The 452,044-nt window shown below is 63.0% G+C and carries 432 protein-coding genes, 2 tRNA genes and 9 pseudogenes (2 of these 443 running past the window's edge); 194 read left to right on the top strand and 249 right to left on the bottom strand.

The features are described from left to right. Both ACZYHG_RS16290 and ACZYHG_RS16285 read right to left on the bottom strand, forming a co-directional pair. Positions 1-139 carry the start of a tetratricopeptide repeat protein gene (locus tag ACZYHG_RS16290; protein WP_464609403.1) on the bottom strand. Its footprint begins 1,520 nt before the window's first position, so 139 of the gene's 1,659 nt are visible here — the first part of the coding sequence; its start codon is at positions 137-139; its stop codon lies beyond the left edge, outside the window. Further along, positions 136-2,118 (bottom strand): tetratricopeptide repeat protein, encoded by a 1,983-nt coding sequence (locus ACZYHG_RS16285; RefSeq protein ID WP_464609402.1) that lies wholly within the window; start codon positions 2,116-2,118, stop codon positions 136-138. The genes ACZYHG_RS16290 and ACZYHG_RS16285 overlap by 4 nt, the downstream gene beginning before the upstream one ends. A gap of 210 nt (positions 2,119-2,328) precedes the next feature. Between ACZYHG_RS16285 and ACZYHG_RS16280 the strand changes: the two genes are divergently transcribed. Then, positions 2,329-2,886: a YbjN domain-containing protein gene (locus tag ACZYHG_RS16280; RefSeq protein WP_464609401.1), complete on the top strand. Its 558-nt coding sequence runs from the start codon at positions 2,329-2,331 to the stop codon at positions 2,884-2,886. A 22-nt stretch (positions 2,887-2,908) separates the two neighbouring features. On the opposite strand, the gene ACZYHG_RS16275 is transcribed toward ACZYHG_RS16280, so the two are convergent. The 3 genes from ACZYHG_RS16275 to ACZYHG_RS16265 form a co-directional block, all read right to left on the bottom strand. Further along, positions 2,909-3,031 carry a hypothetical protein gene (locus tag ACZYHG_RS16275; protein ID WP_464609400.1) on the bottom strand — a complete coding sequence of 41 codons (123 nt, stop codon included), beginning with the start codon at positions 3,029-3,031 and terminating at the stop codon, positions 2,909-2,911. Positions 3,032-3,239: 208 nt separating this feature from the next. Next, positions 3,240-4,355: an alkene reductase gene (locus ACZYHG_RS16270; RefSeq protein ID WP_464609399.1), complete on the bottom strand. Its 1,116-nt coding sequence runs from the start codon at positions 4,353-4,355 to the stop codon at positions 3,240-3,242. Positions 4,356-4,397: 42 nt separating this feature from the next. Next, complete coding sequence (locus ACZYHG_RS16265) at positions 4,398-4,688, bottom strand: ArsR/SmtB family transcription factor (protein WP_027030271.1); 291 nt, start codon at positions 4,686-4,688, stop codon at positions 4,398-4,400. 227 nt (positions 4,689-4,915) lie between these two features. On the opposite strand from ACZYHG_RS16265, the gene ACZYHG_RS16260 reads away from it, so the two are divergent. Next, complete coding sequence (locus tag ACZYHG_RS16260) at positions 4,916-5,170, top strand: type II toxin-antitoxin system Phd/YefM family antitoxin (RefSeq protein WP_464609398.1); 255 nt, start codon at positions 4,916-4,918, stop codon at positions 5,168-5,170. Continuing rightward, the gene (locus tag ACZYHG_RS16255) at positions 5,167-5,421 is read left to right on the top strand and encodes a Txe/YoeB family addiction module toxin (protein WP_464609397.1); all 255 of its coding nucleotides are present in this window, start codon (positions 5,167-5,169) and stop codon (positions 5,419-5,421) included. The genes ACZYHG_RS16260 and ACZYHG_RS16255 overlap by 4 nt, the downstream gene beginning before the upstream one ends. A gap of 85 nt (positions 5,422-5,506) precedes the next feature. On the opposite strand, the gene ACZYHG_RS16250 is transcribed toward ACZYHG_RS16255, so the two are convergent. The 5 genes from ACZYHG_RS16250 to ACZYHG_RS16230 all read right to left on the bottom strand — a co-directional run bounded on the left by ACZYHG_RS16250 (position 5,507) and on the right by ACZYHG_RS16230 (position 9,651). After that, positions 5,507-6,205, bottom strand: a complete 699-nt coding sequence (locus ACZYHG_RS16250) for an RES family NAD+ phosphorylase (RefSeq protein ID WP_464609396.1) — start codon at positions 6,203-6,205, stop codon at positions 5,507-5,509. Then, complete coding sequence (locus ACZYHG_RS16245; protein WP_464609395.1) at positions 6,199-6,609, bottom strand: antitoxin Xre/MbcA/ParS toxin-binding domain-containing protein; 411 nt, start codon at positions 6,607-6,609, stop codon at positions 6,199-6,201. The genes ACZYHG_RS16250 and ACZYHG_RS16245 overlap by 7 nt, the downstream gene beginning before the upstream one ends. Before the next feature lie 135 nt (positions 6,610-6,744). After that, complete coding sequence (locus ACZYHG_RS16240) at positions 6,745-6,963, bottom strand: hypothetical protein (RefSeq protein ID WP_464609394.1); 219 nt, start codon at positions 6,961-6,963, stop codon at positions 6,745-6,747. Between the two features lie 368 nt (positions 6,964-7,331). Then, a complete protein-coding gene (locus ACZYHG_RS16235; RefSeq protein ID WP_464609393.1) occupies positions 7,332-8,765 on the bottom strand; it encodes an aldehyde dehydrogenase family protein in 1,434 nt (477 codons plus the stop codon). A 421-nt stretch (positions 8,766-9,186) separates the two neighbouring features. Then, the gene (locus ACZYHG_RS16230) at positions 9,187-9,651 is read right to left on the bottom strand and encodes a GNAT family N-acetyltransferase (RefSeq protein WP_464609392.1); all 465 of its coding nucleotides are present in this window, start codon (positions 9,649-9,651) and stop codon (positions 9,187-9,189) included. Positions 9,652-9,972: 321 nt separating this feature from the next. Here ACZYHG_RS16230 and ACZYHG_RS16225 point away from each other — a divergent pair, with 321 nt between their 5' ends. Then, entirely contained in the window at positions 9,973-10,605 is a 633-nt protein-coding gene (locus tag ACZYHG_RS16225; protein WP_464609391.1) for an alpha/beta hydrolase, read from the top strand. 37 nt (positions 10,606-10,642) lie between these two features. Here the strand turns inward: ACZYHG_RS16225 and ACZYHG_RS16220 are convergent. The 5 genes and pseudogenes from ACZYHG_RS16220 to ACZYHG_RS16200 all read right to left on the bottom strand — a co-directional run. Continuing rightward, a pseudogene (locus ACZYHG_RS16220) lies at positions 10,643-10,750 on the bottom strand (oxidoreductase); the annotation flags it as partial. 47 nt (positions 10,751-10,797) lie between these two features. Beyond that, on the bottom strand, positions 10,798-11,787 hold the full coding sequence (locus tag ACZYHG_RS16215) for an aldo/keto reductase (protein ID WP_464609390.1): 990 nt from the start codon (positions 11,785-11,787) through the stop codon (positions 10,798-10,800). A 1-nt stretch (position 11,788) separates the two neighbouring features. Next, complete coding sequence (locus tag ACZYHG_RS16210; RefSeq protein WP_464609389.1) at positions 11,789-12,163, bottom strand: DUF2255 family protein; 375 nt, start codon at positions 12,161-12,163, stop codon at positions 11,789-11,791. A 4-nt stretch (positions 12,164-12,167) separates the two neighbouring features. Next, on the bottom strand, positions 12,168-12,488 hold the full coding sequence (locus ACZYHG_RS16205) for a carboxymuconolactone decarboxylase family protein (protein ID WP_464609388.1): 321 nt from the start codon (positions 12,486-12,488) through the stop codon (positions 12,168-12,170). 53 nt (positions 12,489-12,541) lie between these two features. Continuing rightward, on the bottom strand, positions 12,542-12,937 hold the full coding sequence (locus ACZYHG_RS16200) for a (R)-mandelonitrile lyase (RefSeq protein WP_464609387.1): 396 nt from the start codon (positions 12,935-12,937) through the stop codon (positions 12,542-12,544). 152 nt (positions 12,938-13,089) lie between these two features. Here ACZYHG_RS16200 and ACZYHG_RS16195 point away from each other — a divergent pair, with 152 nt between their 5' ends. The 5 genes from ACZYHG_RS16195 (at position 13,090) to ACZYHG_RS16175 (ending at position 18,026) form a co-directional block, all read left to right on the top strand. Then, positions 13,090-13,983 carry a LysR family transcriptional regulator gene (locus ACZYHG_RS16195; RefSeq protein WP_464609386.1) on the top strand — a complete coding sequence of 298 codons (894 nt, stop codon included), beginning with the start codon at positions 13,090-13,092 and terminating at the stop codon, positions 13,981-13,983. A gap of 77 nt (positions 13,984-14,060) precedes the next feature. Further along, positions 14,061-14,438 (top strand): ester cyclase, encoded by a 378-nt coding sequence (locus ACZYHG_RS16190; protein ID WP_464609385.1) that lies wholly within the window; start codon positions 14,061-14,063, stop codon positions 14,436-14,438. Positions 14,439-14,576: 138 nt separating this feature from the next. Beyond that, complete coding sequence (locus ACZYHG_RS16185; RefSeq protein WP_464609384.1) at positions 14,577-15,641, top strand: YeiH family protein; 1,065 nt, start codon at positions 14,577-14,579, stop codon at positions 15,639-15,641. Between the two features lie 84 nt (positions 15,642-15,725). Further along, positions 15,726-16,820, top strand: coding sequence for a helix-turn-helix domain-containing protein (locus tag ACZYHG_RS16180; protein ID WP_464609383.1), 1,095 nt, complete (start codon positions 15,726-15,728; stop codon positions 16,818-16,820). Positions 16,821-16,976: 156 nt separating this feature from the next. Then, positions 16,977-18,026, top strand: coding sequence for an alpha/beta hydrolase family protein (locus ACZYHG_RS16175; RefSeq protein WP_464609382.1), 1,050 nt, complete (start codon positions 16,977-16,979; stop codon positions 18,024-18,026). A gap of 258 nt (positions 18,027-18,284) precedes the next feature. Here ACZYHG_RS16175 and ACZYHG_RS16170 read toward each other — a convergent pair whose 3' ends face one another. Beyond that, complete coding sequence (locus ACZYHG_RS16170) at positions 18,285-18,782, bottom strand: GAF domain-containing protein (RefSeq protein ID WP_464609381.1); 498 nt, start codon at positions 18,780-18,782, stop codon at positions 18,285-18,287. Between the two features lie 148 nt (positions 18,783-18,930). Then, positions 18,931-19,815, bottom strand: coding sequence for an AraC family transcriptional regulator (locus ACZYHG_RS16165; RefSeq protein WP_464609380.1), 885 nt, complete (start codon positions 19,813-19,815; stop codon positions 18,931-18,933). Between the two features lie 87 nt (positions 19,816-19,902). On the opposite strand from ACZYHG_RS16165, the gene ACZYHG_RS16160 reads away from it, so the two are divergent. Beyond that, entirely contained in the window at positions 19,903-20,124 is a 222-nt protein-coding gene (locus ACZYHG_RS16160; RefSeq protein ID WP_464609379.1) for a hypothetical protein, read from the top strand. Between the two features lie 106 nt (positions 20,125-20,230). Here the strand turns inward: ACZYHG_RS16160 and ACZYHG_RS16155 are convergent, their stop codons facing one another. From ACZYHG_RS16155 to ACZYHG_RS16145, 3 genes and pseudogenes are all read right to left on the bottom strand, one after another. Beyond that, positions 20,231-20,389, bottom strand: a complete 159-nt coding sequence (locus ACZYHG_RS16155) for a hypothetical protein (protein WP_167334862.1) — start codon at positions 20,387-20,389, stop codon at positions 20,231-20,233. Between the two features lie 152 nt (positions 20,390-20,541). Next, positions 20,542-22,170, bottom strand: a pseudogene (gene groL, locus ACZYHG_RS16150) (chaperonin GroEL); the annotation flags it as partial. Positions 22,171-22,275: 105 nt separating this feature from the next. Then, complete coding sequence (locus ACZYHG_RS16145) at positions 22,276-22,626, bottom strand: co-chaperone GroES (RefSeq protein ID WP_464609378.1); 351 nt, start codon at positions 22,624-22,626, stop codon at positions 22,276-22,278. A 246-nt stretch (positions 22,627-22,872) separates the two neighbouring features. On the opposite strand from ACZYHG_RS16145, the gene ACZYHG_RS16140 reads away from it, so the two are divergent. Together ACZYHG_RS16140 and ACZYHG_RS16135 are read left to right on the top strand one after the other, a co-directional pair. Next, positions 22,873-23,139, top strand: a complete 267-nt coding sequence (locus tag ACZYHG_RS16140) for a hypothetical protein (RefSeq protein WP_464609377.1) — start codon at positions 22,873-22,875, stop codon at positions 23,137-23,139. Further along, complete coding sequence (locus ACZYHG_RS16135; protein WP_258582331.1) at positions 23,136-23,402, top strand: DUF1488 family protein; 267 nt, start codon at positions 23,136-23,138, stop codon at positions 23,400-23,402. Before ACZYHG_RS16140 ends, ACZYHG_RS16135 begins: the two co-directional genes overlap by 4 nt. A gap of 35 nt (positions 23,403-23,437) precedes the next feature. Here the strand turns inward: ACZYHG_RS16135 and ACZYHG_RS16130 are convergent, their stop codons facing one another. The 6 genes from ACZYHG_RS16130 to ACZYHG_RS16105 form a co-directional block, all read right to left on the bottom strand. Further along, the gene (locus ACZYHG_RS16130; protein ID WP_464609376.1) at positions 23,438-23,629 is read right to left on the bottom strand and encodes a hypothetical protein; all 192 of its coding nucleotides are present in this window, start codon (positions 23,627-23,629) and stop codon (positions 23,438-23,440) included. A gap of 11 nt (positions 23,630-23,640) precedes the next feature. Continuing rightward, positions 23,641-23,847, bottom strand: a complete 207-nt coding sequence (locus ACZYHG_RS16125) for a hypothetical protein (RefSeq protein ID WP_464609375.1) — start codon at positions 23,845-23,847, stop codon at positions 23,641-23,643. Positions 23,848-23,963: 116 nt separating this feature from the next. Beyond that, positions 23,964-25,199, bottom strand: coding sequence for a CDF family Co(II)/Ni(II) efflux transporter DmeF (dmeF, locus tag ACZYHG_RS16120; protein WP_464609374.1), 1,236 nt, complete (start codon positions 25,197-25,199; stop codon positions 23,964-23,966). 8 nt (positions 25,200-25,207) lie between these two features. Next, complete coding sequence (locus tag ACZYHG_RS16115) at positions 25,208-25,486, bottom strand: metal/formaldehyde-sensitive transcriptional repressor (RefSeq protein ID WP_464609373.1); 279 nt, start codon at positions 25,484-25,486, stop codon at positions 25,208-25,210. A gap of 153 nt (positions 25,487-25,639) precedes the next feature. Continuing rightward, positions 25,640-25,715 (bottom strand) — tRNA-Cys (locus ACZYHG_RS16110). A gap of 120 nt (positions 25,716-25,835) precedes the next feature. Then, positions 25,836-26,678, bottom strand: a complete 843-nt coding sequence (locus ACZYHG_RS16105; RefSeq protein WP_464609372.1) for a sulfite exporter TauE/SafE family protein — start codon at positions 26,676-26,678, stop codon at positions 25,836-25,838. Between the two features lie 93 nt (positions 26,679-26,771). Here ACZYHG_RS16105 and ACZYHG_RS16100 point away from each other — a divergent pair, with 93 nt between their 5' ends. Beyond that, entirely contained in the window at positions 26,772-27,185 is a 414-nt protein-coding gene (locus tag ACZYHG_RS16100; RefSeq protein ID WP_464609371.1) for a LysR family transcriptional regulator, read from the top strand. Beyond that, positions 27,140-27,688: a LysR substrate-binding domain-containing protein gene (locus ACZYHG_RS16095; protein ID WP_464614704.1), complete on the top strand. Its 549-nt coding sequence runs from the start codon at positions 27,140-27,142 to the stop codon at positions 27,686-27,688. The genes ACZYHG_RS16100 and ACZYHG_RS16095 overlap by 46 nt, the downstream gene beginning before the upstream one ends. A 3-nt stretch (positions 27,689-27,691) precedes the next feature. On the opposite strand, the gene ACZYHG_RS16090 is transcribed toward ACZYHG_RS16095, so the two are convergent. Next, complete coding sequence (locus ACZYHG_RS16090) at positions 27,692-28,753, bottom strand: diguanylate cyclase domain-containing protein (RefSeq protein ID WP_464609370.1); 1,062 nt, start codon at positions 28,751-28,753, stop codon at positions 27,692-27,694. Between the two features lie 630 nt (positions 28,754-29,383). On the opposite strand from ACZYHG_RS16090, the gene ACZYHG_RS16085 reads away from it, so the two are divergent. From ACZYHG_RS16085 to ACZYHG_RS16065, 5 genes are all read left to right on the top strand, one after another. Further along, entirely contained in the window at positions 29,384-30,427 is a 1,044-nt protein-coding gene (locus tag ACZYHG_RS16085) for a LacI family DNA-binding transcriptional regulator (protein WP_464609369.1), read from the top strand. Positions 30,428-30,500: 73 nt separating this feature from the next. Further along, complete coding sequence (locus tag ACZYHG_RS16080; RefSeq protein WP_464614703.1) at positions 30,501-31,751, top strand: ABC transporter substrate-binding protein; 1,251 nt, start codon at positions 30,501-30,503, stop codon at positions 31,749-31,751. 312 nt (positions 31,752-32,063) lie between these two features. Then, positions 32,064-32,990 carry a carbohydrate ABC transporter permease gene (locus tag ACZYHG_RS16075; RefSeq protein WP_464609368.1) on the top strand — a complete coding sequence of 309 codons (927 nt, stop codon included), beginning with the start codon at positions 32,064-32,066 and terminating at the stop codon, positions 32,988-32,990. Further along, entirely contained in the window at positions 32,990-33,847 is an 858-nt protein-coding gene (locus tag ACZYHG_RS16070) for a carbohydrate ABC transporter permease (protein ID WP_464609367.1), read from the top strand. The genes ACZYHG_RS16075 and ACZYHG_RS16070 overlap by 1 nt, the downstream gene beginning before the upstream one ends. 21 nt (positions 33,848-33,868) lie before the next feature. Further along, positions 33,869-35,842: a glycoside hydrolase family 127 protein gene (locus tag ACZYHG_RS16065; protein ID WP_464609366.1), complete on the top strand. Its 1,974-nt coding sequence runs from the start codon at positions 33,869-33,871 to the stop codon at positions 35,840-35,842. A gap of 35 nt (positions 35,843-35,877) precedes the next feature. Here the strand turns inward: ACZYHG_RS16065 and ACZYHG_RS16060 are convergent, their stop codons facing one another. The 6 genes from ACZYHG_RS16060 to ACZYHG_RS16035 all read right to left on the bottom strand — a co-directional run bounded on the left by ACZYHG_RS16060 (position 35,878) and on the right by ACZYHG_RS16035 (position 38,995). Beyond that, on the bottom strand, positions 35,878-36,972 hold the full coding sequence (locus ACZYHG_RS16060; protein ID WP_464609365.1) for an acyltransferase family protein: 1,095 nt from the start codon (positions 36,970-36,972) through the stop codon (positions 35,878-35,880). A 111-nt stretch (positions 36,973-37,083) separates the two neighbouring features. Beyond that, positions 37,084-37,482, bottom strand: a complete 399-nt coding sequence (locus ACZYHG_RS16055; RefSeq protein WP_464609364.1) for a DUF1801 domain-containing protein — start codon at positions 37,480-37,482, stop codon at positions 37,084-37,086. Then, positions 37,479-37,685 carry a hypothetical protein gene (locus ACZYHG_RS16050; RefSeq protein ID WP_464609363.1) on the bottom strand — a complete coding sequence of 69 codons (207 nt, stop codon included), beginning with the start codon at positions 37,683-37,685 and terminating at the stop codon, positions 37,479-37,481. The genes ACZYHG_RS16055 and ACZYHG_RS16050 overlap by 4 nt, the downstream gene beginning before the upstream one ends. A 38-nt stretch (positions 37,686-37,723) precedes the next feature. Beyond that, positions 37,724-38,116 (bottom strand): VOC family protein, encoded by a 393-nt coding sequence (locus tag ACZYHG_RS16045; protein WP_464609362.1) that lies wholly within the window; start codon positions 38,114-38,116, stop codon positions 37,724-37,726. 139 nt (positions 38,117-38,255) lie between these two features. After that, positions 38,256-38,675 carry an SRPBCC family protein gene (locus ACZYHG_RS16040; RefSeq protein WP_464609361.1) on the bottom strand — a complete coding sequence of 140 codons (420 nt, stop codon included), beginning with the start codon at positions 38,673-38,675 and terminating at the stop codon, positions 38,256-38,258. Then, positions 38,672-38,995, bottom strand: a complete 324-nt coding sequence (locus tag ACZYHG_RS16035) for an ArsR/SmtB family transcription factor (protein WP_464609360.1) — start codon at positions 38,993-38,995, stop codon at positions 38,672-38,674. Before ACZYHG_RS16035 ends, ACZYHG_RS16040 begins: the two co-directional genes overlap by 4 nt. Positions 38,996-39,079: 84 nt before the next feature. Here ACZYHG_RS16035 and ACZYHG_RS16030 point away from each other — a divergent pair, with 84 nt between their 5' ends. Beyond that, positions 39,080-39,943, top strand: coding sequence for an NAD(P)H-binding protein (locus ACZYHG_RS16030; protein WP_464609359.1), 864 nt, complete (start codon positions 39,080-39,082; stop codon positions 39,941-39,943). On the opposite strand, the gene ACZYHG_RS16025 is transcribed toward ACZYHG_RS16030, so the two are convergent. From ACZYHG_RS16025 to ACZYHG_RS15990, 8 genes are all read right to left on the bottom strand, one after another. Further along, entirely contained in the window at positions 39,940-40,656 is a 717-nt protein-coding gene (locus tag ACZYHG_RS16025) for a gamma-glutamylcyclotransferase (RefSeq protein WP_464609358.1), read from the bottom strand. The two genes, ACZYHG_RS16030 and ACZYHG_RS16025, sit on opposite strands and share 4 nt — an antisense overlap. Before the next feature lie 336 nt (positions 40,657-40,992). Then, complete coding sequence (locus tag ACZYHG_RS16020; RefSeq protein WP_464609357.1) at positions 40,993-41,340, bottom strand: hypothetical protein; 348 nt, start codon at positions 41,338-41,340, stop codon at positions 40,993-40,995. A 189-nt stretch (positions 41,341-41,529) separates the two neighbouring features. Then, on the bottom strand, positions 41,530-41,754 hold the full coding sequence (locus ACZYHG_RS16015) for a hypothetical protein (RefSeq protein WP_464609356.1): 225 nt from the start codon (positions 41,752-41,754) through the stop codon (positions 41,530-41,532). A 369-nt stretch (positions 41,755-42,123) separates the two neighbouring features. Beyond that, on the bottom strand, positions 42,124-42,843 hold the full coding sequence (locus ACZYHG_RS16010) for a helix-turn-helix transcriptional regulator (protein ID WP_464609355.1): 720 nt from the start codon (positions 42,841-42,843) through the stop codon (positions 42,124-42,126). A gap of 230 nt (positions 42,844-43,073) precedes the next feature. Continuing rightward, positions 43,074-44,108 carry a hypothetical protein gene (locus ACZYHG_RS16005; RefSeq protein WP_464609354.1) on the bottom strand — a complete coding sequence of 345 codons (1,035 nt, stop codon included), beginning with the start codon at positions 44,106-44,108 and terminating at the stop codon, positions 43,074-43,076. After that, complete coding sequence (locus ACZYHG_RS16000; RefSeq protein ID WP_464609353.1) at positions 44,108-45,088, bottom strand: hypothetical protein; 981 nt, start codon at positions 45,086-45,088, stop codon at positions 44,108-44,110. The genes ACZYHG_RS16005 and ACZYHG_RS16000 overlap by 1 nt, the downstream gene beginning before the upstream one ends. A gap of 110 nt (positions 45,089-45,198) precedes the next feature. After that, positions 45,199-45,351, bottom strand: a complete 153-nt coding sequence (locus tag ACZYHG_RS15995; RefSeq protein WP_161634505.1) for a hypothetical protein — start codon at positions 45,349-45,351, stop codon at positions 45,199-45,201. 313 nt (positions 45,352-45,664) lie between these two features. After that, the gene (locus ACZYHG_RS15990; protein ID WP_464609352.1) at positions 45,665-46,141 is read right to left on the bottom strand and encodes a LysR substrate-binding domain-containing protein; all 477 of its coding nucleotides are present in this window, start codon (positions 46,139-46,141) and stop codon (positions 45,665-45,667) included. Positions 46,142-46,216: 75 nt separating this feature from the next. Between ACZYHG_RS15990 and ACZYHG_RS15985 the strand changes: the two genes are divergently transcribed. Next, positions 46,217-46,909: a DUF2270 domain-containing protein gene (locus tag ACZYHG_RS15985; RefSeq protein WP_464609351.1), complete on the top strand. Its 693-nt coding sequence runs from the start codon at positions 46,217-46,219 to the stop codon at positions 46,907-46,909. A gap of 200 nt (positions 46,910-47,109) precedes the next feature. Then, on the top strand, positions 47,110-49,323 hold the full coding sequence (locus ACZYHG_RS15980; protein ID WP_464614702.1) for a cation:proton antiporter domain-containing protein: 2,214 nt from the start codon (positions 47,110-47,112) through the stop codon (positions 49,321-49,323). 88 nt (positions 49,324-49,411) lie between these two features. Here the strand turns inward: ACZYHG_RS15980 and ACZYHG_RS15975 are convergent, their stop codons facing one another. Next, positions 49,412-49,555: a hypothetical protein gene (locus ACZYHG_RS15975; RefSeq protein WP_464609350.1), complete on the bottom strand. Its 144-nt coding sequence runs from the start codon at positions 49,553-49,555 to the stop codon at positions 49,412-49,414. 354 nt (positions 49,556-49,909) lie between these two features. Here ACZYHG_RS15975 and ACZYHG_RS15970 point away from each other — a divergent pair, with 354 nt between their 5' ends. After that, on the top strand, positions 49,910-52,174 hold the full coding sequence (locus tag ACZYHG_RS15970; RefSeq protein ID WP_464609349.1) for a PAS domain S-box protein: 2,265 nt from the start codon (positions 49,910-49,912) through the stop codon (positions 52,172-52,174). Positions 52,175-52,190: 16 nt separating this feature from the next. Next, on the top strand, positions 52,191-52,559 hold the full coding sequence (locus ACZYHG_RS15965) for a response regulator (RefSeq protein ID WP_464609348.1): 369 nt from the start codon (positions 52,191-52,193) through the stop codon (positions 52,557-52,559). A gap of 16 nt (positions 52,560-52,575) precedes the next feature. Here the strand turns inward: ACZYHG_RS15965 and ACZYHG_RS15960 are convergent, their stop codons facing one another. Genes ACZYHG_RS15960 through ACZYHG_RS15940 form a run of 5 tightly spaced genes read right to left on the bottom strand, consistent with a single transcriptional unit; the run spans position 52,576 to position 58,262 of the window. Next, a complete protein-coding gene (locus tag ACZYHG_RS15960) occupies positions 52,576-53,457 on the bottom strand; it encodes an ABC transporter permease (protein WP_464609347.1) in 882 nt (293 codons plus the stop codon). Beyond that, positions 53,454-54,413, bottom strand: coding sequence for an ABC transporter permease (locus ACZYHG_RS15955; RefSeq protein WP_464614701.1), 960 nt, complete (start codon positions 54,411-54,413; stop codon positions 53,454-53,456). The genes ACZYHG_RS15960 and ACZYHG_RS15955 overlap by 4 nt, the downstream gene beginning before the upstream one ends. Positions 54,414-54,427: 14 nt before the next feature. Further along, on the bottom strand, positions 54,428-56,077 hold the full coding sequence (locus ACZYHG_RS15950; protein WP_464609346.1) for an ABC transporter substrate-binding protein: 1,650 nt from the start codon (positions 56,075-56,077) through the stop codon (positions 54,428-54,430). 48 nt (positions 56,078-56,125) lie between these two features. Then, positions 56,126-56,899, bottom strand: a complete 774-nt coding sequence (locus ACZYHG_RS15945) for a DUF427 domain-containing protein (RefSeq protein ID WP_464609345.1) — start codon at positions 56,897-56,899, stop codon at positions 56,126-56,128. Positions 56,900-56,909: 10 nt separating this feature from the next. After that, a complete protein-coding gene (locus ACZYHG_RS15940; protein WP_464609344.1) occupies positions 56,910-58,262 on the bottom strand; it encodes an LLM class flavin-dependent oxidoreductase in 1,353 nt (450 codons plus the stop codon). A 195-nt stretch (positions 58,263-58,457) separates the two neighbouring features. Here ACZYHG_RS15940 and ACZYHG_RS15935 point away from each other — a divergent pair, with 195 nt between their 5' ends. Continuing rightward, positions 58,458-60,269, top strand: a complete 1,812-nt coding sequence (locus ACZYHG_RS15935) for a dipeptide ABC transporter ATP-binding protein (RefSeq protein WP_464609343.1) — start codon at positions 58,458-58,460, stop codon at positions 60,267-60,269. 2 nt (positions 60,270-60,271) lie between these two features. Here the strand turns inward: ACZYHG_RS15935 and ACZYHG_RS15930 are convergent, their stop codons facing one another. The 6 genes from ACZYHG_RS15930 to ACZYHG_RS15905 form a co-directional block, all read right to left on the bottom strand. Then, positions 60,272-60,964 (bottom strand): ABC transporter ATP-binding protein, encoded by a 693-nt coding sequence (locus ACZYHG_RS15930; protein ID WP_464609342.1) that lies wholly within the window; start codon positions 60,962-60,964, stop codon positions 60,272-60,274. Further along, positions 60,961-62,676 carry a branched-chain amino acid ABC transporter ATP-binding protein/permease gene (locus ACZYHG_RS15925; protein WP_464609341.1) on the bottom strand — a complete coding sequence of 572 codons (1,716 nt, stop codon included), beginning with the start codon at positions 62,674-62,676 and terminating at the stop codon, positions 60,961-60,963. Before ACZYHG_RS15925 ends, ACZYHG_RS15930 begins: the two co-directional genes overlap by 4 nt. Then, entirely contained in the window at positions 62,663-63,532 is an 870-nt protein-coding gene (locus tag ACZYHG_RS15920) for a branched-chain amino acid ABC transporter permease (RefSeq protein ID WP_464609340.1), read from the bottom strand. The genes ACZYHG_RS15925 and ACZYHG_RS15920 overlap by 14 nt, the downstream gene beginning before the upstream one ends. Positions 63,533-63,692: 160 nt before the next feature. Next, the gene (locus ACZYHG_RS15915; RefSeq protein WP_464609339.1) at positions 63,693-64,877 is read right to left on the bottom strand and encodes an ABC transporter substrate-binding protein; all 1,185 of its coding nucleotides are present in this window, start codon (positions 64,875-64,877) and stop codon (positions 63,693-63,695) included. Between the two features lie 38 nt (positions 64,878-64,915). Further along, on the bottom strand, positions 64,916-65,986 hold the full coding sequence (locus ACZYHG_RS15910; protein WP_464609338.1) for a CobW family GTP-binding protein: 1,071 nt from the start codon (positions 65,984-65,986) through the stop codon (positions 64,916-64,918). Further along, positions 65,973-67,631: an amidohydrolase gene (locus ACZYHG_RS15905; protein ID WP_464609337.1), complete on the bottom strand. Its 1,659-nt coding sequence runs from the start codon at positions 67,629-67,631 to the stop codon at positions 65,973-65,975. The genes ACZYHG_RS15910 and ACZYHG_RS15905 overlap by 14 nt, the downstream gene beginning before the upstream one ends. A 231-nt stretch (positions 67,632-67,862) precedes the next feature. Here ACZYHG_RS15905 and ACZYHG_RS15900 point away from each other — a divergent pair, with 231 nt between their 5' ends. The 3 genes and pseudogenes from ACZYHG_RS15900 (at position 67,863) to ACZYHG_RS15890 (ending at position 69,677) form a co-directional block, all read left to right on the top strand. Continuing rightward, positions 67,863-68,639 (top strand): IclR family transcriptional regulator, encoded by a 777-nt coding sequence (locus tag ACZYHG_RS15900; protein WP_464609336.1) that lies wholly within the window; start codon positions 67,863-67,865, stop codon positions 68,637-68,639. Beyond that, positions 68,611-69,282, top strand: a pseudogene (locus tag ACZYHG_RS15895) (AraC-like ligand-binding domain-containing protein); the annotation flags it as partial. The gene ACZYHG_RS15900 and the pseudogene ACZYHG_RS15895, both read left to right, overlap by 29 nt. 38 nt (positions 69,283-69,320) lie before the next feature. Next, positions 69,321-69,677, top strand: coding sequence for a helix-turn-helix domain-containing protein (locus ACZYHG_RS15890; protein WP_464614700.1), 357 nt, complete (start codon positions 69,321-69,323; stop codon positions 69,675-69,677). Positions 69,678-69,684: 7 nt separating this feature from the next. Here the strand turns inward: ACZYHG_RS15890 and ACZYHG_RS15885 are convergent, their stop codons facing one another. Then, complete coding sequence (locus ACZYHG_RS15885; RefSeq protein WP_464609335.1) at positions 69,685-70,098, bottom strand: DOPA 4,5-dioxygenase family protein; 414 nt, start codon at positions 70,096-70,098, stop codon at positions 69,685-69,687. A 364-nt stretch (positions 70,099-70,462) separates the two neighbouring features. Between ACZYHG_RS15885 and ACZYHG_RS15880 the strand changes: the two genes are divergently transcribed. The 3 genes from ACZYHG_RS15880 to ACZYHG_RS15870 all read left to right on the top strand — a co-directional run bounded on the left by ACZYHG_RS15880 (position 70,463) and on the right by ACZYHG_RS15870 (position 72,396). Next, positions 70,463-70,942, top strand: a complete 480-nt coding sequence (locus ACZYHG_RS15880) for a hypothetical protein (RefSeq protein ID WP_464609334.1) — start codon at positions 70,463-70,465, stop codon at positions 70,940-70,942. 87 nt (positions 70,943-71,029) lie between these two features. Next, a complete protein-coding gene (locus ACZYHG_RS15875) occupies positions 71,030-71,863 on the top strand; it encodes an SPFH domain-containing protein (protein WP_464609333.1) in 834 nt (277 codons plus the stop codon). After that, on the top strand, positions 71,860-72,396 hold the full coding sequence (locus ACZYHG_RS15870) for a hypothetical protein (protein WP_464609332.1): 537 nt from the start codon (positions 71,860-71,862) through the stop codon (positions 72,394-72,396). Before ACZYHG_RS15875 ends, ACZYHG_RS15870 begins: the two co-directional genes overlap by 4 nt. Before the next feature lie 20 nt (positions 72,397-72,416). Here the strand turns inward: ACZYHG_RS15870 and ACZYHG_RS15865 are convergent, their stop codons facing one another. From ACZYHG_RS15865 to ACZYHG_RS15845, 5 genes are read right to left on the bottom strand one after another with little or no spacing between them, the layout of a single operon-like run. Next, the gene (locus ACZYHG_RS15865; protein ID WP_464609331.1) at positions 72,417-73,538 is read right to left on the bottom strand and encodes an ABC transporter permease; all 1,122 of its coding nucleotides are present in this window, start codon (positions 73,536-73,538) and stop codon (positions 72,417-72,419) included. Beyond that, positions 73,535-74,287 (bottom strand): ABC transporter ATP-binding protein, encoded by a 753-nt coding sequence (locus tag ACZYHG_RS15860; RefSeq protein WP_464609330.1) that lies wholly within the window; start codon positions 74,285-74,287, stop codon positions 73,535-73,537. Before ACZYHG_RS15860 ends, ACZYHG_RS15865 begins: the two co-directional genes overlap by 4 nt. Then, positions 74,256-74,870 carry a Tgt2/MlaC family protein gene (locus ACZYHG_RS15855; RefSeq protein WP_464609329.1) on the bottom strand — a complete coding sequence of 205 codons (615 nt, stop codon included), beginning with the start codon at positions 74,868-74,870 and terminating at the stop codon, positions 74,256-74,258. Before ACZYHG_RS15855 ends, ACZYHG_RS15860 begins: the two co-directional genes overlap by 32 nt. Before the next feature lie 9 nt (positions 74,871-74,879). Further along, positions 74,880-76,088, bottom strand: a complete 1,209-nt coding sequence (locus ACZYHG_RS15850; RefSeq protein ID WP_464609328.1) for a sulfotransferase family protein — start codon at positions 76,086-76,088, stop codon at positions 74,880-74,882. Then, positions 76,088-77,158 (bottom strand): type III polyketide synthase, encoded by a 1,071-nt coding sequence (locus ACZYHG_RS15845; protein ID WP_464609327.1) that lies wholly within the window; start codon positions 77,156-77,158, stop codon positions 76,088-76,090. Before ACZYHG_RS15845 ends, ACZYHG_RS15850 begins: the two co-directional genes overlap by 1 nt. Positions 77,159-77,447: 289 nt before the next feature. Here ACZYHG_RS15845 and ACZYHG_RS15840 point away from each other — a divergent pair, with 289 nt between their 5' ends. Further along, positions 77,448-78,182 carry a class I SAM-dependent methyltransferase gene (locus tag ACZYHG_RS15840; RefSeq protein WP_464609326.1) on the top strand — a complete coding sequence of 245 codons (735 nt, stop codon included), beginning with the start codon at positions 77,448-77,450 and terminating at the stop codon, positions 78,180-78,182. Then, positions 78,179-79,351, top strand: a complete 1,173-nt coding sequence (locus ACZYHG_RS15835) for an NAD(P)/FAD-dependent oxidoreductase (protein ID WP_464609325.1) — start codon at positions 78,179-78,181, stop codon at positions 79,349-79,351. The genes ACZYHG_RS15840 and ACZYHG_RS15835 overlap by 4 nt, the downstream gene beginning before the upstream one ends. Before the next feature lie 20 nt (positions 79,352-79,371). Here the strand turns inward: ACZYHG_RS15835 and greA (ACZYHG_RS15830) are convergent, their stop codons facing one another. The 9 genes from greA (ACZYHG_RS15830) to ACZYHG_RS15790 all read right to left on the bottom strand — a co-directional run bounded on the left by greA (ACZYHG_RS15830) (position 79,372) and on the right by ACZYHG_RS15790 (position 94,759). Beyond that, the gene (gene greA / locus ACZYHG_RS15830; RefSeq protein WP_464609324.1) at positions 79,372-79,854 is read right to left on the bottom strand and encodes a transcription elongation factor GreA; all 483 of its coding nucleotides are present in this window, start codon (positions 79,852-79,854) and stop codon (positions 79,372-79,374) included. Between the two features lie 241 nt (positions 79,855-80,095). After that, entirely contained in the window at positions 80,096-82,255 is a 2,160-nt protein-coding gene (locus ACZYHG_RS15825; RefSeq protein WP_464609323.1) for a tetratricopeptide repeat protein, read from the bottom strand. Next, a complete protein-coding gene (locus ACZYHG_RS15820) occupies positions 82,252-83,304 on the bottom strand; it encodes a glycosyl hydrolase family 8 (RefSeq protein ID WP_464609322.1) in 1,053 nt (350 codons plus the stop codon). The genes ACZYHG_RS15825 and ACZYHG_RS15820 overlap by 4 nt, the downstream gene beginning before the upstream one ends. Beyond that, the gene (locus tag ACZYHG_RS15815; RefSeq protein WP_464614599.1) at positions 83,301-85,613 is read right to left on the bottom strand and encodes a cellulose biosynthesis cyclic di-GMP-binding regulatory protein BcsB; all 2,313 of its coding nucleotides are present in this window, start codon (positions 85,611-85,613) and stop codon (positions 83,301-83,303) included. The genes ACZYHG_RS15820 and ACZYHG_RS15815 overlap by 4 nt, the downstream gene beginning before the upstream one ends. Continuing rightward, positions 85,610-87,805 (bottom strand): UDP-forming cellulose synthase catalytic subunit, encoded by a 2,196-nt coding sequence (bcsA, locus tag ACZYHG_RS15810; protein WP_464614598.1) that lies wholly within the window; start codon positions 87,803-87,805, stop codon positions 85,610-85,612. Before bcsA ends, ACZYHG_RS15815 begins: the two co-directional genes overlap by 4 nt. A 194-nt stretch (positions 87,806-87,999) precedes the next feature. Beyond that, positions 88,000-88,968 (bottom strand): cellulose biosynthesis protein BcsN, encoded by a 969-nt coding sequence (gene bcsN, locus ACZYHG_RS15805; protein ID WP_464614597.1) that lies wholly within the window; start codon positions 88,966-88,968, stop codon positions 88,000-88,002. Positions 88,969-89,613: 645 nt separating this feature from the next. Next, the gene (locus ACZYHG_RS15800) at positions 89,614-92,424 is read right to left on the bottom strand and encodes a DUF3131 domain-containing protein (protein WP_464614596.1); all 2,811 of its coding nucleotides are present in this window, start codon (positions 92,422-92,424) and stop codon (positions 89,614-89,616) included. Next, positions 92,421-93,698, bottom strand: a complete 1,278-nt coding sequence (locus tag ACZYHG_RS15795) for a glycosyltransferase family 2 protein (protein WP_464614595.1) — start codon at positions 93,696-93,698, stop codon at positions 92,421-92,423. The genes ACZYHG_RS15800 and ACZYHG_RS15795 overlap by 4 nt, the downstream gene beginning before the upstream one ends. Continuing rightward, positions 93,695-94,759, bottom strand: coding sequence for an NAD-dependent epimerase/dehydratase family protein (locus ACZYHG_RS15790; RefSeq protein ID WP_464614594.1), 1,065 nt, complete (start codon positions 94,757-94,759; stop codon positions 93,695-93,697). The genes ACZYHG_RS15795 and ACZYHG_RS15790 overlap by 4 nt, the downstream gene beginning before the upstream one ends. Before the next feature lie 419 nt (positions 94,760-95,178). Between ACZYHG_RS15790 and ACZYHG_RS15785 the strand changes: the two genes are divergently transcribed. Further along, positions 95,179-96,528, top strand: a complete 1,350-nt coding sequence (locus ACZYHG_RS15785) for a nucleotide sugar dehydrogenase (RefSeq protein WP_464614593.1) — start codon at positions 95,179-95,181, stop codon at positions 96,526-96,528. Between the two features lie 7 nt (positions 96,529-96,535). Here the strand turns inward: ACZYHG_RS15785 and ACZYHG_RS15780 are convergent, their stop codons facing one another. From ACZYHG_RS15780 to ACZYHG_RS15760, 5 genes are all read right to left on the bottom strand, one after another. Next, complete coding sequence (locus ACZYHG_RS15780) at positions 96,536-97,558, bottom strand: endo-1,4-beta-xylanase (protein WP_464614592.1); 1,023 nt, start codon at positions 97,556-97,558, stop codon at positions 96,536-96,538. A 232-nt stretch (positions 97,559-97,790) separates the two neighbouring features. Further along, positions 97,791-98,036: a MoaD/ThiS family protein gene (locus ACZYHG_RS15775; RefSeq protein WP_464614591.1), complete on the bottom strand. Its 246-nt coding sequence runs from the start codon at positions 98,034-98,036 to the stop codon at positions 97,791-97,793. Positions 98,037-98,059: 23 nt separating this feature from the next. After that, complete coding sequence (locus tag ACZYHG_RS15770) at positions 98,060-100,321, bottom strand: xanthine dehydrogenase family protein molybdopterin-binding subunit (protein ID WP_464614590.1); 2,262 nt, start codon at positions 100,319-100,321, stop codon at positions 98,060-98,062. Positions 100,322-100,323: 2 nt separating this feature from the next. Continuing rightward, positions 100,324-100,800, bottom strand: coding sequence for a (2Fe-2S)-binding protein (locus ACZYHG_RS15765; protein ID WP_464614589.1), 477 nt, complete (start codon positions 100,798-100,800; stop codon positions 100,324-100,326). Beyond that, positions 100,800-101,660 (bottom strand): FAD binding domain-containing protein, encoded by an 861-nt coding sequence (locus tag ACZYHG_RS15760; RefSeq protein ID WP_464614588.1) that lies wholly within the window; start codon positions 101,658-101,660, stop codon positions 100,800-100,802. Before ACZYHG_RS15760 ends, ACZYHG_RS15765 begins: the two co-directional genes overlap by 1 nt. 248 nt (positions 101,661-101,908) lie before the next feature. Between ACZYHG_RS15760 and ACZYHG_RS15755 the strand changes: the two genes are divergently transcribed. Further along, a complete protein-coding gene (locus ACZYHG_RS15755; RefSeq protein WP_464614587.1) occupies positions 101,909-102,352 on the top strand; it encodes an SRPBCC family protein in 444 nt (147 codons plus the stop codon). 24 nt (positions 102,353-102,376) lie between these two features. Here the strand turns inward: ACZYHG_RS15755 and ACZYHG_RS15750 are convergent, their stop codons facing one another. Both ACZYHG_RS15750 and ACZYHG_RS15745 read right to left on the bottom strand, forming a co-directional pair. After that, positions 102,377-103,378, bottom strand: a complete 1,002-nt coding sequence (locus tag ACZYHG_RS15750) for an NADP-dependent oxidoreductase (RefSeq protein ID WP_464614586.1) — start codon at positions 103,376-103,378, stop codon at positions 102,377-102,379. A 63-nt stretch (positions 103,379-103,441) separates the two neighbouring features. Further along, the gene (locus ACZYHG_RS15745) at positions 103,442-104,254 is read right to left on the bottom strand and encodes an oxidoreductase (RefSeq protein WP_464614585.1); all 813 of its coding nucleotides are present in this window, start codon (positions 104,252-104,254) and stop codon (positions 103,442-103,444) included. Positions 104,255-104,357: 103 nt separating this feature from the next. Between ACZYHG_RS15745 and ACZYHG_RS15740 the strand changes: the two genes are divergently transcribed. The 3 genes from ACZYHG_RS15740 to ACZYHG_RS15730 are packed head-to-tail and all read left to right on the top strand — an operon-like array spanning position 104,358 to position 106,632. Continuing rightward, the gene (locus ACZYHG_RS15740) at positions 104,358-104,930 is read left to right on the top strand and encodes a TetR/AcrR family transcriptional regulator (RefSeq protein WP_464614584.1); all 573 of its coding nucleotides are present in this window, start codon (positions 104,358-104,360) and stop codon (positions 104,928-104,930) included. A 49-nt stretch (positions 104,931-104,979) separates the two neighbouring features. Beyond that, positions 104,980-105,435, top strand: coding sequence for a hypothetical protein (locus ACZYHG_RS15735; protein WP_464614583.1), 456 nt, complete (start codon positions 104,980-104,982; stop codon positions 105,433-105,435). A 48-nt stretch (positions 105,436-105,483) separates the two neighbouring features. Then, on the top strand, positions 105,484-106,632 hold the full coding sequence (locus tag ACZYHG_RS15730; RefSeq protein ID WP_464614582.1) for an amidohydrolase: 1,149 nt from the start codon (positions 105,484-105,486) through the stop codon (positions 106,630-106,632). Between the two features lie 32 nt (positions 106,633-106,664). Here the strand turns inward: ACZYHG_RS15730 and ACZYHG_RS15725 are convergent, their stop codons facing one another. Beyond that, positions 106,665-108,632: a putative bifunctional diguanylate cyclase/phosphodiesterase gene (locus ACZYHG_RS15725; RefSeq protein ID WP_464614699.1), complete on the bottom strand. Its 1,968-nt coding sequence runs from the start codon at positions 108,630-108,632 to the stop codon at positions 106,665-106,667. A 320-nt stretch (positions 108,633-108,952) separates the two neighbouring features. Between ACZYHG_RS15725 and ACZYHG_RS15720 the strand changes: the two genes are divergently transcribed. The 3 genes from ACZYHG_RS15720 to ACZYHG_RS15710 all read left to right on the top strand — a co-directional run bounded on the left by ACZYHG_RS15720 (position 108,953) and on the right by ACZYHG_RS15710 (position 114,102). After that, entirely contained in the window at positions 108,953-109,984 is a 1,032-nt protein-coding gene (locus tag ACZYHG_RS15720; RefSeq protein ID WP_464614581.1) for a class I SAM-dependent methyltransferase, read from the top strand. 464 nt (positions 109,985-110,448) lie between these two features. After that, a complete protein-coding gene (locus ACZYHG_RS15715) occupies positions 110,449-113,940 on the top strand; it encodes a caspase family protein (protein WP_464614580.1) in 3,492 nt (1,163 codons plus the stop codon). A gap of 12 nt (positions 113,941-113,952) precedes the next feature. Continuing rightward, positions 113,953-114,102 (top strand): hypothetical protein, encoded by a 150-nt coding sequence (locus ACZYHG_RS15710; protein ID WP_464614579.1) that lies wholly within the window; start codon positions 113,953-113,955, stop codon positions 114,100-114,102. A 207-nt stretch (positions 114,103-114,309) separates the two neighbouring features. Here ACZYHG_RS15710 and ACZYHG_RS15705 read toward each other — a convergent pair whose 3' ends face one another. Then, positions 114,310-115,707 carry a YcaO-like family protein gene (locus ACZYHG_RS15705; protein WP_464614578.1) on the bottom strand — a complete coding sequence of 466 codons (1,398 nt, stop codon included), beginning with the start codon at positions 115,705-115,707 and terminating at the stop codon, positions 114,310-114,312. A 168-nt stretch (positions 115,708-115,875) separates the two neighbouring features. On the opposite strand from ACZYHG_RS15705, the gene ACZYHG_RS15700 reads away from it, so the two are divergent. After that, positions 115,876-117,786, top strand: a complete 1,911-nt coding sequence (locus ACZYHG_RS15700; RefSeq protein WP_464614577.1) for a hypothetical protein — start codon at positions 115,876-115,878, stop codon at positions 117,784-117,786. Between the two features lie 32 nt (positions 117,787-117,818). Here the strand turns inward: ACZYHG_RS15700 and ACZYHG_RS15695 are convergent, their stop codons facing one another. From ACZYHG_RS15695 to ACZYHG_RS15670, 6 genes are all read right to left on the bottom strand, one after another. Continuing rightward, positions 117,819-118,220: a hypothetical protein gene (locus tag ACZYHG_RS15695; protein WP_464614576.1), complete on the bottom strand. Its 402-nt coding sequence runs from the start codon at positions 118,218-118,220 to the stop codon at positions 117,819-117,821. Positions 118,221-118,273: 53 nt separating this feature from the next. Next, entirely contained in the window at positions 118,274-119,815 is a 1,542-nt protein-coding gene (locus ACZYHG_RS15690) for a peroxidase family protein (RefSeq protein WP_464614575.1), read from the bottom strand. 262 nt (positions 119,816-120,077) lie between these two features. After that, entirely contained in the window at positions 120,078-120,953 is an 876-nt protein-coding gene (locus ACZYHG_RS15685) for a DMT family transporter (protein ID WP_464614574.1), read from the bottom strand. A 146-nt stretch (positions 120,954-121,099) separates the two neighbouring features. Further along, the gene (locus ACZYHG_RS15680; RefSeq protein WP_464614573.1) at positions 121,100-121,798 is read right to left on the bottom strand and encodes an LOG family protein; all 699 of its coding nucleotides are present in this window, start codon (positions 121,796-121,798) and stop codon (positions 121,100-121,102) included. Positions 121,799-121,835: 37 nt separating this feature from the next. After that, entirely contained in the window at positions 121,836-122,156 is a 321-nt protein-coding gene (locus ACZYHG_RS15675; RefSeq protein ID WP_464614572.1) for a hypothetical protein, read from the bottom strand. After that, positions 122,144-122,605 (bottom strand): hypothetical protein, encoded by a 462-nt coding sequence (locus ACZYHG_RS15670; RefSeq protein WP_464614571.1) that lies wholly within the window; start codon positions 122,603-122,605, stop codon positions 122,144-122,146. The genes ACZYHG_RS15675 and ACZYHG_RS15670 overlap by 13 nt, the downstream gene beginning before the upstream one ends. Positions 122,606-122,971: 366 nt before the next feature. On the opposite strand from ACZYHG_RS15670, the gene ACZYHG_RS15665 reads away from it, so the two are divergent. Beyond that, positions 122,972-123,367 (top strand): hypothetical protein, encoded by a 396-nt coding sequence (locus ACZYHG_RS15665; protein ID WP_464614570.1) that lies wholly within the window; start codon positions 122,972-122,974, stop codon positions 123,365-123,367. 300 nt (positions 123,368-123,667) lie between these two features. Here ACZYHG_RS15665 and ACZYHG_RS15660 read toward each other — a convergent pair whose 3' ends face one another. The 10 genes from ACZYHG_RS15660 to ACZYHG_RS15615 all read right to left on the bottom strand — a co-directional run bounded on the left by ACZYHG_RS15660 (position 123,668) and on the right by ACZYHG_RS15615 (position 132,093). After that, on the bottom strand, positions 123,668-124,669 hold the full coding sequence (locus ACZYHG_RS15660; protein WP_464614569.1) for a branched-chain amino acid ABC transporter permease: 1,002 nt from the start codon (positions 124,667-124,669) through the stop codon (positions 123,668-123,670). A gap of 5 nt (positions 124,670-124,674) precedes the next feature. Further along, on the bottom strand, positions 124,675-125,568 hold the full coding sequence (locus ACZYHG_RS15655) for a branched-chain amino acid ABC transporter permease (RefSeq protein WP_464614568.1): 894 nt from the start codon (positions 125,566-125,568) through the stop codon (positions 124,675-124,677). Positions 125,569-125,570: 2 nt separating this feature from the next. Then, positions 125,571-126,296 carry an ABC transporter ATP-binding protein gene (locus ACZYHG_RS15650; RefSeq protein WP_464614567.1) on the bottom strand — a complete coding sequence of 242 codons (726 nt, stop codon included), beginning with the start codon at positions 126,294-126,296 and terminating at the stop codon, positions 125,571-125,573. Then, complete coding sequence (locus ACZYHG_RS15645) at positions 126,277-127,014, bottom strand: ABC transporter ATP-binding protein (protein WP_464614566.1); 738 nt, start codon at positions 127,012-127,014, stop codon at positions 126,277-126,279. Before ACZYHG_RS15645 ends, ACZYHG_RS15650 begins: the two co-directional genes overlap by 20 nt. A gap of 97 nt (positions 127,015-127,111) precedes the next feature. Beyond that, positions 127,112-128,317: an amino acid ABC transporter substrate-binding protein gene (locus ACZYHG_RS15640; protein ID WP_464614565.1), complete on the bottom strand. Its 1,206-nt coding sequence runs from the start codon at positions 128,315-128,317 to the stop codon at positions 127,112-127,114. 50 nt (positions 128,318-128,367) lie between these two features. Further along, positions 128,368-128,757 (bottom strand): nuclear transport factor 2 family protein, encoded by a 390-nt coding sequence (locus ACZYHG_RS15635; protein WP_464614564.1) that lies wholly within the window; start codon positions 128,755-128,757, stop codon positions 128,368-128,370. Between the two features lie 17 nt (positions 128,758-128,774). After that, entirely contained in the window at positions 128,775-129,569 is a 795-nt protein-coding gene (locus ACZYHG_RS15630) for a MoaF C-terminal domain-containing protein (protein WP_464614563.1), read from the bottom strand. Positions 129,570-129,582: 13 nt separating this feature from the next. Then, positions 129,583-130,371, bottom strand: coding sequence for an SDR family NAD(P)-dependent oxidoreductase (locus tag ACZYHG_RS15625; RefSeq protein ID WP_464614562.1), 789 nt, complete (start codon positions 130,369-130,371; stop codon positions 129,583-129,585). A 193-nt stretch (positions 130,372-130,564) separates the two neighbouring features. Next, positions 130,565-131,152 carry a YceI family protein gene (locus tag ACZYHG_RS15620; RefSeq protein ID WP_464614561.1) on the bottom strand — a complete coding sequence of 196 codons (588 nt, stop codon included), beginning with the start codon at positions 131,150-131,152 and terminating at the stop codon, positions 130,565-130,567. A 41-nt stretch (positions 131,153-131,193) separates the two neighbouring features. Further along, positions 131,194-132,093 carry a hypothetical protein gene (locus ACZYHG_RS15615; RefSeq protein WP_464614560.1) on the bottom strand — a complete coding sequence of 300 codons (900 nt, stop codon included), beginning with the start codon at positions 132,091-132,093 and terminating at the stop codon, positions 131,194-131,196. Between the two features lie 210 nt (positions 132,094-132,303). Here ACZYHG_RS15615 and ACZYHG_RS15610 point away from each other — a divergent pair, with 210 nt between their 5' ends. The 4 genes from ACZYHG_RS15610 to ACZYHG_RS15595 all read left to right on the top strand — a co-directional run bounded on the left by ACZYHG_RS15610 (position 132,304) and on the right by ACZYHG_RS15595 (position 137,795). Then, complete coding sequence (locus tag ACZYHG_RS15610; protein WP_464614559.1) at positions 132,304-133,821, top strand: aldehyde dehydrogenase family protein; 1,518 nt, start codon at positions 132,304-132,306, stop codon at positions 133,819-133,821. 4 nt (positions 133,822-133,825) lie between these two features. Beyond that, a complete protein-coding gene (locus ACZYHG_RS15605; protein ID WP_464614558.1) occupies positions 133,826-135,412 on the top strand; it encodes a GMC family oxidoreductase in 1,587 nt (528 codons plus the stop codon). Positions 135,413-135,573: 161 nt separating this feature from the next. Continuing rightward, complete coding sequence (locus ACZYHG_RS15600; protein WP_464614557.1) at positions 135,574-136,386, top strand: PfkB family carbohydrate kinase; 813 nt, start codon at positions 135,574-135,576, stop codon at positions 136,384-136,386. Between the two features lie 89 nt (positions 136,387-136,475). Beyond that, positions 136,476-137,795, top strand: coding sequence for an alpha-D-ribose 1-methylphosphonate 5-triphosphate diphosphatase (locus tag ACZYHG_RS15595; protein ID WP_464614556.1), 1,320 nt, complete (start codon positions 136,476-136,478; stop codon positions 137,793-137,795). A gap of 58 nt (positions 137,796-137,853) precedes the next feature. Here the strand turns inward: ACZYHG_RS15595 and ACZYHG_RS15590 are convergent, their stop codons facing one another. Beyond that, a complete protein-coding gene (locus ACZYHG_RS15590) occupies positions 137,854-138,054 on the bottom strand; it encodes a hypothetical protein (protein WP_464614555.1) in 201 nt (66 codons plus the stop codon). Positions 138,055-138,132: 78 nt separating this feature from the next. Continuing rightward, on the bottom strand, positions 138,133-138,537 hold the full coding sequence (locus ACZYHG_RS15585; RefSeq protein ID WP_464614554.1) for a hypothetical protein: 405 nt from the start codon (positions 138,535-138,537) through the stop codon (positions 138,133-138,135). A gap of 262 nt (positions 138,538-138,799) precedes the next feature. Here ACZYHG_RS15585 and ACZYHG_RS15580 point away from each other — a divergent pair, with 262 nt between their 5' ends. The 5 genes from ACZYHG_RS15580 to ACZYHG_RS15560 all read left to right on the top strand — a co-directional run bounded on the left by ACZYHG_RS15580 (position 138,800) and on the right by ACZYHG_RS15560 (position 144,865). Then, positions 138,800-139,798: a sugar ABC transporter substrate-binding protein gene (locus ACZYHG_RS15580; protein ID WP_464614553.1), complete on the top strand. Its 999-nt coding sequence runs from the start codon at positions 138,800-138,802 to the stop codon at positions 139,796-139,798. Next, complete coding sequence (locus tag ACZYHG_RS15575) at positions 139,795-140,799, top strand: ABC transporter permease (protein ID WP_464614552.1); 1,005 nt, start codon at positions 139,795-139,797, stop codon at positions 140,797-140,799. The genes ACZYHG_RS15580 and ACZYHG_RS15575 overlap by 4 nt, the downstream gene beginning before the upstream one ends. Continuing rightward, positions 140,796-141,560 (top strand): ATP-binding cassette domain-containing protein, encoded by a 765-nt coding sequence (locus ACZYHG_RS15570; protein WP_464614551.1) that lies wholly within the window; start codon positions 140,796-140,798, stop codon positions 141,558-141,560. The genes ACZYHG_RS15575 and ACZYHG_RS15570 overlap by 4 nt, the downstream gene beginning before the upstream one ends. Before the next feature lie 72 nt (positions 141,561-141,632). Further along, the gene (locus tag ACZYHG_RS15565; protein ID WP_464614550.1) at positions 141,633-142,721 is read left to right on the top strand and encodes a Gfo/Idh/MocA family protein; all 1,089 of its coding nucleotides are present in this window, start codon (positions 141,633-141,635) and stop codon (positions 142,719-142,721) included. A gap of 119 nt (positions 142,722-142,840) precedes the next feature. Further along, positions 142,841-144,865 (top strand): amidase, encoded by a 2,025-nt coding sequence (locus tag ACZYHG_RS15560; RefSeq protein WP_464614549.1) that lies wholly within the window; start codon positions 142,841-142,843, stop codon positions 144,863-144,865. 102 nt (positions 144,866-144,967) lie between these two features. Here ACZYHG_RS15560 and ACZYHG_RS15555 read toward each other — a convergent pair whose 3' ends face one another. Beyond that, a complete protein-coding gene (locus ACZYHG_RS15555) occupies positions 144,968-145,615 on the bottom strand; it encodes a ThuA domain-containing protein (protein ID WP_464614548.1) in 648 nt (215 codons plus the stop codon). Between the two features lie 53 nt (positions 145,616-145,668). Continuing rightward, complete coding sequence (locus tag ACZYHG_RS15550; protein WP_464614547.1) at positions 145,669-146,691, bottom strand: LLM class flavin-dependent oxidoreductase; 1,023 nt, start codon at positions 146,689-146,691, stop codon at positions 145,669-145,671. A gap of 120 nt (positions 146,692-146,811) precedes the next feature. Here ACZYHG_RS15550 and ACZYHG_RS15545 point away from each other — a divergent pair, with 120 nt between their 5' ends. After that, entirely contained in the window at positions 146,812-147,909 is a 1,098-nt protein-coding gene (locus tag ACZYHG_RS15545; RefSeq protein ID WP_464614546.1) for a CaiB/BaiF CoA transferase family protein, read from the top strand. A 51-nt stretch (positions 147,910-147,960) separates the two neighbouring features. Beyond that, positions 147,961-148,455 (top strand): peptide deformylase, encoded by a 495-nt coding sequence (locus ACZYHG_RS15540; protein WP_464614545.1) that lies wholly within the window; start codon positions 147,961-147,963, stop codon positions 148,453-148,455. A gap of 48 nt (positions 148,456-148,503) precedes the next feature. On the opposite strand, the gene ACZYHG_RS15535 is transcribed toward ACZYHG_RS15540, so the two are convergent. Further along, positions 148,504-148,812, bottom strand: a complete 309-nt coding sequence (locus ACZYHG_RS15535; RefSeq protein WP_464614544.1) for a hypothetical protein — start codon at positions 148,810-148,812, stop codon at positions 148,504-148,506. Positions 148,813-149,114: 302 nt separating this feature from the next. On the opposite strand from ACZYHG_RS15535, the gene ACZYHG_RS15530 reads away from it, so the two are divergent. The 6 genes from ACZYHG_RS15530 to ACZYHG_RS15505 all read left to right on the top strand — a co-directional run bounded on the left by ACZYHG_RS15530 (position 149,115) and on the right by ACZYHG_RS15505 (position 157,009). Then, the gene (locus ACZYHG_RS15530) at positions 149,115-150,113 is read left to right on the top strand and encodes an ABC transporter permease (RefSeq protein ID WP_464614543.1); all 999 of its coding nucleotides are present in this window, start codon (positions 149,115-149,117) and stop codon (positions 150,111-150,113) included. Positions 150,114-150,149: 36 nt separating this feature from the next. Further along, complete coding sequence (locus tag ACZYHG_RS15525; RefSeq protein ID WP_464614542.1) at positions 150,150-151,166, top strand: sugar ABC transporter substrate-binding protein; 1,017 nt, start codon at positions 150,150-150,152, stop codon at positions 151,164-151,166. Between the two features lie 12 nt (positions 151,167-151,178). Further along, positions 151,179-153,296 carry an ABC transporter permease gene (locus tag ACZYHG_RS15520; protein WP_464614541.1) on the top strand — a complete coding sequence of 706 codons (2,118 nt, stop codon included), beginning with the start codon at positions 151,179-151,181 and terminating at the stop codon, positions 153,294-153,296. Continuing rightward, entirely contained in the window at positions 153,293-154,387 is a 1,095-nt protein-coding gene (locus ACZYHG_RS15515) for a YncE family protein (protein WP_464614540.1), read from the top strand. Before ACZYHG_RS15520 ends, ACZYHG_RS15515 begins: the two co-directional genes overlap by 4 nt. A gap of 3 nt (positions 154,388-154,390) precedes the next feature. Continuing rightward, positions 154,391-155,887, top strand: coding sequence for a sugar ABC transporter ATP-binding protein (locus tag ACZYHG_RS15510; RefSeq protein WP_464614539.1), 1,497 nt, complete (start codon positions 154,391-154,393; stop codon positions 155,885-155,887). A gap of 225 nt (positions 155,888-156,112) precedes the next feature. Next, entirely contained in the window at positions 156,113-157,009 is an 897-nt protein-coding gene (locus ACZYHG_RS15505) for a LysR family transcriptional regulator (protein ID WP_464614538.1), read from the top strand. A 123-nt stretch (positions 157,010-157,132) separates the two neighbouring features. On the opposite strand, the pseudogene ACZYHG_RS15500 reads toward ACZYHG_RS15505, so the two are convergent. Both ACZYHG_RS15500 and ACZYHG_RS15495 read right to left on the bottom strand, forming a co-directional pair. Beyond that, positions 157,133-157,414 (bottom strand): annotated as a pseudogene (locus tag ACZYHG_RS15500) (GIY-YIG nuclease family protein); the annotation flags it as partial. Positions 157,415-157,604: 190 nt separating this feature from the next. Then, positions 157,605-159,101: an aldehyde dehydrogenase family protein gene (locus tag ACZYHG_RS15495; protein ID WP_464614537.1), complete on the bottom strand. Its 1,497-nt coding sequence runs from the start codon at positions 159,099-159,101 to the stop codon at positions 157,605-157,607. A 142-nt stretch (positions 159,102-159,243) separates the two neighbouring features. Here ACZYHG_RS15495 and ACZYHG_RS15490 point away from each other — a divergent pair, with 142 nt between their 5' ends. The 5 genes from ACZYHG_RS15490 (at position 159,244) to ACZYHG_RS15470 (ending at position 166,088) form a co-directional block, all read left to right on the top strand. After that, the gene (locus tag ACZYHG_RS15490) at positions 159,244-159,987 is read left to right on the top strand and encodes a glucose 1-dehydrogenase (RefSeq protein ID WP_464614536.1); all 744 of its coding nucleotides are present in this window, start codon (positions 159,244-159,246) and stop codon (positions 159,985-159,987) included. 24 nt (positions 159,988-160,011) lie between these two features. Next, entirely contained in the window at positions 160,012-161,112 is a 1,101-nt protein-coding gene (locus ACZYHG_RS15485; protein WP_464614535.1) for an isocitrate/isopropylmalate dehydrogenase family protein, read from the top strand. A 35-nt stretch (positions 161,113-161,147) separates the two neighbouring features. Continuing rightward, a complete protein-coding gene (locus tag ACZYHG_RS15480; RefSeq protein ID WP_464614534.1) occupies positions 161,148-162,287 on the top strand; it encodes an alpha-hydroxy acid oxidase in 1,140 nt (379 codons plus the stop codon). A 151-nt stretch (positions 162,288-162,438) separates the two neighbouring features. After that, positions 162,439-164,541: an oxidoreductase gene (locus ACZYHG_RS15475; RefSeq protein WP_464614533.1), complete on the top strand. Its 2,103-nt coding sequence runs from the start codon at positions 162,439-162,441 to the stop codon at positions 164,539-164,541. Between the two features lie 8 nt (positions 164,542-164,549). Beyond that, entirely contained in the window at positions 164,550-166,088 is a 1,539-nt protein-coding gene (locus ACZYHG_RS15470) for a trimethylamine methyltransferase family protein (RefSeq protein WP_464614532.1), read from the top strand. Between the two features lie 2 nt (positions 166,089-166,090). On the opposite strand, the gene ACZYHG_RS15465 is transcribed toward ACZYHG_RS15470, so the two are convergent. The 8 genes from ACZYHG_RS15465 to ACZYHG_RS15430 form a co-directional block, all read right to left on the bottom strand. Beyond that, the gene (locus ACZYHG_RS15465) at positions 166,091-166,771 is read right to left on the bottom strand and encodes a TetR/AcrR family transcriptional regulator (protein WP_464614531.1); all 681 of its coding nucleotides are present in this window, start codon (positions 166,769-166,771) and stop codon (positions 166,091-166,093) included. 43 nt (positions 166,772-166,814) lie between these two features. After that, on the bottom strand, positions 166,815-168,377 hold the full coding sequence (locus tag ACZYHG_RS15460) for an ABC transporter substrate-binding protein (protein ID WP_464614530.1): 1,563 nt from the start codon (positions 168,375-168,377) through the stop codon (positions 166,815-166,817). Between the two features lies 1 nt (position 168,378). After that, positions 168,379-169,407 carry an oligopeptide/dipeptide ABC transporter ATP-binding protein gene (locus ACZYHG_RS15455; RefSeq protein ID WP_464614529.1) on the bottom strand — a complete coding sequence of 343 codons (1,029 nt, stop codon included), beginning with the start codon at positions 169,405-169,407 and terminating at the stop codon, positions 168,379-168,381. Continuing rightward, positions 169,404-170,369 carry an ABC transporter ATP-binding protein gene (locus tag ACZYHG_RS15450; protein ID WP_464614528.1) on the bottom strand — a complete coding sequence of 322 codons (966 nt, stop codon included), beginning with the start codon at positions 170,367-170,369 and terminating at the stop codon, positions 169,404-169,406. Before ACZYHG_RS15450 ends, ACZYHG_RS15455 begins: the two co-directional genes overlap by 4 nt. Beyond that, positions 170,366-171,196, bottom strand: coding sequence for an ABC transporter permease (locus tag ACZYHG_RS15445; RefSeq protein ID WP_464614527.1), 831 nt, complete (start codon positions 171,194-171,196; stop codon positions 170,366-170,368). Before ACZYHG_RS15445 ends, ACZYHG_RS15450 begins: the two co-directional genes overlap by 4 nt. A gap of 40 nt (positions 171,197-171,236) precedes the next feature. Next, positions 171,237-172,187: an ABC transporter permease gene (locus ACZYHG_RS15440; RefSeq protein WP_464614526.1), complete on the bottom strand. Its 951-nt coding sequence runs from the start codon at positions 172,185-172,187 to the stop codon at positions 171,237-171,239. 16 nt (positions 172,188-172,203) lie between these two features. Next, entirely contained in the window at positions 172,204-174,213 is a 2,010-nt protein-coding gene (locus tag ACZYHG_RS15435; RefSeq protein WP_464614525.1) for a CocE/NonD family hydrolase, read from the bottom strand. Between the two features lie 178 nt (positions 174,214-174,391). Next, entirely contained in the window at positions 174,392-175,312 is a 921-nt protein-coding gene (locus ACZYHG_RS15430) for a LysR family transcriptional regulator (protein WP_464614524.1), read from the bottom strand. Positions 175,313-175,430: 118 nt separating this feature from the next. Between ACZYHG_RS15430 and ACZYHG_RS15425 the strand changes: the two genes are divergently transcribed. Then, the gene (locus tag ACZYHG_RS15425; protein WP_464614523.1) at positions 175,431-176,426 is read left to right on the top strand and encodes a zinc-dependent alcohol dehydrogenase family protein; all 996 of its coding nucleotides are present in this window, start codon (positions 175,431-175,433) and stop codon (positions 176,424-176,426) included. An 86-nt stretch (positions 176,427-176,512) separates the two neighbouring features. Here the strand turns inward: ACZYHG_RS15425 and ACZYHG_RS15420 are convergent, their stop codons facing one another. The 7 genes from ACZYHG_RS15420 to ACZYHG_RS15390 form a co-directional block, all read right to left on the bottom strand. After that, complete coding sequence (locus ACZYHG_RS15420) at positions 176,513-176,965, bottom strand: GNAT family N-acetyltransferase (RefSeq protein WP_464614522.1); 453 nt, start codon at positions 176,963-176,965, stop codon at positions 176,513-176,515. Between the two features lie 109 nt (positions 176,966-177,074). Continuing rightward, positions 177,075-177,884: an ABC transporter permease gene (locus tag ACZYHG_RS15415; protein ID WP_464614521.1), complete on the bottom strand. Its 810-nt coding sequence runs from the start codon at positions 177,882-177,884 to the stop codon at positions 177,075-177,077. A gap of 7 nt (positions 177,885-177,891) precedes the next feature. Further along, positions 177,892-178,776, bottom strand: coding sequence for an ABC transporter permease (locus ACZYHG_RS15410; RefSeq protein WP_027030421.1), 885 nt, complete (start codon positions 178,774-178,776; stop codon positions 177,892-177,894). Continuing rightward, entirely contained in the window at positions 178,773-179,873 is a 1,101-nt protein-coding gene (locus ACZYHG_RS15405; RefSeq protein WP_464614520.1) for an ABC transporter ATP-binding protein, read from the bottom strand. The genes ACZYHG_RS15410 and ACZYHG_RS15405 overlap by 4 nt, the downstream gene beginning before the upstream one ends. A 109-nt stretch (positions 179,874-179,982) precedes the next feature. Beyond that, a complete protein-coding gene (locus ACZYHG_RS15400) occupies positions 179,983-181,119 on the bottom strand; it encodes an extracellular solute-binding protein (RefSeq protein ID WP_032925498.1) in 1,137 nt (378 codons plus the stop codon). A 1-nt stretch (position 181,120) separates the two neighbouring features. After that, complete coding sequence (locus ACZYHG_RS15395) at positions 181,121-181,555, bottom strand: hypothetical protein (RefSeq protein ID WP_464614519.1); 435 nt, start codon at positions 181,553-181,555, stop codon at positions 181,121-181,123. 9 nt (positions 181,556-181,564) lie between these two features. Continuing rightward, complete coding sequence (locus ACZYHG_RS15390; RefSeq protein ID WP_464614518.1) at positions 181,565-182,707, bottom strand: mandelate racemase/muconate lactonizing enzyme family protein; 1,143 nt, start codon at positions 182,705-182,707, stop codon at positions 181,565-181,567. 80 nt (positions 182,708-182,787) lie between these two features. Here ACZYHG_RS15390 and pdxR point away from each other — a divergent pair, with 80 nt between their 5' ends. Continuing rightward, positions 182,788-184,323 carry a MocR-like pyridoxine biosynthesis transcription factor PdxR gene (gene pdxR / locus ACZYHG_RS15385; RefSeq protein ID WP_464614517.1) on the top strand — a complete coding sequence of 512 codons (1,536 nt, stop codon included), beginning with the start codon at positions 182,788-182,790 and terminating at the stop codon, positions 184,321-184,323. Here the strand turns inward: pdxR and ACZYHG_RS15380 are convergent. The 8 genes from ACZYHG_RS15380 to ACZYHG_RS15345 all read right to left on the bottom strand — a co-directional run bounded on the left by ACZYHG_RS15380 (position 184,274) and on the right by ACZYHG_RS15345 (position 193,352). After that, positions 184,274-185,890 (bottom strand): GMC family oxidoreductase, encoded by a 1,617-nt coding sequence (locus ACZYHG_RS15380; protein ID WP_464614516.1) that lies wholly within the window; start codon positions 185,888-185,890, stop codon positions 184,274-184,276. The two genes, pdxR and ACZYHG_RS15380, sit on opposite strands and share 50 nt — an antisense overlap. A gap of 33 nt (positions 185,891-185,923) precedes the next feature. After that, positions 185,924-186,139, bottom strand: coding sequence for a hypothetical protein (locus tag ACZYHG_RS15375; RefSeq protein ID WP_464614515.1), 216 nt, complete (start codon positions 186,137-186,139; stop codon positions 185,924-185,926). Between the two features lie 69 nt (positions 186,140-186,208). Continuing rightward, on the bottom strand, positions 186,209-187,726 hold the full coding sequence (locus tag ACZYHG_RS15370; protein WP_464614514.1) for a carboxypeptidase M32: 1,518 nt from the start codon (positions 187,724-187,726) through the stop codon (positions 186,209-186,211). A 42-nt stretch (positions 187,727-187,768) separates the two neighbouring features. Then, positions 187,769-188,788 (bottom strand): ABC transporter ATP-binding protein, encoded by a 1,020-nt coding sequence (locus tag ACZYHG_RS15365; protein WP_464614513.1) that lies wholly within the window; start codon positions 188,786-188,788, stop codon positions 187,769-187,771. Beyond that, a complete protein-coding gene (locus ACZYHG_RS15360; RefSeq protein WP_464614512.1) occupies positions 188,788-189,804 on the bottom strand; it encodes an ABC transporter ATP-binding protein in 1,017 nt (338 codons plus the stop codon). The genes ACZYHG_RS15365 and ACZYHG_RS15360 overlap by 1 nt, the downstream gene beginning before the upstream one ends. After that, entirely contained in the window at positions 189,801-190,649 is an 849-nt protein-coding gene (locus tag ACZYHG_RS15355) for an ABC transporter permease (RefSeq protein WP_464614511.1), read from the bottom strand. Before ACZYHG_RS15355 ends, ACZYHG_RS15360 begins: the two co-directional genes overlap by 4 nt. Continuing rightward, positions 190,646-191,584: an ABC transporter permease gene (locus tag ACZYHG_RS15350; RefSeq protein ID WP_464614510.1), complete on the bottom strand. Its 939-nt coding sequence runs from the start codon at positions 191,582-191,584 to the stop codon at positions 190,646-190,648. The genes ACZYHG_RS15355 and ACZYHG_RS15350 overlap by 4 nt, the downstream gene beginning before the upstream one ends. Before the next feature lie 190 nt (positions 191,585-191,774). Beyond that, positions 191,775-193,352, bottom strand: a complete 1,578-nt coding sequence (locus tag ACZYHG_RS15345) for an ABC transporter substrate-binding protein (RefSeq protein WP_464614509.1) — start codon at positions 193,350-193,352, stop codon at positions 191,775-191,777. A 187-nt stretch (positions 193,353-193,539) separates the two neighbouring features. Between ACZYHG_RS15345 and ACZYHG_RS15340 the strand changes: the two genes are divergently transcribed. The 10 genes from ACZYHG_RS15340 (at position 193,540) to fabG (ending at position 204,413) form a co-directional block, all read left to right on the top strand. Beyond that, on the top strand, positions 193,540-194,514 hold the full coding sequence (locus tag ACZYHG_RS15340) for a GntR family transcriptional regulator (protein WP_464614508.1): 975 nt from the start codon (positions 193,540-193,542) through the stop codon (positions 194,512-194,514). Continuing rightward, positions 194,511-195,212: a creatininase family protein gene (locus tag ACZYHG_RS15335; RefSeq protein ID WP_027030433.1), complete on the top strand. Its 702-nt coding sequence runs from the start codon at positions 194,511-194,513 to the stop codon at positions 195,210-195,212. Before ACZYHG_RS15340 ends, ACZYHG_RS15335 begins: the two co-directional genes overlap by 4 nt. Beyond that, on the top strand, positions 195,209-196,255 hold the full coding sequence (locus ACZYHG_RS15330; protein WP_464614507.1) for a ketopantoate reductase family protein: 1,047 nt from the start codon (positions 195,209-195,211) through the stop codon (positions 196,253-196,255). The genes ACZYHG_RS15335 and ACZYHG_RS15330 overlap by 4 nt, the downstream gene beginning before the upstream one ends. After that, positions 196,252-197,010, top strand: coding sequence for an SDR family NAD(P)-dependent oxidoreductase (locus tag ACZYHG_RS15325; RefSeq protein ID WP_464614506.1), 759 nt, complete (start codon positions 196,252-196,254; stop codon positions 197,008-197,010). Before ACZYHG_RS15330 ends, ACZYHG_RS15325 begins: the two co-directional genes overlap by 4 nt. Continuing rightward, a complete protein-coding gene (locus ACZYHG_RS15320) occupies positions 197,007-198,392 on the top strand; it encodes a dipeptidase (protein ID WP_464614505.1) in 1,386 nt (461 codons plus the stop codon). The genes ACZYHG_RS15325 and ACZYHG_RS15320 overlap by 4 nt, the downstream gene beginning before the upstream one ends. Positions 198,393-198,526: 134 nt before the next feature. Continuing rightward, entirely contained in the window at positions 198,527-200,797 is a 2,271-nt protein-coding gene (locus ACZYHG_RS15315) for a propanediol/glycerol family dehydratase large subunit (RefSeq protein WP_464614504.1), read from the top strand. Further along, a complete protein-coding gene (locus ACZYHG_RS15310) occupies positions 200,794-201,213 on the top strand; it encodes a diol dehydratase small subunit (protein ID WP_464614503.1) in 420 nt (139 codons plus the stop codon). Before ACZYHG_RS15315 ends, ACZYHG_RS15310 begins: the two co-directional genes overlap by 4 nt. 28 nt (positions 201,214-201,241) lie before the next feature. Further along, positions 201,242-201,940, top strand: a complete 699-nt coding sequence (locus ACZYHG_RS15305; RefSeq protein ID WP_464614502.1) for a cysteine hydrolase family protein — start codon at positions 201,242-201,244, stop codon at positions 201,938-201,940. A gap of 98 nt (positions 201,941-202,038) precedes the next feature. Next, positions 202,039-203,565, top strand: coding sequence for an APC family permease (locus ACZYHG_RS15300; RefSeq protein WP_464614501.1), 1,527 nt, complete (start codon positions 202,039-202,041; stop codon positions 203,563-203,565). Positions 203,566-203,648: 83 nt separating this feature from the next. After that, complete coding sequence (gene fabG, locus ACZYHG_RS15295) at positions 203,649-204,413, top strand: 3-oxoacyl-ACP reductase FabG (RefSeq protein WP_464614500.1); 765 nt, start codon at positions 203,649-203,651, stop codon at positions 204,411-204,413. A gap of 13 nt (positions 204,414-204,426) precedes the next feature. On the opposite strand, the gene ACZYHG_RS15290 is transcribed toward fabG, so the two are convergent. Both ACZYHG_RS15290 and ACZYHG_RS15285 read right to left on the bottom strand, forming a co-directional pair. Continuing rightward, positions 204,427-205,437 carry a phosphotransferase enzyme family protein gene (locus ACZYHG_RS15290; protein ID WP_464614499.1) on the bottom strand — a complete coding sequence of 337 codons (1,011 nt, stop codon included), beginning with the start codon at positions 205,435-205,437 and terminating at the stop codon, positions 204,427-204,429. 117 nt (positions 205,438-205,554) lie between these two features. Then, the gene (locus ACZYHG_RS15285; RefSeq protein ID WP_464614498.1) at positions 205,555-206,838 is read right to left on the bottom strand and encodes a class-III pyridoxal-phosphate-dependent aminotransferase; all 1,284 of its coding nucleotides are present in this window, start codon (positions 206,836-206,838) and stop codon (positions 205,555-205,557) included. Between the two features lie 101 nt (positions 206,839-206,939). On the opposite strand from ACZYHG_RS15285, the pseudogene ACZYHG_RS15280 reads away from it, so the two are divergent. After that, a pseudogene (locus ACZYHG_RS15280) lies at positions 206,940-207,702 on the top strand (SDR family NAD(P)-dependent oxidoreductase). A gap of 163 nt (positions 207,703-207,865) precedes the next feature. On the opposite strand, the gene ACZYHG_RS15275 reads toward ACZYHG_RS15280, so the two are convergent. Next, the gene (locus ACZYHG_RS15275) at positions 207,866-210,085 is read right to left on the bottom strand and encodes a mechanosensitive ion channel family protein (protein ID WP_464614497.1); all 2,220 of its coding nucleotides are present in this window, start codon (positions 210,083-210,085) and stop codon (positions 207,866-207,868) included. Between the two features lie 935 nt (positions 210,086-211,020). On the opposite strand from ACZYHG_RS15275, the gene ACZYHG_RS15270 reads away from it, so the two are divergent. Continuing rightward, positions 211,021-212,796, top strand: coding sequence for an SAM-dependent methyltransferase (locus tag ACZYHG_RS15270; protein WP_464614496.1), 1,776 nt, complete (start codon positions 211,021-211,023; stop codon positions 212,794-212,796). Between the two features lie 7 nt (positions 212,797-212,803). Here ACZYHG_RS15270 and ACZYHG_RS15265 read toward each other — a convergent pair whose 3' ends face one another. Together ACZYHG_RS15265 and ACZYHG_RS15260 are read right to left on the bottom strand one after the other, a co-directional pair. Further along, entirely contained in the window at positions 212,804-213,481 is a 678-nt protein-coding gene (locus tag ACZYHG_RS15265; RefSeq protein WP_464614698.1) for a redoxin domain-containing protein, read from the bottom strand. A gap of 18 nt (positions 213,482-213,499) precedes the next feature. Next, positions 213,500-216,799 (bottom strand): adenylate/guanylate cyclase domain-containing protein, encoded by a 3,300-nt coding sequence (locus ACZYHG_RS15260; protein WP_464614495.1) that lies wholly within the window; start codon positions 216,797-216,799, stop codon positions 213,500-213,502. 353 nt (positions 216,800-217,152) lie between these two features. On the opposite strand from ACZYHG_RS15260, the gene ACZYHG_RS15255 reads away from it, so the two are divergent. Next, the gene (locus ACZYHG_RS15255) at positions 217,153-218,922 is read left to right on the top strand and encodes an adenylate/guanylate cyclase domain-containing protein (RefSeq protein ID WP_464614494.1); all 1,770 of its coding nucleotides are present in this window, start codon (positions 217,153-217,155) and stop codon (positions 218,920-218,922) included. A 61-nt stretch (positions 218,923-218,983) separates the two neighbouring features. On the opposite strand, the gene ACZYHG_RS15250 is transcribed toward ACZYHG_RS15255, so the two are convergent. The 3 genes from ACZYHG_RS15250 to ACZYHG_RS15240 all read right to left on the bottom strand — a co-directional run bounded on the left by ACZYHG_RS15250 (position 218,984) and on the right by ACZYHG_RS15240 (position 221,837). Next, complete coding sequence (locus tag ACZYHG_RS15250; RefSeq protein ID WP_464614493.1) at positions 218,984-220,369, bottom strand: hypothetical protein; 1,386 nt, start codon at positions 220,367-220,369, stop codon at positions 218,984-218,986. A gap of 50 nt (positions 220,370-220,419) precedes the next feature. Beyond that, a complete protein-coding gene (locus ACZYHG_RS15245; RefSeq protein ID WP_464614492.1) occupies positions 220,420-220,938 on the bottom strand; it encodes a GNAT family N-acetyltransferase in 519 nt (172 codons plus the stop codon). Positions 220,939-221,015: 77 nt separating this feature from the next. Further along, complete coding sequence (locus tag ACZYHG_RS15240; RefSeq protein ID WP_464614491.1) at positions 221,016-221,837, bottom strand: hypothetical protein; 822 nt, start codon at positions 221,835-221,837, stop codon at positions 221,016-221,018. Positions 221,838-222,028: 191 nt separating this feature from the next. Here ACZYHG_RS15240 and ACZYHG_RS15235 point away from each other — a divergent pair, with 191 nt between their 5' ends. Next, complete coding sequence (locus tag ACZYHG_RS15235) at positions 222,029-223,444, top strand: DUF5939 domain-containing protein (RefSeq protein ID WP_464614490.1); 1,416 nt, start codon at positions 222,029-222,031, stop codon at positions 223,442-223,444. A gap of 37 nt (positions 223,445-223,481) precedes the next feature. Here the strand turns inward: ACZYHG_RS15235 and ACZYHG_RS15230 are convergent. The 8 genes and pseudogenes from ACZYHG_RS15230 to ACZYHG_RS15195 all read right to left on the bottom strand — a co-directional run. Next, positions 223,482-223,955, bottom strand: a pseudogene (locus ACZYHG_RS15230) (class I SAM-dependent methyltransferase); the annotation flags it as partial. A 204-nt stretch (positions 223,956-224,159) separates the two neighbouring features. Beyond that, positions 224,160-225,341, bottom strand: coding sequence for an ABC transporter permease (locus ACZYHG_RS15225; RefSeq protein ID WP_464614489.1), 1,182 nt, complete (start codon positions 225,339-225,341; stop codon positions 224,160-224,162). After that, entirely contained in the window at positions 225,338-226,336 is a 999-nt protein-coding gene (locus tag ACZYHG_RS15220; RefSeq protein ID WP_464614488.1) for an ABC transporter permease, read from the bottom strand. The genes ACZYHG_RS15225 and ACZYHG_RS15220 overlap by 4 nt, the downstream gene beginning before the upstream one ends. Before the next feature lie 2 nt (positions 226,337-226,338). Continuing rightward, positions 226,339-228,237 carry an ABC transporter substrate-binding protein gene (locus tag ACZYHG_RS15215; RefSeq protein WP_464614487.1) on the bottom strand — a complete coding sequence of 633 codons (1,899 nt, stop codon included), beginning with the start codon at positions 228,235-228,237 and terminating at the stop codon, positions 226,339-226,341. Beyond that, a complete protein-coding gene (locus ACZYHG_RS15210) occupies positions 228,234-230,129 on the bottom strand; it encodes an ABC transporter ATP-binding protein (protein WP_464614486.1) in 1,896 nt (631 codons plus the stop codon). The genes ACZYHG_RS15215 and ACZYHG_RS15210 overlap by 4 nt, the downstream gene beginning before the upstream one ends. A gap of 140 nt (positions 230,130-230,269) precedes the next feature. Further along, entirely contained in the window at positions 230,270-231,610 is a 1,341-nt protein-coding gene (locus tag ACZYHG_RS15205) for an adenylate/guanylate cyclase domain-containing protein (RefSeq protein WP_464614485.1), read from the bottom strand. A gap of 246 nt (positions 231,611-231,856) precedes the next feature. Beyond that, on the bottom strand, positions 231,857-233,200 hold the full coding sequence (locus ACZYHG_RS15200; protein ID WP_464614484.1) for a nucleotide sugar dehydrogenase: 1,344 nt from the start codon (positions 233,198-233,200) through the stop codon (positions 231,857-231,859). Between the two features lie 112 nt (positions 233,201-233,312). After that, positions 233,313-234,494, bottom strand: a complete 1,182-nt coding sequence (locus tag ACZYHG_RS15195; RefSeq protein WP_464614483.1) for a DUF3095 domain-containing protein — start codon at positions 234,492-234,494, stop codon at positions 233,313-233,315. Between the two features lie 74 nt (positions 234,495-234,568). Here ACZYHG_RS15195 and ACZYHG_RS15190 point away from each other — a divergent pair, with 74 nt between their 5' ends. Together ACZYHG_RS15190 and ACZYHG_RS15185 are read left to right on the top strand one after the other, a co-directional pair. Beyond that, on the top strand, positions 234,569-235,657 hold the full coding sequence (locus ACZYHG_RS15190) for a glycosyltransferase family 4 protein (protein WP_464614482.1): 1,089 nt from the start codon (positions 234,569-234,571) through the stop codon (positions 235,655-235,657). Continuing rightward, a complete protein-coding gene (locus ACZYHG_RS15185; RefSeq protein WP_464614481.1) occupies positions 235,654-236,430 on the top strand; it encodes a polysaccharide deacetylase family protein in 777 nt (258 codons plus the stop codon). Before ACZYHG_RS15190 ends, ACZYHG_RS15185 begins: the two co-directional genes overlap by 4 nt. A gap of 73 nt (positions 236,431-236,503) precedes the next feature. Here the strand turns inward: ACZYHG_RS15185 and ACZYHG_RS15180 are convergent, their stop codons facing one another. From ACZYHG_RS15180 to ACZYHG_RS15170, 3 genes are read right to left on the bottom strand one after another with little or no spacing between them, the layout of a single operon-like run. Continuing rightward, positions 236,504-237,358, bottom strand: a complete 855-nt coding sequence (locus tag ACZYHG_RS15180) for an MBL fold metallo-hydrolase (RefSeq protein WP_464614480.1) — start codon at positions 237,356-237,358, stop codon at positions 236,504-236,506. Between the two features lie 4 nt (positions 237,359-237,362). After that, positions 237,363-237,812, bottom strand: coding sequence for a cyclic nucleotide-binding domain-containing protein (locus tag ACZYHG_RS15175; RefSeq protein ID WP_464614479.1), 450 nt, complete (start codon positions 237,810-237,812; stop codon positions 237,363-237,365). A 35-nt stretch (positions 237,813-237,847) separates the two neighbouring features. Further along, complete coding sequence (locus ACZYHG_RS15170; protein WP_464614478.1) at positions 237,848-240,562, bottom strand: ABC transporter transmembrane domain-containing protein; 2,715 nt, start codon at positions 240,560-240,562, stop codon at positions 237,848-237,850. A gap of 270 nt (positions 240,563-240,832) precedes the next feature. Here ACZYHG_RS15170 and ACZYHG_RS15165 point away from each other — a divergent pair, with 270 nt between their 5' ends. Then, a complete protein-coding gene (locus ACZYHG_RS15165; RefSeq protein WP_464614697.1) occupies positions 240,833-241,504 on the top strand; it encodes a methyltransferase domain-containing protein in 672 nt (223 codons plus the stop codon). 106 nt (positions 241,505-241,610) lie between these two features. On the opposite strand, the gene ACZYHG_RS15160 is transcribed toward ACZYHG_RS15165, so the two are convergent. The 3 genes from ACZYHG_RS15160 to ACZYHG_RS15150 are packed head-to-tail and all read right to left on the bottom strand — an operon-like array spanning position 241,611 to position 245,264. Further along, positions 241,611-242,807 (bottom strand): glycosyltransferase family protein, encoded by a 1,197-nt coding sequence (locus ACZYHG_RS15160; protein WP_464614477.1) that lies wholly within the window; start codon positions 242,805-242,807, stop codon positions 241,611-241,613. Further along, positions 242,804-244,048, bottom strand: a complete 1,245-nt coding sequence (locus tag ACZYHG_RS15155; RefSeq protein WP_464614476.1) for a glycosyltransferase — start codon at positions 244,046-244,048, stop codon at positions 242,804-242,806. Before ACZYHG_RS15155 ends, ACZYHG_RS15160 begins: the two co-directional genes overlap by 4 nt. A gap of 1 nt (position 244,049) precedes the next feature. Then, positions 244,050-245,264, bottom strand: coding sequence for a glycosyltransferase family protein (locus ACZYHG_RS15150; RefSeq protein WP_464614475.1), 1,215 nt, complete (start codon positions 245,262-245,264; stop codon positions 244,050-244,052). Positions 245,265-245,689: 425 nt separating this feature from the next. On the opposite strand from ACZYHG_RS15150, the gene ACZYHG_RS15145 reads away from it, so the two are divergent. Then, on the top strand, positions 245,690-245,854 hold the full coding sequence (locus ACZYHG_RS15145) for a hypothetical protein (protein ID WP_464614474.1): 165 nt from the start codon (positions 245,690-245,692) through the stop codon (positions 245,852-245,854). Here the strand turns inward: ACZYHG_RS15145 and ACZYHG_RS15140 are convergent. Next, positions 245,841-246,419 carry a histidine phosphatase family protein gene (locus ACZYHG_RS15140; protein WP_464614696.1) on the bottom strand — a complete coding sequence of 193 codons (579 nt, stop codon included), beginning with the start codon at positions 246,417-246,419 and terminating at the stop codon, positions 245,841-245,843. The two genes, ACZYHG_RS15145 and ACZYHG_RS15140, sit on opposite strands and share 14 nt — an antisense overlap. A gap of 522 nt (positions 246,420-246,941) precedes the next feature. Between ACZYHG_RS15140 and ACZYHG_RS15135 the strand changes: the two genes are divergently transcribed. The 3 genes from ACZYHG_RS15135 to ACZYHG_RS15125 all read left to right on the top strand — a co-directional run bounded on the left by ACZYHG_RS15135 (position 246,942) and on the right by ACZYHG_RS15125 (position 248,800). After that, complete coding sequence (locus ACZYHG_RS15135; RefSeq protein WP_464614473.1) at positions 246,942-248,033, top strand: cyclic nucleotide-gated potassium channel; 1,092 nt, start codon at positions 246,942-246,944, stop codon at positions 248,031-248,033. 209 nt (positions 248,034-248,242) lie between these two features. After that, complete coding sequence (locus ACZYHG_RS15130; RefSeq protein ID WP_464614472.1) at positions 248,243-248,416, top strand: hypothetical protein; 174 nt, start codon at positions 248,243-248,245, stop codon at positions 248,414-248,416. A gap of 168 nt (positions 248,417-248,584) precedes the next feature. Next, positions 248,585-248,800, top strand: coding sequence for a hypothetical protein (locus tag ACZYHG_RS15125; protein WP_464614471.1), 216 nt, complete (start codon positions 248,585-248,587; stop codon positions 248,798-248,800). 736 nt (positions 248,801-249,536) lie between these two features. Here the strand turns inward: ACZYHG_RS15125 and ACZYHG_RS15120 are convergent. Beyond that, a tRNA-Ile gene (locus tag ACZYHG_RS15120) sits at positions 249,537-249,612 on the bottom strand. Positions 249,613-249,746: 134 nt separating this feature from the next. Between ACZYHG_RS15120 and ACZYHG_RS15115 the strand changes: the two genes are divergently transcribed. Next, positions 249,747-250,460: an SIMPL domain-containing protein gene (locus ACZYHG_RS15115; RefSeq protein ID WP_464614470.1), complete on the top strand. Its 714-nt coding sequence runs from the start codon at positions 249,747-249,749 to the stop codon at positions 250,458-250,460. A gap of 183 nt (positions 250,461-250,643) precedes the next feature. On the opposite strand, the gene ACZYHG_RS15110 is transcribed toward ACZYHG_RS15115, so the two are convergent. Together ACZYHG_RS15110 and ACZYHG_RS15105 are read right to left on the bottom strand one after the other, a co-directional pair. Then, positions 250,644-251,024: a hypothetical protein gene (locus ACZYHG_RS15110; RefSeq protein WP_464614469.1), complete on the bottom strand. Its 381-nt coding sequence runs from the start codon at positions 251,022-251,024 to the stop codon at positions 250,644-250,646. A 215-nt stretch (positions 251,025-251,239) separates the two neighbouring features. Continuing rightward, positions 251,240-251,686 carry a YcgN family cysteine cluster protein gene (locus ACZYHG_RS15105; RefSeq protein ID WP_464614695.1) on the bottom strand — a complete coding sequence of 149 codons (447 nt, stop codon included), beginning with the start codon at positions 251,684-251,686 and terminating at the stop codon, positions 251,240-251,242. Positions 251,687-251,884: 198 nt separating this feature from the next. Between ACZYHG_RS15105 and ACZYHG_RS15100 the strand changes: the two genes are divergently transcribed. Together ACZYHG_RS15100 and ACZYHG_RS15095 are read left to right on the top strand one after the other, a co-directional pair. After that, positions 251,885-254,212, top strand: a complete 2,328-nt coding sequence (locus ACZYHG_RS15100; protein WP_464614468.1) for an OmpA family protein — start codon at positions 251,885-251,887, stop codon at positions 254,210-254,212. Between the two features lie 432 nt (positions 254,213-254,644). Continuing rightward, the gene (locus ACZYHG_RS15095) at positions 254,645-255,163 is read left to right on the top strand and encodes a TIGR00645 family protein (protein WP_464614467.1); all 519 of its coding nucleotides are present in this window, start codon (positions 254,645-254,647) and stop codon (positions 255,161-255,163) included. Between the two features lie 40 nt (positions 255,164-255,203). Here the strand turns inward: ACZYHG_RS15095 and ACZYHG_RS15090 are convergent, their stop codons facing one another. Then, on the bottom strand, positions 255,204-255,983 hold the full coding sequence (locus ACZYHG_RS15090; RefSeq protein ID WP_464614466.1) for an AraC family transcriptional regulator: 780 nt from the start codon (positions 255,981-255,983) through the stop codon (positions 255,204-255,206). An 83-nt stretch (positions 255,984-256,066) separates the two neighbouring features. On the opposite strand from ACZYHG_RS15090, the gene ACZYHG_RS15085 reads away from it, so the two are divergent. Continuing rightward, a complete protein-coding gene (locus ACZYHG_RS15085) occupies positions 256,067-256,768 on the top strand; it encodes an SAM-dependent methyltransferase (RefSeq protein ID WP_464614465.1) in 702 nt (233 codons plus the stop codon). Between the two features lie 32 nt (positions 256,769-256,800). On the opposite strand, the gene ACZYHG_RS15080 is transcribed toward ACZYHG_RS15085, so the two are convergent. The 3 genes from ACZYHG_RS15080 to ACZYHG_RS15070 form a co-directional block, all read right to left on the bottom strand. Then, positions 256,801-257,667, bottom strand: a complete 867-nt coding sequence (locus tag ACZYHG_RS15080) for an SDR family oxidoreductase (RefSeq protein ID WP_464614464.1) — start codon at positions 257,665-257,667, stop codon at positions 256,801-256,803. Positions 257,668-257,769: 102 nt separating this feature from the next. Continuing rightward, positions 257,770-258,441: a helix-turn-helix transcriptional regulator gene (locus ACZYHG_RS15075; RefSeq protein ID WP_464614694.1), complete on the bottom strand. Its 672-nt coding sequence runs from the start codon at positions 258,439-258,441 to the stop codon at positions 257,770-257,772. A gap of 53 nt (positions 258,442-258,494) precedes the next feature. Continuing rightward, positions 258,495-259,367, bottom strand: coding sequence for a S1C family serine protease (locus ACZYHG_RS15070; protein ID WP_464614463.1), 873 nt, complete (start codon positions 259,365-259,367; stop codon positions 258,495-258,497). A 225-nt stretch (positions 259,368-259,592) separates the two neighbouring features. On the opposite strand from ACZYHG_RS15070, the gene ACZYHG_RS15065 reads away from it, so the two are divergent. Beyond that, positions 259,593-260,543: a S1C family serine protease gene (locus ACZYHG_RS15065; protein ID WP_464614462.1), complete on the top strand. Its 951-nt coding sequence runs from the start codon at positions 259,593-259,595 to the stop codon at positions 260,541-260,543. 6 nt (positions 260,544-260,549) lie between these two features. Here ACZYHG_RS15065 and ACZYHG_RS15060 read toward each other — a convergent pair whose 3' ends face one another. Then, positions 260,550-263,633 (bottom strand): KAP family P-loop NTPase fold protein, encoded by a 3,084-nt coding sequence (locus tag ACZYHG_RS15060; RefSeq protein ID WP_464614461.1) that lies wholly within the window; start codon positions 263,631-263,633, stop codon positions 260,550-260,552. A 182-nt stretch (positions 263,634-263,815) separates the two neighbouring features. Beyond that, the gene (locus tag ACZYHG_RS15055; protein ID WP_464614460.1) at positions 263,816-264,241 is read right to left on the bottom strand and encodes a VOC family protein; all 426 of its coding nucleotides are present in this window, start codon (positions 264,239-264,241) and stop codon (positions 263,816-263,818) included. 66 nt (positions 264,242-264,307) lie between these two features. On the opposite strand from ACZYHG_RS15055, the gene ACZYHG_RS15050 reads away from it, so the two are divergent. Further along, complete coding sequence (locus tag ACZYHG_RS15050; protein ID WP_464614459.1) at positions 264,308-264,934, top strand: TetR/AcrR family transcriptional regulator; 627 nt, start codon at positions 264,308-264,310, stop codon at positions 264,932-264,934. Here ACZYHG_RS15050 and ACZYHG_RS15045 read toward each other — a convergent pair. After that, positions 264,867-265,823 (bottom strand): LysR family transcriptional regulator, encoded by a 957-nt coding sequence (locus ACZYHG_RS15045; protein ID WP_464614458.1) that lies wholly within the window; start codon positions 265,821-265,823, stop codon positions 264,867-264,869. The two genes, ACZYHG_RS15050 and ACZYHG_RS15045, sit on opposite strands and share 68 nt — an antisense overlap. A gap of 106 nt (positions 265,824-265,929) precedes the next feature. On the opposite strand from ACZYHG_RS15045, the gene ACZYHG_RS15040 reads away from it, so the two are divergent. Continuing rightward, positions 265,930-266,562 (top strand): FMN-dependent NADH-azoreductase, encoded by a 633-nt coding sequence (locus tag ACZYHG_RS15040; RefSeq protein ID WP_464614457.1) that lies wholly within the window; start codon positions 265,930-265,932, stop codon positions 266,560-266,562. Positions 266,563-266,614: 52 nt separating this feature from the next. On the opposite strand, the gene ACZYHG_RS15035 is transcribed toward ACZYHG_RS15040, so the two are convergent. Together ACZYHG_RS15035 and ACZYHG_RS15030 are read right to left on the bottom strand one after the other, a co-directional pair. Next, complete coding sequence (locus ACZYHG_RS15035; RefSeq protein ID WP_464614456.1) at positions 266,615-266,914, bottom strand: AzlD family protein; 300 nt, start codon at positions 266,912-266,914, stop codon at positions 266,615-266,617. Further along, positions 266,911-267,651, bottom strand: coding sequence for an AzlC family ABC transporter permease (locus ACZYHG_RS15030; protein WP_464614455.1), 741 nt, complete (start codon positions 267,649-267,651; stop codon positions 266,911-266,913). Before ACZYHG_RS15030 ends, ACZYHG_RS15035 begins: the two co-directional genes overlap by 4 nt. Before the next feature lie 172 nt (positions 267,652-267,823). Here ACZYHG_RS15030 and ACZYHG_RS15025 point away from each other — a divergent pair, with 172 nt between their 5' ends. Continuing rightward, on the top strand, positions 267,824-268,282 hold the full coding sequence (locus ACZYHG_RS15025) for an Lrp/AsnC family transcriptional regulator (RefSeq protein WP_027030460.1): 459 nt from the start codon (positions 267,824-267,826) through the stop codon (positions 268,280-268,282). Positions 268,283-268,312: 30 nt separating this feature from the next. Here the strand turns inward: ACZYHG_RS15025 and ACZYHG_RS15020 are convergent, their stop codons facing one another. Next, positions 268,313-269,236: a LysR family transcriptional regulator gene (locus ACZYHG_RS15020; protein ID WP_464614454.1), complete on the bottom strand. Its 924-nt coding sequence runs from the start codon at positions 269,234-269,236 to the stop codon at positions 268,313-268,315. Between the two features lie 134 nt (positions 269,237-269,370). Between ACZYHG_RS15020 and ACZYHG_RS15015 the strand changes: the two genes are divergently transcribed. Together ACZYHG_RS15015 and ACZYHG_RS15010 are read left to right on the top strand one after the other, a co-directional pair. Continuing rightward, positions 269,371-269,883, top strand: coding sequence for a cupin domain-containing protein (locus ACZYHG_RS15015; protein WP_464614453.1), 513 nt, complete (start codon positions 269,371-269,373; stop codon positions 269,881-269,883). Positions 269,884-269,892: 9 nt separating this feature from the next. Continuing rightward, positions 269,893-270,810, top strand: coding sequence for an alpha/beta hydrolase (locus ACZYHG_RS15010; protein WP_464614452.1), 918 nt, complete (start codon positions 269,893-269,895; stop codon positions 270,808-270,810). A 33-nt stretch (positions 270,811-270,843) separates the two neighbouring features. Here the strand turns inward: ACZYHG_RS15010 and mocR are convergent, their stop codons facing one another. Then, positions 270,844-272,304 (bottom strand): rhizopine catabolism transcriptional regulator MocR, encoded by a 1,461-nt coding sequence (gene mocR / locus ACZYHG_RS15005; RefSeq protein ID WP_464614451.1) that lies wholly within the window; start codon positions 272,302-272,304, stop codon positions 270,844-270,846. 93 nt (positions 272,305-272,397) lie between these two features. Here mocR and ACZYHG_RS15000 point away from each other — a divergent pair, with 93 nt between their 5' ends. The 6 genes from ACZYHG_RS15000 to ACZYHG_RS14975 all read left to right on the top strand — a co-directional run bounded on the left by ACZYHG_RS15000 (position 272,398) and on the right by ACZYHG_RS14975 (position 278,725). Continuing rightward, positions 272,398-273,516 carry a Gfo/Idh/MocA family protein gene (locus ACZYHG_RS15000; protein ID WP_464614450.1) on the top strand — a complete coding sequence of 373 codons (1,119 nt, stop codon included), beginning with the start codon at positions 272,398-272,400 and terminating at the stop codon, positions 273,514-273,516. Next, positions 273,513-274,412, top strand: coding sequence for a myo-inosose-2 dehydratase (gene iolE / locus ACZYHG_RS14995; protein WP_464614449.1), 900 nt, complete (start codon positions 273,513-273,515; stop codon positions 274,410-274,412). Before ACZYHG_RS15000 ends, iolE begins: the two co-directional genes overlap by 4 nt. A 112-nt stretch (positions 274,413-274,524) precedes the next feature. Next, positions 274,525-275,481 (top strand): rhizopine catabolism ABC transporter substrate-binding protein, encoded by a 957-nt coding sequence (locus ACZYHG_RS14990; RefSeq protein WP_464614448.1) that lies wholly within the window; start codon positions 274,525-274,527, stop codon positions 275,479-275,481. Positions 275,482-275,533: 52 nt separating this feature from the next. Further along, a complete protein-coding gene (locus ACZYHG_RS14985; RefSeq protein WP_464614447.1) occupies positions 275,534-276,631 on the top strand; it encodes an ABC transporter permease in 1,098 nt (365 codons plus the stop codon). Continuing rightward, positions 276,631-277,425: an ATP-binding cassette domain-containing protein gene (locus ACZYHG_RS14980; RefSeq protein ID WP_464614446.1), complete on the top strand. Its 795-nt coding sequence runs from the start codon at positions 276,631-276,633 to the stop codon at positions 277,423-277,425. Before ACZYHG_RS14985 ends, ACZYHG_RS14980 begins: the two co-directional genes overlap by 1 nt. 136 nt (positions 277,426-277,561) lie before the next feature. Next, the gene (locus tag ACZYHG_RS14975) at positions 277,562-278,725 is read left to right on the top strand and encodes an extracellular catalytic domain type 1 short-chain-length polyhydroxyalkanoate depolymerase (protein WP_464614445.1); all 1,164 of its coding nucleotides are present in this window, start codon (positions 277,562-277,564) and stop codon (positions 278,723-278,725) included. 106 nt (positions 278,726-278,831) lie between these two features. Here the strand turns inward: ACZYHG_RS14975 and ACZYHG_RS14970 are convergent, their stop codons facing one another. The 3 genes from ACZYHG_RS14970 to ACZYHG_RS14960 form a co-directional block, all read right to left on the bottom strand. Then, complete coding sequence (locus tag ACZYHG_RS14970) at positions 278,832-279,008, bottom strand: BA14K family protein (RefSeq protein WP_464614444.1); 177 nt, start codon at positions 279,006-279,008, stop codon at positions 278,832-278,834. Between the two features lie 87 nt (positions 279,009-279,095). Further along, the gene (locus ACZYHG_RS14965; protein WP_464614693.1) at positions 279,096-279,635 is read right to left on the bottom strand and encodes a sigma-70 family RNA polymerase sigma factor; all 540 of its coding nucleotides are present in this window, start codon (positions 279,633-279,635) and stop codon (positions 279,096-279,098) included. Positions 279,636-279,688: 53 nt separating this feature from the next. Then, the gene (locus ACZYHG_RS14960; RefSeq protein ID WP_464614443.1) at positions 279,689-280,558 is read right to left on the bottom strand and encodes a hypothetical protein; all 870 of its coding nucleotides are present in this window, start codon (positions 280,556-280,558) and stop codon (positions 279,689-279,691) included. Positions 280,559-280,885: 327 nt separating this feature from the next. Here ACZYHG_RS14960 and ACZYHG_RS14955 point away from each other — a divergent pair, with 327 nt between their 5' ends. The 3 genes from ACZYHG_RS14955 to ACZYHG_RS14945 all read left to right on the top strand — a co-directional run bounded on the left by ACZYHG_RS14955 (position 280,886) and on the right by ACZYHG_RS14945 (position 283,419). Next, positions 280,886-281,437: a sigma-70 family RNA polymerase sigma factor gene (locus tag ACZYHG_RS14955; protein ID WP_464614442.1), complete on the top strand. Its 552-nt coding sequence runs from the start codon at positions 280,886-280,888 to the stop codon at positions 281,435-281,437. Next, positions 281,434-282,054: a ChrR family anti-sigma-E factor gene (locus ACZYHG_RS14950; RefSeq protein WP_464614441.1), complete on the top strand. Its 621-nt coding sequence runs from the start codon at positions 281,434-281,436 to the stop codon at positions 282,052-282,054. Before ACZYHG_RS14955 ends, ACZYHG_RS14950 begins: the two co-directional genes overlap by 4 nt. A 138-nt stretch (positions 282,055-282,192) precedes the next feature. Beyond that, the gene (locus tag ACZYHG_RS14945; protein WP_464614440.1) at positions 282,193-283,419 is read left to right on the top strand and encodes an amidohydrolase family protein; all 1,227 of its coding nucleotides are present in this window, start codon (positions 282,193-282,195) and stop codon (positions 283,417-283,419) included. Between the two features lie 161 nt (positions 283,420-283,580). Here the strand turns inward: ACZYHG_RS14945 and ACZYHG_RS14940 are convergent, their stop codons facing one another. The 3 genes from ACZYHG_RS14940 to ACZYHG_RS14930 form a co-directional block, all read right to left on the bottom strand. Continuing rightward, positions 283,581-283,814, bottom strand: a complete 234-nt coding sequence (locus ACZYHG_RS14940) for a hypothetical protein (protein WP_464614439.1) — start codon at positions 283,812-283,814, stop codon at positions 283,581-283,583. A 134-nt stretch (positions 283,815-283,948) separates the two neighbouring features. Then, positions 283,949-284,242, bottom strand: a complete 294-nt coding sequence (locus ACZYHG_RS14935) for an HlyU family transcriptional regulator (protein ID WP_027058682.1) — start codon at positions 284,240-284,242, stop codon at positions 283,949-283,951. A gap of 47 nt (positions 284,243-284,289) precedes the next feature. Continuing rightward, positions 284,290-284,931, bottom strand: coding sequence for a TetR/AcrR family transcriptional regulator (locus ACZYHG_RS14930; protein WP_464614438.1), 642 nt, complete (start codon positions 284,929-284,931; stop codon positions 284,290-284,292). Positions 284,932-285,115: 184 nt separating this feature from the next. Between ACZYHG_RS14930 and ACZYHG_RS14925 the strand changes: the two genes are divergently transcribed. Then, positions 285,116-285,793: a PspA/IM30 family protein gene (locus ACZYHG_RS14925; RefSeq protein ID WP_464614437.1), complete on the top strand. Its 678-nt coding sequence runs from the start codon at positions 285,116-285,118 to the stop codon at positions 285,791-285,793. Between the two features lie 64 nt (positions 285,794-285,857). Then, positions 285,858-286,118 carry a YiaA/YiaB family inner membrane protein gene (locus ACZYHG_RS14920; protein ID WP_027030482.1) on the top strand — a complete coding sequence of 87 codons (261 nt, stop codon included), beginning with the start codon at positions 285,858-285,860 and terminating at the stop codon, positions 286,116-286,118. A gap of 71 nt (positions 286,119-286,189) precedes the next feature. Here ACZYHG_RS14920 and ACZYHG_RS14915 read toward each other — a convergent pair whose 3' ends face one another. From ACZYHG_RS14915 to ACZYHG_RS14895, 5 genes are all read right to left on the bottom strand, one after another. Beyond that, positions 286,190-286,864, bottom strand: coding sequence for a PadR family transcriptional regulator (locus ACZYHG_RS14915; protein ID WP_464614436.1), 675 nt, complete (start codon positions 286,862-286,864; stop codon positions 286,190-286,192). Between the two features lie 149 nt (positions 286,865-287,013). Further along, positions 287,014-287,382, bottom strand: a complete 369-nt coding sequence (locus ACZYHG_RS14910; RefSeq protein WP_464614435.1) for a thiol-disulfide oxidoreductase DCC family protein — start codon at positions 287,380-287,382, stop codon at positions 287,014-287,016. Continuing rightward, on the bottom strand, positions 287,383-288,447 hold the full coding sequence (locus tag ACZYHG_RS14905) for a DMT family transporter (RefSeq protein WP_464614434.1): 1,065 nt from the start codon (positions 288,445-288,447) through the stop codon (positions 287,383-287,385). Positions 288,448-288,475: 28 nt separating this feature from the next. Then, the gene (locus tag ACZYHG_RS14900) at positions 288,476-288,745 is read right to left on the bottom strand and encodes a putative hemolysin (protein ID WP_464614433.1); all 270 of its coding nucleotides are present in this window, start codon (positions 288,743-288,745) and stop codon (positions 288,476-288,478) included. A gap of 103 nt (positions 288,746-288,848) precedes the next feature. Continuing rightward, complete coding sequence (locus tag ACZYHG_RS14895) at positions 288,849-289,142, bottom strand: GYD domain-containing protein (RefSeq protein ID WP_464614432.1); 294 nt, start codon at positions 289,140-289,142, stop codon at positions 288,849-288,851. A gap of 277 nt (positions 289,143-289,419) precedes the next feature. Here ACZYHG_RS14895 and ACZYHG_RS14890 point away from each other — a divergent pair, with 277 nt between their 5' ends. After that, positions 289,420-290,475, top strand: coding sequence for a TauD/TfdA family dioxygenase (locus ACZYHG_RS14890; RefSeq protein WP_464614431.1), 1,056 nt, complete (start codon positions 289,420-289,422; stop codon positions 290,473-290,475). Between the two features lie 73 nt (positions 290,476-290,548). Here ACZYHG_RS14890 and rpoD read toward each other — a convergent pair whose 3' ends face one another. From rpoD to ACZYHG_RS14875, 3 genes are all read right to left on the bottom strand, one after another. Further along, positions 290,549-292,573 carry an RNA polymerase sigma factor RpoD gene (gene rpoD / locus ACZYHG_RS14885; protein ID WP_464614430.1) on the bottom strand — a complete coding sequence of 675 codons (2,025 nt, stop codon included), beginning with the start codon at positions 292,571-292,573 and terminating at the stop codon, positions 290,549-290,551. A gap of 367 nt (positions 292,574-292,940) precedes the next feature. After that, complete coding sequence (gene dnaG, locus ACZYHG_RS14880) at positions 292,941-294,878, bottom strand: DNA primase (RefSeq protein WP_464614429.1); 1,938 nt, start codon at positions 294,876-294,878, stop codon at positions 292,941-292,943. Positions 294,879-295,019: 141 nt separating this feature from the next. Then, the gene (locus tag ACZYHG_RS14875; RefSeq protein WP_464614428.1) at positions 295,020-295,397 is read right to left on the bottom strand and encodes an RcnB family protein; all 378 of its coding nucleotides are present in this window, start codon (positions 295,395-295,397) and stop codon (positions 295,020-295,022) included. A gap of 389 nt (positions 295,398-295,786) precedes the next feature. Between ACZYHG_RS14875 and ACZYHG_RS14870 the strand changes: the two genes are divergently transcribed. The 3 genes from ACZYHG_RS14870 (at position 295,787) to ACZYHG_RS14860 (ending at position 299,050) form a co-directional block, all read left to right on the top strand. Then, a complete protein-coding gene (locus ACZYHG_RS14870) occupies positions 295,787-297,451 on the top strand; it encodes a Na/Pi cotransporter family protein (protein WP_464614427.1) in 1,665 nt (554 codons plus the stop codon). A 106-nt stretch (positions 297,452-297,557) separates the two neighbouring features. Next, complete coding sequence (locus tag ACZYHG_RS14865; RefSeq protein ID WP_096449072.1) at positions 297,558-297,767, top strand: DUF2061 domain-containing protein; 210 nt, start codon at positions 297,558-297,560, stop codon at positions 297,765-297,767. Positions 297,768-297,865: 98 nt separating this feature from the next. Beyond that, a complete protein-coding gene (locus tag ACZYHG_RS14860; protein ID WP_464614426.1) occupies positions 297,866-299,050 on the top strand; it encodes an MFS transporter in 1,185 nt (394 codons plus the stop codon). Between the two features lie 21 nt (positions 299,051-299,071). Here the strand turns inward: ACZYHG_RS14860 and ACZYHG_RS14855 are convergent, their stop codons facing one another. Both ACZYHG_RS14855 and ACZYHG_RS14850 read right to left on the bottom strand, forming a co-directional pair. Beyond that, entirely contained in the window at positions 299,072-300,610 is a 1,539-nt protein-coding gene (locus ACZYHG_RS14855; protein ID WP_464614425.1) for an EF-hand domain-containing protein, read from the bottom strand. A 141-nt stretch (positions 300,611-300,751) separates the two neighbouring features. Continuing rightward, positions 300,752-303,007 (bottom strand): heavy metal translocating P-type ATPase, encoded by a 2,256-nt coding sequence (locus ACZYHG_RS14850; RefSeq protein ID WP_464614424.1) that lies wholly within the window; start codon positions 303,005-303,007, stop codon positions 300,752-300,754. Between the two features lie 112 nt (positions 303,008-303,119). Between ACZYHG_RS14850 and ACZYHG_RS14845 the strand changes: the two genes are divergently transcribed. Then, positions 303,120-303,536 (top strand): MerR family transcriptional regulator, encoded by a 417-nt coding sequence (locus ACZYHG_RS14845; protein ID WP_464614423.1) that lies wholly within the window; start codon positions 303,120-303,122, stop codon positions 303,534-303,536. 60 nt (positions 303,537-303,596) lie between these two features. On the opposite strand, the gene ACZYHG_RS14840 is transcribed toward ACZYHG_RS14845, so the two are convergent. After that, positions 303,597-304,154, bottom strand: coding sequence for a GNAT family N-acetyltransferase (locus ACZYHG_RS14840; protein WP_464614422.1), 558 nt, complete (start codon positions 304,152-304,154; stop codon positions 303,597-303,599). 186 nt (positions 304,155-304,340) lie between these two features. Between ACZYHG_RS14840 and ACZYHG_RS14835 the strand changes: the two genes are divergently transcribed. After that, entirely contained in the window at positions 304,341-305,324 is a 984-nt protein-coding gene (locus ACZYHG_RS14835; protein ID WP_464614421.1) for a hypothetical protein, read from the top strand. Positions 305,325-305,378: 54 nt separating this feature from the next. Here the strand turns inward: ACZYHG_RS14835 and ACZYHG_RS14830 are convergent. Next, positions 305,379-306,163: pseudogene (locus ACZYHG_RS14830) on the bottom strand (alpha/beta fold hydrolase). A gap of 99 nt (positions 306,164-306,262) precedes the next feature. On the opposite strand from ACZYHG_RS14830, the gene ACZYHG_RS14825 reads away from it, so the two are divergent. Continuing rightward, the gene (locus ACZYHG_RS14825; RefSeq protein WP_464614420.1) at positions 306,263-307,204 is read left to right on the top strand and encodes a LysR family transcriptional regulator; all 942 of its coding nucleotides are present in this window, start codon (positions 306,263-306,265) and stop codon (positions 307,202-307,204) included. 22 nt (positions 307,205-307,226) lie between these two features. Here ACZYHG_RS14825 and ACZYHG_RS14820 read toward each other — a convergent pair. The 4 genes and pseudogenes from ACZYHG_RS14820 to ACZYHG_RS14805 all read right to left on the bottom strand — a co-directional run bounded on the left by ACZYHG_RS14820 (position 307,227) and on the right by ACZYHG_RS14805 (position 309,505). Continuing rightward, positions 307,227-307,933, bottom strand: a pseudogene (locus tag ACZYHG_RS14820) (GIN domain-containing protein). Positions 307,934-307,982: 49 nt separating this feature from the next. Then, positions 307,983-308,549: a DUF1700 domain-containing protein gene (locus tag ACZYHG_RS14815; protein WP_464614419.1), complete on the bottom strand. Its 567-nt coding sequence runs from the start codon at positions 308,547-308,549 to the stop codon at positions 307,983-307,985. Then, positions 308,546-308,872 carry a PadR family transcriptional regulator gene (locus ACZYHG_RS14810; RefSeq protein ID WP_464614418.1) on the bottom strand — a complete coding sequence of 109 codons (327 nt, stop codon included), beginning with the start codon at positions 308,870-308,872 and terminating at the stop codon, positions 308,546-308,548. The genes ACZYHG_RS14815 and ACZYHG_RS14810 overlap by 4 nt, the downstream gene beginning before the upstream one ends. Positions 308,873-309,052: 180 nt before the next feature. Continuing rightward, on the bottom strand, positions 309,053-309,505 hold the full coding sequence (locus ACZYHG_RS14805) for a GatB/YqeY domain-containing protein (RefSeq protein ID WP_464614417.1): 453 nt from the start codon (positions 309,503-309,505) through the stop codon (positions 309,053-309,055). 272 nt (positions 309,506-309,777) lie between these two features. Here ACZYHG_RS14805 and carA point away from each other — a divergent pair, with 272 nt between their 5' ends. Continuing rightward, positions 309,778-310,983, top strand: coding sequence for a glutamine-hydrolyzing carbamoyl-phosphate synthase small subunit (carA, locus tag ACZYHG_RS14800; protein WP_464614416.1), 1,206 nt, complete (start codon positions 309,778-309,780; stop codon positions 310,981-310,983). Positions 310,984-311,115: 132 nt separating this feature from the next. On the opposite strand, the gene ACZYHG_RS14795 is transcribed toward carA, so the two are convergent. The 4 genes from ACZYHG_RS14795 to ypfJ form a co-directional block, all read right to left on the bottom strand. Continuing rightward, positions 311,116-312,936 (bottom strand): glycosyltransferase family 2 protein, encoded by a 1,821-nt coding sequence (locus tag ACZYHG_RS14795; RefSeq protein ID WP_464614415.1) that lies wholly within the window; start codon positions 312,934-312,936, stop codon positions 311,116-311,118. Positions 312,937-313,256: 320 nt separating this feature from the next. Beyond that, positions 313,257-314,177, bottom strand: a complete 921-nt coding sequence (locus ACZYHG_RS14790) for an aldo/keto reductase (RefSeq protein WP_464614414.1) — start codon at positions 314,175-314,177, stop codon at positions 313,257-313,259. Then, a complete protein-coding gene (locus ACZYHG_RS14785) occupies positions 314,174-315,439 on the bottom strand; it encodes a TCR/Tet family MFS transporter (RefSeq protein ID WP_464614413.1) in 1,266 nt (421 codons plus the stop codon). The genes ACZYHG_RS14790 and ACZYHG_RS14785 overlap by 4 nt, the downstream gene beginning before the upstream one ends. A 300-nt stretch (positions 315,440-315,739) precedes the next feature. Continuing rightward, positions 315,740-316,669, bottom strand: coding sequence for a KPN_02809 family neutral zinc metallopeptidase (gene ypfJ, locus ACZYHG_RS14780; RefSeq protein WP_464614412.1), 930 nt, complete (start codon positions 316,667-316,669; stop codon positions 315,740-315,742). Positions 316,670-316,853: 184 nt separating this feature from the next. On the opposite strand from ypfJ, the gene ACZYHG_RS14775 reads away from it, so the two are divergent. Continuing rightward, positions 316,854-318,944: a hypothetical protein gene (locus ACZYHG_RS14775; protein WP_464614411.1), complete on the top strand. Its 2,091-nt coding sequence runs from the start codon at positions 316,854-316,856 to the stop codon at positions 318,942-318,944. A 75-nt stretch (positions 318,945-319,019) separates the two neighbouring features. Here the strand turns inward: ACZYHG_RS14775 and ACZYHG_RS14770 are convergent, their stop codons facing one another. Both ACZYHG_RS14770 and mntR read right to left on the bottom strand, forming a co-directional pair. Beyond that, positions 319,020-319,208: a hypothetical protein gene (locus ACZYHG_RS14770; RefSeq protein WP_464614410.1), complete on the bottom strand. Its 189-nt coding sequence runs from the start codon at positions 319,206-319,208 to the stop codon at positions 319,020-319,022. Positions 319,209-319,306: 98 nt separating this feature from the next. Continuing rightward, positions 319,307-319,759: a manganese-binding transcriptional regulator MntR gene (gene mntR / locus ACZYHG_RS14765; protein WP_464614409.1), complete on the bottom strand. Its 453-nt coding sequence runs from the start codon at positions 319,757-319,759 to the stop codon at positions 319,307-319,309. Between the two features lie 234 nt (positions 319,760-319,993). Between mntR and ACZYHG_RS14760 the strand changes: the two genes are divergently transcribed. Together ACZYHG_RS14760 and ACZYHG_RS14755 are read left to right on the top strand one after the other, a co-directional pair. Further along, positions 319,994-321,358, top strand: a complete 1,365-nt coding sequence (locus ACZYHG_RS14760) for an Nramp family divalent metal transporter (protein WP_464614408.1) — start codon at positions 319,994-319,996, stop codon at positions 321,356-321,358. A gap of 74 nt (positions 321,359-321,432) precedes the next feature. Beyond that, entirely contained in the window at positions 321,433-322,275 is an 843-nt protein-coding gene (locus ACZYHG_RS14755) for a protein-L-isoaspartate O-methyltransferase family protein (RefSeq protein WP_464614407.1), read from the top strand. A gap of 63 nt (positions 322,276-322,338) precedes the next feature. On the opposite strand, the gene ACZYHG_RS14750 is transcribed toward ACZYHG_RS14755, so the two are convergent. Both ACZYHG_RS14750 and ACZYHG_RS14745 read right to left on the bottom strand, forming a co-directional pair. Next, on the bottom strand, positions 322,339-322,986 hold the full coding sequence (locus ACZYHG_RS14750) for a TetR/AcrR family transcriptional regulator (protein WP_464614406.1): 648 nt from the start codon (positions 322,984-322,986) through the stop codon (positions 322,339-322,341). Positions 322,987-323,198: 212 nt separating this feature from the next. Further along, positions 323,199-324,107, bottom strand: a complete 909-nt coding sequence (locus tag ACZYHG_RS14745) for a LysR family transcriptional regulator (RefSeq protein WP_464614405.1) — start codon at positions 324,105-324,107, stop codon at positions 323,199-323,201. Between the two features lie 57 nt (positions 324,108-324,164). Between ACZYHG_RS14745 and ACZYHG_RS14740 the strand changes: the two genes are divergently transcribed. Beyond that, on the top strand, positions 324,165-324,764 hold the full coding sequence (locus ACZYHG_RS14740) for a LysE family translocator (RefSeq protein ID WP_464614404.1): 600 nt from the start codon (positions 324,165-324,167) through the stop codon (positions 324,762-324,764). Positions 324,765-324,826: 62 nt separating this feature from the next. On the opposite strand, the gene ACZYHG_RS14735 is transcribed toward ACZYHG_RS14740, so the two are convergent. Further along, positions 324,827-325,621, bottom strand: a complete 795-nt coding sequence (locus tag ACZYHG_RS14735) for an SDR family NAD(P)-dependent oxidoreductase (protein WP_464614403.1) — start codon at positions 325,619-325,621, stop codon at positions 324,827-324,829. A 214-nt stretch (positions 325,622-325,835) separates the two neighbouring features. On the opposite strand from ACZYHG_RS14735, the gene ACZYHG_RS14730 reads away from it, so the two are divergent. After that, the gene (locus ACZYHG_RS14730; RefSeq protein ID WP_464614402.1) at positions 325,836-326,291 is read left to right on the top strand and encodes a MarR family winged helix-turn-helix transcriptional regulator; all 456 of its coding nucleotides are present in this window, start codon (positions 325,836-325,838) and stop codon (positions 326,289-326,291) included. 22 nt (positions 326,292-326,313) lie between these two features. Here the strand turns inward: ACZYHG_RS14730 and ACZYHG_RS14725 are convergent, their stop codons facing one another. Next, positions 326,314-327,492, bottom strand: a complete 1,179-nt coding sequence (locus tag ACZYHG_RS14725; RefSeq protein WP_464614401.1) for an MFS transporter — start codon at positions 327,490-327,492, stop codon at positions 326,314-326,316. A gap of 205 nt (positions 327,493-327,697) precedes the next feature. Here ACZYHG_RS14725 and ACZYHG_RS14720 point away from each other — a divergent pair, with 205 nt between their 5' ends. The 4 genes and pseudogenes from ACZYHG_RS14720 (at position 327,698) to carB (ending at position 333,653) form a co-directional block, all read left to right on the top strand. After that, on the top strand, positions 327,698-328,054 hold the full coding sequence (locus tag ACZYHG_RS14720) for an ArsR/SmtB family transcription factor (protein ID WP_464614400.1): 357 nt from the start codon (positions 327,698-327,700) through the stop codon (positions 328,052-328,054). A gap of 57 nt (positions 328,055-328,111) precedes the next feature. After that, positions 328,112-328,877: pseudogene (locus ACZYHG_RS14715) on the top strand (metallophosphoesterase family protein). Between the two features lie 167 nt (positions 328,878-329,044). Continuing rightward, a complete protein-coding gene (locus tag ACZYHG_RS14710; RefSeq protein ID WP_464614399.1) occupies positions 329,045-329,935 on the top strand; it encodes an SH3 domain-containing protein in 891 nt (296 codons plus the stop codon). Between the two features lie 214 nt (positions 329,936-330,149). Next, complete coding sequence (gene carB / locus ACZYHG_RS14705) at positions 330,150-333,653, top strand: carbamoyl-phosphate synthase large subunit (protein ID WP_464614398.1); 3,504 nt, start codon at positions 330,150-330,152, stop codon at positions 333,651-333,653. Positions 333,654-333,736: 83 nt separating this feature from the next. Here carB and ACZYHG_RS14700 read toward each other — a convergent pair whose 3' ends face one another. The 9 genes from ACZYHG_RS14700 to ACZYHG_RS14660 form a co-directional block, all read right to left on the bottom strand. Further along, positions 333,737-335,614: a DUF262 domain-containing protein gene (locus tag ACZYHG_RS14700; RefSeq protein WP_464614397.1), complete on the bottom strand. Its 1,878-nt coding sequence runs from the start codon at positions 335,612-335,614 to the stop codon at positions 333,737-333,739. Between the two features lie 156 nt (positions 335,615-335,770). Next, positions 335,771-336,163, bottom strand: coding sequence for a RidA family protein (locus ACZYHG_RS14695; protein ID WP_464614692.1), 393 nt, complete (start codon positions 336,161-336,163; stop codon positions 335,771-335,773). 226 nt (positions 336,164-336,389) lie between these two features. Further along, on the bottom strand, positions 336,390-336,854 hold the full coding sequence (locus ACZYHG_RS14690) for a cupin domain-containing protein (RefSeq protein ID WP_464614396.1): 465 nt from the start codon (positions 336,852-336,854) through the stop codon (positions 336,390-336,392). Positions 336,855-336,997: 143 nt separating this feature from the next. After that, positions 336,998-337,549, bottom strand: a complete 552-nt coding sequence (locus ACZYHG_RS14685; protein ID WP_464614395.1) for a DUF4142 domain-containing protein — start codon at positions 337,547-337,549, stop codon at positions 336,998-337,000. Between the two features lie 70 nt (positions 337,550-337,619). Beyond that, entirely contained in the window at positions 337,620-338,363 is a 744-nt protein-coding gene (locus ACZYHG_RS14680) for a DUF899 family protein (RefSeq protein WP_464614394.1), read from the bottom strand. A gap of 134 nt (positions 338,364-338,497) precedes the next feature. Continuing rightward, positions 338,498-338,923: a lysozyme inhibitor LprI family protein gene (locus ACZYHG_RS14675; RefSeq protein ID WP_464614393.1), complete on the bottom strand. Its 426-nt coding sequence runs from the start codon at positions 338,921-338,923 to the stop codon at positions 338,498-338,500. A gap of 109 nt (positions 338,924-339,032) precedes the next feature. Continuing rightward, on the bottom strand, positions 339,033-339,551 hold the full coding sequence (locus ACZYHG_RS14670) for a phage tail protein (RefSeq protein WP_464614392.1): 519 nt from the start codon (positions 339,549-339,551) through the stop codon (positions 339,033-339,035). Between the two features lie 152 nt (positions 339,552-339,703). Beyond that, complete coding sequence (locus ACZYHG_RS14665) at positions 339,704-340,192, bottom strand: GNAT family N-acetyltransferase (protein ID WP_464614391.1); 489 nt, start codon at positions 340,190-340,192, stop codon at positions 339,704-339,706. A gap of 5 nt (positions 340,193-340,197) precedes the next feature. Continuing rightward, positions 340,198-341,160: a transglycosylase SLT domain-containing protein gene (locus tag ACZYHG_RS14660; protein ID WP_464614390.1), complete on the bottom strand. Its 963-nt coding sequence runs from the start codon at positions 341,158-341,160 to the stop codon at positions 340,198-340,200. 171 nt (positions 341,161-341,331) lie between these two features. Here ACZYHG_RS14660 and ACZYHG_RS14655 point away from each other — a divergent pair, with 171 nt between their 5' ends. After that, positions 341,332-341,901, top strand: coding sequence for a methylated-DNA--[protein]-cysteine S-methyltransferase (locus ACZYHG_RS14655; protein WP_464614691.1), 570 nt, complete (start codon positions 341,332-341,334; stop codon positions 341,899-341,901). A gap of 120 nt (positions 341,902-342,021) precedes the next feature. On the opposite strand, the gene ACZYHG_RS14650 is transcribed toward ACZYHG_RS14655, so the two are convergent. After that, the gene (locus ACZYHG_RS14650) at positions 342,022-342,924 is read right to left on the bottom strand and encodes an MBL fold metallo-hydrolase (RefSeq protein WP_464614389.1); all 903 of its coding nucleotides are present in this window, start codon (positions 342,922-342,924) and stop codon (positions 342,022-342,024) included. A 164-nt stretch (positions 342,925-343,088) separates the two neighbouring features. Here ACZYHG_RS14650 and ACZYHG_RS14645 point away from each other — a divergent pair, with 164 nt between their 5' ends. After that, a complete protein-coding gene (locus tag ACZYHG_RS14645) occupies positions 343,089-343,979 on the top strand; it encodes a LysR family transcriptional regulator (RefSeq protein WP_464614388.1) in 891 nt (296 codons plus the stop codon). A gap of 69 nt (positions 343,980-344,048) precedes the next feature. Here ACZYHG_RS14645 and ACZYHG_RS14640 read toward each other — a convergent pair whose 3' ends face one another. After that, positions 344,049-344,375: a hypothetical protein gene (locus ACZYHG_RS14640; RefSeq protein ID WP_464614387.1), complete on the bottom strand. Its 327-nt coding sequence runs from the start codon at positions 344,373-344,375 to the stop codon at positions 344,049-344,051. Between the two features lie 277 nt (positions 344,376-344,652). Here ACZYHG_RS14640 and ACZYHG_RS14635 point away from each other — a divergent pair, with 277 nt between their 5' ends. Both ACZYHG_RS14635 and ACZYHG_RS14630 read left to right on the top strand, forming a co-directional pair. Then, positions 344,653-344,865, top strand: a complete 213-nt coding sequence (locus ACZYHG_RS14635; RefSeq protein WP_010910991.1) for a cold-shock protein — start codon at positions 344,653-344,655, stop codon at positions 344,863-344,865. Between the two features lie 247 nt (positions 344,866-345,112). Beyond that, positions 345,113-345,313, top strand: coding sequence for a hypothetical protein (locus ACZYHG_RS14630; RefSeq protein ID WP_464614386.1), 201 nt, complete (start codon positions 345,113-345,115; stop codon positions 345,311-345,313). 153 nt (positions 345,314-345,466) lie between these two features. On the opposite strand, the gene ACZYHG_RS14625 is transcribed toward ACZYHG_RS14630, so the two are convergent. The 3 genes from ACZYHG_RS14625 to ACZYHG_RS14615 form a co-directional block, all read right to left on the bottom strand. Then, positions 345,467-346,075: a glutathione S-transferase family protein gene (locus ACZYHG_RS14625; protein WP_464614385.1), complete on the bottom strand. Its 609-nt coding sequence runs from the start codon at positions 346,073-346,075 to the stop codon at positions 345,467-345,469. A gap of 83 nt (positions 346,076-346,158) precedes the next feature. Then, the gene (locus ACZYHG_RS14620; protein WP_464614384.1) at positions 346,159-347,028 is read right to left on the bottom strand and encodes an EAL domain-containing protein; all 870 of its coding nucleotides are present in this window, start codon (positions 347,026-347,028) and stop codon (positions 346,159-346,161) included. Beyond that, positions 347,025-347,915 carry an EAL domain-containing protein gene (locus ACZYHG_RS14615; protein WP_464614383.1) on the bottom strand — a complete coding sequence of 297 codons (891 nt, stop codon included), beginning with the start codon at positions 347,913-347,915 and terminating at the stop codon, positions 347,025-347,027. Before ACZYHG_RS14615 ends, ACZYHG_RS14620 begins: the two co-directional genes overlap by 4 nt. Before the next feature lie 217 nt (positions 347,916-348,132). On the opposite strand from ACZYHG_RS14615, the gene ACZYHG_RS14610 reads away from it, so the two are divergent. Beyond that, the gene (locus ACZYHG_RS14610; protein WP_464614690.1) at positions 348,133-349,335 is read left to right on the top strand and encodes a pyridoxal phosphate-dependent aminotransferase; all 1,203 of its coding nucleotides are present in this window, start codon (positions 348,133-348,135) and stop codon (positions 349,333-349,335) included. A 61-nt stretch (positions 349,336-349,396) separates the two neighbouring features. Here ACZYHG_RS14610 and ACZYHG_RS14605 read toward each other — a convergent pair whose 3' ends face one another. Together ACZYHG_RS14605 and ACZYHG_RS14600 are read right to left on the bottom strand one after the other, a co-directional pair. Then, positions 349,397-350,929, bottom strand: coding sequence for an MFS transporter (locus tag ACZYHG_RS14605; RefSeq protein WP_464614382.1), 1,533 nt, complete (start codon positions 350,927-350,929; stop codon positions 349,397-349,399). 94 nt (positions 350,930-351,023) lie between these two features. Next, complete coding sequence (locus ACZYHG_RS14600; protein WP_464614381.1) at positions 351,024-351,419, bottom strand: (R)-mandelonitrile lyase; 396 nt, start codon at positions 351,417-351,419, stop codon at positions 351,024-351,026. A gap of 234 nt (positions 351,420-351,653) precedes the next feature. On the opposite strand from ACZYHG_RS14600, the gene ACZYHG_RS14595 reads away from it, so the two are divergent. The 4 genes from ACZYHG_RS14595 to ACZYHG_RS14580 all read left to right on the top strand — a co-directional run bounded on the left by ACZYHG_RS14595 (position 351,654) and on the right by ACZYHG_RS14580 (position 356,658). Further along, positions 351,654-351,833: a hypothetical protein gene (locus ACZYHG_RS14595; RefSeq protein ID WP_464614380.1), complete on the top strand. Its 180-nt coding sequence runs from the start codon at positions 351,654-351,656 to the stop codon at positions 351,831-351,833. Positions 351,834-351,838: 5 nt separating this feature from the next. After that, positions 351,839-353,182 carry a putative bifunctional diguanylate cyclase/phosphodiesterase gene (locus ACZYHG_RS14590; protein WP_464614379.1) on the top strand — a complete coding sequence of 448 codons (1,344 nt, stop codon included), beginning with the start codon at positions 351,839-351,841 and terminating at the stop codon, positions 353,180-353,182. A gap of 196 nt (positions 353,183-353,378) precedes the next feature. After that, the gene (locus ACZYHG_RS14585) at positions 353,379-355,430 is read left to right on the top strand and encodes an elongation factor G (RefSeq protein ID WP_027030547.1); all 2,052 of its coding nucleotides are present in this window, start codon (positions 353,379-353,381) and stop codon (positions 355,428-355,430) included. Between the two features lie 730 nt (positions 355,431-356,160). Continuing rightward, positions 356,161-356,658 (top strand): methyltransferase family protein, encoded by a 498-nt coding sequence (locus tag ACZYHG_RS14580; RefSeq protein ID WP_464614378.1) that lies wholly within the window; start codon positions 356,161-356,163, stop codon positions 356,656-356,658. 19 nt (positions 356,659-356,677) lie between these two features. On the opposite strand, the gene ACZYHG_RS14575 is transcribed toward ACZYHG_RS14580, so the two are convergent. Both ACZYHG_RS14575 and trxB read right to left on the bottom strand, forming a co-directional pair. Further along, positions 356,678-357,574, bottom strand: coding sequence for a LysR family transcriptional regulator (locus ACZYHG_RS14575; RefSeq protein WP_027030549.1), 897 nt, complete (start codon positions 357,572-357,574; stop codon positions 356,678-356,680). Between the two features lie 92 nt (positions 357,575-357,666). Beyond that, positions 357,667-358,641, bottom strand: a complete 975-nt coding sequence (trxB, locus tag ACZYHG_RS14570; protein ID WP_464614377.1) for a thioredoxin-disulfide reductase — start codon at positions 358,639-358,641, stop codon at positions 357,667-357,669. A gap of 254 nt (positions 358,642-358,895) precedes the next feature. On the opposite strand from trxB, the gene ACZYHG_RS14565 reads away from it, so the two are divergent. Both ACZYHG_RS14565 and ACZYHG_RS14560 read left to right on the top strand, forming a co-directional pair. Then, complete coding sequence (locus tag ACZYHG_RS14565; RefSeq protein ID WP_027055123.1) at positions 358,896-359,375, top strand: Lrp/AsnC family transcriptional regulator; 480 nt, start codon at positions 358,896-358,898, stop codon at positions 359,373-359,375. A 160-nt stretch (positions 359,376-359,535) separates the two neighbouring features. Beyond that, positions 359,536-360,330 carry a glycosyltransferase family 2 protein gene (locus tag ACZYHG_RS14560; protein WP_464614376.1) on the top strand — a complete coding sequence of 265 codons (795 nt, stop codon included), beginning with the start codon at positions 359,536-359,538 and terminating at the stop codon, positions 360,328-360,330. 15 nt (positions 360,331-360,345) lie between these two features. Here the strand turns inward: ACZYHG_RS14560 and gmhB are convergent, their stop codons facing one another. The 4 genes from gmhB to ACZYHG_RS14540 all read right to left on the bottom strand — a co-directional run bounded on the left by gmhB (position 360,346) and on the right by ACZYHG_RS14540 (position 363,823). Beyond that, entirely contained in the window at positions 360,346-360,993 is a 648-nt protein-coding gene (gene gmhB, locus ACZYHG_RS14555; protein WP_464614375.1) for a D-glycero-beta-D-manno-heptose 1,7-bisphosphate 7-phosphatase, read from the bottom strand. Then, positions 360,986-361,558, bottom strand: a complete 573-nt coding sequence (locus ACZYHG_RS14550; protein WP_027058611.1) for a D-sedoheptulose-7-phosphate isomerase — start codon at positions 361,556-361,558, stop codon at positions 360,986-360,988. Before ACZYHG_RS14550 ends, gmhB begins: the two co-directional genes overlap by 8 nt. A 7-nt stretch (positions 361,559-361,565) precedes the next feature. Next, the gene (gene rfaE1, locus ACZYHG_RS14545; protein ID WP_464614374.1) at positions 361,566-363,056 is read right to left on the bottom strand and encodes a D-glycero-beta-D-manno-heptose-7-phosphate kinase; all 1,491 of its coding nucleotides are present in this window, start codon (positions 363,054-363,056) and stop codon (positions 361,566-361,568) included. A gap of 134 nt (positions 363,057-363,190) precedes the next feature. Then, entirely contained in the window at positions 363,191-363,823 is a 633-nt protein-coding gene (locus ACZYHG_RS14540) for a LysE family translocator (protein ID WP_464614373.1), read from the bottom strand. Positions 363,824-363,967: 144 nt separating this feature from the next. On the opposite strand from ACZYHG_RS14540, the gene rfaD reads away from it, so the two are divergent. The 3 genes from rfaD to waaC are packed head-to-tail and all read left to right on the top strand — an operon-like array spanning position 363,968 to position 366,869. Beyond that, the gene (gene rfaD / locus ACZYHG_RS14535; protein ID WP_464614372.1) at positions 363,968-364,918 is read left to right on the top strand and encodes an ADP-glyceromanno-heptose 6-epimerase; all 951 of its coding nucleotides are present in this window, start codon (positions 363,968-363,970) and stop codon (positions 364,916-364,918) included. Continuing rightward, positions 364,891-365,898, top strand: coding sequence for a lipopolysaccharide heptosyltransferase II (gene waaF / locus ACZYHG_RS14530; RefSeq protein WP_464614371.1), 1,008 nt, complete (start codon positions 364,891-364,893; stop codon positions 365,896-365,898). The genes rfaD and waaF overlap by 28 nt, the downstream gene beginning before the upstream one ends. Then, positions 365,895-366,869: a lipopolysaccharide heptosyltransferase I gene (waaC, locus tag ACZYHG_RS14525; protein ID WP_464614370.1), complete on the top strand. Its 975-nt coding sequence runs from the start codon at positions 365,895-365,897 to the stop codon at positions 366,867-366,869. The genes waaF and waaC overlap by 4 nt, the downstream gene beginning before the upstream one ends. Positions 366,870-367,108: 239 nt before the next feature. Here the strand turns inward: waaC and greA (ACZYHG_RS14520) are convergent, their stop codons facing one another. Continuing rightward, entirely contained in the window at positions 367,109-367,582 is a 474-nt protein-coding gene (gene greA, locus ACZYHG_RS14520) for a transcription elongation factor GreA (protein ID WP_027030561.1), read from the bottom strand. 262 nt (positions 367,583-367,844) lie between these two features. Further along, positions 367,845-368,381 carry a tetratricopeptide repeat protein gene (locus ACZYHG_RS14515; RefSeq protein ID WP_464614369.1) on the bottom strand — a complete coding sequence of 179 codons (537 nt, stop codon included), beginning with the start codon at positions 368,379-368,381 and terminating at the stop codon, positions 367,845-367,847. Positions 368,382-368,524: 143 nt separating this feature from the next. Between ACZYHG_RS14515 and ACZYHG_RS14510 the strand changes: the two genes are divergently transcribed. From ACZYHG_RS14510 to ACZYHG_RS14500, 3 genes are all read left to right on the top strand, one after another. Continuing rightward, positions 368,525-368,950 carry a DUF3775 domain-containing protein gene (locus ACZYHG_RS14510; protein ID WP_464614368.1) on the top strand — a complete coding sequence of 142 codons (426 nt, stop codon included), beginning with the start codon at positions 368,525-368,527 and terminating at the stop codon, positions 368,948-368,950. 594 nt (positions 368,951-369,544) lie between these two features. Beyond that, positions 369,545-370,237, top strand: coding sequence for an extensin-like domain-containing protein (locus ACZYHG_RS14505; RefSeq protein WP_464614367.1), 693 nt, complete (start codon positions 369,545-369,547; stop codon positions 370,235-370,237). A gap of 114 nt (positions 370,238-370,351) precedes the next feature. Next, positions 370,352-371,158, top strand: coding sequence for an extensin-like domain-containing protein (locus ACZYHG_RS14500; protein WP_464614366.1), 807 nt, complete (start codon positions 370,352-370,354; stop codon positions 371,156-371,158). 8 nt (positions 371,159-371,166) lie between these two features. On the opposite strand, the gene ACZYHG_RS14495 is transcribed toward ACZYHG_RS14500, so the two are convergent. Continuing rightward, a complete protein-coding gene (locus ACZYHG_RS14495) occupies positions 371,167-371,856 on the bottom strand; it encodes a gamma-glutamylcyclotransferase (RefSeq protein WP_464614365.1) in 690 nt (229 codons plus the stop codon). 141 nt (positions 371,857-371,997) lie between these two features. Between ACZYHG_RS14495 and ACZYHG_RS14490 the strand changes: the two genes are divergently transcribed. After that, a complete protein-coding gene (locus ACZYHG_RS14490; protein ID WP_464614364.1) occupies positions 371,998-372,705 on the top strand; it encodes an LssY C-terminal domain-containing protein in 708 nt (235 codons plus the stop codon). Positions 372,706-372,719: 14 nt separating this feature from the next. Here ACZYHG_RS14490 and ACZYHG_RS14485 read toward each other — a convergent pair whose 3' ends face one another. Beyond that, positions 372,720-373,742, bottom strand: a complete 1,023-nt coding sequence (locus ACZYHG_RS14485) for a zinc-dependent alcohol dehydrogenase family protein (protein ID WP_464614363.1) — start codon at positions 373,740-373,742, stop codon at positions 372,720-372,722. Between the two features lie 126 nt (positions 373,743-373,868). Here ACZYHG_RS14485 and ACZYHG_RS14480 point away from each other — a divergent pair, with 126 nt between their 5' ends. Together ACZYHG_RS14480 and ACZYHG_RS14475 are read left to right on the top strand one after the other, a co-directional pair. Continuing rightward, complete coding sequence (locus ACZYHG_RS14480) at positions 373,869-374,783, top strand: LysR family transcriptional regulator (protein ID WP_464614362.1); 915 nt, start codon at positions 373,869-373,871, stop codon at positions 374,781-374,783. A 177-nt stretch (positions 374,784-374,960) separates the two neighbouring features. Further along, positions 374,961-376,271, top strand: a complete 1,311-nt coding sequence (locus tag ACZYHG_RS14475; RefSeq protein WP_464614361.1) for a hemolysin family protein — start codon at positions 374,961-374,963, stop codon at positions 376,269-376,271. 18 nt (positions 376,272-376,289) lie between these two features. Here the strand turns inward: ACZYHG_RS14475 and ACZYHG_RS14470 are convergent, their stop codons facing one another. The 4 genes from ACZYHG_RS14470 to ACZYHG_RS14455 form a co-directional block, all read right to left on the bottom strand. Next, the gene (locus tag ACZYHG_RS14470) at positions 376,290-377,609 is read right to left on the bottom strand and encodes an HlyD family type I secretion periplasmic adaptor subunit (protein ID WP_464614360.1); all 1,320 of its coding nucleotides are present in this window, start codon (positions 377,607-377,609) and stop codon (positions 376,290-376,292) included. Between the two features lie 3 nt (positions 377,610-377,612). Beyond that, positions 377,613-379,367, bottom strand: a complete 1,755-nt coding sequence (locus ACZYHG_RS14465) for a type I secretion system permease/ATPase (protein WP_464614359.1) — start codon at positions 379,365-379,367, stop codon at positions 377,613-377,615. Positions 379,368-379,402: 35 nt separating this feature from the next. After that, positions 379,403-380,893 carry an endo-1,3-1,4-beta-glycanase EglC gene (gene eglC / locus ACZYHG_RS14460; protein WP_464614358.1) on the bottom strand — a complete coding sequence of 497 codons (1,491 nt, stop codon included), beginning with the start codon at positions 380,891-380,893 and terminating at the stop codon, positions 379,403-379,405. 348 nt (positions 380,894-381,241) lie between these two features. Beyond that, positions 381,242-382,120: a DMT family transporter gene (locus ACZYHG_RS14455; protein ID WP_464614689.1), complete on the bottom strand. Its 879-nt coding sequence runs from the start codon at positions 382,118-382,120 to the stop codon at positions 381,242-381,244. 250 nt (positions 382,121-382,370) lie between these two features. Between ACZYHG_RS14455 and ACZYHG_RS14450 the strand changes: the two genes are divergently transcribed. From ACZYHG_RS14450 to ACZYHG_RS14430, 5 genes are all read left to right on the top strand, one after another. Then, a complete protein-coding gene (locus tag ACZYHG_RS14450) occupies positions 382,371-382,700 on the top strand; it encodes a PadR family transcriptional regulator (protein WP_464614357.1) in 330 nt (109 codons plus the stop codon). Between the two features lie 2 nt (positions 382,701-382,702). Further along, complete coding sequence (locus ACZYHG_RS14445) at positions 382,703-383,068, top strand: DUF1048 domain-containing protein (RefSeq protein WP_464614356.1); 366 nt, start codon at positions 382,703-382,705, stop codon at positions 383,066-383,068. Positions 383,069-383,190: 122 nt separating this feature from the next. Next, complete coding sequence (locus tag ACZYHG_RS14440) at positions 383,191-383,595, top strand: YciI family protein (RefSeq protein ID WP_027030574.1); 405 nt, start codon at positions 383,191-383,193, stop codon at positions 383,593-383,595. Next, positions 383,592-384,833, top strand: coding sequence for an RNA polymerase sigma factor (locus tag ACZYHG_RS14435; RefSeq protein WP_464614355.1), 1,242 nt, complete (start codon positions 383,592-383,594; stop codon positions 384,831-384,833). Before ACZYHG_RS14440 ends, ACZYHG_RS14435 begins: the two co-directional genes overlap by 4 nt. Before the next feature lie 173 nt (positions 384,834-385,006). Then, a complete protein-coding gene (locus ACZYHG_RS14430; protein ID WP_464614354.1) occupies positions 385,007-385,678 on the top strand; it encodes a hypothetical protein in 672 nt (223 codons plus the stop codon). An 18-nt stretch (positions 385,679-385,696) separates the two neighbouring features. Here the strand turns inward: ACZYHG_RS14430 and ACZYHG_RS14425 are convergent, their stop codons facing one another. The 3 genes from ACZYHG_RS14425 to ACZYHG_RS14415 are packed head-to-tail and all read right to left on the bottom strand — an operon-like array spanning position 385,697 to position 388,921. Continuing rightward, positions 385,697-387,259 carry a DHA2 family efflux MFS transporter permease subunit gene (locus ACZYHG_RS14425; protein ID WP_464614353.1) on the bottom strand — a complete coding sequence of 521 codons (1,563 nt, stop codon included), beginning with the start codon at positions 387,257-387,259 and terminating at the stop codon, positions 385,697-385,699. A gap of 7 nt (positions 387,260-387,266) precedes the next feature. Beyond that, a complete protein-coding gene (locus tag ACZYHG_RS14420; RefSeq protein WP_464614352.1) occupies positions 387,267-388,370 on the bottom strand; it encodes an HlyD family secretion protein in 1,104 nt (367 codons plus the stop codon). Next, a complete protein-coding gene (locus tag ACZYHG_RS14415) occupies positions 388,367-388,921 on the bottom strand; it encodes a winged helix-turn-helix transcriptional regulator (RefSeq protein WP_464614351.1) in 555 nt (184 codons plus the stop codon). The genes ACZYHG_RS14420 and ACZYHG_RS14415 overlap by 4 nt, the downstream gene beginning before the upstream one ends. A gap of 255 nt (positions 388,922-389,176) precedes the next feature. On the opposite strand from ACZYHG_RS14415, the gene ACZYHG_RS14410 reads away from it, so the two are divergent. Next, a complete protein-coding gene (locus tag ACZYHG_RS14410; RefSeq protein ID WP_464614350.1) occupies positions 389,177-389,986 on the top strand; it encodes an MBL fold metallo-hydrolase in 810 nt (269 codons plus the stop codon). A gap of 144 nt (positions 389,987-390,130) precedes the next feature. Here ACZYHG_RS14410 and ACZYHG_RS14405 read toward each other — a convergent pair whose 3' ends face one another. Further along, positions 390,131-390,736: an NADPH-dependent FMN reductase gene (locus tag ACZYHG_RS14405; RefSeq protein WP_464614349.1), complete on the bottom strand. Its 606-nt coding sequence runs from the start codon at positions 390,734-390,736 to the stop codon at positions 390,131-390,133. A gap of 91 nt (positions 390,737-390,827) precedes the next feature. On the opposite strand from ACZYHG_RS14405, the gene ACZYHG_RS14400 reads away from it, so the two are divergent. Beyond that, a complete protein-coding gene (locus ACZYHG_RS14400) occupies positions 390,828-391,196 on the top strand; it encodes a winged helix-turn-helix transcriptional regulator (protein WP_464614348.1) in 369 nt (122 codons plus the stop codon). Positions 391,197-391,691: 495 nt separating this feature from the next. On the opposite strand, the gene ACZYHG_RS14395 is transcribed toward ACZYHG_RS14400, so the two are convergent. After that, positions 391,692-392,087: an acyl-CoA thioesterase gene (locus ACZYHG_RS14395; RefSeq protein WP_464614347.1), complete on the bottom strand. Its 396-nt coding sequence runs from the start codon at positions 392,085-392,087 to the stop codon at positions 391,692-391,694. An 84-nt stretch (positions 392,088-392,171) separates the two neighbouring features. Continuing rightward, positions 392,172-393,113, bottom strand: a complete 942-nt coding sequence (locus ACZYHG_RS14390) for a phosphoribosylaminoimidazolesuccinocarboxamide synthase (protein ID WP_464614346.1) — start codon at positions 393,111-393,113, stop codon at positions 392,172-392,174. Positions 393,114-393,310: 197 nt separating this feature from the next. On the opposite strand from ACZYHG_RS14390, the gene ACZYHG_RS14385 reads away from it, so the two are divergent. The 4 genes from ACZYHG_RS14385 to ACZYHG_RS14370 all read left to right on the top strand — a co-directional run bounded on the left by ACZYHG_RS14385 (position 393,311) and on the right by ACZYHG_RS14370 (position 397,677). Beyond that, positions 393,311-394,927: a GMC family oxidoreductase gene (locus ACZYHG_RS14385; protein ID WP_464614345.1), complete on the top strand. Its 1,617-nt coding sequence runs from the start codon at positions 393,311-393,313 to the stop codon at positions 394,925-394,927. After that, complete coding sequence (locus ACZYHG_RS14380) at positions 394,924-396,135, top strand: mandelate racemase/muconate lactonizing enzyme family protein (RefSeq protein ID WP_464614344.1); 1,212 nt, start codon at positions 394,924-394,926, stop codon at positions 396,133-396,135. Before ACZYHG_RS14385 ends, ACZYHG_RS14380 begins: the two co-directional genes overlap by 4 nt. After that, positions 396,132-397,049 (top strand): NAD(P)-dependent oxidoreductase, encoded by a 918-nt coding sequence (locus tag ACZYHG_RS14375; protein WP_464614343.1) that lies wholly within the window; start codon positions 396,132-396,134, stop codon positions 397,047-397,049. The genes ACZYHG_RS14380 and ACZYHG_RS14375 overlap by 4 nt, the downstream gene beginning before the upstream one ends. Positions 397,050-397,206: 157 nt before the next feature. Further along, complete coding sequence (locus tag ACZYHG_RS14370) at positions 397,207-397,677, top strand: DUF6790 family protein (RefSeq protein WP_464614342.1); 471 nt, start codon at positions 397,207-397,209, stop codon at positions 397,675-397,677. 8 nt (positions 397,678-397,685) lie between these two features. Here the strand turns inward: ACZYHG_RS14370 and ACZYHG_RS14365 are convergent, their stop codons facing one another. After that, positions 397,686-398,624 (bottom strand): diacylglycerol/lipid kinase family protein, encoded by a 939-nt coding sequence (locus ACZYHG_RS14365; RefSeq protein WP_464614341.1) that lies wholly within the window; start codon positions 398,622-398,624, stop codon positions 397,686-397,688. An 893-nt stretch (positions 398,625-399,517) separates the two neighbouring features. Between ACZYHG_RS14365 and ACZYHG_RS14360 the strand changes: the two genes are divergently transcribed. The 4 genes from ACZYHG_RS14360 (at position 399,518) to ACZYHG_RS14345 (ending at position 402,769) form a co-directional block, all read left to right on the top strand. Then, positions 399,518-399,952: a hypothetical protein gene (locus tag ACZYHG_RS14360; RefSeq protein WP_464614340.1), complete on the top strand. Its 435-nt coding sequence runs from the start codon at positions 399,518-399,520 to the stop codon at positions 399,950-399,952. Between the two features lie 6 nt (positions 399,953-399,958). Continuing rightward, positions 399,959-401,089, top strand: coding sequence for a hypothetical protein (locus ACZYHG_RS14355; RefSeq protein WP_464614339.1), 1,131 nt, complete (start codon positions 399,959-399,961; stop codon positions 401,087-401,089). A gap of 14 nt (positions 401,090-401,103) precedes the next feature. Continuing rightward, positions 401,104-402,102 (top strand): alpha/beta fold hydrolase, encoded by a 999-nt coding sequence (locus tag ACZYHG_RS14350; protein ID WP_464614338.1) that lies wholly within the window; start codon positions 401,104-401,106, stop codon positions 402,100-402,102. Between the two features lie 145 nt (positions 402,103-402,247). Further along, positions 402,248-402,769, top strand: coding sequence for a hypothetical protein (locus ACZYHG_RS14345; protein WP_464614337.1), 522 nt, complete (start codon positions 402,248-402,250; stop codon positions 402,767-402,769). Positions 402,770-402,834: 65 nt separating this feature from the next. Here the strand turns inward: ACZYHG_RS14345 and ACZYHG_RS14340 are convergent, their stop codons facing one another. The 5 genes from ACZYHG_RS14340 to ACZYHG_RS14320 form a co-directional block, all read right to left on the bottom strand. Next, positions 402,835-403,458: a hypothetical protein gene (locus ACZYHG_RS14340; RefSeq protein ID WP_464614336.1), complete on the bottom strand. Its 624-nt coding sequence runs from the start codon at positions 403,456-403,458 to the stop codon at positions 402,835-402,837. A gap of 18 nt (positions 403,459-403,476) precedes the next feature. Further along, positions 403,477-405,099: an FAD-binding oxidoreductase gene (locus ACZYHG_RS14335; protein ID WP_464614335.1), complete on the bottom strand. Its 1,623-nt coding sequence runs from the start codon at positions 405,097-405,099 to the stop codon at positions 403,477-403,479. A 125-nt stretch (positions 405,100-405,224) separates the two neighbouring features. After that, positions 405,225-405,467 (bottom strand): DUF1344 domain-containing protein, encoded by a 243-nt coding sequence (locus ACZYHG_RS14330; RefSeq protein WP_027030598.1) that lies wholly within the window; start codon positions 405,465-405,467, stop codon positions 405,225-405,227. 448 nt (positions 405,468-405,915) lie between these two features. Continuing rightward, entirely contained in the window at positions 405,916-406,863 is a 948-nt protein-coding gene (locus ACZYHG_RS14325) for a hypothetical protein (protein WP_464614334.1), read from the bottom strand. A 205-nt stretch (positions 406,864-407,068) separates the two neighbouring features. Beyond that, positions 407,069-408,130, bottom strand: coding sequence for a CapA family protein (locus ACZYHG_RS14320; protein ID WP_464614333.1), 1,062 nt, complete (start codon positions 408,128-408,130; stop codon positions 407,069-407,071). 160 nt (positions 408,131-408,290) lie between these two features. Here ACZYHG_RS14320 and ACZYHG_RS14315 point away from each other — a divergent pair, with 160 nt between their 5' ends. Continuing rightward, entirely contained in the window at positions 408,291-409,577 is a 1,287-nt protein-coding gene (locus tag ACZYHG_RS14315) for a hypothetical protein (RefSeq protein ID WP_464614332.1), read from the top strand. Positions 409,578-409,749: 172 nt separating this feature from the next. Here the strand turns inward: ACZYHG_RS14315 and ACZYHG_RS14310 are convergent, their stop codons facing one another. Beyond that, positions 409,750-410,940, bottom strand: coding sequence for a clavaminate synthase family protein (locus tag ACZYHG_RS14310; RefSeq protein ID WP_464614331.1), 1,191 nt, complete (start codon positions 410,938-410,940; stop codon positions 409,750-409,752). Positions 410,941-411,040: 100 nt separating this feature from the next. Between ACZYHG_RS14310 and ACZYHG_RS14305 the strand changes: the two genes are divergently transcribed. Further along, positions 411,041-411,967 carry a LysR substrate-binding domain-containing protein gene (locus tag ACZYHG_RS14305; RefSeq protein WP_464614330.1) on the top strand — a complete coding sequence of 309 codons (927 nt, stop codon included), beginning with the start codon at positions 411,041-411,043 and terminating at the stop codon, positions 411,965-411,967. A 32-nt stretch (positions 411,968-411,999) separates the two neighbouring features. Here ACZYHG_RS14305 and ACZYHG_RS14300 read toward each other — a convergent pair whose 3' ends face one another. From ACZYHG_RS14300 to ACZYHG_RS14285, 4 genes are all read right to left on the bottom strand, one after another. Then, positions 412,000-412,593, bottom strand: a complete 594-nt coding sequence (locus tag ACZYHG_RS14300; protein ID WP_464614329.1) for an Imm42 family immunity protein — start codon at positions 412,591-412,593, stop codon at positions 412,000-412,002. Positions 412,594-412,669: 76 nt separating this feature from the next. Then, complete coding sequence (locus ACZYHG_RS14295; RefSeq protein ID WP_464614328.1) at positions 412,670-413,605, bottom strand: hypothetical protein; 936 nt, start codon at positions 413,603-413,605, stop codon at positions 412,670-412,672. Next, positions 413,605-416,307, bottom strand: coding sequence for a hypothetical protein (locus ACZYHG_RS14290; protein ID WP_464614327.1), 2,703 nt, complete (start codon positions 416,305-416,307; stop codon positions 413,605-413,607). Before ACZYHG_RS14290 ends, ACZYHG_RS14295 begins: the two co-directional genes overlap by 1 nt. Before the next feature lie 55 nt (positions 416,308-416,362). Further along, positions 416,363-417,232 (bottom strand): protein-L-isoaspartate O-methyltransferase family protein, encoded by an 870-nt coding sequence (locus ACZYHG_RS14285; RefSeq protein WP_464614326.1) that lies wholly within the window; start codon positions 417,230-417,232, stop codon positions 416,363-416,365. 514 nt (positions 417,233-417,746) lie between these two features. Between ACZYHG_RS14285 and ACZYHG_RS14280 the strand changes: the two genes are divergently transcribed. From ACZYHG_RS14280 to ACZYHG_RS14240, 9 genes are all read left to right on the top strand, one after another. After that, positions 417,747-419,282 carry a DUF2778 domain-containing protein gene (locus ACZYHG_RS14280; protein ID WP_464614325.1) on the top strand — a complete coding sequence of 512 codons (1,536 nt, stop codon included), beginning with the start codon at positions 417,747-417,749 and terminating at the stop codon, positions 419,280-419,282. 265 nt (positions 419,283-419,547) lie between these two features. Beyond that, positions 419,548-422,718 carry an excinuclease ABC subunit UvrB gene (gene uvrB, locus ACZYHG_RS14275; protein WP_464614324.1) on the top strand — a complete coding sequence of 1,057 codons (3,171 nt, stop codon included), beginning with the start codon at positions 419,548-419,550 and terminating at the stop codon, positions 422,716-422,718. Between the two features lie 185 nt (positions 422,719-422,903). Beyond that, a complete protein-coding gene (locus ACZYHG_RS14270; RefSeq protein ID WP_464614323.1) occupies positions 422,904-423,809 on the top strand; it encodes a DMT family transporter in 906 nt (301 codons plus the stop codon). Between the two features lie 252 nt (positions 423,810-424,061). Further along, entirely contained in the window at positions 424,062-425,588 is a 1,527-nt protein-coding gene (locus ACZYHG_RS14265) for an ABC-F family ATP-binding cassette domain-containing protein (RefSeq protein ID WP_464614322.1), read from the top strand. Positions 425,589-425,686: 98 nt separating this feature from the next. Then, the gene (locus ACZYHG_RS14260) at positions 425,687-425,965 is read left to right on the top strand and encodes a type II toxin-antitoxin system RelE/ParE family toxin (protein ID WP_464614321.1); all 279 of its coding nucleotides are present in this window, start codon (positions 425,687-425,689) and stop codon (positions 425,963-425,965) included. 27 nt (positions 425,966-425,992) lie between these two features. Beyond that, on the top strand, positions 425,993-426,301 hold the full coding sequence (locus ACZYHG_RS14255; protein ID WP_057143482.1) for a HigA family addiction module antitoxin: 309 nt from the start codon (positions 425,993-425,995) through the stop codon (positions 426,299-426,301). Positions 426,302-426,435: 134 nt separating this feature from the next. Further along, positions 426,436-426,618: a hypothetical protein gene (locus tag ACZYHG_RS14250; RefSeq protein ID WP_464614688.1), complete on the top strand. Its 183-nt coding sequence runs from the start codon at positions 426,436-426,438 to the stop codon at positions 426,616-426,618. Between the two features lie 170 nt (positions 426,619-426,788). Further along, positions 426,789-427,211: a VOC family protein gene (locus ACZYHG_RS14245; RefSeq protein WP_464614320.1), complete on the top strand. Its 423-nt coding sequence runs from the start codon at positions 426,789-426,791 to the stop codon at positions 427,209-427,211. A 108-nt stretch (positions 427,212-427,319) separates the two neighbouring features. After that, positions 427,320-427,673, top strand: coding sequence for a DUF1428 domain-containing protein (locus ACZYHG_RS14240; protein ID WP_464614319.1), 354 nt, complete (start codon positions 427,320-427,322; stop codon positions 427,671-427,673). Positions 427,674-427,819: 146 nt separating this feature from the next. Here the strand turns inward: ACZYHG_RS14240 and ACZYHG_RS14235 are convergent, their stop codons facing one another. Then, complete coding sequence (locus tag ACZYHG_RS14235) at positions 427,820-429,454, bottom strand: tetratricopeptide repeat-containing sulfotransferase family protein (protein ID WP_464614318.1); 1,635 nt, start codon at positions 429,452-429,454, stop codon at positions 427,820-427,822. Between the two features lie 185 nt (positions 429,455-429,639). Further along, positions 429,640-429,864, bottom strand: a complete 225-nt coding sequence (locus ACZYHG_RS14230; RefSeq protein ID WP_464614317.1) for a hypothetical protein — start codon at positions 429,862-429,864, stop codon at positions 429,640-429,642. 321 nt (positions 429,865-430,185) lie between these two features. Here ACZYHG_RS14230 and ACZYHG_RS14225 point away from each other — a divergent pair, with 321 nt between their 5' ends. The 6 genes from ACZYHG_RS14225 (at position 430,186) to ACZYHG_RS14200 (ending at position 432,354) form a co-directional block, all read left to right on the top strand. Next, positions 430,186-430,392 carry a cold-shock protein gene (locus tag ACZYHG_RS14225; RefSeq protein WP_464614316.1) on the top strand — a complete coding sequence of 69 codons (207 nt, stop codon included), beginning with the start codon at positions 430,186-430,188 and terminating at the stop codon, positions 430,390-430,392. 185 nt (positions 430,393-430,577) lie between these two features. Then, complete coding sequence (locus ACZYHG_RS14220) at positions 430,578-430,847, top strand: hypothetical protein (protein WP_464614315.1); 270 nt, start codon at positions 430,578-430,580, stop codon at positions 430,845-430,847. Next, on the top strand, positions 430,844-431,110 hold the full coding sequence (locus tag ACZYHG_RS14215) for a hypothetical protein (RefSeq protein ID WP_464614314.1): 267 nt from the start codon (positions 430,844-430,846) through the stop codon (positions 431,108-431,110). The genes ACZYHG_RS14220 and ACZYHG_RS14215 overlap by 4 nt, the downstream gene beginning before the upstream one ends. 41 nt (positions 431,111-431,151) lie before the next feature. After that, positions 431,152-431,289, top strand: a complete 138-nt coding sequence (locus tag ACZYHG_RS14210) for a hypothetical protein (RefSeq protein WP_464614313.1) — start codon at positions 431,152-431,154, stop codon at positions 431,287-431,289. 110 nt (positions 431,290-431,399) lie between these two features. Then, positions 431,400-431,618, top strand: a complete 219-nt coding sequence (locus tag ACZYHG_RS14205; protein WP_464614312.1) for a hypothetical protein — start codon at positions 431,400-431,402, stop codon at positions 431,616-431,618. Between the two features lie 118 nt (positions 431,619-431,736). Beyond that, entirely contained in the window at positions 431,737-432,354 is a 618-nt protein-coding gene (locus tag ACZYHG_RS14200; RefSeq protein ID WP_464614311.1) for a flavodoxin family protein, read from the top strand. Between the two features lie 7 nt (positions 432,355-432,361). Here the strand turns inward: ACZYHG_RS14200 and ACZYHG_RS14195 are convergent, their stop codons facing one another. Beyond that, entirely contained in the window at positions 432,362-432,814 is a 453-nt protein-coding gene (locus tag ACZYHG_RS14195) for a Kazal-type serine protease inhibitor domain-containing protein (RefSeq protein ID WP_464614310.1), read from the bottom strand. Positions 432,815-433,323: 509 nt separating this feature from the next. Between ACZYHG_RS14195 and ACZYHG_RS14190 the strand changes: the two genes are divergently transcribed. The 3 genes from ACZYHG_RS14190 (at position 433,324) to ACZYHG_RS14180 (ending at position 434,635) form a co-directional block, all read left to right on the top strand. Beyond that, positions 433,324-433,536, top strand: coding sequence for a cold-shock protein (locus ACZYHG_RS14190; RefSeq protein ID WP_006202520.1), 213 nt, complete (start codon positions 433,324-433,326; stop codon positions 433,534-433,536). A 277-nt stretch (positions 433,537-433,813) separates the two neighbouring features. Beyond that, positions 433,814-434,026 carry a cold-shock protein gene (locus tag ACZYHG_RS14185; protein ID WP_008877668.1) on the top strand — a complete coding sequence of 71 codons (213 nt, stop codon included), beginning with the start codon at positions 433,814-433,816 and terminating at the stop codon, positions 434,024-434,026. A gap of 183 nt (positions 434,027-434,209) precedes the next feature. Then, positions 434,210-434,635: a BA14K family protein gene (locus ACZYHG_RS14180; protein ID WP_464614309.1), complete on the top strand. Its 426-nt coding sequence runs from the start codon at positions 434,210-434,212 to the stop codon at positions 434,633-434,635. 106 nt (positions 434,636-434,741) lie between these two features. Here ACZYHG_RS14180 and ACZYHG_RS14175 read toward each other — a convergent pair whose 3' ends face one another. The 3 genes from ACZYHG_RS14175 to ACZYHG_RS14165 all read right to left on the bottom strand — a co-directional run bounded on the left by ACZYHG_RS14175 (position 434,742) and on the right by ACZYHG_RS14165 (position 436,876). Continuing rightward, positions 434,742-435,380 (bottom strand): MBL fold metallo-hydrolase, encoded by a 639-nt coding sequence (locus tag ACZYHG_RS14175; protein WP_464614308.1) that lies wholly within the window; start codon positions 435,378-435,380, stop codon positions 434,742-434,744. A gap of 142 nt (positions 435,381-435,522) precedes the next feature. Next, entirely contained in the window at positions 435,523-435,837 is a 315-nt protein-coding gene (locus tag ACZYHG_RS14170) for a hypothetical protein (protein WP_027030624.1), read from the bottom strand. A 145-nt stretch (positions 435,838-435,982) separates the two neighbouring features. Continuing rightward, positions 435,983-436,876 (bottom strand): branched-chain amino acid aminotransferase, encoded by an 894-nt coding sequence (locus ACZYHG_RS14165; RefSeq protein WP_464614307.1) that lies wholly within the window; start codon positions 436,874-436,876, stop codon positions 435,983-435,985. 261 nt (positions 436,877-437,137) lie between these two features. Here ACZYHG_RS14165 and ACZYHG_RS14160 point away from each other — a divergent pair, with 261 nt between their 5' ends. From ACZYHG_RS14160 to ACZYHG_RS14145, 4 genes are all read left to right on the top strand, one after another. Further along, positions 437,138-437,671 carry a MarR family winged helix-turn-helix transcriptional regulator gene (locus tag ACZYHG_RS14160; RefSeq protein WP_464614687.1) on the top strand — a complete coding sequence of 178 codons (534 nt, stop codon included), beginning with the start codon at positions 437,138-437,140 and terminating at the stop codon, positions 437,669-437,671. Then, the gene (locus tag ACZYHG_RS14155) at positions 437,658-438,374 is read left to right on the top strand and encodes a response regulator (RefSeq protein WP_027030627.1); all 717 of its coding nucleotides are present in this window, start codon (positions 437,658-437,660) and stop codon (positions 438,372-438,374) included. Before ACZYHG_RS14160 ends, ACZYHG_RS14155 begins: the two co-directional genes overlap by 14 nt. Before the next feature lie 55 nt (positions 438,375-438,429). After that, entirely contained in the window at positions 438,430-439,845 is a 1,416-nt protein-coding gene (locus ACZYHG_RS14150) for an ATP-binding protein (protein WP_464614306.1), read from the top strand. A 207-nt stretch (positions 439,846-440,052) separates the two neighbouring features. After that, positions 440,053-441,075: a glycosyltransferase family 4 protein gene (locus ACZYHG_RS14145; RefSeq protein ID WP_464614305.1), complete on the top strand. Its 1,023-nt coding sequence runs from the start codon at positions 440,053-440,055 to the stop codon at positions 441,073-441,075. Here ACZYHG_RS14145 and ACZYHG_RS14140 read toward each other — a convergent pair. The 3 genes from ACZYHG_RS14140 to ACZYHG_RS14130 all read right to left on the bottom strand — a co-directional run bounded on the left by ACZYHG_RS14140 (position 441,072) and on the right by ACZYHG_RS14130 (position 442,584). Further along, positions 441,072-441,431: a tRNA-binding protein gene (locus ACZYHG_RS14140; RefSeq protein ID WP_464614304.1), complete on the bottom strand. Its 360-nt coding sequence runs from the start codon at positions 441,429-441,431 to the stop codon at positions 441,072-441,074. The genes ACZYHG_RS14145 and ACZYHG_RS14140 overlap by 4 nt on opposite strands. 11 nt (positions 441,432-441,442) lie before the next feature. Further along, the gene (locus tag ACZYHG_RS14135; RefSeq protein ID WP_027030631.1) at positions 441,443-441,943 is read right to left on the bottom strand and encodes a type III secretion system chaperone family protein; all 501 of its coding nucleotides are present in this window, start codon (positions 441,941-441,943) and stop codon (positions 441,443-441,445) included. A 338-nt stretch (positions 441,944-442,281) separates the two neighbouring features. Next, positions 442,282-442,584, bottom strand: coding sequence for an accessory factor UbiK family protein (locus ACZYHG_RS14130; RefSeq protein ID WP_464614303.1), 303 nt, complete (start codon positions 442,582-442,584; stop codon positions 442,282-442,284). 218 nt (positions 442,585-442,802) lie between these two features. On the opposite strand from ACZYHG_RS14130, the gene ACZYHG_RS14125 reads away from it, so the two are divergent. The 7 genes from ACZYHG_RS14125 (at position 442,803) to ACZYHG_RS14095 (ending at position 448,925) form a co-directional block, all read left to right on the top strand. Next, positions 442,803-443,036, top strand: a complete 234-nt coding sequence (locus ACZYHG_RS14125; protein ID WP_464614302.1) for a BrnA antitoxin family protein — start codon at positions 442,803-442,805, stop codon at positions 443,034-443,036. 134 nt (positions 443,037-443,170) lie between these two features. Beyond that, entirely contained in the window at positions 443,171-444,031 is an 861-nt protein-coding gene (gene lgt, locus ACZYHG_RS14120) for a prolipoprotein diacylglyceryl transferase (protein ID WP_027030634.1), read from the top strand. Further along, positions 444,028-445,116, top strand: a complete 1,089-nt coding sequence (locus ACZYHG_RS14115; protein WP_464614301.1) for a class I SAM-dependent methyltransferase — start codon at positions 444,028-444,030, stop codon at positions 445,114-445,116. Before lgt ends, ACZYHG_RS14115 begins: the two co-directional genes overlap by 4 nt. Before the next feature lie 103 nt (positions 445,117-445,219). Further along, on the top strand, positions 445,220-446,014 hold the full coding sequence (gene pgeF, locus ACZYHG_RS14110; protein ID WP_464614300.1) for a peptidoglycan editing factor PgeF: 795 nt from the start codon (positions 445,220-445,222) through the stop codon (positions 446,012-446,014). Further along, the gene (locus tag ACZYHG_RS14105; protein ID WP_464614299.1) at positions 446,014-447,165 is read left to right on the top strand and encodes a M24 family metallopeptidase; all 1,152 of its coding nucleotides are present in this window, start codon (positions 446,014-446,016) and stop codon (positions 447,163-447,165) included. The genes pgeF and ACZYHG_RS14105 overlap by 1 nt, the downstream gene beginning before the upstream one ends. 43 nt (positions 447,166-447,208) lie before the next feature. Next, the gene (locus ACZYHG_RS14100) at positions 447,209-447,832 is read left to right on the top strand and encodes a hypothetical protein (RefSeq protein ID WP_464614298.1); all 624 of its coding nucleotides are present in this window, start codon (positions 447,209-447,211) and stop codon (positions 447,830-447,832) included. A gap of 157 nt (positions 447,833-447,989) precedes the next feature. Continuing rightward, complete coding sequence (locus ACZYHG_RS14095; RefSeq protein WP_464614297.1) at positions 447,990-448,925, top strand: ribose-phosphate pyrophosphokinase; 936 nt, start codon at positions 447,990-447,992, stop codon at positions 448,923-448,925. Here ACZYHG_RS14095 and ACZYHG_RS14090 read toward each other — a convergent pair. Then, positions 448,922-449,812, bottom strand: coding sequence for an AraC family transcriptional regulator (locus tag ACZYHG_RS14090; protein WP_464614296.1), 891 nt, complete (start codon positions 449,810-449,812; stop codon positions 448,922-448,924). The two genes, ACZYHG_RS14095 and ACZYHG_RS14090, sit on opposite strands and share 4 nt — an antisense overlap. Positions 449,813-449,989: 177 nt before the next feature. On the opposite strand from ACZYHG_RS14090, the gene ACZYHG_RS14085 reads away from it, so the two are divergent. Together ACZYHG_RS14085 and ACZYHG_RS14080 are read left to right on the top strand one after the other, a co-directional pair. Continuing rightward, the gene (locus tag ACZYHG_RS14085) at positions 449,990-451,234 is read left to right on the top strand and encodes an MFS transporter (RefSeq protein WP_032925519.1); all 1,245 of its coding nucleotides are present in this window, start codon (positions 449,990-449,992) and stop codon (positions 451,232-451,234) included. A 151-nt stretch (positions 451,235-451,385) separates the two neighbouring features. Further along, a protein-coding gene (locus tag ACZYHG_RS14080; RefSeq protein ID WP_464614295.1) for an SDR family oxidoreductase crosses the window boundary here: on the top strand, positions 451,386-452,044 show its 5' portion. It continues 91 nt past the right edge of the window; only the first 659 of its 750 coding nucleotides appear in the window; the start codon lies at positions 451,386-451,388; its stop codon lies off the right edge, out of view.

The following is a 452,044-nucleotide window of genomic DNA, read 5'->3' as shown; positions in this document are numbered from 1 at the left end:
AGGCGGCGATCTTGCGGGCAGCTTCGACCCCTTCGTCGGTACAGACGGCATGGTCCTTGGAAGCCGCCACAGCCACCGTGCCGAGCAGCAGCAGCAGCACGACGAAGGCGGCCGGGAAGGAGCGCCAGCGAGACCTCACGGCGCCTTGCCCATGACACGCAGCGCGTTGGTAGCGGCGCTGATTTCGATGAAATCCCGAGGGCAATCGCGCAATGCCATGCGATAGAGACGCAGGGCATCCTCCTCGCGATGCTGCAGCCGCAGGAACTCCGCAGTGTAGAAATTCGCCTCGCAGACCTGCTCGTTTTTCTTCGTTGTGTCGGAATCGTCAGCGGCGGCGAGCGCCGCTTCGGGCGTCTGATCGCCCAGCAACAAGCGCACCAGCGGCGCCGGCCATTTCGTCATGTCGAGCTTGGCGTCGCGCAGGACGCTCGGCTGCCCATTGCGGCGCCGCGCAAGGTCCGCCCAGATCGCGTAGTAGGCATCCTTCGGCAGGATCTGGGCGCCCTGCTCGAGATCGGCCTGCGCGCTGGCGGCCGAGCGAAAGTAGAACGCTGCAATGCCCCGGCCCTGATAGGCGCCCGCGAATTTCGGGTCGAGGCGCACCGCTTCATCGTAGTCGGCGAAAGCGCCGGCATAGTCAGCCTTGTAGAGCCGGGCGAGGCCTCGCATGTCGTGGGCGCCTGCACCGTTGGGCAGGATATGGATCGCCTGATCGCAATCCCTGATCGCGCGATCGTATTGCCCCTTGTAGATCCAGACATGGCACCGCCCGGTCCAGGCACCGGCATAGTCCGGGATCAGTGTGATGGCCTTGTCATAATCCGCGATGGCGTAGTCGAACTGGTGCTTGCGCGCCCAGGCCCAGCCACGGTTCTTGTAGGCGATGGCATATCCGCCATCGACGAGGATCGCCAGATTGTAGTCCGCTATAGCGAGGTCGTATTGGCCCTTCTCCACCCGTGCCAAGCCCCGGTTGTCATAGGCTTGCGTGTATTTGGGGTCGATGGCGATCGCCCTGTCGTAGTCGACCAGGGCACGGTCGGGGTCGTTCTTATCCGACCAGGCCAGGCCGCGATTGTTGTAGGCCGTGGCGTAGTTTGGATCGATGGTGACCGCTTCATTATAGTCCGCGATGGCCCGGTCGAGGTCGCCCTTGTGCGACCACACCCATCCGCGATCATTGTGCGCTATGGCATCTTTCGGATCGACATCGATGGCCTGCCCATAATCGGCGATGGCCCGGTCGTAGTCCTTCTTGCCGAACCACACATCGCCACGGTCACGGAAGGTCTCTGCGTCTTTGGGGTCGATCCTGATGGCTTGGTCATAATCCGATATGGCGCGATCGCTGTCACCCCGCTTCTTCCAGGCGCCGGCGCGCCAGCGATAGGCCTGGACATGGTTTGGATTGAGGCTGATCGCCTGGCTGTAGTCGGGTATGGCGCGCTCTAGATTGCCCTTGGCGGCCCAAGCCAGCCCGAGATTGAAATACTGGTCAGGGTTCTCGGGATCGAGAAAAATGGCCTGGCTATAGCTGATGATGGCTTGGTCATAGTCGCCGTTGCGCAGATACGCATTGCCGCGCACGTTGTAGACAACATAGTTTTCCGAATCGAGACCGATTGCCTTATCAAAATCGGCGATGGCTTTGACATAGTCGTGCTTTATGTCGTTCCAGATCAGGCCCCGGTTGGCATAGGCAAGGGCAAATTGTGGGTTGAGCTCTATCGCCCTGCCGTAGTCGGCGATCGCCCGGTCATAGTCCATCTTGTGGCTCCAGCTCAGGCCACGATTGTTGAGGGCATCGGCGTCCTTGGGATCGAGTTCGATCGCCTTGTCGTAATCCGACAGGGCGCGGTCGTATTCGCCGGCCGCGTCCAACGCGTTGCCGCGATCGAAATAGGCAATGGCCTGGTCAGCCGGCGACGTCGCCTTGTCCTCCAGCACATTGGTGCAGGCAACGATCCGGTTGGGCGGTGTAAGCTTGTCGTTGGCGCAGACATCCATACGGCTGTCGGCAGCCATGACCGGAGCACTGAGCGCCAGCAGCATGGCCAGACCGGCGAGAGGCTGCCGCGCGGTTGCATTCGACCGCAGAAGTCCTTGAAGCATCATGTCAGCCGAATCTGGATCACAGTTGGTAGTTGTTGGCCTTATGCCAACGTGATCAGGCAAATTCTTGATCGCCGCAAGTCAGCACGGCAAAGAAATCATCCATGACGATCGGGCCACCTGAACCGGTTGATGTCACGCACACGCTGACGTGCGTTGACACGCAACAAGTCCTGATGTTGATTTTTCATGGGTTCACTTTGGGGGTTGGACATGGCGCGCTTTGCTCGTGTGCTTGCTTTCGCTTTCCCGTTGGTTCTGACCGGCGCGGCATGCGCCTTGGCGCAGAACAATGCGCCACCTGCCACCAACACGCCCGCCGCCAACGCACCGGCCACCGCCAGTGCGCCCGCCGCGCCCACCTCGGACCTGCTGGCAACTGTAACCCTCGACGATGTCAGGGACGCCGTGCTGAACGGCGGCTATCGCGCGCAGGTCAAGCAGGACAGCAATGGCGACTACATCGCCAGCGCTTCGGGCGGCCAGAATTTCTTCATCAGCCTTGGCGGATGCGACGACAAGAAAGTCTGCAAGTCGATCCTGTTCGAAACTGGCGGCTGGACGCCCAAGACCCCGCTGACCGTGGACGCGCTCGACAAGTTCCATTCCGACAATGCCGGCTGGGTCGGCGTCGTGAAATATTCCGACGGCAAATACTATGGCGATTATCGGGTATCGATCGTCGGCGGCGTGACGAAGGCCTGGCTGCAATACAATGTGGAGGCCTTCGCCACGACTACGGAGGATTTCGCCGCCTTCATGCAGAAATGAGCGGCCTCTCCGATCGACCGATCTAGCCCGCTTCCACCTCGGCCACACAGGCGACGTGGCTGCCCGAACGGATCAACCGGATCGGCACGCCATAGGCGCGGAACAAGGTTGCTTCGGTGAGAATCTCTTCCGTCGGCCCAAGCACGGGGCGGATGTTCCGGCGACATCACCAGCGCTCGCGTAGCAGGCCGGCCGGGCCAAGCCGCGTCTCCGCTGTCACGCCTCAAAGGCCGAGACCAGCGACGGCAGAACATGACGCAAGCCGCCGGCCGCATCAGCGCGCCGGACCGGCTCCCCATGGGGAGCCGGCCGCTCTTGTCTTGTGGGCACGCGAATGCCTTGTCCCTGATGGCTCAGGCTGCCGTCGGATAATCCGTATAGCCCTTGGCGTTGCCGCCATAGAACGTCGAATTGTCGGGAGTGTTCAGCTCGACATTCTGCTTCAGCCGGCTGACGAGGTCGGGATTGGCGATGAACAGTTTGCCGAACGCGACAAGGTCGGCGTAGCCGTCACCGACAGCCTTTTCGGCCAGCTCTTTGTTATAGCCATTGTTCACCAGCCAGGCGCCTTGCCCGCCGGCTTTGCGATAGGTGGCTTTGAGTTCAGCATAGTCGAACGGCTTGTCGCCTTGCTGGAAGTCACGCGCGCCGCCGGTCGCGCCTTCGACGACATGGATAAAGGCCAGGCCACGGCTGCCAAGGCCCGCCACCACATGGTTGAACAGTGGCTGCGGCTCGGCATCCGAAGTGTCGTTGGCGGGCGTCACCGGCGACAGCCTGATCCCGGTCTTGCCGGCGCCGATCGCAGCGGTGACCGCGTCGACAACCTCGAACAGCAGGCGCGTCCGGTTCTCGATAGAGCCGCCATAATTGTCGGTGCGGTGGTTGGTGCCCGAGCGCAGGAACTGGTCGATGAGATAGCCATTGGCGCCATGGATCTCGACGCCGTCGAAACCCGCTACCTCGATCGCGGCCTTCGCGGCGCGGCGATAATCATCGACGATGCCGGGGATTTCCGCCGTGTCGAGCGCGCGCGGCTCGGAGGTTTCGACGAACTCGCCGCTGCCGTCCGGCTTGACGAGGAACGTCTTGGATTTTGCCCTGATCGCGGACGCCGACACCGGCTTGCCGCCGCCGGGCTGCAAACTGTCGTGCGAGATGCGGCCGACATGCCAGAGCTGGACCACGATCTTGCCGCCGGCTTTGTGAACGGCATCCGTGACACGCTTCCAGCCGGCAAGCTGATCCGCGCCATAAAGGCCGGGCACATCGGCATAGCCCTGGCCCTGATGGCTGATGGCGGTGGCTTCGGTCACGATCAGACCGGCCGTGGCGCGCTGGCTGTAATAGGTGACAGCGAGATCGCCGGGCACCGCATTGGGCGAGCGGTTGCGCGTCAGCGGCGCCATGACGATGCGGTTCGCCAGCGTCAGGTCACCGGCCCGCAAGGGATCAAAGAGTGTAGCCATGAGAAATGCCTTTCATGCATTTTGGGAAATGGGGGAGGATCGTCAGAGACCGGACAGGGCGGCCTGGAAGGCCGCGATGGTTTCTTCGTTGCGCTTGTAGAACACCCATTGGCCGACCCGCCGCGTCGTCACGAGGTCGGCAGACGCCAGCGTCGCCAGATGTGCCGAAACACTGGACTGCGCCAGGCCACGCCCATCGAACTGGCTGGCGCAAACACCCATCTCGAGCGGATGCGCCTGTTCGGCGAAGTGCCGTTCAGGCTCCTTCAACCACGCCAGCACATCACGCCGAAACGGATGCGCCAGCGCCTTCAATATGATGTCGTTGTCCATCTTCATCCTACATCGGTCTCACCAGATATATAGATCGGGCGGAGCCGATATGGCAGGAAATGAATTTCATTCTCGATCACGATCGGAGAAAATCGTTTCGCCCGGGACCGGATTGGTGTGGCCGGCGCATCATAGAACAGGCTGGCGAAAGAGTGCCAATCGCCTAAGGCCAATGATCCATCCCAAAATCCTTGCCATCTTGTACGTAAACGCGTACAAGATGGCCCATGCGAACCACTTCCTACAGTGACTTGCGGCGCAACCTGGCCGCTACGATAGACGCCGTGAATGCGGATCACGAGCCGGTCATCATCACGCGCGACCGCGGCAAGCCGGCGGCTGTGCTGATGTCGGTGGAGGATTTCGCCTCCTATGAGGAAACCCGCTATCTCCTGCGCAGCCCGCGTAACGCCGATCGCTTGCTTGAGGCGACGCAGGGATTGGACCAGGGCGAAGGGACCGAGCGCGAGCTTCCCGAGTGAAGCTGATCTTCCATGAACGCGCATGGGAGGATTATCTGCACTGGCAGGCAACCGACGCCAAACTGCTCGCACGCATAAATGCACTCATCAAGGAATGCACCCGCACGCCGTTCACCGGGACAGGCAAGCCGGAACCATTGCGCGGGCCACTTTCGGGATGGTGGTCACGGCGCATCACGCAGGAGCATCGTCTGGTCTACCGCGCAGGCGAAGACAGCCTGTTCATCGCGCAATGTCGCTATCACTACTGAGAGAGAGCTGAGCAGCCTTCCGGAGCGCCGGCCGTGATCTCTATCCCCACCCGACAACCAGCTGTGGAAAGCCGAAGACCCGCCATCAGCTGACCGCCAGCACCTTGCCCGTATCGTGCTGGCGAACGAAATCCACGCGGGCGCCGTCCCAGTGGTAGCTGTAATGCCGGCCCTGCACGGGAACGGTGATGACGTCGGGCCAGAAGATACCGATGCATTGGCCGCCCGGCATGCGCACGCTGTTCCACACCAGCCCGTCGCTGCCTTGCGCCCGCAGCGCCCGCCCCTCCGCCTGCGAGGCGGTGTAGTCGTCGGGGTCGAGCACGCCGGGCACGGCGTTGACGTCGTCGAGGTCGCGATCGACGCTACCGATCAGCACGCGAAAGTCCGCCGTCCAGCCCGGCTCCTCATGGGTGGCGCGCATGAAATTCTGGTGGTGGTGGATGGTCTCGGCCAGCGCCACCTCCTCGCTGTCGCCGGCATAATAGAGGCCGTAGCTGCCATCCGAAAAGCGGCCCGGACGCAGCGGCGAACAATGCACGAAGGGCGCCATGACGAAGCTGGCGCCGGGGCCGGAAACCCGCCTTGCGGCGGTCACCTTGCCGAGGTCGCCGATCTCCAGCCGGATGCGCGGATTGGTCTTCTCCTCCACCGAGGCCAGCGCCTCCCAGTCGCGCGGATCGGCAATATCCTCGAAGAGGTCGATCGGCGGATGGATGGAGCGGATAATGCGAAAGGTCTGGTGCCAGTGGACGCGGCGCCGGACCGCAAGCCCACTCACCATGCACCACGCTCCGCATCAAGCCATTCGCGCATCGCGGCAAGATCCGAGATTTCGCCGCGCAGCATCAGGTCGAGCGCCGACTGGCCGCCGAACGTCGCATTGGGCTTGCGGATCCAGGCATAGCCGCGCGCCGGCTCGGTGAAGAGATAGCGCAGGCCCTTGTGGATGCCCATTAGATGCGCCATGCGGGTGCGCAAATCGCGGTCGATGCGGCCGATGCCGCCTTCCTTCCAGCGTGCCCAGGTCCGCGCAGACATGCCGCCAAGCAGGATGCAGGCCTCGATGTCAGTCAGGTTCCACGCCTTGAACAGATTGACCGTGGTGCGCGCCAGGGCGCCCGCCTCTTCTTCCGAAATGGCTGACCCGACCGTGGCCGGCGTGGTGACGATGGACTGAAGCTGCATGTTTGCTGACCTCTGCTATTGGCAGAGATATAGCATGTATTTGCCAATTGGCAAGGATGAGGGTTCGACAAGCCTGGGTTTCTCGCCAACACGGAATGGGCGAGAAACCCAGCTTCGGGAAGGTCGCCGCCAGTTCTACTTCCCCAGCACCTTCGCCTTGCAGGCCGGGCTCAGTTCCTTCAGATGCTTCTTCAAGCACGGCCCGGCGCTACCGTTCGGAAATTGCGGGCAGAGCCGCTGCCGGTCTTCCTTGCACGGCGAATTGGCGATCGTCGACTTGGCATTCGCCTCGGCGCAGACCGCAAACACCATCGTCGCCACCGCCGCGATACCAAGCACTTTCACGAGTTTCATTCCAGCCACCCCATTGTTCAGGACGGCTGAACCTGCCCGATGCCGGAGGAGCCAACAACTAGCGGTATCGAGAGGGTGGCAGGGCGGGAATGGCTTGGCTCAGGGCGCCAGAGATGCGAGCGTCCGCGCTGCCCCTCATTGTCTGCCGGACATTTCTCCCCGTATAGTGACGGGGAGAAAGACACTGCCATTGGCGATTTCGCCAATCACCGTGGTTGCAAAAGAAGCGCCGACGGCGCGACAGCATTCTTCTCCCCGTCACTATACGGGGAGAAGGTGCCGGCAGGCGGATGAGGGGCGGCGCCGGCTTCGGACAATTGGCCTAGTTCCAGAAAGTCGCGCGCCGCTCGTCGCGGCGCGAGTCAAACCTACTCCGCCGCCTCATACCCAGCGATGCCCTTGATCTCCAGAAAATCCTCGAGCCCATATTCGGCGTATTCGCGGCCATTGCCCGACTGCTTGTAGCCGCCGAAGGGCAGGCCGGCGTCCCAGGTCGGGTAGTTGATGTAGACATTGCCGGAGCGCATGCGCGCCGCGACGTCGCGGGCCTTCTGGATGTCCTTGGCCTGGATGTAGGAGGCAAGGCCGTAGACGGTGTCGTTGGCCTGCTCGACCGCCTGTTCGACCGTGTCATAAGGCATGATCGCCAGCACCGGTCCGAAGATTTCTTCACGCGCGATGCGCATGTCGTGGGTGACGTCGGCGAACACGGTCGGCCTGATATAGTAGCCGCGGTTGAGTTCGGCGGGGCGGCCGGGGCCGCCAGCGACGAGCGTTGCACCCTCGTCGATACCGGCCTGGATCAGATCCTGGATCTTGTCGAACTGGACCTGGCTGACGACAGGGCCAAGCTTGGTGTTGGCGCCATCGGCAGGACCGACGGTGAACTTTTCCGCTGCCGCCTTGGCATAGCCAGCAGCCTCGTCATGACGGTCGCGCGGCACGAACATGCGGGTCGGCGCATTGCAGGACTGGCCTGAGTTGCCGAAGCAGCCGGCGACGCCCTTGGTGACAGCCTTTTCGAGGTCGACATCCGGGAACAGGATGTTGGCCGATTTGCCGCCAAGCTCCTGGTGTACGCGCTTGACCGTGTCGGCGGCCGCCTTGGCCACCAGGATGCCGGCCCGCGTCGAGCCGGTGAACGACATCATGTCGATGTCGGGATGGCTGGACAGCGCCTGGCCAACGCCCGGGCCATCGCCATTGACGAGGTTGAACACGCCCTTCGGCACGCCGGCCTCGTCGATGATCTCGGCGAAGATGATGGCGTCGAGCGGCGCGATTTCCGATGGCTTCAGCACCATGGTGCAACCGGCGGCAAGGGCTGGGCCGACCTTGCAGGTGATCTGGTTCAGCGGCCAGTTCCACGGCGTGATCAGGCCGACGACGCCGATCGGCTCCTTGACGATGAGTGACGAGCCCTTGACGTGACGGAACTGGAACGACTTCAGCGTCTCGGCCATCTTCACGAGATGCGCCAGCCCGACGCCGACCTGGCTGTCGAGCGCCATCTGGCGCGGCGCGCCCATTTCGCGTGACACGGCGAGCGCCAGATCCTTGGAGCGCTTCTTGTAGACCTCGATGACGCGGTTCAGGATATCGAGGCGCTCTTCCACCGAGGTGAAGCCGAATGTGTTGAAGGCGCGCTTGGCGGCGGCCACCGCTTTGTCGACATCGGCCTTGGAGCCGAGCGAGATCTGCGCGAAGGCATCCTCGTTCGACGGGTCGATGACATCGAGCGTGTTGGGCACAACAGGATCGACCCACGCGCCATCGATATAGAACTGCAGATTGTGTGACATGGTTTTCTCCTTGGGGGTGCCGCAGAGCCGTTCCGGCCGTGATATGTGGCTAGAGATAACGATGCACAAACGCCGCTGTCAAACGCAACCCCCGAAGTGGTTGAGCCAGAACGGCAGTGATTGAGCCAGCGTGTGCGGTATGCCGTCGTCGGACTGTAGCACTATCCGAGGCGCTGAAAAATCACCGCCGAGTTCCTTCGCGCCCCCCTCTGTCCTGCCGGACATCTTCCCCACTTGGGGGGAGATTAGCTGTTCCGTCCATGGCGCCTCTTCTTGCACCGGAGATTGGCGAAACCCGTCGTGACGGCCAATCTCCCCACCCGTGGGGAGATGTCCGGCAGGACAGAGGGAGGCGCCGTAGAGCGCTACTTCCGCCCCGTTCACGCTCCAATGCGGACCGAAGCGGCAACCGCCGCCCGCATCAGCCGGCCAATCTCTTGCTCATATAGACCGTCACACCACCCATGAACGGCTCCTCCCGGTCGATCGTATAGCCGTGCCTTTTGTACAACAACACATTGGCCTCGAAGGCGCCGTTGGTCAGCAGGCGCAGCTCGGATCGACCCGCTTCGAGCGCCTTGCTTTCAGCCCGCTCCAGCAACAGCCGGCCGATGCCCCTGCCCTGCGCTTCCGGCGCCACGCAGACATTCTCGATCCAGAGGTGATCGTCGGCGAGCATGGTTTCGATCATGCCGACGATGCCGCCGTCCGCGACGGCGAGCTCGAACGGATGCTCGGCGACGGCTTTGTCATAGTCGGCGCGCATCGGCAGCGGCTCGCGGCCGATCACCGGCACCCATTTGCCATAGGCTGCGCGCACAATGTCCCTGATCGCTGCGGCGTCGGCGGGCTCGGCCGGCCGAAACCGGATGGAATTTTTTGTCATAACAAGGCTCCAGGCATGAAAAACCCCGCCGGCGTTATCGCGGGCGGGGCTGGAAACGAACGAACCGGATCTATCCTGCCGGCCTTTGTCGTCGCGAAATCAGCTTGCCGCTCCGCACTGGGCGGCGTCGCTTGGTGTTGGTGGGCGCGAGGGCGAACATGGCGCCAAGCTGGCGCAGGAAGCGCGGCGCGTCAAGATTTCGGGATTGGCCCAGAGCTTCGTCGTCCACTTGCAGCCATGCAGCGATCCCGTGAAATGCCGATTTTGGAAACCGCCCGCTTGATCTGGAACCTATAAGGTCAATTGTCGCTGACAAAACCAATGGCCTTGCAGATGCCCGACCCGACACACGCTCACTGCTTCGTTCCTGGCACCGATATGATCCGTGCGCCGCTCGTTCTGCTCCACGGTTCGGGCGGCAACGAGTTCGAGCTGCTGCCCTTGGCTGGCGAACTGGCGCCTGAGGCGGCGAGGCTCGGCATGCGCGGCACGGTTACCATCGACGGCGGGCACGCCTTCTTCCATCGTTTTCCAGATCGCCGGGTCAACGAAGCGGATATTGCCGCAAGGGCGCCTGTGCTGGCGGAATTCATCGAAGCGGCCTGCGGCCACTACGGCTTGAACGGACGCCCCATAGCCATCGGCTTTTCCAACGGTGCCATCATGGCGGCAGCCCTGCTGCTGACCCGCCCCGGCCTGTTGGCGGGGGCGGTCCTGTTTCGTCCCCTCTCCCCGTTCACTGCAGATATCCCGCAGCGATTGGACAGAACGCCGGTGCTGATCCTTGATGGAGACAGCGACAGCCGCAGATCGCCGGGCGATGGACTGCGACTGGCTGATCGGCTGGTCCGTGCCGGGGCGTCGGTGGTCCATCATGTGCTGCCGGTCGGCCACTCGATCACCGCCGAGGACAAGCGAATTGCCGGCGAGTGGCTTCAGGCGATTGCACGTTAAACAGTTCGGCGCCAACGCTTCCGCCAGCGGCCTGATACTCCTGCGCCGTCGGCCGAAACAATATCTCGTTGATGTCGACCTCGTCCGGCTGGCTCATGGCGAACACCACGGTCCTCGCCAAGGAATCCGCCGGGATGGCCACCCGGTCGCCGAGCGCGCGCACGCACTCGGCGACATCAGGCTCATTCCGCCTCAGCGATCGATCCGTGCCGCCTGTTGCGGCGAGTAGCGCTCGCCCTGCACGGCAATCGCCGAGACCGCGTTCTCGATGTTGGCAAGATCATCGGTGGTCAGCGTAACAGTGGCCGATCCGATGTTCTCCTCGAGGCGGTTGAGCTTCGTCGTGCCAGGGATCGGGACGATCCAGGGTTTTTGCGCCAGCAGCCAGGCGAGCGCGACCTGCGCCGGTGTCACCTTCTTCTGCGCCGCGATCGCGACGATGGCGTCGACGAGTGCCTGGTTTGCCTTGCGCGCCTCCTCTGCAAAACGCGGCACGGTGTTGCGGAAGTCGCTGCTGTCGAACGTCGTGCTGGCGTTGATCGCCCCGGTCAGGAACCCCTTGCCCAGTGGGCTGAAGGGCACGAAGCCGATGCCCAGTTCCTCGAGCACCGGCATAATCGCCTCCTCGGGTTCACGCCACCAGAGTGAGTATTCGCTTTGAAGGGCTGCGACCGGCTGCACGGCGTGCGCCCGCCTTATGGTGCGCACGCCGGCTTCGGAGAGGCCGAAATGCTTGACCTTGCCCTGCCCGATCAGGTCCTTCGCCGCGCCCGCCACCTCTTCGATCGGCACCACCGGATCGACGCGGTGCTGGTAGAAAAGGTCGATGCGGTCGGTCCTCAGCCGCTTGAGCGAAGCCTCGACGACGTCGCGAATATGCTGCGGCCGGCTGTCCATGCCCTCATGTCCAGCGGAACCTGCGATATCGATGCCGAATTTGGTGGCGATCACCACCTGGTCGCGGATCGGCTGCAGCGCCTCGCCAACGACCTCCTCATTCTTGAACGGTCCATAGACCTCGGCCGTGTCGAAGAAGGTGATGCCCCGCTCGAACGCGGAGCGGATCAGGCGGACCGCATCCGGCGTCTCCATCGGCTGCCCGTAAGAATGGCTCATGCCCATGCAGCCGAGCCCAATGGCCGAGACTTCGAGGCCGCTGTTTCCAAGTGTGCGCTTTTGCATTTCAATTCTCCTTCGGTGTGATCCGCACCGTGGCGGCGCGGGCGCGCGCCGCGATCATCGGCGCGAGATAGGGGCTGGCTGCGTATTTCGCTCTGTAGGCGTCATCGATCCGGTCGTTGACGGTTCCCTCGACCGGTTCGAAGCCGACGTCCCTGGCCATGCCGGCAGCGGTGATGCGACCGGCCTTCTGCTTGATCGCAGCCTGATACCAGCGCGACTGCAGGCCATTGTAGCCGCGCACATAAAGCGCGCCGTCGGCAACGACCGACCAGATCCATGTCGGCGTCCCCAGGGTCACGCCGTCATCACGCAACGGCGAAATATGCAGATCGTCGGTTGCCGCGATCCTTGGGAGTTCGTCCTTCGACCATGGCATGGCTTCACCCCTTCTCGGCGTCGGCCTGCTCGAAGACTTTCCGTGCAATGCCGATCGCGGTGCTGGCCGCCGGCCATCCGGCGTAGAAGGCGAGATGCGTGATGGTTTCGATGAGTTCGTCGGGGGTGACGCCATTGTCGAGCGCCCGCTTCATGTGGAAAGGCATCTCGTTGATCCGGTAGTTCGAGACCAGGCTGGTGACGGTGACGAGGCTGCGATCGCGCGGCGAAAGGCCCGGGCGCTTCCAGACATCCCCGAACAGCACCTCGTCGGTGTATTTGCCGAGCGCGGGCGCGATATCGGAGAACGGGCTTTTGTCAGTCATGAGAGCTTCCTTCGCTAGGGGATGTATCGGAGATGGAGCCGGGAACCGCCGTGTCAAACCCCGTATTGGTCGTCGCTGACCTTCTCCATCCAGTCGACGACCTTGCCGTCGAGCGCTTCGGCGATGGCGATATGGCTCATTGCCGTGGTTGGTGCCGCGCCATGCCAGTGCGTTTCGCCGGGCGCGAACCAGACGATGTCGCCGGGGCGGATCGGTTCGATCGGCCCACCCTCGCGCTGGACAAGCCCGGCGCCTGACAGAACGATCAGCGTCTGGCCGAGCGGATGGGCGTGCCAGGCGGTGCGCGCGCCGGGCTCGAAGGTCACGGTGGCACCGCCGACGCGGGCGGGTTCGCTACCCTTGAAGGGCGCGTCGATGCGCACCGTGCCGGTAAAATACTCCGCAGGGCCTTTCGCCGAGGCCTGCGAGCCGCTTCGCTTGATATCCAAGGTTTTTCCCTTCTCGACGCCAGGCAGGACGCTGCCACGGGGCTTGCGGGCCGCCGACTTCTCCAGCCAATTGTGATGGCCTCTATTTAGCGCCTGCGATTGGCCCGGATTAGCTGCTATATCCGGCATGTACTTATGAGGAGAGCTCATCAATGCCGCGAGACAATCTGAATGAGCTGACCGCCTTCCTCGCGGTCGCGCGCGAAAAAAGCTTCACCCGCGCGGCGGCCCAGCTCGGCGTTTCGCAATCGGCGCTCAGCCACACGGTGCGGGCGCTGGAGGAGCGGCTGGGCGTGCGGCTGCTCACCCGCACCACGCGCAGCGTTTCGCCCACCGAGGCTGGCGAGCGGCTGGTGCGCTCCGTGGGGCCGAGGCTGGGCGAGATCGAGGCCGAACTCGTCGCGGTAAGCGCCTTGCGTGAAAAACCCGCCGGCACCATCCGCATCACCGCCGGCGAGCACGCCGCCGATGCAGCGCTGTGGCCGGCGATATCAAGGCTGCTGCCCGACTATCCCGACATCAGGGTCGAGATCATCGTCGATTACGGCCTGACCGACATCGTCGCCGAGCGCTACGATGCCGGCGTGCGGCTGGGCGAACAGGTGGCGCGCGACATGATCGCGGTGCGCATCGGCCCCGACCAGCGCATGGCGGTGGTCGGATCGCCGGCCTACTTCGCCAAACGGCCGAAGCCGCGCTCACCGCAGGACCTGACCACGCACAATTGCATCAATCTGCGCCTGCCGACCTATGGCGGGCTCTATGCCTGGGAATTCGAAAAGGCTGGGCGTGAGCTGAAGGTGCGCGTCGAGGGCCAACTGATCTTCAATACATCCGGCTTGCGCATGAATGCCGTGCTGGCCGGCCTCGGCCTTGCCTATCTGCCGCAGGATCAGGTGCACGCGCCGCTTGCCAGCGGCGAACTGGTGCGGGTGCTGGCTGACTGGTGCCCGCCCTTCCCCGGCTACCACCTCTACTACCCCAGCCGCCGCCAGGCGACACCAGCCTTCTCGCTGCTGGTCGATGCGCTGCGCTATCGGGGATAGGACGTCTGGACTGTATTGGCGGGCGTTCTATCTTCGCGATCAACCCTGATCTTTTCCAAAGCACCGGAGCCATCGCCATGACCGTGACGGACCTCTATCGAGGCTATATCGACTGCCTCAACAATCAGGATTGGGCGCGGCTGCACCGCTTCGTGCATGACGAGGTGCACTACAACAGCGAGCGCATTGGGCTGTCAGGCTACCGCGAAATGCTGGAGCGGGATTTCCGCGAAATCCCGGATCTCTATTTCGATGTCCAGCTCTTGATCTCCGAGCCACCCTTCATCGCCAGCCGCATCCAGTTCCACTGCACGCCGAGGGGGACCTTCTTCGGCCTGCCGATCAACGGCCGGAAAGTCTCGTTCAGCGAAAATGTGTTTTATGAGTTTCTCGACGACCGGATCAGGAATGTCTGGTCGGTGATCGACAAGGCGGCCGTCGCAGCGCAGCTGTAGTCGTGCCTCTTCGCTCCACGATCCGGGAGTTTGCGCCTCCGATCGTTCGTAAAAATCGATCATTCTAACCAGAACAATTCGTTGGAAAGATCGGTTTAGGAATGGCATTCTCCGGAGGTATTCGCCTGGAGAATTGCATTGTCGTCCCTCACGCACATCGCGAACGAAATTCCGAAAAGCACGATATCGGCCGACCTGGCAGCCGGCCGCAAGCGGCTCGATTCGGTGTGGAACGGCGTCATCCCCGGCATCGTGCTGGTGGCGATGATCACGGCCGTCGCCTTCTCGGCGCACAATGTCTCCGGCTTTGCCCTGTTCAGCCCGATGATCCTGGCCGTCGTCGCCGGCATGGTCTATTCCAACGTGCTCGGCACCCCGGCGCACGCCAAGGCCGGCATCGCCTTCTCGCAAAAGCGCCTGCTGCGCTTTGCCATCGTTCTGCTCGGCTTCCAGCTGACGCTCGGCCAGGTCGTGTCGATCGGCGCCGGCGGCGTCGGCATCGTCGCGCTGACGCTGGGCTCGACCTTCGTCTTCACCATCACGCTCGGTCGCCTGATCGGCGTCGACGCCAAGCTGGCGCAGCTGATTGCCGCCGGCACGTCGATCTGCGGCGCTTCGGCCATCGTCGCCACCAACATCGTCACCGATGCAAGCGACGAGGACGTCACCTATGCCGTTGCCTCGATCACCTTGTTCGGCACCGTCGCCATGCTCGGCTTCCCGCTGCTGGCGCCGCTGCTTGGCCTCGACCAGCACGCTTTCGGCCTGTGGGCCGGCGCTTCGATCCATGAGGTGGCGCAGGTCATCGGCGCCGGCTTCCAGAACGGCACCCAGTCCGGCGAGATCGCCACGGTGGCCAAGCTGACGCGCGTTGCCATGCTGGCGCCGATGGTCATCGCGCTCGGCCTGATGGCGCGCCGCACGAGGAGTGGCGACCAGTCGGCAGCGCGCCCGCCCATGCCATGGTTCGTCGCCGCCTTCGTCGCCGTCGTGGCGCTGAACAGCCTGGTCGCGGTGCCCGCCGAAGTGAAGTCGGCGATAGTGCTCGCCACCACCATCATGCTGACCATGGGGCTCGCCGCCATGGGCCTGCAGGCCGACATCTCGCAGTTGCGCTCGCGCGGCCTGCGTCCGCTGGCACTGGCCTTCTGCGCCTTCCTGTTCATCGGCAGCTTCAGCTTGATGCTGGTGAAGTTCGCCTAGACATCGATACGGCTTGCCTGCGAGTTTGGGAATCAATCCACATCGGCTAGGCTCCGCGCATCAGCCCGCGAGCCCAACCGATCCATGCCGTTTGTTCCCCTGCCCTTCGTCGTCGCCTTGCTGCTGTTCATCCTGCTTTGGGTCGTCGCCAGGCGCGGGGATGACGCAGCGCCCAACCTGTCGTTCCTTGGCCTGATCCTGCTCAGCGCGCTGCAATCGGTGCTCGTCGGGCTGCGCTGGGGCTACGGCATCAGCGAGGTGGGCTACATCGCCCCGGTTTCCGCCGCGATCATGCCGTCGCTGCTCTATGCCGGCGTCTCCAGGCTCGTCCGCACCAGCGACCGCCAATGGCCGGCGCGGCTCGCCATCCACGCGGCGCCTGCTGTCATCCTCATCATGCTGATGATCTTTTGGCCCGGGGCAATCGACTTCGCGCTGATATCGATCGATTTCATCTACGCCGCCGCCATTCTCTGGCTGCTTCGCTCCGGCGCGGACGGCCTTCGCCTTGCACCTTTCGATGGCGCTGTCCCGGCCTACCGGGCCATCATCGCCGCCGCCGTAACGCTGTGCCTGTCGGGAATGGTCGATGTGCTGATTTCCCTTGAGCTGGCGCTGGGGAATGGAGCGCGCGCGGCGACGGTGATCGGCATCGCCAATCTCTTCATCCTCGTCTTTGTCGGTGTGGCGGCGGCGGCAGCCAGCCAAAGCCATGTCCCGCTCAATGCGGCCGAACCGGCGGAGGCTCCGCCCCCGACAGGGTTCGGCGAAGACGCCGATACGCTTCGCCGGGTCGATGAGACGATGCAGGAGAAAAAGCTCTACCGCGACGCCGATCTCAACCTCAACCGGCTTGCCCGCCGCGCCGGAATTCCGGCACGCCAGATTTCAGCAGCGATCAACCGGGCGACGGGCAAGAACGTCTCGCAATATGTCAACGAACACCGCATCGCCGAGGCCTGCCGGCTCTTGAGCGAGACCGACCAGTCGGTGACCGAGATCATGCTGACGGTCGGCTTCCAGACCAAGTCGAATTTCAACCGCGAGTTCCGCCGCGTCACCGACATGACGCCGCTCGCCTGGCGGGAACAGAACGCCCAGTCGCCCTCGCTCGCGAGCCCCGTGAGCGGCCGGAATCCAGCGGCGCGGTTCGCGTCGAACAGTACTCAATCGCGATAAAGCACGTTCTCGATCGTGTTCGAGGTCTCCGGCCGCGTTCGAATGCGCTGATATCGCGGCATGAACACAGCAACCGAACCCGACCGTCAACTGGCCGGGAGCCGAAGGCTCCAGACTTGCCAGCCCATGGCGCGTTTTCGGCAACGGAGATATCAAATGAGATTCTGGATCACGCTTTGCACCATCATCGCTTCGACAATAGTCATGCTGAATGCGAGCATCGCCGGCGAGACTGTCGGCGTTCGTCACTTTCCCGCCGCATCCAGGGAGCGCGGCACCGATCTCGATGTGACGGTCTGGTACCCGGCACAGCCTGGCGGTGAGCCGGTTAGCCTTGGCGACAGCGAGCTTTTCGTCGGCACCTCAGCCATGCGTGATGCGCCGATATCAGGTGGAAAATTTCCGCTGATCCTGCTGTCGCATGGCGCCGGCCTGGCGGGGAGCCCGCAAGCGCTGAGCTGGATCGCAACGCCTCTGGCCAGGCTGGGATTTGTCGTCGCCGCTCCCACCCATCCGGGCAATACGGGGCCAAAAAAATCCGCCGCCGAGACGATGAAACTCTGGTTGCGCCCCGCCGACCTCACGGCGACGCTGGACGCGACAGGCAAGGACGCCGTCCTCGGCGATCACCTCGAGCAAGGCAAAGTCGGTGTCCTCGGCCTTTCCATGGGCGGCAATACAGCGCTGGCGATGGCCGGCGCCCGGGTCGACCCCAAACTGCTGGCGGCCTATTGCGATACGGACGCGCTCAACGCCTCGCTTTGCCAGTGGCTCAGGCAAAGCGGCGTCGATCTGCACGCCATGGATCTGCAGCCCGCCGGCCGCGACAACACCGACGAGCGCATCCGTTTCGCCATGGCGGTCGATCCCGCCCCAGTCGATGTGTTTGACGCCAAAAGCTTCGCCGGGATCAAAATTCCGGTCGCCATCGTCAATCTTGGCCGGCCGGGGAAAATCCCCGCGACCGCCGACGCTTCCGGGATCGCAAAGGCGATTGCAAAGTCGAGCTACGCGACGATCGAGGATGGCAGCCACTACAGCATGTTCGGCGAGTGCAAGCCGGGTGCATTGGACATCATCGCATCCGAAGAGATCGGCGATCCGGTGTGCGATGATGGCGGTGGCCGATCACGTGGGGAGATTCATGCGCAGCTAATTGACCTGACCGTTGCGGCGTTTACGCGCGCGCTCAAGGCGGGGCGGTAGGCCGGGGTTCGCTTCAGCGGTGCAAAAGCTCGAGATTGGCCGAGGCCCCCTGACTTCGTCATCCTAGGGCGAAGCAGCCGCGCAGCGGCGTCGCGGAGACCGGAGGATCCATGCCGTGACCTTGGTCACAGATTGCAACGGAGCAGAATTCTGCACCGTAGCGGCGCCGAGAAGTCACGGCATGGATCCTCGGGTCTGCGCTGCGTCGCTACGCTCCTTGCACCGCCCGTGGATGACGAAAGGACGGAGTCGCTTCCCTCAATCCTCGAACGAACTCGCCGCAGCATAGATCGCGGCCAGTTTTTCGATGCCGGCCTGGTCAGCCTTGTCGAAGCGGCCGGGCAGCGGGCTGTCGAGATCGAGCACGCCGAAGACGCCTTCATCGTCCTCGAGCAGCACGACCAGTTCCGAGCGCGAATCGGCATCACAGGCGATGTGGCCGGGAAAATCGTGCACGTCCTTGATCAGCATCGAGGTGCCGAGCTGGACCGCCGTTCCGCAGACGCCCTTGCCGACGGCAATGCGCACGCAGGCCGGCTTGCCCTGGAAGGGCCCGAGCACCATTTCCTCGTCGGAGGCCAGGAAATAGAAGCCGGCCCAGTTGAGGTCCGGCACCATCTGGAAGATGAGCGCCGCGGTATTGGCAGCATTGGCGATCGAGTCGCTTTCGCCGTCGAGCAGCGCCTTCAACTGCGTGGCGAGGTCGCGGTAGAACGCCGGCTTGTCCGAGGTGTCGATGGCCTTGGCCGCAAACATGGCTTGTCTCCGAACTTCAGAATCGCGGTTCCGTTTCCGCAAGCTCTGCACCAAACGACCACGGGATGACACTAGCGTGAATTCCATCCCCGGCGAAAGCCGCAAGATCAGGATTGCCGCACTTGGCGACAAGCCGCTATTGTCGGCGCTATTTCAGAGGCAGAAAGAGTTCAACGACCACTTCGTGCAGCGGCCCCTCCCCGAGGAGGGACAGGTGTCGCTGGCAATAGACCGGAAAGTCGCGCACTTCCTCGCCGCTGGCCGGAAGCCATTCACGGTAAAGATAAAGCGCCGCGGGCTCGAGATTGTTAGTGTTGCCGGGATAGCGCAGCACCGCGCAGCGTCCGCCGGGAATGACGCCGGCCTTCATCTGCCGGTCATTCGGGTCGATGGGCTGGTCGGTGCCGACGCAAATGTCCATGCTGTAGTCGGCCGCGATCGCCGGCTCCCTTTCGGAACGGAAGATGTTGAAGGTCGGGCTTGTCTGGGGCGACAGGCCGTGGGCCTTGCGCCAGGCGATGAACCGCTGGATGGTGTCCTGGAGCGTCGACCGGTCGCCGCGATGCTCCATGACAGCCACCGGCGTTGGCGGCACATCGCGGATCATCACGTCGCCTGGTTCGAAGATTATCTGCATGAGCGTGTTCCTTGCTTTGTCGAAGGGCCCGAAGGCCATGAGCCACGCCCCCCAGTCGGGAGATTTCCGGAACGACGAAGGCGATTGCCCAAACCGTTGCCGGAAGGCGCGGGCAAAGGCATCGGGTGCGTCGTAACCGGCGTCCATCGCTATGTCGGTGACGCTGTGGGCGTCGCTCTCGGCAAGCCTGTATGAGGCGCGCTTCAGGCGAGCGAGCTGGACATAGCGATGCACCGACACCCCGAAGGTTGACGTGAACTGCCGGTGGAAATGATATTTCGAGAACGCCGCGACGCCGCTCAATGCATCCAGATCCAGATCGTCATCCAGATGCTGGTCTATGTGGTCCAGCACCCGTTGCATCCGGGCATGATAGTTCTCAAGTGCCGCCTTCAAACGTCTCTTCCTCTGTGGCAACACCAGATAGGCGCTCCCGGATATATCACGCTCGACCGATCTTGCGGTTTGACACGGGATCGACTGATGCCGCCAGCGCGTTCTTGCAGGCGCGCCATCCGCGCCGCACGTCGATCACCGGTGCGTGCTGAATGGCATCTTCTGGCCGATTCGATCCGGCGCGCCGACGCCGGCCGCAAGGCGGCCAGCGGCATCATGACCGAGATGGGCCATTCGCTGGTGCATGCCATGATCGATCAGCGCAGTGTGGACTGGACCGTGGCGCCGGTTCGCCACACTATCGGGTGACGGAGGATCAGGGTGGATGCAAGCAGTCGGCATCGTCAACGACCACGCCGCCGGCTGCTTCCGGCGATCGCAAGTGGCGCTCTGAACGGGATAGGGCCGTCAGCACTTACATCGGGCGTTTGGGTTCGCTCTTCGGCGGCGCAGCCGTGTCGGAATCGGATTTCTTGTGCTTGTCGGCGGCAATCCTGCGGATGCGGTCGAAGCGGCTTTCCTCGGTCTTTTCGGTCGTGACGACCGTCTCTGGCTTCCGCACGAACGTGATCATGGATCCGTCTCCTGGGCTAGAGGCCTGCGCGCCGGGAGAGAATCCCCGGCGGGTAGTATCGAACTTCAGTGCAGCCGGCGTGGCTGGTTCAGGTCAGGGCTGGAAGGCGGCTTCGATGAAGCCACCCTCCAAGCCGGCTGAACTTCGTAGCCACCCATACCGCCGCCGCCACCGCCGCCACCGGCAGGTGCAGCATCCTTGGCCGGGATGTCGGTGATCATCGCTTCGGCGGTGATCAGAAGTGCCGCGATCGAGCCGGCGTCCTGCAGTGCGGTGCGTACCACTTTCGCCGGGTCGACGATGCCGGCCTTGATCATGTCGACATAGACCTCGTTCTGGGCGTCGAAACCCTGATTGTGGTCCTTGCTGTCGGTGAGCTTGCCGACGACGATGGAACCTTCGACGCCGGAATTCTCGGCGATCTGGCGGATCGGCGCTTCAAGCGCGCGCAGCACGATGGAGATGCCGGCGGTGACATCGGCATTGGCGCCGGTCAGGCCGGCGAGCACGGAGCGAGCACGCAGCAGGGCGACGCCGCCGCCGGGCACGATGCCCTCTTCAACCGCCGCACGCGTTGCGTTCAGCGCATCGTCGATACGGTCCTTCTTTTCCTTCACTTCCGACTCGGTGACGCCGCCGACGCGTATGACGGCAACGCCGCCCGACAGCTTGGCAAGACGTTCCTGCAACTTTTCCTTGTCGTAGTCGGAAGTCGTCTCCTCGATCTGGCCCTTGATCTGGGCGACACGTGCCTGGATGGTCGCCTTGGTGCCGGCGCCGTCGATGATCGTGGTGTTGTCCTTCTCGATCAGCACGCGCTTGGCGCGGCCGAGCATCTCGATGGTGACGTTCTCGAGCTTGATGCCGAGATCCTCTGATATCATCTGGCCCGATGTCAGCACCGCGATGTCTTCCAGCATCGCCTTGCGGCGATCGCCGAAGCCTGGCGCCTTGACGGCCGCGACCTTGAGGCCGCCGCGCAGCTTGTTGACGACCAGCGTGGCAAGAGCCTCACCTTCGACGTCTTCGGAGATGATCAAGAGCGGCCGGCCGCCCTGCACCACCGCTTCGAGGATCGGCAGCATCGCCTGCAGATTGCCGAGCTTCTTCTCGTGGATGAGGATGTAGGGCTCTTCCAGCTCGACGCGCATCTTGTCGGCATTGGTGACGAAATAGGGTGAGAGATAGCCGCGGTCGAACTGCATGCCTTCGACGACGTCGAGCTCGGTTTCGGCGGTCTTGGCTTCCTCGACGGTGATGACGCCGTCATTGCCGACCTTGTCCATCGCCTTGGCGATCATCTCGCCAACGGTGGCGTCGCCATTGGCGGCGATGGTGCCGACCTGGGCGATCTCGGCCGACGACTTGACCTTCTTGGCCTTCGCCTTGATCTCGACGACGACGGCGGCGACGGCCTGGTCGATGCCGCGCTTCAAATCCATCGGGTTCATGCCGGCGGCAACCAGCTTGGCGCCTTCGCGCAGGATCGAGGCGGCCAGCACGGTTGCCGTGGTGGTGCCGTCACCGGCGAGGTCGTTGGTCTTCGAGGCCACTTCGCGCACCATCTGCGCACCCATGTTCTCGAACTTGTCGGCGAGCTCGATCTCCTTGGCGACGGTGACGCCGTCCTTGGTGATGCGCGGCGCGCCATAGGCCTTGTCGATGATGACGTTGCGGCCTTTGGGGCCGAGCGTGACCTTCACCGCATTGGTGAGGATCTCGACGCCGCGCAGCATGCGGTCACGCGCATCGGTGGCGAATTTGATTTCCTTGGCAGACATGATTTTTATCCAGTTCGTATTTGGAGTGGATCAGTCGCCGCGCGGAACGCGCAGCGCTGCTGTCTCTAAGTCTTGCAGCGTCCGCAAGGACACGCGATGCGCCGGTCAGGCGGCCTTCTTGGCAGCTACGGTCTTGGCGGCACCGGTTTTCTCGGTAGCGGCCTCGCTCTTGTCGACGACGCCCATAATGTCGGCTTCCTTCATGATCAGAAGGTCTTCGCCGTCGATCTTGACTTCCGTGCCCGACCATTTGCCGAACAGGATGAAGTCGCCTGCCTTGACATCGAGCGGAACAAGCGCGCCGTTTTCGTCGCGTGCGCCGGGGCCGACGGCGATGACTTCGCCTTCCTGCGGCTTTTCCTTGGCATTGTCGGGAATGATGATCCCGCCCTTGGATTTGGTGTCGCCTTCGGCGCGCCGGATAACGACGCGGTCGTGGAGTGGCCGAAACTTCATGAGAACTTCTTTCTGGGACCGGCTTAGGCGGCCTCGCCTCTGATATAGGCTCTTTGGCACTCGATAGATAGGAGTGCCAAAAATTATTCGAGGTCCGGTTAAATATATAAAAGTATTATTTCGGCTTGGCGTTTCGTGATATCGCCAAGGGACTAAATAATTCAAAAAATTGAATTTTGCCGGTCGAGTGCCTATTTATCGGACAAGTTCACTTTCACGATTTCAAACCCAAGGGAGATTTGTTCGATGGCCGAAGGCAATCAGACGATCATGGAAAAAGCTGAAGCCCGCTTTGTCGACAAGCAGAAAAAGACAGCGGAGAAAAACAAGGCAACCGCCGAATACATGTCCGAGGCGAAGGCCCGGGAGATCAAGACGGCAAAGCTCAGGGGTTTGCGGCTGGCCAAGGAAGAGGCCGATCGTATCGCCGAGGCGCTCAACCCGACGCCGAAGAAGAAGCGGGTGACCAAGAAGGCTGCCGCGACAGAGGCCAAGACGGAGGCCAAGACATGAGCCTGACCTTCCCCAACCGCAGCCGCAGCTATGACGAAGCCGGCAAGCGCATCCGGTTCGTCGGCCATGACGGCATGTTCCAGATTTCCTTCTCCGTCGCCGCCGATGCCATGACCAGGATGCAGCCGGCGACCGCGGCCAATGAGGCAGGCTACCTCGCCACCTTCGACACGCAGAGCAGCGCCATTCGCGACGTGGCATCCAGGGCCTATGACCGCACCCGCAAGAGCATGTATGTGCTGACGGCAGCCGACTTCGGCTGAAGCGGCATCTGAGAGGCCGCAGAACGGTTACGAGATCAGAGCTTGCGCTCCGCCCTCTCCCGGCGCTTGACGTCGCGCACATTCATCTGCACGACCATATCCTCGGCCTCGCGCGGGCTCATGCCGACCATCACTTTTTGCCGGACCACCGCTGGCTGGCCGGTGAAGACGTCGACTATGGTCCAGCTCTGGGGAAGCTCCATGCGCAGTGTGTAGCGATTGGCCATGCTGGCTTACCTCAACCATGCATCATGAAAAACACCGCACCCAGGACCAGCACCGTCCACGCGATCACCGACAACTTGAGCGCCATGCCGCCATGCGCGGTCAGGAGCTTCCGCAAGCGCGGCACGATGCCTGTCGAAGAGGCCGGTGCGGCCAGAACAGCCACCCTTGCCTTGACGCCAAGTTTTCCAAAGACCGGCAGCAGCGACGGTTCACGCACGAAAATGACCTCGAATGTCGGGGAAAGTCGGAGCGAGCATGCTCACGTCCCTTCCATAGCACTCTTTTCGCGGGCGCCCTGCATGCCAAATGCAAACAGCAGCTTGGACGTCGGCCCTACGCCGCCTTCCTGACTTCGATCGTCAGATGCGACAATGACCGGAACCGCGCCAGTCGGCTGCGGTAATAGTCCTCTTGCCGGCGCGTCGGCGTCACCACCGAGACGATGGCGCCGAGATGTCCCGGCCCAAGCCGCCACAAATGCAAATCGGCAAGCTCATCGCCTTCGCTTTCGATCGTCTTGCGCAGGTTCTCCGCCATGCTGCGATCGGGATTCATGTCGAGCAGGACAGCGCCGGTATCGCGGATCAGCCCGAGTGCCCAGCTGGCGATGACCACCGCCCCGACGATGCCGGCGAGCGGATCCATCCACAGCCAGCCGAAGGCGCGGGCCATGACCAGCCCGATGATGACCAGCACGGACACTGCCGCGTCGGCAATGACATGGACGACGGCGGCGCGCATATTGTTGTCATGCGTCGCCTTGCCGTGCGCATGCTCATGTTCCTCGAACAGGACCGGATAGGTCTGCCCGCCGATCGTGAGAATAGCCTCGAAGGCATGCGGCTCGGCAATCTCCTCGAGGGATTCCAGACCATTGTCCAAATCCCTGAATGTGAAAATCTGCCGCGCGCCGTCCGGCCGCACCGTTTCTATCGAGACGGAGGATGAAGCCAGAGCCCTCCCGGATTCAGCGTGCAGTCGGAAGCGCGGCGGCACGCCGTCCTCGAACACATCGAGCACCAGCTCGTCATCCGTCGTAGCGATCCGATGCGTGTCGTCATGCCCATGCTCCGCCGCATGGCCGTGGCCATGACCGTGGCTATGCCCATGATCGCCACCGCCGAGCAGCCATGCGCTGGCAATGTTGACGGCAAGGCCAAGGCAGGCGACCGGGATGGCCTCGGCAAAATGGATCGGCACGGGCGCATAGAGGCGCGTGACGGATTCGTAGCCGATCAGCAGCGCGATCATGGCCAGGATGATGGCGCTGGTGAATCCGGCGAGGTCGCCAAGCTTGCCGGTGCCGAAAGTGAAGCGCTGATCGCCGGCATGTCGGCGCGCATAGGTATAGGCAAGTGCAGCGAGCAGCAGCGCACCGGCGTGCGTGCTCATATGCAGCCCGTCGGCGACAAGGGCGATCGAGCCGAACAACAGGCCACCGACGATCTCAGCCGCCATCATGACCGCGCAGAGCCAGATCACGGCCCAGGTCCTTCGCTCGCTCTTCTGGTGTTCCTCACCCAGAAACATATGACTGTGGGACGCCGGGGCTCTGTTGGTTGCGGTCATGGCGGAACTCACTTGACATAGGTGCGGATGACATCAAGCAACTGGTCGACCGCTTCGCTGTCGAGCGCGCCGGGGTAGCGCTCGGAATCGACGAGATGCGTGCGCACGTGATCTTCGACCACCTCGCCCATCAGCCCGGTCATCGCGCCCCGCGCCCCGGCAATGAGATGCATGACGGCCTCGCAGCCGGCCTCGCTGTCGAGAGCCCGTTCGATGGCCTCGACCTGCCCCCTGATGCGGCGCACGCGCGCCAAAAGCTTTTGCTTTTCACGAATGGTATGTGTCATTCCTGGTCGGTAGCATACCCCCCTACCCTATACAAGGATGTAGGTCGCAGGCTCGCCCCTCGCTCAACGCATGGGACGACGCATCTCCAACTCGTCATGCTCTATTGTCTGGCCTTCGGAGGAAGCCGCACAACGCGATCTTGGCTGGTCTTTTGGAGGCCTCGCCTCGGGATCGAACCGAGGCTTCAGAGATTTGCAGTCTCCAGCGTAGCCGCTCCGCCACGAGGCCATTGCCGTCGACCTAACGGGCAAATGCTTGCGGAAAAGTTAAGCGCAAGGGGCGTTCTGTCGGCACGTTGAAAAATGCTGTGCAGCATCGTTGCGGCATCGCTTTTTCGGCATGCGCCCTTCACCGACCCAGGATCGGATCCAGCACGGGGAGGCTGACGATCGACGCCATGGCAATGAGGCCATAGCAGGCCCACCGATAACCGCGCTCACTTGTCTGGCCAAACACAAGCGAGCCGAGATAGAGGCCAAACCCGTAGAACGGGCCCGTCGCCAGCGCCAGCACAAGAACCGGCCGGGTGATCAATCCTCCCGCCAGATAGCTTACCCCGGTCAGCGCACTCGATATGGCGAAATAGAGGACGATGTTGGCACGCACCACCACGCCATTGCCACCCCCGCCAAGCCAATAGGCCACCACCGGCGGGCCGCCGACCTGGGCGGCGCCAGAGAAGAAGCCGGCAAGCCCACCGACGCCGATCGTCAGCGGCGTGGCAGGACGGCCGTGATAGCGCCAGCCCGACATCAACAGGCCAAGCAGCAGCACCACCAAAAGCACGATACTCCAGCGCAGCGTCAATGGGTCCATCCGCGCCAGCGCATAGGTGCCGAGCGGGACGCCGACCAGCGCGCCCAGCGTCATCGTGCCGACGCTCGGCCGGTCCGCCAGCAGCCAGCTACGCGGCAGCAGGCCAAGGGCGGCGACAGCATCGATGATCAGCAGCAGCGGCGCTGACGATTGCGGCCCGATGACCGAGCTTGCCAGCGGCATGAAGATCAGCGCCGCGCCGAAACCGGAAAAGCCGCGGGCGAAGCCGGCGATGAAGGCGGCAGCCAGCAGGAACAGCACCGCGCGCCGGAATGGCCGGCGATCGACAGATCGGCCATGCTCATATGCGGCCAATGCCGTTGGCTGGACAGTTCTGTGCGGGCCGGCGATGGAATGCATGAGCGAGGTCGGCACGGATCACGGCGTCTCTCCGGTGATGGACAGAGCAACCTTAACGCAGCATTCTCGCAGCTTCATGCTGGAAGATCACCTGATAGAGCTGCAAAAATGCACGATATTGACTGGAACGACCTGCGCTATGTCCTGGCACTGAAGCGCGACGGCTCCTTCGCAGCGGCCGGCCGCCGGCTCGGCCTTGATCCAACGACGGTGGCACGGCGCCTGCGGGCGATCGAACGCACGCTCGGCGCGCGGCTGTTCGAGCGCGCTGCGGCGGGCGAAATGCGACCGACGCAGGCCGGCGAGATCGCGGCAGACCGTGCGGAAGCCGTGGAGGCCGAGATCGGTGGCCTGACGCTCGCGGTCAAGGGCGCCGACAGCGAGATCAGCGGCACCGTGCGGGTCACCGCCGTTCCCATCCTGATCAACCGGGTGCTGATCCCCGCTGTGGCCGATCTTGTCGTGCGCCATCCAGGATTGCGGCTGGAACTGGTAGCCGACCCCCCCATGATGTCAGCCTGACCCGCCGCGAGGCGGACATCGCGCTGCGGCTCGCCCGGCCCGGACCCGAAACCAGCAGCCGGATCATCGCCAGGCGCATCGGCACGCTCGCCTACGCCGCTTATGCCGCGAGCAATCTGTCGGAGCCCGATCTACCCCGGCAGATACCGGATCTGCCCGGGCAGATCACGGATTTGCCCTGGCTGACCTATGAGGACGGCATGGCGTCTCTGCCGCAGCCGCGCTGGATTGCCGGCGTCGCCCGCAAGGATGGTTATGCCCAACTCATCGTCAACGATGCCGAACCGCTGCTGCAGGCGATCCTCGCAGGCCTTGGCCGCTCGTTGCTGCCCTGCATTGTTGCCGATCGTATCGCGGGACTCGCGCGCATGCCGGAGGACGGCCACCCCTTCCCCGCGCGCGAACTGTGGCTGCTCACGCACCCCGATCTGCGCCACCTCGCTCGCATCGCGGCGGTCACCGCATGGATCGAAGCGACGATCCAGCGGCTCGAGGGCGTCTAATCCTCAGGCCGCGACGCTGCGGCCTTTCGCACCGGCTTGCGCCTTGAAGATGCGGAACGTGTTGCGGCCCGCCGCCTTGGCGGCATAGAGCGCGGTGTCGGCCTGCGCGAACAGTTCGCAAGGCGAGCCTGCCCCGGCAAAAGCGATGCCGACCGAGGCGCCAAGCCGCAGCGACTGGCCGCGGATCGAGACCGGCTTGCCCATCCTGTCGATGATGTCGCGCGCCACGCCGGAGACGGCACCCCGGTCGAGATGCGAGCCGAGCAGGACCGCGAACTCGTCGCCGCCGACGCGCGCCACCAGTTCCGCCGCGCCGCAGCCACCGGCAAGGCGCTCGGCCGCCGCCTTCAGGCATTCGTCGCCGACGATGTGGCCGAACGTGTCGTTGACCGCCTTGAAGCCGTCGAGGTCGATCAACAGCAGCGCGCCGAGTGGGCGGCTGGCATCCACCTGGCCCAGCCGCGCCTGGAACCGGGCGCGGTTGGCAAGCCCGGTCATGGCATCGAATTCGGCGAGATAGCGCATCTTGTCCGACAGGATTTTTTCCTCGGTGATGTCCTGCTTCATGCCAAAGATGCGCACCGGCACATCAGCCTCGCACTCGACGGTGGCGGTGATGCGGATCCAGCGGCTGTGGCCGGCGAAAGTGGTGATCTCGGCGTCGAGGGTAAAACCGCTGCGCTCGGCGATCGCCCCGCCGCGCAAACTGTCCAGCGCCTTGCGCGACTCCGCCGGGTAGCACTTGATGATCTCCGAGCGATCGAGCACCGCGCCGCGCGGCAGGTCGAAGAGATCATAGACGACGTCGGTCCAGGTCAGCGTCTCGTCGGGCAGGCTGCATTCCCACACGCCGATGCGCGCGGCCGCCGAGGCGCGGTCGAAGATCTTGCGGCTGTGCGCCAGCGCAACCTCTTGGCCAGCGATGAGTGCCGCCTGTGTTGCGACTTGCCGCTTGAGTTGAGCGACGGTGGCGGCATCGCGACGGCGCTCGTCGGCGCTGTCGTGTCCCGCCCGCTTGCCGGGCTGCGAGGCCGGGCCTTTCGGAGCGTATGACGTGTCGGGCAATGGCGGAACTCCTGGCGGGTGGCCACCATGGCGCGGAAGCGATTAAAACTTCGCTGACAATCCGTGGGTTCCTCGCCCCCACGGGAGTGGCTACGGCATGCACACATTTCCAAGCAGCTGGTCTTTGGCGATAGCGTGCATGGCAGCTTGGCGCATGCATTGTCTTATGCGGCGCCGGTCGACCCCACTCCGTCTCGGCTTCGCCGAGCCACCTCTCCCCCGATCGACGGAGTAGAGGAAAGGCGCAAAACTTTTTGCCGTCAACGCTTGTCCAGCAAAGCTCCCTTCCTTTCCCTCCGGAGGGGGGAAAGGTGGCGCTGCGAAGCAGCGACGGATTGGGGGAACCACGTGGCAATCAAGCCTCGGGCCGATCAGTCACGCCGGTCACAGAAGATGTGGGCTTAGCGAGACGGAAGGAGGGGTGAGGGACCCGAGCCTCGCTAGCCTCAGCCCTTTCCTCTTCACCGACGGAATTCCTCACCACTTTTCCCCTTGAACGCTCCCCCAATCTGGCCTAGCCTGACCTGAGAAAAGGTTTTTCCAAACAGCTTCGATCGGGTTCGGCCATTGGCCGGGCCTTCTTCCGGCCGGTAAGAGAAAACCTTTTCCCAACTCAGGATTCTCGGCGCGATGGCATCGGACGATCAGCCTGTCCCGGTTTTCCCCAAGCCCGTCACCTTGCGTGACGTGGCGGCGCAGGCCGGCGTCAGCGTTGCCACCGCCTCGAAGGCGCTCAACGACCAGGGGCGCATGACCGCCGAGACCCGCGAGCGCATCCGCGAGACGGCGCGCAGCCTCGGCTTCCGGCCGAACAGCCTTGCGCAGAGCCTGCTCAGGCGCCGCTCCTTTACCGTCGGACTGCTCACCAACGATACCTATGGCCGCTTCTCGCTGCCGCTGATGTCGGGCATTTCGGACGCGCTGGTCGACAATGGCGTCTCGGTGTTCCTGTGCAATGTCGAGGAGGACCCGCGGCTCGGCCAGCTGCATGTCGAGGCCATGCTCGACAAGCGCGTCGACGGCATCATCGCCACGGGAAAACGCATCGACCGCCATCTGCCGGTCGATCTCGCCAATCTGCGCATCCCCGTGATCTATGCCTTCACCCAGCCCGATCCCGACGCCGTCGCCTTCGTCTCCGATGATGCCGGCGGCGCGCGGCTGGCGGTCGAGCATTTCTGCCGGCTTGGCCGCAGGCGCATCGCCCATGTCAGCGGACCGGCGAGCTTTGCCGTGGTGCACGCCCGCGCCCAGGCCTATCGCGACGTCCTCGCGGAAAACGGCCTGTCTGTCACCGAGCCGCTGCTCGGCTCCTGGTCGGAAGCCTGGGGCCATGAGGCGGTGACGATCCTTTTCGACGGCAAAAGCGAAAGGCCGGACGCTGTCTTCTGCGGCAACGACCAGATCGCGCGCGGCGTCATCGATGCGTTGCGCGAGCGCGGTTTGAGCGTTCCCAGTGATGTCGGCGTCATCGGCTTCGACAATTGGGAGATTGTCGCCGAGGCGACGCGCCCACCGCTGACCTCGATCGACATGAACCTGGTCGCCCTCGGGCGCGAGGCAGGCCTGACCCTGCTTTCACTGGTCGGTGGCCAGCCCGCAACACCAGGAATTCGAAAACTGCCGTGCCGGCTGGTGGTGCGGCATTCCTGCGGCCATCCGCTGGATGGCTGAAAACGAAAGCGCCGCGTGATCGGCGCCAAGCCGCGGACAGCGGCCAACCCTGGAGGAGGAGAATATGAGGAACCTGATTGCCAAACTGGCCCCCAAACTGGCCATCGCCGCTGCCGTGCTGGGCAGCGGCCTCGGCGCTGCCGCCGCCGACACCGCCAACATCTGGGTGCGTGCCGACGGCTCGAACTTCATGCCGAAGATCGTCGACGCCTACAACAAGGCGCACAAGGACCAGATCAAGCTCGACATCATCCCCAATGCCGAGATCATCCCGAAATATGGCGCGGCCGCGGCCGGCGGCACGGCGCCCGACGCGCTGTCGCTCGACCTCATCTACACCCCCTCCTTCGCCGCCGCCGGCCAATTGGAGGACATCACCGACTTGGCGAAGTCCCTGCCCTATTTCGCCAGCCTGTCGCCGGCGCATGTCAAGACCGGCACCTACAAGGACCACATTTACGGCCTGCCCTTCTCGGCCGACGCCTCGGTGCTGATCTGGAACAAGAAGCTGTTCAAGCAGGCCGGCCTCGACCCTGAAAAAGGCCCCACCAACTGGGCCGAAATCGCCGCCGACGCCGAAAAGGTCAACGCGCTCGGCGGCAACATCAAGGGCTTCTATTTCTCCGGCAATTGCGGCGGCTGCAACATCTTCACCTTCACGCCGCTGATCTGGGCCTCGGGCGGCGATATCCTGAGCGCGGACGGCTCGAAGGCGACGCTGGACAGCCCGCAACTGCGCGGCGCCATCGACCTCTACCGCTCGATGGTCAAGAAGGACCTGGTGCCGGCGGGCGCGCAGACCGACACCGGCGCCAACTTCTTCGCCGCGTTTGCCGCCGGCAACATCGGCATCTCGCCATCCGGCGCCTTCGCCATCGGCGCGCTCAACACCCAGTATCCCAATGTCGACTATGGCGTCACCTTCCTGCCGGGCAAGGATGGCGGCTGGTCTTCCTTTGCCGGCGGCGACAATTTCGTCGTCACCAAGGGCACCAAGAAGCTCGCCGTGGTGAAGGAGTTCCTGGACTTCGCCTATTCGCTCGAAGGCCAGACCATCCTTGCCAAATATGGCAGCCTGCCGGTGCGCGGCGACATCGCCAAGGACGCGCTGAAAGATCTCGATCCGCGCTACCAGATCGCCGCCGAGGCCATGGCCAAGGGCAAGACGCCCTATTCGGTGGTGTTCAACGATCTGATCAACTCGGCCAACGGCCCGTGGACGCAGATGATCAACGAGGTCTTCTTCGGCGACGATGTCGATGGCGCCATCGCCAACGCGCAAGAGACCATGCAGTCGATCATCGACCAGGCGCCGCAGAAGTAAGCGGCCGCCTGCCGGCCACCCGCCTGTCTCCCTGGGCGGGTGGCCGGCAATTTGCATCGCCAACGGCAGGGCCATCGCGTTGAGAACATTCACTTGTATTGGAAGTTCGGGGCGGCGCAAGCTTCGCTCCTCCTTCTCCCCTTGTGGGAGAAGGTGGCCTCGCGCAGCGTGGTCGGATGAGGGGTGCTCCAGCTTGGCAACAAGTTCGAAATCGCCGCTGCCTCATTCCTTGGCGCACCCCTCATCCGTCTCGGCGCTGCGCGCCGATCCACCTTCTCCCACAAGGGGAGAAGGAAAGGCGAGCGCCCAGCCATGACCACCATCGCAACCACCGCCGCCCCACCCCGCGCCCGAAAACTCGTCGGCGCAGGGCGGCGGCAGTGGATCGGCCTGCTCTACGTCGCGCCGGCGGTGGCGCTGGTCATGGTGTTCTTCGTCATCCCGCTCGGCATGACGGCGTGGATGTCGCTGCACAACTGGCCGCTGATGGGCGAGCACTCCTATATCGGCTTCGACAACTACGTCGCCATCCTGCGTGACACCAGGTTCTGGAACGCGCTCAAATTCACCGGCTACTACACCGTGATCGTCACCATCGCGATCTTCGCCGTCGCCTTTCCCCTAGCGATCTTCATCGAAAAACCGCGACCGTTGACCAACCTCTACCGCACCTTCTTCTTCATGCCGGCGGTGGTCGGCTTTGCCTCGGCGAGCCTGCTCTGGTCGTGGCTCTTGAATGTCGATTCCGGCCTGTTCAGCCCAGCCGCCTACGAGCTTGGCCTGATCGACAAGAAGTTCAACCTTTTGGCGACCTTCCAGCCGGCCTTCTGGTCGATCATCGCCATGGTGGTGTGGAAGGTCGCCGGCTTCACCATGATCATCCTGATGACCGGCCTGCAATCGATCCCGCAGGATTTGCAGGAGGCCGCCGTCATCGACGGCGCCGGGCCGTTGGCGCGCTTCAGGGCAATCACTTTGCCGCTGATGCGCCGCACGCTGGCGCTGGCGCTGATCCTGTCGGTCGCCGGCTCGATCCTCGCCTTCGACCAGTTCTACATCATCCTGCGCGGCGGCCCGCGCAACCAGACGCTGACGGCGGTCTACTGGATCTTCAACCAGTCCTTCGTCTCGTTCAAGCTCGGCTATGGAGCCGCGCTCTCCATGGTGCTGCTGGTCATCCTGGTGGCGCTCAGCCTCGTCCAGCTCTGGCTGCTGCGCAAGCCCGAGGGACTCGACTGATGGCGCAGGCGATATCAGCCAGAGGCAAGTTCGCGGCCCGCCTCGCCAGGCATTCCACCGGCATCATCGCCTCGATATTGTTCGTGGCGCCGATCGTGTGGACGGTGCTGTCGGCCTTCAAGCCGGCAGCCGAAGCGCGCCTGCCGCCGCTGCCGCCCTGGCCGACCACGGGTTTCTCGCTCGAAAACTATGCCACGCTCAACTCCTTCGGCGACGGGCTGTGGGCCTCGGCGCAAAACAGCATCTACGTCTCGGTGATGACCGTCGTGCTGTCGGTCATCGTCAGCGTGATGGCCGGCTATGGCTTCTCGCGGTTCCGGTTTCCGTTCAAGGACCTGTTCTTCGTCCTCATCCTGTCGACGATCATGATCCCGTTCCAGTCGATCCTGACTCCGATCTTCCTGGTGCTGACCAAGCTTGGCCTGCACAACACGCTGACCGGCCTGGTCGGCGTCTATGTCACGCTGCAATTGCCGTTCTCGATCTTCATGATGCGCAACGCCTTCGACGCCGTACCGCGCGAGATCGAGGAGGCCGCCCGCATGGACGGCGCCAGCAATCTCACCATGCTTTTGAAGGTGATGCTGCCGCTGGTCTGGCCAGGAGTCGTCACCATCGCGCTGTTTGCCTTCCTCGGCGCCTGGAACGAGTTCCTCGCAGCCCTCGTGCTGATGACCGACCAATCCAAATTCACGCTGCCGGTGATGATGACAGCACTTCAGTCGGGCCGCTTCGGCGCCATCGACTGGGGCGCCGTGCAGGCGGGCGTCACCGTGATGATGGTGCCGTGCCTGATCCTGTTCCTCGCTTTGCAGCGCTTCTACATCCGCGGCCTGATGGCCGGGGCCGTCAAATAACAGATCGAATGGAGTGAGTTCATGACCGCATCGCCAAAACCCGGAAAACCCAGGCTTGCCTTCCGCCCGCTGCCGGTGCCGCAGGTCGACGTGCACGGCTTCTGGGGCGACCGCGCCGACGCGGTGGCGACGCGCACCGCCGACATCCTCTACGAGCGCTGTGTCGAGGCGCGCATGCTGGAGCAGATCGACCCGGACCGCCCCTCGCCCGGTGTCGTCATTCCCTTCCACTCGCCCTCGCCCGATGAAGCCGACCGCCAGGGCGCCGAATTCACCGGCTCGACGGTGACGACGCAGATGTTCTGGGATTCCGATCTCGGCAAGACGATCGAGACCGCAGCCTATTCGCTCTACCGGCGCAAGAACCCCGAGTTGGAGAAGAAGATCGACGCCGTCATCGACATGTACGGCAGACTGCAGCAGGAGGATGGCTACCTCTCCAGCTGGTACCAGCGCATCCAGCCGGGCAAGCGCTGGACCAATCTGCGCGACTGCCACGAACTCTATTGCGCCGGCCATCTGATCGAGGGCGCGGTCGCCTATTACCAGGCGACGGGCAAGCGCAAGCTGCTGGATATCATGTGCCGCTATTCCGACCACATCGCCTCGGTGCTGGGGCCGGGGCCCGGCAAGAAGAAGGGCTATTGCGGCCATGAGGAGATCGAGCTGGCACTGGTCAAGCTCTCACGAGTGACCGGCGAGACGAAATACATGGAGCTGGCGAAATACTTCATCGACCAGCGCGGACAGCAGCCGCATTATTTCGACGAGGAAGCCCGCGCCCGTGGCGCCGACCCGAAGGCCTATCATTTCAAGACCTACGAATACAATCAGTCGCACAGGCCGGTGCGCGAACAGGACAAGGTCGTCGGCCACGCGGTGCGGGCGATGTACCTCTATTCGGGCATGGCCGACATCGCCACCGAATATGGCGACGACACGCTGCGCGTCGCGCTCGACCTTCTGTGGGACGATCTCACCACGAAAAACCTCTACATCACCGGCGGGCTCGGCCCGTCGGCGCACAATGAAGGTTTCACCAGCGACTACGACCTGCCCAATGAGAGCGCCTATGCCGAGACCTGCGCCGCCGTCGGGCTGGTGTTCTGGGCGAGCCGCATGCTCGGCATGGGGCCGAACGCCCGCTACGCCGACATGATGGAACGTGCGCTCTACAATGGCTCGATCTCCGGCCTGTCGCTCGACGGCTCGCTGTTCTTCTACGAAAACCCGCTGGAAAGCCGGGGCCGGCACAACAGATGGAAATGGCACCGCTGCCCCTGCTGCCCCCCCAATGTCGGGCGCATGGTCGCCTCGATCGGCAGCTATTTCTACAGCCTGGCGGACGATGCGCTCGCCGTCCACCTCTACGGCGACTCCACCGCCCGCTTCGACATCGGCGGCACCGCCGTCAGCCTTTCTCAAGCGAGCCACTATCCCTGGGATGGCGCCGTCGAGATCACGGTCGAACCACGGGCGCCGGTGGACTTCACGCTGCATCTGCGCATCCCGGGCTGGAGTTCCGGTGCCAAGTTGGAAATCAATGGCGAAGCGGTCGACATCGATGACGTGACCAGCGACGGCTATGCCGCGATCCGGCGCCTCTGGCAAAAGGGCGACCGCGTCCGGCTCGACCTCGAAATGCCGATCGAGCGGCTCTACGCCAACCCCGAGGTCCGGCAGGATGCCGGCCGCGTCGCGCTGTCGCGCGGCCCGCTGATCTACTGCGTCGAGGCATCGGACAATGACAGCCGGCTGCATCGCCTGACACTGCCGCGCACGGCAGGCATAGAGGCACATGAGGCGCCTGAACTGCTGGGCGGCGTGGTGACGCTTTCAGCCACGGCATGGGCCGATGCCGGCGACGGCTGGCAGGACGGGCTCTATCGGCGTGAGCCGCCGGCCAGCGTCGAGACACGGCTGACCGCCATCCCCTATTACGCCTGGGACAATCGCGAGCCCGGCGAGATGCTGGTGTGGCTGCGCGACGGCTGAGGTCGGCCGCAGGGCTTCAGGCCTCTGCGGCTCCACTATGTCCGGCTGGATTGAGCGGCAGTGGCAGGCAGCGCCGGCTTCGGTGCCGCTTGCGGCGCGCTGTTATCGACATGAGCCCAGGCCGGCCGCTCGAACAGGAACATGCCGAAGCCCACGCGTTGGATGATGAGGTAGAGCACGACAGGGCTGATGATCGAGACGAGCAGCACCGCCAGGCTGAGCATGCCGGTGTCGGTCAGCAGGCCGCTTGCAAGTGCGGCACCACGGAACAGCGACATCGGGATGGTGAAGGCGACATAGACGACCAGCGAATGTTCGCCGAGCCACCGCAGCCATTCCATCGAGGCGAATGTCGACAGGAAACCGCCAAGCACGCAAAGCGCCACCGCGCCGGCGACGGCCAAGGTGAGATGCAGCGGCGGCCATGCCGCCAGCCCCATCTGCATGCCGACCGGGTGCATGGCATAGCCCGGCGAATAGACGAGCAGGCCGTTGACGACAGCCCACAGAGCCAGGCCGGCGACGGCCAGCAGCGGACGGGGTTGCGTCCATTCGACCAGCCGGAAAATCAGCGGCGCCAGCACGAAGCCGAGGTAGAAAAACACGAAATACGCCGCGAATTGTTCAACCGCATAGCTGTCGGGATGCGGCGCCCACATCTGCAGGGCGGCCGCGGGCGCAATGACGATCCAGGCGGGCACGCGGAACTGCCGCAGAAGTTTGGCGACAAGGCCGAACACCGCCAGCATGTAGATAAACCACAGCACGCCATAGGGCTGCACGACGGCCATTGCGAGATCATGCAGCATGCCGCCGGGATCCCGGCTGAAGATGCCGATCTTCAACCCGATCGAGATGATCGCCCACAGCACGTAGAAATAGAGATAGTGGACGACGCGCCGGTCGATGTAGCGCCGCCACGGCCGGTCGATCACCTGCGACAGGAACAGGCCCGAGATCAGGAAGAATTCCGGCATGCGGAACGGCGTCGCGAAGCCGATGACATAGTGGAGAAAGCCCACCCCGCCCGTGTACTCGCCGGTGTTGTACGCCGAGTACATCATCACTACGAGGATGATCGAGAGGCCTTTGGCCGTGTCCACCCACGGCATGCGCATCGGGCTGTTCATGGCGAATCCATCCGGGACCGGCCGACCCGGCCAGCCATCTTCAGGCGATATCTAGCACCATCAAGCTTCCCAGATCGTAAACGCGGGTGAGCTTTGCGGGGGTGGCAGCGCCTAGCGCTTGGCCTTGGAAGTGTTCAAAGTCACCGCAGCCCGCACCAACGCCTTCAGCGCATCCTCGTTCACCTCTCCACCCTCCTGAAAATCGATCGCCCGCCGCGTATTGCCTTCCAGGCTGGAGTTGAACAGCTTCGAGGGATCGGGCAGCGCCGCCCCCTTGGCGAAGGTCAACTTGACGACGCTCTTGTAGGTTTCGCCGGTGCAGATCATGCCGTCATGCTCCCACACCGGCACCCCGCGCCACTTCCATGTTTCGACCACATCGGGAACGGCTTGATGGATAAGCGCGCGCAGCCGGCCGAGCATCTCGCCGCGCCAGTCGCCGAGTTCCTTGATCCTGCCGTCGATCAGTTCCGAGGGAGATTTGCTCTCCTGCGATCCGGTGGTCGTCATGCTGTTTCCTTCTTCGCGACGTAGGGCAATACGAACATGTAAAGGCCGCTGAACAATAGCAGGAAAAGTGGCGGCAGTGGCGAATAGACCACCCAGGCAGGCGGCTGCCCGAAGGCCATGGTGACGAAATTGGCGACGACGGTTGCCGTGAAGACGATCGACAGCCAGCGATGCGTCTGCCTGATCCATTTGCTCCAGTACAATGCTACCTCCCGTGAAAAACGCGTGAAACCGGGCGCTACTACCAGCGCGCCAGCTGTGTGATCTGGATGAGATTGCCGCAGCCATCGTTGAGCTTGGCGATGGTCGAGCCGGTCACCTCGGTCGGCGCCATGCTGAACGTGCCGCCATTGGCCGTGATGCGCTGATGGTCACCCCTAACGTCGTCGGTGAAGAACATCACCGCCGGTTGGCCCTGCGCGAACATCGCCTGCTGGTAGGCCTTGGCGGCCGGATTGTCGTTGAGCGCCAGCTGCAGCTCGGTGCCTTCGGGCTCATCAGGCGAGGCCACCGTCAGCCAGCGGAATGGCCCGTTGCTGAAATCGGCCTTCTTGGTCAGGCCGAGCACATCGGTGTAGAAGGCAAGCGCCTTGTCCTGGTCATCGACATGGATGCTGGTCAGTTTGATCTTCATCGTCTTTCTCCATAGGTTTTGCTGGCGGCAGGCCGCCCGGGTGAAGTCAGGTGTTGGGTTCGATCGCCGGCGGACCAGAGCAATTCCAGGAAAAGTGTGAAACGGGTTTCCGTCCGGAATTGCGTCAAAACAAGGAGTTCTACTCCGTCCGGTCGAGAAGCTGTTCGAGCTTCTCCAGGAATTGCGGCCAGCCGGTTCTGGCGCCGCCATAGGCCCGCCTCTGGTCCGGCCGAAAGCCGGATTGCTCCATGCGCAGATGGGTTCCGGTTGGCGTCGGGGTGAGCGTGAAGGTCACCACGCTCCTGAGATCGAAGGCCGGATCCTGATGCTCAAGGTTCCAGGTGTAGGACAGCGTCTTGTTGGGCTCGACGGCCAGCACCTCGCAGTCCAGCACGCCGCCCCAATCGGCGCTGATGTTGAAGCGGTGGCCGACAACAGGAGCGAAATCATTCTTCATCAGCCACTCCTGCATCAGATGCGGTTGCGTCAACGCGCGCCAGAGTTTTTCCGGCGGATGGGAAATCTGCCGCTCGACGACGACAGTGCGGGTATCGTTCACTGGTCCATCCTTTTGAGTAAATCCTCGAGATCGTCGAACCGGCTTTCCCAAAACCCCGCCATCTCGCGTGTCCAGTCCATCAGCGGCGCCAGCGCACCAAGCTGCGCGCTGTAATGCGTCTGGCGGCCTTCATGGCGATCGCGCACCAGCCCGGCCTGCTTCAACAGGCCGAGATGCTTCGACACCGCCGGCTGCGAGACGCCGGACTGGCTCGTCAGTGCGCCCACCGTCTGCTCACCCTGGCGACACAGCCGTTCGAAGATCGCCCGCCTGGTCGGGTCTGAGAGCGTCCTGAAAAGCATGTCGTGGGCGTCTGGCATGTCAGATCTATAACCCGTTGGCTATTGGTTGACGTATAACCGCAGGGATATATGTTCGTCAAGTGGAAGATTGGAGCAGCGGACATGATCCTCGTCACCGGAGCCACCGGCCATGTCGGGAACGCGGTCGTCTCAAGGCTGGTGTCATCAGGCCATGAGGTGGCAGCACTGGTCCGCAAGCCTGAGGCCGCGCAAAGGCTCCTGCCCCGGGGAGTAGCGCGGCGCGTCGGCGACTACGAGGATGCTTCCGCCCTGAAGACGGCCTTCTCCGGCATCGACGGGCTGGTCTTGATTTCAAGCGACGGCCATGCGGATGCAGTCATGCGCCATCATGCCAATGCTATCGAGGCCGCAGCAGCGGCCCGTGTCGGCCACATCACCTTCACAGGCATCATCGACATCGGCAAGTCCTCGCCCTTCTACTACGCACCCGCCTATCGCGACGCGGAGCACCGGCTGGCTGCCTGCGGCGTGCCCTCGACCGTCCTGCGCTGCGGCCTCTACAGCGACTTCATCCTCGACACCTGGCTGACGCCTGCCTCGGGAGAACTCGCCTTGCCTGCCGGACAAGGTCTGGTTGCGCCGATTTCACGCGACGATGTCGCGGCGGCCGTCGCCGCCGTGGCAGCCAACCCCGACACATCCCACGCCCTCTACACCATCACTGGAAACCGGGCGTTGGGCTTAGACGCGATCGCCGCCTGCTATGCCGACGCGACAGCACGGCCCCTGCACTATCGCCCCTGCTGCCCCGGCGACTATCTGGCCTCCGCGTCGGCGCGTCTCGACGAACCCTGGCCGCAGGCTTTCGCCACGGTGTGCGCCTCGATCGCCGAAGGTCGCTATGCCACGATCTCCAGCGATTTCACCGCGCTTACCGGTAAGCATCCGGAAAGCTTTGGAGATTTCTTGATACGCGTGACACCTGGAATGCCAGCGAAAGGCTAGCCGGCGGCATGGGCGCTGACGATCTCCTGCGCCACCAGTTCCTGCAGCTGCCACAGATTGCGGTCGCGGATGCCGCAGGCGTCGAGATGGCGGATCGTCTCGAACAGATATTGCGCGCCTGAGCCCCAATGGCCGACGGCCCTGGCGAGCGTCGCCGCGACCGCAGGCTTGTCGAGCTTGCCGGCATAGCGCGGATTGGCGGGATCGACGACGAAGCCGAGCGCCTGGCCCGCCCCGCCTTCCGTGCTCACCCGCAGCCAGCGCGGCACGTTGACGGCGGGCAGGATGGTCATCTCCCGGCGCAGCAGCGCTTCCAGATTTTCGCCAACCGGCTCGGCGATCTCGAACACCATGCCCTGGCATTGGCCGCCCCGGTCGAGCGCCATCATCAGGCCGGGCTGATCGACCGTGCCGCGAAAGCGCTTGACGGTGAAACAGAAGGAGCGGTGCCAGCCCCTCGCCACCGCTTTCTCGCCGCCACGGATTTCGCCGACCGGATTCCACAGCAGCGAGCCATAGGCGAACAGCTTCAACGGCCCAGGCGGCGCCGAGGCAAGCACGTCCTCGCCGACGCGCGCATAGTCGGCGTCAGTCATGGCGACCATGCCCGGCACCGGCCCGGCATCCTCGACCACGCGCAAGGTGCGCGCCACCAGCGCCTCGGTCAGCGCCATCGGCGCTTTGCGCGGTGCGATGGAAGTCAGCTTCTTCATGTTCGCCATGTTGCTGAAGGCTGGGGGATTCTCGAAGAGTCGGCCGAATGGGCGCGGACTCAAAATCTGAGATGGCACGCCCAAGCGTTTGAAAAGACTCAGCGTGCCACCACAGCCATTGGAATTGGCCGAAGCCTCTTCGCGTTCGTCATCCACGGGCGGAGCAGGAGCGAAGCTCCGTCGCGAAGACCCGAGGATCCATTCCTTGAGGTCTACCGAAGTGTGCAGCGGAGGCAGAATTCTGGACCGTTGCGGCGCTCAGGAGTCCCGGCATGGATCCTCGGGTCTGCGCCGCGTCGCTTCGCTCCTTGCTCCGCCCGTGGATGACGAAGCGCCTCACCCCCTGCGATGGAAAACATCGCCGGAGATCGAGAAGCTGGAATCGTCGATCCAGACGATGTTGAAATAGACCGGCGCCGGCTGGTAGGCGTTGACGTTCATGATGGTCAGGATGCCGCCGTTGGAAGATGGGTCCCAACTGCATTGCCCGATCGCGCCAACCGTGCCGTTGGCCTCGATCTGGCAGGTCTGCCCGATAACCATCGTCTCGCCCGCATCGCTATACCAGACGCCGACCGGCGCCGGCGCGGATTGGGCAACGGCTGATGTGACGGACAGTCCAATCGTCGCGATGCCCGCAAGGGCGCAAGCGCAACGGCGCAACCCGGTCAAATGCGATGTCATGCTGAAACCCCTGTCCCAATTTGATGTTGCGTCTGTTGAGGCACTGCGTCAACAAAAGAGCGCCGATCCCCCCGGGGATCGGCGCCATATGCGCCGATCGGTGGTATCGAGGCCAGACGAACCGTCCATGAAGCCGCCGCCCGGCCCCACCTGAAGGCGCACATTCCGATATCGCCGCCGGCCTGCCGGTTACTTCTTCTTGTGCTTGAACAGGCGCGCCTTGCAGGATGCCGACAGCTGGTCCTTGTGATCGGCCAGGCACTTGGGCGCGGCGCCCGTCGTCAGCACGCCGCCACCGCAGAAGCGGTTGGCATCCACCGCGCAAGGACCTTGCGTGGTGGTGTAGCGGGCGAACGCTTCGTTTGAACTCACAATCGCGACCGCGGCCATCATCACGACATAGAAGATTTTCATTGCAAGGCTCCCGACAAGAACACTGGCTCCCCCAGTGCAGGGTTGGTTACGCACCGCTCCTGGAGCATGGCCCGGGTGCTTCTATCGCTGGAGATGCCGGCGGCTCGCGGCCCGGCTGGCGCTGTTAGCCAGCCTCCCGCCGCCGCATTGCGACAGACAAAAACAGTCCTGCTTTCGTCCATCGACGACCGCCCCGCTTCCCGCCAACGCAGGCATCCCTGCGATTCATGTGCTGATGCGGGAATGACTAAGGCAGTTCAGATGCGGGCGCATCCTAGCTGAAAAGTGGAGGAGGAATGGATCGAGCGCGCAGCCGCTCGATCACCCGCGACACGGCGGGCGCAAGGGGAAGGGAAAAGGCTTGCTCGCCTAGACGGTTCCGGCCAGCACCAGCAGCGCCACGGCTTCGCTGCGGCTGCGCGTGCCGGCCTTCTTTTTCACATTCTCGATGTGGTAGTGGACCGTCGCCGCCGCGATGCCCAGGATGATGGCGATTTCCGCATCGGTCTTGCCCGCCGCGACCCAGCGCATACAATCGGCTTCCCTGGGCGTCAGCAGGATCGGCGAGCGGTTGCTGAAACCGAACCCCACCGCTTCATAGGCCTTGTCGTGCACCGCGTGCGCCATCGAGCGTATCATGGCTCTCTCGACCGCATTCATCGTCACCGGCTTCAAGGCGGCGACCGAGACCAATCCCTGGTAGCTGGAAGGCCCATGGATCGGTATGGCCATGACCTCGGCCCAGCCATATTCTATGGCGCCTGCGGTGACCGCCGCGCCTTCGACGGTAAAGGTTCGTGCATCCCCCATTTCGGTCCACAGGAACGGCGTCATGCGACGGCGCGCCTCCAGGATCATCGGGTCGATCTCCATGTACCCGTTCGCCATGTAGGACTCGAACCAGTCCTTTGGCCAATCGTTGAAATAGAAGCGATAGGACCGCGAGCCGCCGGCGCCCGCCCAAGCGCCGCCAGCACTGGCGGTGAAGCCGAAAACGCCGATCGCCTCGATGAAGCGCTCGATGACCTTGCTGACGTCGCTTGTCCCCGCGCAAAATTCGAGAAAGTCCTGCCCTGCCGCCGTCCGCATAGGATGCTCCAAAACCCCGCGGCAATCTCAGCGATCCCAAGCAAGCGCACAAGCCGTTTCATCGACGTGAAGGCTGCGGCATTTGTACGGCCATGCCGCAGTGTGGCCGACACCACCAATCACGACACCAGCGGCATTGGCACCTTCAGCCCATCGGCCGCAATATGACCGATCGCCACCCGGACGGCATCGTCATCGATACTTCGACCCGAATTCGTCTTCCTGACGTCCTAGTGCGGAGGACGCCGGACCGTGTCGTCGCAGCCGTCGATATAAGGGTGAACCGACCACCGGGAACCGGGCTTGGCCTGCTGCTCCTTGGTGAGCGGATCCTGGGATTGCGCGTAGCCGTCTTGATAGCCGCGAATGATCCCATCGATATCGGGAGGCCAGTCGCCGTCCCACGGCCCTCCCAGAATCTGCGCCTGCTGGACAGGATGCAGTTCGTTGTGGGCTTCATTGAAACTGTCGTGGATATGGCCAGCATCATAGACCCAGCGGCCGGTCACGCCCAGGATCGTCGCTCCGGTTCCATCGCCCTTGTTGGTTTCGATGCTGGGCAGTCCGGCGTCGCTCGGACTGGCCGTGTCCGAACTGCTGAAAGCCGCGCCAAGCAGCGCCGCAAGCAAAGCCAGAAATGCCAGGATGTAGGCAACGACCACGCCGACGCCCGACATGCATATCGCCAGTGCCGCTAGCGCCGCGATCAGCGCGAGGATGTTGACAGTCTGCAGGTCGTGGATCGACGCCCCCTCGAATTCCACATGCAGTGCCTCGGACTTTACCCCGGTCGTCTTGTCCACCGCCTGGTTGCCGGTGAACAGCAACCCTTTCGAGGAGGTGGTGGTGGTTTCGGCCATGAGGTAGCCGAACGGAGCGCTGGCGTCCGCATCGGCCTGGCTGACGCCCACCGGGTTGTGCGGCAGCAAGAGGTTTAGGCTGTAGTCGGAGTCCAGGCTTCCGGGCCAGGTCTTTTCCGAAGGGGGCTCGATGCTGATGACCATGCCGACGATGCTAACCGGGCTCTGGTCGCCGAGACACACCAGCCGGTTGTTAAGCCACCAGTCGCAATATGCGAGGATCCAGACAATCCCGGTCACCACCACGGCGATCGGCAGGCACCATGGCTCGCCCATGGCGACCACCACCACGACCATCACGGCCGCGAATATACCGCTGGTGATCGCCGCGCTGATATACTGGTTGACCGAGATGACCTTGTCCGCGGTAGTACATTTGGTCCAGGATTTGTCGTCGGTGGCCATCACGCCTCCACGCTGCTTATGACGGTCAGGGTGACGCCGCCGCTGGCGTGATCCCCCTCGTCGAACGCATTCAGATTGAGAGCTTGCCGGCCGGTCCAGCCGGCCGGCGGCGTGGCGATCGCCGTGATCGTCATCTGTTCGCCCGGTGTCAGCGACGGCTGGTCAGGCGAAATCGCGATCGTCCAGCCCGGCGGCAGCGGATGCGCGGCCGGCAAATGCGCAGCCAGCCGCCGCTTTTGCTCCGCCTTGGCTGCCTCCTCGGTCGGTCGCCGCTCGTCGCGGCAGGGGCTGAGCGGCGGAATGGTGTAAGCGTCGACGGTGAACCGATACCGATGCGGCCGGCGGGTCGCGTTGCGCAGTTCGAACTGGAATGTCGCCGGCGACTGCGCCAGCCCGACATCGGTGTTCTTCTGCCCGAGATTGTTGGCGAAGTTGGCATCGTCGGCCGGATCGAGCAAAGCCTGCAGGCAATAGTGGCCTGCTTCCTGAGGCGTATGCCAGTCGAAGGAGACGAACCCGGGCTGGCTGGCGGATCCGATCACCCCGACCGAGACCGGCCTGGTGTCGATCGGATGCGATACGGTTCCCATGCCGAACGACAGATAGGACAGGTGAACCGGCATCTTGACGACGACGGCATCCATCGAGACATTCCAGACGCGGACGCGCACCTCGTAGTCGGTGTCCGCCTGCAACTTGCCGGCGGGCACGGGCACGCCACCCCTGAGCACTTCGATGTCGGGATTGTCCCAAGTTACGGCGAGGCCAAGGCCGATCAGATAGTACTGGTCGTAGATCAGCGGGTCGGGCCGGCAGAATGCAGGGTGGTCGATCGGCACGCAATGCGCCCGGGATCCTTTCTGGTCGACCCGGCGGTCGCCACCCAACCGCCAGCGGCGGCAGAAACGGTGAGCCATCTCGATCAGCGCCGGAATCCAGCCGGAGAACAGTGCTTGCAGGATTGCCACTAATCCGCGCATCGACTCCCCCTCCGAAGCTAACGCAGGCGAGGACCTGATTAACAACAGGATTCGCACGGCAACAGCGCCCTGGACTGATCGACAACCGGTGCCGCTGGAACTCTGTCTGGCTACTTCCGCGCGAAAAAGCCGCGCGCGAACTGTATGATGCGCTTGTGGAACACGAGCGCCAATATTGCGACAACGGCAAGCAGATAGAGAGTCTCGGTCGATCCGTCGCCGCCGTCAGGTGAAATACCAAACCACCTCTCGATGAAATCCATGTACAGATTCCCTTCGCGCAAATAATTGCGATCGAAATTCATCATAGCTCTTTGATATGGCCCGGTGTCAAGAATTGATTCGGCATCACGTTGAATGAATCGAGCAGGGAACCATTGGACGCTATGCGCTTCGATTTCCAGGATAAGCTGATAATTTTTCTGATGTTTTCCTAAAATTTAAATTTCGCAATGGGAATTACAGCAGCCAACCGCCTGATTTGATTAAGCAAAACTGCGGCGCTCGCTACGGCCTTCCGACTTGGCCTGAACTGTACATGCACCGACTCGGCTCGTTCATCCGAGCCGCGAAAATTCAAGACACCAGCGGTATCGGCACTTTCAGCCCATCGATCAGCGCATCGCGAAACAACGCGATCGGCCGGGCGAGCCTTCCGGCCGGCGGGCGGTGCAGCGGCCAGGCGCGCACTTGCGGCTTGAAATCGGGGCATTCGATGACCTCGACCGCGTCGCGACAGCGGCTGTCGGCGAAGGCTCCGGGCGTGACGATGCCGATGTCATGGCCGCGCGCCACCAGCGACATTCTGAGGTCGACGCTGAGTGCCTCCACGCCGACCTGGAAGGGCAGCCTTGCCGCCTCGAAACTCTGGCGGATGAAGGCGCGGAACCCGCAACCGTTTTCGTTCATCACCCAGGCAAAGCGCGACAGCGAGGCTAGGTCGGCTTGCTTCGGCACGCCGAGACTGGGCGACGCGACCAGCAGCACCGATTGCGCGCCGAGGTCGTCGCAGACCAGTTCGTCCGGCGGCGCCAAGCCTTCGGCAAGGCACACCGCTACCGCGTCGATAAGCTCGCCTTGGGAACGATGTTGCCAGCAAACTGTTCTGGTCGATGTCGGGAGGATGTCATGAGCGATGCGCCTGCCAGGCCCGAAGGGCCGGTCCTTTCATCGGCGGAGCGCGTGAACACGCTGTCGCATTTCCACCGCGCCGAGATCGCGCGCATGGCCGGGTGGCGCGATCGCCTCGACAGGACGACGAACTGGGCGATCACCGTGGTGGCGGCAATGCTCTCGGTGTCGTTGTCGACGGCCAGTGCGCATCACGGCGTGCTGCTGTTCGCCATGCTGTTGATCCTCCTGCTTTTGTGGATTGAGGCCCGGCGCTACCGGTTCTTCGACTTCTACCGGGCTCGCGTGCGCCAGTTCGAGCGTCACTATTTCGCACAGATCTTCTCGCCGCAGCCCGACTTCGCCTCGGATTGGCTGCTTATCGTCGGCGAAAGCCTGCGCGCGCCAAAATTCCTGCTGTCGCAGCGTGTCGCCTTGGCGCGCCGCCTGCGCCGCAATTACATCTACCTGTTCCTCATCCTGCTGCTGGCCTGGGTGCTGAAGATATCGACCCCCAGCCTTCAGACCGTTGGCGTCAGGACTGGCTTTGTCGGTTCGCTTCGCGAGGCCGTCGACAGTGCTGCCCTTGGTCCCATTCCAGGCGTCGCGATCGTGGCGATTGTCGCCGCATTCTACGTTGGGCTGCTCGCCATCGTGCTGTTCGCGGCAGGGCACGACGGAGAACTCTCCTTCGGCGATGTCCACGTCTGAGGTCAACGCGCGGACGGCTGCAACGCAAACGTCGGCCGCGCGTTGTCCCGGTCAGTTCGAAGCGGCGTTTGAGGGGCTCCATGAATCGTCAACCGGCAACGAGGTCACACGGCGTCGTGGCCACTCTTCTGCTGGCGGGTTTCGTCGTGGCGTCGGCAAGCCAGGCCTTCGCCGCCCAACCGGCCGGCCAGGCCTCGGGCGTGGGCGGCTCGGCGGAAGGCTTGTTCGTAGCCGAGATCGTGCTTCTCCTGCTGGTCGGCCGCGGCCTCGGCGAAGTCTTCCAGCGCTACGGCCAGCCGGCGATCATGGGCCAGCTGATCGGCGGCATCCTGCTCGGCCCTTCGCTGTTCGGCTGGGTGTGGCCCGATGCCCAGCATCTGATCTTTTCCAGCGACCCCGCGCAAAAAAGCATGATCGATGCGGTTTCGCAGCTCGGCATCCTGCTGCTCCTGCTGTTGACCGGCATGGAGACGGATCTGCGCCTGGTCCGCCGGGTGGGTGCTGCCTGCTTCTCGATCTCCATCACTGGCGTCGTCGTGCCCTTCGTCTGCGGCTTCGTGCTGGCGCAGTTCCTGCCCGACACGCTGTTGCCGGACCCAACGCAGCGCATCGTCGCTGGACTGTTCCTCGGCACGGCGCTGTCGATCTCATCGGTCAAGATCGTCGCCATGGTGGTGCGCGAGATGAACTTCATGCGCCGCAATCTCGGCCAGATCATCATCTCGTCGGCCATCATCGAGGACACGATCGGCTGGCTGATCATCGCCGTCACCTTTGGCATCGCCACCAATGGCAGCGTCCAGGTGCTGCCGCTGGCGGCCACGGTCGCCGAGGTGGCGCTGTTCATGGTGTTCTCCTTCACCATTGGCCGCCGCCTGGTGTTCACCGTGATCCGCTGGAGCAACGACTCCTTCCGCAGCGAATATGCCGTCATCACTGTCATCCTGATCATCATGGGCGTGATGGCGCTGATCACCAACCTGATCGGCGTGCATACCGTGCTCGGTGCCTTCGTCGCCGGCATACTGGTCGGGGAATCGCCGATCCTGTCAGACCACATCGAGAGCCAGCTGCGCGGGGTCATTACGGCGCTCTTCATGCCGGTCTTCTTCGGCATGGCTGGCCTGTCCGCCGACCTCACCGTGCTCACCGACCCGACGCTGGCGCTGCTGACGCTGGCACTCGTGGCCATTGCCAGCGTCGGCAAGTTCGGCGGCGCTTTTCTCGGCGGCCGCTTGGCCGGCATGTCGCTGAAGGAGGCGACCGCCGTCGGCAGCGCGATGAATGCGCGCGGCTCTACCGAAGTGATCGTCGCCAGCATCGGCCTGTCGATGAACATCCTGTCGCACAACCTCTTCACCATGATCGTCACCATGGCCGTCATCACCACACTGGCCATGCCGCCCATGCTGCGCTGGGCACTCGGACGGCTGCCTGCCAGCGATGCCGAGAAGCAGCGCGTCGACCGCGAACTGCTCGACGAGCGCGGCTTCGTCTCCAAGCTGCAGCGGCTGCTGCTGCTGGTCGATGACAGCCCGGTCGGCAAGTTCACCGCCTATCTCGCCGGCCTTGTCGGCGGCGGCAGCGGCATGCCCACCACCTTGCTCCACCTCGAGGACGGCACGCTATCGCGCCCAGCGCGCGACAAAGGTCCCGAACGAGCCTTGAAAGAGGTCAAGAAGGGCGCCGCCAGGAGCGCAAGGGCCGTCAGCAAGGCCGAGGACACGCCCGTCGACAAGGTCCACCTGACCGCCCGCACCGAGCTCGAAGCGACCGCCGGGACGATTGCCGCGGAAGCTCGCAAGGGCTACGGCCTGTTGTTCGTCGGGCTGGAGAACGCGCTCACCGAAAAGGGCTCGTTCAGCAACGCGCTGAACGACATCACCAGCGGCTTCGACGGTCCGCTCTGCCTGGCGCTGAACGGCGCCAGATCCGCGGCCAAAATGCCGGTGCTGAGTGCGGGAACCACCATACTGGTTCCCGTCAACGGCACCGAAGTTGCGCGCCGCGCCGCCGATTTCGCATTGGCGCTGGCGCGGCCGCACCGGGCCCGCGTCAAGGTGCTCTATGTCTCGCAGGCGGTGAAGGGCAATCGCCAGGACTCAGTCTCACACCGCCGCGAGGAGGCAGTGCTGAAGGACGTCGCCGATCTCGCCGACCGCTACGGCGTCGCTGTCGACACGGCGATCCGTACCCGCGCCACGCCGGACAAGGCGATCGCCCGAGAGGTCGCCAAGGGTGCGGCGATGGTGGTGATGGGTGTCACCCAACGGCCGGGTGAAGAGCTGTTCTTCGGCGATACGGCGGCTGCGGTGCTCGCCGCCGTCGCCTGTCCAGTCGTGCTCCTGGCCAGCGAACGCGTCAGGCGTGCGGAAGGCAAGGCCGAAGAGATGACCGCCGAGGTCAGTGCCTGATCTAGAGCAATTCCAGGAAAAGCGTGAAACGGTTTTCCCGGGAAAAGCGCGTAGCGCTTTCCCTTGGGAATTGCGGAAAAACAAAGCTCTAGATGCCGAAGAACTGCCGTCCGATCATATAGCCCAGCGCCGCCACGACCAGCGGGAACAGCGCGGGTGCTGCCTTGCTGAAGAAGGAGGTTTTTGTGTCCTTTGGCGGCACGTAGCGTGCATTGCCGAGATTCTTGGTCATGCTCACCCCTGGTCGATCACTTAATTAGCGATCGCTGATTTACAACATGGCCGCATTAATGGTTTGCAAAGAAATTCGATCGAATAGCCGACTTCCACACTCTCAGTACGATACTGCACCGAAGGAAAATCGGCAGGCGCCGGGAACCGAATGGCTTGTCCGGTGTTGAGGCGCTCGGGGGAGCAATGTTTGGTCACCGTATCGTCAACAAGCCGGAAACACGGCAATCTGTCATCGCAAACAGTCACGCCCGCGATGCCGGGTGGTCGACATGAATCGCGCGCGACCCAAAGCTGACATGTTAGCCAGCACTGATCGACTCCCAAACAGATGCCGACCGATCCGCGAGACTCCATGCCGCAAACCAGCACCATGACCACAGGCAACCGTCACCTTGCATTCCTGTCGGGCGGCGGCGAGCTCGGCTGCCTGATCGCCACGTTCGACTGGGCCTCGACCTCGATCGGGCCGATCGAGGACTGGCCCCAGAGCCTGAAGACGGCGGTGTCGCTGATCCTGCGCTCGAATGTGCCCATCGTCATGCTGTGGGGGCAGGACGGCGTCATGATCTACAATGACGGCTATTCGGAATTCGCCGGCGGCCGCCATCCGCAATTGCTCGGCTCGAAAGTGCGCGAAGGCTGGCCCGAGGTGGCCGATTTCAACGACAACATCATGAAGGTGTGCCTGGGCGGCGGCACGCTTGCCTATCGTGAGCAGATGCTGACGCTCAATCGGACCGGCAAACCTGAAAAGGTCTGGCTCGATCTCGACTATTCGCCGGTGCTCGACGAAAGCGGCGAACCGGCCGGCGTCATCGCCATTGTGATCGAAACCACCGCCAAGGTCGCCGCCGAGCGCTGGCGCACAAGTGAACGCGACCGCCAGCGACAGATGTTCGAACAGGCGCCCGGCTTCATGGCCATGCTGTCCGGCCCTGAACATGTGTTCGAGCTGACCAATGCCGCCTACATGCAGCTGGTCGGCCACCGCGATGTGATCGGCCTGCCCGTCCGCCAGGCGTTGCCCGAGGTCGAAGGTCAAGGCTTCTTCGAACTGCTCGATCAGGTCTTCACCTCCGGCGAGGCGTTCATCGGCTACGCCTTGAAGGCGAAGTTGCAGCGCACGCCCGGCGCCGCGACCGAAGACCGCTTCATCGACCTCGTCTATCAGCCGGTGCGCAATCCCTCGGGCGAGGTGATCGGCATCTTCGTGCAAGGCATCGACGTCACCGACCGGCTGATCGCCGAACAGGCGCTACGGCAAAGCGAGATGCAGTTCCGCACCTTCGCCGAGGCGATGCCGAACCACGTCTGGACAGCGACCTCGGAGGGGTTGCTCGACTGGTTCAACCCGCGCGTCTACGATTATTCCGGCGCCAAGCCAGGCGAGCTCGACGGTCAGGCATGGGGCGCGATCGTGCACTCCGACGACATCGATGCGGCCGTGGGAAAATGGCAAGAGGTGCTGGCTGCCGGCACCTTCTACGAGACCGAGTTCCGCCTGCGCCGGCATGATGGTGTCTATCGCTGGTTCATCGCGCGTGCCGTCCCGATCCGCGACAGCGACGGCGTCATCCTGCGCTGGATCGGCACCAACACCGATATCGACGACCAGAAGCAGGCCGCACAGGCCCTGCTGCAAAGCGAGCGCCGCTTGCAGCTGTCGCAGAATGCAGCCGGCATTGCCGCCCTCGAACTCGACATCGCCACCGGAACCGTGGTCGGCTCCGAAGGCTTCTGGGGTCTCTGGGGCCTGTCGCCGCGCGACAGCGTGCATATCTCCGTGCTGGAGAACATCGTCATTCCCGATGACAAGGATGTCCGTTCCAACCCGCAAACGCGTGCGCAAGGCACCGCCGTGCCCGCCGTGGAATACCGCATCCGGCGGCCCGACACCGGCGAATTGCGCTGGCTGTCGCGCCATATCGATTTCGTCCATGACGAGACCGGCAAGCCGGTCAAGATGTTCGGCGTCATGCAGGATGTCACCGACCGGCGCGAGGCGCAGGCGCGGCAGGAACTGCTCACCCACGAGCTTGAACACCGCATCAAGAACATATTGGCGATGGTCGCGGCCATCGCTTCGCAGACGCTGCGCAACACCGACATCGCCACCGCGAGCGCCACCTTCAACGAGCGGCTGCGGGCGCTCGCCAACGCGCACGACATCCTCAACAAGACGCGCTGGACCAGCGCTTCGATCCGCGAGGTGGTCGACAACACCATCGCCACCTTCCCGCTCGAGCAGATTTCGATTTCCGGCCCGGCGCTGCCGATCAACCCGAAGATGGCGCTGACGCTGGCGCTCGCCGTCAACGAACTGGCCACCAACGCGTTGAAATACGGCGCATTGTCGACGCCGGACGGCAAAGTATCGATCGAATGGTCGTTGCAGCCATCGGCCGAAGCGCCCGGCGAAAAGCGGCTGACCTGGCGCTGGCGCGAGAGCGGCGGCCCGCCAGTCAGCCCGCCGACCCGGCGCGGCTTCGGCCGCTTCCTGATCGAACGCGTGCTTGGCACCGATTTCGGCGGAACGGTGCGGATCGATTACCGTCCCGACGGCGTTGAGTGTTTGTTGAACGCACCGGCACCCCAATTGCCGACAGCACCGTACTGACTACATAGGGCGTGCCATGAACAATCAGAGCCTCGCCACCGTCCTTGTCGTCGAAGACGAAGCCTTTCTGCTGTTCGCCATTGCCGACGAGTTGCGCGAGGCGGGATACAACGTGCTGGAGGCCAGCAATGCCGACCAGGCGATCCGTATTCTGGAGGCCCGTCAGGACATCAGCATCCTGTTCACCGACATCGACATGCCGGGTTCGATGGATGGGCTGCGCCTGTCGGCCGCCGTGCGCGACCGCTGGCCGCCGATCAAGATCATCATCACCTCGGGCAAGCGCCAGCCGGCGGCGGACGCGATGCCAAGCGGCGGCGTCTTCCTGCCCAAGCCCTACGCCCCGGAAGCCGTGGCGGCCACGATTGAGGGCCTCCTCGGCTAATTCCCGGCCTGACCCTTCACTTGTCGCTGTTCTCGAACGCGCCGATGCCTTGCGCGATGAGGTTGGTGGCCATCACCAGCGAGATGATCGCGGCTGAATTGAAGACCACCACCCACCATTTGCCGCCGGTGAGGAAGCCATAGCCGTCGGCGATCGCCAGTCCCCAGTCGGCCGATGGCGGCTGGATGCCGAGGCCGAGGAAGCTCAGCGTCGCGATCGAGAAGAAGGCGTAGCCGAGCCGGGTGATGAGCTCGATCAGGATGGTCTCGCGCACATTGGGCAGGATTTCCAGGAACATGACGGCCAGCCGTCCTTCGCCGGCCAGCCGCGCGGCGCTGATATAGTCGCGCTCGCGCTGTTCGCGCGCGGCGGTGCGCACCGTGCGCGCCACCAGCGGCGCATAGGCAAGGCCGATCACCGCGATGACGGTGAGGTTGGACGGGCCGATCGCCACCAGCGCCATCGTCACCAGAACGATGAAGGGCAGCGACATCACCGCATCGAGCAGCCGCGCGCCAATGGCGTCGACCAGGCCGCCAAAGGTGCCGAGCACCAGGCCGATGACGCTGCCGGCGCTGACACCCGCCAGCGTCGCCAGCGGCGCCACCAGCAGGATGTCGCGCGAGCCGACGATGATGCGCGAAAGCACGTCGCGGCCGAGCTGGTCGGTGCCGAACCAGTGCACCGCGTCGGGCGGCGTCATCATCGACAGGAAATCCTCGGCATAGGGATCGAACGGCACGAATTGCGAGCCGAACACCGCGCAGGCGATCCAGAACAGCAGCACCGTTGAACCGATCACGGTCGACGGCGCTACGCCAAGCAAAGAGCCGCGCAATCTGCCGATCCAGGAGAGCCTGATGTCGCTGCGCATCGGAGACTGGGCCAGATCGGTCATGGCGCGCTCCGCCGGCGCTGGCGCGGATCGAGCAGCGCCTGCAGAAAATCGCCGATCGCTGCCGTCGACACGAAAATCGTCGCCATCACCAGCACGCCGGCCTCCAGCATCGGGAAGTCGCGTGCCTTGGCGGCACTCAGCACCAGATTGCCGAGCCCCTGTATGCCGAACAGCGCCTCGATCACCACCAGCCCGCCGAGCAGGAAGCCGCTCTGCGTGGCGACGACCGCCACGGTCGGCACCAGCGCGTTGCGCAGCACGTGCTTGAACAGCACCTGTGCGGGGCTGAGGCCCTTGAGGTTCGCGGTGCGGGTGTAGTCCGCCGCGCGGGCCTCGATCACCCCTGTCCTGGTCATGCGCGCGACATAGCCGATCAGGTTCAGCACCAGCGGCAGCGCCGGCAGGATGAGATAGTAGCTGGTCGTCCAGAAACCGGCCCCATCCGGTGCCGCGCCGGTGATCGGAAACCAGGCCAGCCAAAGGCCGAAGACCATCAGCAGCAACAGGCCCGAGACGAAGTCGGGCACGATCGACAGCGAGACGCCGGTCAGTACGATCGCCCTGTCGATCAGGCTGCCGGCCCTCAGGCCGGCGGCAACGCCGGCGCCGATGCCGATCGGCACCAGGAACAGCAGCACGACGCCGGCGAGTGCCGCCGAATTGCTGATACCTTGCAGGACGAACGGCGCCACCGGCGCGCGCATCGACAGCGAGTCGCCGAAATCCCCTGTGATCGCCCGGCTGAACCAGTGCCAGTATTGCAGAAGAATTGGCTGGTCGGTGCCGAGCTTGTGGTTGAGCTCAGCGACCGACTGCGCATCGGCGAACGGGCCAAGCATGACGCGACCAACATCGCCGGGCAGCACCTGCCCGGCGAGGAAGACGAGTGCGCTGACCAGCCACAGCGTGAGCAACAGCGAACCCGCGCGTGCCGCCACGGGCCGCACGATCGCCATCGAGGCGATGCCGCTCAAACGAACGACACTTTGTCGAGCAGCAGGTGCGAGATCGCGGTGAAGCGCACGCCTTCGACCTTCGAGGACACGATGCGGCTGTACTGCGAGAAGTAGCTGATGATCAGCGGCGTCTCGTCGAGCAGCAGGTTCTGGATCTTCCCGGCGGCCAGGCGCTGCGCCTGCAAATCGCGAGCCTTGCCGTAGTCGATGAGCAACGCATCATAGTCCGGGTTCTTGAAATGCGCCGCATTCCAGGCGCCCGAGCTCTTCAGCGTTGCGTTGAGGAAGATGTCGGGCGTGCCGCGATGGCCGAAATCGGTGATGCCGAGATTGGAATCCAGCCATGGCGAGCTGCCGAACGTCGCCGAGCCGTAATAGGCATCCTGCGGCAACACGTTGAGCTTGATGTCGATGCCGGCCTTTTTGGCGAAGTTCTGGATGATCACCGCATAGTCGGGAATGTCATAGGCGCGCTCGGTGGTCAGCGTCACCTCGAAACCGTTTGGCACGCCGGCCTCGCCCAGCAGGCGCTTGGCCTCGGCAATGTCCTGCTTGCGTTGCGGTACCGACGGATCGGCCGAGGGGAAGATCGGCGCGAACGGCGTGTCGTTGCCGACGACGGCGCGGCCCTTGAGCAGGCCCTTGACCACCGCCTCGCGGTCGATGGTCAGCGCCAGCGCACGGCGCACGCGCTTGTCGGTGAACGGCGCCTGGTCGGTGCGCAGATGTGCCGGATCATGCGAGCTCGCCTGCACGCTGAGCAGCTTGAACTTGGGATTGCCCTCGATCGCCAGTTCCAGCCGCGTGGTCGAGGGGATGACATCGAGCTGGCCGGCCTGCAAGGCCAGCACCTGCGCCTGCTCGTCGTCGAAGAACTTGATCTCGACGCGATCGGGCAGCGCCTTGTCGCCCCAATAGTCCGGATTGCGCACGAAGCTGGCGCCCTGCTTGGGGCGGAAGGAGTCGAGCTTGAACGGGCCGGTGCCGTTGAAATTCTTCTCGAAGTCGCCGGAATAGTCGGCCGGGAGGATGACGGCATTGTAGACGTCGGAGGAAACGTAGAACGGGAAATTGCCGTTCGACTGGTCGAGGTCGAACGCGACCGTCTCGTCGTCGACGACCTTGGCGCCGCCCTTGGACAGGATGCCCTTGTAGGCCGACAAAGCCGATGAGCCGCTGGCCGGATCGACCAGCCGCTCGAAGCTCGCGACCACATCCTTGGCCGTAACGCTGCGGCCATCATGGAACTTCACGCCAGGCCGCAGCTTGAAGGTCCAGCGCTTGGCCGTCTCGTCGGCTTCCCAGGACAGCGCAAGCTTCGGCTGCAACCCGTCCTTGGGATCATCGAGGATCAGGTACTCGCCAACCTGGCTGAGCACGCCGATGCTGGCCGGATCGGTGATGGTGACGGGATCGATCGCCTTGGTCGGCTGGCCGAGGCCGACACGGACCGTGCCGCCAGCGGTGGCCGCGCGTGCGCCTGACGTGAACAGCCCCTGCGAGGCGGCAAAGCCGGTGAGGCCGAGAAGCGCCGCGTATTTCAGCAGGTCGCGGCGCTTAAGGAACCCTTGCGCATATTCGTCGACCGCGACATTCCAGATGTCGCCATTTTGGCCTGAGGTCGACTGGGTGCGCAGCAGATCAATGTCGGAACGTTTGGTCATTTTTTCTCTTTCTTGAATTGGAAGATGGATATGAATTGGGGCCTGCCGTCAGGCCGGCTGGCCGTCGAGATGGATGCGGTCGACCGCTTGCGGATAGAAGGCGATGAGGCCTTTGATCTTGGGCATTTCGTCAATCGGGTCGCGGTAGCTCCAGGCAATGTCGGGACGAACCGAACCGTCCTTCAAGAGACCCGACCAGTAGGAGGCGATGCCCTTGTAAGGACATCGCGTCGTCGAACTGGACGCCGTCAGCCGCTCCAGCCGCACATCCTCCTGGGGAAGGTAGAAACGCGTCGGCAGATGGGTCTCGAACAACAGCACCGGGCGCTTGCTGTCGGCGATGATCTCGCCGTCGAACCAGACCTGCACATGGCTGGAACTCTGCAGCACGTCGATGCGCGCATAGGGATCGCGGGCATGGACGAAGACCTCCTCTTCCTCCTCGAACCACTGGTCGACCGCCTTCCAGGTGAAGGCGATGCGGCCGGCGAGCGGCGCCAGGTTTTCATCCGGCGGTGCCGTGAACGACCACGCCGCATTGGCGGCGCGCTTGTCGCCGCTGTCGATGTCCCAATAGGTGGTCTCGCCGCCGACGGCATGCGGCTCTCTATGCAGCGAAGGTTTCAGCACCGACGGGTCGACCGAGGACGCCGGAAAGAAATAGATCGGCAGGAAATGGTTGGAGCGCAGCACCAGCACGTTGCGGCTGTCGGCGATGGTGCGGCCACCGAATTTGACGCGGATGCGCTTGGGGCTGTGGAGGACATTGACGAGACGCGGAGCGGTCGCTTCGCGAGGCTGGAGGCCGGGTGCTGCGGTCATGGTCGGTCCCTCAGGATACGGCGCGCGCATTGGCGCGCTGCTCGGCAAAACGATTGGCGGGGCGGGCAAGCCCGAAGCGGTCGCGCAAGGTGCCCGGCGCATATTCGGTCGGGACCAGGCCCCGGCGCTGCAGTTCCGGCACCACCTGTTCGGCGAAATTCACCCAGTCTTCCGGCAGCAGCGGGAACATCAGGTTGAAGCCGTCGGCGGCACCCGCGACGAACCAGTCTTCGAGCTGGTCGGCAATCTGCTTCGGCGTGCCCGCAACCGTCGGCACCGAGCCGCTGTTGGCGAGCTTGCGGGCGATCTCGCGCAGGCTGAGATTCTGCTTCGACCATTGCTTCACACGGTTGAGCGAGGTGCGCCCGCCATTGAAGGTGCTTTCGTCCGGCAGCGCCGGCAGCGGGCCATCGGGCGGATAGACGGAAAGGTCGATGCCGCTCCAGCTCGACAACAGGTCGATGCCGACCTGGTCGGGAAGCAGGCTCTGCAGATACTCCTGCTTGTCGCGGCCTTCGGCTTCGGAGGCGGCAACGATCGGCAGGATGCCGGGCAGGATCTTGAAGCTTTCCGGCCGCCTGCCATGGCGGGCGAGCCGCTCGTTGATGTCCTGCCGGTATTTTATGCCGTCTTCCCTGGTGCTGTAGATGGCGAAATGCGCATCGGCCTGGGCGGTGGCGAAATTCTTGCCGTCCTCCGACGATCCGGCCTGCACGATCAGCGGATGGCCCTGTGGCGGCCGCGACACGTTGAGCGGCCCGCGCACCTTGAAATGCTTGCCCTTGTGGTCGATCGGATGGACCTTGTCGGGGTTGGCGAAATAGCCCGTCTCCTTGTCGATCAGGAGCAACTCGTCTTCCCAGCTGTCCCACAGCGCCTTGACGATATCGAGGAATTCGCCGGCCCGTTCATAGCGGAAGGCGTGTTCGATATTGCCGTCGCGCCCGAAATTGCGCGCTTCCTCGTCCATCGCCGAGGTAACGACGTTCCACGACGCCCTGCCCTTGCTGATATGGTCGAGGGAGGCAAACATGCGCGCCACATTGTAGGGCTCGCTGTAGGAGCTCGACGCGGTGGTGATCAGGCCGATATGCTTGGTCACACCGGCCAGCGCCGACAGCAGCGTCAGCGGCTCCAGGCGGGCATTGGCGTAATGCGCGACGCCGCTCTTGACCGAGTCCCAGATCGAGACGTGGTCGGCGACGAAGATGGTGTCGATCCTGGCCCGTTCGGCCGCCTGCACCAGTTCGCGATAATAGTCGAAATCGAGCACCTCGCGGCCCGGTGCGCGGGGATGGCGCCACGACATGCGGTGGTCGCCCTGCGGGTTGAAGAAGAACGCGCTGAGGATCATGTGCGACATCGAACTTCCCTTGCCTTTGGATGTGGAAAACCGCCGGCGCGGCGGCCTTTGGCCGTGCTCCGAAAATCGTCCTGTCCTCGAAAGTTAGATTGCGCTGAAACGTAATTCGAGTAATTTTATAGAGATTGTTCCCTACCAAAGCGGAAGCGATTGCCCCTGATCGCCGCGCGCGCAGAAAGTGGTTTCCGGTACTCCATGTCTTCGGTTCTGAACGTCGAGCACCTCTCCGTTTCCTATCGCGGAGCCAGGCACATCCATTGCGCGGTCGATGACATATCCCTGAGCATCGGCCAGGGCGAAGCGCTCGGTCTGGTTGGCGAATCCGGTTCGGGCAAAAGCTCGGTGGCGCTGGCGGTGCTGCGCTACCTGCCCAAGCATGCCCGCGTCGAAGCCGCGCAACTGGCCTTCGAAAATCGCGAGATCCGCGACCTCTCGACCAACGAACTGCGCCGGCTGCGCGGCGACCGCATCGCCGCCGTCTACCAGCATCCGGGCTCGGCGCTGAACCCGAGCATGACCATTGGCGGCCAGATCACCGAGACGATCCTGCGCCATCGCCCGATGCATCACGACGACGCGCTGGGCCGCGCGTCACAACTGCTCGGCCGCGTCCGCGTCGCCAACCCGGAACGCGTGCTGCAACTCTATCCGCACGAACTGTCGGGCGGCATGCAGCAGCGCGCCAACATCGCCATCGCCATTGCGCTCGACCCGTCGCTGCTGGTGATGGACGAGCCGACCACGGCGCTCGACGCCAGCGTCCAGTCCGAAATCATCGCCATCCTCGACGATCTGCGCCGCGCGCACCGCACCTCGATCCTTTTGATCAGCCACGACATCAACCTGATCCGCCGCTCCTGCGACCGGGTCTCGGTGATGCAGTCCGGCTCGATTGTCGAGACCGGTGCCGCCGGCGAGGTGTTCGACAACCCGCGCCATGCCTACACAAAGGCGCTGGTTGCGGCCATTCCGACACTCAACCGCACCAAGCGCGACGGCAGGCTGGCAGAGGACGCCAGCCCCATCGACCTCGCATCTGATGTGCCCGCCGGCGAGAGCGAGGAACACGCCCTGCGCGCGCGGCGGCGCGACATCGCCGTCTCCTGCCGTGGCATCAAGCAATCTTTCGGCGGCCAGCCGGTGTTGCACGGCATCGACCTCGACATCGCCAGCGGCGAGACTTTTGGGCTGATCGGCGAGTCGGGTTCCGGCAAGTCGACACTGGCCCGCATCGTCACCGGCCTGCAGCCGCCGACGGCGGGTACGGTCGAGCTGTTCGGCAAGACGGTGGCACCGCTGGTCGAGCGACGGCAGCACAGCGAACGGCGCGACGTGCAGATGGTGTTCCAGTCGCCGGACCGCACGCTCAACCCGCGCCAGCGCATCAGCCGCATCCTCGGCCGTCCGCTGCGCCGGCTGGCTGGCCTGCCGCGCCGCGCCGTGCCGCAGCGCGTCGGCGACCTCTTGGCCTCGGTCCGCCTCGCCCGCACAACAGCCGAGCAGAAGCCCGGCACGCTGTCGGGCGGCCAGCGCCAGCGCACGGCCATCGCGCGTGCCTTCGCCGGCCTGCCGAGGCTGGTCGTGCTGGACGAGCCGACCTCGGCGCTCGACGTCTCGGTGCAGGCGACGGTGCTCAACCTGCTCAACGATCTCCAGCGCAAGCAGGACACTGCCTACCTCTTCATCAGCCATGATCTGAGGGTGGTGCGTTACATGGCCGACCGCATCGGCGTGCTCTATCGCGGCCGCCTGGTCGAGACCGGTTCCTCCGACCAGATCTTCGCCGGCCCCAACCATCCCTACACGCAGATGCTGCTGGCGGCGTCTTCCAATGACGGGCAGGCCGCGACCATGGCCGAAGCGCAAGCCGCCGTCGAAGCCGGCCCCGGCGGCTGCGCCTTCGCCAGCCGTTGCCCCTTGGCTGACGCCGGCTGCCTCAAGGCCGAACCTGTGGCCAGGGAGATCGAAGCAGGCCATTTCATCGCTTGCTGGAAACGCGCTGCCTGAACCTATCCCCCGAGATAGAGCCGGTGCAGTTCGTCGGGCGACTTCAGCAGCTTCAGGCAGTCGCCGTCATGGACGACGCGGCCGCGGCGCATGACATAGGCGCGGTTGCCGATCGACAGAGCGAGTGCCGCGAACTGCTCGACCAGCAGCACCGCCAGCCCATTGTCGGCGAGCTTGCGGACAGCGGTCATCAGCCGTGTCACGATGACCGGCGCCAGGCCCGCCGACATCTCGTCGATCAAAAGCACCTTGGGCCGCGTCAGCAGCGCACGCGCAATGACCAGCATCTGCTGCTCGCCGCCCGACAGCAGGCTGGCCTTGACGGAGCGGCGCTGCACCAGTTCGGGAAAAAGCGTATAGGCCTCAGTGAGATCGGAGCCCGGGTGCAAGCTCACCTTGAGGTTCTCCTCGGTGGTGAGCTGGCGGAACACGGTGCGGCCTTGCTCGACATGGGCAAGGCCTTCGCGCGAACGCACGCCCGGCCGCGCCTTCTGGATCTCGCGGCCATCGATGGCGATCGAGCCGCCGGCAACCGGGATGGTGCCCGACAAGCCTTCGAGCAGCGTTGTCTTGCCCGCACCATTGGCGCCGAGCACGACGCTGATGGCGCCGCTTTCAACGGCAATGTCGAGCGACGACACCACGGGCAATTCGCTGCGGTTGATCGACAGGTTGGAAACGACGAGCTTGCTCATGCCGCCACGCTCTCTTCCTCGATGCCGAGATAGGCTTTCTTCACCGAGCCCTGGTCGAGCACCCTGGCCGGCGGCCCCGACGCGATGACGCGGCCAAAATCAAGCACGGTCACTTCGGAGCAGACCGCCCGCACCAGATCCATGTCGTGCTCGACCAGAAGCACCGCCGAGCCGAACAGTTTTGGGATCTCGGCAATGCGCTGTCCTAACCGCACGCTCTCCTCATGCGACTGGCCGGCGGCAGGTTCGTCGAGCAGCAGCACGGCCGGGCGCGCCGCGACCACGCCGGCGACGTCGAGCAGCCGCCTGGTGCCGGCATCGACCGAGACCACCAGCGCGTCGGCATCGGGACAATCGAGCCAGCTGAGGATCCCTTTGGTTTCGCTCGCCGACAGGCCCTTGGCCGCCAGCGCGAGATAGCCGCCGACGGTGAGTTCCGGTGCGATGCGGTTGGTCTGCCAGGTGCGGCGCACGCCGGCGCGAGCACGCAGATGCGCCGGCATGCCTTCTAGCGGCTTGCCGCCCAGACTGATGCTGCCTTCATAGCTCGACAGGAAGCCGGCGACAGCATCGATGAAGGTCGACTTGCCGGCACCGTTGGGGCCGATCAACCCGGCGACGGTGCCCGCGGCGACCGTCAGGCTGACGCCGTCGAGCGCCACCACGCTGCCATAGCGCACGGTGAGGTTTTCAATGCTGAGCGCCGGGCCAACGGCGCGGCTAACCGGGCTGGGCAAGTCGCTTGCTGGCGCTGATGCAGCCGTCTTCACGCGTGCCGGCATCAGTCTGCGCACTTGCCGGCGAAAGGTCTCGCTCATCGTCTCGCCCGTCGACAGCGCCTGGGTGGCACCGATGGCGAACAGCACATTGCCGATGTCCTGCGGCAGGTCGAGCCGGCGCAGGATTTCCGGGAACATCACCACCAGCAAGCCGCCAATGATGGCGCCTTCCGCGAAATGCGCGCCGGTCATGACCGCCACCGCATAGAGCGACAACGACTGCATCATGCCAAAGTTTTCCGACACCAGCGTGCCGAGATATCCGGCGAGCAAGCCGCCCGAAATGCCTGCGATGAAGGCCGAGATGGCGAAGGCCGACAGCTTGGCGGTGGCGATGCTGACGCCGTGCGCTGCCGCCGCGCGTTCAGAGTGGCGCACAGCCAGCCAGGACGCGCCGAGCCGCGAGCGGCTGAGCACTTCAAGTGCCACGGCAACGGCGACGTAGAATAGCAGCACGAAGACGAAATAGCCCTCGTCGCTGTCGAACAATTCCGGTCGCGACACCTGCAGGAAGTCGGTCTGGCCGGGATAGGTCATGGTCGCCAGTATGGTGTCGAAAGCGGTGGCGAAAGACAGCGTGACGATGGCGAGGTTGATGCCGCGCAATCTCAGCGCCGGCAGGCCAATGGCGACGCCGAGCGGCACCGCCGCCAGCCCGCCGATGAGGATCCACACCGGCAGTCCGCCCGGCGCCTCCGCGAGGTTGAGATAGCCGACTGTCCAGGCGCCGACGCCGGCAAACGACATCTGGCAAAGCGCGATCATGCCGGTGCGGCCGGCGACGAGGCCGAGGCTCTGCAGCGCGACGCCGGTGATCAGCACCGAGGTGGCCAAAAACACCCAGTAGGAGGGCAGCAGGCCGGCAATGACGCCACCAAGAACGGTCGCCGCGATGACGACGACCAGCGAGGCTTTCAGACTAGCGCGCTTCATCCCAACGGGCCTCCCGTTGCGACCACAAGAGAACGGCGAGCACGACCAGGAACGGGATGGCGCTGCGATACTGGCTGATGCTGTCGATGGAGCTTGCCATGCCTTCGACAAGGCCAAGCCCGATGCCGCCGGCCAGCGTGCGCCAGAAGCTGCGGAAGAGGCCGACGAGGGCGGCCGCAAGGGCCGGCACGACAAGCAGACTGAGCGTCATGAAATTCGGCGAGCGCTGCGGCGCGATGATCATCAGCGCAAAGGTGGTGAAGGCGCCGGTCATGCCCCAGACCAGCAGCGACAGCAGCTGCACCCGGATGCCGAGCAGTTCGGCGGCCATCGGCCGGTCGGCAAGCGCGCGCAGATTGAGCCCGACCTTGGTGTTGTTGAGGAACAGATCGGCAAGCACGGTGAACAGCGCTGCCAGCCCGATGGTCAGCACCGAGGCAATCGTCACCTCGACACCGGCCATGCGGAAGGCGGAGCCGGGAAACAGCTCCGGCATGTTGTGCGGATGCTGGCCGCCGGTCAGCCGCAGCCCGATGGCGATGATGCCGACCAGCAGCGCCACCGTGACCGCCGCCTTGGTCGAGGCGCTGGCCTCGCCGAACCACCGCGTCATGATAAAGCCGATGGCAACGCCCACCACCGTGCCGGCTGCGATGCCGGCCAGCACCGAGGGCCAGAGCGGGAAACCGGCTTCATAAAGCGCGATCAGCACGAAGGTCCCCGCCGTGCCGATCGCCGCACCGGTGAAATTGACCACGGCGACCAGCCGATAGGTGAAGACGGCGCAGACGCCGAGCAAGGCATAGGTGCCTCCGGCTGTCAGCCCCGCCACGGCGGATGTGAGCAATGCGTTCATCGGATATCCAATTTGGAGAAATGCGAAGCTTCGAGCTGAACTCTTTCGCGAGGCCGGCGCCGCCCCTCATTGTCCTGCCGGACATTTCTCCCCGTGAACGGGGAGAAAGTGTTGGATGCCGGCAGGCAGATGACGAGCGGCGCCAACGCCCCGGGAGGACTTACTTGGCCTGCGGCAGCACGACCCAGTCCGGCGTCTCGACCGTCCAGGCACCCTTCTCCAGCTTCATCACCTTGGTCGCCTGCATCGGCGAATGCGTCTTGGCCGTTCCGAAGACATAGGGTGAGCCGGACAGCGGATTAGTGATCGGCTGCATCTCGTGCAGCGCCTTGGTCACGCTCTCACGCGTCACTTCGCCGTCGATGGACGCCACCACTTTCAGGAACAGCTGGGCGGCGAGATAGCCGCCTTGCGAGAAGGCGGTCAGCGGCCGGCCGGCCTTCTGCATGTCGGCCACCCATTGCGCATTGGCGGGCGAATTCTTCTCGGTGAAGGGCTCCCATTCGGTGCCGACATAGATCGGCTGTTTGGTGTCTGCCAGTGCCGAGGCGACTTGCTCGGTGTAGCCCGGTGCCAGGAACAGCCAGTTGATGCCCGTGATCTTCTGGGCATCGACGGTCTTGATCAGCTGCACCACTTGCGGCTCAACCTGGTTGGTCAGCACCGCGTCGCAGCCGGCGTCGCGCGCCTTGATGACATAGGGGGTCAGGTCGCCCTGGAACGGCAGCGTCAGATCGATGAGATGGATCTTCTTGCCCGAGATTTTCTCCCAGCTCTCGATCGCCTTCTTGTAGGCCTCCTGCGTGCCGCCGATGATGATGAAGAAGGCGCACAGTTTCTCGCTCTTCAGCTGGTTGGTGGCGTAGTACGCCATCGCGGTGGAGAGCGTGTAGGGGCCGACATTGACCGGCGCCACATTGGGCGAGGAGAAGCAGGCGGCGTCGACGCCGAGGCCTTGCACGGACAGGATCTTCTTGCGGCTGTAGGTGGCGGAGTTGACCGCGCAGTCGAGCAGGCTGCCCGAACCGACCAGCGCCACGGCTTCCTTGTTGTCGATGAGATCGCGCGCGGCTTGCGCCGCGACCGCGGGATCCGCCTTGTCGTCGGCGATGGTGTAATCGATCTTGCAGCCATTGACGCCGCCGGCCGCATTGACGGCATCGAAGGCCGCCTGCGTCGCCTTCGGCACCTCGCTGAAATCGGCAGGGCCGGTGATGGTCGACACCGCGCCGACCTTGATTGTTCCGTCCTTGCAGGTCGGGCCGGCGGCGGATGCCGTGGCGGCTGTTGCGGCAAGGCCGAGGCCGGCGAAGGCCACTGCCACCAGGCTGGATTTCCATTGCATGTCAGTCACTCCCCTGTTTTTTCTGATTCAGTTTCTGATCAAGCAGCAGTGCGATCCGGCGCCCTGATGCTGGCGGCATCGATGGCCGCGAATTTGGTCAGCGTGCGCGCGATCGTCTCCCGCGCAATGTCGCGGACGATGAACACCAGCCGCGTGCGCCGGTCGGCCGATGGCCAGGCGTCGAGCCGCACCGGCGGATGGAAGACATGTTGTACGCCGTGCAACACCAGCGGCCGTTCCGGCTCCTCGGTGACGTGCACGAGGCCCTTGAGGCGCAGCAGGTCCTCGCCCTTCAGCGCCGCGACGTAGTCGAGCCAGCGCGCGAAGGCCGGCCACTCGACAGGCTCGTCGATGACGAAACTGTAGGACTGGATGCCGTGGTGGGTGTGGCCCTGATGATGGTGGTGATGATGCGCATGATCGTGCGCGCAGTCGGGGCCACAATCGGGCTCGGCCATCTCCAGCCAGGCAGCAATGCGGTCAAGGTCACCAGCGGCGCCAAGATGCTGGTTATCCAGTATGTCGAAATCGGCTTCGCCATCGTACGCCAGGCTTTGCCGCGCCGTGGGCGCCAAGGCCTTCAACCGGCGCTGCAACTCGCTCAGCGCTTCCGCTGAAACCAGATCGGTCTTGGTGACCAGCAACCGGTCGGCGACAGCGACCTGCTTGGCCGCCTCGGCATGGCGATCGAGCGTCATCAAGCCATTGACCGCATCGACCGTGGTGACCACGCCGGCGATGACATAGCGGCCGGCAAGTTCCGGTTCGGCCATCAGCGTGTGCAGTATGGGCGCGGGATCGGCGAGGCCTGTCGTCTCGATGATGACATGGGTCAGCTCAGGCACATCACGCTGGTCGAGCGCCTTCAGCGTCGCCACCAAATCGCCGCGCACCGTGCAGCAGACGCAGCCATTGTCGAGCAGCGTGAATTGTTCTTCGCTCGCCTCGATCAAGAGATGATCGAGGCCGATGGCGCCGAACTCGTTGATGATGACGGCCGCTCCGGCCAGCGACGGCCGGCGCAGCAATCGGTTGAGCACCGTGGTCTTGCCCGAGCCGAGGAAGCCGGTCAGCACCGTCACCGGGATGGGGCGGTCAGTTCCGCTCATAGACGACCCTCCCCTCGAACCAGGTGGTCAGCACCTTGGTGTCGGCGATCTCGTCGGCCGGACTGTCGAGCACGTTGCGGTCGAGCTTGATGAAGTCGGCCGACTTGCCGATCTCGATCGAGCCCACCGTGTCGGCGAGCCCAATGGCGCGGGCCGAGTTGATGGTGAATATCTCGAGCGCAGTGGCGACATCGAGCGCCTGCTCCGGCCAGAGGGCCGCGCCCTCGAATTCGCCGCTCGGGTTGCGCCGCGTCACCAGCCCTTCGATGCCGTCCCACGGATCGGGGTTGGGCATGACCGGCCAATCCGAACCGCCGGCCAGCAGCGCGCCGGCCTCGAGCAGATCCTTGTTCGGCCAGAAGCGTTGGGCCCGCGCCTCGCCCATCGTCTGCTTGTGGCCTTCGAGGAAACTGGTCGGGTACCACAGGAAGGGCGACAGATCGGCGGCGACGCCGAGCTCGGCGAAGCGGGCAATGTCGTCAGGCGCGATGTAGCTGGCATGGGCGATGTGGTGGATGAGTTTGGTCGGCCCGTTGAAGGAGCGCACGACATCGATGGCGTCGAGCGCCTGGCTGACGGCGGCGTCACCGGCGCAGTGGATTTTGACGCCGAGCCCGAGCTTCTCGCATTTGCCGACCCAGCGGATCAGGTCCGGGACGGTGACGATGGTCGAGCCGCGAAAGCAGCAGCCGAGGATCGGATCATCCGTATAGGGTTCATGGAAGGCGGCGGTGCGCGCGCCCGGCACGCCGTCGAGGAACACCTTGACGAAATCGGGCTTCGCATGAACGCCGCGATAATTCTCGCGCAGCGCGATCAGTTCGTCGCCGGCGATGCCGAACATGAAGGACGGCTCGACCGCCGGCATCGCCGACACCGACCAGGCGGTCAGTTCGCCGCGATCGTCGAGGCCCTTCAGCGCCGCCAGGATCGGCTGCATGGCGGCGGCGTCGAGGAAGGCGGTGACGCCGTAGGAATTGAGCGTGGCGATCGACTGCGCCATCGCCGCCCGGTCCATTTCCTCCGTGTAGTGGCCCGACCGGGCGATGGTGCTTTCGACGATGCCGGCGGCGGATTCGATCATCATGCCGGTCGGCGCGCCGCTGGCCGGGTCACGGCCGATCGAGCCTTTTTCCGGATCCGGCGTCGCGGCTGAGACACCGGCAAGGCGCAGGGCTTCGGAGTTGATCCACCTGTTGTGATAGGTGTCATCGCGCAGCATCACCGGACGGCCCTGGCTGGCTTTGTCGAGTGCGGCCAGCGCTGCAAGCGTGTTCAGCTTCGGCAAGAGGTCGCTGCCCCACTGGCCGCCGATGATCCAGGATCCCTCCGGCGACTTGGCCGCCGCCTCGGCGACACGCGCGATCAGCGTTTCGAAGCTCGAGGTCGGTACAAAGCGCAGTTCGAACAGTTCCGCCTGCCCGCCCATCATCAGATGTGCGTGCACATCGACAATGCCCGGCATCAGCATCGCGCCACCGAGATCGACGGTGCGCGTCTGCGGCCCGCTGAGGCCGGCGACGGCGTCCGCCTCGCCCACCGCGACGATGCGCCCGCTTTTGACGGCCACCGACGAAGCCCATGGCCGCTTGCGATCCAGCGTGTAGATGCGGCCATTGGTCAGAACCAGGTCGGCGTCAGGCATTTCGTCTCTCTCCTCACCGCCGGTTGCGTGCCGCGTGGGCCGCTCCAGCTATTTCGGCATTGGGTGCTGCACCGCCTCTGGCGCTGCCGCGAACCGCTTTTGCCCTTGTTTTTTTGCGTTCCCATATCGGTTCATCATATGAACCGACGTTTTGTATGTTATAGACAGACTGCAAGCCGCGACGGCCGCTGTCAAGTTAATTCACACGCTAAGTATCTCGGAGATTCTGCCATGAGCACGGTCGGCAAGGCGATTTCGCTGCTGGAGCTTTTCACGCCGAAGGAGCCGGAGATCGGCCTCTCCGACATCGCCCGCAAGTCGGGCCTCGACAAGGCCACGGCGCGGCGCCTGCTGGTGGCGCTGGCCGAGCACCGGCTGATCGAGCAGGAGCCGCTGAGCCGCCGCTACCGCCTCGGCGCCGGCCTGTCACGGCTGGCGCGCATGCGCGACGCGCACCTGCCCTTCGTGCGCGTCGCTGCCCCCATCGTGCGCGAGCTGGCACTGGAGACCGGCGAGACCGTGCATCTCTCCGAGTTCAGCGCCGGCGCGCTGCTCACCGTGCATGTCGAGCTCTCGGCAAGGGCCAATCGCGTCAGCGTCGATGTCGGCCAGATCCTGCCGCTGCATGGTACCGCGTCCGGCATCACCTTCCTCGCCTTCTCGCGCCCGGAAACCGTCGAAGTGTATTTCGGCAAGCCGCTCACCGCCTTCACCGCCCACACCGTGACCAGCAGCGAGGCGGTGATGGCGGCCGTGCGGCTGGCGGCGACGCGTGGCTATTCACGCAGCGCCCAGGGCTATGAGGAAGGCGTGCACAGTGTTGCCGCGCCCATCCTCGGCTCGGACGGTTTCCCCGTCGGGACGCTGGCGATAGCCTCGCCGCTATCGCGCATCGACGACGCCATTGCCGAGCGCCAGGGAGAGGCCGCGCGAGAAGCCGGCGCCAAGATTTCTGCCCACCTCACCGGCGAACAATGGCATGCGTCTCTGCCGTTGCGGCAGAGATAATTATCATGTTAAGTTCTTGATCGTTGCATCGGGGCATAAGCCCGCGCCACAATCCCGCAGAAGACGGGAAGGCTGTTTGAGGAGGAAACGCATGCACGCCCACCATGTCAGCGTCGCCGACGGCGAGGCTTTCCTGTCGACATCACGCCTTCTGTTCGGCCCGATCACGCAGCGCTTCCCGCGCGGCACGGTGCCGTCGATCCCGCAGCTCGTATCGGTCAATCTCGGCGCCTGCCGGCTGTCCGAGATCAAGGCCAATTCGCATCTGGTGATCAACGACCGGCTGTTCTGGCGCAGCTTCGATCCCGACGCGATCAAGATCCTGATGCAGCTCAGGGGTCGCAGCCGTTTCGAGCAGCAGCAGGTCGCCGTCGACCTCGGCCCGCAATCGGCGATCATCTATGATCCGGTGCGCAGCTACTCCCTGCAGAACCTCAGCGATGTCGACCAGTTGATCCTGCAAGTGCCGCGCTCGACCTTCGGCGACGACACCCTCGCCCGCCTCTCAGCCCCGCTGCCCCTGCCCGGCAAGGACGACAGCCTGACCCACATCGTCTCGGGCCTGATGCAGATGGCGATCGGCGAGGCGCACAAGCTCGACGAAGCCGGCAGCCGGCGCGTCGGCGAAAGCCTGATCCAGCTCGTCAACGGCCTGATCCAGGCCAAGCCGATGGCGCCCGAATTCCGCCGCTCGCCGCTCGAAGCGCTGCGCGAACGCATCGTCGCCTATATCGACGCCAACCTGGCCCGCAGCAGCCTGTCGGCGCAAGACATTGCCCGCCACATGGGCTGCTCGCGCCGCTATCTCCACCGCGCTTTCGAAGGCGAAGGCGCAACGCTCGAACGCTTCGTCTGGGACCGTCGCCTGGAACGCAGCAAGGAAGAATTATTGTCCCCGCCCGCGCCTCGGCCTCGATCTCCGAAATCGCCTTTGCCTGCGGCTTCAATTCGAGCGCGCATTTCTCGAGGGCGTTCAAGAGCCGGTATGATGTGGCACCAAGGGAGTTGCGAGAGCGGCTAGGGGCGGTGGTGCATTAGAGGGCCTCTACGCCGGCAGCGACGGCTCGGTGTTAACCTCCAGCGCCTCTTCCGCCTCGTGATCGTCCGGAAGCGTATCGCCGTGCACATCAAGCGGCCGGCCGATCCAGACCGGATCGACCAGATGGTCGCGCTTGGGGTTGGTCGTGTTCGGGTGGATGAGGATGCTCAGGCCACGATGGTTCAGCATCAGCCACGGCACGAGCAAGCCGAAGATCTCGTTGGCGAAGGAGACCTGGTACATGGGCTGGTCATGCGGGCCGACTTGCCGGTCGTGCCAATTGCCCAGGCGCACGCGGAAACGCTCGCCGATGCGAAGCCGCAGCCATTCGGCATGCTGCCGCTCGGTTTGCCCGCCGAAGTAGATGTGGGCGTGATAGCTGGCGATCTCCGCCAGCGGCCGTGGACTGTCTTCGCTCATCTCTATGCCCTCCCTCGCAGCGTGTCCGGCCATTGAGCCCAACAACGCGGTTTTAAGCAAGGTCATCCGACCGCCTTGGAGGGTTCGTGTCCCTGCCGGAAGAATCCGCCCGCCGCGATAGCTCTCGACATTGTGTATGGCCGCCACCACGGACATCCCCTATCAACGACGCAGCTTTTGCCCCGGACAGCCCCGTCCGGCAAGACTGTGTTTGACGTGTTAACCGGGAGGGAATTGGGGGGTCCACAGGCACTCCGGCCGCCATTGATCCGCTAAGCAGCGGAGGCGATTCGTGCCTGAGGACGAGAGCTTCCATCATCTTCAATCCTGCAATCAACGCGGACCACGAAACGGGGCTGGTCGAATGTCGTTTTTTGTCTTTGCACTGATCTTCGCCTTCATTCTCTGGCAGCGGCTGGGCAAGAACCGCCGCCCTTCAGCACGTGTCCAATCAGACTCCGGTCACCCGGCTTCGCCGTTGGCCGCATTCACCGACGATGACCAGGTCGAAGACATCGCCGCCGATGTCGCCGGGCTGGTCTCGAACTTCCTCGGCCAGAACAGCGGGGATTTGATCAAGCAGGCCGTCAGCCGGGCCATCGACGAGTCCAGGACCGGAGCCGGCCGAAGGCTCGCCGTGGCGATAGAGCCGATCGAGCAGGCAATCCAGGCAAAGCGATCGCAGCCGCGCGAAAAGCAACGGGCAAAATACCTGCTCGATGGCGATGGCGGCTACCGCCAGCGCACCGACCGCACCGCCCGGCTGCAGCAGCAATTTGGCGGCAAGGGTCTCTGTTCGCCACGGCATTCAGGGCCGGCGAAAGCGCGACAGACAAATCGCTGAGCCGGAGCCAACCAGCTCTGCTCGGCAGCAGTTCAAACAGGAATGGCACGCGCTGGGCGTGCCGCACCATCAGGAGGGGAAGTCAAAATGGCAATCACCAGACAGGTCATCACGTCGCTGCAGCGCGACGGCACGGACGCGCTCGGCACCAGGACCGTGGCGATGAAAATCGTCGACGAGAGCATTGTCTCGGGCTCGCTGCTGACGGTGGAAAGCAACCATTTCTGCATCCTGAAGTCGCGCGGCGCGGTGCTCAACGTCTACGAGACCGGCCAATATGCGCTGCAGACGCCGGACAAGCCGCTGGTCGGTTCGATCGTCCAGGGCTTCTTCGGCGGCTCCTCGCCCTGGGTCTACGAGGTCATCTACATCAACCGTTCCAAGCTTCTGGTGCGCAATGAGGGCATCGCCACCTCGGCCGAGATGGCCGAGATGTCCTATGTCGTCGACTACTACATCCACATCGACAGCAAGGAAGAGGCGCTCGACCTCATCACCCACATGCCGTTCGCGGGCGCGGTGATCGACACCAAGGAAATCGCTGACTATGCCGGACCGGCCATCGAGCAGGCGATCAACCAGATCATCCAGGTCACCAAGATGGAGAACATCAACGAGCGCATCAGCGATGTGCGCGAGGCGATGAAGCTGCATCTCACCGATTTCCTCAAGGTCTACGGCATCATGCTGAACGACCTCAAGGTGCTGATCACGCCGCGCGACGAGCGTATGCGCGAGCTGATCTCGCTGCAGGCGATTGGCCTGAGCCCCATCGAGGCGGTGCGCTATTACCTGGCGCTGCGCATGGCCGACAAGGGCCTGGTTTCCGCACCCAACGCCGCGGCCGGCCTTCCCTTCAACATTGGCGGCCAGCCGACAGGCTTCTATCCCCTGGGCGATGAGGTGGGCGCCACAAGATGAGCCGCTTCTACGAGGCCGGGCCGCTCGCCAAGGTCGGGATCAACCTGTTCTACGGCTACGGCTACAATTTCTACCGCCAGGAAAACCAGCTGCGCGCCGACGACCAGCGGGTGCGCCAGATGGCCTGCTCGCTGCTTTCCCGCGCCCGGGCCGGCATCGATGAGGCCGAGGCCCGCTACCGCCGCGACAACATCGCGCCGCCGACGCGGGCCAACCCCTTCCCCGATGCGGCAGTCGTCGCCAACGCCCAGACGCTCGAGCGCCTGGGCCGCGAGGTCGGCGCGCTGGAAGGCCTAATCCGCCACCAGCCGGTGCCGGAAAACGACCGCATGGCCCAGCGCTACCGCCAGGAAGCGGGCACGCTCGCGGCCTTGGCGGAGAAGGACGCGGTTCTGGTCGGCCAGGCGGAGCTGCTGAGGTCGATGCTGGAGGGTGTAGCGGGGGAAGCGATGCTTGCGGCCAAGCGCGAGATCGAGGTGGGGATTGCCGCGATCACGGCGACGTTGCGCGAGCGGCAGACGTTTTTGTTGTGAGGCGCCCCAGCGAGCCGGCGTCAGATCCTGCGGAGCGCGTCAGCAGGCAGTAGGCGCGTGGCGCGCCAGGCCGGGTAAAGCGCGCCAAGCGGCCCAGCGATGAAGACGAAGATCAGCGCCTGCGCGATCGACCAGCCTGACAGATAAGGCACGATCAAGCCCGCCGCGAAGTTTGTCTTCGCCGCCATCTGCATCGTGAGGACGCCCAGAATAATCCCGATAACCCCGCCCACCGCGCTCATGATCACGCCTTCGATGAGAATGAGCCGAAGGATCCGCCGCGGTGACCAGCCAAGTGCTGCGAGAACTCCAATCTCGAACGTCCGTTCGTTCACGGCCATCAGAAGTGTATTGGCAACGGCGACGGAGGCCATCGCCATGACAACCAGTGAAATTGTCTGGGCAATCGCCCGAAGCAGATCGAAGATGCGGATGCTGTTGGCAAACTGCTCGGTGTCGCCCACCGCGAATCCCGGTGCGGCGGCGATGAGCCGGGTTCGGGCAACAGCGATGTCGTCCTTCTCGAGCGGGCGCTTCAATCTCACCTCGTACAAGGTAAACACGTCCTCGCGCGACAGGAGTTGCTGCAGCCCTTCGAGCGGGACGATCGCGCTGTTCTGGTTTAGCGCGGACGAGAACGAGGCGATGCCGACAATCTGGTAGGGCTGGAACTGCAGCTCGACGGTATCGCCGACCCGCTTGTCCAATGCGGTGGCGATCGACTCGCCAAGGATCACGGGCCACTGGTCCCCCGGTGCAGGGACGCGCCCCGCCACAAGGTGCATGTCTTTCCAAAGGAAGCTGTCGCTTGGCCAGCCGGCCATGACAATGTTCGCGGCGTCGTCAGCGGTGGTGATGTTCAGGAGAACGCCCGACACGGCATCGACGTTTGGCACCGAGGAAAGACCGGCGCCCAGCGACCGTGGCACGGTGCTGCTCACCAGGTTGAATGCGCCGCGCTGGCTCACCACCAGATCCGCGCCATCCTCATCGATTCCCGAGGCAAACGAGCGCTGGACGCCGGCGGTCAGGCCGGTCAGCGCCACAAACCCCGCCACCGCCAGAGCGATGCCGAGAACCGTGAGCAGGGTTCGAAGCGGGCGCGCAAGGAGACCGCGCAAGGGAAGGGTCAGCTCTGTCATGGGTTAGCGGATAGAGCGGGCGTCGGCATCGCTCGGCTGTCCGAACGGATGCGGCCGTCGGAGATCTCGACGCGCCGACCGCACAGCGCGGCCACGTCCTCGTCATGGGTCACCACGATCACCGCGGTACCGAACTCGCGATGCACATTGCCGATAATGCTCATCACGGACTGGCTCGTCTGCACGTCGAGACTTCCTGTCGGCTCGTCGGCAACGAGAAGCTTCGGACGGTTGGCAAGCGCCCGCGCAATGGCAAGCCGCTGGCGTTCGCCGCCCGAAAGCTCGGCCGGCCGCAGCGTCGCGCGTTCGGCAAGACCGAAATGTGCCAGAAGTTCGAGCGCGCGAACGCGACGCTGCCGCGCTGCGCCGAGGTTTCCCAGCAAAGCCACCTCGATGTTCTCGCACGCCGACAAGGACTGCAGCAGGGAGAAGTTCTGGAAAACGATGCCGATCCTGCTAGCCCGCACGGCCGCCCATGCGGCCCTCCCGTTGATAGCCCTTCCTTCGAATCGAACTTCGCCGCGCGTCGGCCGGTCGAGCCCACAGACCAGGTTCAGGATCGTCGACTTGCCGCTCCCGCTGCGGCCGACAATGGCGACGGTCTCGTCGTCCTCGATCGTCAGCGACACACCGTCGACGGCGACAATGCGGCCGCCGTCAAAGTCGCGACCGACATTGCTCAATTCGACGAGGAGGGACATGAGCACGAGCGCGGCGTCATACCCGGCCTTTCCTGAGGTCGGCGACAAGTGCCGGGATCGAGCCGCCATTGCCGGCAAGCAGCTGGGCAACGCGGTCCCGCTGCTGCACGGTCACGGAGCCGCCGTCGACAAGGACATCGCCGATGCAGAGTTGTCCGCGGCAGTGGCGCACACGCCAGTCCACGGATGTTGGGCCGTGCAGCGGCCGGCGGAATTCGCTGCGCACCAGGATGTCGCCGTTAGCCAGAGCCTTTGTGCCGAGCACGGTGAAAGTCTTGTCCTGCGTCCGCTCCAGCCTGTCGGCCAGCCTGTGTGCAATGGCGTAAAGCAGCGCATCGGTCACCGAGGCGCGGTCGTCCGCACTCGCCCGGCGCCAATAGGTCCCGAGCACGGCTTGCGCGATACCCCTGCCGTCGAACGCCGTGGAAATGGAGCGAAGCTGCCCCTCGGCGGATCCACCGTGCCCAAGCGCAATCGCCGCCTGGCGCACGGTCTCGACCAGCTTGACCGCGTCACTCTGCTCATCGGCGGCCGCCGGAAGCGATGGGGCGCAGATCGCGAGCAGCACGGCGACAAGCAACAGCCGGGCCAAGGCTGCCCAGCTTGCGTGCGACCATGGGCGTGCTGTCATGATCCTATGTCATCCAATGCGTTGTTGGCTGTCAACATCAAGCGTCCCGGCAGCTCGTGGAGGCGCATGGCCAAACGCGGCGGCCAGCGGTTCGAGGCGAGCGACCCGCGCTTTTTGCTTTTCGCTCAGGTCTGGATGGCGGCTACGCACCTGTTTGCCGAACGTCGCGGCGACCTGCAGCACCCGCTCCTCGCAGCCGCGCGAAAATGGCAGGCCCAGCTCATGGTAGATCCGCTTCATCTCGCCCACGGGGTCGGCGGTGAGATCCTGCAGCCGCACTTCCGCGAGGTCGCCAGCTGGAATCCGGGCTCTATCGGCCAGATAGTGCATCTCTGTCGCGAGATATTCGCGAGCGATGATCTCCTCCTGCTCGTCCTCGGGCAGCGGCGGCTGCAGGGCGAACGCACGTTGCAATTCGCGCGCCAGAAGCAGGTTGGACCGGAACACGACTTCCGGCGAACGGGAGATGTGGACAAACTTGGCGCCTGGAAACAATTCCTGGAGATAGCGGACGCGCGCCGTATGGCTCGGCGACTTGAGCAGAAGCCGCCGCCCGCCCGCAACGAGAGCAAGCTTCTGGACGAAACCCAGCTGATGCGAGCGCCAGCGGCTCAGCTCCGCCTTCGAAAGCGCGTCGAGATCGTGAAATCGATTGAAGAAGGCTTGCTGGCGGGGAAGGATGGCGCGTCCCGCAAGCACGGACATCCCGCCCAGATTGTTCAAGGCGAAGTCGTCCTCCCCCGGCAGCCTGGCGCCCACCGGCACGACCGCGCCGAGGCGCGTCAACGGCAGCAAGGGCACGAAAAAATAGCGCAGCAGAAACCAGCCAGGGACGAATGCCTGAGGGGCCAGGACCTGCGGCCAGCTCGGCGATCTCAGGTCCGGGTCGGCTGCCAGCAGGTTCTGCAAAAACGTCGTCCCGGACCGGAAGTAGCCGAGGACGAAGACAGGGGCATTGTCACGCCCTATCCGGGGCGGCCGCAGCCGCAGCCATGCCGCAACGATCAGGCGCTCGGGCAGCGAGGCGACGGTGTTGATCAGCGAAAGCAGCAGCAGGAGCACCAGGCGGGGCCAGTAGGCAGGCGGGATATCGCCATGCGCGCGCCGCAGCACCCGCAGCACGGCGTCGAGAGGCGCCACGCACATGAAGTGCGGATACGGCAGATAGGGCGCCAGCCGACGGGCCGCGAGCGAGATGTTTTCGTGCAGCGCCTTCATCAGGCAGTCCGGAACATCATGGTCTCGGTGGTCAATCCCGGCCCGAACGCCATGCCGCAGCCGAGCAAGCCCGGCGGCTCCTTCAGCATTTCGGCCATCACGAACATCACGGTTGCCGATGACATGTTGCCGTATCGCCGCAGCACTTCGCGCGATACGGCGAGTGCGCTCGGCCCCAGCTTGAGTGCCCGCTCGACCGCGTCGAGCACGGAACGGCCGCCGGGATGCACCGCCCACAAATCGATCTCGCTTGCTGGCCTGCCGCCGAGGATGGCCGCATGCTCGTTGCGCAGCGTCTCGCGAACCGCGCCGGGAACCTGGCCGGACAGCACCATCTCGAAGCCGTCGTCGCGGATGTGCCAGCTCATCAGCTCCTTGCGCTCGGCCGCGACGATGGCGTGGAAGCTTTCCAGCAGGATGCCGTGCGGTTCGGCCGTCACCAGGGAGGCCGCGCACCCGTCTCCCCAAAGGCAGAACGAGATCAGCTTCTCGAGCTCGGCGGCTTCCCTGAAATGCAGCGTGCACAATTCGATGTTGACGGTCAGCACGCGGGCTTTCGGGTCGGAGCGCACGATATGGCGTGCTAGCTTCAAGGCGTTGATGGCGGCGTAGCATCCCATGAAACCGACGATGGTGCGCTCGACCGAATTCGGCAGGCCGCATCGCGCCACCAGCTCTAGGTCGATGCCGGGCGCCGAAAAGCCGGTGCAGCTGGTCACGATCAAATGCGTGATCAGCGAGCGGTCTTCGCCGGCCAGAAGCTTGTCGACGGCCTGTTGCGCGAGCTGAGGTGCCGCGGCTTCGTACATCTCCATGCGGATCGCGGTGCTGGCGAACGAACCCTTGACCGAGGTGCCGTCGCGGTCGATTGCCCCGCCGCGCGGATCGTCGGCCGGCGCAAAGCAGGAATAGCGATGTTCGATGCCGGCAAGAGCGACCATGCGCTCGAACACCGCAAGGCGCTGGGCATCGCCTTCAAGCAGCAAGGCTCCATAGCGGAGATAGAACTGATGCACGTCGTGTTGGGGGACGGACGTGGCAATGCGGTTCAGATACGCTTGAGGGGCCAAAATTGCTCCGACAATGAGCCCAACCGGGTCTCACAAGAGGTCTAGGAATTGGGGAAGCGTTTTCTAGGGCAAACGTCGGCATAGAGTATTTTATTGCGTGGCGCCGATATTTCTTACGAGCAAACTGTCATACCAGCCGCCGATCCTGTATGAAAGGGACCGAAATTCGGCTTCGCCATCCGGATCGGGTTCATATGCGAATTCCCAAATGAACAGCGCGGCCATTAAGGTTCGACCGAATTCAATGTGCCGGATTGCCGGCTGAAGCCTCAAAATTCCGATCCATCGCATGAGCGACCTAAACATCCGGCATCTGGAGCCAGAACTCCTCGACGGCCTCCCCGCCGATGATCCCGCTGCGATCGCATCGCGTCGTGATCTCGTCTGGATCAATGCGTTGATGTTCCAGGCCAGGTTCATGGCCTCGCTGATGCGGGCCAATGTGCATACGCCGCCGCTGCGCATCCTTGAACTGGGCGCCGGTGACGGAAAGTTCATGCTGCGCGTGGCGCGGCTGATGGCGCGGCGTTGGCCCGGTGTGGAGATCGTCATGGTCGACAGGATCGACTTGGTCGGCAAGGATGTGTGCAATTCTTTCGCTGAATTGGGTTGGCGGGCGCAAGCCGTGACCGCCGATATATTCGATTGGACGCCAGACAGGCCCTTCGATCTTGTCTGCGCCAACCTTATCCTCCATCACTTCGACGACACGCGCCTCAAGGAGCTGTTTGCCAAGATCATGACGATGGCCCCGCTGCTGGTCGCGACCGAGCCGCTCAGGGCCAGGGGGCCGCTTGTCGCGACCCGGTGCCTGCGGCTGATCGGCGCCGGCGCGGTCACACTCAACGACGCGACGCAAAGTGTCCGCTCCGGTTTTCGCGGCAAGGAACTTTCACAATTGTGGCAAGCGTCGGGGGGAACGCCGGTGACCGAGGCCCGCAAAGGCCTGTTCACGCAAGGTTTTGTCGGTGCCAGTTTTCCCGGCGCCAATATGTCCGGCGCAAGCATGACCGGCGCCAGATGACGCACGACGCAATCATCATCGGTGCCGGCCCCGCCGGCAGCTCCACCGCCATCGCGCTGGCCCAGCATGGTTGGTCGGTGGCGATGGTGGAGAAGGTCGCGTTTCCGCGCCGAAAGGTCTGCGGCGAGTTCATGTCGGGCACCAGCCTTGCCTTGCTGGACCGGTTGGGCGTCGGCCAGACCTGGCGCGCGGAAGCCGGCCCCGAAATACGGCGCGTCGGGTTCTTTTCGGGCGATGTCTCGGCGCAGGCGCCAATGCCGCGTGCCAGGACGGGTCCCGGCCGCGCTCTCGGCCGCGATCGTCTGGACACCATCCTGTTGCAGGCCGCCGAACGCGCCGGCGTCGAAATTCTCCAGCCTTGCAAGGCGGTCGCTGTTCACCCGCAGGGTGATTTGCAGTCCGTGACCGTGGAGGCGGGCCAGCAACAACAGGTTTTGAGCGCACCTGTCATTATCGCCGCGCACGGATCCTGGGAAGCAGGCAAACTGCCAAGCCAGATTGAAAGAGCGAGCCGACCTTCCGACCTGTTCGGTTTCAAGGCGCATTTTACCGGCGCCGCACTGGCGCCCGACCTGATGCCGCTGCTGGTCTTCCCCGGCGGCTATGGTGGCATGGTAACGGCGGACCGTGGCCGGGTTTCGATTTCCTGCTGTATCCGCCGGGATGTTCTAGCCGGGCTGCGCCAGCGCTGGGGAAACATCGCGGCAGCCGACGCAGTGTCGCGCCACGTCATGGCCTCGTGCCGGGGCGTGGCAACGGTGCTGGCCGGTGCCGAACTGGATGGCCCATGGCTCGCCGCGGGACCTATCCATCCCGGCATTCGCGCTGGCTATGACCAGGGCATCTTCCGCGTCGGCAACATCGCGGGCGAGTCACATCCTGTCATCGCCGAAGGGATTTCGATGGCGCTGCAATCAGGCTGGCTGCTTGCGCGGGAACTGATCGCGTCGGGCAAAGGCCCCGAGGGCCACGACGCGGCCGGACATCGCTACGAAAGGCAATGGCGTCGGCAATTCTCGACCCGCTTGCGGGCCTCGGCCTTGATTGCCCGCATAGCGCTTCGGCCTGGCAGCAGGATTGTGATGCGCGCCGTGATCAAGACTTTCCCGGCGGCCTTGACGCTTGGCGCGCGATTGAGTGGAAAGACCCGGCCTGTGCCGGGTTTTTGACGTCGTACCCCGATATCCAGCTAAGAAATCGACAGGATCTCGAGTTCGCGCGGCCCCAGCTGGACAACATCGCCAACGCTTTTGCCGATCAGCGCGATGGCCACCGGCGAACCATGCGAGATGGAAGCTTGCGCCGGGTTGGCCTCATCCTCACCGACGATGCGAAAGGTCTGGGTGCGGCCATCATCACGCGCGAAGCTAACGGTGTGCCCGAAGGCGATCACATCGTGAAACGTTGGCACCGGCATGAGCTGCGCCGTACGCACGCGCTCGGCATAATAGGTGACATCGCGAACCGGAACCGCCGACTGCCGTCGCCTCTCATTGATATCGTCCAGCACACCGGCAGCCTCGAGCGCCTGCCGGGCGCGAGCCAATTCATCGTGCAGCATCTTGAGACCCGCCTCGGTGACAAGGTTGATCCGATCGGAGATAGGCCGAGCCGGCAGGATGGTTTCCGACGCCGCCTCCGCGCTTTCCTCCTTGGCAAAGGCTACGCTCAATGGGTCGCATCTCCGTGTCGAACAGTGTTGGTTAGGGGATAACCCATGGGCGACGATAAAGCTGCAACAATTCGGCGGCTGGCTTCGGCGGAATGTCTACAAGGTCGACGGCAGGTCTGCTCCTCTGCCTTCAATGCCGGAACCCGACGGATCTCTTCCGGCCATACCAGGTCATATCAGCACCTCCTGTCGGACAACAGGCGCCCATACCCGGACCTCGGAACAGGGTGTCTTCCGGCCGTTACTGGACTTTTGCCTCTCTCGCCGCCTTCACGTCGTTCAGGCCCTTCAAGGCATCGTGATTGCCGGTTCCGGCGGCGGCGCGAAAGACCTGCTCGGCGTCGGCGAAGCGGCGCAGCTTCAGGTAGGCATAACCGCGCAGCACCATGAGGCCGGTGCGCTCCGGCGCAATGCGCGAGCGCTCATCCAGCATCATGATCGTCTCGACATAGCGGCCCTGGTCGAAGGCGCTGCTGGCCTGGTTTTCCAGAAGCGCGGTTCTCAATTGCACGCTGCGGTTAGCATCCAGCGGCGCCTTGGCCGCCGCCACTGCCGCCATATCCGGCAGCCCAGCCCGCAGATAGGCCAGGCTTTGCCCGTAGGCCGCTTCGGTGCGGGTCTTGCCGGTGCCGTGCAGCGCCACCTCAAAGGCGGCAACCGCCTCCATGGGCCGGTTGGCGCCCATCAGGCACCAGCCGCGCGCCAGTGCCGGGGCCGGCGCAAGCCCCGACGGGTCGAGCGTGCTCGAGCAGCCGCGCGCCTGCTGTTTCGTCCTGCCATCCGCTGATGCAGTGTCCCTGGCTGTGCCGCCCTGATCCGTGGCCTGCTCCTGTGGGGCGCGCGGACGCGCCCGCGCGCCGGTTCCTGCGCCCTTGCCGAATGCCGATGTCTCGATGCTGCGCTCGCCCACCGTCGGGATACGCTCGGAACGCCCGGCCCAGGCAGCCTGTATGGCCCTGGCGCCGGCCTTGTCGCCGATCTTCCACAGCGTCAGCGCCAACCCGTAGGCGGAAGGCTCGTCGTCGGGCTTCCAGTCCAGCGCCAGCTTGAACCATTGCGCCGCCGTCTGCGACTGGTTGAGCCCATCCGCGTACCAGCCCAGCTGTTGCGCGGCGTCAGCGTCCTTTGCCGCGTAGATGGCCTGGACCATGCGCTGAAGCACCTCCGGGCCGAGTGGCGCCTGCGGCGTCACCGCCAAAAGGTTCGCCACCGCGGCCAGATAGACACGCCGCGTATCGTCACTGGTGTCGCGCCATGGATAGAGGATGTCCTCGGCGTCGGCCGGCCGGTCCTGCTGGATCAGCGCCAGCGCCAGGCCCTGCGAGGCGGCAGCGTTGTTTTCCTTGTCATGCGCCTTGCGAAACCAGTTTTCCGCCTCTTTCGGATTCTCGCGGCGCACGAAGTACCAGCCAAGCAGCAGGTCGTCGGAGGCCAGGCCGCCCTGGTCGGCCAGCGCCTGGACGGTGGCTATGTCGGCCGGCGCGACCACGAGCTTCGGGTCGGCATCGCCATTGGCGAGGCTCTGCCGCGCAATGTCGTTGCGGATGCCCGCGAATTCCCCCTTGCCGTCGGGTGTCTTCTGCTCGGTGGCGAGAAGCTGGTCGAGGTCCGGTCGCGACAGCAGCGGCAGCGCCTTCTGGATGGTGGCGACGCGTTCCTCGAGTTTCGTGCAATTGTTGAGCACGTAGAGATAGGCGTCGCGCGCACGGTCCTTGCGGTCGGTCTGCGCGAAGGCTTCGGCGACCCGCCACAGCACATCGACATCACCACAGGTCAGCAGGCTGGAATTGGCCGAGCCGATGCGGATGACGGCGTCGTATTGCTTAAGGTCGGATGCGTTGACCAACTGTTCCCTGGCCTCCGCGACGGCCAGCCGGGCAAGCAGGTCCGGTGGGGCCTGCCAGCCGGGTTGCGTGGCCTGCCTGTCGGCGATGGCCTTGCACACCTCGGCGAGCTTGCCCTCGGAATAGAGTTTCCAGATCCGGTCGAGTTGCGGGTCGCCCGCCTGGACGGGTGCAAGCGGATTCTCCGGTGGTGTCCACTGCGGATACAGCGCCTTCAGCCGGGCGATCTCCGCCTCGAGCCTTCTTGTATCGCCCTTCGACGCGAAATAGCGCAGCGCCGTCTCGTCGACCTGTGGCGCCGCTGCGGCGGGATTTGCCGGAGCATTCACTGCCGGAGCGCCCGCCGTCGGGGTCTTGGCCGCAGGGGTATTTGTCGCGGCGCCCGGCTCCGCCTGCGCCATCGTTGGCGGCTGCGAGTAGCCTGCCTGCGATTGTCCGCCGCCGGTGGCGGTCTGGGCGTCACCCGGGATCGGCGGAACGGAATCGAAATAGCCGCTGTGAAGCGCGACCGCTCCGAGCAGCCCGATACTGGCGGCTGTGAGCATCAGCAGCTTCATAGGCACTCCGGTTCGTGACGCCGTGAATAGGAGAGCGCGAGCAGATGCAAGGTCGAGGGATAGTAATCGGTCGGGGCAAATGACTGCACGCTGTCGGGCAGTTTCTTGCCGTCGAGCACGCAGGCGACCAGCGCCGGAATGATGCGATAGCCGGCATCGTCGAGCAGTTGCCGTGTCTGGCCGTTGGCGACGTCGACGATGCGCAGCCGCCCGTCCGCGTCGACCATATGCGCCGCGAACGGCTCCAGCAGTGCCCGGTCGCGGTTTCCCGCGCGGATGAGATAAAGCGGGATACGGATCGCGTTGTAGCCGAAATCCTGCGGGAACCCGTCGGCCGCGCGCGGGACGGTCTTCAGCGACACCCAGTCCGGCGGCAGGCCCGCCTCCCCGATCTTCATCGTGGTCGCGATCAGGGCGCGGCCATTGTCGGCCAGCTCGCGCCACGGACCGTCCGGCGCCAGCTCGGCCATCACCGGCAGCGCCTCGAACACCCAGTAGGAAGGATTGACGACGGGACCATCCCTGCGGTCGGTGGCGCCGAAACCGGCATTGCCGGGCTTCAGCAAAACAGCATCGCCCACCCTCTCCAGTCCGCCGGCGGCCAGCGCCTCCGCGATCGTCGTGGCGGCGGCGGTCAGGTCGGGGCGGTGCCAGGTGGATCCGGCAAGCGCCAGCCCGTAGGCGATCAGCAGATCGCCATCGGTGGCGTTGTTGGTGTCGGCCACATGCGGCGTCGCCGCCGGGTCCCATTTCCAGGCCGCCAACCCGTCATTCCGCAACAGCATCTCGGTGCGGGTAAACGCCCAGATGCGATCGAAATCACCCCGGTTGTCGGCAAGATAAGACAAGAGCAGTCCGTATCCCTGGCCTTCGCTGTGACTGATGTCGGCATTGGTATTGTCGACGATTCTGCCGGCCGGGTCGAGGAACTTGTCCCGGTAGAGGGTCCATTCCGCCGTGGTGATGGCTCCGCCTGCCACCGCCTGCGGGGATTGGGCGGTAAGGATGGAAACCATCGCTGCCAGCATCATCAGCCTCAGCCCCGTCATCGTCTCCTGCCCAGTGAACCGAGCATAATGGATGTGGCGAAGCCAAGCAGGATCGACAGCACGATCAGCACCACGGCATAGGAAAGCGCATTGGCCGACAGCCAGTTGGCGATGATCAGCCGATAGTTCGACAGAGAAAACGGCTGCGTCTCGATGAAGTCGAAACGGGTGGCGGGCATGGAGACAACCTTATCGTCGCCGGCATCCACCGACGTGATGTGGCCCGCCATCTTGCGCCAGGCGCCCTGCCCGCTCAGGGATCGAACGCCGTCCTGCAACGCATTGACCGATGGCGCCGTGACCAGCGTCCAGGTGGCGTTGCCCGTGGGGCTCTCTTCCTGGGCCACGATGATGCCCGCACTTCCCTGCGGTGCGAACGGTGCCTCCGGCCCAGGAAATATGCGGAACGAATTCGTCGAGATGTTGAACGTCCGGCTCATCCAGTCCTCGAACGAGCTGACCTGGCCGCGCCAGCCGCTGCCGCGCAGCTTTTCACGCCACTGGTTGAATGTCGCGTCGGTGTCGGGACGTATGGAGCTCACGCTTTCGCCCCATGTCGAGCCGGCGTCGCTGGCCACGCCGACCTGCGCCAGGACCGCCGCCGGCACTTGCGAAATGGCGCTGATGAACAGCGCGTTCTTGTCGTTGACGGCGGTTGCCGCGCTCAACGTGTCGACCGGGATCAGGCGGCCCGCCGCGACCGACATGCGCGCCAGCAGCGTCACCCCGGCGGATACCGTTTCGGGCTGCGTGCGATCCATGATCAGTGGGGTCGGGTATTCGGCGATGCTGTAGGGATAGCCGGTTCCGCTTGTCCCCGCGAGATTGGGGGTTCTGGCCACGCGCGCAAAGGTGGGCATGACGAATTCGGAGCTGTCGAACACGGCGAAGCGCTGGGCGCCCTGCGCCGTGGCGCCAGGCGCGCAGATCGCGTCGGCTCTGGTCATGAGAACAGCCTCGATCGCGATGGCGTTGTCGCCCGGCCTGAAATGCCGCATCGTCACCTTGATCGGCAGGTGGCGCAGGATTTCGCCCCCCGAGGTGGTGATCGGCACGGTCGCGGCGATGCTGTCGTTGACATAGACGTCGATATGGCTTCCCGGCAGCACCTCTTGTGAATAGGCGGCATCGAGCAGGATCGTCGCCTGACCGTAGGACTCTGCGTAGAAGTCCGAGGGCACGCCCACCGCGAAATCGGTGCGCACCCTGCGCCCGGCGAATTCGAGCGTGCTGACCCCCAATTCGGAGAAGGTCAACCGTCTTGCGCCCAGTAGCATGGGCACGTCCGGCGTGCGCCATGTGCGCGTCGCAAGGCTGGTGCGCAGGCTGCCAGGCGGCCGGTCGACCTGCTTGGCGATGTCGTCGATCGCCAGGTCGACTGCCTGCCAGCTCGGCCCGCTGACCACCAGCGTCGCGATCGGCCCGGCCTCGGCTGCGGCCGGCACGGTGGCCAGCACCTTGGACAGTTCGGCGGCCGGCCCAAGCACGATGTTCGCCACGCCCGGCTTCGCTGCGGCGGCCGCCGCCTCACTGACGGTGAAGGCCTGGTTGGGCATGTTGGCCATCAGCGCCATGGCTTCGCCCAAGCGCACCGAAGGCGCGGTTGAAACGGACTGGCTCATCGAAGGCACGATCAGGTTGAAGGTTGTGGCGCCGGCTTCGTCCACACTGATTGCGCGCAGATCCTCGACGCGTTTCCAGCGCCCGGCCTCGGGATCCTCGAAGGAGATGAACGTCCTGCCCGTATCGATCTGAGTCCACAATTCATAGGTCGATTCGACGGTGCAATCGGTGCGGTGCCGCTGCACCGCCGACATGGTGATGTCGTTGAGGCCCGCATGCAGCAATTTTGCCGGGATGGCGACGGAGATGTCGGAGGGATTGTCCGACGAGGCGATCGGCGCATCGATGAGGTCGCTGCCATTGACCGACACTTTCAGACGCGACGCTTCGGGCGCCACGACGACGGCGTTTTGATAACCGAGGTGGAAGTCCGCCTTCGACGCCGCCTGTTCCGGCGTCAGGAAGATCGACCAGGAGCGCCGTGAATATTCGCCGGAAAACACCAGTTCTGTGAACGGCACAACATAGCGTCGTGCGGCAGGCGCGGCCGGTTGCGGCGTCGCGGCCGCGACCGGCGCTGTGGTGCCGTGCGCGGGCGTATCGGCCGGAGCAGCAGGCGAGCCGGGCTGTGGCGCGGGCGTCACGACGGCCGGCTTCTCTTTCGACATGTCGAACGGGCTGGTCTGGGCCATGGCCGGCGACGCGGCAAGCACCACCAGCGCGATCGAAGCCAGGCGGGCTCTCATTGACGCTTCTCGGCAAGCGTGGCGATGGGCTCACCGCCGGTGCGGCCACGCAGGTCGCGCCAGAAATAGACCAGGCCACGATAAGTCTGGAAAATCGCAAGCCGCAGGAACCAGGCGGTGCCGCGCAGCAGACCGGGATTACCCCGGCGCGAGAGCTGGAACTGCTCCCACTGCTTGGAATTGGCGAAGATGAGGTCGGCGACAAGGCGGTGGTGGACAGCTTCAGTCGGCTGGTAGAGGCAGCCGACCGCGATGCTGTCGGTTGTCCGTTCGAAGTTGCGGATCACCACCGGCAACACGGCTTCCGTGCCGTCGGCGAACAGCTTGAAGCGAATGCCGGCCGTGGCGTCCTTGGCCAGTTCTTCCAGGTCCGCGCCGAACACCAGCACACGGGCGCCGTTGGCCGATACATTCTCGATCGTGCCTTGCAGCCATCGTCCGCCAACCTCGAAATCGCAGCGCCGGCTGACCTTGACGCGCCTGGTTGCGGCGCGCTCTCCCCGCTCGGAGACGACGCCCAGTGCACAGCCGGCCATGATCAGGTTGATCAGGTTCCAGCCGCCCACCACCAGCGTCACGTCGGCCTTGAACGGCTCGGCGTAAACCTTCCAGACCGTGACGAAGACGCCGATGAGCAGGATACCGAAGATGGCGAAGAACGGCTTGCCGATCTCCGAAAGCCGGCTCGTCGCGATCGATTCATCCTTGGCCGTGACCTTGAAAGTCGGCTTTCGCGGATTGAGGATCACCGAAATCACGGCGGGCAGCAGATGCACCGTCTGCACATACTCGTAGAGTTCCGAGACCCAGGGCCAACGGAAGGCACCGTAGAGGTAGTTCTGCATCATCAGGTTCACGACCATGTAGGTGAGCGTGTAGGCCATGAACTCGCCGCCCGAGGCGGTGAATATCTGCAGGTCGAAGAAAAGGTAGAAGAGCGGAGCGACGAGGAAGATCGTGCGCGGGAACGGAAACAGCCAGAACAGCGTCGACGACGTGTAGCACAGGCGCTGTGGTATCGAGAGGCCGCGCTTGAAGGGCGGGAACCGGAAGCGCAGGATCTGCATCATGCCTTGCGCCCAGCGGCTGCGCTGACCGATGAAGCTGGCGAAGGTGGCCGGCTGCAGTCCAGCGATCAGCGGCTTGTCGACATAGACGCTGTGCCATCCGCGCGAATGCAACTCAATCGCCGTTTCGCAATCCTCGGTGATGCTGACGCCGCTGAAGCCGTTGGTTTCGGCGAGCGCGGCGCGGCGCAGAACCGCGGCGGAACCGCAGAAGAAGGCTGCGTTCCATTTGTCCAGGCCGCGCTGGATGATGCCATAGAACATCTCGTTTTCCGACGGCATGGTCTCGAAGGTGCGCAGGTTTCGCTCGACCGGATCGGGGTTGAGGAAGAAGTGCGGCGTCTGCACCAGGAACAGGCGGGGATCCTCGTCGAAGTAGCCTACGGTCTCCTTGAGGAAATCACGCGCTGGCGCATGATCGGCATCGAACACAGCAATGAGTTCGCCCGTCGAATGGGTAAGGCCGTTGTTGAGATTGCCGGCCTTGGCATGCTCGTTGCGGTCGCGGGTCAGATAAGTGACGCCGAGCTCCGCGCTCAGCTTCTGCAACTGGGCGTATCGACGCTCGGCGATGTTGGCATCGCCGATCTTCTCGGAGTTGCGTTTCTGCAGCGTACCGCCATCGTCGAGCAGCCAGACCCGCACCTTGTCGGCCGGATAATCCATCCCCTTGGCCGCCGCCATCGTGTTGGCCAGCAGATCTGGATCTTCATTGTAGGTTGGAATGAACACATCGACCTGTGGCAGCCTGTCGTTCATGTTCGCCCGAGACGGGCGCGGGGGCAGCGGAAGCGCCACGACGAACAGGCTGAGCGCCAGCATCATCACGCTGTACATCTCGGCGAGATAGAGCAGGAAGCCGGGAATGAAGTTCTCCAGCTGGTTGATCGGCGGCAGCGTGCTCGTGGTGCGCCAGTACACGTAGCGCATCACGATGGCGGTGCCGAAGGCGAGCGCGACCAGCCGCCAGATCCCGTCCGGGCGGATCAGCTTGAGCACCATCATGGCGAACAGCACGCACATGCCGGTGACCAGCTGGGTTTCCAGGCTGATCGGCAGCGTCACCAGGGTGATCACGAATACCGAGGCCAATGCCCATAGAGCGATTATCAGCAATTTCCGCATTCAATGCGTCCTTGCATTCGGACGCCTGCCACTCGTCGGTCGATGGCATCCCGGGAACCGGCTGCGAACCGGGCGCATGCCACACTGGGGCATCACCACCCATGGCCGGTGTTTGATGGAAACACGCAATGGTTGATATGGGTTTCCTGTCCGCCAGCGAGTTGCGCTAATGGTTAACGAACGGTTTGCAGTATCTAGTTGCATGTCCCCGACCCATCGGCCGCTGCACAAGGCGGCGGCGGGACAATCGACACCGCACCGTTGCCGGCGGTTTTCGAGGATGCTGGGAGCGAAGACGGAACCCCTGTCGACTGCGCGGGCGTGATGGCCGGAGATCCAGGAGGCGGCGGAACGATCGGACCCACGGGAGTTGGCAGCACGGGCTGCGGTTCGGCCATGACCTGCCTTGGCGTTCGGGCGGTGCGGCGCGGTTGCTGTGCGGCGGGTGGCGATGTCACCGTCTCGAAGCGCGAAACCCCCACGGGGTAGATCGGCTGCCCGGGTTTGCCAAGCGAAGCCTCCGGCGGCGGCGGTTCGCCATAGGGGTTCCAGTTGCGCGTCTTGAAATAGGACGTGATCGTGTATCCGTACATGACCTCGAGCAGCTTCTGCTCCGGCTCGTTCTGGTCGCAGATGCGCAGGCGCACCTGGATCGAGCCCTTGTTGCCGATCCAGGTCTGGGTGACGCCCGTCGAACTGATACGCTGCCAGCCGTAGAGACATGTGTCGCCGGAGGCCGAGCGGCCCGCCGCATAACCAAACGGGCCGTATTTGTTCTGCACATAGTAAGGCGATGTCTGCATCCGGACACCCGGCAAGGCTTGCGGCATTTCGGAACCGATGTTGCCGAGAGGCAGATAGCCGTCGCGAAGCCGGCTCTCTCCGGCGGCGGCCGTGTCCACCGGTCCGAATATCTGCACCCGCAACATGTTCTGGCCGGGTGTGTGCGCCGATGTCGACAGCAGGATATCCTGCTGGGTAGCATTGGCGAACCGCCGCTCAAGCACCGCCGTGACGGCCGGACCGCCGGGTGCGGGCAGCGCGAACGCTGTCTCGGATGCGACGACGCTCGTTCCGGTGGAATGCACCAAGGGCGGCGGCTGGGCACAACCGGCAAGCACCAGCGCCAGTGCCAGGCCGACTGCCCCCGCAACGGATGCCACGCCAACGCACGACAGCCCAGCATCGCCATTTGGAGCGGCGGGCTCTCGTGAAAACGGGCGGATTGGGCGGGGCCCAGCAAAGTCCATGTCGGCGACGCTAAGAGATTCGCGCGAGTCGACGAAGTGCTAATAAGGAGAATCCGGACTTGCCCCCAAGTAAAGCTGGAGCTGAGTCAAAATTGCCACGGTCATGCCGTCAGATGACGAAGTGGACGGCACAGCGGCAAGCCGATCCGACCTGGAATCGATCTCGGATCAGAGATGCCGCTTTGAATCTAGAGATCGTGTGGTCTTCTCAAGCTTCCAACATCCCTAAATTTCAGAATTTCCGCAGACCGTGTCTGCCTTTTGGCCAGGGATGGCGGCGAGCCCCCTACCCCCAGCCAGCCGCGGCAGCAGAAAAATCTCCGCCCCCAGCGGCAATTCCTTCCCCCACGTATCCCGATAAATCACCCCGTCGATCGCCACCGCGATCCCCTTCTCGATCCACGGCTCAAACCCGGGATACTGTTCAGCCAGTTTCCTGAACAGCTCCCGGATGTCCTCGACCTTGCTCTTGCCGCCGGCGAGTTGGCCGAGCGCGCCCCGGAAGGTGACTTCCGCAGCGGCGACATCGAGGTCATGGTGTCGGACAAGAATCCCGTCTCACGCCTCTCCGGAATCCATCAGTGGCTTTCGGCCTCCCAGAATATAGGCGACGGACTCCAGGATAAGACCGTTGGTGTTCACGTCGGTGACCGCGATCTGCTTGCCTGTCTTCTCCGAAACGCCTGAGGAGAACCCCATGCCAGGCATCATGGCTTTGTCCCTGACAAGGTCTACGAGCATATTCGAGTAATCGCCGGGGCGAGAGGCAAGCCATAGATAAGCGCCCTTGGCGCTGACCAGGCGCAGTGAGCTGGCCAGCTTGGCTGCCTTCTCCGGTGCTGAAGTTTTGAGTGTGTCGACAGGGAAATCGCCGCCTTCGCCGGTCAGTTGATACCCCTGGTAGGTGAAATATGGTGGGCCGGCCATGGCGCATTCCGAGACGCATGTGGGAATGCCGGTTTCACGGTAGCGTTTGAGCTGGGCGGCAAAGAGAATGTCGGCCACAAGGCGCCCATGCGGCGAGCCACCCAGTTCGATTTCCTCCGTGACATGGGGTTCGGTTGCGATGCGCCCGCGACGCTGGATTTCGGCCAGCGCGAGGATGGCATCGTCCATGCTCTTTTGCGGATCACCAGCAGCAAAGACCGGCTTGATCTGTTCGCCCCACAGGCTGTAGCCACGACCGGCATAGCCGGCATAGCTGTTGGTATTCGCTGATGAGATTTGGCCTTTCTCGTTCACAACATGCATTTCGCCGTCTTTCAAGACTGGCTTGAAAGACCACTTGGACACCAGGTCGAAAATCGGGAAGGCGCCCGAGGTGGCGTTGTCCAGTATTTTGAGCGCCACCAGCAGACGCCCCGTGTCAGCGCTGTCGAACCCGTCACGCTGGTCGCCTTGCGCCCTCAGGGCTCGCTGGGCGTGCGGCAACAGCGCGCCGGCATAGCGGAAGCTCGTCTCGCCAAGGAAACTTATGATGCGGCTGATGGTCGTTTCGAATTCCGGCTGCTCGATGATGCCGAGACGCTGTGCCGACAACGTCGCCAGAATGTGCGTACCCACATCCCACATCGTCGTGAACGGGTAGCCTGCCTGCTTGCCGTATTCCATCCAGGAGGTGCCCGGAACCATGCCGTTGAAGTTTTTCGCGCCCCAATCGAAATAGGTCCAGGCCAATTCCGCATCCGCCTTGAGCTTGCCGTCATCCAGCGGATATCGCGCGGGCGATTTCCAATCGCGCACGGAAACATCGGCTCGGGCACTTTGGATCAGCTCAGCCTTTGGCAGCGGTGGGGCGACCGACCGGTAGTATTCTGCAAAGTTGACGAGCTTGGTGCCATGCTGACTTGAGAGATGGGCGAGCATGTCGAGCACCAGCGCGCGCTTTTCGGGCGTATTGGCCGTTTGGGGATGAATGCAGAACACCGCATCATTCTCGGTTCCGAAATAGTCCAGCACCTGCTCTTTGGTGAAATACGGAATGTCGCCAGACCAGTCCTTCTCGAATTTCATCGTATTCGAGACGTGCAATATACCGTGCCTGTCGACGCCGTTGAACCACCGCATGTTGCCTTTCTCCGCGCTGAATACGGGCGTGCCTGTGGCTACCAGCGCATCCAGCGTGTTGTCGTCGAAGGCATCGTTGGGCGGAATGTAGGAAGTGGGGAACACTCCGGTCGACCGATAGACCTCGCTTATGCCCGACCTGAGCAAGCCAAAGTCCTTTTGCAACGAGTTGCCGAGCAGCTCCTGCGGGGTATGATTCCAGCCATGCGCGGCGATGTCGTAGTGCTTCTCCGCCAACATCGCGCGTAGAAACGCCTTGACCTTGTCGTCGTCGGACAGGAGGCCGCTGCGGGTCGCCGGGATGATGGCGTCGGTGACGGGATAACCGGCTTCGATCAATCCATAGATGAAAGCCATGTGGTTCGGATCGGTGTCGCTGTCGATCCTGAGGTCGTCGACGCGAACGACGATCAGGCGACTGGTCTGCTTGCTCTGGGCATAGAGCTTCTTGGGCAAAATCCCTCGAACCTTGCCGGTCGAGATGACGCCTTGCACAGCTTGGGCGACGGTGGCCGCATAGCTGGCCAGTTCGCTGTCACCAAGGGCTGCGAGGGCAGCGTAGGGAATATCGACAAGGATCGGATTGTCGGCGGCAGCGAGGCCCGAAATGTTGGAGGCAAGCTCGACGGCATCCATCGGTCTGGCGCCGGCCGACTTCGGTTTGACCGAGGTGAGCGGCGAAGCAAAGACGTTCACCAAGCTGGTGTCCGTGCTCCAGTAGCCACCTGCATCGGGTTGCAGGCGGATATTGTCTTCAACGCCGCCCCGCAGTCGAAGAACCGACCGGACACCGGCGCTGCGCATCGCCGATGCGTCCTGGTGCGAAGCGAGCGGCGAATTTGTCGTCAGCGTCAGTGCCATGATGACGGCAGTCGACTTGTATCTCTGGTATTCGTTGGCGATGTAGCTGAACGCCGCTTGGATCTCGCCCGCCTGTCTGGCCTGGAAATACGGGTCTGGCGACGCGATTGTGTCGGTATGAGCGCCGAATTCGATGTCTTCCGGGCTTTGCAAAAGTGTTTTGCGCAGCCAGACCGCGATATCTGAACCATAGTCCAGTTTGTTGCCGACGCCATCGATCGGTGCGATCGAGACCAGAATTGGTAGTTTGCGGTTGACGAATGCATCTGTCAGCGCCGTAAGTCTTGCCGGTGTAGCGCTTTTGTCGACACCGCTTATGACCAGCACCAATGGGTTGGGCAATCTGACGGCGGCACGTGCATCGGAAATGCCTTTACCGGCCAACGCGACCAGCGGCATTGCCAAGCCACCCAGAAGCGCGGTGCGCCGGGTAATGTTCATATTTGCCTCCCGTCAGGAACGACTGCCGCATATCTTTCGGGACTGATCCAGCGACCGTCGGATTTTGCGGAGAACGATTTCACCATCGCGCGCAAGAAAAGAGCGGCGTCGAGAAGCCGGATGAACGGAAATGCCACGCCATAGACAAGCAGGCTTGGGCGGCACTCGATGACAGCGACGATGAACGTCAGCGCGTAATCGACAGCGAGGAACAAAACCAGCAGGCCAAGTGGAGAGACCGGATGCACTGCCAGTCCGGCAAGCGAAATGGCTGGTGTCTCGATACCGGTTGCGAGGTAGAGGATGGCAGCGAACGGCAGCGCCAGCGCAAACAGCGAGATGAGCATCAACTCCGCCAGCAGCCCGCCCAGCGAGAGCCAGAACCGGCCCGGCCAGACACCGTGGCGCCGCACTGTCTGCCAGAATCCGAGATACCAGCGCTGAACCTGCTTGCGATAATCGTTGAGATTGAATGGATCCTCGGACGAGCACCGTGCCTTTGGCGAGTATGCGACACGCCCCAACCGCTTGCGCTGGACCTCGAAGGTCATGTTGAAATCTTCGATCACCAGGCCGGGCGCGGTGATGTCGATGAGGCGCAAGGCGCTGGTACGATAGATGCTGGCGAAACCGGGCGCGATGTAGCTCACATTCGCCCATTTCCAGGACTGCCCATATTGGAAGGCCGTCTGCAAAATCCTGTAGAGCCGCGTCCGGTAAGCGGCGAAAATCATATCGGGATTCAGCCAGCGTTGTTTGCGCCAGCGTGATAGGACGTGGCCCGCAACCGCTGCAACCGATGGGTCGTCGAACAATGGCAGCGCGTGCCGGAAATAATGCCGGTCTATCTCGGAGTCCGCGTCCTGGATGAGCACGGCCTTGTAGCGGTCGCAAAGGCGGTAGTGCCGTATGGCGCGATCGATCGCTTTCGCCTTGCCGCCATTGGGCTGGATATCGAGCGCCCTGCAACCTGCCGCACGGGCAATGGCGACCGTGGCGTCTCGCGATCCATCGCTGGCAACATAGATTTGCCTGGCCGGAATGATCTCCTTCAGGGCCGCGATGCATTTCGGCAAGGCGACGGCCTCGTTATGCGCAGGAATGACCACCGCAACATCCGCCAGGCAGATGGCGGACACCCGGCCCGACACTTCGCGTGCTCCGATTTCGCTGACAAACCTGATGATGCCGACCATGCACCAGAACAGGATGTTGACGCCAAGTGACGCGCTGAGCACGACCATGACGACGTTGACGACAGTGATCTCGTTCATGTCAGAGCCGGAAGCCGTTCAGCGGCGCGGCTTGTCGAGGCCTGATGTGGTTCTGGAGGCCGCTTGGCGGGTCTGCCGCTAGCGGCCATTGAACGCGCCTGGATTGATGCCACCAGATCCCGATGGCTCTGGCGAATGCCGTCTGCCAGCGACACGCGCGGACGCCACCCCAACTCCCTTACCTTGGTTGTGTCGGGACAGCGGCCTCGATGATCGGCAATGAAGTGGTTTTCAAACGCGGCCCTGCCCGAAAGGCCGGTCGCCTGCTTCGCCAGATCAAACAATTCGCAAATGCTGATCTGCGTATCGCCGCCGATGTTGTAGACTTCGCCATTCCCGCCATTCTCCATGACGGTCATCAACCCATCGACCAGATCGTCGACGTGGAGGAATGTTCGGGTCTGAGCGCCGTCGCCATAGATCGGCACAGGCTTGCCTGCAATTAGCCGCGACAGCATCTGCGGGATGACGCGCTGGTCGTCGGGCGACATGGCCGGGCCGTAGGTATTGAAAATGCGAACGATGCGAACATCGATATTGTGCTTGCGGCCCCAGAAGCGTGTTAGCGCTTCGCCGAAGCGCTTGCCCTCTTCATAGGGGCTGCGGGGGCCGACCGGATCGACCTTGCCGACATAGCTCTCCGGCTGGGGAAAGACTTCGGGGTCGCCATAGGCCTCGGCGGTGCTGGCAAAGAGATAGCTGGCCTTCGAACGGCGAGCGACCTTGAGCAGGTTCAATGCGCCGACCGACGAAGCCATGAGCATTTCCTCACCGAGCAACGCAATGTTGGGGACGCCGGTCGGGCAGGCAAGGTTATAGATACGGCTATAGCGCCGGCGCAAAAGCCGGTTGCAGGATGCGGTATCCGCGATGTCGAGCTTGATGAAGCTGAAATTCGGATATCGTGCGAGGTCGGCGACATTGGCCTTGCGACCCGTCGACAGATTGTCGACGCAGTCCACCAAAGCACCAGCCTCAAGCAGCCGGCGTGCAAGGTTCGTTCCAACGAATCCGGCACCCCCTGCGATCAGGTACCTGACTTTCCCAGAGTATGTATGCATAAGGCGACAATCCTGCATTGAGTAGAAGGAAAGCCGCACCCCCTCATGTGCGCTTCACTGATTGAAAATAGCTTTTCCACAGCCAATGCAACTGATCGTTAACGATATGGCTAACGGTAGTGGTTAATTAATGCATTGTAATCATTGCATTTTTCAGAACATCATTTGTTATATGAGCCATTGCGCAACAAAGGTGTATTGTTTCGGCACACGTCCTCGGCTTGACATAACCATCTATCCATAGCAGCCGAAATCACTCGTTTCCCACCTCCTTGGCGCTTCCGGTGCGGAATTTGCCTGACAAACCCGGACTGGCACAAAGTTTGCGGGTGTCCCAAGGCGGGAGACGCAATTCTGCTTCTCTCAACTTGTTATGATTGCAGCGAGAATGGCCTCGCGTGCATCGCGGGAGGCGCACAGTGAACGTTCATTCGGACCAGACGCGAGGCGCGGTTCTTCTTTCGAGGCTGGAAAATCGATCGGCAACGATCGGTGTCGTCGGCCTTGGCTATGTTGGCCTGCCCCTGGTCGCCGCCACGGCGCATGCCGGCTTTAAGGTGATCGGCTTCGATGTCGACCGCACCAAGGTCGAGAAGTTGAAGACGGGTCGTTCCTATATCGGTGCGGTCAGCGACGAAGCGCTTCAGGCGATCATCTCGGCGGGATCTTTCATGCCGACATCTGACTTCGCCCGTTTTGCCGAGTGTGATGTCATTTCAATATGTGTTCCGACGCCGCTGACCAAGCAGCGCGAGCCCGACCTTTCCTTTGTCGAGAATACAACGCGCGCCATCGCTGCCTATCTACGCCGGGACCAGTTGATCGTACTGGAATCAACTACCTATCCCGGGACCACCGATGAAGTGATGAAACCCATCCTGGAAGCCGGCGGCTTGCGCTCCGGGCGCGACTTTTTCCTTGGTTACTCACCCGAGCGCGAAGATCCCGGCAGCGCCGGCTTCGACACCGCGACAATCCCCAAGGTCGTGGCGGGCGATGGCATGGTCGCGGCCAGGCTTGTCGCACAATTCTATGGGTCGATCGTGGACAAGGTTGTTCCTGTTTCGAGCATCAAGGTCGCAGAGGTGGTCAAGCTTACCGAAAACATTTTCCGCGCGGTGAACATCGCGCTGGTTAACGAGCTTAAGGTTATCTACGCCGCAATGGGCATCGATATCTGGGAAGTGATAGAGGCAGCCAAGACCAAACCCTTTGGCTATATGCCTTTCTATCCAGGCCCCGGACTTGGCGGCCACTGCATTCCGATCGACCCGTTCTACCTGACGTGGAAGTCGCGGGAATTCGAGGTGTCGACGAAATTCATCGAGCTTGCCGGCGAGATCAACGTTTCGATGCCACATTACGTCATGTCGAAACTGTCTGAAGCGCTCGACACACAATTGGGCCTGCCGCTTAGTCAGGCTTCAATTCTCATAGTCGGCGTCGCCTATAAGAAGAACGTTTCCGACGTGCGTGAAAGCCCAGCCCTCAAGCTTATCGAATTGCTGGAAACGCGGGCTGCCGACATCGCTTATCACGATCCGCACGTGGCGCGCATTCCCAAGACGCGCAAGCACCCCACGCTTGCCGGCAAGGACTGCATAAAGCTCAGCCGCGATTCAATCGGCGCCTACGATGCTGTCGTCATCGTGACCGATCACGACGACATTGACTACGGTCTGCTGGCCAACCATTCCCGGCTCATCATCGACACGCGCAATGCAATGCAGCGCAATGGCATTGTCTGCGACCGGGTGGTCAAGGCGTGAAATGCATTCAGCGCGGCGGGGCACTTTGCAGTGCCCGCACCACCGCGTCGAAGGCCGGTTTCGGCTGAAGCTGGTCGTCAAAAAGGGCAGGACGTGCCTTTCCAGATCGCCGCTTCTCGCGGGTCTGGCGGCGGACGATCCAATTGTCGAAGTCCGAGATGCCCCAGAACACGATCCGCTTGACCGCTCGCCGGTCCAAAACGGCCGTCAGGAATTCCTCATAATAGGCCGCGACTTCACGATCGCGAACCGCGATGTTGGCAGGCATGGTTGAGTTGTTCACGTCGAGCTCTGAAATGAAGACGTCGAAGCCGAGATCGGCCAGCCGGTCGATGAAGCGGATCGTGGACTTGGCGGAGGCCTTATGCACCGACGAGAGATGGCCCTGGATCCCGATAGAATCGAGCGGGCTGCCCATCGCCCGCAGTCCATCAAGCAGCCGCAGCATGTGATCTTGCTTGGCCAGTGACCAGTCAGTGCCGCATTCCAGATTATAGTCGTTGATGACGAGACGCGCCGAGGGCGCATTCTCCTTGGCGAGGTGCAAGCAGTAGTCGACGAACTGCAGTCCGAAGTTCCGGATCAGGAATTCGTCTCGCAATGGCTCGGCTTCTCCGACGATCTCGTTGAACACATCCCAGGACGCGGCCTGTGGATAGTGGTTCATGACATCATCTATGAAGACCCCATAGTCGCGCTTCACACGCTCAAAGCTTTTGCCTTGCGCCCAGGGAATTGGTTCCTCGTGCCAGAACAGCGTATGACCGTGGAATGCCATGCCGTTCGAAGTTGCAAAGCCTGCGATCGCATCACAGGGTTCAAAATTGTAGGCCGAGTTTCGGCGCGGTCGCAGAAATCGTGGTTTCAGGTGCCACTCCGGCACGATCAACCGGCAATGATGAGCAATCAGACGGCGATAACGCGTATCGACGCAGCCTGAAAAGGCGCAGCCAACCTCAAGCCCCGAGGCCTTGCCCAGCTCACTGAGGGAGGGCGACGGAGTCGCCTCCTGATTTGTGACCTCGACCATTCGCGAGCTGCAGCCTCCCCATTGCGCTTGATCGCCGCGTTAATCCGCAGCGGCGGCATGTGGGTCATGCGCACGCCGTCGACACCGCATTGGCGATCGACGTCAGCAGCGGCAGAACGACGCGACGCGCTTTTGAAGCGGTGTAATCTGCGCAGCCTGACCGTCACCGCGCAATCCGCTTCTCACCCACATGAGAACAGCAGGAGGTGGTGCCACCACTTGGTCGTCCCCCTCACCCCCCAGCCAGCCGCGGCAGCAAAAAAATCTCCGCCCCCTGCGGCAGCTCCTTGCTCCACGTATCGCGATAGATCGTCCCGTCGATCGCCACCGCGATGCCCTTCTCGATCCACGGCTCGAAGGCGGGATACTGTTCAGCCAGCTTCCTGAACAGCTCCCTGATATCCCTGGCCTCGACCTCGACCTTGCTCTTGCCACCGGCGAGCTGACCGAGCGCGCCCCAAAGGGTGACTTCGACCATTAGGGCAAGAACCTCAACACACCTTATCCCCGTTCCGCCTCGATCGCCGCCAGGATGCGTGGCGGCGACATCGGGATGTGGGTCATGCGCACTCCGGCCGCGTTCGAAACCGCGTTGGCGATCGCCGCCAGCGGCGGCACGATCGAGGTTTCGCCGACGCCGCGCACGCCATAGGGGTGGTTGGGGTTGGGGATTTCCAGGATCTGCGTGTCGATCATCGGCAGGTCGGAGCAGACCGGGATGCGGTAGTCAAGGAAGCCGGCGTTCTGCAGGCGGCCGTCCTTGCCGTAGATATACTCCTCGTTGAGCGCCCAGCCGATGCCTTGCGCGGCACCGCCCTGGTACTGGCCCTCGACATAGGTCGGGTGCACCGCCTTGCCGGCATCCTGCACCACCGTGTAGCGGATGACCCGGGTCGAGCCGGTCTCGGGGTCGACTTCGATGTCGCAGATATGGGTGGCGAAGGAGACGCCGGCGCCGTCGGCGACCAGCTCGCTGTGGCCGGCGATCGGCCCGCCGGTCTTGCCGGAGGCGGCCGCGATCTCCTTCAGCGAGAGCTTGCCGAGATTGCCGTGCTTGTCGCCCTTGGCGACCGCGTGGCCCTGTTCCCAGATCACGTCGTCGACGGAAATGTCCCACATCTGCGCGGCGCGCTCGCGCAGGATCTTGATCGCGTTGCGAGCAGCCGAGATGGTCGCCATGGAGGAGGAGAAGGTGCCGCGGCTGCCGTCGGTCATGTCGTTGTAGCCGAGGGAAGACGTGTCGGCGACAACAGCCTTGAGCTGGGCATAGTCGATGCCGAGCTCTTCCGCCGCCACCAGCGACAGCGAGGCGCGCGAGCCGCCCACGTCCACCGTGCCGACGGCCAGCGACACCGAGCCGTCCATGCCGATGTTAAGGTCCACGCAGGTCTGGCCGCCGAAATTGAACCAGAAGCCACAGGCCATGCCCCTGCCCTGGTTCTTGCCGAGCTTGGCCTTCATGTGCGGATGGTTCTTCGCCGCTTCCAGCGTCGGGCCGATGCCGATCGGGCCGTAGACCGGGCCGTAGGACGAGCGCGTTCCTTCCTGCGCGGCGTTCTTGATCCGGAAGTCGACCGGATCCATGCCGATCTGCTTGGCGAGTTCGTCGACGGCACTTTCCACCGCGAAGGCCGCCATGGGTGCCGATGGCGCGCGATAGGCCGCCGTCTTCGGCCGGTTGACCAGCACTTCGTAACCGACCGTCTCGACATTATCGAGCTTGTAGCAGGCGAACGCCGTCATGGCGCCGATCTCGGCCCAGGAGCCGGCATAGGGGCCGGCGCTGTAGCGCAGCGTCGCTTGCGCGGCGGTGATGGTGCCGTCCTTGCGGGCGCCGATCTTGACATCGATCGAGGTGGCGCTGGTCGGGCCCGAGGCGCGGAACACCTCGTCGCGGGTCATCACCAGCTTCACCGGGCGTCCGGCTTTGCGTGACAGAGCAAGCGCCACCGGCTCGGCCCAGACATGGGTCTTGCCGCCAAAACCGCCGCCGATCTCCGACGAGGTGACGCGCAGCTTCGAGGCTTCCATGCCCAGCAATTGGGCGCAGTGCTGGCGGTAGACGAAATGGCCCTGCGTGCAGACCCAGAGATCGGCGGTGCCGTCGGACGAGACGTTCGCCACGCAGGCATGCGGCTCGATATAGCCCTGATGCGTCTGCTCGGTCTTGAAGGACCGCTCGACGATAAAGTCGGCGTGCCCAAAGCCCTGATGGACATCGCCATGGCCGAACTGGCTGCGCTTGGTGACGTTGGAGGGTTTTACCGGCTTCTCCTCCAGCCCTTCGGTGAAGATCGTATCGTTTATCAGCGGCGCGTGGTGCTCCATCGCCAGGTCGACATCGGTGACATGCGGCAGGATCTCGTAGTCGACCTCGATCAGCTTCAGCGCTTGCCGCGCCGTGCGGGCATCGACGGCGGCGACAGCGGCCACCGCGTGGCCGTCATAGAGCGCCTTGGTGCGCGCCATGCAATTGTCGAGGACGTCATACATGGCGGCATCGCCGTCGGTGAGGTCAGGCAGGTCCTTGGCCGTGATCACCGCTTTCACGCCCGGCAGCTTTTCCGCCTTCGAGGTGTCGATCTTGCGGATTATCGCGTGCGCATGCGGGCTGCGCAGGACTCGGCCGACCAACTGGCCGGCCATGTTGAAGTCGGCGCCGTAGCGGGCGCGGCCGGTCACCTTGTCGACGCCATCGGGACGGACGGGGCGTGTGCCGACGGATGCGAATTTACGCCCGGAAAAACGCGGATCGAAATTCATCTTCAGGCTCCCTTCATCACATGTGCGGCGTCCTGGACGGCGCGCACGATCTTGTCGTAGCCGGTGCAGCGGCACAGGTTCCCCGCGAGCCCGAAGCGGATTTCCTCCTCGGTCGGGTCGGGGTTTTTGGCCAAAAGGTCCTTGGCCGCGATCAGGAAACCCGGCGTGCAGATGCCGCATTGCAGCGCTGCGTGCTCGAGGAACTTCTGCTGCAGCGTATGCAGCTGGTCGCCATGCGCCATGCCTTCGATGGTCTCGATGCGCCGGCCTTCGGCCTCGGCGCCCAGCACCAGGCACGAGCAGACCAGCCGGTCGTCGAGGATGATCGAGCAGGCGCCGCAATCGCCGGTGCCGCAGCCTTCCTTGGCGCCGGTCAGGCCGAGCCGGTCGCGCAGCACGTCGAGCAACGGCTCGTCGGGCTGGCAGAGATACTCGACATGGTCGCCGTTGATTGTGGTTGAAACCGCTATACCGGCCATCATTTGCCTCCTGCACGTGCGTAGGCGGTCAATGCGGCACGCCTGGCCAGCACACCCGCAACCTTGCGTCTGAAATCGATCGTACCGCGCTTGTCGTCGATCGGGCGGCAGGCGCCCGAGCAGACCTTGGCCAGCCGCTCGAGCGCTGATTCATCTAGTTTCCTGCCGATAAGGGCCTCTGCGGCTTCCTCGACCAGCAGCACGGTGGGGGCAGCCGCGCCCAGCGCCACGCGGGCCGCTGTGACGACGCCGTGCGCATCAATCGTCAAATTCACGCCGGCGCTGACCACGGCGATGTCCATCTCGGTGCGCGGAATGAACCGCAGATACGCATCCCCCGAATGCGGCGCTTGGCTATCGAGCAGGATCGCCTCGATGATCTCGCCCTTGGCGAGCGAGGTCTTGCCCGGCGCGATCGGCACGGCCTCCACGGCAATGGTGCGCTTGCCCGACGGCCCGGCAATCACGGCCCTGGCGCCGGCCGCGACCAAAGCCGGCACGCTGTCCGCCGCCGGCGAGGCATTGCAGAGGTTGCCGGTTATCGTACAACGGCCTTGCACCTGCTTCGAGCCGATCAGCTTGGCCGCCTCGACGACCCCAGGCCATGCCTTCTTGAGCGCCGCGTGCTCGCCCAGCACCGCGCAAGGCACGGCGGCACCAATGCTGAAGCCCTCGGCCGTTTCGCGGATTTCGCTCAAACCGGCGATCGACTTGATGTCGATGATCAGGTCGGGCTCGACAAAGCCGCCCTTCATCCTCACCAGCAGGTCACTGCCCCCGGCCAGAATGGCTGATATGCCGGCCGATCCGGCCAGTTGGCCAACGGCATCTTCGATTGAAAGCGGACGTATGTAACGCATCGTCTCCCCTTTAGGTCATGGCGATTTCGCCGACCGTTATAAACAATCACCTCATAAAGGCCACCCGCTTGCTGGGCCGAGGCGATTGGGCCAGCAGCAAAAAATCGAGTCCCAAAACAAGTTGAAGCGGGTTACGTCAGCGTGCGCCAGCCGGCCGGGTTCTCAAAAAATTTGAAAGCCCATGTCGGACTGGCCAAACCCCGTTCGTCCTTGGGGCATCGAACAGGCATTATGAAAGGATACAGAACATGCCCGGTACCGTACGTCTGCACCGCGTTCTCACCACCAGCCCGGAAAAGGTCTATCGCGCCTTCGTCGAAGCCGATGCGTTGGCCAAATGGCTGCCGCCGAACGGCTTCACCTGCACGGTCCACCAGTTCGAGGGCAAGGTCGGCGGCACGTTCAAGATGTCGTTTCGCAACTTCACCACCGGCGGCAGCCATGCCTTCGGCGGCGAATATCTCGAACTCGTTCCGGGCGAGCGCCTGCGCTACACTGACAGGTTCGACGACCCCAATCTGACCGGCGAGATCCAGGTGACGGTCATCTTGAAAAAAGTCCTGGTCGGCACCGAGATCGACATCACCCAGGCCGGCATTCCGGACGCCATCCCGGTCGAGGCCTGCTATCTCGGCTGGCAGGAATCGCTCCGGAACCTGGCGAAGCTCGTCGAGCCCGAGATCAATCAATAGGCGCCCCGCCCCAAGACAGAACCGCTATCTGACCTTGATGACGACCTTGCCCTTGGCGCGCCCTGTTTCGACGTAAGCCAGGGCCTCGTTGGTCGCTTCGAAGGGAAAGACCCGATCGACAACCGGCCGGATCGTTCCGGCTTCGACAAGCGAGGTGATCTTGCTCAGCTGATCACCTTGCGCCCACATGAAAAGGAACGAGAAGCTCACGCCACGACACCTGGCTTTGGCCCGAATGGCGCGGCTTAAGAAGCGCAGAACCAGCCTCAGCAGCGGATTAAGCCCTTTTTCCCTGGCAAACTCGGGATCCGGCGGCCCGGAGATGGAGATGAGCTTGCCGCCCGCCTTCAGCACTCCCAGGGATTTTTCAAGTGTCTTGGCGTCTTGGCTGTTCAAGACGACGTCGTAGCCGGACAGGACTTTCTCGAAATCGTCTTTCCTGTAGTCGACGACGACACCGGCACCGAGTCCCCTAACCAGATCGGCACTCGCCGCGCTCACCGTTGTCGCAACGGTCGCACCGAGGTGCTTTGCCAGCTGGATGGCGAATGTCCCCACTCCACCGGAGCCAGCCTGGATGAAGACTTTTTGGCCCTTCTTCAGCTTCGCCCTCTCGATAAGCGCTTGCCAGGCGGTCAGGCCGACCAGGGGAATGGAAGCCGCTTCTTCCATGCTGAGGTTTTTGGGCTTCAAGGCCACGTCAGCTTCATCCATGGCGATGAATTCCGCGAACGCCCCGATCCGACCGTCACGCGGCCGCGCATAGACATCGTCGCCAAGTTTGAACTTGTGGACTTTCGGTCCCACGCGGACAACCGTCCCGGCCACGTCGTGACCCAAGATGAAGGGCCGGCGATAGGGCAAGATGAGCTTGAACTCTCCGGTCTTGACCTTGGAATCGAGCAGGTTCACCCCCGCTGCATGGACCTCGACCAGGACATCGCTGTCGCCCAGTTCTGGCACAGGCATCTCGGCGAGCCGCAGAACGCCCTTCTTGTTGTATTTGTCGACGACGAATGCCTTCATGGCCGTGCCTTTCCAAAAGTGATTTTGGTGAACCGCATGGGCGTGGAATCTCCTCATCGTTGTTCAGACCGGCAGGCGAAACTGCTTGCGCAAGGTCCTGTCGAATAGCTCCGCGGGAGCGAAGCGGCGCAGCAGGCTGACCTGGCCTGCTGCCTTGCCGACGGTATAGCGCCGTCGCGGACGAGCATCGGTCGCCGCCTTGACGACCGCATCGGCCACCATTTCCGGCCGATCGGCCTTGGGCATCACGTCGGCAAGCAGCGCCTTGAACCCGGCTCGAGCCTGATCGTACTCCTTCAAGAGAGAATCCGGCTCGATGCCGTTCTGGTCGAAGACTGTACGCACAAATCCCGGCTCGATGACCGAGACGCGAATGTTGAAGGCACGCACCTCGTGGTCGAGCGATTCCGAATAGCCCTCGAGCGCGTGCTTGACCGCCGAGTAATGTGCCGAGTATGGCGCCGGTACCAATCCCAAAATCGAGCCGATGTTGACAATGCGCCCTTCGCCTTGCTGCCGCATTGACGGCAGCACCGCATTGGTCATGCGGATGACGCCAAACAGATTGACGTCGAACAGGGCCTGCACCTGTTCGATCGAGAACTCCTCGGCGCCGCCAAGCATGCCGATGCCGGCATTGTTGACCAGGAGATCGATCCGGCCGGTCTTTGAGAGCACCACCGAGACCAATGCGGCGACGGCCTCACCGTCGGTCACGTCGCAGACCAGCATGGTCACTCCGTCAGGCCCGTTGCTGCCCTTACGGCTCGTGCCGAAGACGGTAAACCCTGCCCGCACCAGCGCCTCGGCGCTGGCGCGGCCGATGCCCCCGGAAGCTCCTGTTACGACAGCGGTCTTTGCGGAATTCGTCTTCATTTCGCGCTCGAAAATCGTGAGGGCTGGCTTTTTCGCGCCCGTTGAATTACATTTATAATATCAAATTATGACCATAATGCAATGACGAAAGGGAATGGCAGCCATGCGCTACGAAAAGGGCCGGAAGGACGCCTCGCGAGGCCGGATCATGGAAGTCGCCGCCGACCGCTTTCGAAGCGACGGAATTGCCGCGTCCGGGCTTGCAAAGATCATGAGTGACGCCGGGCTGACGAACGGAGCCTTCTATCCGCATTTCGAATCCAAGGCGGAGCTCGTGCGTGAAAGCCTGGTGGCCGCCATGGAGCTCCAGTCGCAGCAACTGCGGGAAGTATTGGCTGCAGGTGGCCCCGAGATGGGCATAGCGGCGTATCTGTCGGCTGAGCACCGGGATAATCCGGGAACGGGCTGCGCCAACGCCGCGCTGCTGCCTGAACTCGCGCGGCAGCCACCTGAAACGCGCGAAGTCTACACCGAACGCTTGCTGGTTTTGGTGCACCAGTTGTCCGCAGCGCTTCCGCAGAGCAGGGATCCGGAAGGCGTTGCCATGGGTGTCTTTGCGACGCTCTTCGGTGCGCTTCAGCTGGCCCGCGCGGTGAACGGAACGGAATTATCGGATCGCATCCTCGAGGCCGGCAAAGACGCGGCGCGCAAGCTGATCCAGCAGCGGGGCGCTTGACTGGGCAACGCCGCGCGTGAATCCTCGTCCAGCCAAAGGGAGGAGTTCCATGCGACGTTTGCTGATTGCACTTTCCACTTTGATGATGGTCTCGCCGGCCGGCGCCAAGACCATCTACTACGGCAACAAGGTGGGAATGGAACTCACCATCGTCAAAAAGACCGGCATCGGCTCCACCCACGCCAGCATCCTGGCCAAACACGACAGGCAGAAGGCGAGGATCTACTGCCGCGAATATGGCCATGATTTCTCGCAGGCGTGCATTGACGCGGAAATGAAGGCGCCGCTGCATTTCGAGATCACGGCCAACTGCAAGACCGGCACATTCACCAATTTCTACGGCGCCAACATGCTGTTCCAGGGCCGCAACAAGGGCACCGATGTAACGACGGATTACCTGATTACCGATACGGATGAGAAAGTCGTGCTCGATGGCTCCGGTGCCTCGTCATACGATGTGACGCTGGACCAGTTCAAAGCGCTCTGCCCTAATCGCGTACGCTAGCAGCGTTTGCGACACTGCACCGATCGGAGCAAACGGAGACGCAAACGCGTGACCCTCACCAACCGGGATATCATCGAGATCACCGAATGGCGGCGCAAGCTGCACCGGCAGCCGGAAATCTCCAATGAGGAGGAGAGGACGGCAAAGGAGGTCGTCTCCTTCCTCGCCGACACTGGCCCGGACCGAGTGCTGACCGGCCTCGGCGGGCACGGCGTCGCGGCCATCTACGACAGCGGCAAGGCCGGACCGACCGTGCTGTTCCGCTCGGAACTCGATGCGCTGCCGATCGAGGAACTGTCAGGCGTGCCTCATGCCTCGCAAGTGCCGGGCAAGTCGCATATGTGCGGCCATGACGGGCACACCGCGATCCTGGCAGCCCTTGGCCGCCAGCTCGGCCGCGAGCGGCCGGCCAGCGGCCGCGTCGTACTGATGTTCCAGCCGGCGGAAGAAACCGGCAATGGCGCGGCCGGCGTCGTCGCCGATCCGCGCTATGGCGAGATCGCGCCGGATTTCGCCTTCTCGCTGCACAATCTGCCCGGCGTGCCGTTCGGCGAGGTCAGGGTCAAGCCCGGCGTCGTCAATTGCGCCTCGCGCGGCATGCGCATCGTGCTGGAGGGCAAGACCGCCCATTCCTCCATGCCCGAGACCGGCGTCTCGCCCATGCTGGCGATCTCAGAGCTGATGCCAGCGCTGCCCGCGCTCGGCCGCGCCACCTTCGCCGACGACGATTTTTCGATGGTCACCGTCACCCATGCCGAGATGGGCGAGGCCGTGTTCGGAATCGCGCCCGCGCATGCGCAGGTCTGGGCGACGCTGCGCACACGCCGTGACGAGAACATGGCCGATCTCTGCGCTCGGGCCGAAGCACTCGTCACCGAGATTGCCGGCCGGCATCGCCTCTCCGCCCGCTGGGATTATCACGAGATCTTCGTCGCCAGCGTCAACGCGGCGGATGCGGTGGAACATCTGCAACGCGCGCTCGACGAAGAAGGCGTCGTGCATGGCGAGGAAGCCTTGCCGATGCGCGCCTCGGAGGATTTCGGCCTGTTCGGCCACAGTGCCAAATCGGCGATGTTCTTCCTCGGCGCCGGCGAGCGGCACCCGGCGCTCCACAATCCGGACTATGATTTTCCCGACGATCTGATCCCGATCGGCTCGAAGATCTTCATGCGCACGGCACGCAATCTGCTGGGGTGAGTCCGTCTGCTGGCGAAGGCCCGGAAACCGCGTCAGCCCACGGATCTGAGGAAGGGGCGTTTCTGGACGCCCCGCTTTGACTGGTAATTGGCGGCGGGAACGGGACGGCCGACGCGAAAGCCCTGGATCTTGTCGATGCCGAACGCGCGCATGAGCGCGATCTGCTCGTCGGTTTCTACCCCTTCGACCAGGATCTTGTGGCCGCGATTGCGCACCAGGGCGATGATGTCCTGCAGCATGGCCATGCCCTTGGGAGTACCGCAATCGTGCAGGAACGAGCGGTCGATCTTGACCGTATCGAAATCGATCAGGCGCAGCCACGACAGGCCGGCAAAGCCGGTGCCGAAATCATCGAGCCATATCCTGATGCCCAGCAGCTTCAGGTCGCTGATGCAGCGCAGAATGTCCGAGTGCATCTCCATCTCGAGGCCTTCGGTGATTTCAAAGGCCAGCCGGTTGCCGGTCACGCCGGTCTCGCCCAGAATGGTGGCGACGGACGCTGCGAAACCCGGCGTCTTGAGCTGGATCGGCGAGACGTTGACGCTGACGGTACGGACGTGATCGTCCACCAGCAACTCGGCGCAGACGGTGCGTATGGCCCAGCGCCCGAGCTCCAGGATCGCGCCGGTCCGTTCCGCTACGGGAATGAACAGGCTCGGCGGAACCAGCGTGCCGTCCAGCATCTTGAGGCGCATCAGCGCCTCCACGGCCTCGACCCGGCCCGAGCTGACATCCTGGATCGGCTGATAGACGAGTGAAACCAGGTCCTGCGCGATCGCGATCTTCAGCAAGGCGGCAAGGTTCTCGCTCTCGTCGCTGCTCTGCGGATCGGTCGGGTCGAACAGGCGGGCACAATTGCGGCCACTGGCCTTTGCCAGGTAAAGCGCGCGGTCGGCCTCGTGGATGATCTTCTCCAGCTTGGCGCCGGTCTGCTTCCGGGTGAATGCGGCGCCCACGCTCGCCGTCACGATCGAGATACCGTCTCGCCGCAGTTCGTGCGTCAGTGCCAGGTTCTCCACCGTGCGGCAAATGGCTTCGGCGAGCTCCGCGACCTGGTCCTTCTTGTCCATGCGCGCGAGCACGATGAACTCTTCACCGCCATAGCGCCCGATCGAGCCATTGTAATCCTTGATCAGATCGCTCAGCGCATTGGCGACATGGATCAGGCAACGGTCGCCTTCCTGATGGCCGTAGCAGTCGTTGAACTTCTTGAAGAAATCCACGTCGATGAGGATCGCCGCGAAACCGTTGCCAAGCTTTTGCCAGTCACTCCAGTAATCGCGCAGCTTCTCGTCGATCGCCCGCCGGTTCTCCAGGCCTGTCAGCGGATCCGTCCGCGACAATCTCAAGAGGGCCTTGCCGCGTTCGGTGGCCTCCTTGTGCTGGATCTTGGCTTCGAGCGCGTTCAGGAAGACGTTGTAGCGCTCTTCGTTCAGCTTCCAGTTCACATAGGAGGTGAAGGTGAAGCATGAAACGTAGAACGTTCCAAACACCATTTTGTACGTCATCGACGCCGGCACGAAATAGTTCACCACATACAAGATGCACAATATGATCGTCGACGTGATGATCGAGACCTTGAAGCTGAACGTAAAAAACAGATTGGCGCTCATCATGAAGATGGTGCCGAAAACCATGTAGTAGGCGACGCTTTCCCTGTCCGCGCCCATGGAGGCCGGGTACAACCAGCCGATATAACCGAAGATGATGGCCGCGGCGCAGGTCACGTCAAGCCATTTGGTGGCGGCTCCCCGGCGAAGCTGTGCTTCCAGGATCAGCAATGCGCTCAGTCCGACCGCGAAGCGCGCCGTGATTGTATAGGCCGCCACGTCGGGTATCAGCATCAGATCCGACACCGAAAACAGCACATAGATGGCAACGGCGATCCAGAGCCCGGGCCTGGCGTCTTTCCTTCGCTTTGCCTGGGCTTCCGTATGGTACAGGATGCGGAGCTCGTCGGCCGCCAATTCATGGCGCGGATCGTAGGGCCGCACATCCATCGTATCGGCCAGTCTGGATGAGGCGCGTTCGTTCACAAGCCCATGTGTCAGGCCGTTTTGCGCTTCGAACTCTTTTCCAGTTTCTGCCCCCAATGCAGGACGACTCCTTGGGTCACGGCACGATTAGCCGCGCAGTAAAATGCAATGGCGCAAGACAAGTTTGCGTTAACTCGACCCCCGAATCTTATCTGCAAGACCTCTAATGAGCCGGGATGGTTAACCAGAAATTAATCATACCGCTAAATTGCGCTGGAACCCACATTGGCAAACCATGCATTCTACGCAATAAGTTAACTGTCTGTTAACTATGGAGCGATGTGGTGCAAACTGTCTTTGATGGCAAGAGTTTGATCACTGCCGAGATAATCGCCGGTAGCCTCCATCGAAAGCCCGAATCTCATGGCGAAGCGTTCGAGATCGCCCGCGCCGAGCTGGCGCTCATCCTGCATTCGACCCAGCAGCAGGTCGAGCAGCAGAAATTCCCCGCCGAGATCGTTCGCCGCCTGCTGTCGCTGCTCAACGCGTTGCGTGACAAGGTTCACCCCGATGTCTGGCAGGCCCTGATCCCGGTGGCGCAGAACCACCCGCTGCAGAAGTACTTTCTCGAGGATCCGCTGACGCACTGGTCGTTCACCAAGCCGAGGGGCTATTCCGGTGACGCGGAGCTCCTCGACTACATCTATTGCGACCCGCACGTGGCCGAGAGCGTGGCCAACGCCTCCGAGATCGGCAAGGCGCTTTACAGCCATACCCAGAACGTCCCGTCCTGCGTGGCGGCCCGCGAACGCCGCGATCTCCTGACCCGCTATGTCGATGAGGCAGCAGCCAAGAACGGCCCCGATACGGAAGTGCTGGCGATCGCGGCCGGGCATCTGCGCGAAGCCAACCGCTCCGTCGCGCTGGCCGAAGGCCGCCTCAAGCGCTGGGTCGCGCTCGACCAGGACCCGCAGAGCGTCGGCCTGATCGCGCGCGACTTCCAGGGCACCGCGGTCGAGGCCATCGACGGCTCGGTGCGGACCGTGCTGACCCGAGGCCACAAGCTCGGCAAGTTCGACCTGATCTACGCCTCCGGCCTCTACGACTACCTCCAGCACAACGTCGCCGTGAAGCTGACCAAGACCTGCCTGCAGATGCTGAAGCCGAACGGCACGTTCCTGTTCGCCAACTACGCCGAAGGCACCCCTGACGCCGGCTACCGCGAAACCTTCATGGACTGGGTGCTGCTGCTGCGCACGGAAGTCGACATGTGGAACATCATCAACGCCAGCGTCGACCGCAACGCGGTCGAGGCAAAGGTGTATTTCGGCGAGAACCGCAATGTGCTGTACGCGGCGATTAAGAAGCGGGGGTAGATCAGGCGGCGCCAACAGCCGACGAGCACTCGAAGTGCATTCACCCTAGAGCGGGTCACTGTTTCCCGGAAACGGTGACCCGCTCTAACTCCTTGTTTTGACGCAATTCCCAAGGGAAAAACCGTTCACACTTTTTCTGGAATTGCTCTAGCGGACACCCTGGGAGCACGGGGCACGTCAAGCGGAGCGATACCGTCGTCGGCCAACCGGTATCTTCTCGATCTGATGTCGAGCCTATGCTGGCGCCGACTAAGCGCATAGGGCTTTCATGAACGCTTCGAGGCGTTTCTCGGTTTGAGGGCAAGCCGTTATCATTCCAAGCGCTTGAGCGCTCGATCTCCAGGCAGCTCCGAAAGTTCCAATTTTGCAACCGGGTCCGCACATCAGGCCATTTCACGATTCGCTCATATGTCCTGTTGTTAAGAGATAAGCGTGCGTGCATTGATTGACCGGGGGAGATTTCAATGCGCGCGCTTTCGCGGTGTTTGCAGCTTTTGGCTCAGTGGTCCGCGACGATCGTTCTCATAGTCCTCCTGATCACCTCGACAACCCAAGCCTCAGGTGCCGAGGCCAACGCCGAAAGCCGTGACTGTACCGTCGGCTGGCCGACATTTCCTGGAAGTCTTGACGCGACGCCTTGGTCCGACAAATCGGTGGTCGGCAAACCAATTGCGTTTGATTGGAAGCTGAATGGTCCTGCCCTTCGCGGCACCGCGGCATTCGAGGTTCCTGCCTATCTCGTCATCCTGACGCCTGAGGCCGTCCGGTTCGAAGGCACTGGCTTCTTCGCGCTTGCGGCCGGCGCGCAGGGACCCTACCGCATGAAGTTTGGACAGGGTCGCACAAGGGTGATCGTGCCGCTCCACACCCGGTTCTCAAAAACCGCTGGCGAGGTCTGGATCATCCCCTACCGCGCAGGCGAGATGAGCGTTGAGTGGGCCATCGTGCAGGCTGACAGCTGCGGCGAGCGTGTTTCGGAACTGTCTGACAAACGAGCGATCGAGGTCCTGCCTGGACCTCCGCAGCTCGTCGCCAGCAACCAATTCACCCGCACAGGGCCGGATCAGGAAATCACGCCCAGAGCGGGACCGTTTCGAGCAACCGTGTTTCAGGGATTTGTGGAGGTTCGCAACATCTCTACTGGCGAAATTGTGCTGCAGACGACCGGTCACGAGCCCACCTTTTCGCCAACAGGCCGCTTCCTGACCGTCGTCACCGATGAGGCACAGATCAGCGACGTGTTCGATCTGGTGGCAGAGCGCAGGATCGGGCGCTTTCAGAGCGTGGCCATGTACTGGAGTCACGCCGACAGTTTCCTCTACCTTGACCAGGAATGGGGAGCTGACATGCAGATTATTCGCACACTGCATGGCGCGCGCGAGAGCATCGACTCCGCGCCTAGAGTGGCGCTGCTTACGAGTTATCGGCAGGATGACAGCCCCTTGCCAAACGATCCTTTGGACGGCGGGATCGACACCACATCCGAAGACATCGATCCGGGCGCGCTCGGTCTGTCCTTCACGGCCGGAAGTGAGGCTTGGCGCTTCGATTTGTCGTTAGAAGGCGGCGTCATGGCATTCGTCGGCTGGAGCCTTGGCGCGCACGACTATCAGGAGCCCGGCGATGTGGTGGATGGGCTGGTCATCGATCTCTGTCGCGGCAACGCAATGATCAAGACCACCACCAGAACCGAACTCGATGCAACGCTTGCCTCTTCGTTCCAGGTTCGGGAGCCGTCTGTGGCCGGCTGGAACGCGCATGAAACGATCAGGCGCAGCTTCGATTACTACAGCAGCGAATCCTATCGTCGCATGAGAGCCGCGCAAGCAGCGGCAGATGACGCTCCCGAAGATACCAGCGGAGCCGACGACGACCCCAAACCCCCGATCGAATTCTCCGCGGAACCAACGCAGACGACCAAGGACATCGGTGCAGGTCAGGATGTTGCCGTGTCAGTGGGAGATTTCCATGTGCGCAGCGCGGTTCCCATTGCTGCGACCTCAACACCGGTGGTGGGCGCGGATATCGGCCTGGGGCTCGACTCTGGAACGGAGATTCCCGCACTGCGGTCTGGAACGCAAGCCAAGGCACTGAACGACATCGCCAGGGAAGTCTCGAAATTCTACGATCCCAAAGCCGTCAGATTCGGCAAATGGCCAGCCGACCAGCCGCTTCGATACAACACCGAGCCCTTTCCGCCGCCCGACAAAAGAGCGGGAGAGGACGGTCCGATATTGATCGATATGAACCTTCCCGGCCGCGATACATGGCGTTGGGTGGCGGGCGGCAAAAGGTACTGGCTGACCCAGACGGTCTATTCCGGCAGGCTCAGCCATTCCTTCAGTTTCACCTTGCTCGGGGAAGACGGCGGCAGCGTGCGGATGGCCGATCTGTTGGCGGATAAATCCGTCGAGGCCGATATATTAGATGCCGAAGATGGCGGCGGGTCAGGCCTCATTCAGCGCGGCGATTTGCGCACCGGACTTCAGGCGGCCTTCGACAGGCCGAGTTTCGTCTCGATTGTCGAGAGCCGTTATCTTTTGCTGGTAACGCGTCCAGTGGTCAGGTTGATCGCCTTCGATCTCAAAACCTGGAAGCCCGTCTGTGTCATTGCAAAGCCTTACAATCAAGCCGCGATCGAGCGCCTGGCGCTGATGGAAGGCGCGCGCAACATGGCGCAGATCGACAAGGGGGGCGCCGTCGAAGTGTACTCCTGCGCGAACGCAACGCGCATGCTCAGCGGAATTCTGACCGATGGTGAACTCGTTGTGACGGACGGCAGCGGCCGTTTTGACGGGTCCGCGGATGCAAGCGCCTATGTGGAATTGAAGATTCCAGGGCTACAGGGACGGCAATTGCTTTCGCAGTTTGCCAGCCAGCTTCGTTTCCCCGGTCTCGCCAACGCGGTTATCCAGGGCAGGAACCTTGGCCAGCCGCCAGCGCCGCTGACCCCGCCATCGCTCCAGGTTTCCTTCGACGAAGCTGGCGGAAAGAAGATTGCCCGGCTGGATGCCTCCAGTCTGACGGGCCTGCGCTCGCTGCATGTGCTCGCGGATGGTCGGGTGGTCAAAAACGTCCCGCTCATTGGCAAGCAAGCGCATGTCTCGCTCTCGCCCGGTGAGCTGGGCGACAGCGGCATTGCAACCGTGACGGCGATCGATATGGCTGGCCTGGCAAGCGCTCCGATCGAATTCAGTCTTGGCACCCGTGACCGGAAAAGCAAAGGGCGGCTGTTCGCGCTTGCCGTTGGCATCGACAAGTACCCCTTGATGGCTGGAAGTGACCTCAAATACGCGGTCTCGGATGCGAAGCGCGTGGCATCAACCGTGCATGCGAGCGCGCATTACAGCGGTGTCAAAATCGAAACGCTCCTCGACCAGGCCGCATCCGCCGATGCCATTAAAGCCAAGCTGAACGATATCGTTGCACGCGCGCAACCCGGCGACACCATAGTGCTGGCCTTCGCGGGCCACGGTCTGCTCGATTCCCACGGTCGCCTCAGGCTCGCACTGTCTTCGACGACAACGAAAGCGATCGAAGAAACCACGCTCGACTTCGACGAGATTGCGTCTCGCGTCGCGAAAGCCCAGGCCCGCGCGGTGGTTTTGCTCGATGTCTGCCACGCAGGCGCCTCTGGTCAGATCAATGTCGCGTCTAACGACGATGCCGTGAATTTGCTCACCACCCGATCTGGCGCGGGCGTCGTCATCATATCGGCCTCCAAGGGCCGGCAATTTAGTGAGGAGGCCGCTTCGATCGGCGGCGGCCGTTTTTCGGTGGCATTCCAGCACGCTTTGACCGACCAACGTCGCCAGACCGACAGCGACGGCAATGGCAGAATAAGCGTCAACGAACTCTACGGCGCGCTGAAATCTCGGGTCGCCGAGCAAACCAATGGCCGCCAGATCCCTTGGTTGTCCCGCAACGAGATCTTCGGTGATTTTGATCTGTTTTGAATCGCCAGCCGTTTGTGCGGGGAGAAGTCCCTCAAGTCTGGCTACGGTCGCGTCCTGCTGCTCTGGAACAACGCCAGCCTCGACCGCAACGCGGTCGAGGCGCAGGTGTATTTCGGCCAGAACCGCAATGTGCTGTACGCGGCGATTGAGAAGCGGGGGTAAGCGGGCGACGCCGACATCCGGCGCGCACGCTGCGTGAATCATCGACCGGGCGAACGTCCGCTTCGCGCCCAATTTCAGTCGTTCGGACCTATAGTAGTCTTTCCCAAAAGTGGACACGCAGGAGCAGTTTTCCTGGCATTCACATCGAATGCGTGCGCTCATTCGAGCGAGCGCTGTACCAAATCCGACAGCTGCCGCCTGTAGCGATTAGATCAAAAGTTTCCTGGCCTGCGAGAGGCCGCTGACTGTTCTGCTCGAAACACTGGCGATGGAATGTGCGGTGTTTCGACGGCATCCCCAACGCACCTTGAAGTGGGACAATCCCTCGCAGATCGCCTTTGCTACAGGGATACCAATCTCGGGTCGCGAAAGGTCTGCGAACCAGACACGCTGACCGCAAACTTCATTGATCTCATCCAGCAGGTCGTCGAGGTTTCCCGTGCCGACGTTCTGCAGGCCCGCGGCCGGCTCGCCGATGGCGAAACGGAAGTTGCGCACGTCGGCGAAACGCTTCCAGCGATCCATCCGGCAGTCGTCATCGCCAGCCGTTACATTCCTAGGTCGTTCAGTTCGTTCGGCATGGGCCTGCATTGTGGCTTCGGATTGTACCAGTTCCAGAAACGCGGACCTGGCGGCATCTACCAGATGGAAGCCGGCTCCAAAGCCAACAGCCATGCGCTCGCCGCTGTCTTCGCAGCTGACCGCCGCGACCACCATGGCCGCCCGGAAGGACGATATATCCAGAAGCCAGAGCCTTCGGCCTGTGTCGCGGCGATGCTGCCGGATAGAAGACGTCAAGCCCTCGTCATTAAGCTGCGCGACATCCAGCCGCGTTCTCAAGGAGCCTCGATGCCACCAGATGCCGGTGGCGTCTCGCTCCACGAGCTCAAGCAAGGCGCGAGTCCTTGCATCGGCCCGATTCGTGCCTGCTGCGCAGCCATTGGAGTCGACGTTCAAGCTTGCATCGTCATATGCGACATCACCCAAGCGGCCATAGCAAAGCAGTGCAGGACAGAGCGCTGTCGTGTCGTCATGGAAGCTTTGAACGTGCACCCATAGCCGAGGATTGCATAACTGATCCGGGGCAGGGATTGTATCCCAGCCGTGCCACGCTCTGTTGAGCCGGGCGCGATTGTTGATCTGCTCCTGCGAGAAGCCCAACACATCAACCGCGTTGATCCTCATTCTATCGCTCGGACTGGCGATGTGCGCTGACGCCGTGACGTCGTCGGCTCTGCAGGCCCAACTCGAAATCTCCGCCGCCTCTCCGAGGCAAGCCAACACAGCCCGGGCAGCATTGAAGCCTTTGCCACTTGCTGTAACGCGTTCCTCACTACCTTCGAACGGAGCAATATTCGACATTGCCAGGAACCCGCCTGGAACGTTGAACACTTCAACGCCAATGTCGTAACCGATAGCGAAGCGCAAAAGCGGCAGGCCATTCGCAGGCGCGGCAACAAGGGTCGCAGCAAGATTCGCCAGGACATCAAGGTCATAGGCGCTGGACCGGCGGCCCTCGACGATGCCGTCCTGGAGCAGCGTGATCAACTGGTCGCGCTGCGGCAGCGAAGCGAGCTTTATCCAATGCGGCCCTTGCAACAGCAACTTGGCTTTTCCAATATTTTAGCGTCTGCTGTTTACGCAGGGGAAGAGGTCTCCACCCATCGACCGCAACAAAGACGATAGCCGGCGGAGTTTACAATTTCCACAGACGGTCTGGCGATTAGGCTAATCGGCGGTTTCGAGCTTCGCAAGGGCGCGGAGACCCTCTCGTTGGGCAAGCGGAAGGCCTGCGCTATCCTCGCCTATCTTATGCTGAGCGGCAGGTCACGCGAGACGCGCGGGCGACTTGCGGCATTGCTTTGGAGCGAGCAGGACGAGGAACATGCGCGCGGATCGCTGCGCCAGTGCATCAAGGATCTCAGACGCCTGGCAAGCGAAACCCGGCTCAATTTCCTCACAGTGGACAAGCTCGTCCTTGGGATCGATCCGACCTCGATACGTTCCGACATAGATGAGCTTGAGCGGGCGCTTGAGGACCGCAATTATGACCGTGCCCTGCTGTTGCTGGGCAAGGCCAGAGATGGACTTTGCGCCGGATTGGACGATTGCGATCCTGTCTTCGACAATTGGTTGAGAATGCAGTCGACCATGATGACCGACAGGCTGGTCACGCGGCTCGCGGCCTGGCTGGCGGCCGAGACGGACCCAAGACAGCGCAAATCCATCGCGGCATGTATTCTGCAACTCGATCCATTTTTTGATGATGCCGTGGTGGAGACCATCCGGCGCGTCTGTCAGGAAAGCGGCTACGCCCGAGCCCGGGCCTTCTTCGAGCGCTATGCGGCCGAACTGAAAGCAGACATGGATCTGCGACCGCCAGGTGAGATACTGCGCCTTGTGGAGGCGCTCAAACCGGGCAAGGGCGAAGAGAAGCACGCAACTGCCCCGGGCCTTGTGCAAAGCGATCACCACAGCCTCGTCCCGGGAAAGCCGATGATCGCCATCATCATTGCCAGGCGCGAAGCGGAAAACGAACATCTCCAATTTGCCCTGGCGACAGAGCTTCTGGCATCGATCTCTCGCTTCAGGCATTGGACTGCCCTGTCGACGGAGTTGCAAACGAGCCGCATCTCGTTTGAGGAGGTGCGCGTTGCCGCGGGCGAAAACGTGGATATCGGGGTGCTTATCCGCCTGATCGACGCCGACGTGCCAGCCGTGTTCGAGATCTCCTGCTATGACTTCCTGCAAGGCGGGGAAGCCTTCAGGCTGACTGTTCCTTCTGATCCGTCGTCCTGGCGCTCGGCCTTCAATGAGGTCTGCGCGCGTTTTTCCGCGCGCCTGCAGATCGCGTTGTCCAGTGCAAGGCTGCACCGGATATCGCAGACCTCACCAAACCATTTTTCAGCCTATGATTGCTGGCTGGACGGTCAGCGCCTTTCCCTCATGTGGCGCAAGGATACTGAGGAGGCCGCCATCGCCCGCTATGAGGAAGCAATCCGGCTTGATCCCGATCTGTCCTGCGCCTATTCCAGCCTCGCAGCGGTGCTCAACTCGCGCTGGATCGTTGTTCCGGGAGCGCCTTCAATCGAACAGGACCTCACGCGCGCATTCGAACTGGCCAAGCGTTCGGTCTTGCTCGACCCATTCGACCACCGCAATCAGGTAAACCTGGCCTGGAGCCACCTCCTGGCCCGACGCTGGGATCTTGCGGATTTCCACTTCAGCCTGGCGCATGAGCAGAATGCCGGCAATCCCGCGACGCTGATCGCCTATGCCTTGGCCAGCTCGTTCATGGGAAATCACGAGCGGGCGCTTGAGCTTTCGAAGCGGTGTTTCGAACTCAACCCGATGCCTGATGCGCACTATCACGGCTATCAGGCGACCATTGCCTTTTTGGCCGACGATCTTGAGGGGTGCGTGGACGCCGCGGCCAGGTGCGACCAGCTGTTCGCCGACATCCATGGCTGGTCGGCAGCAGCCCTAGCGCTGCTGAAACGCAATCGCGAGGCCGGGGACGAGTTCAGGCGTTTCCTGCGCAACTTTTCGGCGGCATGGCAAGGCCAAGGCAGGCCCGATCGCGCGCTCGCCGTCGATTGGTTCAGTACCGCCTTTCCCATTCGCCACCCGGCCGATCAGGTGAAGCTGGCACGCGGCATCGAACTGGCAGCCCAGTCCGGCTGAAGCAACAATCCTGAGCTATCCCGCTCCGGATTCTACTTGCAGCGCGACATGACATAGTCGCCGAGGCGGCTGTGATAGGCACGCAAACGGTTTGCCTTGATCTGGTCGGGCGGGCCGGCGTTCGGATCGGTCTTGTAATGATCGGGAAATGTGTAGTCCTCACCGGGTCCATCCGCCGGCGCAATGGTGGCGATCGTTTGCTCGACGTCGCCGGTGAATGGAAAGGCGATGTGCGCGATCAGGTCTTCGTCGAAGTGTGGTTTGATGGTGATCTCCTCCCAGGTTTTGTCCCTGGGGGTCATGAACCCACGCAGCAAGGCCTTCATCGCCTCCTGATCTCGATTTCTGAAGATTGCTTGTTTGGCCGGATCCTTGATCAGGTCCCGGATGAATTCGCCAAGCGCCTCGAACTGCACATCTTTGAACTTCACCATGTTCACTTCCCCCATTAAACCAGATTGAAACCTGTAGGCCGCCGCTATCGGCGCTATCGAAAACCCTGACTGTTGATCAGGCCGCCAAGCACGTCGTCCGGAACCTTGGCAGTATCATTGAGATCGAGAAGTCCTGCCAGCGTTTTCGGCTCCACGTCCGGAATGAGCCTGCCAGAAGAGAGATCCGTATCGGCGGCTTTGAACAGTGCGGATGCGATCGTGGCGGCCACAATATAGGAGCCGACCGGGCCAAGATGGCTGCCGTCATTGCCAAGAACAGACGCCTCCTGGATAATGTAGTAGGAGAGAGGCGTTCGGCTCAGGAACTCCGGGTAACGTTGCAAGGCGGCCTGAAGGCGGCCGGAATTGTAGACGTAGCGCTTGGCACAAGCCGCCGTGGGCAGCATGTCATTGCCCGTCAGGACCGGCACATCGATGCTGTTGTCACCCAGAGCGCTCTTCACCGCACCGGCCACGTCCTGACCGGATGGCAACCCCAGGTCATAGCAGCGCCAGCAATCCATGAAGGCGACAGGCCGGACTGTGCCGTTCAATTCCGAACTCAGGCCGGCAATCGTCAGTTCCTTCGAAAGGAATGGTCCTATGCGCCGGGCACTTTGAGCTTTCGACGGGGTGTGCGCCGGGGCAAACCGGCTCCAATCGACGATCCAGTTCTCGGGTATCGGAATCTCCCCACCCGGGCGCAGGCTGGAGAAGGACAGCATTCTGCGCAAATTGGCTGGGTCGTCGGCCGAACTGTCGTTGACGACATAGAATTGCCGCACCATGGCGTGGGCAAAGCGCGACGCTCCGAAGGTGAATTCCAAGGGCAGCGCATTGAACGTCTCAAGCGCCGAGACTCCCGTGCCTTGAAAATCGTCGCTAGCGAAAAAATGATCCCATATGCCGGGAGCCAGGACCTTTCTCAGATAGTCGTTGATGATCACGGTACGATAAACCGAGGTCAGGTAGACCCTGGCACGCCTGTAGGCTTCGGCCGGATCGGGCGTGCCGCTGCCGAGCAGCAGATCCACGATCCTGTTGTGGATGCACATGAGCGTGCACAGCAGCTGCGAAAGGACAAGGTTGTCGTCGTTTCGTGGGTCTGCCACCAGGGGCCGATAGGGCGACCGCCGGCCCTCGACACTGATGAACTTGCCCGACATGTCGATGCGCGGCAAATCGCGCCCCGGCACCGTTTTGCGATCGACCGGAAGAATACTGTCCTTCATGCAGGGCAAGCCGATCGGAAACCTGCAGGCGGTCAGATTCGCTCCGTCGGGTACATCGTAGAGATGGGCGTCGACGATGGGCCCCCTTCCATAGAGCCCCGAAAGATCAAGACCTTGCGAGGACGCGTTCTTCAAATGATGGGTTTTGCCTTTCGGTTGGGGTAACCCGAATATCTGGCTGAAGACGATGTCGTGGAACACGAATTGACCGAAATAGGTAAAGCCGGCCGGTGTCTGGCTGAGATCACCGTCCTCGAGACCATCGCTGGGGCCAACCATTTCCGTCGTGATGTCCAACAAGGCTGCCTTGGTGCGGTCGACGGCGCTCTCGTCTTCGGTTGCCGCGAACAAGGCGATTGGCATGTCCGCCAGGGACGGGAATAGCCTAATGCCTTGCAAGGTTGGCTTGTCGTTGAGCCCATCAGTTGAGCTCTGGTTTGACCGGTTCGGTATGTTAGCGGCTTCGAAGGAGGACGTTTCGCCGTGGAGCATCGAAGTAACCCTCGTTTTCCAGATCATGAATGCGGCCAGGCCAGTAGCTTGGCATGAATCGGGAAGTTGAAACAGACTTGCCCGTCGTGGCGGGAATGTCGCGGCGCCAGAGCAGCCTGACATGCCGAAGCGATCACGGCACTGACGGGTCGAGCTTTGGACCCGCCGAGACGGCGGCGAAGAGTACACAGGACAGAATGACGCCCGCACCCAGAAATCCGTCGGGCGAAAGCCGCTCACCGAGCAGGGCAGCGGCGGAAATAGCAGCGAATACGCCCTCTCCGCTGCAGATCACCGCCGCATGGGACGAGGTGGTGTAGCGCTGTGCGGAAGTCTGCAGGCAAAAGCCGACGGCGGTCGAGAATACGCCCAGCATGATGAGCTCGGGCCACGCTGCCGCAATTGCAGGAAACGTCATCTTCCCCTGCAGCGCGAAAGGCAGAGTGGCAACGGCCGTACCGACGAACTGCGCGACCGCTGTCGCGAAGGGATGGCCATGCGCCTGGACATGTCGTCCGAGCTCGACCGTCCACACCGCAAAGCAGATTGCGGTCAGGATGGCGAACGCATCGCCAACGGTTGCAGAACCATTGAAGCCGCCCGCCAGGAGGGCTGATCCCACGACCGTCAGAATTGCGACGAACAGGATCAGTGCACTTGGACGCTCCCTCATGATCAGCCACGCGGCGATCGGCGTGATGACGGTGGAAGCGCTGATGAGGAGGCTCGAATTCGTCACCGTCGTGCTGACATAGGAAAGTTGCTGGACCACGCAGCCGAGGGCAAATAGCAGGACCACTCTCGTCACACTTGGAAGCCAGCCGGTGTTGGCAAGGGGGGCACGCTCCCGCACCGCGAACGGCAACGTCACCAGTGCGGCGATCACGCTGGTCAGGAAAACAACCGCGATCGGATCGAGGTGGGCCAGTATGGTCTTGTGGAACACATTGCCCACCCCCCAAATAACCGCGGCAAGCATCAGCAAGGAATTTGCCTTGAATCTGGACATGACTGATCGCATCGCCGCAGCGGGCAATGGCTCCAAAGGTTTGTGATCGGGTTTGAAAGTGGTGACCAGGGTCGACCGTCCCCGTCATCGTCGCGGTGAACGGTCCTGCCCGGAAGAATGCGCCTGTTGCTGCCCGAACTCGTGAACTATCCGGGGCCGGCACTCGATACATGGGATCTGCGCAAGACAGGGATGGTGGGCAACAGGACGGGCTTTGGCGGTTCGTTGTGCTCGAAACGGACGCTGCGCTGAAGAAGCGGAAGGATGTCCTCCGGGGTTGCCGAAACCATTTGCGTGCATCGAGTTGACGAGTTCATGAAGCCAGCTTCGGACATGCTGTCGAAAACGCCCAGAAGTGGCGACCAGAAGCCTTTGAAATTCGCCAGGACCAGTGGCTTGCAGTGCCGTTCGAGCTTGCGAAGCGTCATGACCTCGGTCAGTTCCTCAACGGTGCCGATACCGCCCGGCAAGGCCACAAAGGCATCAGCGTAGTCGAACATGAGCTGCTTGCGGATGCTCATGTCGGGAACTGAAATCGTCTGGCATCCCGATGACAGCATCCTCATCCGCTCGACCAGGAACTGCGGAGTAATGGCGACCACCGTTCCACCCGCTTCGGCAGCGGCAATGGCAACCTGGCCCATCAGGCCGTCACAGCCGCCGCCATAGACCAGGCGAATGCCGGCTGCGGCAATTGCCTCGCCAAGGATGGTGGCGCAGCGGGCGTGGTCAGGATCGTTGCCAAGCATGGCGCCGCCGAAAACGCAGATCGTGCCGATGCGTCGCTGCGAGGGATAGGAACGGCCGATCTGTTCCGCGGAATTGTCGAATGGCGATCCGAACATGGTGTCTCTCCAACTGAGGTTGAATTGCGAGGCTGGATCAGCTCGCGGCGCGATCATGGGCGGCGCGAGGATGGCTCGAACGAAACAAAAGCAGGTCGGCCCAAGACCAAAGCAGGTAACAAGCAACAAGCGTGGCAGGGGTCGACCAATGCGCCTGCTCGGTGCTTTCGATTTGAAATAGCGAGGCGTGAAGGTCGTATCCGGCCGCGACCAGGGCGGGCAGACGGCTCAGGAGAACCATCGTGCGAAACGGGTCGAGGTTGTACGCGGGCAAATTGAGGATCTGGGCGCCGGGGCGGTGGCAGGCACTGCCGAATTTTCCGAAGGAATGAAGCACGCCCGATGTCAACGCCAGCAATGGATGGCCAAGTTCAAACAGGGCCAGACCAAGGAAAACGGCACCGACGCCGGACAGGAAATCACCGAGGCGATTGAGATTTTCCCTGGGCTTGAGACGTCCTTCCAGGCACGATGATAGACTTCACCGCTAGCGAAGAAGATCGCCGTCGCCGAGGTCATTGCGATCGCTGCGAAATTGCCCGTCAGATAATCGCCTATGGCGGCCGGCGCGCCTGCCAAGGGAAGTTGGTTTAGATCGTTGGATGCAAGAACCTGCGCGGTAACCCCCTGACAGAGACCGATGAGGTTTCCGATGTTGTAGGCGCCACCGGGGCCAGCCATCCGATCCGTCAATGTCTTGCGCAAAGCTGGCAGGTGCATCTGTGGGATGGTCAAAGAAAATGCTCGATCACGAGCCGGATGTTTGCCTGCAGCCGCGTTCAGCGATTTGTCGATGTTGAGCGTCATCTCGGGTTCCTCCTTGATGACGCATGCTTTGCGGCCCTCTGCGTGATCCAATCGTGAATTGCGCCACCGTGCGTCCGAGACTTCGGTTCACATTGGCGCCGCACCAGCTGACAATTGCCCCTTTGGGCCAGCGGCACTCGCTTGGTCGCCTCGTCTTGCGACAGCGACGCCGACGCGGATTGGAAAAGGCTTGTGATCCCCATCCATCGGCATGCGAAGCGCCGGGAGCAGGCCCGTTTCAGTTCACAGTGAATTCACGCTGGATTGTCCAACACATCATCACTGCAAGGCCTTTCGACATTCGTCAGAGCGGGCGGCCGAGCGGTTGACAATGAACCTCAACGCAAACGTAGAAGGAATTCGATCATGCTGAGCACCTTGACGAAAACACTCGCTTCGGCCTCGACAATTGCCGTTCTGATGATCCCTCTGGTGGCACCCAGTACAGCCTACGCCAACAGCACCACCGTGCCGCGCAAATGCATCAACGGCGTTTGCGGCTCGGTGAAATACTATGGCGGCAAGGTGCGCATCTCGCTGTCCAGCAAACTCTCGAGGACCACGCATTTCAATTTCAAGACCAATCCTGGGGACCAGATCGAAGTCGGCAACGGCTATTCGTTCGACAGGGAGCCGGGCGACAGCGGCACATACAGTGCACAGGCCTGCGACCGCGGCGGCTTCGGCGCTCGGTCGACCTGCACCAAATGGGCAACCTTCGACTGGAACAGCGGCGCGCAGGAACAAGAAGAGGAACAGTGATCGTTCTCCTTCCCCGCGAACCTGTCGTCGATGGCACGGTTGCCGTGTCAGTGCATTAGGTGACGGCAAACAGTGCATCGGGTTTTCAGAGTTTACGGCATAACCTGATCTTTCGGTTTCCAATCCGGCGCATCTCGGGGGATCTGGGGTGCGCCTATTTGCATCCTCTTTCTGGGTGTCTGAACCGAGCCTGCCACAGAACGGCTGCTTCTGAGCAAATCTCCCTGTAACACGACTGTCCGGTAGCGCCCAATGCCTGACCTCAGCAACCCATTGATCTGAGCCCTGCGCCCCTCCCCCTCACACCACCCGCGCCCTGCCCCCAAAACTCCGCATCAGCCCCTTCGGCAAAAACAGCATCGCCAAAATTATCGTCAGCCCCGAGATCACCGGGTGGTAATCCGGCACCACGATCCGTGCCAGATCGAACACCGCATACATCACGAAGGCGCCCAGGATCGGGCCGAGCAGCGTGCCGGTGCCGCCGACGACGGTCATCATCAGGGGCAGGAGCATCCAGTCGAGGTCGAAGACCGAGTCCGGGCCGACGTGGAAGATGTAGTAGGTGTAGAGACTGCCGGCGATGCCGGCGATGAAGGCGCTGCCGGCGAAGGCTGATACCTTGACCTTGAGCACGTCGATGCCGTTGGCCGACGCGGCCATCTCGTCGTCGCGCACGGCAATCAGTGCCAGGCCGTAGCGCGAGCGCATCAAGAGGTGGATGGCGAGTGCGGTGCCCACCATCAGGCCGAGCCCGACCAGATAGTGCGGCAAGAGCGTGTCGAAGGTGCCGGCGGGCGCGACGACGCCGAAGGCGCCGCCGGTGAAGTCGCCGCCATTGATGAACATCACCTTGACGATCTCGCCGAAGCCGAGCGTGCCCAAGGCGAAATAGTCGCCGCGCAGTTTGGACAGCAGCGGCAGGCCGATGATGACAGCGGCGAGCGCCGCGACCAGCCCGCCCATCACCATCGTCACCGGATCGAAATAATAGATGCGCGGATAGGCGTCATAGAGCGAGCCCCAGAGATAATTGCCGCTCCACAGGATGGCAGTGGTGTAGGCGCCGAGGCCGAAGAAGGCATGGTTGCCGAGGCTGATCTGGCCACCGAAGCCGGCGACCAGGTTCCAGCCCTGCGCCATGATGGCGTAGATGAAGACGAAGAACAGGAACGAGAAGGCGTAACTGTCGATCGCGCCGGGCAGCAGCGGCAGCAGGGCGAGCACGGCCACGACGGCGACGGCGATCCCTATCCAGGCTTGTCTTGGCCAGGCTCGTTCCAAAGAGGCTTGCTTCAACATGGCGCTCAAGCCTTCTTGTAGGGCCGGCTGAACAGGCCTTCCGGTTTGAACATCAGCAGCGCCAGGAACACGCCATAGGCGATGGCGTTGGTCCAGCCGCCGGAGATGAAATACTGCACATAGGCCTCGATCAGGCCGAGGATGATGCCGCCCGCCAGCGCGCCCGCGACATTGCCGATGCCGCCCAGCGCCAGCGCCACCAGCGCCTTGAGGCTGAAGATGAACCCGGCAAAGGGATTGAATGGGAATGTGGTTGCCACCGCCACGCCAGCGGCACCCGCCAGCGCGATGCCGATGGCAAAGGCAATGGCGTTGACGCGGTGCGGGCTGATGCCCATCAGCGTCGCCGCTTCCATGTCTTCGGAAGCGGCGCGCACCGCCTTGCCGACAATCGTCTTGCGCAGGAACAGCACCACCAGCCCGGTGCCGGCGAGCGCGATCAAAAAGCCCATCGAGCGGGTGAACGAGGTGCGCACGCCAAGAATTTCGATTCCGCTCGCCGTGTAGGAGGTGACGATCGCCGCGGTGTTGCCGCCCCAGATAACCGTCATCAAATTCTGGACTAGGAACATCAGGCCGACCGCGATGAGCAGCGAGATGTTGCGGTCCTCCGCGGCCGCCGCGCGGCGGAACAGGCCCTGATAGATCAGCCAGCCGACGACCAGCCCGACCGGCACGACGATCAGCAGCGACAGGAACGGGTCGATGCCCAGCCCATAGAACAGCGCCCGCACGAAATAGGCGGCCAGGATGATCATCGCGCCCTGCGCCAGGAAGATCAGCCGCATGGTGCCGAAGATGAGGCTCAAACCCACGGCGGCGACGCCATACATGGCGCCACCCAGCGCGCCGTTGAGCGACAGCTGCAGCAGGATGTCGGGAGGCGGCAGGTTGACCATCACTATACCTCCAACACGCCCATATAGGCCTTCTGGATTTCGGGGTCGGCGATGAGCTCGGCGCCCGTGCCTTGCATGGCGAGTTCCCCGGTCTTCAGCACGAAGCCGTAATCGGCCACCTTCAGCGCCTGGTGGATGTTCTGCTCGACCAAAAGGATGGTGACGCCCTGTTTGTGCAGCGTTTCGATCAGCAAAAACATCTGCTGCACCACGATCGGGCTCAGGCCCAGCGACGGTTCGTCTAGGATGAGCAGCGACGGATCCGACATGGTGGCGCGCGCGATCGCCAGCATCTGCTGCTCGCCGCCGGAGAGCGAGCCGGCCTTCTGCCCTGCCCGCTCCTGCAGCCGTGGAAACAGCGTGTAGGCTTTCTCCAGCGACTGCCTGAAATGCTTGCGCACCTTGGGCTGGAAGGCGCCGAGTTCAAGGTTCTCCAGCACCGTCATCTGCCGGAACAGGCCGCGCCCTTCCGGCACATGCGCGATGCCCATGCCGGCGATCTCTTCCGGCGCCTTGCCGGTCAGCGGCACGCCTGAGAGAAAGATCTCGCCGCGCTTCGGTTTGAGCAGGCCGGAGATGGTCTTCAAAAGCGTCGTCTTGCCGGCGCCATTGGCGCCGACGATGGCAACGATGCTGCCCGGGTCGACATGGATCGACACGCCCCACAGAGCACCGACATCGCCATAGGCAACTTCCAGGTTTTTGACGTCAAGCAGCCGGTTCGCCAAGATAGGCCTCGATCACTTTGCGGTTGGCGACAATTTCGCGGGGCGTGCCGTCGGCGATCTTCTCGCCATGGTCGAGCACGATCACCCGGCTGCAGACTTTCATGATGGCGTCGACCTTGTGCTCCACCCACAGGATCGACACGCCACGCTCGCCGCGCACGCGGCGGATGACATCGACCATGCGCTGGATCTCGGTCGGGTTCAGCCCCGCCATCGGCTCGTCGAGCAACAGCAGCGCCGGGCTGGAGGCGACCGCCCGCGCGATCTCCAGGAGGCGGCGGTCGGAGAGCGTCATATGCGCGGTGCGGACATCGCGCTTTGCCGTCAGCCCGACCAGTTCGAGCGCCTCCTCTGCCGCCGCTGTCGCATGCTTGACGCGCCCGCCCGAGCCATAGGCGGCGCCGACCATGATGTTTTCGAAGGCGGTCATGGTGAGGAACGTGCGCACCAGCTGGAAGGTGCGGGCAATGCCCAGCCGGCAGATGCGGTGCGGCGCCGTGCCGGTGATGTCCTGGCCACGGAAATGGATGCGCCCTTGCGTGGGCGTGTAGAGCGCGGTGATGAGGTTGAACAGCGTCGACTTACCGGCACCGTTCGGGCCGATCAGCCCGATCAGCTCGTTGGCACGAACCGCGATGTCGATATCGTTGAGCACGACCAGCCCGCCGAACCGCTTCTGGACCGCCTCGAGGCGAAGCAGGGTTTCGTCAGGCTGCATCGTGTTTCCGTGTCTCCAGTCAGATTCTGCGGTCGGCAGACGGGCGCCTAGCTTCGCGATCAGGCACCCGCCTCCCCCGCCCGCTGTTTTCAGCCGCTCAGCGCTTGTCCCAGGCCGGCGCAGGCTTGTAAGTCCAGTTCCCATTCGGGAAGATCAGTTGGTGTTTGCCTTGCCACCATTGCGTGGCGACGCTGGGGATGAGCGCAAAGCCGGTCTGGTCGAATTTGAGATCGCCCACGACCGTATCCTTGAACTCCTGGTTGAAGATCGCTTCATGCAGCGCGCCGGCATCGGTGGAGCCGGCCTTCTCTATCGCCTGCGCCAGCACTTGCGCATTGGCGTAGAAGGCGCCGACGGTGACGGAGTCCTTCTTGAACTCGGCCTCGTAGCGGTCGCCAAGCTCCTTGGCGCCCTTGTAGGGATAGCTCGCCGACCAGAAACCGTCGGTCAAGATGTAGTCGGAATCCGCCCCGAGCGCTTCGTGGAACTCGCCCGTCCAGGTGCCCTTCCAGCCATGCAGATAGGGCACGGAGAAGCCGAGCTCCTTCATCTGCCGCAACAGCGTCACCGTATCGGCCGGCGAGCCGAAGACCAGCATGGCGTCGACATTGGCCGCCTTGAGCTTGGTAATCAGCGCCGAATAGTCCGTGGCGCCGATCGCCCAGGGATCGTCGACCGCGAAAGTATAGCCATACTTCTTGGCCGCCGCCTCGAAGGCGCCGCCAAAGCCCTTGCCGTCCGGCGAATCCTCGGTGACCAATGCCGGGTTCTTGGGTTTCTCGTTGGCCGGCAGCTTGTCCCAGATCTCGAATGGCACTTCCGCGCCCGGCCCCGGATGGAAGAAGAACAGGGCTGAATATTTCAGCTTCAGCGGCTGCCATTCGAACGGGAAGGCCGTCGTGATCATGTAGAATTTCTTGTATTTCTCCGCGACGATGGCGCCGGCAATGTTCATCGGTCCGGAATGGGTCGACAACAGCGCGTCGACCTTCTGCACCTTGATCAGGTTTTCCAGCGCCGACGCGACCTTGCCTTCCGAGCTTTCGTCGTCGGCGATGACTAGGCGCACCGGCAGCTTCTTGCCGGCAGACTTGATCATGATGCCGCCGGCCTTGTTGATGTCGGCAACGGCCTGCTCATAGGCCCATTTCTGCTCCTTGCCGTCGCCGGCCAGCGGCCCGGTCAAGGAGATCGGCGCGCCGATGACGATCTCGGTGTCGCCGGCATTCGCCAACCCGGTGCCGGCCGCGAATGCGGCTGACAGGGCCAGGCCCGCCAGCATTGCCTTCAGACTGTTTCCCATTTCATCCTCCCAGGTTTTTGGATCGTGCGGACGGTGTCCGCACGCATGCCTCAGACCGTCGCTGCCGCGACCAGCCTGGTGTCGGTGAACTGCTCGAAACTGAGCGCCTTGCCGTCCTCCATCTCCCAGACATGGACGACGCGCGCCGACATCGGCTTGCCGGTCTTCTTGTAGGTGCCCGAATAGGTGCCGATGCCGACAATGGTGGTGCCGCCATCGACCAGTTTTTCGAGCTTCAAGGCGTAACCGTCCCACTCCTCGCCGATGCGCTTGAAGACGCCTTCGATGATGGCGTCCGGACCGACATAGGTGCCGGCATAGGGAAAGCCCGCCATCTCCGTCCAGGCGGTGCGGCTGGTGACCGGCGCCATCATCGCCGAGAGATCCTTGGCGTCGGAGCCCGCGTAGTGCGCCTTGATCGCTTCGTAGTTTTTGTTCATGGCGTCCCCCCGCGCGGTCAGACCGGCGCCTTGCCTTCGTCGTAGGCGGTTCTGGATTTCTTCTCGATCTGGGCGCCGGCCGGCTTGTTCTCGATCTTGCCCTGGCTGGTCACGCCGAGGAATTTCCCCGTCGAGTGCATGACATCCCAATTGTAGAAAAACAGCGAGGCGACCGGGATGATGAACTCGCGGAAGCCGAACACATACTGGTTGTCGGCGAACTTCCAGGTCGTCGCCAGATCGACGTCGCCATGGCCGCGCTGGATGCCGACGAGGTTCTGCCAGGCATAGCGCTCGGAGGAGAGATAGATGTGCTCGTAGACATGGTTGAGGCTGTAAGTGTAATGCACCGTCAACCCGATCAGGTCGCGCGTCGGCGCCGGCGCGATGCCGGTCGGCGCGACGCCGGGATCGCCGAGCACGCCCGCCGACCAAGTCTGCGCCACGCGCGGTTCGCCGGGCGCTTCGCGGGTTTCACGAACCCGTTCGCGCACCGACAGGACGCGGCGCGTGCTGGTGTTGATGATGAAGGCCTCGTCCTCATCAGGCCGGGCCGAGAAGATCATGTTGATGAAGAACACGTTGGAGGCGACTTCCAGCGCCTCATACCAGTCGGCGCCCGCCTCGCTGCCCTCGCTCCACGCCACCGTGTCATCAGATGTGAAGGCAAGGTCGATGGTGCGGCCGGTGTCGAGCGTGACCTTGAAGGTCTGGCCGCGCAACGCATCTGTCGTCGCCAGCCGGTTGGTGGCGATGCCGGCGGCGAAATCGTCAAAATGCTTCCAGTCCGCCGGTCTGTTCTGGTCGTTCATCGCAGGCTCCCAATCACTCGACAAAAGCTAACGTCGGCAGGTCGACGACTGTGGCGCCGCCATCCACCGTCAGGATCGAACCGTTCATCATCGCAGCCTCGCCCGACGCGACGAAGCAGATGACGTTGGAGACCTCCTCCGGCGTCGCCGGCCGGCCGAGCGGGACGTCCTTGGTCACCAGCCGGTAGGCTTCCTCGATCGAGCCAAGCCCGTGTTTCTCGACGATCACCTCCATCTGCTCGTCGGCCATGTCGGTCGACACCCAGCCCGGGCAGATGATGTTGGTGCGCACGCCCTTGCGGCCATAGTCGCGGGCCAGCGATTTGCCGAAGCCGATGCAGGCATGTTTCATGGTGACGTAGCCGGCCGCGTCCGGCCCGGCGAACAGGCCGGCGATCGAGGCCACGACGACGATGTTGCCCTTCTGCGCAATCAGGTCCGGCAGGCATTCGCGGGCGCAGACAAAGGCGGTGTCAAGATTGCTGCGCGTCGCCAGGCTCCAGGTCTCGTCGCTCATCGAGATCGTCGGGCCGACGCCATGGCCGCCGGCATTGGCGACGAGGATATCGACGGGCCCGATTTTCTCATGCACTTCGGCCAGCGCCGCGCGCACCGCCTTGGGGTCAGCGGCATCGCCCTGCACGACCAGGCCGCCAATGTCCCTGGTCACGGCCTCCAGCGGCTCGCGCCGCCGGCCCATCAGCACCACTTTGGCGCCATCGGCGGCTATGCGCCTGGCGACCGCCGCACCGATGCCAGTGCCGCCGCCGGTGATGAAAGCCGTTTTTCCCGAAAATCGCATGATCCATCCCGATTGCTGAGTGCGCCGGCTATGCGCCGATCTTCGCTGGGGATAGTGCGGCATCACCGTTTTCGCGTCTTGTCCGAGCGGGAACTTTGTTTTGACTGAGCGCGCACTTCGCGCCCCCTTGGCGAAGTGCCGCGCGACCTTTCGGTCGCGCGGCGGCCGCAACACCCCGTGAATTGTTGGCCGCCTATTTCTTCACGGCTTCGAGATCGATGGTGATGTCGACGTCGGGCCCAAGGCCAAAACCGGCGGCGGCCTTGGCCATTGGGAAGTCCGCGGTGCTGACCTTCCCGGTGGCGGTGAAGGCCGCCTTGGTCAGCGTCGCATCCCACGGTGCCGGCGCCTCGTTGACCAGCGTCACATCGAGCGTGATCTCCTTGGACACGCCGCTGATGGTCAGGTTGCCGGTCACCTTGCCTTTGATATCGCTGACCTTCTCGACCTTGGTGCTTTCAAACGAGATCGCCGGGAATTCGGCGGCGTTGAAGAAGTCGGGACCTTTGAGATCGCTGTCGCGCTGATCATAGGCGGTGTGCACCGAGCCGACATCGATCTCGGCCTTGACGCTGCTCTTCGACGGATCGGCCTTGTCCATGACGATCGCGCCCTTCACTGCGTCGAACTGGCCATGCGCGGTGCCATAGATGCCGTGCTTGATGGTGAAGGTGACCCAGGCATGCTGGCCATCGATCTCGTAATTGTCGGCGTGTGCTGCCGATGCGAAGGCGCAGATCGAGGCAAAGGCCAGCGCGGCCGTCAGTTTTCTTGTTCTCACGTAACTCTCCCCATTGTTGGTTGTCGTTCTTCGAATCCGGCTCAGGAAAAGCCGAGAGCGGCCCCATGCGGCGCAAACAGGAGCGCCGTCAGGATGGCCAATATCGCCGGCATGGCGATCAGCAGGCCGGCAACCAGCGGCCGTAACGGCCGGGCACCGGGAACAAGGCCCCGCAGCGGACCGGGCACCAGCGCGGCCACGGCGAGCGGCAAGGGCGAAAGCATGAGCGCCACCGGGTTCGCCTTCGGCGCCAGCAGCGCCACCTGGATCAGCACGGAGGCGGCGGCAAAGGTGAGGAGCAACTCGGTGCCCTTGTTCCAGGCGATGGCCGTACCGCCGCGCAACACCGCAATGTACTGGACAAGGCACCAGCCGCCGGCGAGCGCGGCCAGCGAGCCCAGCAACTGCCCGGTGACGATCGAGGCGCCAAGCACCGAGATGATCGCGCCGGCCAGGCACAGCGCAAGCAAGGCCGCCGGCGCCAGGAACGGCGCCTCGACGGGAGGCGATGGCGAGGCCTTCAAGGACAGCAACAACGCGGCGCCGAGGATCGTCAGCACGCCGGTGATGAGGCCGGCGATCATCTGCAGGTCGAGCGAACCGCCGGCAATACGGCGCCAGCCAAGCCACAGCAGCGCGGCCGCGAGCGCTGCGGCGACAAGCTTGCTCGCCAAGGAAGCGCCGAGCATGCGCTCGGGCAACAGGCCCATGACGATGCCGGCAAAGGCGAGATAGATCAGCTTCTGGCTGGCGGCGACCGGCGGCACCACAGGCGGGCCAAGCGTGTCCCAGTAGAAGAACAGCAGCAGGCCGGCCGACACTAGCGAAAGCACGGGCGAGAACGGCGGCAGCGCAATCCGCGCCAGCAGCGCCATTGCCATGCCGAGCACAAGCGGCAGCGCCGCCGTGGTGACCATCGGATTGCCCAGCAATGCGCTCAATGGCCGACACCTCTTCGACGTCAGGGAGGCTCGCGCAAAACGCGCGGCTCGATGCGATCCTGATCTTGGCCAGCCGATCGCGAGGCGTCTTGTCCGAGCGGGAACTTTGTTTTGACTGAGCGCGCACTCGTGTTGCGTTTGGCTTGAAGCCCGCCGATGCGCTCACTAACCCTCCCTGCACTGTGTTCATCAGCAATCGAGGAGGATGGCGTGAACGAGAGAATTGTGCCGCCGATCAGCACTGCCGCCGCTGCCTTCCTGGCGCGTTCGCACCGGCCCTTCATCAATGGCCGCTTCGTCGACGGGCCCTTTATGGGTGGCTTGGCCGGCGAAGGCCTCGCCGTTGATGATTCCGCCTCCGGCGAGATCGTTGCCCATGTGCCGGAAAGCGGCGCCGAACTGGTCGACCAGGCGGTGCGTGCGGCACGCGCGGCGCTCGAAGGCCCATGGGCCTCGATGCGCCCGGTCGATCGCCAGAACCTGATGCTGAAACTCGCCGATGCCGTCGAGGCCGACGCCGACCTTTTGGCCGAGATCGAAAGCATCGAGAACGGCAAGTCGCTCGGCGTCGCCCGCATGCTGAGCGCCGGCGGCACCGTCGACTGGCTGCGCTACTATGCCGGCTGGGCGACCAAGATCGAGGGCTCGACCTTCCAGGTCTCCATTCCCGTGCCGCCGGGCGCCAAACACCAGGCGATGACGGTGATGGAACCGGTCGGCGTCGTCTGCGCCATCGTGCCGTGGAACTTCCCGCTGCTGATCGGCATGTGGAAGATCGCCCCGGCGCTTGCCTGCGGCTGCACGGTGGTGCTGAAACCGCCGCAGGAAACCCCGCTCGGCCTGCTCAGGCTGGCCGAACTGATCGAGGCATCAGGCTTCCCGCCCGGCGTCGTCAACATCGTCACCGGCAGCGGCTCCGTCACCGGCGAAGCGTTGATCCGCCATCCCGGCATCGACAAACTGACCTTCACCGGCTCGACCGAGGTGGGAAAACGCGTCGGCCACGCCGCCGTCGACCGTGTCGCCCGCTTCACGCTGGAGCTCGGCTCGAAATCGCCGATGATCCTGCTTGCCGATATGGAAGAAGGCATCGAGCCGCTGATCGCCGGGCTTGGCATGTTCTTCAACCAGGGCCAGGTCTGCACCTCGGCCTCGCGGCTCCTCATCGAAAAGTCGATCTACGACCGCACGCTGGCACGGCTGGCCGAAATCGCCGACGGCATGACGCTGGGCGCCGGCCGCGATGCGGGGGCGCAGATTAATCCCTTGGTCTCGGCCAAGCACCGCAGAAGCGTCGAAGGCTTTGTCGAGCGTAGCCTGGCAGCGGGCGGCGAACGGGTCAGCGGCGCGCGGCCTGTGCCGGCCAGGGGCCATTACGTGGCGCCGACCATCCTGCACAATGTCCGGCGCGACATGGAGATCATGCGCGAGGAGGTGTTCGGGCCGGTGGTGGCGGCGATGCCTGTCGCCGACCTCGACGAGGCGATCCGCATCGCCAACGACACGCGCTATGGTCTCTCGGCCTCGATATGGACCCGCGACATGGGCAAGGCGATGACCGCCATCCACGGCCTCAAGGCCGGCACGGTTTGGGTCAATTCGCACAACACGCTCGACCCCGCGGCACCCTTCGGCGGCTTCAAGCAGTCGGGCATCGGCCGCGAGCATGGCCGCGCGGCAATAGACGGCTATCTCGAGACCAAAACCGTCATCATGCGGTATGCCTGACACGATGAGCGCCGCATACGACTACGTCATCGCCGGCGCCGGCTCGGCCGGCTGCACGCTGGCCAACCGGCTGGTCAATGCGGGGAAGCGCGTGCTGGTGGTCGAGGCCGGCCCGGCCGACAACACGCGCCTCATCGACATGCCCGCCACCTTCGCCAAGGTGATCGGCACGGCGCGCAGCTGGATCTACGAATCCGAGCCGGAACCCAGCGTCGGCGGCCGCCGGCTGCCGGTGCCGCAGGGCCGCACGCTGGGCGGCGGCTCGTCCATCAACGCCATGCTCTACATCAGGGGCCAGCCGCAGGACTATGATGGCTGGCGCGACCTCGGCTGCCCCGGCTGGGGCTGGGACGAGGTGCTGCCGGTGTTCCGACGGCTGGAGCGCAATGAGCGCCTCGCCGGCGAGCGCCACGGCACCGAGGGGCCATTGCCGGTCTCCGATCCGCGCCACCGTCACCCGCTGTCCTTGGCCTATATCAAGGCCGCGCAGCAGGCCGGCTACCGCTACAATGACGACTTCAACGGGGCGCAGCAGGAAGGCGTCGGCTTCTACCAGACGACGACCGCCAATGGCGAACGCCAGTCGGCGGCAAAGGTGTTCCTGAGGCCGCTGGCCGCCAACCCCAACCTCACCGTCATCACCGATGCGCTGGTCACCGGCGTGACCCTGGAAAACGGCGCGGCGAGCGGCCTCGCCTACACCACCTCGGACGGCCAGCACCATGCGGCGACGGCGAAGGCCGAAGTGATCCTAGCCGCCGGTGCGCTGGCGACACCCAAGCTGATGATGCTGTCGGGCCTGGGGCCAGCCGAAAATCTGGCCGGCCTTGGCATTCCCGTCATCCGCGACATGCCATCGGTCGGCGGCAACCTGCAGGACCATGTCGCCGCGCCCGTCTATGCGCTGACGCGCGAGCCGATCTCGCTGCTGGGCGAAGATCGCGGCCTGCGGGCGTTGCGCCACGGCCTGCAATATCTCATGTTCCGCACCGGCCTGCTCACCTCCAACGTCGTCGAGAGCGGCGGCTTCTTCGACACCGATGGCGACGGAAGGCCCGATATCCAGTTCCACGTCTTGCCGGTGATGATCAAAAGCGCCGAGCACGGCTCGATCGAGCGCCACGGCATGGAGCTCAACCCTTGTGTGCTGCGGCCAAAGTCACGCGGCACGGTCAGGCTGCGGTCGCGTGATGCGGCCGACCAGATCCGTTTCACAACCGGCTTCCTGTCTGATGCCAGTGATCTCGCTTTGCTGCTCGCCGGCATGAAGATCGCCCGCAATATCCTGCGCCAGCCGGCGCTGCAGGCGGTGGTCGCCGAGGAGCTGTCGCCGGGCGAGGACGCCGACCTCTCCGACCAGGCGATATCTGATCATATCTTTGAACACGCCAAGACAGTCTATCACCCCTGCGGCACCTGCCGGATGGGTACCGACGACGACGCCGTGGTCGATCCGCAATTGCGCGTGCGCGGCGTACCGCGCTTGCGTATCTGCGACGCCTCGATCATGCCGCGCCTGATCAGCGGCAACACCAACGCCCCGGTGATCATGATCGCCGACCGCTGCGCCGATTTTATTCTGGGCGGGTAATTCGGCTGGTCACGCCTTGGCGTTCGCCGCCTCCGCCAGCATGTTGGGCAACCCGCTGTCCGTGGTGCCGGTCCTGATGCTATTCCTGCTCGCGCCGCGCTTCGTCGTCGATGCGTTGGCCGGGCCTGCGCGAAAAAGCAGAGGGCCGAAAAGCAGGGACCATGAGCACAGTCATCGTTGTCGGCCATGTCAATTACGACCAGGTCTGGTCGCTGTCCTCGCCCCTCGCCTCGGGCGCGCGCATCGTCTACTCCAACCGCAGCGTCAGGCTCGGCGGCGGCGGCTTTCACACCAGCACCCAGTTGGCCAGGCTCGACAACCATGTCCGGCTGATCAGCAATCTGATGGACGACGACCATGGCCGGGCAGCGCTCGCCAAATTGCAGGCGAGCGGCATCGATACCGGCTACGTCACCCTATGGGCCGGCGAAACCCGGTTCACCGAAATCCTGCTAGAGCCGAATGGCGAGCGCACCATTTTGAACCCCGGCGGCCAGATGCGCCCGCCCTACGCCGCACCGGAGCCTGTCAGCGGCGACGCCGCCTATCTCAACGCCCTGGTACTCGATGCCGGCCTCGTCGCCTCGCTGAAGACGATTCCGCTGGTCATTTCGCAATTTCCACTGCGCAGCGCCTCGCCGCGCCCGGCCGACATGGTCATCGGATCGCGCGCCGATTTTCCCGGCGAGGAGACGCGAGATATCTGGGAGCGAGCGTCACTGATTGCCGGGCCGCGCCTGAAGACGCTGGTGCTGACCGATGGCACGCGCCCGATCTCGCTCTATGACGGCAAGGCACTAAATCACGTCACGCCGCTGAAGCAGGTCTCCGTACCCGATACGATCGGCGCCGGCGACTGTTTCACCGGGATATTCCTGCACGGCCTGCTGCGAGGGCTGAGCCTTGAGCTTTCCGCCGAACACGCCAGCCAGCAGACCGCCGACTGGCTGTCGGAACGATTGCGTACCGGCTGAGGCGAGCCCTCTGGGGAGCGCCGGCCTTCATGGAAATGTCATAAAAATCAAATGGAAACCGGCATTCGAGTGAACTAGAAAACACCGCAATGTCCTGGACGGATCATGATCGGGGCGCGGCAAGCCGGCGCATCATCATCGTGATCTCGGTCTTCCACACCCCGACGATGTCGCCGCGATCGAAGAGAACCCTTATGTGGCTGAGTGAATTCGAAATTGTCCTGCGCGACCGTGTCATCGCGAACGGCGCGATCAGGATCGAGAATGGCCGGATCGCCGAAATCCGCGACAAGCCTGTCGAGCATGCCGACATCGAAGGCGGCGGCCGCCTGCTGCTGCCCGGCTTCATCGACATGCATGGCGACATGGTCGAGCGGGAAGTCGAGCCGCGCATCGGTGTCCACGTGCCGATGCCGATCGGCATTGCCGAGCTCGACAAGAAGCTCGCCTCCTGCGGCGTCACCACCGCCTATGCCGCGCTCTCCTTCATCGGCGCCAGCATCACCAGCGGCGTCATGCGTTCGGAAGGTCACACCACTGATATCATCGACACCATTGCCGGGATGAAGGACGATTTGCTGGTCGACCACCGCATCCATGCCCGCTTCGAGGTGACCTTTACCCCGGCCATATCAGCGTTGCAGAAGCTGATGGACGCCGGCAGGCTGCATCTGATCTCGCTGATGGACCACACCCCCGGACAGGGCCAGTATCGCGACGTCGAACTCTACATCGCCCGCATCGCCAAGGAGCGCGGCATGTCCGTTGCAGCGGCCTCCGAGGTGGTCGGCAAGCGTATGGCCGGCCGCAACGGCCAGGGCGATGTGTTGAACGCCCTGCAGGATCTGTCGGCGCGTGCGCAGGCCGCCGGCATCGTGCTCGCCTCGCATGACGACGACACGCTGGAAAAGGTGGAACTCGTCCATGGCCTGGGTGCCGCGCTCTCCGAATTCCCGGTGACCCTGGAAGCGGCGCAGGAAGCGCGCAGGCTCGGCATGCATACCGCGATGGGCGCGCCCAACGCGCTGCGCGGAGAATCCTATTCCGGCAATCTTTCCGCCCGGCAGGCCTATCAGGCCGGACTGCTCGACATGCTGGCCAGCGACTACCACCCCGCCTCGATCCTGCCGGCCGTGCTCGGCCTGGCCAAGCTGCGTGGCGATGGCCTGGCGGCGGCGGCAGCACTCACAAGCGCCAATCCGGCCAGGGCCCTGGGGCTTACCGACCGCGGCGCCATCGAACCCGGCCTTCTGGCCGATCTCGTCGTCGCTGATCGCCAGCCTGTGCCACGCGTCCGCGCCACCTTCCGCGCCGGCCGTATGATCTACGGCGACGGCACGCTGGCGTCGGCCCGGAAGGCGGGACGCCTTGACCATGCCATGGCTGAGCGGGTACCCGCCGTGCTCTGATGATTGTCGCCCAAAAGTGACCTCGGCTTTGGGAGAACGGCATGCATAAAACAGACCTCTAAACGTCGAGCACGACCATCATGCCGCGCACTTCGGCCATTTCCAGCAGCAGGTCCTGCAGGGTTTCGACGGCCAGCGTCGCACCGGTTATGGCAAGCAGCTCGGTAATACTCTCTCTCATGGAAATGACCGCCATTCCGGTTTTCTCGGAAAGCAGCCGGCCGATGGCCGCTCGGATCAGAGCATTCTGGTCAGGCATGATTCCCCCTTCATGCTGGATGACGGTATAGTTTTTCTCCAACGGTATGCTTTTTGTGCAACTTCTGCGAGCCATAGCTTACGTCTGCAAGCCGTTTTGGTTCGTCGGATCTGTATTATTTGTCTGACAGTTGCTCAGCGATGACAGCCGCGGCAGCGCCCACGGCTTGCCGCCCGCTTCCATGGCTGCAAACCGAGCCAGCGGCACTTCGTGCCGGTAGAGGCCGATGAGTGTCCTGCCTCCCGCCATTTCCGGCAATTCCGTGTCGAAAATGGAATACATGCCCGGCGGCTCGTTCAGGATCTCGAAGCGGTCCAATGCAAACCTCGTATACTTCCCCTGGAAAACCAGCAACGCGAACCCTCCGCCAAAGGTTGCAACGAGCGGTGCTTTTTTTGTCGCCATGGAACGGATGTGCCACTGGCGGTGGCCGACATCCCAGCGATGTCGTGCGGCGGAGCGGTAAAAATCACTTCGCACCATTTTAAATCTTGACGCGTGTCAATTTTTTCTGAAACATGCGCAAACGCCGGCAAGGCATCGGCCGGCGCTCTGGGAGGAGCAATGCCTTACACGAAGGAGCGCCCGCACCGGGGCCACGAGCCGCATATCCAGCGGCTGGCAGCGACGTGTCGGCGGTTCGTGACACCAGGCGTTGGGGTCGCTTGCGTCCTGTCGGCCATTTGGTTCGCCGAACACTGAAACTGATGCGACGGCACATCAAACAATAAGGAGGAGGAAAACCATGAGCGTATTTAAGGGCTTAAGGCTCGGCACGGGCCTGCTTGGCGCGGGCCTGCTGGCAACCATTGTCTCGGCCCATGCCGAGGACACGGCGAAGGTCGCGGCCATCGTCAAAGGCCTCGACAACCCGTTCTTCCAAACCATGCAGAAAGGCATCGAGGAGCAGGCCAAGGCCAGCGGTGTCAATGTCAGCGTCCAGGCCGCCGCCAATATGGGCGACGCCACCGGCCAGGCCGATCGCCTGACCGCCATGGCCATGCAGGATTTCGATTGCTACCTGGTCAACCCGATCAGCGTCTCCAATCTCGTCCAGGCACTGGTGCCGGTCGCCCAGAAGAAGAAGCCGATCGTCAACATCGATAGCACCATCGACCCCGAGCAGGCCAAGGCCGCCGGCTTTGCCGTCTCGACCTATATCGGCACCGACAATGTCGCCGCCGGCGCACTGGCCGGCGAGGAGATGCTGAAGCTGGTGCCGAAGGGCGCCAAGGTGGCGCTGATTGCCGGTATCGTCGGCGATGTCGGCTCCAACGCCCGCATCAAGGGCTTCAAGCAGGCCGTCGAAGGCAAGCTCGAAGTGGTGGTAATGGTGAGCGCCGACTGGGATCGCGAGAAGGCACTGACGGCGGCCACCGACATTCTCGCCGCCCATCCGGACCTCGCCGGCTTCTTCGCCGCCAACGACATCATGGCGCTCGGCGTCGAGCGCGCCGTGCAGACCTCGGGCAAGGACGTCAAGGTGATCGGCCTCGACGGCATCGTCGATGCGCTGAAGTCGATTGCATCAGGCGAGCTCTCGGCCACCGTCGCGCAGTACCCCTATGTCGTCGGCGCCATGGGCGTCGAAGCATGCAAGGCCGCGGTCTTAGGCAAGGAACTGCCCGCCAACGTGCCGGCGCCTGTACTGTTGATCAACAAGGCCAATGCCGATGCCTCGCTGAAGAATTTTCCGCGCCCCGGCGGCGACTATCCCGATCCGCTGCGTGAGCTGCTGAAGTGAGCAATTCCACGGACAACGCGCCCGCCGCCCATTCGGCGGGCACGCAGGAGGAGAGCCGCACCTCCCTGTCGGCTCTCCTCCTGGATCCCTCCTTCTGGGCCGACTGGGCATCCGTCGTCGGCCTGGTCGGCCTCGTCATCATCTTCGGCATCGCCCAGCCGATCTTTCTCAGCGTCGCCAATTTGCAGGCGCTGTTGCTGGCGTCGGCGATCCTGGTCGTGCTGTCGATCGGCCAGACCTTCGTCGTCGCCACCTCAGGCATCGACCTGTCGCTGGCGGCGGCCGTCATGCTCGGCGCCATCGTGCTCGGTCTCGTCAATGCGGCCGGCTACGGCATCTTCATCGCTTGCGTGCTCGGCGTCCTTGCCACCAGCGCCATCGGCTTCCTCAACGGCCTCATCATCACCGTTGGCAAGATCCCTGACTTCGTGGTGACGCTCGGCACGCTGTCGGCCATCACAGGCCTTGGCCTGATCCTGTCGGGCGGCGAACCGACCATGGTCGGCTCGACCTTTCTGCTGAAGCTCGCTTCGGGCTCATTCGGGCCGTTCGGCTATCCGGTCTGGGTGGCGATTGCTGCCGTCATTGCAGCGCATATCGCGCTCTACCACACGCGCTTTGGAGTGCATCTGCTGGCGACTGGCGGCCAGGCCGAGAGCGCCGGCGCGCTCGGCATCCGCACCAACCGGGTCAAGATCGCCGCCTACACCATTTCGGGGTTCTGCGCCGGCCTCGCGGCGATCCTGCTGGTGGCGCGCATCGGCTCGGCCGAACCGCTGATCAACACCAGCCTGCTCCTGAATTCGGTGGCGGCGGTGGTGCTGGGCGGCGTCAGCCTGTTCGGCGGCCGCGCCAGCATCCTTGGTCCGGCCATCGGCGCGCTGATGCTGACCGCGCTGGTCAACGGCCTGACGCTGCTCAGCGTCTCGGCCTTCTACCAACCGCTTGCCGTGGGCGCCATCGTGGTGCTGGCAGCACTGATCATGCGGTACCAGAAATGAGCGCCGTCAGCCCCTCCTTGGCCTCCGACGCGATCATCGCCTGCGACGGCCTGAGCAAGCATTTCGGCGGCGTGCGCGCCTTCACCGACGTCGCTTTCCAGGCGCGCCGCGGCGAGGTCACCGCCGTCATCGGCGACAATGGCGCAGGCAAGTCGACGCTGATCCGCTGTCTGGTTGGTGTGCATGTGCCGGATGCCGGTTCGATCGTCTTCGACGGCCGGCAGCACCCTTTCTCCAATCCCGATGGCGCCCGCAAGGCCGGCATCGAGACCGTGCACCAGAACCTGGCGCTGATCGACGAACTGACGGTGGCGCAGAACCTGTTCCTCAACCGCGAGCTCGTGCGCCGCATCGGCCCCTTCGCTTTCCTCGACCGCAAGGCGATGAAACGCGAGGCCCGCGCCATGCTGTCGCGCCTGTCGATCAACGTGCCGTCGATCAACCAGCGTGTGCGCCGCCTGTCTGGCGGCCAGCGGCAGGCGATCTCGATCTGCCGCGCCGTCGGCTCCGGCGCCAAGCTGGTGGTGATGGACGAGCCGACGGCAGCCCTCGGCGTCCAGGAAACCGCCAATGTCGAGGCATTGATCCGGCGCCTGCGCGACCAGTCGGTCTCGGTCATCCTGGTCAGCCACAATTTCGATCAGGTGCGGCGGCTGTCCGACCAGATCTGGGTGATGCGGGCGGGAAAGATGGCCGCGACCGTGCGCGCCTCGGAAACATCAGGCAACGAACTCGTCGCGCTGGTCACCGGCGCGGCGTGATCGACAAAACCATATCAATGGCTGGCCGCCGACGCGGCCGGCATCTGACTTGAAATCGGAAGGAGTTTGCGAGTGGCACCACTTCGTGTCGGACTTTTGGGTCTCGGAGAGGTCGCGCAGTCGATCCATCTGCCTGTTCTTGCGGACCAGCGCGACCGCTGGTCTATATCAGGCGTCTACGACGTCTCGCCGAGCCTGGTGTCGCTCGTCACATCGCAACATGCGAAGGCAAAACCGTTCGATACCGCCGAGGCGCTGATCAATTCGCCCGACATCGATGTGGTCTTCGTGCTGTCGTCCGACGACACCCACAGCCGCTTCGTGCGCGCGGCCATGCAAGCCGACAAGCACATCCTGCTGGAAAAGCCGGCGTGCCTGACGGTACGCGAGATCGATGAGCTGCTGGCGCTGATGCCGGCCTACAAGAAGACCCTTTTCGTCGGTTATATGCGCCGCTACGCGCCGGCGTATCTGGCGGCTCGGGACGAACTGCCCGCCTTTGCCGACATCACTCATGTCCGTATCTTCGACCTGATCTCGGAGGGCCGGCATTTCCTCAAGAAGAGCCAGAACGTCCTTTATCCCATGGATATCGACCCTGGCCTTCTGGCGCGCGGCGCCAGGGAGCGGGACGCGCTGATCCGCGAAGTTGTCGGCACCGATGCCCCCGCCGACCTGGTGCGCGCCTATCGCGGACTGACGGCGCTCTCATCGCACCACATCTCGGCGATGCGCGGGCTGATCGGCGAGCCCAGAGGCGTGGTGTCAGCGCATCGCACCAATGGAGGCGCCAACACCAGCATCACCTTCGACTACGGCCATTTCGCTTGCCTCTATGACGCGGTGGTCGACGATCTTGGCCTGTTCGACGCCATGATCGAGGTGCGCTCCAACACAAGGCGCGTGCGCATCATCTACGACACGCCCTACATCCGCAGCCTGCCGACCCGGCTTGAGGTGACCGATGCCGGCCCGCTCGGCCCGGTGACGAAAAGCTTCGGGCCGCTTTATGGCGACGCCTTCTCCAACGAACTGGAGACTTTCCACCGCCACATAGCGGAAGGCACGAAGCCGCTGACCGATCTCGCCGACTCGCGCCGCGACCTGGCACTGATGGCCGAGATCATCGAGCGCATGAAACAGACGGGCGCCCACGCCTGAATCGCGCCTGGAGGGTCGACGCAGGAACAACACGTTCCGGCAAAGACCGCCGATTGGCCCTTGCCGAAGCCCTCGGCCTCGCTCATCCATGGCAGGCGAACAACAGCCTGGGACCAGTGATGACCGATGCCAGCCTTCATCTCGTCGACGCGACGATCGACCAACTGCGGCGCGCTCTTGAGGACGGCACAGTCACCAGCGTCGAGCTGGTCGCGGCCTATCTCCGCCGCATCGCGCATTTCGATCGGCATGGCATCAGCCTCAACGCGGTTCCCGTACTCAATCCAGCGATGTTCGAGGAGGCCGCCGCTTCCGACCAGCGGCGGCGCAGCGGCACCCTGTTGGGGCCGCTCGACGGCATCCCCTACACCGCCAAGGACAGCTACAAGGTCAAAGGCCTGACGGTCGCCGCCGGCTCGCCGGCCTTCGAGCAGCTCGTCGCCAATGAGGACGCTTTCACCATCGCCCGGCTCAGGGCCGGCGGCGCGGTGCTGATCGGCCTCACCAACATGCCGCCGATGGCCAATGGTGGCATGCAGCGCGGCGTCTATGGCCGCGCCGAAAGCCCCTACAATGCCGACTTCTTGACCGCCGCCTTCGCGTCGGGCTCGTCGAACGGCTCCGGCACCGCGACATCAGCCAGCTTCTGCGCCTTCGGGCTCGGCGAAGAAACCTGGTCGTCCGGCCGCGCGCCGGCCACCAACAACGCGCTGGTCGCCTACACGCCATCGCGCGGCGTCATTTCCGTGCGCGGCAACTGGCCATTGGTGCCGACCATGGATGTCGTGGTGCCGCACACCCGCAGCGTGCCCGACATGCTCGAACTGCTCGACGTGATCGTCGCCGATGATCCGCAGACGCGAGGCGATTTCTGGCGCGCCCAGCCCTGGGTCGCCTTGCCGAAAATCTCCGAGATACGGCCGCCACGCTATATCGATCTGGGGCTCGCCGGGTCATTGAAAGGCAAACGGCTCGGCGTGCCCAGAATGTATATCGGCCGCGACACCGAAAACGACCGGCCGATCGAAACCCGCGCCTCGGTGCTGGCGCTGTGGGAACAGGCGGCGGCCGATCTCCGACAGCTTGGCGCGGAGGTGGTGGAGGTCGATTTTCCCATCGTCTCCAACTATGAGCGCGATCGCCCTGGTACGCGCACCATGGTCGAGCGCGGTCTGGTGCCGAAAGAGTTCGCCGAGCGCGAACTCTGGGATCTCTGCATCTGGGGCTGGGATGATTTCCTGCGCGCCAATGCCGATCCTGACCTGCCCGATCTCGTCTCTGTAGATGGCCAGAAAATCTTCCCGCAGCCGCCGGGCACATTGCCCGACCGCTATGAAGGCGGCTTCGACCTCAGGGAGTATGTCGAGCGCGCCAAGTCAGGCGTCACGCCCTTCAGGGATATCCCGACGCTGGAAGAGGGTCTGAAAGGGCTGGAAGCGACAAGGCGGATCGATTTCGAGGACTGGCTGGACGCCCAAGGCATCGACGCCGTCGTGCTGCCCGCCGCCGCCGATGTCGGCCCGGCCGACGCCGACGTCAACGAAGCGTCCGCCGACGTTGCCTGGCGCAACGGCACCTGGGTCGCCAACGGCAATCTGGTCTGGCGCCATTTCGGTATCCCGACCGTAACCGTGCCGATGGGCACCATGGCCGACATCGGCATGCCGGTCGGCCTCACCTTCGCCGGCAAGGCCTATGACGATGAAAGCCTGCTGCGCATGGCCGGCGACTACGAACGCGCCACGCAGCGCCGCACAAGCCCGCTGCGCACGCCGGAACTGGTGGATGATGTGTTTTGGGGGCGGCACGTGCAAGCCGACGATGGCAACGCGGTTCCGCTGACAATCACGCTCGCCGCCGAGGCGCGGGCTTCGGGCGATCAGGATGAGATCGCGACAACGCTCGACCTCCCCGGCAACGCAGAGACAGAGATCGCCAGCATCAAGGTGCATGTCAACGGAGAGGCAGTGGCGATGCAGCGAAGCGGCGCTCGCTTCAGCGGCTGCGCGCTCGTTTCCGCCGCCGAGCATCAGCGGTCCCACAGCGTCTGGCGCGGTTCTTACGGCTCGATCGTGACAGCGATGGTGCGGCTGGAGGATGGACGCAGCGCCGGCGCCTATGTGGTAACCGGTGGCATCGGGTGAGCGGAGCGGTAAAGCCAACACCCGCCGTCGAGTTCCTTCACGCCCCCCTGGGGGAGATGTCCGGCAGGACAGAGGGGGCGCCGTAGGACGCCACCGTTGCCGCTACCCCCGCGCCGCCCACACCAACCCGCGCTCGACAATCAACGCCATTTCCGGCACGGCAAATTCATCCGCTGTGTGCCCAAGCGAACTGTAAAACACCCTCCCCGCGCCATACCGCCGTTTCCACACCACAGGCATGACAACCCCGCCAATGCCCGGGAAATGCGCGTCGGTGAACGTGGTGGTCGCCAGCACCTCGTTGCTCGGGTCGACATGCATGTAATACTGCTCCGACCGGTAGGCGAAGTCGCTGATGCCCCTGGTGATCGGGTCGTCCGGTTGTGTGATCACCACACGATAGTCGATGATGTTGCCGGGATGCGCGACCCATTGGCCGCCGGTCATGAACTGGTAGTCGGGCTCATTGCGAAAACTGTCGCCCATCGTGCCGTGAAAGCCGCCAAGCCCGCTTCCGCCGCGAACCGCACGCGTCAGGTTTTGCAGCTCGGCCTTTTCGATCGTCGACATGGTGATGACAGGCACGATGAGATCGAAGGAAGACAATTCCGGATCGGCGAACAACGCCGTGCCTTCGCCCAGCGTGACATCAAATTCGTTGCGCTCAAGCAGCGCGCGGATGATGTTGGCGCTGCGTTCCGGCGTATGGCCTTCCCAGCCGCCCCAGGCAATCAGGGCCTTCTTCGCCATGTCGTGAACCTCCTGAATCGCCCGCCGCGATCGATGGTTACACAGCGCGGCGGTCAGCGCCAGCCAAGACCCGGCGCGACGTGCTTCAGGATCGCCTCGATGACATGGGCGTTATAGTCGACGCCGAGCTGGTTGGGCACGGTGAGCAGCAGCGTGTCGGCTTCGGCAATCGCCTCGTCCTGCGCCAGCTCCTTGATCAGCACGTCCGGCTCGGCGGCATAGCTGCGGCCGAAGATCGCCCTTGTATTCTCCTCGATGAAGCCGATCTGGTCGCGGCTTTCATTGCCGCGTCCGAAATAGGCGCGGTCGCGATCGTCAACCAGCGCGAAGATGCTGCGGCTAACCGAGATGCGCGGCTCGTGCTTGTGGCCGGCGGCCTTCCAGGCTTCGCGATAGATGCGGATCTGCTCGGCCTGCTGGATGTGGAAGGGCTTGCCGGTTTCGTCGAATTTGAGCGTCGAGCTCTGCAAATTCATGCCGAGCTTGGCCGCCCACTCCGAGGTGGCGTTGGTGGCCGCGCCCCACCAGATGCGCTCGCGCAACCCCTCCGAATGCGGCTCGAGCCGGAGCAGGCCGGGCGGGTTGGGGAACATCGGCCGTGGATTGGGCTGGGCAAAACCCTCGCCGCGCAGCGTGTCGAGAAAAACCTCGGCATGATGCCGCGCCATGTCGGCGTCGGTCTGGCCGTCCTGCGGCTGGTAGCCGAAATAGCGCCAGCCATCGATCACCTGCTCGGGTGAGCCACGGCTGATACCGAGCTGCAGGCGCCCGCCGGCGATGATGTCGGCCGCCCCCGCATCCTCGGCCATGTAGAGCGGATTTTCGTAGCGCATGTCGATGACCGCCGTGCCGATCTCGATGCGGCTGGTCTTGGCGCCGACCGCCGCCAGCAGCGGGAATGGCGAGGCGAGCTGGCGGGCAAAGTGATGCACGCGGAAATAGGCGCCATCGGCGCCCAGCTGCTCGGCCGCGACGGCGAGATCGATGGACTGCAGCAGCGCGTCCGAAGCGGAGCGCACCTGCGATTGCGACGAGGGCGTCCAATGCCCGAATGACAGGAAACCGATTTTTTTCATGGCCCTGAAGTATAGGCGAGCGACACGTGCTTCAATGCCAAAACAGCGGGGTTACACACTGTCGCCCCGTGCACACCAAAAGTGCGCCATGCCAAAAGGTTGAACGCCGTGGAGGGTGGAATGGTGAAGGGGACCCGCATCATCGAGATCGAGGCGCTTGGGCCGGCACCCTTCGCCGGCATGCTGCTCGCCGATCTTGGCGCCGATATCATCGTCGTCCACCGCAAGCAGGCGCCCGTGCCAGGCCTGCCCGAACGCTCGCTGCTCGATCGCGGCAAGCGCTCCATCGCGCTTGACCTCAAACATGCCGGGGATGTCGCCCTGCTGATGCGCCTGATTGCCACCGCCGACGGGCTGATCGAGGGGTTCCGGCCTGGCGTGATGGAGCGCCTCGGGCTCGGCCCGGATGCCTGCCACGCAGCCAACCCACGCCTCGTCTATGGCCGCATGACCGGCTGGGGCCAGGATGGACCGCTGGCCCATACCGCAGGACACGACATGAACTATATCGGCGTCTCGGGCGCGCTCTGGTACGCCTCCTTGCCGGGCGAGCCGCCAATGGCGCCGCCCACACTGGTTGGCGACATAGGCGGTGGCGCGCTCTATCTGGTGATCGGCATGCTGGCCGGGATCATGAATGCGCGAGCCGGCGGCCAAGGCACCGTGGTCGACGCGGCGATCGTCGACGGTTCGGCCCACATGATGAACCTGTTGATGGTGCTTGGCCAACTCGACGGGCTTACCGCCGAACGCGGCCAAAGCCTTCTCGATGGACCGCATTGGTGCCGCGTCTACCGCACATCTGATGGCGGCTTCGTCAGCGTCCAGTGCGTCGAACCGATATTCTATGCGCAGTTCCTCGACCGGCTTGGCTTTGCCGCCGATCCGCAATTCGCCAACCAATTCGATCGCAATCTCTGGCCGCAGCTTGGCAGCCGGCTGGCGGCGATCTTTGCCGCAAAAACCCGTGACGAGTGGACCGGCCTGTTCGAGGGCTCGGACGCTTGCGTCGCCCCAGTGCTTAATCCATGGGAGGCTGCACTGCATCCGCACATGGCCGCGCGCGGCTCCTGGCTGACGGCGGACGGTACCCTTCAGGCGGCGGCCGCGCCGCGCTTTTCCCTGCGCACCGATTGGACGCCGGCGAAAAGCCCGGCGCGCGGCGAGCACGATGCGGAGATCCGTGCAGAGCTTGACGAAACCGTGACAATGTCGTGAAGCGTCGCCTGCGGCACTCGACGAAGGTGATTGGCAGTTAGGACGAGGTCCATGGCGGTTCGGCCGATCATCAAGTTTCCCAATCATCTCCTGCGCGCCGTTGCGGAGCCGGTGACGCTGTTCGACGCCGAATTGCAGCGACTGGCGGATGATCTCATCGACACGATGCACGCGGCACCCGGGATCGGCATCACCGGCCCGCATGTCGGCATCTTGCTACGCCTGGTCGTGATCCAGCTGCCATCCGCCGCAAAGCCCGGGATTTACGTCAATCCAACTGTCATCCATGCCTCTACCGACATGATCCGTCATGCCGAAGGCAGCGTTTCGATGCCAGGCGTCACGGAAGACGTCGAGCGGCATGCAAGCGTCCGCGTCCGCTTTCAGGATCTGGATGGTATCGAGCAATATGAGGACGCCGAGGGGCTGCTGGCGGTTTGCCACCAGCATGAGAACGACCAACTCGACGGGCTTTTCTGGACGCACAGGCTGTCGCGCCTGAAGCGCGAGCGCCTGACCAAACGCTACGAAAAGCTGATGCGCTAGCCCAAGCCAGGCGCAGGCATGCCGAGCCGCGAACGAGGCGATTCGCCGCTACTTCCCGCAATAGTGACCGTTGATCGCGTTCGATGCGTTGGCGTCCGGTCCCACCCGATCGTACGCACAGGGGCCGGCGGCGGTGGTGAACAGCTGCTGGTCGTAATAGCGCGGACCGCCAAAGAGGAAGCCGATGAGATCGTCATCGGCGGGAACATAGCGTTCAGGCCCGGCCTGAGTGTAGTGCTCGTGATAATGGTGATGCCTGTGGTGGTGGCGGTGCTTGGCCCCGGCGAATGCCGAACTGGACACGCCGCAACCCATGGCGAGAGCCAGGGCGCAGATCGCAAAGCGTTTCGTCGTCATCGGCAACACCTCATGGCCAGTCCACCTGCTTATACGAATATATAGGCAACATCGCCAGTTGGGCAAAGGTTCGCACGCGATTCCCCGGCCTGCGGTTTGCCTGCCCCGTGATTGGCCGGCCACCTGGCCCCGTCGCCGGATCGAACTGCACAGCGCATCAGAAAATCGAAATTGCCCCTGCCGCATTGAGCCGCAATGGTCTTTGCGGAGGCAGCCGGCTCAGGGCTGTGGAGGAAACGCCGGGGCGGCAACGCTGCTCGGGCATGCTGCCGGTTGAAGCTGGCAGTCAGGGAGGAAGAGACTTGGCTGGTTCGGGCAAATCCGACGGCGCGCGCATGGGCATAAAAATGTCCCAGGAGCTGGTCGTCGTCGCGATCTCGGTCATCCTCTTTGTCGTCTTCTCGGCGACGCTCAACAATTTCCTGACCCAGGGCAACATCATTGCCATCCTCAAGAACGTCTCGATCCTCGGCACGCTTGCCGTCGGCATGGGCTTCATCGTCGTCGGCCGTGGCATTGATCTCACCATGGTGGCGGTGATGGTCGTCGGCGTCGCCTTCAGCATCTGGATTTCCACCTGGGGCATCGACTTCACGCTGGCGGTGGTCTGCGGCGCCCTGCTTGCCGCTGCCATCGGCCTGTTCACCGGCATCATGGTGGCGGTGGCCGAAATCCCGCCGATCTTCGCCACGCTTGCCATCGCCTCCTCGGTCTACGGGTCGGGGCGCATCGTCTTTGCTTCCGACGTGCTCTATGCCCCGTCAAACATCGCCTGGCTGAAATTCGTCGGCAGCGGCACCATCGTCGGCATCCCGATGTCCGTCGTCATCTTCGGCGCGGTGGCGGCGCTGATGGGCTTCTTCCTGCGCAAGACCCGCTTTGGCCGGCTGGTCTATGCCACCGGCGACAACCCGAACGCGGCCCGCACCACCGGCCTGCCGACGCGCCCGATCATCGTGACGCAATATGTGCTGAGCGCGCTCATCGCCTTCACCGCCGGCATCATCATGCTGGGGCTGGTCACCGGCATCGACACGCGCCTCTACAATTCCAGCCTGATCTACGACGTGCTGCTGGTCGTGGTTCTCGGCGGCATCGGCCTCTCCGGGGGCCAGGGCGGCGTGCGCAACGTCATCGTCGGCACCATCCTGGTCGGCATCCTGACCAACGGCATGACGATCCTGAACTTCAGCTACACCAGCCAGAACCTGATCAAGAGCGTGATCCTGCTGGGTGCGCTGGCGATCGACGCCATCATCAATCCGCGCGACGAGCAGACCTCGCAGAGCGGCGACATCTAAAAACATCAACCCGAAACATCAATCAGGGAGGAAACCATGAAGTTGTTCAAGAACTGCCTGTTCGCGGGCCTGACGGCGCTCACGCTGCTCAGCGCCGCCAACATCACCACCGCGCAGGAAACCGACCAGGTCGGCCGCGCGCCCTATCTCGAATCGCTCAAGGGCAAGAAGGTGATCTTCGTGCCGATCTCGCAGGGCATGGACCTCAACCAGTCATGGGTGGTGGTGTGGCAGCGTCACGCTGCCCGCTACGGCTTCAGCCTCGATGTGCGTGACCCCAACGGCGACACCAATGCCGGCATTCGCGCCATGCAGGGCGCCATTGCCGAGAAGCCGGATCTGATCATCGTCCAGAACCCCGATGTCCAGACCTACGCCCGATTGCTGAAGCAGGCGCAGGCCGCCGGCATCAAGGTGCTGCAGGTCAACATGCAGTCGGCAACGCAGACCAACTCCTATGTCGGCAACGACTGGATCGAGATGGGCCGTCTCGAAATGGGCGAACTGGCCAAGCACTGCACAGGGCCGAACGCCGTCTCGCACAAGGTGGTCTGGCTTGCCGGCGTCCAGACGGGCGCCGCCAACATCTACATGCGCACCGGCATCGATGAGGTGCTGAAAGCCAATCCGGAACTGCAGCTCGTCTCCGACCAGCCGGCCGACTATATGAGCGAGAAGGCCCGCCAGATCACCGAGACGGTGCTGCAGCAGCATCCGGACCTGTGCGGCATCATGGGCATCTGGGACAACGCCGAAGTCGGCGCGGGTGCCGCCGTCGCGGCCGCCGGCAAGCAGGACCAGGTCACCATCGTCACCAATGGCGCGGGCAGCGCCACCGGCTGCGAAAGCATCAAGAACGGCCTGCTCGATGTGATCTTCAACTTCAACTCGCCCATCCAGGCCGAGATCGCCGCGCAGCAGATTTCCGAATTGCTGCAGCATCCCGAGCGGCAGGCGGGCAGCGAGAAGACCATCTTCTTCGGCCCGATCACCCGCGTCGACAAGACCAATGCCACCGGCAGGAACTGCTGGAAGCTGGACGAGCTCAAGTAACGGACTGTCTTGATGAGCATGGCCGAAAGCCTTGTACGCTGGCGCTACCGCTTGCTCCCCGACCACGTGGTCGGGGAAATCCTGACCAAGAAGTGGATCGACAGCGTCATCCCCTTCACGGCGCTGGTTATTTTGTGCGCGATCTTCGGCTCGATCGTGCCGGGCTTCTGGAGCGTGGCGACGCTGACCAATCTCAGCGGCCAGACCGCCGAACTGGGTCTCGTCGTGCTCGGCATGACCATCGTCATGGTCTCGGGCGGCATCGACCTCTCCGTCGGTTCGACCTTCGCGCTGGCCGTGCTGGTGACGCTCTACGGCATGAATGTCGGGCAATGGAGTTTCGGCACCGGCCTGCTGGCCTGCCTCGGCCTGGGCGTTGTCTGCGGCGCCATCAACGGCTTCCTCGTCGGCTTCCTGCGCATGCGGGCCTTCCTGACCACGCTGGTCACGCTCATCATCTACCGCTCGACCTTCGACGTCATCTTCCCGCAGGTCTCGACGCCGATCGTCACCAGCGGGCCAAATTCGCCGACCTATGATTTCCTCGGCTTCGGCACGGTCTGGGGCGTGCCGACCTCCTTCATCGTCTTCGCCGTCATTGCGCTGGTGATCCACCTTGTCCTGTCGCGCGCCCGCTATGGCTGGCGGCTGTTCGCGGTCGGCGGCGCGCGTCGCTCCGCCTACAATGCCGGCATCAATGTGCGCTTCACCCTGTTCAGCGCCTATGTGCTGTGCTCGGTGCTGGTGGCGCTTTCCGGCTTCTTCTTCTCCGCCCGCATTGGCAGTGCTGCTTCCGACATCGGCACCGGCCTCGAACTGCAGGTGCTGACCGCGACCGTGCTCGGCGGCATCTCGCTTGGCGGCGGCCGCGGCTCGGTCGGCAAGGCGCTGATGGGCACGATCTTCGTGCTCATCCTGTCGAACAGCCTGCTGGCTCTGTCCGTATCCGGCCCGGTCAACTCCCTGATCCTCGGTCTCGTACTGCTGTTCTCGGTGCTGCTCGACGTGCGCTGGGTGAAGAACCGTCACAAGATCCTGCGCAGCGTCTACATCTCGCCGACCTTCGCCAAGATGCGCGAGCCGATCTCGACCGCGCCGGGCACGCCGATCGCCGTGAACGACCGGTTGAAGGATGTCGGCGTCATCGGCCTCGGTGTCCTCGACGGCGCGGAGGATGTGATCTTCGACCGCCAGGACCGCCTCTACACCGGCACCCGCCAGGGCGACATACTGCGCTTCCAGCCGCCGCATTATACGCAGAGTGAAGTGTTCGCCCATATTGGCGGCTCGCCGCTCGGCATGGCCTTCGACCGCGACGACAACCTGGTTATCTGTGTCGCCGGCATGGGCCTCTACCGCGTGGCGCCGGACGGCGCGGTGAAGCTGCTGACCGCCGAGACCAACCGCTCGCTGACCTCGGTCGTCGACGACTCGACGATGAAGCTCGCCGACGATTGCGACATCCTTCCCGATGGCCGCATTGTTTTCTCGGAAGCCACCGTGCGTTTCGAGATGCATGACTGGTATGCCGACGCGCTGGAGAGCCGTGGCAACGGCCGCATCATCGTCCACGACCCCAAGTCCGGTTCGACGCGCACGCTGCTATCGAACCTGGTCTTCCCCAATGGCATCTGCACGGCCTTCGACGGCCAGTCCGTGCTGTTCGCCGAAAGCTGGGCCTGCCGCATCAGCCGCTACTATTTCGACGGGCCGAAGAAGGGCAAGGTCGAGCGCGTCATCGAAGGCTTGCCCGGCTACCCCGACAACATCAACCGCGCCTCGGATGGCACCTATTGGCTCGCCCTGATGGGCATGCGCACGCCGGCGCTGGATCTCTCTCTGGAAATGCCGGGCTTCCGCCGCCGCATGGCGCGGCGCGTCTCGGAAGATGCCTGGCTGATGCCCAACCTCAACACCGGCTGCGTGCTGCGCTTCGACGAGAACGGCCAGATCCTGGAAAGCCTGTGGGATCGGGCCGGCGAGAAGCATCCGATGATCACCTCGATGCGCGAGCACAAGGGCGTGCTCTATCTCTGCGGCATCTTCAACAACCGCATGGGCACCTTGCCGCTGAAGGGCGTCGACCCCGACTGGTTCAGCTCGAACTCCTACTGGGGCAAAAAGGCATGAGCGCCGTGAGTCGGTTTTTCGACCGCTTTCTCGGCCGTGGCGACTGGGCGGTGACGGTGCCGACGCTCGACGGCCCCCTGCTGCCCAACCAGGGCCTTGAGGAGGCTGAGACTTTTGCCAGCCTCGCCGACGCCGACAATCTCGTGCGCACCGACAAGGGCGTGCTTGCGAGCAACGCCGCCGCGCTGGTGCGTTTCGGCGCCGAGGGCCGGGCCGAGGTGCTGCAGGAGTTTCCCGGCGAGATCACGGCACTGGCGCATGCGCGCGGCATGACCGCGCTGGCGATCGACGGCAAGGGCGTCGTCATCCGGGGTGGCCTGCATGACGGGCGCGAAGCGGCGGGCGACGAGGCCTTGCGGCTCTCTTGCATCACCGCCCTCACTTTCCTCGACAGCAACAGCTTGCTGATCGCCAATGGCTCGGCCTCGCTGCCGGCAGGCGGCTGGCGCCGCGACCTGATGCAGAAGAACGCTTCCGGTTCGCTCTGGCGTCTCGACCTCAAGAGCGGCCGGCTGGAGTTGATCCGCGACGGCCTCGCCTGGCCGGCTGGCATCGCCACCACCGGCTCCAACCGCATCTACGTCACCGAAGCCTGGCGCCACCGCGTGCTGGCGATCGACCTAGCCACCAGGGCAACGGCGCCGGTGCTGGAACATCTGCCGGCCTATCCCGCCCGCATCGCGCCCGCCTTCAATGCCGGCTACTGGCTGACCTTCTATTCCGTCCGCAACCAGCTGATCGAGTTCATCCTGCGCGAGGAGACCTATCGCAAGCGCATGCTGGCGGAGGTCCCCGAACAGTTCTGGATGGCGCCGTCGCTGAGCTCATGGCGCGACTACCGCGAGCCGATGCAAGGCAGCCAGTTGAAACAGATGAATGTGCTGAAGCCCTACGCGGTCACCCGATCCTATGGGCTGGTGGTGCATTGCGACCAGAACATGAAACCGCTGTCGAGTTTCCATTCGCGCGCCGACGGCACGGTGCACGGCACGGTCAGCGTCTGCGAGACGGGCGACGATCTGCTGGTCGCCTCGCGCGGCGGCGCCAGGATCGTGCGCGTGCCCGGCGCGGCCAGCGGCAAGCGGGGTTAAGCGATGTCGGACAACATCATCGAACTTAAGGATGCGACCAAGGCCTTCTCGCGCATTCCGGCCTTCAAGAACGTCGATTTCGACTTGCGCAAGGGCGAGATCCACGCGCTGCTTGGCGAAAACGGCGCCGGCAAATCCACTTTGACCAAGGTCATGGCGGGCGTGTTCAAGCTGACCGAAGGCAAGATGAGCTTCGACGGCAAGGACGTGTCCTTCGCGGCACCCGCGGAAGCGCTGCGCGCCGGCATCGCCATGGTGTTCCAGGAAACCAATCTGGTGCCGGCCATGACGGTAGCGCAGAACCTCTATCTCGGCGAAGAGAAGATGTTCAACCGGCTGCGCGGCCTCTACATCCAGGCCCGGCAATTCCTCGCCGGCATGGGGTTTCAGGTCGACCCGACCGCACAGGTCAGCACGCTGGGCGCGGCGCACAAGCAGATGGTGGAGATCGCGCGCGCCGTCCACCACAAGGCCCGCGTCATCATCTTCGACGAGCCGACCGCCACGCTGACGCCTGAGGAGAAGAGCCACTTCTTCAACCTGCTGCATCGCCTGGTCAAGGAAGGCATCGCCATCATCTTCATCAGCCACGCGCTGGAAGAGGCGCTGGCGGTGGCCGACCGCATCACCGTCATGCGCGACGGCGAGATCGTCGCTTCGGGAGACGCCAAGGGATTCACCCGCGCCACCATCGTGCAGGCCATGGTCGGCCGCACATTGACGGAAACGCTGCATGGCGAGGTCAAGCGCACGGCGCGGCCCTATGGCGACAAGGTGCTGTCGGTCGAGAACCTGTCCTGCGCCGGCCTGGTGCGCAACTCGTCCTTCTCGGTCTTCTCGGGTCAGGTCACCGGCATGTTCGGTCTCGTCGGCGCTGGCCGCACCGAAATGGCCAAGGTCGTTGCCGGCCTGTTGAAGCGCAACATCTTCCATGGCGGCGAAATCCGCCTGCTCGGCAAATCGGTGCGCTACCGCGTGCCGCGACCGGCGGTGCGCGACGGCATTGTCTATGTCACCGAGGACCGCAAGCTCGACGGTTTCTTCGAGACCATGACGGCCGGCGAGAACCTGCAAATGGGCGAACTGACGGAGGGCGCCAATCCGATCTCCATGGTGTCGTTGAGCCGCGCCAGGCAGCTGGCCCGCGAATGGGGCGAGCGCCTGAGCCTGCGGCAGACCAGCGACCGCGCGCGGATGATCGAACTCTCAGGCGGCAACCAGCAAAAGGTCGTGATCGCCAAGTCGCTGATCCAGAAGCCGAAGCTGGTGATTTTCGACGAGCCGACGCGCGGCGTCGATGTCGGCGCCATCGTCGAGATCCATCAGCTTATCAGCGACCTCGCCGACCAGGGCATGGCCGTCGTCGTCATCTCGTCCTACCTGCCTGAAATCCTTGCCGTTTCGGACCGCATCCTGGTCGTCAAGCGCGGCCGCGTGGTGGAGGAGATGATGCTGTCAGACGCGACCGAGGAACGCGTCATGTTCGCCGCGGTCCACTGAACGTCTCCAAGAGAAGAAGTGTTTGCTGGCAAAAGCAATTCCAGGAAAAGTGCGAAGCGGCTTTCCGTCCGGAATTGCGCGAAAACAAAGAGTTAGACCGGTTTGATGATTATACCAATCATCGAACCGATCTAAGCCAGGACCAATGGCTGGCCAGGCCTATTGCCTTGCAATCACTTCCGCGTCTGAATAGGTCAGGAGGTCAGATCACCTGCCCGAGCGGACATGTCCAGCATCAACCTCAAACTTCTGCAGACGTTCCTGCTTGCCGCTGAAAACGGCAGCTTCCGTCGTGCTGCCGAAGAGAGCAACCGCTCGCCATCGGCGGTCTCGATGCAGATCCGCGACCTCGAGGAGCAGATCGGCATCTCGCTCTTCATACGCACCGCGCAGCGCGCCAGCCTGACACCGGAAGGCCAGATCCTGTTCGAGGAGATCGCCAATGCGATGTCGCAGGTGCAGGGCAGCCTCGACCGGCTGACCGAGATCGCGGCGCGGCGCAAGGGCAAGGTCCAGATCGCCTGCGCCCCGACGCTGGCCGCGAGCCGGCTGGGCGACATACTGACGACCTTCAAGCTGCGCTATCCCCGCTCGATCGTCGAGGTCATCGAGACGCCGCCGCAGGCGGCGCTCGGCCTGCTGCAGCAGCAGGAGGTCGAGTTCTACATCGGCCCCGAACTGCCCAACCTGAGCGACTTCCAGTTCGAGTCCATCCTCGACGATCCGCTGATGGCCTGTATCCCGACGGAAATATACGGCGGCGAAAAGAAGCTGCTGCTCTCCGACCTGCTGCGCTATCCCCTGATCCTGCTCAACCGCAAGACGGCGGTGCGCGGCCTTGTCGACCGGCTGACGGCGGCGGAAGGCATCGAGCTCAAGCCGCAATACGAAGTCGAAAGCGCACAGACCGCCGTGGCGCTCGCCTCCTCCGGGCTCGGCGTCTGCGTCGTGCCCCGCATCGCCATCTCGCGCAACGACGAGCGTATGCGCGTCGTGCCCATCGACCACCGAGACGCTCACCGCTCCGTCGGCATCATCACCGCGCGCGGCTACGTGCATCATAGCTTCTCCGAACAGCTGATGAACCTGATCCGCACCAACCTGCGCGAACTGGCGCATTGATTGAGGTCAGGAAGCATCCCCTACGTCGTCATCCTAGGGCGAAGCAAGGAGCGAAGCGACGCGCGCAGACCCTAGGATCCATTCCGCGACCTCAAGGCGTTGCAACGGCGCAGAACGCTCACCACCCGGTTCACGGAAAAGCTCAAACCAATCAGGATTCGCTTTCTCGATGAGCTCAATCTTCCACTGCCTTAGGCAGCGCTTCAACGATTTCTCTCGCTGAATAGCGTCGGTGATATCGAAATATTCTTCATACCAGACAAGCCGCTGCACGCCGTATCGACTGGTGAACTGCGACCCTTGCCCTGACTTGTGATCGGGCATGCGGCGGCCAAGATCATTGGTAACGCCGATATAGATCGTGCCGCGCTTCTTACTGGAGGTCATGTAGACATAACCGGTCATGGATGGACGTTAGCTGTCAAAGCGAGCGCCTTCTATCCTGGACCGCAGCATTCTTCGACAACCGTCACGGAATGGATCCTAGGGTCTGCGCCGCGTCGCTTCGCTCCTTGCTCCGCCCTAGGATGACGAAGTCAGGGGCATTTGCGTACCCACCATTCGCAGGCCGGCCTCACCTGAATATCGGCACAGCCTAGTCGGTTTGGATCCAGACTGACTTCGTCTCCATATACTCATGCAGATGCTCGATGCCGCCTTCGCGGCCATACCCGGACATCTTCATGCCGCCGAACGGCACGGCGGGGTCGATGGCGTGGTACATGTTGACCCAGACCGAGCCGGCCTTGATGCGCCGCGCCAGCTTGTGCGCGGTGCCGAGATGGGTGGTGAAGATGCCGGCGGCCAGCCCATAGGGCGTCGCATTGGCGCGCGTGACGGCTTCATCCAGCGTGTCGAATGGCATCGCCGAAATCACCGGCCCGAAAATCTCCTCGCGCGCGATGGTCATCTTGTCCGACACCTGGCCGAATACCGTGGGCGCGATGAAGTTGCCGCCATCATAGAGCGCGCCTGTCAGCCGCGATCCGCCGGTGACCAGTTCCGCGCCCTCGTCGCTGCCGGCCTTGATGTAGCCCTCCACCTTGCCGGCCTGCCTGGCATTGATCAGCGGCCCGATCTCCGTCTCCGCCTCGATGCCATGGCCGATGCGCAACTTGCCGGCGTAATCGGCGACCCGGCGCACGAACTCGTCATGGATTTCGCGCGCCACGAACAGCCGCGAACCGGCGATGCAGATCTGCCCCGAATGCACGAAGACAGCCATCGCCGCAACGGGAACCGCCTTGTCGATATCGGCATCACGGCAGACGATGACAGGCGACTTGCCGCCAAGCTCCAGCGAGACGCGCTTAAGGTTGGTCACCCCAGCCCGCGCGATAGCCTGCCCGGTCAGCGTCGAGCCGGTGAAGACGATCTTGTTGACGTCGGGATGTTCGGCGAGCCGCGCGCCGGCCTCGGCGCCCGTGCCGGTAACGATGTTGACGACGCCGTCGGGAACGCCGGCTTCCTGCATCAGCCGCGCGATCAGAAGCGGCGTCAGCGAGGCATCCTCCGAAGGCTTCAGCACGATGGTGCAGCCGGTGGCGAGCGCCGGCGCGATCTTCCAGATCGACGCGGCGGTCGGCGCGTTCCAGGGAATGATCGCGCCGACGACGCCGACCGGCTCGCGCCTTGTGAAGGAGACGATCTCGCCGGGGATGGAATTGTCTATGGATTCGCCATGCAGCGCGGTCGCCATGCCGGCATAGAAGCGCAACATGCCGATGACGCGGCGCCGGTTGGCCAGCGTGCGGGTGATCGGCAGGCCCATGTCGAGCGTGTCAGAAACGCTGAGCTCTTCCCAATGCGTCTCGAACAGATCGGCGATGCGCAACAGCACGCACTGCCGCTCATAGGGCGAGAATTTGGACCATGGACCTTCGAAGGCCGCGCGCGCGGCCGCCACTGCCGCGTCGACGTCAACGGCCGAGCTTCGTGGCACGCTGGCCAGCACCTCACCCGTCGCCGGGTTGAGCGCCTGCATCACTGCACCGGACTGCGCCGCAACCCATTTGCCGCCGATGAACATCGGCCGGAATTCGCCATGGTAGAGCGTCGTTGCCTTCGCCCTCGGGTCGAAATTCAGCGTCATGGCGTCCTCCTCACGAATTCCGGGGCAACTCTTACTCCCGCTGCCGGCGACCTCAAACAAGGAAAGCTAAAAGGGCGTTCAGATAATCGGACTGTGCAATCAAAGCGACTTCCCCGATGGTGCCGGCAACGGAGGAACAGATATGAGACTTGCTGGCAAGGTCGCCATCGTCACCGGTGGCGGTTCGGGATTTGGCGAAGGCATCGTCAGGAAATTCGTCACCGAGGGCGCACTGGTCGTGCTGATGGACCGCGACGAAGCGGCGGCTGCCAGGGTTGCTGGCGAGGTCGGCAAAAGCGTGCGGCCGATCACTGGTGACGTCTCGAAACTCGACAGCTTCGAGGCAGCGGCCGAACTGGCCCGCTCGGCCTTTGGCGGTCTCGACATACTGGTCAACAATGCCGGCGTCGCGCAGCCGCCCCTGCCTCTGGAGACGATGGACGACGAGCTGTTCGACCGCATCGCCAACGTCAACATGCGCTCGATCTACAACGGCGCCCGCGCGGTCGTTCCGCATTTCAAGTCGATCAAATCGGGCGCGATCCTCAATGTCGCCTCCACCGGCGGCGTCTCGCCGCGCCCGAACCTCACCTGGTACAACGCCTCCAAGGGCTGGGTGATTGCCGCCACCCGGGCCATGGCCGTGGAACTCGCGCCCTTCGGCATCCGCGTCAACGCCATCAACCCGGTCGCCGGCGACACCCCGCTTCTGTCCACCTTCATCGGCTCCGGCGAGGAGAACCGCGCCCGCGTCGTCGCCACCATCCCCATTGGCCGGCTGTCGACGCCTCAGGACATGGGCAACGCCGCCGCGTTCCTGTGCTCCGACGAGGCCAGCATGATCACCGGCGTCGACCTCAACGTCGATGGCGGCAAGTGCATCTGAGCGTCTGTTTCTGAGGGTCCGGCGATGAAGGATATCTATGAAATCGCAGTGGTGCATGGCGACGGCATCGGCCCGGAAGTCTGCGCCGCCACGGTCGAGGTGGTGAAGGCCGCGCTCGGGGCTGAGAGCCCGCTGCGCTTCACCGAATATCCGGCCGGCGCCGAGCACTTCCTGAAAACCGGCCAGAGCTTTCCAGAACCCACCTTCCAGGCCTGCCGGGCCGCGGACGCGATCCTGCATGGCGCCGGCGGCCTGCCGGGCGTGGTGCACCCGGACGGTACCGAAGCCGGCTTGGACTTCACGCTGAGACTGCGCTTCGAGCTCGACCTCTACGCCAACATCCGCCCGATCAGGCTCTTCGAGGGCGTGCAGAGCCCGTTGAGCGGCGTGAAGGCTGGCGACATCGACTACATCATCCTGCGCGAAAACAGCGAGGGGCTTTACGCCGCACGCGGCTCGGGTGCGCTGCTGCGCGGCGAGGTCGCGGTCGATACGCTGGTGCAGACCCGCTCCGGCATCGTGCGCATAGTGCGCAAAGCGTTTGAATTGGCGCGCCAGTCCAGCGGCGCCCCTCGTGACGGCGTGCGCCGCGTCACCTGCTGCGACAAGGCGAACGTACTGCGCAGCTATGCCTTCTTCCGCTCCGTCTTCGACGAGGTGGCGAAGGACTATCCCGACATCGCCACCGAACACGCGCTGGTCGACGCCATGGCGATGCACCTCGTGCTGAAGCCCGGCCACTTCAATGTCATCGTCAGCGAGAACATGTTCGGCGATATCCTGTCCGACCTCGCCGCGGCGACGGTCGGCGGCATGGGCATGGCGCCGTCGGCCGAGATCGGCGAGAAGAACGGCTTCTTCCAGGCCGCGCACGGCTCGGCGCCCGACATTGCCGGCAAGGGCATTGCCAATCCCTACGGCACCATCCTGTCGGCGGCCTCGATGCTCGACTGGCTCGGCCACAAGCATGGCGATGGCAGGCTCAACCAGGCCGCCGATCGCATCCGCCGCGTCACGGAAGGCTGCCTTGCCGGCGGCCTGCTCAGCGCCGACCTGAAAGGCAGCGCGTCGACCCGTGCGATCACCCATGCCGTCTGCGACGGGCTCGCCATGGTCCCGGCATGAAGCGGCCATGACCAGACCGGCGGGAGACGCCTGAGGTGGCAGCGCTTGATCGCCTCGTTTCGGTCGAGGATTTTCGCAGGCTTGCGCGCCGCCGGCTGCCGAAATCGATCTTCGAATTTGTCGATGGCGGGTCAGGACAGGAACTGACGCTCGCCGCCAACCGCGCTGACTTCGAGCGGATCCGGCTCATACCGCGCGTGCTCACCGACGTCTCCCGGCCGGACCTCTCCACGTCGTTGTGGTCGCAGACCCTGCCCACACCGCTGGTGATCAGCCCGATGGGCTCCTGCGCGCTGGTCAGGCCCGGGGCAGACATCGCCATCGCCAAGGCGGCGAGCGCACGCGGCATACCCTACACGCTCTCCACCATGGCCACGACGAGCATCGAGCGCATGGCCAAGGCTGTCGAGGGACCGCTCTGGTTCCAGCTCTATGTGCTCAAGGATTTCGACTTCAACCGCCAGCTTGTGCGGCGGGCCGAGGAAACCGGCTATTCGACGCTGGTGGTGACCGTCGACCTGCAGGCTGGGGGAAAACGCGAGAAGGACCTCAGGAACGGTATTTCGATCCCGTTGCGCCCCTCGCCCCGGCATCTCCTCGAAGGCCTGGCTCATCCCGGCTGGTCGCTGCGGCTGCTGCGTCGCGGGCTGCCGCGTTTCGCGAATGTCCGTGGCTATCTCGGCGACACCAGCGCCGGACTGACCATCGCCGCGCGTGTCGGCTCCAATCTCCATGCCGGTTTCGACTGGGACGATTTCCGCCGGATCCGCGACTGGTGGAAGGGCCGGCTTGTGGTCAAGGGCGTCCTGCATCCGACGGATGCGGCAAGCCTGGTGGCCGCCGGCGCCGACGGCATCTGGGTGTCTAACCATGGCGGTCGCCAGCTCGACGGCGCCATTTCGAGCATCGACGCCCTGCCCTCTATCCGCCATGCGCTGGGTGCCAAAATTCCGATCCTCATCGATTCCGGCATCCGCACCGGCATGGACATCATCAAGGCCGGGGCGCTTGGTGCCTCCGCCGCGGCAATCGGCCGGGCCGCGCTGTTCGGCGCCACGGCCGGAGAAGCCGGCGTTAACAGGGTGCTCGACATCCTGCTGGAAGACATCGCCAACGGCCTGAAGCTCGCCGGCACGCCCGCGTTCAGCCAGATCGGTCCCGACCTGATCGCGTGACAGGCGACGCGCAACGGCTCCAGTATCCCTCGCAAGTTCATTGCTTTTTCGGGGCCTCCGCCTGCCCCGGTACTATGGGCCATTGCGTTCTGCAATATCAGCGAATATGCTTGTTGTACGATCGTTCAACAAGCGTATTCGCGAAGCCCTGATGACCTGCAATCCCCGCTATGAAATCCTGTTCGAGCCGATGCGGATCGGGCCGGTCACCGCGCCGAACCGCTTCTATCAGGTGCCGCATGCAAGCGGCATGACCAACGCGCTGCCGCGTGTGCGCGCCGCCTTTCGCGAAGCCAAGGCCGAGGGCGGCTGGGGCGTGATCTGCACCGGCGCCTGTTCGATCGACCCGAGCTCGGACGACGCGCCGCTGCCTTTCGCCACGCTGTGGGACGACAACGACATCCGTGCGCACGCGCTGATGACGGAGGCCGTGCACCGCCATGGTTCGCTGGCCGGCGTGGAACTGTGGCATGGCGGCGCGTCCGTCATGAACCGGACCAGCCGGCTGCCGCCACTGTCGCCGTCGGGAATTCCATGGATGGCCACCCATGTCGGCTTCATGGGCAATTTGCGGCCCAAGACGATGGACAAGGCCGACATCCGCGAGGTGCTGAGATGCCAGGCCGAAGCGGCGCGCAAGGCGCGCACGGCCGGCTTCGACGTGGTCTACGTCTATGCCGGCATGGGCTATCTCGGCTACGAATTCCTGCTGCCCGAATACAATCACCGCTCGGACGAATATGGCGGGTCGATCGAGAACCGCGTGCGCTTCGTGCGCGAGATGATCGAGGTCACCAAGGATGCCGTCGGCAAGGATTGCGGCGTCGCTTTGCGGGTCAGCCTCGAGGAACTGCGCGGCCGTCCCGGCCGCAATCAACCGTCCGAGGCGCACGAACTGGTCGAGCTGCTGGCCGACCTGCCCGACCTGTTCGACGTCAAGATGGATTCCAGCCCGACCGACTGTTCGGCGTCGCGCTTCACTGGCGAAGGCAGCCATGAGCCGGTGATCGATTTCGTCAAATCTCTGACCAAAAAACCGGTGGTTGGCGTCGGCCGCTTCACCTCCCCCGACACGATGGTGTCTCAGATCAAACGCGGCGTGCTCGACTTCATCGGCGGCGCCCGGCCCTCGATCGCCGATCCCTTCCTGCCGGCCAAGATCCGCGAAGGCCGCGAGGCCGAGATCCGCGAATGCATCGGCTGCAACATCTGCATTTCGAGCTGGCATGACGGCGTGCCGGTGCGCTGCACGCAGAACCCGACCGCTGGCGAGGAATGGCGGCGTGGCTGGCATCCCGAGCGCACCGACCGTACCGACAGGCCGGAGCGCATCCTGATCGTCGGCGGCGGACCGGCCGGGCTCGAATGCGCACTGACGCTTGGCCGTCGCGGCCATGAAGTGATGCTCGCCGACAAAAGCCGCAGCTTTGGCGGGCGGCTGACCTTCGAGAAGACGCTGCCCGGCCTGTCGGCCTGGAACCGCGTCGTCGACTACCGCCTCGGCCGCCTCGGCGAGATGAGCAATGTCTCGCTCTATCCCGAAAGTGCGTTGGGCGTGGACGAGATCATCGATCTGGCGCCGGATCGCGTGGTGCTGGCCACCGGCGCGCGCTGGACCAACATGCTCTATTCCTCAATGGAGATTCCGGTCGGCAGGCTCGACCACGCGGAAGTGTTCACGCCTGACGACATCGCCGCTGGCCGCCTCCCGCAAGGGCCGACCTTGGTCTTCGATTTCGACAACTACTACATTGGCGGCGTGCTGACCGAGCATCTGGCGGCACAGGGTATTCCGGTCAGCTACGTGACCCCGGCAGGCCAGGCGTCGGCCTGGACGATCATGACCAACGAGCTGCCGCTGGTGCATCGCGCGCTGGCGCGGCGCAAGGTGCCGGTAACGACGCTGCATCTCTTGAAATCCTTCGACGGCGAGACCGCGACGCTGGCGCATCTGTCCACCGGCGAGCAAACCCACGTCGCCTGCCACTCGGTGCTGATCGTTGGGCTGCGGTTGCCGCGCAACGAACTGTTCGAGACGCTGACGGAACGCGCGGAGGCGCTCACCGCTGCCGGCATCCGCAGCGTCGATCGCATCGGCGACACGCTGGCGCCGGGCGCGATCGCCCATGCCGTGCACAGCGGCCACAAGCTGGCGCAAGAGATCGGCGCAGAAATCCGCGTAAAGCCCTACCGCCGCGACACGCCGATCGTCGATGCGGTGGCCGATTTCGATATGCGCACAGCAGCCGAATAGGAGGACGCATGGAACGCACCGCCGCACGTCGCAGACCCGGCCGTCCGCAACGCGAGATCGGCGGCATCGAGCAGCGGCCTTGGAAGCAGCTGACACGCCCCTATGCGCCGATCGAGATCCTGTCGGCCGACCAGGTGCAGACGATCCACGAAATGGGGCTCACCATCCTCGAAGAGATCGGCATGCGCGTGCTGCAGCCGCAAGCGCGTCAGTTCTATCGCGCCGCCGGCTGCGATGTCGACGAAGGCGAGATGCGCGTGCGCTTCGACCGGTCCATGGTGATGGAGCGCGTTGCCACGGCGCCGTCATCGTTCGAATTGCGCGCCCGCAATCCGGCAAAGAACGTCAAGGTCGGCGGGCGGAATTGCATCCTGTCCTCGGTCGGCGGTCCGGCCTATGTCATGGACAATGATAAGGGACGCCGCCCCGGCACCTATGCCGAGATGTGCGACTATTTGAAACTCATCCAGTCGTTCAATGTGCTGCATCAGGAAGGCGGCGGACCGTTCGAGCCGCTCGACCTGCACCAGAACACCCGCCATCTCGACCTCTACTACGCCGAGATCACCTTGCTCGACAAGAATTGGCAGCCGCAAACCCTTGGCCGGGGTCGTGCCACCGACGCGCTGGAAATGGTGGCGATTTCGCTGGGCACAACGCGCGAGAACCTTGCGCGGGAAATGCCCGTCTTCACCGGCATCATCAACACCAATTCGCCGCTGCAGCTCGACGAGCCGATGGCGGAGGGGTTGATCACGCTGGCCGAGCACGGCCAGGTCAATGTCATCACGCCGTTCACGCTGGCCGGCGCGATGAGCCCGGTGACGCTTGCCGGTGCGCTGTCGCAGCAGCACGCCGAGGCGCTGGCCGGCATCGTGCTGACCCAGATCGTACGTCCCGGCGTGCCTGTGATGTATGGCGGCTTCACCTCCAATGTCGACATGAAGACCGGCGCGCCAGCCTTCGGCACGCCCGAATACACGCAGGCCGCGCAGATCACCGGACAGCTCTGCCGGCTGATCGGCGTGCCGTTCCGCTCCAGCAATGTCACCGCCGCCAATTCGGTCGACGCGCAGGCCGCCTATGAGAGCGCCATGTCGCTGTGGGGCTGCCTGATGGGCGGCGCCAATCTGGTGCTGCATGCCGCCGGCTGGCTCGGCGGCGGGCTTACCGCATCGTTCGAAAAACTGGTCATCGATGCCGAGATGCTGCAGATGATGTCGGCCTATTTCGACCCGCCGGTGGTCGACATTGACACACTGGCTCTGGAAGCGGTGCGCGAGGTCGGCCCGGCCGGGCATTTCTTCGGCGCCGCGCACACGATGCAACGGTACGAGCGCGCCTTCTATTCGCCGATGGTGTCCAACTGGGACAATTACGACACCTGGATGGAACGCGGCCAGGTCACCGCGCGTGAACGCGCCAACGTCGTGTGGAAGCGTATGGTCGCCGAATACGAGCAACCGCCGATCGATCCCGGCATCGACGAGGCGCTACGTGATTATATGGAGCGACGGAAACGCGAGGGTGGTTCGCCGCTGAATTGAGGTTAGGGCTCCCGCAGCGGCCCCACCTGCCCCTCGAGCATCTCAAAACCCGCCGCTTCCGCCCCCTGCGGTGTCACCACGCTTTCATCGAGACACCATTCGAGCCACAACCCGTCGACCAGGGCGATGAAATTGCGCGCCAGCGCCGGAGCATCGACTTGCCGGCCGCGCGGCACCGCGACCGCCGCGATATCCTCGGCAAGCTCCGCCCGGTAGGCGTCATAGAGTTCGCGGTGCGCCGCCTTGAGGCGCGGGTTGACGGCGATCTCGCCCCACAGCGACAGCCAGATCAGCAGGTTCTCGCGGCTGAAATATTCGGGCGAGAAATTGGAGTGCACCAGGGCGGCAAGGGCCGCCTGCGGCGACCAATCCGACGTTTCGGCGCGGCGGCGCTTGGCTTCGGCGATCTGGTTGTTGACGCTGGCATAGAGCGAGGATTTGTAGACCTCGACCAGCAGCCCATCGAGGCTTTCGAAATGGTGGTTGATGAGGCCGCGCGAGACGCCGGCCTCCTTGCAGATGCGATCGATGGTGAAGGCGCCGATGCCGCCGACCGACAGGCAGCGCGTCGCCGCCTCGATCAGCATGGAGCGGCGCACATCGGCCTGCTCGCGGCTGAAGCGCGGCGGCGATTTCTTGGCGCCGCGCTTGCGTTTTTCAGGGGCTGATCCTGCTTCCGTCATGGCTCCAGCTAATCGATTGCGCCCTTCCTGTCCACGGAAGCGTTCACGCCTTCTTCTTGAACAAAACGGGATTGGGATGGCCATCGGGATAAATGACCGGCTCGAAAGCCGTCTTGTGGATGGCGACCAATGGCTGGTGGCAGATGAAGACGAAACCGCCGGACTGCTCCATCAAATCCTCCATGCGGTTGGACAGCGCGATGCGCTTGGTCTCGTCGCTTTCGGCCACCAATTGCTGGTAGCTGGTCTCGAATTCGGCGCTGTCGAAGCCGGACCAATTGTAGGCGCCGATCTGATCGGGGCGGAACCAGACCAGGTTTTCGGAAGGATCGATGCCGCCGGCGAAATCCATCAGCGCCAGGTCGATATTCTTGTAGCCATCGCCTTGCGTCTTGTCGCCGACGCCCCAGAAGGCAGCCTCGTCATAAGGCTGGATTTCGACGTTGATGCCGGCCTGTTCGAGGCTGGCCTGGATGATCTGTGCTGTGGCTGTGCGGATGGAATCGTTCATCACTGTCAAAGTCAGAGACAGATCGCCGACACCTGCTTCTTTAAGCAACGCGATCGACTTCTCATAGTCGGGCGCCGCAATCAGATTGCTGGCGCGCGCGAATTTGGTGCCGGGCTGGACGACGCCGGTGGAGCGCTTGGTGAGATCGTCATAGACGCCGGTGAGGACCTGCCCGACATCGACGCCATACTGCACCGCCTGGCGGACTTTCAGATCCTTGAGCCGCGGGCTCAGCATGTTGATGGTCAGCCAGACATAGCGGGTTGACTGCGCCTCGATCAGCGTGGTGTCGGCGGGTGGGCTGGCCTTGACCGCCTTGGTCGCCGAAATGGCGATCTTGGTATAGTCGAAGGCATCGGCCTCGTAGGCGAGTTGCGCTGCCTGATCGTCCGACACGACATAGATTTCGACCTTTGAGAAATCCGGCTTCGGTCCCGGCCAATCCGGATTGGCGGTCAGCGTCACCTTCTGCTTCTGCTGCCAGTCCGAGAAGAGATAGGGACCGCAGGTCGCCGGCGGCTGCGTGGTGAACTTGCCGCCCGCCTTCTCGGTGCCGGCGCGGCTGATGATGTGGCCGCCATAGTAAGGCAGGCTGGTGACGAAGATCGGCTGGTAGGGTTCTTTCAGATGGATGATGCCGTTGCGGGCATCCACCACCTCGACGCGATCGAGTTTCTCGAACTGGTAGGCCCAGGGCGATGCCAGCGCCTTGTCGGCGATGCGCTCGAACGAGAATTTCACGTCGTCAGCGGTGACCGCACCAAAACCACCAGACCATTTCAACCCGTCGATCAGCGTGAAGGCGATGGCCTTGGGGTCTTTCTGTTCAAGCTTTTCCGCCCCCCACAGCGACCAGGGCGAGCCCTTCCTGATGTCGCCGAAATGGTTGAGCGAGACATAGATGCCGCGCATCATGACATCCTCGATGCCGCCATTCATGAAGGCGGGATCGAGGCACTGCAGATCGCCCTCCATGCGGATGCGCAGCGTGTCGCTGGCCGCCGACCAGGCAAAGCCAGGCTTCATCGCCAGGCCGGCGCCGAGTGCGCCGGCTGCTTTCAGGAATGCACGTCTGTTGATGGACCATTCTGTCATGTCAATTTCCCCTTTGATTTGTGGAAGCACGTGAGAAGGCTTCCCGTTCTTGCCCGCCGTTCTCGAGCGGGAAATGGCAGCGCACCATGCGATCGGCGCCCATCGGCCGATAGGCCGGCGCCTCGGTCTTGCAGCGGTCGCGCGATATCGGGCAGCGCGTGTGAAACTCGCAGCCCGAAGGCCGGCGGAACACGCTCGGGATCTCGCCGGTGACGGCAGGGTTGTGACTGCGGCGGCGCGGATCGGGGATCGGCTCGGACTGGATCAGCGTCGCCGTATAGGGATGCATCGGCGCCGAAAACACGTCTTGCGTCGGCCCGGTTTCGACCAGCCGGCCAAGATACATGATGGCCAGCCGGTCGCTGACATGGCGGATCATGGCGAGGTTGTGGGTGACGATCATGGCGGCGAAACCGAGCTCGCGCTTCAGTTCACCGATGAGGTTGAGCACATCACCCTGCACCGAGACATCGAGGCCTGCGGTCGGCTCGTCGGCGAGCAGCAAATGCGGCTTCATCGCCAGAGCACGCGCGACACCGACGCGGCGCGCCTGGCCTCCGGAAAGCTCGTGCGGGAAACGGTCGACGAAGGAGGCCGGCAGGCCGACCAGCGCCAGCAGCGCCTTGGCGGCGGCGCGGCGGTCCGGCATCGCCACGCCCTGAATGATCTGCGGTTCGGTGAGCAGCGTGCCAATGCGCAGGCGCGGGCTGAGCGAGGCGACCGGATCCTGAAACATCATGGCCGAGCGCCGACGCATGGCGCGGAAATCGGCCGGCGTCGCCACGTCCCTGCCCTCGAAGGCGATGCGGCCGGCGGCTGCCCTGATGAGGCCGAGGATGGTGCGGGCCAGCGTCGTCTTGCCCGAGCCGGATTCGCCGACCAGCCCGAGCGTTTCGCCCGGCATCAACGACAGCGTCACGCCGTCGATGACGTTGAAGCCCGGCAGCCGAAATGGATTGATCAGCCGGTTGAGCAAACCGCCTTTGGTGAAGCTGACCGACAGATCCTCGACGGCGAGCAGTGGGCTCATGGCGCCACCGCATGGCAGCGTGCAACATGGGCGGCGGCGAGTTTGACCAGCGGCGGCGCGATGGAACCGCATGGCGCGAAGGCACGGTCGCAGCGCGGGGCGTAGACGCATCCCGATGGCGGCTGGGTCAAATTGGGCAACGAGCCGGGAATGGTCGGCAGCCGGTCCAGCCGCTCCTGGAAGCGGGCGGGGTCGCAGGCGAGCAACGCTTGCGTGTAGGGATGCCTGGCGTCGTGGAAGATCGCGTCGACCTCACCGCCTTCCACCACCTCGCCGGCATACATGACATAGACGCGGTCGCAGAGTTCGGCGATGACGCCGAGATGGTGCGAGACGATGATGATGATGCCGTTGTACTCGCGCCGGAGTTCGCGCAGCAGATGGATGATCTGCGCTTCCATGGTGACGTCGAGCGCCGTTGTCGGCTCGTCGGCGATCAGCAGGCCGGGATCGGTCAGCAAGGCGGCGGCAATCGCGACGCGCTGGCGCATGCCGCCGGACAGCTCATGCGGATAGCTCTGCATGCGCCGTTCGGCGTCGGCGATGCCGACGCGGCCGAGCATGGCGGCGATGCGCGCCCGCTTCTGCGCCCGGCCGAGATCCTTGCGGTGATGCTGGAAGTCGACGAGCTGGTCGCCGATGGTCAGCACCGGGTTGAACGCCGTCATCGGATCCTGGCTGACGAGCGCGATCTCGTCGCCGCGCAGGAGGCGCTGGCGGTGCGCGTCGAGCTTCGCCAGGTCAACGCCATTGTAGCGGATCGACCCATCGACGCGGGCGTTCGCCGGCAACAGATTGGCCAAGGCGGTGACCAGCGTGGACTTGCCGCAGCCGCTCTCGCCGACAATGCCGATGACCTCGCCCGGATGCGCCTCGATGTCGACATGGCGTAGCGCGTGCACCGCGCCATGCGGCGTCTCGTAGCGGACGCTGAGATCGCTGGCGGCGAGCGAGCCGGTCATGCTGGCCTCCGCAACTGCAGGCGCGGATCGAGATAGTCGCGCAGGCCTTCGCCAAGGAAGGTGAAGCCGAGCGTGGCGAGCACCAGTGGCAGCCCACCGAAGATGACCATGAAGGGAGCCGAGCGGATCGAGGTGTAGCCGTCATAAAGGATCGAGCCCCAGGACGGCGTCGGCGGCCGCACACCGAGGCCAAGGAAGCTCAAGCCGGCCTCGACCATGATGACGACCGGAATGTCCATCGAAAGAAGGATGATCAGCGGGCCAACGACATTGGGCAGAAGGTGGATGAAGATGATGCGCGCGGCACTGGCATCGATCAGGCGTTCGGCGAGGATGTAGTCGCTGTTCTTCAGCGCCAGCGTCTGTGCCCGGATCAGCCTGGCATAGCTCGGGAATGAGGTCGCGGCGATGACGATGATCAGCGTGCCGGTGCCGGCCCCAAGCACGGTGATGATGGCGAGCGCGAACATGATCATCGGCAGCGAGTTCAGGCTGTCGAAGCTCAGCACCAGGATGGCATCGAGCCAGCGCGGGCCGTAGCCGGCTATCAGGCCGAGCATCAGGCCGATGGCGCCGGCAATGGCCACCGACACCATGGCGATGGTGAGCGCCGTGCGTGCGCCATAGATGACGCGCGACAAGAGATCGCGGCCGAGATGATCGGTGCCGAACCAGTGTTCCATCGATGGCGTCTGCAGCTTGTGCAGCACGTCGATCTTGACCGGCGAATAGGGCGCCAGCCACGGCGCGAAGATGGCGGTGACGAGGAAGCCGGTGACCATGATCAAGGCCACGCAGGTGAACGGGTCGGCAAGCAGCGCGCGCAACAGCGGAAATCGTTGTCGGCCCGGAACGGACAACGAGGCATCAGCCACGGAAGACATCGCGCACCCTTGGGTCGAGCCGCGCGATCAACAGATCGGCGGCAATGGTGATGGAGACATAGATGGCGGTCATGATCAGCACCGTGCCCATGACGACCGGATAGTTGCGGGTGTTGACGGCATCGGTGATCAGCTTGCCGATCCCCGGCCGGGCAAACACAGCCTCGACGAAGACGGCGCTGGACAGGATGCTGCCGAGGCCGACGGCGACCAGGGAGATGGTCGGAATAATGGCGATGCGCAGCGCGTATTTGGAGACGATCTTCCATTCCGGCAAACCGAACGAGCGCGCGGTGCGAATGTGGGGCTCGCCCATCACTTCCATCATCGATGCGCGCACCATGCGGGCGATGTAGCCGATCCAGCCGAGCGCGATCGCCGCGGCCGGCATCACCAGCGCCTTGGCCTGGCTGACGAAGTCCCCGGCCTCGCCGGCGCCGATCGCCGGCAGCCAGCGCAACGTGACGGCAAACAGCAGCAGCGAATAGATGGCGACGACGAAGGACGGCACGGCAATGACGCCGACCGAGAGCACGCCGATGACGGCATCGGCCGCCGTGCCACGCCGCATCACCGACAGGCAGCCGAGCGGAACGCCGATGAGGAGCGCGACGGTAAGCGCGGTCAGCCCAAGGATCAGCGTGTTCGGCAGCGCCTCCAGCACCAGCGTCGAGACGGGCCGGTTCGACCAGACGTCATAGCCGAGATTGCCGGTCAGCGCGTTGCGGAAGAATTCTATGATCTGCCACCAGACCGGCTGGTCGAGACCCATGCGCTCGATCAGCAGCCGCTTCAGTTCCGGCGTGGCGCGCGGACCCAGTGCCACGGTTGCCGGATCGCCGGGAACCAGGAAGACCGCCGCATACATGGCGATCATGACCAGGATGAGGATCAGGAGGCCGAGACCGATGCGCTTCACTGCATATGCGAGCATGGTCTCCTCCCTCTCCTCAGGCGAAATCGCGCCGGATGCGCCGGCTTGCCGAGGCACTGTGCACGAGCGTGCCTCGTTCTCGCGCCTCGAGCCGCCAACTCAGGTTGAAATGCGTTTCGTCGGATGTCAGCTCGGTCACGGCGACTGCCTCGGTGTCGGCATCGCCGCTGGCAATCGCCCAGCGATATTCGGTGACGAGTTTTGCCGACAACGGATCGTCGGCACGGATGCTCATTGTGTCGCTGTTGGCCGAGGACACGGTGATGGCACGGTCGTCGTAGCGTCGGCGTCCATGGTCGGAGGACAGCGCGATGGTCTGCACGCCCGAGCCGACATCGTCGGTGACGATGCGGCGGTCGAAGCCCTCGTCCAAGGTGGTGGTGGGAACCGGCGGCGCGGTTTCGGCGGGCTCGAAGCGGACATCGCGGTCGCGGGAGGACGACGGGCGCACCGGCAGCATCACCGTGCTGTCGCCGGTTACGACCGACAGCGTCGACAGCTTCGGCTGCGGCCACAGGATCGGCCAATGCTGGTTGGCCAGCGCCAGCCGGATGCGATGGCCCTTGGGTATGGTGCGGGCGAAATCGTTGAGCTTCAGCTTGACGCGGAACGGCGTTCCGACCGGACACGGCGTCGGATACTCGTGGCTGTCGCGGTGGCTGAGGTTGAGCACGCCATAGGTCATCAACGCCGAGGTGCCGTCGGGATAGACATCGCAGAGCCGCGCGGCGAGATTGACGTGAGGCTGGTCGACGCTGACGAGCAGATCGAGTTCCGGCGCACCCAACAAGGTGACGTCATCGTCGATCGGTGCGGTGTCGAAGCACAGCGCCATGCCGTCCTCGCGACGCTGGTCGATGGGCATGTCAGGACAAGAGCCGCCATAGCCGCCCCAGCGGCCGCAATCGCGGCCGGCGGTCGCCGGCGAACGGACTGAAAGCGTCGCTCCCGGCGCGGTCTCGCTTCTCAACCCGGCGGCGTTCAGATGCAAAACCCGACGCTCGACGCGCGGCGACGGCCACTGATCCTCGGCGGCCCAGTTGCCGGCATGATCGGGCAGGTAGAAAGGCTGCGGCCGCTCCTCGCCCGTCACCCAGACGCGGTAGAGCGGCTCATTCATGATGCCGGTGTCTTCGCCGCAGAGCCAATGGCGCCACCAGCGCAGCGCCTCCTGCAGATAGCCGATCAGTGGTCCCGGCGCACCGCGACAGGGATAGGCATGCGACCACGGCCCGACGATGCCGAGCTTCGGCCCCGGTAGATGTTCGAGCAGGCGCGGCACGAAGTTGGAATAGCTGTCCTCCCAGCCGCAGACGGCCATGACAGCGCATTCGATCGCGGTATGATCCTCGCAGACCGAACCTTGCCGCCAGTAATCGTCGCGACGCTGATGCGCGAGCCACACTTCCGAAAGCGAGCTTGTCGCCGCGAGCCGGCTCTCCCACATGGCGCGCCAGGCGTCGCCGACGATCTGCGGGTCGGGCGCCATCGCCTTCTTCACCAGCATGAAGTTCGACCACATCTCCTGCTCGGTCAGCAGCGCGCCTCCCATATAGTGGATGTCGTCGGCGTAGCGGTCGTCGGTGGCGCAGTTGGTGATGATGGCTTTCAGGGCCGGCGGCCGGCGCGCGGCGACCTGCAGCGCGTTGAAGCCGCCCCAGGAAATGCCGGTCATGCCGACTCTGCCGTTGCACCAGGGAAGTGCCGCCAGATGGGCGATGATCTCGCAGGCGTCTTCCTGCTCGCGCGGCAGATATTCGTCGGCGAGGTCGCCGTCGGAATCGCCCGAACCCCTGATGTCGATGCGGGCGCAGGCGATGCCATGACCGGCAAGCCAGGGATGAATGTCGATATCACGCGCCACGGTGCCGTCACGCCGGCGATAAGGCACCATCTCGACGACCACGGGCACCTTGCCCTCTGTGCGCGGACGCCACAGCGTCGCGGCAATGCGGGTGCCGTCGGCCAGCGTGATCCACAGCGGATCGACGGTTTCGACGGCAAAGGGAAACTCGGTTCGTACCACGGCAGGAACCCGCAAATGCTCTTGTTGAACGTTCGTACAACAAGAGCATTTGCGGCGCAATCCCGCTTCGCTTTTTTGACGCCGAATAGATGCGACGCGGGAAATAGACGTAAATTCCTTTGCCGCCAAGGCGAAGGAATTTGCGGTCTGACGGGCGCGCCTGAAGCGCCGAAAACAGCTAATCAACCGCCATTGGCAAATAGTCGGTTGCGCTCACCGAATGACGCATACGCTTGACTGCAAACTCGATGAAGGCACGCAATTTGGGCAGCGCCTGGCTGCGGCTTGGATGATAGAGCGAGAGGCCGGGCACATCTTCGCCAAAAGTGTCGAGCGCGGTCTCAAGCGCCCCGCTATCCAGATAGGGCATAACGAGCGAACGCGGCAGACGGAACAATCCAACACCGCGCAGTGCCGCCCTGATGCACAAATCAACATCGTTGATCACCAGGGGACCGGTGACCGCGATGGTGACGGGCCGCCCCCGAACGACAAAGCGCCAGTGATCCGCACCACCCGCATCGGTCCGATAAAGGATGCAGCGGAAGCCGTGCAGGTCTTCGGGGTGCATTGGCCGCCCTTGCGCCTTGAAGACACCTGGCGTCCCCACCACAACAAACCGCTCGGCCGGCGTCAGACGAATGGAGACCATATCCATTTCGACGAAATCACCGAGCCGTATGCCCGCATCATAGCCTTCCGCGACGATATCGATCGGACGATCCTCGCCAACGAGTTCGAGCTGGATCTGTGGGTGGGCAGCCAAAAAATCGGGCAGCAGGCGGTTGATCAGCAACGGCAAGGCTGGTCGCGGCGCGTTGATGCGCAGCTTTCCCCGCACGTCATCGCCCAACCCGCCAGCGGCGTCGATGCCGGCGCTCAACATATCCGCAGCCGGGCGCGCATGCGCAAGGAGTCGTTCGCCTGCCTCCGTCAGGTTCACGCTTCTCGTCGTGCGCACAAAAAGCGGTGAGCCGATCCGGGCCTCAAGGTTTCGGATTGCCTGGCTGACGGCGGAAGGCGTCACCCCGAGACGCGCGGCCGCGGCCCGAAACCCACGCAGCTCCGCAACGGCCAGAAACATGACCACACCGTCCATGCGGGCTCGATCTATTGTGAAGTCTGGCGGCACAGGCCGTACCGATATGAGGCGATTATCAAACAATCATGCTCCCGATAGAAAGAAATCACAAGGCATCAAGCCCCGGAGCAAGATCATGCGTTCATTCCACATCAACGGTTTTGGCGGACCCGACAGCCTGATCGTCAAGGAGAGCGAGATTCCAAAACCCGGTCGAGGTGAAGTCCTGGTCCGTGTCAGGGCGTCGTCGCTCAACTTCCGCGATCTGCCCATTTTTGCGGGCCAGTATCGGCCGCAAGTTCAAATTGGCCGCGTGCCGCTATCGGATGGCGCCGGCGAAATCGAGGCGCTCGGTGAAGGTGTCAAGCGCTTCCGGGTCGGCGACAAGGTGGTCAATTCCTTCTTTCCCAACTGGTTTGGCGGAACGCTGAACGCGGCTCCCGAGCAGTGGGTCGTCGACCATGACGGCTGGCTGACGGAATACAAGGTGGTCAACGCCGAGATCCTTGTTGCCATGCCGTCGCATATTAGCTTCGAGGAAGGTGCTACGCTTTCCTGCGCCGCGGTGACGGCATGGTCGGCACTCGCCGGTGTTCGCGCCGGCGACGTGGTACTCACTCAGGGCACCGGTGGCGTCTCATTGTTTGCCGTGCAACTGGCCGCCGCACTTGGCGCCAAGGTGATTTCGACGACCTCCAGCCATGACAGGGCACAGACGCTTCGCAGGCTCGGCGCGCATGCCGTCATCGATTACAATGCAACGCCCGAGTGGGGTGATGCGGTCCGCGACCTCACCAACGGTCGCGGCGTCGATCGAGTTGTCGAGGTCGGCGGCCCTACCACCTTGCCCCAGTCGATGAAGGCCTCCGCGGTTGGAGCGGAAATTGCCATCGTCGGCATCCTGGCAGGGTACGAAGGCAGCGTCGACTTCATGACCATGTTCATGAGCCGGGTCAGCTTTCGCGCAGTGACAGTTGGAAGCCGCCGGGATCTCGAGGACATGTGCCGGGCGATGGAACAGCATGGCATCCGGCCGGTCATCGATAGCGTCCATGCGTTTGACGACGCCAAGGCCGCCATCGCGCATTTCAGCGCGCGCAATTTCGTCGGCAAGGTCGTCATTCAGCACTGATCGCGGACGGCATGAACAGGATCCGCCATCTGATAGCCCGCGGCGGCTGGCGCCGCGATGCTTTCATCCGTGCCGCGATGCCGATTTCAATCGAGCGCTTTGGTCATGTAGACGCGGCGCAGGCCCTTTTCCTCGCCCCGGTGCGTCTCGACATAGCCAATGCGGGAATAGAGTGCGATGTTTTGCGTCATCTTCTCGTGCGTGTAGAGCCGGATCGATTTGTAGCCGGCGTCCCGAGCCGACTGCTCGGCGAACATCAACATCTTTCGGCCCAGGCCCGCCCCCTTTGCGGCAGGAATGACGGCAATGTTGTCCAGGAGCATGGCGTTCGCTTCGGGAATCAGCACGAGGACGCCTTTGATGATCCCGTCACTTTGCAGCACATGGACCCGCCGGTCGCCAATCAGTGCGGCATAGTCATCGAGCATCGGCCCGGGCTTTTGGCCAATGATGGGGATATAGTGAGAATACGCGGCCTCGACGATCGCCTCGACAAAAGGCAGGTCTTCCTCGACAGCGAGGCGGAGCCCATCGGTCACGTCACAATCCTCATCGTGAATCGGTCAGGGAAAAGCAGCTCACGCCCGATATGGGGAGCCGTCAAGTTTTCGCTGAAGGTCGACAACAAACTTCGTCCCCAACTCCGCGCTATTCAGCTGCCATGGCCGCACGTTTCTCGGAACGCCGGCGAGAAATTTCATAGCAGATGGCGCAGGCGAGCGTCACGCTGATCAGGATCAGCGCCAGCGCATTGATGGTCGGCGTGATGCCGCTGCGCACCTTGGAGAACACATAGACGGTCAGCGTGTCGTAAGTTCCGCGCGTGAACAGCGTCGTGTTGAAATTCTCGATCGACTGGAAGAAAGCGATCGCCGCACCCGCGCCGATCGCCGGGTAGAGATGCGGCAGCAAGATGCGCCGCAGCACCTGCGCGTGGCTTGCCCCGAGGTCGAGCGCCGCCTCCTCCAACTGCCGGTCGAAACTCTGCAGCCGGGCCAGCACGAGAAGCATGACAAAGGCGGCGATATAGGAGACCTGGCCGAGCACCGACAAATGCAGCCCGGCCGGAACCGAGAACTTGTTCCAGAACAGCAAGGTCGAGATACCGATCACGGCGCCGGGCGTCAGCACCGGCGCGACCATCAGGCCATAGAGGACCGAGCGTGCCGCGCCGGACAGGCTGTTGATCAGAATGGCGGCAGCGGTTCCGATAGGAATGGACAATCCGACGACGGCGAGCGCCACGAACAGCGTGTTGCGGAACGCACCCCACAGGCGCCCGTCATTCCACAAGTCGACGAACCAGCGATCGGTGAAGCCGACCCACGGATAGACGGACGGGAAGCGGGAATCGTTGAAGGCGGCACCGCCCATCACGACCAGCGGCAGCAGCATATAGAGCAGGAACACCACCATATAGGCGTGGAACAGCCAATCGGATCGGCGCGCCTGGCTCATGACGGACTCATTTCGCGATGTCCGACAGTTTGACGCGGAACAGCCGCATCACCACCGATACAAAGATCGTGCACAGCAGCAGCAGCATGAAGGCATAGGCCGAGCCGGTGTTCCAGTCCTGCGATTCGAACATCCATTGCTGGATGATCTCCGTGAACCACCGCGACGACGTGGATGCCAGCAGCGTCGGCACCAGGATCGAGCCGGCCGACAACATGAACACCATCACCGACCCCGATGCGATGCCTGGCTTGGCGTGCGGCAGGATCACCCGCCAATGCGTTCTCCACCACGGCGATCCGAGATCTTCGGCGGCCTCGATCTGGTTGGTGTCGAGCGACTGGATGGCGTTGTAAAGCGGAAACAGCATGAACAGCACGTAGGTATACACCAGGCCGATGATGACGCCGCGAAAGCCTGTAAGCCAGCGGATCGGCTGGTCGATGACACCGATGCCGAGCAACAGGATATTGAGCGGCCCCTTGAGCGCCAGGATGATGAACCAGGCAAACGACCGCAGCACCTCGCTGACCCACAACGGAACAAGGATGAGCAGGAACAGCGTCGGCAGCAGATTGCTGCGCGCCACCTTGGACAGATAGTAGGCGAGCGGATAGGCGATCACGAAGCAGAGGACCGTGACGACCGTGCTGTAGACGATCGTCCAGACAAACACCTGGATGTGGATCGGGCTGTGAAAGAAGGTCAGGTAGTTGTCGAAGCTGTAGAAATCCTTCGGCCCGCCAACTTCGGAAATCGGCAAATAGGGCCGGAACGAATTCTCGAACAGATAGAGGTCGGGCAGCACCACCAGCGCCAGCAGCCAGAACGCCGTCAGCGCCGCGAACAGAATAGAAAGCACGGGTCCGTAGCGGCGCAGGAGATCGTTCATGGGACGGCGTTCGCAGCCGGCGTCTCGTCGGCCAGAATAACGGCTCGCTCGGCGTCGAAGACCATGTGAAGCTTCTCGCCCGGCGACGGCACCGAACCCTGGCCGTCGTTGCGGGCCTCGGCCACGAGAATGCCGCCATGCGCGTCGCGGGCCTGGATGCTGATGAAATTGCCCTCGAAGGCGACGTCGGCGATCTCGACGGCAATTGCGTTCTCGCCATTGACCGGCTTGGCTACGAGCCTGGCGTGCTCGGGCCTGACATAGAGCTTTGGATTGTGGGCAGTTCCCGCATCCGGCCCGACGGTCGCCTTGAACGTCCCGACGCTGGTCTCGAACTGCGCCATGTTGCTGGCGATATTGCCGATCTTGCCGGCAAAGATGTTGTTTTCGCCGACGAACGACGCAACGAAGCCGTTGACCGGCTGGTTGTAGATGTCCTGCGGCACGGACACTTGCTGCAGCCGGCCTTGCGACATCACGCCGACGCGGTCGGACATGGCCAGCGCCTCGCCCTGGTCGTGAGTGATGTAGATGAAGGTCACGTTGGTGCGCTTCTGGATGGCGCGCAGCTCGGCGCGCATGTGCTGCCTGAGCTTGAGGTCGAGCGCCGACAATGGCTCGTCGAGCAGCATCACCTTCGGCTCGACGGCAAGTGCCCGCGCGATGGCGACGCGCTGCTTCTGCCCGCCCGAAAGCTGGCTGATGGTCTTGTCCGCCGCTCCCGGCAGATCGACCAGACGCAGCAGCTCTTCGGCCCTGTCGCGGCGCGCCTTCTTGTCGACGCCGCGTACTTCCAGCCCGAAGGCGATGTTTTCCCAGACCGGCATCAACGGAAACAGCGCGAGGTTCTGGAAGATCAGCGCGGTCGGCCGCTGATTCGGGCGGATGTCGCGCATGTCCTGGCCACCGATGGTGATTTTCCCCTCGCTCGGCCTGATGAATCCGGAGACCATGCGAAGGATCGTCGTCTTGCCGCAGCCCGACGGACCCAGGAACGAGAAGAACTCACCCGGCTTTATGTGAACGGTTACGCGGTCGACGGCCCGGAAGGAGCCGAAGTCCGCACATACGTTGTCGAGATCGACGCCCGCGCTCATGCTGTGCGTAGTCTGCCCTAATTCGAGAGAAATATGCTAGTCCAGATTGCCGCAGTGCAGCAAAAAACCGCCGGATTCCGTCAGAATCCGGCGGTTTGTCGCGAACTGGCTAAGCCGCCTTGTACTTGTCGGCATACTCGCCGCGCAGCTTGATGAACCAGGCCTGCTGTTCCGGCCACCACCACAGCTTCTGCGTCGCGTCGCTCGGAAGCGCTGAGGTGTAGAACGCCTTCACCTCGGCGCTGGCCAGGTCGATCGCACCCTTGGCGACCGGGTTGGCCGAGAAAGCGGCAGCCCAGCCTGCCGACCCTTCGGGCGTGGCGACCCATTTGGCGAATTCATGCGCCTGTTCGACGTTCTTGGCGTTGGACAGCAGGGCAAAACCCTGATTCCAGGCGAACGCGCCTTCCTTCGGCGCGATGTAGCCAAACCCGTCGGCACGCAGATTGTAGCCGGTGGAATCCCAGTTGAGGCCGATCACCGCGCCGTTGGTGCGGTAGGCTGCCTGGGCTTCATTTTCGCCCGACCAGAACTGGACGACATTCGACTTGGTCTTGACCGCCTCGGCGAGCGCGATGTCCCAAAGCTGCTTCATGGTGGCTTCGTCCTTGTAGCCGTCGAGCCATGGCTTGGGCAGCTTGCCTTCGCTTTCGAGGTAGCGCCCCATGGCGGCCAGCGCCGAATGCGGGCGCAGGCAGACCTTGCCCACGAACTTCGGATCGAACAGATCGCCGAGGCTGGCCTTGCCGTATTCGGTCGGCGCATCGGCCTTGGAATAGACGATCGCCTCGGTGCCCCAGACGCTGAGCACGATCATGCGCTTGCCGCCGACCGTCGCCATCTCACCCATCTTGCCGTCGGCCAGGCCGGGCAGATAGTTGTCGATGTTCAGCTTGCTGACGTCCCAGCCCTGGGTGAGCCCGTTCGAAGCCCAGCCGCCGATGCGGTCGACGGTCGGCTCGGCGACGTCGATGGCGCCGGTCTGCAGCGACAGCTTGGCCTGGGCAAACATTGCATCCTGGTCGGGCTGCTCGTTGAAGTTGACCTTGATGCCGGTCGCCTTTTCGAAGGCCGGGAAGACCTTTGCGGCGAGGTCGGGATAGCCCGCCCAGCCCATGAAATTCAACTCGCCCGACGAGGCGAGTGCCGCGCGCGAGATGAAAGCAGGAGCCGCGAGAGCGCCTGCGCCTACCGCCGTCACCTTCAACAAGGTGCGGCGGCTCACTGATGTGGTGAACCTGTTCAAGTCAATTCTCCCATTTTCCCAACGTTGATCGTTCACGTTTCGGCCGGCCGGCGTTCTCGGAAGCGGGATATTCCCCTGAATTTTGTTTTCTTACCGGCACACCGAAACGATGCCGGGAGGCTTCCTTGCAAGCCGGCGCAGCTTGCCATCCGACAGTGTTAGGGCCTGAATTGTCCCAGGACACTGCCATTCTCAACAAAATGGCAGACCATTCGCCATCCGTCGAGTCGCTGAAGTGTCGGCGACCGATATACCGCGCGGCGGATGTGGCCAAGGCCGTCATATGCGGATCGTGACCGATTTGTTCTTGCAGCAGTTGGCCAGGGCGATCAGCCCCTTTTTCCTGCCGATGCCGGCCAGCGGCGGCAGCCACCCGGCCTCCATCGATGAAATGGCTATCGGGCAAGCCGGCGAGTCGAAGATCGCGCCGCGCCAAGCGTATCCGTCAGCCCAGTTCGCTCTTCTGGTAGGCGGACTTGGCCAGCCACTCCGGGCAGATCTCGACGCCCCATCCAGGTTCGTCGGAGACGCAGACCTGCCCATCCTCGATGTCGTAGGGTGATTTCACGAAGAGACCTTCCTGCCAGGGATAGTAGTCCGGACCCTCGATCGAGAACTCGAGATATTTGCCGGCGCCATCGATGGCACGCAGCAAGTGCATCGTGAACAACGTCACCAGCCCAAGGTTGGCCGAGTGCGGCGTGACCGGCAGGCCGGCGGCCTTCGCCATCTTGCACACCCGCATGGTACGGCTGATCCCCCCAAGATAGAGGATATCCGGCTGGACGATGTCGACGGCGCGCATCTCGATCATGCGCCGCCAGGTAGCGATCTCGCAATCTTGCTCACCGCCGGTGACGGCGACATCCAATGCGTCCGCCACCTCCTTGGTCTGCTCAAGCTCCCAGTAGAGGCATGGCTCCTCGAAATGCTCGATGCCGTTGTCGGCAAGGATGGAGCCGACCTCGATCGCCCGCGCCGGCGAAAAGCCGCTGTTGGCGTCGACGAGAAGGGACGCCGACGTGCCAAGCGCCTTGCGGATCGTCGGCACGATCTGCTCCGTGCGGCCGGGCCATTCGTCGACATCGTGGCCGTACTCGGCCGCGACGCGGAACTTGAATGCATCGAAGCCGAACTCGCCCTGCAGCCGCTTGAAACGCCGGGCTTCGGCGTCCGGCGTGATATCGCGCTTCATGGAGGAGGCATAGGCCCGCAGCTTGCCCGGCGTGCCGCCGAGAAGCTCGACCACTGGCTTGCCGGCCTGTTTGCCACGGCAATCCCAGATCGCCGTGTCGAGCCCGCCCAGCGCGCGCTTCATGTACGAGCCGGGGAATTTGTGCTCGCGCTCGATCACCTTGTCGGTGAGCGCATCGACGTCATCGAACTCGACGCCGAGCACCCACGGCGCGACCTGGCGGTGCAGCACCGTCGAAGTTATGTCGGAGTGGTAGGTCGATACCTGGCCGATGCCCTGACCGCCGTCGGCGGTGGTGATGCGGACGAAACCGATGTCGCGGGTCGTGAAAGTCTCGATGCAGTCGATACGCATATGGCCAGCCCGGTCGATCTCGATACTGAGGTCTATCAACCTGACGGGCCGCGCGTATAAGGTCCATTATCGAAAAATGCGCGAGCCGATATAGCTTGCCATCGATGGAGCGAGCGAACATGGTCAAGCGGTCAGGGGGCGAATTGCTGTTTGCGATCGCCATCGATCGCAGCTCGACACGGTCCATCACCGCGCAGGTTTACAGCGCCGTGAAGCAGATGATCGTCTCAGGCGATCTGGCGGTCGGCAAGCGTCTGCCATCCAGCCGCACCTTTGCCAGGGAACTCGCCGTGTCGCGCACAACGGCGATCGCCGTGTTCGAACGGCTGGCGGCTGAAGGCCTGATCGTGTCGCACACCGGCTCGGGCTCATTCGTGTCCGATGTCGCGGAGGCCCAGCGCCCCCGCGCCACGGTGACGGTGGGCAACGAACGCCCAGCCACGACAAAGCTGGCGGACCTTATCGCCGAAGCTTCGCCGCGCTTCCTGCAGCGTCTGTCGCACCCGCAGAAGCCACGCGCCTTCGTCACCGGAATGCCGGCGTTCGACGCGTTTCCTCTGGCCATCTGGTCGCGGCTGTCGGCCAAGCACTGGCGCCAGCCGCGCGACGCGATCATGGGCTACTCCGACCCGAATGGCTTGCCGCTGCTTCGGCAGGCGATCGCCGAGCATCTGCGCGCCAGCCGTGGTGTGGTCTGCGAGGTCGAGCAAATCTTCATCGTCAACGGCGCACAGCAGGCATTCGACCTGATCGGCCGCGTGCTGCTCAATCGCGGCGATGCGGTATGGTTCGAGAATCCCGGTGCGATCGGCGCGCGCAACTCGCTGATCGCCTGCGGCGCAACGATGGTTCCGGTTCCGGTCGATGCCGAAGGCCTGTCCGTGGAGGCGGGACTGGGCAAGGCACCGGACTTCCGCCTGGCGTTCGTGACGCCGTCGCACCAGCACCCTTTGGGCGTGGAGATGAGCCTGCGGCGCAGAGCCCATTTGTTGCGCGTCGTCAACGACCGCGATGCCTGGATCATCGAGGACGACTATGATGGTGAATTCCGTTACGACGGCCGGCCGCTGCCGACGCTGAAGAGCGCCGACCATGCCGAGCGCGTGATCTATGTCGGCACGTTCTCCAAGTCGATGTTCCCGTCGCTGCGGCTCGGCTTCTATGTCGCCCCACGGCCGCTGGTCGCGGTCTTTCAGAGAGTTTCCGGCGCCTTCCTCCAAGGGGTCCCGTCGAGCGTCCAGGCGGTGATGGCGGCCTTCATCAACGAGGGGCATTTCTCGACTCATCTTCGCCGCATGCGCGATATCTATCGGGAAAGGCATGAGGTTTTCCACGACGCGGCCGACCGGCTGCTCGGCGGCCTGCTCGATACCGTGCGGTCCAACGCCGGGTTTCACGTCGTTGCGCGGTTTGCCCAGTCGGGGCACCGGGAAGATGCGGTGCGGACCGCAGCGGAAGCCGCCGGTGTCCTCGTCTCCACGATCGGACGATTTTGCATCGACCCCGTCGCCGATCAGGGTCTCGTGCTCGGCGTCAGTGCCATCGACCCGCGCAGCATCCGCAAGGGGGTCGAGTTGCTGGCCAATGTGTTGGAGCAGTCATCGATCAGGCGTGGTCTTCAAGCACCATCGCAGCACCCTTTTCCGCCACCATGAACGTCGGCGCGTTGGTGTTGCCCGATGTGACTTGGGGGAATACCGAAGCGTCGATCACCCGCAGTCCCGACAGACCGTGGACCTTGAGGCGATGGTCGACGACCGAAGACCGCGGATCCGGGCCCATGCGGCAGGTGCAGGATGCGTGGAAAATGCTGCCCGAGCGGCGGCGAATGTCGTCAGACAGTTCCTCGTCGGTCGTCACGGCAACGCCGGGATCGAACTCTTCTTCGATCAGTTCCGCCATCGCCGGCTGCGCCGCGATTTTGCGTATCAGCCGCACACCCGCCAGCATTTCCGCCATATCCGCTGGGTGGGAGAGATAGTTGGGGTCGATGACCGGGGCGGTATCCGGATCGGCCGAGGCGATGCGAATGCTGCCCCGGCTCCTTGGCCGGCAGTGCGAGATGCCGATGAAAAACCCCGGAAACGGGTCGGGCAGGGTCAGGCGCCGGACGCCCGGTGTCGGCTTGCTGTAGCTGACCGGCGAAAAGTAGAGCTGGGTGTCGACATGACCGCGCGCGGGGTCGGAACGGACGAAGCCGCCGGCCTGGTTGACGCTGAGCGACAGCGGCCCGTCGCGGAACGCAAGATAACGCATGCCCAGCATCAGGCGACCGGTCCACGACCGCAATTGACCGTTCAATGTCGGTTTGCGGGCGCGATAGAGATAATCGATACCGAGGTGGTCCTGCAGATGCTCGCCGACCGCCGGCAGGTCGTGGACGACAGGGATGCCCAGCGTTCGAAGCATCTCGCCCGCGCCAACGCCCGAGCGCTGCATCAGGGTTGGCGAACCGACCGCCCCTGCCGAGAGGATCACCTCGCGACGTGCCCTGGCCGTGTGTTTTGTGGCGCCCGTGGAATAGTCGACGCCGACGACCTTGCGACCTTCGAAAACAAGCCCGGTAGCCACTGCACCGGTCACCAGCTGGAGATTGTCGCGTTTCAATGCCGGGTGAAGGAATGCGGTCGCCGCGGACGCCCGCATGCCATTGCGTGTCGTGATCTGGTAGATGGCGACCCCTTCCTGCTGACGGCCATTGTAATCCGGAGTCGCTGCAAAGCCTGCCTGCCCGGCCGCGGCAAGAAAGCCGTGGCTCATGGGATGCACGCCGCCGGCCATGTCGATGACGTCAAGCGCCCCGTCGGTGCCGCGCTCGACGCTCGCCTTGCCATGAAATCTTTCGAACGATTTGAAGTGGGGCAGAACATCATCCCAGCCCCAGCCGGGGTTGCCGGCATCGCGCCAATCGTCGAAATCGCGCTGCTGTCCGCGCACGAAAACCATGGCGTTGATCGAACTCGAACCGCCCAGCAGCTTGCCGCGCGGAAAGTAGATCCTGCGGCCGGCCAGGGCCTCCTGCGCGCCTGACCAGAACATCCAGTTGACGCGCGGATTGTAGAAGCTGTGGCCGTAGCCGATCGGCATGCGGACCATGAAGCGACGGTCGCTGCCGCCGGCTTCCAGCAAAAGCACGCGATGCTTTCCGGATTTCGTCAAGCGGTCAGCGAGCAGGCAACCGGCGGTGCCGGCACCAACAATGATGAAGTCGAATTCCGCCAACGTCCGGTTGCTCCCTTGCAACCTCGGTCTACATCAGGCAAAGGCCGCGAAAAGTACCCATTGCGGCAAGACAGGCAGACCATTCCAGTCGCAGCGGCCGGACAGATAGCGCCTGGGCTTGCGCCGAAGGCAGGTCAGCAGCGGCTCGACCACGCCTGAATGAGGATGCAGATAATGGTGGGCGTAAATAATGGTAGGCCCGGAGGATGTACGAAAACCATTGATTTTGTTGGGTTTTTCGTGGGCCAAGGTCAGAATTCTTCCCGTATGGTTCCGCACAGACTGCCTATCATTGACGACACAAGCTCCAGACAGGCGCTATGCGTGAAGCTCGGCCACCTTGCGACGGAGATCGTCAATATAGTCGTCGGTCCCTAGCACCTTGCCGGTTGCGGCCTTCAGGATTTCGGCTGGCGTCAGCGAGCGGCCGTGACGATGCACCTTGTCCGCCAGCCACGTCCTCAGCGGCGCATAGTCGCCGGTCTCGAGCCCGCGCTCAATCCCAGGCACCTTGGTCGCCGCCTTGAAGAGCTGGGAGGACATGACGTTGCCCATCGTGTAGGTCGGGAAGGATCCGATCATGCCCGCCGACCAATGGACATCCTGCAAGACGCCCAGCGTGTCGGTCGGCACGTCAAGGCCAAGATAGCCGCGGATCTTGTCCGCCCAGATCGCTGGAAGGTCAGCGATGCGCAGGCTGCCGTCCATCAATCCGGCCTCGATCTCCGAACGCAGGATGATGTGCAAGTCGTAGGTGAGTTCGTCGGCCTCCACCCGGATCAGGCTAGGACGGGGCGCATTCACCGCGCGCCAGAAGTCGGCGACCGAGACGTCGGCGAGTTGGTCGGGAAACTCGGCTTGCAATGCCCCGAAATTCTGCTCCCAGAAGCGGCGGGAGCGGCCGATGCGGTTCTCCCACAGGCGGGACTGCGATTCATGCATGCCGAAGCTGGTGCCGCCGACCGCGTAGAGATTGACGAGGTCGGTCGTGAAGATCGAACGGGTGAATGCGGGCGAAACGCCCTGCTCGTAGATGCCGTGGCCAGCTTCGTGCCAGACAGCGAAGAGGCCGCCTGGCAGCCAGTTCTCACGGAAGCGGCCAGTGATGCGTACGTCGCTACGCGTGAAGGAAATCTCGAAAGGATGAACCGTGTCGTCAAGCCGGCCGCGCTCGAAGTCGTACCCCATGCGGGCGGCCACTGCCTTGGAGAAGGCTTTCTGCCTTTCGATTGGATAGGTGCGCTTCAGGACATCGATGCGCGCAGGCGGCGCTTGCAGCGCAGCCTGAAGCAGCGGTCCGATCGCCAATTTCAGTTCAGCATACAAATCTTTGAGCTGCGCCCAGCCTATCTCGGGCTCGAAGGTGCTGCACGCCGCATCGTAGGGATGGTCGACATAGCCGATATGCTCGCAGATCTCGCGCTGCAGCGCGACGGTTCGCTCAAGCACCGGCGCGAAGGCGGCGAAATCGTTCTCGGCACGCGCCTTGATCCATACCGCCTGGCCCTCGGTCCGCCGCTCTGCTGCTTCCTGGACCAGCCGTGCCGGGATGCGGCCGAGTGTGGCGATCGCGCCCGTCGCGTCATCGAGCGCACGCCTTCGAAGCTGCTCGTCGGGCATTCCCGAGAGTTCCAGGCGCGCGGCATCGAGCGCCTTGTGCATAGTATCGCCAGTAGCGATTTCGCGTGCGACCGTCGCCAGCGTGCCTAATTGCTTGCCGCGCGCCTCGGCCGCAGCCGAGGGCATCATGGTACGCGAATCCCAGACAAGCACGTTCACCGCGCACAATATGTCGTTGACCTTGGCGACCTCGGCTTCGAATGCGGCGTAGCTCATCGGCGTCTCTTGGCCATTTGGGAAATTCAGTTCTTCAGCAGCTCATTGTGCAGCGATTGTCGCGGGCGTCGGTTTGCCGAAGTCAGTCAGGTGACAGGCGGCAAAGTGGGCCGGCCCCCGGTTGGACAGGTCCGGCCGCTCGGCAAAGCAACGCTCGAACGCGAACGGGCATCGCGTGTTGAACAGGCAGCCGGTCGGCAGGTCAAGCGGATTGGGAAGTTCACCGCGTGCCGCCGCCACCCGCGTTCGCCGCGCCGGATCGAGTTCGGGCGCGGCATCGAGCAGCGCCTTCGAATAGGGGTGGCGGGGTGTTGCAAACAGCGCTTCCGTTGGGCCGGTCTCGACCACCTTGCCCAGGTACATCACCGCGACGCGGTGTGAGATGTGGCGCACCAGTCTGAGGTCATGGGCGACGAAGACGACGGTAAGCTTCAGCCGCTCCTGGAGGTCCAGCAGAAGGTTGATGACCTGCGCCTGCACCGAGACGTCGAGCGCGGAGACCAGTTCGTCGGCGACCAGCACCTCCGGCTCGACGGCAAGAGCGCGTGCGATACCGATGCGCTGGCGCTGGCCGCCGGAGAACTCATGCGGATAGCGGTCGGCGGCGTCCGCCGGGAGGCGAACAAGGCCCAGCAGCTCGGTGATACGCGCCGGGATATCGGCCTTTGGCCGCATCGCATGCACGCTCAGCGCTTCGGACAGAACCTGTCGCACCGACATGCGCGGATTGAGCGAGGAGTAGGGATCCTGAAAGATCATCTGGACACGGCGGTTGAAGGCGCGCCGTTCCGCCTGAGGCAGCAGACCGATATCGTTGCCGTCGAAACGCACCAGTCCTTCGTCCGGCTCCAGGAGCCGCACGAGACAACGCGCCAGTGTGGATTTTCCGCAGCCGGATTCGCCAACGATGCCGAGCGTTTCGCCGCGATGCACCTCCAGGTCGACATTGTTCAACGCATGGACAGCGGCAGGCGGTCTGCCGGTGAGTATGTCGGACACGGTGCGGGGAAAGCGAAACCGCTTGGAGACGCCTTCGACGGAGATCAGCGGCATGTCCCGCATCAGGCCGCCTCCACCATCGCGGCCACTTTCCGATGGTGGAAGCAGGCGACCTCCCTGCCGGTGGCGAAGCTTTCGAGCGGCGGCCGCTCGGCGCGGCAGCGGTCCGTGGCGAAGGAACAGCGCGGATGAAAGGCGCAGCCGTCCGGCAAATCGATCAGGCCCGGTGGCGTACCCTCGATCGATAAAAGCATGCTGCGCTCGCCGCCGATGCGCGGCACGGAACCAAGCAGCCCGCGCGTATAGGGATGGTGTGGCTCGGCGAACACCCGCGCCACCGTGCCGGTCTCGACGATGCGCCCGGCATACATCACCGCCATGCGGTCGCAGGTCGCCGCGACGACGCCGAGATCGTGGGTGACGAACACCACGCTCATGCCGAAACGGTCGCGCAGGTCGAGGATAAGCTTGAGGATCTGGTCCTGGATGGTCACGTCGAGCGCCGTCGTCGGCTCGTCGGCGAGCAGCAGTTTCGGCGAATTGGCCAGCGCAATCGCGATCATCACCCGCTGGCGCATGCCGCCGGAGAACTGGTGCGGGTATTCGTCGAGCCGCCGCTCGGCGGCTGGAATGCCGACGATGTTCATCAGTTCCAGCGCGCGTTGACGGCGGGCACGGCGGTCCAGGGTGGTATGGGCGCTGAGATTTTCCTCGATCTGCAGGCGGACCGGCAGCACGGGGTTGAGCGCCGTCATCGGCTCTTGAAAAATCATCGCGATTTCGGCGCCGCGCACCTTGCGAAGGTCCGCTTCGCTCATCGCCATCAGGTCGCGGCCCTGCCATTCCACCTGACCGCTGACCTTGCCCGGTTCGCGCACCAGCCGCACGATCGAGCGCAGTGTCATGCTCTTGCCCGATCCGGACTCGCCGACCAGGCCGACGATCTCGCCCGGCGCGACATCGAGATTGATGCCATCAACGACGGTGGCCAGGCCTCGTGGCGTGGCGAAGGTGGTGGTGAGGCCGCGCACCTTGAGACCGGCGCCGGCTGTCTTTGGATCTGGCGACGGCGCCGTCATCGGTTGACCCTTAGAAGATCGGCCAGCGCGTCGCCTGCAAGGCTGAAGCCGAGGCCGGTGATGACGATGGCAATGCCGGGGAATACGGACACCCACCACGCGGTGGTCATGAAATTCTTGCCGTCGGCAATCAGCACACCCCACTCAGCGGCCGGCGGCTGCGCGCCGAGGCCGAGATAGCCGAGGCTGGAGCCGAGCAAGATGGCGAGCGCCATGTCGGTCATCAAATAGACCACCGCCGGCGTTATCGCGTTGGGCAGCAGATGCCGGAAGATGATGCGCATGTGGCCGTAACCCATGCCACGTGCCGCATCGGCGTAGTCGAGCCGGCGCTGGATCTTGACCTCGGCGGAGACCAGCCTTGCGTAGAACACCCAGTCGACGACGCCGACGGCTATATACATGTTGCGGAGGCCGGGGCCGAGCACCGAGACGATGGCGATGACCAGCACGAGGAACGGAAATGTGATGACCGCATCGACGACGCGGCCGAACACCGCCTCCACCCAGCCGCCCACATAGCCGACCATGGCGCCGACGATGGTGCCGAAGAGGAACGGTCCGGTTGTCGCGAACACCCCGATCTGCATGTCGATGCGATAGGCGTGGATGACACGCGAAAGCATGTCGCGGCCGAAATTGTCGGTGCCGAAAGGGTGCGCCCAGCTCGGCCCATGCATGATGGCGTTGTAGTCGAAGGCGGTCGGATCGTAAGGCGCGAAGAGACTTGGAAAGAACGCCATGGCAAGGCTGGCGCCAAGCACGATGACCGCGCCGACCAGCGTGCCCGGCAATGCCCGGCGCCGTTTCGCCGGCAAGGCTATCTGGCCGGCGCCCGCGCTCATCGGACCACCCGTGGGTCGAGCCAGGCCTGGACGATGTCGGTCAGGAGAAAGGTGAACGACACCAGCAGCGCTAGCGCGATCGTCAGCCCCTGGATGACGGGATAGTCGCGGCCATAGATGGCCTCGATCATCAACCGCCCGGCGCCGGGGATGGCGAATACCGTTTCGGTGATGACCGCACCGCCGAGCAACGTGCCGATCGACAGGCCAAACAGCGTAACTGTCGAAATCAGCGCATTGCGCAGGACATGGCGCGTCATGATCACCCGCGCGCGAAGCCCCTTGGCGCGGGCAAAGTCGACATAGTCGGCGCCAACCACCCCGATGATGGCGGCACGCAGATTGCGCATGAGCACGGCAGAAAGGCTGAGCGCCAGCGTCGTGGCGGGAAGAAAGAGATGGTAGAGATCGTCAAGGAAGTTCTGGCCGTAGCCGCCAACCGGAAACCAGCGCAATTTTGCGGCAAACACGGTCAGCAAAACCAGCCCGACATAGAAGACGGGCATCGACAAGCCGATCTGGAAGGTGCCGCGGATGATGGCGTCCGGCGCGCCGCCACGGTTGAGCGCCGCGACAAAGGACAGCGGCACCGCCACCAGCAGCGCGATCAGGGCGGCCATTCCGGTAAGCATCAATGTGACGGGGAGACGGCGCTCGATCAGCTCGACCACCGGCAGCTTCAGGCCGATCGAGTTGCCGAGATCACCGGTGAAGACGGCCTTGGTGAAGTAGAGGAACTGCACCGGGATCGGCCGGTCGAGCCCTAGCTTGGCATTGATACGCTGGACGTCGGCGTCGATGGCGCGGTCGCCGAGCATGGCGCTGGCCGGATCGCCCGGCAAAAGCCGAACGAGGATGAAAGTGACCACCAGGATGAAGGCAATGGTCGGAATTGTCTGCAGAACTCGTCGGAAAATGAAGCCCAACAGTGGCAAGCGGCGATCCAGACCTTGTTGACTAGAGCATGATGCCGAAAAGTGTGAAGCGGTTTTCGGACGACGTCATGCTCTATCTCTTTGACTTAGAGGCGGATTCAGATTTCAGCTCGATTCGACCTGAAATCATCCGGCTCTAGCAGCACGATGGCGGCGAACGCCGTGACGTTCGCCGCCTCAGGCGATCAGCCTACTTCTGCAGCCAGGCGGCACCAAAGATATTGTTGCCGAGTGGGATCTGCACGAAGCCTTGCACCTTCTTGCTCAAGGCGACCGGATAAGGCGTTTCGTAGAGCGGGAGGATCGGTCCGCTGGCGTTGTAGAGGTCCTGCATCTTGGCATACTGATCCGCACGCTTGGCGGCGTCGATCTCTTTTTGTGAAGCTTCGAAAAGCTTGTCGGCCTCGTCGCTCTTCCAGCCACTGTGCAGCGCGCCGATGGTCGGCGAATAGACGAAATACGAAGCGATCTCGTTCGGGTCGGCGATGTCGTCGGTCCACGCCGCCTCGCGCATCGTGAACGTGCCGTCGCGGTATTGCTGGGTGCGGCTCGGATTGTCGACCTGCTGCAGGTCGAGCTTGATGCCGATCTGCCCCCACATCTGCTGCACCGCCGTGGCGATGCCGATCTCGTCCTGGTTGCCGGCAAGCACGAGCAGGCTGGTTTCGAAGCCATTCTCGAAGCCGGCATCCTTCATCAACTGCTTGGCCTTGTCGAGATCGTAGGGATAGAGCGGCTTGTCACCCTTGTGCAGCGGCGTCGCCGAGGACATGAACGAAGTCATCTGTGACCCCACACCATGCGTCACCACCTGGATGATCGCCTCCTTGTTGGTCGCGTAGTTCATCGCCTGGCGGACTTTTTCGTTCGACAGCGGATTGTCCTTGTCGCCGATCTTCGGGCGCACGTTCATGGTGATGTATTCGACGCGGGTCGACGGGTAGAGTTTCATGTCAATGCCGTCGGCCTGCTTCAACTCGTCGACGCGCGCATAGGGGATGAATTCCGCGCCGTCGATCTCGCCCGACTGCAATTTCAGGATGCGGGTGGCATCATCGGGGATGACCTCGAAATCGATGCCGTCGAGATAAGGCAGCGGCTTGCCGTCCTCGCCCTTCGCCCAGTAGTTCTCGTTGCGGGTCAGCTTCATCGACTGGCCGTGGTCCCAGGATTGCAGGACGAACGGACCCGAACTGATCGGATGCGCCGAGAAGCTCTTCGCCTTTTCCTCGTCGGTTGTCCCTTCCGAGGCCTCGAACGCCTTCATCGGCAGGATCGCGGTGTTGAACACGGTGAGTGCGGCGAGGATCGCCGGATCGGTGTTCTTGAGCTTGATGATGACGGTGTGGTCGCCTTCGGTGGTGACGTCCTGGATCGAGCCGACCAGGAAATTCCAGATGCCTTTCTTCGGATCTGCGGCGCGCTTCAGCGACCATTGCACGTCGGCCGGAGTGATCGGCGATCCGTCGGAGAATTTGATGCCATCGCGTAATGTCAGCGTGACTGAGAGCCCGTCGCCGGACACCTTCCACTCCGTCGCCAGGCCCGGCTTCAGGCCCTTGCCGTCGTCGGTGGGCAGGATCAGCGTGTCGTAGAGATTGGACAGGACCCAGATGTCGACGTTTGCATCGTTGAGCACCGGATCGAGAAAGAGGCTGTCCGCATAGCGGCCGTATTTCAGGGTGCCGCCGCGTTCCACCGCAAGCGCGTTGTAGCTGGTTCCAACGAGAAGTACCGCGCTCAGCGCGGCCTTGACGAGCGTGTTCATGACGGCTCCCGTATCTCCAGAGGAATGTTCAAGTGTTATTGTTGGCCATAACGTTTTCACGCAAGGCCTATCGTGTCAACGGGATTGTCCCAAGGAAAGCGGCACTCTGGCGCAACAACGCGCTTGTCACCCAAGAACGACCGGACTAAGCGTTATAGGTGTGTAATACACTTGAATTGGGACCTGAATGGAGTTCTCGGTCGATCGCGATCTGCCAGTTCCCCTGCGCACGCAGTTGCAGGGACTGATCGAATACGGCATCGCCTGCGGCGAATTGGTGCCGGGAGAGCTGCTTCCGTCGGTCAGGGAACTGGCCGAGCGCATCGGCGTGGCCCCAATGACAGTCAGCCAGGTCTATGGCGACCTCAAGGCTTCAGGCATGATCGAAACGCGTCCCGGTTCCGGCACGTTCGTCACCAGCAGCGGGCGTGCGAGGCTGGCCGCCCGTCCGGAGGCGACGGAACTGCACAGGCGGATCGATGCACTGATTGATGCCGGAACCGCCGCCGGAATCCGGCCGGCCGAACTCGTCTCGCTGGTCAGCGCGCGCGCCTTCTATCGCGACAGCATAGGTGTCCGGACCAGGATCGTCATGATCGGACTGTTCACCGACGCCACCGCCAGCTATGCGCGCTTCATCGCCGCGCGCCTCGGAAATGGCGTGACCGTCGAGCCGCTGACGATCTCGGCCATCGAACGTGATCCTGCCGCCCGCGCGCGCGCCAATTCGGCCGATCTCGCCGTCACCTTCGTCAATCGTCAGCGCGAGGTAATGTCGCTGGTCACCAACACCAAGGTGGTGTCGATCAGCTTCATCCCTTCGGAAGAAACGCGGAAGGCGCTGGCCGCGCTGGATTCGCTGGCCCGCGTCGCCGTCATCTCCAGGTTTCCGGACTTCCTGCCGATCATGAAGGCCGGCGTCCAGCGCTTCGCCCCCCATGTCGAGCATCTGACCGGCGCCACGCTTGAAACGCCGAATCTGGAGGACCTGCTCGGCAGGTCCGATGTCGTAGTGTTCGCCAGCGGCTCCGAGGATGTCCTGGCGAAATTACAGGCCGGTGTCACCGCGTTCGAATACCGGCACGCCCCCGACACCGCCGAGATCGAGCGTGTGCTGGTACCGCTGATCAATGCGACGGACGAGGAAAGGAAAGCATCGTGAGAATTTCCGAATGCAACTGGCGGCAGGTCGAGCAGTATCTCGGCAAGGACGACCGTGCGATCCTTCCGCTCGGTAGTACAGAGCAACACGCGCAGCTGTCATTGTCGGTCGATTCGATCCTCTCCGAGCGCGTCGCGGTGGAAGCGGCCGAGCCGCTCGGCATTCCGGTATTTCCGGTCGTGGCCTATGGGCTGACGCCCTATTTCATGGCCTATCCAGGTTCGATCAGCCTACGCACCGAAACCTATATTCGCCTTGTCAGGGACATCCTCGACGGCATGCGCGCACAAGGGTTCCGGCGCATCCTGATCGTCAACGGCCATGGCGGCAACCAGCCGGCCGGCGCGCTGGCAATCGAATGGATGGCCGACAATCCCGATACCGCGATAAAGTTCCACAATTGGTGGGCTGCCCCTGCCACGATGGGCAAGGTGCTGGAGATCGATCCGGTCGCCTCGCACGCCTCCTGGATGGAGAATTTCCCCTGGACCCGGCTGGCCGGCGTGAAACCGCCGACGCAGCAGAAGCCTATGATTGATCTCGCCCGCATGCGTCTCATGTCGCCCAAGGCTGTTCGCGACTATCTCGGCGACGGGAATTTCGGCGGCTATTACGAGCGGCCGGATGAGGACATGCAGGCGATCTGGGACATCGCGGTCAAGGAGACGCGCGATCTGCTCGAAGGGCCATGGTCATGAATGAGACCGGACCGATCCTGATCTGGGGCGCCGGAGCGATCGGCGGCACGCTTGGTGCCGCATTCATCCGCGCCGGCCATGCCGTCACCTTCGTCGACAGCGATGCCGGCCATGTCGACGCGATAAACGCGAATGGCTTGCGTATAGACGGACCGATTTTCCAGGATACCGTCATGGCACCGGCCTTCCTGCCGGCCACCGTCACCGGCCGCTTCGAGCGGATTTTCCTGTGCGTCAAGGCACATCATACGCGCGTTGCCGCCGCAGCGCTGTTGCCTCATCTGGCCGATGGCGGCTGCGTGATATCGGCCCAGAACGGACTGAACGAACTCACCATCGCCGAAATCGTCGGCAACCAGCGCACGGTCGGCTGCTTTGTCAATTTCGGCGCGGATTACCTGGAGCCGGGCGTCGTCCATTACAGCGGCCATGGCGCGGTGGTCATCGGTGAACTCGACGGCAAGCGCACGCCGCGTATCGCGGGGCTTCACCGGCTGATGCAGGATTTCGAGCCGAAGGCGGTGCTCACCGACAATATCTGGGGCTATCTCTGGGGCAAGATGATCTACGGCGCGCTGCTCTTCGCCACGGCGCTGACCGACGATTCCATCGCCGATGTGTTCGCCGACCGCCGCTATCGCCCGGTACTCGCGGCGGTGGGGCTGGAAGTCGGCGCCGTCGCCAAGGCGAATGGCGTCAGCGCAGAGGCATTCGACGGCTTCGACCCCGGCGCTTTCGCCCCCGGCTCATCCACCGCCGCCACCGACCGCTCCTTCGACGAGATGGTCGTGCACAACCGCCGATCGGCGAAGTCTCACACCGGCATCTGGCGCGACCTCGCCATCCGAAAGCGCAAGACGGAAGTCGATGCGCAGATATTCCCGATCGTCGAGATCGGACAGAAGCTCGGCATGCCGACGCCGCTGACGGCGCGTACCGTCGAGATGATCCACGAAATCGAGGACGGCAAACGGCGCCTGGTTCTGAGCAATCTCGATGAACTGGCCGAAGCCATGCCGAGCACTCCGGCAGGCGCCAGATGAACATCGGCTTCGACAGGCGCACCGTCATCGTCACCGGCGCCGCACACGGCTTTGGCCGCGCGATCGCCAAGGCTTTCGCCGAACGCGGCGCGGCGGTTCATATCCTGGATGTCAACGAAGCCGGCCTTGCCGAAACGCGCCAGCTTTGCGGCGAAAACTGCCGCCCGCATGTCGTCGATGTCGGCGACCGCGATGCTGTGCAGGCGGTCGTCGGCGCGATTGAGGCCGATGCGGGTGCGGTGGACATTCTCGTCAACAACGCCGGCGGCGTGCGCGGTCAGGTCGGACGACCGTTGGAAGAAATCTCCCAGGCCGACTGGCAGACGATTTTCGACGTCAATCTCTCGGGCGCCTTCTTTATGACGCAGGCCGTGGCGCCCGGTATGAAGAAGCAGCGCTATGGACGCATCATCAATATCTCCAGCGGCGCCGGGCTCGGCATCAGCCTGACCGGCATCCAGGCCTATGCCAGCGCCAAGGCCGGCCAGATCGGGTTGACGCGGCAGCTCGCGCATGAGCTTGGCCCCTGGAACATCACCGTCAACAATGTCGCGCCGGGTTTCGTGCGTTCCAATCCAACCACCGAGCGGCAATGGGAGGCGATGGGCGAGGAAGGCCAGCAGAAGCTGCTGCAGAATATCGCGATGAAGCGGCTCGGCTCACCCGACGACATTGCCGCGATGGTGATGTTCTTCGCCTCCGATTTCGCCGGCTGGGTCAGCGGCCAGGTGATCAGCGTGGATGGCGGCAAGTGAGCGCCGTCGAGGCCTATCTCGTCGCCCACGCCGACCAAGCCCTGGAAGACTTGAAGGCGTTCTGCCGCATTCCAAGCGTCAGCACCGATCCGGCCTATCGCGACGGCATCCGTTCGGCGGCAGACTTTGTCGCGCAGCGGCTGACGCGGGCCGGATTCCCAACCGTCGAGATCATCGAGACAGATGGCCATCCGGCCGTGTTCGGTGAAATCATCGGCGACGCCGCAGCGCCGACCATCCTCGTCTACGGCCACTACGATGTGCAGCCGCCGGATCCGGTCGAGAAATGGACCACGCCGCCCTTCGAGCCGACGGTCCGCGACGACAGGCTCTATGGGCGCGGCGTTTCCGACGACAAGGGCCCGGTGCTGATCCCGATCCTGGTTGTCGAGGCATTCCTGAAGACGACCGGCCGCTTGCCGCTCAACATCAAGATGCTGGTCGAGGGCGAGGAGGAATCCGGCAGTCCGCATTTCGCGCCGCTGGTCGAAAAAATGCGCCAGCGCCTGGCCTGTGACCTCGTTGTCTCCGCCGATGGCGCCATGTGGCGCGCCGACCGCCCGTCGATGACGGTGGCCAGCCGCGGCATGGTCGCGCTCGACGTGGTGGTGACGGGCGCGGCGAAGGATCTTCATTCCGGTCGCCACGGCGGCAGTGCGCCAAATCCCATTCGCGCGCTCGCCGCCCTGCTGGCCAGCCTGCACGACAGGGACGGCGCCGTCACCGTGCCGGGCTTCACAGAGGGCATCACACCGCCCGACCCCGCCATTCTCGACGCAATCGATACTGCTGCCTTCGACACTGCTGCCTATTTCGCCGGGATCGGCGCTCCGGCACCTGATCCACTGCCTAGCGGCCACGACCTTCTAGTCCGCCAGTGGCTGGTGCCAACGCTCGAGTTCAACGGAATGTTCGGCGGCTATTCGGGACCCGGCACCAAGACGGTCATCCCCTCGTCGGCTGGCGCCAAGATCACCTGTCGCCTCGTCGCCGGTCAGGAGCCCGACAAGGTCGCCGAGGCGATCCGGCGCCACCTTGAGGCACAATTGCCGACTGGCTATTCGCTTGACGTCAAACGCCACGGCCCCGGCACCAAGGCGTTCTCGATCGATCCCGACCTGCCTGCCCTTGCCATCGCAGAAACGCTGCTCGGCGAGATGATGGGAGCGAAATCGTTGCGGGTTGCCATGGGCGCAACGATCCCGATCGGCAGCGTCTTCAAGGAGCACCTTGGCGTCGGTACCATCTTCTTCTCGTTCTCGACCTCCGACGAGGACTACCATGCGCCGAACGAATTCTTCCGGCTGGAGAATTTCAAAATCGGCCAGATCGCCTGGGCACGGCTGTTCCAGCGCCTGGGCTTATCGATGGGCGGAAAGTAACTGAGCTTCGTGCAGCGGCATCGTCTTCCGTGCAGCAAGTACTGGCGTGCAGGCCTTTCGGCGGCGTTCGATCCAGGCCATTGTGTGAAGAGTGAGCATTCACTAGTCTTTCCGTTAGGCTGGGAAATGCACGCATGACGCCGAAACTGAACCGCTGGAAGCGCTTCGCCGACTGGGACGAGCGGCCGTTGCGGCTGGACAAGTTCGCGGCGGAAGACCCGGCCAACGGCTTCTCCGCCTTCTCCAGCCCGGCCGATCCCAAACCTGGCATCGGCATCGCGGGCGGGCGTGTCGTGTCTCTCGATGGGGTGCTCGAACACGACTACGACATGATCGACCGCTTCATTGCCCGCCATCACATCGATCCGGACGTGGCGTCTGAAGCGATGGCGCTGGACTCGGCGACCGTCGCACGCTGGCTGGTCGACATGAACGTGCCGCGCGAAACGCTGGTGCGGCTCGCGCATGGCATGACACCGGCGAAACTCGCCGAGGTCGTGTCGCAGCTCAACGCGCTGGAGATCGCCTTCGCCTACTCAAAGATGCGGGCACGCAAGACGCCGGGCAACCAGGCGCACGTCACCAACGCCAAGGACGACCCGCTCCAGCTCGCCGCCGATGCGGCGACCGCCGTCGCCTTTGGCTTCGACGAGATCGAAACGACGATGCGCGTGTCACGCAACGCCTGGTCCAACGCGGTGGCGTGTGCGGTGGGCGGCGCGGTCGGCCGCTGGGGGACACTGTTCCAGTGCTCCAGCGAGGAAGCGGAGGAGCTGCGCATCGCCATGGCAGGCTTTACCTCCTACGCCGAAACCGTTTCCGTCTACGGCACCGAGAAATCGTTCACCGATGGCGACGACACGCCGTGGTCCAAGGCATTTCTGGCCGCCGCCTATGCCTCGCGCGGCGTCAAGATGCGCTGCACCTCGGGTGCCGGCTCCGAATTGCTGATGGGCTTCCATGAAGCAAAATCGCTGCTTTACCTGGAAGCGCGCTGCCTCTGCCTGCAGCGTGGCATGGGCGTGCAAGGCACGCAAAATGGCGGCATCGACGGAGCGCCCTTGACCGCGACGATACCGGGTGGCGTTCGCGAGCTGATGGCCGAGAACCTCATCGCCGTCTGGCTCGATCTCGAATGCGCGTCGGGCAATGACGCGCGCTCCACCGAATCCGAAATTCGTGTCGGCGCCAAGATCCTTCCCTATCTGATTGCCGGCTCGGACCTGATCTGTTCGGGAATGGGATCGATCCTGAAATACGACAATTCGTTCAACCCATCGCTGATCAACGGCGAGGAATTGGAAGACTATCTGGTGCTGCAGCGCGATTTCGAGGCCGATGGCGGGTTGACGCCACTGCCCGAGTCACGCGCGATCGAGCTGCGCGAGCGGGCGGTGGAGGCGATCGCCGCCGTGTTCGAGGAGCTCGGCCTGTCGACGCCGACCGAGGACATGAAGACCAGCGTGGTTTACGCCTCCGGCTCCGACGATACGCGCAGCCTGATGCCGCGCGACGTGTCGTTCATCAGCGAGGCCATCAAGGAGCGCGGCATCACCGTGATCGATGTGGTCAAGGCGCTGGCCAACCGCGGTTTCCGCGAAGAGGCCGAGAACCTGCTGAACGTGGTGAAGTTGCGCCTATCGGGAGACTATCTCCAGACCTCGGCCATGATCCGCAACGGGCGGATCGTCAGCGCGGTGAACGATCCGAACGACTATCTCGGTCCCGGCTCCGGCTATCGCGTCTCCGAAGAGCGGCGCCTGCAGCTCAACGATATCCGCGACGTGCTGGATCAGAAGGAAGTGCTGCGCTCGGAAGCCCTGCACGAGAAGGACGAGGCAAGGCACATCCGCTATCGCAACCTTGGGCCGCCAGCCAACGGATCGGCGAAGGACGATGTCGTCATCGGCATCAGTCCGGCCTTCGGCTTGAAGCTCTACCGGACGACGGCCGGACATCGGCTTTCCGAAGTGCTTGGCGCGATGCTGGATGCGATCCGCGCGCGTGGGCTCAAGGCGCGCGTCGTTCGCTTTCGCCATACTGCCGATACCTCCTTCCTCGGCCTGTCCGCCGCCCGGCTTGCCGGCAGCGGCATCGGCATCGGCATCCAGGCCAAGGGCACGGCCGTCATCCATCAGCGCGGCCGCCAGCCGCACAACAACCTCGAACTGTTTTCCAATGCGCCGATCACCAAGCTCGAGCACTATCGTGCGCTCGGCGCCAATGCCGCGGCCTATGCGCTGGGCGAAATGCCGGAGCCCATCGTGGTGCCGCAGCGGGGCGAGGCCATGGGGTCGCGCTACCACGCCCGCGTCGCCCTCATCTACGCCATAGAAACCGGGCTGACCGAGGCCGGTGCGGCTCCCGAAGAGGTCGACATCACCCTGACGGGAGCGAAATCGTGAGCCATACGCGCGCCGACTATCCGCTCGCCGAAACCCAGCCCGGCGCCGTGACCGGCAAGCACGGCAAGGCGCTTCCGGAGATCACGCTGGATGCGGTGCTTGCCGGCGACGTGACCATGGAAGACCTTCGCATCACGCCGCAAGCGCTGCAGGCCCAGGCCGACGTGGCGCGCGATGTCGGCCGGCCGACTCTCGCCCTCAACTTCGAACGTGGGTCGGAGTTGGTCGAGGTGCCGCAGGATTTCATCATGCAGGTCTACGAACTGCTGCGCCCCGGCCGCGCCAAGTCCAAGGAAGAATTGCTCGAGGCCGCCGCCACGATGCGCGATACCTACCAGGCCGAACGCATCGCCCGTTTCATCGAGGAGGCCGCCGAGACCTATGCGGCGCGCGGCCTTTTCACCTTCCGCTTTTGAAGGCTTTGGCCGCTTCTGAAAGGACCGCATGGACTGGAAAAACGGATTCCGTTCGCTCTATTACCTCGGCGCGCCCGAGCCGGATGATCCGGTGCTGGTGCCGGCGCAAACGGCCATCCTGGTCATCGACGTTCAGAACACCTACCTGGAACGGCCGGATCGCGCCTCGCTTTCACCGCAGGAACAGCACCGCTACGATCTGTGGACGCCGTTCCACGAGCGCATGCACGGCACGGTCATACCGAACACGGCAAGATTGCTGGAGTTGGCTCGGCAAAATGGCATCGAATGCCTTTTTGCCCGCATCGCCTGCCACACCAGGGACGGGCGCGACCGCTCGCTTTCCCAGAAAATGCCGGGCTGGAACAATCTGCTGCTGCCAAAGAACGACACGCCGTCGCAGCTCGTTGCCGAGCTTCAGCCGGCCGGCGACGAAATCGTCGTGACCAAGACCACCGATTCCGCGCTGACGGGAACAAATCTGCGCCTGATCCTTCACAATCTCGGCATCAGGAATGTCATCTGCTGCGGCATCTTCACGGATCAGTGCGTGTCCTCGACGGTGCGCAGCCTGGCGGATGAGAGCTACGCCGTCATCGTGCTTGAGGACTGCTGCGCGGCGGCGACCGAGGAGCTTCATCGCAAGGAGCTCGAAATCATCAACATGATCTACTGCCACGTGATGTCGAGCGGCGAGCTATGCAAAATCATGGCCTTGGCAAAGTGACGCTGCGTCCGTAGTGTCATGGCTGCACGCGCAGGCCGGGACACATCGGCCGCCACGTGCGGGGACCAAATACCGCTGTCACGAATGGAGAGGGCTTCATGGCCATAGAAACTGCACGCGGGACGATCGACGTCTCGAAGAGTAACAGCATCAATCTTTTGCACTCCAAGGCCGTGGGGCTCGCGGGAGTGCTCTTCCTGGCCGTCACCGGCGCGGCGCCAATGTCGGCGATGCTGGGCAATGTCCCGTTCGCGGCAGGCTACGGCATCGGCAAATACACGCCGGCCGCCTTCCTGATGGCGACGATCGTGCTGACCATCTTCTCGGTCGGCTATGCCGCCATGGCATCGCGCGTCTCGTCCGTCGGCGGCTTTTATTCCTTCATCAGCCAGGGGCTCGGCCGTGAAGTCGGCATGTCGGCGGGCATTGGCTCGCTCGCCTGCTACTCGCTATTCGAGGCCTCGCTCACCGGGCTGTTCGCATTTTTCGGCAATTTGTGGATCTCCCAGCACTTCGGCATCAACGTGCCGTGGATCGTCCTGGCGCTCGCCATGATCGTGGTGATCGCGGCACTCGCCTACCGCGACGTGAAGGTGTCGGCACGGCTGCTCGGGATCGCCCTCATTCTTGAAGTGATCATGCTGGTGATCTTCTCGCTGGGTGTGCTCTTCGCCCATGGCGGGACGAATTTTTCCGGCGATTCGCTCAATGTGTTCAAGGTGTTCACGCCTGTCGCCGAGCAGACCGTCGGAACTGTGGCCATCCCCGCGGGCGCGGCCGCCGTCGGCATCTTCATGGCGTTCTGGTCGTGGGTCGGCTTCGAGATGGCGCCGAATTACGCCGAGGAATCGCGCGATCCGAAGCGCATCATTCCGCAATCGCTGCTGATTTCGGTCATTGGCCTTGGCCTGTTCTACACCTTCGTCAGCTGGTGCGCGGTGGCGGCCTATCCCACCGAGGCCGACATGGTCGCCAAGGCATTCTCCGACGGGGTGAACTTCTTCCTGACACCGGTTCAGAGTTTTGTCGGCGGCTGGGGCTACCAGCTGATGTCGCTTCTCATCCTGACCAGTTCCTTCGCCTGCGGCATGGCCTTCCACAACACCGCGTCCCGCTATTTGTACTCGCTGGCACGCGAAGGCGTCCTGCCCCAGGTGATCGCGGAGACGCATGACCACCACAAGAGCCCCCATAAGGCCTCGGCCCTGCAGTCGGTGCTGGCGGCGATTTGGGTCCTGCTCTACGGCCTGGCCTACGGCTTCGATGATCCATCGGGACAGGCCTGGCTTGGCGTCTATACGCTGTTTGCGGTGCTTGGCACGGGACTGCTGCTGGTGTTGCAGGCCGTTGTATCGCTGGCGATCTACATGTGGTTCAAGAAGAACGGCGGCGGCAGCATGCTGACGACCGTCATTGCGCCGCTGATCTCGCTCGTGGTCCAGCTGGTCCTCGTCTACACGCTGGTGGCCAATCTGGCGACGCTCGGCGGCACCAATGGCTTCGCCAGGAGCATCCCCTATGTCGGGCTTGCGATCCTTATCGTCGGCCTGATCTGGGGCTTCGTGCTGAAGTCCGCCAACCCCCAAGCGTACCAGAACATCGGTCACATGGTGAACGAAGGCTAGGGCGCGTCCATCGCCCTGGAATCCTTTTCGGCAACGGGGACAGAGTATCACTCTGTCCCCGTCTCATTTTGGAGCTTCAACTCATGACCCAGTCTTTGAAGGGTCGGTCCGTCGTCATTACCGGCGGATCGAAAGGCATCGGCAAGGGCATAGCGCGGGTGTTCGCGCTGTCTGGCGCCAAGGTCGCCATCATCGCGCGCCATCTCGACCAGGCTGAAGCCGCGGCCGCCGGGATTGGCCACGGCGCCTTCGGCGTGGTCGGCGACGTCACCTCACTCGCCAGCATCGAGAGCGCGTTTGCTGCAGTGGCCGCGAGAAACGGCGGCATCGACGTGTTGTGCGCCAATGCCGGAATTTTCCCGCAGGCGCGGCTTGAGGACATGACTTCGGAACAATGGGACGAGGTTGTCGACACCAACCTCAAGGGCACCTTCCACGCGGTCAAGGCGGCGGTACCCTATCTCAAGAAATCCGACCAGGGCCGGATCGTGCTGACGTCATCGATCACCGGCCCGGTCACCGGTTTTCCCGGCTGGTCGCACTACGGCGCCACCAAGGCCGGGCAACTCGGCTTCATGCGCACGGCCTGCATCGAGCTGGCGAAATACGGCATTACCGTCAACGCCGTCATGCCGGGCAACATCATCACCGAGGGGCTTGCCGGCCTGGGCGAAGACTATCAGAAGACCATGGCCGCCTCTGTCCCGCTCAAGCGGCTCGGAACCGTGGAGGACATCGGCTACGCTGCGCTCTACTTTGCGTCGAAGGAAGCTGGATACGTGACGGGGCAGACGCTCATCGTCGATGGCGGCCAGATCCTGCCGGAGAGCCTCGAAGCACTGGCGTGATGATGGCAACCGTCTAGGAGAACTTACTCAGATAGGCCTCGCACAGCCCGACAGTTCCTTCGGTGTAGGGCAGGCCCATCGACTTGGCGAGATCCGTCTCCGCATGTGAGCCGATCCACGCAACCAGGAGCAGGCGGCGCAGCATCACGAAGGTCGGGATCTCGTCCTCGTCCGCCTTGGGCAGGTCAAGCACCCGGCGATAGCCGATCGTCCACGACCGGATCAGATCGGCGGCCTGCGGCTCGTGCTCGTAGAAAGAGATCGGCGTCGCCGCGTCGTACATATACCAACCGAAGCCGCAATCGTCGAAGTCGATGACCTTCACTGTCTTGCCGTCGATCAAAAGGTTGGCGAGCCGCAGGTCGCAATGGATGAGGCCGAAGCGGTCATGGCCTTTGCCAAAGGCGTCGAGCCTGCGGCCGATCAGCTCCGCGGTGCGGCCAAAGAGTTTGGCTTTCGCGGTGTCGACACCCATGCCGTCACGCCAGCGCCCCCAATGGGGGTTTTCCTCGCCGAGACTTGTCTCGAAATCCCACACATGGCGGCTGAACCAGGATGGGCGGCTCCATTGCCGGGCGTGGATGTGCATGCGGGCCGTCACCTCGCCAAGCACCTCGAAAGGTTCGGCGAGCGCTTCGCCTATGCCCGGCTCCGAACCGGTCTCCCATTGCGACAGCACGACATTGCGGGGTTGCGCCAGCCTGGCATGGCCGACACGCTGGATCTGCTCGCCGTCCTTGCCCGCGACGGGCACGGGGGTGGGCACAATCCCGGTCTGGCGCAAATCGGTCAGCCAGGCCAGTTCGGACTGGATGGCCGTCCTTGAATGGTAGCCGTCGCGATGGATGCGCAGCGCCCAGCGCCGGCCGTCGCGAGCTGCAATCTTGTAAGTCGCGTTCTCCGACAGGTTGATCATCGCGACGGAAACATCCGCCGGCAGATCGTAGTTGGCGATCGCCGCCTCCGCCGTCTCCTGCAGGATGCCGAGCTGCTGATCATGGGTGAGCGCGTCGAAATCCGTCACTGTCCGCCCTGCCCCATCTCTGTGCCCTTGTCTTCTTGCGGAACCTGCGAGATCCCGGCAAGTCCAGCGTCCAGCCCGCGCTGGACGCCTGGCAGTTTCAACCAGGTTCGGGACATGTCAACTCGCTTTGCCTGCCTGATGCAGCAACTCGCGGGCGCGCGGCATTGCCGCATCGAAGCGATCCATGATGTCCCGGCAGGTTTCGTGATCGAGAAGAACGCCGGGCTTCCATTGCAGCACCCGCTTGTCGAGCGACGAGAAGATCGCCCAGACGCCCTGCTCGTAGAGTGCGCGTGACACGAAGACGGCGCCTTCCCTGTGGTTGCTGAACTCCAGGCCGAGGATCACGCCCTTCTGGCGCACCCCGGTGAAGATGTCGCCGTGACGAGCCTGCATCTCACGCATGGCCTGCGCCATGAATTCGGTCACGGTGCCGACATTGGCCACCAGCTCGGGTCGCTGCAGCATCTCGATGACCTTGTGAGCAACGACACAGCCGAGTTCGGCTCCACCGGTGGTCGAGATGTGGGCCGCCCCGTCCTCGTTGAGCCAGCCGCCGGCCCTGTCGTTCACCAGCGTCGCGCTGATCGGATAGAGCCCGCCAGACAGGCCCTTTGCCGTCACCATGATGTCCGGCTGGACGCCATAGGCCTGCCAGCCCCACATGCTGCCCGTGCGCATGAGCCCGGTCTGAACCTCGTCGGCGATGTACATCGCGCCATGCTTTTCGCACAGCGCCTTGCAGGAGGTGAGATAGCCGTTCTTCGGCATCGGGAAGCCATACGTGGCGGGGATCGTCTCCATGATCAGCGCCGCGACGTCTTCGCCCCTCAGCGCCTGCTCCATGGCGTCGATATCATTGAACGGAACCTGGATGAACGTCTCCGGCTGGTCGGAAAGAAAGATCTTGGTGAAGCGATCGTCGCCGGTCGCCACCGCGAGCCCCGAATGCCCGTGATAGCCCTTGATGATCGACACGATCTTGCGCCGCTTGGTGGCATAGCGAGCGCTCTTGATGGCGATGTCCACCGCCTCCGCGCCGCCCGGCGCGAAGATCGCGTATTTCATTCCGGGCGAGACATTGACGAGGGATTCGGCCAGCGCCGTTCGCGCCACGGAGGGGAACCAGTGGTTGCCGATGTCGAAATAGTCGAGCGCGCTCTTCAGCGTCTCGACCAGCTCCGGATTGCGGTGACCGAGATTGTAGGTGCCGCCATTGAGGTGCAGGTCGATCAGGCGGCGGCCCGACATGTCGTAGAGGAAATACCCTTCCCGCCTGCCGATCACCAGATCGATCCCGGCTTTCTGCCAGAACCTGGTCTTGTCGGGATTCCAGAAACGGATTGCCTTGTCGAAAAAATCCTGCTTCGACTCGAACTTGAAGGGGCCGAAGTCGTACATGCCTGTTTTTCCCCAGAGGTTGATCAGCGCGCACCCAAGCCGGCAAGGCTCGTCCGCCGGATGATGCAGGATTACGAACCGGGGAGAAAGGGGGCTGAAAGATGATCCTGCAGGACAGGACCGCGATCGTCACCGGGGCAGGATCGGGCATCGGCAGGGCGGCAGCGCTGATCATCGCGCGCGAGGGTGCGGTGGTCGGCGTGGCGGACCGCAGCGCTGACGGCGCGAACGCGACCGTCGACCAGATTGTTGCTGCTGGTGGCCGGGCAAAGGCGCTTGTGTTCGACCTGACCGACGATAAGGCGCTTGAAGCCGGCTTTCACGATTTCATCGACACGCAAGGCAGGATCGACATCCTGCACAATCATGCCGGCGCACAGGTACGAGGGTGACCTGCTTGGTGTGAGTGTCAAAGGCTTCGACGCATCCTGGACGCTCAACGTGCGGGCCCACTTTCTCGGCGCCCGCATCGTCATGCCGTTCATGAAAAAGGCGGGTCGCGGGGTCATCCTCAACACGTCGTCGAGCTCCGGCGTGCTCTACGACCGCGAGATGATCGCCTATACGACGACCAAGCACGCGGTGATCGCGATGACCAGGCAGATGGCGGGCGACTATGGCCGCTTTGGCATTCGCGTCAACGCGCTTTGCCCCGGTTGGGTCGACACGCCCTTCAATGCCCCATTCATCGCCCAGATGGGAGGCCGGGAAGCCATCGAAGCCTATATCCGCGAAAAAGTGCCGCTTGGTCGTTGGGCAAGCGTCGAGGAAATCGCGGAGGCAGTGCTGTTTCTTGTGTCCGATCGGTCCTCGTACATGACGGGCCAGATTCTGGTTATCGATGGAGGAGAGACGGTGATCTAGCCGTGGGCTTCAGGAAGTTCCCTCTTACACTGCGTGTTCCTGCTGTCGGTGGAGATGGACCCTTGAGCGAGAAGCGTGTCTCAATCGGTTGCAGATAAAAGAGTTCCCCGCCACGGCCGAGGCGCGGAAAGCCCCGTTGGGACCGGCAGGTGTCACAGGCTTCCTACTCCGTTGTGCCAGCTTTCTTTCTGCGCCGATTGGTGTGCGACTGCGCGACGGCCATTTGCAACTCGGGCGGGATCTCCAACGGCGCATTCTCTGCCTCATGTGGGTTCTGCAGCCCCTGTACGTGGACGGTCGGAAATGGCAGCTCGATGCCCTGCTCCTTGAAGGCTTGGCGGATGCGTACATAGAATTTGCGTTTCATACCGAAGGCGCCTCCGGGTCTGGTCATGGCCTTGACCCTCAAGACGATGCCGTACTCGCCGAATTCCTGTACGCCCTGCATCTTGATCGGGTCGAGCACCCAGTTTTTGAACTCGGGATCTTCCGCCAGTTCGAGGCCGATCCGCTTGATCAGCTTGCGGGCGAAGTCGATATCGGTGTCATAGCCGACGGTGATGTTGAATTTGTCGATAACCCAGTCACGGCTCTGGTTCTGGACGGCCCCGAGTTCACCGAACGGTATGGTGAACAGCGGACCACGATGGTGGCGCAGCTTCACCGAGCGCAGCGAAAAGCTTTCCACCGTACCCTTGTAGTTGCCCGAGGAAATATATTCGCCGACACGAAACGCATCATCGAGCAGAAAAAACACGCCCGAAATGACGTCCTTGACGACGGTTTGTGCGCCAAAGCCCACAGCGACGCCGACAACGCCAGCGCCGGCGATCAGCGGGCCGATCTGGATACCCAAAGAGGCGAGCATCATCAGCACCGCCATCACGATGATCAATGCGAGCAGCATGTTCTGGAGGATCGGCAAGAGCGTGTGCAGCCGTGCCTGCTGCGCATCGAGGATCGGAACGTCCTCCTCGCTGATCACAGGGTGCGGCATTTCGATGCCCAGCTTTCGTTCGATCAAGGCCTTGATGATCGACCAGCCGAAATCGGCTGCGAGGGCAATGACCACGACGTTGATCAAGCCGCGCAATATGAACGTCGTCGTCGGATCGCTGTCGCGCATGGATTGCATGTCCAGGCCCCAGACACGCGCGAGGAAGTAAGCCGCCGCCAGGATCAACATCATCCGGATTCCGCGATCGATGGCCGCGATCGTCACCGCCGGGATGGTAGGCCGGCCGACATCTTCCGAACCCGGCCGCAGGACGAAATTGACCCCGCGCTGCGTCAGCACGATCGCCAAAGGCAGGACGAATGCGGCCAAGGTGAACCAGAACCATGTGTACAGGCCGGCGATACGCTCCATAAACAGAGCGACGAAATAAGCAGTCAACAACCATGTTGCTGCCGTGTGACCGTGCCCATCGTCCCGCCGCATTCTTGGCCGGCGCCAGACGGCAAGCAGCCACAGAAACAGCAGCACGAAATCGGCGCCCAGAAACAGGACCATCATTCCGTCGCGGTCAATGCCGAGACCCGGCAGAAGGATAAAAGCGGCTGCGAAGAAGGCGAAGACGCCGACGATCCGCGATAGCCAAAAGGACCAATGGTCGGCCGTCTCGTTGGTGATCGGCAAGGCACGAACCTCGACGGCGTTCTCGACATGCATGAAGGAAGGGACGAGCAGGGCTATGACGTACGTGCGCACACCCCATGTAACGACTGCCGCCATCAGAAATGTCAGCACGATCTCACGGATGAGCACTGGCCAGTCGAACAACATGAACGCGCCGGCGCTACCCACCGCGAACGAGACAATCAGCAGGCTGGAATAAAGCAGCCGACCACCAATCTTCTTGGCCCGCCCGATGGGCGTATCCTTCGGTTGGGCGATGATCCAAAGACGAAATGGACGGGTGAGTTTGTACGTGGCCCAGGTCAGCGCCAGGCCGGCGGCGATGAAAATCGCAATCAGCAAAAATATGCCGGCTGGCCCCCTGCTGGACATATCCTCCATGGTCGCTTCCCGAACGCGCGCGAACTGGCCTGGCAGCGAGGGCAAGGTTCCCACGATCCGTTCGATATGATGCTTGATCCGATCGAGCGTCGAGGATGCCATCGTATTCATCTGGGCTGGTGCGGCCACGGCGCCGGACGATGCGTCGGCCGGCGAAGCGCCTGCCTCTGCAGGCGTTCCCGTTGACCCGGCGTCCTGTTTTCGTTGTTCGGCCACCCAGGCCTTCACTGACGGATCGTCGAGAAGCTCAAACAGCTGTTTGACCCTTTCAGGCGGGACGGTCGCTGGTGACTGCGCCTGTGCCGGACCAGCCAGCAAGAGGGCGATACCAGAGACGAGCGGCCCGGCAATCAGGACAAACATCGCAGTCAGATATCCGAGACGTCGTGCCTGGCGTGCCAGGTTCCTGGCTCCCAATCGTCGAATCATGCGTGGCATCGTGCTGTAACCTTCCGGTCAAATCGGCAAGCAACGACATCTATGTCCGTCGTTGCTACTAACTTCAACAAGCCAATGTTGTGGTACAAGGCGTCATCGGTGCGGGCTAGACCGTTGCGCCAGTTACTTGGCGGTGTCTACTAGCCCTCAGGGGAGGTATTTCGACCTTCGGCTCGGACCTCCGGGCGTTTCCATGAACCGGGCATAGGTGATTCTGGCCACAGAACGCCGGCACCAGGATCCCAGGCCATGCACGAGGGGCATGAGCGCTTGCCATTCAGCCTGTCACCAAGCCTTTTTGCCTGCCTCTAATCCTCCCCGACCTTGACAGAGCAGTGCTGCCATCCGATTCCGTCATCCGTTTTTGACATTCGCCGACTCTTGCCGGAGAAAACGAAAGCTCGATGGCCAACGATAATGCGAACGGCGGTACTGCTGCCGAAGCCCTTGCGTGGACCGCGTTGCGGAACGCCGCGTCGGATTGCGGCCGCGGCTCGCGCTCGATTGATCCGCAGTCCCTGCGCGCGCTCCCCGCGGGACGTAAGTGGACACATGAGTTCGCCAAGGTGATCTTCGACGGCCTTATGGCCGGAAGCCTGTCGGTGCCGGTGCAATTGGCTGCCAGGTGGGGCAGGTTCGGCAGTTCCCTCACCGAGTTGATCATCGAACTCGGCAAGGTCTGGGACAATCCCGCAGCGGGTCGCCGCGTCCAGTATCAGCTTGAGCAAATGCTTCTCGATGCCGACGATCTTGCCGCGCCGCGCAGGCTGGCGCGGACACTTGGAATTCGCGTCGACGCACGCAATCCGGCCGCGATTGAACTACCGGAAGGCATCGATCGAATTTATGCCTATCTGATGATGGACGGCCAGATCGAGGCTGTCGTGCAGTTTGGCGTGCTCGGGACAGTGACAAGGGATCATTGGATTGAGTTGATCCGGAATATCGTGCCCGCTGAGCGGCTTGCAGACAGTACGGCAAGGCTTGCTGGACGATCAACCGTGCCGCAGGAGGGCGCCGGTGTCGACATGTCAAACACGCTTGCAGCCGAGGCATTGTCGTCCACGGCCGAACGCCGGTCCGATCCGGACAGTCACTTCGGCAAGCTCGCCCAATTGGCCGCTGAAGCGCGGGAACTGGTCCGGTCGAGCGCCGAACCAGCACAGCCTCCTGCCGCGCCGCGCCGAGCACGGACCACGGACAGGAATGATCGCACGGCGTTCTGGAATAGCTATTTCGCGACCGAGGATCCGTGGAACTACGGCTCGTTCTATGAGCAGGAAAAATATGAGCGGCAGCTCGAAATCCTGCCTGCCGGTCCCATCGGACGGGCGCTTGAGCTGGCTTGCGCGGAGGGCCACTTCACGCGGCAGCTGGCGTCGCGTGTGAGCCATCTGACCGCCACCGACATCTCCGCCATAGCCATCGAGCGGGCCCGTGCGCGATGCAGTGATCGGCCTAACATTGAGTTCGGCGTGCTGGATTTCGCTGTGGACACGCTGCCGGGACAGATGGATCTGATCTTTTGTTCGGAAGTGCTCTACTATCTGGATGATCTCGCCGAGTTGCGGCGCATCACCAAAAAATTCGCCGAGGCGTTGGCGCCTGGCGGCAGTTTCATCAGCGCACACGCATTCGTGCTGCGTGACAATGTTGAAAGGACGGGCTTCGACTGGAACACATTCGGTGCCCAGGCGATCTCGGAGACGCTGGCGGCGACCGAAGGCCTCGTCCTCGAGCAATCGATCCAGACCGAACTCTACCGCATAGACCGCTTCCGCCGCCTGTCGCCGGACGATTTGGCGAGGGAACCGCTGATCGATCATGTGCCAATCCGCGCGCCTATCGAAATCGGGGTCGCGCGAAATATCATCTGGGGCGGGGCGCGGGCCTTGCGCCGCGACGTCGCGCGTAACGAGCGGCGCCAGCGTATCCCCGCCCTCATGTATCACAGCATCGCCGATGAAGGTCCGGCCACGCTCGCCCGTTTTCGGCTCACGCCCGCCGCATTCGCCAGCCAGATGGCATGGCTCCGCGCCAATGGCTTTCACGCGATTAGTTCAGAGCAGCTGGAACAGTTCATCGCCAACCGTCAACCTTTCGCTGGCCGCCCAGTGCTCATCACCTTCGATGACGGCTTCCAGAACTTTGCCGACCATGCCTGGCCGATCTTGCGCGCCAACGACCTGACCGCGGAAGTGTTCCTGGTGACGGACATGGTGGGTGAAAGTGCACAGTGGGACGCCGACAGCGGTCCGCCGACGCCGCTTATGGACGCCGGGACGGTGCGACGCCTCGCCGCCGAAGGTGCCTTCTTCGGAAGCCATATGGCGACACATCGCGCGATCGATGGTCTGTCGAGCTCTGACCTTGCCGCCGAGCTTCTGCGCTCGCGTATGTTCATCGAACGGTGGACCGGTCGGCCAACCACGGCGTTCGCGGCACCCTTCTCTGTCACCGACCGACGGCTTGGCCGGCTGGCCAGGGAGTGCGGCTATCGGATCGGCTTCGGCGGCAGACATGGGCCGGCGGACCTCGATTGCGATCCCATCGACCTTCCACGCATCGAGATTCGCGGGGATCGCTCGCTCGATGACTTTGTTGCCATTGTCGAGGCCGTGCTCAAGGAGCGGTGAACTTTGTCTATTGGGCGACTTGCGACACGGCCGACATCAGCTCCCGTGGGTTTGGCGCCCCAAACATGTACCGCCCACCCTCCGGAACCTCCGTGAAGCTCCAGCGCACGATCCCCTGCCGGTCCAGCAGGAACTGACCGACCAATTGCCCGTATCCCGTCGCCATCATCTGCTTGTCGGCTTCGGTCAGTTCGTAATGGTCCTTCTTGTCGAGAATTTCGCCGGCCGCCATGGGATCCATTGGACCGGGCAGCTCGCCTGGCATGTCGACCCGCATATCCTTCGCCGCTGCCATCGCGACCTTGTACGGCCAGTTCGTCTCGTTTTCGGTGAATTCGAGATTGGGCAGTCCAAAAGCACGATGAGAAGCACGTTCAGGGTCGGAGGCCGCAAGCAGATTCGGCATCGGGTGGTAGCGGAAATAGAGACGCGCCCGTTCGATCGGCGTGTTGACCACCGTCAGGCTCCCCACGCCCTTTTCGCGCAGCTCCGGATCAAGCCGCGCCTGGGCGGCGATATGGCGCCGGCAAAATGCACAATGAAGGCCTCGAAACAGGCCGACCAGCACCGGTTTTTGTCCGCGAAAGTCGTCAAGCGCGATCTTGCCTTCTCGGGTAATGGCGTCGAGTATCACGTTCGGCGCACGGTCGCCCGGTTGAAGCGGTACCAAGTCACTAGCAGACATGTCCAACCTCCCGCCCGGCTAGTCGAGAAAAGGCAGCACCACAAGCGCTTCCGGGTCGAGCCCGTGCTGGGCGCATATATCCTGCGCCAAGGAAAAGTAGCGCTCGGCCTCGGCCAGATTGTCGAGGTCGAGATTAAGCGTTGCGAGACCATCATAGCACGGAAACAGCAATTGGGGCTCGCCCGTTTCGCGGGCTACGTCCAGTGCTTCGTGGAAGAAGCCAACCGCCAGTTCCGGGCGGCCATTGCACTGGTGGATCTGCCCAAGCACGATCAACGGCACCGGCAGGTGCTCGCGCTGGTCGAGCGCCCGGTCGATCTCGATGGCCTTCTCGGCAGCAGGCACGCCCTCCGTTGGACAGCGATCCGTGAAAGTACAACAAGCGACCGCCAGATTGGCGAGGAGGCGCGCCTGGAAACCCAAATCACCAATAAGGCGCGCCACTTCAAGACCGCGCCGACAGACCTCCATCGCCCGTGCCGGATCGATGGTCGTGTAAAGCACACCGAGATTGGTGTAGCCGCGGCAGGCCGCGCCCAGTAGACCGGCGGCTTCGGCCAATTCAATGCTGCGCTCGACTTGACGCACGGCTTCACTGTTTCGCCCAAGGCGAGCCAGCGCAACAGCCTTGGTATTATGTGCCTCGGCGGTCACAAGAGTGGCGTCACCCCCCACCTCGGAGACCTGCTCCGTTATCAGAGTACCTACGCAGTCCAGCGCCGCGTCTGCCCATTTTGCCGCGAGAGCGTGATCTCCGCTCCGGAATGCCTGTCGGCCACGTTCTTGCCAGAGATGCGCCTGCTCGACCGGGGCATCCGCTCCATCCAGAAGCGCTGCCGCTTCGGCATAGCGGGATTCTGCGTTGTCCCGCTTGCCGACGTCCCAGAGCAGCCGACCGATCTTGCGCAGGACTCGCGCCGAAGCGACACGATCGGCTGACTCGCGATATGCCTGCAGCACCGTCTCGTAGTGCTGGTGCGCGATCTCGCGGCGGCCTGCGGGGCCGCTCAAATCGGCAATGCGCTCTGCAATTGCCAGTTTGAGCGGTGTTTGCCCGATCGCGCCCAACGCAGCCAATGCACGCTCGTAGAAACGAAGGGCGTCGTCGTTGGCGTATATTGTGCGAGCGCGATCGCCTGCCGCCTGCAGGTAATGCGCGCCCCGCTCCCGCTCGGCGCTCTGTGCGAAATGATGACCGAGCACGGTCAAATCCTCGAGCCGTTCCGGCTTGTCGCCAAGCAGGTGCTCCAAGGCGACACCGACCCGCCCATGGATGTCGGTCCGGCGCTGCAGGAGCAGATTCTGGTAGATCACGTCCTGCAGCAATGTTTGCGTAAAGCGGTACATCTGCGATGAGGCCGAACCTGATCCGGCAACTTCCTCGATGATCTCCGCATCGCAAAGCAGTTCGCAGCCGGCTTCCAGCCGGCCGGGGTCGGCTGTCACGGTTTTTAGAAGTGTGACATCGAAGCGCGGGCCGATGACCGCGGCTTCCTGGGCCAACCGGCGCACCTCCTGGGGCAGCCGGTCGACGCGAGCAAGCAACATTGCCTGGATGGTGGCGGGAATGCCGGTTGCGACGTCGCCCGCCGCAGTCCGCCACCGCTGGCCCTCACGCATCAGTACACCGCGATCGATAAGGCCGCGAACGATCTCCTCTACAAAAAGCGGGTTGCCGCCCGCGCGCTCGAGGATCTGGTCGAGAAGCCCGCTTGCGGAGTTTACCCAACCCTCGCCGAAAAGCGCCGCCAGCAGGCTGCGTCCGTCATCACGGTTGAGCGGCGAAAGCCTGAGCGCTGTGTGACTGACCCGACTTGAATCGAGCTGGCCGTTGTCCGGCGCTGGACGATGCGTGACCAGCAACAGCAACCGCGTGCGCTCCAACCTGTCCATCACGAAACGCAGTGCCTCGAGCGACACGGCGTCGGCCCAGTGCAGGTCTTCGACGACAATCAACAGTGGCGACAACGCAAGCCGCCGTTCGATGATTGTGCGGACCGCGTAGAGAATTTGCCGCCGCAGCTGCTCGGGCTCGACATGCTGCAAGGTGGCATCGGGGTCGCCAAGGCCAAGCACATGGTAGAGCAAAGGCATAAGCCGCTTCGCCTCCTCGCCCTGCAGGCCGAGATCGGTAAGCAAGCCTGCGAGCTTCCCCCGCATTTCATCCCCGTTGTCGTTTTGCATCATCCCGGCGGCGCTGCGCACCACTGCCCCCAAGGCGCCGAATGATTGTTCGCCAAGCGGTGAGCACGTGGCCTGCCGCACCGCGACGTTGCGAAAACGATCCTCGTCGCCGATGCGGGCGACGAACTCCTTCACCAGTCGCGATTTCCCGATACCAGCTTCTCCGACGAGGCGGACAAGCTGGGCCGAGCCGCCGCACGCCTGGTCAAGGCTCGCCAGCATTCTGTGAAGCTCCGCATCACGGCCTATTATTGGCGCGCCAAGGCCGAGCGCCTCGAGCCCACGCGCTGCACGCGGGGCCGCAAGCGGTGCATCCAGCCGATGGACGAGCACACTGCCGGCCTTGCCGCGAAGCACGACATCACCCAGCGGTTCGTAAGAGAAGGCATGCCGGGTCAGCCGGTGCGTGAGCTCGCCTACCAGCACCTCACCCGGCGCGGCCAGCGATTGCAGACGTTGCGCCGTATTCACGGTGTCGCCGGTCACTGAGTAGGATTTGGCGGTGCCGATGCCCAATCCGCCGGTGACGACCGGACCAGTGTTTATGCCGATGTGGAGTAACAGAGGCGTGCCGGAGTGGGGTGCGCTTTCGCCGAGCCGCGCCGTCCGGGCGATCATGTCGAGAGCAGCGCGAAGCGCACGTTCCGGATCGTCCTCATGCGCGACCGGCGCGCCGAACAAAGCGAGCAGCGCATCGCCGATGAATTTGTCGACGAAACCACCAAAGTTTCGCACCGCCGCCGTCAATTCCTTGAATAATTCGTTCTGCAGCGCTTGCATGACCTCGGGGTCGAGTTGCTCGCTGAGTGTCGTGAAGCCGCAGAGGTCGGCGAACAGGACCGTTACCGTCCGTCGATCGGCATCAGAGACGGGGGGCGCCCCTTCTTCGCTTTCGATGTTCGCAAGCAGCGTCGGCGTTCGAGAAGGCGGCACAATAGTCCGGCTTGGTGTCGGAGCAGGCCGTTCGACGGCCTTTGCGGGCGCACCGACACTTGCCCCACATTTCGGGCAGAACTCGAAATCCGGTGCGCAGAGGTAGCCGCAACTGGCGCATGGCACGGGCTGGCGCCTGCCACACTTCGGACAGAAAGCGTAACCGCCTTCAACCTCGAAACCGCAGCCCGAGCAGTCCATCGGACAGACCTCACCAGAGCATGATGCCGAAAAGTGTGAACCGGTTTTCGGACGACATCATGCTCTATCTCTTTGACTTAGAGACGGATTCAGACCTCAGATCGATTCGACCTGAAATCATCCGGCTCTAGGGCCGTGACGGCGTGATCTTTCTACGCACTTCACGGCCAGGGCATTCACAGGATGAACCGATAGCTGTCGACCGGCAAGCGGCAGCGCAAATGGGCATCAAGCGATCAGTGTGGGTCCTGTGGCAAAGCGCTGCCGATTCGGGCGGCTGCATCGCCGTCGTTTGCGAAAGTTCCCTCTTACCCTCCGTCTTCCTGCTATCTTGGAGATGAGGAGACGGACCCATGAGCGAGAATCGTAAGCTAGCCGCGATCCTGGCTGCGGATGTGGTCGGATACAGCCGGCTCGCCAGCGAGGACGAAGATCGTACTTTGGCGAGGTTGCGGGCACTGCGCAGCGACCTGATCGATCCGATCATCGCAGTGCACCACGGACGGGTGATCAAGCGCACCGGCGATGGGGCGCTGGTTGAGTTCCGCAGTGTGGTGGATGCAGTACGCTGTGCCGTTGAGATTCAGAATGGCATGGTTGAGCGCAACGCCGGCGTGCCGCAGGACCGCCGCATCGAGTTCAGGATCGGCATCCATCTGGGGGATGTGGTCGAAGAAAGCGACGGCGACCTGATGGGCGACGGCGTCAACATCGCCTCGCGTCTGGAGGGCGTCGCGGCGCCCGGTGCCATCTGCCTGTCCGAGGATGCTTATCGTCAGGTCAAGGCGAGGCTCGACCTCTTGGTGAGCGATCTCGGCAGCACACAGCTCAAGAACATCGCCGAGCCGATCCGGGTCTATTCGCTGCAAGTCGGTGCCGGGACCAAGGCGGCCGCGACCTCGGAAACCGCAGGCGGCCGACCGGCTGCGGCAGCGCCGCCGAAGCTGTCTATCGCCGTCCTGCCGTTCGCCAACATGAGCGGTGACGCCGAGCAGGACTACTTCGCCGACGGCATCTCCGAAGACATCATCACGGCGCTGTCCAAACTGTCGCAGCTCTTCGTCATCGCACGCAATTCGTCGTTCACCTTCAAAGGCCAGAACGTCCATGTGCAGGACGTGGGCACCAAGCTCGGCGTGCGGCATGTGCTCGAGGGCAGCGTACGAAAGTCGGGGAACAGGGTGCGCATCACCGCGCAGCTCATCGATGCAACCTCAGGTGGCCATCTTTGGGCGGAACGGTTCGATCGCGACCTGACCGACATATTCGCCGTGCAGGACGACGTGACGCAGCAGATCGTCGGTGCGCTGGCGCTCAACCTGACTGATGGCGCCCGTCTGCGGCTGGCGCCGGAGCACCCGCGCAACACGGAGGCGTATGACTGTTTCCTGCGGGGCCGGGAGCTGTGGCACCGGCTGACGAAGGACACGAACGTCGCGGCCCGCGAGCTCTTGCAACGTGCCACCGAGTTGGACCCGAACTTTGCCTCTGCCTACGCTTTCCTTGCCCTCACGCACGGCATCGATTACCTGAACAGGTGGGGTGCGTCACCGTCGGAATCGATGGCGCAAGCAGAAGAGGCCGCAACTCGAGCGGTAACGCTTGATGACAACGATCCCTGGGCGCACTGGGCGTTGGCGATAGCCAAGCTGTATACACGACGGCACGATGAGGCCATCGAAGAGGTCGAGCGCGCACTGGTCCTCAATCCGAACTTCGCCGAAGCCCATGTCTGCCGCGGCGAAACGCTGTACTATTCAGGCAGACCTGAGGAGGCCCTTGAGAGTTTCGCCCGGGGAAAGACCTTGAACCCATATTTTCCGGATGTGCTTCTGCACTTCCAGGCTTTGGCGTTGTTTCAACTGGGAAGGTACGACGAGGCCGTTGACCTCTTGCTGCAACGGCTGGCTCGCAATGCTATCACCGATGTCTCGCGCGCGCTGTTGGCCGCCAGCTACGGCCATCTCAGCCGTTTCGCCGAGGCCCGCGCGGCATGGCAGGAGGTGCTTCGCGTCAACCCCGATTATTCGCTGGAATATCGTCGCAAAGTCCTGCCTTACAAGAACCCGGCCGATTTCGAACTCATGGTCGAAGGGCTCCGCAAGGCCGGTGTGGTGCAATGACATATGAAGCCATGCGGCTGCGCACCAGAAAATGAACCTGAAATGAGGCCTGACGCGAGGTTCAGGTCGCGTTGATCCCCGCCTGGCCGATCTTGCGCCATCGGGCGTTTTCGCGAACCAGTTTCAGGTCGTCGGTCGTCTCTGCAAAAGTCCGCAAACGGTATTGCCGCAGCAGGTCGGGGAAGAGCGCCCCTTCCGGCAGGCCGGCAAGCTGCTCGCGGACCGAGATCTCTTCATCGATGACCCGCATGCCCCAGGCATTTTCCCGAACCTGCAGCTCCGCAGCCAGATCGCGCTCTTCCGGCGCGGTTTCATCTAGCGCAGCCAGCAGGATGGAGTGGAAAAGCGCTACATAGCCAATCTGTCTCAGGCCGCCCACAACCCGCACCCGCGGCAATATTGCTAGGACGAGGAACGTCAGGAACAGGTTCGGCAGCAGCAAGCCGTCCAGCAGCGCCTGATTGAGATGCTGCCGCTCGAACGGGATGGAAAGGCCATCCGGCCTGTCAGGCTCGATCAGGTGTCCGTTCGCGAGGACGAGCTTGCGCACGCGCTCCTCGCGGATGCCCCAGAAATAGTCCGTGGCATTGGGCAGGAATCTGCCGAAAGGCCCCGATGCGGCCTCTTCCAAGGCACGTTCGAGACGCTGGCGCCTTGCAGGCTCAAAGAGCAGCCTGGAAAGAAGGCTGCCGTCATCTTCCAGATGCCGCGCCAAGGCAGAAGCGGCGAGCCGATCGTCGATGAAAACCGGCCGGGCCATGCCGGAACGATCCCAATCGGCGACCAGATCCTCGTTGAGGGCTGTCAGCGCATCGGCGGCGGTTCCAAACACCTTGTCCTGGCTGGCGAGCAACGTGCCCAGCCAACGGCTGGCATCCGTTTCATCGCCCACCGCTTCGAGTGCGCGCTTGTTAAGGGAGACGGGACCGGCCGCACAGGCGCTTTTGCGGCACAATTTGTGGCGGCCCATGCCAAACAGATTGACCTTGTCGTCGCCGACATCGAGCCATCCCGGCCCCTCCCGGCCGATGGTCTCCATGGTCATCGTCGTTCCCATGAAGCAGAACAAGGCCGACAGCCCGTTTTCGACCGCGCCGAGCCAGGCAAGCAGGAGGGCATCGAAGGTGATCCGGTCCATAAGAAGCAGGCAGTGCAAGCCGGACTGAATCACCGGTGTGTGCTCGAACTCGTCGAGCGCCTTGCCGATCTCCTCAGCCAGCATGATCATAACGAGGCGCTGCTGCAGGACTTCGCGCAGGATCGAGCGGGCAGCGATCGCCGGGCCCGATGCGGGCCTTGCCACCGGCCGCCACAGATGGCGGGCGTAATCGGAAACCGGTGCATTCCAGTTCTGCTCGATGTCACGCGCGACTTCCGGGCAGAGCCGCGACAGCACAGCCAGAATTTCTGCCGGAGGCAAAGGGGTTGGGTCAAAGACGGCGGTCATTGGTCCCGTCTAGCCGCTTGCGGTGCAAACGCCAAGGGAGACAGCGGATCTCAGAACCGCAGCCGGGCCATGCTCAGGAGGTCGTGGTACTGACCGTCGGTAAAACCGGCCTTCTCATGCCGGCCTTCGACCGTGAAGCCGTGGCTTGTGTAGAGACGGATGGCCGGTTCGTTGTCGGCATAGACGGTCAATTCGACCCGCTTTAGGGCCCGCCAGTTGTCGGCAACGTCAAGCAGCGCGCCAAGTATGGCAGAGCCGATGCCCTTGCCGACAAAGGCATCGTCAAGCCCGATATTGATCTCGCCGATATGCGAACGGCGCGGCGAACCCTGCACGACAAGGTTGCCATGGCCGACGACCTTGCCGTCCAGCTCGGCAACGATCCAGGTGGTTTCCTGGCCGGACTTGGCGATGCGCCGCTCCACCTGCTCCACCATCTCGAAAGGCATCCTGAGCGTGCCCCAGCGGAAGCCCGGCATGTTGAAGATGGCGCAAAGCGCCTCCGCATCGCTCGGCCTAACGGCGCGGAGCTGCGGCTGGATCTTCTCGGAGGATGGTGTGCTGGTCATGGCGTTCCCGGCGAAGGCAATCGGCCGGGCACGATGCACCGGACGTCACCTGAAAATCTAGCCGTCTCTGCAAGCTATCATGCCGATTGCGCGCTGAAATACCGGGAGGCGGCGTAGAGTTTGAAGGCGCCGCTGATGCCGATCCAGCCGAAAAGGGCGAGCCAGCACAATGTCTTGGTCGCCGTCCAGTCGATCCGGTGCACCGCAGCGTCGGTGATGACGAGGCCAAGGATGGCAAGCAGGCCAACCAGGAACTGCGCTAGGCCGAGCACCAGCAGTTCCTCGCGCGGCGCGCTTTTCCAGACGAGATATGTGCCGCCAGCACCGGCGAGGAAGATGGCGCTGTAGACCTGGGCGTGGAAGGGATCGACCGGCCATGGCCAGGTGCTGCTGACCATCAGGGGAAACAGCAACATGCCGACGCTATAGAGCCCAAGGATCGCCGTTTCTGCCAACATGTAACCGCGCCATGCCGGGTTTAGGGTCACGCCTTTTGCTGAAGGACGGCCCCTGGCCTGCCACAGGAACAGCCCGGATACCGCGGCTGAGGCAAGATAGACCAGGAACCAGAGCCAGGCCGCTTTGCGCTCGAAGTTGAAATAGCCCAGATTGATCAACGAAACCGCCGACACGATGACGGTGAAGATGAAGGCCATGACGAGCACCAGCCTGCCGGGCGACCAGCGATTCCAGAACAAGAGCGCCGCCATCACCGCCATTTCGGCGGTGTAGAAGCCGCCGAGGAAGCGGGCACTGAATGGCGTGACAGGCCAGGGCCAGCGCGGCTTGACCAGTGCCGGCGCGAAAAACAGGCCGGCGCCCACGATCAGGACGATGATGACCCCAGCGGAGAAAATGCGCAGGGCTGCTGGAAATGGCGGGTTGTCGGACGTCTGCATGGAAAGGGCCCCCAAAGGTGAATACCCGTGGAGCATCATAGTGCCGCTTGCGGTCGTATGGAAATCGAGCTGTCACCAGGCTTGTCTATTCGAATGGCCGTACGATCCGTTTCGACGTAAAATGAATCGCTCGGACCAAGGCGCGGTCCGGTCAACACGCGTCGGGAGGCGCATTTTCCGGAGCCTGCACGATGAATGAAGCTCAGGATCTGTTCTCGCTTCTGCGGCAATCGACCGATGTCGATCCCCAGGCAATCGACGTGATCAGGCGAACCATCGCGGAGGGCAAGGACCGCGAACTTTGCCGCATCAACGCGCCAGCCTTCGCCAGCAAGCATGGCCTCGACGAGGAACGCACCATAGGCGCGTTTCTCCATGCGGCGCGGGTGGGCGTCTTCGACATTTCCTGGAATGTTCTATGTCCCGGCTGTGGCGGCGTGCTCGACACCAACGCCACGCTGAAAACCATGCAGAAGGACGAATACACCTGCGCGCTGTGCGCCGAGGGCTATTCGCCGACCCTCGACGAGATGGTCGAGGTGACATTCACCGTCAGTCCCCGCATGCGCAGGATTGCCGCCCACAATCCACACGAACTGCCGTTGGTGGAATATTTCCGCCAGATCTACTGGGCGTCCGGCGTCGATCTGCCGGACGAGGATTTCGCGAAAGCGATCGAAGCGTTCTCGCTGGAGGATATCGAGCTTGCGCCCGGTGAAAAGGCGATTCTGCCCATACAGCTTCCGTCCGAATTCATCATTATCTTCGAGCCGGTCACCCATTCAGCGCAGTTCATCGACGTGAAGGGCGATGCAACAAAGGAGCGCCGAAGCCTCTCTTTGGTCTTCGACCGCGACCATGTCCAGAACCAGACGCTGGAGATGCAACCCGGCCCTTTGCGCATTTCGCTGGAAAACAGGACCGACACCCGCGTGCTGCCGACGGTCTTCATCGCCGGCCAGGTATTGCATGATTTCCTCGGCAAACGCCGGCCCTTCCTCACCGCCAAGCGCTTGCTCACCAACCAGACGTTCCGCGATCTCTATCGCACGGATACGCTCGATATCAACCAGCGCCTGAAGATCACCAGCCTGACATTCCTGTTCACCGACCTGCGCGGATCGACCGCGCTATACGAGCGGGTGGGCGACCTTGCGGCCTTCGATCTCGTGCGCGCGCATTTCCAGGTTCTGCACGAGATTGTCGCTGCGGAGGCAGGCGCGGTGGTCAAGACGATCGGTGATGCCGTGATGGCCACCTTCGCGACGCCTGATCGCGCGATTGCCGCGGCCCTCAGGATGCGCGATGCCATGCGTGCGCTCAACGACAAGAGCGGGCGCGAGGATCTGCTGCTCAAGATCGGAGTCCATGCCGGGCCTTGCATCGCCGTGTCTTTGAACGAGCGACAGGACTATTTCGGCCAGACGGTCAACATTGCTTCGCGGGTCCAGAACCTTGCCAACGCACAGGCGATCTTCGCCACGCGTGCGGTGATCGAAGACAAACTCACCGTTGATCTGTTGCGCAGGAAGGAACTGACGCCCGTGCCCCACGAGGTCTCGCTGCGCGGCATTGAGCGGGAGATAGCAGTATATACGATCCCCTGAAGACTTGGCCCCTGAAGACGTGGGGTCGTCTCCACCCTCACACGCGCCTGCTGAGAAAATAGCGATCGGCGGGCTCCGAGGTCGGCGGCGGGAGACGCTGCAACTGCGGGTGATCGAGTGGTGTGCCGCTGACCGCGAAGCCGCCGACGCGAAGCAGGCGCGCAATCAGATCGGGAAGCCAGGTAGAGGTCACCGCATCGCGATCGTCATAGCCGGTGCCGATGTCGGCATGAACAAGAGCGGCGTCGATGCCAATGAACCTGACCCCTGTCTCGCGTATTTCGCCGAGCACAAGGTTTTCAGCGTCGGGAATTGAGCTGGCGTGTGCGCCGACTTCGCGGTCGAACACCAGGATCCGGCGCCCGGGCAGGCGCTCGCGCAGATGGTGGAACGTCCGGCCATTGCCGAGGCCGAGTTCGAGCACAGGCCCCTCCATCTTCGCCACCTCGGGGCAGATTTGATTGAGAATGTCGCGCTGCGCGCTCATCCTGCTGATGAAATTATCGAGGCGAACTCATATGCGTCTGTGTGTCCTGAACCTGTTCAAAAAAATAGGCAATGCCCGCGATAGGAACCGGTTCAAGGTGAACCGCCAAACTCCGATCGCGTCTCGCCACCTATAGAAGCGAACGATGAACGCTGCAACAACCGGGCAGGCCGCCGGCAAGGATCATTCGGGTGGAATCGGCGGCACGGCGTGCGGAGGATAGTGATCTCACTTGTAGGGGTCCGCGGCGTCCCGCAAGCCGTCGCCGAGGAAGTTGAACGCCATGATGACGAGAATGACGGGGAGCATCGGCAAAAGCAGCCATGGATAGAACGCGATCACGCTGACGCTGCGTGCTTCGGTGAGCAGGATGCCCCAGCTGGTTGTCGGCGCCCTGAGCCCAAGCCCGAGGAAGCTCAGCGCCGTCTCGCCCAGGATCATGCCGGGTATGGAGATCGTCGCCGTCGCGATCAGATGCGACATGAAGCCAGGAATGAGGTGACGCCCTATGATGCGGCTGCTGCTGGCGCCCATCAATTGCGCGGCCAGAACGTAATCCTCCTCGCGCAAGGCTAGAAGCTTTGAACGCACAGCCCGCGCCAGTCCGGTCCAGTGGATCAGACCGAGAATGACGGTGATGCCGAAATAGATCAGGATCGGGCTCCAGGTTATCGGCATGATCGCCGCCAGAGCCAACCACAGCGGAATGCTGGGGATCGATTGCAGAACTTCGATTATCCGTTGAACGATCAGGTCGAAGATACCGCCGTGATAGCCGGCCAGTCCGCCAATGACAATGCCGAGCACAAAGCTGAAACTGATTCCGACGAGGCCGATTGTCAGTGAGATGCGTGCGCCATAGATGATGCGCGAGAGCACATCGCGCCCCAGCCTGTCGGTGCCGGCCAGAAACAGCTGGCCATTTTCGGCCGGGCAGACAAGATGCCTGTCACCTTCGATCAGGCCCCAGAACCGGTAACTGTCGCCCTTGCAGAAGAAACGGATTCGCTGAACATCATCCTGTTTCTCGACGTAGTTCCGCTTGAGCGTGTCCATATCCAGCGTCATCTGGCGGCCATAGACGAACGGCCCGACAAGCTGGCCGTTGTGGAACAGGTGCACCCGCTGCGGCGGCGAATAAATGTAGTCCATGTTGCGCGTGTGCAGATTGTAGGGCGCCAGGAACTCGCAGATCAGTATCCCGAAATAAAGCGCCGCCAGGAATATGCCGGATACGACGGCAATCCGGTGCTTTCGGAATTTCCACCACATCAGCCGCAACTGCGACGCCTGATAGACCTTCGATTGCTCCGGCGTCATCGCCTCGACCGACTGCAGGTCAAAGGGCGCGGTGGAAACGTAGTGTTGCAGTGGAGCACCCGGAGCGGGCAGCGGCGAAGGTGTATTCATTTGGTGCTGCCGCCCTGCAAGCGAATTCGTGGATCAAGCAGCGCCAGCGCGAGGTCGGAAATCAGGACACCGATGACCGTCAGGAAGGCAAGGAACATCAGGAACGATCCCGCCAGATACATGTCCTGGCTCTGCAGCGCCCTGATCAGCATCGGCCCGGTCGTTTCCAAGGACAGCACGATCGCGGTGATTTCGGCGCCGGAGATGATGGCCGGCAGGATAGAGCCGATGTCGGAGATGAAGAAATTCAGCGCCATGCGCAGCGGATATTTGACCAGCGCCTTGAAGGGATGAAGGCCTTTGGCGCGCGCGGTCACGACATATTGTTTGTGTAGCTCGTCGAGCAGATTGGCGCGCAGCCGCCGGATCATGCTTGCCGTGCCCCCGGTGCCGATGATCAAGACCGGGATCCAGAGATGGGCGAGGATCGACTTCGCCTTGTCCCAGCTCATAGGCTCGCCGAGATATTGCTGGTCCATGAGATGGCCTATCGACGTGCCGAACCAGATGTTGGCGAAATACATCAGGATCAAGGCCAGCATGAAGTTCGGAATGGCAAGGCCGAGAAGGCCCAAGAACGTCAGACCGTAGTCGCCCCAGCTGTATTGGTGCGTGGCGGAGTACATGCCGATCGGAAAGGCGATGAGCCAGGTGACGATGATCGTGACGAAGGAAACCAGCACGGTCAGCCACATTCGGTCCCCGACGACGTCGCGAACCGGCAGCTCATATTCGAAGGAATAGCCGAAATCGCCGTGCAGCATCCCGCCGACCCAGTAGAAGTAGCGAATGACCGGCGGCTGGTCGAAACCATATTCCTTGCGCATCATCTGGATGCGATCGGAATCCACCGCTTCGCCCTGGGCTCGAAGCTCGGCAACATAGCTGTCGAAATAGTCGCCTGGTGGAAGTTCAATGATCGTGAACACCAGCGCCGATATGACCAGCAGCGTTGGAACCATCACGGCGATGCGCCAGACAATATATCGAAGCACGCTCAGGTCTCTCCAAGCCAGAATGTATCCGGCATATAGACACCGAAATAGGCAGTCGGGTCGTAGCCGTAGAGCGCCTTGTCAGGCAGGTTGCGCAGCCGCGAGGACGCCAGAACCGGCTGATACGTTGCGTTCACCGTGCCGATCGAAAACACCTGATCGGTGTAGATCGATAGCATTGAATTCCAGATTTCGGCGCGCTCCGCGGCTTCGGTTGATGCGTTCCAGCGCTTGAGCAAAGCCATCAGCTCGACCACTTCAGGGAGATCGGGCGCCTCGCCCATCGTGCCATGCGACAGATAGTGAGCACCCCAGAGCGGCCATTGCAGCTGGTCGTCGATAGTGGGAGCCAACTGGTACGGGTTCATGTCGGCGGTCGGCACGCCGTTGTCGATGCCCGACCACATCGACATCATGATCTCGCCGCCAAGCGCGCGGCTGCGGAAGATGTCTCGCTGCGACGTCCGGATGAACAGGGCAATGCCGATCTTGCGCCAGTGATCGGTGATGAGTTCGAGCGCGTCGGTTTCCAGGGTGCTTTCGCCGGCCGTTTCCACGATGACCTGCGCCGGGCGTCCGTCGGGAAGTATCCGCAAGCCGTCATCGTCACGCCTCTGAAGTCCGACCTCGTCGAGCAGCGCATTGGCTTTGTCGGGATCATGGGCGACCCAGGCTTTCGCGAATTCCGGCCGGTAGAGCGGGCTCTCCGGCAGGACCGTATCGGCACTTTCCTGCGCCAATCCGTAGAACACGGCCATGTTGATCTCGCGCCTGTCCACAGCGAGCGAAAGTGCCCGGCGCACGCGCACGTCACGGAAGAGGCCACGCCACACCTGGTCGGCGCAATTCAGATTGGGCAGCAGCGCCAGCCGCGAGCCCTGTGTGCGTTTCCACAGATGCATCTTCACTGGGTAGCGCTTTTCCGCGTCCTTCAGGAAGGAGTAATCGGCGAAGTCAATTCCCATGCATTGCAGGTCGCTCTCGCCCGCACCGGTCTTGGCGGAAATGATCGCCGACGAGCTGACATTCATGACAATCCGGTCAACATAGGGGAGTTGCCGGCCATTTTCGTCTATTCGATGAAAGAATGGGTTGCGCTCGAAGACGAACTGCTCAGCCGGCGGCTTGGTCCGGTTCTGCCAGGGATCCAGCGTCGGCAGCTCCGGGTTCTCCGGGCGATACTGCCGCGACATGCGGATATGCAAGAGCGTCCATTTCTTGGCCCGGTACTCCTTCATCAGGCCGGCGAGCCGGAATGGATCCTGGTATTTCTTGTGGAACTGCTTGAGATAGGCGGCCGGCAGAACAAGCGATAGCGGCGAAGCAGCAGCGAGCTTTGGCAGGAAGTCGGGATTGGGCGCATCCCAACTGTAGCGGACCGTCAACGGATCGACGATCTCGAAGCGAGGCGGCTTGCCGTCCGCCAGCAGGGCCGGGGCGACCCCGCCTTCCGAAAGCTCGTCGTTCAGCCAGACATCTTCCCAACAATAGCGAAAATCCTCCGGCGTCAGCAGGCTACCGTCGGACCATTTATGTCCTTCGCGTATCTTGAAAGTGAAGACGCGATCATTCGCTACATCGAAACTTTCCAGAATGTCGGGTTGCAGCTTGAGCTTTTCGTCATAGCCGACCAGCCGGGCATACCCGTAGATCGTCATCATCCGGATATCTTTCTGGCTGCCGATGATCGTGCGCAGCGTGCCGCCATACTGGCCGGGCTGCCGGCCCATCGCAGCGAGATTCAGCGCGCGCGGACGCTTGGGCAGGCGCTCGGCGAGTGCAGGCAGCGCCCTGGCCGTCAGCAGCGGCTGAAGAAATTCCGGCTCCAGATCGCCGGCGCGCACCGGGCTCGGCAGAAATGTCGAAGCCATGAGGCCAAGGACGGTACGCCGGTTGATCAATGGCGTAACTCGCTGACATCGGCCGAACGTCGGGCCAGGACGAGGTGGCCGCCGCCAAGATCGAGTGGCGACAGCACATCCTCTTCGCCCTCGTCGCGGAATTGGCGTCCCCATGCGCTGGTGTCGGAAGCGCCGCCGAGCTTCAGCGTTTTGAAATCCATCGGCCTGTCGAGATCTGGGAAAGGTACGGCGGCGACCAGCGAGCGTGTGTAAGGGTGGACCGGTTTCCTAAGCAGAATTTCGCGGGGCGCAAGCTCGACGATACGCCCGCCGCACATCACCGCGATGCGGTCTGCCATGTAGTCCACCACCGCCAGATTGTGGGATATGAACAGGTAGGTCAGGCCCAATTCCTTCTGCAGGTCCTTCAGAAGGTTCAGGATCTGCGCCTGGACGGAGACATCGAGCGCCGAAACCGGCTCGTCGCAGATCAGCAGTTCAGGCCCTAGTGCCAGCGCGCGCGCGATGCCGATGCGCTGACGCTGCCCGCCGGAGAAACTGTGCGGATAGCGCTTGATGAAGCGCGGATCGAGCCCGATTGCCTGCATCAGGCTCTTGACCGTGGCGAGTCGGGACGCGGCATTGCCACGTCGATGGATTTCCAGCGGCTCGCTCAAGATGTTTTCCACCGTCATGCGAGGTGAAAGCGACGAAACCGGATCCTGGAAGACCATCTGGATTTTCGCGCGCAGCATGCGCAGGGCGCTTCCCTCGGCCTCCAAGACGTCGATTGATCCGTCGCGGCCGTTAAAGACCACGGAGCCGCCGCTAGGGGTGACAGCCCGCATCAGCATCTTGCTGACGGTGGTTTTGCCGGAGCCGCTTTCGCCGACCAGACCCAGGCACTCACCCCGCCTGATGTCGAAGCTTACGCCGTCGACGGCGCGAACAGACGTTTGGTGATCCCCGCCAAACCATCCGGACTTGCGGATGGTGAAGACCTTTTTCAGATCCCTGACCGACAGCAGGATGTCGTCTGGCCCCTTCGATGCCGGTGCCGTCTGCTTGCCGAGCAGGTTCTCGACATTCACCGGCACCTCGCGGAGCGCCTTCAGCCTTTCACCGGGCTTCAGGTCGAAATGCGGAACGGCTGCCATCAGGCCCTTCAGGTAAGGGTGGCCTGGCCGGCGGAATATCGCCTCCACAGGTCCCGCTTCCATGATCTCGCCATGGTACATGACCACCACCTCGTCGGCCACATTGGCGACAACGCCGAGGTCGTGCGTGATCAGTAGCATTGCCATGTTCAGCTTGGTTTGAAGCCCACGCAGCAATTGCAGGATTTGCGCCTGGATGGTGACGTCCAACGCCGTCGTCGGCTCGTCGGCGATCAACAAAGCGGGCCGGCAGATAAGAGCCATGGCGATCATGGCGCGCTGACGCAATCCTCCCGAAAGTTCAAACGGATACATGTCGTAGGCGCGCTTGGGATTGGGAAAGCCGACAAGGCTGAGCATTTCCTCGGTCTGTACCTTGCGCTCCGCGCGGGCCATAGGCGTATGAATCTGCAGGGATTCGCTGACCTGGTTGCCGATCGTGTGCAGCGGCGACAGTGATGTCATCGGCTCCTGGAAGATCTTGCCGATGCGGCTGCCTCTCAACGCCCGGATTTCGGGGCCATCACGCGGCATCTGCAGGATATCCTGCGTCGTGCCGGGCTTTTCAGGATCGGAAAACAGGATACGGCCGCGGACATGGGCTGTGTTCGGCAAAATGCCCATCACTGCCTGGCTCAGAACCGATTTTCCGGAACCTGACTCGCCCACAAGGGCGGTAACCTTGCCGGGCAGCACGCGAAGACTTGCGCGCCTGACGGCATGCAACGGTCCCCCGATAATGGCAAAAGAGATGCCAACATCTTCGATCCGCAGCAGATCAACACCCGAATTCATTCTCACACCAGCCCCACTCTGGCAGTCCAGAAAGCGAGACTAGCGCATTGCCAGCCTAGAGCAACTTGGATTCGAAACGGTCGCCCGTGGAACCGACGACTGGACTGCCTACCAACGACGTTCGGACCGGATTGTGGCGGTTACTGGAGCTTGCTCGGGTCGCCCGCCGATATCCGCGCCGTATCGCGATGAAGCAGCATGACCTGCTCGGCCTCCGATCTTCGGTCGTGAGCTGGCTCCGGCGCAGCGTCTTCATCGAGTGCGAGAGCACCCGACAGATCGGGTGCAAGCACCGTCAGCTTCTGCTTGATGCCCGCCAGTTCCTCATTGCCCAGCGTCAGCCAGCTGTTGGCCCCGCAATAACTGGCGAACTCTTTGCTGGCGAGTACGCTGTGCGGATATTTCTTGGTCAGGGTCTGGAGGCGCTGGACCTCGTTTACAGCCGAGCCGAAGGCAGAGAATGTGAGCCGGTCGGTAAGCCCGACATTGCCGAACATCACATTACCGACATGCAGACCGATACCAAATTGTATGTCGCCCAACCCTTGCGCCTTCCTGCGCAGATTGAGATCCATCATGCGCGCGGTGGCCTTGTGCGCGGCCGCGAGAGCAGCCTGGCAGGCGATCTCGGATTGCGCGCGATGCCTTTCGCAAGGGTAGACGGCAATGAAGCCATCCCCGATGAAACTCATGATCTGCCCGCCTTTGCGATTGAAAGGTGCGGCAACGGCGTCGAAAAACTGGTTCAGCGTATCGATATAGATTTCGCGGCCGGAGGTTTCGGCAAGCCTCGACGATCCACGCATATCGCCCATGACCAGCGCGGCCCGGATTGTATCGCCCTCGCCGCGCTTGATCTGGCCGTCCAGCACGCGCCTGCCGGCGTCGCCGCCGAGATAAGTGGTCATCATGTTGTCGGCGAGCTTGGTGAGCACCGCCATCTTGGTTGCGATAGCCAGATGGCTCTGGATGCGCAGCAGCGCCGAAATCATGCTGTCGCTGAAGCCCGCAGCACTGTCGGTGGACCAGGACCCAATCATGCCCTGACTGGTATTGCCGCTGAAGGGATGGACGAAAGCCATGTAGTCGGTGACGCCGATAAGCCTGAGTTCCTCGAAAATGGGAAACTCCGGCGGCAATGACGGATCGATCCGGCGTCGCAGATGATCGAGCTTGTTGTTGAGCAGATGGTAGTATGGGCTGGTCAGGAATCTGTCGGACGGCCCGCCGGGCTCGGCGCGGAAGCCTTCCACTTCTATGCCTTGGCCACGAAACCAGGTGAAGCCAAGCGCGTCATAAAGCGGATGCAGCATCGAAAAGCTCAGATGCACTCGCTTCAGCGGCAGGCCGGCAGCAGCCAGCCGTTCGCAAAAGCCTTTTACCAATGTTTCCAGGTCGCTGCCTGCCAGCGCCGATTGGTTCAGCCAATCGGCAACCTTATCCATGAGAATGCTGGAAATTTCTGCTTGCGATGTGCTCATGCTTTCTCGAAACCCGTCCTTTGACCCGCCATAACACAGTCCGCCAACGACCCAAAGATAAGCCCCCGAAGTCAACGAGGCCGGCTTCGGCAGCATGCGGCAAGGAATTTCCCGGATGACTGTCCTTGCAACCAAGGAGCGGACGTAACTGCATCTATGTCCTGCGTGGCCTTATGTGGCGAGGCTGCCGCCGGAGTGCAATCACGATCCTGACATCGCGCAAAAAACTCCCCGGCTCAGACGGTGTCAGGCCTTCACCACCGTCTCTCGGGCCAGCCCGAGGCGGCCAAAAACATTGCGCGTGTCGAGGATCAGAAGGGCGTGATCGGCGATCGTCTGATAGTCGATCGCGTCGTGGTCGGTTGCAACGACGACAGCATCGAAATCCTTCAAGGCCGCCTCGGTCAATTCCACCGAGCGGCGTCCCTTGATCGCCATATGCTCCCGCGTGGTCGGGATCTCCGTAACATGCGGATCGTGGAATTCCGCCTTGCCGCCCCATTCCTCGATGAGTTCAATGAGCCGCAATGAGGGGCTTTCGCGGATGTCGGGCACATTTTTCTTGTAGGCGAGCCCGATGATGAGAATGCGCGAGCGGCTGAGCGCCTTGCCGCAGCGCCGGTCCAGCGCCTTCGCCAGTTCATCGACCACATGACGCGGCATCGCCGTGTTGATCTCCGCCGCCAGCTCGATGAAGCGGGTCGGCAGTTCGTATTCGCGCGCCTTCCACGTCAGGTAGAAGGGATCGATCGGAACGCAGTGCCCGCCAAGTCCGGGGCCAGGATAGAAAGGCATGTAGCCGAAGGGCTTGCTCTTTGCCGCCTCGATCACCTCCCAGATGTCGATTCCCATCGCGCCGAACACGACCTTCAACTCGTTGACGAGGGCTATGTTGACCGAGCGGAAGATGTTTTCCGTCAGCTTGACCGCCTCGGCGGTCGCTGTGGTGGAAACCGGAACGACGGTCTTGACCACGCTTTGGTAGAAAGCCTGGACGAGCGTCGCCGCTTCAATGCCGTCGCCCGCCACGACCTTGGGGATCGTCGCGACTTCAAAGCTGCGGTTGCCTGGATCCTCGCGTTCGGGCGAGAAGCCGAGGAAGAAGTCGATCTTCGACTGCAAGCCGGTTGCTTCCAGTATGGGCTTGATCACGTCGTCGGTGGTGCCGGGATAGGTGGTCGATTCCAGCACGATGAGCTGGCCGAGACGCAGATGTTTTGCGATGGCGCCTGCCGTGTTCGTGACAAAAGAGAGATCCGGCTCACGGTGTTTCGTCAGCGGGGTCGGAACACAGATGATGATGACGTCGCAGACGGCCAGTTCGGCAAAATCCGCGGTGGCGCGGAACCGTCCGCTTGCCACCTGGCCGGCAAGGGCTGTCGACGTCACCGCCTCGATGTAGGATTGGCCGTTGTTCAGGCTCTCGACCTTGTGGGCTTCGATGTCGAAGCCGGAAACCGGGAAGCCGGCGCGCCCGACCGCAACCGCCAGCGGCAACCCTACATAGCCCAGTCCGATCACGCCGACCTGCGCGGCGCGCGTCGAAATCCGGTTCAAAAGACGGTCATATGTCGATCGTGAGGCGTCCAAAAAACTGCTTTCCCGTCAATTCGGACAGACTACCCGCGCCCATGGCGAGGCTCACCGGGTCCCAAAGAACCATGGCCGAGGCATATTGCCGAAAATCGATTTCCGCAAGCCGTCATTGGACCAGCGCCTTCGCCTTCAGGTTTGCGGCAGCCATCGCATAGCCGCCGTCGGCGCCATCGATGAAATGAACATGATCGGGCTGCAGCGGCGAGATGACGAGGCAGGTCATCAAGGCCGATTTCTGGCGGTGCAGGCCATAGCTGCAAATGCCCGCCTCTTCCGCCTGTTTCAGCCGGTTCTCGATCCGGTGTAAGACATCCGCGTCAACATCGATGGTCATCTTCAAGCCGTCGTCGAACTTGCGGAAATCCGAATTGCTGGCCACCTCGCGCTTGTAGACCTTCGGATCGAAACGACCGATGGTCCAGCCAAATCTATCGGCGACCGCCGTAAGCGTCATCAGGAACATCACCCACAGCTTCGCCAGCCACCGTCGCCCTGGCGGCGCCGTGGCCCTCGCCTCGACATCGAGGCCAGCGGGCATGAGACTATAGCCTGGCCCGTCCACCGGCACCGGGTGGCCATCACGCTCCTGCCTGCCGGCAAGGGCGATGATGTCGGACGCCAGAAACTGAAAACCGCGCAAGTCTCGCGAAGCCCCCGGTATGGCTATGATCGAGACGATTTCGCCGTGCCGGGCTTCGATCGGGTTCCAGCGGCAGGAGAGGCCGGTCAGATCCGGCCGCGCGCCGGCCGGCGCAGGGTCGATGCGGTAGCGCCCGGCTTTCATCTCGGCTTCCGCCCAACTGCCGCCACCGCCGGCGAACATAGCATAGAAGGCCGCTTCGCAGGCCTGGAACCTCGCCACGCGAACATCGAAGCCTTGCGCTCTTATGTCCTTGATCGGCACGATTGCCGCACGCAAGGTCAGGTCCAGTTCGTCCGCCACCCATCTCTGGACAGAAGCCAGCGCGTTGCGGGCGATCTCAAGCGCCGAGCCGGGAAACGCCACGAGTGCGCCGTCGCCGCCGAAGACATAGGGAAGATCTTGCCGGCCCAGCGCATTGAGCAGCGCCGAAATGACGCTGGCGCCGGCCATATTGACGGTTTTATAGCGCCCCGCCTCGATCGCCTTGGTCGAGCCGACAATGTCGGCGGTGGCCAGCGCCCAGCCATCGGGCAGAGGCCGATAATTGTCGATATCGGCAACGCTTTCGAACTTTGCGAAGACTGGCAAGGAACCGACAAACGGGTCGGACGCGACAGCTGTTTCCATGAGCATTAGATAGCACATTCCAACGTTTGAAGGTGAAGTCGTTCGTGCTTCGAAATTGACTTGCGCAGGCTTTCCGATGATAGGGTCGCGCGATGCGAATTGCCTTCTACGCGCCGCTGAAGTCACCCAATCATCCCGTCGTCTCCGGCGACCGCCAGATGGCACGGATGCTGGTCAAGGCGCTGGAGCACGGAGGGCATAGCGTCGAACTGGCATCTGAGTTGCGCTTCTATCTACGCCAGCCGGAGCCGGAAAGTTTCGATGCGCTCAAGATCGAGGCCGCGGACGAAGCCGCGCGGCTGACAAGGCTTTGGCGCCGTCAGGGCAAGCCCGATCTGTGGTTCACCTACCATCCCTATTACAAGGCGCCCGACCTGATCGGGCCCGGACTGGCGTCGGCCTTTGCTGTTCCCTATGTGACAGCGGAAGCCTCCTATTCGAGGCGACGCAACGCCGGCTTGTGGGCCGATAGCCAGGCGTTGGTGGCGCGAGCCATCGACCAGGCGGCGCTGAACATCTGCTTCACCCAAAGGGATCGCCAGGGGCTGACAGATGCGATTCCCCAGGCCGTATTCGATATGCTTTCGCCCTTCATCGACACATCGGCATTCCGCGACATGCCGTCACGGAGTTGTCCGACGCGCCTTGTTACCGTCGCCATGATGCGCCCGGGCGACAAAGTCGAAAGCTATCGCATGCTGGCGCAAGCCCTCAGCTCGATCGGCCACCTGTCCTGGACCATGTCGGTCGTCGGGGACGGGCCTGCCCGTGACGAGGTCAAAGCGCAATTCGCCGGCTTGCCCGCCGACCGTATCGAATGGCTTGGCGCGATCGAGCCGGCCGCCGTGCCGGATGTTCTTTACAGCGGGGGAATCTACGTCTGGCCGGGTTATGGCGAGGCCTATGGCGTTGCCTATCTTGAAGCACAGGCCGCCGGCCTTCCGGTGGTGGCTCAGGACATCGCCGGCGTGCCGGAGGTCGTGCGGGATGGCCAGACCGGGTTTCTCACCCCGCCGGGCGATGTCGCGGCGTTCGCTTTCGCCATTGAAAGGCTTCTGACCCGTAACGACGAAAGAACCATCATGGCCGCAGAAGCCAGGCGTTTCGTCCTCGAAGAACGTTCTCTCGGTGGCGCGGCGGCGCGTCTGGCCGAACTTCTCAAAAAGATTCCGGTCTCATGACAACCGGTCCGATCTGGCAGCCCTTGGTGGAAGAACTGGCGCGCCGGCAACGGGCGGGCCGCAAGGCGGAGTTCTGGCTACGCGACGATGATGCCGTGGATCCGACGCCGGCGCTTGATCGGCTGCTCGACCTCACCGGCGAATTCGCGGTTCCGGTCACTCTGGCCGTCATTCCGGCCCTGACCGATGAGACACTTGTCGTCCGGCTTGACGAGTCGCCGCATGCCACAGTCGCTATCCATGGCTGGGCGCACCGAAATCATGCGCCCGAGAACCAGAAAAGGCAGGAGCTCGGCGCGCATCGGCCACGCGAGGCGGTGCTCGATGATCTGGCTCGCGGGCTGTCGCACGTGACCGGCCTGCACGGCACACGTGCCGTTCCGATGCTGGTGCCACCCTGGAACAGGATCGACGCCGGCCTGGTCCCCGACCTTGGATCGATAGGATTTGCGGCACTATCGGTCTATGGGCCGCCGAAGCCGGCTTCGCTGGCGGTCATCAACAGCAATGTCGACATCATGGATTGGCATGGCACGCGCGGTTGCCGAGATCATGGCCTCTTGGTTCAGGCTATCATCGCGCAATTGCAGCATACAGACGACGGTGGCGAACCGGTCGGCGTTCTAACCCACCATCTCGTACACGATGAATCGGCCTGGCTTTTCCTCGAACGGCTGTTCGCAGTCACCGCGCAGGCTGAAGCCTGCGCATGGCTTCCGATCCGGACATTGATCGGGCGCAGCGCCGCCACAGCAATTCCAAGAAAAGTGTGAGCGGTTTTGCCAGGAAAAGCGCATAGGCCTTTCCCTTGGGAATCGCGTCAAAACGGATATGAAGGAAAATAACTCAGCGCCCTTTGTGCAATGCGACTGGAAATTCGAGCGTCTGGCCGTCCCGCGCGGCAAAAGCGCCGGCAAACCTGTCTTTGGCCAGCTTTTCGATCTCCTCCAGTTCCTCGTCGGTGCGTGACGGATCGTGGTGAAACAGCGCGAGCCCCCGCGCACCGGCCGCCTCACAGAGCTTGACGCCCTGTTGCCATGTCGAGTGCCCGTTACCGTGGCGGCGTTCCATTTCCTCTTCAGTGTAGGTACAATCGTAAATGACGAGGTCGGCATCTTCGATCAGGCCGAGCACCGCCTGATCGAGCTTGTCCGGCTCGTGCTCGGTATCTGTGATCACCGCCACGACGCGGTCGGCCCATTCCACCCGGTAGCCTATGCAGCCGCCCGGATGGACAAGACTGCCGGTTCGCACCACCACCCCCTCGCGCGGCTGAAGCACGTCTCCGGACACGAAATCGCGACAGTCGAGGCTTGCCTTGCAGACGTCCAGTTTCACCGGAAACCACGGCGGCCGTATGAACTTATCGATCATCTGCCGGGTCGTCATGCGCCCTGCAAGATGTCCCGACCAAAGCGTAACCTTGACGCTCCGGTCATAGATCGGCGCAAAAAACGGCAGCCCGATGATGTGATCGTAATGGCAATGGGTGAAAAGCAGGTCGAAATCGGTCACGCCCGACGCCCGAAGCGCCGTGCCGGCAGGCCGCAGGCCGGATCCGGCGTCAAACAGAAGCGTATGCTTGCCACATCGCATCTCAATGCAGCTTGTGTTGCCGCCATAGCGAGAGAATTCTGGCCCCGATACCGAAATGCTGCCGCGCACGCCCCAAAATCTGACCAGGAAAACGTCGTCGTCCATGCTGTTACTTGGCGCTCCGCGCGTCGATCAGATCGGCGGTCGTATTGCTTAGGCGATCGGCAAGAACCCGCACCATCTCGATGGTCATCTCCGGGAACTCCCTCATAAGCCTCAGAAAATGATCCTTGCGAATTCTCAAGGCTTCCAGCTGAGTTGCCGCTCTAACGGTGGCCGTGCGCGAGCTGTTGCACAATATGGCGATCTCGCCAACAATCGAATTCGGTAGCAGTTCGGCAATTTTTATCGGCCCGCTGTCTGAATCCACCAGAATATCCGCCTTGCCCGAAAGGATGACATAGGCGGCGTCGCCCTCGTCGCCCTGCCGGAAGAGGATCTGACCGGCGCTGTAGTTCACACGATCGGATGTGAACGCAAGCAGCTTGAGCTTTGCCGGCTCAATGCCGGAGAACAGGGGAACGCGTTGCAGCATTCCAACTTCATCCTTGAGTAGCATTGTCGCAAACCTTCCCAAAACTCGCGTTTGCCCCACTATGACAGAAGTTCCTTGAACATGCCGTTCTCTGCCAAAAGTGTCTCGTGTGTTCCGTCTTCCACCAACTGACCCGAGTCGAAGACGATAACCCGATCGAACATCATCGCCATTGCCGGATTGGTCACGACCCAGACAATTGCCGGTGAATGGTCGTCGCGTCTGGCTTCCTCGAGCACGTTTCGCAGCACCTTGTCCTGCATGCGCTGATCAAGCGCAGACAGCGGCCGGTTGAGAATGAGAAAATCGGGACGCTTGAGCAGAGCCCGGGCAACATCGAGCTTCTGTCGCTGTCCACCTGTCAGCCGCCTGCCGCCGGCGCCGACGTCGAAGTCCAGGCCGACATCCAGAAGTTCGGAATAAAGCCCGAGTTCGTCGAGAATGTCATAGACGATGGCTCGTATGCGGTCCGGCGCGTCGGGATGGTTGTTGCCCACACGCCCAAACAGGACATTGTCCATCACGGTGGCCGCGGCAATGTATTTGGCAGGATCATAGCGTTCGACCGCATCTTGCAGCTCGAACGGCAGGTTTTCATAGAACTGGTTGCGTGCGGCAACGATCTTGCTCATCAGCTCGTCGCTCAGCAGGCCGAAGCGGTGCCGGGGCTCGATATAGGCAAAGCTCAAGGTGATGATCATGGCGCGGTCGGCTTCCGAAACCGCCTCGTAGGGACGGTTCTTGAGCCGCTGCAGCAAGGTCTCGTAGGCGGGTATCTCCTCGGCGCTCATGAAGGCGAGCTGCTGGAAGAACTGGTGGTCGGGCGGCAGGTCGGCAAACAGCTCGATCGTTTGTTCGGCGATCTCCATGCCCATGCCGTAGAGCATGCCGTCGAGGCCGGCTTGCTTCAGCACGGAAGCAAAATAGGGATTGGCCGCCAGAGCCTTGTCGGCCAGTGCAAGGCCGGAGGCAGCGCCGAAGAGCAGGTTTTGGCCGATCGTTGCTTCCTTGTTGTAGGCGCCCGGTTCGAAAGGAACCACCAGTCCGCTCAGCCCCTCTTGTTCCAGCCGGGTTCGCAGCGCCGCACGCAGTTCGACAATCCGCTTGGCAAGCTCCGTGTGGCGCTTGAGGTCGGCCAACGAGCGCAAGCCAAGATCCAGAATGTCGCGTGACAGAACAACCGCGTCGAGCACCCGGCGCACGGCCTCAAAGAGGTCGTGCGGGCCGGTGGCGCCAGCAGAGGCATAGTCGATCCAGTCGCTGTGGACATCGAGATCCGGATTGCCCGACCGATGCGCCTCGGCGATGTTCCAGCGCTGCTGGTCTGCCGCAGCGCCGTCATAAGTCACCGATGTCAGCGGCGCATGCTTCAAGCCATAGAGCAGGTTGTCGCGGAGGCTTGCGTGGAACAGGAAAACATCCGACGAGGCATAGGACATGCGCCGGCCTGTCACGGCTTCGGGAAGTTCAAGCAGGTCATCGGCGCCCGAAACAACCCTTCCGCTGTCCGGCCAGTTCAGCCGCGCGAAGGCTTCCGCAAGCGCCTCTGCGCCCCCTGTAGCGGTACTGACCAGCGCCACCGTCTCACCCGGCTTGACCTGCAGGGAGATGCGGTCGAGGAGCATTGCGCCGCCATCGTCTGCTATGGACAAACTGACCGCCGACAAGGGGTTGGTCATCGGACCGGGATCATCGACCATCAATGCCCCGATTCTCGGCGCGATGAGATCCTCGACGGTGAACTGTTCAACGACCTGCTGATATTTGACCTGGACATCCTGCCGATCCTGATCCCAGTCGATCAGTTCCTTCATTGGTCCCGGCAGGTCCTTGTAGGCGCCGATCACGGCCACGAGCTGGCCGACGTTCAGCCGCCCGGCGATGGCCAGGTACCCGCCGATCATGTAGAACAGGAAGGGCGTGATCTGCGCGAGAAAATTATTCAGGAACTTTACCATGAATTTCCATTGGTAAAGATCGAAGCGGATCTTGAAGATCAGTCCGAGCCGGGCTGCTATGTCGGCGCGCTCGTAGTTTGACGTATCGTGGACGTGAACCGCACCAATGCCGTCGACGATTTCGCCAACCCGGCCCGAAAGCGCGCGCGCCGTCAATTGCCGTTGTCGCCCGAGCACGATCAGCCGCCGCCGCATTCGCGGGATGAGCACGATCTGGATCACCACGATCACGAACGCTATCATTCCGAGCCAGACATTCTGAACCAAGATGAACAGCATGGCCGTCAGCGCCTGGCCGCCGAGCAGCACTGGCTGTAGGAAGGCATCGCCGATGAAGCCGCCCAGCGGCTCCACCTCGTCCTTCACCATGGTCGCCACTTCGGCGGATTTCACACGCTTGAAGTAAATCGGCGGAAACCGCAGCACACGATCGACCAGTTCGAAGCGGATGCGCCGTAGCATGCGTTCGCCCAGGCGGCCCTTGTAGGTATTGATATAGAGTTTGAATAGGCCGTTGATGACGACGAGCAACAGGAACACAAGGCTCAGGGCGAGCAGCGTCGCTTTGCGGCCGAGCTGAAAACCGGAGAAGAACAGGACCTCGCCAATGAACGGCAAGTCATAGTGTAGCCTCATGAATGGCTGGGTCGCGCCCGGTTGCTCGAAGCCCTTGCCTTGGATCGGGCCGTTGACGATCAGCTTCGGCAGGTCGAAGGACATGAAGTAAGGGATCATCGAAATCAAGACGACCATCAATATCCAGATCTGCTGCTTCCTGGTGTGCGTCCAGATATAGCGGGCTAGGCTGGGTTCCATATGCGACTGTGGTCTTTCAGGTAGAAGGATTCAGCATGAAAAAGCACCTGCCGGCACGTGGCGTGTCGGCAATGTCTTCGTCGCCGACCACAAGCCCGAATCTGCAGTGCATGCAAGGCGCCGATGATCCGGACAGACGCACCGGCTCTCTCCGGTGCCGGGCAATGGCAAAGCGACTAACAGCATAATCATGTCCGCGGATCAAACAGCCTTGCGGGAGGGCAAGATTGCGTTGTGTCGCCCGAAATCCCACCATACAAGACGAATATGATGGATGTCACGCAACCACGCAATGCCGGCATGGACGGGCACGAGCAAACCCTGGACCTCACACGGGGAATTGCGGCCTATGTCAACAACCCTCTGGTGGCGGGGCTGGCGCGCGTCATCGCCAAGCATCCGAAGGCCGATGTCGCCAACGCCTTCAACCACAAGCAGGTCGCCTGCAAGATGTGGGCGCTGGACAGGCTTTTCGAAAGCAGTGGCGGCCGGTTCGGGCGCATATGGGTTCTGGGGGGCTGGTATGGCGTATTGCCGGCAATGCTTTTCAACGACGCCCGCTTCGACATCGCAGCGGTCGACAGCATCGACATCGATCCCGAAGTCGCGCCGGTCGCCCGGACCCTCAACCGGGAAGCCGGAGATCGGTTCCAGGCGCTGACGGCAGATATGTACGCACTCGACTATGCGGTCGGGGGGGCCGACCTGACGGTCAATACGAGCTGCGAACACATAGCGGATCTGCGCGCCTGGCTTGCCCTGCTTCCGCGGGGCACGAATGTACTGCTGCAATCGAACAATTATTTCAGCGAGCCAACGCACATCAATTGCGTGGCTTCACTTGCAGCCTTCGAAGCTATGGCGGCGCTACGGGAGGTGCGGTTCTCCGGCGAACTGCCGACAAAAAACTATACACGCTTCATGCTGATCGGGACTGTTTGATGCATTTCGCCCAAAAGTGCGCAGCGGTTTTGGGACAACGACATAAGCAAGGGATTGAAGCGCGCCGCACTCGCCAGACACGATGCGCGTTAAGCCGATGAACCGCTTAGGATCCATCGTCTGTTTGATCATGTGCCTTTCCGAAACCGGCCCCCGTTTTTAGGGACCATGTTCGATACCGCCCGCGCAGGATTTGTGCAGAGTGACGCGCGCCTTCCAGGTCGAGACGATGCGCGGACGGCGTCGGTCCCACAAGCGCCTGTTCGATCGCTTGCGCCAAGCCTTCAGGCGTCAGGTCGTTTTCGGTCAGCACCGTTGCAAGATCGAGTTCTTCGAGCATCAGGGCGCGAACCGTCTGTTCGGTTTCCCCGCCGGCTGCAAATGGAACGAGCAGAGAGCGACAACCCGCGCGCAGTACATCGCAGACCGTGTTGTAACCCGCCTGCGAGACTGACAGGCGGGCGCCTGCCAGCAGGCTGGCGAAATCCTCGCGGAACCGGAAGATGGACAGGCCGGGCGTGGCATCCCGCGCGATCGCGTCAAACTCGTCTTTCGGCAGGTTTGGGCCGGTGATCAGACACCATTTCCAACCGTTGTTGGCATTCCGCGCCGCTGCGATGGTGGCGCTGACAAGGCTCTTTCCGGCAGCCCCGCCGCCAACCGACACCAGGACGTCGAAGCGCTCAGAGGCCGCGGGTGACGGCGGTGCGGCAACGAGCCCTGAGTACGCGACCTCGGCCCTGATCGCCGCAGCCAGTGGAAATGTCTTGTCGATGGTCGCGAAAGCCGGATCGCCGTGGACCATGACAAGGTCGAAATGCCTGTTGATGAGATCGACCGTTTCCTCGTTTCGGCCCGGCTTGACGCGCTCCTGAAGGATATCGCGGACGGACGTCGCCAGCAGCGGTCTGGGCGACGTCGCATCGATGGCCTCGATCAGCGGCAAGAGTTCGAAACGCATCTGCCGGCGTCCAAATGGAAACGCCTCGACAATGACGATATCCGGCCTGCAATCCCGGAATGCCTGAAGCAGCATCCCTGAACGCAATGTCTTGAAATCATCGTCGATGGGTTTGCCCTGCAGGTCGACAAGTCCGGAAAATCCTTCATCGCCGGAGGTGACAGGCGGCAGGGTTACAGTTTTTACCCCCGGTCCCGGAAACCCCGCGATCGGCGGTCCGCCGGTCACGACGGTGACGTCAAACCCATCATCGACCAGAGCCGCCGCAATGCGGCTGGCGCGCGCGAGGTGACCGACGCCGAGGAGGTGCTGGACATAGAAGAAAGCCCGCAGCCGTTTCATTCGGCGGCCCGCCACTCCTGCTGGAACAGCTGCTTGAGCTGTCCAATGCTGGCCACATGATCGAAATTGCTTCGCACGCGCCGCTCCGCAGCGTCGCCCAGGAGGGCGCGCAGCATGGGATCGCGGATCAGGCGCTCCAGCGCCTGTGCCAGGGCAATTGGGTTTTCCGTCGGAACCAGCAGCCCGGTTTCCTCCGGCGATAAAAGCTCCGGCACGCCGGAAATGTCGGTCGACACGCAGGCAAGCCGCTGGCTGGCCGCCTCCACCAGAACATTCGGCAGGCCGTCCCGGTCGCCATTGGCGGTGATCCTGCAGGCCAGGGCAAAAATGTCGGCGCCTCGGTAGTGCTCAAGCACCTCCTTTTGCGCCAGCGCGCCGTTCCAGGAGACGCGACCATCCAGTCCGAGCTTTTGCGCCAGCGCCTTGAGCCGTTCCAGTTCCTCGCCGCCGCCGATATGCTCGAAACGCCACGCCAAATCACCAGGCAAGAGGGCAAGGGCCTGCAGCAAGGTATCGTAGCCTTTCTTTGCAACGGCGCGCCCGACACTCAGAACGACAACCGGTTCGCCCGGCACCGAGCCGTCATGCTGCTTTCGCGCCTCGCTAAAACTGCCGAAGCGATCAAGGTCGAGCCCATGATAGCTCAGATGCACAGACGAGTTGCCGTTGGCGAGTTCCTTCAGACGGTCGAAGCCGGTTTTCGTGCAAGTGACCGTCCAGCGCGCCGAGGCAAGCTTGCCAGCCAGATCCCAATCCGCCGAAGTCCAGATGTCCTTGGCATGGGCCGAGCAGCTCCAGGGCAGGCCACGAAGCTGGCTGGCATAGCGTGTCACCGATGCCGGGGTGTGCGCGAAATGTGCATGCAGCCATCCCGCGTCTTGCGGCCATTCGGCCGCCAGCACGAGCGCTTGCCCGAAGCGGCGCACGCGATTGCGCGTAAAGTCGCGGGGAATATCGGAGGCCAGCGATCCGAGCGCGTACCAGAAGCCCGGTCGTGGCAGACAAGCAAACAGCGAGCGGACCACGCGCAGCGGCTCTTGATGCAGATATTCGGGCAGATAATGGACGGGCGCTTTGATCTCGTCGTGCACGGGGTGGCGTTTTGCGTCGGTCGGCCGCCTGAGCGCGACGAGTATCAGGTCGAACCCCGCACGCTCCAGACCGAGCAGTTCCTGCGCGATGAAGGTTTCCGACAGCCGCGGATAGCCCTTCAGAACCACGACGATCTTGCGATGTTGCAACTCAGTTCATGCCTTCAATGACCGAAAGGTGATGACCGGCCCGCCGGTTGAGCAGTTCCGCGACGATTTCGGAAATATGAGGCAGCCCTTCCAGCGTTAGATGCGGATTGCTCTGCGATGGGCGGGGCCGGTCCGGCAGAACCTTCAGTGCATCGGCAAACCGCTGGGAATCCTCGGCTTCCTCCGGCAAAAGCATCTCGATGAGGCCGAGTTCAGCCGCGCGCCGCGCGCGGATCAGTTGTTCCTCGCGGGGCTTGACGCGCGGCACGATCAGCGCCGGCTTGTCGAAAGACAGTATCTCACAATAGGTGTTGTAGCCGCCCATCGCCACCACCGCCTTGGCGCCGGCAATCAGGTCTTCCATGCGGTTGTCGAACTCGATGATCTTGATATAGGGGATCTTGGACCCCTTCTTGAGCAGCTTGTTGCGCTTGCGCGCCGGCATGTAAGGCCCAAGCACGATCAGCGCCCTATGCTGCAATTGCGGATCCTGCTGATAGGCATCGATGACGTCGTGGATCAGTTCGGCGCCGTCACCGCCACCACCGGTGGTAACAAGGATATAGTCGCCCTCGGGCCGATGGCCGGGCAACTCGTTCTTCTGCAGGCTGCGTTGCAGGAAACCGACGAACTTCATCTTTGCCCTGACTGCCGGCGGCACATCCAGGCCGGTCAACGGATCGTAGAAATCCGGCGGGCCATAGGCCCAGACCTTGTCGTAGAACAGGCCTATCTTGCGCATTACATCCCTGCGTGCCCACTCTGCGTCGAGCAGATGCGGCGCGTCCATCACCTCGCGCAGGCCAAGCACGAGTGTGGTGCCCCGCGTCTTGAGGTAGGACAGCGTGTCCTCGATCTCGCCGCGCAGGCCGAGTGGTTCCTTGTCGACGATGAAGATGTCCGGCGCGAAGGTCTCGGCTGTGTGGCGGATGATTGACTGGCGCATCCTTAGCGTCTCATGCAGATCGATATCCTTTTCCAGCGAGGTGTATTCGCCGTTGCGCAGCTTGATGACGCTGGGGATCTTCACGAAGTCGACACGGGCGCGGTAGTCGAAGGCGCCAGCGATGGTCGCACCCGAGATGATAAGCACCTGAAGTCCGCGGAAATCCTCGACCAGCGAATGCGCGATCGTCCGGCAGCGCTGCAAGTGGCCGAGCCCGAACGTGTCGTGGCTGTACATGAGAATTCGAGCATTTTGTACGTGCTGGGTCATTTTGAACGTCTTTTAGAATTCTCGCCTTGAGGACCGTGGGTGACCCCGCAGGCTTCGAAACCGTCCTCGCAGGGTCTACCGACCTCTTTTGAAACATGAGGCCGCAATTTTCAATTTGTATTACCCAGGAGGGTCCAAGGATGACGTTCTCCTGATTGTGTCTTCAGGCTGATCGTCGTCCGCTATACGACTTTCGACAATGTCGTCCAAGCTCATTAATCACTTCGAGGTGAGGCTATTCGAGCCGCCGCGTGACAGCGCCTCGTGGCTGAAAGTGGCGCCGGGAGCAGGGTAACGACCTGCGAAATTCGGCGAAAGGGCTATTTTAGCGTGGAAAGGCATAGGATTAACTGCGGCTTGCTGACGATCGACGCCACATCATCAGGTTCTCGGCAAGCTGTTGAGTTTCAGAAGATAGGTTCTGATTGGCTGCTGGCGACAAAGGGGCAGCGGGAAAATCTGACGGTATTTCCGGCGGTACATCCAGGAAGGATCGAGTTCCGGCGGCCAAACGCTTCCTGTGCAAGGCGCTTGCCATCCTGACGGTCGTGCTTCAGGGCAAATGCATTCGCAAATTCAAATCCATGTGAATTGGCGCCCGTCCCAGTGAAGCACCGCGTCATGGGGGACGGCAAGCGCCATCGCCTCGTCCCGTGTCAGGCCGGCGAGCATGAAGGCCATTACCCTTATGTTCCCGGTATGCGACACGACGAGTACCGGCTGCCCCGGATCGAGATCGGCCAGAAAGCTTTCCATTAAACGCGCCAGATCGGCGTAGCTATCACCATCATGGGAGTCGAAATTCCAGCGATCCGCCTTGCGTCGCCGGCGCTCGGCGGGAAAACGCGCCTTTACCTCCAGCGTGGTCATCCCCTCCCAGCGGCCGAACGAGGCTTCCGCGAGACGAACGTCGATGTTGACCTGGCTTTCGGCAATCCCCACTTCCAAAGCCGCCATGGCGATCGTCTCCCGCGCCCGCTTGAGCGGCGACGTATAGGCCGCGATCCGGGCAGGTTTCACGCCGAGACGTTCGAAATAAGCCTTCAGCCTGCCGCCGTTTTCCATGGCCTGCCGCCGCCCGGGAAGCGCCAAGGAATGGTCGCTGCGGCCCTGAAAGCGCCCCTCGGTATTCCACCGGGTTTCTCCGTGACGCATTGCGAAGAGTAGGCGTTTGACCATATTTGGCCTAATCGGCCCGAAGCTGTGATTTTGGCCAAGTTGAGGAACAATCAGAGAACATTATGGCTTGCCCTTTGCCTGCGACAGGAACATGGTAACGTTTACGGCCGTAAATTTGAAGCCTCTGCGGTCAGGGATCCTGTCGGCGGAGACAGGATAGTGCGGCCGCTTGGGGTGGATGCCGGTGATGATCTTGGACCGTTCATTTCCAGTCCCAAACCCCGCCCGAAGCCCTGAGCTTGGTGAACGGGCCTTTGGGCCGCCGGCCTTCCGAAGGAGGCAACTTGATGACCTCCTTGACCCGCTCGGTCCGCCCACCAGCGGATCCCACGAAACCAACCACGGCTGTCTGTTCACGTCCGGTCACGAAGCAATCCCGGACATCCGAGTTCACCGTTGGTTATTCACATCGCAGCGACAGTAAGCACCTTTACGCTTACCTTGAAGGCATCCTATTTTGGAGGGTATAGCCGCTCGTGGGCGTAGCGTGGACATAGAATGTCGGTACCGCCTTCCTTAAGAATTTACGCGCCGCTCAACGCGGTGCTGGCTGCGCCTGGGCTTCTGGCGATGGCTGCGCTCACGATACCGGACATGTCCGCACGAAGCAGACTGGCTCTGACTGCCCTGCTCGCTGTTATCTGGGGCGCCTATCTCCTGCAACTGGCCGCGACGCTGCTCAAGCGCCGGGCTGGAGACCTTCGGGACAGGACGCCCAAAATCGCCATCGATGTGCTCGCGGTCTTGGTTCCACTCGCCGCATTTCTGCTCGTCGGCACGCCCGACCGGGGCCTCTACTGTGCTGTCTGGCTGCTGAAGCCACTGCGCGACTCGACTTTCTTCCCGGTGCTGGGCAGGGTCCTGGCCAACGAGGCGCGCAATCTGATCGGCGTCACCACGCTCTTCGGCGTCGTTCTGTTCGCTGTCGCGCTCGCGGCCTATGTCATCGAGCGCGACATCCAACCGGAAAAGTTCGGCAGCATCCCTCAGGCAATGTGGTGGGCGGTGGTCACGCTTTCCACGACCGGTTATGGCGACACTATCCCGCAAAGCTTCGCCGGCCGCGTCCTTGCCGGAGCGGTCATGATGAGTGGCATCGGCATCTTCGGACTCTGGGCCGGCATTCTTGCCACGGGCTTCTATCAAGAAGTCCGTCGCGAGGATTTCGTCCGCAATTGGCAATTGGTTGCCACCGTACCGTTGTTTCAGAAGCTCGGCCCGGCCGTGCTGGTCGAGATCGTGCGCGCGTTGAGAGCTCGCACGGTGCCGGCGGGCGCCGTGATCTGCCGCAGTGGCGAGCCCGGTGATCGGATGTTCTTCGTCGTCGAGGGGCGCGTCAGCGTCGCGACGCCGAATCCGGTTGAGCTTGGCCCTGGCGCCTTCTTCGGTGAGATGGCGCTGATCACCGGGGAACGGCGTTCGGCGACCGTCAGCGCCGCAACCGAGGTCTCACTCTTGTCGCTGCACGCGGCGGATTTCCAGATGCTGTGCAGCAGCAGCCCAGAGATCGCGGAAATCATCCGCAAGACCGCGCTCGAGCGGCGCGGGGCGGCACAACGCAACAGTCCGTCTACCGACTTGGAGCCCTGAGGCCGCTCCAGCGGCGCTACGACCCCTTCTTGACGTCTGGAAGGCCCATCAAGCCATCAGCGAGTGCGCGCGCAAACACCCGCAGCGTTGCCGTGTAGCTGATGAAGCGGTTCCTATCGAGCTTGATCGGATCGCCTGCCTGAGCGCGAAACTGCGCCTTGCCGCTGTCGTTATTCGGTTGATCGCCTTGCGATTGAAAGCCGGATGCCGTGAACGCGGAGATTGCGGGGCGTCACTGCTTAGAGAAAATGTTTGCCGATCTCAGCAACGTCAAGACCGACCGAAATCTCTTGGCTGGCCTCTTTGTCGAGGTTGCAAAAAGTCTGAATCAGGATCCCGTCGGCGGCAAGAGCAACTCGGACCGTAGCTGGAAAGTGAGTTGATGGGACGTTGACGTCGACCGTCGACCCAATCAGCCTTCCGCAAAGAACGGCCTCGAACGATACAGAGATTGATCGCGAGGCTCCGGCTCGTCTTTGATAGAAATTGCCCGGAACGTTGATCCGGATTACCGTGCGCGTTTCGACGGTGTCCCAACCGCCGATCCTCGCATGGAAACGCTGCGCCAGTTGCTGGTCAGCCGCGAAACTTCAGAGCTTTCACGGGTTACGCATCTGCTGGACGAACCAGAGCAGCTCGCGGCAGCCGTGAGCGACGTTCTTCCCAGTGCGGCCGCACGGGCGCCTCATGCGCAACTCGGCGAGGCCTTGCGCAAGCTGTCGAAAGGGCTGTGCAACGGTCAATCCAGAAGAGCGCGCGCACGCTGACGGATATATTATACCCGGTGTTTCTGCTAGCAATTCGCAAGTCGACCGGGGAAAAGATCGACCAGACCTTTCAGTCGCTGAATGAAACTTTACGACATATATTTACCTGGCACGGACTCAAGTGGAGGCTTGAAGCTTGGAGAAGGGGCGCCAGCCTCTCTGAAGTTGCTTTGAAGCATTCTCTTGTCTATCCTGCAGAACATGTCTTTCTCATTAGCCGCAATTCCAGACTTTTGATAGGGCATGTAGCTGCCGATAATGCAAATAGCGAGGATCCTTAACTAATTTCGTCGATGATTATTTCTATTAAATATCTTGTGAAGGATTAATTTAACGAGAAAGAACAGAGCAGCCTGGACACTATCCATTTTGGCGACCTTCGTCTCTGGTCAAAAGTTGGACAATTTGCGACCTTGGTTTCGGTAATCCGAAGAAATCCGCCTGAGAAATTACATGAAATAGTTCGCGATGTATTGCTTCGTATCCATGAGGAATCCTCCCGGGTTTTAGGAGAGTTTGACGGCGACAGTTCGCAGCTTGCCGGCGTAGAGGCGCGGTTGAACTGAAGCAGGAGGAATCGAACCAGAGATTTCCGTGGCTGGTGGCGACCGCGGCCCTGCTGCTTTTGATTCTGGCAGGCGGCTGGTTCTTCCTTTCCTGGCAATCCGGGCAGCGCTACGGGAATGTTGACACTATTCTGAGACAGTTAAAAAGGCGCCTAAACGGCGGGACTGAATGGTGGGCCCGGAGGGACTCGAACCCCCAACCAAGCGGTTATGAGCCGCCGGCTCTAACCATTGAGCTACAGGCCCCACGCGGGCTGGATTAATGTTTTTCGCCTCGCGGCACAAGGCTTTCCCGGCGGGCTTTCACAGATCGCCCAAATCAACCCATAATCGCGCCCTACGCGACGCCTGCGACTGGATCGCAGACCAAGGAGATTTTCATGACCAGACATCTTTTGCCACTCGCGCTCGCCGCTGCAATCGCCTTTCCGGCGATGGCTGGAGCCACCGATTTGCCGACGCCGCCCCGCATCGTTGTTACGGGCGAGGGCGAAGCGACCGTCCCTCCGGACCTCGCGTTGCTGTCGCTCAGCGTGATGCGCGAGGCCAAGACGGCTCGCGCGGCACTCGACGCCAACAACGACGCCATGGCCGCCGTGATCGCGGCGATGAAGGCGGCCGGCATCAAGGATCGCGACCTGCAGACGGCAGGCATCCAGATCAACCCGCGCTACAACTACACCAACAAGCCCGACGGCAGCCAGGATGCCGAGCTTGTCGCCTACCAGGTGACCAACACGCTTGCGGTACGGGTGCGCGACATCGACAAAACAGGTGAAATCCTCGACAAGGCTGTCTCGCTCGGCGTCAACCAGGGCGGCGGCATTTCCTTCACCAACGACAACCCGGACGCCACGATCACCGAGGCGCGCAAGAAGGCGGTGGCCAATGCCGTGGCCAAGGCCAAGACGCTTGCGGAAGCCGCCGGCGTGACCATTGGGCGGGTGCTGGAGATTTCCGACCAGAACATCGCGCCGCCGCCGATGGCGATCAACGCCAAGGCCTTCGACGCCGCCGCTGGTGCGGCAGTGCCGACACAAGCCGGCGAGAACGCCTACAACGTGCAGGTCACTGTGACGTTCGAACTGAAGTAGGCCACTCGGATGATGCGTGATCGGGACTTGCCCGGCACGCATCACCATCCAACGGCAACTGCTGCGCATGAAAAACCCCGCGGGATCGCTCCCGCGGGGTTTTGTTCGAGCCGCGCCCGTCCGATGGGAAGGGGGCTCTCAGCTACTACAGGCTAACCCTCGCAGAGGGTTATGCCGCTAACCTTAGCGATAGATAACCGGGCAGCCGCGCTCATTGGCGAACACGATGACGACGCGATCGCCGTCCTGGCGTCCCATCACCTTCACCGTGCGGCGGTTGACGTCGACGATGCGGGCACGGTGCAGGCCCATGCGCTCTGCCTTGTCGAGGGCACGGTCCGGCGAGCAGCCGCGGCGCCAGCCGTCACCACGCCCGTCGCGCCAGTCGTCGCGACGCTCGTCACGGCGGTGGCGATAGCCGTCATCGCCGGCATAGACTCCGAAGCGCGGATCCTGGTTGTTGCCGAAGCCGAGATAGAGGCTGTCGGCGTGGGCGGGAATGGCCGCCAGCGTGCCAAGGCCGACCAGCGCCGAAAGGGCCGCCGTCTTGATCTTGTTGTACATGGTTCTCTCTCCTTGTTGCAGGCTTTCGCCCGTCCTCGTGAAACCGATGCAGGGAGAATGCACTGGCCTGTCTGAACTGTTTACGAACTTGCCGTTCATCTGCGGTTCATGTGGCGTGAAATCTGCGCCAGCCTTCAAAATATGTCCCCAAACGCCCTGCCCGGTCTCAGGCTCCCGCGAGCCGCGGACACGAGCTCATCGTCCAGGCCCGGGCCCTATGGCTCCTCATCGAGCATATAGTCAAAATAATCCTCAGGCTCGGCCAGGTCGGTCTCGCTGGCCTTGACCCGGCCGCGCATCGAAATGCCGGCCTCGTGCACGGTCTCGGCGCTGCCTGACACCAGCCGGTGCCACCAATAGAGGTCGCGGCCCTCGGCCACCAGCCGGTAGGCGCAGGTGCTGGGCAGCCAGCTGATAGTGCGCACATTCTGCGGTGTCAGGCCGACGCAATCGGGAACGCGCGCCAGCCGGTTGGCGTAGTCCGAACAGCGGCAGCTCTGCGCGTCGAACAGGCGGCAGCCGACGCTAGTCCAATAAATCTCGCCGGTATCCTCGTCCTCGAGTTTCGACAGGCAGCATTTGCCGCAGCCGTCGCACAGCGATTCCCACTCTGCCGGGCTCATCGCCTCCAGCGTCTTTGTTTTCCAGAACGGCGTTTCCATTTTGGGCATGTGGCCCCGGCACGCGCCGAGGTCAAGCGCGGCAACGGTTGAAATGCGGCCGCAACCCGGCCGAAAGACACGAAGTTGCCTTCAAAAGGCCGGCCAATCGCCCCGTACGGTGTATAAGTGGGCCATACTGGAACCAATCGCTCCAAGATCGGTTTCGGCAAGGATGGGACCCCACAAGGAGAGTTTTCGATGAAACGCCAACCACGGATTCTGGCAGGCACCGCACTTGGCCTGTTGATGGCATCCGCGCCGTTGGGCGCGTACCCGCTGCAAGGCAATGCCGCATTCGGCCCGGCCCAGCGCACGTCAGCCCCGTTCATTTTGGCGCAAGCCGCTTGCGCCGAGGGCGAATCGGCCGAAGCCTGCGCGCAGAAGCAAGGGAAGAGAAAGCAGGAGCAGCCCGCCCAGGCGGAGCAGCCGGCACAAGGTGAGCAGCAGCCACGCAAGAAGCGTGACCAGCAGCAGCAGACCGAACAGGCGCCTGCCGAGCAACCTGCGCAAGGCGAGCAGCAGCCGCGCAAGAAACACAACCAACAGCAGCAAACGGAGCAGGCGCCAGCCGGCGAAGCCGCTCCCGCAACCGACCAGCAGCAGCCGCGCAGGAAGAAGCGCGATCAGCAGCAGCAAACCGAGCAGGCACCCGCCGGCGAGGCTGCTCCCGCAACCGACCAGCAGCAGCCGCGCAAGAAGAAGCGCGATCAGCAGCAACAGCAGATCGAGCAGGCGCCCGCCGGCGAGGCTGCGCCCGCAACCGGCGAACAGCAGCCGCGCAAGAAGAAGCGCGACCAGCAGCAGCAGACCGAACAGGCGCCCGCCGGCGAGTTAGCTCCCGCAACCGGCGAACAGCAGCCGCGCAAGAAGAAGCGCGACCAGCAGCAGCAGACCGAAGCCCCTGCCGGGCAGGCGCCCGCCAACCAGGCCGAGCCCGCCAACGACAACCTGCCGGTCAAGCCCGGCAAGAAACACAAGCAGGACCAGCAGAAGGAGGCACCGGCCGTAACACCGGAAGCTGCCCCGACGCCGAATGAAGCGCCCGCTGGCGAAGGAACGACGCCCAAGGTCGAGGCGGCTCCCGCCGGCGAACAGCCGGCGGTCCAGGGCGAACAGCCCCAGGACAAGACGAAGAAGCACGGCAAGAAGCCGGTGGGTGAACAGCCTGAGAATGGCGAGCAACCCGCCAATGGCGAACAACCGCAGACAGGCAAGCAGCCCGCGACAGGTGAACAGCCTGCCAATGGCGAGAAGCCCGCCAATGGCCAGAAGCCGGCTACCGGCGAACAGCCGGCCAATGGCAACAAGGCAGCACCTGTCCAAGGTGAAACCCCGGTGCAAGGCGAGGCGCCCACCGATCCGAATGCTGCCCCTATGCTCGACAGCCAGAAGGATGCCCAGCGCAAAGGTGGCGGCCGCAAGCATGGCGACAAGAACGGCCAGCAGAACGGCGGTGACCAGAATGGTGGCCAGAACGCCCAGCAAGGCGGCGATCAGGGCGGCAAGCCAGTCGTCGCTCCTGTCGACCAGGGTCCGCCGCCCACCGACGACAAGGCCGCTCAGCAACAGCTAAAGCCTGAAAAGTTCGTCCCGGTGACGGAAGAAAAAGGCAAGCGTCTCGACCGCGCGCCCGACGAGAACATCCGCGACCGCCGCCGCCCCAAGGGCGTCGACGTGCTCAAGGAGATCGGCGACCGCGTCATCATCCAGCTCGGCGACCAGACGATCGTCCAAAGCAATGAGGGCTCGCGCATGAATCGCGGCGCCAAGGACGTCTATTATGAGGATCTGCCGCAGGGCCGCACCCGCGAAACCGTCGAACGCGGCAATGGCGTCCAGATCGTCACCATCCGCAACCGCTACGGCGATGTCATCCAGCGTTCGCGCATCACGCCCGACGGGCGCGAATACGTGCTGAGCTATGTCGACGAGCGGAACTATCAGGATGAGGGCGACTGGCGCGACCCCGGCGACGACCTGCCGCCGATGCGGCTGACCATCCCGCGCCGGGACTACATCCTCGATTCGGAGGATGTACAGAGCCCCGACGACTACTACACCTTCCTCGACCAGCCGCCCGTGGAGAGGGTTCAGCGCCTCTATTCGATCGACGAGGTCAAGCGCTCGGCCCGCGTGCGCGACATCGCACGCCGCGTCGACCTCGACACGCTGAACTTCGAATTCGGCTCGGCCTCGATCTCCGACACCGAGGTGCAGAAGCTCCAGGGCGTCGCCGACGCCATGGAGAAGCTGCTGAAGAAAAACCCGGCCGAGACCTTCCTGATCGAGGGCCACACAGACGCTGTCGGCACGCCGGAGGCAAACCTTGCTCTGTCGGACCGTCGCGCCGAAGCGGTCGCCGAAGCGCTGACCAATGCGTTCGGCATTCCGCCGGAGAACCTGACAACGCAGGGCTATGGCGAGGAGTATCTGAAGGTGAACACCTCCGCGCCTAACCGCGCGAACCGGCGCGTCGCCATCCGCCGCATAACCTCGCTGGTGGCACCTGTGGCCAGCAACAATTGACCTGATTTTCCAGCGGCTTGGAGCAGCTTCTGGAATCAGGTCGGCAAACAGAACCCATCCCGGTCGACCGGGATGGGAGGAGCCGCCGGTAACTCACCGTAGCTCAACAAGAATTGTACGGGCATTAGAGCCGGCTCATTGAATCACGGGCTCTCACACCCCAGATTCTGGTCTGGGCGTTCCCTGCCCCATCCCGACTCCAGCGGGATGCATTGAGCCCCGCCGGCCCTCCCCGGCGGGGTTTTTTGCTAAGGGCAATTCCAGGAAAAGTGTGAAATCTTTTTTCGCGGGGATTGCGTCAAAAACACCGAGATAAAGCTGTTCGGCGTCGCCTTGGGGACGACGAACCTGTCCATCAATTTGTCTTGCAAACCAAGGTAAGCTGGTCGAAATACGGCCCGACACCGACAAGAGAACCAAGCGGAACCATCCATGAAGCGTCTCGAACTCGCCATCGAATCGATCATCCTCGCCTCGCGCTGGCTGCTGGTCGTCTTCTATATCGGCTTGGCCCTGGCATTGGCGGTCTATGCGCTGTCGTTCGGAAAGAAGCTTTACGAGTTCGTTACCGTGGCCTTCACGCTCGGCGACACCGACACCATCCTGAAGATGCTTGGCCTGATCGACGCCGCACTGGTTGCTTCGCTGGTCGTGATGGTCATCATCTCGGGCTATGAGAACTTCGTCAGCCGGTTCGACGACGAAGATGGCGCCGGCGTCCATTGGCTGGGCACGATTGATGTCGGTTCGCTGAAGGTCAAGGTCGCCTCGACCATCGTAGCCATCTCGTCCATCCACCTGTTGCAGGTGTTTTTGAACTCGTCGTCCTATTCGACCGAGCAACTGATGTGGCTGACCATCATCCATCTCGCCTTCGTCGTCTCGGCGCTGATGCTGGCCTATATCGACCGGCTGATGGGCCTGAGCAAAGGCAAGAAGGACGAGGTGTGAGGCTTCCGGATTGGGTCCGTAACCACAACTGCGTATGGCCTCAGGGCTCTTGCTTCAGACCCGCTGTGACCATCTCGGCGGGCGGATAGCCATAGGTCCGTGAAAAGGCGCGCGAAAAGGCGGCGGCACTGCCAAATCCGACACCGCGCGCCGTGGCTTTCACGCTATGCCCAGCGGCAATCTCGGCACGGCCCAGCGCGAGACGCCATGACGTGACATAGGCGGCAGGCGTCTTGCCGACGGTCCTCGTGAACTGCTCAATGAAGTGGCTTCGAGACAGGCCCGCCAGTTGAGCCAGCATTTCCGTGCGCCAGCCGTGAGCCGGCTTGTCATGGATGGCCACCAGGCATGGATGCAAGGTTGGGTGGGCGAGCCCTGCCAGAAGTCCCGCGCTGACCCGGCCCATGTCTATTGCACGCCGCACAGCGAGAACGACTATGATTTCGCAGAGGCGCTCCTGAACGGTCCGCCCGCCGCAACGGCTGTCCTCAACCTCCATCGCCAGCGCATCCGCCAGCCCTCGCATCTGCGGCTGCTCCGCCAATGCAAATACCAGTTCCTCAGGCAAGGCGCCGACAAGCGGATTGGCCACGCCGCCAAAATCGATCCGGGCCGCGACGAGGACGGAAAACGCCTCGTTGCTGGGAACGCCTCCCAGAATCCTGACAACGATGTGCGAAGCGCCGGCTCCGTCAGTTCCCGAGACCAGGAAAAGATTCGCCGCATCCGCTTCATTGGTGACAACGGCACGCAGGCCAAACGCCTGCAGGAATGCAGTCAATCGGTCACGCTTTCGCGGCGAAATCGGATTGTCGATCATGTCATTCCCAGCAATGATGATCGAAATTATGCCAAATTAACGTCACTTCATAGGGGCGCCAAAGCGCTCCGGATTGGAACAGTATGTCAGTCGATGCCGCCGCCAAGTTCGACCCGTCGCGGGCCGCCGAATACGAGACCCAAAGCAGGATCGCGCTTGCCGGCTATGATGCGTGCCACGAATTGGCTGCCTGCATGCTCGCGGCGTCGCTTGGCAGCGGCTCGAACGCACGCATACTTGTCGCCGGGGCCGGCGGCACGGCGCGCGAAGTGCTCACTGCCGCCAAGCTCGAACCGTCCTGGAGCTTTGTTGCCGTCGATCCTTCAAAACCCATGCTGGATCTCGCGATGTCACGCATCGCAGCCGCCGGGCTCGTCGAACGCACGAAGCCTGTTCTGGGCGTTGTATCAGACGTGCCTGAAGACCAGCCATTCGATGCAGCAACGCTGATCGGCGTGCTGCATCATTTGCCTGGTCATGAGGCCAAGCAGGCCATCCTTGGCGACATCGCCGCGCGACTGAAAAAGGACGCGCCGCTGATCCTTGCCGGCAATCACCACGCCTATGGCTCGCAACCGCTGATGATGGCGGCCTGGGGCCAGCGCTGGCGCATGAATGGGGCGACCCCGGCCGAGATCGAGGCAAAGCTTGGCAAGATCCTGCAAGGCGCCGATCCGCCGCGATCGGAAGACGCCGTGTTCATCCTGCTTGCAGCAGCCGGGTTCACCAGGCCGCAGCGCTTTTTCTCAAGCCTGTTCTGGAGCGCCTGGATTGCATTTCGCTAATAGTGCGATCGACATGCGGACCTTCCGGAACGCTAGAACGTTTGCCTGATCTTCGTATCGGAATTGGCAAACACCTCGTCCGGGACAAAAAAGTCGCCGGCAAGCGGCCCGGTCGCGCCTGGTGAATAGACCGAAAAGTCGCTGACGCCCTCGGCGCGCAGCACCTCTTCGTCGATGTAGAAATTGCCTGATGCTTCGCGCGACGGCCGCATGAAAATGGCATGCGCGGCGTCGGCCATGATGTCGGGCGACCGGCTCATCGCCGCCACCGTCGCGCCGCCCAGCAGGTTGCGCACCGCCGCAGTGTCGATGGTCGAGATCGGCCACAGCGAATTGACCGCGATGCCGTCCTTGGCGAACTCCGCGCTCATGCCCAGCGTGCACATCGACATGCCGAACTTGGCCATGGTGTAGGCGACATGGTTCTTGAACCACTTGGCCTTCATGTCGAGCGGCGGCGCCAGATTCAGGATGTGAGGATTCTTAGCCAACTTCAGGTGCGGAATGCACATTTTGGACACCAGGAAGGTGCCGCGCGTGTTGATCTGATGCATCAGATCGTAGCGCTTCATGTCAGTCTCGAGGGTGCCGGTAAGCTGGATGGCGCTGGCGTTGTTGACGCAGATGTCGATGCCGCCGAATTTTTCGACCGTCTTTGAAACAGCCTCGGCGACCTGTGCCTCGTCGCGAATATCGCACAACATGGGCAGCGCCTTGCCGCCCGCCTGCTCGATCTCTTCGGCGGCCGTGTAGATCGTGCCCGGCAGCTTCGGATGCGGCTCGGCGGTCTTGGCGGCGATCGTCACATTGGCGCCGTCGCGAGCCGCCCGCAACGCGATCGCCAGCCCGATGCCGCGCGATCCGCCGGAGATGAACAGCGTCTTTCCCTTGAGCGACATTTCCTTGCGCCTCCCTTGCAGCATGGCAGGCGCGAACCTTTGCGCGGCAGGCGACCGTAGCGCAAGGCCCGAGATGCCTGGATGTGGCTTACGCAGCGTAGGCTAAACCAGCACCAGCCCCTGTCGCATCGCAATGGCAATGGCGTCCGTGCGATTGGCGGCCCCCAGCTTGATCAGGATCGCGGCGACGTGGAATTTCGCCGTATGCACGGAGATGTTGAGCCGCCGCGCGATCACCTTGTTGGGCGCGCCTTCGGCCAGCAGCGCCAGCACTTCGGCCTCGCGCGGTGACAGCGCTGGCCGAGGGGCGGCGCCATCGTCGAGCGATTCCTCTCCGAACAATCCACTATGGCTTCCAGTCCCACCGGCCGTATCACCGCGATCGAAATCGTCATGGCGATCCGGCGTCGAACGCCCGTCGCCGGACACCCGGTAGCCGGCCGCCGCCAGTCTGACGGCGGCCGCTATCAGAGTTGCATTCGCGCTGAGCGGCAGCACCGCAAACACCTGGCCTTCCGGCCGGATAGCGCGTCCGGACAGCAGCACCTGTGGGGGCGGGGCATGGCCAGCCCTCACCCGGTCGACCCAGGCCGCGCTGTTGGCAACGGTATCATCGATGACCGCGACATCGGCGACCCCGCCGCCGGCCACGACCGGAAGCAGATCGTCCGCCATGGCAAGCGAAGCTGACAAGCGCTCGGCGCGCGCGGCATCGCGCAATGCGATCAGCACCACGAGGGGGCGTTCGCCGCCCGCCACATCCGGGCCAACCATATCTGGCCCAGCCGCGTCAGGTCTTGTCAGCGTGTCGCTTTGCATCAGCCCTCTCAGCTCAGCGGCTTTTCGCCGATGGTCAGCGCGACATCGCGCTGCTCACCGCCGCGCACCACGCCAAGCGTCACCGAAACACCGGCGCTGTCCGGTCCAAGCCTGCGGATCAGGTCGCGCGGACCATGCACGGCTTCGCCGTTCCACGCCACGATGATATCACCCAGCGACAGGCCGGCGGCCTTGGCCGGACCGTTGTCGTCGAGGCTCATCACCATCGCACCGTGCGCGTCGCGGTCACGTACCGGATGCAGGCCGGCGCCGAGATAGCCACGCGCAACATGGCCCTTCTCGCGCAGTGTCGCCACCGCGCGTTCGATCGTCTCGTAAGGCATGACCAGCGCCCGGCCGCGCGGCCCGAACAGAAGCATGCCGATCAGCGCGCCCTTGGCGTCCAGCACCGGCCCGCCCTCGAAGCGGCCGCCGGCGCCGACGGCCAGATTGATGCGCCGGTCGATGGTACCGCCACGCATCGAGCGCCAGGCCGGTCCGACTTCACCGACCGAACCCGATACGGCAAGCGCCGAGCCCTGGCTGCTGCCGATGGCAATGGCGACGTTGCCGGGCCGAACTGCATCGGCCTTGGCTAGCGGCGCGGCGTTGACGGCAGTGGCCGGCTTCAGCAAGGCAACGCCGGTCGAAGGATCGCGTCCGACCAGTTCGGCCTTCACTGTCTCGCCCGAAGCCAGCGTCAGCACGATCTCCTCGCCGGCCTCGACAGCTTCCTCGGCGGTGACGAAATAGCCGTCGCGCCAGTGGAAGGCGCTCGCCGTGCGGTGGTGATGGGTGGCGAAACCAGCCGTTCCCGGAGCCGCTTGCGCCGCGAGATCGGCGATGGCTTGGGAAAATGCGTTCAGATTGAAGTCACTCATGAATATCTCCTGGGTTTTCTCATGCCCCAGATATCGCTCGGCAGTGCGCCCGCAGGTACTCGCCTGACGGCTAGTTGCTGGTTTGACTGGCCATCTGGTCAGGTCGCGGCGGTTCCGGCCGCTCCGCACATATAGTGCGTGTCGCCCAAAAGTGCTCAGCGGTTTTGGGATAGCGACACGCACAGGAAAAACTCACGATCAAGCCTGAAAACACGGAGCCCGCTTATGGCCCTCGCCGCTGCCAAATTTGAACCCGACGATACATTGCTCGACGCCTATTCCATGACGGTGGCGGACGCCGTCGACCGCATCGGCCCGGCTGTCTGCCGCATCGAGCGTATTGGCGGCCAGGGCGGCCATGGCTCCGGCTTCGTCATCGCGCCGGACGGGCTGGTCGTCACCAACTTCCATGTCGTGGGCGACGCCAAGACGGTGCGCGTCTCGATGCCGGATGGCGCCTCCAGCGAGGGTCGGGTGCTGGGCCGCGATCCTGACACCGACATCGCGCTGGTGCGCGCTGACGGCAGCTTTGCCGATGTGGCGCCGCTGGGCGACTCCAAGCGGCTGCGGCGCGGCCAGATCGCCATTGCGATCGGCAATCCGCTCGGCTTTGAATGGACCGTTACATCAGGCGTTGTCTCGGCACTCGGCCGCTCCATGCGCGCTTCGACCGGCCGGCTGATCGACGACGTCATCCAGACCGATGCAGCGTTGAACCCCGGCAATTCCGGCGGCCCGCTGGTGTCGTCGGCCGGCGAGGTCATCGGCGTCAACACCGCCATGATCCACGGCGCGCAAGGCATCGCCTTCGCGGTCGCGTCCAACACCGCCAATTTCGTCATTTCGGAGATCATCCGCTTCGGCCGCGTGCGCCGAGCCTTCATCGGCATTTCAGCCGACACCACGAACCTGCCGCGCCGCGCCGCCTTGTTGTCGCAGGTGTCGACCAGCACGGCGGTGCGGCTGCGCAGCGTCGAGAAGGACGGCCCGGCGGCCAAGGCAGGCCTCAGGGAAGGTGACATCGTCGCGGCAATAGACGGGCGTCCGGTCACCGGCGTCGACGACCTGGTGCGTATGCTGGATGCCGAACGCATCGGCCGCGAGACGCTGTGCACCGTGGTGCGCCGCACCGGCGTCAGCCAGGTGACGGTGACGCCGGTGGCGAGGGCTGGCTAACAGATATCAGGACTCTTCACTCGGAGCTGGTTTCTTCGGTGGCGCGACGTCGATCAACTGACCACTGGCGGGTGGCAGGATTTGCCGGAGTTTCAGAATACGTGGAGTGGTAATGCTACAATCCTGCCATTCTTGATCGCCTTGGAACTTGAGAAGGGCCATCACTTCGGCCTTTGCCTTGAGAGCGGCCAGGAATGCGTCGGCGTTTTCGACAGGCAGATGCGCAACAGTCTCGTCCGGCTGGCCCAGCACTCGATTGGCGAGGCCTGGATATGTGCTCAGCGTAAACCAGCTTTTCGGCCATTCGATCATCAGGATGATCCACAAGGCCAGGATCTTCCAGTCGGTGGAGCCTGGTTGCACAGATTGTTCGAGACGCGCCACTTCTTGCAGCAAGGTGATGGCGTTGATGATGCGTTTGATCTGCCGTGGATTGGCTGGCAACACGCTGGAAAGCGCCTCCAGCCGATGCTTTGTCGCCGCCTCCGCTGTTTTGTCGGCGGCAGCGCGTAAGGATAATCGCCTGTCGAGGTCTGAAAGCACGACCCGTGTCACTGCTTCGCTGGCAGGGCTAGCCTCGATATCTTCGCGTACGGCTTGGGCAGCATTTTCGCGATCTAACGCCTGGTCTTGCCGCAGTATTGCCTCAACGCGGCCTTTGAACGCGCTGTTCATCGGCGAAGCGGCTTCAAATTCGGCCGCCTGCGATGATGGTTCAGGCTTTATACCTAGAAGGTCACGGACATATGTGCGGCGAGCATCATCGGAAATGTCCGGCAGCACGAAGGAAAACTGGATCGCCTTTTCGGCGAAGCGGGCGCCAAACTCATGTTCCGGCCCGACATGTATCCCTTTCATCGCCTCGTTGACCTTGGTGAAACACTCCTCGATCCAGTCACGGTCGCCGAGCAGTATAAAGACCAGGCGCGGACTTCTGAGGATGGTCTGCATGCCGCGGATCAACTCGACGACGAATGTCGGCTCGCACCGGTCGAGATCATCGACGACCACCAAAACCGGTCGCTTGAGCGATGTCATCATTTTCGCGAAATGCTCGCGGAACCGGTCGAGCGGATCGCCTGAACCTAGTGCGTAGTTTTTTGCCGCGTCCGGCGTGCCGGACAGCAAGGTTGAACTCAGTGCCGACAGCACGGTCCATATCAGCGGTGCCCCTCCCACAAGCGCTGCGATTACCACAGAAACAAAAGGACCGAGGCTGGTGGTATTCGCATTGACCCCCTTGTCATCGAGTTTGAGCAGGCCAAAACGAAACAAAAGGATGACGGCGGCGATACCCAATACTGCAACCGCCACCTTGCTGCGGATATCGGGCGTCCATACGCGCCAGGCCATTTCACGCAACCAGCACCATGACCAATCCGCCGCGCGCAGCCATGGCAGAAGATAACCTTGGCCAACCGCTGGCGGTTGCGGCACGGGCGGCGCGTTGTGCAGTGGGTTGCCTGATGCGTCGGTCGCCGGCGCTGGCTCGACCAGCAAGTCCTCGGCATAGATGGCGTCGGTCGTTTGCTTGCGGATCGACTGATAGAACACCCACCATGGCGGAAGCACATGCTGATGCTGCCAGGCATTGAAGGTGACGATATGCCAGGGCCGCCGGTAGGACTCCGGCCAGAAATTTGGGTCGCCGAGCGGCAAGCCCAACATCCAGGCCGGCGGTGGGCCGGCCACCTTGTAGGGATTGAGTAGGCGGATCAGAAAATTGGCAAAACTGGTTTTGCCGCCACCCCATGGCGCGTCGATGTGCACGACAAAGCCGGGTGGCGGTTCCCTGGCTGGCAGCTTGGGCCAGAGGCCCGTCCAGCGGGCGCTGTTGCCGCAGTAACTATCCCGAGGCTTTTCCTTGTTGAGCTGATCCCAGACTTGGTTGAGCCGCCCCGCCAGCACGAAGGCCAAATCCGAGCGGTTGAGAAAATCGACATCGGGATCGGTGGAGTTGTCGAGGAAGCTGGTCTCGACCGCGGAGGTCTCTGGTGGCGGTGGCGGTGGTTCCGGCGGCGGAGTTGACGTGGTCGGTGTGGCTTCCGATTCCCGTGTTGGATCGGGATCGCCTTCGGGATCCTTCATGTTCTCCTGGGGGGCAGTGCGGATGGTCCCATCGGCGGCGGATGAAATCGGTCCTTTGCTTCGACGTTTGCGAGCCGTCGTCGGTCGTGGACCTGTTATCCTGCTGGATTGTGTAGTGGATTCCGAGCCTTCGGGCGGCAGCATGCCTTCCAGCAAGTCGGATTCATCCGTAGGATTTTCGGAAGCCGGGCTGGCACGCCATCTTGCTATATCTGCATTCACTCTGATCGGTTCGCGGCTCCACCATGTGTTGGATTGAGCGGCTACGCGCAGGTCAACTGTCTCGCCCAAATAGGTTGTGGGTCGCGCCCGATGGCTATTCGGCAAAATCGCCCGATACCATTCTATCCAAAGTTTGAATCCTGCCCTGGCCAGATCAGGATCCTTGACCATGTTGTCGAACGGCGCGCGGACCCAAGGCGGAAAATTGGCCTGAAATCTCGAATCGCCGCGCACATCGATCAACCACAGCGGCTCATTGATCAGCCTGCGAGCAGCTTCCGCGGAGCCGAGGCTCTCCAGTTGAGACAAGAAGGACACATCGGAAGCAACACTTTCCCTTATCTGAGCCGCGCCGACGCTGCTCGCAACGGCGCTACTGGCATTTGCCGCGAGCTCGGCAGTGATCGCTGCCGAGCTTTTCGTTCCTCTATCGCTGAAGTCGGCAGCCGTGACAGCGGCTTGAACGACCGCGGCCGGAGCAACAGTTCGAATGTCGCTGCCAACGACCATGGACTCGGCCACGGCGGTGCCAGCGTAAGCGGCATCCGAAATGACTGACCGCATATCTTGCGTGGGGTACCTGCGGGCAAACCAGGATACAAACGCAGCCCGAAAAACAACCAGAAGCAAGCGTTCACGGGAAATCGGCGCATCGGCATTCGCCAGCGGCAGGACTCTTAGCGCAAGCCGCGCCGCTATCGCCTGCGCCCATTCCGGTGGCTTGTCCGCCAGCCAGTTCTCAAGCTCTTCTCGACTGCCAATGCTGATCCGGTCCGCCACCCTCAGCTCCCTCCAGCCTCGGTTTAGGATGGCCGCTGTCTCGAACCTGCGCAAGCAGAGAATATGCGGGCCTCTGCAAAATGACAGTACGTTGAATATATTGCCGCGGTTCTATTGGCGTCGCCGTCACATGGCTTTAGTTGGACGGCACTTTCTAACCATTCGATACTTCAGACCACCACTCAAGCCCCCGCAGCCCCCTCCGCATACTGCGCCAAGAATTCCTCGCTGGGCGGGATCGGCTTGATGACGTCGATCAGCACGCCGTTGGGATCCCGGGTGATGAAATGGCGCTGCCCAAACGGCTCGTCGCGCAGCGTCCGCAGGATCGGCAGGCCGGCGGCAAGGATCCGCTCATAGACCGCGTCGGGGTCGCGGACCTCGAAATTGATCAGCAGGCCCGACGTGCGCCCCCGCCCCTCTTCCGGGATTGTTTCGTGGTCGCCCTGGACGATGCCGAGATTGACGCGTTTGTTGTCGACCGATTGCAGGTGCACGTACCAGTCGCTTTCAAACAGCGGCTGGAAACCGAAATGCTTGACGTAGAAAGCCGCCGTGCCGGCAACGTCGCCAGTCATCAGCACCGGGTAATAGCTCGTGGTCTTCATCTTTCCTTCTCCCATCAATTAACATACAATCTGCATGTAGATCGAAATAACATACAGGCTGCATGTATGCAACAGGAATCCGCGCGCCGCTCCAACCGCGACCGCACCGAGGCGACGCGCGCCGATCTGATCGCCGCGGCGCGAAAGCTGTTCACGGAAAAATCCTATGCCGAGACCGGCACGCCGGAGATCGTCGCCGCCGCCGGCGTCACGCGCGGCGCGCTCTATCACCATTTTGCCGACAAGCAGGCGCTGTTTGCCGCCGTGGTCGAGCAGGAGGCTGAAGCCGTGGCCGACGAAATCGAGCGCGCTTCGCCACCCTCGCTTGAAGCCCGCGATGCGCTCATCGCCGGCTCCGACGCCTATCTCGACGCCATGCGCGCGCCCGGCCGCACGCGGCTGCTGCTGCTCGATGGCCCGGCCGTGCTCGGCCGCGCCGCAATGGATGCGATCGACAACCGCCACGGCAACCGTTCGCTGCGCGAGGGCCTGGTCGCCGCGATGCGCGCCAACAGGATTACCAGATTGCCGGCGGAAGCGCTGACCGCGCTGCTTGCATCCGCCTTCGACCGCGCCGCACTCGCCATCGAGGCCGGTGCGTCAGCCGACGATTACCGCGCTGTGCTCACGGCGCTGATTGACGGATTGTCTCCGGCTCTTCCTCAGGCACCCCGCCCGGCTCGAACTCGTTGAAGCAACCGAGCCCGCGCTTGAACCGTTCGATCAGCCACGCCGCCGCCGGCTTCGGGCTGCTGTCGTTACGATGCATGGCAAACATAGGCGACTTCACCTCGCTAAAGGGTTCGAGGTCGAGTTCCACCAGGCGGCCGCTCGCCAGGTCGTCTGCTATCAGCCAGCGCGGCAGCCCGCCCCAGCCCAGCCCCTCGCGCATGAGTATGTGCTTGGTGCGCATATCCGTGAGGCGCCAGGTCCGATAGGCAAAGACACCGAAGTCGCGTCCCTTGGTGCGTTCGGACTGGTCGGTGACGACAAGCTGCGTGTGTTCGCGCACATCCTCGAGCGCCAATGGCTTTGGCAGCAATGCCAGCGGGTGGCTGGGCGCCGCGGCCAGCACGATCGACATAAAGCCAATGCGCACAAGATGGATGTCGACCTCGCCCAGCAGGCCGCCAATGCCAAGATCGGCCTGTCCATTGACGACGTGGTCGGGGATCAATCCAAGCGAACCTATATGCAGTCGCAGCATCACAGTCGGAAACTGCGCCTCGAAAGCTTTCAGCACCCGCACCAGCACCGGCGAAGGCAACGCGGAATCGACCGACAGCGCCACTTCGGCCTCCAGCCCGTGAAGGTGGCCATCGACGCGCGAGCGCATGCGCTGCAGCACGCCGATCATGCGCCTTGCGTCCTCCAGCATCGCCCGGCCGATCTCGGTCAGTTGCGGCTCGCGCGTGCCCTCGCGCTCGAACAGTCTCAGCCCGAGCTGTGCCTCTAGATTGGCGATGCCGTAGCTGATGACGGATTGCGCCCGGTTGAGCTTGCGGCCAGCGGCCGAGAAACTCCCGGTCTCGGCAACGGCCACAAAGATCTGAAGCTGGTCGAGGGTCGGATTAGGCTGCATCACTGTATCTATTTTATAGATGGATTGTATAGAAAATATACCAGTTTATCTGATGGGTCGATACCCCATATGTGGTGGACAATTAATTCCACTGGAGAGACCCGCTATGTCCATTCTTCTCATTACCTCGAGCCCGCGCGGCGCTGCCTCGCACTCGACCCGTATCGCCACCGAATTCGCCGAAAAGCTCGTTGCCGCCGATCCATCGAACACGCTGGTCGTGCGCGACCTCGTCGCCAACCCGCTGCCCCATATCGATGCCGACTATTCGACGGGCATCTACACCCCTGCCGAAGCCCGCACCCCGCGCCAGGCTGAGGTGGTCGGCGTCTCTGACGTCGTGCTCGACGAGCTGTTCGCCGCCGACACGGTGATCCTGGCCACCGGCTTCATCAACTTCAACATCTCCTCGACGCTGAAGTCCTGGGTCGATCACATCGCCCGCTCCGGCAAGAGCTTTGCCTACGGCGAAGGCGGCCCCAAGGGCCTCGTCACCGGCAAGAAGGTCTACGTCGTGCTGGCTTCGGGCGGCATCTATTCGGAAGGTGCCGCCGTTCAGTTCGATCACGCCATCCCCTATCTGCGCGGCGTGCTCGGCTTCCTCGGCATGACCGATGTCGACGTCATCCGCATCGAAGGCGTCGGCATGGGCCCGGACGCGGTGACCGCGGCACTTGCCAAGGCGACCGCCAAGGTCGATGCCGTGGTGGCCAGCCAGCAGGTTGCTGCGGCCGCGTAAACAACCAACCATCTGAGCTCGAAGGCAGGCGCCCGCGCCTGCCTTTTTCGTTCTATCCGAGGAAATGCCGGAGCAGACCCGCCGAGGCGACCCCGATCAAAACGGTCGGCAGCATGGACAACCGTGTCGCGGCGACGAAGGTGATGGCCAGCGCCAGAAGGTCGGCGGGATTTCGCGACACGAAGGCCGGCGCGATGACCGAGATCAGCACGCAGCCGGGTGCTGCCTCCATCACCGCCGTGGCACGTGCGCTGAGCGTGCGGTTGCGCAGCACGATATAGCCGCCGATGCGCGTCAGATAGGTGACGCCGGCCATCAGCACGATGGTGAGAAGGGTTGCTGCGCCGATCATGCATCACCTGCCATCAGCCAGGCCGCAAGCAGCCCCGACATCGCGCCCGCCGCGACATACCAGGCGCCGGGAACGAAGAGATAGACAAGGGCGGCAACGACCAGGCTGACCAGCCAGGGCCGCGCCGCCGAAACGCTCTTCCACATGCCGCGCATCAGCACCAGGAAGACAGCCGGAAACGCCATGTCGAAACCGTAGTGCTGGACATCGCCGAGCATCGGCCCAAGCAGCGCGCCCGCCGCCGTGAAGCCCACCCAGGCCAGGTACATCGCCAGTGCCGCGCCCATGTAGTAACGCAGGCTGAAGGCCGGTGTGATACCGGCCTCAGTGCGCTGTTTGGCGTCGGCCAGCCCGAGCGCCCAGCTTTCGTCGCACAGGAAGAACAGGGCCGCGAATGCCTTGCGCTGCGGCAAACGCCCCAGGAAGGGCGCCAGGGCCGCTCCCATCAGGAAGTGGCGGCTGTTGACCAGGAAGGTGATGGCGACGATGAGCGCGATGTGCGGCGGCGATGTCCAGAGCTGGATGGCCGCGAATTCCGAACCGCCGGCGAAATTCAGTCCGGTCATCAGAGGCAGCTCGACGGCGTTCAGGCCTTTCTGCGTCGCCTGCGCGCCCAGCACCAGCGCATAGGGGATTGTGCCGAGCAGGACCGGCACGCACGACATGACCCCGCGTCGGAACTCCGAACCCGATCCGCCGTCAATCGCCTCGGACGATGCTGCTTCAGAAACGCTCATGGTTTTCCACAGACTGGCCTCGCGGCCTCCGTTTTCGGTTGCGCGTCGGATGGTGATGGTGTTGGCGCAACCATATAAAGTTGGCCTCGCAATTTGGTTGCGAAGATTGTTGTCTTTGCCATTATTTTGGCATTCAATGTCACAATTCGTGGAAGGGATGGAATTCAACACCATGAACCTGGATGACATCGACAGGCGCATCCTGCGGGCGCTGCAGCGCAACGGGCGGATGGCCAACAACGATCTGGCCAATGAGGTCGGCCTGTCGCCCTCGCCTTGCCTGCGCCGCGTGAAGCTTCTGGAGGAGGCCGGCGTGATCGACCGCTATGTCGCCGTGCTCAACCCGGCCAGCATCGGCAAGGGCCTCACCTTCTTCACCCGCATCTGGCTGAAGACGCAGGACGAGGACACGATCGAGCATTTCGCCGCCGAAGTGGCCAAGCTGCCGCAAGTGATGGAATGCTATCTGATGCTCGGCGACTGCGACGCCATGGTGCGCGTGGTGGCGGCCGACATCAACGACTACCGCCGCTTCCAGTCGGAGCATCTTAGCCGCATCAAGGGCGTCCAGAACGTCAAGACCGACGTCCCGAGCTGGACGATCAAATACACGTCGGAACTGCCGATCTGAGGCGAGCCCCCGGGGAGAGAATAACGGACATCAATCCGTCCCGGCAATGCCGCCTTGCCAATGCTCGTTGGGGACGGAGACCGCGCGCATGAAATCCACGAAGCTGCGCACGCTCTGCGACAACTCGCGCTTGCTCGGGAACAGCAAATTGACCTCGACCGGCGCGATGTCCCAATCGGTGAGCAACGGGACGAGACGGCCCTCAGTGAAGTCGTCGAGGCAGAGATACGTGGAAAGCATGCCGAGACCAGCGCCATTGCGGACCAGTTGGTGGATGGTCAGCGCATCGTTGACGCTGACCCGGTTGCGGACGTCGACCGTGGCCATCTCGCCGCCCCGGTAAAAATGCCAGGTCCGCGTCCGGCCGTCGCCGCGCGGCATTTCGATACACTCATGCGTGGATAGATCGGCCGGCGTCAGCGGCGTGCCATGCCGGCTGAGATAGTCGGGCGCGGCGGCGAGGCAGCGGCGCACGCTGCCCAGGCGCGTCGCCACCAGCGCCGAATCCGGCAGCGGCCCCATCCGGATCGCCACGTCGACCCGTTCGGCGACAAGATCGAGGTCGCGGCTGGTCAGATCGAGCGCCACGTCGACATGCGGAAAGCGGGCGAGGAATGCAGGCAAATGCCGGGACAGGACATTGATGCCGAAGCCAATGCCGGCGCTGATCCGCAGCAGGCCGCGCGGCTCTCCGGCGAGGCTCTCGACATAGGTCACCGTCTCGTCGATCCGCGCCATCAGCTCGACGCAACGCGTCTGCAGCGCTTCCCCGGCGGCGGTCAGGATCACCGCTCGGGTGGTGCGCTGGAACAGCCGCGCGCCCAGCTGCTGCTCCAGCCTTGCGATGTTGCGGCTGACCGTCGATTTTGGCAGGCCGAGCGCGCGGCCCGCAACCGAGAAGCTGCTGGTCGCCGCCACTTTCTCGAAAACGCGCAAATCATTGAGATCGATCATATCGGCGACTGTTCCATCCGTGGGACAGTGAGTCCAGCCGGTCGAACGAGCTTTTTGCTGTGCCGGCCCTAACTAGCGGGTACCAATGACACGACAGCTGGCAGCCCCGCCGATACAATCCCTGGAGACCAGACATGCCCGAATTCGAGATCCCCCCGGACGACCGCCAGCTCTCGGTCGTCGATCCCGACGATGCGTCGCTTCAGCATCTGGCCGTGGTCGGAGACACCTACACCGTGCTGCTGTCCGGCGCACAGACAGCCGGACGCTTCTGCCTGATCGACATGAAGGTTCCGAATGGCGGCGGCCCCGGCCCGCACCGGCACGATTTCGAGGAAATGTTCCATCTCCTGGAGGGCGAGATCGAATTCACCTTCCGAGGCGAGAAAAGCGTGGCCAAGGCTGGCATGACGGTGAACATCCCCGCCAACGCGCCGCATTCCTTCAAGAATGTCTCAGGCGCGGATGTGCGCATGTTGTGCATGTGCGCACCCGCCGGGCAGGAGGTATTTTTTGCCCAGGTCGGCACACCGGTGGAGAGCCGCACCGCATCCGCGCCAGAACTGACAAAGGACCAATTCGGCGTCTTCCTCGCCAAGGCCGCGGCGCTCGCCCCGGAATTCCGCACCGAACTTCTCAAGCCTTAGGACCAACTCATGAGCGTCGAAATTCACCCCGAGGACGAGAGTGACCGCGCCGTCATGCAAGCGATGCGCGACATGCTGGCGACGTTGCCGGCGCTGGAGTTTGCGCTCGCGTCGCGGCCGGCTTTCGAAGAGCTCATGCAACACACGCCTGCCGCCGACGGTATCAGCTTCGAGACAGGCAAGGTCGGAGCGGTGTCGGGCGTCTGGTGCCGGCCAAAGGCCAGTGCCACACAAGCGGTTATCCTCTATCTTCATGGCGGGGCCTATGTTCTGGGTTCCGCCATCGGTCATCGCAACTTTGTCAGCCAGATTGTGCAGCGCGCCAGCGCACCGGCCTTCATTCCCGACTACCGGCTGGCGCCCGAGCATGCCTTTCCGGCCGCCATAGACGACGCGCTCAGTGTATTCACCGGCCTTTGCGACCTTGGCTACGAGGCGATCGCGATTGCCGGCGACTCGGCCGGCGGCGGTCTTGCGCTGTCATTGCTGGCGCTGGTGGCGGCCAGGGCCAGCAACGGCGCCGGCGTCATGCCGCGTTGCGCGGTGCTGATGTCGCCATGGGCCGATCTTGCGCTGGCAGGCGACTCGATGCGGACGAGAGCCCAAGCCGATCCGCTGGTGAAACGCGACGAGCTGAAAAAGGCAGCCGACCTCTATCTGAAAGGCGCCGATCCCACCGACCCGCGCGCCTCGCCGCTCTACCAGCCCCTGGGCGGCCTGCCGCCGCTGCTGGTCCATGTCGGCGATGACGAGATCCTGCTCGACGATTCACGCCGCGTGGTCGAGGCGGCGTCGAGCGCCGGCGGCGAGGCTTCCCTGCATATCTGGGATGGCATGACGCATGTCTTCCCCTCCAACCTTGCCCAGTTGCAGGCCGCGCGCCAAGCCGTCGACATGGTGGGAGCCTTCCTCCGCCAGCATCTCTAGTAAACGTCGCCCAATCCTGGGTTTAACCTCTGCTTATCCATTCGCGGAAAAATGCGCTTTCAAAACAGCGCGAAACTTGTGCATCGTCTTCTCGGTTGTCTGCGCATCGGCCGCCGCAAAGCCCATGACAAGACCGTTCTGCTCCGTGCCATGGCGGTACTGCATCGACAGCGCCGAGACATTGATGCCTTGCTGGAGCGCCGCCTCGGCAACCGCCCTGTCGCTGCATCGCTCCCGAAAAATACCGACAACCTGGATGCCGGATTCGGTGGCATGGAAATCCAGCCATTCGCCCAGATGCCTTTGCGCGCTTTCGAGGAAGAACTGGCGTCGCTCCGCATAAAGACGCCGCATGCGCCTGAGATGGCGGGTGAAATGCCCCTCATTCATGAAATCCGCGAGTGCTGCCTGGGTCAGCAAAGGGGCGAACTGGCCGCTCACGCTCAGCGCCGAGACGATCGTATGGTCGATCGCCTTGGGCGCCACCATGAAGCCGAGGCGCATGGCCGGGAAAAGGATCTTGGCGAAGGTCCCGACATAGACCACACGGTTAGACGCGCCGATGCCTTGCAGTGCCGGAATGGGCTGGCCCTGAAAACGGTATTCGCCATCATAGTCGTCCTCAATGATCCAGGAGCGCCAGGTCTCGGCCATGTGCAGCAGGTTGAGCCGCTGTTCCATCGGCATGGTTATGCCGAGCGGGTGATGGCAGGACGGCGTCAAGAAAATCATGCGCGGAATGACAGGCGGCGGATCGAGATCCCAGCCGGCGTTGCTGACACGCAGCGGTGCCAGTTTCGCCCCGGCCGAGACAAAGGCCGACCCCGCGCCGTAATAGCCCGGCTCCTCCATCCACACCGTGTCGCCGTCATCGATCAGCAGCCGGGCCAGCAGATCGAACGCCGACTGGGCGCCATTGGTGACGACGATCTGCTCGGGCGTGCACTTCACGCCCCGCGAGGCGGTGAGGTAGCGCGCTATCGCCTCGCAAAGCGGCGGATAGCCTTTGACGTGATAGGTCCCGAAAAGATCGATATGCGCGAATTTGGCGCGGCGGCTGAGCAGTTTCGACCAGGTGTTGAACGGAAAATTGTCCGGATCCGGCATGCCGGGATGAAAGGCAAGCATGCCCGGCCGGCCATGATGATAGGGTTGGGCAAGCATTGTCTGTCCGCGCCGCGATATCAAATTGGCGTCCTCGACCGATACATGGTCCGCCGCCACCGAGCGGGTCGGCAGGTCCATCACCACTGAGGGCCTGCGTGGCCGTATCGCCAGATAGCCCTCCAGCGCCAGCTGGTCGCAAGCAGCAATCACCGTGTTGCGTCCGACATTCAGATCCCGCGCCATCACCCGTGTCGAGGGCAGTGCGTGGCCGCTCGGCAGTACGCGCCGTTCGATCAGGCCGCGCAACTGGACATAGAGCTGCCGGTGCAAATTGGCGGGACTGTCGCGATCCAGAGCGATGCCGTCTACGGGAAAGCTGGTCTTCATCTGGTTCCCAAAAATCAATCAGATCTGGTTCTAACAATGGAACCAAAGCAGCCTTAGGCTCAAGAAAAATCTGGGTTCGGATGGGGCTGGCCGATGCAGTGCGTAAGGGTGGGCGTGATCGGTGCGGGCGGCGTCGCCCAGGTCGAGCACATTCCAAACCTGCTCAAGCTGCACCGGCAGTTCAAGATCGTTGGCGTCTACGATCCATCGCGAAAGGTCCGCGCCTTTGTCGGCGAGGAATTCAGCCTCGAGACATTCTCCGATCTCGACGCATTGCTCGCCCTGCCGCTTGACGCCGTGGTCATCGCCTCGCCGGATGCGCTGCACCGGGAACAAAGCCTCGCCGCCCTCGCCAGGGGGCTGCATGTCTTTTGCGAAAAGCCGCTTTGCTACAGCGCCGGCGACATCGATGACTTGATTGCCGCCAGGGATCGCGCCGGAAAGGTGCTCCAGGTCGGCTACATGAAGCGTTTCGACCCGAGCTACGAGGCGGCACTGAAAATGCTGCCCGGAACGGCGCGCACGCTTCGCTACATTTCGGTCGAGGTCAACGATCCCGACGCCTGGCCTTTCGTTAGGCACGCCTCCACGTGCCGGGGTGACGACGTCACGGCGGACCTCGTGGCCTCGACCGAAGCCAAGCAGCACGAGCAGGTGGCGCGCGCCGTGCCGGGGCTGGACGATCCTGACGCCTTCCGCGGCTTCGTCGGTGCCTATTCTTCGTCGATCGTGCATGACGTCAACGCAGTCCATGGCTTGCTCGATGCGCTCGGTGTGGCCGATGGTGAAATTGTCGGCGCCTCGCTGTTCGCCAAGGGCGAGGGCGGCCAGGGCACTGTCCGGCTGCTCGGCGGCCAGGCGCTGTGGAACATGACCCATATCGCCACTCCCGGGCTGCCCGATTATCGCGAGCGCATCACGCTCTTTTTCGACGACGCCTCGCTCGAGCTGGAATTCCCCTCGCCCTATCTCAACCACCAGCCGACACGGCTGACCGTGCGCACCGGCGACGGCCACACGCTTTCCAGCGACGACATCCGCAGCGGCTATGAAGAGGCGTTCGTCGAGGAGTTGAAGGGCTTCTGGTCGGCGATCGTCGAAGGCACGCCAGCACGCAACACCGCCGAGCATGCCCGTCGCGACATGACGCTGCTGGCCGGCCTTGCCCGCCATCATCTTGCCCGGTTGAAGCAATCAGGAGTTCGCCCGTGAAGGTTCGCATCGGCATCAATCCGATCACCTGGTCCAATGATGACGTGCCGGAACTCGGCGGCGACACGCCGCTTGAAGTCTGCCTCGCCGAAACCAGGCAGGCCGGCTATGCCGGCACTGAACTTGGCGGCAAGTTCCCGCGTCAATCGTCCGAGCTGAAGCCGATCATGCAGCGCTATGGCCTGGACGTGATTTCAGGCTGGTATGACGGCCGCTGCGACGAAAAGGATGTCGATGCGGAGATGGATGCGATCACGCCGCATCTCCAGCTTTTGAAGGATATGGGCTCGACCCATGTCGTCTATGCCGACACCTCGCGCGGGCGCCACAATGCCATCTGGGGGCCGATCTCGCAGCGCCCAACGCTGAGTGAGGAAGAGTGGCCGGCCTATGGCCGCAAGCTGACGGCGCTGGCCGAAAGGATGGCGGATTTCGGCGTCCGCATGGCCTTTCACCATCATATGGGGACCATCGTCGAAACCGATGCCGAGGTGGGCCTGTTGATGCGCCACACCGGCGAAGCCGTCGGCCTGCTCTACGACACCGGCCATTCGATATTCTCGGGCGGCGACCCGCTGGCCCTGATCAAGGCGCAGGTCAAACGCGTCGTGCATGTGCATTGCAAGGACACCCGCAGGGCCGTGCTCGAGCGCGCCCGCGCCAGGGACATGAGTTTCATGGGCGCGGTCATGGAAGGGATCTTCACCGTTCCCGGCGACGGCTCCATCGACTATGCCACCATTTTGCGCGTGCTGGCCGACAATGGTTACAGCGGCTGGCTGGTCGTCGAGGCCGAGCAGGATCCCAGCAGGGCCATCCCGCAGATCTATGCGACGATGGGATTTCAAAATCTGTCGCGCATGGCGAGGGAAGCCGGATTTACCGTAACGAAATGATCGGGGCCGCACGCGGCCATCAAGGAACCAGTGCTGATGAATGAAACTGGAATGAAGGGGCAACTGGACCGCCGACCGTAATTGCGGCGGCGGAAAACAAACAGGAGGTTCTATGTTTTCGCTTGCGAAATTAGTAAAGCCTGCGCTCGGCCTGCTGGCCGGCTTCACGATGATGGCGGCGGCCACGACCCTTGCGGCCGCCGACGAAACGCGCGTGGTGTTCGTCACCCACGGCCAGAGCGGCGACCCCTACTGGTCGGTCGTCAAGAACGGCATGGACGATGCGGCCAAGACGCTCGGCGTCAAGGCTGAATATCTGGCACCCGAGACCTTCGACATGGCCAAGATGGCGCAGATGATCGACGCCATCGCGGCCTCGAAGCCCGACGGCATGGTTGTTTCGATCCCCGACGCGGCCGCCCTTTCAACGCCGGTCAAGAACGCCGTCGCCGCCGGTATCCCGGTGATCGTCATCGATTCCGGCGGCTCGAAGCTCACCCATGATCTTGGCGGCCTGCTGTTCATGGGGCAGGATGAATTCCAGGCGGGCGTCATGGCCGGCGAGCGCATCAAGGCGCTTGGCCTCACCAAGGCGGTCTGCGCCAACCATGAGGTCGGCAATTCGAGCCTCGACGACCGCTGCGCCGGCTTTGCCAAGGGTCTCGGCGTCGACGTGCCGGTGATGAACGGCGTCATCGACCCGACCGAAATGAAGAACCGCGTGATCGCCTACATGACCGCTCATGCCGACACACAGTTCATTCTCGCCGTCGGCGCCAGCGGTGCCGAACCGACGCTGACCGCACTTGATGAACTGGGCCTCTCCGGCAAGGTGAAGACCGGCACGTTCGATCTTTCCCCGACGATCCTGCAGGCCGTCGTCGCCGGCAAGATGGAATGGGGCATCGACGCCCAGCAATATGCGATGGGCTATATCCCGATCGCGATGTTCGACCTCTGGAAGAAGTACAAGATCATGCCGATCGCCGACTATCCGACGGGTCCCGGTTTCGTCACCAAGGACACTGCCGCCTCGGTCATCGAACTGTCGAAACTCGGCAAGCGCTGACACTGGCGGCCGGGGCCTCGCCCCGGCCGCTCCATCATAGGGGCAAGCAGCCATGGTTTCAGAGACGAGCGACGAGCGGGTACGGTCCGTCTCACGCCTCAGCCGCCTGTTGAGCCGGCCGGAGCTTGGCGCGGCCGCCGGCACCGTTCTGGTCTTCGTGTTCTTCGCCATTACGGCGGGCAGCTCGGGACTGTTCAGTGCCAAGGGCATCATCAACTTCCTCGAAGTCTCGGCTCAGCTTGGCATTCTCGCCGCACCCGTGGCCCTGCTAATGATCGCCGGCGAGTTCGACCTGTCGGTTGGCTCGATGATCGGCTTTGCCGGCATCCTCATCGCCATCCCTTCGGTGTTCTGGGGCTGGCCGATCTGGCTTTCGCTGCTGTTCACCTTCGCCGTCTGCGGCGGCATCGGCGCGCTGAACGGTCTTGCCGTCGTCAGGACCGGCCTGCCCTCCTTCATCGTGACGCTCGGCAGCCTGTTCATGCTGCGTGGCCTCACCCTCGGACTCACGCGCGGTATTTCAGGGCGGACCCAGGTCTCGGGCGTTCATGAACTGGCGTTGCACGATCCGCTCAACAGCCTGTTTTCGGGACAGGTGTTTTCCGGCCTGATCGCCTGGCTCGCCGACATCGGCCTGATCGGCAAGCGGGCGGACGGCCTGCCGTCGATATCAGGCATTCCGGTATCGATCGTGTGGTGGATCGTGCTGACCCTGGCCTGCACCTGGCTCCTGACCCGCAGCCGCTTCGGCAACTGGATTTTCGCTGCCGGCGGCGAGGCCAATGCCGCGCGCAATCTGGGCGTGCCGGTGGCGCGCACCAAGATCACGCTGTTCGTCATGACGGCACTCGCGGCAGCCCTGTTTGCCGCGATCCAGGTGCTGGTCACCGGCTCGGCCGACACGCTGCGCGGCACGCAGAAGGAGTTCGAGGCCATCATCGCCGTCGTCATCGGCGGCACGCTGCTGACCGGCGGTTACGGATCGGCCATCGGCGCCATGTTCGGCGCCCTGATCTTCGGCGTCGTGCAGATGGGCATCTTCTACACCGGCATCGACACCGACTGGTTCAAGCTGTTCATGGGCGCCATGATGGTCATCGCGGTGCTGTTCAACAGCTATGTGCGCAACCGTGCCATGAGGAGCCGGTGATGGCCGAGCCCTATGTCGAACTGAAGTCGGTCAGCAAGTATTTCGGTTCGGTCGTGGCGCTGAAGGACGTGTCCTTCGATGTCTGTCCCGGTGAGGTGCATTGCCTGCTCGGCGACAATGGCGCCGGCAAGTCGACGCTGATCAAGACGCTGTCGGGCGTCTACTCGCCCGACGAAGGCGAAATCCGCGTCCAGGGCAAGCCGACAAGGTTCGCCTCGCCCGCCGATACGCGCAACAGCGGCATTGCCACCGTCTACCAGGACCTGGCGCTGGTGCCGTTGATGAGCGTGGCGCGCAACTTCTTCCTCGGGCGCGAGCCGATGCGCAAGTTCGGGCCGATCAGCCAGTTCGACGCCGACTTCGCCAACCGCACCGCGTATGACGAACTGTCGGCGATGGGGATCCAGCTGCGCGATCCCGAACAGCCGGTCGGCACACTGTCGGGTGGCGAACGGCAGTGTCTGGCCATTGCGCGCGCCGTCTATTTCGGCGCCAAGGTGCTGATCCTGGACGAGCCGACATCGGCGCTGGGCGTCCATCAGGCATCCGTGGTGCTGAAGCTCATCGTCCAGTCCAAGGCGCGCGGCATCGGCGTCATCTTCATCTCCCACAACGTTCACCACGCCTATGTCGTCGGCGACCGCTTCACCCTGTTGAAGCGCGGCAGAAGCACCGGCACTTACGCCAAGGGCGAAATCAACCGCGACCAGTTGCTCAACCTGATGGCCGGCGGCAAGGAACTGGTGGATCTGGAACAGGAACTGGCGAAGTCGGCCAGGACGGGGCCAGCCTGAGGTACGACGTCGGTCGCGGGCGGAGCACGCCTCTGTCTGACCCTGCGTAAGCTTGTTATTGTGCAGTGCAGCAACGATTTTGCTTCAAGTGCATTGTGCTCAGGCTTCCGCCATTCCGGCGGTCTAGGATCTCGATTTGCGCAACATCTCAGATACGATCGCCCGTCTTTCGGCCATGCGGAGCCGACCGGCATTTTCCCAACCGGGCCAGTCCGACAGCCTGTCCGACCTGGCCGCATTCGGGTCCAATCCAGGCGCCTTGCGGGCACGCTTCTTTGTTCCTGAAAACTTGCCGCGCGGAGCAGCGTTGGTGGTCGTCCTGCACGGCTGCACGCAGACGGCGGCCGGCTATGATCACGGGTCTGGCTGGTCGCGTCTGGCAGAAGAGGAAGGATTTGCGGTATTGCTGCCGGAACAGCAGCGCGCCAACAATGCCAATCTCTGCTTCAACTGGTTCGTGCCCGAAGATATCACCCGCGATCGCGGTGAAGTGCTCTCCATTCGCCAGATGATCGAAGCCATGGTGACAAAACATGGCCTGGACCGACAGCGCGTTTTCATCACCGGCCTTTCCGCCGGCGGCGCCATGGCAGCAGCAATGTTGGCAACATATCCGGAGGTGTTCGCCGGCGGCGCGGTGATTGCCGGCCTTGCCTATGGCAGCGCATCGACGATCCCGGAAGCTTTCGACCGCATGCGTGGCCATGGCGGCCCCTCCGAGCCGGAACTCCAGCGACGCCTGGCGCAGGCGTCGCCGCACAAGGGGCCTTGGCCGAAGATTTCGATCTGGCAGGGCACCGCCGATCACACGGTGGCGCCTGAAAATGCGGACGCCCTTGTTGCCCAATGGCAGGGCGTTCATCGCGTCGGGGCAAGCCCGGCTCGAAAAGAGAACCATGGACAGACGCACCACGTCTGGCGCGACGCCGATGGCAATGTGGTAATCGAGAAATACACCATTGCCGGCATGGGCCATGGCACGCCTTTGAAGACGGTCGGTGACGATGCGCTCGGCCATGCGGCGCCATTCATGCTGGACGTCGGAATATCGTCGACACGCCGCATTGCAGCCTTTTGGAATCTCACAGATCGGGATGCTGATGATCGGGCGAAGGCTGAGCCTGCCTTTGCCCATCCCGCTTCAGATACTGCTTTGCGCACATATGCTGCGCCGGACAAGCCAAGGCCGGCCCGTGTCGAACGTGCCGAACCGCCGCGCCAGGCGGAGGCACACGAATCCGCGACAGGCATAGGCAAGGTGATTGAAGACGCTCTTCGCGCAGCCGGCTTGATGCGCTAGCCATTCGCACGCACGGGCTGCGCCCAACGCTGATTGAGGTTCATGGAGAACGACAAAAAATCCGCGCTGTCGCCAGCGCGGATTCCTGGTCGTTGCGAGAAGATCGTTAGTAGTTGCACTGCTGGCGAGGGCCGCTGTTCTGCTGCCAGCTGTTGTCGGAAGATCTGTACGACCTGTAGTGCTCGGCGCATATCCGGTCGTGCGAGCTGCCGCGTGAAATCTGATTTGCGATGACGCTGGTGATCAGCGCGCCGGTTGCGAAGGCAGCCAGCAGAAACCACATGTCACGACGAAGCCACCTCTGATGCGGGTGGCAAGGAACTGATGGAACTGGAACTGGCGAAATCTATCAAGAGCGGGGTTCTGAAAGTCATTCCTCCAAGCTCTCTCGAAGTTTGATCAGGCTGCGCCGAAGCCAGGTTCGCATTGTGTTGAGCGGCACGTTATGACGCTGTGCAAGCTCAGCGTAGGACATGCCCTGCTGATATGCGCCCCTGATGGCCGCCGCCTTTTCTGTGCTCAGAGCGTCGATGCATCGGTCGAGACGAGCGATCTGGTCGCTTTGAATCAGAAGTTCCTCGGCCCACGGCCTCATGTCGGCAATATCGCCCGCGGCCGCCAGGTCGAAAGCTGGAGGGCGGCGTGATCTGATAAGATCGATCGAATGATTGCGAGCAACCGCGACAAGCCAGGAGATCGGGCTGAGTTCCGAGGCCGCATATCGATCAGCCTTGGTCCATATCTTTACATAGACGTCCTGCAGCGCCTCCTCAGCTTCCCCTTTGTCACCCAAAATACGCAGGCATGTACAGAACAATTTCGCGCACGTATGCTTGTAGAGCAGATCGAACGCGTCTCGATCACGCATGCTCGTTCGCAAGATGAGCTTGGTTATGTCGTCTCGAGTCAGCACGACACAGCCCTCGCCCCAAGCGACCCCTGTCCGCCTCCAGCCACTTGGACCTACGCGCCTTCGACAGGATGGGAGGGGGCGTCGCGACCAACCAGACGCTCCGGTTGAACAATATTGCCCTTGCGCGCTCGACCGCGTCCCCAGCAGCCATCACTCGGAGCAACCGACGCTGGCAGCAGGCCTACCGACGAACGCCAGCGCTGATCGATTTTCTCCAGCGCGGCTTCATCGAAATCCGACGCGTGTTCCCAGTACCTGCCATGTTCGACAAAATAGCCGAGTTCATCCTCGAGTGTGTCGGCGGTTTCGATGGAAATCGGATCGACGGCGCCTTCAAGCATCGCCTTGAGCGCCTTGATCCGGACCGAGGTAAGTCGCTCGATAAACCGCAGGGTTGCCCGCGGGATGGCAAGACGACTTTCAGGAAGATTTGAAAGATTGAGGCAGACTGTTCCGTAACGGAGGGCTTTAGCGAACAGCCTTGCAGACTTGGCTTCCAGGTCTCTCAATGTCACGTCGTCGCGCAGCGGGTCAGCTGTTCCAACGCCATAGAAATGTGTCGGCGCATTGTTGGGATAAATCATATCGCAACCCAGGAACGCCATCACATCGGGCTTGAGGGCCTTCAGAGCCCAATAGGCAGCGGTGAAGGCCATTGTGCCGCCCGCATAGACAAACCCACCGAATGCATTCTGGGCAGGGACGAAGGCATTCGACTTGATGATCGACGCCATTCGCGGACGTTGGTCGCTCGGCAGGCGGTCATCGGGAAAATCGTCGGGGTGGATCAAATAGTCCCAGTCAGGCCGCACGCGCCAGGCATTGTTTATGACGACAATGGAGGAGAACGCCCCTCTGGACCAATCTCCGCATCGAACGGCATCTGGCGCGCTGCCGACGATCAAGACAACATTTGGCATGTCAGGCCCCCTTCCTGTTTGCGTCTTGGATCCGTGCGCGCCTGCTGAGCGTGGACGCACACCCTGCGTCAAAGATCACGCATGCCTGCCTCCTGAGGAACTGCCTTCGGAGCACAGGGTTCTGATCATTTCAGTCGCAATACGGTTGCCGGGCCGAAATGGATCACAGCTCGCTGAAAAACGGATGGGCTGGCCGGAAAAAAGTGATTGGAAAGTCAAAAGTGGGTCAAATCAGTGATCCAAAAGACCGACTGATGCGTAAAGGACTCGAGAAAGCCAGTAACGCTGCCTTGCCAGCCGGAGCAGGATAGAGCGTATAGCAGAACGATGGTGGAATTCGATCCAGCCCGGCTGATCAGGCGTGTCGCGGCAAGTCAGGATCGCGACGCGTTCGCGGAACTGTTCGAACATTATGCGCCGCGCATCAAGGCGATGATGATCCGTCGAGGCGCAAGTCGTGACCGTGCAGAGGATCTGGCGCAGGAAACATTGATCAAACTTTGGCGCAAGGCTGCACAATATGATCCCGAGCGAGCGACTGCGGCGGCCTGGGTTTATGCGATCGCCCGCAATATCAGCGTCGATGAGAGTCGCCGCGAAGGCCGTGCCACCGCATGGATCGAGGACGATGGCATGCTGGAAGAGCAAGACAATGACGAGCCTGAAAGTCAACTGCTCGTCGCCGAGCGTGAGGCCTACGTCAGGTCGTCGATTGTAGCGCTGCCGGATGAACAGTTGCGCGTCATTCGCCTCTCATTCTTCGATGGCCTTGCACATGCCGAGATCGCAAATCTCCTCGGCATCCCGCTGGGCACCGTCAAGTCGCGGATCAGGCTTGCCTTGCAAAGGTTGAGAGACAGAGTTGGTGAGTTGAAATGACTGAGGCCATTGCCCATCATCCGACCGACGAGACCCTCGCGGCCTTTGCTTCGGGCACGCTTGATGAAGCGCGCGGGCTCGTCGTTTCGATGCATCTGTCCTTGTGCACTGCCTGCAGCCGCAAGGTGGAAAGGTACGAGGCGATAGGTGGCGAGCTTCTTGAACAGGCAACGCCGGTGTCAATGGAGCCAGGTGCGCTGCGCAATGTTTTGCGCCTGATCGAAAAGAACTCCGCGGCTACCGAGAAGGGGCCGGAAAAACCGCTTGACCGCTATCGGCTTGGGCCATGGCGTTGGGTCGGGCCGGGTGTGCGCCAGCGTTCGGTATCGGTGCCTGAAGTCTCGGACATCAAGGTGTTCATGCTGAAGGCCGCGCCAGGAACCAGGCTGCCGCACCATAAGCATACCGGCTACGAATGGACATGCGTCCTCGAAGGGGCATTCGAACACCAGTTCGGCCGCTACGGCCCTGGTGACTTCGACGAGGCCGACGAGACAATGGAACACAAGCCGACCGTATGTGAGGGCGACCCCTGCATCTGTATCGTAGCACTCCAGGGCAATATCGTCCTTCAAAGCCGGCTTGGCCGCATCATACAGCCGCTGCTCAGACTTTAGAGCAATTCCAGTCGAAGCTACCCCGCTCTGCTGGACTTTACAGCGGGGCTCCTTTGGGATTGAAACGGAAGGAGTTTCAAACTCGGATATGCCGCACGCCTCCTCACCGACGCTGCGCCAACGGCTTGTAACGCGCCAATGATCTTCGATCTGATTATCCGCAATGTCCGGCTTGCAGAAGCCGGCCCGATCGTCGACATCGCCGTCACCGATGGCAGGATCGTTGCGATCGGTCCGCTTGTTCCCGGCAAAGCGGATGAAGAGGTCGATGCTGGCAATAGTTTTGCCTGCGCGGGCTTTGTCGATGCCCATATCCATCTCGACAAGGCCTGCATTCTCGATCGCTGCTCCATCTGCGAAGGCACGCTGGCCGAGGCGGTCCGCGAGACCTCTAAAGCCAAGGTCGGCTTCACGGAAGCGGACGTCTACGAGCGCGCGTCGTGCGTGGTTGAAAAGGCCATCGGTCACGGCACCACGCGGATGCGCAGCTTCGTGGAAATCGATCCGCGTGCGGGCTTCCGGTCCTTCGAGGCGATCAAACGCATCCGCACAGACTATTCTTTCGCCATCGACATCGAGATTTGCGCCTTCGCCCAGGACGGGCTGACCAATGAAGCCGAAACGTTCGCCATGTTGGACGAGGCGCTTGCCAATGGGGCCGACCTGGTTGGCGGATGCCCGTACACGGACACCGATCCGCGGCGTCATATCGAACGCATCTTCGACCTGGCCGAAAAACACGACGTGGCTGCTGATTTTCACCTGGATTTCAGCCTCGATCCGGACAGGACGGATTTGCCCTCCGTCATCACGCAAACGCTGGAAAGAGGCTGGCAAGGCCGCGTCGCGCTCGGCCATGTCACCAATCTTTCGGCCATGGCGCCCGATCAGGTCTCTGAAATCGGCGCGCGACTGGCGTCCGCAGGGATAGGGCTCGCGGTGCTTCCGGCGACGGATCTCTTCCTCAATGGGCGAGGCCACGACAGATTGGTGCCGCGTGGGATCGCGCCCGCCGATCGACTTGCCAGGGCGGGCGTCGCCGTGGCGATAGCCACCAACAATGTGCTGAACCCTTTCACGCCATTCGGGGATGCCTCGCTGGTCCGCATGGCCAATCTCTACGCCAACGTCGCGCAACTGACGCTGGCCGCGGATATCGCCGCGGTCTTTGCCATGGTGACATCAGGCGCTGCCCGGCTGATGTCAGCGCCCTATGGGCTGGCGGTCGGGGCGCAGGCCGATATCGTTCTGCTCGAATGTGACGGACCGTCAGCGGCCGTGCGCGAAGCCGCGCCAGTAATTACGGGCTGGAAACGCGGCCGCAGGAGTTTTGACAATGGCCCCCGTAAAATCCTCCGACCTTGAGGCGTCGCATGCTTGGCCTCTTGCGGGTTCGCGCCAGCGTGTGCGCCGGCTACCCTTGCGCAACCTGGGCTATTCGTTGGCTGCCTGAGGGGCAAGAAATGGTTGAGCGAGCTGGTTATCGCTGAGATCAGGTAGGCGCTCGTGGGCTCGCCCGCGCGATCCTACTCCTCCGAAAACGTCACGCTCACGCCGCGCTGCCGAAAATATGCCTGCATCAGCTTGCGGCCCGAGCGGTTGCTCTGCGCCAGCTTGGTCGGATCGAACACCGCCTGTTTTATCCCCTCGCGTGCCAGCGCTGCCTTGAGCGCCGCGATGTGGGCGTCGAGCTCGGCATTATCCGCTCGGAGCGAGGCATAGATATTGTCGGTCGCCTCGGCCACGGTCAGTTCGCTCACGGGTGTCGTCCTCTGGTTGTTCGGGCGGCGGCTTAGCACAGATTCGCGGCTCCGCCGATACCGGTGGGACCGTTAGTGCACAGCGGCCTAGTTTTGGTACGCCACAACCGCGAAGCCGCCAATCCCGCCCTACCCTACCCGAAAATCCGCTCGCCCTGCTCGTCGATCAATTGCATGCCCTTCTTGATCGAGATGTCGACGGCGTCGTCGAGGCCGGCGAAGCGGTCGGCGCGGATGAATTTGTGTTCCTTCATCACACCGTCGACCTCCTTGGAGACGGTGCCGCAGGTCTGGTACTGGCCCTCGGCCTTGTAGGGCGTAGCGCTGATCAGGAAGCCCTTGTGCTCGACCTGCTTGGCGGGCGCGGCACTTTTGGGCTCGGCCGCCGCTTCACCGCCACCGCCGAAAAGACGTTTCAGAAAAGACATCGCTCAAATCTCCTTGTTCGTCCTGCACACCGCGGTCCATTCGCGATTCACGACGTTTTCGTCCCAGAATGCGCGAATGTGCCGCCGCGTTCCAGCCCCTTGATGAAGACTGCGACAAGGAGCTCGATCTGCTGGTCGATCTCGTCGGCCTGCCGGCGCACGGATCTGGCCGCATAGCCGCTGGTGACGATGCCGTGCACGCTGGACCAGAGCGTGCGCGCGGCGATCCGGCGCGTATCGTCGTCGAGGTCGAAATCGCCGCTGGCGAGCACCCGGGCGATGATCTCGAACAACTGGTCGAGCCGCGCTTCATAGGCGTCCGGCTCGGAGAGCGTGGGGCGCCGCCTGTTGAAGGCAAGCAGCGCCGGCCAGCTGCCGGGATGCGCCTCGACAAAGCGCACATAGGCGCCGGCCAGCGCCAGCAGGCGCTGGCGCACATCCGTGACGCCGCGTTTGCCGAGATCCGCCATCGCCGCCGCGCCTGCCGCCCCCAACCGGTCGAGCAGCCGCATGTTAACGGCACGGTGCACCCCGTCGAGATCGGCAAACAGATTGTAGACCGAGCCGACCGAGATGCCCGCCTGCTCGGCGATGGTCCTCGCCTTCAGATTGTCCATGCCGCCCTCGTTGAGCAGCACCTCGGCAATGGCCAGCACCCGCTCGCTTGTTTCTTCCCTGTCCAGTGCCATGCTTGTCCTTGTGGATGGCCGTGCCTCGGCCCGAGCTGCAAGTGTTTCGAACCATGATCGTCCCTTCGTTTACCATAGAAGGGAATTCGTGAACAGCGTTCAAAAGTCTCTTGAACAATGTTCATTTCCTGTTATGTTGGCCTCGTGAACATTGTTCACCGCAACATTCGAAGGGAGAAGAACCATGCTTAGCCTGATCAGAACATTGCTCGACGGCGCCAGCGCACGGGCCGAGGACGGTCTCAAGGATCGCTTCGCCATCGACCTTCTGGCGCAGCGCATCCGCGACGCCGAGACGGGCCTTGCCGCCGCCAAGCAGACGCTTGCCTCATTGATCGTTCGCCAGCGTGCCGAGCAGGCAAGCCTCGACCAGCTCGACCGCCGTCATGCCGATCTGGAAAGCCGCACCGTCAGCGCGCTTGCCGCCGGTAACAACGGCCTTGCCGAAAGCGGTGCGGCGGCAATAGCCGAACTGGAGAATGAACGCGAAGTCCGCCGCGCCACCGTGCAGAGCCTCGGCGAGAAGACGTTGCGCATGCGCGTTTCGGTAGAGCGGGCACATCGCCGCATCATCGACCTCAACCAGGGCATGATCTCGGCCCGCGCCATCGATGCCGAGCGCAAAGCGCAGTCGCGGCTGGTCAGATCGATCGGCAATGCGGGAAGCCTCAACGATGCCGAGGAATTGCTCGCCCGCATCAAGGGCGCCAGCGACCCGTTCGAGGAGGCCGGCATTCTCGACGAGATCGACGGCGAGCTGCGTCACGAAGCGATCCGCGACCGCCTCGCCGAAGCCGGGCACGGTCCGGCCGTGAAGGTCCGCGCCAGGGACGTACTCGAACGCCTGAAGACCATCAACTGAAAACCAGACTTTCCAAACCTGATTTCCATCAACCCAACCATCATCAAATCAACGGAGAACTCCAATGAACGCCAACCAGACCTACATCATGTTCAACACCGCCTCGGTCGGTGCCGCCTATTTCATGCTCGGCCTCTCGCTGTGGCTGGCACCGGTCGACCTGGCGACCAAGGGCTATTGGGCGATGGGCATCCTGCTCTTGACCGGCAGCCTTGTGAACCTGGTCAAGTACCGCACCGACGAGCGCCTGTCGTCCGAGATGACCGCCAAGATCGAAAAGGCCCGCAACGAAAAGCTGATCAGCGAATATGTCGGCAAGGAATGATCCGCATCGCAGCTAACGAAAAAAGCCCGGTCTCCCGGGCTTTTTTGTCGTGACGACGCATCGCGTATGCCTCAGCCGTGCGACAGCGCTTCCAGCGCTTCGGCCGCGGCTTCGAGGATGGCGATCGCCTCGGCCTGCTTTTCAGCCGGGGCATCGACAATGTCGCCCAGAGCCGCACGCAACCGGTGGCGCACAGCGCGGAATTCGTCACGCGTTTCCGAGCGCTCGCCACGGCCGCCACGGCCACCCCGGCGCTCCTCGCCATCGTCGTTCCAGCCGAACCAGTCGCGCGCCTTGGCCATCTTGCGGCCGAAACGTTCGAGATGTTCGAGCACGCCGTCGATCATCTCGCGATTGTCGGCAAGATGCGCCTGACCCGCCTCGCTGATCGAAAACACCTTCTTGTTGCCATCCGCGGCGGAAGCGGCATAGCCAGCTTCTTCCAGGAAAGTCAGCGTCGGGTAGACCACGCCCGGGCTCGGGCTGTAGATGCCGCTGGTGCGCTCTTCCAGGGCCTTGATGATGTCATAGCCGTGGCGCGGCGCCTCGGCCAGCAGCGACAGCGTGATCAGCTTGAGATCGCCATCGGCCAGCATGCGACCGGCGCGGAACATGTCGCCCGGGCCACCACGCCCGCCACCGCGACCGCCATGTCCGAAAGGTCCAAAGCCGCCGCCCCCTCTGCCACCAAATTTGCCGGCCATGTGCATGAAGATGCGTTCGCCGAAATGATTGTGTCTGTGCATTGATTGCTCCTTGAGTTCTATCTTACGATATATCTTAATTAGGCGCGCCCTCTTGTGGAGTCAAGATATATCTTACGATGTATCAGAATGTTGCGCCAGCCGGATCAATCTCTGATCGGAGCCCGTTCCGTTCGATGGAGATGAATTGCCTACCAGCGGCCCTTGCGCCGGTTCCAGGCATAGAGCAGGTCGGCGAAGCGGTCGTAGCCAAAGCGGGTCAGCGGCAAGGCAACCGGATTGCCGAAAAGCGTGGCCAGCCAGCCCTCGCCTGGCGTGGCCTTCCACACCGCAATCGCGACATCGGCGCCAACCAGAAGCCGGCCCTCCGCATCGGTGGCGTGCAGCCGGCGGCGTATGTCTTCCAGCGTGGCGCCAAACCGGGCAAGTGCCGCCGGCTCCAGATTGATGTCGCGAAACGCGATCCGCCCGGCCTTGATCGCTTCGATCAGCCGCCGCTTCTGCCTGGCAATGCCCGCATCGCAGACCGGACAGCGTGTATTGTACCAGACGGTCAGCATTTACCCGTGGCCGTGCCGATGATGCAGGTCCGGATAATGCGGATGCCGGTGGCGCATCGGCGCATGCCGGTGCCAGTGCGAATGCGGCTCGCTCACCGGCCCGTCATGATGGTGCTGGTGGTGTTCGTCATGCACATGGCTGTGCTCGTGTTCCAGTTCCTCGTGGTCGTGCTCATGTTCATGGCGCTCCGACAAATGCAGCCACAGGCCGATGGCCATCAACAGCCCCGCGATCGCCAGCTTGAGCGTGACGGCATCGCCCAGCATGGCTATGGCCAGCAGCGCACCGATGAACGGAGCCAGCGAGTAATAGGCGCCGGTCCGCGCGGTGCCGAGATGGCGCAGCGCCACGATGAACATCACCAGGCTGACACCGATGCCGAAGAAGCCGACGGCGGCCGTTGCCGCCACGATTGACGCTGGCGGAAACGAAGCCCCGGCGGCAAGCGCCAGCCCGACATTGACGACACCCGCCACCAACCCTTTGAGCATGGCGATCACCACCGGATCGGTGGCCGAGATCTTGCGGGTGAAATTGTTGTCCAGCCCCCACGCCAGGCATGCCCCGGCGACCAGCATGGCACCCGGGTTGAAGGCGACGCCGTCGCCTTGCCATGACAGCAGAACGGCGCCAGCAAGGATGGCGAAAGCGCCCACAAGCAGACGCCGGTCGACATTTTCGCGGTAGACGAGCCAGGCGATCGCCATTGTCGCCAGCCCTTCGAGATTGAGCAGCAGCGCCGAACTGGACGCGGTGTTGAAAGTAAGGCCGAACATCAACAGCACCGGCGCGACGATGCCGCCCATGCCAATTGCCACCGCCAGCCATGGAATATCCCTTGCAGCCAGTTGCGCCTCGCCGGCGGCGGCTTGTTTGCCGCGAAGCAGGCGATAGATAGCCAGCCCGACGCCGGCGCCGAGATAGAGCAGGCCGGCCAGCATGAAGGGGTTCACGGCATCGAGCAGCAGCTTGGACAGTGGCGGCGTCGCCCCGAACAGGGCGGCCGAGCCAAGAGCCAGCGGCACGCCGGGCCAGAGATGCGAATGGGAATGCGGCTCGGACATGGTCTCTCACCTTATGATGGCGTGCGCGTCACTTGCCGCGCATGGCCGCCTTTGGCCCGACGCATTTGTTGTCGCGAAACAACGCCCACTCCTCGCACAGGCGCCTGTTAGGCAGACGGCAGAAACCATATTCGTTGCCGGCCTTGTCCTTCCTGGTCACCAGGCGGCCGCCGATCTCGCCGCAATGCAAGGATGCCGGATTGGCCATGCCGACCGGTTTTTGCGCGACGGCGTAGGCATCGATCGGCGTCGACGATATCAAGGCAAGGCAAACAACCAGTATCGAGACTTTCTTCATCGCGATCTCCCCTGGCGCATCCTATCACGGCGAAGCGTCCCGTCCTGCGGCAAAGCGCCGTCAGGCCGGCATCTGGTCATCGCCATCGAGAAACCGGCCGCTTTCACCCAAGCGACGAGATGATCTCGCGGTAAGCGAATTCCGGGAAGGCCTTCAGCGTCCGGGACTTGAGGTTTCCGCTCGCGGCCAGCATCAGCGCAAAACGCGCCAGCACCGCATCGTCGGGTGCTTCGACCACCGCGACCATGTCGTATTCGCCCATGGTCAGGAAGAACAATTTGAACGATCCGCCCATCTCGCCCAGCTGCTTCCTGGCAGCGTCGAGGCGCTTGGGCGAATCGCGCACGTTCTTCGCGCCCTGCTCGGTCCAGTTCATCAGCATGATGTAGGTCGTCATGGTACGCCTCCTTCCGGGGCCACGGAGCACGGCGGCTTCGCCAGGGCGGGCATCCGGGTTGTCGCCCAGAAAATGCATCCGATAAGAAATTATCCTCCCGCGGCGAACGTCCCGCAAGGATTCATCCACGCCCTCATGTGGGAGCTTGAGGCGACGGTCACCGCCAACCAGGGAAAGCCGGTTTAAAAACCCGCCTGATTGCGGCAATCTCCGCCATGGTCATCGATCGGGGAAATCCCGGCCGACGTCGCGGGCCAGCCAGCCGCAGGAGAATTTCATGCGCGAGACAACAGACCTGCCGCCGGCACAGATCGATAGTCCCGCCGCGTGGATCGGCGAGGACATGGCAAAGCATCCGGACACATGGCTGGTCGAACTCGGCCCACAGGATGTCGCGGAGCTGGAATTAGCGGCTACCCGCTTTCTCGCCGGTTCGCACGATATCGGCAGCCTGACCGGGGCCGACTTCCCCTTGCCCCGGCTCGCCGGCCATCTTGCCGCGCTTCGCGAAAAACTGATCGCAGGCATTGGCTTCGAGGTGCTGCGCGGTCTCCCGGTCGAAAGGTATTCCGCTGAAATGACGGCAACGATCTTCTGCGGGATTGGCGCGCACCTGGGAAGCGCTCGCTCCCAGAATGCCCAGGGCCATATACTCGGCCATGTCCGCGACATCGGCGCCGACGCGAAGGCCGCCACGACGCGCATCTACCAGACGGCGGAGCGCCAGACGTTTCACACCGATTCCGCCGATGTCGTCGGCTTGCTCTGCCTGAAGAATGCCATGCAAGGCGGCGAGTCCCTGCTGGTCAGCACGGTGACGATCTACAATGAGATGCGCAAAAGCCGGCCGGATCTCGCCCGCCTGCTGTTTGATCCGATCGCCACCGACCGGCGCGGCGAGATACCGGAGGGCGAAAAACCCTATTTCGAAGTCCCGGTCCTCAACTGGCATGCGGGATTGCTGACCGGCATCTATCAGCGCCAGTACATCGACAGCGCCCAGCGTTTTCCCGACGCCATGCGGCTGAGCGCAGCCCATGTCGAAGCGCTGGATCTCTTCGACAGCCTCGCCAATGATGTCAGGCTGAACCTGTCGATGCGGCTGCGGCCCGGCGACCTGCAGTTCGTCTACAATCATTCGCTGCTGCACGACCGCATGGGCTTTCGCGATTGGCCGGACCCGGACAAGCGGCGCCATATGCTGCGCCTGTGGCTGTCGGTTCCCGGCGACCGGCCGCTGCCCCTGTGTTTCAGGCAGCGCTATGGCTCGATCGAGATCGGTAACCGGGGCGGCATCATCGTCAAGGGCACGCGGCTGAACGTGCCGCTGTAGAGCAATTCGATGAACCACCTGAAACGAAAAGGGCGCCTCGATGGGCGCCCTCTTTGCAATCGGTAAGTAAGTGTCAGCTGTCGAGGAAGCTGCGCAGCTTGCGCGACCGGCTCGGGTGCTTGAGCTTGCGCAGCGCCTTGGCTTCGATCTGGCGGATACGCTCGCGCGTGACCGAGAACTGCTGGCCGACTTCTTCCAGCGTGTGGTCGGTGTTCATGCCGATGCCGAAGCGCATGCGCAGAACACGCTCCTCGCGCGGCGTCAGCGAGGCCAGCACGCGCGTGGTGGTCTCGCGCAGATTGGCCTGGATCGCCGCGTCGATCGGCAGGATCGCCATCTTGTCCTCGATGAAATCGCCCAGATGCGAATCCTCCTCGTCGCCCACAGGCGTTTCGAGCGAGATCGGCTCCTTGGCGATCTTCAAGACCTTGCGCACTTTTTCGAGCGGCATTGCGAGCTTTTCGGCCAGTTCTTCCGGCGTCGGCTCGCGGCCGATCTCGTGCAGCATCTGGCGGGACGTGCGCACGATCTTGTTGATCGTCTCGATCATGTGCACCGGAATGCGGATGGTGCGGGCCTGGTCGGCGATCGAACGCGTGATCGCCTGCCGGATCCACCATGTCGCGTAGGTCGAGAACTTGTAGCCGCGGCGGTATTCGAATTTGTCGACCGCCTTCATCAGGCCGATATTGCCTTCCTGGATCAGGTCGAGGAACTGCAGGCCGCGATTGGTGTATTTCTTGGCGATGGAGATGACGAGACGCAGATTGGCCTCGACCATTTCCTTCTTGGCGATAGCGGCTTCGCGCTCGCCCTTCTGCACCTGGTTGACGATCTTGCGGAATTCCAGGATCGAGATCGCCGTTTCGGTGGCCAGGTGCTGGATCTCGGCGCGCAGCTCCTTGATCGCTTCCTTCTCGTTCTTGGTGAATTCCTTCCAGCCACGCGACGTCAGATTGCCGATCGCGCGCGTCCAGTTGGGGTCAAGCTCGGAGCCTTGATACTCCTTCAGGAACTCCTCGCGGCGCACGCCATAGCTTTCTGCCAGACGCAACAGCTTGCCTTCGTTCTGCACCAGGCGCTTGTTGATGTCGTAGAGCTGCTCGACCAGCGCCTCGATGCGCGCCGTGTTGAGCGACAGCGACTTCACCGCCTTGATCAGCTGGTCCTTCAGCTCCTTCAGCCGGCGGTCCTGGCTGGGCGACAGCGTGCCGGCGGCGGCCAGACGGTTCTCGACCTGCTGGTCCTGCAGCTTGCGCAGCTTCTTGTAGGTGTCGGCGATGACGTCGAGCGTCTCCATCACCTGCGGACGCAGTTCGGCTTCCATCGCCGCCAGCGACAGGCTCGCCTCGTCCTCGTCTTCCTCGTCGTCATCCCCGATGCCGCGCGTGTCGGCGCCGACATTGGTGATGTCTTCTTCGTCGTCGCGCCCGCGGCGTGACTTTTCCTCGACCTTGGGCGCTTCCTCGACGCGCTCCACCACCGGTGCCTGCTTGGCCTCGGGGCCTGCATAGGTTGCTTCGAGATCGATGATCTCGCGCAGCAGGATCTTCGATTCGTTGAGCTCGTCGCGCCAGATGATGATGGCCTGGAAGGTCAGCGGGCTTTCGCAGAGGCCCGCGATCATCGTCTCGCGGCCGGCCTCGATGCGCTTGGCAATGGCGATTTCGCCTTCGCGCGACAGAAGCTCCACCGAGCCCATCTCGCGCAGATACATACGCACCGGATCGTCGGTGCGGTCGGTCGGCTCTTTCTTGGTGGTGGTGGCGGCTACCGCCGTGCCGGTCTGTTCGGCCAGCTCGTTGGCGTCTTCCTCGGCGTCCGCCGCGGTGTCGCTGGCCTCGGCCTCTTCGCCCTGCTCGTCATCCTCGACGACGTTGATGCCCATGTCGGACAGCATCGCCATCGTGTCCTCGATCTGCTCGGAGGTCACTTCCTCGGAAGGCAGCACCGAATTCAGCTCGTCCATGGTCACATAGCCGCGCTTCTTGGCGGCCTTGATCATCTTCTTGACAGCATCATCGGAAAGGTCGAGCAGAGGGCCATCGGTGGCGCCTTCGCGTTCGGTCTCGACCTCTTCCTTTTCCTTAGTCGCCATAATTTTTATCTTCTCCAAGCGGCTGCCATCGAAGCCGCGTAAACTGTCGGACCAGTCAAAACCGAATGTGCTCGCTTATGAAACGCGCTTCACCGGGCCAGTAACCGTATCTACCGTTAAGTCCAGATTAACCCTGATAACTGTGGCAGGCTGCCTGCCTGTCCAGTGACCAGTACCTCACATCGCTCATTTCCCGTCGGCGCGGGTGCGGGTTAACGTTTCGAATCGTCCTGATTCCGCCATTCTGTCGGAAGGTCAAGCGCCTCTCGCATGATTCGCATGAAAAAAGCGAATCAATTACCCGACTTAGCGCGCCCCGCCCCCTGGGGAAGCTTGGCCACGCTCTCATTCCTGCACTCAGCTGCACTTAGGCTCGCCCAGCCCTGCCCGACGAAACGCCGAATCCTTCGATCAGCGCTTCCGTCGCCTGTACATCCTGAAATTGCGCCTGAATTTCGATCAGATGGCGGAAGTTTTCGTCCGATGGATCTGCTTCGAGCGCCGCTTCCGCCTGTTTCAACTCCTTATGTAAGGTGCGTGCGCTGCGCTGCAAGTGCAGCGCCTGGTTCAGAGCGTCGCGGGCATCGTCGAGCGCGGCTGCCTCCAGCGCCGGCCACTGCCGCGCCCGCCGGATCAGGCCGACGGCGCGCTCCCAGATCTCGGCGCAGCCGGCGCGCTCGATCGTCGTCACCACGGCGTGGCGGTCATTGGCCATGTCGTGCGCCATCGCGTCGAGGATGGCGGCATGCAGCCGCTGCAGGTCGGAATTGACGAGATCGAGAAACTCGACATGGGCGAAATTCTCGTCGATCAGCGCCGGATGGTTGACCAGCGCCACGATGATCGTCGCCTCGCGCACCGACATGCCTTCGCTGCCGCGCTTGACCAGCGCGGATTGGCCGAGGCTTTCGGTGATCGCCATGCGGCCGCCGCCAGGCTTGGCGAATTGCCCGCCGGGTGCGGCTGGCTTGCCCTGCTGCCCCGGTTTCCAGTCCGGGCGCCCTTGCCGTGTATCACGCTGCGAGCCGAAGAAGCTCTTTTCGCGCTCACGCATTTCCTGCTGGTAGTGATAGCGCGTGCTTTCGTCGCGGATGCGACTGGTCAACTCCCGCAGCGTCTTTCCAAGTTCCGCCCGCCGCTCCGGCGTGTCGAAGACACCGCCCGCTGTCTCGCGCATCCACAAGAGGTCGACCAGCGGCCGCGCATCGGCAAGCACTGCCCGGAACGCATCCGGCCCTTCGGCCTTGACCAGGTCGTCGGGATCCTTGCCTTCCGGCAGCAGCGCGAAGCGCACCGAACGGCCGGCCTGGACCGAAGGCAGCGCCAGATCGGCGGCGCGCCATGCCGCCTTCAGCCCGGCCTTGTCGCCGTCGAAGCACAGCATCGGCTCAGGCGCCATGCGCCACAGCAATTCGAGCTGGTTTTCGGTGAGTGCCGTGCCGAGCGGCGCCACGGCATTCTCGAAGCCGGCCTGCGCCAACGCGATGACGTCCATATAGCCTTCGACGGCAATCACCGTGCCGCCCTTGGCCAGGGCCTTGCGGGCACGGGCGAAATTGTAGAGCACATTGCCCTTGTGGAAGAGCTCGGTGTCGGGCGAGTTCATGTATTTGGCCAGCGCATCAGGCGCCAGCGCACGGCCACCGAAGGCAATGATCCTGCCGCGCGAATCCGGGATCGGGAACATGATGCGGTCGCGAAACCAGTCATAGGAGACCGGAATGTCGTCGCCATGGCGCACAAGCCCGCACGCCTCGATATCGGCTTTCGGCACGCCCTTTGCCGCCAGATGCTCCTTCAGCGCATTGCGGCTGTCGGGCGCGAAGCCAAGCCGGAACGACTGCTGCGTCGCCGGTGTTAGCCCGCGATCCCTGAGATACGCGCGGGCTTTCGCCCCTTCCGGTCCCTGCAGCCGTTCCTGGAAGAAAGCAGTCGCCATCTCCATAACATCGGTCAGGCTGGCGCGCTCCTTCTCGCGCTGTTCCTCGCGTTCGTCGCGGACCGGCATCGGCACGCCGGCCATGTCGGCGATCTTCTCGACCGCTTCGGGAAAACTCAATCCTTCGAGCTCAGTCAGGAACTTGAAATGGTCGCCAGAAACCGAGCAGCCGAAACAGTGGTAGCGGCCCTTCTTATCCTCGCAGTGGAAAGACGGGCTCTTCTCGCCATGGAAGGGGCAACAAGCCCAATAGTCGCCGCGCGACGCGTTGGTCTTCTTGCGATCCCACGCCACGCGCTGGCCGATAACCGATGAAATCGGCACGCGGTCGCGGATCTCGTCGAGGAAGGCCGGCGGAAAGCGCATTGAGGGAACTCGTTTCCCCACCATATAATCATGCCGGAGAAATCCGACGACCCCCAATACGGGCCATACCCGGTTTCCACAGGGCAAAAAAGAAAGGCGGCCGTTACGGGCCGCCCTGCTTTTCAGTCCCGCGCTGTTGGCTTAGTGCGCGGCGATCGCACCGAAGATGATGCCGGAAAGGATGCTGACCAGCACATAGTCGTTGCCGACGCGGATCCATTCCTGGCCGGGGCCGGGGCGACGCAGACCGTAGCGGCCGTAGTCGCGGACCGGCTGATGCTGGCGCCAGCCGGAATATTTCTGGCCATGGCGCCAGTTGTTCCGCTTCACGACGACCTTCTTCTGAACGCGCTTCTGGATGACGCGCTTCTTCTCGTCACGATGGGTGGGCTTCTGCCAGTCGACCTTGGTGTAGTTCGACTGCGGCGCGACCGGCGCATTCATCGGCGCGGCCTGGCCGGTGAGCGACGTAGCGGCGAGCATCGAGACGGCGAGGACAGAAAGAACAATGCGTTTCATGAGAAGTCTCCTTGGTTGTCGATGCCCCGAGGAATAACGGCTGGCGGATGAACTGAAACTGAACACCAACATTACAATTATGTAATGAAATCCTATGCTTATTTCGGAAATTTGAACATCGTCGCAAAGTTGACAGCGAGACGCCCGGCAACAGCGGCCGATACGCCGTGGTGCAGTGGACCGGCGATGCAACCATTCGCGCAGCCGTCCATTTTCCGACACGTCCTGTCGCGCCGCGACGGCCCCTTGAAATCGACAAAATTTTATTATTCGGCTAAAGTATTCTGATCATTATCGGTCGCCGCCATGAACATGATTCGCACCTTCGCTTACCCCCATGATCGCCGCGCTGTTCGCACCGCGTGCCCCGACCGCATGCAGGCGTCGAAATGAGCGGTTCCGTCGTCCTTCTGCATCTGGCCGGCGCGGTCGCGCTGATGCTGTTTGCCACGCGCATGGTCAAGACCGGCGTCGAGCGCGCCTATGGCGACGTGCTGCGCCATAAATTGCGCGCCACCATGCGCAATCCGATCATGGCGGTGTTGACCGGCACCGGCCTGGCCATCGCCCTGCAGAGCTCGACTGCCGTGACGCTGTTGGTCGGCTCCTTCGCCGGCTCCGGCATCGTCTCGGGTGCGGCCGGCCAGTTGGCCGTGCGCGGCGCCGAGATCGGCTCGGCGCTGGTGGTCAAGCTCTTGACCTTCGACCTCACACTGCTGGTGCCACTCTGCCTGATCACCGGCACGGTTATGTTCATGGCCACCGAGCGTCGCGACTGGCGCCAGACCGGCCGCATCCTGGTCGGTATCGGCCTGTTGATCCTGTCGCTGGAAATGATCGGCCAGGCATCGGAGCCGCTGCGCAACAGCCAACTGATGCCGGTGATCATCAACTATTTCTCCAGCGATTCCATCACCGCCTATCTCTTGGCGGCGCTGATCACCTGGCTGTTCCAGTCGAGCATCGCAGCGGTGCTGCTGATGGCGACGCTCGCCGGCCGCGGCCTGATCAGTCCCGAGCTCGGCGTCGTCCTCATCCTCGGCGTCAATCTCGGCTCTTCGATCATCGCGCCGATGCTGACCCGCTCGGCCGGGCCTGCCGTGCGCGTCGTGCCGATCGGCAATCTCCTGATGCGCGGGCTGGGCTCGCTGGTCATGCTGATCCTGTTCATGATCTTCAGGCCGCATGTCGGCTTCCTCGGCGCGACGGCCGCGGACCAGATCGTCAACGCCCACATCCTGTTCAACGTCATCATCCTGCTCGCCGGCCTGCCGCTGGCCGGTTTCGTCTACCGCGCCTCGGAAAAGATCGTGGCGCTCGGCACCAAGCCGGTGCCGGCGGCCTCGCTCGACGTGATCGAGCTGTCCGCGCTCAACGAAAGCGCGCTCGACATACCAAGTCAGGCGCTGGGCAATGCGACGCGCGAAGTGGTGCGGGTCTGCGAAACCGTCGAGATCATGCTGAAGCGCATCATGGAACTCTATGAAAGTGCCGACAGCGACAAGATCAAGGCACTTGCAGCGCTCGACGACCGCGTCGACCGCAAGCACGCGGCCATAAAACTCTACCTCGCCAAGCTCACCAAGAACCCGCTCACCGAGGACGAGGCATTGCGCTGCCAGGAGTTGATCGGCGCCTGTGTCAAGCTCGAGCAGGTTGGCGACATCATCGTGCGCAACATGCTGGTGCATGTGAAGAAGAAGGTCGAACACGGGCTGGAGTTCACGCCTGAGGGCTGGCGCGAACTCTGCGCCTTCCATGCCTCGGTGCTGGCCAATGCACGGCTTGCCTTCAACGTCCTGGTATCGCGCGATCCCGAAACCGCCCGCCAGCTGGTGTTGGAGAAGGACCAGTTGCGCGACCGCGAGAAGGAAACCAGCGCCAGCCATTTCCTGCGGCTACGCGAGGGCACCGCCAGAAGCATAGAGACCAGTTCGATCCACCTCGACACCATCCGCGACCTGAAGCAGATCAATTCGCTGCTGGCGTCGATGGCCTATCCGGTGCTGGAAGAGCGCGGCCTGCTGACGGGCTCGCGGTTGAAGGCAAGCTGAAGTCGCCTCACCGCGTAAGCTCCCTCGCTTCGACGGCAAAATACCTTTGCTCCGCTTCCGCCAGTCGGGATAAGGATCGATTGGCCCAGGCTTTCGGAGGAAATCGATGGACACCCATTCACGCAGTTTCGCCAAGGCGCTGTCCTGGCGTGTGACCGGCACCATCGACACGCTGATCATCTCCCTGGTCGTGACAGGAAGCGTCAAGCTCGCCGCAGCCATCGGCATAACCGAGGTCTTCACCAAGTCCCTGCTCTACTATTTCCATGAGCGGGCGTGGTTGAAGATTCCCTATGGCCGCAAGACTCCGGCCTAAAGCTGCCGGTCAAGAAAACCTAAACTCGCGACAAAAATTTCTGGATTGCCCCCGCCGTCCATCCATGGTTTGAGGCCGTTCCAGCCAAGGCTTTCCCCATGTCGCTTCCGCTCATTGCCCTGTTCATCGCCGCCTTCGCTTTCGGCACAACCGAATTCGTCATTGCCGGCGTGCTGCCGCAAGTGGCGCAAGGGCTTGGTGTTTCGGTGCCCTCAGCCGGCTATCTCGTCTCCGGCTATGCCTGCGGCATTGCCATTGGCGGCCCGCTGCTGGCGCTCGCAACCAAGTCTTTGCCGCGCAAGACCTTGCTGCTCGGCCTCGCCGTCATCTTCACCATCGGCCAGGCCGCCTGCGCGCTGGCGCCCGACTTCACTTCGATGCTGCTTTTGCGCATTGCCGTCGCGGTCGCGCATGGCGCCTATTTCGGCATCGCCATGGTGGTAGCGGTCGGCCTCGTTCCCAAGGACAAACGCGGCATGGCGGTGGCGGTCATCCTGTCTGGCCTCACCGTCTCCAACGTCATCGGCGTGCCGGCCGGCACCGCGATCGGCAACATCTGGGGCTGGCGCGCCACCTTCTGGGTGATGTGCGCGCTGGGCGTGGCGGCAACGCTCGCCATGGCCGCCCTTCTGCCGCGCACCACCGGATCATCCGCTAAGCCTGTCGGCCTCGCCCGCGAGGTCCGCGTGCTGGCGCGCCAGCAGGTCTGGACCTCGCTGATCCTGATGCTGATGCTGATGCTCGGACAGTTCTGCCTGTTCACCTACATCACGCCGACCCTGCTGGAGGTCACCGGGCTCGACGAGAACCTGGTTCCCTGGGTGCTGCTGCTCAACGGCGTCGGCGCCACGCTTGGCGTCTTCCTCGGCGGCAAGCTGTCCGACTGGAAGCTGATGCCGTCGCTGATCACCATGCTTGGCCTGCAGGCGGTGACGCTGGCCATCATCTACGCCGTCAGCCCGTATCCCTTGCCGATGGTTGTCGCGATCGTCATCTGGGGCGGCCTCAACTTCGCCATCGGCACGCCGATCCAGACCCGCATCCTGGCCTGGACGGCGGATGCCTCCAACCTCGCCTCGTCGCTGATCCCGTCCGGCTTCAATGTCGGCATAGCGCTCGCCGCGTCGCTGGGCGCTGCCATGCTCAATGCCGGCTACGGCTACCGCAGCCTGCCGGTGGTCGGCGCTGTCGCCATGCTGGTCGCCGTGGTCGTGGCTGTCATCTCCAATGTGTGGGAACGCCGCGCGGATGTCAGCCCACCGCTGCCGGCGCCTGCCGGATAGCGGAAGAACAGCTGGCTTCGCTCACTTGAACTTGGCCAGCGGATCAAGCGCCGGCCGGATCATAACGCATGCCGCGGCCGACTTGCCTACGGCCTCATTGGCGCCCTCGGATATCACGCAGGAATGGCCGGGATCGCCCGCCGGCATCGGCACACCGTTGGCGAGAGCGAACTGCACGGCATGGGCGCCCGCGAGCCCGGCGGGGAATTGCGCAATCGGCCGAACAATCCTGAACATTGCCGAGCCGTGCCGCTCCAAGTGACCGCTGCCCACCAGTTGCGAAAGACCGAATTCCTGCGGCAACACCTCGTATGGTCTTGCCGGTTCATTGGCGACGACGCTGGCCGGATCGAAACGGACGAGACCCCTGGATGTGAATTGCAACCCGCTTCTCCAGCTTTCCACCTCAAAGTCTGCTGGCGCCGTGCGGGACGACGCGGTGGGCGCCAGGTCCTTGAACGTCATGTCCGGCAGGGAAACACTGGAAAGGCTGTAAATACCGCCGACATGATCAACGTCACGGCCCAGTCTGGCTTCGAATGCCTTTCTTGCCTGCGCGGTCTCGCGTGTCCCGGATTTGTAGAAATAGTTCATACAGGCTTGCCCGGCCTTGCCGGCAAAGGATACGCGATCCCTGGCGAGGCCGACGACGCCGGAGTGCGCGCCGCCCTCAGGCGCGGCGACGACCAGTTTCTCGACCCGCTCCACGGCTCCGGACAACACCCAGATCTGCGCTTCATAGCTCGTTGCAACAATGTAGAGCGGCGTCTTGCCTGGCTGGATGGTGATGTTGGAGGTCGTGGTTTCGTCATATGGGTTGCTGACATGGACATTCGCCATGGCATCACCCTCATAGGTGCCGAGCAGCACTGTTTCGGCCGCTGCTGAGGGGCGCGGAAATTCGCAAGGGACGGTGTTGTTCGACTGTTGGGAGACAATGTTTCGCCCGACGTCCGCCGGTATCCGTGCGGCCACCTTGACGATTTCGTCCCTGGACAGGGTTGTGTCGACATCCATATCGATGGACCGGAATACAGCAATAGCCTGTTCCATGACCTGTTGAGCTGTCACCTTGCTGCCATCGCCGAGGGCGAGATAATCGGAGAGATTGCCACGCGCGTTGGGACGCGCCGGCTTGGTGCGCGTATAGGCTTCCAGCAGGCTTATGTTTCCATCCCTGTCTACGTCCGTCAAAAGCAAGGCACTTGACATCGCGAGGCTGACGTTTCCGTCTGGCCTGGCACGAAGCTCCTCTATTTCCGCCTTGGAGACGGTTCCGTCCTGATTGAGGTCCAGCTTGGCGAATTGCGAGAGCACCGCCGTCCTGGCCGCGACGTCGCCCTGCATCGCGAGCCTGTCGACCATCTCGCGCGTCAGCGCGCCTTCCCGGCCGGCGCCGTTTCGGAACGGCGACATCACGGTCAGCAGGAAGGCCTCCATCGTCTGTCCCTCGCGCAGATTTCGCGCGAAGGGCAGCGGATAAGGGTCTTCCTTGTCGGCGGAGAAGCTCACGCTGGACAGACAGGCCATGGTCAGCCCCAGGACAATACCAAATTTCATCTCGCCTCCAGCAAGGTTCAGACAGCTACTGTAGAGCGATTGAATTACTTGCATGTGGCGACAAAGCGTCCGCTTTTCCGGCACGCATCAGCAGACTGTTAACCAACATCATCAGCCGATTACCAAAGGGTTGCGACCGCCTCACCCCCGCCAGCGCAACAAGCGCATGGCGTTGGCTGTCACCAGCACGGTGGCGCCGGTGTCGGCGAGGATCGCCGGCCACAGCCCGGTGATGCCTAAAATGGTGGTGACCAGGAACACCGCCTTCAACCCCAGCGCCACGGTGATGTTCTGGCCGATATTGGCCATCACCGCCCGCGACAGTATTATCATGCGCGCGACATCCATGACGCGGCCATGCAGGATCGCCGCGTCCGCCGTCTCCAGCGCCACGTCGGTGCCGCCACCCATGGCAACGCCGATGTCGGCGGCGGCGAGCGCCGGCGCGTCGTTGATGCCGTCGCCGACCTTGGCCACCTTCAACCCTTCGCGCTGCAATTCGCCGACGATGCGCTGCTTGTCCTGCGGCAGCAGTTCCGCCCGCGCCTCGATGCCGAGCGACGCGGCGATGGCCTCGGCCGTGCGGCGGTTGTCGCCGGTCAGCATCACCGTGCGGATGCCTTCGGCCTTGAGTGCCGTGATGCCGGCCGCCGCATCCGGCCTCGGCTCATCGCGCATGGCAATCAGCCCGCCCACAACCCCGTTGGCGACCAGCACCGACACGGTCTTGCCCTGGCCGTTGAGGTTGTCGATGGCAAGGCGCTGCGCCTCAGTCATCTCAGCGCGCTCGCCCGCCGCCGGGCCGGAGCCCAGGAAAATGGCGACGCCGCCGACACTGCCCTCGACACCCTTGCCCGAGATCGCCCTGGCGGCCAGCGCCGGCGGCACTGGCGCCTTGTCGGCCTTGGCCCTGTCCAGGATCGCTAGCGCCAGCGGATGGCTGGAGCCCTGTTCGAGTGCAGCCGCCAGCGCCAGAACGCTACGCTCATCGCGGCCATAGGCCACGATGTCGGTGACGACAGGCTTGCCCGCGGTCAGAGTGCCGGTCTTGTCGAAGGCGACCGCCGTGATCCGGCGAAAGCCTTCCAGCACAGCCCCGCCCTTCATCAACAGGCCGCGCCGCGCACCAGCCGCCAGACCCGCCGCAATCGCCGCCGGCGTCGAGATGACCAGCGCACAGGGGCAACCGATCAACAGGATCGCCAGGCCCTTGTAGATCCATTCGTTCCAGTCGCCACCGGCAACGAGCGGCGGCAGCAACGCCACCAGCGCGCCGACCGCCAGCACTGCCGGTGTGTAATAGCGCGAAAAACGGTCGATGAAGCGCTCGGTCGGCGCCTTGGCTTCCTGCGCCTCCTCCACCAGCCGCACGATTCGGGCAATAGTGTTGTCAGAAGCGGCGGCCGCTACCCGAACTTTCAGCACACCATCGCTGTTGATCGTGCCGGCGAAGACGGGCTCAGTGACACCCTTGCGCTTCGGCGTGCTCTCGCCGGTCACCGGCGCCTCATCGATGTCGCTCGCACCCTCCGTTATCTCGCCATCGGCAGGAATGCGGTCGCCCGGCCGCACCAGGATGACGTCGCCGACCACAAGCTGGTCGGCGGGAACTTCAACCGTGCCGCCTCCCCGCTCGACCAGCGCCGTCTTCGGCACCAGATCGGCCAGGCCCTGGATGCTGGCCCGCGCGCGGCCGGCGGCGACGCCTTCGAGAAGTTCGCCGATCAGGAACAGCACCACCACGGTTGCCGCTTCTTCCGTGGCGCCGATCATCACCGCGCCGACGGCAGCAATGGTCATCAGCATCTCGATCGAGAACGGCGTGCCAGCCAGCGCCGCCATCAGCGCGCGCCGTGCGATCGGCACCAGGCCAACCAGCAACGCGGCCAGGAACACCCAGCGCTCAGCCACGGGGAAAAGATGGCCGATGCAATAAGCGGCAACAAGCGCTGCTGCGCAGGCCAGCGTCAGCGCCGCGCGGCGGGTGCGCCACCACGCCTGCCCGGGCTCGGCATGGCTGTGGAGGTGCGATGACCCGGCGGCCTCCTTGGCACCGTGTTCGTCGCCATGGTCATGATCGTGGCCCGAATGGTCGTGGCCTTCGTGGTCATGACCTTCGTGGTCGGCATGTGCCTTGGCTGCTGGCCCGTCGGCCCTGGCTTGCGCCTTGACGATGCCGTAGCCCAGCCGCGCCACCTGCTGCAGCACTCTGTCCTCATTGAGCGGGCCGCCATGGCTGACGGTCATCGAGGCGCCGGTCACCGAAACCGTGACATCGGCGACGCCGTCGAGGCGGCGCACCGCCGTATCGATCTTGGTCGCGCAGGAAGCGCAATCCATGCCGCCGATCTTGAACCGTGTCTGCCGGATTCTTGCCTGCTCGTGGGGAGCCGTCATCGCATCACCTGTCTGCTTTTTCACCCGAGCGGCGCGCTGCCGCATGGGTCTTGAATGCTGATGCCAGGCACTATAATTGCTCTAGTCACTAGAGCTTCAAGAGGCAAAATGCATGTTTTCGATCGGGGATCTCTCCCGCCGCACCGGGGTCAAGGTGCCGACCATCCGCTACTACGAGCAGATGGGCCTGGTCGCCGCACCCGAGCGCTCGGAAGGCAACCAGCGCCGCTATTCCAGACAGGAGCTGGAGCGGCTGGCCTTCATCCGCCACGCCCGCGACCTCGGCTTCGCCGTCGAGGACATACGCTCGCTGATCGAGTTGAGCGGCCACCCCGATCAGCCTTGCGGCCATGCCGACAAGATCGCCGGGGAACAGCTGATCTCCGTGCGCGAAAAGATCGCCCAGTTGAAGCGGCTGGAAACCGAGCTGGAGCGCATCGCCTCCTGCTGCGACGGCAAGACGGTCGGCGACTGCTACGTCATCCGCGCGCTGTCGGACCATGCGCTGTGCGCGGACGAGCACGGGTGAGAGGTCTCTATTGTCGAAGTCCGCGCCGGCTAGCGCTCGGAAGGGCTCCCCAACCTCGCCCTATAAATCGATCCGGAACCGCAAACTCTCCACCCCGCCATAGGCGGCGTCCTCGAAGAAGCGCCCGACCAGTCTGCCGCCATTGGCCAGGATCACCTTGTGCGAGGCCGGATTGCCCGGCTTGGCGGTGATCTCGACATAGGGCAGGCCGACCGCCCTCGCCTCGTCGAGCATCAGCCGTAAGGCCTGCGTGGCATAGCCGCGCCGCCGCTTCCACGGCACCACGGCATAACCGATATGGCCAAGCACATGCGACGGCAGTTCAGCCGTGTCCTTCTGCCAGCGAAAGCCGATCGAGCCCGACGCCTCGCCGTCCCAGATCCAGCGGCGGAACCCCGGCAGGCGCGGCACTGTCGTCCCGTCGGGCAAGGTGATCGGACCACCCCTGGCTTCGGGGTCATCGAGGCTGGCCAGGAACGCCACTGGATTTTCTTCTATGGCTGCGAGCTGCTCGCGTGTCGCGTCGAGCAGCCGAACATTGTCTGGCGACCAGCCGCGCTCTAGCGCCGCCTTGTAGGACGGCAGATGTTCAAGCGCTGGTTTGACGATCTCGACCATGATCCATGCTCCCTGGGAGGCGAACCAGGCATAGCCGTGGCCGCGAGATGGCTCAAGCCGGTGCCGCCCGGAAGTGAACTTCGCTAAACAAGTTGTGTCTCGCCGATTGGCGCGAGACATTTTATGATTGGTTGCCGGTGGCGACACCTGCAGGATTCGCGTGGCTTCGACAGGAGAATTGATCCGGTGCGGTTGAGATCTGTCCCTCTGGGTATTGTCGTCACCCTCAGCCTTCTTGTCGTCGCCATTGCCTTGACTGCGACGGCACGGTCCTTTGCCGCGCCCTCCGGCGTCCCGGCCTGGCTGCAGGCCCATGTCGGCGACGCCGACGGCCAGATCTCGCAGGTGGTGCTGGAACGGGCGCGCGCGCTTTACCAGAAGAAGGTGGCGCAGGGCGCGGTCAGGAACCCCTGCTATTTCGCCATGGATGCGACACGTCCCGGCGATCTCGGCAATGGCGTGCTGGGGCGCCGGTATTATGTCGTCTGCGAAGCCAGCCAGTCGTTTCGCGCTATCGCATCGGGTCACGGGGCCGGCAAGAACCTGAAAGGCACGGTCGATTTTTCGAACGGCAGGCGCTGCTCCAAGAACTTCGGCAATGCGATGGATTCGGAATTGACCGCCGGCGGCGCCTACATGACCCGCGAGACAAAGACGTCGTTCAAGGGTTTTTACCGTACCGGCGCCAAGCAGGACGCCGCCTTCCTGCGCACCTTCATCCAGTTCGACGGCGAAGGCGAAGCCGCCAATGCCAGGCAGCGCGTGATCGGCGGCCACGCGGCGCAGGTGCTGCGCACCATGTGCATGCGCAAGAGCCCGAACAGCTCCTATGCCAACCATGATGGCCTCGTGCCCTTTGGCAAGCTGGTGGACTATGCCGGTGGCCGCAGCAATGGCTGCACCAGCTGGTCGCCGGCGGATGCCCAGCAGATCATCTCGATGGTCAAGGACAACCCGACGACGCTCTACATCTACCCGGAATCACGCGACATCGCCGCGGTAGCGGCTAGCCGTTCGCAGTCGGGCGCCTATTGGAATGCGTCCTGCCTGAAGGAAATCGGCACACCGAAATTCTGGCCAAGGAAGACTCTTGAGCCGATGATCGCCCAGTACAAAAAGGACCATCCGGCGCCGCCACCGCAACCGCTGCCGATGTGCAAGGAATCCTGAGGTCCGCACCTTGATAGGCGCGAACCTCACGCACTCTCGGCTTTGCACTCCCGCTCAGCGCAGAAAACGAAGCACAGCCTCGACGAACTCGGCAGGGTACTCGACGTTCGACAGGTGAACCGCAGGCAGGACAACCAGCTTCGCGCCTTGGATGGATGCGACGATCTCTTCGCTGTGACTCAGCGCCGTCACCGTGTCGTACCGTCCGGCGATTACCAAGGTCGGCCGCGAGACCAACGTCACAATACGGCGAAGGTCGGAATCGCGAACGGCGGCGAACAAGCCGGCCAAGCCTTGCCGGTCGATGCTCAGCAGCATGGCGCGAAATTCCTGGATGACAGGGCCGTTGGCCGCGACCATTGCGGCAGGAAACCAGTTGGCCAGGAACGCCTCGGCGTTCTCTGCCATGTCGGGAGCCTGAAGCGTTGCAACGATTCGCTCGTCGAAATAACTTGCTGGCCCGAGATGTGACGAGGTGTTGCTCAGGATCAGGCGGTCTATGCGCTCAGGCGCATGGATGCCGAGCCACTGCCCGACGAAGCCACCCAGCGACAGGCCGAGGAAATGCACGCGTCCAAGGCCGAGCGCATCGAGCAGTTCGATCACGTCGCGGCCAAGCCGGTCGAGCGAATAGGCACCGGCCGGAACACTCGATCCGCCATGGCCGCGAAAATCATAGCGCAGAACGCGGAAATGCTTCGACAGTTCGGCGATCTGGCCGTCCCACATGTGCAGCGTGGTGGCGATGGAATTCGACAGCACCAGCACCGGCTTTTTGGCATCGCCGTCGAAGCGATGCGCGTGCCGTCGCCGACAGTCACGAAATTCAACTCACTCATGATGAAATTCCTTCTGGAATGTTGAATGAGCAGAGCGTAGGCGGGACGCATTTTCAGTGATATTACAAAGATAGAACACTCTCTGTAATCAAAGCTGACATGGCCGAATTCACCTTGCACGATTTGCAATGCTTCGATGCGGTGATCCGCACCGGCGGTTTCCAGCCGGCCGCCGCCCTGCTGCACCGCTCGCACCCGGCGGTGTTCGCCGCCGTCGCCAAGCTCGAACGACAGCTTGACCTCGTTCTGCTGGACCGCAGCGGCTATCGCGTGCGCCCGACCGAGGCGGGGCTGTCGTTCCACCGCCGCGCGCAATCGCTGCTGCGCGAACTGGAGGGCCTGCGGGTGCACGCCGCCCAGCTCTCAATGGGCGAGGAAAGCGATATCCATGTCGTGATCGGCGACCTCTGCCCGCGGCCGCAGGTGCTGGGCATGCTTGGCCGCTTTTTCGCCCAGTGCCCGGGCACGCGCCTGCATCTGCATTTCGAGGCCGTCGGCGGTCCGTGGGAGCGCCTCTTCGACGACGAAGCCGATCTGATCCTGCACTGGGTCGACAAGGGCGATACGAGGGTGGAATGGGTCGATCTTTGCAAGGTGCCGTTCATTCCGGTGGTGGCGCCTGGCTTTCTGCCGGAGCGTATCAAGGAGCCGATCACGCCCGATCAGATGCAGGCACTCACCCAATGCGTCATGCGCGACAGCGCCCGCCATTCGCCACAACAGGACTATTCGCGGATCGAAGGCGCGCCGCAATGCCTGGTGGCAGACCAGGGCATGAAGAAGGAGATCATCCTGCAGGGTCTTGGCTGGGGCCACCTGCCCCGCTTCCTGATCGAGGACGAGCTGCACGACGGACGCCTGCACTCCATTGCCGGCCGCCATATGCCGGGCCGTACCGAGGAGCTGGTGGTGGCACGCCGTCGCGACCGGCCACACGGGCCGATCGCCAACCGGTTGTGGGATCATATTCAGCAGGAAGCGCCGGCATTGCGCCGTGCGTTGGAGCCTCTGAAACTCGCCGGAGAGACATCGACCAACTAGTAGCGCAGGTGCAGGCTGCCGGCTACGGCACCTGCGTGATGCTGCCACTGCCTCTGACCTGCGACCTCCGCATGGTCGGGTGCCCATAGAGATCGACATCACCGCTGCCGGAAATCGACACATCCGCGTCGGCCTGCGCGGTGACCTCGGCGTCGCCGCTGCCGCGGATCTCTATCTGTGCGGATTGGGCGATCAGATCCTTGAGCCGCCCCGAGCCCGAACCGGAGATTTCCAGGTCGACCGTCTGGGCGGTTCCGGTGGCGGCCACGCTGCCGCTGCCGCGAATGCTCAGCCGCAGCCTGGGCTGATTGATTTGGGACAAGGCAAGGTCGGCACTGCCGGTCAGTTTCCAGTCAGAAATCGCCGGCCCCGACAGGCTGACATCGAGCCGGGGCGAAAACCAGCCCGTATCACAATCCAGGCTAAGCTGGCTGCCTTCCATGCGCACATGATCGATCAGCGTGGAGTCGCCGCTCACAACAGCTTCGGCCTTGTCGCCCGGCTGGTAACGGACCGAAGCCGGCAAAGCGATGGTGAAGCTGTCATTGGCGCTGAACGGCAATGTCACGTCCTTCCTGACGGATGTGATCGAGCCGCAGGTGGATCGGCCGCCGATCCATGAGCCTCCCGCATTGACCCAATCCGGCCCGGCCAGTCCGATGCCCGCGGCCAGAAGAGGGCTGCGCCAACCAGTCCGGCTGTCGCGACGAATGCCAGTTTTCCAGTCATTGTCCGTTTCCTTCGACGTGATGACAAAATTGCGCGAGCTTGGCTCCGATCAAGCGGAGCTGCGGTCGGCTTGCGTGATGCGCGAATGCAGCCGGGCATAGCGCCCGACAACCCGCAAGCCGGCGCCCATGCCCAGCAACAGCAAGGCGCCGCCACCAAGGAAGCCGCTCACCAGTCCGGCACCGATGAACAGGCGTCCCAAGGTGAGCGAAAAGGCAGTACCCGACTCGAACAGCAAGGTGGTGAGAATGATCTTGATGCCGAGCGCGCCGATGGCGACGAGCGTGATGCCAAGGGCAAGCGCAAGCACCACCGCGGTGATGAGCAGCGGCAGCAGGAAGACGATATCGACGAAGGCAAGGCCGGCGAGCGCGAACGTCGCCGCCAGCATGTTCGAAACGCTCCAATGGGCTTCAAGACGGCGCAGCCCTGCCTCGGCGCGCAGCTCGCGGGCGATCCTGGTCGGATCACCAAGGGCGGCCGCGACCTCCGCTTCGCTGCGGCCCGAAGCATCGGCGAAATGCGCGGCATAGTCGCCGACAATGTCCTCGATCTCCTGCGGCGACAAGCCGGCTAGTCCCTGTCTCAGCGTGCGCAGGAAGGCGTCCCTGGTCATGGCAAATCCTCGAGAAGTTTGTCGACGGCGCCCCCGAAGGAGCGCCAGTCGCGGCGGTGAGCTTCAAAGGCCTGCCGGCCGAGCGGCGTGAGCCGGTAATATTTGCGCGGCGGCCCGCTGCTCGACTCGACGAGGCAGGTGGCGACCAGCCCGTCATTCTGCATCCGGCGCATCAGGGGATAGATCGTGCCCTCCCCCATGTTCACCGCGGCGACCAGCGTGCTGGCGATTTCGTAGCCGTAGCTTTCACCCCGCGACAGCACGGCCAGAACGCACAGATCAAGCGCGCCTTTTCGCAACTGGACGAGGATGGAGTCGGTCATGGCAGGTCCCGGATTCGCGACCTGTATATAGCACGCTACCTGTTTATGCAAGGTAGTGAATTTGGTCAGCATCGGCCATCGTGCTCAGGCCAATTCAGCGCGGAACTGGATGGTGCAGAAATCCCGATCGGGAAGAGAAATTCGCTAGTTCATTGCCAGCATGATCGTGGCGAGAAAGCTCTACTGCAGCAGGCCCTTGACGATACCGCTTGCCTTGCCGAAATCCATCTGCCCGGCATATTTCTGCTTCAGGGCGGCAATCACCTTGCCCATGTCCTTCTGGCTGGCGGCACCGGTCTCGGCGATCGCTTCGCGCGCTGCCGCGGCGATGGCCGCATCGTCCAATTGCGTCGGCAGGAAACTGCGGATGATCTCCATCTCGCCACGCTCCTGCGCCGCCAGTTCCGGGCGCTTGCCGTCTTCGAATGCCTTGGCCGATTCCTCGCGCTGCTTCACCATCTTGGCCAGGATCTGCAGGATCTCCTCGTCACTGGCGGGGTCCTTGGCCGAACCGCGATTGGCGATGTCGCGGTCATGGATGGCGGCCTGGATCAACCGCAATGTCGGCAGCCGGTGCTTGTCCTGCGCCTTCATCGCGCTCTTCAGGGATTCGGCGATTTTCGCGCGCATCATGCTTTCTCCTTCGGTCGGCGCGGACAATAGCGCCGGGGCCTAGCCAACGCAAACCCTGATATTATGACGCAAGCCTCTGATATTGCTTGATGAAATAAATCATGGCCGCATTTCGCGTGATCATTGACCACTCTGCCGCCTTCCCCTATGTACTCAGCCTTGCATGAACTGAAGCTTGACTGCGTGGGAGCCGCGAATTCGCCGCTTCGCGCCATTTGCCGCGCCGATGGCCACCGGGCCAACTGCAGCACGCGGCCTGATAGGAGTGCCGCATGGCCGAGATGACGCCCGCCTGGGCAACCGAGAAGCCGACCGCCCTGCTGGTGCTGGCCGACGGCACCGTCATCGAAGGCCGCGGCCTTGGCGCCACCGGCTCCGCCGTTGCCGAAGTCTGCTTCAACACCGCGCTCACCGGCTACCAGGAGATCCTCACCGACCCGTCCTATGCCGGCCAGATCGTCACCTTCACCTTCCCGCATATCGGCAACATCGGCACCAATGGCGAGGACATCGAAGACCTCAACCCGGCCGCGCGCGCTGGCGCTGTCGGCGCCGTGTTCAAGGCCGATGTCACCAACCCGTCCAACTACCGCGCCGCCGGTGGGCTCGACGAGTGGCTGAAGAAGCGCGGCATTGTTGCGCTGTCAGGCATCGACACCCGCGCGCTCACCGCGCTGATCCGCGAAAAGGGCATGCCCAACGCCGTCATCGCGCATGCGCCCGATGGCGTCTTCGACCTCGACGATTTGAAGCAGCGCGCCGCCGCATGGTCGGGCCTGATCGGGCTTGACCTCGCCAAGGAAGTCACCTCGGGCCAGTCCTCGGTCTGGCGCGAGACGCCCTGGGTCTGGAACGAAGGCTTTGGCGAACAGGCCGAGCCCTCCATGCACGTCGTGGCAATAGACTACGGCGTCAAGCGCAACATCTTGCGCCTGCTTGCCGGTCTCGGCGCCAAGGTCACCGTGGTTCCGGCCAGCACCGGATCGGAAGAAATCCTCGCCATGCAGCCCGACGGCATCTTCCTCTCCAACGGCCCGGGCGATCCGGAAGCCACCGGCGAATATGCCGTGCCGGTCATCCAGGATTTGCTCAAGACCGACATTCCGGTGTTCGGCATCTGCCTCGGCCACCAGATGCTGGCGCTGGCGCTGGGCGGCAGGACGGCCAAGATGCACCAGGGCCATCATGGCGCCAACCACCCGGTCAAGGACCACACCACCGGCAAGGTCGAGATCGTCTCGATGAACCACGGCTTTGCCGTCGATGCCGACTCGCTGCCCGAAGGCGTCGAAGAAACCCATGTCTCGCTGTTCGATGGCTCGAATTGCGGCATCGCGCTCACAGGCCGCCCGGTGTTCTCGGTCCAGCACCACCCCGAAGCCTCGCCCGGCCCGCAGGACTCGCACTATCTGTTCCGCCGCTTCGTCAATTTGATCCGCGAAAAGCGCGGCGAGCAATTGCTGGCCGAGCGGGCTTGAATGTCTCGTCGACCCGAGCGGCTCACCGTTTCACGGAAACGGCGAACCGCTCTAACTCCTTGTTTTAACGCAATTCCGGACGGAAAACCGTTCACACTTTTCCTGGAATTGCTTTAAAGGCCCTGCCCGGCTCTATTCCCACGGCTCCTGGACACGCGGCGGCCAGCTCAGCGAAAAATCGGTCCGCTCCAGGGTGAGGTTGGGGCTGTAGGCCGGATCTGCCATGAGGAACTTTCCCCATCGTTCCCTCATCAGGACCATCTGCTCGTGGCGGCCGGCAATCTTGTCTGGCCTTCCCTTGAGACCGGCCAGCCTCGACCACTGTCGGTAAAGGTCCGAGAATGGGGTCCATACGTTGCGGTAGCCGGCTTCTCGAACTCTCATGCAGAAGTCGATATCGCTGAATGCGGCCTCGAGCCCTTCGTCCATACCGCCGACCTCATCGAAAACGCTTTTTCGCACGATCAGGCAGGCGCCAGTCACCGCGCTCAATGACTGCCTGATTTGAACCCGCCCCATATATCCGGGTCGCCCTTTACGCAAACCGAGATGCGAATGATTGGCCAGGCCGCCAATGCCGAGAATGATTCCGCCATGCTGGAGCCTGTTGTTTGAAGACCAAAGCCTTGCCCCAACGGCTCCTATGCCGGTTTGAAGCACCATGCTGACCATTTCTTCCAGCCAGTCGGGAGACGTGGCTTTGATGTCATTGCTGATCAAACCGATGATCGAGCCGCGCGCGGCCGCCACGGCGCGGTTGTTGATCGCTGAATGGTTGAACGGGCCCTCGTCGCGGATGACACGGACGCTCGCCGTCTTTCCGATCTTCTCAAGATAGTCGAGTGTGCCCGGATCGTCGGATTTGTTGTCGACGATGATGATTTCGTACCGCGGATATGCCGTCGTCGACAGGATGCTTTCGACGCACGTCCTGATCAGCTTCAGATTGTTGCGGGTTGGTATGATCAGGCTGACGAGCGGCAATTCTTTCGGCAGGTTATAGCGAACCCTGTATGGGCCAAAGGGTGACAGTTCGACGTCGCCGTCCACGCCTTTGCGCTTGAGATGGTCCCGAATTGCGCCTTGGCCGGCTATCGCCGCATAGCTCTTGTTGTCGCCGGAGGCTGCGGTGCTGCCGGAATGAGCCCGCCAATTATACAGCACGCGGGGGATATGGACGATCTGCGAGGGTTCAATCCCCTCGACAATGCGCAGCGCCAGATCATGGTCCTGAGACCCTTCATAACCCCGGCGAAAGCCGCCGACATGCCTGACCAAGGCTGCCGAATAGACGCCGAGGTGACTGATTATGTTGTAGGAAAGGAAAAGTTCCGGATTCCAGTCCGATTTGAAGTGCGGGGAAAAGCGGTTGCCCTGCTCGTCGATCTTGTCCTCGTCGGAATAGATCAATCCGGCACGCGGATTTGCGGCTATCGCCTCCGCGACGTAATAGAGCGCGTCTTCCGTCAGGAGGTCGTCTTGATCCAGAAGCGCGATCCACGCCCCCGCAACAAGTTCTATCGCCGAATTGGATGCTTCCGAGATGTGGCCGTTCTTGTCTCGGTAGACAACCCTGATCCGATCATCGAGCGTGGCGTATTCCTGAAGCGTCTGCTTCACCAGAGGCTCTGTCGAACAGTCGTCCGCGATGCAAAGTTCCCAATTCTCGTAGAGCTGCGCACGAACGGATTCGATGGCCTCGCGCAGCCATCCGATGTTCGCATTGTAAACCGGCATGACGATCGAGATTGTCGGGCGCCGTTCCATCTGGGCGATCCGAGAAACAATTCGCGCGCGCTTCGAGGTGTCGATCCCAGCATAACGGGCCAGCCAGCCGGTATAGTCGTTGCAATCGACGATGGTGCCGTCTTCGAGAACTATTGCCAGCTTGGCGCGCGGTATTGCGCGTTTCCAGCTTTTCCTAAGACCGGTCAGGCCCTCTCTTCTAAACACTGCCGAAGCACGCGCAATTGCCGTCCTCCAGCCGCCACGGCTCCTGACAGCGCCAAGCAACGCGGCCCCCACGAGCCGCATACGCCTGAATTGCCCACCAATGGATCGCACTATCCCGTACCCCTACGTCGCAGCGACATAACGGCCGTTTGGCAGTGCCGACAAGCGGAAGATGACGTTTCCGGGGAGGATATCGACCGGTTCGACCCACATCGGCCAATCTTCATGCCGCAGGTCGGCCTTTTGCTCGCCGCTTCGCCTGCCGACATCTTCTCCCCAGGCAATGACGGCCGGGGCGGGCGTCCGCGGATACCCTGATCTTACGCCACCGGCCGGCCTTCGCTGGCTTCCAATATGGCGAACCATTGCTGGCGGTCGAGCACGATGTCGAGCGCTTTGACCATGGCCGCCAGCCTCTCCGGCTTCATCGAACCCAGCACCGGCACCGGCCGGGCCGGATGACGCAGCAGCCAGGCGATGGCGACGGTGGCCAGATCACCGGCACCGATTTCGGCGGCCACCGCGGCGAGCGCTGCCCGCACCCTTGCTTCCCGGCTTTCCTTGCCGGTGAACAGCGAGCCGCCGCCGAGCGGCGACCAGATCATTGGTGGATAGGCCAGACGCTGCGCATGGTCGAGGCTGCCGTCGGTCAATGCGGACGTCTTCAGCACCGACATCTCGATCTGGTTGGTGGCGAGCGGGAACGGCAGCCGCGACGCCAGGAGATCGAACTGCGACGGCGTGAAATTCGAGACTCCGACCGCCCTCGCCTTGCCCGCCTTGACCAGCCCGGCCAATGCCGCCGCCGTCTCGTCGGCGTCCATCAGCGGATCCGGCCGGTGCAGCAGCAACAGGTCGAGATAATCCGTGTGGAGATTGGCCAGTGAGCGGTCGACCGAAGCCAAGATATGAGCGCCACTGGTGTCATAGTGCTTCAGCCGGTTCTGCGGCCGGTTGGCCGAGGCCAGCATGATGTCGCATTTCGAGATCAGCTCGATCTCTTCGCGCTTGCCTTTCCAGCGCGACAGCCCGGCACCGAAGGCCGCCTCGACTTCGTAATTCCCATAGATGTCGGCATGGTCGAAGCTGGTCAGGCCGAGATCGACGGCGCTGCCGATCAGCCGGGCAACCTGATCGGCATCCGGGCGGGCGCCGCCGTCGAGCAGGCGCCACGCACCGAAGACCAGCCGCGACAGCGACACCCCGTCCTTGGTCAGCGCGATGCGGCTGTCATGGCTCATACCTGTGCTCCATCTTCCACGACGTCGGTGGTGACGGTCCTGACCGCGGCCGGCCGCGCAACCTTGGTGACGAAGACGATGACCGCCAGCACCAGGAAACAGGCGCCGACCAGATAGGGAGCGCCGCCGAAGGTCACCGGCGCGCTTGGCCCGGTGAACCACGAAAAGATCCCGGTATAGAGCAGCGGCGTGATGATGGAGGTGATCGAGAAGATCGACGTCATCGCACCCTGCAGTTCGCCCTGCGCCGAAGGCGGCACCTTGGCGGCGGCAAGGCTCCTCAGCGGCGGATCGGCCAACGCTTCGAGACAGCCGAAGACGATCACCGCATAGATCATCCAGCCTTGCGTGGCGAAGGCATAGCCGGACGCGCTGGCCGCCGTGAAGGTCAGGCCGATGACCGCGGTCCGCCACTCGCCGAGCCTCGGGATTACGCGTGGCAGCACTGTGCCCATGATGATCGCGCCACACAGGCCGAAGGCGCCGAGCGAGAGGCCGATCTGCTGCTGGCTCCAGCCATAGCGATAGCTAGAGACGAACGACCACACCGCCGGATACATCATGTGGCCGAGCGTCACCAGGAAGAACACCAGCCCGATCCAGCCAATGCCTTCATACTGGCGCATCTGCAACAGCGTGCCGACCGGGTTGGCGCGTTTCCACTCGAAACGGCGGCGATGCTTTTCATCGAGCGTTTCGGGCAGGAAGAACATCGCGATCAGGAAGTTCACGAAGGCGAGCCCGGCGGCAAAATAGAACGGCACGCGCGGCCCGAATGTGCCCAAAAGTCCGCCCAGCACCGGCCCGATGACGAAGCCGACGCCGAAGGCAATGCCGAGCAGCCCAAAATTCTTCGCCCGGTTCTCGTCATTCGAGATGTCGGCGATAAAGGCCGATGTCGTCGAATAGCTGGCACCCGAAATGCCGGCCAGCACACGGCCGATGAACAGCATCGGATAGGACCAGGCGACGGCGCAAATCAGATTGTCGATCGAAAAGGTCAGCACCGAGGCGAGCAGGATCGGCCGCCGCCCGAAGCGGTCGCTCAAGCCACCCATGATCGGCGCGAAAAAGAACTGCATCGCCGCATAGACGAAGAACAGCCAGCCGCCTTCGATTGCAGCACCACTGATGCTGACGCCGGTCAATTCCCTGAGATAGGCCGGCAGCACCGGCATGATCATGCCAAAGCCGATAATGTCGAGCAACAGAGTTGTGAAAACCAGCGCAAGGCCCCGCCTGGCGATTTTGGGGTCGATCATGACGGGTCAAGCTCCTCAGCCGCCCTGGCGCAGGCGAACGCACCTTATAGGCGAGCCCAGGGAAAGGAACAATGCGGGAACAGGCAGAAATCGTTGATCCTGACATCCCCTGACGGCGCCTGCGCCATCAGATCAGGATCCTGGAAACGCTGGCCTGAGACTGTTTCGAAATTCGCTCTGGCGAGTCAGATAGTGGTGGTTTCGAGAACCGGAGCGGAGCGTACTTAAAGTACGTGAGCACCGGAAGCGCAGAAAACGCCGCTAGATGGCCGCCGGAGTAGAATTTCCAAACAGTCGTGCTTAAAGCGGGCCGGTCATCGTGTTGCAGTCCGACAGCTTGCCGCTTTTGTAGCCGCGCGCCAGCCAGGTCTGGCGCTGTTGCGAGGTGCCGTGGTTGAAGCTTTCCGGCACGACATAGCCCTGCATCTTCTTCTGCAGCGTGTCGTCGCCGATCTGCTTGGCGGCGTTCAGCGCGCTTTCGAAATCGCCCTGCTCCAATATGCCCTTCTGGGCGGTGAAGTGCGCCCAGACGCCGGCGAAGCAGTCGGCCTGCAGTTCGATGCGCACCGACAGCTGGTTGGCATCGGCTTCGCTCATGCCTTGCCGCATCTGGTTGAATTTGCCCATGATACCGGTCAGGTTCTGCACGTGGTGGCCGACCTCATGCGCAATGACATAGGCGCGCGCGAACTCGCCCGAGGCGCCGAACTGCTGGTCGAGTTGCTGGAAGAAGGTCATGTCGAGATAGACTTTGTGGTCGCCTGGACAATAGAAAGGCCCGGCCGACGAGGAAGCAGACCCGCACGCAGAGCGGATTTGCCCACTGAACAGCACCAGCTTCGGGTTCTCATAGGTCAGGCCTTGCGACTTGAAGATGCCGGTCCAAGTGTCCTCGGTCTCGGCCAGCACGGTGGCCACGAACTGCTTCATCTCGTCATTGGCGGGCGCACCCGCGCCGCTGTCCTGGCCACCGCCGCTGTTGTCGGTGACCTGGCCGCCACCGCCCGGCAGAAGGCCGCCGTCGCCACCGCCCAGGATCGCCGAGGGATCGAAGCCGAAATACCATCCGGCGATCACCACCAGGATGACGAGGAGTATGCTTCCGCCGCCGCCGGTACGGCCACCGATGGGAAGTTGGAACCCGCCACCACCGCCGCCGATACCGCCGCCACCGCTGTCGCTGCGGTCGTCCTCGATATTGTCACTCTGACGACGGCCTCTCCAGAGCATGGCAACTCCTCGCGCTGCAAACTTCCTCGTTGCTCCGGCATGCCGGCTCAACCCAACAAACAATTATCCCAATGGTTGCGGCAAGTCACAGCATTTTTCGTCACCGGGCCGACGCCGGCGTGATGGCTCCAGTGCACTGGCCGACACACGCGAAGGCCTGTAGCATCGCCGCAAACAAAGGGGCATGAGGCTGAAGACGGTCGGTCAATTCCTGTCGCTGCTCGCTGCGCTGCTTAGCCTTGGTCTGGCAAGCGCCCGCGCGGTCACGCTCGATTCCAGCGTTGCCGTCACCGATCCGGCAACCTTGCAAGCCCTGGAGCGCGGCGGCCTGTCGATCAGCCGGCTGCTCGGCCCCGCGCTCGGTCTTACCCGCGACGTCGACAATCGCGGCCTGTTCTCAGTGCCGGCGCTGGCCACGGTGCGCGACACGGTCAAGCAGGAAATATCGGACGAGCCAAAGAGCAGCCCCGACCCTTACGTCGCCGCCATGGCCAGATCCAAGGACACCAGCCAGAAGTTCAACCCGAAATACATCGACGACGACGGCTCGACGCTCGACCTGACCGGCGTCGTCAACCGCATGGATCGCGGCTATCTCGGCCATACCGAATGCGGCGAGATCCGGCTGATCTACCGCTTCCACTATTCGGTCGCGGAAAAGCCGGCCAAGGGCAAGCCAATCGGGGGAAAGACCGGGCAGCGCATCTCCTCGCGCCTGCCGCTGACCATGAGCCTGGTGTTCAATGCAAAGCCCGGGAAGGCGCAGGCGCGCGCCGCGAAGGATTTGCCTGGTACCACCGATGCGTCCTGCGCCGACATCGCCAAGCGTTGGCTTGCCGCCGGGCAAAAGGACCTGCCGCCCGAACAGCTTGCCGCATGGCTGCGCTCCGACGAAGGGCCGCTGTCGGGCGCGATGCTCAATTCCTCGCAGATCATGCGGCTGGAACTCAACATGCAGGTGCTGCGCCTGTCGGCCTCGACGCGGCGCGATTTCGGCGGCCATGCGGAATACCTCCTGAAGATCTTCAAATGGGATCCGGCCAGCTCAAGCTTTTATGAAGCGAAGATGGAGAACCAGATCGACCGGGCAACGGTACTGGCCGATAAGCTGGCTTTCGCGAAATGGCTGCTCACCGACCGCAACATTTATGACCTCGACCATGGCCGGCTGGTCATCGACGAAAAGTTCTTGGCCAAGAGCGCTGTTTCCGTCGCGCCCGGCGGCTTGAGCCGGTCGCAGAACAACATTGCCTACGGGCTGGTCGACGATGCCGACATCGACAAGGCGCTGAAGGATTACGTCGCCAAGGGCAACACGCTCGCCACCATCAAGTCGGTCGCCGGCTTTGATCTGCGACTCAATGAGATGACCTGTACCGGCTGCCACCAGACGCATGGCATTGCCGGCTTCCACTACACCGGCGCCGATCCGGCCAGCGAGCCGCGCCGCAACGCCGTTTTCGTGCCGGGCTCGGCGGTGTTCTTCGCCGACCTGCCGCGCCGCCGCGCCATCGTCGAGCAGTTCGCCGCCGGCGGCCAGCCGGATTTCACCAAAGGTTTCGCCGCTCGTCCGGACCAGAAATACGCCGAGGCGCTGAAGGGCACCGACCTCTACAATGGCTGGGGCTCGATCTGCTATCGCGGCACGGATGAGAGCTTCAAGGACTGGACCTGCGGCGCTGGCCTGCGCTGCGCCGGCGTCCATGAAAGCGCCATCCATCCAGGCTTCGGCACCTGCGTCAGCGAGAAGGGCACAGCGGTCGGCGACCCGGTCGAGTTCGGCGAGATCAAGATGTCGACCTGGGGCAATGACCAGTATTGCCGCTTGTCGCCGGCCACAGCCAAGGCATGCGCCATCGACCCCGCGCGCGACAAGAAACCGGTGGTCAAGCTCGCCGGCTATGGTGCGGCGCGCCAGCGCTACGACAACCCCGAACAGAAGACCGGCGGCTTTCCCGGCGGCATGCTGCGCAAGACGACCTGCGACAAGCTTCCCGACGAGGCGAGTTGCGGGCGCCTCGCCAAGACCGGCTTCAACGATTGCATCGCATCCGGCAAGGACCACAAATTCTGCACCAAGGAATTCACCAAGACCGCCGGCCTGCGCGCCTGCGACAAGGCGCATCCCTGCCGCGAGGACTATATCTGCACCGCCGGCTATGACGATCTGCCCGAGGCAAAACCCGGCGAAGGCACCTGCATCCCGCCCTATTTCATCTTCCAGTTCCGCGTCGACGGCCACCCCAGAAGCTGGGTGCAGGATGTGCGCGAGTGAGCATGCCTCGATCGTTGCATCCAGGCGCATCCCCGCAGACGGCTTGCCCCGATAAGCGCTGATATCGACCTGGCCTCAGTCTTTCTGCTTGGCGCCGGCGCTCTTGCCGTCGGAGCTTTTCGAGCGTTCCTCGAAACGGGCGGCACCCTTCTTCAGGGGATGACCGGTCTCGGCCTCGGTCTTGCGCTCGTCCTTGGCCGCTGCCTGCTGCAATCCCTTGGCGGCCTGCTTGCCCTTTGCGGTCGGTGCCTGTTCGATGCCCATTGCTTCCTCCCTTGGCGCGCACAATCGCGCGATCTCAGGAGCAACGTGCGTAACATCAGGCGGTTCCAGCGGCTTGTCGGTCGGGACATTCGCCAGCTTCAGCGCGGCGCCGTCATCGCCTTGCGAAAAGCGTCCAGCGTCTCGGCGCTGACATGGTGCTCGATGCCCTCGGCATCGATGCGCGCCGTCTCGGCACTGACGCCGAGCGAACGCAGGAAGGCTTCCACCGTCTGGTGGCGGATGCGGCTTTCCTCCGCCACCTTGCGGCCGGCATCGGTCAGGAACACACCGCGATAGGGTTTTCTGGAAACGAGCCCATCGGCGCACAGCCTGGTCAGCATCTTGGCCACCGTCGGCTGGGCGACGCCGAGCCGTGCGGCGATATCGACCTGGCGCGCCTCGTTGCCGTCCTCGATCAAATCGGCGATCAGCTCGACATAGTCCTCGACCAGCGCGCTGCGGCGCGCTTGGCGCTGCTGCCGGAACCCTTCCGAATGGACATCGGCGTCAGGCAGCGGCTCGCGCGGGACCGGTCTGTTCTTCAGCGCCAATGCGCGCTCCTCCTCGGCAGTCTAGCCATCGCTGCTTTTATAGCACGGGCTCTGATTCTTCAGGCCGTTTATTTGCATTCCCCCACAGGCACAACCGGTGTTTCCGATTCCCCCTTTCGCACCCGCCGCCGCACGGCAGATAAAAAGCACCGACAATGAAATATAGCCTATTGCATAATGTTGAGCCGTGGCATAGCTTGTCGATATTCCTCAGAAGTCGCGGAAAGCGTTTCCATGTCAGAAGCAGAAGCCTCAGCCCCCAGGTCCTCATGGCGGTTCGCCAGACAGGACGAGGACGACCAGCCCAGCCTGCGCGAAGTCAATTCCACCATCGCGGTGCCGAGTTCGGGCGTCTGGTTCCGTCGGCTGTTCGCCTTCATGGGACCAGGCTACATGGTCTCGGTCGGCTATATGGATCCGGGCAACTGGGCGACCGACCTCGCCGGCGGCGCGCAGTTCGGCTACACGCTGCTCTTCATCATCATGCTGTCGAACCTGATGGCGATCCTTTTGCAGGCGCTGGCCGCCCGGCTCGGCATCGCCACCGGCCGCGATCTCGCCCAGGCCTGCCGCGCTTATTATCCCCGTCCCGTCAATTTCGTGCTGTGGATCGCCTGCGAGCTCGCCATCATCGCCTGCGACCTCGCCGAAGTCATCGGCACCGCGATCGCCCTGCAGCTCCTGTTCGGCATTCCGCTGATCGGCGGCGCGATGCTCACCGCGCTCGACGCCTTCCTGGTGCTACTCCTGATGAACAAGGGGTTCCGCTATCTCGAAGCCTTCGTCATCGCGCTTTTGATCATCATCTTCAGCTGCTTTGCCATCCAGATCTTCGTCGCCGCTCCGCCGGCCGGCACGATCCTGCACGCCATGTTCGTGCCGTCGTCCGAGATCGTCACCAACCCGGCAATGCTCTACATCGCCATCGGCATCATCGGCGCCACGGTCATGCCGCACAATCTCTATCTGCACTCCTCGATCGTGCAGACCCGCGCCTATGAACGCACCGAAAAGGGCAAGCGTGACGCGATCAAATGGGCAACGACGGACTCCACCATCGCCCTGATGCTGGCGCTGTTCGTCAATGCCGCCATCCTGATCGTCGCGGCGGTCGCCTTCCACGACACCGGCCACCAGGATGTCGCCGAGATCGGCCAGGCCTTCGAGCTTTTGTCGCCGCTGCTGGGCTTGAGCATCGCCTCGATCCTGTTTGCCGTGGCGCTGCTGGCGTCGGGCCTGAACTCGACGGTGACGGCAACGCTTGCCGGCCAGATCATCATGGAAGGGTTCCTGCGCCTGCGCATCCCCAACTGGGCGCGCCGGCTTCTGACGCGCGGCCTCGCCATCGTCCCGGTTGTGGTGGTCACCGCGCTCTACGGCGAAAAGGGCACCGGTCAGTTGCTGGTGTTCAGCCAGGTTGTCCTGTCGATGCAGCTGCCCTTCGCGGTGGTGCCGCTGGTGCAGTTCGTCTCCGACAAGAAGAAGATGGGCAACCTCGCCATTCCACGTGGCGTCGCCGCACTTGCCTGGGTGGTTGCGGCGATCATCCTCGTGCTCAACTTCAAGCTGCTCTACGACACCATGTTCGGGGTCGGCTGAGGTCCTCCCCGACGAGAAATCGGAAGACCTGGCCTCGCGACAAATCGGAAAATCGCGCTATCTTGTTCCCCGCCATGAGCAAGATCGAAGACATCAGGAAATTCTACGCGCGGCTGATGGCGGTCAATGCGGCCTCATCCGATCCGCGCCTGGAAGAGGTGTTCGCCAGCGTCCCGCGCGAAGCCTTCCTCGGCCCAGGACCGTGGACGATCGTCGCCGGCAACGGCAAGATCACCACGCCGAGCGCCGACCCGGCCCATGTCTACCAGAACGTGCTGGTGGCGCTCGATGCCGACAAGGGCATCAACAATGGCGAGCCGTTCCTGCACGCCACATGGATTGGAAAGCTGGCACTGAGACCCGGTGAGGTCGTCTCCCATATCGGCGCCGGCACCGGCTACTACTCCGCCTTGCTGGCAAGACTGGTTTCACCAGGCGGCAGCGTCACCGCCTTCGAGCTGGACGAGAGCCTGGCCGAGCTGGCGCGCAAAAATCTCGAAGCCTATCCAAATGCGACCGTCGTCCATGCCGATGCCGTCACCACGCCCTTGCCGCCATCCGACATCATCTATGTCAATGCCGGCGTCGTCGCCCCGCCGGCCGGATGGCTGAAGGCGTTGCGCCCCGGCGGTCGCATGATCTTCCCCTGGCGCCCGGCCGAGCGCGTCCCGCTGGCAATGCTGGTGACCCGCACCGAAAAGGGCTTTGCCTGCGATCCGTTCATGCGCGCCTGGTTCATCCCATGCTTCGGCGCCTCGCTTGCGGATCTTGCGGCGAAGATCCCGACACGCGAGCAGGCCACACGCAGCCGCTCGATCTGGCTGACGAGCGATAAGGCGCCAGACCGCACCGCCACCGCCATCTTTGGCGATGTGTGGTTTTCGTCGAAGAATCTCCTTCCCAAACCCGGCAACTGACGCTGCCATGGGCGCGCTTGCCCAAAGCTTCTTGGCACGGTCTCGCTGAAACTCTGGTCCGCTCTAAGACAAACCTGCCTGGGCGTAGGGCGTGCCCGCCATGGCGGCTTCCTGGCCTCTTGTTCCCCGGTCGATAACTGCGAGAAAGGTGGATCTCGCCTTCTCGGCATCCTGGCTCTCGCGATAGACCCGATGCGCCTGGATGAAAGCCACGGTCCATGTCGCCAGGACCAGATTGGCCGCCAGATGGGCGTCGGGATCGGCCGGTTTTCTGCCGACGCTTTCGGCGAGTGCCACCGCCACGAACTGTGCGAGTTCGTCGCGTATTGCCCGCGCCCGGGCAATCAGAGTGGGGCTTTTCTCAATGGTCTCCACGAAGTTCTGGCTTCCCGGAAAGAAGCGTATGTAAGGCTGCTCTTCCGTAGCGGCCCGATGCGCGAGCCGACGTATCGCTTCGATTGGAGCGACATTTACGTCGCGCTCCCGCAAGGCCTTGAGAAGCTTCTCACGCCCTTCTTCGTCGCGGTCGAAGAACATGTCCTCCTTGCGCGGAAAATGATTGAACACCGTCATCCGCCCGACATCGGCGGCCTCGGCGATCTCGTCCACCGTCACGTCATCGAAGTCGCGCGCAATGAACAGACGCGTCGCGGCGTCGGAAATGGCTTGTCGTGTGACGAGACGCTTACGGGTTCGACGATCGGTCGGCATTACCAGTCCCCAAGCCCAATAAATATGCTCAGTATAACATTATATTTGATACACATAAATCCGACGTACGCGATCGGATGGAATATATGCAAAAGCAAGCCCCGTCGCGGTAGCCGCGCCGAACCAGAACATACTCGTTCCGGGGCGAGTTTCAGCGGACTGGCAACCGCGTATCGGATAAATAAACTCGGCAACAGCCGAGACCCTGATAATCAAGCCGCCTGCGGTCGCCGCGCCAACCCATCGCGGATATGCCGCGCGAATTCCTGTGCCGCCGGGCTGACACCGTGCCTCGGCAAATGCAAATTTATCGCGAAATTCGGCAGCGGCGGCAGGCCGACATCGAACGGCAAAATGTCAAGATCGGCCGGCACCGTTGAAGCGAGCCACGTGGTGACGGCGAGATCAGAGCGCACCGTCGCCGTCGTCGCGTCGATGTTGCCGTTCTCGAACACGGTGCGCCATTCCAGCCCATGCTCGTTGAGCGCCGACAGCACCACCGGGCGGAAGGCGCAGGTGTCGGCAACGATCGATACCGGCAGCGGCAGCTTGGCGCGCGCGACCCCACCCCTGGCGCCGACCCAGACCAGCCTGTCGATGGCCAGGCACTCGCCTGATGTTGGGCCGACCCGTTCCTCGATCACCGCAAGGTCGATGGTACCGGCCGCAAGCGCTGAGGCCAGTTCCGGCGACGAGGCGCAGACCAGTGAGATCTCGACCTGCGGATAGTTTTCGGCATAGGCCTTCAGCACCGGCGCCAGCAAGGTGCCGACCAGATCATAGGGCACGCCGAGCCGCACCTGGCCGGCGACGGCACTGCCCCCCATCTCGGCCCAGATCTCGTCATTGAGGCTGAGCAGGCGCCTGGCCTTGTCGAACAGCCGCTCGCCCGACCGCGTCAGGCGCAAGCCACGCCGGTCGCGCTCGAACAGGCTGCAGCCAAGCGTCTCTTCCAGCCTTTTGACCTGCTGGCTGACAGCCCCTTGCGTCAGATGCAGCGCGTTGGCCGCGGCCGTCATGCTGGCCTTGTCGGCGACGGTAACGAAGGTGCGCACCAGAGACGTGTCGAGATTGCGGATCATGTCAGCATTATAGATGCTAATGCCAGACATCACAAACATTGCATTTACTGATGCCTGCCCAAGCCTACCATGGAGCCGCCGAAAAAAGGACGCCCCATGCTCCAGCCCATCCTGCCGCTGATCCTGTTTGCCTTCGTGGCCACCGCCACGCCCGGCATCGCCACCACCTTGTCGACCGCCTCGGGCGCGCAGTTCGGCTTTCGCCGGTCGGTTCCGCTGATGATCGGCAGCGCCGCTGGCCTCGCCACGGTGACAGGGGCCGCCGCAGCCGGGCTTGCCGGCCTACTGCTTGCGGTGCCTTCGTTGCAACTGGCGATGAAGGTGGTCGGCTCGCTCTATCTTCTCTGGCTGGCGATCAAGATCGGCCGTGCGGGGCCACCCAATCTCGACGTGACCATGGCCAAGCCGAACAGTTTCCTGGGCGGCGCCGGCATCCAGTGGATGAACCCCAAGGGCTGGGCAATGGGCCTGGGCGCGGCGGCTTCGTTCGCCGCCCTTGCCGACGGGCCGGGACAACTCGCCTTGCTGCTCGGCTCGACTTTCGGCCTCACCGCCGCCATCTCACTATCCGTCTGGTGCGTCGCCGGCATGGTGCTGGCCCGGTTGCTCAAGACCGAAAGGCAATGGCGCGCGCTCAACATCGTGCTGGCCCTGGTGCTGGCCGCGTCGATCATTCCGATGTGGCGGACGGTCTAAGCAAGGACCTGGTTCCTCGCCCCCCGCATCCGTGAGGGCGAGGAACCCTAGGCTTTGCTACCTCAAACCCCGTAGCGGGCCGCCGGCTTGTCTGCGTGCAGGCTGCCGTAAAACGCCTGCCGGGCGCCGAGGAAGACGTCCAGCTTGGCCGCATCGACAAGCGCCGGCACGGTGACGGCTTCGCCATTGGCCAGGCCGACAAGCGCGGCATCGACCATGTCGTCGGCGCTCATGATGATTTCCTTTGGAAGCTGGTCGATGTCACTGCCGGCAAGTTCCCAGAAATCGGTCCGCGTCGCGCCCGGCAACACCGCCTGCACCTTCACATTGGTGCCCGCGACCTCACGGTGCAGAGCCTCGGTGAAGTTGACGACATAGGCCTTGGTGCCGCTGTAGATGCCGCCGAACGAGGTATCGAAGGCAAGCACCGAGGCGATGTTGACGATGGCGCCCCGGTTGCGCGCCAAGAACCCCGGCAATACGGCACGGGTCAGGCGGGTCAAGGCGATGACATTGACCTTGATCATGCGCTCGGCCACGTCGGCATCCGCCGTTGCAACGACCTGCGCACCGCCAAGGCCGGCATTGTTGACGAGCAGCGTCACGCTGTCGTCGGCTGCTATCACCCGCTCGACACGGCGCACATCGTCGTCGTTGGAGAGATCGGCGGTGATGAAGCTGACCTTGCGATCGTAGGCGTAGCGCAGCTTCTCGGCCAGTTCCTCGAGCCGGTCGGCGCGCCGCGCCACCAGCACCAGATCATAGCCCTGCCCTGCCAGCCGGTCCGCATAAACCGCGCCAATGCCTGATGAAGCACCGGTGACGACCGCCGTGCCCTTGTTTGTCTGTCCACTCATTATCCTGTTCCTTCTGTTTCGAATTGCTTGTTTCGACTTCGCCGCCGGCAGCGTGGGCATCCGCCCAGCATGCTGGCCAGTCGTCTGATTTCAATTAGTGGCATATGCCACTTTCTGGGAAGAAGGCATATGCCACTATCTTGTCAATGAGCGTTTCGGAGATTATTTGAAGGTCAGCAGCCGGACATCATGTCCGCGCCGCCAAGGATCAATCATGTCGAAAGAGGCCCTGCCCGGACTGTCGCTCTGCAACAACGCCATGCTGCGTCGCGCAACGCGCAAGATCGGCCAATATTATGATGATGTGCTGGCGCCTTCGGGCCTGAAGGCCACGCAGCAGGGTCTGCTCTACCAGATCAGCATCGGCAACGAGCCGGCGATGGGAGCCATTGCGTCGGCCCTGATCATGGACCTGTCGGCACTCGGCCACACGCTGAAGCCGCTGATCCGCGACGGCTATGTCGAGACCTTCGCCGATCCGGCCGATCGCCGCGTCAAGCGGGTACGGCTGACGCCGCAAGGCCTGGCCAAGCTCGATGAGGTAATGAAGCTCTGGCACGTCGCCCAGCAGCGCTTCGAAGCAGTGGTGGGCAAGGATCAGGCGGAACGCCTGCGCGCGGTGCTCGGTGACATCGCTGAGCTGGATTTTGACCTGCCGCCGGCCACCTAAGGCAGCCGACGGCTTTCGAAGATTATTCGGCAGGCATCGCCACCGGCCGCGCCAGCATCCGCCCGGCCAGCACGATGCCAAGCCCGATCAACGGGAAGGCCGCGGCGACCAGGCCGAGATCGGCCGGCGCGCCGTAGCGCAGCACGCCACCACCGACCACCGCGCCCAGCGCCACGCCGAGATAGAGCGCCGAGCCGTTGAGCGACAGCACGATCGGGGCGGCATCGGGCGCCAGCCTGATGATGCGGCTGGCCTGCGCCGGAGGGAACGCCCAGCCGACGATGCCCCACGGCACCATCATCGCCATCAGCGCCGGGCCGGCAATGTGCTGCGGCAGGAAGGTCGGGATGACCGAGAGCATGACCAGCATGGCCGCGCTCAGCGTCAGCGACCAGCCGACGGTGCGGGTGGCGCCGAAACGATCTGCCGCCTGGCCGCCGGCAATGTTGCCGATGACCGCGCCGACGCCGAAGGCGAGCAGCATGCCGGGCAGCGCGATTTCGCTTAAGCCGCCGCTCTCGATGGCCAGCGGCGCGACATAGGCAAAGACGGTGAAGGCGCCGGTCAGCGCCAGCAATGTCGTCAGAAGGATCGGCATCACGCCGGGCCGCATGGCGGCCGCCAGCCTGCGCTTGAGCGGCAGCTTGGTGCCGACGATGCCGCGCGGCAGCCGGTACCACAGGATGGCGCCGGAAAGCGCGCCAAGCCCGGCAATGGCATAGAAAGTGCCGCGCCAGCCGGCGAAGGCCGCCACCAGCGCACCAAGCGGCGCGCCGACCGCAACCGCCACGGTGGTGCCGCCGACGACGACGGCAATGGCACGCGCCCGGTGATGATCATCGACCAGCGCCACCGCCGTGCCTTGCGCCGTAGCCGCAAACAGGCCCGATGACAGCGCCATGATGATGCGCGCGATCAACAGCACCTCGAAAGAGGAACTCATGGCTGCGACGATGTTGCCGACAACGAAGAACACCAGCGTCCACAAGATGACGCGGCGCCGGTCCCATTCGCCGGTCAGCGTCGCCAGGATCGGCGTACCGAGCGCATAGGCGAGCGCGAACGCCGTGATCAGCGTGCCGGCGAGCGGGATGGAAATGCCGGCATCCCTGGCGATATCGGGCAGCAGGCTGGAGATGACGAAGCCTTCGGTCGAAATCGCAAACGATCCGAGCGCAAGCCAGAATATCCGCTTGTCCATGAGGTGTGTCCTTAGTTCAAAAGTTATTGAACAATTGGACATAGCAGGGCATGATGTCAATGAAGCCAGGGCAAAATAGCTGAACCTTCCTGACAGCCCTGTGTCAGCACGGTCGTTCGGTATGGGTCGAAATGGAGAAACAGTGTGCAGGGCAGGCGTTGATCGGCGCGTTGAAATCGGCTCGAACTGTGCTTAGGTTCCAGCCATGACGTTACCTCATCCCAATTCGGACCAGATCAGCCTGCCCATCGTGCTTGGCGTGCTCGGCGACCCGACGCGGCTTGCCATCGTGCGCTACCTTGCCAGCAAGGAAGGCGTGCCGCTGAACTGCAGCCAGTTCCTCGATCTCGGCTCGAAGACCAATCTGAGCTATCACCTCGCCAAATTGCGCGAGGCCGGGGTCACCTGCGCCGAAGTGGTCGGCACCAACCGCATGATCACGCTGCGCCGCGCCGACCTCGACGCCCGCTTCCCCGGCCTGCTCGACAGCGTCATTGCGGCGGCTGGTGACGACCCTGCCTTGCCGGCGGTCGGCGGCCACGACCTCGAAGCGCTGGCCTGACTTCGCAGGACTTGGGGTAGCCGTTCCGACCAGTCATTCATCATCCACGGAGCCCGCATGCGCATTGCCGTCCTCGCCGATATCCACGGCAACGTCCTGGCGCTCAACGCCGTGCTCGAGGACTTGGCGCGGCGCGGCGGCGCTGATCTCACCATCAATCTCGGCGACAGCGTTTCCGGTCCGCTGTGGCCGCGCGAGACGTTTGAGCGGCTGGAAGCGCTGAACCTGCCGACGGTGCGCGGCAACCATGACCGTCGCGTCGCCGCCGATCCGGCCGACGAGACCATGTGGGCGTCCGACGTCTATGCGCAGGAGCGGTTGACCGAGGCGCAGCGCGGGGTGCTCTTCGCCCAGCCGCTGACGATGGAGATCGCGCCCGGTATCGTCGCCTTCCATGCCCGCCCCGACCATGACGAAAAGTATCTGCTCGACGCGGTCGTCGATGGCCAGCTGGTGCGCGCCGCTGGCGGCGATCCGGCGGCGGCTGAAGGCACTCGATCCCACCTGCCGCATCGCGCTGTGCGGCCACAGCCACCGGGCGGAGCTGGTGCGCGTCCCCGATGGCCCCGTCATCTTCAACCCGGGCAGCATCGGCTGCCCCGCCTATGACGATGACACCCCGCCGGCGCATGTTTCAGAACAAGGTTCGCCGCATGCGCGCTATGGCATTGTCACCTTGGGTGGCGAAGGCCAGCCCGACCGCTTCGAGGCGATCGCCGTCGACTACGACCACGAGGCGGCGGCGCGCCAGGCCGAACAGGCGGGACGGCCGGAATGGGCGCATGCGCTCAGGACTGGCTTCATGCCAGGCCGAACTTGTTGATGCCGGGCTGAACGCTTGTGTTCACATTCGAGCTGAAAAGGGCGTGAACATCTCGCTTGTAGACACGGCGCCGCGCCGTCGCTTATAAACCCGGCTTCGCGTGCGGCAGCGTTTTTCGGGTTCTGGCGGTGCCTTTGGTAATGCAATTGATCGCCGACAGCCAAGTGATGAGACGCCCAATTGCGTTGCGGGCAGCGCTCTACGCACTGATCGCCGCTCCGTCGTTGCTGACTGCGTCTACGGCCGTTGTCCCTGCCCATGCCGAAGACACACCCTTCATTTCCGTCGTCTCCGGCCTAGCGCCCGACGACCTGCTCAATGTCCGCGCCAAGCCCTCGCCGATCGGCAAGACCGAGGCCCGCATCGCCAATGGTGCGAGCGTCACCAACCTCGGCTGCAACGACATTGACGGACATCAATGGTGCAAGATTGTCTCGGACAATCCGAAAGTCACTGGCTGGACCCCGGCGCGTTATCTCGTTCCCGTCAATCCGGCACCCGTGCCAGACACCGACCAGCCGGCGGAAGCACAGGCCGCGACCCCTGCCAAGTCCGGCCAACCGCCGCCCGACCTGACGGCGCGGCTCGGCGATGTGGCCCGTCCGGCCGCTCCGGAAACGCCAGCGAAATCCGCCGCCGCCACCGCAATGCAGGATGCCTATGGCCTGGCACTGGCGGCGGCCGCAACCCCGTCGAGCGGAAACAACCCCGCAGCGCCCGCCCAGGATGCCGCCGTCGACACCCAGACCGTCGCCGACCTGCCCCCGCAGCCCGCAGCTCTTGCCCCGGGTAGCGTGGAGGTCCCTTGCGCGCGCTATGTCGGCCAGCCGATGGAGCGATGTGCGGCGACCGTCGTGCACAAAGGCAAGGACAAGGCCGACATCACCGTGACCTGGCCCGATGGCGGCAGCCGCGTCATCTCCTTCAACGCCGGCATGCCGGCCGGCTCGGACGCCCGCGGCGATTTCCGCTTCACCCGCGAGGGCAGCCTGAACCTGATCCGCGTTGGCGTCTCCGAACGCTTCGAGATCACGGATACCATTGCGTTTAGGGACTAGGTGTCGGGACGACGGCAGTAGGGCTTGGGCAGTAGGGCTTGCCTACTGCCCAATCCTCATTGCCTACTGCCCAATCCCTCATTTTCGGGGTTACATCATCCAAAACTCTTCCCTATAAGGCCCTCCTAGCCTGATACCAGAATCGCGAGCACAACCGGCCGGGTCTTCCCGTCCCGGTTTTTTGTGCAAGCCGCCCGCCAAACGGAACTTCGCCATGCCAAGACGCACTGACATCAAGTCGATCCTGATCATCGGGGCCGGCCCCATCGTCATCGGCCAGGCCTGCGAGTTCGACTATTCCGGCACCCAGGCCTGCAAGGCGCTGAAGGAAGAGGGTTTCCGCGTCATCCTGGTCAATTCCAACCCGGCCACCATCATGACCGACCCGGAACTGGCCGACGCCACCTATATCGAGCCGATCACGCCGGAAGTCGTCGCCAAGATCATCGCCAAGGAACGGCCGGACGCGCTGCTGCCGACCATGGGCGGCCAGACCGCGCTGAACACCGCTTTGTCGCTGCGCCGCATGGGCGTGCTCGAGCGCTACAATGTCGAGATGATCGGCGCCGATGCGACCGCCATCGACAAGGCCGAGGACCGCGCGCTGTTTCGCGAGGCGATGAAGAAGATCGGCCTGGAAACGCCGAAGTCGATGCTGGCCAACGCCACCGACGTCAAGAACACCGACCGCAAGACGCATGAGGCCGAGCGCGCCGCCGTCAAGGCCGAGAAGCCGGCCGATCTCGACGCCGCGCTCGACGCGCTGGAAACCCGCTGGAACCTCGGCGAAGGCGACCGCAAGCAGCGCTACATCAGCCACGGCATGGCGATCGCCGCCCAGGCGCTCGACCATGTCGGCCTGCCCGCCATCATCCGCCCGTCCTTCACCATGGGCGGCACCGGCGGCGGCATCGCCTACAACCGCGCCGAATTCTACGACATCGTCCAGTCCGGCCTCGATGCCTCGCCGACCACCGAAGTGCTGATCGAGGAAAGCGTGCTCGGCTGGAAGGAGTATGAGATGGAGGTCGTCCGCGACAAGGCGGACAATTGCATCATCGTCTGCTCGATCGAGAACATCGACCCGATGGGCGTCCACACCGGCGATTCCATCACCGTCGCCCCTGCGCTGACGCTCACTGACAAAGAATACCAGATGATGCGCAACGCCTCGCTCGCGGTGCTGCGCGAGATCGGCGTCGAGACCGGCGGCTCCAACGTGCAGTTCGCCGTCAACCCGGCCGATGGCCGCCTCGTCGTCATCGAGATGAACCCGCGCGTCTCGCGCTCGTCTGCTCTGGCCTCCAAGGCGACCGGTTTCCCCATAGCCAAGATCGCGGCCAAGCTGGCCGTCGGCTACACGCTGGACGAACTGGAGAACGACATCACCGGCGGCGCCACGCCCGCCTCCTTCGAGCCGTCGATCGATTACGTCGTCACCAAGATCCCGCGCTTTGCCTTCGAGAAATTCCCCGGCGCCGAGCCGGTCCTGACCACCGCGATGAAATCGGTCGGCGAAGTCATGGCCATCGGCCGTACTTTCCAGGAATCGCTGCAGAAGGCGCTGCGCGGGCTGGAAACCGGCCTCACCGGCCTCGACGAGATCGAGATCCCCGGCCTCGGCTATGGTGCCGCGACCGCCAACCATGCCGACGACCGCAACGCCATCCGCGCCGCTTTGGGCACGCCGACGCCGGACCGGCTGCGCATGGTGGCGCAGGCGATCCGCATGGGCACCTCGCTCGAAGACGTGCACGCCATGTGCAAGATCGACCCGTGGTTCCTCGAACAGATCGCAGGCATCGTCGCCATGGAAGCCCGCATCCGCGAGCACGGCATTCCTGGGGACGCCGTCAATCTGCGCATGCTGAAGGCCATGGGTTTTTCGGATGCCCGCCTGGCGTCGCTGACCAAGACCGACGCGGACGTGATTGCGAAGATCCGCGACAAGCTGGACGTCCATCCCGTCTACAAGCGCATCGACACCTGTGCGGCCGAATTCGCCTCGCCCACCGCCTACATGTACTCGACCTATGAAGTGCCCTTTGCCGGCGCGCTGGCCAACGAGGCACAGGTCTCGTCGCGGAAAAAAGTCGTCATCCTCGGCGGCGGCCCGAACCGCATCGGCCAGGGCATCGAGTTCGACTATTGCTGCTGCCATGCCGCCTTCGCGCTGCGCGACGCCGGCTATGAAGCGATCATGATCAACTGCAACCCCGAAACGGTCTCGACCGACTACGACACATCGGACCGGCTCTATTTCGAGCCGCTGACGGCGGAAGACGTGCTGGAGATCCTGCGCGCCGAGCAGGCGTCGGGCGAACTGGTCGGCGTCATCGTCCAGTTCGGCGGCCAGACGCCGCTGAAGCTGGCGGATGCGCTGGAAAAGGCCGGCATTCCGATCCTCGGCACCTCGCCCGACATGATCGATCTCGCCGAAGACCGCGACCGCTTCCAGAAGCTCCTGCATAAGCTCGGTCTCAGCCAGCCGAAGAACGGCATCGCCTATTCGGTCGAGCAGGCCCGCCTCGTTGCCGGCGAGCTCGGCTTCCCCTTGGTGGTGCGCCCATCTTACGTGCTCGGCGGCCGCGCCATGCAGATCATCCATGATGAGGGCATGCTGCAGAGCTACCTGCTCGACACCGTGCCCGGCCTGGTGCCGGAGGACATCAAGCAGAAATACCCCAACGACAAGACCGGCCAGATCAACACGCTGCTGGGCAAGAACCCGCTGCTTTTCGACACCTATCTCTCGGGCGCCATCGAGGTCGATGTCGACTGCCTCTGCGACGGCAAGGCGACCTTCGTCTCCGGCATTCTGGAGCACATCGAGGAGGCCGGCATCCATTCAGGCGACTCGGCCTGCTCGCTTCCGGTTCACTCGCTGCCTTCGGAGCTGGTCGACGAACTGGAGCGCCAGACGGCAGCCCTGGCCCGCGCGCTCAATGTCGGCGGGTTGATGAACGTGCAGTATGCGATCAAGGACGGCACGGTCTATGTGCTGGAGGTCAACCCGCGCGCATCGCGCACCGTGCCCTTCGTCGCCAAGACCATCGGGCGTCCCATCGCGAAAATCGCCGCCCGCATCATGGCCGGCGAGACGCTGGAAGACGCCTTCGCCCATTATGGCGCCATGCCCGATGCCCGCAATCCCGGCCACATCGCGGTCAAGGAAGCCGTCTTCCCCTTCGCCCGCTTCCCCGGCGTCGACATATTGCTCGGACCGGAAATGCGCTCCACAGGCGAGGTCATGGGCCTCGACCGCGACTTCGCGCTGGCCTTCGCCAAGAGCCAGCTAGGCGCCGGCGTCGACCTGCCGCGCTCCGGCACGCTGTTCGTCTCGGTGCGCGACGAGGACAAGAAGGGCATATTGCCCGCAGTCAAGCGCCTGGCCGGCCTCGGCTTCAAGGTGCTGGCCACCTCAGGCACCGCCCGCTTCCTCGCCGAAAACGGCGTCGACGCGCAAAAGATCAACAAGGTCCTGGAAGGCCGCCCCCACATCGAAGACGCCATCCGCAACCGCCAGGTGCAGATCGTCTTCAACACGACGGACGGCCAGAAGGCGGTATCGGACTCCAAGTCGCTGCGCCGGGCAACGCTGATGCAAAAGGTGCCGTATTATACGACGCTGTCCGGGGCGGCGGCGGTGGCCGAGGCGATTGCGGCGCTGAAGGCAGGGAGCCTGGAGGTCAGGCCGCTGCAGGAGTATTTTGCTTAGAAGATTGGCTCTCTTCTCCCTGTTCAACAGGGGGAATGTGCCGGCAGGCCAGAGGGGAGTGCTGTCCCGCCAACCCGCAGCCCCTAGGCAGGCATCTGACGTGGCCACAGATGTAGTGCCTTTGAAAACAGTCGTTTACTGCGGAGTAAAATCGCTTCTTCGTCCCAAAGAAGAGCTTCATGAAGTTCCTGATTTATCGGCAGGAGAGAATATTTCAACAACTCTGGCTTTTTGTCAGACCACGCGGAATTGGACACAGCCGAATTCAAGGCTTGCGTCATAATCGTCAAATTTCCGATAGTCTGAACGAGCGAATTTCGGGTCCTCGTCGCTACTGCGATCTTACTATCTGGCGGAGCGTCGAAGAGTTCGTGCTCAGTCAACCCTACATCCCCCGAGGATACGGGCCAATTTTCGATCCAGCTCTGCGGCATAATATGTTCAACCGTAAGCGGGCCTTTGACGTCGATATCCTCGACTTTTGTTCCACGATATAGAGCATCTATACGCTTTAATATATAAGTTAGGCGTGGATTGTTAAGTTGATTATATATCTCTTTAGACTCCCAGGCGGAATAAAAGGTATCATCACCAGGCCACTCAGCCGAGTCTCCCTTAAGTTCAGATAGGTATTGGATCACAGACTGTACAGATATACCGTCTCGCCTAAGATTTCTGGTAAGATTAAGAAAAACTCTGTTATAATTTTTGTTACTCATACCACAGACAGCACGACGTATTAAATACGACTCCATAATTTTGCATATGCTATAAAATACTTCCGCATCAACATCCTGCTCGAGCAGGAACAGCATCAACGGATATGCGGTTCCGATATCAAAAGCGTTCAGCAGTGCGGCAAGAGCCGAATATGGGTGACCGGCATCGGCTCTCAGCAATCGACCAAAATTGTCGCGTGCGATTGCAAGAGCATTCAATTCGCTTTCGACGGTAGAAAATGGCCTAGTCTTTTCAATCCAGTGCCGATACTCCATATAAAGATGAGTGATTGGAATATCTCTAGTTTGCTGGCTCGCCAAAAAATGCTGCATGAGCAAATCACTGCGGGGCCTATTTATACGTCCCTGGCTTACCGCCTCACGCCAAAACTGTTCGTCAAACGGAGCCCAGTATTTAATATACAAGGCCTCCTGCGACTCATTTTGGCGACCTGCTCGTAGGAAAATATAATTTCTCAGTAGATCAGCAGGAAGAAGAGGCTGACCGCGGGCATTTAGCGTCTCAAAAATAACCTGAGCGTCGTCGCCATGCTCAAGATCGATAGCGACCACCAAAAGAGCGTTTCTAAGGGCCTGAAAACAAGTCTCCAACCGCATCTCAACGGGAATCTCGGCATAGATAGGCTCGTCAACAATGGATCCAGCAAAAAATTCTTCGATCTGCTCATAGAAAAATATGTAGCAATCAACAATACGAGGGCGCGGATCCGCCTTTCTAGCGTATTTTCTAAATGTAAGAGGGTACAACTTTTTGATATTTTCAGGCGACCCAGCTCCTACAACATCTTTAAATGGCTTTCGATCAAGCTGAGTTGGCCAAACTTTAAATTTATCAACCTCAGGGTCGGGCATCATTCCTTTATTCAGCGTAAAATTTTGACATTCTTCAGCAAGAGCTATCGCGCCAACTGCGTTGCAATAGTCACGAAAGGCGACTAAAAATATTTGAAGCGTCGTAAGGCGTTGCTGTCCGTCAATAACCATTCGGCGCTCAACGTGAGTTGCCGGGGTCTGTTTTTGATCGAGGACTATCGCACCAAGAAAATGCACTGGGGAATCTGTCCTTCCCTCAAGGTATTCAACAAACTTCCGTTGAATATCCTCCCAGAGAGGTTCCCATTGCTGGTCAGAATTCCAAACATATTGACGCTGAAAAAGTGGCACTTCAAGTCGCATCTTCTTTTCGAAGAGCGCCACCAGTGGAATTGCATTCGCCTTCACTAAATACCTCCCAAAAACAGATGTGAGAGGTTACCCGCGTGCTTGTACATAAATCCACCAAAAACTTGTTTTCTGATCAAAATAGAACGGGAGATGGCTTTCCAGCTTTTTCAAGCTGCAGGTCAGCGTCAAATGTAATCGCCTAGCCTGCACCCCTCACGCCACCGCCACACACTCAATCTCAATATCAAACTCCATCGGCCAGGACGCCACCGGCACAAAACTCCGCGCCGGCGGGTTCACGTTGAAATACTTGGCATAGACCCGGTTGATGGCGTTGTAGAAGCCGGAATTGACGGCGTAGATGCGCACCATCACCACGTTTTCCAGCGAGGTGCCCGCCGCTTCCAGGCAATGTTTCAGCGCCTTCAGCGATGCCTCGGTCTGCGTTTCGATGTCGCCGCGCACCATCTCTCCGGTCACCATGTCCACCGGCGGCGTCGCCGAGATGAACACGAAGCCGTTGGCTCTCACCGCCGTCGAGCAAGGCAAGCCGAGTGCGCGCACCTTGGCCGACATGACGGGTACTTCGATGACTTCTTTTTTCATGGTGATGCTCCGTTGGTTTGCACGGAGCTTATCGCGGTGGCCGACGAACGCCAGCGCCTCTTCCTTCTCCCCTTGCGGGAGAAGGTGGATCGGCGCGCAGCGCCGATACGGTTGAGGGGTGTTCCAGCGGAGTGAGGCGTTGGTGTTCCCTGGAGCACCCCTCATCCGACCTCGCTTCGCGAGGCCACCTTCTCCCACAAGGGGAGAAGGAAGAACGGCGCCTTGCTCACCCCTGCCCCGGATAAGGCGTGCCGTCCTTATGCAGGAACCGCCCATCCCTGCTCGGGCTCATCATGTCGATATCGGAGCACGTGATGACATCGTCAGGGTTGCGCGAGCCGACCTCCAGATAGAGCGCCGTGACCGACGACCGGTTGATCATGTGATGGCCATTGCCGCTGTTTTTGGCGAAGGCAGCACTATCGCCTGCCTTGAGCAGCGTCTCGCCGCCATCCTCGACCAGCGTCAGCTCGCCTTCCAGCACATAGACGAGCTCGTCCTCATGGCTGTGCCAGTGGCGCTGGCTCGACCAGCCGCCGGGCGGCAGTGTCATCAGGTTGACGCCGAAATCACTGAGGCCGCCGGCGTCGCCCAGGCGCCGGCGGGTGCGGGTGGCGCAAGGGGCGTCGAAGGGCGTGGGGTAGCCGGAGCCTTGGCGGATGGGCACGGTGGCAAGGTCGATCTTGGGCATGGGTGGCTCCATGGGTTGGTGGCGACAGTTTAGGGCAAGGCGGACGCAGGCACAGAGCCACTTTGCGTCAATGGTTTGCCAACGGTAGGTATCGGCCGTCGCGCCGTAGGGCGCCGACTCCGCCCAACCAGCCCCGCGCTCCCCTAATGCAGCGCCGCCACATCCTTCAAATGCATCTCGTGCATCTTCAGCGTATCCAGCGTCTTCTTGGCGAACTCCTTCAGCGCCGGGTCGTCGCCGGACTGGGCGTAGGTGGAGAACATCGCCACCGCCTGCTTGTGCGCCTGTGTCTGCAAGGTGATGTATTTGGCCTGGAACGCATCGCCATTCATCGCCTTGAGCTGGTCGAGCATCGCTTGGTCGTTGGGCAGCAGTGGCTGGCCTTCCGGCGTCACCGATGCCGTGGTCTGGCTCTTTTCCAGCGCGGCCTTGAAGTCCTGGCCGGCCTTGGTGTGATCCTTGACCATCAGCTCGGCGAAGTCCTTCACATCGGCCGCGACGCCCTTCTTCAAGGCCAGCTTGCTGCTGTCGATCTCGAAGCGGTTGGCACTGACCAGCGTTTTGGTGAAGGTGTCGGTGTCGACCTTGTTCTCCGACACCGGCGGTACGCCGCTGGATGGAGCGGCCTGCTGGGCAAAGGCGGACGGCGCGCCGGCCATTAGGGCCAGCAGGGCAATGGCAAGATGCGGTCTCATGATGTTCTCCGTGACGGTGTCCTCGAAGGCCCAACGCGGCAGAGGCGGCGAGGTTGCCCAGCGATAGCCCTCAATGACAGCACCCCGCCCCATACTGCAGCTGCTCGTGCCAATCCGGCCTTCCCTGCGGGGTAAAATCCATCAGGTTCCAGAGGATCTCGCAGGTGCCTATGGCGCGCGGGTCCTGGCCTGGCTCGGGCGGTGCGAAGCCGAGTTCGGATGACCAGAAATGGCGAATGCCCTCACCGTCGCGGTGGAACACCGACAGCAGCGGCATCTGCGCGCCGTCTGCGTCCTCGGCGTTGTAGTCGCGCTTGAAGCTGTTGTTGGCCGACGACACCAGCCGCATGTTGCGCCAGCCGCGATCCCGGCCCAGCGTAACCAGGTTTTCCAGCGCGGTTTTCGCCACGACTGCGAAGTTGAAGCCGGCCGCTTCCAGATGCCCAACGGCGCCATCGAGCTGGTCGAGCAGCGCCGTGCAGGATGGGCATGGCTGGTCCGGCCGGGCGAGCTTCGCGGTCTCGCCGCCCGCCGCCACGTCGCGCGTCTCCTGCGGATGGCGTGGAAACATCATCTGGTAGAGGATCAGCGAATCCTTGCCTGGCGCGAACAGCTCCGACAGTTTTGTCCTCGCCGGCTTGGCGTCGGCATCCAGCGCATCGAAGACATAGTCCTGGCGGATCAGCCCGCCCGGCGGCAGTGCGCGGCGCGCCTCGGCCACGGCTTCCATGGCGCGGCGCAGTTCGATTTCCTTCTTCAAGAGCTTTTCGCGGGCGGTGCGATATCTGGCGGATTCGTTGGGAAAGGTGATCATGATCGGCTCCTTGGGTCCGCGCGCCGGCGTCCCGGCACGGTTGTTCTACGACCCAAGGACGTTTGGCCGCGACCGGTTCCCGACATTTTGCACACGACGACATCGGACAAGGCGGTGGAAAAAGCGGACGACGGCTACGGCGCCGCTGGCACCGGGCAGTCCAGGACGCCTTCCTCGCAATGGAGATAGTTCTGAAAATCCTTCAGCCTGAGGTTGGTCAATCCCGCCTGACAATTGGCGACCACCATCGGACGGACGCTGCCGGCGGTTTCGGGCGGGCCGCCCTGGAAGTTGCATTCGGCGTCGCGGAACGCGACCCAGGCGCGCTGCGCATCGACCAGCAGCTTCTTCGAACCCGCATTGTCCTTCAGCCTGTCCATGATCTGCTTGTAGGCCTCGTTGAGCTTCTTGTCGGCGGCATCGAAATCCTTGCCGGCGCATGCGTCGAGCGTGGCCTGATCCGACGCGTTGGCGCAGTCGTCGGCTGCATGCGCCACGCCGGCAAAGAGCGGAGCGGCAAGGATCAGGGTGGCAAGGCTGGAGCGCAGAAGCCGCATCATGTTTCCTCCGGTTTCAGTCGAGACGAAGCTTACCGGACAGGAAACCTCGGACAAGGTCGGCCTTGGGTTTTGTGGGGCGGTTTCTTTCCGGCCACCAGCAATCGGCCGGTCACGGCGGATCGATGAATCCCATCTCGGTCGGCTCGACAACATCCGTGTCGCGTTCCCAGCCCTCATTCTCCAGTTTCATGCTCTGGATCGCCACCGCATTGGCGTTGGCATCGAGCTCGGGCAGCATCTGCACCTCCGAAGGCCAGCAACGGTAGATTTTGTAGGCAAGCGCGAGCTGGCCGGCTTCGTTGTGAAACTCAAGGACGAGATCCTTGCGGAAATCCCTGAGCGAGATATCGCCGCCGGCCTGCAGGTCCCAGACCTTGTTGGCCCAGCGCTCGAATTCGAGATCGTGGGTCACGCCGCGCTCGATGGTGATTGGCTCGAAGCGGGTGATGCCGGGCGATTTGCGGGTTGTGCCGGCCTCGCCACCGTCGCGATGTTCGACGACATCGGTGGTGCGTTTCAAGGCGCTGATCTTGGAAATGCCGGCGACATAGCGGCCGTCCCATTTCACCCGAAAACGATAGTTCTTGTAAGGGTCGAAACGCTGCGGATTGACGGTGAATGGCGGCATTTCAAAGCTCCTCCTGGCCCGTCCCATCCGCATTGTCGGCCAGGTGTCGGCCGCGTGCAAGCGTCCGGATCGTTCAGGAACGGTCGACAGGGAGCCGACGAATTGCATGATGACGACGAGGTCGTCGATTGATCGCCTTCAGCGAGCGCTTCTTACCCAGCCCAGTCCACCTCGAACATGCCGAGCCGGTCGTAGAGCCGCACGGCGGCGGCGTTCGCGACCGTATTGGTCTTCAGGTCGACATGGGCGGCAGCCCGGTCGCGGAAGGTGGCGAAGGCGTGCCACAGCAGCGCCTCGCCAATGCCCTTGCCACGCGCCTCGGGATGAACGGCGAAATCCTTGATGAAAGCGCTCGTCCAGCACAGCGCTGCCGCCGCCAGCCGCCCCTTGGCGTCGATGACGAGGAAACACAGCGCCGGGTCGAATTCGGGATCGTCTGATATGCGCGGCCACCACTCGTCGAACGGGCCATCGGTGCCGTCGTCGAACACTTCGCTCAGCAACGCATGCAGGGGCAACGCGTCACCGGGCTCGAGCGAGCGCATGACAAAGCCATCCGGCCAGTGCGGTGCAATGAGTGTCTCGTCGAGGATCTTGCGCAGCCGGATGTCGTTGAGGGCCGGCGGGCGCGGTTCGGGCATCGCGCTCAGGCGTCAGGCTGCAGGCGGTGCCGCTTGCGGTCGGTTCCGAGGCCAGTCGCCTCGAGCAGGCCCTTGCGCTTGGCGTCAAAGTAATAGCCGGTCTGGTAGAGCCAGTCGGCCTTCTTGGCGTTGCCCTCGGCCACCAGCCAGGCGCCACGCAGATACTTGACCGCGTATTTCAGATTGGTCTCGGCATCGAACAGGCCCTTGGGCGGCCCGTCATAGCCCATGCCGCGCGCCGTCGCGTGCTTGATCTGCATCAGCCCCCAATGGCCATTGTTGTAGGCCTTGGGGTTGTAGGTGCTCTCGCGGTTGACGACATGGCGCACCAGATCGACCGGCACCTGGTAAAGCGCCGCGTATTTGACGATCAGCCGGTCAACATCGCCGCGCGCGCCGGTGTGGCCTTGTTCCGCTTCCGCCGAGGCTATCGGACCAACCGGCGCGGACGGGAACTGCACCAGGGCAGCCGGATTCTGCGGCATGACATAGGCCACCTGCTGCACGCCGGGCAGTTTCTGGCCACCTCTGGCAACAGCCGGCATCACGATACCGGCTGTCGTATAGGTCTCGGCTGCTGCGACGACGGGCTTACCGGCGCGCGCCGGCGCGGGCGCCTGCCAGGCATTGGCGGTCATCACAGCGGGCACGGCCGGTGCGGCTGGCGTCGAACCGGCAAAGGCGGCCGTTGCGGCTGCCGGTTGGGCGGCGGCGTCGAGCGGCGCGGCGGTCGGGCCAGGTGTCAGTTCGGCGGTCTGGACGGGGGCGATGCCCGAGGATTGCGGCAGCACCGAAACCGTCTCCGGAAGCGGTATCGTGAAGCCGGCATCGCTGCCTGCAGCGGTCGCGGTTTCGGTCAGCGAAGGCGCGGTCTTCATCTGCGAGGTCGAGGTGCAGCCGCTGATGCCGGCCGCCGCCATGATCAGGCCGATCGCGATAAGGGTATGTTTTGCTGGCAAGCCGCGCACGGGTCCGGTTCGTCGGGTGTTAATAAATCCCTTACACCAGCGATTCAGGGCGGGCAATCGGGGCCATCAGGTGGTTTTCGGGTGGCGGGACTCGGGCCGAACTGCCATATTGTTCTCCATATGTACCAGCGCAAATGCCGGTTTTCGCCACTTTGCGGAAAGGAACGCATGATGGAAACGACAGCTTCGATCACAGCCGGCCACGCAGTGTTAGAAACAGTGATCGGCTTCATGGGCATCGCCTGGAGCGAAAAGGGCCTGATCCGGCTCTGCCTGCCCGAACGCAGCCGCGAAGCGGTGGAGCGGCGGCTGATGCGCCACGCCGGCGTTTCGGCCAATACCGAGCAGCCGCAATGGGTGGTCGAGCTCATCGCCTCGATCCAGGCCTACGCCTCAGGCGAGGACGTCGATTTCTCCAGCGTGCCGGTCGATCTCGACGGCGTCGACGATTTCCGCCTCGCCATCTACGACGCGGCGCGGAAGCTCGCCTATGGCGAGACAACGACCTATGGGGAACTCGCCAAGCGCGCCGGCCAGCCCGGCTTGCCGCGCGAGACCGGTGCTGCCCTTGGCGCCAATCCGGTGCCGCTGGTCATCCCGTGCCACCGCATCATGGCTGCCGGCGGCAAGATCGGCGGTTTCTCCGCTCCCGGCGGCTCCGTCACCAAGGAAAAGATGCTGGCCATGGAAGGCGTGCGCGTCGGCCCACCGCCGCCGGCGCAGGTTTCGTTCGGGTTCTGAACCGCCGGCGCCGACGCTGCCCTTCCGCCTCGCTCCATTCGACGTCTGGGGAAAGAACGGCCGAAAGATTACGGCCGTTCTCCTTGGAGGCTGCGGATCAGGTCGAGGTTCGTCGCTAGGTCAGTCCCACTTCATCTCGCCCTTGGCGACCTTGGATCCGATATCGAGGGCGACGCCCATACCGAGGCCGGGGAAGCGGGCCTCCATGGCGGCCTTTAGCGCGGCGCTGTCGGCCGCCTTGCTCAGTTCGTCCTCGAAGGCGACGAGATAGGTTTTGGTGAATTCCACGGCTGAAGGACCGGTCTCACCATCGGGCGTCATATGGCCAGGCACCACGACGGCCGGGTGGCGGGCGGCAATCGCATCCAGCGTCTTGACCCAGGCGGCGCGGCTTTCCCTGGTCTGCGTGTCGGCGGTCCAGACATAAACACCGGCAAAGATCATCACACCACCGAACACGGCGTTGAGCGACGGCACGAACAGGTACCGGCGGTTGGCGAGTCCTTCTTCCGCATTGACGATCTCGATCGTCTCGCCGTCGACACTCAGCGTTGGGCCGTCGAATGCTTCGGGCAGCACGATGTCGGACAGCGCCTGGGGGCCGTTTTCCTTAAGTTGCGGGCCCCAGACCGCGAGCTTTTTCTCCACGCTGCCTTTGATGGCGTCGAGCGTGGCGGAGGCAGCAATCACTTTTGCCTCCGGGAAGGCTTCCCGCACCGGCTTCAGGCTGAAGTAGTAATCGGGATCGGACTGGCTGACATAGATGGTGGTCAGCTTCTTGCCGGTGGCCTTGATGGCCTCGGCGAGCGCCTTGCCGTCCGGATAGGTGAAACCGCCGTCGATCAAAAGGGCTTCGCTCGGCCCCGACAGCAGCACCGGCGCGCGGAAGAAACCGTTCGGACCCGCGGGGAAGTGTTTCCAGTCAAGCTTGCTGCCGGCGGCTTGGCCGCGCCCGGCGGAAGCGAAGACGGCGGCTACGCCAACGGCCAATGAGGTCTTGATGATCTGTCTTCTCGTGAACATGGAACAGCTCCTCGAATGATTGGGATCGGGTCGCGCTGGCAATCCGCGGGTCCGCCGCCGATTGAGAGAACGGTGAGGAAAGTAGCTCCGCCGGATTAATTGATAAATTGCCTGCAATAATACAGACTGTATGCCATAAGCCTACAATCAACCAAAGGCGTCCCGTGGAACCAATCAACCTCAACCGCCTCGCCTATTTTGCTACCGTCATCGACGCAGGCTCGTTTACCCGGGCAGCCGAGCGACTTGGCATCACGAAAGCCGTCGTCAGCCAGCAGGTCGCTCGCCTTGAAGCCGAGCTGCAGACCACGCTGCTCGTGCGCACGACGCGGAGGCTCGAGCCGACCGAAGCAGGCCGTCTTTTGCATGCACGTTGCGTTCTGATCCTGCGGGACGTTGAAGAGGCCGTGGCCGAGGTTGGCGAGGGCAACACCGAAGTGGCCGGCGTGCTGCGCGTTTCTGCGTCCAATGACTATGGCGCTATCGTGCTGGCCCCGATCGCCGCCCGCTTTCGGCAGAAATTTCCGGCCTGCGGCGTCGAACTGTTCATTTCCGATGCAATCATTGATTTGATCGGCAACAAGATAGACCTGTCCATCCGGGTCGGCTGGCTGGAAGACTCCAGCCAGCAGGCGCGGCGCATCGGCACGTTCCGGCAAATCCTGGTCGCATCGCCGGATTTCGCCGCCGGGGTCAAGGCAGACGAACCGGAAGACCTTTCTTCCTTGCCGCTCGTTGCCAATTCCGTCCTTCGCAAGCCGTTCACCTGGAGCTTCAGCCGAGGCGATTTCGAGCGGCGCACCATCACCATGCGCGAGACGTTCTCCATCAACTCGACCCCGGCGGTCCTGGAAGCGACGCTTGCCGGCGGCGGACTGGCGGTTCTGCCGGACTATCTGGTCACCGACTATCTGTCGCAGGGCCGTCTCGTCCACATGCTCCAGGACTGGGCGCTGCCCTCCGGCGGCATTCACGTGGTCTACCCGCCCGCGCGCTTTCGCCCGCAGAAGGTGACGCGATTCGTGTCCATGCTCATGGAACAGATTCGCGACTGAATGCACATGCTGCCGAGAGGCGCGGTTGTTCGGTTAGGCGGTCGGCTTCCGGTGCGGTCGATGCCTGGCCTAGTGGTGGTGGAAGAACCGCCGGCGGAAATGCTCGTTGTCGGGCCGCTTGCAGTTATAGACCGGGCAGGACTTGGTGTCGGCGCTCGGCACATAGGCGCGCGTCCTCACCTCGCCCATGGTGCAGAATTGCTGGCTCTGCACATAGCGGTCGTAGAGCGGCAGTCCCGGTACGCGCGTCGACTGGTAGCGCAGGATGACCGCGCCCTGGCGCGCGATCGTCGACTGCACCTTGCCGCAGCTCATATGCGTGGGGTCATAGCGCGAGATTGCCTGCGCCTCGGCGGCCACCAGCGTAAGACAGGCGGCAAGCACAATGGTTTTCATGGATCCCTCCCTGCGGATCGCACGCGCCTGGCCTGCGATCCTGATGCCACGCTTTTACCAGATTGGGGCAATCATTGGGCAACCCTTTGATCACAGCCCTTTCACGCAGTCTTGTTTTTTGTGCGAAAGCAGCCTATATCAGCCCCATTGATATTTCGGCCGATCGATCCGGGCCTCGCGATAATCGCGTTTGCTGACGTCTATCTCCAAAATCTCGATGCACACCGGCTGGACCTCGGTCCGGTCAATCTAAAGCAAATGTGAAGGACTATCTAAAATGGCAACTGGAACGGTCAAGTGGTTCAACGCCACCAAGGGCTTCGGCTTCATCCAGCCTGACGCGGGCGGCGCGGACGTTTTCGTCCACATCTCCGCTGTCGAGCGCGCTGGACTGTCGACCCTGGTCGAAGGCCAGAAGATCAACTTCGAGATCGAGCAGGACCGCCGCACTGGCAAGTCGTCCGCTGGATCTCTGAGCAAGGCAGCCTGATTTTGCGAACAGCGCGCGCCGGACGAGAGTTCGGGGCGCGCGGCAAGTCACGGATGTACTGACAGTCGCGCGAGAAGCGTGCTGGAGCGGAAAGACCCGACAAGCTGGATCAGCAGATAGCTGCCAGCCCGGACCGAACGCTCCCGATCAGGCTACCAAGCATGGGAAGGCGGGATTTATCCCGCCTTTTTTGCGTTTGGGGTTTGGCTACTTCGCTTTGCGAGCCCGATCATGTTATTTTCAATTCATGACTAAGCTCGAACAGATCGAAAGATCCATCGCAGCCCTGAGTCCCAAAGAACTGAAAGCCTTTGCCAAATGGTTCGAGGCGTTTCAGGCAGACGTATGGGACAAGCAGATCGAGGCCGATGCAAAGGCAGGTCGACTGGACGCGTTTGCCGAAAAGGCGTTGGCCGAGGTTCGAGCCGGAAACTTTCGACGTCTTTAGCCGCAGCGCCGAGACCTTTTCAAGAATTCGCTCTGGCGAGTCAGATAGCGTGGTTTTCGAGAACCGGAGCGGAGCGTACATTCAAGTACGTGAGCACCGGAAGCGCAGAAAACCGCGCTAGGTGGCCGCCGGAGTAGAATTATTGAGAAGGTCTCAACCCACCCACCCGATCGGCACATGCCCCGGATCCGCTTCCACCCGGCCAAGCCAGTCCACGACAGCCGGATAGGCGTCGAGCTGGAAGCCGCCCTGCTCGGCCGTATGCGTGTAGGCATAGAGCGCGATGTCGGCGACGCTGAAGGCGCTTCCGGCGAAGAAGGCGTTGGTCTCCAGATATCTGTTCATCACGCCGAGCGCCTTGTTGCCGCGCTCCAGCGTCACCGCCAGCCGCTCGGGCGTCGCATCCCCGGCGCGTTCGGGAAAGGTCAGCAGCGCCTTGCGCACGGCGATATAGGGCTCGTGGCTGTACTGCTCGAAGAACAACCATTGATAGGCAAGCCCGCGCTCATACCTGTCCGTCGGCAGGAAGCGCGTGCCTTCGGCGATATAGAGCAGGATGGCGTTGGATTCTGCCAGAAGCCGACCGTCGTCGAGCTCGAGCAGCGGCACCATGGCGTTCGGGTTCTTGGCGACAAAATCGGCCTTTCGCGTGTCGCCGGTATGCGAACTCACCTCGATCGTGGTGAAGGCGAGGCCAAGCTTGGCCATCAGCAGGCGCGGCTTGTAGCAATTGCCGCTGTCGATCATGCTGTAAAGTATCATGGACGGTCCCCGCAGCGCTGCCTTCTGCAGGCAAGTATCGCAACGGCGGCGTCCTCAACCAATGATTTGTTTTGGCGCGACCATCAGCGCCGCTGATGCAAAGTCCTGGCAAAGAGGGGCACGACCTTGTTGTCGAAGCCCAGCAGCGCGTCGATCATCAGCGGCTCTTCATTGAAGATCGTCCCGGCCAGCGCCGGCCGGGCCAGAAGAAAGCCCTGCAGCAGGTCGACGCCGCCTTCCAGCGCGACGCGCAGATGGACGGGCTGCTCGATGCCTTCGACCAGCACCTTGGCGCCACGGTCGTGCAGGCTCGACACCAGCGGGCGGAAGAACCGCTCGGCGGCGGCGTGGCGGCAGAATTCCGCGAACCAGCCGCCATCGATCTTCACGATATCGGGCTGGAGCAGGCTCACCCGCTGCTCGGTCGAATGACCGGTGCCGAAATCGTCGATGGCGATGCGGATGCCGTCGCGCCGCATCTCGCGCACCAGCCGCACCAGAAGCGCATCGTCCGCCGCCTGTTCGGTGATTTCGCAGACCAGCATGCGCGGAGCCAGTCCGAGCTCGCCCAGATGCCGGCTCATCAGCCGGATCTCGGCCAGCGCCCGCCCGGGATGGTCGTTGATCATGGGATTGTAATTGAAGAACAGATCGAGCCCGTCGACACCGATGTTGCGGAAATTCCTGAGATGCAGCACCCGGCACATGGTCTCGACAAACAGCCGGTCCGACGCGGCGATGCTTTCAAAGAACACCTGCGGCGACAACGGCCGGCCGGCACGGTGCGGCTCGATCAGGCCCTCGACCGCCACCGCCTGCAACGTGCCGCCATGCGGCGCGAAGATCGGCTGGTAGGCGCTGCGCAGGCGGAAGTCGCCAAGGATACCATATTCGATGCCGATCTCGTCGGCGAAGATCGCATCGCTGGCATTGCGCCGCCGCTCCAACCTCATGGCGCGACCCGGCGCCCGAAGGCCTTTGCCGGTCTCGTCGCATGCGGTGCGGCCGGGTGCGCCGGTGCGGCGGTGGCGGGAACGGCTTGCGGCGTGGTCTTGCCGAAAACGCGAAAACTGGTCGGCGCCAGCTCCGGCCGCGCCAAGACGAAACCCTGGACCATCGAAGCGCCGGATTTTTCGGCGAGTTCCAGTTGCCACCCTTCCTCGATGCCCTCGAACACCGTGCGGATGCCCTGCCCTTCGAAGGTCTTCACCATGGAGGTCAAAAGCGCGAAGCCGGCGCCGGACTCCATCAGCTGGTTGATCCAGGTGGCGTCGAACTTGACGATGTCGGGCTTCAACTCCTTGATACGGTGGATGTCGGAATCGTCGGCGCCATAGTCGTCGACGGCAATGCGAAAACCGTTGCCCCTGAGTGCGGCGACGAAGCTATACAGCGTCTCCTGCGACGCCGACCGCTGCTCGGTCACCTCGCAGACCACGCGGCCCGGATCGATGCCGGCCTCGTGCAGCACCAGCCGCATTTCGCGCAAGGCATTGTCGGCGACCGATCGCTCGGTAAACACCGACGGATCGAAATTGACGAAGATCGACGCCTCCTGCGGCAGGCAGGCGCCGGCATTCAGCAGATGCAATGTCCTGGTCAGCGCCTCGACATGCAAGCGGTCGGCGGCCGGACAGGTCGAGAAGAAGGTCATCGGCGATTGTGGTTCGCCGTCACGGAACGGCCGGATCAGCCCTTCGAAGGCGGCAACCGACAGCTTGCCCTCCTTGAAGGCAAAGATCGGCTGAAAGGCACTTTGCAGCGTGTAGATGCCCCAGACACCGGACGAGGTGCCGTCATCATGACGGATGATATGGGCAAGCCCAATGCTGCGCGACACGGTTCCTCGCTCCGCGAACTGGCGGAATGGATGGCGATCCTGCCATGCAAGCCTCTACCGCCCGTTAATGAATTTAGTGTTGCCGATCACGCCGCATTGACCGTGCTGACCCACCTGGCCCAGCCGAGAAGGCTTGCACTGGCGGGAATCATGCGACATGAGAAGCGCCACGGCCGCTCCTGGCCGCGCCGATCTTCTCAAGGAGAGATATCTGGTCATGGCCTTCCTTGCCGACACCCTTTCCCGCGTAAAGCCTTCCGCCACCATCGCCGTGACGCAGAAAGCCCGCGAGCTGAAAAATGCCGGCCGTGACATTATCGGGCTGGGCGCCGGCGAGCCGGATTTCGACACGCCCGACAACATCAAGAATGCGGCGATCGAGGCGATCCGCCGTGGCGAGACCAAGTACCCGCCGGTTTCGGGCATCGTACCGCTGCGCGAGGCGATCGCGAAAAAGTTCAAGCGCGAGAACAATCTCGACTACAAGCCCGAGCAGACCATTGTCGGCACCGGCGGCAAGCAGATCCTGTTCAACGCCTTCATGGCGACGCTGAATCCCGGTGACGAGGTCATCATCCCCCGTCCCTATTGGGTCAGCTATCCCGAGATGGTGGCGATCTGCGGCGGCACGTCGGTGTTTGCCGACACCTCGATCGACAATGGCTTCAAGCTGACGCCGGCTGTGCTGGAAAAGGCGATCACGCCGAAGACCAAATGGCTCTTGATGAACTCGCCGTCCAACCCGTCGGGCGCCGCCTACACGGAAGCCGAATTGCGCGCGCTGGCCGACGTGCTGTTGAAGCATCCGCATGTCTGGACGCTGACCGACGACATGTATGAGCACCTGACCTATGGCGATTTCGTCTTCAAGACCATCGCCGAGGTCGAACCAAAACTCTACGAGCGCACGCTGACCATGAACGGCGTGTCGAAAGCCTATGCCATGACCGGCTGGCGCATCGGCTACGCCGCCGGTCCCGTACAGCTGATCAAGGCGATGGACATGATCCAGGGTCAGCAGACCTCGGGCGCCTGCACCATCGCGCAATGGGCCTCTGTCGAAGCACTCAACGGCCCGCAGGACTTCATCGCCAAGAACAAGGCGATCTTCCAGGGGCGGCGCGACCTTGTCGTCTCGATGCTCAACCAGGCGCGCGGCATCACGTGCCCGTCGCCGGAAGGCGCCTTCTACGTCTATCCGTCCTGCGCCCAGCTGATCGGCAAGAAGACAAAAGCCGGCAAGGTGATCGACACCGATGAGGCCTTCTGCTCCGAATTGCTCGAAGCCGAGGGTGTGGCGGTGGTGTTCGGCTCGGCTTTCGGCCTCGGTCCCAACTTCCGCATCTCCTACGCCACCTCGGATGCGCTGCTGGAGGAAGCCTGCACACGCATCCAGCGTTTTACCGCGTCGCTGACCTGATCAGCGCGGTTTGAGAACAGGAAAACCCGGCGTCACATGCCGGGTTTTTTGTCGGAGCCCCCTACGCCTGCTGCTTCGCCTCCCTGGCCGAACGCGCCTCGGCGGGCGCAAGTACAGCAATCAGCAATGCGGCGGTGAGGAACGCGCCGATCGCCGCCGTCAGCATGGCGGCATGGAAGCCGCCGGCATAGGCGACGGCGAACAGCTGATGCACGCCGCCCTCGCCCATCGCCGCGTCGGTCGCGAAATCATGCCGAGCGATGGCGGCGCGAGCCACCGCTTCGGCATTGGCGACGCCAGCATCACTGAGATATCCGGTCAAAAGGTTCGTCGCCCGCATGCTCATCAAGGCGCCGAGCAGCGCGATGCCGATGGCAAGCCCGCTCTGGCGGGTGGCATTGATGACGGCCGACACCATGCCCGAGCGCTCACGCGGTGCGTAGGACATGGCGGCAGCACTTCCGGTCGGGATCGCCAGCGAATTGCCGAGGCCGCCGATCGCGAACAGAGCGCATAGCGCCCAATAGGGCGTCGACGGTCCGGCCCAGCACATGCCGAGCATCGAGACGCCGATCAGCGCATAGCCCGCTGTCATCAGCGCCGAATGGCCATACCGGGCACTGAGCCTGCCGACAAAAGGCGATATGACCATCTGGACAACGAAGGCCGGTGCCATGCGCAGGCCGGTCTGTGTCGGCGACCAGCCCTGCACCTGCTGCAGGAACATCGAGAAGAAGAAGACGCTGGTGTAGGAGGTGAAGCCAAGCGCGAACGAGGCCACATTGGCGACGGCAAAGCGCACGTCGGCAAACAGGACAAGCGGCAGCATCGGCCGTGGCGTGCGCGCTTCGAAGCCAAGGAAGATCGCCAGGCCAACGACACCGGCGACAATGGCCGTGATGGTCCTGGGATCGTTCCAGCCGGTCTCGCCGGCCGAGATCAGGCCGAAGGTCAGCGCGCCGAGCCACAGGATCGAAAGCGCCAGGCCGACAAGGTCGAGATGGGCATGTTCGGGATGCGCCGTCTCGTCGATCGACACAGCGCCGAGCACGATCGTCACCAGGCCGAGCGGCAGATTGATCAGGAAGATGCTCTGCCAGCCGACCGTCTGCACCAGTATGCCGCCCAGCACCGGACCGACCAAAAGCGAAATGGCGGCGAATGAGGCCCAGCCGCCAATGACGCCGGCCCGCTCGCGCGGATCCGGGAAGGCCTGCGTCAGGATCGACAGCGCGCCCGGAATGAGCAGCGAGCCGGCAATGCCTTGCACCACCCGGCCGGCCAGCAGAGCCGGCAGGTTGGGCGCGATGGCGCAGATCAGCGAACCGGCAACGAAGATGCCGACACCCGCCAGCCACGAGCGCTTGCGGCCATAGCGGTCGCCGATCAGGCCCGACGACAGCATGAAGGCCGACAGGCACAGCGTATAGGCATCGACCACCCATTGCAGGCCGCCGAAATCGGTGTGCAGCGCCTGCTGGATGGTCGGCAGCGCGACATTGACGATGCTGACGTCGAGCAACGCGACGGAGGAGCCGAGATAGACGGCGGCGACGAGCGGCAAGCGGTTCTTCGGCATGGTCTGTCCAGACATTCAGATTTCGCAGCCATCTACGACGGCAGCGAACTCGCGGCAAACCTCTCGGCGTTGTTCCTTAGGATATTGCGGCCCGAATAAGCCGCAGCACTTAGCCGCCATATTGCTCAACGGTCACGGCTTCCAGCCAGTCGGCATGGACGCCGTCGAGCGCCTCCTGGATGGCGATATGCGTCATTGCTGTCTTCGGTCCGGCACCATGCCAGTGCTTCTCGCCGGGCGCGAACGAGATCACGTCGCCGGCCCTGATCTCCTGGATCGGGCCGCCCCATGTCTGGGCAAGCCCCGCGCCCGAGGTGACATAGAGTGTCTGTCCGAGCGGATGCGTGTGCCAATGAGTGCGCGCGCCGGGCTCGAAGCTGACCAGTGTCGCTCTCAGCCGCGCCGGCGCCTCCGTCTCGATGATCGGCGTCTGCAGCACCCGGCCGGTGAAATATTTCTCCGGCGCTATGATGGTCGGCACGCTGCCGCAAGCAATGATCTTCATCGTCTGATCCCAGAATTGGTGGTGAAGCGACCGGCGGCAAACGCCACTCAACGCATTCTCGGCCGATATCGATTCAGGTGCAACCGGCCCCTTCGCGCGCCGGTGCGAGACACGGGGTTTTCTTCTTAACCATGAACGGTCCACGGATCGCATCGCGAACGAAACAACGGCGAATTCAATGTCTTCTTAACGGCTGGCCTCTAGCCCTGTGCCTGCATTGCAGGGGGCGATGAGATGAGCATACTGGCGACGATCAAGGACCATAGCGGCCGTATCTACCGCGGCATCCAGGCCCTGCTTCTGCTCAGCATCGCCACTGCGGCACTCGGCGCCCTGGACATCTCGCGAAACCTGCCCCGGGCGGCGCCTTCACCATCTCGATCCTGGCCACCGGCCTCGCCTTGCTGGCGCTGATGTACATGCGCAGCAGCGTCGTCCATCGCTTGCGCTCGGCGGCCGCCGCCGAAGCGGAAAAACATCATTTCCTGACCCGGGACGTCATGACCGGAGCGATGACACGGCGCTACTTCCTCGAAGCGCTGCGCGACAGCCTGGGCACCATGCGCGACCGGCGCGAAGCGACCTTGCTGTTGATCGACGTCGATCATTTCAAGCAGCTCAACGACACGTTCGGCCATCAGTTCGGCGATCTCGCTTTGGTGCACCTGGTCAAGACGTCGGAGCGCATCTTCGCCGGCGGCATGGTCGGACGGCTCGGCGGCGACGAATTCGGCGTGATCATCCCGCACAGCGACCTCGCCGCCATCAACAAGGATATCAGGCAATTGCTTGATACGATGCGGGCCGGCAAATCGCATGAAGGCAAGACCATTCCGCTCTCCATCTCGGTCGGCGTGGCGCTGGCGCCGGCGCACGCCTCGAACACGATGGAACTGATGCTAGTGGCCGATTTGGCGCTCTACGAAAGCAAGACGGCGGGCCGTGGCCGCGTCACCGTGTTCGACGAGGAGATGCTGTCCGACAAGCGCTACCGCCGCCTGGTCGAGCGGGAATTGCGCGCGGCGGTGTATCTGGGCGAGCTCGAGCTGCACTACCAGCCGATCGTCAATCCGGACGCGTCGACTTATGCCTACGAAGGCCTGATCCGCTGGCGCCATCCGGTTCGCGGGCTGATCTCGCCGGCCGAATTCATCCCCATTGCCGAACGCTCGACGCTGATCGACATGCTCGGCGAATGGGTGTTCAAGCGGGCTTGCGCCGATGTCGGTCATTTCCCCGGCCGCCGCATCTCCATCAACGTCTCCGGCGAGCAGCTGAAGCGCGACGAGATCGTCACCATGTGCGACCGCGTGCTGAAGGAAACCGGCCGTTCGGCGGCGCAGTTCATCATCGAGATCACCGAGACGGTGGCGACCGCCGCCACGCCCGAAATCCTGCGGCGCCTCGAAGCGTTGCGTGGCCTCGGCTTCCACATCGCGCTCGACGATTTCGGCACCGGCCATTGCGGCTTCAACTATCTGAAAACCCTGCCCATCGACAGCATCAAGATCGATCGCTCCTACATATGCAGCCTTGCCCACGACCAGGTGGCGCAGATCTTCGTTTCGGCGCTGGCGCAGATCGCGCGCATCCAGGACGTCACCATCGTGGCGGAAGGCGTGGAGACGCAGGAAGAGTTCGCGCTGGCCAAGGCTGCCGGCTGCAACCGTTTCCAGGGCTATTTCTTCGGCAGGCCGGCGCCGCGTGACAAGGTTGGTCCCTTGCGGGCCGCCAACACCGAACCGCTGGCGCTCAGCGCCTGACGCAGCGCTGGAGCACGCCCGATTTCTATTTTCCTTGCCCTGCCGGCAAACAAGTGGGACGATGGTTTCGGGCAGGTGGCTGAAGAACCCCGCCCGCGACGGTCGAACAGGCCGGCCGCCGCTCAGGACCGATTGACCACGCCTGAACCATGCATGCCAGTCGGTCCCTAGGGAAACGCCTGAGTGGAGGTCAGTCATGGGTACTCGCGCCGGAGGACGACGCACGGGACCGAAATGCATTGCCATAGTCGGTCCCTTTGCCAGCGGTAAGACGACACTTCTCGAAGCCATATTGGCCCGTACGGGCGCCATTCCCCGACAAAATCCCGTTTCATCGGGCAGCACTGTCTCAGACCATTCGCCGGAGGCGCGCGCCCACGCCATGAGCGTCGAAGCGACGATAGCCACCACCGAATTCATGGGCGAGCAGATCACCTTCGTCGATTGTCCCGGCTCGATCGAATTCTCCTTCGAGGCCGAACCGGTGCTGGCCGCCTGCGATCTCGCGGTGGTCGTTGCAGAGGCCGACGAAAAGAAGATCCCTGCCCTGCAGCTCATCATGCGCAAGCTCGACGATCTCGGCGTCCCGCGCATCCTGTTTCTCAACAAGGTCGACAAGGCAATCGCAGGCGTGCGCGACACGCTGAAGATGCTGCAGCCAGCAAGCTCGGTGCCGTTGCTGCTGCGCCAGATTCCGCTGCGCAAGGACGGCATCGTCATCGGCTCGATCGACCTGGCGCTGGAGCGCGCCTACATCTACCGCGAATATGCCGAAAGCGAAGTGGCTCAGATACCGGGCGACGACAAGGCGCGTGAACTGGAAGCCCGCTTCTCCATGCTGGAAACCTTGGCCGACCATGACGACCAGTTGATGGAGCATCTGCTCGAGGAGATCGAGCCCCCGAAGGATGCGATATTCGACGACCTCGCCGCCGATCTGCGCGATGGCGCGGTGACGCCGGTGCTGATCGGCACCGCCGAGAAGGGCAATGGCGTGCTGCGCCTCTTGAAGGCGATCCGCCACGACGCGCCCGACATCGAGGCGACCCGCAAGCGGCTCGGCTTGGCCGATGGCACGGCCACCGTGGTCCAGGTGATGAAGACCATCCACACGCCGCATGGCGGCAAGCTGTCGGTGTCGCGCATCCTGTCCGGCCAGGTCGCCGACGGCGGGGAATTCTGGCTGCCTGGCGGCGACACCGCCAAGGTTTCCGGCATCTACAAGATGCTCGGCAAGGACCAGTTCAAGCTCACCGCCGCCAAGGCCGGTGACACCGTGGCGCTGGGCAAGCTGGACGAGGTCAAGACCGGCCAGACGCTGACCTCGGCCAAGGGCGGCACCAAACAGCTGTTCCAGTTCGAGCCGCCGCAGCCGGTCTTCGCCTTCGCCCTGCGCCCCAAGGAGCGCAAGGACGAGGTCAAGATGTCGGCCGCCATTCAGCGGCTGGCAGAGGAAGACCCTTCGCTCAGCCTGCGCCACAACCAGGACTCGGCCGAGACGGTGCTGTCTGGCCATGGCGAGATGCATCTGCGCGTCGTGCGCGAGCGGCTGGAGGGCAAGAACCAGATTCCGGTCGAAGGCCATGCCCCGGCGGTGCCCTATCGCGAGACGATCCGCAAACCGGCGCAACAGCGCGGCCGCCACAAGAAACAGTCGGGCGGTCATGGCCAGTTCGGCGATGTGGTGATCGAGATCAAGCCGCTGCCGCGCGGCTCGGGCTTCCAGTTTACCGACACCATCACCGGCGGCGTCGTGCCAAAGACTTACATCCAGTCGGTCGAAACAGGCGTACGCGACTACCTGAAGACCGGCCCGCTCGGCTTCCCCGTCGTCGACGTCGCCGTCAACCTGTCGGACGGCTCCTACCATGCGGTCGATTCCTCCGACATGGCCTTCCAGATGGCGGCGAAGCTGGCGATGAAGGAAGGCATGGCCGCCTGCTCGCCGGTGCTGCTGGAGCCGGTGATGAAGGTCGAGATCGTCACGCCGTCGGAAGCGACCTCGAAAATCATCGCACTCATCCCGCAGCGGCGCGGCCAGATCCTTGGCTATGACGCGCGCGCCGACTGGCCGGGATGGGATGTCGTCGAGGCGACCATGCCGCAAGCCGAGATCGGCGACCTGATCATCGAGCTGCGCTCGGCAACAGCCGGCGTCGCCAGCTATCGCGCCGCCTTCGACCACATGGCCGAACTCACCGGCCGTCTCGCCGACGAAGCGATGAACGCCAACGGCAAAGCAGCCTGATCTTCATCCCAAAAGCATGTCCCCTCGAACCTGGTTCGAGGGGACAAAACCAAAAACGACGCCCGGGGGGGCCGGACGCCGTTTTGTTTGCGGACCGTTTTCTTGGGAGGAAAAACGGCAGGTCCGCCGCATATACAGTCGCCGCGCTTTGGCGGAAAAAGGTTCGGACGCGGTAGCCGCCTGAGCCCGGGTCGTCCGAGTGATGCCCCCATCTCCCGTCCGAACCACACCGCGTCCTATGATCTGCTTAGCAGGTGGACGGCGTCCTTGTCATGTTACCAGAGGTTACATGTCACTGTTACGCGGCAATTCTGGTGAATTTCTTAGCCACCCCAGCAGGGTTGAGGCAACAAAAAAGCCGGATCAACGAAGATCCGGCTGAGTTTGATTGGAAGTGCCTGTTAAGGCTAACCTCCAGAGGGGAACACTCGAGGACGCTAATGGGAGGAGAACGCGTCCAAGAGATGATCTATATATCTGCTCATCATGCCCAAGAAACAAGCATCTATTTTGCAACACACGCATGCAAAAAGATGGAGGCTGTGGTCTAACCCATTCCGAAAGCCAATAGGACCAGCAGAATCGCCAGAAATCGAGCACGCGGACGGCATGTTGCCGTCATTAAAACGTCATTCGCGGCGGATTTTGCTCCCAAATGGCGAAAACAGCTGATGACCTGGAAACAGGCAGCCGCCGTTCAATTCTGAGGCAGCCAGGCGAGGAACAGCCAATGCGTCCCTTTTCCGCGATTGCCGGCACCGGCCTTTTCCTGATTGCAGCGCCTGGCGTGGTTGCCGGACTTGTTCTCTGGCTGCTCAGCGATCGCTGGGGCCTGCCGTGGTCCACCGTGCCGGGCTTCGTCCTCGGCGGCGGCGCCCTCATAGTCGCCGCGGCCGCTGTATTGTTCCATGCCTTCGCCCGCTTCGCGCTCGAGGGACTGGGCACGCCCGCCCCTGTCGCGCCGACCGAGAGACTGGTTATCGGCGGTATCTACCGCCATGTCCGCAACCCCATGTATGTCGCCGTGCTGTCGATCATCCTCGGCCAGGCGCTGCTGTTCTCGAGCTGGACGCTTGTCGCCTATGCCGTCATCGGCGCAGGTGTCATGGGCACCTTCGTCAGGCTCTATGAGGAGCCGACGCTTGCCCGCCGCTACGGCGCCGAATACGAAACCTATCGCCGCAACGTTCCCGGCTGGCTGCCGCGCCTGACACCCTGGCGGGGCTGATCTCGGGATAGCGTGAGCATCAAAACGACCAAACGCGCGCCTTGGCTATGATGAAATCCCGGAAGACGTGCAACTTCGCCTGGTTCTTCATCGCATCGGGATAGGCGAAATAGGTGTCGAAGGACGGCACCTCGGTCTCCGGCAGGAGCTGCACCAGACCGGAATCCTTCGAGATCACATAGTCGGGCAGCATGGCGACGCCGGCGCCACCCTGCACGGCGCGCTTGATCGACAATATGTCGTTGATCTGCAGCGACGGCACGCGCTGGCCGCCATCGAAATCGCCGACCGTCTCCAGCCAGTTCAACTCCGACAGATGCGAGGGCACCGGCAGGCCGAAGGTGACGATGCGATGGTTTCTGAGCTCGGCGACCGAGGCCGGCTTGCCATGCTTGGCGACATAGGACGGGGCTGCGTAGAGATGGAAATGCACGGTGAACAGGCGGCGCTGGATCAGGTCCGGCTGCTGTGGCTGACGCAGCCTTATGGCGCAATCGGCCTGGCGCATGGTGAGGTCGAGTTCCTCATTGGCGAGGATCAGCTGCAGGCTGATTTCGGGATAGAGCTCGATGAATTCCTGCACTCGTTCCGTCAGCCAGCCGGCACCGAGGCCGACGGTCGTCGTCACGCGAAGCACGCCGGAGGGCCGGTCCTTGGTCTCGGTCAGGCGCGACTTGATGGTCTCGAGCTTCATCAGCACGTCATGCGCCGTGCGAAACAGCATCTCGCCCTGCTCGGTCAGCACCAGGCCACGGGCATGGCGGTTGAACAGCGGCACGCCGACATCATGTTCGAGCGCGCTCACCTGCCGCGAGATCGCCGATTGCGACAAATGCAATGTCTCGGCCGCGTGCGTAAACGACCCCGCTTCCGCCGCAGCGTGAAACACGCGTAGCTTGTCCCAGTCCAACGCCATAATTCCCCTCGTTCCGTTCGGCGTCTGAATGAAAAATCAGGCTTTTACACGGCGTTTCTAAGCCGCTTTTTTAACAGTTTTGTAAGCGGCCCCTATTCCGCTGCTTCGCGATGCACCTCGATGCCCGCCAGATACTTTTCCGCTTCGAGTGCTGCCATGCAGCCTAGCCCCGCAGCCGTCACCGCCTGGCGGTAGATATCGTCGGTCACGTCGCCTGCGGCAAACACGCCGGGCACGTCGGTGCGCGTCGAATCCGGCGCCGTCCACAGGTAGCCGTTCGGCTTCTGCTTCAGCTTGCCCGCGAACAGCTCGACCGCCGGCGCATGGCCGATCGCCACGAACACGCCGTCGACCTTGAGGTGCGTTTCGGCACCGGTCACCGCATGCCTGAGCTTCAGCCCTTCAACCGACGGCGGCAGCGGCGCCTTGCCGGGGCGGCCGGTGATCTCGTCGACGATCGTGTCCCAGATGACGCGGACATTTTCCTTCTTCAACAGCCGCTCGCGCAAGATGCGCTCGGCGCGGAAATCACTGCGCCTGTGGATGACCGTGACACTCTTGGCGAGGTTCGACAGATAGAGCGCTTCTTCCACCGCCGAATTGCCGCCGCCGACCACCGCGACATCCTTGCCGCGATAGAAGAAGCCGTCGCAGGTGGCGCACGCGGAGACGCCGAAGCCCATGAAGTCCTGCTCAGTCGGAATGCCCAGCCACTTGGCCTGCGCGCCGGTGGCGATGATCAGCGCGTCGGCGGTGTAGGTGGTGCCAGAATCGCCCTTGGCGCGGAACGGCCGCACGTTGAGGTCGACCTCGGTGATGATGTCGTTGATGATGTCGGTGCCGACATGCTCGGCCTGCTTGAGCATCTGCTCCATCAGCCACGGACCCTGGATCGGGTCGGCGAAGCCGGGATAGTTTTCGACATCGGTGGTGATCATCAGCTGGCCGCCCTGCTGCAGGCCGGCGACGAGCATCGGCTTCAGCATGGCGCGTGCGGCATAGACCGCCGCCGTGTAGCCGGCCGGGCCGGAACCGATGATAAGAACGGGCGCGTGCTTGGTGGTCATTTAAAGCCTCAGCGGGGCAGACTAAGGAGTATGCCTTGGGGAAAGACGTGGAATTCGCGCTTAATGTAAGGGTTGCCAACCACGCCAGCAAGACGAACGGGCCGTCGTCCCCGGAAAGCTTCGGCCCAAGCGGTTATTCGCACGATGACCGCTTTCGTTACCGATCAAAAATCGCGTTGATGAGGGCTGGCGCCAACACAAAAGTCGTTTAATTACAAAATCGCGAAAGATTCTTGCGCCGAGCTGAGACAGCCATGCCCCTGAAAGCCGACCTCGACGCCATCGACTGGAAGATCCTGCGCGAGTTGCAGGCGGACGGGCGCATGACCAATGTCGAACTGTCGAGCCGGGTCGGCATTTCGGCCCCGCCCTGCCTGCGCCGGGTCAAGCGGCTGGAGGAAGCCGGCATCATCCGCGGCTACCGCGCGCTGCTCAATGCGCCAGCGCTCGGCCTCGATGTCGTCGCCTTCTGCCTGGTCGGCCTGCATCACCAGGCCGATGCCGAACTGCGGACCTTCGCCGAGCGCACGCGCGGCTGGCCCATCGTGCGCGATGCCTGGATGGTGTCGGGAGAATCCGATTTCCTGCTGCATTGCGTGGCAAGCGACCTCGGCGCCTTCCAGACCTTCGTCATCGAGGAGCTGACCTCGACGCCGAATGTCGACACGGTGCGCACCGCGCTCACCATCCGCCGGGTCAAGGATGAAGGCCTGGTCTCGTTCGAGCGCCCCTAAGGCCAGTCGAACGCCTGCGCGCGCCGAATTCCTGGCTTTCGCCACACCGGCGCCGCGTTGGTATTCGACAGACGCTGATGTACAAGGCTGGACGGCCCTGCCGGAACAGGTAGCGTAGGCACCGTGAATTCCGGGGACGGCCCGCCGTGGGAAGGGGACCATGACTCGATTTGCAAGCCCGGTCTCGGCGCTTCTCATCTGCATGAACGAGGCCGACATGATCGGCCCGTGCCTGGAAAGCATCGACTTCTGCGCCGAGATCATTATCGTCGATTCCGGTTCGACCGACGGCACCGTCGAATGCGTGCAAGACTATATCGCCAAGGGCTACCCGATAACCCTCATGCACAATGACTGGCAGGGGTTTCCGCGCCAGCGGCAATTCTCGCTCGACCATGCCACGCAGCCCTGGTGTCTTTCGATCGACCCGGACGAGCGCGTCGACGACCAGCTGCGGCAGTCGATCGTGGCCATCACGCAGTCTGCCGACGACAAGATCGACGGATGGTACATCCGCCGCCGCGATTGGCTGAAAGGCTACGGCTATGCGCATCGTTGGGTACTGCACAACAGGCTGATGCGGCTTTTCCGCAGGCAAGGTGCCACCATGGATCTCACCGCGCGGGTGCACGAAGCCTTCCACGTGCCGGGCGAGACCGGCACGATCGAAAAGGGCGTCCTGCTGCATCGCCGCGAGATATCGGTCGCGGAGGATCTTGCCCGCGCCAACACCTATTCCGGCCTCAAGGCCGTCACGCTGGTCGAGAAGGGCAAGAAGCCCGGCCTGGTGCGGTTGGTGCTGTCGCCGTTCGGCAACTTCCTGAAATTCTACCTGGCCAAGCGCTACTTCCTGTGCGGCCGGCACGGCTTCGTCTACTCGATGTCGGTGATGATCTATTCCTTCGCCACAGAGGCCAAGCTCTACGAAGCGTCGGAGGGCAAGGATCAGGCGTGAGCCTTCAGGGCAGGATCAGCACCTGTTGTCCCCGCCTATCGTTTCAATGGCGGTGATAAGACCGGCCAAGTCATCCCGGTCATACAGGCGCCTGATGGCGAAACCGGGTTGAACCGCCGCCTCGCCGTCCACCAGCCAGCCCTGAGCCAGCCCGGCGCGCTTTCCCGCCTGCATGTCGGCCAGCTTGTCGCCGACGATCAGGGAGCGCTGCAGATCGAGATCGAGGCGTCTGCCCGCCTCGATCAGCATGCCCGGATTGGGCTTGCGCATCGGATGGTCTGATACGGCAAGCGGACCAACGCCAGCCTCGTGGTAGGCACAGGCAAGCGCCATGTCGACAAACACGCCCTGATCGCCCAGCAGCGCGATCACGCGGCCGTTCACCGCCGCAAAGACACTCCAGTCGAAATAGCCGCGCGCGATGCCGGACTGGTTGGTGACCACGACGACCGGAACACCGGCCCGGTTGGCCGCGGCGATCGCCGGCACGATGTTGTCGCGCAGCACGATCCCGGCCGGATTGCTGGGATAGTCGGTATCGACGTTGATGGTACCGTCACGGTCGAGGAACAGCGCTGGCAAGTGCTGAGGGAAAACCCGCTCGCCGACGCGCTCGACCCATAGGCCCGGCTCGGTCAGCGGAAGCCGTGTCCCGTCAGCCATTATGCAGACGCGCTTCGACCACTTCGCAGAGATAATGATAGAGGCACAGATGGCCCTGCTGGATGATCGGCGTCGAGGTCGAAGGCACGTTGAGCAGGATGTCGCACAAGGGCTTCAGCTTGCCGCCGGTGTCGCCGGTCAGGCCGATCACCGTCATGTCCATCATCCGCGCCTGTTCGGCGGCGGCGAGGATGCTTGGTGAATTGCCGCTGGTCGAGATCGCCAGCAGCACGCCACCCGCCGAACCATGCGCCTCGACCTGGCGCGAAAACACCGTGTCGAAGCCGTAATCATTGCCCCAGGCGGTCAGCACGGCCGCATTGGCCGGCAGCGCGATGACATTGTAGGCTTTGCGCTCTTTCAGGAAACGGCCGACGAGCTCACCGGCAATATGGATCGCGTCGCTGGCCGAGCCGCCATTGCCGGCAATCAGCAAGGCTTTCCCTGACGAAAGCGCCGTCACGACAGTGCTCGCCGCCCGCTCCATCTCGCTGGTGAGATCCCGCTCGACCATGGCTGAAATCGCTTCCGCCGAGCGGACCAGATAGTCGTTCAGTTCGGACATGAAACCCTCAGTTTGTAGAGCCGGCGCGCAATTTGCCGATGGTGCTGGTGGTGCTCTTGCCGGCGACGAGGTCGACCAGCACGACGCGTCCGCCGGCCTTCTGCACGACATCGGCGCCGACGACGGTGTCGATCGTATAATCCGCGCCCTTGACCAGAATGTCTGGCAAAAGCGCCTCGATCAGCGCCAGCGGCGTGTCCTCCTCGAAGACAACGACGGCATCGACCGAGGCCAGGGCCGCGAGCACGCAGGCGCGGTCATGCTGGTCGTTGACCGGGCGGCCCGGCCCTTTCAGCCGCCGCACCGAGGCATCGCTGTTGAGACCAAGCACCAGCCGGTCGCACTGGCTGCGCGCCGCATGCAGCAAGCTGACATGGCCGGCATGCAAGATGTCGAAGCAGCCATTGGTGAAACCGACGCTCAGGCCCTCTTCCTTCCACGCTGCCACCATGCGCGCAGCCGATGTGGCATCGAGAATGGCATCCTTGTGGGCGGTCGGTCCGTGCGAGCGGAACAGCGCGCCGGTGAGTTCCTCGACCGTCAGCCGCGCGGTGCCGCGCTTGCCCACGACAACGCCACCAGCGGCATTGGCGATGACCGCGGCCTGCACGCGATCGGCGCCCGCCGCGAGCGAAAGCGCGAAGGTGGCGATCACCGTGTCGCCGGCGCCGGAAACGTCGAACACTTCCCGCGCCTGGGTGGCGATATGGCGGGCATCCTCGGCGGTTACGACGCTCATGCCTTTCTCGCTGCGGGTGGCGACGATGAAATCGAAATCATGGGTCGCAATCAGATCGCGCGCCGCGGCCTCGATCTCGTCGTCACCGAACACCTTGCGACCGACCGCCTCGCCAAGCTCCTTGCGGTTGGGCGTGACCGCCGTGGCGCCGGCATAGCGTGCATAATCATGGCCCTTGGGGTCGACCAGCACCGGCTTTCCCGCATCACGGCAGATGGCGATCAGCTCGCCGGCGACACCGTCAAGCAGGATGCCCTTGCCGTAATCGGAGAGGATGACGATGTCCGCGCGCGTCAGTTCGGCCTGGAAATGCTCGATCAGCATGGCTCGCTCATGGGCGGAGAGCGGCTTGATCTCTTCTTCGTCGAAGCGCAGCACTTGCTGGTTGAGGGCGCTGAAGCGGCTCTTCGACGACGTCATGCGGCCGCGCTCCTGCGCCAGCCCTGCCGTGTCGGCGCCAAGCTCGCCCAGCATCCGCACCAGGCTGTCACCAGCCGTGTCGGTGCCGATCACCGAAACCGGAATGGCGCGCGCGCCAAGCGAGATGATGTTGGCCAAGACATTGCCGGCGCCGCCCATGGCCGAAGTCTCGCCACGCCCATGCAGCACCGGGATCGGCGCTTCCGGCGAAATCCGCTCGATGACACCGTTGACGAAACGGTCGAGGATGAGGTCGCCGACCACCAGCACGGTGACGTCGCCAAAGCGCGCAATGGCGCGGTGCAAAGGTTCGGCGGAAGGCGGATTGTGCTTGATCATGTCACTGGCAATGTATGGAAAGGGTGATCTGTGTCGTGCTGAAAATTGTCAATTTACGGGCCGGACCCCGACAGCGAAGCCGATATACCGCAAATCCACGCAGCGCAACGGCAGCACGGTACACCTCCGCGCGGTCAGCTCTTCTGCAGCGCAACGTGAACGCCAAGCCCGACCAGCACCGCGCCGCCGGCCCGCTGCATCAGCCGCTGCGCCCGGCTCGAACGCCGCAGCCGGCCGATCACCATTCCGGCGAGGAAGACGCAGACGATGTCGGCCGAGGAGAACATCAGGTTGACGATGGTTCCCAGCACCACGAATTGCAGCCAGACCGGGAGGGCCGCCGAGGCATCGATGAACTGCGGCAGAAACGCCATGAAGAAAATCGCGGTCTTGGGATTGAGCACCTCGACGGTGATGCTCTCGAAAAACGCGCGACGGGCCGATTTGCGTTCAAGAACGGGCAGCGCCATCTCGCCTTCGACGCGCTTGCGAAACAGCGAGACACCGAGCCAGATCAGATAGAGCGCGCCGACCAGCTTGACCGCCATGTAAAGCGGCGGCACCGCATGGAACAGCACAGACAGGCCGGCGGCGGCGGCGAAAACATGAAAATAACCGCCAATATGAATGCCAAGTGCGGCCGTCAGCCCCGACCAGCGCCCGCGCGCCATGGTCTGCGCAGCCGCATAAAGCATGGCCGGACCCGGAATATAGGCAAAGATCGCCGTGGTGGCGAAAAACGCGATCAGCAGTTCGGTCGACGGCATTTTTTGTCCCTTATGATCGGGCGCGCCGACAGGCGCCCACTGAGCTAAAGTTTTGCGCACCACTGTGACGCGTGCACCTGCTTTATCGACAGCCTTAACAGCCTCCCTTATAAGGACCGGAATCGCAAGCAACCAGAGGCCTTCATGATCATCGTCACGGGCGGCGCCGGCATGATCGGTTCCAACATCGTCGCCGCGCTCAACGCCGAGGGCCATGACGACATCGTCGTCGTCGACGATCTGACTGACGGCCACAAGATCGCCAACCTCGCCGATCTCAAGATTGCCGACTATCTCGACAAGGACGATTTCTGCGCCCTTCTGGAGGATGGCGGGCTCGGCCGCATCGAAGCCGTCTTCCACCAGGGCGCCTGCTCGACCACCACCGAATGGAATGGCAAGTTCATGATGGAGGTGAACTACGCGTATTCGAAGCGGCTTTTGCATGCCTGCCTCGAACTGCGCGTGCCTTTCCTCTATGCTTCGTCGGCCTCGGTCTATGGCGGCGGCAGCGAGTTCCGCGAGGAACCAGAGTTCGAACGGCCGCTCAACGTCTACGCCTATTCGAAGAAGCTGTTCGACGATTATGTCCGCCGCACCGTGTTCGATACCGACCATTCGCCAGTGGCCGGCTTGCGCTATTTCAACGTCTACGGCCCGCGCGAGGCGCATAAGGGCACCATGGCTTCGGTCGCCTTCCATCTGTTCAACCAGGTCGAGCAAGGCCAGAACCCGAAACTGTTCGGCGCCTATGACGGTTTCGGTCCCGGTGAACAGAGCCGCGACTTCATCCATGTCGGCGATGTCGCCGACGTCAATCTGTGGCTGTGGAAGCGGGGCTCGAGCGGCATCTTCAACTGCGGCACCGGCCGCGCCCAGCCGTTCCGCACTATTGCCGAAACCGTCATCGACACGCTGGGCAAAGGCGAGATCGAGTTCATTCCCTTCCCCGATCACCTCAAGGGCAGCTACCAGAGCTTTACGCAAGCTGATATGTCCCGTTTGCGCGCGGCCGGTTATAACGGCCAATTCCGGAGCGTCGAAACTGGCGTCAGAGACTATGTCGAATGGCTGAAAGCCCAACGATCCTCGTGATCGGCCCACGCTGGGTGGGCGATATGGTGATGGCGCAGTGCCTGTTTTCGGCGCTGAAGGAACTCCATCCCAACGCCGCCATTGATGTGCTGGCGCCAGCCTGGGCCGCACCGCTGGTCAAGCGCATGCCCGAGTTACGCCAGCAGATCGACTTTCCGCTGAAACCCGGTGCGCTCGAATTCAGCCATCGCCGCCGCTTCGGCCGCCTGCTGCGCGGCCGTTACGACATGGCCTATGTCCTGCCCGGCAGCTGGAAGTCGGCGCTGATCCCGTTCTTTGCCCGCATTCCGCGCCGCTTCGGCAATCTCAGGGAAATGCGCTATGGCCTGCTGACCGATATCGTGCCGCTGCCCGAGGCCGTGAAACGGCGCACCGCGCAGGCCTATTTCGGCCTCGCCCAAGGCGGCAGTTTTCGCGCCCCTCATCTGACCGTGGATGCGAAAAACCAGGCCGCCCTGCTCGACCGTTTCGGGCTGGCGCCACAGAAATTCGCGGCCCTGATGCCCGGTGCCGAATTCGGCCCGGCCAAGCGCTGGCCGAGCGAAAGCAATGCCGGCCTTGCCCGCGAGTTCATGGCCAAAGGTTTGAAGGTCGCCCTGTTCGGTTCGAAGAACGACCGCGACGTGACGGCCGAGATCGCCGCCCTTGCTCCCGGCGTTGTCGACCTTGCCGGCCAGACACGGCTGGAGGATGCCATCGACCTGATTGCGGCGGCAAGGCTGGCGGTCTCCAACGACAGCGGGCTGATGCATGTCGCGGCGGGCGTCGGCACGCCGATCGTCGCCGTCTACGGTTCGACGTCGCCTCAGAACACGCCGCCGCTGGCGGAACGTCGCGAACTGGTCTGGCTCGGCCTGTCCTGCTCGCCTTGCCACCAGAAGATCTGCCCGCTCGGCCATCTCAACTGCCTGAAGACATTGGAAGTCGGACAGGTTGCGGCGGCAGCCGACCGGCTGCTGGAACTCCCGGCCGCGGCATGAAGGTGCTGATCGTCAAGACATCGTCGATGGGCGATGTCATCCACACATTTCCGGCGGTCGAGGATGCCAGTCTCGCCAGGCCGGACGTGTCCTTCGACTGGTGCGTCGAAGAGGCATTCGCCGGCATCGTGGCGCTGCATCCGGCGATCGCTGGGATTCACACCGTCGCGATCCGGCGCTGGCGCAAGGCGCTGCTCAATGGCGGCACCTGGCGCGAGGCCGCAGCGCTGCGCCGCACCTTGCGCGAATGCCGCTACGACCTGGTCATCGATGCGCAGGGCTTGCTGAAGTCGGCCCTGGTGGCACGGCAGGCGGGCGCGCCGATCGCCGGCTTTGACCGCTCGAGCGCACGCGAACCTTCGGCGACGCTGTTTTATGACATCACCTACGCCGTGCCGCGTGACCTGCACGCCATCGAGCGGACGCGACGGTTGTTCGGACTGGCACTTGGCTACCAGCCCGATCTGTCGACGCTCGCTTCAGGCATTGCGTCACCACCCGGCGGTCTCGCCGGCACCACCGGGAAAACCGCCTTCCTGCTGCACGGCACCAGCCGCGAGGATAAGAAATGGCCGGTCGAAGACTGGATCGGAACCGCCCGCCTGCTGGTCGAGCGCGGCATGACACCGGTCACCACCTGGTCAAACGAACGTGAAAAGGCCGTAGCTGAGGCAATCGCCAAGGCCGTACCATCGACGATTGTCGTGCCAAAATCCCCGCTGGCCGACATCGCCGCCATCCTCGGCCGTTCGACGCTAGTCGTCGGCGCCGACACCGGCCTGACCCACCTCGCCAGCGCCTTCGGCCTGCCGACAGTTGCTGTGTTCCTGGCGACAGAGCCGGGTTTGACCGGTCCCCGCGGTCCATACGCGTCGACGCTGCTGGCTGCGCCTGGGCGGCGTGTGACGCCGGCTGAGGTGATGGCAGAAGCGGACAGGCTGCTTGATCTTAAATTACAAGCGCCGGCTTAGGACCTTTTCAGAATTTGCTCTGGCGAGTCGAATAGGGTGGTTTTCGAGAACCGGAGCGGAGCGTACTTTAAAGTACGTGAGCACCGGAAGCGCAGAAAACCGCTCGCGCATGACCCCGAAAATCGTATCGATTTTCGGAAAGGATCATGCGCTAACTGAAAAACCTACAGCGTCCTTTGCGCGTCTGAGAGGACGCGCGGCGCTGTAGTCGGCCGCCAGAGTAGAATTATCAAAAGGTCCTAGATGAACTGCACCTGGACGATCTCATAACCCCTAGCACCGCCGGGCGCATTGACCTCGATGGCGTCGCCGACTTCCTTGCCGATCAGCGCGCGCGCAATGGGTGAGGAGATCGAGATGCGGCCCGATTTCACATCGGCTTCCTGGTCGCCGACGATCTGGTAGGTCTTCTTCTCCTCGGTATCCTCGTCGACCAGCACGACGGTGGCGCCGAACTTGACCTTTTCACCGCTGAGCTTGCTGACATCGATCACTTCAGCGCGCGCGATATAGTCTTCGAGCTCGTTGACGCGGCCCTCATTGAGGCTCTGCGCCTCCTTGGCGGCATGATATTCGGCATTTTCGGACAGGTCGCCATGCGAACGCGCTTCGGAGATCGCCTCGATGATGCGCGGCCGCTCTTGCTGCTGGCGCCAACGCAGTTCCTCCTTCAATGACGCGAACCCCTCGCCTGTCATCGGGACCTTGTTCATGATGCCTGACCTTTCCTGCCGCCACCCCCGCGTTTCGGGGAAAGCCTTGTCACAAAAAGAAAACGGGTCCGGCAGCCTCGGGCTAACGGAACCGTTTCACCGCAATTTCCCAAGATATAGCAATCTTTCCGGGTTTTTCACGCCCAAAAATCGGTTTTGCGAAAATCATCCCCGCTTTCATCAGCGAGGTGGCGCATAAGATAGCAGGTAAAAAAACGGCCGCGATCGCTCGCGGCCGCTTAGGAACCCTTCGAGAGCCTGATCAGCTTCTCATGAAATGGTCGATCTGCTCTGAAAGCATGCCGTATTCGCGCGAGCCCTTGCCGGTGCGCTTCTCGATTTCCGCCAGCTGCTGCTGGGCGCCGGCAAGATCGCCGATCTGGAGATGCGCTTCGCCGAGATATTCCCGTACCAGCGTGTAGTTCGGGTCGATGCGCAGGGCTTCCTCGTAATAGCCGAGGCCGACGGTGACACGACCGGAATGGCGGTGCGAATAGCCGAGATAGTTGAGGATGCGCGGATCCTGCTTGTTGGCGGCAAGGCTGAGAACCGCGATCGCCTCGTCATAACGACCGGCCAGCGCCAGCGCATGGCCGGCATCATAGATGCTGTCGTCGTCCAGCATACCTTCCTGGGGCGCAACACACTTTTTCTTCTTCTTGTCCCAGACTTCTCCCTTTTTGCACTGGGTGACAGTCTGGTCGCTGCCACCGCTAGTGCCCGCCGCGAACACCGGGACGGCGAAGAACTGGAGCGCGACAAGGGCAGTCGCCGCCTGGATCAGCATTCTTTTATGCATCGGAGCCTCCTTGAGGGGTGAGAATGCAAGACTAACGCCGGACGGCCCGGGTTTCATCCCGGAAAAAAGCAGAATTGGAGAACATCAGGTGACGCATGCCTGAAATCCGCTATCATCCAGCCAACGACTGACGGAGACGACCCGTGCAGCGACGGCTTGAAAAGGACTGGGACCTTACGATCGGCCCCGACACTGTGCGCCTGTTCATTCTCAAGGCCAAGTCCTTGAGTGCCGCCGTCAACGAGGATTATGCCGACGGCGCCGAGCACGAGGTCGAACTCGACGGCGAGTCCCATGTCAACCATCACCATGACGGTCTCGCCGAGGAGAGCTCTGAAAACCTCACCGAGGAAGAGCTGCGCGAGCTGATCAACGACCTCAATGTCGATGAAGCCGCCGAACTGGTGGCGCTCGCCTGGGTCGGCCGCGGCGACTACGATGCGTCGGAGTGGGCGGATGCTCTGGCCGCGGCGCGCGAACGCGCCAACAAGCGCACGGCGAAGTACCTGCTTGGCATGCCGCTGCTTGCCGACTGGCTGGAGGAAGGTCTGGAAGCGATCGGCGCGTAACGGCACGGTTACCGTTCGTGATGGGCTGAAGGCAACTTCCGGGCGCGCGCGCCGTTGTCGGCGATGGGGTCGCTTGTCTTTTCCCGAATTTACAGGATTGCACTGGCCACGGCCGTCACCGCTTTGCTGGTGACGCCTGCCGATGCCAGACATCGCCACAAGCATCACGGGCCGCTGTCCCCTCGGGTGGAGCAGCCGTTGACACCACGGGTCGACCGGCCGTTGAAGCCGCGTGGCCGGCATAAGACGAAATCGCGCGTGGAACAGCAGTCCGCTCCGAGCCCGGCCCCTCAGAAAACGCAAAATCCCCCGCCATTGTCTGCGACGCCATCGCCTCCGCTGCCATCGCCTGCCGATGCTCCGGTGCCTGAACCACGTCCCGCAACCGCTGCAAAGACGCAAGACCAGAAGACCGAAATTCCCAAGATAGAGGATCCCAAGACAAACGGGGCCAAGTCAGATGCCCCCATCCCAGACGCAGATTCCGACCAGTTCAATGAGGAAAAGTCCCGTCAGAAAAAGCAGGCACGCCCCGAGCCTTCGGCCCCGGAGCCGTCAACCAATACGGAAAGCGAGCCTGAGCCACCGGCCGATGTGCCTGTCCCGACGCAAAGGCCCGACACCGCCGAGCCCGAGACTCAGCCGCCGGCCGTCGCCCCGCAACCGCCGCCAAAACCTGCGGATGCCGGCGACAAGAAGATGCTGCCCGACCCGCGCTCGGCCGACCTGCCCGACGCCAGGATGCCCGCCGAGGAAGTTGCCTGCCGTGAGCGACTGAAGGCGCTCGGCGTCGAATTCGAGGAACACAAGGCGGAAAGCAATCCCGAAATCGGCTGCTCCATCCCCTACCCGATCGTGATCAAGACGCTGAACAAGTCGGTCGCCATCGGTCCTGCCACCGAGCTCAATTGCGCGATGGCCGAGGCCGCCGCGCGCTTCACCACCGATGTCATCCAGCCGGCCGCCAAGACGGAGTTCGGCACGGACGTGAAATCGATCAGCCAGGCGTCAGCCTTCGTCTGCCGGCCGCGTCACGGCACCAGAAAACTGTCCGAACATGCTTTCGGCAACGCGCTCGACATCGGCAGCTTCACACTCTCCGACGGAAAGAAGATCGAGATCAGCCCGACACCACCGGATAAGGACGCCAAATTCCTCAACGCCGTGCGCAAGGCGGCCTGCGGTCCATTCAAGACCGTGCTCGGACCCGGCGCTGACGCCGACCATGCCTTGCATTTCCATCTCGATCTCGAGCCACGCAAGCATGGCGGGACGTTCTGCCAGTAGGCCGGTCGACCGGACGGCTTGCCGCAATTCAGCCGCAGACGTGAACGCGGACGCAGAGCTTTCCTTTACCCTTGATCGTTAAAATGCCGGATATCCACGATTAGGATTCCGCCAATGACCGGCAAAATTCGCGCCGTGTTTTTCGCCACTGCGCACCGACTGAAGCCCACTGCGATGCTGGCCGCTGGCCTCATGCTTGCGGCCGTTTCGGCCTGCAACACCGGCAGCGTGCTGTCGCTGCAGCCGGCCGTCGATGTCGGCACACAGACCTCGGCCGTGCCGCAATATACGGGCATGCAGAAGCTGGTCCCGTCCAATCCCGACATGACGCAGGCCGCCTATCCGCGCATGGATGAGCCAATGTCGCCGGTCGAGCAGATACCGGCCAGCGAGACCGATTGCCGCCAGCAGTTGAAGCGCCTCGATGTTGCCTACACCGACCTGGCGCCGATCCATGAAGGCCAGTGCGGCATCGACTATCCCGTCAAGGTCACGGCCATCGGCAGCATCCAGATGAAACCCGCCGCGACCCTGACCTGCGACATGGCCGCCACCTTCGCCGCCTGGACGAAGAACGAGCTCGTTCCCTCCGCCCGCTGGCGCTACTTCTCCGGCGTCAAGACCATCCACCAGGGCTCCAGCTATTCCTGCCGCAACATCGCCGGCGAAGGTGTTTTGTCCGAGCACGGCAAGGGCAATGCGCTTGATGTCATGAGCATCGAGCTCAACAATGGCGACGACATCGACGTGCGCAAGCCCGGCCTGTTCGCCTTCCGCACGCGCGGCTTCCTCAACAATGTGCGCGCCGACGGCTGCCAGTATTTCACCACGGTGCTCGGCCCCGGCTACAATTACGACCACCGCAACCATTTCCATTTCGACATCAAGAACCGCAAGAACGGCTATCGCGCCTGCCGGTAAGAAGAGGTTCAGGCGGGACTACCACCTGGGTTTGAGGCAGTGATCTGCCGCGCCACCAGATCCTGAATCCGCCAGAGATTCCTGTCCCGGATGCCGCTTTCCTCAAGCTTGCTGACGGTGCGGAACAAATACTGTGCTGACGAGCCCCAATGTCCAGCAGCCCGGGCCAGCGTATCGCCCACCTGCTCCAGCGGCAACTTGCCGGCATAGGCCCTGCCCTCCGGCGTCGCAACGAATGCAAGAGCGATCAGCGGCCCTTCCCTAGTGTTGACCTTGATCCAGCGCGGCACATTGGTGGGTGGGTTTGCATCGATCTCGCGACGCATCAACTGGCCAAGCTGCCCAAAGTGGTCTTCGTCGGGCAGCCGGTAGACGATGCCGTTGCAACTGCCGCCACGGTCGAGCGCCAGCATCAAGGCAGGCAATTCGCGCGTCCCGCGCCAACGCGTTAGCTTGAGGCAGAATGAACGATGCCATCCCGACGCCGTGGCGGGACGTTGTTCGACATGGACGAACTCGGGATTCCAGATCAGCGACCCATAGGCAAAGACCCAAAGCGTTTCGGGCAGGTACTCCGAAAGCAGCTGATCGACCAAGCCATCGAACTCCGCATCCGTGTGTTCGCTGGTCCCAGGCTCTGGCCCTGGATCGGGCTCGACACGCTCGACTTGTGCCACAAGCTCGGCGGTCAATGCCATCGGCCTGCGTCCTGCCAGTTTCCGCGCCATTGGTGCCCCCGCACAAGAACGATAACAGATGATAGAACGATGAGGCACCGCTGGCTATTGCCTTCCAAGTTCTCTCGGGCAACAGACTGTGGCGCGGATCGAGCGGCATTCATGAGTCAACGAAGCTTGCGATGGCGAACAGTCACATGGCTGGCTGCCTTGTTGGCCGCCTATGTGGCGCTCGCCTATTTCGCCGCGCCGGAGTTCTGGACATTCCGGGAGCGCGGCTTTCGTGACCAGCGCTTCGAAATGGTGACGCACACGCCGCAAGGCATTCCCGGTGACCCGATCAATGTCGGCCTCATCGGCACCGAGAAGGAGGTGGTCCATGCCTTCGCCGTTGCCGGCTGGGATACCGCTGATGCTGTCACCCTGAGGACCGCGATCGATATCGGCGAAAGTGTCCTGTTTTCCCGACCCTATCCCGACGCGCCGATGAGCCGCTTGCTGTTCGAAGGCCGCGCCCAGGATCTCGCTTTCGAAAAGCCGGTCGGCGACAGTGCCGACCGGCGCCACCACGTCCGCTTCTGGCAGACCGATACGGTCGGCGACGACGGCCGCCCGCTTTGGTTGGGCTCCGCCAGCTTCGATCGCGGCGTCGGTCTCAGCCATGACACCGGCGCGATCACGCATCACATCGGTCCCGACATCGATGCCGAACGCGGCTTCCTGATCGGCGACCTGAACGCGGCCGGTCTGCTGGCATCGACCAGCGACATGGGTGGCATCGGCCCCACCACGACCGGCCGCAACGGCGGTGGCGACCCCTATTTCACCGACGGCAAGGCTATCATCGGTGTGCTGACGCAGCTGCAGTGAGCCGACGGCAAAGGTCAGGTCGTGGTGACCACGATCTTGCCGAACGGCCCCTTCTCCAGATGCTGCAAGGCCTGCGGCGCCTCATCAAAGCCAAAGACCTTGTCGATGACCGGCTTGATGCCGAGCGCCTCGATCGCCTGGTTCATCCGCTCGAAAGACCGGCGATGGCCGATCGACAGGCCCTGCACGGTGATGCGGTTGCGCATGAAGGGCAGGATCGGGAAACTGAGTTCCATCGAACCCAGAAGACCGATGATCGAGAGCCGGCCATCGGCGGCCAGCGCGTTCAGCGATTGCCGCGCATTGTCGCCGCCGACCATTTCCAGCACATGGTTGACGCCCAGCCCGTTCGTCAGCGCACGCGCGGCTTCGTCCCATGCCGGCTGCGTGCGGTAGTTGATCCCTTGCCAGGCGCCAAGCTTTCTTGCCCGCTCAAGCTTCTCGTCACTGCTCGAGGTGACGATGGCGCGCAAGCCGAATGCCTTGGCGAACTGCAGCGCAAACAGCGACACGCCGCCAGTGCCCTGGATGAGGATGGTCTGGCCCGCCACCGGTCTGGTCGCCTCGGTCATGGCAAACCAGGCCGTCAACGCAGCGATCGGCAGCGTCGCCGCCTCGATGTCGCTGAGCGATGGCGGCGTCAGCACGGCAGCGTCCTCACCAAAGATGACGTAGTCGGAAAGCATGCCTGGCAACGAGGAGCCCAGCGTGTGCGTGTGCAGCACCGGCGGCGCATCGCCATCCGGCCAGTCGGCGATGACCTGGCCGAGCACGCGTTGCCCGACCTTGAAGCGGCTGACCGCGCTGCCGACAGCCACCACCTCGCCCACCGCGTCCGACGTCGGCACGAAGGGAAAGCTGAGGTCGGGGATCAGCGTGCCCTCGACGATCATCTTGTCCTTGTAGTTCAGCGACACTGCTTTCGTGCGCACCAGAAGATCGTGCGGCCCGGCTTCGGGAGTTTTGCCCGTCACCTGGCTCAGCCTGGACAGGCCGAAACCGCTCATCTGCCAGGATCTGTTGATTTGGGTGCTCATGTCGCTTCGCGCTCCGTGATTGATGGCCACGCGAGACATTTATGCTTTTCAACTATAGAAAATAGAGCTTCTATGCGGCATATTTGGCAACTGATTGATAACTAGAATTCGCCAATTGGAACCGTCATGGAATCGACCGACCTGCAAGGCATCGTCGCATTCGTCCAGGCCGTGGAGGCTGGCAGCTTCACCGGCGCCGGCGAGCGGCTGCATGTGACAAAGTCGGCGATCGGCAAGTCGGTCGCCCAATTGGAGCAGCGGCTCGGCGTTCGTCTGCTCAACCGCACCACCCGCAGCCTCAGTCCGACCAGCGAAGGCGAGAGCTACTATGAGGCCTGCGTCAGGGCGCTGGCCGAGATCGAGGCGGCGCAGTCACTGCTTGCCTCGCGCCGGCAGATCCCCTCCGGCCGGCTGCGCATCGACGTGCCGCTCGCCTTTGGCCGGCGCTGCGTCGCGCCCGTCCTGTTTGCGATTTCCAGGAAATTCCCGGAGCTGACGGTGGAAATCTCGTTCAACGACCGCCGCGTCGACCTGATCGAGGAAGGCATCGACCTCGCGGTGCGCATGGGAGAACTGGACGACAGCCTGTCGCTCGCGGCCAGACGCATCTATGCCCAGCGCTCGGCCATCTGTGCGGCTCCCGCCTATCTCAGGGAACACGGCAGGCCGCGATCGGTCGACGATCTCGCCCATCATAGCGTCATCGGCTATGGCCGCGAGGGCGTCGTCCGTCCCTGGGTGATCAGGCATGACGACGGCCATCTGACGACCTTCGTCCCCAAGGCGAGGCTGGTTCTCGGCCATGGCGAACCGATGCTCGATGCCGCCCTTGCCGGTTGTGGGATCGCCTTCCTGCCGACCTGGCTGGCAGCCGACAGCCTCGGGAATGGCGATCTCGAAATGGTCCTGTCGGACTGTCTGGTGGAAAACATTGTCGTGCACGCCGTCTGGCCAGTGACGCGCGCGCTCACGCCAAAAGTGCGTGTTGTCGTCGACGCTCTCGTCGAACATTTTTCGGCGCCGTCGTGGGATAACGGCTGAATGACGCGACTGTCATTTTCTAAAAATGGCCAATGCATGTCACACAAAAGTGGTCCCGGTTTTGGGACAATGACATGCATCAAAACCAAAGACTGAAAGCGCGGCGCGCTTAATCCGTTTACGCGCGACGCGCTTTCACTATTTTCGAAGGCCGCGCCGCAATGCTATTGAGCCCTCATGCTATACGTTGAAATTGCTATCGTGGTCGTCCTCATCTGCGTGAACGGCCTGTTGTCGATGTCCGAACTCGCTATCGTTTCATCGCGCCCGGCACGGCTCAAGGCGATGATCGACCGCGGCGTCAACGGTGCCGGCCGCGCGCTCGACCTTGGTTCGAACCCCGGCAAGTTCCTGTCCTCGGTGCAGATTGGCATCACGCTGGTCGGTGTGCTGTCCGGTGCCTTCTCCGGCGCCACGCTGGGCGACCGGCTGTCGGTGTACCTGGCCTCGACCGGGATGCGCGAAAGCGTCGCCGACCCGCTCGGCGTCGGCATCGTCGTTGCCATCATCACCTATTTCTCGCTGATTGTCGGCGAACTCGTGCCCAAGCAGATCGCGCTGCGCGACCCGGAGCGCGTCGCTGCCCGCGCTGCTCCGGCAATGACAATCCTCGCCACCATCTCGGCGCCGCTGGTGTTCCTGCTCGACATTTCCGGCCGCGCCATATTGTGGCTGCTTGGCCAGCGCGGCGAAAGCGAGGAGAAGGTCACCGACGAGGAGATCAAGATGCTGGTCGCCGAGGCCGAGCATCACGGCACCATCGAATCCGACGAGCGGCGCATGATCGCCGGCGTCATGCGGCTTGGCGACCGCGCCGTGCGCGCGGTGATGACGCCGCGCACCGAGGTCGACTGGATCAATCTGCAGTCCGACGACACGACGATCCGCAAGCTCCTGATGGAGACCCAGCATTCGCGCCTGCCGGCCGGCGACGGCGGCGTCGACGTCATGGTCGGTGTTGTCCAGACGCGCGACGTGCTGGCCGCGATCCTTGCCGGCCGCACGCTCGACCCGCGCAAGCATGTGCGCGCCGCCCCCATCGTCTACGACCAGGCCGACGCGCTGGATGTGCTGCACAAACTCAAGGAATCCGACGTGCCGATGGCGCTGGTCCATGATGAATACGGCCATTTCGAAGGCATCGTCACCCCGGCCGACATTCTCGAAGCCATCACCGGCGTGTTCCGCGCCGACCTTGATGCCGGCGACGAGGAAAACGCCGTCAAGCGCGAGGACGGCTCATGGCTGCTCGCCGGCTATATGCAGGCCGACGAGATGGCCGATATCCTGGGCATCGACCTGCCGGAAAACCGCGACTACGAGACCGTCGCCGGCTATGTGCTGTCGCACATGCACCATCTGCCGGCGACCGGCGAATGCGTCGACGCGCAAGGGTGGCGCTTTGAAGTGGTCGACCTCGACGGCCGCCGCATCGACAAGCTGATCGCCACCCGCCTGCCCGGCAGCCAACGCGAAGCGGTGCGCTGATCGTTCGATCCCCGATATCTACCGCTCCGTAAAGGCACGAGCGAAGGAATCGAGCATCGGCCGTGCCAGATACTCGAAGAATGTCCGGTCGCCAGTGTTGATGAACGCCTCGACAGGCGTTCCAGGATAAAGCTGCTCAAGATTCACGCCGGGCGGCAACTCGGCGGCAATCCTGAGCCTGGCGCGGAAATAGGGCTCATGCGTGGCCTGGTCGATGAGCCGGTCCGCGGAAATTTGTGTCACGGTGGCTGAAACCTCTGGGGTAAGCCGCATGTTCAAGGCCGACAATCGCAGTTTCGCCGGCTGGCCGACACGAACCTGGTCGATGTCTTTTGGCCGCAGCCTTGCATCGACGATCAGGCCCGATGCCGTGGGCAGGATCTCCATGATCTTTTCGCCGGGGGCAATCACGCTGCCCTTGGAGTTGTACGTCGACGAGACGACTATGCCCGCCGCCGGCGCCTTGATCGTCGTTCGCCGCAGCACCGCCTCCGCCGCCCCGATCTGTTCCCCGAAGTCGGCCAGGTTGGAACGAACCTCCTCCAGCTTCGTCAGCGCCTCCTCCACGCGCTGCGTGGTCAGGCGCTCGGTCTGCTCCTGGGCTTCGACGATCTGGGTGTTGGCCGCTGCGATATTGGCTTCCAGCATCCCAGCCTGCCCGACGAGATCGGCCTCGCTGCGCAAAAGCTGGGAGTATTCGGTACGGTTGGTGAGGCCCTTGTCCAGCAGGCTGGTCTTGATGCCGAGTTCCTTCTTCACGATTTCGATCTGTTGTTGAATGGCCTGTTTCTGGGACTGCAATCCCACGACAGACTGGCGATGCATGGCCAGTCGTTGGGCGAGGATCGATTGTTCCGATCGAAACCGGGCGAGCCTGGAATCGAATTCCTTCTGCTGTTCTCGAACCAGCATCTCGAAATCGGCCTGGAACGGTGCTGGCGCCGCTTTGGTGATTGGCGCCAGCCGGTCCAATCCGTCGCGTTCCGCCTCCAGCCGCGCCGCGCTCGCCCTGAGCGCGATCGACTGTCTCGTCAACCGGTTGAGCTCTGCCCGCGCGGCTGTTGGATCCAGCACGATCAGATCCTGGGCCTGTTGCACGCGATCGCCTTCATGGACCAGCAATTCCTGGACGATGCCGCCCTCGGGATGCTGGATCAGGATGTTTCCGCCGGTCGCCGAGATCGTCCCTTGCGTGATCACCGCTCCCGACAAGGGCGCGCTGACGGACCAATAGCCAAAGCAACCCACCAATAGCGCTATTGCCGCGTATCCGGCGGATGCCACACGCCTTATGTCGGTGCGCGGACTGCCTTCCCAAGCGAGGCTCTGGACTGCCATGGTCTATGATCCGAAGCGGGTGTTGTGCGTGCGAAGCGTCGCGGCGAACGAGCCTGTCACCACCGGATTCTGCCGGGGAATGCCCTTGCCAGCGCCCGTACCGGCCCCAGACTGCCGCAACACCTCGCCGCTGGGGCCGAAGGCTTCGATCACGCCGCCGCGCAAAAGCATAACGCGGTCACAGGAGGCAGCAATCGCAGGGCGGTGCGTGATGACGATTGTCGTGACGCCGGCCGCTTTCACGGCGGCAAGCACCGCTTCGAGCGCTGCTTCGCCCGCGCCATCGAGATGGGCGTTGGGCTCATCCAGCACGAGTATCTTGGGAGCGCCGTAGAAGGCGCGCGCCAGCCCGATCCTTTGGCGCTCGCCGCCCGACAAATTTCTGTCCGACGGGCCTATCAATGTCTGGTAGCCGTCCCGCTGCGCCAGGATCAGGTCATGTGCCTCAGCCCTCCTGGCTGCCTCGATGATCGAGGCGTCATCTGCATCGGGGTTGAAGCGAGCGATGTTTTGCGCGATCGATCCTGGAAAGAGCTCGACCTCCTGTGCGAGGTAGCCGATATGCTTTCCGAGCTGGTTTTCGTCCCAGGTCCTGAGGTCGGCGCCGTCAATCCTCACCGCGCCGCCAGTCGGCCGGGCAGCACCCACAAGCAACCGCGCCAGCGTCGATTTGCCGGCGCCGCTTGGGCCAACGATGGCCAACGCTTCGCCGGCGCCAATTTGAAAGTTCAGCCGCTTGAGGATGGGTTCGGTGCCGGGCTGGGCATTCGGCGCCATGAAGAAAACGTCCTGCATGGAAATCGCGCCAGTCGGATCGGGCAGGATCAGTTTCCGCGCTTCAAGCGGACGCGCCGCAAGCGCCGTCTCAAGCCGGCTCCACGCTCGCCGGGCGTCCGCGATCTGACGCCAGGCGCCGATCAACTGGTCGAGCGGCTGCAGCGCGCGCGACGACACCAGCGAGGAGGCGAAGATCATGCCTGCCGTCATCTGCCCTTCGAGCACCAGCCATGCGCCAGCGCCGAGGATCGCCAGTTGCAGCATCATGCGCAGCGCCCGCGAAGCGCCGCTGAAGATCGCATTGGCACTCGCGGAGCGGTCATGGAGGGTGAGTGCTGCGGCGACGTGCCGTCCCCAGACCTGCGCGGCGTTCTCGACCATGCCCATGGCACGCAGCGTCTCCGCGTTGCGGGCAAAGGCCTGTTCTGCCTGGCTGGCCAAAGCCGAACGCTCCGCGGACAAGGCGTCGTTGCTGCCGATGGCAAGCTGGTTGGCCACGACCAGGAGAAGCAGAAGTGCCGCGCCACCGACCGTCACCCAGAACAGCACCGGATGGATCAGATACAGCAGGGCGAGAAAGACAGGGGCGAAGGGCAGATCGAACAACATTGCCACGCCGCGCGACCTGATGAAGGCGCAGAGCGAGGCGAGGTCGCGCAGCGGCGACAGGCCGCCGGCATATTTTGCGCCAAGCGAAATGGCGAATGTGCCGGCACCCAGCTTCCGGTCGAGGGTCGCCGCGACGCGCTGTGTGTAAACGGCGCGGATCGCGTCCAGCAGTCCAAGGAAGGCGAGCGCGAGAACCGCAATGGCCGAAAGATAGACAAGCGTCTCGACGCTGGAGGACGGCAGCACGCGGTCATAGACCTGCAGCAGATAGAGCGGGATCACCAACAGCAGGATGTTGATCAACAGCGAGAAGACGCCGACATCGGCGATGGCGCGCATGAAGACCGGGCGCAGGTCGGACGGTCCGGTCATTTCCGCATTCCCCTACGCTGCATGATCCCGAGACCTTACGCGTGGCCCCCGAATTCGGAACCGCCATGCAGCGTGCTGCTGGCGATACTGTGCGTGCCAGTGCTGGATGTAGTGCTGCTGCTGGTGATGTTCAGCGCGTTTGCCGGAGCACTGTCCAGCGTATAGGCGCGGACGTAGTCGATCTTCATCTCGGCCGGCGTGGCCAAATGATCCGGAGGAGTGCCGGCCAAGCCGCCGACCGCGAGATCGACCAGCATGTACATGGGCTTGTTCATGTCGGACGGGGTCGCCGCTTCCGCGACCTGCACACCGTCATAGGTCCAGACAAGCTTGTCCGGCGTCCAGAGCAGGCCATAGGTGTGGAAACCGGCGGGGTCCGAGACGCTCACTGTCGACGTGACCTTGGTGTGCGTTCCGGTCTCATTCGAGTGCGCCGTCATGATCAGCGAGTTCGGGGCTTGGCCGATCGTCTCCACGACATCGAGCTCCGGCGGCCACGAACCGTCTTCCGGAAGCAGCCAGAAGGCCGGCCAGGCGCCGGCGTGCTCTGGCAGTTCGGCCCGCATTTCGAAATAGCCATAGGTCTGCGAGAAGGTGTCGTGGGTCGTCAGGATGCCTGAAGTGTATTCATAATTGTTGATCAGCGGCTTGATGTCCGCCGGCGCCTGGGCCGCGGTGATGGTGAGCACGCCGTTGTTCACGCTGAACGGGTGGACCGAACTCGTCGGTGCGTAATTGGCGTCGATATACCATTGCAGCTCGTTGTTGCTGCTCAAGGTGCTGCCGTTCGGCGCTCCCCACGAGAAGTTGGTATCCCAGGTGCCGCCCTGGCTATTGTGAAGGTTCAGCGTGTTGAAATCGTCGCTGAAGGACAGGCTCATTGCGGACTTGTCGATCGGCAATTCGAACTGGCCGGGCTGCAGCTTGTCGATGGTCGTGTCCTTGAACTCGAGGATCTCGCCGGATCCGAGGTTCAACAGCACGTTCGATCCCGCCTGGACCATGTTTGAGTGGATGGCGTCGAACGACGTGAACCCATAGCCATTCAGGCGGACGGTGTCAGTGGCGGCAAAATTCGCTATCAGATCGCTTCCATTGCCTTTCGAGACGATGAAAGTGTCGTAACCACCGCCGCCGTCGATCAGCACATCGTTTCCCGCACCGCCGTCCAGCGTCTGGTGCCCGGCCTGGGCGGTGATAATGTTGTCCAACCCGTTCCCGAAAGCATAGTTGTTGGCGTTTGTGACGACGAGGTTCTCGACATTGTCGGGGAGCTTGTAGCTCATCCATGTGCTGATCGTGTCGATGCCTGCCCCAGCGCCCTCGGCCACCTTGTTGCTCGCCGCATAGAGGTAATAGACGTCATCGCCTGTGCCGCCGTGCATGGTGACGCCGGTTGCTCCGTAGAACGAGTCGTTTCCGGAGCTGCCGTACAAGTCCGGCCCGGCCCCTGCCGCCGAGTACCAATGGGTGGAAGCGCCGCTGTAGGGAAGAGGAACGCCTAGGGCGTTGACGAAGAAGCTCATCGGATAAATCCTTCTCCTGATGCCTCGCCTGCCTGGATCGTTCGATTCCAGGTGACCGCATCCGGACCAAAATCGCCATGCAAGATCGCGTTCCAGGAGCTTGCCACATAGTTCACCATTACATCGAACATTCAGTGACGTTTTCGGAACTGGAAGCACAACAACCCGACGGATGGTCTACAGATCGTAATTCGGCTGACGAAATATTTAATAAAATTTAACAAGAAGCAGATATACTTACGATCATGCTTGATTCAGGCCACGCACAGGCGCTCCCTGCTTTTGATAGGATCGTGCAATTTCTGCGTTGAGAACTACGCGTCGACGCGTCGTGGGGGGCGCTTCGCCTCAAACCGCGGCTTCGATCGGCTCGGCAAGTCTGGGGTTCGAGCGCGCTGCGATGAGGCAGCTGGCCACGATGAGGCCGGCTCCCGCCAGCGTGGTCCAGGTCACCGCCTCCTCGAAGAAAAACCAGCCAAGCACGATCGCCCAGATGAAGGCCGAGTACTCCGTTGGAATCAGATATTGCGCTTCTGCCCGCGCATAGGCCCAGCTCATCAGGAATTGGCCGGTGAGCGACAGCGCCGTCACTCCGGCCAGCGGAAGCCAGAGATTGCCAGGCAAGGCAACGGCTAGCCAAGGTGCCGCGAGAGCAAGCATGATCGCCAGACAAAGGTTCTGGAACAGCATGATCTCGATGGGTTTGGCCACCTGCGCCTGTTGCCGCGCCAGGATCAGATTGTAGGCGTAGAACGCCGTCGAGGCGAGAACCGCCACCGTGCCAAGCAAGGCATCCCTGGCATAGGTCGCATGCCCGAATTGGCCGGCTATGATGACGACAACACCGGCCATGCCGGCCAGGGAGGCCCAGATCGCTTGCCGCTGTATTTTCTCCCCCAGCAACAGCGTCGCCAGCAAGAGAGCAAAAAGCGGCGCTACGAAACTGAGCCCGATCGCCTCCGCAAGCGGCAGCCTGGCAAGCCCCCAGAAAAACGACAGCAGGACGATGCCGACAACCGCGGCACGCAGCGCATGCAGCCTCAGCACGGAAGGCGACGGAAGCGAGCGCGGCCCCGCCAGCCAGCCTGCGCCCGCAATGACGGTCGCCAGCAGGCTGCGCCAAAGCACCGTGTTGTAAACGCCGACCGCGATGACCAGCACCTTCATCGCCGCATCCATGCCGGACAGCAGGAAGATAGCGAACGCGCAGACGAGCACCGGGATCATGGGGGAAACGGCACGGGCCAGATTCGATGATTTCACGCGGGCTTACTCGATGTGACGGATGCAGCCTGACATATCAGCGCAAACTGGCAGGGCCAGATGGCAGCCTCGCCCATATGGCGGTCCAACCCGGATCAGCCAGGGCTGCAAGGGTACGCCCGGCAACTCCCGCATCACGCAAAGCTTGACGGCATCTAATTAGCAGTGCTAAGTACCAGTAGTCAGCAACACTGAGTAGATTGAAAGGTGCTCCATGGGCAAGCAGATGACGGAGATGCTCAAAGGCACGCTGGAGGGCATCATCCTGGCGATCCTGTCCGTGCAGCGCGCCTATGGCTACGAGATCACGGCGCTGTTGCGAAAACAGGGCTTTTCGGACATCGCCGAAGGCACCGTCTACGCCCTGCTCGTCAGGATCGAGCAAAAGGGCCTCGTCGACGTGGAGAAGATTCCGTCCCAGATGGGGCCACCGCGCAAGGTGTATTCGATCAACGCTCAGGGACAGGACTATCTCGAAGAGTTCTGGAGGACGTGGAACTTCCTCGCGGAACGGCTCGAACAGCTCCACACGGAAAGGAAATAGACATGGCTACAAATTGGATCGAGAAGGTCACAGGGTCGATCGAGCAGAAGAAGCGCTACTGGCAGTACAAGGCGCGGACGGAACGGCTCCCCGCGAACTATCGCGCGGTGATCGAGGCGCTGAACCGCTACCTGATGTACTTCGGGGCGATTACGAACGGGGACACCATGGTGTCGATGCTGGAGGATCTCGCCGACCTCTTCGAACAAAGCGCGGCGAACGGCACGCCGATCCGCGCGATCGTCGGCGAGAACCCTGTCGAGTTCGTCGAGACGTTTCTCCAGAACTATTCGGAGGGCCAGTGGATCAACAAGGAGCGGAAGCGGCTGATCGACACCATTGACCGCATCGCGGCCAACGGGCCGTAGCGAAAACCTTGATCGATCCGCAAAGAAGCGCTTCGGCTGGACGGAGATTCTTCGCGCCGCTGTCGATTTCGCCATCTCCCGTTCGTCATATGATCGAACCAACCCAACCAAGGAGAAAGACCATGCGGTTCATGATGCTGATGATCCCCGGCGGCTACGCGGAGGCAGCGCCCGATGTCATGCCCGATGCCAAGGCGGTGGAGGGGATGATGAAATACAATGAGGAGCTGAAGAAGGCCGGCGTGCTGCTGGCGCTCGACGGGCTGCATCCGCCGTCATCGGGCGCGCGGGTCAGCTACAAGGGCGGCAAACCTGCCGTCACCGACGGGCCGTTCGCGGAGGTCAAGGAAGTGCTGGGCGGCTATTGGGTGATCGACGTGCGCTCGCGTGAAGAGGCCATCGAATGGGCCCGCCGCTGCCCGGCCGGCGAGAATGACGTGATCGAGGTTCGCCGCGTCTTCGAGATCAGCGAGTTCCCCGAGGACGTCCAGAAGGTGGCAGAAAGCTTTGGCGAGCTGAACGGTTGACAGCCGCAGCCACCATCGAAGCGGTTTGGCGGATCGAGCAGCCGAAGCTCACCGCCAGGCTCGTGCGCTATCTCAGGGACATCGGGCTGGCCGAGGAGATTGCGCAAGACGCCTTCCTGCTGGCGCTGGAGCGCTGGCCCCGGGACGGCATTCCGCGCAACCCGGCCGCCTGGTTGACCGAGGTTGCTGGGAATCGCGCACTCGACCGGCTGCGCCGCACCACCATGATCGACGGCAAGCATCGTGAACTCGCCATCGACCTCACCGAGCTTGAGCGCGAGATGCCCGACATCGAGGCCGTGCTCGACGAGGATATCGACGACGACCTTTTGCGGCTGATCTTCACCGCTTGCCATCCACTTTTGCCGGCCGAGCAGCGCGCGGCACTCGCCCTGCGGCTCTTGGGCGGGTTGTCGACGCTGGAGATCGCTCGCGCCTTCCTGGTGCCCGAAGCCACCATCGCCCAGCGCATCGTGCGCGCCAAGCGGACGCTTCGCGATGCCGGCATCCCATTCGAAACGCCGCGCGGCCAGGAGCGTCGCGAACGCCTCGCCGCCGTGCTGGAGGTGGTCTATCTCACCTTCAACGAAGGCTATGTGGCGACCACAGGCCCGGACTGGCTGCGCGCCGATCTCTGCGGCGAAGCGCTGCGCCTTGGCCGTTCGCTGGCGGCGCTGATGCCTGACGAGCCTGAGGTGCTGGGGCTGGTGTCGCTGATGGAGCTCAACGCCTCGCGCTTTCCCGCCCGCACCGGCAAAGCGGGCGAACCGATCCTGCTGCTCGACCAGGACCGCGGCCGATGGAACTGGTCGCTGATCCGGCGCGGCCTCGACGGCCTGAGCCGCGCCATGACCCTGACGCCGGCGCCCGGCCCCTATCTCTTGCAGGCGATGATCGCCGCCTGCCATAGCCGCGCGGCAACAGCCGCCGACACCGACTGGATCGCAATCGCCGCATACTATCAAGCCCTTGCGCTTGCCGCCCCTTCGCCCATCGTCGAAATCAACCGGGCAGTGGCCGTCGGCATGGCGTTCGGACCGGCGCAGGGCCTCGCCATCGTCGAGGCGCTGAAGGACGAACCGCGCCTGAAGGACTCGCACCTCTTGCCCACGGTGCGCGGCGATCTTCTGGAGAAACTGGGACATCAGGCGGAAGCCCGCGCGGCGTTCCGCCAGGCCGCCCAGTTCACCGGCAATGAGAGGGAGCGTGCGCTGTTGCTCGCCCGCGCGGGTGACTAGGCAATCGCCTGCCTCGGCTCCAACCGCGAGCCGGTTCGTGACGCGGACGCCACCATCGACGCAGTGCGGTTCAGCGCAGGGCTTGTTGGGTCGATGGTCAGCCTGTATCGTCCATGACAGTCTTGGTGGCGGCTCTTGCCTGCAAAGCAGTGCCGGCCATGGGAGGCGGACCGTTGAGTTCAGACCAGGCACAAGACGTCAACCAGATCATTGCCTATGGCACCGGCAAGGCCGCGTTGAAATTCATCGCCACATCGGCGCTTGTTCTCGTCGTCGGGCTCATCGTCGCCTTCGGGGCCAAGAACTGGCTGTTGGGTCTTCCGGTGGCGGCTGCGGCTGCCTTCGCGACTGTCTGGCAAACGAACGGATGGCTGACCGCCGAGCCATTCTTGCGGCTATCGCCGGACGGGTTGCGCCTCAATCTCGACGGCTATGTCTTTCTCGACGTCCCCTGGCGGGAGGTGGAGGACATTTCCTGGCTCGACATTACCTTCGAGGTTGTGAAGAGGCGATGGGGCACGTCTTGGTATCGCTGGGGCAAAGACCAGTACCGGGATGTCACCGCGCTGCAGGTTTCCGAGGCATTCACAGATGAAACGATCATGCCTCTGTGGAGGGCTGTCTACCGAAACAGCAGGGGGCCAAAGCGGCTCGGCATCGGTCTGGTGACCTTCACATTCGCCCCGAACCTCACGGCCTCGCGCCTGGGCAACATTTTCCCGACCCAGGATGGCAAACGGTTTGTCGCGCTGCCTCATGAGGTGCTCTCCACCGACCGCGACCGGCTTCGCGCCGAAGTCGAAGCCCGCTGGCAGGCTTTCGGCAAAAGGACGGCCACGGACTAAGCGTTTGCCCTGATCGCTTCAGTGTGCGCCCGGAGGCAGAGGCTTGGGTGTGACATTGCGCAGGAAGGGAACCAGCGCGGTCGCGATGACGAACGCTGCCATGATCACCAGGAACGCGTCGGCGTAGGCCATGGTCGATGCCTCGCGATAGGCCAGTTGCCACAGCTGCTTCAGCGCGGCGGTATGACCGTCCGCAATGGCGCCGGGCAACTGTCCGTAGCGCTGGCCGACAGTGTCGACGAGGCGCATCGCGGCCTCGTTCTGTGGGGTCAGGTGCGAGGCGATCGTCAGGAAATGGAAGTTGGTGCGGTCGTTGAGGATCGCGCCGCAAATGGCGATGCCGACCGCACCGCCGAGATTGCGCATCGTGTTGAACAGGCCGCTGGCATATTTCAGCCTTTCGGGCGGCAGGCTGCCGAGCCCGAGATTGACGCTTGGCGCGACGGCGAAGACCTGCGGGAAGCCGCGGAACAATTGCGGGATCAGAAGCTCCGCCGCGCCCCACTGGCTTGTGATGGCGCTAAAGCTCCACATCGACGCGCCGAAGGAGGCCAGCCCAAACATCATCAGCCAGCGCGTGTCGAAGCGCTTGGCGAGGAAGATGTAGACGGGAACGCCGACCATCGAGGCGACACCGGTGGAGAACACCGCCGTCCCGGTCTGAAAAGCGTCGTAGCCGCGCACGTACCCCAGGAACAGCGGCGTCAGATAGATCGTGGCGAAGATGCCGATGCCGGTGACGAAGGACAGAAAGCAGCCAATGGCGAAATTGCGGTTGCCGAAAGCGCGGAAATCGACCACCGGCTGCGAATAGGTCAGGCTGCGAATGACGAACAGAACCATCGTGACACTGGCAACGATGGCGCCATTTCGGATCGTTGCATCGTCGAACCAGTTCCAGCGCGTGCCCTCTTCCAGCACATATTCGGCCGTGCCGAGACTGACGGCCATCAGCACCATGCCGATATAGTCGGCGCCCTTCAGCAGTGAAGGATCGGCCTTGTCGATCTTGACCAGCGCCGCGACGAGGATGGTGATGATGGTGCCCGGAATGACGTTGACATAGAACAGCCAGTGCCAGTTCAGCGTGTCGCTGATCCAGCCGCCGATGACGGGGCCGAGCGTCGGCGCGATCGAGGCGATGCTGCCGACCACGGCCGCTGCGTAGACACGCCTCGGCCCCTGGAAATAGTGGAACGACGAGGTGAACACCGTCGGGATCATCGAGGCGCCGAGCAGCCCCTGCAGCGCGCGGAACACGATCATGCTTTCGATGCTCCAGGCGAAGCCGCACAGCATGCTGGCCAAGGTGAACCCGGCCGCGGAGATGGTGAACAGCCAGCGTGTCGAGAACACCCGGGTGAGCCAGCCCGACAGCGGGATGACGATGATTTCCGCCACCAGATAGGAGGTCTGCACCCAGCCGATCTGGTCCTGCGCCGCCGACAGGCCGCCGCCAATATCCTGCAGCGAGGAGGCGACGATCTGGATGTCGAGCAGCGCGATGAACATCCCCACGCACATCACCATGAACGGCAGAATGCCTGAGAAGAAGGACTGTTTTTCGGCGCGCTCTGGCATGGCGTCCTCAGCGCGACGCGGTATCGACGGTCACGACGGTCGACAGGCCTGGCCGCAACGCGACCTTGTTGCCCTGGTCCTGGTCAATGGTGATCCGAACGGGAACGCGCTGGACGATCTTGGTGAAATTGCCGGTGGCGTTCTGCGCCGGGATGACGCTGAAGATCGCTCCCGTGGCTGGCCCCAGGCTGGTGACATGGCCCTTGAGCGACTGGTCGGGCGCAATATCCGAATAGACCGTCGCCGTCTGTCCGTTTGTCATGCTGCGCAGCTGGTCCTCCTTGAAATTGGCATCGACCCACAGCCCGGTCTGCGGGACGATCGTCAAGAGATAGCTGCCCGGCGAGACATAGGTGCCGACCTGCGCCAGCCTGTTGCCAACGAGGCCATCGATGGGCGAGCGGATCTGCGTGAAACCGAGATCGAGCTCGGCCGTGTCGAGATCGGCCTTGGCGGCCGAAACGGCGGCGGTCGCTTCCGCAATCTGGGTGTTGAGCACAGCGAGCTGTTGCCGCGCGGCGGCAAGCCCGGCTCGGGAGGCGGCAACGGAAGCCTTCGCCTGGCTGTCGGCGGCAAGGCTTCTCTGCGCGTCCTGCTGCGTGCCAGCCTTGGTGCTGGCCAGAACCGCATAGCGTTGGGCGTCCTGGGTGGTGAACGTAGCGGCGGCGCTCTTGGCGTCGAGATCGGCCTCGGCCTGTTCGATCAGCGAATTCTGCAGCGAGACCTGGGCACGGAGATTGTCCAGCGCCGATTGCTGCTGCTGGACAGAAGCCTGAGCGCGGTCCACGGCGGCTTTGAACGGCCGGTCGTCGATGCGGATGATGAGCTGGCCCGCATCGACATGCTGGTTATCCTCGACGAGGATCTGGTCGATATGCCCGGCGACCCGTGGCGCCAGCGGCGTGACATTGCCGCCGACATAAGCATCGTCGGTCGACATCAGGAAACGGCCCGCCTGCCACCACTGAAAGCCATACCAGCCGGCGACGCCCACGGCGATCGCGGCGCCCAGCATGACGAACGGCTTGCGGCGGCTTTTTGCAGGCGCGGGTACCGGGACGACCGATGGCTGCGCAGGCTGCAACTCGGCAGCGGAAAGAACCTTGTTCATTTGCCTCGCGCCTCTTCACGGCTTTGATCAGCTGGCGTGTTGTCGGTGAGCGGCAGGCCGGAGCCCTCTGTGCTGAAGCGATAGCGCTGCCGCATGCGATCGGTAGCCCTGGGCGCCGTCGCCATGGTGAAGCCATCGCTGTCGAGCTCCTTGCCGGTCTGGCGATCGACCAGAACCGGCTCGGCCCAGCGCCCGTCAGCCTTGTCCACAATCACCAGGCTTGGGCCTTCGGGCGCGAGATGCTTGTTGCCCCAGGCAAGCAGGGACAACAGCACCGGGCGGAAATCGCGCGCCTTGGCGGTTAGCACATATTCATGGCGAAGCGGCCGTTCGCAGTAGGCGCGTTTCTCGAACAGGCCGCGCTCGACCAGGCTGTTCAGCCGGCGTGTGAGAATGTTGGGCGCGATCTCCAGGCTCTTCTGAAACTGGTCGAAACGCGTCAGCCCCTGGAACGCGTCGCGCAGCAGCAAAATGCTCCACCACTCGCCGACATCGTCGAGGCTGCGCGCGATCGGGCATGGGCGTGTTTCGAAGCTTGTTTTGGCGACCATGATCGGAGTCTCTTTCATAATGAAAGCGACTTATAGCCAAGTTAGTTTCATTATGCAAGTCACTCGCATGTGATCGGACGGGGGTGGCCCTCTTTCTTCCTTGGAGATCGTGGATGGAGCCCCCATCCGGCCCACTGGATGAAACAGGTCTTAACAGGTACGCCGCTGGTCGCTCGCTGATGAGCTGGACCGGGCGGGTTGCGGACACTGGCTACTCATCGCAGACTGTCTGACGTCTTCAGAACGGAACGGCAAATGCACCGCATAGCTTCGGGCGAACTTCATTGGACCTACACTCTCGGCGACCTGCGCATCACCGCCTTGCGCGATGGCTATGTCGACATGCCGATCAGGCGGCTTCGGCAACCCGGCGACAAGCCATTTGGCGATGACTTGCCGGACCAGGTCACGCTGGTTGGCGGTCAACTCAGGCTCTCTGTCAACGCCTTCGCGATTGACGATGGACACGGGATCATCTTGATCGATACCGGCGCCTCGAATGCCTGGCACCCGACCATGGGCCGGCTGCCCCAGGCGCTGGATGAAGCCGGCATCGATGTCGGACGTGTCAGCACCGTCTGCTTCACCCATACTCATCTCGATCACATCCATGGTCTTGTGCTTGCCGATGGCGGCGACGCGTTCCCCCGCCTGACGCGCCTGCTTGTTCCCAGGGAAGAGCTCGGCCTGTTTCGCGCCGAAGCGCGACTTGAACGATTTCACGGCATGGCGGAACCATTCGAAGCGGGAGACCGTGTCGGGGCATATGTCGACATCATCGGCGCTCACGGCCATGAAGTCGGTCACAGCTGCTTTCGCGTTTCCAGTGGCAGCGAGCGCATTTTGATTTGGGGCGACACCGTTCACGTCCCATCGCTTCAGTTCGATCGGCCTGAGGTGACATGGGAATTCGATGCGGATCAGGACCAGGCGCGTGAGAGCCGGTTGCGGTTGCTGGCGCTTGCGGCGGACGACAATCATTTCGTTGCCGGCGCGCATCTGGATTCGCCCGGCATTGGCCGTTTTGTCAGGTCCGGCGGCAGCTTTCGGTTTGAACCGCTATAACCAGAGCAATTCCAGGAAACGTGTGAAACGGTTTTCCCGGGAAAAGCGCTTAGCGCTTTCCCTAGGAAATTGCGTCAAAACAAAGAGTTAGGGCGGCGCAAGCGCCGCCCCATATCCCTTGGGAGGATGATCTCAAAAAGGCGATCAGGCCGCCTTGATTTCCTCGTCGACCACATCGGCAGCGCGTGCCTTCTTCAGCGCCTTGGCCCACCAGGCGACGTCGTTGACCAGTGCTGTGGCGGCCTGGTTCAGATGCTCAAGGTCTTCAAGCTTCTTCTCGCCCTGGCGCACGGCGAGGAAGTCGCCCCAGGCGATGTGGACGGCGGACTTGACCGGCGCCATCTGCAGCTCGACGGCATGGAGGCGGAGTTGCTCGACGGCACGGGCGCCGCCGACGCTGCCATAGCCGACAAAGCCGGCCGGCTTCTTGTTCCATTCATTGGCGGCGTAGTCGATGGCGTTCTTCAGCACGGCCGTCGGGCCGTGATTGTACTCGGCGGCGGTGAAGATGAAGCCGTCATATTCGGCAACCTTCTTCTGCCAGCGCTGCGCCACCTCGTTGGTCGACGGCACCCAGGCGGAGGATGCGACTTCGTCGAAGAAGGGCAGCGGGAAGTCGCGCAGGTCGACGATCTCGACGTCGATGTCGGCATGCGACTTGGCGATTTTGGCGATCCATTGGGTGGGCACATCGGCGAAGCGCGCGGCGCGCGTCGAACCGACGATGATGGCGATTTTCGGCTTTGACATGGGGGCTCTCCATTCCAGTATAAAGCTGGTATCGTTTGGATACCGGCGCTATATGAGATACTGTCAACTCCCGACGCAAGGAGGCACCGTTTTGTTACTGAGGCACCCGCACAACACCGAGGACTGCCGCGCAATCTCGGAAATCCTGCAGCGCGTCGGCGACAAATGGACCGTGCTTGTGGTCGGCAAGCTTGGCGATGGACCCCTGCGTTTCAACGAGTTGCGCGCGGCCGTCGGCGGCATCTCGCAAAAGATGCTGACCACCACCTTGCGCGGGCTGGAACGCGACGGCTTCGTCACCCGCACCGTGTTCCCGACCATTCCGCCGCGCGTCGATTATGAACTGACCGAACTCGGTCACGAACTGTTGGTACCGGTCAGCGCGCTCGGCGATTGGGCACGCAGGAACACCCAGCGCGTCCAGGCGGCGCGCGAAAAATTCGACGGCGTGCGCGCCTGAAACCCTTGCACGGCAAGGTATCTTGAGTTTCGCGGTGAGGAAATTTGCCTGATGACAGGCGAACTGGCGGCTCTCTAGATGCGGCCTGGCAGCACTGTTTTATGATCGACCACTGACGTGTCGCCTTGACGACGAAAACCGCATGCCAAGGGCAACCAGTCAGGCTCTCGACGCCATGCCTTCGCAAGGCGCCGGGCTGCAGGGCGCGCATGTCGCGGCGGACTTCCTGACGCTTTTGTTGATATGCAAGCAAGCGGTGCGCGGAAGGTCGTCCTTGACCGCGGCATAAGCGGTTACGCCGAGCAGGCAGATCAAAGCGAAAAGGGCTGCCACGAGCCAGCCGTTCAGCATGTGTTGACGCATTGTTTCTCCCCCAATGCCGTCACAATCGGACGTGAAGGCAACCATAGGATGTCGCCAAGCGCATCGCCCGCACGGGTGATGTTACAATTGCGCTACATTAGGAGAACGAGGGATTGGGAGAACGGGCTTTGGTCAGCTTTCGGCCGGAACGGCCTTCGGCTTGCCATCGCCGTCCAGCGCCACCATGACGAAATCGGCGTGGGTGACCTTTTCCATCAGGTCGGAGAGATAGCGCTGCGCCCAGGCCTCGACCTTGAGCGTCATCGAGGTGCGGCCGACGCGCTCGACATGGGTGTAGATGCACAGCGTGTCGCCGATCTTCATCGCCTTGGCGAAGGACATCTCCTTGACCGCCGCCGTCACCACGCGGCCCCTGGCGCGCTCGGCGGCGCGAATGCCGCAGGCAAGGTCCATCTGCGCCATCACCCAGCCGCCAAAGATGTCGCCGGCAGCATTGGCGTCCGAAGGCATGGCCAGCGTGCGCAGCGTCAGATCCCCGATCGGCCGTCCATCCGCGTATTGCACCATGCGAGAAATCCCTGCGATCGATTGCCCTCGATCCCGTAGCGTCACGGCGCTGACGCGTCAACGCGGCAAAGCTTCGCTGGTCCGCTAGAAATAGCGCGCGAGGTTCGAACGGATGCGATCGAGAACGGTTTCTCCGGAAAGGTCAGGGACGAATGCCTTGCCGGTGATCGCCTCGTATGCCTGCGCATAAATCCCGGAGGCCTGTTCGATGATTTCGTCCGGAATCTTCGGGACCGGATCCTTGTAGGGGTCGCAGCGCGCCGACACCCACGAGCGAATGAAATCCTTGTCGAAACTCTCCGGCCGCGTGCCGTTGGCCAGGGCCTTTTCATAACTCCCCGCGATCCAGTACCGGCTGCTGTCGGGCGTATGGATTTCGTCGGCCAGGATGATTGTCCCGTTCTTGTCGGTGCCGAATTCGTATTTCGTGTCGGCAAGGATCAGGCCACGTTCGGCGGCGCGTGCCTGGCCGCGGGCGAACAGCTTCAAGGCGTAATCCGAGACGGTGTCCCACTGCGTCTGCGTGAGCAGTCCCTGTTCGAGGATCTCGGCCCTGGACAGCGGCTCGTCATGGGCGCCATCCGCGGCCTTGCTCGTCGGTGTGATGACGGCCTCGGCCAGCTTCTCATTGTCGCGCAGGCCGTCCGGCAGGCGCATGCCATACATCTCGCGTTCGCCACGACGATAGCGGGTCAGGATCGAGGTACTGGTGGTCCCCGCCAGATAGCCGCGCACGACGATCTCGACCGGCAGGATGTCCAGCCTTGTGCCGACGACGACATTGGGGTCGGGGTATTCGAGCACATGGTTCGGACAGATATCGGCGGTTTCCTCGAACCAGTAGCGCGCCGTCTGGGTGAGTATCTCTCCCTTGAACGGGATCGAGGTCAGGATGATGTCAAAGGCGCTGAGACGGTCGGTGGCGATGATGATGCGCCGCCCATCGGCCAGATCGTAATTTTCGCGGACCTTGCCCTTGTAGTGGCCCGGCAGCTCGGGAATGAAGGCATCCGACAGCGTCCGCATATGATTTCCTGCTCCAGAACAATTCCACCGCATAAGCTGTCGACCCCATGCATATCAAGCGCGATTGTCGGGATTCCCCACAACTCGACCCGGCATCACAGTCGCTTTTTTCACAACGCATGCCGGAAGGCGCGGCGACGCGGCGAACCCGTCGCGTCTAGGCTGCGGCCGGATTTCAGGAGCCTCCCGTTTCAATCATGCAGACTTACGACTTCATCATCGTCGGCTCCGGCTCGGCCGGCTCGGTGCTTGCCGACAAACTGTCGGCCTCGGGGCGCTTTTCGGTGCTGGTGCTGGAAGCCGGCGGCACCGACCGGCGCTTCTACGTGCAGATGCCGCTCGGCTACGGCAAGACCTTCTTCGACCCGACAGTGAATTGGAACTACAAGGCCGAGCCGGACCCCGGTCTCGGCGGCAACGTCGACCACTGGCCGCGCGGCAAGCTGCTTGGCGGGTCGAGTTCGATCAACGCCATGGTCTGGATCCGCGGCGCGCGCGAGGATTTCGACGACTGGCGCGCCGCCGGCAACCCTGGTTGGGGCTATGATGATTTGCTGCCGGCCTTCAAGGCGCTCGAGGACAATGAGGCCGGCGCCGACACATGGCGCGGCACCGGTGGCCCGCTGCACATCAGCGGCACGGCCAACGCCGTCCACCCTCTGACAAAGCGCTATCTCGCCGCCGGCCAGCAGGCCGGCCTGCCACTCAACCCCGATTTCAATGGCGCTACCCAGGAAGGCGTCGGCACCTACCAGATCTCGACCAAAAACGGCCGCCGAATGTCCGCCGCCCGCGCTTTCCTGCGCCCGGCGATGAAACGCGCCAATGTCCGCGTCGAGACCAATGCGCTGGCGACCCGCATCCTGTTCGAAGGGAAACGCGCGGTCGGCGTCGAGTATCTGCAGAACGGCGAGACCAGGACGGCGCGCGCCGGCCGCGAGGTCATCCTGTCCAGCGGTTCGATCAACTCGCCGCAATTGCTGCAATTGTCCGGTATCGGTCCGTCGGCGCTGCTTGGCGGACTCGGCATACCGGTCCTCCACGCCAGCGAAAATGTCGGCGCCAATCTGCAGGATCATGTCGGCATCAACTACACGTTCAAGGGTAAGCTGCCGACGCTCAACCAGATCCTGCGCCCGTGGTGGGGCAAGCTCTTGGTCGGCATGCAGTACATCCTCACCCGCTCCGGCCCGCTGTCGCTGTCGATGAACCATGGCGGGGGCTTCTTCCGCACCGATCCGACGGCGACCCGCCCCAACATGCAGCTCTATTTTCAGGCCTTCTCGACCGTCATTCCAAAGAGTGGCGAGCGGCCGATCCTGACGCCCGACCCGTGGCCGGGCTTCTCCATCGGCCTGTCCAATTGCCGCCCGTCGAGCCGCGGCGAGATCATGATCCGCTCGAAGAATCCGCTGGACTATCCAAAAATCACTGCCAACGCCTATTCGACCAATGCCGACGTCGAGGAAATGCTGGCGGCGGTGAAGTTCGTGCGCAAGATCGCCTCGATGCCTGCCATGGCAGAGATCATCGCCGAAGAGGTCCTGCCCGGTCCTTCGATCCAGTCGGACGCCGATCTGATCACCGATTTCCGGAAGCGCTCCGGCACTGTCTATCATCCGGTTTCGACCTGCCGCATGGGGCCTGATCCCCAGCGCGCCGTCGTCGATCCGCGTCTCAAGGTGCATGGCCTTGAAGGTTTGCGCGTCATCGACGCCTCGATCTTCCCCGACAACATCACCGGCAACACCAATGCAGCCTCCATCATGACCGGATGGAAGGGCGCCGAACTGGTTCTGGAGGACCAAAAATGAAGATCACCGATGTCAAGACCTGGGTTGTCGGCAACCCGCCGCCCGGTATCGGCGGCAAGTATTTCATCTTCGTCAAGCTGACCACCGATGGCGGCGTGGTCGGCTATGGCGAGGCCTACAACGCCACCTTTTCCGCCCACATCACGGCCAAGCTGGTCGAGGACATGGCCGAGCGTTATCTCATCGGCCACGATCCGCACGACATCGAGAACTTCTTCCGCCGCGCCTATTCCTCCGGCTTCACCCAGCGGCCTGATGTGACCGGCATGGGCTGTTTCTCGGCCCTCGAAATGGCCTGCTGGGATATCGTCGGCAAGGAGGCCAACAAGCCGGTCTACAAACTGCTCGGCGGCCAGGTGCACGAGACGCTGCGCTCCTACACCTATCTCTACCCGCATACCGGCAGCGTCCATTCCGAGGACGTGCTCGGCAAGAACGTCTACAACGATCCGGACCTCGCCGCTGCCTGCGCGCTCGAATATGTCGAGCAGGGTTTCAATGCCGTCAAGCTCGACCCGGCCGGTCCCTACACCGCCTTCGACGGCCACCAGCCGCGCCTGCTCGACATCGATGTCGCCACCCGCATGGTCAAGGCGATCCGCGAGGCCGTGGGTAATCGCGCCGACATCCTGTTCGGCACGCACGGCCAATTCACCGCATCGGGCGCGCTGCGCATGGCGCGCGCCATCGAGCCTTACGATCCGCTGTGGTTCGAGGAGCCGGTGCCGCCTGATATGCCCGAGGTGATGGCGCAGGTGGCGCGGGGCACATCGATCCCGATCGCCACCGGCGAGCGGCTGACGACCAAGTTTGAATTCGCCCGCGTCATCGAGAACCGTGCCGCGACCATCCTGCAGCCGGACCTCGGCCGCTCCGGCGGCATTCTCGAAACCAAGAAGATCGCGGCGATGGCCGAGGCCTACCACATCCAGATCGCGCCGCACTGCTATTGCGGGCCGATCGTCGGCGCGGCCAACATCCAGCTGGCAGCGACGCTGCCCAATTTCCTGATCCTGGAATCGTTGAAGCAGTGGGACGGTTTCCACGCCACGCTGCTCAAGAAGAAGATCGAGTGGCAGGACGGCAACGTCATCCCGTCGAAGGAACCCGGCCTCGGCGTCGAGCTCAACGAGGCGGTCTGCGACGCGCACCCATACACCGGCAAGGACCTGCATTTGCAGATGATGCAAACGCCGTTGATGCCATGAGCGAACGCTACGCCTTCATCGGCCTTGGCCATCTCGGCGGCAACCTTGCCGCCAGCCTGATCCGCAACGGCTTTGCCGTCACGGTCTTCGACCGCGACCTCGCCGCCGTCGAGCGCCTCGTTGCGCTCGGCGCGACCAAGGCTGGCAGCCCCGCCGAGGCGGCTGCGCGAGCTGGCAATGCGATCTCTTGCCTGCCCTCGCCCAAGGTGAGCGAAGCGGTGCTGGCCGGCCCGGGCGGATTGCTGGAAGGCTTGGCCCCAGGCGGCACCTGGATCGAGATGTCGACCAATGGCCGCGACGAGATCATCCGCCTTGCCGCCCTCGCCTCGGCCAAAGGCATCGAGACACTGGAATGCCCGGTCACCGGTGGCGTGCATCTGGCGGCGGTTGGAAAAATCACCGCGCTGGTCGGCGGCGATGCCGCGCTCTACGAGCGGCATCGACCGGCCATCGAAGCGATGTGCGCGAAGTCCTTCCTGATGGGGCCAATCGGTTCGGCGGCGGTGATCAAGGTCATCACCAACATGCTGGCCTTCATCCATCTCGTCGCCGCCGGCGAGGCGCTGATGTTGGCCAAACAGGGCGGGCTCGATCTCGCCCAGAGCTACCACGCCATCGTTGCCTCCTCCGGCAACAGCTTCGTCCACGAGACCGAAAGCCAGCTCATCCTCAACGGCTCCTACGACATCGGCTTCACCATGGACCTGGCGCTGAAGGACCTCGGCTTCGCGCTCGCCATGGGGGAACAATCCGGCGTGCCGCTCGATCTCGCCACGCGCGTCAACGCGATCTTTCAGCAAGGCAAGGAAGCCTATGGCGGCGGTGCCTGGTCGACGCAGATCGTCAAGCTGCTGGAAGATACGGTCGGCACCGACCTGCGTGCGCCCGGCTTCCCGGCCAGACTGGAAATCTGACCAGCGGCCGGAAAAGCAAACAATTTCATTCGTTTGGATAGATAGCCGGATTCAGTTTCGAAAAGACCTGAATCAATCTCGCAGCCGCTTGATTCAGAACCTCAGCTCGGCTCAGATAACCCCATGGCGCGAAGCCGGGGCGGCTTGGGGGCGGTTCATGTATCTGGCGGTTGTTGTGCTGTTGATGGGTGTCTTTCCCGTCGCCGCGATCCTCATCGAATCCTTCGCATTCCACAGCGACGCCGGCCTGGTGTTTCTCATCGGCAAGTGGTTCGTCTTCTGGGCGGTCGGCATGCGGCTGCTGCTTGCCGGCGTCAGGCAGATGGCAAACCCCGCCTTCACCGCCGACACGATTTTCGGCATCAAGGACAAGGCGGCGGAGGTCATTGTCCGTGAGCTTGGTTTCGGCAATTTCGCCATCGGCGTGCTCGGCGCCGTGTCGCTGCTAAACCGTGAATGGGTGGTGCCGGCGGCAATCGCCGGTGGCCTGTTCTATGGTCTGGCAGGCGCCTTGCATACGCGCAATGGCAACCGCAACACCAACGAGAACATCGCCATGGTCTCGGACCTGTTCATCTTCGTCGTGCTAGCACTCTACCTCGCCGCGACGGCCTTCAAACCGGCATAGCCAACGACTCAATATCTCAGCGTCAGCGCGCCGGGCAGGATCTCGAAGGTCGCCGGTATGCGCCCGGGCGACTCGCCATCTATGTCGACCAGTGCGCCGTTCTTCTCGACATCACCGAGCGGTTCGACCACCACTTTTCGGCCGCGCAATATGGTGATGGCCGGATGGTTGCGGTGCCGGCCGCCATAGAGCAGGCGGATGTCCCAGATCAGCTTCAGCTTGCCCGCCGCGCGCAGGATGACGATGTCGAACTGCCCGTCGGTCAGTTCGGCATCCGGCGCGATCAGCATGCCGCCGCCGAAGAATTTGCCATTGGCCACCGCAACCAGCGCCATGCGCGCCTCGACCGGGGCGCCGTCATCGACGGTGATCCGCACATCCTGGAAGCGGTAGCGGATGAACTCGACCACGGTGCGCCACAGGAACAGCGCCTTGGCCGACATCTTGCCCTTGCGCTTGTCGGCATTGACCGCGCGGTCCGTCGCACCTGAGAGGCCGAGGCTGGCAATGTTGATGAAGTGACGGCTGGCCAGCGCGCCATGGTCGTCGATGTAGCAGATGCGCCCGGCATCGACCTTGCGGGGCTTGGCGCGGGCAATCTGCTGCAGGGTTGCGTCGACCTCCTTCGGCAGGCCGAGGCCACGCGCGAAATCGATACCCGTGCCGCATGGCAGCAGGCCAAGCTCGGTCGTCTTGCCGCTCTCTTCGGATGCCTGCAGCAGCCCGTCGGCCACCTCGCTCGCCGTGCCGTCACCGCCGGCGGCGATCACCAGATCGAAGCCGCCGACGGCGAGGTCGATGGCCAGCCGTTCGGCATCGCCCTCGGCCTGCGTCTCGCGCAGCTCGAAATCGCCAAAATGCTTTTTCAGCGAGGCGGCAACCTCGGGCCAATGCCGTTTCAGCCGGCCGCCACCGGCAATCGGATTGAGTACCACCCCGACTTTCAAATACCCGCCCTCCCCGGCGCCGGACGTTCAGGCCCGATCCTTTGCCGGCATTCAACATCGCGCCCGCCGGTGGAGCAAGGGGCGCTGTCGGCTGTATGCGAAAAAGCGGGCGGGCTGTCTAAAGCAGCCGGCACTCGAATTCCCAGGCTTGAGGCAAACGATCCCCGATAATCCCGCTATCCACAGGCCCACGGCCATTCCCCAAGACCCTTACCCGGCGTTTAACCCATCTCAGGCGGCTACCAATCATCAAGCCGAAAGGCGAAGTGAAAGGCGGGTTTCCTGAGGCCCGTACGGCCCGAAGCGAGAGCAGGCTTGCCTGTTTGAGGGACGGTAGCCGAGACCTACGGGGCCGCGGAAAGCGTGCCAACGCCGACGGCGGACCGATGCTGCCATGAAGGACGGCAAAAACCTTCGATGGCACGCAGGGCAAAGCCCGCAAGGGCCAAGACCAGCGTGGTCTGGAACGGACGCTGCCTTCGGGTGGTGGCTGGCAGGACCGTCAAAATCAAGGCCGGCATGGCGCGACGACTTTACGGAAGTTGCTGCCGCGACCGTGTCCTGATCTGACAGGGAGGCGCTGGGAGAAATCCCGGCGCCGACTGTCTTTGTCCTCTAAAGGATCTTTCCCGGCAAAGTTGAGGGCACCGCTTCACCGCGCCCCAAAATCGGTTAGTATCGAGCAGATAGAGTCTGTTCGATACGCGCTCAGCGACTGTTTCGAAAGTTGCTCTGGCGAGTCATATGGTGGTGGTTTCGAGAACCGGAGCGCAGCGGACATGAGTCCGTGAGCTCAGTTCTACTGCGACGCAGTAGAACGCGGAAGCGCAGAAAACGCCATCAGATGGCCGCCGGAGTGACTTTCCAAGCAGTCTCTTGAAGGGGGATACTTCATGACGCTCATCCAGAAGCTTGCCGTGGCCTACGCCTTCCTGTTCTTCGGCGTCGTCGCCATCGGCTATATACCGGCCTTCAATGACGCCAATGGCAATCTGTTCGGCCTGTTCTCATTGCAATGGTACGATGATCTGCTGCACGCCTTCTCCGGTGTCTGGGCGCTGGCCGCTGCCTTCATCTCGCATCGCCAGGCGGTGTTCTATTTCAAGCTGTTCGGCTCGGTCTATCTGTTCGATGGCGTGCTCGGGCTGATCACCGGCTCCGGCTGTCTCGATGCCGGCATCTTCATCAACGGCTTCCGCTCCCTCAACGACATCGAATTCCCCGCCCGCTTCTTCGCCAACCTGCCGCACATCGTCATTGGCGGCTTCGCCGTCTATGTCGGCTTCTGGCTGTCGAAGCGCATCTACGACCACTTCGCCACGGCCTGACCGGCCATGTTCCTGTTCCGCTGGTTGAAGCGCCTCATCAAGACGGTGGTCTGGCTGATCGTCATCATCATCCTCATCCCGATCGCCGGGCTGAGCTACGGCTTCCTGACGACGCCGTCGCTCGACAAGACGCCGCTGCCTGGCATTGCCGACGGCGCGCCACCCAAGGCGCTGGCCAACAAGGTGCGCGCCGAAATCCCCGGCTATCAACGGCCGGAAGAATCGACCTTCCTCACCTATCCGGAATGGGCGATCGTCTACGCCGCGCGCGAATATGCCGGCTTCGTCGCCAAGGACCAGCCGAGCGGCTTTCCCTACTGGTCCTATGTCGGCCGCTTCTGGCAGGACTACGCGACGGTGATCCGCGCCAGTTCTCCCTACAAGTTCAACTATGCCAACCACCAGATGCTGGTCATCATCGGCACCAGCCACTCGATCGAGCACATCCTGCAATGGGCCTATGAGAACACGGTCGGCCGCATCACCGAGGCAACCGCAACCAAGCGCACCGCCGCCGACATCTACCAGGCCAAGGTGGCGGCCGAATACGCGGGCTTTCTCGACCAGGTGCCGTGGTACCAGTTCCCCTACGCCGAAAAACGCGCCGGCCTGTTCGCCATACAGCCGGCGCCGGGAGACAGCTCCATCCGCACCAGCGAACGCAAGCTCGCCTTCGGTCTCGCCGACACCATCAAGCAGGGCTATGCCGACCTGATCAAACAGGCGCTCGCCGCCACCTCAGACCCGGCCCTGCTCGATGTCCATGTCTGGGCCAAGGGCCCGGTCGGCGAAGCCACCCGCAACGAACCCGACACCTTGCTGGAACGCGATTACGGCACTGAGGGCACCATCTTCGTCACCAAGCGCTATCAGGTGTTCACCGACATGATCCCGCGCCTGATCGACAAGGGCGTCTCCTTCGTCGAGATCGGCGGCAATGACGAGATCATGGTCACCATGCTGTCCACCGACTCGATCGCCATCCCCGAAGGCATGCGCATCCTTTTCAGCTATCCCCTGCCGGCCGACCCCTCGACGCGCCGCACCGGTATGGTCGTCGCCGTGCGCAAGCTGCATCTGGTGCTGCCATCGCTCATGAAGGCAGGCGCGAAGCTCGAACACGTCTACGACTACTGAAACGGCAGACGGCCATGCGTCGACTGATCCGGATTGTAGGCTGGTTCGCGCTCACGCTGGTCGTGCTGATCGTTGTCGCGCTCGTTGGCTTTCGCTGCGCCGCGGCCTTGCGCGAAAACCTGTCGCCGCAGGAGGCAGCGCCGGCCGGCGCGCTATTCGTGACCGTCAACGGGCTGAAGATGCACTATCAGGTCTGGGGCCCGCCCGACGGACCGCCGCTGCTTCTGTTCCACGGCACCGCCTCGTGGGCCGAGACCTACCGCGATATCGCAGCACCCTTGGGAGAACGAGGCTTTCGCGTGATAGCCCCCGACATGCCGCCGTTTGGCTATTCGGAAAGGCCGGTCGATCAGGACTATTCGCGCGCCGCCCACGCCAGGCGCGTCCTCGGTTTTGCCGACGCGCTCGGCCTTCGCCATTTCAGCGTTGCGGTCCACTCCTATGGCGGCGGTGGCGTGATCGAAGCTGCCTTCTCCTCACCGGATCGCATCGATGCGCTGATCCTGCTCGATGTCGCGCTTGGCCTTGGCCGGACCGAAGCACCGGCCTTGCCGTTCGCATCGCTCCTGAACAGGAACTGGCCGCGCCAGTTGTTGGCCGCCTCGACCTTCACCAACCCGCTGATGACCGGTCCTGGCCTGCGCAACTTCATTGAAAACGACGATCTCGTCACAGCGGAGCGCAAGGCGATCTACACGCGCCCGCTGAACGTCAGGGGCACCACCGATGCGGTCGGCCACTGGCTGTTCAGCGGCCTTTACAACGACGAACGGAAATCGCTTGCCGCCAACAAGGCGAACTATCGCACCTTCAGGCCACCCGTTCTCGTCATCTGGGGGCGAGACGATACGACCACGCCGCTTGAACAGGGCGAAGAGATTGCCTCGCTGTTTCCGCGCGCCGAATTGGCCGTTCTCGATGGTGTCAACCACATCCCGCAGGTCGAACGCCCGCAGGACGTGGTGCGGCTGATCGCCAATTTCCTGGCACGGACCGCGCTATCGGCCCAATAGACACCAGTTCGTCGCTCCGCCATGCTCATTTCACAATCGCGGCCAAATCCCGCCTTGTTCGCGCGCGATGGAGGGTTGCATGCCGCCTGAAAACGCGACATGCACTTGAATGGGCTGCCGGGGGGCACCTCGAAGGGACAAGACCGTGATCAAGACCGCCCTTGTCGCCATGACCATTGTCGGCTGCGACTGCGATGCCAAGCTGTGCGAATATATCGGTGAGACGCCGGCCAAGTGGTCGACCATCGCCGAATGCGAAGCCGCGATGAAGAGCCAGATCCTGCACCAGCGCAATTTCGACTATCCGCTGGTGTCCGGCATCTGCCGCACCAAGGGCTCGTCGTCGTCCTCGCACCTGGCCGCGATCGCGTCCGGCCCGGAGCTGAAGCCGGCCAGCAGGGTCGTCAGGACAGAAAGCCCGCTACCGCCGGAACTGAGCCATCGGCCAAGCGTCCCGATCGGCGCGCCGACAACGGCGGTCGAAGCGGACGCTGCCCGGCCCGTCGCCTATGAGCAGGTGGTCGATGGCGGAACCGGCGTGCTCTATCGCACCAAGAACGGCTATGCCGTGGTCAAGACCGATCTCGGCCGCGCGGCTTCCGCGACCGCCGACGCGGCAAAGCGCTCCGTGAACTGGCTGGCCGGCCTGGTGCCGAGCAAGCTGTAGAGCAATTCCAGGAAAAGTGTGAAGCGGTTTTCCGTCCGGAATTGCGTCAAAACAAATGGCTCCCTCTACATCTTCAGCTTCAGGCTCTCCCAGAACTTGTCGATCAACGGCTGTTCGGTGGCCGCGTCCTCGCCGGCAATACGCGTGATGAACAAGAGGCCCTGATCGGCAAGGCCGTAGCCGACGATCTCGAAATGCGCGGCATCGGTGCGCGTCTTTACGTCAGCGCTGATGCCGGTCAATTCCTTGCCGTCGGCGAGCTTGCGCGTCGTCGGCTGCTGCGTCAGTTCCGCACCGGCCTGCACCGATTCCTTCGTCATTTCCTGCAGCATCAGCTGGTTCAGCGCCACCGGGTTCATCTTGCCATATTCCTGCACCACGACGATCGTGCCCAGCGCCGATGCCATCAGATATTGCGTGATGTTTTCGCCGAGATCGGTCTTGGTCACCGAAATGCCGCTCGGATGGACGAAGGAGAAGCCGCCGCCAGAAAAGGTGGCGAAGTCGTTGCGTTGGAGCGTCACCTTGCTCTGTTTGCCGCCGGGCAGCGTCACATCAGTGGTCTCGCCGGGATCGATATCGACCGTCACGCCGTCGATGGTCAGCTTGAAGGCCTTGAGGTCCTCCGCTCCGGCCTGTCCAGCGCACAGCGCGATGAGAGTGAGGGCTGCCGCTGATACCATCCGCATTGACTGTTCTCCTGACGTCTACACCACCCCGCTCAGCGCCTTGATGGCACGGTAGAAGGTCGAGGAAAACAGTTCCGTCGGGTCATATTGGCGTTTTACCGCCAGGAAGGCGGGCAGCTCTGGATAGCAAGCCAGCAACTCCTTGCCCGTGTAATGCAGCTGGTAAGGCAGGAAGAAGCGCCCACCATGCTTGATCGTCACGTCGATCAGCGCCCGTGTCAGCGCCCGCATCCTGGCATTGCCGTCGGCATCGGTCGGCTGGTTGATGTAGAGCACCAGAGAATAGGACGGCTCCGGCGCGTAGGTGAGCGCCACATCCTCCTTATGAACGATGCGCACCGAGGCGTTGAGCACCGGCAAAGACTGGTTGCGCAGAATCTCGCGGGCTTGCGTGATGAAGGGATTATACGCAGCACGCGGAATAAAATATTCGTGCAGTATGTCGGTCTCGTCAGTCAGGTCGTTGAACAGATACGGCACCGAATCGTGCATCGGATTGTTGCGGGTGACGAGGCACGCCTCGCCCTGCGCCATCGCCGCCGTGCGCGGCACCGTGCAGCTTTCGAATTTCGGCTCCAACGTCTTTTCGGTGAACCACTTCAGCTCCTGGAACACGCTGCCCCATTTCGCCAGGTTGATGATCACCCGTTTCAGCCCGACGCCCTCCGGTTCGCCGATTTCTGGCTGGTCGGCCGGCGGCTGGTCGGCCACCTTGTCGTAGCGATAGACGATCATGTCCTCGAGGAAATTGCCCGGCGCCGTCGACAGATGGCCGTAGAACAGGCCGATATCCTTGTTCGGCTCCAGCACCTCGGCAAAGAACTTCGGGAAATCGTCGGATTTGATGATTTCGCGCGAGGTGCGGTAGACGGCATTGTCGACGATATCGAGTGTCGCCTCCAGCACCACGCCGAACAGGCCGTAGCCGCCGACGACATGGCGGAACAGATCGGCGTTCTCGCTTGGCGAGCAGGTCGTCACCGAGCCATCGGCCAGCATCACCCGCATCGAGCGGATCGAGCCGGCCACCGAGCCCGCCTGATGGTCCATGCCATGCGCGTTGACCGACAGCGAACCGCCGACCGAAAAGATGTCGGTCGATTGCATCGCCTTCACCGCGAAGCGCGGATGCAGCATGTTCTGGATGTCGTGCCAGCGCGCGCCAGGCTGCAATGTCATGGTCCTGGCGGCCGCATCGACGCTGACCTTGTTGAATTTCCTGAGATCGAGCACTAGCGCATTGTCGTCGAAGGCGTGGCCGCCCATCGAATGGCGGATGGCGGCCAGCGACACTTTCAAGCCGTTGGTGCGGGCGAAGGCCAGCGCCCTCGCGATATGGTCCTCCTCGCTGACCTCGACGACACCATAGACCGGCGTCCTCGACAGGCCGCTGGCATCGTTGATGTCGCCGCCCTTGGCCGACCATGGCAGCGAAGGGTCAAAGGCTGGCGGGCTGGCGACAGGCTTCAGCGGCAGGGTTATGCCATCGATATCGGCGATGCGTCCGGCGTTCTTCGGCCCCGACGGTCCGCGCGCCAGCCGTGCCACGGTGGTACCGCCCCACAGCACAGCGCCGCCGACCACCGCCGCGCCGAGCACCAGCCGGCGCGACAGGCGAAAGCCTTTTTGGTCCTCGGCCATGAATATCCCCCGTTGGTCAAGGGATAGCGTGGCTCATCGGCAAAAACCATAGAGGCGCTGTCGGAGCGGCGTTCCGGCACCTTCTCCCCGTAAAAACGGGGAGAAGGGAGACGCCTGAACGGTCTCTACGACGCCTTCTTGATCGACGTCACCATGCCGGTCTTGTCATCGACGGTCACCGCCACCTTGGCGCCGACCTTCAGTTTACCGACATTCGCTTCCGGCGACAGCTGGTAGATCTTGCCGTCGTCGAGCGTAATCGACTTGGTCGTCGGATCGACCGCCTGGATGGTGCCCTGAACGGAAGCGGCATAGGCCGTGCCGAGGAAGGCGAGCAGAGCGGCGGTGGTTACGAGGGTTCTTTTCATCGGATGCACTCCGTGCTGTTTCGGTTTTCCGGGCCGTCGCCTTGGGCAACGACAGCACCGGACGAGCCGACACTGGGCGGGAAAGCCCGCTGGCCGCAAATCACGTTGGATGAATTTTCGCAAAGGAAATCATAGGCTTAATTCCGACACATTGTCTGCGACCGACATGATATCCGGCCGTTTCAGCCTTCCGATGAGCGCACTTCACTCCATGAAATGAGTCCTTTAGCCGGATTGCGGCGGGCGGGGCCTAACCATGACGCCGCTGCCGCAATCCGGATCAGCCGGCATCACGAAACAGCCTGCTGATTTTCCAGCGGAACAAGTTTTGTTTCATGGATCGGTGCGGACGGGCATCGACTAGAGCAATTCCAGGAAAAGTGTGAGCGGGTTTTCCCGGGAAAAGCGCGTAGCGCTTTCCCTTGGGAATTGCGTAAAAACAAAGAGTCTATCCGCCCTTCGCCCCGATCTTGCGCACCAGCGCAGCCGTCGCCAGCATCGCCCCCATATCCGAGATCATCGGCGCGACATGCCTGGTGTAGTCGAGCGGCACCGAAATATCCGGCAGCTCGAAGAAATTCTTCGCCTGCGGCAACAGCAGGAAACCGTCGCTGCCATTGAGCGCGACGCGGGCCGGTTCGTCCGGCCATGTTTCGCCGAGCCATTTCAAGGCCTGCGCCAGCCGGCCCATCACCAGCGGCCGAGCCGCCTCGACATTGTCGGTGCGGAATTCATAGGCTGCATCAAGTTCGGGCACGCCAGATGACAGTTCCTGCATTTTGCTGGCGAACATGCCGCGGAAAAAGCCCATGACCGCATTGGTGCGCCGCGTCGCCACCAATATTCCCGGGAATGGCTCGACGGCCTCGAAAGCGACGATGACGCCCTTGAAGGTTGTCGCCTTGGTCTTGGTCGACGCCCCATCCCAAAGGTCTGCTTCGTAGAGTTCGAAAGCAAACCCGTCATAGCGTCCCGATATGATGTCGTCGAAGCGGCTCATGCTGGCACCGCCAACCGTCTCGCGCGGCAACCGGTCGAAGGAATGCGGCGTCACGTCGTGCTGGTAGTGCATGTCCCCGATAAAGCCAAAGATGATCGGCATCAGTGTTTCGCGAAACGATTGCTGCAGTCGTGTCGCCGGCCGGATCGCTCGGAAATAGAGCAGGATCGCCGTCACGAAACCGATGATGTAGAGAAACACATGCGGCGGCGAGAACCATTGCTCGTGGGGGTCGGCGACCTTGTTGAACAGCCAGGCGATCAGCGCCACGACCACCAGCACCAGCCCGATGAACAGCGGCACCCGCCAGCGCACCTGCCGCAATGTCGAAGCCCTCGCCGCCTCATAGGCCTCGATGGCTTTCCGGATGCCGGCGATGATCGTCTCGCTTGGCATGAAATCCGCTGTTTCCACCGCTACCCCCTGCTGCCTCGACCAGCTCATGATAGCTGCATCTATGGGAAAGTCGCCAGCCAGAGCAACAAGCGCGACCTTCCCTTCTCCCCTTGCGGGAGAAGGTGTCGCCGAAGGCGGCGGATGAGGGGTGCTCCAGGAACACCAACGCCTCACTCCGCTGGAACACCCCTCAACCGTCTCGGCGCTATCGCGCCGATCCACCTTCTCCCACAAGGGGAGAAGGGAAAACCGCGCCTAGCCGCCCCACCACCTTCTCGCGCATTCGGCCCTCCAGCGCCTCCAGCGGCACCAGCCGCTCATGATCCCCGTTCCGTAGCCGCACGAACGGATGCAACCGGTAAGCGGCAACAGCACCACGCGCCCCGGCATCAGCACTCACATCGACAATGAAAATCCCGCCAATGCGCCCAGGCCATGGCTGGCGGGCAAGGGCCGTGCCGAGGAAATCGCCGAGCCCATAGGCGACGATCGTCCCGTCGATACGCTCCACCGGCTGCACGACGTGGGCGTGATGACCGGCGATCAGCCCGACGCCCTGCCCGGCCAGCCGCCTCGCCAGTGCCCGCGTCCCGGCGCGCGGAAAGTGCCGGAACTCCCAGTCCCAATGCGGCACCGCGCAGAGAAGATCATAGCTGTCACGCGGCCGGCCTGTCAGATCGCAATCCGTCGACACGCGGCCCGCAAACAGGTGTTCGTCGGCATTGCGCCAAAGCGTGAAGGCGGCCAAGCCGACACGCAGCGGCTCGACCTCGACCGGCTGCACCGGACCACCCGCAGCCAGGCCGATGGTTCCGATGCCAAGTCGCTTCAGCGCCGCCACCGTCTCTTCAAAACCGGCGACGCCCTGGTCGAGGACATGATTGTTGGCCAACGACAGCACCAATCTTTCACGCGCAATACCGACCGCGGCCAGCGCCTCGGCCAGAAACCGCTCACTCATCGCATGGTGCGTGCCGAGCTTCGTTCCGAGCACGGCGCTCGGCCTGTCCACGACAGGGCTTTCGCAATTGCCGATCACCAGATCGGCGCTGCCAAGCAGCGCCTTGATCGTCGGGTCGCAGGCCGGCGCATGGCGATTGGTCACCGCCGATATGTCGCCGATGAAGGCCAGCCGCACCGTCTGTTTTGGCCGTGGCTCCATCAGCATTCCCGCGATCGGCGCAAACCCGCTGGCGTCACCGCCAAGCGACGGCTTCAGGAAACGCGGCAGCCAGGACAGTTTGTAGGAGAGCGGATAGTTCGACACGCAATGCCCAATCGTTTGCCTTCTGTAAACCGTCCGCCGGGCTGGTTGAAGCGCGTCCTTCGACAATCGTGCAACGATGTGGGGGGCTTATCGGCACCGACGGGCGCGGTGCCGCAAATCTGTGTATGGTCGCCAACGACAAATGCATGGGAGGAAAATGATGACCCGAATAGCAAGCCTGCTGGCATCCGCCTTCATTGTGCTTCTGCCCCTGTCTCCCGCCGGTGCCTCTTCCGCCAGTGCCTCTTCTGCCAGCGCCGCCATGCCCGAGGCGGCAACCGCTCTGTTCGAGGCCAAGACCGTGGCCGCGCGCAACAGCGCTCTCTCGACGCTGGAGGCAGCCGCGCCAAAAGACCCGGCATCGGCCTATGCCGCCGGCGCTGGTGAATTCTTCACAGCACTCGAGCTGCTCGCCAGCGGCCTGCACCGCCACGGTTTCGAGAGCCCGCAATCCTTCATGCTGCCGCTGATGCAGCTGCCGGTGCCGCCCAATCCCAATCCCGAGCCGCTGACCTACGAAGAGTTCCGCGCCATCCTGGCCGCGTTCCGCGACCGGCTGGAAAAATCCGCCACCACGCTGGGCTCGGTGCCGGCCGATGCCGATATCGGCATGGTTATCGACCTCACCCATGTCGGCATCGACCTCAACGAGGACGGCACCATCGCGCCGGACGAAAGCATGGCGGCCATCATGGCCGCGCTGTCGCACGGCAGCATCTCGCAGGGCGATGCCGTACCTGCGCTGACCTTCCGCTTTGACCGCGCCGACGGCTATTGGCTGCAGGGCTATGCCGAGTTCCTGATGGCGCAGGCCGACTTCTGGCTGGCGCATGATTTCGGGAGCACTTTCGACGGCTCCTTCCACATGCTGTTCCCGCGCGCCAAACTGCCGTTGCAGGACATTCTCGTGCCGCCGCCGAGCGAGATGGGCTCGAACATCTTCTCTTCGGAATGGCGCATCGCCGACTTCATCTCGATGGTGCATCTCATCAACTGGCCGGTGGTCGAGCCGGAGCGCCGCAAGGCGGCGCGCCTTGAATTGCTCGAAATGATCCGGCTGTCGCGCGAGGACTGGAAGGCGATCCGTGCCGAGACCGACAATGACCGCGAATGGCTGCCGGGACCGCAGCAGAAGGGCGAAAACCCGCTCACCGGCCTCGAAGTCGGCGAAGAGCAGGTGCAGGCCTGGCTCGCCACCTTGACCATGGCCGAGGACCTTCTCGAAGGCCGCCTGCTGCTGCCGCACTTCCGCATCACCGGCAAGGGCATCAACATGAAGCGCTTCTTCGACGAGCCGAAGCCTTTCGACCTCGTGCTGTCAATCACCGGGCCGGGCATCGCGCCCTATCTCGAAAGCGGCAAGATCCTGACCAGCGAGGACTTCGACCAGATCCAGCGCGAATTTGGGGGTGGCGGGTTTTTGACGTTTGCGCTGTGGTTTAACTGAGTTTTACCCCCATTTGAGGGAAGCGTGCCAAGGCGTGTTGAGATTCAGGTCAGGCCGAGTCGAAAACGATGGGTTCCGAGAACCGGAGCGGAGCGTACTTTTGGCTACGTGAGAACCGGAAGCGCAGGAAACCGTCGTTTGCAGGCCGGCATCACCTGAATATCAATACGCCTTAGAAAATCGCCCCCTGATACAGCACCGCTTCCGCCTCCTCCGGCGCCAACCGCCGGGCCAACGTCCGAAACGCGCTGTGGACGCCGTCGCGGTCGATGTTGCAGCTTCTGAGATGGCGCACAGCCAGCGTCGGGTCGAAGGCGCTGCGGCCATGCAGGACGCGCTGATTGTCGAAGACCAGCACTTCGCCGGGCTGCAACTGATGCTGAAACTGGTTTTGCGGATCGCGGATTAGCCGTGTCAGTTCGGCCAGCGCCTCGATCAGCCCGTCGATCTGGTCCAGAGGTGCCCATTGCGGCGCCAGGCAACGGTCATTGTAGCGGATGCCGGTAACCGCACCCGTCGTGTCGAGGCTGATGACATGCGCCTCGGCGCTGAAGAACACCTCGCCTTCGTGTTCGCGGTGGAAGGTGACGCCGTGCCGCGTCAACAGCTCGAACAGGTCAGGCGTGCGCGTCCGCATCAGCTCGGCGACATGAAAGCCGTCGACCGTTAGCGAGGTGCCGCCGCTGCCCGCGCCCGTGCGGATGGCGTGGAAGAAGATGAAGCCCGGCGGCGCATAACGGAACGGCTCGTCCGTGTGCGGGATTTGCGCCCGCGCCGTCTCGCCCGCCACCCGCGCATCCGGCCGCGAGATGAGATCGAAGACCTTGCCATAGCTGGTTTCGCGGATCGGCCCGTAACGGCTGGCAACCCGCGCCGTTGCTTCGGTCTCGGCTGGAACGCCGGTCAACATGGCGATGCCGTGATCCCTCAACGCCCGCAGTGATTGGAAAAGCGCTTCGTCATCCGCGACCACCGCATCGAAGGCGAATCGGCCGAGCCGTGCGGAGAGGTCGCTGTTCCACAGAAGCGGCTGGAACCGGTCCGGGCCTGAGCCGCCGGCATGGTTTGCCAGTGAGGCCGCGTCGTAGCGCGACACGTGCCCATCCTGCCAAATGACAGTGACCTGCCCGGGCACGGAGACATCGAAGCTCTCAGCATGGACTTCCTTGCCGACATCGGCCGGCGTCAGCCACCTCTTGCCCGAGGCGGCGTCGCCGCATTGCTCGCACTCGCAGGCCAGCCGCAGCCAGCGCGTCGAGAGTTTTGCCGAGCGACCGTCAGCCAAATCGACGGCAATACGTGCGCCTTCTGCGCGCATGGCACGGATCGGTGCGACGGCATGGTGCTTTGGCGTGTCGAGCATCTGATGTCCCCGGCGGTTGAATTTCTTCGACCAGCCTAGGCAGAGAAGAATCCCAACTCAAACGAGTTCCCTTCCCAAAGTTTTGAGATAAATTCAAAACATGGTGCTAAGGGATTTGCCGCTTTCCGGCTTACGAGCGCTGGTGGCCGCCGCCAGGGCCGGCAGCCTGACGCGCGCCGCCGAGGAGCTGGGCGTGACGCCCGGCGCCATCGGCCATCAGATCCGGCAGTTGGAAGACCGGCTCGGCATCAAGCTGGTGCGGCGCGAAGGCAACGGCATCGTGCTGACCCGGGCCGCCGAGGCAGCACTGCCCGACATCGACCGAGGCTTCGACGCGCTTGCCTCCGGCATGCGGCGGCTGCGCTTCGAACGGCGGGCGGAGACCTTCACCATCTCAGCCGATCCGTCCTTCGCCTCGCTCTGGCTGGCACCGCGCCTTGCGATGGTGCGACCGGCCCTTGGACGGCTCGAGGTCCGCATTGTCGCATCCGTCGCGCTCGAGGCAATGGCGGAGGAAGGCGTCGATCTTGCCATCAGCTACCGCAAAGGCGCGGCATCGCACATCGCGGCACTCGACCTCTTCACAGAGCGGGTCATTCCAGCTTGCGCGCCGGCGCTGGTCGAGGGTCACACCGGGCGGAACAGAGCCGAAATGCTGGACAGGATGCCGCTGCTGCACATCGACCCGACGATGGGTGACGATGTCTACCCAGCCTGGCGGGACTGGTTCATCGCAGCAGCGCGGCAGAGGAAGGACATCGACCAGGGTCCGCGCTTCGGATTGACCATCGTCGCGGCGCAAGCGGCGATCGCCGGGATGGGCGCGTTGCTGGCCAGCGAACTGGTGTTGCGCCGCCATCTCGACGCAGGCCACCTCGTCGAGATCGGGGGCGAGGTACCGGCACTGACCATCAAGCGCCGGCTGGTCTGGTCTGAAAATGGGCCGAAGGCCCGCCGCGCCGCCGTCTTTGCCTCTGAACTGGCAGCGATTGCCGATATCGGCATCGATAGCGCCTTGCCTCAGTAAATCCGTGTCAGGTCAATGCCACATTCCACCAATCAGTTCGATACCGAGGTCGCATGATTTTCACTTGATTTATTCACCCACTCGGCAGCGAACTGCTCTCTCCAACGAGAGAGAACGCCGTAGAAAACCTCGTCGTCGAGCCATTCCTCCACAACCGTGCCGCCGACATCCTCGGGAGATTCCGTATTCACGAAAGCAATGAGGCGAACCTTGTTGCCGACGTCGAATTGGAGAACATGGCTTCCGTCATCGAATGCCTCATCACCATCCGGAGCCCATACGATCGCGTTTCCATAAAGAATTTCGGTGAACTCGATGGCCGGCAGGCCGAAATAATCAACACGAGCGGTTTGCCTGTACACGGCATCGAGGAAAGCCTCGGCAATCTGCGACGCGTCCATGGTCGATAGAAACAGAACTTGATGCGTTCCGCGTCGCCGCAGACGATCATTTACCGCTTCGAAGGAGCAGCCCAACATCGAGGCATCGGGTGCGTGGACACCATACGCCTTCCCTTGAATGTGAATGAGAAAGTAGCCCAACGCGCGTTGCGCAAGGTTGGGAAATGCTTGCGTGATTGCACTTTCGATAGCAAAGGACGTTCGATCTCCGACCATCGCAGCCATCACTCAGCCTCGTGAGTTTTCTCGCAGGCAAACATTTAGGACGCTGCCCATCAATCGCGCAAATGCAAACATGCTCTTAGCGTGGAAAGCCATGCACGCGCCCTAGAAGCCACTGCAATGGATTGCTGACAAAGGCCCGTGTGACGAACGTATCGTGGCCTGCATCCGAGGCGAGGAAGGCAACCGTTCCGGCTTCGAGGCGGCGTGGCGGATCGGCGCTCGCGTTGATACCCTGGCCCGCCAGCAACTGCCTGATCTCGGCATTGCCGGAAGCCGAGGATTTGCTGTAGGCGCTGACGAAGAAACTCTTGCGGTGGTGCGCGATCCAGCTGGCAAAAATGTCGGCCTCGTCGAACGCGGCGTCGAGCAGGATGACGCCGAGCAGGCGGGCGCCGATGTCACCATTCCTCAGCACGAAGGCGGCCGGGTTATAGCCGCCGCTATAGGCGACCAGCACCACCGGCATGGCGTCTAATTTTGCCGCTTTGGCGCCGGTCAGCCTGGCCAGGCCTTGTGCCGCCTCGGCCACGAACCTCGCAAAATAGCCTGGCGTCCAGAAATTCCCGGCGCTGGAATCCTGCGCATTGCTGGCGAATTGCGGCGCCACCAGCACCGCGTTTATGCCTGATGCCTCGACCTGCGCGAAGACCCTCTGGCGGCCGACCACATCGCGCTGCAAGGTCGCGCCATTGCCGTGGAAGAACACGACGATGACGGCCGGCTTGGCCGGATCAAACCCCTTCGGCACCGCCAGCAAGGTGCTGCGGTCGGAATAGGTCTCGTCCTCCCAATAGATGCCGCCGCGCGGCGAGGTGTGGCCGCGCCGGCCACCCGCCGCCGTGACATCGAGGAAAGGCGCGGAGCCGTCGGGCAGCTTACCCCGGTAGGGAAAGGGCGATGCCTTGAACGGCACGATGGTCGATATAGCCTTGTGCAAGCGCGCCCCCTGGCTCGCCACGGGAAAAGCCACTGTTGCCAGCAATCCGGCGACGATGGCGCGCCGGTCCGGCATCAGGCTGGCACCAAGCGTATGGAAGGCGCCTTCGACGGCAACAGCACGGCGAAGAAGGCCGGGATAGCGATGAAATAGGCGATTGCCGACCATTGCAGCACGGCGCTCAGCCCGAAGCTGGTAGCGACGATCGGCACGGCGGCTGAGCCGATCACCGAAAAGCAGCCATTGATGCCCCAGGCCCAGACGAACAGATGTTCCTTGCCGAGCCGTGCCAGCCAGGTCATGGCTGTGGCCATCGGCATGCCCATCAGGAAGGCCGGCGGCGACACCAGGAGGAAGCAGAGCAACAGCCGCACCGCATAGGGATAGGCGCCGATCCAGTCGAGCACCGGCGACAGATAGAAGCCATAGGCGAGCAGCAGAATGCAGACCGCCAGCAGCACCAGCGGTAGCAGCGTCCTGGCGCGATCAAAAATGCGTTCGGCAAACAGGCTGCCGAGACCGGAAAACACCAGCATCGAGGAGATCAGCACCGAGGCCGACACGGTCGGGTTTGCCAGCGCCACGGTGAAGCGGCTGATCAGCCCGACCTCGACCATGATGTAGCCGAGGCCGAGACAAGCGAAATAGAGGATGGTACCGAGCTTGCCGCGCGAGCGCGAGAAGACGATGCGCCAGCCGAAGAGGACCGGCAGCAGCACCAGCGACGCCGCCGTGATGCAGGCAATGCCGAGCGTTGCCCAGATCAGCAGATAACCCCAATCGTCCTGGAACAGGTCGAGCCGGTCCAGCGTGCGCGGCAGGTCGGCGACCTTCACATAGGCGGCGAAATAGGGCTGGTCGTTGCTCAGCGCACGCGTGTCGAAGACATAATCGCTGGCGAGTTTTTGCCAACCGCCGGTCAGAAGCGCGTGCCACGTCATGCGCTGCATTTCCGTCGCCGGAAGCACCTGCGGGCCGGCATCGCCACCAGCACCCGCGCAGGCATCCAGCGTCGGATCTGCCGGTGCTGTGGGATCGCAGGCGCCGTTCGGCGCGGTCGGGTCAGCCGGCGCGGTCGCATCGGCGGCAGGCTGCGTCAGCGTCGCATCCTGCCCGCTGCCAAAGATCGAGGCGCGATAATCATCGAGCACCTTTTGCCCGCCCGAGCCATCATAGGCCATCCCTGGATAATAGACTTCCTCCCACGACATCGACTTGGTGTAGTCGCGCAAGGTCTTGATTTCGGCCTCGGTGAAGCCGCCGCGCTTGAACAGCACCGTCGTGGTCGAGAGGTAACTCGACACGGCGAAGATGTCGTTGGCCGCGCCCTGGCTGTCGAACGCCTTCGCTGCCTCGGCGATGGTCGAATAGAGCTTCAGCACCGATTTCGGCGGCTCTTCCTTGTTCCACAAAGTGACCGACAGCACGCCGCCATTGGCCAGCGCGTTCATGTAGCTCAGCATCGCCTCATGCGTGTAGGCATACTTTTCGGAGATGGCGAAGCCACCCGGATTGGACAGGCCGACACTGTCGGCAAGGCTGAGGTCGATGACATCGTAGCGCTCGGCCGTATTGGCGAGGAACAGGCGCCCGTCATAGTCGATCACCTTGAGCCGCGGCTCGGCCAGGATGTCGCCGGTCACATCCCTGAGCACCGGATCGCGGAACGCCCGCAACGTCATCGGATTGCTCTCGGCGACGGTCACCGAGGTCGAGCCGGCATTGAGCGCGGCCTGCGTGGAGATGCCGCCGCCGAACTGCACGACGAATGTCTTGGGCTTGTCTTTGATGACATAGGGATAGTGCATCGGCAGATAGCGGAAATAGACCTGCTCGGCCGGCGCCAGATTGCGCATGATGCCTTCCGGCCCGTCGCCGTCGCGATACATGCCGACATAGGTGTTGGCCGGCACCTCGGGCATGCCGAAGGCGGCATTGTCGCTCAGGCCCGGCGCGAAATGCATGTAGGAGCTGGCATAGACCTGTAGGTCCCCGAACGGTGAGACACTGCGGTAGATGCGCTTGCCGTCCGGAAAGTTGCGGGCATAGGCGACGCCCTTGTACTGCGACACGGCGATGTCGGGGATGCCGAGCAGACCAGGCAGCATGAGATAGCCAGCAATCGACAGCGCCGCCACGACCACGCCGGCGACAACGCTTTTCCAGGCGCCGAAGGCGATAAACCACAGCAGCGAACCCGCGGCCCAGAGCAGCAGCGGCACGACGATGATGGTTTCCGGTGCAAACAGATAGAGCGACACCAGCACGACGAGGCCGGCCAGCCCCGAGCCGGTCAGATCGGCGAAATAGACGCGGCCGAAGGCGGTACGGCTCTTCAGGAAGACGATGCCGAGGAAGAACGCGCCGGCCAGGAATGGCAGGAGATAGAGCAGGAAATTGGCGAGCAGCCGCCATTTCTGCGCGGGATCGGAAACCAGGAAGATGGCGTTGAACGGCACCGTCTGTGCGACAAGATTGGAGCCGACGGCGAGCGGGCCGATGAGCAGCAGCGCTCCCGTGGCCGCGCCTTGCCAGTGGCGGTCGAACCAATCCTTGCCGGCGAAGATGACGACGCTGGACAGCGAGAAGCCGAGCATGGCGAGGCTGACCACCAGCGAGCCGAAATGCGACCAGCTGCCGACGGCGAACACCCGCATGACCGCTATCTGCAGCGCGATGATGGCGCCGGCGATCAGCCCGACCGCGAGATAATGCGCGAGCCGAGGCGCCTCCAGCGAGGTGAGACTTGGTCGAGAGGTCGATACGACAGCCGTCATTCAGGCCCCTTGATGCGGCGGCTTGGCTCGGCAGGCCTGGACCGGCGCGGCATGCTCAGCCGTTATGCGTGCCGACGATCTGGTCGCCTTCCAGCTTGGTGAACGGCACGAACGGCACCACCTTGCCATTATAGATATCCGAGCGGACGATGTTGAACGTGCCGTCGGCAAGCTGCTGCTTGATCACCTTGAGCACATGCTGGGCGCCCGGCGGGCCGACCGGGATGACCATCACGCCATTGGGCTTCAACTGCTGCAGCAGCGACGGCGGAATGTGGTCGATGCCGCAGGTGACGATGATCTTGTCGAACGGGCCGACGCTTTCCCAGCCATAATAGCCGTCGGCGTTGCGGCTGGTGACCGAGCCGAACACGCTGTAGCCGCGATCGATCAGCGCGTCATAGGTGCGGCGCGTGCGCTGCGCCAGCGGATTGATGATCTCGATCGTGTGCACCTTGTCGGTGAGGTTGGCGAGATAGGCCGACTGGTAGCCGGAGCCGGTGCCGACCTCGAGCACGGCCTCGCCGAACTGGACGTCGATGGCCGTTGTCATGCGCCCGACCAGATGCGGACCGGAGATCGTCACGCCATAGCCGATGTCGAGGAAGGCGTGGTCGTAGGCGCGTCCCAGATTCTGCTGCAGCACGAATTCTTCGCGCGGCGTGGCAAGGAAGGCGCGCTTGTTGCGGTCGTCCAGCACGTCCTTGTTATAGACCATGATCTGGAAGCGATCGAATCGCTCAGCCAAAAACTTCGGATCCTCGCCGCGATTGGCCACCATCCAGTCGATGAACGACTTTTTATCCTTGAATGGGATTTCGGCGTTGCGATCATAAGGCACCGGCAGGGCAGCCCTGACAGTAGCCGGAAGAATGGAGAACGCCGCCGCACCCGCCGACAGCGTCAAGAAATCCCGACGCTTCATGGAAAAAGCCTCCAAAGTGGCCTTTGCCACCCCAAAACCAAGCCTTCAACCCGATTGCACCGCCTCCCAAAACGAGTCAATGGGCGTCAGGGAGTGGCAGTCCGGGCGCAGAATTTGTGGCAATCGGGCAACAGTTTTGCCCCTGCAACAGACTTTTTTGGTACGTCGGAAGGACACGACCGATTGCCGCATGGCTCGCCGGAGCGCTTCTTTCGCAAATTAGCTGGGGCTGTTTTGCTTGACTTGGCCGCCAAAAGCAGGCAGCAAAACTGCCTCGGAAGGGCAACAACACCACTTTCCTGCGCGTGGATGGAACCTCATTTGGAGAAATCCACATCTCGTCGTTGGTTTTGAGAGGGATTGATTAACCAACTTTGTCCATATTTTGAAGCAATCGGCAACCAACAACAGGCGCGGCAAACGCGTCGGGGACCACCTGGGATCACTCGCAGAATGGTCGTCGCGGCTCACAAGGCCACGTACGGGGAAAACCGATTGGAGCAAGATTGGTTGCATGGCGTTGTCGCGTAAACACAAAATAATCTGGGAACAGCGCGAAGGCGGCGAGCAAGTCGACGCATTGCGTTCCCATTCCTTCAACCCGCAACGGATCGTCCGCTGGGTCGCGGTGCCCGGTGTCAGCGCTGCCGTCGGCTTGTGGCTGATCGGCACCATGGCTGGCCTCAGCTCCGTCGGCGCCGCGCTGTCGGCGTCGGGCGGCCTGCCGCAGACGCTGTCCATGCCAGGCTCGCTGGCCATGGCCGATCCGCTGAAGCAGCATTTCCTGAGATCCTCGGCGCCGTTCGTGCTGGCCAACGCCCATGGCGGCGCGCAGGGCCTGCACGACCACGCCGTGCAATGCGGCGCCAGCTGCTTCAAGCTGGCCGGCGTCAGCCCGCAGATGGAGAAATCCGCGCGCCTCGTGGCCCATGCAAAGCCGGAACAGCCTATTTTGAAGTCGAAGGCGCAGGAGCGTTTCGAACGCATGGAGGCGTCGCTATCGCCGACCAAGCTTGCCGCCGCTTTTGCCGACGCCGGCAAGCCTATTGTCTTTGCCACCGCCGGCATGCCTGTCGCGACGGCCAACGCCCGTCCCGTGATTTCCAGCACCGCGCCGCAGATCGCTGAGGCGTCGCTGGTGCCGTCCGCCCAGCTCATGGCCAGCCTGTCTGACGACATGCCGGCTCCCGCGGCGGAACGCTTCGCCCGTGCCGATACCGTCGTCCAGACCGCACCGGCACCGCAGGGCTTTGCCCAATCCGAGACACCTGACAACGCGCAGCTGGCCCTGGCCCAATCCGAGACACCTGACAACGCGCAGCTGGCCCTGGCCCTTGTGCGGTCGCTGCCGGTCGAGGATGAGGCCTTCGCTTCACCGCTGCCGATGACCGACTCCTCGGCAGATGTCGCGGTTTCGCCTGTCGAGACCCAGCAGGAACAGCCCGGCGACGCCGCCGCGCTGCCGGATGCGCTGACCGACGACGTGCCGCTGCCGACCCGACGCCCGCAGTTCGACGCGCCGCAGCCCAAGGCCGTCGAGCAGGACAAGCCGGAGCCGCAGCCCAAGATTGCTCAGCCCAAGCTCGCCCAGCAGAAACCGGCGCCCCAGGCAAAGCCGGTCCAGCAGGCCAGGCAACCGGCCCGGCAAGGCCGCGATGGCGGCGATGTGCTGGCCTATGCCAAGCCGGACACACCTTCGGGCGGCCTCGGCCAGGCGTTCAAGAACCTGTTCAACGGGCCGAACCCCGGAAGCGGAGCCGGACATGGCGTCGCCGTCTATGACATCAGCGCCAAGACGGTCTACATGCCGGACGGCCAGCGGCTTGAGGCGCATTCAGGTCTCGGCGCCATGGTCGACCAGCCGCGCTATGTCCACGTGAAGGATCGTGGCCCGACGCCACCCAACACCTACAATCTGTCGCTGCGTGAATCCCGCTTCCATGGCGTCGAGGCCCTGCGCCTCACCCCGGTCGGTGGCGGTAACAAGTACAACCGCAACGGCCTGCTCGCCCACACCTATATGCTGCGCGGCGGCCGCGCCGAGTTCTAATGGCTGCGTCGTCTTCCGGGACTATGCCCGCTTCCTCGCTGCCTTCAAGAAGGGCAAGGTCACACGCCTCGTCGTGGTGCCGCGCCTGAACGGATCGCCGACCCAGGTGGCGACCGACAACGCACGCGGCGCCTGAGCGCGACAGGCAGCACCACTGCGCGGAGCTGACTCCTCCTGACAGCCTTCTGTCAGGAGCCGTATGCGGTCAGGCGCCGCGCCTCATCCCGCTCTTTCCATTTTGGCCAAGACTCACCATATTCGGGACATGGCCAAATCCCCCGACAAGAGAACGCCCCCGACGGCGAATGACGACCGCGCCGCGCCCAAGCGGCGCAGTCCGCTGACCGATTTCCTCGACGCCTCGGAGCCGCTGCACAGAGGCGGCTTCGCCGAGATGCCGCAGCCCGAACTGTCGGGCACGCCGCTCACGGGGTCGATCGCGGATTGGGCAGAGCAGATCGAGCAGGAGGCCGAGAAGGAAGGGCGCCAGATCGGCAAGGGCGACGGCGGCAAATCGCCCAAGGTGGCCAAGAAGATTCCCGAGCGCTCCGCCGCTCCGGGTCGCAGCTCGCGTGGCACTTCGATGGGTGGCGCGGCAACGGCCAGGGAGCGGACGGCGGCCGGTCTCAATCCGGTCGCAGGCCTCGACATCTCGCTGGAAGACGCCGAGACAATGGCCTCGAGCAGCGTCACCGCCACGGTGGCAGCACTCTCGGCGCTGATCGAATCCGGCAATCCGCTGCACAAGGACGGCGTGCTGTGGACGCCGCACCGCCCTGCCCGCCCGGAGAAATCCGAAGGCGGCATCGCCATCAAGATGGTGTCGGACTTCGAGCCTGCGGGGGACCAGCCGACCGCGATCAAGGATCTGGTCGAAGGTGTCGACAACAACGACCGCACCCAGGTGCTGCTCGGCGTCACCGGCTCCGGCAAAACCTTCACCATGGCCAAGGTGATCGAGCAGACGCAGCGCCCTGCCCTGATCCTGGCGCCCAACAAGACGCTGGCCGCGCAGCTCTATTCCGAGTTCAAGAAATTCTTCCCCGACAATGCGGTGGAGTATTTCGTCTCCTATTACGACTATTACCAGCCGGAAGCCTACGTCCCGCGCACCGACACCTTCATCGAGAAGGAATCCTCGATCAACGAACAGATCGACCGCATGCGCCATTCGGCGACGCGCTCACTGCTCGAGCGCGATGACGTCATCATCGTCGCCTCGGTGTCCTGCATCTACGGTATCGGCTCGGTCGAAACCTATACCGCGATGACCTTCCAGATGCAGATCGGCGACCGGCTCGACCAGCGCGCCCTGCTCGCCGATCTCGTCGCCCAGCAGTACAAGCGCCAGGACATCAATTTCGTCCGTGGTTCGTTCCGCGTGCGCGGCGACACGATCGAGATCTTTCCGGCCCACCTGGAAGACCGCGCCTGGCGCATCTCGATGTTCGGCGACGAGATCGAGCAGATCACCGAATTCGACCCGCTGACCGGCCAGAAGACCGGCGAGCTGAAAAGCGTCAAGATCTACGCCAATTCGCACTATGTGACGCCGCGCCCGACGCTCAATCAGGCGATCAAGTCGATCAAGGAAGAGCTCAAGCACCGGCTGGTGGAACTGGAACGCGCCGGCCGCCTGCTGGAAGCGCAGCGGCTGGAACAGCGCTGCCGCTTTGATCTGGAGATGCTGGAAGCCACCGGTTCCTGCGCCGGCATCGAGAACTATTCGCGCTATCTCACCGGCCGCCAGCCCGGCGATCCGCCGCCGACCTTGTTCGAATACATTCCCGACAATGCGTTGGTCTTCATCGACGAAAGCCACGTCACGGTGCCGCAGATCGGCGGCATGTATCGCGGCGACTTTCGCCGCAAGGCGACGCTGGCGGAATATGGTTTTCGCTTGCCCTCCTGCATGGACAACCGGCCGCTGCGTTTCGAGGAATGGGACGCCATGCGCCCGCTCTCCGTCGCTGTCTCGGCGACACCAGGCGGCTGGGAAATGGAACAGGCCGGCGGCGTCTTCGCCGAGCAGGTCATCCGGCCGACCGGCCTGATCGATCCGCCGGTCGAGGTGCGCCCGGCGAAAAGCCAGGTCGACGATGTCGTCGGCGAGATCCGCGAGACCACCAAGGCCGGCTACCGCACGCTGGTCACCGTGCTGACCAAGCGCATGGCCGAGGACCTGACCGAATACCTGCACGAACAGGGCGTGCGCGTGCGCTATATGCACTCCGACATCGACACGCTGGAGCGCATCGAGATCCTTAGGGATTTGCGCCTCGGCGCCTTCGACGTGCTGGTCGGCATCAACCTTCTGCGCGAAGGCCTCGACATTCCCGAATGCGGCTTCGTCGCCATTCTCGATGCCGACAAGGAAGGTTTTCTGCGTTCCGAGACGTCGCTGATCCAGACCATCGGCCGCGCCGCGCGTAATGTCGACGGCAAGGTCATCCTCTATGCCGATCAGGTCACCGGCTCGATGGAACGGGCGATGGCCGAAACCAGCCGCCGCCGCGAAAAGCAGATGGAGTGGAACGCGGCCAACGGCATCACGCCGGAATCGGTCAAGTCGCGCATCTCAGACATTCTGGACTCGGTCTACGAGAAGGACCATGTCCGCGCCGACATCTCGCAGTTCACCGACAGCGCCGGCGCCATGATGGGCAACAACCTCAAGGCGCATCTCGACGCCATGGAGAAGCAGATGCGCGAGGCCGCCACCAATCTCGACTTCGAGAAGGCAGCCCGTATCCGCGACGAAATCAAGCGCCTGCGTGAGATGGAACTGTCGATCTCCGAAGACCCGCTGGCCAAATACGCCGACATGGAAAGCCCGGTCTCGGGTCGGGAAAAGGGCAAGCACAACAAGGGCGTGGCCAAACATCGTACATCCGAGGAACAGGAACGTTTCCGCAAGCTCGACGAAGCCCGCGCCGCCGAAGAGGCGGCCAGGGCTGCCCGGACTAACCTCTTCCGCAAGCCGGCGATTGACGAAATGGGCGCGGACGGCGCCGTGCCGGTGAAGAAGCCGCTGTTTGCCAAACCCTCGATCGACGATATGGGCCCTGGCACCGATATGCCGACGCCAGCGGGTGCCGTATCGCGCTCGCTGTTCAAGAAGCAGTCGGCGGAAGAAGCGCACGGCTCCGACTTCGGCATTCCCGGCGATGCCACCAAACCGCTGTTCAAGAAGAACTCGCTTGACGAGATGACCGTGCGGCGGACGGAAAAGCCGGTCGAGGGAAAAGTGCCGGCAAAGCCCCAGCCGATCTCCCCCGCTGTGGGCGCCGTCAGGACAGAGGGGGGCGCGAAGGAACACGGCGATGCCAACAAGCCCATCGTCCGCCAGCGCACTGGCATTGGTTCCTATGAAGACCCAGGCGACGCCCGCCGCGAAAAGAGACGGCCGGGCAAAACGGGAAGGCCGGGGCGGTAAAGCGCATTTCCCTTCCCCCTGCGGGAGAAGGGAAGCACTCCATCGCCGTACCTCAACGTCATGCTTCGCAGAGTCGCAACAACCTCTGGACCATGCTCGCGCGCTTGCCGCCAGTCGGCGAAAACGATACGCACGGCTGCAATTCTGCCTCTGCACGCAAAGCTCCCCACCGGCCAAACATACCCATGAGACCCAAGGACATCGCCGCCTATGTCTTCCTGGCCATCACCTGGGGGCTGTCGTTCCTTGTCCTGCTCAAGGTCGTGCATACCTTCGGCTGGGTCGGTGCGGTCACCTTGCGCTCGTTGATCGCCGGCATGACGCTCTTCCTGTTGGCCGCCGCGACACGGCGGCGGCTTGATTTCAGCGCCGGCTGGGGGCACTTCGCCGTGGTTGGCGCGACGACGGTCGCCGCGCAGCTGATCGGCCTGTCCTACGCAACGCCGCGCATCGGCACGGCAATGGCCGCCATCCTCGTTGCCGCGATCCCGCTGTTCTCGATGATCCTCGGGCAGTTGTGGGGGCTGGAGCGCATCACAGTTCGTGGACTGGCAGGGTTGCTGGTCGGCGCCACGGGGATCATCGTTCTGGTCGGCTTTCCCGCCGTGCCGATCACGACATCCTTCGCCTTCGGCTGTGCGGCCTCGTTGTTCAGTTCCTTCTCCGCCGCCTTCGGCAGCAACTACGCCAACCGCCATTTGCGCGCGGCTGGTTCGTTCGAACTCACCGGCGCCGCCTTCCTGTTCGGCGGCCTGATGACGCTGCCATTGCTGCTGGTCGTGCCGGTGCCTGCCATGCCCACCCCTGTCGACTTCCTCTATCTCGTCCTTCTCGCCTGCGTGATGAGTGCGCTGACTTATGTCGTCTACTTCCAGCTGATAGCCAGCATCGGCGCGACCAGGACGATCAGCGTCGAATTCGCCGTGACCACGATCGCCGTGCTGGTCGGCACGATCCTGCTTGGCGAATCGCTGACCGTCATCCAGGGTTTCGGCGCGGTGGCGATCATCGGCGGCTGCGTCTTGGTGCTCGACCCCATCCCGCGCCGGGGGAAAGCGGCGGCCTTGCCATCCGCCCCGCCTTTGGTGTAATCGCTCCTCACACTCAACGTCTTGTCTCGAAAGGAGGGCTCACGTGTTTGCGTTTTTTCGTCACCATCGTCAGCGTGGCCCGATTACTGCCCTGCGAGCTAGCTTGCAGGGCTGACCAGGGACGGTCCGGGTTTTTTCCCGCTTCGATTTTTTGGTCTGCCCTTTCGTGGTGCGCAACACTGAGCCTGATGGCCGGAATGCGCACCGTCAAAGTGCATTGAGCCGGACACCGGCAAGACCAGAGAAATCACAATGGCCCTGATCAGCCTCAAATCCCTCGGCGTCACCATGAGTGCGCCGCTGTTTGCAAACCTCGACCTCACCATTGGCGCCGGCGACCGGCTCGGCATTGTCGCCGCCAATGGCCGCGGCAAATCGACCTTGCTCAAATGCCTGACCGGCGAGATGGAGCCGACATCGGGCGACATCACCCGCACGCGCGGCCTGCGCGTCGGCCATGTCGAACAGTCCGTTCCCCCTGCTCTGCTCGGCCGCACCTTCCATCAGGTGGTGGCCGATGCCTTGCCGCCGGAGCAGACCGATAGCGAAATGTGGCGTGTCGACGTCGTCCTCGACTCGCTTGATGTGCCCGAGGCGATGCGCGAACGGCCAATGCAGGCGCTGAGCGGCGGCTGGCAAAGGCTGGCGCTGATCGCCCGCGTCTGGGTCACCGATCCCGACGTGCTGCTGCTCGACGAGCCGACCAACCATCTCGATCTTGCCCGCATCTCCCAGCTGGAAACCTGGCTGAACGCGCTGCCGCGCGAAGTGCCCGTCGTCATCGCCAGCCACGACCGCGCCTTCCTCGACGCCGTCACCAACCGGACGCTGTTCCTGCGCCCGGAACAATCGCCGGCGTTCGCGCTGCCCTATTCCCGCGCCCGGCAGGCTCTCGACGAGGCCGATGCCTCCACGGCGCGCAAGTTCGAGCGCGACATGAAGGTCGCCCAGCAGCTGCGCAAGCAGGCCGCCAAGCTCAACAACATCGGCATCAATTCGGGCAGCGACCTGCTGACGGTGAAAACCAAGCAACTCAAGGAGCGTGCGGAGAAGCTGGAAGAGGCGGCGAACCCGGCGCATCGCGAGAGATCGGCCGGTGCGATCCGGTTGGCCAATCGCGGCACCCACGCCAAGGTGCTGATCACGCTTGAAGACGCGGCGGTCGAAACGCCCGACGGCACGCTGCTGTTTCGGACCGGCAAGCGCCACATCTGCCAGGGCGACCGCATCGTGCTGCTTGGCCGCAATGGCGTCGGCAAGTCGCGTTTCGTCACGTTGATCCGCAACGCCATCGTCGAGCCCGACACGGTGCCGAACGTGAAGGTGACGCCGTCGACAGTGCTCGGCTACAGCGACCAGGCGCTATCCGGGATCAGCGGCGACGACACGCCGCTTGCGATGGTCTCGCGCCGCTATGATGTCGGCGAACAGCGAGCCCGCTCGCTGCTTGCCGGCGCCGGCGTGGTCATCGAGATGCAGGAAAAAAAGATCGGCGTGCTGTCCGGTGGCCAGAAGGCACGGCTGATGATGCTGGCGCTGAGGCTCGCCAACCCCAACTTCTATTTGCTCGACGAGCCGACCAACCATCTCGACATAGACGGCCAGGAAGCGCTGGAGGAGGAATTGCTCAAGCACCAGGCAAGCTGCATGCTCGCCTCGCACGACCGCTCCTTCATCCGCAATGTCGGCAACCGCTTCTGGCTGATCGACAAGCGGAAGCTGACCGAGGTAGAAGGCCCCGAGGGCTTTTTCCGTGAGGTGGCCGAAGCGGAGGGCTGAAGGGCGAGGATTTGATGCACTCGGTTCTCGGTTCGCTTGCCCGTAAATTGTTTGCTTACAGTTCTTGATTTATGTAAGCAATCTGTTTACATAAGTCGATGATCAAGTCCTTTAAGAACAAGGCGCTGTTGGACCTCTTTCAAACCGGAAAAACCGGCAAGATCGACGCCAAGATGCACAAGCGCATTCTTGTCCGGCTTGACCGCCTGGAAGCTTCGGAGAAGCCGGAGGAGATGAACCTCCCCGGCTTCGACTTCCACTCGCTGAAAGGCTTTAATCCCATCCGCTACACGGTTCATGTCAACGGCCCGTGGTGCATCACATTTGAATTCGACGGCAAAGATGCCGCCCGCGTCGATTTCGAGCAATATCACTGAGGCGGCCAGATTGGAGAAGTTCGACTTATGACCGTGCACGAGCCGACGCGTCCGATCGAGCGTTGCCCCTCCCACCCGGGGGCGCTGCTTGAGGACATTATCCCGGCAACCGGAAAGACCAAGGTGGAAATTGCAAATCTGCTGGGGATTTCCCGGCAGCAGCTTTATGACATCATCCGCGAAAAGAAGCCGGTTTCGCCGGCTGTGGCCGCTCGCCTTGGGAAGCTGTTCGGCGACGGCGCTGCGATCTGGCTTCGGATGCAGGCAGCTTTCGATGCCTGGCACGCCGAGCGTGAGGTTGATGTTTCGGCCATCCCAACGCTTAAGGTTGCATAGGCGCCGCTCGGCGGCGCCTGCATGACATCAAGCGCTGCTACAAAAATTTCGACAGCCTGTCGGATCGCCTGAATCTGCCTCGTACTTGGGATGCCGACACGATGATGCCGGCGCCAACCCAGGGAGCACTTGTCATGTCGGTCTTTTCATCCATCGGTCGCATCGCAACCCGGTACGTGGCGACACGAGCCCGCCATCGAAGCGAACGCATCCTGCTGTCGCTGCCGGCCGAATTGCGCAGGGATATCGGCTATCCGGAAATCTTCGACGCGCAAGATAGCCGTCGTGCAAACACCTTCTCGGCAAAGATAATATGACCGCAACCAGCCTGTTGATGCGGCTGTCGCTCATCTCGCCGGCTGCCTGGTCTTCGCGGGCCGGTCCGCAAAAAAATCTCGCGGCCTTGTAGGATCGCCGTCACCTCATGCGTCCTAGGGTTCGCAAGGCCAAGCCAAACGCCTAAGCCAGACGCAAAGAGGAGCAAGACATGACCGACCAGACCCCCGTTCAGCCCAAGGCAGAAGTGCTCGGCGGATTGACCCCTTATCTGCAGGTTGACGGCGCCTTCAAGGCTGCCGAATTCTACGCAAAGGCCTTTGGCGCAGAGCAGGTCTTTGCCTATCCGCCTGACGAAAAAGGCCGCACCATGCATGTCCATCTCCACATCAACGGCTCGACGCTGATGCTGGGCGATGCCTTCCCCGAACACGGTCACCCGCACAAGGATGCGCAGGGCTATACGCTGCAGCTGCATCTCCAGGACGACACGATCGAAACCTGGTGGAAGCGCGCCATCGAAGCCGGCTGCGAGGAAGTGGTGCCGTTGCAGGTGATGTTCTGGGGCGACCGCTGGGGCCAGCTGCGTGATCCCTTCGGCATCGCCTGGGCGATGAACGCGCCGGTGAAATAGGCTTCCTAGCGAGCAGGCGTCGCCCGCCAATGTCAGGGCTGACGCGCTCACCGCGCCGGGTCGTATCCCCGCCGACCCGGCGCTCGTTTTTCAGCAAAGGAGTTCGCCATGTCCTATGTCGATGGTTTCGTGCTTGCCGTGCCAAAGGCCAAACTCCACGACTACAAGAAGCTGGCCAGCCTCACCGGCCCCATATGGATGGAACACGGCGCGCTCGCCTATGTCGAATGTATCGGCGACGACGTGCCCTATGGCGAGCTGACCTCGTTTCTGCGTGCCGTTCAGGCAAAGGAGGACGAGATCGTCGTCTTTGCCTGGGCGGTCTATGAATCCAGGCAGAGCCGCGACGCGGTGATGGCCAAGGTGATGGCCGACCCGCGTTTGAAACCCGATTGGGGGACCATGCCCTTCGACGCAAAGCGCATGATCTTCGGCGGCTTCCAGCCATTCATGGAGCTTTGAATTGCTCTGCCCCAAGGTAGGTTGAGATTGAGGTCAGGCCGAACCGAGAACGGTGGTTTCCGAGAACCGGGACGGAACATACTTTAAGTTCGTGAGTACCGGAAGCGGAGGGAACCGCCGTTCGCAGGCCGGCCTCACCCTGAATATCAGCCTAGCTTGTCGAGCAGCGGCTTCAGCCGGTCCCCATAACGCTTCCACAGATCGACCGAGCCTTGATACATCGGCTGGCGAACCTGCGCGGCGGAAGCCGTGCGCACCGGCCGGTCGGTCTCGTGGAACGACAAGACGGCATCGTCCCATGGCAGGCCGAGATAGTCGATAAGCGCCCGGCTCTGCCCTTCCTGATCGGCAACGAAATCCTCATAGCGCACATCATGCACGACGCCTGGCAGCACGCTATGCCAATGCGCCATGATGTCTGTGTAGAGATTGTGGAAGTCGGCCAGTTCGCTGAGCTCATAGCCATAGCGGTGGCTGTCACCCCGGAAATGCACCTTGAAGATTGAAAGGCATGTCGCCACCGCATCGCGGGCGACGTGGATGATCCTGGCCTTCGGCATCATCATGTGGATGAAGCCGATTAGCAGGAAGTTGCCCGGCATCTTGTCGGTGACATGGCTGATATGGGGATAGCGGGCATGCAGCATGTCGAGATAGGCTTGGCCTGCCTCGGCAAAATCCGCATCATCCGTCTCCGATACGCCCCAGGGAAAGCCGCCTGGCATGTTTGCCGGGAACTGATTACCGACCACCTTCTTCAAGATGCTGAGCTCGCCCGCGCCATAGACCTTGGGATGGCTGGCGATGATCTGTTCGACCAGCGTCGTGCCCGAACGCGGCATGCCGACGACGAAGATCGGCGCCTCATCGGTGATCGGGCTCGGTCTGTGGCTTTCGAAGAAGCCGGCATCGAACACCGTCTTCATCGCCTCGAATTCGGCGCGCGTCCTGACGGGATCATAGTTGATGCCCTTGCGGCGAATGGCATTGCCTTCGGCGAAATAGTCGAAGGCCCTGGAGTAATCCTTCAAATCGTCATTGGCCTTGCCGAGGCCGAAGGACAGCTGCATGCGAGCCAGGCTGTCCTGCGGCGCCTTGGCATGCTGTGCTTCCATGCCGGCCAATTCGGCATCGCGCTCTTTCTGGCGCTTGACCTGCGTCAGCATCAGCCAGGCCGTGGCCATGCCGGGGTTCACCGCCAGCGCCTGCCGGAACAGGTCGGCCGCCTCGTCGAGCTTGCCCTTTTCCATCAGCCCGACGCCCAGCCCGCGCAGCAGGTCCGCATCTTTGGGGCGGATGGTCAGCGCTTCGCGGAACACAGCCAGCGCCTCATCCAGGCGTCCGGATTCCTGCAGCGTTTCGGCAAGCCCGATCCGAGCGCGGACATGGAAGGGATTGCGCGCGACCGTGCCGCGATAGATCTCCTCGGCCTCCTCGAACTGGCCAAGCTGCGTCAGCGACGAGCCGAGATTGTCGCGCGCCGCGAGTTGCTCCGGCCGCAGATCCACCGCGCCACGGAAGAAGTCGATTGCCGCGGCGACGCGGCCGAGGTCGCGCATCACCGTGCCGAAATTGTTGAGGAAATCGGCGTTCGTCGGCTGCAGGCTCACCGACTGCTCTATGAGATCCAGCCCCTCTTCGCTGCGCCCGGTCTGGTGCAGCAGCAGCCCCAGGAAATGCGCTGCGGCCGCGTGCTTGGGCTGACGCTCCAGCACCTGCCGGTAGATCGTCTCAGCCTCTTGCCGGCGCCCGGCCTGGTGCAGCTGCAGGGCCTGCTGCACATACTGGTCGAGGCCCAGTGGCGGCTGTCCGCCCGCGCCAGACCTGGCTCCCGCACCCGCCGCTCGTCTCTGATCTCTGTTAATGGGAAACCTGCCGTGTTTATCCGCCTGCCGCGATCTAGGCCATTGGCGCGGCAGGTTCAAGTCTTAGCATGGTTCTGCGCCCTTTCGACGCCTTGCAGCGATCAGATCAGGCGGTTGGCCTCGGCAACCTGCCTGGCCCGCCTCACGGTGCCATCGGTGTCGGAGATCGTGCGCCTTGCCGCCTCATCGCTTCTGATGGTCAGCCGTGCCGACTTGACGATCATGGGCTGGCCATTGGCGCCAACGGCAATGGCGTGCAGGACGGTTGGCTTGATGATCGGATTAACCGCTGCGGTCTTTCCTCTCGAGGTTCTGACGGAAACCATGATTTTATCCTTTTTTAGAGCAAATAAAAATACAGATGCCAAGGAAAACCCCCAGCACGTTCTCAAGAATTTTCTAGAAATATCCTCAACCTTAGCAGAGTTATCTGGACGTTTATAGCGATCTATTTTTCAACCAAAGCGAGCAGATTTTGTAAATCATCTTGAAAAGACCGCCCAACCGAGCTATGTAACAAAGATCGTTTTGGCCAGAATTGGCATCTCGCGGCGTCAGAGGTTCTCGACCCGCCAATCTCATTCCAAATCGTCGATACCGGACGCGCGGCATTCGCTGTGCCATTCCTCGATTCTCGAAAGACACAAATGACCACCGGAACCGTGAAGTTCTACAATGGCCAGAAGGGTTTTGGCTTCATTCAGCCGACCGATGGCGGCAACGACGTATTCGTCCATGTCAGCGCGATGGAGCGCGCCGGCTTCCCCGGCCTCGCCGAAGGCCAGAAGCTGCAATTCGAGTTGGAGCGTGACGGCAAGGGCCGCGACTCGGCCGCCAATCTGCAACTGATCTGATCCGGCCGAATTCGATGAACGCTGACCACGGATGTACTGGCAGCTCTCGAAATCGGCTTATTTCCGGTGATTGCCGGAAATAGGAAAGCGGGGCCTCGTCCCCGCTTTTTTGCTTTCAGGCCGCTTTTCTACGTGACGCCCCAAGCGTGAACCGATCAAGGCGTGAACCAGTCAAGGCCAGGACAATGCCGGACCGCACCACCCACTCCATCGCCCATTTCACCGCAGCTTTCGCGCTCGGTGGCCTGGAGGGCCAGTTGCCGGCCGGCGACTACGACATCGATCATGACGAAGAGCTGATCGAGGGCATGTCGCGCGCTGCCTGGCGCCGCGTCGCCACCTTCATTCACCTGCCGGCAAGGGCGGCGAAGAACCCGACCACCAGCCAGCTTGTCGCCATCGACCACCTCGAACTCGAAACCGCGCTGAAGCGCGACCGGGAGAATGCAGCATGATCCGTTTCCAGCAGAATACGCGCCTGCGTACCGACACCCCCTCTCACCTTTTCGCCATCGGCCAGACGGTGCGCATGAAGAGCCGCACCGGCCTCGTCCAGAAGACGGCGGAACTGTTCGAGATCAAGAGCAGGCTGCCGGTCAAGGACGGTTCGCCGCAATACCGCATCCGCAGCGAGCAGGAGACCCACGAGCGGGTCACCACCGAAGACAATCTCGAACCGGCCGACAATCCGGTTGTCGCCGGCAATCCAGCGGTCTGAAATTCCCGAAAAAGCCAGCCAACGCATACAAGGAGCAGTCCATGTCCAAGGGTCAACAGCGAAGCAATCGCGAAACGCGCAAGCCGAAGAAAGACAAGGTCGTGGCCAAGGCGGCCGCTCCCTTCGGCTCGTCGGTCAAGCAGGCCGAGAGCAGCATGAAGCCGAAGTCCAAGAGCTGACATCCAAGACCTGAAATCCCTGGGGCGCTTCGCATGCGCCCCATCGCCCGCTGTGAGCAGGCGATGAACTGACGCAACAAGCCACGCAATGCTCTGCCACGGAGGCTTGCTTGAACTTCGTCATCGAGTTCTACAGGTCGCGCGACGCCGAAGAAGCGACGCTCGACAAGGTGTCGCTGGAAGCGCCCACGCTACGCGCCGCCTTGCAAGGCGCGACCGCCCTGTTCCACAGCCTGGCCATGCCGCAGATCCCCGACCGCCTGCGCATCTGCGACGAGGACGGCTGCGAGCTTTATGCCGGGCCGGCCGATGGAGCGTATCGGGCCTGATGGATTTCGCCCGCCTCGACGCGGCGCGTCTTGGCAACCGCGTCCGGATAATCATCGCCGCGCAACCGCAACCGCCTTGCGACGTTGGGCCTGCACAGCCATATGCAGGAGCCGCACGATGTCCCTCACCGCCTTCGCCCTGAACTGCTCGCTGAAAGCGTCCGGCGACAAGGAAAAATCCTCGACCGACAAGATCATCGCCGATCTGCTCTCGGCGCTCAAACCGCATGGCGTGAAGGGCGAGGTCGTGCGCGCGCTCGATCATGACATCAAGCCCGGTGTGGTCTCCGACATGGGCAAGGGCGACGACTGGCCAAAGCTGCGGGAAAAGATCGTCGCCGCCGACATCTTCATTCTCGGCCTGCCGATCTGGATGGGCCAGCCCTCCAGCGTCGCCAAGCGCGTCATGGAGCGCATGGATGCCTTTCTCGATGAGGCCGACGACAAGGGCCGCATGCCGGCCGCCGGCAAGGTGGCGCTGGTGGCGATCGTCGGCAATGAGGATGGCGCCCATCATTGCCATGCCGAATGCTTCCAGGCGCTCAACGATGTCGGCTTCACGATTCCCGCCAATGGCGGCGTCTACTGGGTTGGCGAAGCCATGGGCGACGTCAACTATGCCGACCTGCCGAAGACCCCGAAAGCGGTCTCCGGCATGATCGAGATGGCAGCGTCAAATGCCGCCCATCTGGCCACCCTGCTGAAGGCCAGGGCCTATACGGGGGTGGCCAAGTAGCGCCTTCTCAGCACGGCCCGTCACCAACGATGCGATAATCCGCGGCGCGGGCTTCGCAGGCGTTGGGGAAAGTGCGCTCCTCACCGTGCCGGCGGGCGCAGACGGGCGCGTATTCGCGGGTGCAGAACGTCTGCTCTTCCCCACCGCCACCGCCACCGCCACCGCCACCGCCACCGCCGTCACCACGGCAGGGACCGTCGCGCACGATGCGGTAACCGGCGCGGTCGGCAAGGCAGCCATTGGCGAAAGTCTGGCGATCGTCGCCGCGGCGGGCGCAGACCGGCTCGTATTGCCTGGAGCAATATTGCGGTTCGGGGCGCGGCGGGCGTGGACGGGGTCCCGGTCCGTCATCGACGACCACTGTGCAGGCGGCCAGGAGCGCCGACACGCACACCAAGGCGAACCCTTGCAGCGAGAAGCCAAAACCTTGCCGCGAAAACATTGACGCCAGAAATTTCATGCTGATCTCTCCCCCGATCGCGATCCTCGCCATTCCCCCGATCCTGGCCATTCCCTTGTCAAATGCAACCCCTGTTTGCAGCCTCACACTTGGGGTGGCGGCGGGAACCAGGGCGACCGGCAATGGCTGTCGTTGGCCGCCTCTGGCCCATGCGTGACTGTGGCTGTGGGCCGATGACCCGATCCGCAACCAAGCCTATTTGCGGCGCATCGACGCTCAGATCAGTCGATTCTTGCGTCGGGATGCGCCCAGTGCGGCGGCCCGCGGCGCTATCTTGCAACCTTCACGTTTCCGTGCGATAAATTCCGTGTTCGGGCATTTGCGACCCGGAGAGCGGAACGTTTTGGACGACCTTTCCCCGATACTGTGAATCTCTGACGGCCCCGTTTTCGGCGGGGGGTTTGACCATGCGCCAATGCATGACTGCCGAAGCAACCACCAGGAACTGCCCATTGCGCCAGGCGGCGGGCGGGACCACCAAAGACTGAACGGGTGAAGGAGTTTCCCCAATGGCCCAGACCGGCACCGTTAAATTCTTCAACGCTACCAAAGGCTTCGGTTTCATCACGCCCGATGGTGGCGCCAAGGACGTGTTCGTCCATATCTCGGCGATCGAGGCTTCGGGCCTGCGCACGCTCGTCGACGGCCAGAAGGTCACCTTCGACGTCGAGCCGGACCGCATGGGCAAGGGCCCCAAGGCCGTCAATCTCCGCGCTGCCTGAACCATCGGCGCGCCGCACGTCCTCGGCGGCGTGCGAAGGAGGCTCCAGGCCATAAATGGCGACTGGAGGCACAAACGAATTTTGAAGGCGCGGCGATTTTCGCCGCGCCTTTTTCATGTCGGAACTTTTTTCATATCCGCAGCTTTTTCAGGGCACTGACGCTACGGAAGTGCCTGCAAAACTTTCTCTTGCCGATGACGCTAAAATAAAGGACAAATTTCCTCTCGGGCATTTGCCGGCCCGAGACTGGAGTTTATGGGATCAAAGGGAGCTTCCCATGCCGCAGACCGGCACCGTCAAATTTTTCAACCATGCCAAGGGCTTCGGCTTCATCACGCCGGACGATGGCGCGAAGGATGTCTTCGTCCATATTTCGGCCGTGCAGGCGTCGGGTCTTCCCGGTCTCGAAGATGGGCAGAAAGTGACATTCGACACCGAGCCGGACAAGCGCGGCAAGGGTCCGAAGGCCGTCAACCTGTCGGTCGGCTGAGCCGGCTTAAGACCTGGTCGGCGGGCAGCCGCGCCTAGCGAGCGTGCGATTTTCGGCGCCTTTTTGAATTATTACGTCGAAATCCGTTCAGCCCCCGTTCAGCCACGGTCGCATATTAGTCTTTGGTAAAGCCGGACCGCATCCCCCTGCAGAACCGCACGGCCCGGTACGAAGGAGACCAAGATGAACAGAATTTTCAAGACTGTCGTGCTGTCCGCCGCCGTGGCCGGCACCATGCTTGCGGCCTTGCCCGCGGCCAACGCCGATGACTGGGGTCATCACCGCCGCCACCACAACGGCGACGCCATTGCCGCCGGCGTGCTTGGCCTTGCCGCCGGCGCGCTGATCGGTGGCGCGTTGGCCAATGACCAGCCACCCGCCTACGCTGACCGCTACTACGATGACGGCTACGACCGTGACGTCGTGGTGCGCCCGGCCCCGGTCCGCCGCTATTACGCCGAGCCGCAGGTGGTCTATGCCGATCGCTATGCCGAGCCGTGGACCCGTGGCTGGTACGAATACTGCTCGGACCGCTACCGCACCTTCAACAGCCGCTCCGGCACGTTCACCGGCAATGACGGCGAACAGCATTTCTGCACCGCGAACTGAGGCTTCCCTGCCCCATACGAAAAAGCGCTGACCGCGAGGCCAGCGCTTTTTTGTTGTTTAGCTCTCGGTCGGCTCGTAGGCCGATCCAGCTGAATATCCGCTTAGCCTAGGTCAGGAATGGATTGGTCCGCCGCTCCTCGCCGAAACGGCCGCCGGGGCCGTGGCCGCAGATGAAACCGATGTCGTCGCCCAGCGGCAACAGCTTCTCCTTGATCGAAGCAATCAGCGTCGCGTGGTCGCCGCCCGGCAGGTCGGTGCGGCCGACCGAGCCACGGAACAGCACGTCGCCGACATGGGCGAACTTGGCCGCGCGGTTGTAGTAGACGACATGACCCGGCGCATGGCCTGGGCAATGCAGCACCTCGAAGACATGCGAACCGAACGACACTGTTTCTCCCTCGGTGAGGAACCGGTCGGGCACGCAGTTGCGCGAGCCGGCAATGCCGTAGCGCTTGCCCTGGTTCTCCAGATTGTCGAGCAGGAACTTGTCGGCCAGATGCGGCCCGATGATGTCGACGCCGAGTGCTTCCTTCAGCTCCATGGCGCCGCCGGCATGGTCGATATGGCCATGCGTAATCCAGATTGCCTCGGCCGTGATCGCATTGTCCTTCAGCACCGCCAGCACCTTGTCTATGTCGCCACCCGGATCGACGACGACGCCGTGCTTGTCATCCATGTCGAACAGGATGGTGCAGTTCTGCTGGAAGGGTGTGACCGGCACGATGCCGGCATTGAGCTGACCCATGATCGTCCTTTCGATGTTCACGCGGTGATGTAGAGGCGTGTGCCAAAGGCGTCCAGCCCTCGAAAGACGAACGGTCAGTCGCTTCAAAAACAGAAATGGGCGGCCGAAGCCGCCCATTTTGATCGGACCAGACCGCCGGGCCTTACTTCTTCATGGCGCCCATGACCGCGCCGATGATGCCGGTCAGGATCGCGCCGCCGCCGGCGCCGCCGACGATGTTCTGCAGGTTGAGCGAGCTGCCCAGGCCGCTCGTCGCAGCCGCTGCCGCGGCCGGATCGACCCCGTGGCCGAGCAGGCTGCCCAGGATCGCCGCGCCGCCGACGCCGCCAATGGCGCCACCCAGGATCTTGGGAAGCTGTCCAAGCGCCGCCGTCTTGATCGCAGCACCCACCGCCTGACCACCGATGATGCCTGTAATGATCTGAATGATGATCGGAAGAAGCGTGTTCATGTCCATATGATGAGTCCCTCCATAGCTGCCAGCCTCCCGGGCCGACACCATCATGAGACGCCGAATTGAATGAAAGTCAAATGCAGAAACGCTGAAATAAAAGGGGCGGTTCGAAAACCGCCCCTGCTTACGCGAAAAGCTGTGACTATCGTTATTCTGCGCCGATCGCGTGCTTCGGCTGAACTGCGGCAGAATAGTCATTCATAAGGTTCTTGGCGATCTCGCCGACCTCGAATCGGTAAGGGCCGATCTCCGACACCGGCGTTACTTCCGCTGCCGTCCCAGTCAGGAAGCATTGCTCGAAGCCCTCAAGTTCTTCCGGCATGATGGCGCGTTCGATGACTTCCAGACCGCGATCCCTGGCCAGCCCGATGACCGTGCGGCGGGTGATGCCGTCGAGGAAACAGTCGGGCTTCGGCGTGTGGATCTTGCCGTCCTTGACGAAGAAGATGTTGGCGCCCGTTGCTTCCGCAACTTGCCCGCGCCAGTCGAGCATCATGGCGTCGGCATAGCCCTTGGCTTCGGCCGCGTGCTTGGACATGGTGCAAATCATGTAGAGGCCGGCGGCCTTCGACTTCGAGGGCGCCGTGCGCGGGTCGGGCCGGCGCCATTCCGCCATGTCCAGGCGGATGCCCTTCAGCTTCTGCGCCGGGTCGAAATAGCTCGGCCACTGCCAGATGGCGATAGCGACGTTGATACGGTTGTTCTGCGCCGAAACGCCCATCTGCTCGCTGCCGCGCCAGGCGATCGGCCTGACATAGGCGTCCTGGAAACCCTGCTTCTTCAAAAGCGTGGTCGAGGCGTCGTTGAGCTCGGCCACCGAATAGGGGATCTTGAAGCCGAGCAGGCGCGCCGATTCATGCAGGCGCTCGGTGTGCTCGTTGAGCTTGAAGATCTCGCCGCCATAGGCGCGCTCGCCCTCGAAGACCGCGCTTGCATAATGCAGCCCATGCGTCAGCACATGGATCTTGGCGTCGCCCCACGGAATGAACTCGCCATTCATCCAGATGAAACCGTCCAGTTGATCGAAGGGAACGGATGCCATGGTAACCTCCCGCGGACCTCGGCCCGCATAGCTCAAGTGTCGTTGCGTGTTCTTTTTGGCCGCGCCATGCAATTTGAGACGCCGGCCGGTGTCGCGAAGCGTAGGCGGATAATCGCGCTCTGGCAAACTCAGGAAGTTCCGGAAAAACCGGCCTGCCTTGCCTTTTCGTTCGCAATCCGCCCAAAAGCTTGTCAAAAATTACCATTGCAGGGAAATTACGTCAATAGTACTGACATAATCTCCCGTTCCCATGGAGAAATGATGACGGATCGAAGCCCAGCTGCCGGAAAACCGATCAGGACCGCGATGTCAGTCGAGGACGGCATCGACTTCGCCATCATCGAACTGTTCTTCTTCGCCTATCGTGACTTCACCTCCGATCCCGACCAGATCCTGGCTGACTACGGCTTCGGCCGCGCCCATCACCGGGTGCTGCATTTCGTCAACCGCAGGCCGGGCCTGACGGTCGCCGAACTGCTCGATGTGCTGAAGATCACCAAACAGAGCCTGGCGCGCGTGCTCAAGCAGCTGATCGACACCGACCATGTCGTGCAATTGCAAGGTCCGCGCGACCGCCGCCAGCGCGAACTCTATCCGACGGCCAAGGGCCGTGCCCTGGCCCTGGCGCTGGCGCGGCCACAGTCGCGCCGCATCCATGCTGCATTGGAAGATTCCGGCGCCGCCGAACGGACCTTGGTGGAACGCTTCCTCGAAGCGATGGTCAATCCGGAACTGAGAGCGCAGATTGACGTTGGGTCCGCAAAAATGTCAGGGAAAAGCCATGGAGAGCACTGAGAGGGTCGAGCAGGCCGCACCGGATGACGATGCGCCGCATCTGCTTGTGGTCGACGACGACACCCGCATCCGCAATCTTCTCAAGCAGTATCTGACCGAAAACGGCTTTCGCGTCACTGTCGCCGGCAATGCCGGCGAAGCCAGGCGCAAACTGGCCGGCCTCGATTTCGACCTGCTCGTGCTCGACGTCATGATGCCGGGCGAGACCGGCGTCGACCTCACCAAGTCATTGCGGGCCGAAAAGAACGTGCCGATACTGATGCTGACGGCGCTGTCGGAAACCGACAGCCGCATCTCAGGGCTGGAGGCCGGTGCCGACGACTATCTGCCAAAACCCTTCGATCCGCGCGAGCTGATCCTGCGCATCAACAACATCCTGCGCCGTGGCGGCCCGGCGACGACCCCCAAGGTCGAGCAACTGGTCTTCGGCCCTTACACCTTCCAGATCGCCAGGCGCGAATTGAAGCGTGGCGGCGAGGCGCTGAAGCTGACCGACCGCGAGCAGGAAATCCTGGCGATCTTCGCCGCGCGCGCCGGCGAAACCATCCCGCGCCACGAACTGGTCGGTGACGATTCGGAGGTCGGCGAGCGTACCATCGACGTCCAGATCAACCGGCTGCGTCGCAAGATCGAGCGCGATCCGTCCAATCCGGTCTGGTTGCAGACCGTGCGCGGTATTGGGTATCGGCTCAGTGTGGAATAGAGTATCGGCCGCGGCGCGCGATCGGACGCGGCCGCGGACGAAATGAAAAGAGCCAATGGCGACGACGGAACTGGAAGGGCCGGGACCTGACGGCTTGAGCGCACGCGCCACGCGAACGCTCAAGGCGGTGCCGCGCATCTGGAACCGGTTCTGGCGCCTCGTTTCGCTTTACATGCCCAAGCGCCTCTATGCGCGCTCGCTGATCATCGTCATCGCGCCGATGATCCTGCTGCAGTCGGTGGTCGCCTTCGTCTTTATGGAGCGCCATTGGGCAACGGTGACGCAGCGCCTGTCGCAAGCCACCGTGCGCGACATCGCCGCCATCATCGACCTGATCGAGACCTACCCGCACGACGCCGATTACGCCAACGTCATCCGCATCGCGCAGGACCGCATGCAGCTGAAGGTCGATCTGCTGCCGCCCGATCCTTTGCCGCCGCCCGGTCCAAAACCGTTCTTCTCGATCCTCGACGACGTTCTCTCGGCCGAAATCACCCGCCAGATAAACCGTCCGTTCTGGATCGACACGGTCGGCAATTCCAACATCGTCGAGGTACGCGTCCAGCTCGAGAACAAGGTGCTGCGCGTCTTCGTGCGCCGCAGCCAGGCCTATGCCTCCAACACCCACATCTTCCTGATCTGGATGGTCGGCACATCGCTGGTGCTTTTGATGATCGCGATCCCCTTCCTGCGCAACCAGATCCGGCCGATCCTCACACTTGCGGAGGCTGCCGAAAGCTTCGGCAAGGGTCGGCCGATGCCGCGCGATTTTCGCCCGCGCGGCGCCGAAGAGGTCCGCCGCGCCGGCTTTGCCTTCATCCAGATGCGCGAGCGCATCGAACGCCAGATCGACCAGCGCACCGCCATGCTGACCGGCGTCAGCCATGACCTGAGAACCATCCTCACCCGCTTCAAGCTGCAGCTGGCGCTGGCCGGCGGCAAGACCGAGACCAAGGCCGCACTCAACCAGGACATCGATGACATGCAGTCGATGCTGGAAGGCTATCTCGCCTTTGCCCGCGGCGAAGCCTCTGAGGATCCGGGGCGTTTCGATCTCGAAGCCTATTTCCAGAAGCTCGGCGAGGAAGCCGCCTTGCGCAAATGCAAGCTGTCGACGACGCTTTCCGGCGATCCGACCGTGCATGTCAGGCCGGTCGCGTTCGCCCGGCTGTTGTCCAACGTCATCGGCAACGCCTTCCGTTATGCCAAGACGGTGGAGGTCAGCGCCAATCACGGCCGTGGCTCGCTCGTGGTCACCGTCGATGACGATGGTCCAGGCATTCCGCTCGACAGGCGCGAGGACGTGTTCAAACCTTTCGTGCGGCTCGACGAGGCCCGCAACCTCGACGCCAGCGGCACCGGCCTCGGCCTGTCAATTGCCCGCGACATCGCCCGCAGCCATGGCGGCGACATCAGCCTCGACGACAGCCCGCTCGGCGGCCTGCGTGCGGTCATCAAGGTTCCGGCATAATCTGCAGGAAGACGGGCTTCATCCGCCCGTCATGAAATCATGGTCAAGAGCGCGCATGAAGCGCGCGACCACACTTGATTCGTCATTGCCGCCTCACTTCGACCCCGTGCCCACCCGGGTGCGCTGGAGCGAAGCGAGGGCAGCAGGCTGGTCGCCGTTCCGGCATCGTTTCAAGGCAACCGTCGACCTTTCCAGCAAAGGGCCGCCATGCGCATAGTGATGGTCACCGACGCCTGGCGCCCGCAAGTCAATGGCGTCGTCCACACGCTGGAGCGGCTCACCGAGACGCTGAAATCCTTCGACGTCGTGGTGGATTTCCTGACGCCGAACATCTTTCGCACACTGCCCTTGCCGACCTACCCCGACATCAGGCTGGCGCTGACCACGCCCGGCCATGTCGCGCGCCTGATCGATGCCTACAAGGCCGACCACATCCACATCGTCACCGAGGGGCCGCTCGGCATCATGGCGCGGCGCTATTGCCGCAATGCCGGCCGGCCGTTCACCACCAGCTATCACACGCGCTTTCCCGAATATCTGAGCGCCCGCCTGCCGGTGCCGGAGAGCTGGGCCTATCGCTGGCTGCGCGATTTCCACAATTCCGGCCAGGGCACGCTGGTCGCCACCCAGTCACTCGCCGATGATCTTTCAGCACGCGGCTTCAACAAGCTTCGGCCGTGGACGCGCGGTGTCGACACCGAGCATTTCCGTCCCGACAAGCGCAAGGACCTCGGCTTCCCCGGCCCGGTCTTCCTCTGCGTCGGCCGCGTCGCCATCGAGAAGAACCTCTCCGCCTTCCTCGACCTCGACCTGCCCGGCAGCAAGGTGATCGTCGGCGAGGGCCCGGAGCTTGCCAAGCTGAAGGCAAAATATCCCCAGGCGCATTTCCTCGGCCATCGTCCCAATGACGAACTGGCCGAGATCTATGCGTCGGCCGATGTCTTCGTTTTCCCCAGCCGCACCGACACGTTTGGCAACGTCATCATCGAGGCGCTGGCCAGCGGCACGCCGGTTGCCGCCTATCCGGTGACCGGGCCGATCGACATTGTCGGCGACGGCATTGGCGGCGCGGTCTCGACCGATCTCCGCGAGGCCTCGCTTGCCGCCCTCAAGGTCGACCGCGCCGAAGCCCGCGAACGCGCCATGCGCTACAGCTGGAAAGCCTGCGCGGAGATGTTTCTCGACTGCGTCGAGGAAGCGCTCGGCAGGACGCGGAAGCTGGCGGCCTAGAATAACCTGCCGCCGTCAGGCACCTTGTGCTCTATGGCGCCGAGCACCACGGCACCCTCCTCGTCGGGAAAGCCCAGCGTCAGCACTTCCGACATGAACGGGCCGATCTGGCGTGGCGGGAAATTCACCACCGCGAACACCTGCCGGCCGACCAGCGTCTGCGGCGTATAGTATTTGGTGATCTGCGCCGAGGACTTCTTCACCCCGATGTCGGGCCCGAAATCGATCTTCAGCTTGAAGGCGGGCTTGCGCGCTTCCGGAAAGGGTTCGGCCTCGACGATCGTGCCGGCGCGGATGTCGACACGATCGAAATCGGCAAAACTGATCTCGGGCTTGCGCTCGCTTTTTGAACTCATTCGCATACTGCTCAGGCGTTGCCGTATGTCTCGAACAGCACGCCGGCCAATGCGTCCTTGGCCGAGGTTCCCGACCAGACGACGAACTGGAACGCCTGGAAATAGCATTCGCAGGCTTCCAGCGCCGAGGACAACAGCACCTCGACCTGCTGGCTCGACGGTTCGACCCCGCCGGCGAGCAGCAGCGACTGGCGGAACATGATCGCGCCTTCCTGCTCCCAGAGGTCGAAATGCCCAAACAGCATCTGTTCGTTGATCAGCGACAACAGCCGCATCACTTCCAGCGCGCGGGTCTCCGGCACCTTGATGTCGAAGGCGCAGGCCAGGTGCAGCGCCTCGAAATCCTCCATCCAGGAGAAGGAGACATGATAGTCGGTCCAGCTGCCGGCAACCGAGATCGAGATCTCGTCGTCACCTGCCCGTTCGAAGGACCAGTCATTGTTGTGGGCCACCTGCTCGATAACATCCACCGGATGGATTTCGCGGGAGTATTCGAGTTCGAGAAGTTCCATGGAATGCTTCCTGTGTTCAGGGGGAGCGCCTCACGCTCCGCGGGGCACACACGACGAACAATCTGATCTAGAACTCGGACGGCCAGGACTTTCTTCGCGCTAAAGACGACTTCTCGACGCAAAGACCCCAGACCGGACCCCACCGCCCGGCCGCATGACCCTGCTCCGAATCATGCAACAAATTCAGTCTATTGATCGGGAGTCGCGTGAACAGCCCAATTTTTCGCACTGCGGCATTCGCATGTGGAAAGGCGCTGTCACAAAGATTCATGCAATGCCGTTAAGCGATTCACGGCAAAGCGATTTTCAGGCTCGCACTATGTGGAAAAGTTTAACGATTATTTTTTTGCGCGGGGCTTTGCCGCCGCCGCTGGTGCGGCATCCCCAGCCAGTTCGGCGAGCTTGGCTTCAAGCGCCTCGATACGGGCGGCAAGCCTAGTGTTCTCGTCGCGGGCCTTGGCGGCCATCTCGCGCACGGCCTCGAATTCCTCGCGCTGCACCACGTCCATCGAATTGAGGATACGCTCCGCCTGCCCCTTGACGGCGGTCTCCACCTCGCGGCGCACGCCTTGCGCGGCCCCGGCAGCGTCGGTCATCAGCTTGGCGAATTCATCGAGAATGCGGTTCGGTCCGGTCGACATGGCAAATCCTCGCTTGCTCGAAATGACGTAGTGGTGCTGAGCGCGGAATGCAAGAACGTTGAGGGCTGGTGAGACCTCTGCGTTGCTATGGCGCATGGCGATGTCGCACGCACAGGCAGCCCTCAGAAAGCTCCCAACTATACTTGGGGGCATCAAGTCGCCTACTGTGGGTTTTCGCTTCGTATCGCGTCAAGCACGCTCCAATCCAAGGTCAACCAATGGCAACGCCTCCACGCCGACCGACAAATCCGATGGCAGCCGCCGAAGCCGCCTTCAAGCCGGTCAAGAAACCGGCAGCGCCAATTCGCGAACCTTCGACCGCCCCGAACGTCCGCGAGCTCGTCTCGATCCGGATCGACCGGGCCGTGCTCGACCATTTCCAGGAAGATGGCCCAGGCTGGCAGGACAGGATCAACGACGCGTTGCGGCAATTGGTGGCCGCCAAGGGTTGAGCTCACCACCCACGGCGCGATGGCCGGCAGTGGTGATCCGGCCCAACACTTGACGGCCACCACCTCGCCTTGACCCTGCCAAAACCCTGCCGCATGGTCCGCGCCCGAACGCCACCGCAACCGAGAGTTTCCCGTTGAACGAATATTTCCTGCTGCCGCTGGCTTCACTACCCTTTCCCCAGATCAACCCGATCCTCATCCAGATCGGGCCGCTGGCGGTGCACTGGTATGGCATCGGTTATATCGTCGGCATCCTGTTTGCCTGGTGGTACGCCAAGCGGCTTGCCGCCAATCCGAAACTGTGGCCCGGCGGCATCCTGCCGATGAAGCCGGAGGACCTCGACGATTTCATCGTCTGGGCGGCGATCGGCGTCGTGCTTGGCGGCCGCACCGGCTACATCCTGTTCTATGACCTGGCGCGTTACATCGCCCACCCGCTCGACATCTTCGCCGTCTGGCAAGGCGGCATGTCGTTCCATGGCGGCCTGCTCGGCGTCATCCTGGCCATGACGCTGTTTTCCATCAAGCGCGGCATCCGCACCTGGTCGTTGTTCGATGTCGTGGCCGCCGGCGTGCCGGTCGGGCTCGGCTTGGTGCGGGTCGCCAACTTCATCAATTCCGAACTCTGGGGCCGGCCGACCGATATGCCCTGGGGAATTGAGTTCCCCAATGGCGGACCGTTCACCCGCCATCCCAGCCAACTTTACGAAGCGTTCCTTGAAGGCATCGTGCTGTTTCTCGTACTGCGCATCCTCACCCATTCGCGCCTCAAGTTGAAAACGCCGCGCTTCGTCGGCGGCGCCTTCATCTGCGGCTACGGCCTGTCACGCATCTTTGTCGAGTTCTTCCGCGAACCCGACCAGCAACTCGGCTACCTCCTCGGCACCAACTGGCTGACCATGGGCATGATCCTGTCGACGCCGATGGTGCTGGCCGGCATCTGGGCGATGGCGACAGCCAAGCCGGTGCCGCAACCCCAGCCACAGGCGACATGACGCGGCTGAAGACCCGCATCGTCGACCTGATCGAGGCGCTGGGTCCCCTTCCCGTCAACGAATACATGGCGCTCTGCCTGTTCGACCCGGCGGACGGCTACTACACGACGCGCGAGCCGTTCGGCGCTGCCGGCGACTTCATCACCGCGCCGGAGATCAGCCAGATGTTCGGTGAACTCGTCGCCGTCTGGCTTTACCAGGCCTGGGCAGCGATCGGCCGGCCGATGCCGGTCACCATCGCCGAGATCGGCCCCGGCCGCGGCACGCTGATGAAGGACATGCTGCGCACCCTGTCGCGGCTTGATCCCACGCTGGTCAACGGTGCTGCCTACGCCCTTATCGAGACCAGCCCGCGCCTGACCGAAATCCAGAAACAGACGCTTGGCGCGACACCCCTGGCGATTGGCTGGCACGAGACCATCGAGACCTTGCCCCATCAGCCGCTGCTGATCGTCGGCAACGAACTGTTCGACGCCGTGCCGATCCGCCAATACGTCCGCGCGGGCGCCGGCTGGCGCGAGCGCATGGTCGGGCTGGACGACGAGGACGCCCTTTGCTTCTTCGCCGGTGCCGGCTCGGTCGACCCGACGCTGCTGCCTGTCGATGCCGCTGAAGCGCCACAAGGTGCGATCGTCGAGGTCGCGCCGGCCCGCACCGCCCTGATGGCGGCTATCGCCGAGCGCATAGCCCGAAACAGCGGCGCCGGGCTGTTCCTCGACTATGGCCATCTGCAGCCGGGTGTTGGCGACACGCTACAGGCCTTGCGACGGCACGATCACGAAGATGTTCTGGCCAATCCCGGCGAAGCCGACCTCACCTCGCATGTCGATTTTTCTGCCCTTGCCGCGATCGTGCGCGCGCTGGGCCTCGATGCCCATCTGTCGACGCAGGGTAATTTCCTGCTCGGCATGGGCATTCTCGAACGTGCCGGGCGGCTTGGCGCCGATGCCGGCCAGGCTGCACGCGACACGATCGCCGATGCCGTCGAACGCCTCGCCGGCCCCCAAGCGATGGGCGAACTGTTCAAGGTGCTTGCCGTCGTGCCGCGCGGTGTGACCATCCGTCCTTTTGCCACGGCGGATTGACTTTTCACCGCTGCCCCTCCCAATCTCCCGTCCGATAAAAGAGCGGCCCAACCGCCGGCCGCTTTTTCTTGACGAAACCGCCCACACGGACAACAACGCCCGCATGCTCAATCAGACCAAACCGGATCCCGTTCGGTCGCCGCTGCTGGACAAGGCGCAGGCACAAGGCATCCGCCACGGCTATTTCACCCGCATCGGCGGTGTCTCGACCGGCATCTACCAGGGCCTCAACATCGGCACCGGATCGGATGACGACAAGGCGCTGGTCGCCGAGAACCGCGCCCGCGTCGCCGCCTGGATGGGCGTGCCGGCGAGCCATCTGTTGACTGCCTGGCAGATCCATTCGCCTGACGTCATCATCGCCCGGGAACCCTTCGCCGGCGAACGCTCCAAGGCCGACGCCGTCGTCACCGACCGCCCGGGCATCGCCATCGGCGCCTCGACCGCCGATTGCGGCCCGGTGCTGTTCGCCGATGCCGGGGCGCGCATCATTGGTGCGGCGCACGCCGGCTGGAAAGGCGCCTTCACGGGCGTACTGGAAAACACCATTACCGCCATGGAGAGCCTGGGCGCCCGTCGCGAAAATATCGTCGCCGTGCTCGGCCCCTCGATCGGCCCGGACAATTACGAGGTCGGGCCGGAATTCGTCGCCCGCTTCGTCGAAGCCGACGCTGAAAATATCAGATATTTCGCGCCCTCGACCAAGGCCGGCCATGCCATGTTCGACCTCGTCAGCTACACGGTCGACCGGCTGGCCACGGCCGGCGTGACCGCCGAGGGCCTCGGCCGCTGCACCTATGCCGAGGAAGATTTGTTTTACTCCTACCGGCGCACCACGCACCGCAAGGAGCCTGATTACGGCCGGCAGGTTTCGGCCATCGTTTTGGAGAGTGAATAATGGCGCTGCATTTTGAACGATCGGAATTTGACGCGCGGCGCGACCGGCTGATGATCGAGATGGCCGAGAAGAAGCTCGACGCCATCCTGCTGTTCGCGCAGGAAAGCATGTACTGGCTGACCGGCTACGACACGTTCGGCTTCTGTTTCTTCCAGTGCCTGGTGGTGAAGGCCGACGGATCGATGGTGCTTTTGACCCGCTCGGCCGATCTGCGCCAGGCCCGTCACACCTCGATCATCGACAACATCGTCTTGTGGACCGACCGCAATGGCGCCAACCCGGCGGTCGACCTGCGCAATCTGCTCAATGATCTCAATTTGCTCGGCGCCCGCATCGGCGTCGAATACGACACGCACGGGCTGACCGCTTTCAATGGCCGGCGGCTGGACGAGCAGTTGCAGACTTTTGGCCAGATCGCCGATGCGTCCGGCATTGTCGGCCGCCTGCGCCTGTTCAAGAGCCCGGCCGAAATCACCAAGGCCGAAAAGGCCGCCAATCTTTCCGACGACGCGCTGGACGCGGCCTTGCCGCTGATCAAGCAGGGCGGCGACGAAGCGCTGATCCTGGCCGCCATGCAGGGCGCTGTCTTTGCCGGCGGCGGCGATTATCCGGCCAACGAGTTCATCATCGGCTCCGGTGTCGATGCGCTGCTCTGTCGCTACAAGGCCGGCCGCCGCAAGCTCACCAAGAACGACCAGTTGACGCTCGAATGGGCCGGCGTCTTCCATCATTACCACGCGCCGATGATGCGCACGGTGCTGACCGGCAAGGTGTCGAAGCGCCATCAGGAACTGTTCGACGCCGCCCGCGCCGCCCTTCTCGCCGTCGAAAAGGCGATGATGCCGGGCAATAGCTTCGGCGATGTCTTCGACGCCCACGCCCGCACCATGGAGGCGCACGGCCTGACCAAGCATCGGCTGAACGCCTGCGGTTACTCGGTCGGCGCCCGCTTCACGCCGTCCTGGATGGACATGCCGATGTTCTACCAGGGCAATCCGGAACCGATCGCGCCGAACATGACGCTGTTTGCCCATATGATCATCATGGACTCCGAGACCGAGACGGCAATGACGCTCGGCCGCACCTACCTGACCACCGAATCCCAGCCGAAGCCGCTGTCCCGCCATGATCTCGACTTGATCGTACAGTGAATCCATAATGGGAGGCGTTCTTCGCCAAGGAGTTAGAAGGCAAATGAGACGATCGCATGTGACGACCGTGTCATTGCTTGTGGCATTGGCTCTTGCCGCCTGCACCAACACAAAGGACGTTCTGGAACCTTCCGCCATCACCCCGCCGGCGACTTCGGGGCCGGCGACGCCGACCGCTCAGGGCAGCGCTGCCACGGTCCCGTCGCCCGCCGCCCCAGCTGCCACCACCACGGCCGGCGCAACCACCACCACACCGGCCACGCCTGCCCAGACCGCCGCTATCCTCGCCAAGACCCGGCTGCAGATCGCACCGATCGTCGGCGCTTCGGTGGAAGCTGCCACGCCGCTGACAGCGGAACTGCAGACGCGCGCCAAGCAGCGCGGCATCACGCTGGCCGGCAGCCAGGACCAGACCGCGACCCATGTGCTGAAGGGCTATTTCTCGGCACTCACGGAAGGCAAGGACACCACCGTCATCTATGTCTGGGACGTCTACGATCCCTCGGGCAATCGCCTCCACCGCATCAACGGCCAGCTGAAGGCGCCTTCGGTCAATTCCAGCGGGAGCGCCGACAGCTGGAAGGGGGTCTCGCCAGCCACCATGCAGGCGATCGCCGATCAGACCATCGACCAGTTCGCGGCATTTCTCGGCGGCAAGGCCAGCTAGCAAGTGTTGCAAGCCGGTGATGGTGCCTGGCTTTCCCTGTGTTAGCCGGCGGATTCCCCATCTGAGCACTTGCAATACCGGCGCGGGCCGCTAAAAGCCCGGTTAAAGGGCGCAGGCGAGTCCGCCAGGTCTCGCTATCCTCCACCAGGAACGGTGCATGAAACTCTTCGCGGGCAATTCCAACAGAGTGCTGGCCGAAGCGGTCGCCCGTTATCTCAATGTCCCCTTGGGAAAGGCCAGTGTCAGGCGCTTCGCCGACCAGGAAATCTTCGTCGAAATCCAGGAAAACGTGCGCGGCGAGGATGTCTTCATCCTGCAATCGACCTCGTTCCCGACCAACGATCACCTGATGGAACTGCTCATCATGATCGACGCCTTCATGCGCTCCTCGGCCAAGCGCATCACGGCGGTCATCCCCTATTTCGGCTACGCAAGGCAGGATCGCCGCGCCTCCGGTCGTACGCCGATCTCGGCGAAACTGGTCGCCAACATGATCACCCGCGCCGGCGTCGACCGCGTTCTGACGCTCGACCTGCACGCCGGCCAGATCCAGGGCTTCTTCGATATCCCGACCGACAATCTGTTTTCGGTGCCGGTGATGGCGCGCGACGTGAAGGCGAAATACAAGCAGCTCGGCAATGTGGTTGTCGTATCACCCGACATCGGCGGCGTGGTGAGGGCGCGTGCTCTGGCCAAGCGCTTCGATGCGCAGCTCGCCATCGTCGACAAGCGCCGTGAGCGCCCAGGCGAATCGGAAGTCATGAACATAATCGGCGCGGTCGCCGGCAAGGATTGCCTGCTGATCGACGACATCGTCGATTCCGGCGGCACGCTGTGCAACGCCGCCGAAGCGCTGCTGGCCAATGGCGCCACCAGCGTCACCGCCTATATCACCCATGGCGTGCTGTCGGGCGGCGCGGTCGCCCGCATCAGCGGCTCGAAGCTGCAGGAACTGGTGATCACCGATTCCATCCAGCCGACGCAAGGCGTGCTCGACGCGCCCAACATCCGCGTCATCTCGATCGCCGACCTGATGGGCGAAGCCATCTCGCGCACGGCGACCGAGGAATCGGTGTCGAGCCTGTTCGACTAAACCCCTGACGACAGCAATCTGGTTGCCGCACCGGGCACCGCCCGCCGCGAGCCTTCACCGCTTTCGCGCGCGCCGCGCATATAGCCGCGCGGCGAAGAGCCCAGCATGCGCTTGAACATGGTGATGAAGGCCGGCACGCTGTCGTAGCCGAGATCGAGCGCCACCCGGGTGATCGGCTCGCCATCGGCGAGCCTTGGCAGTGCCGCAAACAGGCAGGCCTGCTGGCGCCATGTCGACAGCGACAGGCCGGTCTGGCGCTGGAAGGCGCGCGTGAAGGAGCGCCGGCTCATGCCGACGGCATCGGCCCATTCGTCGATCGTCGCGTGTGGCGAAGGCGCTGCGACAAAGCGCCGGCAGAGCGCCGCCAGTTTGGGATCGGACGGAAACGGCAGGCCAAGCGGCCGTTCGGGCAATTGCGGGATCTCATGCAGGAGAAGGTTCATAATCAGGCCGCCGCGCCCTTCCAGTTCGCCACCTTGCGGCAGCTTCTCGGATTCCACGATCAGGCTGTGCATCAGGTCGGTGACGCCGACGACGCGCATGCCTTCCGGCAGGCCAGGGATCACCTGCGGCATGACATAGACCGAGCGCATCGAGACATCGCCCAGCATCTCGACCGAGTGTTCGATGCCGGCCGGAATCCACATCGCATGGTCGGGCGGCACCATCCAGCGCCCATGCCGCGTCGTCACCAGCACGACGCCGACCAGCGCATGCAGCAGCTGGCTGCGGCTGTGGTGGTGGTGCGGCACGTGGTAGCCGTCCGGATATTCGGTCGGCAACACCACCGCCGGTCCAACGGCCTGCTCGAGCCACTGCCAACGCAGCCCGTGCAACCGTTCGAGATCGGTGTGGCCGGCGCCAAAAATCTCCCTGTCCTGCGGCATCATCGTGCTCAGCTGGCCCACTTGCGAAACTATTGGACCAAACCACGAAAGAAGTCGTCCCGCAAGCAGCTTATAAGGCTGCCGGCGGGAGAGCGTCCCGCCAATTACCCTGCGGGGCTGAACGCCCCGCCGCGCCACCCTGCGGCATTGTCCGCCAAAAAGACCACGGAGCCACCCTTGACCGATACGACAGCAACCGGCGTCGCGCCATCGGCGACCACCAGTCAGGCTTCAGCCCAGGCGACGGCCTTCACCGTCATCCTGGCGGTGAGCTTCTGCCATTCCATCAACGACATCATGCAGTCGCTGCTATCGGCCATTTACCCGCTCCTGAAAGAGAATTACGGCCTCGACTTCTGGCAGATCGGCCTGTTGACCTTCACTTTCCAGGTCACGGCATCGCTGCTGCAGCCGATCATCGGCATGGTCACCGACAAGCGGCCGATGCCTTATTCCCTGCCTTACGGCATGGCGTCGTCCTTGATCGGGCTGGTGGTGCTGGCCTATGCCGGACACTACTACTTGCTCTTGATCGGCGCCTCGCTGATCGGCATCGGCTCGGCCATCTTCCATCCGGAATCCTCGCGCATCGCCCGCTTCGCCTCCGGCGGCCGGTTTGGCCTGGCCCAGTCGCTGTTCCAGGTCGGCGGCAATTTCGGCCAGTCGATGGGGCCGCTTCTGGCTGCCTTCATCGTCGTGCCCTTCGGCCAGACCAGCATCGCCTGGTTTGCCGTCGGCTCGCTGATCGGCATCATCGTGCTGTGGCAGGTCGGCGGCTGGTACAGCCGGCTACGCGCCGCGCAAGGCAATCGCAAGGCGGCAAGCTTCGTCTCGCCGTTCCCGCGCCGCAAGGTGATGAACGCATTGATCGTGCTGACCCTGCTGGTGCTGAGCAAGAACGCCTATATCGCCAGCCTCGCCAGCTACTACACCTTCTATTCCATCCATAAGTTCGGCGTTTCGGTGCAGATGTCGCAGGTCATGCTGTTCCTGTTCCTCGGTGCCTCGGCGCTCGGCATCCTGCTCGGCGGCCCGTTCGGCGACCGTTATGGACAGAAGGCGATGATCTGGTTCTCGATCGTCGGCGTGCTGCCCTTCACGCTGGCGCTGCCCTACGCCAATCTGGAATGGACGATGGTGCTGACGGTGCTGATCGGGCTGATCCTGTCGTCGGCCTTCTCCAACATCGTCGTCTTCGCGCAGGAACTGGTGCCGGGCCGCGTCGGCATGATCGCCGGCATCTTCTTCGGCTTCGCCTTCGGCATGGGCGGCATCGCCGCCGCCGTGCTCGGCGTCGTCGCTGACATGAAGGGCATCGATTTCGTCTTCCAGATCTGCTCGTATCTGCCGTTCCTGGGCCTGCTGACGGTGTTCCTGCCCAACATGAAGGAAGCCCGCAAGGCGCAGGCAGCGATCAGCTAAAATCAGCTGATCTCGCGATTTGACGCGGGGGGCGTGGCAACTGCCACGCCCCCCGCGATTGTTTCACCTTACGCCGGGTGAAAAGCCTGTTAGAAAATCGTGGGATTCCAGCGCTGACCCATGCGCAGGACGGAGGGAAAAGGCAATCAATATGTCCAGACTGAAAGGCAAGGCCGCGTTGATTACGGGCGGCACCAGCGGCATTGGCCTGGTGACGGCGCGACGTTTTATCGAAGAAGGCGCGCGCGTTGCCATCACCGGCACCAATGCGGGCCGTCTCGAGGAGGCGCGCAACGTCTTGGGCGGCGATGTGCTCGTCATCGCCGCCGACGCTGGAGATGCCGCGGCCCAGGCCGACATCGCACGGCAGATCGGCGAGACCTTCGGCAAGCTCGACGCCCTCTTCCTCAATGCCGGCATCGCCGATCTGCGCCCGCTTGGCGACTGGACCGAGGCGGCGTTCGACAGGAGCATCGATGTCGACCTCAAGGGGCCGTACTTCCTGGTCAAGGCGCTCGTTCCGCTGTTTTCGAACCCGTCGTCGATCATCCTCAGCGGCTCGGTCAACGCGCATATGGGAATGGCCGGAACGCACGTCTATGCACTGGCCAAGGCCGGCATGATTTCACTCGCCCGGACGCTCTCCGGCGAACTGATAGGGCGCGGCATCCGCGCCAATGTGATCAGCCCCGGCCCGATCGACACGCCGCTCAATGACAAACTTGGGCTGGACCCGGAAGCGGCGAAGGCGCGCGCGAAAGCGGTGGTCGGCCTGGTGCCCGCCGGCCGTTTCGGAACCGCCGAGGAAAT

The sequence above is a fragment of the Mesorhizobium subarcticum genome (assembly GCF_055456085.1).
The sequence above is the reverse complement of the archived record's forward strand: the minus strand, read 5'-3'. Positions and strand labels throughout refer to the sequence as shown.

Bases quoted from the DNA above. Each gene is read 5' to 3' on its own strand.
- ACZYHG_RS16285 (WP_464609402.1), bottom strand. From the start codon at position 2,118: ATGATGCTTCAAGGACTTCTGCGGTCGAATGCAACCGCGCGGCAGCCT.
- ACZYHG_RS16280 (WP_464609401.1), top strand. From the start codon at position 2,329: ATGGCGCGCTTTGCTCGTGTGCTTGCTTTCGCTTTCCCGTTGGTTCTG.
- ACZYHG_RS16270 (WP_464609399.1), bottom strand. From the start codon at position 4,355: ATGGCTACACTCTTTGATCCCTTGCGGGCCGGTGACCTGACGCTGGCG.
- ACZYHG_RS16265 (WP_027030271.1), bottom strand. From the start codon at position 4,688: ATGGACAACGACATCATATTGAAGGCGCTGGCGCATCCGTTTCGGCGT.
- ACZYHG_RS16260 (WP_464609398.1), top strand. From the start codon at position 4,916: ATGCGAACCACTTCCTACAGTGACTTGCGGCGCAACCTGGCCGCTACG.
- ACZYHG_RS16250 (WP_464609396.1), bottom strand. From the start codon at position 6,205: ATGGTGAGTGGGCTTGCGGTCCGGCGCCGCGTCCACTGGCACCAGACC.
- ACZYHG_RS16245 (WP_464609395.1), bottom strand. From the start codon at position 6,609: ATGCAGCTTCAGTCCATCGTCACCACGCCGGCCACGGTCGGGTCAGCC.
- ACZYHG_RS16240 (WP_464609394.1), bottom strand. From the start codon at position 6,963: ATGAAACTCGTGAAAGTGCTTGGTATCGCGGCGGTGGCGACGATGGTG.
- ACZYHG_RS16235 (WP_464609393.1), bottom strand. From the start codon at position 8,765: ATGTCACACAATCTGCAGTTCTATATCGATGGCGCGTGGGTCGATCCT.
- ACZYHG_RS16230 (WP_464609392.1), bottom strand. From the start codon at position 9,651: ATGACAAAAAATTCCATCCGGTTTCGGCCGGCCGAGCCCGCCGACGCC.
- ACZYHG_RS16225 (WP_464609391.1), top strand. From the start codon at position 9,973: ATGGCCTTGCAGATGCCCGACCCGACACACGCTCACTGCTTCGTTCCT.
- ACZYHG_RS16215 (WP_464609390.1), bottom strand. From the start codon at position 11,787: ATGCAAAAGCGCACACTTGGAAACAGCGGCCTCGAAGTCTCGGCCATT.
- ACZYHG_RS16210 (WP_464609389.1), bottom strand. From the start codon at position 12,163: ATGCCATGGTCGAAGGACGAACTCCCAAGGATCGCGGCAACCGACGAT.
- ACZYHG_RS16205 (WP_464609388.1), bottom strand. From the start codon at position 12,488: ATGACTGACAAAAGCCCGTTCTCCGATATCGCGCCCGCGCTCGGCAAA.
- ACZYHG_RS16195 (WP_464609386.1), top strand. From the start codon at position 13,090: ATGCCGCGAGACAATCTGAATGAGCTGACCGCCTTCCTCGCGGTCGCG.
- ACZYHG_RS16190 (WP_464609385.1), top strand. From the start codon at position 14,061: ATGACCGTGACGGACCTCTATCGAGGCTATATCGACTGCCTCAACAAT.
- ACZYHG_RS16180 (WP_464609383.1), top strand. From the start codon at position 15,726: ATGCCGTTTGTTCCCCTGCCCTTCGTCGTCGCCTTGCTGCTGTTCATC.
- ACZYHG_RS16175 (WP_464609382.1), top strand. From the start codon at position 16,977: ATGAGATTCTGGATCACGCTTTGCACCATCATCGCTTCGACAATAGTC.
- ACZYHG_RS16170 (WP_464609381.1), bottom strand. From the start codon at position 18,782: ATGTTTGCGGCCAAGGCCATCGACACCTCGGACAAGCCGGCGTTCTAC.
- ACZYHG_RS16160 (WP_464609379.1), top strand. From the start codon at position 19,903: ATGCCGCCAGCGCGTTCTTGCAGGCGCGCCATCCGCGCCGCACGTCGA.
- ACZYHG_RS16155 (WP_167334862.1), bottom strand. From the start codon at position 20,389: ATGATCACGTTCGTGCGGAAGCCAGAGACGGTCGTCACGACCGAAAAG.
- ACZYHG_RS16145 (WP_464609378.1), bottom strand. From the start codon at position 22,626: ATGAAGTTTCGGCCACTCCACGACCGCGTCGTTATCCGGCGCGCCGAA.
- ACZYHG_RS16140 (WP_464609377.1), top strand. From the start codon at position 22,873: ATGGCCGAAGGCAATCAGACGATCATGGAAAAAGCTGAAGCCCGCTTT.
- ACZYHG_RS16135 (WP_258582331.1), top strand. From the start codon at position 23,136: ATGAGCCTGACCTTCCCCAACCGCAGCCGCAGCTATGACGAAGCCGGC.
- ACZYHG_RS16130 (WP_464609376.1), bottom strand. From the start codon at position 23,629: ATGGCCAATCGCTACACACTGCGCATGGAGCTTCCCCAGAGCTGGACC.
- dmeF (WP_464609374.1), bottom strand. From the start codon at position 25,199: ATGACCGCAACCAACAGAGCCCCGGCGTCCCACAGTCATATGTTTCTG.
- ACZYHG_RS16115 (WP_464609373.1), bottom strand. From the start codon at position 25,486: ATGACACATACCATTCGTGAAAAGCAAAAGCTTTTGGCGCGCGTGCGC.
- ACZYHG_RS16100 (WP_464609371.1), top strand. From the start codon at position 26,772: ATGCACGATATTGACTGGAACGACCTGCGCTATGTCCTGGCACTGAAG.
- ACZYHG_RS16085 (WP_464609369.1), top strand. From the start codon at position 29,384: ATGGCATCGGACGATCAGCCTGTCCCGGTTTTCCCCAAGCCCGTCACC.
- ACZYHG_RS16075 (WP_464609368.1), top strand. From the start codon at position 32,064: ATGACCACCATCGCAACCACCGCCGCCCCACCCCGCGCCCGAAAACTC.
- ACZYHG_RS16070 (WP_464609367.1), top strand. From the start codon at position 32,990: ATGGCGCAGGCGATATCAGCCAGAGGCAAGTTCGCGGCCCGCCTCGCC.
- ACZYHG_RS16065 (WP_464609366.1), top strand. From the start codon at position 33,869: ATGACCGCATCGCCAAAACCCGGAAAACCCAGGCTTGCCTTCCGCCCG.
- ACZYHG_RS16060 (WP_464609365.1), bottom strand. From the start codon at position 36,972: ATGAACAGCCCGATGCGCATGCCGTGGGTGGACACGGCCAAAGGCCTC.
- ACZYHG_RS16055 (WP_464609364.1), bottom strand. From the start codon at position 37,482: ATGACGACCACCGGATCGCAGGAGAGCAAATCTCCCTCGGAACTGATC.
- ACZYHG_RS16045 (WP_464609362.1), bottom strand. From the start codon at position 38,116: ATGAAGATCAAACTGACCAGCATCCATGTCGATGACCAGGACAAGGCG.
- ACZYHG_RS16035 (WP_464609360.1), bottom strand. From the start codon at position 38,995: ATGCCAGACGCCCACGACATGCTTTTCAGGACGCTCTCAGACCCGACC.
- ACZYHG_RS16030 (WP_464609359.1), top strand. From the start codon at position 39,080: ATGATCCTCGTCACCGGAGCCACCGGCCATGTCGGGAACGCGGTCGTC.
- ACZYHG_RS16025 (WP_464609358.1), bottom strand. From the start codon at position 40,656: ATGAAGAAGCTGACTTCCATCGCACCGCGCAAAGCGCCGATGGCGCTG.
- ACZYHG_RS16020 (WP_464609357.1), bottom strand. From the start codon at position 41,340: ATGACATCGCATTTGACCGGGTTGCGCCGTTGCGCTTGCGCCCTTGCG.
- ACZYHG_RS16015 (WP_464609356.1), bottom strand. From the start codon at position 41,754: ATGAAAATCTTCTATGTCGTGATGATGGCCGCGGTCGCGATTGTGAGT.
- ACZYHG_RS16010 (WP_464609355.1), bottom strand. From the start codon at position 42,843: ATGCGGACGGCGGCAGGGCAGGACTTTCTCGAATTTTGCGCGGGGACA.
- ACZYHG_RS16005 (WP_464609354.1), bottom strand. From the start codon at position 44,108: ATGGCCACCGACGACAAATCCTGGACCAAATGTACTACCGCGGACAAG.
- ACZYHG_RS16000 (WP_464609353.1), bottom strand. From the start codon at position 45,088: ATGCGCGGATTAGTGGCAATCCTGCAAGCACTGTTCTCCGGCTGGATT.
- ACZYHG_RS15995 (WP_161634505.1), bottom strand. From the start codon at position 45,351: ATGGATTTCATCGAGAGGTGGTTTGGTATTTCACCTGACGGCGGCGAC.
- ACZYHG_RS15985 (WP_464609351.1), top strand. From the start codon at position 46,217: ATGAGCGATGCGCCTGCCAGGCCCGAAGGGCCGGTCCTTTCATCGGCG.
- ACZYHG_RS15975 (WP_464609350.1), bottom strand. From the start codon at position 49,555: ATGACCAAGAATCTCGGCAATGCACGCTACGTGCCGCCAAAGGACACA.
- ACZYHG_RS15970 (WP_464609349.1), top strand. From the start codon at position 49,910: ATGCCGCAAACCAGCACCATGACCACAGGCAACCGTCACCTTGCATTC.
- ACZYHG_RS15965 (WP_464609348.1), top strand. From the start codon at position 52,191: ATGAACAATCAGAGCCTCGCCACCGTCCTTGTCGTCGAAGACGAAGCC.
- ACZYHG_RS15960 (WP_464609347.1), bottom strand. From the start codon at position 53,457: ATGACCGATCTGGCCCAGTCTCCGATGCGCAGCGACATCAGGCTCTCC.
- ACZYHG_RS15955 (WP_464614701.1), bottom strand. From the start codon at position 54,413: ATGGCGATCGTGCGGCCCGTGGCGGCACGCGCGGGTTCGCTGTTGCTC.
- ACZYHG_RS15950 (WP_464609346.1), bottom strand. From the start codon at position 56,077: ATGACCAAACGTTCCGACATTGATCTGCTGCGCACCCAGTCGACCTCA.
- ACZYHG_RS15945 (WP_464609345.1), bottom strand. From the start codon at position 56,899: ATGACCGCAGCACCCGGCCTCCAGCCTCGCGAAGCGACCGCTCCGCGT.
- ACZYHG_RS15940 (WP_464609344.1), bottom strand. From the start codon at position 58,262: ATGTCGCACATGATCCTCAGCGCGTTCTTCTTCAACCCGCAGGGCGAC.
- ACZYHG_RS15935 (WP_464609343.1), top strand. From the start codon at position 58,458: ATGTCTTCGGTTCTGAACGTCGAGCACCTCTCCGTTTCCTATCGCGGA.
- ACZYHG_RS15930 (WP_464609342.1), bottom strand. From the start codon at position 60,964: ATGAGCAAGCTCGTCGTTTCCAACCTGTCGATCAACCGCAGCGAATTG.
- ACZYHG_RS15925 (WP_464609341.1), bottom strand. From the start codon at position 62,676: ATGAAGCGCGCTAGTCTGAAAGCCTCGCTGGTCGTCGTCATCGCGGCG.
- ACZYHG_RS15920 (WP_464609340.1), bottom strand. From the start codon at position 63,532: ATGAACGCATTGCTCACATCCGCCGTGGCGGGGCTGACAGCCGGAGGC.
- ACZYHG_RS15915 (WP_464609339.1), bottom strand. From the start codon at position 64,877: ATGCAATGGAAATCCAGCCTGGTGGCAGTGGCCTTCGCCGGCCTCGGC.
- ACZYHG_RS15910 (WP_464609338.1), bottom strand. From the start codon at position 65,986: ATGAGCGGAACTGACCGCCCCATCCCGGTGACGGTGCTGACCGGCTTC.
- ACZYHG_RS15905 (WP_464609337.1), bottom strand. From the start codon at position 67,631: ATGCCTGACGCCGACCTGGTTCTGACCAATGGCCGCATCTACACGCTG.
- ACZYHG_RS15900 (WP_464609336.1), top strand. From the start codon at position 67,863: ATGAGCACGGTCGGCAAGGCGATTTCGCTGCTGGAGCTTTTCACGCCG.
- ACZYHG_RS15885 (WP_464609335.1), bottom strand. From the start codon at position 70,098: ATGAGCGAAGACAGTCCACGGCCGCTGGCGGAGATCGCCAGCTATCAC.
- ACZYHG_RS15880 (WP_464609334.1), top strand. From the start codon at position 70,463: ATGTCGTTTTTTGTCTTTGCACTGATCTTCGCCTTCATTCTCTGGCAG.
- ACZYHG_RS15875 (WP_464609333.1), top strand. From the start codon at position 71,030: ATGGCAATCACCAGACAGGTCATCACGTCGCTGCAGCGCGACGGCACG.
- ACZYHG_RS15870 (WP_464609332.1), top strand. From the start codon at position 71,860: ATGAGCCGCTTCTACGAGGCCGGGCCGCTCGCCAAGGTCGGGATCAAC.
- ACZYHG_RS15865 (WP_464609331.1), bottom strand. From the start codon at position 73,538: ATGACAGAGCTGACCCTTCCCTTGCGCGGTCTCCTTGCGCGCCCGCTT.
- ACZYHG_RS15855 (WP_464609329.1), bottom strand. From the start codon at position 74,870: ATGACAGCACGCCCATGGTCGCACGCAAGCTGGGCAGCCTTGGCCCGG.
- ACZYHG_RS15850 (WP_464609328.1), bottom strand. From the start codon at position 76,088: ATGAAGGCGCTGCACGAAAACATCTCGCTCGCGGCCCGTCGGCTGGCG.
- ACZYHG_RS15840 (WP_464609326.1), top strand. From the start codon at position 77,448: ATGAGCGACCTAAACATCCGGCATCTGGAGCCAGAACTCCTCGACGGC.
- ACZYHG_RS15835 (WP_464609325.1), top strand. From the start codon at position 78,179: ATGACGCACGACGCAATCATCATCGGTGCCGGCCCCGCCGGCAGCTCC.
- ACZYHG_RS15825 (WP_464609323.1), bottom strand. From the start codon at position 82,255: ATGAAGCTGCTGATGCTCACAGCCGCCAGTATCGGGCTGCTCGGAGCG.
- ACZYHG_RS15820 (WP_464609322.1), bottom strand. From the start codon at position 83,304: ATGACGGGGCTGAGGCTGATGATGCTGGCAGCGATGGTTTCCATCCTT.
- ACZYHG_RS15815 (WP_464614599.1), bottom strand. From the start codon at position 85,613: ATGAGAGCCCGCCTGGCTTCGATCGCGCTGGTGGTGCTTGCCGCGTCG.
- bcsA (WP_464614598.1), bottom strand. From the start codon at position 87,805: ATGCGGAAATTGCTGATAATCGCTCTATGGGCATTGGCCTCGGTATTC.
- ACZYHG_RS15800 (WP_464614596.1), bottom strand. From the start codon at position 92,424: ATGAACATTACCCGGCGCACCGCGCTTCTGGGTGGCTTGGCAATGCCG.
- ACZYHG_RS15795 (WP_464614595.1), bottom strand. From the start codon at position 93,698: ATGAACGAGATCACTGTCGTCAACGTCGTCATGGTCGTGCTCAGCGCG.
- ACZYHG_RS15790 (WP_464614594.1), bottom strand. From the start codon at position 94,759: ATGCATACATACTCTGGGAAAGTCAGGTACCTGATCGCAGGGGGTGCC.
- ACZYHG_RS15780 (WP_464614592.1), bottom strand. From the start codon at position 97,558: ATGGTCGAGGTCACAAATCAGGAGGCGACTCCGTCGCCCTCCCTCAGT.
- ACZYHG_RS15775 (WP_464614591.1), bottom strand. From the start codon at position 98,036: ATGGTCGAAGTCACCCTTTGGGGCGCGCTCGGTCAGCTCGCCGGTGGC.
- ACZYHG_RS15770 (WP_464614590.1), bottom strand. From the start codon at position 100,321: ATGAATTTCGATCCGCGTTTTTCCGGGCGTAAATTCGCATCCGTCGGC.
- ACZYHG_RS15765 (WP_464614589.1), bottom strand. From the start codon at position 100,800: ATGGCCGGTATAGCGGTTTCAACCACAATCAACGGCGACCATGTCGAG.
- ACZYHG_RS15760 (WP_464614588.1), bottom strand. From the start codon at position 101,660: ATGCGTTACATACGTCCGCTTTCAATCGAAGATGCCGTTGGCCAACTG.
- ACZYHG_RS15755 (WP_464614587.1), top strand. From the start codon at position 101,909: ATGCCCGGTACCGTACGTCTGCACCGCGTTCTCACCACCAGCCCGGAA.
- ACZYHG_RS15750 (WP_464614586.1), bottom strand. From the start codon at position 103,378: ATGAAGGCATTCGTCGTCGACAAATACAACAAGAAGGGCGTTCTGCGG.
- ACZYHG_RS15745 (WP_464614585.1), bottom strand. From the start codon at position 104,254: ATGAAGACGAATTCCGCAAAGACCGCTGTCGTAACAGGAGCTTCCGGG.
- ACZYHG_RS15740 (WP_464614584.1), top strand. From the start codon at position 104,358: ATGCGCTACGAAAAGGGCCGGAAGGACGCCTCGCGAGGCCGGATCATG.
- ACZYHG_RS15735 (WP_464614583.1), top strand. From the start codon at position 104,980: ATGCGACGTTTGCTGATTGCACTTTCCACTTTGATGATGGTCTCGCCG.
- ACZYHG_RS15725 (WP_464614699.1), bottom strand. From the start codon at position 108,632: ATGGATGTGCGGCCCTACGATCCGCGCCATGAATTGGCGGCCGACGAG.
- ACZYHG_RS15715 (WP_464614580.1), top strand. From the start codon at position 110,449: ATGCGCGCGCTTTCGCGGTGTTTGCAGCTTTTGGCTCAGTGGTCCGCG.
- ACZYHG_RS15695 (WP_464614576.1), bottom strand. From the start codon at position 118,220: ATGGTGAAGTTCAAAGATGTGCAGTTCGAGGCGCTTGGCGAATTCATC.
- ACZYHG_RS15690 (WP_464614575.1), bottom strand. From the start codon at position 119,815: ATGCCAATCGCCTTGTTCGCGGCAACCGAAGACGAGAGCGCCGTCGAC.
- ACZYHG_RS15685 (WP_464614574.1), bottom strand. From the start codon at position 120,953: ATGTCCAGATTCAAGGCAAATTCCTTGCTGATGCTTGCCGCGGTTATT.
- ACZYHG_RS15680 (WP_464614573.1), bottom strand. From the start codon at position 121,798: ATGTTCGGATCGCCATTCGACAATTCCGCGGAACAGATCGGCCGTTCC.
- ACZYHG_RS15670 (WP_464614571.1), bottom strand. From the start codon at position 122,605: ATGACGCTCAACATCGACAAATCGCTGAACGCGGCTGCAGGCAAACAT.
- ACZYHG_RS15665 (WP_464614570.1), top strand. From the start codon at position 122,972: ATGCTGAGCACCTTGACGAAAACACTCGCTTCGGCCTCGACAATTGCC.
- ACZYHG_RS15660 (WP_464614569.1), bottom strand. From the start codon at position 124,669: ATGTTGAAGCAAGCCTCTTTGGAACGAGCCTGGCCAAGACAAGCCTGG.
- ACZYHG_RS15655 (WP_464614568.1), bottom strand. From the start codon at position 125,568: ATGGTCAACCTGCCGCCTCCCGACATCCTGCTGCAGCTGTCGCTCAAC.
- ACZYHG_RS15645 (WP_464614566.1), bottom strand. From the start codon at position 127,014: ATGCAGCCTGACGAAACCCTGCTTCGCCTCGAGGCGGTCCAGAAGCGG.
- ACZYHG_RS15640 (WP_464614565.1), bottom strand. From the start codon at position 128,317: ATGGGAAACAGTCTGAAGGCAATGCTGGCGGGCCTGGCCCTGTCAGCC.
- ACZYHG_RS15635 (WP_464614564.1), bottom strand. From the start codon at position 128,757: ATGAACAAAAACTACGAAGCGATCAAGGCGCACTACGCGGGCTCCGAC.
- ACZYHG_RS15630 (WP_464614563.1), bottom strand. From the start codon at position 129,569: ATGAACGACCAGAACAGACCGGCGGACTGGAAGCATTTTGACGATTTC.
- ACZYHG_RS15625 (WP_464614562.1), bottom strand. From the start codon at position 130,371: ATGCGATTTTCGGGAAAAACGGCTTTCATCACCGGCGGCGGCACTGGC.
- ACZYHG_RS15605 (WP_464614558.1), top strand. From the start codon at position 133,826: ATGAGCGCCGCATACGACTACGTCATCGCCGGCGCCGGCTCGGCCGGC.
- ACZYHG_RS15600 (WP_464614557.1), top strand. From the start codon at position 135,574: ATGAGCACAGTCATCGTTGTCGGCCATGTCAATTACGACCAGGTCTGG.
- ACZYHG_RS15595 (WP_464614556.1), top strand. From the start codon at position 136,476: ATGTCCTGGACGGATCATGATCGGGGCGCGGCAAGCCGGCGCATCATC.
- ACZYHG_RS15590 (WP_464614555.1), bottom strand. From the start codon at position 138,054: ATGCCTGACCAGAATGCTCTGATCCGAGCGGCCATCGGCCGGCTGCTT.
- ACZYHG_RS15585 (WP_464614554.1), bottom strand. From the start codon at position 138,537: ATGGTGCGAAGTGATTTTTACCGCTCCGCCGCACGACATCGCTGGGAT.
- ACZYHG_RS15580 (WP_464614553.1), top strand. From the start codon at position 138,800: ATGAGCGTATTTAAGGGCTTAAGGCTCGGCACGGGCCTGCTTGGCGCG.
- ACZYHG_RS15570 (WP_464614551.1), top strand. From the start codon at position 140,796: ATGAGCGCCGTCAGCCCCTCCTTGGCCTCCGACGCGATCATCGCCTGC.
- ACZYHG_RS15560 (WP_464614549.1), top strand. From the start codon at position 142,841: ATGACCGATGCCAGCCTTCATCTCGTCGACGCGACGATCGACCAACTG.
- ACZYHG_RS15555 (WP_464614548.1), bottom strand. From the start codon at position 145,615: ATGGCGAAGAAGGCCCTGATTGCCTGGGGCGGCTGGGAAGGCCATACG.
- ACZYHG_RS15550 (WP_464614547.1), bottom strand. From the start codon at position 146,691: ATGAAAAAAATCGGTTTCCTGTCATTCGGGCATTGGACGCCCTCGTCG.
- ACZYHG_RS15545 (WP_464614546.1), top strand. From the start codon at position 146,812: ATGGTGAAGGGGACCCGCATCATCGAGATCGAGGCGCTTGGGCCGGCA.
- ACZYHG_RS15540 (WP_464614545.1), top strand. From the start codon at position 147,961: ATGGCGGTTCGGCCGATCATCAAGTTTCCCAATCATCTCCTGCGCGCC.
- ACZYHG_RS15535 (WP_464614544.1), bottom strand. From the start codon at position 148,812: ATGACGACGAAACGCTTTGCGATCTGCGCCCTGGCTCTCGCCATGGGT.
- ACZYHG_RS15525 (WP_464614542.1), top strand. From the start codon at position 150,150: ATGAAGTTGTTCAAGAACTGCCTGTTCGCGGGCCTGACGGCGCTCACG.
- ACZYHG_RS15520 (WP_464614541.1), top strand. From the start codon at position 151,179: ATGAGCATGGCCGAAAGCCTTGTACGCTGGCGCTACCGCTTGCTCCCC.
- ACZYHG_RS15515 (WP_464614540.1), top strand. From the start codon at position 153,293: ATGAGCGCCGTGAGTCGGTTTTTCGACCGCTTTCTCGGCCGTGGCGAC.
- ACZYHG_RS15510 (WP_464614539.1), top strand. From the start codon at position 154,391: ATGTCGGACAACATCATCGAACTTAAGGATGCGACCAAGGCCTTCTCG.
- ACZYHG_RS15505 (WP_464614538.1), top strand. From the start codon at position 156,113: ATGTCCAGCATCAACCTCAAACTTCTGCAGACGTTCCTGCTTGCCGCT.
- ACZYHG_RS15495 (WP_464614537.1), bottom strand. From the start codon at position 159,101: ATGACGCTGAATTTCGACCCGAGGGCGAAGGCAACGACGCTCTACCAT.
- ACZYHG_RS15490 (WP_464614536.1), top strand. From the start codon at position 159,244: ATGAGACTTGCTGGCAAGGTCGCCATCGTCACCGGTGGCGGTTCGGGA.
- ACZYHG_RS15485 (WP_464614535.1), top strand. From the start codon at position 160,012: ATGAAGGATATCTATGAAATCGCAGTGGTGCATGGCGACGGCATCGGC.
- ACZYHG_RS15475 (WP_464614533.1), top strand. From the start codon at position 162,439: ATGACCTGCAATCCCCGCTATGAAATCCTGTTCGAGCCGATGCGGATC.
- ACZYHG_RS15470 (WP_464614532.1), top strand. From the start codon at position 164,550: ATGGAACGCACCGCCGCACGTCGCAGACCCGGCCGTCCGCAACGCGAG.
- ACZYHG_RS15465 (WP_464614531.1), bottom strand. From the start codon at position 166,771: ATGACGGAAGCAGGATCAGCCCCTGAAAAACGCAAGCGCGGCGCCAAG.
- ACZYHG_RS15460 (WP_464614530.1), bottom strand. From the start codon at position 168,377: ATGACAGAATGGTCCATCAACAGACGTGCATTCCTGAAAGCAGCCGGC.
- ACZYHG_RS15455 (WP_464614529.1), bottom strand. From the start codon at position 169,407: ATGAGCCCACTGCTCGCCGTCGAGGATCTGTCGGTCAGCTTCACCAAA.
- ACZYHG_RS15450 (WP_464614528.1), bottom strand. From the start codon at position 170,369: ATGACCGGCTCGCTCGCCGCCAGCGATCTCAGCGTCCGCTACGAGACG.
- ACZYHG_RS15440 (WP_464614526.1), bottom strand. From the start codon at position 172,187: ATGCTCGCATATGCAGTGAAGCGCATCGGTCTCGGCCTCCTGATCCTC.
- ACZYHG_RS15430 (WP_464614524.1), bottom strand. From the start codon at position 175,312: ATGGACGGTGTGGTCATGTTTCTGGCCGTTGCGGAGCTGCGTGGGTTT.
- ACZYHG_RS15425 (WP_464614523.1), top strand. From the start codon at position 175,431: ATGCGTTCATTCCACATCAACGGTTTTGGCGGACCCGACAGCCTGATC.
- ACZYHG_RS15415 (WP_464614521.1), bottom strand. From the start codon at position 177,884: ATGAGCCAGGCGCGCCGATCCGATTGGCTGTTCCACGCCTATATGGTG.
- ACZYHG_RS15410 (WP_027030421.1), bottom strand. From the start codon at position 178,776: ATGAACGATCTCCTGCGCCGCTACGGACCCGTGCTTTCTATTCTGTTC.
- ACZYHG_RS15405 (WP_464614520.1), bottom strand. From the start codon at position 179,873: ATGAGCGCGGGCGTCGATCTCGACAACGTATGTGCGGACTTCGGCTCC.
- pdxR (WP_464614517.1), top strand. From the start codon at position 182,788: ATGGTCAAGCGGTCAGGGGGCGAATTGCTGTTTGCGATCGCCATCGAT.
- ACZYHG_RS15370 (WP_464614514.1), bottom strand. From the start codon at position 187,726: ATGAGCTACGCCGCATTCGAAGCCGAGGTCGCCAAGGTCAACGACATA.
- ACZYHG_RS15365 (WP_464614513.1), bottom strand. From the start codon at position 188,788: ATGCGGGACATGCCGCTGATCTCCGTCGAAGGCGTCTCCAAGCGGTTT.
- ACZYHG_RS15360 (WP_464614512.1), bottom strand. From the start codon at position 189,804: ATGACGGCGCCGTCGCCAGATCCAAAGACAGCCGGCGCCGGTCTCAAG.
- ACZYHG_RS15355 (WP_464614511.1), bottom strand. From the start codon at position 190,649: ATGAGCGCGGGCGCCGGCCAGATAGCCTTGCCGGCGAAACGGCGCCGG.
- ACZYHG_RS15345 (WP_464614509.1), bottom strand. From the start codon at position 193,352: ATGAACACGCTCGTCAAGGCCGCGCTGAGCGCGGTACTTCTCGTTGGA.
- ACZYHG_RS15340 (WP_464614508.1), top strand. From the start codon at position 193,540: ATGGAGTTCTCGGTCGATCGCGATCTGCCAGTTCCCCTGCGCACGCAG.
- ACZYHG_RS15330 (WP_464614507.1), top strand. From the start codon at position 195,209: ATGAATGAGACCGGACCGATCCTGATCTGGGGCGCCGGAGCGATCGGC.
- ACZYHG_RS15325 (WP_464614506.1), top strand. From the start codon at position 196,252: ATGAACATCGGCTTCGACAGGCGCACCGTCATCGTCACCGGCGCCGCA.
- ACZYHG_RS15315 (WP_464614504.1), top strand. From the start codon at position 198,527: ATGACGCCGAAACTGAACCGCTGGAAGCGCTTCGCCGACTGGGACGAG.
- ACZYHG_RS15305 (WP_464614502.1), top strand. From the start codon at position 201,242: ATGGACTGGAAAAACGGATTCCGTTCGCTCTATTACCTCGGCGCGCCC.
- ACZYHG_RS15300 (WP_464614501.1), top strand. From the start codon at position 202,039: ATGGCCATAGAAACTGCACGCGGGACGATCGACGTCTCGAAGAGTAAC.
- fabG (WP_464614500.1), top strand. From the start codon at position 203,649: ATGACCCAGTCTTTGAAGGGTCGGTCCGTCGTCATTACCGGCGGATCG.
- ACZYHG_RS15285 (WP_464614498.1), bottom strand. From the start codon at position 206,838: ATGTACGACTTCGGCCCCTTCAAGTTCGAGTCGAAGCAGGATTTTTTC.
- ACZYHG_RS15275 (WP_464614497.1), bottom strand. From the start codon at position 210,085: ATGTTTGTCCTGATTGCCGGGCCGCTCGTCTCTGGTATCGCCCTCTTG.
- ACZYHG_RS15270 (WP_464614496.1), top strand. From the start codon at position 211,021: ATGGACGGCCAGATCGAGGCTGTCGTGCAGTTTGGCGTGCTCGGGACA.
- ACZYHG_RS15265 (WP_464614698.1), bottom strand. From the start codon at position 213,481: ATGTCTGCTAGTGACTTGGTACCGCTTCAACCGGGCGACCGTGCGCCG.
- ACZYHG_RS15260 (WP_464614495.1), bottom strand. From the start codon at position 216,799: ATGGACTGCTCGGGCTGCGGTTTCGAGGTTGAAGGCGGTTACGCTTTC.
- ACZYHG_RS15255 (WP_464614494.1), top strand. From the start codon at position 217,153: ATGAGCGAGAATCGTAAGCTAGCCGCGATCCTGGCTGCGGATGTGGTC.
- ACZYHG_RS15250 (WP_464614493.1), bottom strand. From the start codon at position 220,369: ATGACCGCCGTCTTTGACCCAACCCCTTTGCCTCCGGCAGAAATTCTG.
- ACZYHG_RS15245 (WP_464614492.1), bottom strand. From the start codon at position 220,938: ATGACCAGCACACCATCCTCCGAGAAGATCCAGCCGCAGCTCCGCGCC.
- ACZYHG_RS15240 (WP_464614491.1), bottom strand. From the start codon at position 221,837: ATGCAGACGTCCGACAACCCGCCATTTCCAGCAGCCCTGCGCATTTTC.
- ACZYHG_RS15235 (WP_464614490.1), top strand. From the start codon at position 222,029: ATGAATGAAGCTCAGGATCTGTTCTCGCTTCTGCGGCAATCGACCGAT.
- ACZYHG_RS15225 (WP_464614489.1), bottom strand. From the start codon at position 225,341: ATGAATACACCTTCGCCGCTGCCCGCTCCGGGTGCTCCACTGCAACAC.
- ACZYHG_RS15210 (WP_464614486.1), bottom strand. From the start codon at position 230,129: ATGAATTCGGGTGTTGATCTGCTGCGGATCGAAGATGTTGGCATCTCT.
- ACZYHG_RS15205 (WP_464614485.1), bottom strand. From the start codon at position 231,610: ATGAGCACATCGCAAGCAGAAATTTCCAGCATTCTCATGGATAAGGTT.
- ACZYHG_RS15195 (WP_464614483.1), bottom strand. From the start codon at position 234,494: ATGTGCTATCTAATGCTCATGGAAACAGCTGTCGCGTCCGACCCGTTT.
- ACZYHG_RS15190 (WP_464614482.1), top strand. From the start codon at position 234,569: ATGCGAATTGCCTTCTACGCGCCGCTGAAGTCACCCAATCATCCCGTC.
- ACZYHG_RS15185 (WP_464614481.1), top strand. From the start codon at position 235,654: ATGACAACCGGTCCGATCTGGCAGCCCTTGGTGGAAGAACTGGCGCGC.
- ACZYHG_RS15180 (WP_464614480.1), bottom strand. From the start codon at position 237,358: ATGGACGACGACGTTTTCCTGGTCAGATTTTGGGGCGTGCGCGGCAGC.
- ACZYHG_RS15175 (WP_464614479.1), bottom strand. From the start codon at position 237,812: ATGCTACTCAAGGATGAAGTTGGAATGCTGCAACGCGTTCCCCTGTTC.
- ACZYHG_RS15170 (WP_464614478.1), bottom strand. From the start codon at position 240,562: ATGGAACCCAGCCTAGCCCGCTATATCTGGACGCACACCAGGAAGCAG.
- ACZYHG_RS15165 (WP_464614697.1), top strand. From the start codon at position 240,833: ATGGATGTCACGCAACCACGCAATGCCGGCATGGACGGGCACGAGCAA.
- ACZYHG_RS15160 (WP_464614477.1), bottom strand. From the start codon at position 242,807: ATGAAACGGCTGCGGGCTTTCTTCTATGTCCAGCACCTCCTCGGCGTC.
- ACZYHG_RS15150 (WP_464614475.1), bottom strand. From the start codon at position 245,264: ATGACCCAGCACGTACAAAATGCTCGAATTCTCATGTACAGCCACGAC.
- ACZYHG_RS15140 (WP_464614696.1), bottom strand. From the start codon at position 246,419: ATGCGTCACGGAGAAACCCGGTGGAATACCGAGGGGCGCTTTCAGGGC.
- ACZYHG_RS15135 (WP_464614473.1), top strand. From the start codon at position 246,942: ATGTCGGTACCGCCTTCCTTAAGAATTTACGCGCCGCTCAACGCGGTG.
- ACZYHG_RS15125 (WP_464614471.1), top strand. From the start codon at position 248,585: ATGGAAACGCTGCGCCAGTTGCTGGTCAGCCGCGAAACTTCAGAGCTT.
- ACZYHG_RS15115 (WP_464614470.1), top strand. From the start codon at position 249,747: ATGACCAGACATCTTTTGCCACTCGCGCTCGCCGCTGCAATCGCCTTT.
- ACZYHG_RS15110 (WP_464614469.1), bottom strand. From the start codon at position 251,024: ATGTACAACAAGATCAAGACGGCGGCCCTTTCGGCGCTGGTCGGCCTT.
- ACZYHG_RS15105 (WP_464614695.1), bottom strand. From the start codon at position 251,686: ATGGAAACGCCGTTCTGGAAAACAAAGACGCTGGAGGCGATGAGCCCG.
- ACZYHG_RS15100 (WP_464614468.1), top strand. From the start codon at position 251,885: ATGAAACGCCAACCACGGATTCTGGCAGGCACCGCACTTGGCCTGTTG.
- ACZYHG_RS15095 (WP_464614467.1), top strand. From the start codon at position 254,645: ATGAAGCGTCTCGAACTCGCCATCGAATCGATCATCCTCGCCTCGCGC.
- ACZYHG_RS15090 (WP_464614466.1), bottom strand. From the start codon at position 255,983: ATGATCGACAATCCGATTTCGCCGCGAAAGCGTGACCGATTGACTGCA.
- ACZYHG_RS15085 (WP_464614465.1), top strand. From the start codon at position 256,067: ATGTCAGTCGATGCCGCCGCCAAGTTCGACCCGTCGCGGGCCGCCGAA.
- ACZYHG_RS15080 (WP_464614464.1), bottom strand. From the start codon at position 257,667: ATGTCGCTCAAGGGAAAGACGCTGTTCATCTCCGGCGGATCGCGCGGC.
- ACZYHG_RS15075 (WP_464614694.1), bottom strand. From the start codon at position 258,441: ATGGTTGGCCCGGATGTGGCGGGCGGCGAACGCCCCCTCGTGGTGCTG.
- ACZYHG_RS15070 (WP_464614463.1), bottom strand. From the start codon at position 259,367: ATGAGTGACTTCAATCTGAACGCATTTTCCCAAGCCATCGCCGATCTC.
- ACZYHG_RS15065 (WP_464614462.1), top strand. From the start codon at position 259,593: ATGGCCCTCGCCGCTGCCAAATTTGAACCCGACGATACATTGCTCGAC.
- ACZYHG_RS15055 (WP_464614460.1), bottom strand. From the start codon at position 264,241: ATGAAGACCACGAGCTATTACCCGGTGCTGATGACTGGCGACGTTGCC.
- ACZYHG_RS15050 (WP_464614459.1), top strand. From the start codon at position 264,308: ATGCAACAGGAATCCGCGCGCCGCTCCAACCGCGACCGCACCGAGGCG.
- ACZYHG_RS15045 (WP_464614458.1), bottom strand. From the start codon at position 265,823: ATGCAGCCTAATCCGACCCTCGACCAGCTTCAGATCTTTGTGGCCGTT.
- ACZYHG_RS15040 (WP_464614457.1), top strand. From the start codon at position 265,930: ATGTCCATTCTTCTCATTACCTCGAGCCCGCGCGGCGCTGCCTCGCAC.
- ACZYHG_RS15035 (WP_464614456.1), bottom strand. From the start codon at position 266,914: ATGATCGGCGCAGCAACCCTTCTCACCATCGTGCTGATGGCCGGCGTC.
- ACZYHG_RS15030 (WP_464614455.1), bottom strand. From the start codon at position 267,651: ATGAGCGTTTCTGAAGCAGCATCGTCCGAGGCGATTGACGGCGGATCG.
- ACZYHG_RS15025 (WP_027030460.1), top strand. From the start codon at position 267,824: ATGAACCTGGATGACATCGACAGGCGCATCCTGCGGGCGCTGCAGCGC.
- ACZYHG_RS15020 (WP_464614454.1), bottom strand. From the start codon at position 269,236: ATGATCGATCTCAATGATTTGCGCGTTTTCGAGAAAGTGGCGGCGACC.
- ACZYHG_RS15015 (WP_464614453.1), top strand. From the start codon at position 269,371: ATGCCCGAATTCGAGATCCCCCCGGACGACCGCCAGCTCTCGGTCGTC.
- ACZYHG_RS15010 (WP_464614452.1), top strand. From the start codon at position 269,893: ATGAGCGTCGAAATTCACCCCGAGGACGAGAGTGACCGCGCCGTCATG.
- mocR (WP_464614451.1), bottom strand. From the start codon at position 272,304: ATGAAGACCAGCTTTCCCGTAGACGGCATCGCTCTGGATCGCGACAGT.
- ACZYHG_RS15000 (WP_464614450.1), top strand. From the start codon at position 272,398: ATGCAGTGCGTAAGGGTGGGCGTGATCGGTGCGGGCGGCGTCGCCCAG.
- ACZYHG_RS14990 (WP_464614448.1), top strand. From the start codon at position 274,525: ATGTTTTCGCTTGCGAAATTAGTAAAGCCTGCGCTCGGCCTGCTGGCC.
- ACZYHG_RS14985 (WP_464614447.1), top strand. From the start codon at position 275,534: ATGGTTTCAGAGACGAGCGACGAGCGGGTACGGTCCGTCTCACGCCTC.
- ACZYHG_RS14980 (WP_464614446.1), top strand. From the start codon at position 276,631: ATGGCCGAGCCCTATGTCGAACTGAAGTCGGTCAGCAAGTATTTCGGT.
- ACZYHG_RS14970 (WP_464614444.1), bottom strand. From the start codon at position 279,008: ATGTGGTTTCTGCTGGCTGCCTTCGCAACCGGCGCGCTGATCACCAGC.
- ACZYHG_RS14960 (WP_464614443.1), bottom strand. From the start codon at position 280,558: ATGCCAAATGTTGTCTTGATCGTCGGCAGCGCGCCAGATGCCGTTCGA.
- ACZYHG_RS14955 (WP_464614442.1), top strand. From the start codon at position 280,886: ATGGTGGAATTCGATCCAGCCCGGCTGATCAGGCGTGTCGCGGCAAGT.
- ACZYHG_RS14950 (WP_464614441.1), top strand. From the start codon at position 281,434: ATGACTGAGGCCATTGCCCATCATCCGACCGACGAGACCCTCGCGGCC.
- ACZYHG_RS14945 (WP_464614440.1), top strand. From the start codon at position 282,193: ATGATCTTCGATCTGATTATCCGCAATGTCCGGCTTGCAGAAGCCGGC.
- ACZYHG_RS14935 (WP_027058682.1), bottom strand. From the start codon at position 284,242: ATGTCTTTTCTGAAACGTCTTTTCGGCGGTGGCGGTGAAGCGGCGGCC.
- ACZYHG_RS14930 (WP_464614438.1), bottom strand. From the start codon at position 284,931: ATGGCACTGGACAGGGAAGAAACAAGCGAGCGGGTGCTGGCCATTGCC.
- ACZYHG_RS14925 (WP_464614437.1), top strand. From the start codon at position 285,116: ATGCTTAGCCTGATCAGAACATTGCTCGACGGCGCCAGCGCACGGGCC.
- ACZYHG_RS14920 (WP_027030482.1), top strand. From the start codon at position 285,858: ATGAACGCCAACCAGACCTACATCATGTTCAACACCGCCTCGGTCGGT.
- ACZYHG_RS14915 (WP_464614436.1), bottom strand. From the start codon at position 286,864: ATGCACAGACACAATCATTTCGGCGAACGCATCTTCATGCACATGGCC.
- ACZYHG_RS14910 (WP_464614435.1), bottom strand. From the start codon at position 287,382: ATGCTGACCGTCTGGTACAATACACGCTGTCCGGTCTGCGATGCGGGC.
- ACZYHG_RS14905 (WP_464614434.1), bottom strand. From the start codon at position 288,447: ATGTCCGAGCCGCATTCCCATTCGCATCTCTGGCCCGGCGTGCCGCTG.
- ACZYHG_RS14900 (WP_464614433.1), bottom strand. From the start codon at position 288,745: ATGAAGAAAGTCTCGATACTGGTTGTTTGCCTTGCCTTGATATCGTCG.
- ACZYHG_RS14895 (WP_464614432.1), bottom strand. From the start codon at position 289,142: ATGACGACCTACATCATGCTGATGAACTGGACCGAGCAGGGCGCGAAG.
- ACZYHG_RS14890 (WP_464614431.1), top strand. From the start codon at position 289,420: ATGCGCGAGACAACAGACCTGCCGCCGGCACAGATCGATAGTCCCGCC.
- rpoD (WP_464614430.1), bottom strand. From the start codon at position 292,573: ATGGCGACTAAGGAAAAGGAAGAGGTCGAGACCGAACGCGAAGGCGCC.
- dnaG (WP_464614429.1), bottom strand. From the start codon at position 294,878: ATGCGCTTTCCGCCGGCCTTCCTCGACGAGATCCGCGACCGCGTGCCG.
- ACZYHG_RS14875 (WP_464614428.1), bottom strand. From the start codon at position 295,397: ATGAAACGCATTGTTCTTTCTGTCCTCGCCGTCTCGATGCTCGCCGCT.
- ACZYHG_RS14870 (WP_464614427.1), top strand. From the start codon at position 295,787: ATGAGCGGTTCCGTCGTCCTTCTGCATCTGGCCGGCGCGGTCGCGCTG.
- ACZYHG_RS14865 (WP_096449072.1), top strand. From the start codon at position 297,558: ATGGACACCCATTCACGCAGTTTCGCCAAGGCGCTGTCCTGGCGTGTG.
- ACZYHG_RS14860 (WP_464614426.1), top strand. From the start codon at position 297,866: ATGTCGCTTCCGCTCATTGCCCTGTTCATCGCCGCCTTCGCTTTCGGC.
- ACZYHG_RS14855 (WP_464614425.1), bottom strand. From the start codon at position 300,610: ATGAAATTTGGTATTGTCCTGGGGCTGACCATGGCCTGTCTGTCCAGC.
- ACZYHG_RS14850 (WP_464614424.1), bottom strand. From the start codon at position 303,007: ATGACGGCTCCCCACGAGCAGGCAAGAATCCGGCAGACACGGTTCAAG.
- ACZYHG_RS14845 (WP_464614423.1), top strand. From the start codon at position 303,120: ATGTTTTCGATCGGGGATCTCTCCCGCCGCACCGGGGTCAAGGTGCCG.
- ACZYHG_RS14840 (WP_464614422.1), bottom strand. From the start codon at position 304,154: ATGGTCGAGATCGTCAAACCAGCGCTTGAACATCTGCCGTCCTACAAG.
- ACZYHG_RS14825 (WP_464614420.1), top strand. From the start codon at position 306,263: ATGGCCGAATTCACCTTGCACGATTTGCAATGCTTCGATGCGGTGATC.
- ACZYHG_RS14815 (WP_464614419.1), bottom strand. From the start codon at position 308,549: ATGACCAGGGACGCCTTCCTGCGCACGCTGAGACAGGGACTAGCCGGC.
- ACZYHG_RS14810 (WP_464614418.1), bottom strand. From the start codon at position 308,872: ATGACCGACTCCATCCTCGTCCAGTTGCGAAAAGGCGCGCTTGATCTG.
- ACZYHG_RS14805 (WP_464614417.1), bottom strand. From the start codon at position 309,505: ATGATGCGCGCGAAAATCGCCGAATCCCTGAAGAGCGCGATGAAGGCG.
- carA (WP_464614416.1), top strand. From the start codon at position 309,778: ATGGCCGAGATGACGCCCGCCTGGGCAACCGAGAAGCCGACCGCCCTG.
- ACZYHG_RS14790 (WP_464614414.1), bottom strand. From the start codon at position 314,177: ATGAGCCATGACAGCCGCATCGCGCTGACCAAGGACGGGGTGTCGCTG.
- ACZYHG_RS14785 (WP_464614413.1), bottom strand. From the start codon at position 315,439: ATGATCGACCCCAAAATCGCCAGGCGGGGCCTTGCGCTGGTTTTCACA.
- ypfJ (WP_464614412.1), bottom strand. From the start codon at position 316,669: ATGCTCTGGAGAGGCCGTCGTCAGAGTGACAATATCGAGGACGACCGC.
- ACZYHG_RS14775 (WP_464614411.1), top strand. From the start codon at position 316,854: ATGAGGCTGAAGACGGTCGGTCAATTCCTGTCGCTGCTCGCTGCGCTG.
- ACZYHG_RS14770 (WP_464614410.1), bottom strand. From the start codon at position 319,208: ATGGGCATCGAACAGGCACCGACCGCAAAGGGCAAGCAGGCCGCCAAG.
- ACZYHG_RS14760 (WP_464614408.1), top strand. From the start codon at position 319,994: ATGTCAGAAGCAGAAGCCTCAGCCCCCAGGTCCTCATGGCGGTTCGCC.
- ACZYHG_RS14755 (WP_464614407.1), top strand. From the start codon at position 321,433: ATGAGCAAGATCGAAGACATCAGGAAATTCTACGCGCGGCTGATGGCG.
- ACZYHG_RS14750 (WP_464614406.1), bottom strand. From the start codon at position 322,986: ATGCCGACCGATCGTCGAACCCGTAAGCGTCTCGTCACACGACAAGCC.
- ACZYHG_RS14745 (WP_464614405.1), bottom strand. From the start codon at position 324,107: ATGTTTGTGATGTCTGGCATTAGCATCTATAATGCTGACATGATCCGC.
- ACZYHG_RS14740 (WP_464614404.1), top strand. From the start codon at position 324,165: ATGCTCCAGCCCATCCTGCCGCTGATCCTGTTTGCCTTCGTGGCCACC.
- ACZYHG_RS14735 (WP_464614403.1), bottom strand. From the start codon at position 325,621: ATGAGTGGACAGACAAACAAGGGCACGGCGGTCGTCACCGGTGCTTCA.
- ACZYHG_RS14730 (WP_464614402.1), top strand. From the start codon at position 325,836: ATGTCGAAAGAGGCCCTGCCCGGACTGTCGCTCTGCAACAACGCCATG.
- ACZYHG_RS14725 (WP_464614401.1), bottom strand. From the start codon at position 327,492: ATGGACAAGCGGATATTCTGGCTTGCGCTCGGATCGTTTGCGATTTCG.
- ACZYHG_RS14720 (WP_464614400.1), top strand. From the start codon at position 327,698: ATGACGTTACCTCATCCCAATTCGGACCAGATCAGCCTGCCCATCGTG.
- ACZYHG_RS14710 (WP_464614399.1), top strand. From the start codon at position 329,045: ATGAGACGCCCAATTGCGTTGCGGGCAGCGCTCTACGCACTGATCGCC.
- carB (WP_464614398.1), top strand. From the start codon at position 330,150: ATGCCAAGACGCACTGACATCAAGTCGATCCTGATCATCGGGGCCGGC.
- ACZYHG_RS14695 (WP_464614692.1), bottom strand. From the start codon at position 336,163: ATGAAAAAAGAAGTCATCGAAGTACCCGTCATGTCGGCCAAGGTGCGC.
- ACZYHG_RS14690 (WP_464614396.1), bottom strand. From the start codon at position 336,854: ATGCCCAAGATCGACCTTGCCACCGTGCCCATCCGCCAAGGCTCCGGC.
- ACZYHG_RS14685 (WP_464614395.1), bottom strand. From the start codon at position 337,549: ATGAGACCGCATCTTGCCATTGCCCTGCTGGCCCTAATGGCCGGCGCG.
- ACZYHG_RS14680 (WP_464614394.1), bottom strand. From the start codon at position 338,363: ATGATCACCTTTCCCAACGAATCCGCCAGATATCGCACCGCCCGCGAA.
- ACZYHG_RS14675 (WP_464614393.1), bottom strand. From the start codon at position 338,923: ATGATGCGGCTTCTGCGCTCCAGCCTTGCCACCCTGATCCTTGCCGCT.
- ACZYHG_RS14670 (WP_464614392.1), bottom strand. From the start codon at position 339,551: ATGCCGCCATTCACCGTCAATCCGCAGCGTTTCGACCCTTACAAGAAC.
- ACZYHG_RS14665 (WP_464614391.1), bottom strand. From the start codon at position 340,192: ATGCCCGAACCGCGCCCGCCGGCCCTCAACGACATCCGGCTGCGCAAG.
- ACZYHG_RS14655 (WP_464614691.1), top strand. From the start codon at position 341,332: ATGGAAACGACAGCTTCGATCACAGCCGGCCACGCAGTGTTAGAAACA.
- ACZYHG_RS14650 (WP_464614389.1), bottom strand. From the start codon at position 342,924: ATGTTCACGAGAAGACAGATCATCAAGACCTCATTGGCCGTTGGCGTA.
- ACZYHG_RS14640 (WP_464614387.1), bottom strand. From the start codon at position 344,375: ATGAAAACCATTGTGCTTGCCGCCTGTCTTACGCTGGTGGCCGCCGAG.
- ACZYHG_RS14635 (WP_010910991.1), top strand. From the start codon at position 344,653: ATGGCAACTGGAACGGTCAAGTGGTTCAACGCCACCAAGGGCTTCGGC.
- ACZYHG_RS14630 (WP_464614386.1), top strand. From the start codon at position 345,113: ATGACTAAGCTCGAACAGATCGAAAGATCCATCGCAGCCCTGAGTCCC.
- ACZYHG_RS14625 (WP_464614385.1), bottom strand. From the start codon at position 346,075: ATGATACTTTACAGCATGATCGACAGCGGCAATTGCTACAAGCCGCGC.
- ACZYHG_RS14620 (WP_464614384.1), bottom strand. From the start codon at position 347,028: ATGAGGTTGGAGCGGCGGCGCAATGCCAGCGATGCGATCTTCGCCGAC.
- ACZYHG_RS14610 (WP_464614690.1), top strand. From the start codon at position 348,133: ATGGCCTTCCTTGCCGACACCCTTTCCCGCGTAAAGCCTTCCGCCACC.
- ACZYHG_RS14605 (WP_464614382.1), bottom strand. From the start codon at position 350,929: ATGTCTGGACAGACCATGCCGAAGAACCGCTTGCCGCTCGTCGCCGCC.
- ACZYHG_RS14600 (WP_464614381.1), bottom strand. From the start codon at position 351,419: ATGAAGATCATTGCTTGCGGCAGCGTGCCGACCATCATAGCGCCGGAG.
- ACZYHG_RS14595 (WP_464614380.1), top strand. From the start codon at position 351,654: ATGAGCATACTGGCGACGATCAAGGACCATAGCGGCCGTATCTACCGC.
- ACZYHG_RS14590 (WP_464614379.1), top strand. From the start codon at position 351,839: ATGCGCAGCAGCGTCGTCCATCGCTTGCGCTCGGCGGCCGCCGCCGAA.
- ACZYHG_RS14585 (WP_027030547.1), top strand. From the start codon at position 353,379: ATGGGTACTCGCGCCGGAGGACGACGCACGGGACCGAAATGCATTGCC.
- ACZYHG_RS14580 (WP_464614378.1), top strand. From the start codon at position 356,161: ATGCGTCCCTTTTCCGCGATTGCCGGCACCGGCCTTTTCCTGATTGCA.
- ACZYHG_RS14575 (WP_027030549.1), bottom strand. From the start codon at position 357,574: ATGGCGTTGGACTGGGACAAGCTACGCGTGTTTCACGCTGCGGCGGAA.
- trxB (WP_464614377.1), bottom strand. From the start codon at position 358,641: ATGACCACCAAGCACGCGCCCGTTCTTATCATCGGTTCCGGCCCGGCC.
- ACZYHG_RS14565 (WP_027055123.1), top strand. From the start codon at position 358,896: ATGCCCCTGAAAGCCGACCTCGACGCCATCGACTGGAAGATCCTGCGC.
- ACZYHG_RS14560 (WP_464614376.1), top strand. From the start codon at position 359,536: ATGACTCGATTTGCAAGCCCGGTCTCGGCGCTTCTCATCTGCATGAAC.
- gmhB (WP_464614375.1), bottom strand. From the start codon at position 360,993: ATGGCTGACGGGACACGGCTTCCGCTGACCGAGCCGGGCCTATGGGTC.
- ACZYHG_RS14550 (WP_027058611.1), bottom strand. From the start codon at position 361,558: ATGTCCGAACTGAACGACTATCTGGTCCGCTCGGCGGAAGCGATTTCA.
- rfaE1 (WP_464614374.1), bottom strand. From the start codon at position 363,056: ATGATCAAGCACAATCCGCCTTCCGCCGAACCTTTGCACCGCGCCATT.
- ACZYHG_RS14540 (WP_464614373.1), bottom strand. From the start codon at position 363,823: ATGCCGTCGACCGAACTGCTGATCGCGTTTTTCGCCACCACGGCGATC.
- rfaD (WP_464614372.1), top strand. From the start codon at position 363,968: ATGATCATCGTCACGGGCGGCGCCGGCATGATCGGTTCCAACATCGTC.
- waaF (WP_464614371.1), top strand. From the start codon at position 364,891: ATGGCTGAAAGCCCAACGATCCTCGTGATCGGCCCACGCTGGGTGGGC.
- waaC (WP_464614370.1), top strand. From the start codon at position 365,895: ATGAAGGTGCTGATCGTCAAGACATCGTCGATGGGCGATGTCATCCAC.
- greA (WP_027030561.1), bottom strand. From the start codon at position 367,582: ATGAACAAGGTCCCGATGACAGGCGAGGGGTTCGCGTCATTGAAGGAG.
- ACZYHG_RS14515 (WP_464614369.1), bottom strand. From the start codon at position 368,381: ATGCATAAAAGAATGCTGATCCAGGCGGCGACTGCCCTTGTCGCGCTC.
- ACZYHG_RS14500 (WP_464614366.1), top strand. From the start codon at position 370,352: ATGACCGGCAAAATTCGCGCCGTGTTTTTCGCCACTGCGCACCGACTG.
- ACZYHG_RS14495 (WP_464614365.1), bottom strand. From the start codon at position 371,856: ATGGCATTGACCGCCGAGCTTGTGGCACAAGTCGAGCGTGTCGAGCCC.
- ACZYHG_RS14490 (WP_464614364.1), top strand. From the start codon at position 371,998: ATGAGTCAACGAAGCTTGCGATGGCGAACAGTCACATGGCTGGCTGCC.
- ACZYHG_RS14485 (WP_464614363.1), bottom strand. From the start codon at position 373,742: ATGAGCACCCAAATCAACAGATCCTGGCAGATGAGCGGTTTCGGCCTG.
- ACZYHG_RS14480 (WP_464614362.1), top strand. From the start codon at position 373,869: ATGGAATCGACCGACCTGCAAGGCATCGTCGCATTCGTCCAGGCCGTG.
- ACZYHG_RS14475 (WP_464614361.1), top strand. From the start codon at position 374,961: ATGCTATACGTTGAAATTGCTATCGTGGTCGTCCTCATCTGCGTGAAC.
- ACZYHG_RS14470 (WP_464614360.1), bottom strand. From the start codon at position 377,609: ATGGCAGTCCAGAGCCTCGCTTGGGAAGGCAGTCCGCGCACCGACATA.
- ACZYHG_RS14465 (WP_464614359.1), bottom strand. From the start codon at position 379,367: ATGACCGGACCGTCCGACCTGCGCCCGGTCTTCATGCGCGCCATCGCC.
- eglC (WP_464614358.1), bottom strand. From the start codon at position 380,893: ATGAGCTTCTTCGTCAACGCCCTAGGCGTTCCTCTTCCCTACAGCGGC.
- ACZYHG_RS14455 (WP_464614689.1), bottom strand. From the start codon at position 382,120: ATGATCCCGGTGCTCGTCTGCGCGTTCGCTATCTTCCTGCTGTCCGGC.
- ACZYHG_RS14450 (WP_464614357.1), top strand. From the start codon at position 382,371: ATGGGCAAGCAGATGACGGAGATGCTCAAAGGCACGCTGGAGGGCATC.
- ACZYHG_RS14445 (WP_464614356.1), top strand. From the start codon at position 382,703: ATGGCTACAAATTGGATCGAGAAGGTCACAGGGTCGATCGAGCAGAAG.
- ACZYHG_RS14440 (WP_027030574.1), top strand. From the start codon at position 383,191: ATGCGGTTCATGATGCTGATGATCCCCGGCGGCTACGCGGAGGCAGCG.
- ACZYHG_RS14425 (WP_464614353.1), bottom strand. From the start codon at position 387,259: ATGCCAGAGCGCGCCGAAAAACAGTCCTTCTTCTCAGGCATTCTGCCG.
- ACZYHG_RS14420 (WP_464614352.1), bottom strand. From the start codon at position 388,370: ATGAACAAGGTTCTTTCCGCTGCCGAGTTGCAGCCTGCGCAGCCATCG.
- ACZYHG_RS14415 (WP_464614351.1), bottom strand. From the start codon at position 388,921: ATGGTCGCCAAAACAAGCTTCGAAACACGCCCATGCCCGATCGCGCGC.
- ACZYHG_RS14410 (WP_464614350.1), top strand. From the start codon at position 389,177: ATGCACCGCATAGCTTCGGGCGAACTTCATTGGACCTACACTCTCGGC.
- ACZYHG_RS14405 (WP_464614349.1), bottom strand. From the start codon at position 390,736: ATGTCAAAGCCGAAAATCGCCATCATCGTCGGTTCGACGCGCGCCGCG.
- ACZYHG_RS14395 (WP_464614347.1), bottom strand. From the start codon at position 392,087: ATGGTGCAATACGCGGATGGACGGCCGATCGGGGATCTGACGCTGCGC.
- ACZYHG_RS14390 (WP_464614346.1), bottom strand. From the start codon at position 393,113: ATGCGGACGCTGTCGGATGCCTTCATTCCCGAGCTGCCGGGCCACTAC.
- ACZYHG_RS14385 (WP_464614345.1), top strand. From the start codon at position 393,311: ATGCAGACTTACGACTTCATCATCGTCGGCTCCGGCTCGGCCGGCTCG.
- ACZYHG_RS14380 (WP_464614344.1), top strand. From the start codon at position 394,924: ATGAAGATCACCGATGTCAAGACCTGGGTTGTCGGCAACCCGCCGCCC.
- ACZYHG_RS14375 (WP_464614343.1), top strand. From the start codon at position 396,132: ATGAGCGAACGCTACGCCTTCATCGGCCTTGGCCATCTCGGCGGCAAC.
- ACZYHG_RS14370 (WP_464614342.1), top strand. From the start codon at position 397,207: ATGTATCTGGCGGTTGTTGTGCTGTTGATGGGTGTCTTTCCCGTCGCC.
- ACZYHG_RS14360 (WP_464614340.1), top strand. From the start codon at position 399,518: ATGACGCTCATCCAGAAGCTTGCCGTGGCCTACGCCTTCCTGTTCTTC.
- ACZYHG_RS14355 (WP_464614339.1), top strand. From the start codon at position 399,959: ATGTTCCTGTTCCGCTGGTTGAAGCGCCTCATCAAGACGGTGGTCTGG.
- ACZYHG_RS14350 (WP_464614338.1), top strand. From the start codon at position 401,104: ATGCGTCGACTGATCCGGATTGTAGGCTGGTTCGCGCTCACGCTGGTC.
- ACZYHG_RS14340 (WP_464614336.1), bottom strand. From the start codon at position 403,458: ATGCGGATGGTATCAGCGGCAGCCCTCACTCTCATCGCGCTGTGCGCT.
- ACZYHG_RS14335 (WP_464614335.1), bottom strand. From the start codon at position 405,099: ATGGCCGAGGACCAAAAAGGCTTTCGCCTGTCGCGCCGGCTGGTGCTC.
- ACZYHG_RS14330 (WP_027030598.1), bottom strand. From the start codon at position 405,467: ATGAAAAGAACCCTCGTAACCACCGCCGCTCTGCTCGCCTTCCTCGGC.
- ACZYHG_RS14325 (WP_464614334.1), bottom strand. From the start codon at position 406,863: ATGCCAAGCGAGACGATCATCGCCGGCATCCGGAAAGCCATCGAGGCC.
- ACZYHG_RS14315 (WP_464614332.1), top strand. From the start codon at position 408,291: ATGACCCGAATAGCAAGCCTGCTGGCATCCGCCTTCATTGTGCTTCTG.
- ACZYHG_RS14310 (WP_464614331.1), bottom strand. From the start codon at position 410,940: ATGCTCGACACGCCAAAGCACCATGCCGTCGCACCGATCCGTGCCATG.
- ACZYHG_RS14305 (WP_464614330.1), top strand. From the start codon at position 411,041: ATGGTGCTAAGGGATTTGCCGCTTTCCGGCTTACGAGCGCTGGTGGCC.
- ACZYHG_RS14300 (WP_464614329.1), bottom strand. From the start codon at position 412,593: ATGGCTGCGATGGTCGGAGATCGAACGTCCTTTGCTATCGAAAGTGCA.
- ACZYHG_RS14295 (WP_464614328.1), bottom strand. From the start codon at position 413,605: ATGCCGGACCGGCGCGCCATCGTCGCCGGATTGCTGGCAACAGTGGCT.
- ACZYHG_RS14290 (WP_464614327.1), bottom strand. From the start codon at position 416,307: ATGACGGCTGTCGTATCGACCTCTCGACCAAGTCTCACCTCGCTGGAG.
- ACZYHG_RS14285 (WP_464614326.1), bottom strand. From the start codon at position 417,232: ATGAAGCGTCGGGATTTCTTGACGCTGTCGGCGGGTGCGGCGGCGTTC.
- ACZYHG_RS14280 (WP_464614325.1), top strand. From the start codon at position 417,747: ATGGCGTTGTCGCGTAAACACAAAATAATCTGGGAACAGCGCGAAGGC.
- uvrB (WP_464614324.1), top strand. From the start codon at position 419,548: ATGGCCAAATCCCCCGACAAGAGAACGCCCCCGACGGCGAATGACGAC.
- ACZYHG_RS14270 (WP_464614323.1), top strand. From the start codon at position 422,904: ATGAGACCCAAGGACATCGCCGCCTATGTCTTCCTGGCCATCACCTGG.
- ACZYHG_RS14265 (WP_464614322.1), top strand. From the start codon at position 424,062: ATGGCCCTGATCAGCCTCAAATCCCTCGGCGTCACCATGAGTGCGCCG.
- ACZYHG_RS14260 (WP_464614321.1), top strand. From the start codon at position 425,687: ATGATCAAGTCCTTTAAGAACAAGGCGCTGTTGGACCTCTTTCAAACC.
- ACZYHG_RS14255 (WP_057143482.1), top strand. From the start codon at position 425,993: ATGACCGTGCACGAGCCGACGCGTCCGATCGAGCGTTGCCCCTCCCAC.
- ACZYHG_RS14250 (WP_464614688.1), top strand. From the start codon at position 426,436: ATGTCGGTCTTTTCATCCATCGGTCGCATCGCAACCCGGTACGTGGCG.
- ACZYHG_RS14245 (WP_464614320.1), top strand. From the start codon at position 426,789: ATGACCGACCAGACCCCCGTTCAGCCCAAGGCAGAAGTGCTCGGCGGA.
- ACZYHG_RS14240 (WP_464614319.1), top strand. From the start codon at position 427,320: ATGTCCTATGTCGATGGTTTCGTGCTTGCCGTGCCAAAGGCCAAACTC.
- ACZYHG_RS14230 (WP_464614317.1), bottom strand. From the start codon at position 429,864: ATGGTTTCCGTCAGAACCTCGAGAGGAAAGACCGCAGCGGTTAATCCG.
- ACZYHG_RS14225 (WP_464614316.1), top strand. From the start codon at position 430,186: ATGACCACCGGAACCGTGAAGTTCTACAATGGCCAGAAGGGTTTTGGC.
- ACZYHG_RS14220 (WP_464614315.1), top strand. From the start codon at position 430,578: ATGCCGGACCGCACCACCCACTCCATCGCCCATTTCACCGCAGCTTTC.
- ACZYHG_RS14215 (WP_464614314.1), top strand. From the start codon at position 430,844: ATGATCCGTTTCCAGCAGAATACGCGCCTGCGTACCGACACCCCCTCT.
- ACZYHG_RS14210 (WP_464614313.1), top strand. From the start codon at position 431,152: ATGTCCAAGGGTCAACAGCGAAGCAATCGCGAAACGCGCAAGCCGAAG.
- ACZYHG_RS14200 (WP_464614311.1), top strand. From the start codon at position 431,737: ATGTCCCTCACCGCCTTCGCCCTGAACTGCTCGCTGAAAGCGTCCGGC.
- ACZYHG_RS14195 (WP_464614310.1), bottom strand. From the start codon at position 432,814: ATGAAATTTCTGGCGTCAATGTTTTCGCGGCAAGGTTTTGGCTTCTCG.
- ACZYHG_RS14190 (WP_006202520.1), top strand. From the start codon at position 433,324: ATGGCCCAGACCGGCACCGTTAAATTCTTCAACGCTACCAAAGGCTTC.
- ACZYHG_RS14185 (WP_008877668.1), top strand. From the start codon at position 433,814: ATGCCGCAGACCGGCACCGTCAAATTTTTCAACCATGCCAAGGGCTTC.
- ACZYHG_RS14180 (WP_464614309.1), top strand. From the start codon at position 434,210: ATGAACAGAATTTTCAAGACTGTCGTGCTGTCCGCCGCCGTGGCCGGC.
- ACZYHG_RS14175 (WP_464614308.1), bottom strand. From the start codon at position 435,380: ATGGGTCAGCTCAATGCCGGCATCGTGCCGGTCACACCCTTCCAGCAG.
- ACZYHG_RS14170 (WP_027030624.1), bottom strand. From the start codon at position 435,837: ATGGACATGAACACGCTTCTTCCGATCATCATTCAGATCATTACAGGC.
- ACZYHG_RS14165 (WP_464614307.1), bottom strand. From the start codon at position 436,876: ATGGCATCCGTTCCCTTCGATCAACTGGACGGTTTCATCTGGATGAAT.
- ACZYHG_RS14160 (WP_464614687.1), top strand. From the start codon at position 437,138: ATGACGGATCGAAGCCCAGCTGCCGGAAAACCGATCAGGACCGCGATG.
- ACZYHG_RS14155 (WP_027030627.1), top strand. From the start codon at position 437,658: ATGGAGAGCACTGAGAGGGTCGAGCAGGCCGCACCGGATGACGATGCG.
- ACZYHG_RS14150 (WP_464614306.1), top strand. From the start codon at position 438,430: ATGGCGACGACGGAACTGGAAGGGCCGGGACCTGACGGCTTGAGCGCA.
- ACZYHG_RS14145 (WP_464614305.1), top strand. From the start codon at position 440,053: ATGCGCATAGTGATGGTCACCGACGCCTGGCGCCCGCAAGTCAATGGC.
- ACZYHG_RS14140 (WP_464614304.1), bottom strand. From the start codon at position 441,431: ATGAGTTCAAAAAGCGAGCGCAAGCCCGAGATCAGTTTTGCCGATTTC.
- ACZYHG_RS14135 (WP_027030631.1), bottom strand. From the start codon at position 441,943: ATGGAACTTCTCGAACTCGAATACTCCCGCGAAATCCATCCGGTGGAT.
- ACZYHG_RS14130 (WP_464614303.1), bottom strand. From the start codon at position 442,584: ATGTCGACCGGACCGAACCGCATTCTCGATGAATTCGCCAAGCTGATG.
- ACZYHG_RS14125 (WP_464614302.1), top strand. From the start codon at position 442,803: ATGGCAACGCCTCCACGCCGACCGACAAATCCGATGGCAGCCGCCGAA.
- ACZYHG_RS14115 (WP_464614301.1), top strand. From the start codon at position 444,028: ATGACGCGGCTGAAGACCCGCATCGTCGACCTGATCGAGGCGCTGGGT.
- pgeF (WP_464614300.1), top strand. From the start codon at position 445,220: ATGCTCAATCAGACCAAACCGGATCCCGTTCGGTCGCCGCTGCTGGAC.
- ACZYHG_RS14105 (WP_464614299.1), top strand. From the start codon at position 446,014: ATGGCGCTGCATTTTGAACGATCGGAATTTGACGCGCGGCGCGACCGG.
- ACZYHG_RS14100 (WP_464614298.1), top strand. From the start codon at position 447,209: ATGAGACGATCGCATGTGACGACCGTGTCATTGCTTGTGGCATTGGCT.
- ACZYHG_RS14095 (WP_464614297.1), top strand. From the start codon at position 447,990: ATGAAACTCTTCGCGGGCAATTCCAACAGAGTGCTGGCCGAAGCGGTC.
- ACZYHG_RS14090 (WP_464614296.1), bottom strand. From the start codon at position 449,812: ATGCCGCAGGACAGGGAGATTTTTGGCGCCGGCCACACCGATCTCGAA.